Here is a 453,702-nt window from a genome sequence, read left to right on the forward strand (position 1 = left end):
GTTCAATGAACTTCACTGGCACCATCAGCTTAACCAAGCTTGTGTCTTGCTCTTGAATCTGGCTAACGACAATTTTCACTGATTCACGTGCAAGGCGTCTGAAATCTTGCTTGAAGGTAGTGAGTTGGTAGTTCAACCATTGAGTCTGTGGGATATCGTCAAAACCAATCACTTGAAGATCTTCTGGAATACGCAGGTTAAATTCTAAGCGCGCCACATCCATTACTGCCATCGCGAGGTTATCTGTCGCACAGAAAATCGCTTGAGGATGTGTGGGTTCTGAAAACAGAGTCCGAATGGTATCTAGAGCATCAAGGTAGTCATAGTCAGCTTCAATAACACGAGCTTGCTTGCCTGTTAGATCTTCGAATTCTGAGCAAAAGCCCGATTCACGCTCGCCGTTGGTGTAGGTTGGCACGTTACCTGTCAGGTAAACCGCTGACTTTGTTCCTACGCTATGTAAATGTTGAGCGGCGACTTGGCCTGCGGCGTAGTTGTCACTTATTACATGGCTACTCTTAGTCCCCTCAACTACACGAGCATACTGAACAATGGGGATGTTGAACTCTTCACACTCTTCATAAAGCGACTTATTAAAGGTCGCCGAAGCAGCAATTACGCCATCAACTCGGTATTGGAAGATATTAGGAATCGAGTGGTTGTCGTTTCCATCCACTTGCCAAGGAATCAATACCGCAGAGTAACCCTGCTTTTGTAGCTCAGTAGAGATAAGCTGCAGAGTTTTCATGTGGATAGGGTAGTCGGCATCTGGGAAAACTAAGCCAATCAATTTGGACTCATTTGTCGTCAGACTGCGGGCAAAGGCATTGGGACGATAGTTCAACGATTTTGCTGCATCGAACACTTTTTGCTTGGTCTTTTCAGACACTGAACTGCCCGGGACAAATACACGAGATACAGTTGATTGAGAAACGCCAGCAAGTTTAGCGACATCTTTAGAGGTGACGGTTGGCTTTGACGCCGTGGAGTGTTTTGGAGAGCTCATAGACCATACTTTTGAACCAAATTGACTGTGCATAGAGTAACATAATTAGGTACGTACTCAAAAATACAATATGCCATGATTGGATGAAAAATAAGGGTTAATAGAGAGTGTTGAATATTATTCTGGGTATGACCCAAAAAAGCTCTGCGTAAGAGCAGAGCTTTGTTTAAAGAATTTATGAATCGACTAACTGGGCGTTAGAAGTAGTAACGAATACCTGCAGCGAATTGGTCGTCTCTGTTTTCGAATTTATTGCCAACGAGCTGATCTTTACCTAGGTCGAATTGGTATTCAGTCCAAACTAGGAATTTGTTCTTCTGGAAGTGGTATTCAACACCAGGGATAAGCAGGTTACGCTCATAGCCATCTGTTTGGTCATCACGATCTTCCATGTAGTTGTAGTTCAACGTAGGGCGTAGGCCATTGTCGAAGTGGTAGTACGTGTAGATTTCACCACCTAGCGTATCCATCAGTACGTTGTTTGTTGTTGAAGTTTCAACAGACTCCCAGTTTTCGCCCACGTGGAAAGTTGCACCTGCGTAGAAGCCGCCGTTGCTGTAGTTCGCACCCAATAACATGATGCGCATGTTGTCACCATTTTTAGCTCCTTCAACGCTCGTTGAAAGATCTTCTAGCTCATTTTGGTGGTAAGCCGCACCAAGTGTTACGCCATTAAATGGTTTGTAAGTGATCGACGCACCCATACCGTTCTTCAAAGTTGCTGTTGAGCGGTTGTCTGTCCCTGAATTTGAACTACGATCTGAGCCAGACAGTGCAACATCTTCACGTGTCGTTTGGTAAGTGAAGCCGTAGCTTACTTGGTCGTTGATTGAGTTACGGTAAGTAATGGAGTTTTCTGCTCGACCTGTACCTGATGCAATACCCCAGTCAGAAAGGTTGTAAACACCTGAGCCGCGAGTACCGAAGACACGACCTAAGTCGGTGTACCATGCTACGTCATAAAAAGTAGACCACTGCTTAGTACCTGCTGCGATCTTGCCGTATTTGTCGTGCTCTACGCCTGCGTATAGAAGTCGGTCGTAAATATTGTCGCCGTTAGCACCTGAGTTGTAACCCCATTCAGCATGGCCAAAGCCAGTCCAGCCGTTATCGAGTCCCATTTGACCTTTAAGGCCGAAACGAGAGCTACCGCTGTTCCACTCACCGTTGTGGTCGCCGCCCTTATCTTGGTAACGAACGTCAAAACGACCGTCTAAAGTAAGGCTATCGCCCGCGTCATTGGTAAAAGTGTGTGCAGCAAAAGCAGAACCCGAGGTAAGTGCTGTCAGGATCACTGCTGAAAGAATCGACTTTTTCATTGTAATTCTCTTTATTCAGGCCGTAGAAAGCCACCGTGCTTTCAAGCCCGTTATATTGGTAATGGTTTGGCAGGGTGTACCCCATCCATGAGGTACTAGTAGATTCAGTTATTAGTGGAGCAATAATGAATTGGTTGGAGCACTTACTAGGAGCGAGAAGGGTCCCCCAGTAAGCGTGGCAACCTAAATCAGATGTCTATTTAGGTTGCCACTATTTCGTTTCAATCTTTTGGATTAAAGCGTATCGATTACAGCGTTGGGTTCATGATGCTTGAAGTGCGTTCGAACACATCTAGACCTTGCTGTTGTAGCCAGTAAGGAAGGTCGATAAGAACCCAGTTCTCAGACAGTTTGTCACCGTCACGGTAATAAACGTCAACTACTTGCATGTTTGCACGTACTTCACCGCCAGTCATACCTAGGAAGCCACCTGTTGGTGTGTTTGATAGGTTTGGCCAACCGAAGAAACAAGAGAAGTTACCTTCAGCGAAACGACAAACGTGGCCGTTGAACTTCTTGTCTTTCAGGTTGTTACGGAAAGGAAGTTGGTGCTGTTGTTGGTAGCGAGGAATTGTGTAAGACGCGCCGATACCACATGGGCCGTACCAAATCATGTCTTTTGACCAGCTCTTCGCTAGTACTTCTGGTGGGCAACCCATCGCGCCGCTGTCGTTAAGAGCAGACAGGTCATCAACCATTTTGTTTACTAGAGCAAGTGTCGCAACACCTTCTTCTGGAGCCGCGTCTTCGAATAGCAGACCGTCGTGGTTACGTGGGCCAGGGTATACGAAGTGCTTACCAGTTGATGGTGGAAGTGGGTAGCAACCCGCTTGATCCATCATGCCTAGTAGGTCTAGAAACAGGCCTGTCTTAGTGATTTTGCCATCAACAACACAGTTAAATTCTGCGTAGCGAACGTTCATGATCTTGCCAGTTGGGCGCATACCTAGGTATTCAGCGTCGAATAGACCCATGAAGTGACCCATGCTCATTACCCAAATCTCATCTGGGTTAACTTCGTTGTTACCACCGATGAAGATGTCTTGACGACGCTGCATGCGAGTCATTGACTTCATCATTGGTGCCCAGAATACGTCAGCTGCTGCTTGTGCGCCTTCTTGCTCACGGAATGGGTAAACACCGCGCCACAAGTAATCTTCAGAAGTGTGTGCTTTTAAAACTTCAGCAACGTTCTCGTGAGTTGCGTTTTCCATTGCATCGAAGTATTCACGAACAATGCGTTTCGCTTCTTGATATTTAGACATAATAATTTCTCTTTGTGTTGTCGAGTCAACATTCGGAACAGGACTCGATTTGGATTTTGTTACCGGCTGATTTATCAGCCGGCTTTAAACTTTTCGTATTTGAACTTCAGCGTATGAGTGTCGAATTAAGCTTTTGCTGCTTCAGCTTTTTTGCTCTTATCGAAGACGCCACCTTTTAGAGTTTCAGGCAGTGTTAGCCATAGTAGGCCGGCGATAATCCATACGATTGGTGAGCCCCACATTGCTGTTTGTAGGTCGGTACGCTCTTGGATGAAGATAAGAACCATTGGTGCCCACATGCCGATAATACGACCGCCATGGAATAAAGCTGCACCATAGCTACGCAAGCGTGCTGGGAACAATTCAGAGAAGTAACCGCCCCATACTGCAGAAGCAGACAGGCCGAAGTTGTAGATAAGACCCAGAAGAGCCAGCATGTTTAGGCCGCCAATCATCATGTCGCCAGGTGCGACAAAGAAGATAGAAACCATGATACCTGCGAGGATGAAGCCGAACGCGTTGATCTTACGACCGTACTTATCGGCTGCCCATCCCCAGAACCAAGCACCGAAGAGTGAACCAAATGCTGAGATAGAGAAGATCAAACCGATGGTTGCACCATCAAACATACGAACATCTTTCAGGTAGGTAGTTACAAAGCCACCGAAGAATTGGAATCCGTAGAAGTTAAGACCAGAAAGAAGTAAACAAGTAATCGTAATTTTGCGGTAAGGCTTGCTTAACATCTCACCCCAAGAACCTTTTTTAGCTTCGGTTACTTCACCAGCTGCATTGGTTGTGGTTTGTTGATCTTCTTCACCGTAGGCGATCACTGTTTTGTCGCTTGGTAATACAAAGATCATTAACGCTGCTGCTACAAGCGGTGGAATACCACCTACCCACATTAGGCTCTGCCAAGGTGCATCAACACTTGTAATGAAGGCTGCGTAAGCGCCCATTGCCACTAAAGCAACAGAGAACATTGAAGAAGCAAAAGCAGTCAACTTACCGCGAACCGTTGGTGTAAATAGGCCAATCATCAAAGATACAGCTACAGTGAAGTAACCGCCTAAAGACAGTCCAATGATGAAACGCATTGCGGCCCAAGTGGCGTAGTCGGTAAACATCATGTTGATGATGGTTGCACCACCGTTTAATGCCGTAATTGCTACTAGCGTGGACTTTTTGCCGAACTTGGTTGCGAACCATGCACAGCTCAGTGCACCAATCAGAGCACCAACAGACTGCCAAGTGTAGAACTGAGCGGTATCAGAAAGGCTAATACCAGCATATTCTTCCACAATGTATGGGCGTACGTAGTCAATAATTACAAAGTTATAACAATAAAAAAAGTAACCTACTAGAATTGCTAGATATGCGGCTACCCTTTGAATCATAGGAACTTCGCTCATGTGTTTTTTAATGGTCATGACCGATAAACCTTTATTTTATATAGGGTGGTTTTGGTTTTAATTATTGTGTGTTGATTATTTAGCTTCATCACACCGTCTTCATTTCGGGAGAGATAATAGAATTTTTGTGGTTATTAGATCCGTGATCAAAGTCAATTTTAAAATGAGTGCGTACCCATTTTGTGCATTTTAGTGATCTTGATCTCATTTAACTGGGTTTTTGTGCTTTGTGGGGTGGTTTGAGTGTTTAATCGTCTATCTTAGTGATAATAGTCACACTTATTGTGGGTTTTTGAGGGAAAACATCCATTTTTGAGTACTATTGGCAGCGAATTAATTGCGACATACAATAAACGGAATCTAAAAATGGTTACGTACTCAAGTTTTGTGGTTATTGCTCTTTATGTGCTAACTACTTTGTTTATCAGCTACTTAGTTAATAGGCGCTATAGCGTCGGTGGCGACTTTTCGACTGGTGGAAAACAGTTTGGTTGGTTTACGGCAGGTGTGTCGATTCTTGCAACCTACATCAGCGCAATGACGTTCGTTGGCATGCCGGGCTGGGTTTATAGTTCAGGCATGGAAGCGATGAGCGTACATTTGAACTATCCAATAGTGATCTTTTTCACTGTGCTTTTCTTTGTTCCGGTGTTTTACAAGCTCGGCCTAACCTCGATTTACGAATACCTAGAGCACCGCTTTGGCGTTGTTGCTCGCACGATCAATTCCATCGTGTTCATTGTGGTTCAGTGTATTTCGGCAGGGGTTATTCTGTATGCGGTAGCCCTGATCTTAGTGCAAGTGCTGCCAGTGAGTATCTCTGAGGCGATCATCTACATCAGCGTATTTACTGCGTTGTATACCTATGCGGGTGGTATCTCGACTGTAATCTGGACTGACATGCTTCAGTCAGCAGTGTTGATTATCGGCAGCATTGCGATCTTTGTTTTATTGCTGATGAAAATCGATGCGGGCGAGATGTTGTCTCCTGAACATTTGAATATCATCAATCTCGATTTTGACTTAGGCGTCGATACCACATTGTGGGCCGGCGTAGTGGCTGTGAGCTTCTTGCACCTGAGTGTGTATGGCACTAACCAACTGATTATTCAAAGAACATTGGCGACTAAGTGTGTTAAAACAGCGCAAAAATCGATGTTGCTTTGTGGCTACGGCGCATTTTTTGTTTATCTGTTCTTTGCTGTGATGGGGGTGCTGTTAAGTGTCTTTTATCAAGACAGCAGTTTTGAAAACAGCAACGAAGTGATTCTCGATTTTGTGTTTAACCATACCAACCCAATCATTGTTGGTTTGGTGATCTCAGCACTTTCGGCTGCGGCAATGTCGACATTGGATTCCACCTATAACTCAATGGCGACGGTCGCAACGTTCGATTTCTATAAGCGCTTCTTCCGTAAGCAAGCCTCTGACGCGCACTATGAATCAGTGGCTAGAAAAATGAGCCTGGTTGCTGCAGCGTCGGTTGTTGTGCCTGCGTTACTGGCTGTTTCTAATGAATCAGTGCTTAAAACGATTGCGAGCTTAACCTCTATTTTTGTTGGTATTCGCCTTGGCTCTTTCATCTTGGGTTTGTTCTTCAAACAAGCAAACGAGAAAGGCGTAATTGCGGGCAGTATTGGCAGTGTGGCCGTCGTATTCATCGCCAAATACAGCGGAATAGCTTGGCCTTGGTTTGCCTTGATTGGCACTGTGGTTTTCTTAGTGTTAGGTGTTGTTGTGAGCCGCTTCTGGGGAGAGGTAACCGAGCAACAAAATGAATTTATAGAAAAGCAAAAGCATTTGTTTGCAAAGCCTACCGCGAGTCATTATGGCTTGTTGGTGTTCGCTGTTGTGACGATTGCTGCTTGTACTGTTATCCCTGATTGGCTTTATGCCGCTCTTTCTTAATTGACCGATTTTTTACTGGTATATCTATGTTATCGATCTTTGATATCTACAAAATTGGTGTTGGGCCATCGAGCTCTCACACCAACGGCCCAATGATTGCGGGTTTCCATTTCACACAATTAATCGCTGATAAAATCGCAGAAGTGACGCGTATTCAGGTGGATTTATACGGTTCTTTGTCATTGACTGGCATAGGTCACCACACCGACAGAGCTACAATATTGGGGCTACTCGGCAATAAACCAGACACCATCAAAATCACCAGCGCAAACCAAGCAATGCGTCATGCCGTAGACAGTGGTGAGATGGATTTAGCGGGCACCAAGCACATTGCCTTCAACTACGAAACCGACATGTTGTTCCACAAAGACAATCTGCCTCTGCATGAAAATGGCATGATGATTACTGCGTTTGACCAGAGTGGCAACGTGATTGTCGATGAAACTTATTATTCGATTGGCGGCGGTTTTATCGCAACTGCTGATGAACTGCAAAATGGTACTCAAACCCAAGCGGTAGAAGTTCCTTTCCCGTTCAAAAACGCCGATGAAATGCTTCAACAAGCTGACAATAGTGGGATGAGCCTCGGTGGTATGATTCTAAAAAATGAAGCGGAGTTCGAAGGCGCTGACATTATTTCAGAGAAAGCGGATCAAATCTGGCGAGTGATGAGTCGTTGTATGGAGCGTGGCTTTGAAACCGAAGGCATTCTTGATGGTGGTTTGAACGTAACTCGTCGTGCGCCTAATTTGCTTAAGAAGCTCGAAGCGAATGCGGCGGTTGAAAACGACCCAATGGAAATCATGGATTGGATTAACTTGTTTGCGTTTGCGGTTAGCGAAGAAAATGCGGCTGGTGGCCAAGTAGTAACATCACCAACCAATGGTGCAGCGGGCGTTATTCCTGCCGTATTGATGTATTACCATCGCTTCATTAAAGAGTTGGATACTAAGCAGTTAAAAGATTTCTTAGCGGTATCGGGCGCGATTGGTATTCTGTACAAAACTAACGCTTCGATCTCTGGTGCGGAAGTAGGATGCCAAGGTGAGGTAGGCGTATCATCCTCTATGGCGGCTGCGGGATTAACGGCACTACGCGGTGGCAGCAATGAGCAGATCTGTATTGCGGCGGAAATCGCGATGGAACACTCATTGGGTATGACTTGTGACCCAATTGGCGGCTTGGTTCAAGTGCCGTGTATCGAGCGAAATGCGATGGGTGCGATGAAGGCAATTAATGCATCTCGCATGGCATTGAAGCGAAACAGCAAGTCTTTGATCTCACTCGATAAGGTCATCGCAACCATGTACCAAACCGGTAAAGACATGAACAAGAAATATCGTGAAACATCACTCGGTGGTTTAGCCTTGATCCATCTAGCTCATCCTTGTGAATAGCTAAGCCAGTTAACCCAGTAAATAATAACGTTAAGCCCAGAGCCTTAGACTTTAGAAATCTATCGCGGCTGGGCTTTTTGTTTTATGTGTTTTAGGGAGCTAATCTGAAAGCGGTAATCGATAGCTGTTTTTCAACTCTTTTACTGAGATGTTCGACTGAATCGCGCTCACGCCTTTGACTCTTCTGATCGAGCTAATACGCTCAAAGTACTCTTCTAAATCTTTCGCCAACACTTGCACCATGTAATCGGCGCCGCCTGCAATGCAGTGACACATTGGAATCCAATCGGTTACCGCGACAAACTCTTCGAACGGTTCTGTGTTTTCAACTTCATGATTGCCTAGTGTTACAAGGGTAAAACCAGCCACATGAAAGCCTAATTTCTTACGATTCAGCTTAGCGGCGTAACCATCGATATAGCCAGTTTCTTCCATGCGTTTCCAACGACGCCAGCATGGGGTTTCGCTGAGGTTGACCTTCTCTGCGAGCTTGCTGTTGCTCATGCGTCCGTCTTGTTGGATATGTTCTAAGATGGCGATATCTGTGTCATCTAACACTTCTTTGGTGGATTCTTTCTGTTTCATGGCTATTTTAGAAAAGTCTTGCTCAAATTTGGATTAATATTAGCCTATATAGCAATTTAATTCCTAGTCGAATCTGTAAACTCTCTCCCTATAAATACTTTACTTATTAGGAGTGAGAGGAAATGAGCTCTCAATTAATGCTGGCGTTCTTGCTATTTTCAACATCAATTGCAATTACCCCTGGGGCAGGCAATATCGCATTACTTGGGATTTCAAGTCGTTATGGATTTGCTGCGACTTTACCTTTTATCTCTGGGAACGCTGTTGGCATCATCATCGTACTGGCGGGTTCTAGTGTCGGTTTGGTGAGCCTATTTACCCTTTACCCAGAGCTATACAGCATTTTGAAATACGCGGGTGCGGCTTATTTGCTGTTCATGGCGTGGTCGATTGCGAATATGCAAATCGAAGAAAGCACCACCGACAATCGTTCAGGCTTTGTGTCGGGTGTGTTGGTGCAGGTGTTAAATCCTAAAGGTTGGATAGCGTCATTAACCGTGTTTTCGCAGTTCATCACTCCGAATGCCGATTACTTGATTCAAGTCGTGACCATTATCGCGGGTATGGTGATTACCGGTGTACCGTGCATGTTGGTGTGGGCGTATTGCGGCACTATGCTTAAAAAGCTACTGCAATCACCAAAACAGATGATGTTTGTGAACCGTTGCTTGGGCGGAAGCTTAGCGATGGTGGTTGCCTTTATGCTTTATCAACCGGCGTAAATCACAAAGAAAAAAACCACTCCTAAATCCATAGGAGTGGCGTCTAAATGTCGACTAAGTCGTTAACAGTAAAGAATTAAGTTAACAAATATTTAAGGAACTTGAGTTAAAAGCTTTAAGCTTTTCAGTGTAAAGATTAAGCGGTTTCTGCCTCTTTAACTGGAGCTGAGTTACGAATTAGGTGGTCAAATGCACCTAAGCTTGCTTTTGCACCTTCACCCATCGCAATGATGATCTGTTTGTAAGGTACTGTCGTTACATCACCCGCCGCGAATACACCTTTCATTGATGTTGCGCCATGAGCGTTAATTTCAATTTCACCGCGTGGTGAGAGCTCAACTTTCGAACCCTTCAACCATTCGCTGTTTGGCATCAGGCCGATTTGAACAAAGATACCTGCGAGTTCAATCTGTTTAAGTTCATCGGTGTTGCGGTCTTTGTATTCCAGACCGGTTACACGGTTGCCATCACCAATCACTTGCGTTGTTTGTGCCATCTTGATGATTTCGATGTTTGGTGTTGCGTTCGCTTTGTCGATAAGCACTTGGTCGGCACGCAATGTGTCTGCAAATTCAAGTACGGTTACGTGTTCAACGATACCCGCTAAATCAATTGCCGCTTCAATGCCTGAGTTACCACCACCGATAACCGCTGTTTTTTTGCCTTTGAACAATGGACCGTCACAGTGTGGGCAGTAAGCAACACCTTTGTTGCGGTACTCTTGCTCGCCCGGAACGTTCATTTCACGCCAGCGAGCACCTGTACTTGTGATAACCGTGCGAGCTCGTAGTGTTGCGCCGCTCTCTAGCTCAACGTGGATGTAACCGTCTTCAGTGTCTTCTGCCGCAATGATGTTTGCAGCGCGCTGCTCAGTCATTACTTCAACACCGTACTCTTTTACGTGCTCTTCAAGGCTTGCCACTAATTTAGGGCCGGTGGTTGCTTTCACTGAGATAAAGTTCTCAATCGCCATGGTGTCCATCACTTGGCCGCCGAATCGGTCAGCAACCACACCAGTACGAATGCCTTTACGTGCAGCATAAATTGCCGCTGAAGAACCTGCAGGGCCGCCGCCGACAACCAATACATCAAACGGTGCTTGTTGGTTTAGGTTTGCTGCTTTCTTTTCCGCTGCGCCTGAATCAACCTTGTTAAGGATTTCAGCCAGTGACATACGGCCTTGACCAAATAGCTCACCATTAACGAATACACTTGGTACTGCCATGATGTCGCGAGACTTCACTTCATCTTGGAATGCTGCGCCGTCGATCATCGTTGTCTTAACCAGAGGATTAATCGCCGACATCATATTGAAGGCTTGAACCACTTCTGGACAGTTTTGGCATGAGAGCGAGATAAAAATCTCTACATTAAGCTCTTGATCGAGTTCTTTAATTTGCTCGATTACGTCCGCTTCAAGCTTGATAGGGTGACCACCACTATGAAGCAGTGCTAGAACCAGTGACGTAAATTCGTGACCCATTGGCAAACCGGCAAAACCGATCGCGGTGCCTTTCTCTTGGTTCACGACCTGCATGATAGGGCTGCGAGTGCTTGCGCTGTCATCGCGAGTCACTTCAATTTTATCGGTTAAAGACGAGATGTCATTCGCCAGATCTTGAAGTTTGTTCGCGGTGTCGCTGCCATCCAGGCTAAGCACTAACTGAACATTGGTTTTTAGGTTTTCTAGGTATGCTTTTAGCTGCTGCTTCATTGCTTGATCTAACATAATCGTGCCTGCTCTTAAATTCTGTGTCTTGGTATTGACCAATACCTTCTTGCTGAAAAAGGAAAATAAAAAGGGGGCGCAAGTCGGCAAATATTGTGGTGTTGATGTTTTGAAAGGGTGGCGCGCGACTGCCCTTTAGGAGGGGGGCCGAAGCGCGCCTGTAGAACCGTTTAGCTATTCTTGTTAGCTAGGCTTAGATTAAATCTTGCCTACTAGGTCTAGAGATGGAGCTAGAGTCTCTTCGCCTTCTTTCCATTTAGCTGGGCAAACTTCACCTGGGTTAGCGGCTACGTATTGTGCTGCTTTAACCTTGCGTAGTAGGTCTTCTGCGTCACGGCCGATGCCTTCAGCTGTGATTTCCATTGCTTGGATAACGCCTTCAGGGTCGATTAGGAACGTTGCACGGTCTGCAAGGCCTTGACCTTCACGCATAACGTTGAAGTTATTTGTGATGTTGCCAGTTTGGTCGCCTACCATGAAGTATTCGATAGTGCCGATTTTGTCAGAAGTATCGTGCCATGCTTTGTGAGAGAAGTGAGTGTCAGTTGATACTGAGTAAACTTCTACGCCGCGAGATTGAAGCTCTGCGTATTTGTCTTGTAGGTCAACTAGCTCAGTTGGACATACAAACGTGAAGTCTGCTGGGTAGAAGAAGAATACAGCCCACTTGCCTTTAACGTCTTGCTCAGTGATTTCTACGAATTCGCCGTTTTTGAATGCTGTTGCGTTGAATGGTTTGATTTCTGTGTTGATCATGATTTGACTCTCTTTCTAATTTATAGTGTTTAACGCTATCCCGCGTCGATGTAGATATATTGCATTGCCACCGAAAATTAGTGAAATCGGACATTTCTATAGATTCAATAGGCGAATCCTATCTTCGAAAGGAAAGGACTATCGGTAAAAGCTATCAACAAAAACGATTAACAAAAGCCATCAAACATCAGCAACCCCAATTTGAGTAGCTATGCTTTTTAGGTTGTTCTCTATTTAGGTAAGCAGTATTTGGTTCAGTATCTATGTAGGTAAGGGGAAGTACGGTTTCTTTACGCGAGTTGAGTTGAGTTGTTATACCAATCTGTAAATAACAAAAAATTATCATTAATATAATTTATGATAATTTCAGTTAATCGTCACATCTCCATATACTCTCTTCATCGAAACGAAACATCGAAGCCAGTCTTCGAAACGCACAGAATTAAAAACGAATTTGGAGCAAGTTATGAAAATGAATCACGTAGGCATCATGGTTGGCGACATGGACAAAGCAGTCGAGTTTTACACTAAGGCTCTGGGTCTAAGAATCGTAATGAACAACACTAAGGTTTTGGAAGAGCGCGAATCAGCAATCGGCCGTATGTGTATCGCAGTATTTGGTGAAGGCTTTAAAGGCTTCAACATTGCACACCTAGTAACATCTGATGGTATCGGTGTTGAGCTGTTCGAAATGAAAGAGCGCCAAGAGCGTCACGAAGTTGATTTCTCACGTCTAGGTATCTTCCACTTCTGTCTACAGCTTCCAAAAGAGCAGTTTCATTCAGCGATTAAACGTGTTGAAGAGTTTGGCGGTAAGGTCCGTATGGACATCATGCGTTACCACCCAGAAGACGAACTAAAACAAGCACAAATGGTTTACCTAGAAGACCCGTTTGGCAACCTGTTCGAATTCTACTCGCACACATACGAAGACACTTACGCGACTGATTACGAGTAATAGCGTTACTGCCTTCCATAGGTAGAAAAACCGAAACACCCCCTAAAGAGGATTGGTAGCAATACCAATCCTTTTTTTGTGTCTGTAGGGCTTAATTTAGGAACATCGGATAAACTATCGGTTGCACTAAAACAAGCCGACATTGTTGCTCTATAGTGCAATGTTGGACTGATTGAAAACTTAACTGATTGATAAATATGATGTTAAACCATTGGCATATATGTTGCTCTATTGCCTTTGTGTAAATTGTATACAATAAAAAATACATAAAGGAAGTCACATGGAACAGAACAGTGAATTGATCTACGGATTAGACGATCGACCATCAGTTAAAGCAGCCAGTTACGCAGCGTTGCAGCATGTATTAGCCAGTTTCGTTGGTATTATCACGCCCACACTCATTATTGGCGGTGTGCTTGGGTTGGGTGAGCACATTCCTTATCTGATCAGCATGGCACTCATGGTGTCTGGGGTCGGTACCTTCATTCAAGCGAGAAAAATAGGGCCAGTTGGCGCAGGGATGATCTGTGTCCAAGGAACCAGCTTTGCGTTCTTAGGTTCTGTGTTAGGTGCGGGTTTTCTTGTTAAAGCAAATGGAGGTGGGCCGGATGAAATGCTCGCCACCATTTTTGGTGTCTGCTTCTTTGGTGCATTTGTCGAAATTGTCCTATCGCGTTTTATCGAAAAGCTGAAAGTGGTGATCACGCCCGTTGTGACCGGAATCGTTATCACCACGATTGGTATCTCTTTGATTAAAGTTGGCGTCACAGATATTGCTGGTGGTGTTGGCGCCGAAGATTTTGGCTCTGGAAGCAATCTGATGCTGGGTGCGATTGTGCTCGGAACCATAGTCGCGCTTAACCTGAGCAACAATAATATGGTTAGGTTGTCGTCGATTTTAGTTGGGTTGGTAGTTGGCTGGGGCGTGGCCATTTTGATGGGTAAAGCGTCTATGGTTTCTTTTGCTTCTCAACCGCTATTGAGTATTCCTGTCCCATTTAAATATGGCTTCGCTTTTGATTGGCAAGCCTTCCTGCCTATCGCTTTTATTTACTTGATTACCGTTATTGAAACCACGGGTGACCTTACCGCCAACAGTATGTTCTCAGGGCAGCCAGTTAAGGGGCCAAAATACATCAATCGACTCAAGGCTGGCGTGCTAGGTGACGGTGTGAACTCGCTCATCGCAGCGGTATTCAATACTTTTCCGAACACGACTTTCAGCCAGAACAACGGTGTGATCCATTTTACGGGGATCGCGAGTCGCTACATCGGCTACTTCATTGCCGCGATTCTTTTTCTGTTAGGGTTATTTCCCATCTTAGGCGCGGTATTAATTACGATTCCAAAGCCTGTATTAGGCGGAGCGACATTGGTAATGTTTGGTACGGTTGCTGCGGCGGGCATCAAGATTATCGCTAGTGAGAAGCTTGATCGTCGCAGAATCATGACGATTGCTATCTCATTAGGTTTAGGGCTGGGGGTAATGCTGGTACCGGATTTATTGAAAGAAGCCCCCAAGCTAGTGCAAAGCATATTTGGCTCACCAGTCACGATGTCGGGTGTTGCTGCTCTTTTGATTACAGGGCTGATGTCTTTGGTTCCAGAAAACAAAACCAAGCCTGTGGCAAGTTCGGTACAAACCAGTAAAGCGTAACTTATACAGCCGAGAAGAAACGTAGGTGACTGATTACGAGTAATCAGTCACCTACCTACCATAGGCAGAAAAACGAAACATCCCATAGAGAGGATTGGTAGAGATACCATTCCTTTTTTGTATTTGGATGTTTGGCTGAGTGACTTATCTACATGAAGTGATTAAGAAAGATACAAATTTAAGACGTTGTTAAAGTTGACGTTTTGACGATAAAACCTTTCATGAATATGACGGAAGAAAGTGTCGTTCATGAAAACATTCCGTCATCATACCGAATGGTAGCCTTGGCTGAGCAGTAACTATACTCAGCATTATATTGCTAACCAACAACAACGAAAATAGAGAAACATGCAGAGATTAGCGCGCACAAACCACATGAAAAAATTACATATTATCTTTACCGCTCTTATCCTTATGATATTAGCCGGATGCACCTCAACGTCGGCTGTCGGCAGTTCTAAAACAAAGGAATATGCCAAGTCACATGCTCTTGCTGGTAAAGCTTCTTGGTATGGCGATAAATTCCATGGAAGGCTCACAGCAAGTGGTGAGACGTATAATATGAATGCGAATACTGCGGCTCATAAAACCTTGCCATTCGGGACTATCGTGAGAGTGACCAATACAGACAATAACAAGTATGTTGATGTGAAAATTAATGATCGAGGCCCTTATGTAAAAGGCAGAGTGATCGACCTGTCGCACAAGGCATTTGCAAAAATCGGCAACGTTAAACAAGGCACCGTGCCTGTTAAAATCGAGATTGTTGATGATAGTAATACCTTTCGATATAAACACTAGAATCCCCTCCTAACCTCCCCTTGGTGTACATCTACGATCCCTTACCAGTAGTGGGAAAGGGGAGGAACAGAACCTCGATATCGGTGAATCAATAGCTCATTTATGCTTACTCAATAAGGCTGCTTTGTAGCCTTTTTTGTGCCTTTCGATAATCCATTTTTAATAAGATTATCTTATTTCTAATATGTGGTTTGATGATGTTATGTGGTCAATAAATCAGTGTCTTAGCTTTCTTGTTATTAGGGTTCATTGAAATTCATTGTGAAATAATGAAAAGCTGAACTAATCCAAAATTGGTTGTGGCGGGCGTGTAATAGAAAGGGGGAGGTACAATTGATAGGAGAAGAAGACTCTCGAAGTGAGGGAAATTACATTTCGTTACTCACTGAAGTAAATCTGAAATATTAGTGACACGGTTCTGAAATTTTTGGTGTTTAGCTTATGTGATTCTATATCGAATTCAAATAAGGAAATACCCGTGAAGCTAACCCCTGTCGTTGCAGCCGTAATTATGTCTTTCAGTTCAGCAAGTTTTGCTTTTAGCTTGCAACAATCTGCTAATGAAAACAGTGAAGATCTCGTATGGACAGGGCACCTAAGCCCAGACAGCGACACGGTAATGTCTGCGATGCTCGCGGCTCATATCTATGGCGGTACAGCGACAGTACCAGAGCCTATCAATCCAGAATCCACCTTCATCTTGAACTACTGTAATGCTGAATCTCCCCGCGTAGAGACAGATTACTCTTCATATCGAGTGGGGCTGGTGGATTTCAATCAAGTCACTCAACTAGCACCAACTATCGACCAAGCATCGATTGTTGCTGTGGTTGATCATCACGCTATTGGTGGCTCACCGATTAACACCCCACAGATTGTCGAGATGGATATTCGAGGTTGGGGATCGGCTGCAACTATTCTGGCTGACAACGCTGAAAAGCTGGATGTGACACTACCTAAGCACCTTGCTTGTGTAGGCTTAGGCGCAATTCTCTCTGATACCGTGGTATTCCAATCATCAACCACTACTGAGCATGATCGTGAGTATGCTGAAAAGCTGGCAAAAGTTGCAGGTATTTCAGATATCGAAGATTTCGGTCAACAGATGCTGATTGCTAAGTCGGATCTCAGTCACCTTTCTTCTGAAACCATTCTGACGCTGGATTACAAAAACTTTAAATACGGTGGCAAACAGGTGGGTATCGGTGTCGCTGAAACGCTAACGGCTCAACAACTGATTGACCGTAAAGATGAGCTTTTGGCGGCTATGAAAGCCTACAAAGAAGAGAACGGCTTGGACCATCTGTTCTTCTCTATCACAGACACTAAGAACAAAGAAGCTAACTTATTGTGGGTGGATGAAAGCGACTATCAAGTGATTAAATCGGCTTTCAACGCTGAACCAACAAGCGATATGCTGACCCTAGAAGGCGTCACTTCGCGTAAGCGTCAGATTGGCCCTGCGGTACAAAAGGCAATTGAGAGTTTGTAGAGAGTAAGAGCCGTTACTTTATAAATAAGTAGTGAAGGGATTGGTAGAGATACTAATCCCTTTTTGTTTTGGGTGTGTTGAATTGGGTTTGGATAAAGTTGAGTTACGTTTTTTCTAATTTGACAAAGTTTATGGATAACCCGGATCTAACATAGCTCTTTATGACACGAACCCCCAAGGACATTCACGACCAACCACGTGAAGAGTTAGGCTTAGAGCAGCCTTAAACAAGTAACCAATCCTAGTCGCGGCCTTCCATTCTCGGTAAGTTAGTATTCATAGCTTGAACTAATAATACAGTGTTTTATTGTTTATAGTAAATCCCAGACAGAATGACTAACAGGACAATGAAATGACCTCAATCAAAACTATTGGTTTAACAGCTATCGCACTTGCACTTATGACAATTACTGGCTGTACCAGCTTAAAGGTAAAGGCTGCGAACGCCTTCGTGTCTGACCCAATTATCACACACGCAGACCACGACCAACTTACCGAAGCCAGTTCGAAAATCGATGGTATCCGTTATACATCAATGACGACGACGATCATCACGACCAAAGCAGCAAAGCGCACAAATGGAGTTGCTCGCGTAGACATCGAGGCTGATGGAATCGAAGAGGTGCAATCAAAATGGCATGGTGAAGAACACGTTTGTCAGATGTACCACGATCGTATGAACAATCCAGAAACTGAGGGCCTGTCAGACATCGTTGGTAATGGATTGGCGCTGAACTACCAGATCGCAATTCGTGGTGTTGATGGTCAGTCCTATACTTGTTCTGGGCATGTAGATCCACAATAACAAAAAATAACACTGCGCTTTACTGGGTCTATTTCAAAAGTTGGAAACGAATTTTTTTTATCGCTGTTTGGTGAGTAATGTGCCTGTTTTTCACATTAGCTAGTTGTATTACTCGTGCCATACCTAATGAAACGTTTAAGGCACTTTCGAGATAGGAAGTGCCAAAGGTAAAAATTCATCCTACGAAGCTTCTGGACATAAATGAGTTTCGAAGAACCAAGTATTAGCAAATCACGAATTAGCATAAGTATGAAAAGTCACTAAGCTCACTGTCCAGTATTGTTTTTACACAAATCTGACATTGATGAATGCCATAAGCTATCGATATAAACATCAATATATTGTATTATTATATCCGTATTTATACTTATTAGGATTTTCTATGTTGATTCACGAATTTTCGAATAAGGACGTTACCGCTGAGCATGTAATTTTAGCTCAAGCAATACTAGCAGGGACTGCTCAAGGTGATAAAAGTAAAGCACAGCGCTTTATGATTTTTGTAAATGAGATTCCAGATGCGCCGACTGTGCAAAACCTGATTCCACGCTTTAGTCAATTTATGAAGCTCTTTAAAGCCAGCTGACATTCAAAATACGTTACACAGGGATGTGTAATTAAGATCACCAACTCCCCCCTAACCACTACCTACTTTTAAACTCTATCTGACCCTATGCTCGCTCTATATCTAGCCATTGTTGTCGGAGGACAATAGAGTTTGATCAATTTTAAAAACGTTTCTGGACAATTCCGTGTCAGTGACTTTTCTAAATTAGTATTTAATGAATAACTACAGGTATAACAAAGTAATTGTTGAGCGCTAATGGGAAGAATTGGTTTATGGTGCGAAAGCAACTGAATTCATATAAAATAGCATAACTAATTGATTCCTATATTTATCAGAGGCAAAGATGAAAAAAACTTTAATTGCAATCAGCTGTACAGCGATCATCGGTGGTGGTGCCTTGGTTGCCAATAACATGTTGATTAAGAATGCAGCAGAAACTGTGACCAGTGAAGTTGAAAGCTCACTAATTGGACTAAAAAACCAATTCATTGATGCCCAACTGATCGATACGGAAATCAACAATAACAATATCAAGCAGAATTTCGCTATCTACATAAACAATGGTTCAAAAAGACTTCCTGAACCAATCTACCTAAGCCACACAGCAACGGTTGCGCCATTCGGACTTAGCGTTGAAGGTAATTTTAGTCTCCCGAAGGATAAAGGACTTACCTCAACGTTAATCAGAGAGGTAGCAAGCTTAAATGAAAGCATAAAATACACATTCGATACCAGCAATCAGTCTTTAGATCTACAAAGCAACTTCTCACTTGGAGAAATCAATACAGGCCGCTCAAGCAACTTCAAACTTGGCGATGTTGAGATTCTGTTTAAAGGCAATAAAGAAGCCTTCACTACATCCACAAAAATTGACGGAATTAGAATCTCTGAAAGAAGAGAACAGGCCTATATAAACGGCATTGAGCTTAAGTCAAATATCACTAATGACACCCATAATACTGAAATAATTGCAAATGATGGAGGTTTCAACGATCGATCTGGTGGATTTAGCTTCAAAGACGCGAAGTTTCATTCAGCAATTACAATTGAAGACAATACGAGCCTGAAGCTTGATTGGAAAGTTGACTCACTAGATCTTCAATCTCCAAACATCACCCAACTATCGAACAAACTTGGCTTAAGTGGTGAGATTAAAGGAGTTAATACTCAAGAGCTTAATAGCTTCATCGGTTTGATTGAAAGAAATCCTACAGAGGAAACAATTGAGGCTGCTTTTAAATCCATAATAGGTAATGGGATCAAATTCGAGAATATCAACATCTTCGTTAATGACTCAAGTTCCGATGGAGAAATTGAAATAATGCCTAAAAATTATAAAGGCTTAACTAACCGAGAATCAGAAGAGGCATTTGAGAAGTCCCTTAAAGTTGACTTCAATGTCACTATCACACCAAAGCTAGTTAAATTACTTGAAATCAACCAAAACGCATTGGACAGACTGTGGAACGAAGAAGAGTCAGGTAACTACACCACAACGATCAAGCAATCACTTGGGAAGACATTCATCAATGGCGTCGAAGCGAACTAACATTTCGTTCAAAAGTCTATTGCCGCCTTGCTATTTGAACATGCTAGGCGGCATGAATTCTCAGCTAAAGTACCAAAAGTACTCCATATATAGTAACGCCTTTCTTCACCGCATAAAATTAACTCAAAAGTTTTAAATATCCCTATGGTCGATACTGCATATCTGAGAAATTCTGAAGGGTAGACTCGGTCGGATTACCTCTTATAGGGTTAATATATATAAACACGATATTTACTATCTCGAACTCTAACCAACAATGGGGCAAATCCGTGTTAGCCCAACCTCCCTCGGTAATCACACCAACCTCAAATTCCCTCCTAATCTCCCCTTAATCCGTATTTTCGACCCATTATGATTTCGTGGAAAGGGGAGGAACAGAATGCCGATGGCGGCATGTGCATTTACACATTCAGCGCCAAAGAAGGTTCTCCCCCTCGGTCGTCAATCTAAAGGGGGGCGATGAACTCAACTTGAGGGGGAGTTAGAGGGGGAGGGTGTTTCAAAATCGACGAATACACGGCAGCCTATCAGCTATTGAAAGCACTGCGATTGAGCCTGATATGAATGGAACGCACATACGTTCCAATTGAAAGGTTTAGCGTTCTAAAACTCACAACGTATAAGCGTTATTCGATTCCAGCCACTCTTTTACCGCTCGGTTAAAAGTGACCAACTTCTGCGGTGTTACTCTTCTTTGAGCATAGATAAGGCTTAGCTTTTGGGCTTTAATCGACCATTCTGGGAACACGTGAATAAGCTCACTTTTTTTGAGCTGCTCTTCAACTTGATAGAACGGCAAGCTGGCGACACCTATCCCTTGCATCGCTAACTCTAAAATTGAACTGTAGGTATTCGAGCTAACGCTTCCGGTTACTTCAACATGGTAGGTTTGTTCGCCATTGATCAACTCCAGCTGATTCCAACGTTCATTTTGACTGTTAAGAATGAAGCTGCATTTATGGATGTCTTTGGTGGTAATGAGTGGGTTAGTCGATGCGTAACCTGCACTGCAAACGAGAACATTGCGGATGTGCCCGAGATCGTTGGCAATCACATCATTAGGGAGTTCATCGTAGGCTCGGAAAGCAATGTCAAAGTCGCCAGACTCTATCTTCTTTTTCATCGGCCCAAAGTCGAGAATCAAATCCACTTTTGGATACTCTTGCTTGAAAGTAGGGATGATATGACGACAAAGCGCACGCCCAAACTCTATCGGTGCGGTAATTTTTAAATCGCCCGCCACTTCCTGCGTCATGTCTAAGACACGCATTTCCGCTTCGGTTGCTAATAGTTGAATTTGCTTCGCTTTCGAATACAACTCTTCACCCACTTCTGTGAGGCTGATAGAACGAGTCGTTCTGTGAAACAGCTTAGAGTTCAATGTTTCTTCGAGTCGTTGTACATGCCGAGACACCAAACCTTTTGACACATCCAATACTTCAGCGGCCTTGGTGAAGCTTAGCTCTTCGGCGACAGTCAAGAAGGTCTGCATATAAATCAAATTCATCATTAACACCATTTAGTAAACAGTTAAGTCATTTTGTACTGTTTTTCTCACTCCTTCAAGAAACTAAGATTCAAAACGTAAACAGAAAGGAGAAGAACAATGAACAAATTACTACTTATTACCGCTGCAATGGCTGCCTCTATGAATGTTTCAGCTGCCTCTGTTGTAGAAAGCAACCCAACATTGGTTGGAGACTCATTCGGCTTTGTTGAAGGCCCTACATGGGATGTGGAACATCAACGTTTCTTGTTTAGCGATATTCCAAATAACACAACCTATTCTTACGACCTTAACGGCAAGTTGAGCGTTTTTGATGACAATTCTGGCTATGCCAATGGTCTCGATATTGATGCCAAAGGCAACCTGTGGGCTGCCCGCCATGATAGAAAGCTGTCGTACCGTCAGGGCAACGGAGAGAAAGTGATTGTCGCTGCAACGTATAACGGCAAGCTGCTTAATAGCCCGAACGATTTAACCGTTAATAGCGATGGAAGCGTGTGGTTTACCGATCCTCCGTTTGGTATCCAAGGTTACGGCCCAGCAAAGGCAGAACCAGAGCAAGCGGTTAATGGCGTTTATCGTTACCTAAATGGTGATCTAAAGTTGATCACTGGAGAGTTCAAGTTACCAAACGGCATCGCTTTTTCTTCTGATGAATCTTCGTTATACGTTGCCGACACATCTGATGGCTGGGTATACCGATTTGATGTTGATGGACAGTCACTCAGCAATAAGACGCAATTTGCTCAAGTGAAAGCGGAGTCTGGCTCTGAACCTATGGTTGATGGCGTTGCTGTTGATGCCGATGACAACCTCTTTGTTGCAGCGCATGGTGGCGTGGGTGTGTTCGATAAAGACGGTAAGCAAATAGACTTCATTGCTATCGATGCGGGCCATATCAGCAATCTAGAAATTGGCGGGAAACAGCAAGATTTACTGATGGTAACGGCATACAACAAAGTGTTGGTGTTCAAGCTTAAGTAATACCTTACACAAACGAAAATAAAAAGGGACGGGTAGAAATACCGGTCCCTTTTCTCATTTGAATAGGTCGAAAGTGGGTTAGCTCGATGCGCAGTAATGATGCTGCCGACGATTAAGGCTTAGGCTGATTAGCTTCTATATCAAGGGCCGTCTGGTTTGGCCTACTGAAATACTTCTTCCATTTTATTGGCATCATAGGAATGACGATCAGGCTAATACCGACAAGGGTCAACATGTCTGGAATCTCGTCAAACCACATCACGCCAAATAGGGTCACAAACACCAACCCCGAATATTCTGCGAGAGCAATTTGGTTTGCTGGCGCTTTTTTATAAGCGACCACCACAAGGGCATGGTACCCCAGAACGAATAGGTTGATTGCCATAATCCACCCAACATGACGCCATTCAATCGCCGCCCATGCAGGCAGAGCAAGAGCCAACGCCAGCGGTAGAGTCATCACACTGGTCCAAAATAGTGTCGAGATAATGTGTTGTTCTGCGTGAAGACGTTTAATCAAAATATTGCCGACACCCATCGCGAGCGCACTGCCTAAGCCCGCAATAGCGGCCCAGTGAAATTGCTCTGGACGCAACACGATTAACACACCCACGAAGCCAATCAGTGTCGCGACCACTTTTGATGATGTCGGCTTCTCTTTCAGTAAAACAATAGAAAGCGGGAGCATAAGAATGGGCCCAACATAGAACATCGCATTTGCGGTCGCCAAGGTGAGGTGTGTGATGGCAATCATTGCGCAGCCACTACCTACTAGGATGAATTGAGCCCGTAAGAAGTTGATGCGACAGCCACCTTGCATGCGCGTCTCTCTGGGTAGCTTTAGCCAAAAAGGAAGCAGCAACATCACGCTCAATAGCTGGCGGATAAACACATATTGGAACGTGGGCACTTCGCCATTCAGTACTTTTAGTGAAACGTCTGAAAAGGAGGCGAGCAGGTTGGCGAATACTAAGAGCAAAATCGCGTGGTTGGTGGCTTTGGTCATACAGAAACGGCGCTACATATTTGTCATACAATTATGGGCGCACATAATACATGAGAATCGAAAATATGTAAGAACAAAAAACCAAGTAAGAACAATGTCGTTCGATGCTTAGTGATATGGGGTGCGAGATCTGCTATTACGACCTGAGTTCAGTAGGTGAGTGCCCAGTCCAATTCGGTATTTATCGAATAATCGAATGAATATGCAACAATATCAGCGCATTGGAGATCATCGCTGTTTGAGCCTACTTGGCAGAGAGACACTGTCGGGTAGGATCTCGCAGCTCAATAATGGTATTGCCTGTGTCTTTTCGTTTGAAAGCAGAGTCATTAACTTGAGCATTGCTGAAGTCAGTGCGAAACAAGTCGGCACGCAGTAAATCGACGTTGAGCATTTGGGCGTAACTCATGTTGGCGTTACGTAGGTCAGCATCGCGGAAGCTCGTATTGTTGAGGTTCGCGTGGCTGAAATTGGCATAGGTGATGTCAGCCTCATTCATGTTCGCACCCGATAAATCGGCGCCACTAAAATCAGTACGTATCAGGTTGGCGCAACGAAGGTCAACATCTTGAAGCGCTAGATTACTTAGATCGGTATTACCTAATTGTGCTCGTTCGCCGCCTTGGTTTTCCAACCACAATTTATGCTGATCTAAAATAGAATCGAGTTGTTGTCAGAGTTTGTTGGTCGAAAGCGAGATCAGTTTTAGGCGATTCAAAGAAAAGCAAACAACCAAGTTAGTCATCTCGGTTATTTGCTTTAGATTTGTTGCTTTTATGGTGAATGGACGAGCGCTTTTCGAGGTTAAAGCGTGTTTTTGTACACCTTGCCGTCTTTCATGATCAGTTTTTGTGTCTCTGTGTTCGCCACACATGCAACACTTTCCAGTGGGTTGCCATCGATGATCAATAGGTCGGCATACGCGCCTTCAACGATCTGACCTAACTTGCCTTCTTGGTATGGGTGTTGGTAGGTCGACATTTCGAACAAGCGACCACAGTTTGATGTCGCCATGCGAAGCGCGGTGATGGTATCGAATACTTGCTCAATCGCACCAAGTTCATTCAATTGTGTCGCGTGAACGTTGGTTTCACCTACACAGTCAGTGCCAAAAGCGATGTTCTGGATGTCGTATTTCTTAATCAGTTCTGCTGACTTGAACATCGCTTTGCCTACGCGTTCTGTCTTGCGGTATGTCTCTTCATTTGGCAGCGGGATCTTACGCTCTGCAATCAATGAAGAGGTAAAGTAAGAAGGAATCACCCAAATGCCTTTCTCTTTAATGATTTCGGCAATGTCGTCGTCCATGATGGTCGCGTGTTCGAAAGACATCACGCCCGCTTCAGCTGCTCGGCGCATCGCATCAGAGGTGTGGATGTGCGCAGCGACATAAGTGCCGTAATCTGAAGCGGCCTCAACTGCGGCTTTCATCTCGTCTGATGTAAATTGCAATGTGTCTAGCGGGTCGAAGGTTGAAGATGCGCCACCGCCAGCCATGATCTTGATTTGTGATGCGCCCATGAATAGCTGTTCACGCACCGCTTTCAATACTTCTGAACGCCCATCGGCCACTTTCATTGAGCCTTGCTTCATCATTGGTGAATCTTCATGGCCGTTTGCTAAACGCTCTTGTGCTTGGTTTTGACGGTAATCTGAGTGACCACAAGTTTGCGAGATAGCCGCCATTGACGGAAGAATACGTGGGCCAGTGGCATAGCCCTTGTCGATGCTGTTTTTAAGGCCAAGCGTATTACCCGCCACGTCGCGAATGGTAGTAAAACCGCGCATTAACATCTCTTCTGAAATCTTTGCTGAGCGAATCGCCACTTCTTCACGCGTCATGGTATCAATGACATTGAATGGTGCAGATAAAGTGATATGAACGTGTGCATCAATCAGGCCTGGCATGACTGTACCGCCTTGAGCATCAATCGTTTCATCGGCAATCGTTGGGTCAATCTCTCCAATCTGAGGGATCAAGTTATCTTCGATGAGGATTGATACGTTCTCGATTAAGTTGTTATCAACACCGTTAAATACGTTCGCGTTAGTGATTAGCTTTTTCATAGTCTGCACCTTTTGGAAATGAGTGTGTGTCGCTGATGGGGTCATCATATGGGGCGCAGCATTTGAAGAATGGCCATTTGGTGACAAGCAATGACGAGACTTATCTTTTGGTGCTTTTCTATATTTCTAAGTTTTTCCTACTCGAACGTTAAGGTGTATTTCAAATCGTCGTCACCTTGTGTTGAGAATCAATTTACCGAACTGTAACTGGCTATAAAACGGAAGGCCTAAGGAAAATACTGAATGAGTTCATTGGCTTATAGGTCGAACGTTAAATTGACAATATCTTATAAAATGTTAAATCGGTGTCAGTATTTGGGGCTCTGACATTGGTCTGAAATTTAAGTTCGTTCTATGAGGCAACATCCTTACATTAAGATAAATATATGCTTAAGGATTAACTCATGAAAAAACAAAATATCTCGGCAGTCGCCCTTCTAGCACTGATTATTACAGGTTGTGGAGGAGAAAGTTCATCAGGAGGTGACAGCACAACGTCTAATAACGCTAATGTTCCAAGTAATCCAAGTAATCCAAGTAATCCAAGTAATCCAAGTAATTCAAGTAATCCGAGTAATACCGGCTCATCATCTACCTCTCAGCAGCCTGACATTAAAGCTCTTAGCAACAATATGATTTTTGCTATCGAAGGTTTTATCGAAGAAACGGATCCAATCAGAAATTTCTCATCTATTACCGTCAAAAATGAGCTGCCTGCGTTCAAGAGTGGAGATACTCAGAAGGTTGATGTGACTATCGCTGTACCAACAATCGTTATCGATAATGGCAGCAACTTTGTTAACGATTGGCACTGTTACGAAACCACAGGATTAAGCGCGCAAAGGAAGAATCATCAATTACTTGTGGACGGTACAATTTCTGAATATCGATACGATATGCAAAGTAACTCTTGTTCTAGTGAGCACTTGGGATCGTATGTGTTTAATGATGCGGTGTTCGACAGTTCGTTGGAATTTAAAACCGTTGGCAGCGTAGTTTCCAAAGATGGGAGCGGGATAGAGTCTAATTTACCTACTTACGATTTTATCGCTCAAGCTTATGGAGAGCAGTCAAAAGAGCGGTTTGGTGATTCTTGGGAATTATTACAGCGCGACAAAATTAACGCAGCAGCTAAGGAGGTTGGGGCCTCGATCTTTGAGTTGAACACTTCATCTGGAAAGATCGATTTGGATCTAGGTCAGCTTAATAGCGACACTCTCATCGATTTCGCTTCACTAGATACAAATCAATTATTGAATGGTGCGATTTGGGGGATGCCCGGTCAAGGCGTTGCCGATGAAAAATGGTGCCGAATTGTGAATATTCCAGAAGATCTAAGTCAGAACAGTATCAAGTACCAATCTGTTATCTCGACAAATTGTGCGAGGTCGACACAACGTTATTGTGATGCCTTTGGTTCATCGTTTTCGAGTGGTAACTACCCACCAGCAGCTCCTATCGCTTGGGACAATAATACGGCGAGTAATGCCCAGTTGAACTCAGATGAGCAGTACCGAAGAGATGCTCAAGGTCACTTTGTTGTGAACAGTTCTGGTCAGAATGCGTTTGTCCTCTCATCCAATTCGGTTGTGATTCCTATTTTCGGTTACACCAGTCCACGAAGTGATGGGCAAATTAACAATGCCGGTCTTAATAGTTGGGCTGGTCACGAAGGTCACTGCCAAAACGTGATGAATAGCCGACACACAAAGATGGGGATTGGATACAAAGCCAGTAAGTCAGATGCATCGAAGATGTCTTATTGGACGCAAGATTTCAATTAACACACTCATTGCTTAAATAAAGGTCATCCATTTAGCGTCGCTATTCTTTCTTTAGTTGGTAGTGGCAGGTTACTTGGTAGTAGCAGATCACTCGAGAGTGCCATTTTACTTTACAGTGATACGTGGGCGATCAGGATTATTGAAGGTGGAGGGGCGAAGACACTATGACGATTCATTTGTGTTGTGAATGATTTTGAGTAGTGTCATGAAATGGTAAGTTTTGCTTCGATTCGAACGCTAAGATGTATTTCAAATCAAGGCTACTTATCAAATTAGAGAGAGACAGAATGATTAAATCAGACAAAGTTTACGGGTTCAACACACCACAACGTCTATTCGTAGGTTACACGTTAGCCGTGCTGGTGGACTTGGTCGTACTTAACTTCTTCGATGAGTACTGGGACTTCGTCAACATTGAGTCTTTCACTATCTCTTTGATTGCGGCGTTGTTGTTGAAGCTCTCTATTGGTTTAGAGCACAAGATTGCCGAGCACTTCAAAAGCAAGCCGGGCACCGCGCCTAAGGTTTACCGAGCAATCACCACTTATATCATCTTGGTGGGCTCAAAATTCGTGATGCTAGAAGCGATTAACCTTCTGTTCGGAGATAAGGTGAGTTTTACAGGCCCTTGGGGCGGTGTTGTCGCGTTCTTCGCGGTGGTATTTACGATTCTGGTTGCTGAAGTGATTGTATCGAAGATCTACTTTGCTCTGGATGACAAACAAGATTCAAATGTGAAAGCGCTTAAAGAGACCAACGCGTAACACAACATAAAATACCTATGTGAATAACAGACGAGCCAGCTGAATAAGCTGGCTCGTTTTCGTTTGAGTTGCGATAACCAATTCGATACGCTAATTGGCTTTATTTTTCGTAAACCACCCCCCCGCGCAACACCGTCATCAACACCTGAGTTTTGGCTATTTGTCTTGCCGATATGGTCGTGATGTCTCGGTCGAGAATGGCGAAGTCCGCTGATTTTCCTACCTCAATAGATCCAGTGATGTCGTCGATGCCCAAGCTAGAAGCGGCATTAATCGTGTAAGCGTCGATAGCCGTGTAGATATCAGTTAGGCCTGTTTTACCCATGATTAGGCTATTCGCGATGCCGACTAAAGGGTTGATGTCGTGTACGTTCCAATCACTGCTTAAGGTGATATTCGCGTCGGTCTTGAGTATTGCGTCTAAGTTCATCATAGCTTTAGCTCGGCGAGCACCAAGGAAAGCTTCGGCCCATTGGTGTTGATGCCTTGCAACGTAATCAGAGCCGACTTGGAAATCTGCGGTTACGTCTAATTGGCGAAAGCGTGGCACATCTTCATCATTGATTAATTCGACATGGGTTAGGGTGTAGGGTTTGGTTGAGCCTTGTTTGCGAATACTTTCTATTGCATCAAGAGATTCACGAACCGCGCCATCACCAATGGCATGAATGTGGGCGCTAAACCCTATTTTTTCGAGCGCAGTTAGCCACTCTTTCATTTGTTCTGGCGGAATATAGTTCAAGCCATTAGGAGACAGGGGTAGATAGGTATCTAAGTAGGGTGCGAGCGTTTTGGCGGTGCCATTGATAAAGATGCCGTCGCTGTACATTTTCACCTGATCGACAAGTAACAGACGGCTTTTATCGTCGGAATACATCTTCTCAAAGACTTCTAATTGAGAAGGTATCGCCATCGATGGATACACCCAAGGGCGCAGCGACACACGCGCCGTTAAGTCTTGATTTTGCTCGGCCTCTAGCCAAACGTCATACCAACCTCGTTTCCAATACATGCGACCGTCGCCAATGGTGGTGATGCCGTGGGCTGCCGCTTCCTCAAGTCCGAACATTAAGCCTTGGTAGCTTTGCTCAAACAGTTCGCTTTGGCTGTTCCACGCCATCTCCATCACTTGATCGCCAGCATTGTCTAGCAAGATGCCATTGAGCTTGCCGCTATCAGGATCTTTTAAATAAGCGCCACCTTGTGGATCCGGAGATTGTTGGCTGATTCGGGCGATTTTTAGTGCTTTGGAGTTGACCCACATTGAGTGTGATGTCTGCTCCATGATCACCACAGGGCGATCCGGGAAGATACTGTCGATGATCTCTAGTGGCGTGTAGTCAGAGTCGCAATCGAGCGTCGCTTCTAAAGAAAAACCATAACCCATTAGCCAACCTCTGCCATCGGTATCAGCATTGATCTTACACGCTTCTAAGTAGGGAATTTGCTCTTCTAACGTTGCTTCAGAGTCGAGTTCACAATTGCCACCCAGCTCTGAGGCGGCTTCAAACACATGGTTATGGTTGTCAATGAATCCCGGAAGAACAAAGGCATTGTCTAGGTCAATGACATCAGTGCTTTGCCCTTGAAAAGTTTGTGCCTGCGATTTGTTACCGATGAAGATGATCTTGCCTTTGTGGGTAACGATCGAGTCTGACTCACGATGCCCATATATATCAGCATTGATAAAGATCTGGTCAGCATTTTGGTTATGAACAGATGTTTGCGCTTGAACTGCTGTTTGTGTTTGAACTGCTGTTTGCGCTTGGACAACGGTGTTGGCTTGTGCAAGCACCGGCGCTACGGCCGATAAGCTTGCGAGTAATGCTATCCATGCAGTGCGTGACAGAGTGAGCTTGTTATTCATTATTATGTCTTCCATGTTCCACTGTTTAGTAAGTATAGAAAGCGAGTGGCCAGAATCATATCGTGAATTTTTAATAATAAAGTGTCCTTGATTGCTCTCTTGTTTGCATGTAATTCCAATATCTTTTGAGGTGGTTGTGGGAATACAGCTCATGAATAAAGGATTACGAATCCATTCGCAGACTAAACGATTCACATAAGGTTCTGAATAAATTACAGTTAAGTGAACTATAAAAATGGATTTAACGTATTACCAAAGATGTAAGTTTATGTTTTCACGAGACTTACTCGCATTACTAATAAAAACAAGTCGAGGTTAGGATGAAAAAAATATTATTGCTGCTTAGCGTGATCTTATTGGGTGGTTGTGTTGGCATGCCCGAAACGGTTAAGCCTGTTCAACAGTTTGAGTTGGAACGATACCTAGGGAAATGGTACGAAGTGGCTCGTTTGGATCACTCGTTTGAGCGCGGCTTAAGTAATGTGAGCGCTGAATACAGCCTGCGTGATGATGGTGGCGTGAAGGTGATTAACCGTGGATACTCTGCCGAAGAGGGTGAGTGGAACGAAGCGGAAGGAAAAGCGTACTTCGTTGAAGGCTCTGAACAAGGCTATTTGAAAGTGTCTTTCTTTGGCCCTTTCTACGGTGCTTATGTGGTGTTTGAATTGGACAAAGAGGGATACCAGTACGCGTTTGTTTCTGGCCCTGACACCGATTACTTATGGCTGCTTTCAAGAACACCAGAAGTTGCGCCAGAGGTGATGGAGAAGTTCAAAAGCATGTCTAAAGAGCGTGGCTTCAACACTGACAAGTTGATTTTTGTAGAGCACACAAAATAACGATTTCTGGCTTCTATTTGTCTTTACCTAACTTTACGTATTTACCCTATAAAACGTAATGATATTAGGCGAAAATAGCATCAAGTTTAGAGACATAAAGTGGTCATTATGAGTAATTCGTTATCGAAAAAGACTGTTGTTTTCCATTGGCTTACCGGTATTTTGTTCCTTGTCGTGTTTGTGATTGGACTTCAATTTGAAGGTATGCCGCGAGGCCCCGAAAAAGGTGAGTTGATGGGGCTACACAAATCGTTGGGTTTGATTGTTTTAGTTGTCGCACTTTCACGCTTGGTATTGCGTTTTAAAGAGGGCGCAATTGAGAGTGTTGCCGTATTGACGAGAGCACAAGAAATCGCAGCGAAAAGTGTTCACCACTTCTTATTGTTGGTGACGTTGGCGATGCCAATTTCTGGTGCTGTGATGAGTTTTGCTGGTGGGCGTGCATTAGACGTGTTCGGTTTCGAGCTTATCGCTGCTGGTGAAAAAACCGAATGGTTACAGTCTGCGGCTTCTTTTGTTCATGTCAATTCAGTGAACCTGATTATGGTGGCACTTGCTCTGCATGTATTAGGCGCATTGAAGCATCAGTTTGTCGATAAAGATGGCACGCTAAGTCGTATGCTTGGTCGCTCATAGCCTGACGTTAAAGTTAACGATTTAATACGAAAACACTCGGCATATACCGAGTGTTTTTTTGTTTGTGCTATCTGAACTCATTGGTTAAGCTTGCTTGCGAACCTGCAACACGCTCAGTATTGATAGAAACAGGAAGAACGCAGGATCACTCCAGCCAAAGCCAACAAAGATTCCTGTAAACGCTGCATACAGTGTGATGATGGCACCCAGCATATTGGTCACAACCAAACCTTGGATGAGCTTTTTGGCACTGACTCCGGGCTCAATATCTCGCAATAACCAGCTTATCGCGGCAATACCACCCAAAAAGATACTGGTGTGTTGAGAGAGAAAGTAAGCGTACTTATCATTAATTTCCACGCCGTACATGGGCCACATTACCGTTGGGATAAAAAACAGTGCGATGGCAAACCCTGCGTAAATAATGCCGTGTAGGCTAAGAAAAGTTTTGTTGTTCATTACGTATCTCTCTACTTATTACTTAGCGACTTAGCGATTCAGTATCTTTGTTGTCATTCAGCGAATGAACAAGTTTGATTAACCGTTGATTGGGCCTCTATTAATGGTAGTTAATGGCTGATTGACGTCAAAAATCACCCCACGCACTTCCGCTACGCCCATCTCTTTTAAGCGAGCAGCGTGCATCGCCAGATAGGTTTCAGCACTCAGCTGATCTTCAAATAAGTAGACGCCGCCGCCCAGCTTTTCTGCTTCGCTCTCTGTCCAGATTTTCCAGATCATGCCCGGTTCGTTGTTAATAGACTTTGCTAGGTCAACGAGTGCGTTTGACATCTCTTCACCAAATGGGCCGCTAAATTCAAAATCGACTTGTAATAATTTCATGGTTATTTCTCCAAACAGTTACTTGGTGTTGCGCTGAGACTCATGGTCATTTCGCAAAACATAGGAGGCTTGATTGCCTGTTGAAATAGATATTACCTGTAAAAAACAGACAGAAAAGTTCATAATATAGTTATTAACTGTCAGGATTTTAGACCGATGAGATTGAAAACCACCCTCGACCAATGGCAAACGCTTTACGAAATTGACCGTGCAGGCAGCATTCAGGCTGCGGCACTACAATTGAACAAGAGTCACACCACGCTGATCTATGCGCTGAGAAAATTGGAGGACCAATTAGGCGTGACTTTAGTGCAGGTTGAAGGTCGTAGGGCGGTATTGTCGGAGGATGGGAAATCACTGTTGCGCCGTGCGAGCAGTATGTTGGAACAAGCTCGCGAGCTAGAGTTGATCAGTGAACAGTTAGCGAAAGGTGTTGAGTCTGAAATTGTGGTTGCTGTTGATCACTTGTGCTGCCTTGAACGCCTTTATCAACCGATGGCTACATTTTTGGCGGAGAACAACACCACATCGATACAAGTGATTGAAACGTCTCTGTCTAAAACAACCGAAATGGTGACTCAAGAACTGGCTGATGTGGCTATCATCAACTTGCCTATTACTAATTACTCAGCCGAAGCCTTTGGTTTTACGATGATGGAGCCAGTAGTTGCTAGCTCACATCCGTTAGCAAGTGCCGTTTCAGTGTCGTTGAATCAACTGTCGTCTTTGCCACAAATTGTGGTGCGAGATTTAGGTACACGATCTAATCAAGGCACTAAAAGCCAAGGGAACAAACAGGATGTGGGCTGGTTGAAGTCGAGTCAGCGTATTACGGTGGATAATTTCGACCATGCGTTTGGCGCGGTAGAGCAGGGGGTTGGGTATTGTCGACTACCAAAGCACATTGTTGAAAGTCGAGGTAGCGACAAGCTCACTGTGTTGAATGTCGAAAATGGCAGTGGGTATCACGTTCCGCTGCACCTGACTTTACCAAAAGGAGCCAAGACAGGCCCTGCTGCTAAACGTTTCTATGAGTTACTTCTTGAGTCAGCTTCAAATGCGAGCTAACGGTTAAATATTCTAAGATTAACGAGGCTGGTTGCCGTTCAAGAATAGCGCGACACATTCGCGAGTGTAGTGAAGTCTTTCTTCTTCAGATTCTCCGCTATCGTGTCCGAAGAATCCCCAATACACCGATTTGCCGTGAAACATCAGCAACAGTTGGCGTGCTGCAATGACTGGTGAGCTTGATGTCGACAGTGTGAGATCACCAGAGTCTATTTTCGACTGCAAATAATCAGCGAGTAATTTTGTGGTTTTCTGAGGGCCAGTTTCTAAATAGATAGAGGCGATCTCTGGATGCGTATTCGCTTGGCTAATGGCATTTTGAAAGGTTTGTCTAGATTGTTCATCAAGTAATAAATCCTGAAACTTCACACCAAATTTCACCAACTCATCACCCACCGCAGCATCCATATCAAAGGCAGCAGGACTGAGTTCTCGCTCCGCACACTTGGTTTGCATGCAGGTTTCGAAAAGTTCGTCTTTGTTTTTAAAGTGAGAGTAGACCGTTTGCTTGGAAACGTTCGCTGCTTTGGCTATTTGATCCATATTGATCTTGAAGCCATGTTCAGAGAAAAGTTGGCTGGCTGCGGTTAAGATCTGCGATCTCTTCTGTTCACTCTTGATGATTTTTGTCACGTGCTTGCTTCTCGTTACTTGGTGTTGGGTCGTTACCTAGCTTGTCTCTTTGCTTAGTGCCTATTGATACTCCGCTATAGGTGTCTCATTTGGCGCTAAGCATTATGCTTTTTGTGATGGTTTTATCAAACATTAACCATGAAACTTATTTTTAACATAATCAAACTAGACAGTCTAGTTTGGTTTGGTTAGTCTAAAAAAAGAACATAATTGAGTACCGCATAGGAACAGGAAGTATGTATAAATTGATGAAGGGAAGCGCAGTAGCAGTGGCGTTGTCGACTCTTCTTGTCGGGTGTGGTGAAAATACACAAGCCGAGACAGCATCCGATGCAGATAATGCTGCAGTGGAATCGAGTAGTGCAGCGTCGACAGTCTTAACAGTAGAAACTGTCGCTTTGGAACGCTCTCCATCGTATGCGGTACAGCGTGAATATGTCGGTGTGGTAAAGGCCGGGCAGCAGGCGAATTTGGGTTTTGAATTGGCGGGTAAGGTCAATGAGATTCTGGTGGATGTCGGTGACACAGTCACAACAGGTCAGCCGTTGATCCGATTGGATCCCCAACTTTTGGAAACCGAGTCTAGCCAACTGAAAGCGCAGGCTGAAGAAGTCAAAGCTCAATTGAGTTTGGTGGCAGCGAACCTTAAACGTCAACGTTCATTGAAAGCGAAAGGCTTCAGTGCCGAAGCTGAGATTGATTCGTTAACCAGTGAACAGCGCGTGTTGCAGGCGAACTTATTGCGTATTGATGCCTCGGTAAAAGGCAATGAATTGAAGTTGGTTAAGTCGACGGTTCGTGCGCCTTATTCGGGCACTATCGCAACGCGTTTTGTGTCGTTGGGTGATGTGGTGAATGTGGGTAATCCAACTCTTACATTGCTTGCTTCAGAAGGCAAAGAAGCCTTTATCGGTATTCCTGCTCATCAGATGCAAAAAGTAACCTCGCTTTCTTCACCAAGTATTCGTGTCGGGCGAGATTATTTCGTTGTGACGCTGCTGAATCCGGGAGCAATGGTGGATACGCAATCTCGCAGTGTCGGCTTACGTTACCTTTTCCCTGAACAAGCGGCGGTTTTAGAAGGTCAACTTGCTTACCTTAAGTTTGACGAGCAAATCGATGACCAAGGTTATTGGGTGCCGTTAACGGGTTTAATTGATGGTTTACGCGGTGTGTGGAACATCTTTGTGATTGGTGAAGACAATAAGGTTGAACGTAGAAGTGTTCAGGTGTTGTTTGCCAACAATCAACAAGCGTACGTGAGTGGGGCGATTGAAGACGGTGAACAAGTGATTGCCAGTGGCTTACATCGTTTAGTGCCAGGACAAACCGTAAAGCCAGCTAGCGTTACTGCTGAATAGGAAATAGCATGAAAATCATAGAGACTATTTCCAACACTCGACTGCTTATCTTAATGACCGCACTGCTGATGGTGAGTGGTATTTCTGCGTTCATGACGTTGCCACGTGCAGAAGATCCAGTAATCATCAACCGTTACGCGAACATTACTACCAGTTTCCCCGGCGCCAGTGCCGAGCGTGTTGAAACCTTAGTTACTGAGGTTATCGAGAACAAGCTGCGTGAGCTGAGTGAAGTTAAACTCGTGAGCTCAACCTCAAGGCCGGGCGTGTCTATTGTCACCTTAGAATTGAATGACACCATCACCGAGCCTGAGCCGGTTTGGTCTCAAGCTCGCGACAAGTTATCTGACATCGAATCCATTTTGCCTGCGGGCTCTCATTCTCCCGATCTCGATAGCGACCATACCTATGCTTTCACAACCATCGCATCTCTAACCTGGTCTGGTGCAGGCGAGCCTGACCGATTAACACTCGGGCGTTATGCCAAAGAGCTCGCTAAGCGACTAAGAACTTTGTCGGGTACTGAATTCGTTGATGAATACGGGATGCCACAAGAAGAGATTCAAATCAGTTTACGTACCGCAGATGCAGCCGCGCTTGGTCGTTCAAGTGCCAATATCGCAGAATCTTTGGAAGGAGCAGATGCGAAAAACTCTGCCGGTGAATTGGTCAGTGCTTATTCTCGCTTTGGCTTAGAAATTAAATCTGAACTCGATTCCATTGAACGCATTAAGCAAGTGCCAATAGCCACTGATAGCAAAGGTCACATCATCCGTATGGAAGACATTGCTTCGGTGAAACGTGGTGAGAAAACCCCACAAGACCAGATTGCTATTGTTGATGGTGAGCCGGGTGTGATTGTCGCGGCAAGAATGCACCCTGATCTGCGAGTTGATAACTGGACGTCGCGAGCTAATGCTCTGATTGGTAAATTTGAGCAAGAGTTACCAAGTAACGTTAAGGTGACCGTGCTCTTTAATCAGCAAGGTTATACCGAAACTCGCTTAGACGATTTAGGCAAAAGCTTGATGATCGGTTTCGGTCTGATCTTGATTGTTCTGTTTGTCACTTTAGGCGTGCGTGCCGCGATCTTAGTCGCCATTTCTCTGCCGTTAACCTCATTATTGACCTTGTCGATCATGAAAATGACCGGTGTGCCGATTAACCAAATGTCGGTGACAGGCCTAATTGTGGCGCTCGGGATCATGGTTGATAACGCGGTGGTGATGGTCGATACCATTCAAGCTTATCGTTTGAAAGGGCAACAACGAGCAGAAGCGACCATGAATGCATTGAAGCATTTATGGGTGCCGTTATTAGGCTCAACTTTAACTACCGTGTTGGCGTTTGCCCCGATTATCTTGATGCCGGGTGCATCGGGTGAATTTGTCGGTGGTATTGCGATTACCGTTTCTTTCTCATTGATCGGCTCTTACATTATCTCGCACACCTTAATCGCAGGTTTAGCGACCAAGCTACTGCCGAAACAACTCAGTGATGTCGACAAGAAAGGGCAGCACCATTGGTACATGACGGGTTTGAGAATCCCGGCTTTGACGCGCTGGTTCTCATCTTCTGTTCGCTTTGGCGTCACGCATCCAATCATCACGATTGCTTTGGTGTTGTTGGTTCCGTTTACTGGTTACTGGAGTATGTCTCAGCTGACTGAGCAATTCTTCCCGCCATCAGACCGAGACATGTTTGAGATTCAGGTTTACATGCCGCCGCAAGCGAGCATTTACGCCACCAAAAACACCTCTGAAAAAATCGACGATATCATTCATCGTTACCCTGAAGTGGAACGCATTGATTGGCTAGTGGGCGCAAACTTCCCATCCTTCTATTACAACCTGCAAGCAAGGCAAAATAATGCGCCGTACTTCTCGCAAGCCATGGTGAAAACAGAGAACTTTGACCAAGCCAATGCGCTAATTCCACAGTTGCAAAAGGTGTTGGATGAAGAGGTGCCGGAAGCACAAATCTTGGTACGTAAGCTTAACCAAGGGCCTCCATTTACCGCGCCCGTTGAACTGCGAGTGTATGGTGAAAACCTCGATACGTTGAAAGCGATTGGTGAGGATGTGCGATTGATTTTGGCGGGTGTTCCTCATGTGACGCACACAAGGGAAACCCTGCAACCAGGTACTCCGAAGGTGTGGTTGAAGGTTGATGAAGACACCGCAAAGCTGAATGGTATTTCATTGAACCAGTTCGCAGGTATGCTGCAAACTACTCTGACAGGTCGTGAAAGTGGCTCTGTGATTGAAGGCAGTGAGTCGGTACCAATCCGTGTTCGTGTGGCAGATGAGGCGCGTGAAAACTTGGTTCACTTAAGCAATATTCGTCTGCCAATCAGTTCTGATGTCTACTCAACAGGGATCAATGTTTCGACTCTGGCAGAACTGGAATTGACGACCAGCCGCGGCGCGATTACTCGTCGTAACGGGCAACGAGTGAACACCATTGAAGGTTACATTGAAGCGGGTGTTTTACCTCAAACCGTCCTTAATGAATTCCAGAAACGCTTAGCAAGCTATCAGATGCCATCGGGTTATACGATTGGTTTTGGTGGTGAATCCGCTGAGCGTGACAATTCAGTTAACAGCCTTATCTCGAATGTCGCCGTTGTGGTGGTATTGATGGTGTTGGTGGTGGTGATGTCATTCAACTCGTTCCGAATGAGCAGCATCATCTTCATGGTAGCAGGGTTGGCTGGTGGACTAGGGCTGTTGTCGGTATGGATCTTCGGTTATCCGTTCGGCTTTACGGTGATTATCGCGATGCTTGGGATTGCGGGCTTAGCGATTAACGCGGCCATTGTGATTTTGACCGAATTGAAACTCGATAAAGAGGCTTCCTCCGGGAATGTAGATGCAGTCGTTGAAGCTGTGATGTCGTGTACTCGCCATATCAGCTCAACCACGATAACGACTGTTGGCGGCTTTATGCCATTGATCATCGCTGGCGGTGGTTTCTGGCCTCCGTTTGCGGTCGCGATTGTTGGCGGAACGGTATTAACCACGCTTATCTCGTTCTACTTTGTGCCGGTGGTTTATCACTTGATGACTCGAAATCAGCGAAAAACCATCGCGACTCAAGCGGCATAACTGTTTTTTAATTTAACTGCTTTTCAATTGCCCATAATCGAGCCGTATCTGGCTCGATTATGGTGTTGTTATTCTCGATAAATTCATCCCAATTCCTACCATTGTGTTGTTCTTTTCACCGCTATAACGTTCTCAATTAGTCAAATTATCCTTTCTGTTAGTCATAATATTCTTTCAATTCGTCACAGTAGTACATCGATGAATGCTTGGTTATCTTGCTGGTGAATGAGTGGGTATTTTGAATAATCTAACCAGTGAATACCTTGTAAATGGTATGTGAATTCACAATCTTGATGGGCGTCACACTTCTATTTATTCGCTCTTTCTAATGTACCTTGAACTTGCCCTGAGCAGTGGTGACGCGCGAGTGTTTATCTACTTTTTCTAAATCCCTTGTCAGTACTGGCTCCATCTGTGTAGCACGCTATTGATGTGTGTCTTAATCGCTTACTGCTTCTTAGTTTTCGTCTTCATAAATGGAAGGTTAGTTTCCAAGTTTGTTTGGTGAGCTTTCAATTTCAACTCTTCATAATGCGCCGAATGTAACAATGTATTTCAAAGTGTAACAATTAAGTCATGTTTTCTGTGTGGTTTTAACCCAGCAGTAACGAACCTTATTGCATTGCTTTTTGAGATGCGGCGTTTCACATGCTCAACACATAAATATTCTAATGATCATGACAACCAGTACTCAGACGTTCGTTCTGAGTCTGGATAACCATCGAGAAAGTTAATGGAAGCTTCAAGATATAAACGCATTTTATCGAGGACAAATTTGTCGAAGATTGGTTTGCTGGGAACCATTCTGATGCTCGAAGGATGTAACTCCGCATTGCTCGACCCAAAAGGTAGCGTTGGCGTTCAGGAAAAAGAGCTGATTATCACGGCTCTGTTGCTGATGTTGATTGTCGTCATCCCAGTGATTCTGATGACCATCTACTTTGCTTACCGATACCGCGAGAGCAATACCACGGAAGAGTATGCACCTGACTGGGCACACTCAACCAAGATTGAAGTGGTGGTATGGACGATTCCAATCATCATCATCGCGATTCTAGCCACCATCACTTGGCGAACAACACACGAATTAGAGCCATCAAAGCCTTTGGTGAGTGACGTTAAGCCTATGGTGATCGAAGTGGTCTCTCTGGACTGGAAATGGCTGTTCATCTATCCGGAGCAAAACATTGCGACGGTTAACTATGTTGCGTTCCCGAAAGATGTACCGGTGACGTTTAAGCTGACTTCAGACAACATCATGAACGCGTTCTTTATCCCGCGTCTTGGTTCGCAGATCTACGCGATGCCGGGAATGGTGACCAAGCTGAACTTGATTGCTAACCATGAAGGTGACTTCAAAGGTTTTGCATCGAACTACAGTGGCAAAGGTTTCTCACATATGAAATTCACTGCATCAGCCATGCCTGATCAAGTGGCATTTCTAAACTGGGTGGAAAAAGTGAAAGCAAGCCCTGATCGCATTGAAGATTGGGAGCAGTTCCGTTCATTGGCTGCGCCAAGTGTGGCTGAACCCGTCACTCTGTTCTCCAGTATCCCACCATTTTTATTCACCGATGTCGTGACCCAGCACCCTGGTTCAATGAACTGTTTGCCGGAAACCCAAGGATAATCGTCATGTTTGGAAGATTAACTCTAGACTCAATTCCCTACCACGAACCCATTATTTTGGTCACGTTAACCATGATCGCTTTAGTGGGCAGCTTAGTGGTGTACGCGGTAACCAAAGCCGGTAAGTGGCAATACCTTTGGAATGAATGGTTTACGTCTGTAGACCACAAAAAATTGGGCTTCATGTACATTGCTGTTGCGATGGTGATGTTAGTTCGTGGCTTTGCTGATGCGGTCATGATGCGTAGCCAGCAATTGCTTTCTGCAGCCGGTGAAACGGGCTATTTGCCGCCACATCACTACGACCAGATCTTCACGGCTCACGGCGTGATCATGATTTTCTTCGTAGCGATGCCTTTGGTTATCGGTTTGATGAACATCATCGTGCCGTTGCAAATCGGTGCTCGTGATGTTGCATTCCCTTATCTGAATAACTTGAGCTTCTGGCTATTTGTGGTGGGTATTATCCTAACCAACATGTCGCTTGGCTTAGGTGAGTTTGGCCGTACGGGTTGGTTGGCGTATCCGCCGCTGTCTGGTATTGAGGCGAGCCCGGGAGTCGGGGTCGATTATTGGATATGGGCGCTGCAAATATCCGGAGTGGGTACTACGCTAACGGGTGTGAACTTCTTTGCGACCATTTTGCGCATGCGTACTCCGTCTATGCCAATGATGAAGATGCCAGTATTCACGTGGGCGTCTCTGTGTGCCAACATCCTGATCATCATCTCTTTCCCAATCCTAACGGTAACCATCGCGTTACTGACTTTGGATAGATACATCGGCACGCACTTTTTCACCAATGACCTTGGTGGCAACGTGATGATGTATGTGAACCTGATTTGGGCATGGGGACACCCTGAGGTGTACATCCTAATTTTGCCTATCTTCGGTGTGTTCTCTGAAGTGACTGCAACCTTCTCTCGCAAAAAACTGTTTGGTTATACCTCACTGGTATGGGCAACAGTGGCGATCACTATTTTAGCGTTTGTGGTTTGGCTGCATCACTTCTTCACCATGGGTTCTGGCGCCAATGTGAATGCCTTCTTTGGCATCGCGACCATGATTATCTCTATCCCAACCGGGGTTAAGATCTTCAACTGGCTATTTACCATGTACAAAGGTCGTATCCGCTTCACCACACCAATGATGTGGACAGTGGGCTTCCTAATCACCTTTACCGTGGGTGGTATGACGGGCGTATTGATGGCAGTTCCGGGGGCAGATTTCATTCTGCATAACTCGGTATTCCTGATTGCTCACTTCCACAACGTAATCATCGGTGGTGTTGTCTTCGGTTGTTTTGCTGCGATTGGTTACTGGTTCCCGAAAGCGACCGGTTTCACTCTGAACGAGCTTTGGGGCAAACGCGCATTCTACTGCTGGATCATCGGTTTCTTGATGGCGTTCTTGCCGCTTTACGCTCTGGGCTTTATGGGCATGACACGTCGTTTGAGCCAAGACATCAACCCTGAGTTCTTCCCTTTACTGGCGGTTGCGGCTGCAGGTACAGGCGTAATTGCGATGGGTGTGGTGTGTCAGTTCGTTCAGATTTACGTAAGTGTTCGTGACCGCGACCAAAACCGAGATCTAACCGGTGACCCTTGGGGCGGACGTACATTCGAATGGGCGACATCGTCACCACCACCGTTCTATAACTTTGCAAAATTGCCTAAGGGCGATGAGATCGATTCGTTCTGGTATCAAAAGCAAAGTGGTGAGTTTGATCCAACTCAGGAAGAAGAATACGAACGTATTCACATGCCGAAGAACACACCGACAGGCATTTATGTGTCTGCATGGGCGTTGGCATTTGGCTTCGCAATGATCTGGTACATCTGGTGGCTAGCGGCTGCAAGCTTAGTAGGCATCGTGGTGACGTGTATTCAACACAGCTACAACGACGATGTGGACTACTACGTGGAAGTTGAAGAGATCAAAGCGATTGAAGCGGCTCGACGTGCACAGCTTGCAGAAGCGAAGAAACAGTCAGTGAAAGGCGACCATTCTGGTCGTGGTAACAGCGCTGACACTGATAACAACGACAAAAAAGATGACTTGGAGACGACGTATGCAAGCTAATACTCCGTCACACACTTATGATCTTGCACACTCGCATGATCATCACCACGAAGCCGCGGGCAACAAGTTGTTTGGTTTCTGGGTTTACTTGATGAGTGACTGTGTCCTGTTTGCCACGCTTTTCGCGACGTATGCCGTGCTTGAGAGTGGCTCAATCGCTGGGCCGACAGGTAAAGACATCTTTGAACTGCCGTTCGTGTTTGTCGAAACCATGATGCTGCTGTTCAGTAGTATCACCTTCGGCTTTGGCATGATTGCGATGAAGCGCAAAGACGTTCTAGGACTCAAGCGATGGATCAAAGTGACTTTCGTATTGGGCTTAGCCTTTATCTGTATGGAAGTGTATGAGTTCCACCACTTGATTGCAGAAGGCTATGGTCCTCAAGAGAGTGCGTTCCTTTCTGCGTTCTTTACCTTGGTTGGTACACACGGTTTGCACGTAACGTTCGGTCTTATCTGGATGGCGGTGGCGTATCACCAACTTTCAACCAAAGGCTTGAACGACAACATGTCGATGCGTTTCCAGTGCTTAAGTTTGTTCTGGCATTTCCTTGATATCGTTTGGATTTGTGTATTTACCATCGTGTACTTAATGGGGGTGATGTAATGGAACAGCATCTAGACAGCGGTGCAACGGATTACGTGAAAGGCTTTATTGCTTCACTAATTCTCACCATTATTCCGTTCTACATTGTGTGGGCACATGCGCTACCAAGTACGGAAACTTACGTGATCTTGTTCGGCTGTGCGCTGGTGCAAATCTTTGTCCACTTTAAGTACTTCTTGCACATGGAAGCGAAATCTCCCGATGGGCGTTGGAACTTGGTGTCATTGATGTTTACCGCCATTGTTGTATTGATTCTTATCGCTGGCTCGGTATGGATCATCTACAACATGAACGTCAACATGAAGTTGTAGGCTAGGTATGCTGAAAAGATATCTGTCTATCACCAAACCGGGCATCATTTTCGGCAACCTGATTTCTGTTGCGGCGGGGTTCTTCCTCGCCGCAAAAACAGAACCAGCCAATGCGATGTTGTTACTGACAACATTAGCGGGTGTGGGACTTGTGATTGCATCAGGTTGTGTGGTGAATAACATATTTGATCGAGACATCGACCAAAAGATGAAGCGCACACAAAATCGAGAATTGGTTCAGGGCAACATCAATACGGACGTCGCGTTCGTTTATGCCTTGGTTTTACTGCTCTCAGGCACAGCGCTTCTGTTTCAGTTCGCTAATCCGATCTCTGCGGTCATGGTGTTGCTTGGCTATGTGTTTTACGTCTTTTTCTACACCATGTGGTACAAGCGTACATCGGTGTACGGCACTTTAGTCGGCAGTATTTCGGGCGCAGTTCCGCCATTGGTGGGTTACTTGGCGGTGACTAATTACATCAGCCTTGAAGCGGTATTGTTGTTTGTGATGTTCTGTTTATGGCAAATGCCACACTCGTACGCGATCGCGATGTTCCGGATACAAGATTATCGAGATGCAGGCATTCCCGTGTTACCGGTGAAAGAGGGCGTCGACAAAGCACATCAGCACATGAAAGCCTATGTGCTGGCGTTTGGCGCAGTATCATTGGCGCTGTTCCTACTCGGGGAAGCAGGTTATGAATACCTCGCGGTGTCGGCAGCAGTCTGTTTTATGTGGACCAAAGTGACATTCCGCAAAGTCGATTGCCTTAACTACATCCAGTGGTCAAAGACGGTCTTCAAGGTCTCTCTGCTGGTGGTGATGAGCATCAGTGGTGTACTGGGGCTGGAGTTGATTCCGTTGCCTACGCTTTTTTGATTTAAGTTTGTCGTTGAACCCTCAATGTTCTGAAGTCCGAGGGTTTGACGACTTTTTATCTGTCCCGCTTTAAGCTATTACCCTTCAAAAATATCACTAAGCCAATCTTCAAGCTGCTCTCGTTTATCTTGTGGGCCATTGATGATCACTAAGCCGTTTAGTGTCGCGTGATCCCAAGATATAGTGCCAGTTGCTAGCGCATCGAACACATCTAATTCAGTAATTAACAGTAGATCTTCTTCAGTAGGCAAAGTGTCTCTACCTGACACATCGACACCCTTCTCAAGTTTCACTTGGCTGTAATGACCTTTGATTGCTTCGAACAAGTTGAACTCAATTTTGCTTGGGTGGGGTTTCGCAAGCGCAGCCTTGATGGCAAAGAGTCGAAAGTGATCTGGCTTATTGAGGTTGTTGAATTCATCGTCTTGTCTGGCTGTAATGACGTTACCAAATACCTCGAGTGAACCGGGCTCTGTCACCAAACTAAATCCGGTATCTTGGTGAAGACCACAGGCAAACGTGAGTGAAGAGGTAAGCGAAAGAATCAGAGCAAATCGTTTTAACATAATGGTTATCGAGACCTGTAAAAGGATTAAGAATCTGACGGCAGCAGCCGAACCTGACGATAAAAAAGGGACCACAAAGGGTCCCTGTATTTGTTTGTCGTCCATGTAACGGTCAGCGAATCGATTGATAGCTATTTAGCGAGATTGTTTGCTAAGTAGCTTTCGTCAAAGAGCCATCGTCGAAGATCTATCGCCAAAGAGCGACCGTTCGAGCTCGCTATTAGCGAACGATGAGCATGATCTCTTCTGGAGTCATTGCCTTATCGAAGTAGCTCATGAATTGACCGAAGCCTTTGATGTCGCCATTCGAGAACGTGAATGCACCAGACTGTAGGTTGGTACCAATCACTTGTTGAGCGTTTGGACCTGCAATCAAGATTTGGTTCAATACTGCACGAGTGGTGTCGATTTGAACGTGTGCGCCTTTCACTGCTTCTTCGTGTAACTGAGCAATACCGTTACGGATTTCGATAGTGAATGCTTCGTTCGTATCAGAGAAGTTGTACGTTAGCATCATGTTCACGTCTAACGAGTTTTCTGCGATAAGCGTTGAAGTCATCATGTCGAAGATCTGCTTGCTTGGTAGTGCAGTAAGAACGTCAACAGAAGCGAAGCTGATCATGTTAGAGAAGTCACGTTTGTTCTCTAGTTCAGCCGCCGCGTTGAGCGCCCAGTTACGCCAGTTGATGTTCACTTGGTCTGCAGCCCATGCTTTGTAAGCTTGTGCTTTCATCTCACGAGCTTCCATATCTTGCTTGTTTACCGTGATTGGGTAAGAAAGAATTTCTGCTGCAAATGTGTAGTTCTCAGCCTTAATTGCTGCTTGTGCAGTCGTAAGGATGTTGTCACGACCGCCCATGATCTCTACGAATGCTTTAGCGCGTTGCTCGTAAGCCATTGGCTCTAGCTGCCATGGATCCGCTTCGAAGAAACCGTTGTAACCTACGTAAATCTGACGCACGGCGTGTGCAACAGTACCATAGTGTTCACCTAACCAAGGGTGTTCTGCAAGGTGCTTAGGAAGTTTAACTACTTCAACTAGCTCGTCTGGCGTCATACCTTTGTTCATGTAACGGATAGTTTGATCATGAGTGTATTGAATCGCATCACGGTAAGCCGTTAGTACGTCAGCTACTGCTTCTTTACCTTCAACAGGACGACCATGCGAATTGATCATGATTTCTGTATCGAATTGACGCATAACGTCGATGCCCTTGAACCACATGCTTGGATCACGGAATTTCGTACCGCGAATTGTGTGTAGGTTCGGGAAGTTTTCGCCTTGTAGAACCTCTGCTGCGTGCAGGATTTTTTGTTCTGGAAGGTAAACCACGATTTCATCTTTAGTTTCAGATGGCACGTTTACGATCTGCATGTGAACACCAGAGATTGTGATGTCTAATGTGCCATTTTTTTCAACGAGCATATTAGGCTCAATGAACGAGATATCGCCTTGCATGAAGCGCGGACCAAGGCCGTCGTTTACTGTGCCGTGCTCGCCTTCTTCTACGTGCTTAGCACCTGTGTAAGAAGTACGGTGACCAAATAGAGTACCTAGGTTTGAAGACCAGTTAGCCACTGCAGCGGTTAGGCCTTCTTCAGCGATGATTTTTACTTCACCTGATGCCACTTCTTCGTCAGTCACCCACGCACACCAGAGATGTGGTCTATGTGGTTGTGAGAATAAATGATTGCTTTAACCGGCTTGTCGGTGATTTGACGGAACTGTTCTTTAACCGATTGAGCCATTTCTACCGACTCGCCTGGATCAACAATGATGATGCCGTCCGTACCTTCAATCATGACGGGTGTATCTAGACCGAAACCGTAACCAAGATATACGTTGTCATCTACTTTGATGATTGCTTGGTCCATTTTACGACCATGCTTGGTGAGGATTGGGTGAACATGGTCAGACTCAGCAGTGTAAGCTAGAGAATCGCCTGTTTTAGAAACAACTTGAATACGTTCGCCTTTTCCCCAGAACATGTTTGATTTGTGTTCGAATAGAACCTCGCTCTTGTAGCGAGCATCAAGATCAATGTTTTGGTATTGCGCAGCATTTGCCGTCTGAAGTTCTTGGCCGACTTTCGATGTCGCTTCTACAGTTGGCGTTGCAGATGCAAAACCAGAAGCAAGTAGAGTGCTCGCAATAGCAACAGGAAGCGCCATTTTTTTGAATGTATTAGTCATGGTAGTGACCTTATATTTGGATACAGGAATTGGATTTCTTGAGCCAAATGATAGAGGTGGGGGAGGTCGCTATCTACGCGCTAATAATATTTCAATCTATCGTTTTTTCGATGATTTGTTTGATAAACGATTGTATTGGCGATTAATTTTGATCTAAATCAATTAGTAAATGAGCTTGCAACAGATACAAAAATGCCCTGAAATTCAGGGCATTTGTTTTACAATTAGTCGCTAGTTCATGAGTGGCTGTGATACGAGTGAATAACAGCCAAATCATTGAATACTTAATTGCTTATCAAGAGCTAATCGTTTACCAAGAGCTTAATCGTTTACCAAGCACCTAGGTATGACTTGTAAGATTGTAGGCGAACTGTTGCTGCGCCGATTACATCAATGAAGCCCCAGAACGGATGTGGTTTCTCTGCCGAGATCCAAGCCGCGCCAGTTGAACCAATAGGGATGTTGTAACCTTCTGGTTCGATGATCTCAAGTACGATAGTACGACCTAAACCATTACCGTTTCTGACCACGTGTTGACCGACGCTTTGTGGCCCCTGAAGTGGAGAAATACTCGACTCTCCCGTACCTGCGTTGAAACTGTGTACTTTTGCTCTGAACACGTGCCCTGGGTATGCATCAACGAAGAACTCTGCAAAATCGCCTACTTGAACATATCCGTAAGTTTGGTCTGAAATACGCATCTCAAGGAACTTTTTGCTGGTGTTGTAAAGGTGCATGTTCCCCATTACAGACCCCTCAGCAATATTCACTATCGATACCTGACCGTCAAATTCAGCTCTAATCGTTTTCTTCTCTTGCGCCCAATTTACTTTTTGTAGATCGGCTTTTAACGACACAAGTTGAGCGTGCAGCACTCGAAGGTCTGAGTCGTACTTTTCTACGTCACGCAGATTGAAAATTTCAGGTGAAGTTTCAGCGCGCTCTAAGTCGCGAGTCATTTGCTTAATCTGTTCTTCTTTCTGAACAATTGAAGATTCGATCTTTGCTTTGTCTGCGGCTGAGTCAATGTCGACGAGTGTGTAAATTACGTCGCCTTCTTTAACCATTTGGTTGTGTTCAACAAGCACTTGGTCGATCTGCTGGCCAAAGATCGGTGACATTACCGCGTGTGGTGCTTTCACTGTGGTTGAGTTGGTTAGATCAACGGGTGCCCACAAGCGAGAGATAACCGCTAATACCGCAAGAATCGTTACGCCGCCAATGGCAGCCCATGTGTAGTTCTTGAAGTTCTTCTTAAGTGCGCCTGTCGCAAACAGTGACCATACAATTAGGATGTATGGAATCATCATCTCTTTCATTATGCGACCTCTTTTTCTGTAGGGGATGGTTTTGTTGGAGCCTTTTCTTCTGAAGCCTGTTCTTTTGAAGACTGAGCTTCTGAAGACGGTTCTACTGGAGACTGTTGTGTTTGAGACGGCTCTGTTACCGATTGTTCAGGTGATACGTGGACTGCGGCTGTCTCTGTATTGGTCGCGTCTTGTTTAGGCTGAACACCACGGCGAATCACATCACTCAGTGATTGACCAATATGTTTCCAGTTCGCCAATGCGATAACCAATGCGATAACCCAGAATGTTTTGCTGATGAAGAGTCCGCAAAGTGACAGTGCAAACACGATTTGAACGTGAGCGCTTTTGTGCTCTTTTGCTTTATGCACACCCAGTTCATGCAACTGCCACATGCCGTAAACACCGGCTAAAACCACAGCAATGGTCACTGAGAACAAGTAACCAGAGAAGGACTCCATCTGGAAGAAGTTCATCATCATTTCATTGGGATGATTGTTGAATTGAGACATGTCGATGTCTTTAGAATGGATTGTGCCTAATGGTGCAAGAGCCCATGCTCCCGCAAACATCACTGCCATAAACAGGCAGAATTTAATCAAGACCATAGCAACGGCCCAGATCTTCTGGAAAACGATTTTTATAAAGTTCATATCTCAACCTAAATAAGGAGAGAGAAAGTGCAGCCTTGGTACAAGACTTTTAGAAGACATCTGAAAGAGGTGTTGAACTCACGTAACCGTATAGACCTACTGAGTCAAAAGTACTAGATGACAATTAAAAATCGCTTTGACCACGTAGACAACGCATTCTCGCGAATAGAGTGTTAAAAACACCTGGCGAAATCATTCTTAAGTAACGTCTACCATTGATAGGTTCGTTTGCTGCATTGGGTTTTAAGGCCGTCTTCCGTGATGTGTGCAACACCATCATCTACACATTTTTAGGTTTTCTGTTTAGGTTAAGAATTGATTTGTTGGCGAAATAATAGGAAGTGTAACTGGTGCTATCTACGCATTATTGCGATATTGAATTATCGTAATTACGATGAATTGAGTGGTTGCTTAAACGTGAGGTGGGTTTATTTGAACAGGCTCAAACTCGGCTTATAAAATATGTCTATTTAATTAGCCTGGATCATAGAAGTGGCTATAAAAGTATCAATAAGGCAGGACGGAAATATTGAATACTCCGACCAGTCTAGGGTGAGTTTGGGTGGATTAAGCGTTACTGGCACAGCGAAGAGATTTAGATTCCAATCTGGCGAATGTGGCAGCTATTCGAAAGAGTGAGTTGTTCTGACATTTTTGCTCTTTACCATATGATGCTTCCTTCTCAGTTTTGTTTTCTCAATGAGCATCCGTTGTTTCATTCTATCGCTTTTACGATAAGATAATTAAATCTATCGCCAAATGAGCACTGAATCATGAGTAATGACATTCCGAATTTTAACTTATTGGCTGTGTTTTCAGCGGTGATGGAGCAGGGCAGTTTGAGTAAGGCTGCCGATCATTTGAATACCAATCAATCGACGATCAGCACTGCGCTCGGCCGACTGAAAAATGAAATTGGCCAAGAGTTGTTTGTGCGCAGTGGGCGAGGGGTTGTGCCTACTGCTTACTCGCAAAGCTTGTATGAGCAAATCAAAGCGCCAATACACGAGCTCAACGGCGTGTTTCAAGGTATGGCTGGGTTTGATGAAGCGAGTACAGAGCGCAGGTTTGTGGCTTCGGTTCCCGAACATTTAAAGTGGATGTTGCTCGATCGATTTTCTCAGTTATCTAACCAAGGCTTATCTCTTGAGGTGTATGACCAACCAGATAGTGATGATCAAGTCCATGAGGATCTATTAACTCAGAAGTTTGATTTGATGATCGACATTGTGTTGCCTGAGCATTCAAGCATGATGAGCGAAAAGCTCTACGACAGTGAGTTTGTGATTGTTTGCCGAAATGGGCACCCTAGGATCAAAGGTGAGATCACCGAGGCGCAATATCTCAGTGAGCAACATGCGGTTTTAGCCAGAACACGTCGCCAAGTAAGAAGTTTGACTCACTACACTTCGTTAGACTTATCCTCGCGTAAAATTGTAATTCACGGCAGCTCTATGGCCAGTAACCTAATGCTGTGTAGCCAGACTGATTACATCACTGTTGTGCCGCTTTCTATGGCGATCCAGTATCAGGAACGTCTTGGGTTACAGTTGTTCAAACCGCCTTTCGATTATCAGCCTATCTCTCATTACCTCATTTGGTTGAAAAAACAGAACACCGATCCGGCACATAAGTGGTTGAGAGAGCAGATCATCAATACGACTAATGACATGTCTAAATCACTAAACAGTTGGCGCTCCGCTTTCTGATCGTCGCCCTATCTTTTGTTTGCCAAATATCTTCTTAACAAATCACTTGTATTAAGTGAGTTATAATAAAAAATTATCACAATGAGAATTTATGATAATTTCATTTATTTTCTGTCAGCTCGTATATTAACCCTAACAAAGAAGTGGGTAACCTCCACTCACGATTATATCGGCTCAGGTTGCTGGGCTAAAAAGGGCGAAATATGAAATTCCTACACACAATGATCCGAGTTACTGATTTAGACAAGTCTATCGAGTTCTACACCAAGGTATTGGGAATGAAGGAACTTGAACGCCACGAAAACAAAGAGTACCGCTACACATTGGTTTTTGTTGGCTATGAGCAAGGCGGCACGACTATCGAGCTAACGTACAACTGGGATACGAATGAGTACGAGATGGGCAGCGCGTTTGGTCATCTGGCATTGGGTGTAGAAGATATTTACGCAGCATGTGACAAAATCAAATCGCTAGGTGGCAACGTCACTCGCGAAGCGGGTCCAGTGAAAGGCGGCTCAACTCATATCGCTTTTATTACTGACCCAGACGGCTACCAAATCGAACTGATTCAACTAGGTTAATCGAGGATATAACAATGACAAACGCACTATTTCAACCAATTCAACTTGGTAATATCGAGCTTAAAAACCGTATTGTTATGCCACCGATGACGCGTTCTCGCGCAACGCAACCTGGTAATTCAGCAAACGATATGATGGCGGCTTACTACGCTCAGCGTGCTTCTGCAGGTTTGATTATTGCTGAAGGCACACAAATTTCACCTATGGGTCAAGGCTATGCTTGGACTCCGGGTATCTATTCTGATGAGCAGATCGCTGGTTGGAAAAAAGTGACTGATGCCGTACATGAAAAAGAGGGCGTTATCTTCGCTCAACTTTGGCATGTAGGCCGTGTAACACACCCAGACAACATTGGTGGTGAACAGCCAATCTCGTCTTCTGCACTTAAAGCACAAAACGTAAAGGTATTCATCGATAACGGTACTGATGAACCGGGCTTTGTTGATGTGGTTGAACCTCGTGAAATGACGAAACAAGACATCAAAGAGGTGGTTGAACAGTATCGCCAAGCGGCTTTGAATGCGGTTGAAGCAGGCTTTGATGGTATCGAACTTCACGCAGCGAATGGTTACTTAATCAACCAATTCATCGATTCTGAAGCAAACAACCGCACTGACGAATACGGTGGTTCAATTGAAAACCGTTTACGTTTCCTAGGCGAAGTGGTTGAAGCTATGGTTGAAGCGATTGGTGCTGACCGTGTTGGTGTACGCCTTGCTCCGTTCACATCGTTGAATGGTACGGTTGACGCTACACCAGTAGAGACTTACACAGCGGCGGCAGCACTACTTAACCTATACAAAATTGTTTACCTACACATTGCAGAAGTTGATTGGGACGATGCACCTGAAACGCCAAAAGCATTTAAAGCAGCAGTTCGTGAAGCCTACGAGGGTGTCCTTATTTATGCGGGTAAATACGATAGCGAGCGTGGCGAAAAAGCCGTTGCTGAAGGCGTAACTGACATGGTTGGTTTTGGTCGTCCATTCGTTGCGAACCCAGATTTACCAGCTCGTATTCAAAATGGTTACCCACTTGCAGCGCACGATCCAAACACATTGTTCGGTGGTGCTGAAAAAGGTTTAACGGATTACCCAGAATACGCAGGCTAAAAACAGCTGCCTGAAGCAGAGTATTGAGATAGTATCTCGATCCTGTTGAATGTTTATAAAAAGCAACCTTGCAGAGTCGGGTTGCTTTTTTTGTTATTGGACTAAGTAAAATGATGAACGTGAAAGCGATGCGCGGAGAGCTTTACCTTCTATTTGCCACCCTGCTAGCTGGGGTGGGATGGATTGCATCTAAGCTGGTGGTATTAGAAATGCCTGGGCCAGTGTTCATTGGTGTGCGATTCCTCGTCGCGAGTCTTATTCTTCTGCCATTTTGTATTCACCATATTCGTAAGCTTTCGTTTAAGCAGATTCTGTCTCTTTGCGGCGTGGGTTTGTTGTTGTCTGCCTCATTGCAGGTATGGGTGTTTGCAGTTTCGGTGACTGAAAGCTTGTCGGAAGGGGCATTCATCATGAGCTTAGCCATGATCATTGCACCGTTTGTGTCTTGGATTTTGTTTCGAGTTAAGCCTAATCGCGCGTTTTGGATGTCTTTCCCGATCGCGATTATTGGCATGCTGTTGCTGACTTTGGGTAACGGCTGGCATGTTGAGCAGAGTCAGATTTATTTCTTACTAGCATCGATTTTGTTGTCTGTTCACTTTGTGATGAACAAGCGTGTGATTACCAATATCAAGCCTATCGCATCAATCTGTGTGCAACTGTTTGTGGTGGGTGTGAGTGGTTTAGCCTTTGCTTCTATGACAGCTCAGCCGGAGTTCGAAATCACCAAAACCTTAGTCTTCTGGTTTATTGTCTCTGCGGTGATCGCAACGTCTATTCGTTACTTGCTACAAACGGTCGGTCAGCACTCCGTGAACATGGAAGTGGCGGCATTGATCATGATTCTTGAGCCTGTGTGGACGCTGCTGTTAAGTGTGAGTGTGCTTGGCGAAAGTGTAGAGATGCAGAAGCTGCTCGGTGGGGCGGTGATCATTGCTTCACTATTTTGCTATATCAAATGGTCGAGACGAAAATAAAACACTCGGCGCAAGGCCGAGTGTGGGTTGTTTTTCAATACACGTTCAGAGTGTAATAATTTCTAAGCACTAAGCTTGCTAAGCAGTGAACGCGGTAAGATCAGATTGCCGCGACTACTTTCTGAAGTAGCTTGAGCATTTGTTGTTGCTCTTCAGCATCTAACTCGTTCATCAACTCTTTGTTTAAACGAACGGGGATAGGAACGAGTTGTTCTTCAAGTGCTTTTCTGAGCCTTATCAGGCGAGTGTTGAACAAGACTTGTCGAGTGCAGAGCAAGGGTTAAATTCTGCGAATAAGACGTGCAAAGGGTGTCACCGTACTTATCGTTCTCGTTGGTAACGATTTTAACAACGAGCTTTGAATACAGGTGGTAAAGTCTAACCCTTACCACCATAGTCCTATCGCACAGCCTTCTTTTCTTTGTGCTATCAATTCGAATGCACTAGGGGCGGGAAAGGACGTGAATGAATTACTCGTTGATGGTGACTTTAGTAATCACAATATCTTCGCAAGGCACATCTTCGTGTCCCCAACGAATGGTTGTTGGTGCGACAGCGATTTTGTTTACCACATCCATACCCGCTGAAACCTTGCCAAATACCGCGTAACCCCAGCCAGCATTGGTTGTTGAGGTGTGATCTAGGAAATCGTTGTCATCAAGGTTGATGAAGAACTGCGCCGTTGCAGAATGTGGTGCATCAGTCCGAGCCATTGCCACAGAACCAATCACATTCTTCAAGCCACGGTTTGCTTCGTTGACGATCGGTGCACGAGTTGGTTTTTCTGTCATGTCGATAGTGTGACCGCCACCTTGAATCATGAAACCTTCAATAACACGGTGAAATGTCGTGCCTTCGTAGAAACCGTCTTGGCAGTATTTAAGGAAGTTTTTCGACGTTACTGGCGCTTTTTCAAGGTTCAGTTCAATCTCGATATCGCCAAAGTTGGTGGTGAAAGTAATCATAGGGCTACCTAAAGTTGAAGTTTTACTGAGTCGTAATGACGAAAGTGGGTTGCAGTATAGGGAAAATAACAGCGGATACCAGTGATGGTTTTATTGTGGTTGAATTCTCGTCAACCACCAAAATCACGCCTGATATTGTTTAAGGAAGATCTCGACACTTGAAGTAATGATCACTTGTTTGTGCGAAGCATCCGGTGACGGCACATGACCAATGATTTGCGGCCAAAACGCAAAAGACTTAAGCAGGCCAATAAACTGCGTGGAGGCGAATTGTGGGTCAAGATCGATTAGACGACCGTCTGCCAATGCGGCTTTAATCCAGGTTGTAAGTCCACTTTCTGCTTGGGAATATTTTTCCATCGCTTGATGCGCCAGTTCGGCGTTATGGAAATACTCTGAGAACAACACGCGTGACAGGTCGATGAAACCTTCAGACTCAAGTAACTCAAGTTCTTGATTGGCTATCGATGAAAGCTGTTCTTCAAGTGGCAGTTCTGCTTGATAAGGGAAATGCGTAGCGGCCAGAGTTTTGCTCCAAATACTGTCTAGAATCTCATCTAAAAGGAGTTCTTTACTGGCAAAGTGATTGTATACGGTGCGCTTTGATACTTCTGCGCGACTCGATATTTTATCCATGCTGGTCGCCTTGTAGCCGCGCTCAGTAAACTCTGCGATAGCAGCGGCAACGATCGATTCACGTTTTCTTTGGCTCAGTGTTTTTTTTACAGTCATCGGGATACTACTCAATATGTCGCGGTTAGCATTGCATACGATAATTTTACACCAGTAAGTTTACTTTTAGAACACCAATCCGTGTATTGGTAATTCGGTCGATAGCAACTGAATCGCTTTGCAATGCACTGTGGGTATCATAGAATCGAAAGTGTATTCGAATTTTATTGATATCAACGGAAGAGAATAAACAATCAATGAGTAGTATTTTAGAGTGTATTCGTACAGTTGGACGAGGAGAAAGAGGGCGTAAGCCTTTATCGTTCGAACAAGCCTACCGCATCATGGATGAGTATTTAAGCGGAGAGGTCGGTGATGACCAAATGGCTATGCTACTGATGCTGATTCGTGTGCAGAATGAAACTAATGAAGAGATCGCTGGCTTTGTAAAAGCGTTTCAATCTCGAGTGCCAGATTTAGGCGCCGATATTGATTGGCCGTGTTACGCGGGTAAGCGTAACGATAACGCCAGTGGCAAGCCTTGGAACTTGTTGGCAGCAAAAATACTCGCTGACAATGGCTATAAAGTGTTAATGCATGGCTATATGGATAAGCCGAGCGGTAGGACGCACGTTGAAAGCCATTTGCAAGATGTCGGTGTACAAAGTGCTGAGAATCCTGAACATGCTAAGTCGATTCTTGAACAAGACGGCATTGCTTATTTACCGCTAGCTAACTTTGCGCCCGAAGCACAAACCATGATTGGTTGGAAACACCGTTACGGTTTGAGAACACCAATTAACACGGTAGTTCGAGCATTGAATCCTGGTGGTGGCCGTTTAGGTCTGCGTGGCAGTTTCCATCCTGGCTTCCCACAACTTCATGCGGAAGTTGAGCATGTCATCGGAAATAAATCCTACTCGGTGATTTCATTCAAAGGGATGAACGGTGAGTCGGAATATAATCCTAAAGTTAGCCAAACGGTATGGATGAGCTCCCCTGACAAAGTCGAATCGTTCTACTGGGAAGAGATGATGAACCTAGAGCTGCCACTTCCTAGTCAATGTGTACTTGGTACGTCGGCTGAAGAGATGGCGCTAATGGCGAATACCGTTGTCGACAGCATGACAGCCATTCTCTTTGCAGAAACGCACGATAAAACTGAGGCATACCAGAAAGCGGTGCGCCTGTGGCATGAGTATTGTGCGCGTTAGATGATGGTTTAACCAATGAGAGAAGGTCAGCGAGCGCTGGCCTTTTTATACTTGATTTCTAGCAAGGGCTTTTCGTGAACGCCCAAACAATAAAGCTACTTCACTCGCATCAAGCGATGCATTTTGTCTTCGAACTGAATCTCAATCACCTGTGAGATTTTCATCTTATCAACACGATCAAGCATTCTCGCTTGGTAATCACGTTTTTTCATCCACTCTAGCGGTTCTTTAAAGCCATCTTCATTAATCACAAACGACTGATCGGTAATAGAGTCTTCAAAGATATGAACCACCCAAATGCGTGATTGGAAATCCAATAACTCACTAAAGTAGCTTTTTAACTTAGATAAGGAATTCGTTAGATACGTTTTAGGTGGGGTTTGGGAAGACATAGTAAACCGTATTTGGACAATGAAAATCGGCAAGGGCGCCGTCTGATCATTATAGCCTTTACCCGTTAGGCTTGTCAGGTCGAATTCGGCAGCCATTCACGGCTATTGCGCTTGCTAATGCTACTATGGCTGCCAGTTAGAGATTAACCAAATCAGTGTCGGATTCACTATTTAACGAATAGGCCGAAGTCGATCTCTTGTTCTCTTTGATATTTCACCAGCTTCACTTTTAGGTCGTGTTTTGCTGCTAAATCAATGGCTAAGCATGACATGCGTTTTATCTCATCAACGCAGCTTGATATCAGCGGTTTTTCTTGATTATCGATAGTGGCGATGAGTGTGTTTTCCGTGCCGTCGTTACCTGCGTAAATATACGCGTACATGTTGTTGTCGTGTTGCATAAACTTCCTAAAACGGGATTTCTAATTATTAGTGAGGTGAAGATTACAGGGTTTATTTACGCAGGCTAGCTCGGCTAAGTAAGGTTAAGCAAGGGAAAGTAAGGCTTTGTAAGGGCTCTTTTTTTCTTTTTTCTGGCGTTCGAAAACGTGCTCAACCCTTTGTTTGTCTCACTTTTTTGTCTTGTTAGGTTTTGCCTATCAATAAAATTGTTGAAATCCATTTAGTAAAATCAAGATTTTAGACAACAATTAACTTAACAAGATAGAAAATATATGACGCAAAGTATTTAGGGAGAACGCAATGCATTCTATTAAAGTGAAAGATTACATGACGCAGCAGGTTGTGACATTTACTCCTGATATGCCGTTAAGTCTAGCGTTAGACAAAGTGATGCGTAGCCACCATATGGGTGGGCCCGTAATCGATGATAACGAACAAGTGATTGGCTTCCTTTCAGAGCAGGATTTACTCGAGAAACTTGTGAAGGTCAGTTACTTCTGCCAAGACACACACCTTGTGGGTGACTGTATGTACCAAGAAGTGCTGTCGGTGTCACCTGACTTATCCATTATTGAATTGGCGGACATGATGCAGGTTGGAAAACCTAAAGCATACCCTGTGATCGATAATCGAAAACTGGTGGGTATTATCACCAGAACTGATGTTTTGAGAGCAATTGGCAAGAACTTGGAAGAATGCTTCAAACATCAGGTATAGTAGCGTGTTAAGAACGATTATTTTTCTCAATACTCTCAATTGAAAAAAGGCGCACTAGCGCCTTTTTTCTGTATAGCGCTTTTCTTGGTCGATCCTTTCTTTTTGGATCCCTAGCCAGTTGAACAGCTGATTAGGCTTTAGCTCTTGGGTATTCCAACTTTTGGAGGTTTCATGTCAAATCAAACGGCAAAGTTTGTTGAAGGTTCAACGATGCGCCACATATTGGTGATGTCGGGGGCTGGCTCTGTCGGTTTGATGGCGTTATTTGTGGTCGATCTGCTCGACATGCTGTTTATCAGTATGCTCGGACAGGTTGAATTGGCTGCTGCGGTAGGATTTGCAGGTACGCTGACTTTCTTTTCTACCTCCGTTTCTATCGGTACTTCCATTGCCATGGGCGCATTAGTGTCCAAAGCCATCGGCTCCAAGAATCAAGAGCACGCTCGAAACCTAAGCACCAGTATCATGCTGACTGCGTTTGTTATCAGTTCAACCATAACTGCAATCATGTTCGCTTATATTCCAGAGCTGCTAGCCGCGATAGGCGCCAAAGGCATTGCAGCCGAACGCGCTCAAGCTTACCTACAGATTTTGCTACCTAGTGGTCCATTTTTGGCGTTAGCGATGGCAGCGGGTGCGGGCTTAAGAGCGGCAGGTGATGCTAAGCGTTCGATGTGGGCAACTTTGTCTGGCGGCATTGTTAACGCGATTCTCGATCCTCTGTTTATTTTTGGTTTTGGTTGGAACATCGAAGGGGCGGCTATCGCTTCGGTTGTCGCTCGTTTCTCGGTGCTATTCTTTTCGCTTTATCCTCTTATTCGCAGCCATCAGCTGGTAGCTCCGCCTTCTTTTGTGCAATGGCGCATTAATATTCGACCAATATTGGCGATTGCGCTGCCTGCGATTATCACCAATACCGCAACGCCTATCGGTAATGCGATTGTAACAACGGGTATCGCACAATATGGTGAGGATTTTGTCGCGGGCTTTGCCGTGATAGGTCGTCTGACGCCAGTTTGTTTTGCGGTTATCTTTGCCTTGTCTGGCGCTGTGGGGCCAATCATTGGTCAGAACTTTGGTGCTGAACGCATGGACCGAGTAAAAGAAACGCTCAATAACTCATTATTGGTTACTACGGCATACACCATCGCTGTTTGTATTCTGTTGTACTTCGTTCAAGGTTATGTCATTCAAGGCTTTAGCTTACAAGGTGATGCAGCAATCATTGTGGCGGCTTTCTGTACCTATGTGGCGTTAACCTTCACCTTTAACGGTGCACTATTTGTTGCCAACACGTCTTTCAACAACCTAGGTAAACCGCTTTACTCGACAGCATTGAATTTGGGCAAAGCCACGTTAGGTACTCTGCCGTTCGTCTATCTAGGTTCAGAGTGGTATGGCGCTTTGGGTGTTCTTTATGGTCAAGCTTTGGGTAATGTTCTGTTCGGAATTTTAGGTATCTTGGTGCTTCGACATCATATCGCTGAACTGATGCAAGGATCTCAAGTTGATCCAGTGGAAGACGATGTGTCGATTGTCAGCCTAAACACTCAGCCATTCTGTTCACACGATGCGGTGCTTATTGATGATGTATCGGCGAACCGTGAAGAGTGTGCGGAGCTTAAATCTCAGTAAGCCATCGGCGCTGGCATAATATTTTTGTTTTCTTGAAAACTTCTTCTTGACCTTGGAGTAGCCTCCAAGGTTTATACTTTTGATGAACTTAAGGTTCTGTTGCTCGTGAGTTAGCAACAACCTCAAGGCTTTTGAGTATTAAGGAGATACATTATGTGCGCAAAACATGCAGCGTGCCGCTCAGCAAAAGTGGACGTTCAACCTCAAGCGGCAGGAGCAAGTTGCTCTAGCCCTAAAATTTCAAGCATCACAGCAGCAGGCACTTCATCTGGTTGTTGTAGCTCTTCTGCTGCTCCGTCATCGTCTGGAGATGATTGTTGTAGCTCGTCGGACAGTGGAGAAGAAGACAGTCAGTCCTCAACTTTATCTCTCGATGCCAAATTTTCGAAAAGTTGGCTGGTTGCCGGAATGGACTGCCCAGCTTGTGCAAGAAAAATAGAAAACGCGATCAGCAATATTGACGGTGTTATTCAAGCGAAGGTTCTCTTTGCTACCGAAAAGCTGGTTGTGAAATTCGATAATGAAAGCATTGCTGACACCATTGAACAGGTCTCTATCAAAACGGGTTTCCCTCTTACGGAAGTCGGTTCAAAGAAAGAAAAACAACAACCTGAGACTTTTTGGCAAGCTCATATCCAACCTAATTTACAGATTATCGCGATTGCAGCGGCAATGCTGTTTGCAGTGCTTGTGAAAAGCACCTCACCTCAATTAAGTGAAGGCTTGTTTACGGTAACTTGTCTGCTTGGTTTATATCCGGTGGCGAAAAAAGCGGTTCAGTTGGCACGCTCAGGAACACCATTTGCTATTGAAACCTTAATGAGTGTTGCCGCGCTGGGTGCTTTGTACCTTGGCGAAACTGTGGAAGCTGCGATGGTTCTATTGTTGTTCTTGATTGGTGAGCGCTTAGAAGCGTTTGCTTCATCTCGAGCAAGAAGTGGCGTTCAAGCGCTAATGGCATTGGTACCAGAAAACGCGACTAAGATCATCAACGGCGAACGTGTAGAAGTTGCCGTCAGTGAACTGGTTCCAGGTGATGTGATTGAAGTGGCTGCGGGCTCTCGTTTACCTGCTGACGGACAATTGATTACAGACGCGGCAAGCTTTGATGAAAGTGCGTTAACCGGTGAATCTGTTCCTGTTGAACATATCGAAGGTAACAGCATCATGGCTGGCGCTGTGGTGGTCGATAAAGTGGTTCGTATCACCATCACTTCAAAACAGGGTGAGAACGCGATCGATCGTATTCTTCATCTGATTGAAGAAGCAGAATCACGTAAAGCACCACTAGAGCGATTCCTCGATAAGTTCAGCCGTTGGTACACACCGTTAATGATGGTAGTGGCTCTGTTGGTCATCATCACGCCACCATTGTTGTTTGCGCAGCCATGGGAAACATGGGTATACCGTGGCCTAGCGCTGTTATTGATTGCTTGTCCGTGTGCCTTGGTGATCTCGACTCCTGCAGCGATTACCTCTGGCTTAGCAGCAGCTGCGAAACGTGGCGCGCTCATTAAAGGCGGCGCAGCGCTAGAGCAGCTTGGCAAAATCCAAACCATCGCCTTCGATAAGACAGGCACACTGACCGAAGGTAAGCCTCAGGTTACGGATATTCAACCTCTATCGGGTTGGCAACAAGACGCGATGCTGCGTGTGGTTGGGGCGATTGAAGTTGGCTCTACTCACCCGTTGGCGCAGTCACTTGTCGCTAAAGTAAAAGACCTGAATATTGAGATTCCTGAATCACACAACAAGAAAGCGTTGATTGGTAGTGGTGTTGAAGGGGATGTTGATGGTGTTAAGTATCAGGTTCTGTCACCGTCTAAAGTCACGTTCGAACTTGGTGCCGATGTGGTTTCTCAGGTAGAAGCATTAGAAGGTGAGGGCAAGACGGTTGTGGTTGCTCTTGAGGTTAAAGATCAAGAAGAATCAACAGAGCAAGCTACGACGGTGATTGGTCTGATTGCTTGGCAAGATACGTTACGCAGTGACGCTAAGCTTGCGATTGAACGACTTAATGAATTAGGTATTCAATCTATCATGTTGACCGGCGATAATCCGCGCAGTGCAGCAGCGATCAGTAGCAAGATTGGTATGCAGTGCAAGGCAAGCCTATTGCCAAGCGACAAGGTATCTTACGTTGAGGAGTTATCTCAACAGTCGCACGTGGCGATGGTCGGTGATGGCATTAATGATGCACCAGCAATGAAAACGGCGAATGTCGGCATCGCAATGGGTGGTGGTACGGATGTCGCTTTGGAAACGGCGGATTCAGCACTGACTCATAACCGTTTAACTGAGCTACCAGCGATGATTGAACTGTCGCAAGCGACCATGAACAACATCCGTCAAAACGTAGCCCTTGCGCTTGGTTTGAAGGTCGTATTCTTGGTGACAAGCTTGTTAGGTATTACCGGTTTGTGGGTGGCAGTTTTAGCGGATAGTGGTGCAACTGCATTGGTGACATTGAACGCATTGCGTCTGCTTCGATTTAAATCTAAAGCGGACTAAATCGAGCTCACCGACATAGAGCATTCTTAATATAAAAGCGCCTTTAGCGGTAATACGTTAAAGGCGCTTTTTGTCTCATTAATATGCAACATAGGCGTGCGGATTGCTTATTTTTGTGATGCCAATCGGTTTTTTGTGAAACTTGAATTATTGTTGCGATCATTCATGTGACATGTGTCACTTCATTTTGTAATGAGCTTGGTTAGAGTGTGTTCGTACCCCACGAATTTACTATGAGCTTAAATAAGGGTAAAAAGCCCAATAAGCCAAAAGGAGCGAACTATGTCTCAAGCTGTTTTCCACTTAGGTGTTACTGAAGCAGATCTTAACGGTGCTACTCTTGCGATCATCCCTGGTGATCCTGCTCGTGTGCAAAAAATTGCAGAAGAGATGGAGAACCCAGTATTCCTTGCTAGTCACCGTGAATACACGCTTTACCGCGCAGAGCTAGACGGCAAACCAGTTGTTGTATGTTCAACAGGTATTGGTGGTCCATCGACTTCTATCGCAGTTGAAGAGCTTGCTCAACTTGGTGTTCGCACTTTCCTACGTGTTGGTACGACTGGTGCTATCCAACCTCACGTAAACGTGGGTGACATGATTGTTTCTACAGGTTCTGTTCGTCTAGACGGCGCTAGCCTACACTTTGCTCCTATGGAGTTCCCAGCAGTGGCTGACTTTGAAGTTGCAACAGCAATGAAAGCGGCAGTTGATGAATCAGGTGCAACAGTTCACATGGGCGTAACGGCATCAAGCGATACGTTCTACCCAGGTCAAGAGCGTTACGACACGTTCTCTGGTCGCGTTGTTAAGCGCTTCCAAGGCTCTATGCAAGAATGGCAAGACATGGGCGTTCTAAACTTCGAGATGGAATCTGCAACACTGCTAACTATGTGTGCAAGTTCTGGTCTGAAAGCAGGTTGTGTTGCTGGTGTAATCATCAACCGTACTCAAAAAGAGACGCCTGATCACGACACTCTAAAAGTAACAGAAGCACGTTCAATCAAAGTGGTTGTAGAAGCCGCTCGTAAAATGCTTTAAGTCTTAAAGTGCTCTGAGTTTTAGAGAGCATTAAGTCTTCAAGTGACATTAAATTTTGAAAATGGCCGCATCGAATGATACGGCCATTTTTTTGTGCCGTCTCAAAGTAATCAATAGAGAAAACAGACAACAAAAAAGGCGAGTGACTTAATCGTCATTCGCCTTTTTAACCATCTGCTTAAGAGCATTGAGCTCTCATGAGTTTATTGGTTTTTAGTACTCTAGATCTTCACTGCCCCCCGCAGCCGTAAACCATGCCGTTAGGTGTGTTTTAAGATCTTTCAATTCGTCAGGGCCAATCAATGCAAGGCCAAGATCTTCAGCTCGTGTGATGTCGTTATGGCGAAGAGGGCGGAAGCTCACTAACATTGCACGTGCTTGTAGGCCACCTAATAGGTCTCTAAGCGATTCCAGTTTATACAAGGTGTCATCACCATCATCACGCATGCCTTTGGTCTTACATTCGATGATGTGTAGCTTATTGTTCACTACTGATGCTACGTCAAGCTCGTTTCGAACCTCACGCTCACCCAGTTGACGGTATACCTGAACATTCAAAGAACGGTCTTGAATGGTCGGCATGTCATCTTGGATTTGTTTAACTGTGCTGTGAACCAAGGTTTCAAGCCATTCACCGTTTGAGAAGCGTCGTGCGTCTTCATTGGCAAAGGTCAAAATACCGTTGTCGTAAGTCGCAATCTTAGCTTCAACCAAATCGCTCAGCAGCATGTTGAGCTCTCGATAGCCTTGTTGCTTCTCAGATAGCCCTACATCAAGTTTTTGTTCTTTACGGCAGGTCGTTGCTAGGTAGTTCAATGTCGCAAGGCCAGGGCCTAGTTCGAGTGCGTTACTAGCCCAACGTTCACCCAGTTCATAAAGTTTCTGATCCAGTTGCGGAGACAGCTGAACATCGCTGAATTCACCGCGAGCACCGAACACAGTCAGGTAGTCGTCGATGGTGATGCGGTCTTGAACTTGTGCATCTTCTTTACCATTTGGGTACAACCAACACAGCTTGTCACTGTTTGGTTCAACCACGAAGATTGGCCAGTGGTAAGTACGGAATACTTCGTACACAGAAAGTAGGCGGTGACGAAGGCCACAACTTGCGTTGAGCTTCACTTCTTGACCGCGTGCTTTGAGGTCTTCGGCAAGGGTTTGGATAGATTCTTTAATGACGGACGTATTTACGATGGTCGGAATTTCGAAAAACTCACTCGTAATGTCGCGCTTATGCAAAACGCTGTCTAAACGTTTGTACATACTGACTTGATTCTTGTCGCCGATAAACACGATGTGGGTGCTGACCGTTCGGTTATCAAGTAATGGGGTGAGCAAGCGAATGGGGTCTTGATCGATAATGCCAACATGAACAGCCATATAAATTCCTTAATAGCGGCTCGCTCATAAAGGTGAAAGAAAAAACGGGAAGCAGCAAGCCTTAATAATCATATAATGACAAAGCTCATAAAAAACAAGGGCAACCCTTGATAAAAGTTGCCCTAGCTCAATTAGTTACCACTATTGGGTAAGAAGTCTCAACAATCTCACTAAATATCTATCGATTCTTCATTTATCTATAGTTTGAATTGATGTACTAAATCACCTTGCTGATTCGCCAAAATTGTTAGGTTTTGGCTGGCTTCTGCAATTGAAGACATCGCTTGGTAACTCTTATCTGCGATATGGTTGATGTCTTCGATGTTGCGTGCAATATCACCAGACGTTTCACTCTGCTCAGCGGCTGCTTGAGAGATGTGTGTACTCATGTGGCTGATCTCTAGAATCAAGGCTTGGATCTCTTCCATCGCACTGTTTGCACTTGAAGCTTGTTGAACCGACATGTCCATATCGCTCATACAGCTTTCAATAACGTTGCTTGCCGTTTTCGAGCTTGATTGCAGATTGCTGATCATAGTCTCGATTTCAGAGGTTGATTGAGTGGTCTTCTGTGCTAGCACTCGTACTTCATCGGCAACGACTGCAAAACCACGACCTTGTTCACCTGCACGCGCTGCTTCGATTGCCGCATTAAGTGCAAGTAGGTTGGTCTGTTCAGCAATACCACGAATAACGTCAAGGATTGAACCAATCTGGCTACTCATCTGTTGTAGCTCGCCTACAGCGCCCACTGATTCAGTAAGGCGAACTTCAAGCTGATTAATGGTGCTGATGTTGGTGTTCATGATCTGACGACCAGACTCAGAAGCCGATTCTACTTGTTGAACCATGGTGAGTGAGCTTTGCGCGCTGTTCGCCACTTCTTGTACAGAATGAGACATCTCTGTCATTGCGGTCGCAACAGTCGCGGTTTGCTCACGTTGGCTGTTCAATTGAGCCTGCGTTTCAGATGACGTCTTCTGGTTGACGCTTGCAGTCTTAGTTAAGTCATCTGAAGCGTCATTCAGCTTCACAAGGATGTTGTGTAGGTTGTCAGCCAAGGTGTTGATGTGACGGCTCACGCGGCTGAATTCGTTGTCGTAGCGAATATCGATACGCTGAGTCATATCGCCTTCGGTTAGACCTTCTAACGTACCGAGGATGCGAGTTAATGGCTCTCGTACGCTATGTGCAATGTGGTAACCAATTGCAGCTGCGAACACGGTTACAACAATGCCAATTGCAATCGCGTTGAATAGGCCTTTGTCGTAGATGCTGCTTGCGTCTGCTAGTGATGAGTTGAGTTGCTCTTCAGCAGTTACGTTGAACGAGTCCAAAACAGCCATTGCTTGGTCAACTTCTACAGCTAGGTTGGCGATGTTCACGTACAGCGCTTGCTTGGCTTGTAGGTAGTTGTTGTGTTTGTCTAGTACGCCACCTTTCTGACCAACGTCTTTGGTGAACTTCTGAACCGACTCATCGAAGACATTTTTAAGTGCTGGTAGTTGTGTTGATAGACCGCGATAAGCATAGTTAAGGTGAGTAACGGCCTTTTTATTTTGGTTAACGGCTTTCTGAACGAAGGCAACATCAGAGCTAGCTAGTGCATCAGAGGTGATGACCTCTGCGTCTTGCAGTTTAATGAAGTAGCTCTTTGCCATCACTTTAACAGAGATGCTTTTTTGGTCGGCAACGTACTCTTTCATGCCAACGGTTAATTCTGAATGTAAGCGTTGGAAGTCACGAGAGGCTTTTTGCACTTGTTCTTGTGCTTCGAACATCGCGACGTAGTTGTTCATCGCTTCGTCTGCTTCTGTAAAGTAGCGTTCTTCCATCGCTCGTAATTGTGCAATTCGTTCGATGAGTGTTGAGTCGTTCTGGCTTGCCGCTTCTAGATTGCTTAGAACTTCAGAAAAAGAGTTTTGTGATGCAGCAAATTCTGTACGCATTGCGGACATGCGTTCAGCGTTTTGTGTGGTTAAGAAATCTTTGAATGACTTATCAGCAGAAAGCAATTGAACACTTGTTTGATTTGAAAGCGCGACAAGTGGTAATGAGGTTTCTGAGACACTCTCAAAATTGCTGTGTATCTGATTCATGCTGTTCATCATGATGGTTATCGTGACTGCGAACATGATGATGATCAGTGCGAAACCAGCGTACATACGCTTGATCACAGATCCCTTCATGGCTTTCTCCCTAAATAAAAATTCAGACCTAATGTCAGGTCAAAGTAAAACTAACAAAATTATCAGCATTCTATTGAGCTCGGCTTACGCATTTTATGACGCACACGTCAAAAATAGCGCTCAGTTATAACCAACATGCCATTCTTGAGAGCTAAGGCTCGTTTTCTTTGATTTGAACGGTGTTTTTTATTATGCTTTAAAGCAGATTTATTGTGGTTTGATGCGGCATAGCGCATACTCAAAGCATTAAAAAATAAATGTTTTATCGGAGAGAAACATGGCTGAAGAAACCATTTTTACTAAGATCATCAACAAAGAAATCCCAGCAGATCTACTATACCAAGACGATTTAGTAACCGCATTTCGCGATATTAACCCTCGCGCGCCAAGCCATATCCTAATCATCCCAAACAAGCTGATTCCGACAACCAACGATGTTGAAGTCGAAGATGAAGCGATGATGGGGCGCATGTTTACTGTTGCTCGCAAGTTAGCAAAAGAAGAGGGCATTGCAGAAGATGGCTATCGTCTTATCGTGAACTGTAACTCTCACGGTGGCCAAGAGGTTTATCATATTCACATGCACTTGGTTGGCGGCCGTCCACTTGGCCCCCTATTAATGAGCTAATAAAAAGTTAATGAGCTAATGAAAAGCTAACGAGTTAATGAAAGCTAATGAGCTAGTTTAAACGCGCTCATTAGTGGGTTAACACAAGTAGTTAGTTGGAAAATTTGTAGTTTGTATGCCAACTTTAAGTTCTATCTGTTGTCTGAATATCGGCATCGCCTAGGCAGAGGCTAAATCAGTAGGGTTTCAACTGGCTTGAGATCCTTTTTACAACGCGTTTCGTTTTGATAATGAGACCATTAAAGGTCAACAGACCCTAACAAAGTTGGCATTTTAAACATGCACGGAGACGATAAGTGAAGCAACAGTTTAGATTCGCTTCCATTGCCCTGTTATCGGCGTTGACTGTGGGCTGTGCAAGTATGTCTGCAGGAAACCTGTTCAGTCATTACAGCGCGCAAAACAAAGAGATCTACCAAGCCGTTAAATCTGGAGATTATTCAGAGGCTCAACAAGAGCTACCAGATTACGCTGCGGGTGACATCCTTGATAACTTTGAAAGAGGTAGAATTAACCTTCTGGATCAGCAATACCCAGAGAGTAAGTCTTCGTTTGAAGTGGCGGATCAGGCGGTAACTGAGCAGCAAAGAAAAGCCGTTATCTCGATTTCAGACAGTGCGACCAGCGTGGGTGCGTTGGCGGTGAATGATAATATTACCGAGTATGTGCCAGCCGATTATGAACTGGGGTTTCTTCATCTGTATCTCGGTTTAAATTATCTCAAGAAAAACGATTTAGAAGGTGCGGTGATTGAAATGCGTCGCGCCAACCAAGTTCAAGAACAAGCAAAGAAGCAACGTGAAGCTGAGTTAGACCGTGCAGCCAGCGATGCGAAGAAGCAGGGGTTGTCTGCCAATGTGGGTAGCATCCTTGCTAATTACCCTGATGCGGGTAAAAAGCTGCAGTCAGTACAGAATGCGTATCTGATGTTCTTGTCTGGTCTGCTTTATGAAGCTTCAAATGATTTAAACAGTGCCTATGTTGACTATCGTCGTGCTTTGGCTGTGATGCCAGATAACCAAGAAATCATCGACAGAACGATGGCAACTGCCGCACGTTTAGGGATGCGACAAGATTTAGCGACATTAGAAAAACGCTATAAGCAGTCTTCTAAACTTAGTACAGGTGAAGGGCGAGTGATTGTTCTTCAAGAGCAGAGCGCTGTACAAGCTATGGACAGTTGGCGACTAGATTTACCTGTTTATGACAGTCGCGATCAGGGGGCAATATACTCTCTTGCGCTGCCCTATTACCCGAGTCAAAACGTAGAGCGTTTTTCTGCCTTGCGAATCAGCGGACAACCTTTACAAGAACACCTGATCACGGATGTAAACGCGATGGCGCAGAACGATCTATCTGAACGTATGACGAGCATTGTTATTCGCCAAGCGCTACGTGTAGTCGCGAAAGATCGCATTCGTAAAGAGGCAACCAAAGGCGATGATGTCGGTAATATTCTGTTCAACGTGTGGAACACACTGACAGAGCAACCAGACACTCGTAGTTGGCAATCATTACCTGCAGAGATTAAGAGCAGCACGTTTGTAGCAAACAGCGGTCAATATACGTTGGAAGCGGGCGCTAAAACGTACGACTTTGATATTCGAGAAGGGCAGACCACTTTGGTGTGGATTTCTCGACAAGGTAACAATGCAACAATGTGGCATAAACAGCTAGGGAGGCTGTAATGAAAAAGTGGTTAGTGAGTTTAGCAGCGGTTATGGCTCTGGCTGGTTGTGCTGATAATACAGCTGGCGTAAGGGTTGATAGTCTGACCCAGAACGTTTTCTTTGGTGACAAGGTATTGGGCAGCCGTTTGTTGGTTGAAGATATCCGTACCGACCAAGTTGACGGTCACACTCGAGGAATTGTTCGTTTAAACAGTAACTATAAAGGCGATCAACATATCCTTTATCGTTTTTACTGGTACGACGATGCAGGGCTTGAGGTCAACCTAAAACAAGGCCCTTGGAAGCAAGCCATTGTTCGTGGTTTTGAAAGTATTTCGTTGTCGGAAGTGTCGGTAAACCCGAAAGCAACTCAGTTCAGAGTCCAGTTCCGAGAGCAGTAAGTCTGATAAAACGGGTCTAATGATTCGTAAATACAAGAATTTAAGAGTGTGGGTAACCCCGCTCAGTGATAAGTTGAGGAAACAAAATGAAAAAGAGTGTCGTTGCGCTACTAGGTTTAGCGGTTATTTTAGGCGGTTGTTCAAACAAGGTAAGCTACGGTGATGCACAAGCAGTAGAAACCACGACAATCGATTTCGGTTCAACTGACCTTCAAACGATTGCGGGTGAAATGGTCGATAGCATGATGGCGTCTGGTTCAGTGTCTTACATTACTCGTGAGCAACGTCCAATCGTGTTCGTAGAGCGAATCAAGAACAAGACAAGTGAGCACATCGATACTGAGTCAATCACTGACACTATCAGTACTAAAATGCTGAACTCTGGTAAGTTCCGTTTCGTTGATATGGATCGTGTAGAGTCTGTTCGTGACCAATTGAACTTCCAAAACAATGATGAGCTTGTAAATCAAAGTTCAGCAATTCAATTCGGTAAAATGGTCGGTGCTCAATACATGCTGTACGGCAACCTATCAAGCATCGTTAAGAAAGACGGTAGCGATGAAGACGTTTACTACAAAATGACGATGCGTCTAATGGATCTTGAGTCTGGCTTGATTGAATGGGCTGACGAGACTGAAATCCGTAAGCAACAATCTAAGAGCCTACTAGGCCTTTAATTTCGCTTACTTGCCAACTATGCGCAGCCGGATTTGACAATGTCTAGTATTGGCGGCGCTTAATCTTGACAGCGTATAGCTTGGTCACACGCCAATGCAGTGCATGATGTGCTGTTTATGAAGAGACACTGGCTTTTGGTCAGTGTCTTTTTTGTAGGGAATGAAGACGTTTATAGGGCAGTTAAGACGTTTATAGGGAGTAAATATGGCAATTTTTTCTTGGTCTGAGGCTAAGCTTCTTGATACCAGTTTGAGTTCGCTTGACGGTTACTTTTCTGAGCCTCCAGTTAGAGCACAGACATTAACAGGCGGTTTGACCAATCGATGTTGGAAGTTGGTCGATGCCGATGGTACTGCGTATGTTTGGCGGCCAACCACACCTATCACCAAAGCGTTCTTCATTTCTCGCCATGAAGAGTACCAAGTGCTGTCTGCCATTGAGCGACTCGGTATCGGGCCAAGCCCAATGGTAGTGAATGAGCAGGGGTTACTGGTTGAGTGGATTGCGGGTGAGACACTTTACGAAGATCTAGAACTCGATGACCTGTTGAAAACGCTGACCTCTGTTCATCTGGTTAATACTGCGCGATTACCACTGCAACCATTCAGTTTCACGGCGCGAGTCGACCATTACTGGCTGCAGCTTGATGCGATTCATAAGACCGAAGCCTGCACTAAGATTTATCAAGAGTGGCGCGTGGCTCCGAGTATTACCAATGTTGACCTGTCTTTGTGCCATTTTGACTTAGGTGGTTATAACCTAGTGAGAAACAGTGACTGCATTAAGATTATTGATTGGGAATACGCTGCGCTCGCAGACCCTAGGCTCGATTTAACATTAACCATTGCGGTTGCTGGCGCGCCAGTCACAGAAGCGGTTGAGAAGTACTGTCAGCTGCGAGGAATCCATGATGTTCAGCCTTGGCTTGATGGTGTAGAAGCATGGTTACCAAGAAGCCAGATGATGGCGATGCTATGGTATTTACTTGCTCATCAGCTTTGGGGCGATGAAAGTTATCTGCGTGAAGCGGAGGCTCTGAGTCACACTTTATGTAGCTAGGATCACGTTTAGGAAGTGAAAAATATAATTTCTCAGCTGTTACCTTTAAAACCTTGTTTTTCGTGTTAGATTGATCAAAACGTACCAATATTCAACGGGGGAGGTACAATGATTATCTATCTACATGGCTTCGACTCAACAAGCCCGGGCAATCACGAAAAAATACTGCAGTTGCAATTCATTGATGATGACGTTCGTTTCATCAACTACAGTACTTTGCATCCAAAACACGATATGCAGCATCTGCTAAAAGAAGTGCATAAGGTGATAGAGCAATCCGATGATCCGCATCCCATTATTTGTGGTGTAGGTTTAGGTGGTTTTTGGTCTGAGCGTATTGGTTTCTTATGTGGGATTAAGCAGGTGGTGTTCAACCCTAATCTGCACCCTGAGAACAACATGGTAGGTCGAATTGACCGTCCAGAAGAGTACGAAGACATCGCAACTAAATGTGTTGCTCAGTACCGTATGAAAAACAAAGGACGCTGTTTAGTGGTGCTTTCTCGTGAAGATGAAATTCACGACAATACCAAAACAGCTGCCGCGCTAGAAGATTACTATGATGTAATCTGGGATGAGAAAGAGAGTCATAAATTCAAAAAGATCTCTCAACATCTTCAAGCAATGAAAGCGTTCAAAAACGCTTAATCAATCCAGATGTTTTATAAAAGCAGTGCTCAATGAGTGCTGCTTTTTCACATCTGAATCTTAGAGATTGGTATTGATAAAGTAGTTGTATATGTTTTATCGGTCGGTTTGTGCATTTATAGATCAGTTTGCGCAAACGTTAACTAATTAGTCGCGAATCCTCATTGAGGGTAAGGATTTTTTTGTTGCGGTCATCTTTTTGCTATATATAATGTTCCCAAGCAAAATATTTTGACAAATATCAAAAAAAATTGAGAGCGAGTGAAAAAACTTGCCCATAATTTGTGTTCTGCCTCTCAGGTAGTCACCTTTTATATCCACGTGAGCAAAGCAACAAACCATTATTTGTTGTTTGTAACCCCTCTAACTACTCGGTGAGCTGTCGTTATTCTTTTTCGCGGTAACCCAATTTGTAACAGCCTTCGCATTCAAGGCCGAGTAGATACATAGAATTTATCGGTTGGAGTAATCGAGCCGAACCCCATTTATTCATTTTGTAGAGGATTGTCATTGTGACAAAAATTATCGTAGTAGGCGGCGGTGCTGGTGGTTTAGAACTAGCCACTAAGCTAGGCCGCACTTTAGGTCGTAAGAAACGTGCCCAGATTACTCTGGTAGACCGTAAAGCAAGCCACCTATGGAAACCATTACTTCATGAAGTAGCAACGGGCTCACTGGATGAAGGTGTTGATGCATTAAGCTACCGTGCGCACGCAAAAAACCATTACTTCGATTTCCAAATGGGCAGCCTGAACGACATCGATCGTGAGCGTAAAGTGATTGCACTAAGCGAGCTTACAGACGAGCACGGTGAACTGCTGATGCCAAGCCGTGAACTTGAATACGATATTCTAGTGATGGCGCTAGGCTCAACGTCAAACGACTTCAACACTCCAGGCGTTCGTGACAACTGTATTTTCCTTGATAGCCCAGAGCAAGCACACCGTTTCCGTACAGAAATGAACAATCAGTTCTTAAAGCTTCACGCTAAGAACGGTCAAGGCACGGTAGACATCGCGATTGTTGGTGCTGGTGCAACTGGTGTAGAGCTTTCTGCCGAGCTACACAACGCCGTTAAAGAACTTCGTACTTACGGCTTCGGCGACCTAGATTCAAGCAAGCTGAACGTAAACCTAGTTGAAGCGGGTGAGCGTATTCTTCCAGCTCTACCTCCTCGTATTTCAAGTGCAGCACACTCTGAGCTAACCAAGCTTGGTGTGAACGTTCGTACGAATACGATGGTGACTCAGGCGGATTCTGACGGCCTAACAACCAAAGATGGTGACAAGATCCCAGCTCAAATCATGGTATGGGCAGCAGGTATCAAAGCACCAGATTTCATGAAAGATATCGGTGGTCTTGAAACCAACCGTATCAACCAGTTGGTTGTGAAGAACACGCTGCAAACAACACTGGATGACAACATCTTTGCAATCGGTGACTTGGCGCAATGTACACAAGCAGACGGTTCATTCGTTCCGCCACGTGCACAAGCGGCTCACCAAATGGCAAGCTGTGCATTCAGCAACATCATTGCTAAGTTGAACGGTCGTGACCTGAAAGACTACATCTACAAAGACAAAGGCTCGCTAGTTTCACTTAGCCGTTTCTCTACGGTAGGTAGCTTGATGGGTAACCTGACGAAAGGCTCGATGATGGTCGAAGGTCGTATTGCTCGTGTGGTTTACATCTCTTTGTACCGCATGCACCAGATGGCGCTTCACGGCTTAATCAAAACATCACTGATGATGCTGGTTGGTCGTATTAACCGTGTACTTCGTCCAAACCTAAAGCTTCACTAATCAGGTAAGCCTTCTCAGAGCATTACGCTGATAATAAAAAAGAGCTCTTCGGAGCTCTTTTTTGATCGTGTCGATTATGGATTATCGCAGGTGTTGAACTCATTTCTGCTGTTAAGACGTTGGAGGTAGCACAGAATAAACCACGCCATCTTTCGGCTTACCGTTAAACAGAAATCGATTCTGGGCAATGGTTTCTCGCTCAGCGCCACACTTCTCGATCAACTTTTGGCTGGGTAGGTTCTCGGTATCGCAGACAATCTCCAAACGCGTTAACTTGAGTTGCGCGAAACAAAATTCAAATAGGGCGAACATCGCTTCTTTGGCGATCCCTCTCCTTTGAAAGTCATCACCGACCCAATAACCTAAACTCGCCATATTAAAGGTGTGGTAAAGCTCATTAATGGCAACCATACCGACTAACTTATCGCTTTTTCGTTCAAAGATGCCAAAGCCAAACGCATCGGCTTTCACCCAGTTCAGGCGAGTTGCCAGAATAAATTTCTCGGCCTCGACGATAGAAAACTCTTTATGACACCAGTCGACCCATGGCAGCAAGCTAGGGGAGGACTTAACCAGCTGAGAAAATTCTTGAGCATCTGAGGCCTCAATGATTTTAAGGCTAAGATTTTGTGTGTTGATCTGAAATTCAGGGCTCATAGAGCGTACCAAGTAACGTGTAAGTACTGAGCAAAGAGAGTCAGTACAGAATAAAGATAGATAGCACTTAATAAAACGCCCTCACTAGGAGGGCGGATTGAATTATTTATATAATTATAGCCGAATCGGCAAGTAATTTACTGCGCTACACGTCTAACTTGAATCACCATTCCAAGAAGTGGGTGGTCAAGGTAATGAGTTTCTGTACTGCGCATACGACGTTTTTGGTCCATGCGGTAGCTCTTAAGGAACTCTTGGACTTCAACCGTCGGAGAAATTTCAGTTAGATTGCCCACCTGGATGTTGCTTTCTGCGCCACTTACTGGTGAATCTAGCTCAATTTGTTGCTCTTGTAGAGTCACTTCACGAACGCTTGGCGCTTTTAAATCTAATGTCGTTTCAGCGTATAGGTAGTGCTGAACGTAGATTTGCAGCTTGCCGTCTAATTCGTAGAGTGGCTTATCAATGGTCTCTTCTTGGAACCCATCAGCGCTGCCTGCAGTGATTGCGCCTTTTTCAGAGCCATCAGCATTAAACTGTTTAGAGAAATCTTTACCTGCTTGAATATGGAAAACAGGTGCCGAGCTCTTACCTTGGTCGCCTTGACGCCAAGCGGTATGCATCAGAACTTCAAAGCCAGCGTGTTTACGTAGCTTGTCTTTCTGAGGCGTTAACTTGTATTCCGAGTAAGGTAGCATTTGAACGCCTTTCTTTGCTCGGTATTGGGTATCTTGAAATGAACCAACGCGTTCAAGTGAAATCTTAGGCTGTGTATTTGGCCAAGATTCGTTCACCTTCTCTGCATCAACAGCGCGCTTAAAAATGATCACTTCTATATCAAATTGTCTCTGCGCCAAACTTGGCAGTGAGACGAACAATAGTAGCAGTGGGATCAGTCTTTTCATTTTTACTCCGTCTTCCAGCCGAACTACCGGCTGGATAATTTATATGTGCAAGTGGATTGGGTCTTATGCTGAAGGCAGCAAGTTTTGTCTGAATTCGCCCAATAAATCACTAACAAATTGAATTCGCTTCCGTCTGTCGACCAATGGTATCGTAAACTTGAACTTTGTTGGTCCTTCCATTGAAAACTTTTGCGGTTGAGATTGCAACAGTTTAACAAGGTAGGTCGGGTTTATGTCAGCATCCGGGTAGAATTCTAAGAATCCACCCTTATCGTGGGCTTCAATTTTCTTCGCTTTGATAGACGCTGCGGCTAATTTTAGCTCAGAAACTGATAACAAGTTCTTGGTTGCATCAGGCAGAAGGCCGAAGCGATCAATCAGCTCGACTTTCAACTCTGCCAATTCGTCGGTGTCACTCACACTCGCAATACGTTTGTATGTTGATAAACGCGTGTTGATGTCTGGAATATAGTCGTCTGGCAATAGTGCAGGCAGACGCATCTCAATTTCAGTTTGTTCACGCAATAGATCATCAAGCGAAGGCTCTCGACCTTCTTTCAACGCTTCAACCGCTTGTTCAAGCATCTCCATGTACAAGGTGAAACCAACCGACTGGATTTGACCACTCTGTTCATCACCCAACAGCTCACCCGCACCACGAATCTCTAAATCGTGAGTTGCTAGGGTAAAGCCTGCGCCCAAGTCTTCGAGCGAAGCTATCGCATCCAATCGCTTGATCGCATCTTTGGTCATTGCTTTAGGGTGTGGCGTTAACAAGTAAGCATAAGCTTGGTGGTGCGAACGACCTACACGACCACGTAATTGGTGCAGCTGTGCTAAACCAAGGTTATCGGCTCTGTCCATCAAGATGGTATTTGCCGTTGGTACGTCGATACCGGTTTCAATGATGGTTGTACACACCAGTAAGTTGAAGCGCTGGTGGTAGAAGTCATTCATGATGCGTTCCAGTTCGCGTTCACGCATCTGGCCATGAGCCACAGTAACACGCGCTTCTGGAATCAACTTCTGTAGTGACTCTGCTGTTTTCTCAATCGTGTCGACTTGGTTGTGTAGGAAGTAAACCTGACCACCACGCATTATTTCACGCAGCACCGCTTCTCTGACGATGGCATCATCACTCTCGCGAACGAAGGTTTTAATTGCCAAGCGTCGTGCGGGTGGTGTGGCGATGATCGAAAGGTCACGCATGCCGCTCATTGCCATGTTCAGCGTTCGTGGGATTGGTGTCGCTGTAAGCGTAAGGATGTCGACATCCGCACGCATCGCTTTCACTTTCTCTTTCTGACGCACACCAAATCGGTGTTCTTCATCGACAACCAGCAAGCCAAGGTCTTTAAACTTAATATCACTCGAAAGCAGCTTGTGAGTCCCCACCAAGATATCGACCTTACCGTCGGCGACATCTTGCATGATCAACTTCTGCTCTTTAGCTGATTTGAATCGGGATAGAACCTCAACACGAATCGGCAAGTTGGCGAAACGGTCACGGAAGTTCTCGAAGTGTTGCTGAGCAAGTAGGGTGGTTGGAACTAACACGGCTACTTGTTTGCTGTTGTCGGTACAAACGAATGCTGCGCGCATCGCGACTTCGGTTTTACCAAAGCCAACATCACCACACACCAAACGGTCCATGGCTTTGGCTTGGCACATATCAGACATAACGGCATTGATGGCCATCGCTTGGTCATCGGTCTCTTCAAACGGAAAGCCAGATTTGAAAGTCGCGTATTGGCCACGGTCGAGTACAAACTTGTAGCCAGGTTTTAGCTCACGCTTAGCGTAAACATCAAGTAGCTCTGCTGCAACGTCACGTACTTTCTCCGCGGCGCGTTTACGAGCTTTTTGCCATGCTTCGCCACCGAGTTTATGCAGAGGTGCTGAATCTTCAGCGCCACCCGAGTAACGCCCGATTAAGTTCAAAGATGCTACTGGCACGTAGAGCTTGGCATCGTTTTGATACTCAAGCGTTACATATTCGGTTTTCATGCCACCGGCTTCGAGTGTTTGCAAGCCAATGTAGCGACCAATACCGTGGTCAATGTGAACAACAGGTTGACCCGGTTTAAGTTCGGCTAAGTGACGAATGACAGTGTCGCTGTTAACACTTTTTTTGTCTTTCTTACGGCGCTGAACAACGCGATCACCCAACAGGTCGCTTTCACAGATAAGGGCGATGTTTTGCTCTTCATGGATAAAACCGTGTTCAGCAGAGCCAAGGATGAGGCTGAACTTGTCTTTGCCTTTAATTGAGGCATCGAGGTTTTCAACTTCGCTTGGTCGTACTTTAATACCACGAAGCAGTTCACTCAGCGCTTCACGACGACCTTCTGATTCAACCGAAAATACTACTTTGCCGTCGAAGGCTTCTGTGAACTTTCTTAGGTTAGCTAAAGGTTCTTTATTTTGATGCTGAACGCTGAGGTCAGGTAATGACACGACAGGCAAGTTGGTGCGGCCTGCTTTCTCTTCAATCGAATCTAGACTCAGGTTAACTTGTGGCTTCTGTTTGAAGTGAGCGAACAGCTCGTCTTTCTTCAACCACAGTTGTTCAGGCGTGAGAAGTGGCCGTAATGGGTCAACACCGCGCTGTTCGTATCGGTGAGCGACATCAGTAAGGAACGAATCAACCGCGGTTTCTACGTCACCCAGAACCAAGAGTTGCGCTTCATCGGCAACATAGTCAAACAGTGTTTCTGTGTGATCGAAGAATAGAGGCTGCCAGTACTCAATACCCGCAGGCCATGTGCCTTTAGATACCTGCATGTAAACTGACTCTGGTTCACGGCGGGCATCAAACTGTTGGCGCCAGCGAATACGGAAGTCTTCAATCGCCGTTTCCGAGGTTGGGAATTCGTGCGCTGGTAACAGGCGGATCTCAGAGATGTCTTCAATAGAACGCTGGTTTTCAGGATCGAAAGTACGAATAGTGTCGATTTCGTCATCGAAAAAATCGATTCGATACGGGTCTTTACTGCCCATTGGGAACAGATCGAGAATAGAGCCACGGCTTGCGTATTCACCGGGGCCAAACACTTGGTCAACGTAACGATAGCCTGACTTTTCAAGCTGTAGACGCAGTTTCTCTAAAGAGTAGAGATCGCCCGTTTTCACCATTAAGGTGTGCTGCAACAAGAAGTCACGTGGCGACTGACGTTGTAGTAGCGTGCTGATCGGTACGATCGTGATGCCATCTTTTAACGTTGGCAGTGCATAAAGGCGAGCGATACGGTCAGAAATGATCTCTTGGTGCGGTGAGAAGCTGTCGTATGGCAGAGTCTCCCAATCAGGGAATAGTGCCACTTCATGTGACGTAAACTGTTCAATTTCTGATTGAAGCTTGAGTGCGATTTGAGGATCGGGCACTGCAAGTAAAGTATGGCTGTTATGCTGCTCCGCAAGTCTAGCGATAGCAAGCGCGAGAGATGAACCAACTAGGTTACCGATGTGTTTTTTATCACCGGCACCTTTGAGCTTAGGTAGTGTAAAAATGGATTGTTTTGTCATGTTTATTTACTTGTTATCTCGTTCTAGAGAGCGTTGACGTAAGAGCTTTTGTTGTTGATGAAGCGCAGCTTTGATCAGCAAGTCTTGGTCAGTATCACGAAGATGAGCATATTTGAATTTGATTTCGAAACCTGAATCTTTAGGTTCACTAGCGAAGACTTCCGCGTAGCAATAAATAGCGGCGGCAGGGTGCTCGATAAATAGCATAGCTTTAACTAAGCGACCCGCTTCGATATCTGTTTTGGAAAAACAAGAGAACTGACTCGCGCCAAATGAATACGTGTGGGTACGAAATTGTTCATCATCTTGTTGCGATAACATAAAGCTCAACAAGAGGTTTAATTTAGAGTTCTGTGCATCCAATAAACTGATGACATTCTTCAAGTCGCTGTTTTTCAGTTCGTTGCGAGCACTGTCAGCTAATAGATCCAATTGGCTAAATTCACTTGCCACTACAAACGGGGCAGGGATCTCAGATTCGAATTGAATTTGAGAAGGTAAAGTGAAGCCGCTGTCCATTGGTTCAATATTCGCGGTGAGGCTGTGGTGAACGGTGAAAAACTCTTGTTCTGTCATGCGTTAGTTCCTTGAAGTGATCTATTGATTATCGCTATGTGGCCGCAGTAATCAAGGTCAGTTAATTGAAAGTCTCAAATAGTTGTTTGAAAGTTGGCTATTTGACAAGGTTCTGTTTTTCAAGCCTAACTAATTGAGTTAATTCACTCTATATTTTCAATTAACCCCTACACAGTAACAGCAATACCCGTTACATTAACCCGCATCCCCTTTAGATGGTTCAAAGTATGTTTCATCCTATTTCGTTGTTTGTTGGCCTGCGCTATTTGAAAGGTCGTTCAGGTGATCGCTTTAGCCGTTTTGTTTCTTATATGTCGACGGCCGGAATCACCATTGGTGTGCTGTCTTTGGTTACTGTTTTATCGGTAATGAATGGATTCGAAGCGCAGTTAAAAGACCGAATTCTCGGTGTCCTTCCTCAAGCCGTCGTTTACGAGCAAGGAGGCACAACGTCACTGTCTGCTCAAGCGCCTAATTTTGCAGAGCAAATGTCGCTCAATGGTCACGTTGAACCTATTGTTCGTAGCGAAGCGGTAATTCAAAGTCCTGCTCAGTTATCTGCAGGTCTGTTGATCGGCATTGAACCTAATTCAGATGACCCTCTTCAAAACCACTTGATTGCGGGCAGATTGTCTTCACTTCAAGCTGGGCAATATCAGCTATTTCTTGGTCACACCTTGGCGAGAAATTTGAAGGTATCTATGGGTGACAAAGTTCGCCTGATGGTGACCAGCGCGAGCCAGTACACCCCGTTAGGTCGTATTCCAAGCCAACGAAATTTCACCGTTGCCGGTATTTTCAATACAGGTTCTGATATCGACGCTCAACTGATGGTGACAGACATCCAAGACGCTGGGCGTTTGATGCGTTATAAATCAGACACTATTTCAGGCTGGCGACTATTTTTTGAAGACCCGTTTGAAGTCGCAGAGTTATCAACTCAGCCATTACCGGAAGGTTGGTTGTGGAGCGACTGGCGAGACCAACGAGGTGAGCTATTCCAAGCCGTTCGTATGGAAAAAAACATGATGGGTTTAATGCTTGGGCTTATCATCGGTGTTGCTGCTTTCAATATTATCTCAGCACTTATCATGGTGGTGATGGAGAAGCAGTCTGAAGTCGCGATTCTTAAGACCCAAGGCATGACTGATGGTCAAGTCATGGGGATCTTCATGGTTCAAGGCGCAAGTAGTGGCGTGATTGGTGCGCTCTCTGGTGGTGTGTTAGGCGTTGTTCTGGCAATGAACCTTAACCCGATTTTAGAAGCGATGGGTGTTGCTCTATTCTCGTTTGGTGGTCAGTTACCTATTTTGATTAACCCAATTCAAATCGCTGTTGTTGTGGTTCTGGCTATTGCACTTAGCCTGATTGCCACTGTATTCCCTTCTTATCGTGCATCGTCTGTGAAACCTGCTGAGGCCCTTCGTTATGAGTAATTTTCTTCAATGTAATGATATCCGTAAAACGTACCGTGAAGGCTCGTTAGATACTGAGGTGCTCAAGGGAGTCAGCTTTGACATCGAAAAGGGTGAGCTAGTAGCAATCATCGGTACCTCTGGCTCGGGCAAAAGTACCTTACTGCATATCTTAGGCGCATTAGACGATGCTTCTGCGGGCAGTGTGAGTTTTCTTGGTCAAGATTTAGCATCTTTGAGTTCGAATAAGCAGGCGAAGCTTCGCAACCAGCATCTTGGCTTTGTGTATCAGTTCCATCATCTTCTATCTGACTTTTCAGCTTTAGAAAACGTGGCGATGCCGTTATTGATTGGCGGCGAAAAGCCCGCTAAAGCAAAGCAAGAAGCACAACGTTTGTTGGACAAAGTTGGATTGAGTCACCGCGTGGACCACCGACCTTCAGAGCTTTCTGGTGGCGAGAGGCAACGTGTGGCGATTGCTCGTGCATTGGTGAATAAGCCTGCGCTAGTGTTGGCGGATGAACCAACCGGTAACCTTGACCATAACACCGCACTGTCTATTTACGACTTAATGCGTGAACTGAACCGTGAATACGATACTGCCTTTTTGGTCGTGACTCACGATGGTGAACTTGCCGGTAAGATGGATCGCCAACTTCACATGCAAGATGGTTTACTGGTCAACGTAGAAAAAGAGGAGAGCTAAGTGTTTTCCTCTTTATCTCTATTGATAGGCGGCCGATTTAGCCGTGCGAAACAACGAGACAAGATGGTGTCGTTCATCTCATTGTCTTCGACGATTGGTATTGCGGTTGGTGTCGCGGTGATCATTATCGGCTTATCTGCGATGAATGGCTTTGAGCGAGAGCTTCAATCACGAGTACTTTCTGTCATTCCTCATGGTGAATTTGAAGGCGTGAATGAGCCTGTGACTCGTTGGGAGCACGTGATTGAGGAGTCGGTTAAGCACGATAAAGTCGTTGCTGCTGCGCCTTATGTGAAAATTACTGCGCTTGCTGAAAAGGGCAAAGAACTCAAAGCAATTGAAGTTCGCGGCGTTGATCCGCAGCTAGAACAACAGGTATCAAGCCTATCGAGTTTTATCGATAAGCAAGCTTGGAGCGAGTTTAAGGCAGGGCAACAACAAATCATCTTAGGTTCTGGTGTAGCGAATGTGCTGGGTGCGAAAGTCGGTGATTATCTGACTTTGATGATTCCGACGGTAAACGGTTCTGTGAAGGTTCAGGCACCAAAACGTGTTCGAGTGAAAGTGGTTGGCTTGCTGACGCTTAATGGTCAGATAGATCACAGTTTGGCGCTAATCCCGATTGGTGATGCTCAGGTCTACGCAAACTTAGGTGAGGCGGTAACTGGGGTTTCTTTGAAAGTGACCGATGTGCTGAACGCGAACTCTATTGTGCGTGAAGTGGGCAATCAGCTTGATGTGTATGTGTATCTACGAAGCTGGCAGCAGAAGTTTGGTTTCTTGTATCGAGATATCCAACTCGTTCGTACCATCATGTATCTGGTGATGGTACTGGTTATTGGTGTGGCTTGTTTCAATATTGTCTCGACGCTAATGATGGCAGTAAAAGACAGAGCATCAGAGATCGCGATTTTAAGAACCATGGGTGCATCAGACGGCCTTGTGAAGCGCATCTTTGTTTGGCAGGGCGTATTCTCAGGCGTGTTAGGCAGTTTAGTGGGCAGTGCAATAGGTGTGCTAGTCGCTCTTAATCTCACGACACTAATCAAAGGACTTGAAAAGTTGGTCGATCACCAGTTCTTGTCCGGTGATATCTATTTTGTCGACTTCTTGCCATCACAACTTGATATGACGGATGTTGTTGTGGTTTCCGGCACTGCGATTGTGCTGAGTTTACTGGCGACATGGTACCCAGCATCACGCGCGGCGAAGTTGAATCCAGCCTCAGTGCTGAGTTCTAAATAGCATTCGCCTAAATAACAGGCCGTCAGTTTTCAGTCGATACAAAAAAGGATCCCAGTGGGATCCTTTTTTATTGAATTCAATTCGTGTTCTTTACGACTTTCGTTACATGCCAATCTTGCAGAGGTAAGTAGCTCATCCGATTTTAACTTGTGTACGTTTTAAGTGAAGCGCATACAAGGTTAGATTGAATAACAAGAAATGGCGTTCAGTGCCTTGCTTGTCGCTTCTTCCAACTTCTTACTACTGAGTAGCGCCATAAACCGCGAATACCAAAGTAGCCAATCATTGCTGAAACCACGCCACAAATCAGACAACCCAATAAGAACGGAGGCCCTATAGTGCTCATTTGTGCCAAGATGAAGTCCCAAGACAATTCGAAATGGAAGGCTTGCGGTGGCACATGCATAACAAACGCCCCGACTTTATAAGCAAAGTAGAAGAGAACAGGCATGGTAACCGGGTTACTGATCCAAACAAGTGCGACAGCTAAAGGCAGGTTAACGCCACATGCGACAGCAAGGCCTGCAGACATAATCATTTGACTTGGTAGAGGGACAAACGCCATGAATAACCCAACAGCAAACGCGCCAGCCGCAGAGCGACGATTAAGGCACCATAAGTTGGGGTTGTACAAAACATTGCCAAAAACTTTCAATGCTTTCTGACGCTTGATTAGATCATGGTCAGGCATAAATCGTTTGATAAACTTTCTTGGCATAGGAGGAAGCTACTCTCTTGTTTAACACTTGGTTCTTGATTTCATTTGCTGCGACAGTTGTGTCTGCCAGCTTCTGGCCTGTGATGCCACATTGGGTTTGGGCACCATTGATGCTGTTGTTACTGCTAGCATCAACAAAGTATAGCGTTTTCCGGAGTGCAAGAGGTCCAGTAACAGCATTGATACTAGTTATCTGCCTAGGGAATGCGATTGAAATACAAACGAGTCGCTTATTCCAATCAGGGCAGAATACTACCATAAATGCGTCGGTTGTTAGCCTTTTTAGTGAAAATAGCCACGGTTTTGAAAGCGTAATAGTAGTCAGATCAATTGGCGGCGAAAAATTAATCTTTCCTCAATTGATAAAATTGCGTTTGTTTACTCCTTTCAAGCTAACGCTTGGAGATGATGTCTATTTATCGGCCTCAATAAAGCCGATATGGGGCAAACTCAACGAAGCCGGCTTTGACCGAGAAAAGTACTTGTTTAGTGCTGGCGTGGTTGCCAATGCAACTTACAGAGCAGATACCAAGTACCGAATTCATTCTAGCACCAACTTACGCGCCCAATGGTTTGAAGCCAGCCTTGAAAGGTTAAGTCTGCTGGCAAATCAAGATCTCATTATCGCTTTGAGTTTTGGATATCGAGACTTTATTCCGCCTCAGCGGTGGGATATGCTTAAAAGCAGTGGCCTGATTCACTTGATGGCTATTTCGGGGCTGCATATTGGGATTGCCTTTGGTATCGGCTATCAGATTGGCAAGATATTAAGGTTACTTTCCCCTTCATTTCTTTGGTTACCTACAATATTCGGGCTCGGCTTGGCGTATTTCTATAGTTGGTTTGCTGGATTCACGCTGCCAACTTTGAGAGCTTTGGTGATGTGCGTTATCGCGAGTTATTTCTTGTGGCGTGGGCAAAATATCAGTTTGCTTCGGTATGTTACTTTAAGTGTGTGCGTGGTTCTGCTGATTTGGCCGTTTTCAGCTTTGTCGAGCAGTTTTTGGTTGTCCTTTGGTGCATTGGGCGCTGTTTTCTATATCGCCTGTAATACTCAGCGCTCAGCTTCAAGCTTTACATTTATCGACCACGCACTCCAACTTATTAAGCTTCAACTGATGCTGACATTCCTTATCGCGCCTTCCTCGATGTTGTTTTTCAAAGGAGTCAGTTTAGTCTCTGTTTTCTACAACTTGTTCCTTTTGCCTTGGGTATCGATGGTGACGATCCCGCTGTTGTTTCTGGCAATGTTTCTAAGCTTAATATCGGAGTCAGTGTCTGGCGTGGTTGGTATAACAGCGCTAGACAATGATTTGGTCAGTCAGCTGTGGAAGTTAGTCGACTTATCGCTTGAGCCTCTCGTATTTAGTCTTCCTTTCTCTGAGCGATTTTGGATCCAAGTCGATAATCAGAGGATTGCATTATCAGTATTCCTTATCTTGTTTTTGAGCTTTGTTAGTCGGTATTTCAAGCGAACATTATCGATATTGGTAACTGCAGTGTTTGTGCTGTGGTGGGAGTTCAGCAAACCCCAGCAAGACAAACTAACTATTGATATCTTGGATGTTGGGCATGGGTTGTCTTTGGTCTTGGAAAAGAACAATCAGATTGTTGTTTATGATCTTGGCAATGCGTGGCCAGGAGGCTCGGTTGTTGAGTCTTTGTTGATTCCTACTTTGAATCAGCGGGGGATTTATGAATTAGAAGGCGTGATTGTGAGTCATTTCGATTCTGACCATGCTGGTGGTTATCCGGCATTACTTGAGAACTATACGCCAAAGTGGATAAGAACCAGTCAGAACATTATTCAAGAACGCCAATCTATCACTCAAGCCCCGTCTAATATTCAAACATGTACTATTGGAGAGGTTTGGAACTGGCAAGATGTTGTTTTTGAGGTGTTGTGGCCGCCTAAGCAAGTAAAGAGGGCGTATAACCCACATTCGTGTGTGGTCAAGATCTCAGATCATAGTGCTGATTTCTCAATGTTGCTCACTGGTGATATTGAACTGGTAAGTGAGTGGTTACTTGCTCGTGAAGGAGAACAGCTAAGGAGTGATGTTATGTTGGTTCCGCATCATGGCAGCGATTCGTCATCGATTAAGTCGTTTATTGAGGCGGTGTCTCCTCAGCTGGCGATAGCTTCTCTTGCCAAAGGCAACCAGTGGGGAATGCCGAGTGAGTTTGTTATTGAACGTTATCAGGAAGCGGGGAGTACTTGGCTAGATACTGGAGAAAGCGGACAAATAACCATCACTCTTAGCAAAGAAGGTTGGCAATATCATGCGATTAGAGAACAACAAGGCGGGCAGTGGTATAGGCAGATGCTCCGTAAGGGAGTAGAATAGATAGATTATTGTGAGAAAATTAAGCGATTCTATGTCAACACAAACAGATGAAACTACCTGGGTCACATTTAAAAGACTTTGGACTTATATTCGATTATATAAGGCCGGCCTAGGTGTTGCGGTAATTGCGCTTATTATAAATGCCGTTTCTGATACCTATATGATTTCCTTACTAAAGCCGTTACTTGATGAAGGCTTTGGTAATGCTGAATCTGACTTTTTACGTACACTTCCACTTATTATCTTTGCCATGATGTTCGTTCGTGGCGTCAGTGGCTTTGTTTCAACCTATTGCTTGAGTTGGGTCTCTGGCAATGTGGTGATGGAAATTCGTCGTAAGATTTTCAGCCATTTCATGCACATGCCCGTTTCTTTCTTCGATAAAGAACAGACAGGCGCATTGCTATCTCGAATTACTTACGATTCAGAGCAAGTGTCTGCAGCAACCAGTAAAGCGTTAGTCAGTATTGTCCGTGAAGGTGCAAGTATTATAGGCTTGTTGACGCTGATGTTCTGGAATAGTTGGCAGTTATCTTTGGTGTTATTTGCTGTAGCGCCTTTGGTTGCGTGGGCGATCAGTATCGTATCGAAGCGATTCAGAAAGATCTCTAAGAACATGCAAACTAGCATGGGTCACGTTGCTTCTTCAGCTGAACAAATGCTGAAAGGGCATAAAGTGGTTCTAACTTACGGTGGTCAAGATCTAGAAAAACACCGCTTTGATAAAGTTAGTAACCAAATGCGCCAACAAAGCATGAAGTTAATCACTGCTCAAGCGGCCGCTAACCCGATTATTCAAATGATCGCATCAGTTGCGATTGTTGTTGTTCTATTCCTTGCTAGTGTCGATTCTATTAAAGCCGAGCTTACTGCTGGTACGTTTACCGTTGTGTTCTCTGCAATGTTTGGTCTATTACGTCCGCTAAAGGCGTTAACTAACGTAACGTCTGAATTCCAACGTGGTATGGCTGCGAGTACGACTCTATTTGGCTTGATGGATCTAGATACCGAGCAAAACAAAGGGACGTTGAAACCTGAAACTGTAATGGGTGAAGTGGCTGTTAAAGATGTCACGTTTACTTATGACGGTGCAGAGAAACCAGCACTTGATAAGATCAGCTTCAATATACCGAAAGGTAAAACGGTTGCGCTTGTTGGGCGATCTGGCTCGGGTAAGAGTACCATTGCTAACCTATTCACTCGTTTTTATGACGTAGACTCTGGTTCAATTGAGCTTGATGGCCACGACATTCGTGATTACGAATTGAGAAATCTGCGTGAGCACTTTGCGCTCGTTTCTCAAAATGTACATCTGTTTAACGATACGGTGGCTAACAACATCGCTTACGCAGCAGAAGAACAGTATTCACGTGAACAGATCGAATACGCGGCTAAGCTTGCTCATGCAAGTGAGTTTATCGAAGGCATGGAAAATGGCATCGATACCGTTGTTGGTGAAAATGGCGCAAGCCTTTCTGGTGGTCAAAGACAACGTATTGCGATTGCACGTGCTTTATTAAGAGATGCGCCTGTGCTGATTCTTGATGAGGCGACGTCTGCACTGGATACTGAGTCAGAGAGAGCGATTCAATCTGCACTAGAAGAACTGCAGAAAGACAAAACAGTATTAGTTATCGCACACAGACTCTCTACCATCGAGCAAGCTGATGAGATTCTAGTGGTTGATGATGGTCATATTGTAGAAAGGGGCGCACATGCTGAGCTAATCGCGCATGATGGTGCTTATGCACAATTACACCGAATTCAGTTCAGCGGATAAATTAGGTTTTGTTGTGATCGAAAAGATTTGGTTTAACAATCACCCGTTGAAATATCTTCTCTGGCCGCTATTGTGGCCACTGAGTCTGCTGTTCAAATTGATTAGTGGTCAACGTCGTGATGCTTACCTCTCTGGGAAGAAAGAGACCTACCGCCCGCCTTTACCTGTTATTGTTGTGGGCAATATTACCGCTGGTGGAAATGGTAAAACCCCGGTTGTGATTTGGTTAGTAGAAATGCTTCAGGCTCACGGCTTTAAACCTGGAGTTGTGTCTCGTGGTTACGGTGCAAAAGCACCAAGCTATCCGTTAGTGTTGAATGAAAATACGCCAGCAGAGCATTCGGGTGATGAACCTCGCTTGATTCGTAAGCGAACTGGTGCGCCAGTCGCAGTCGACCCTGTGCGAGCTAACGCAGTGAAAGCATTGCTGAGCAAAGGTGTTGATGTGATTATCACTGACGATGGCCTTCAGCATTACGCGCTTGAACGCGACATTGAATTTGCAGTTATCGACGGCGCAAGACGCTTTGGTAGCGAATGCCTAATTCCTTTAGGCCCGTTAAGAGAGCCTGTATCTCGTTTAGATGAAGTCGACTTTTTGGTTAACAATGGCGGTAAAGCGCATGGGCGAGAGTTCTCGATGTCTTTGCTTCCAAGCCAAGCGGTTAACCTAAAGACTGGTCAGAAAAGGTCTGTGGCTGAATTACAGAAACTGGTTGCTTTTGCCGGTATTGGCCACCCACCGCGCTTTTTTAAAACATTGGAAGATCTTGATGGTGATGTGGTATTCACACAGGGTTTCGCCGATCATCAAGATTTTGATAAAGATGAACTTCATGCCTTAGCTAAGAAAGGTATGAATCTGATTATGACAGAAAAAGACGCTGTAAAATGCGAAGAATATGCTCAAGATAACTGGTGGTATCTTCCAGTTTCTGCGCAGTTCGATGAAGATTCGCAACAGCAAATTTTAAAAAGAATAAAAGAGGTTATGGAATACTATGGATCACCGTCTACTTGAGATCGTTGCTTGCCCTGTATGTAAAGGTAAACTAACTTTTGACAAGGATAAGCAAGAGCTTGTTTGTAAAATTGATCGCCTTGCTTACCCAATTAAAGAGGGTATTCCTGTTCTTTTAGAACCTGAAGCTCGCACCGTTTCAATGGATGAGGGTAAGTAATGTCTTATACGGTTGTTATACCTGCGAGATACCAATCGAGCCGTTTACCTGGGAAGCCGCTTGCTGACATTGGTGGAAAGCCGATGATTCAATGGGTATACGAACAGTCAATGAAAGCGGGTGCTGATAACGTTATTATCGCTACCGACGACGCTCGAGTTGAAAAAGCGGCTAAAGCATTTGGCGCGACCGTTTGTATGACATCACCGAATCATGAGTCAGGTACTGAACGCCTAGCTGAAGTGATTGAAGTTATGAAGATTCCTGATGATCATATTATCGTGAATGTTCAAGGTGATGAGCCACTTATCCCACCAGCGATCATTAATCAGGTTGCTAACAATCTTGCGAACAGTACAGCTCCGATGGCAACACTCGGTGTGGAAATTACTCATGCTGATGAAGTGTTTAATCCTAACGCCGTAAAAGTTGTGACTGACAAAGATGGGTATGCCCTGTATTTTAGCCGAGCTACTATTCCTTGGGATCGCGATGCTTACGCGAACAACGGTACAGCAGCGGAATCTCCACTGCTTCGTCATATTGGCATCTACGCTTACCGTGCGGGTTTTATCAATACCTATATTAATTGGGAACCTAGTACTCTTGAGCGTATTGAGTGCCTAGAGCAATTACGAGTGCTTTGGTATGGTGAAAAAATCCATGTAGACGTTGCGGTTGAAGCGCCAGCTGCTGGTGTCGATACGCTTGAAGATCTAGAAGCGGTTCGAGCTATTATTGGCTAAGCTTCTTTGAGCTGTTTACAGAACACCGCTGAGCCTTGCTTATTGCGAGGCTTTTTTATGTCTATAGAAAATTGCGAACGTGTCTTATGGATCTAAGCTCGCGCATTGACCTAAGTAAACGGATATTGGGATAGTTGCATTGGTTTATGCATCATCAACACGGAATTATCTGAGATTTACCTCGCTCGAGTTCCAATTTTTCTCTATAATATGCCGCCTATAAAGTAGTGGCGAATCGCTAGTACAGAATAAAACTTACGACAAAACGTGGAGTAAAAGATGCCTTCTCAAAGCCCAGTGATTACGGTTGATGGACCAAGTGGTGCAGGTAAAGGTACCCTGTGTATGTTGCTAGCAGATAAGCTAGGCTTTCATCTTCTAGACTCAGGCGCGATCTATCGCGTATTGGCTTTAGCGGCAATTCACCATGGTGTGGATACTGAATCAGAGGATGCTTTAGTACCGCTTGCTACACACTTAGACGTGCAGTTTATTGCTGAAGGCGACTTAGTTAAGGTTATCCTAGAAGGTGAAGATGTGTCTGGTGAACTTCGTAAAGAAGAGACAGGCATGGCGGCTTCAAAAGTTGCTGCTTTACCTCGCGTTCGCGAAGCACTGCTTCGTCGTCAACGTGCATTCAGCGCTGCGCCTGGTTTGGTTGCAGATGGTCGTGACATGGGAACGGTTGTGTTTCCTGAAGCTGAAGCGAAAATATTTTTAGATGCAAGTGCTGAAGAGCGTGCGAGTCGCCGCCTTAAACAGTTGCAACAGAAGGGGTTAGATGTTAAATTTGACGACCTTTTGAGCGAGATCCAAGAGCGAGACGACCGAGATCGTAATCGCCCAGTGGCGCCACTTCGCCCTGCAGAGGATGCTCTAGTGCTTGATTCCACCTCAATGAATATTGAGCAGGTAGTAGAAAAAGCACTACACTATATTGAATCGAAACTGGCTGGGTAATTTCGCCGAGCTAGTACGAACGTTGGTCGCAAGGATGATGACCGGCGAATTTATCAACCCCATGCGGTAGGATACCCATGGACGTTTAATTATTGAAGATTAAATAATGACTGAATCTTTTGCTCAACTCTTTGAAGAGTTTCTATCTGAAACTGAATTCCAACAAGGCAGCATCGTTAAAGGTACTGTAGTAGCTATCGAGAACGGTTTCGTTCTTGTAGACGCTGGTCTTAAGTCTGAATCTGCTATCCCTGCTGAACAATTCAAGAACGCTGCTGGTGAACTTGAAGTTGAAGTTGGTGCTGAAGTAGACGTAGCTCTAGACGCTGTTGAAGATGGTTTCGGTGAAACTCAACTTTCTCGTGAGAAAGCTAAGCGTCACGAAGCTTGGATCGTACTTGAGAAAGCTTGCGAAGAAGCTGAAACTGTTGTTGGTATCATCAACGGTAAAGTTAAAGGCGGTTTCACTGTTGAACTTAACGGTATCCGTGCTTTCCTTCCTGGTTCTCTAGTAGACGTACGTCCTATCCGTGACACTGCTCACCTAGAAAACAAAGAGCTAGAGTTCAAAGTAATCAAGCTAGACCAGAAGCGTAACAACGTTGTTGTTTCTCGTCGTGCTGTTATCGAATCTGAAAACAGTGTTGAGCGTGACGAACTTCTTGAAACTCTACAAGAAGGTACTGAAGTTAAAGGTATCGTTAAGAACCTTACTGACTACGGTGCATTCGTTGACCTTGGCGGTGTTGACGGTCTTCTACATATCACAGATATGGCTTGGAAGCGCGTTAAGCACCCATCAGAGATCGTTAACGTTGGTGACGAAATCCTAGTTAAAGTTCTTAAGTTCGATCGTGAGCGCACTCGTGTTTCACTAGGTCTTAAGCAACTAGGCGAAGATCCATGGGTAGCAATCGCTAAGCGTTACCCAGAAGGTCACAAGCTTTCTGGTCGTGTTACAAACCTAACTGACTACGGCTGCTTCGTTGAAATCGAAGAAGGCGTTGAAGGTCTAGTACACGTTTCTGAAATGGATTGGACTAACAAGAACATCCACCCTTCTAAAGTTGTTAATGTTGGCGACGAAGTTGAGGTTATGGTTCTTGATATCGACGAAGAACGTCGTCGTATCTCTCTAGGTCTGAAACAGTGTAAAGCTAACCCATGGCAGTCATTTGCAGAAATGCAAGCTAAGGGCGACAAAGTTACTGGTAAGATCAAGTCTATCACTGACTTTGGTATCTTCATCGGTCTAGAAGGCGGTATCGACGGTCTTGTACACCTATCTGACATTTCTTGGAACGCTGCCGGCGAAGAAGCTGTACGTGAATACAAGAAAGGCGACGAAATCTCTGCTGTTGTTCTAGCAGTAGATGCAGAGCGTGAGCGTATTTCTCTTGGCGTTAAGCAAATGGAAAACGACCCGTTCAACGCATACGTTGCTGACAACAAGAAAGGTGTTCTTGTAAACGGTACTGTTACTGCAGTTGACGCGAAAGGCGCTACTATCGAGCTAATCGAAGGCGTTGAAGGTTACATCCGCGCTTCTGAAGTTTCTCGCGACCGTATCGAAGATGCATCTCTAATCCTAAGCGTTGGCGACAGCGTTGAAGCGAAGTTCACTGGTGTAGACCGTAAGAACCGCGTAATCAACCTATCTATCAAAGCTAAAGATGAAGCTGATGAGCAAGAAGCAATGGCTTCACTGAACAAGTCTGAAGAAGGCGCGTTCGGTAACGCAATGGCAGACGCATTCAAAGCTGCTAAAGGCGAATAATAGCTTCTCATTAAGAGAATTATAGCTATCTAGCCAAGAAAGGAGCCGTAAGGCTCCTTTTTTTTTGCTTATTTTTCCGATAGGTCTATAATTTCTAAAAAGAAAACCAACGAGGGTAACTATGACTAAGTCTGAATTGATTGAGAGACTGTGCGCTGAGCAAACGCATCTTTCTGCAAAAGAAATTGAAGACGCTGTAAAAGACATTTTAGAGCATATGGCTTCAACACTAGAAAGTGGTGATCGAATCGAAATTCGCGGTTTTGGCAGCTTTTCTCTGCATTATCGTGAGCCTCGTGTTGGACGTAACCCAAAGACTGGTGACAAGGTTGAGTTAGAAGGTAAATACGTTCCTCACTTCAAACCAGGTAAAGAGCTGCGTGAACGAGTAAACTCAGGAATGTAGCCTACTTATCGGAATTAAGAAAAGCGGCATACTATAATGTATGCCGCTTTTTTATGACCATAATATGGTGGTCTGATTAGTAATTTTCCTGCATAATCGTACAGCTAACCAACCAATGAGTGATGAACTATGAAAATTATAAAAATAGTCGCCGTTATCGCACTTTTCCTAATTGCACTGGCTTTAGGCTCTCAAAACCAAACAACTGTGAATTTCAACTATCTGCTAGCGCAAGGTGACTTCCACCTATCAAGTTTATTAGGTGTTGTATTCGTTTCAGGCTTCGCCCTTGCTTGGTTAGTCTTTGGTAATATGCACATGCGGTCTCAGCTAAAAATTCATCGCTTGAAGAAGCAACTCAATAAGCAATCAAAGCAGGTCCCTGCTGATACTAAAGCTTAAAGGCTATATTTGATGTTAGAGTTACTGTTCTTACTTTTGCCCATCGCAGCCGCTTATGGCTGGTATATGGGTAATCGTAACGCTCAGCAAGAAAAACAAAAGCAATCACACCAGATCTCCCGTCAATACGTGACGGGTTTGAACCTATTACTGTCAGATCAATCTGACAAAGCGGTTGATCACTTTATTGAACTGCTTCAAGTAGACAATGAAACCATCGATACTCACTTGGCTTTGGGCAACTTGTTCCGCTCAAGAGGCGAAGTCGACCGCGCTATTCGTATTCACCAAAATCTCATCTCTCGTTCGGGGCTTACCCTCGATCAGAAAAATCTCGCACTGCAACAATTAGCTAAAGACTACATGGTCTCTGGCTTCCTTGATCGCGCTGAAAAAATCTTTGAACAACTTGTAGAAGAACCTGACCATAAAGAGGGCGCTTTACAGCAGTTGGTGGCTATTTATCAGCAGACCCGTGAGTGGAACAAGGCTATCCATTACGGAAATATCTTAGTTAAGCTCGGCAAGAAAAAAATGAAGATGCGTGCCACAGTCGCGCATTTCTGGTGTGAGCTTGCAATGCAAGAACAAGCCGATGGTAATCGTTCTAAAGCGCTTCAGCATTTTAAGAAGGCGCTTTCTGAAGACCCTAAATGTGTTCGCGCAAGTATCGCACTAGGGAAGTTCCACTTAGCGAACGAAGATTACCAAAAGACAATTGATTGTCTTGAATCGGTACTTGAACAAGATATCGATTTTATCAGTGAGGTGTTGCCAACCCTTGCTGAGTGTTACCACAAGCTTGGACAAGAAGCTCAATTGGTCGAGTTCCTCAAAGCGTGTATTCAGAAGAAAGCCGGTGTATCTGCCGAACTGATGCTGGCGCAATTGGTTGCTCACCATGAAGATGTAGGCTCTGCTCAAGAGTTACTGACAAAGCAGCTTGTTAAAAATCCAACCATGAAAGGTTTTTATCGATTAATCGATTACCACCTAGCGGAAGCAGAAGAAGGCCGAGCAAAAGACAGCTTAACCACACTTCAATCTATGGTTGGTGAACAGCTTAAGGTTAAGCCTCATTACCGTTGTCGTCAGTGTGGTTTCTCGACACACTCTTTGTATTGGCACTGCCCTTCATGTAAAGGGTGGGGGACGATCAAGCCTATTCGTGGGCTTGATGGTGAATAGATTTGTGGTCACTTTAAGACCAAATTATTAATTGCAGCTTTCGGGCTGCATTTTTATGACTGTTATTTATCACCTGCTTAGGTGATTAGAAATTTTTAGAAAGTTAACTGCGTTAGGAGATGAAATGAACGACCAAAAAATCATTGTAGCCTTGGATTATGATAATCAAGCGGATGCGTTAGCCTTTGTCGATCGAATTGACCCAGCATCTTGCCGCCTAAAAGTGGGCAAAGAGATGTTTACCCTGTTTGGCCCTGAATTTGTTCGTGAATTACATAAGCGTGGTTTCTCAGTATTTTTAGACCTTAAATTCCACGACATCCCGAACACATGTTCAAAAGCAGTCCGTGCTGCCGCTGAACTGGGTGTTTGGATGGTGAACGTACACGCAAGTGGCGGTGAGCGTATGATGACGGCTTCTCGCGAAATCTTAGAACCTTATGGCAAAGATCGTCCACTGTTAATCGGTGTAACGGTACTCACCAGTATGGAGCAATCTGACTTAGCGGGTATCGGTCTGGATCTTGAACCACAACAACACGTGATGCGCTTGGCTTCTCTAACGAAAAACTCTGGCTTAGACGGTGTTGTATGTTCTGCACAAGAGGCTTCTTTGCTTAAAGGTGCACTTGGTCAAGAGTTCAAGCTAGTTACTCCAGGTATTCGTCCTGTCGGCGCAGATGTTGGTGACCAGAAGCGCATCATGACGCCTTCTAAAGCGATTGAATCAGGTTCAGACTACCTTGTTATTGGTCGTCCGATTACGCAAGCGATAGACCCTGCTGCTGTACTTGCAGAGATCAACGGTACGCTTGCTTAAGTCTATATTTGGATTGAGATATAAATAAAGAAGGCCAGCAAATTGCTGGCCTTAATTTTTTAGTCTGGATTAGTCTAAACTGGACTGAATGTTCTGTGTGGAGCCTAAACCGGAGCACCACTATGGAATTTGAAGTCGCTGTCTTCTGAAGTGATAAGATCAGCTTCTACTTGAGCAAAATGCGAAATACGCTCTGAAATATCTTTCCCTGCGATCTGTTCTGCTAGCTCAAGGTAATCTTGGTAGTGGCGAGCTTCTGAACGAAGTAGAGACACGTAAAACTTCTCCATGTCTTCTTCCAAGAAAGGAGCCAATTTAGCGAAGCGCTCACAAGAGCGAGCTTCAATAAACGCACCGATGATAAGCTTATCAACCAGAGCATCAGGCTCGTAAGTCTTAACTTGTTTGATCAAGCCCTTAGCGTAACGACCCGCCTCGATTGGCTGGTAAGTCACGCCTTTCTTCTCCATCAACTCCATGACTTGGTAGAAGTGATGCAGCTCTTCTTTGATCAGTAAAACCATCTTATCGATTAGGTCAGCACCGTAATTACAGCCTTCTTTCGCTGTTATTTGCTTGGATACGTTGCTTTTACCACGCAGAGACTCTAAGTCTCCGATACGACGGTAAGCAAATTGCTCGTATGGCAAAATCCATTCATTCAGTTGCTTCGCGCTTTCTTTATCGACGGCGTACTTGCGAATAAGGAATAAAGCACTCTGTGCCGCCTTAAGTTCACACAGCATGTGATCGCGTAGAATGATGTGAAGATTTTCTGGCTTTTTGGCTTCATCTATCCATGAATCTGGCGTTTCGGCTTTAAGAAAAGAGTGGATTGGAGCGAGTAATTCTTGATACATGGTCAGGGAAAGTTTGTTGATAATGCGGGGATTTTATCACAGCTCAAGAGATCTCCCTATACAGAGAAAGGAAATTCAACAGCTACAAAAAAGGCCGCCTATTTAATGTAAATAAGGCGGCCTTTAAGTGTTGAGTTAGACTGTTACCATTTCTTCTTCTGACCGAAGAGGGCATCCATATCGTCTTCTCGTTCTTTAGATTCCATCTGCTGCAAATCTTGAGCGTTTTTGTCTTGGCGTTTCTGGTCAAGCTCGTTAAGCATCTGTTGAAGCTTTTCTTTGGCTTGATTAGAGTACGAGTCGTTCTTAGTCGCCAAAGCATCAATACCTTTGCGTAATAGCTGAATCGCTGTTCCCGGTTGTCCGCGAGAAATCGAATCGTTTGCACGTTTGATAACATTTTCAATGTTAATACGGATTTGAATTGTTTCTAGGCGAGCATTTTCAACCACATAAGCTTGAGTCTCGAAACGGCCTTTATTGTGCTCGTTGCGCACCGTATCACGCAGGCGTTTAACTAACTTAAGCATCATGATCGCTTGCTTGTCACTACTTGGTACGCGGAAAGCGGTACTCTCGCCACCTTTGTAGTTCTCTTTTAGCTGAGTGATTTGTTGTTTTACGCTTTCAATGCGTTGGTCAAGCTGCTTATTTTTTGGATCGAGTTGATACATGTTTTCTAATGCATCAAGAATTCGATTGTTTAAGCATACAAGAAGATCTTGGCTAAACGGCATGTGATGAGCGTTGCCAATCAGTTCTTCTGTACCGTCAATAATGGTTAGATAACGAGAAGCTTCCTGTTTCTTCGCTGTTTCTACCTTAACTTTATATTGAAGCATGATGTTGTAGCCTAAAACTAACACCAAAAGAACGGCTACTAAGACGATTATTAAACCAATATTCATATATTTGAGTCTGCTTATTATTTTCTATAGCTAACTGGAGAGGATACACGATTCCATTGTGTATCGGCACTCGTAAATTGCAATTTCTGATTATCTCTTGTTGAGCGAAATCGGCAATCAAAACTTACCAACTAATGTATGAGAATGAGGGTTGGGTTGCAAAGCGTTAGTGATGTTTTTGTTTGTTAAGCTAGAAAAACTCAATTTTCCTGTCATTTTTGTGTTCGAAGCGTTATAACTATTAATTATATTACACGCGACTATAACGCTCTCTTTGCAAATAAGTTAGCACAGAAATGAGTAAAGGATTACGAGGTTAGATATGAAGTTACAGCAACTGAAGTACATTGTTGAGGTTGTAAACCATAACCTAAATGTTTCAGCTACAGCAGAGAGTTTGTACACATCTCAGCCTGGCATTAGTAAGCAAGTTAGATTACTTGAAGACGAACTAGGCATTCAGATTTTTGAGCGTAGCGGCAAGCATCTAACGCAGGTTACCCAAGCGGGTGAGGATATCATTCGTATCTCTCAAGAGATTTTGGCGCGCGTTGAAAGCATTAAAGCGGTAGCGGGTGAACACACACATCCAGAGATGGGTACATTGAATATTTCAACGACTCATACTCAAGCTCGTTATGCACTGCCTGATGTGATTAAAGGTTTCACGGCGCGCTATCCAAAAGTATCGCTTCACATGCACCAAGGTACGCCAAGCCAAATGTCAGAAGCCGTCGCTAAAGGTACAGCGAATTTTGCGATTGCAACGGAAGCGCTACACCTTTACCAAGATGCGATTATGCTGCCTTGTTACCACTGGAACCGTTCGATCGTCGTGACCAAAGATCATCCCCTGGCACAGAAGCGTAATATCACGATCGAAGATCTTGCGGCTTACTCTCTCGTGACTTATGTATTTGGTTTCACTGGCCGTTCTGAGCTTGATACCGCGTTTAACAAAGTAGGTTTAACACCGCGTGTTGTGTTTACTGCGACCGATGCAGACGTAATCAAAACCTACGTTCGTATGGGCATTGGTGTTGGTGTAATTGCAAGTATGGCTATTGACCACGAGCAAGATACTGATTTGGTTGCGATTGATGCGAGCCATCTATTTGGTGCGAGTACAACCAGCATTGGTTTTAGAAAAGGCACCTTCTTGCGTTCTTACATGTTTGATTTCATGGAGCGTTTTGCACCGCACTTAACTCGCCCTGTGGTTGAGCAAGCTATTTCTTTGAAATCGAATGAAGAGATCGAAGAGATGTTTAAAGATATCGAGCTGCCAGTTCGTTAATCTCGTCGTGTAAATCTAGATTCTTATTCGGCCTGTATTTGCAGGCCGTTTTTCTTTTGGGCTTTTAGTTTTCGTTTTCTTTATCGAGCCTTTCCATTTCGACCTCTTACCCCTACAATCCACGCATCATAGGGGGAAGCATGCATTCACGATTTAAAATACTCGATTCATTTTTGCTAGAGCACCAGATTTACTGGCGTTCAGAGCCTTTTCACCTATGCCAAACTCAACAGCAGCCGTGGAAAGAGGTCAATCGTCCACTCGTTGATTGGTTAGAAAGCTTAGATAATGAAAGCATTCAAACCTTAAAAGAGCAGCCTCAGCTTTTGATTGAGGAACTGACTCGTTTCCTACCTGAATTAGAAACTGCTACCCAAAACATCCAGTTCGATAACACTGCTTTGGTTGGTTTAGACCTCCCACGTGGTACTGCTGATGGTATTCCTGGCCGAAAGCTACATCAAATTGTCGCAATGGGCGAGGCTGCATTATGCCATCACCATGGCAAAGAGTGGCTCGAGTGGTGTTCTGGTAAAGGCTTTCTTGGTCGAATCCTATCTCAGCAATCGGATCAAAAAGTCACTAGCTTTGAATGGCAGCAATCGTTATGCGAAAGCGGACAAAAGATTGCGGATGACCAGAAGTTAGCGATGGATTTTGTTCAAGGAGATGCGTTTTCAGACAAGGCCGATGACGTGTTTAATTCGTACCAACATGCCGTGGCCCTTCATGCTTGTGGTGATCTTCATGTTGAGCTAGTTAAAAAGTCAGTGTCACATGGGCTACCAGCGGTCACTATTTCTCCTTGTTGTTATCATCTTATTCGAGACGAAAACTATCAAGCGATGTCTTCTATCGCGAAAAGCTCAGCATTAACGTTAAGTAAGAGCGACTTGAGAATCCCGCTTCAAGAAACCGTTACTGGTGGTGAAAGAGTAAAAAGACATCGTCAACTAGAGATGAGCTATCGTCTAGGCTTCAGCCAGTTGCTTAAGGCTGAACTTAACATTGACGAATACATTCCTGTACCGAGCATCAAAAAATCAGAGTTAGCTGAGGGTTTTGAATCTTTCTGCCGTTGGGCATCTGAAGTGAAAGAGCTATCGCTGGGCTCAGATATTGATTTTGACTCTTATTTGATTCAAGGCGAAGCGCTTTTCTGGGAAATGGAAAAGCTGAGTTTGGTTCAACAAGTCTTTAGACGACCATTAGAGATATGGCTGGCTTTAGATCGCGCTATCTATCTGAAAGAGCAAGGTTATGAAGCTACGATTGAAGAGTTCTGTGAACGCAGTATTACGCCAAGAAATCTATTGATTCATGGGGTTAAAATCGAGCGCTAGTGGTAAACCGTACTGTTACGTGTTTTTACGAACTAAATCCATTAATGCAAAAAAGCCAGCGCGACATAATGTCGTACTGGCTTTTTGTTTAATGTGTATGAGTTAACTGAACGCTTCAACGAGAAGATTATTGCGTTCAGTTAGTCATTACATCATTAGTTAAACATTGCGATTGCTTCTGCTGGGTCTACGTATTCAAGGTCAAAGCTTTCTGCAACTTCTTTACAAGTTACTTTACCGTGAATAACGTTTAGACCTTCTAGGAAGCCTTCATCAGATAGAAGTGCTTCGCGGTAGCCTTTGTTCGCTAGCTTAACAATGTAAGGAAGTGTTGCATTGTTTAGTGCGTAAGTTGAAGTACGAGCAACAGCGCCAGGCATGTTTGCAACACAGTAGTGAACTACGTCATCAACAATGTAAGTTGGGTCTGCGTGAGTGGTTGCGTGAGAAGTCTCGAAACAACCGCCTTGGTCGATTGCAACATCAACAACTGCTGAACCTGACTTCATCTTAGCGATGTGCTCTTTTGTAACCAATTTTGGAGCTGCTGCGCCAGGAATTAGTACTGCACCAATTACTAGGTCTGCTTCTAGAACATGCTTCTCAATGGCGTCTTCAGTAGAATAAACCACTTTTGCGCGACCTTGGAATTCTTCATCAAGTCGACGCAGTGTATCTACGTTACGGTCAAGAATTGTAACATCAGCGCGAAGGCCTACAGCCATACGTGCTGCGTTAGCACCTACAACACCGCCACCAACAACAACAACTTTTGCTGGTTCAACACCTGGAACGCCACCAAGAAGAAGACCACAACCACCGTTAGATTTCTCTAATGTTTGTGCACCTGCTTGAATAGACATACGACCAGCTACTTCAGACATTGGTGCTAATAGTGGCAAGCGACCCATATTATCTGTTACAGTCTCATAGGCTACGCAGACAGCTTTGCTCTTGATAAGCTCTTCAGTTTGTGGAAAATCTGGTGCAAGGTGTAAATAGGTAAATAATATTTGCCCTTCGCGAAGCATAGCTCGCTCGACAGCTTGAGGTTCTTTAACCTTTACAATCATCTCTGCTTTCGCGAAAACGTCAGCAGCAGTAGGAAGAATGGATGCGCCTACAGCGATGTAATCATCGTCTGAAAAACCGATACCAGTACCGGCATTGGTTTCTACAAAAACTTGGTGGCCGTGTGAGATTAGTTCTCTCACGCTAGCTGGGGTCATACCAACGCGGTATTCGTGGTTCTTGATTTCCTTAGGTACGCCAATGATCATCCTGACTCCTCATTTTATTTTGGTTGTTTTATCTATGTGTAGGGTAATTCTGTCGAATTAATATCTAGTATAGATAGGTTTAGATAAAATTTGATACTGAATATTAAAAAGTTGTAGTATATTTTTTTGCAAGGAAGTAATAAGGTGGAATAAAAAATGGCAGACAATTATAAGAAGCCGTCCAAGGAACTAGATCGTATTGACCGCAACATTCTTAATGAGTTGCAAAAAGACGGTCGTATCTCAAACGTTGAACTCTCAAAACGAGTAGGACTTTCTCCAACTCCATGTCTTGAACGTGTTCGTCGTTTAGAACGTCAAGGTTACATTACTGGGTACACAGCGTTGCTGAACCCACAGTACCTTGATGCTTCACTTTTAGTGTTTGTTGAAATTACATTGAACCGTGGTGCGCCAGATGTGTTCGAACAATTCAACACCGCTGTGCAGAAACTGGATGACATCCAAGAGTGTCATTTAGTGTCGGGTGATTTTGACTATCTTCTAAAAACACGTGTATCTGATATGGGTGCTTACCGTAAGCTACTGGGTGATACGTTACTTCGTCTACCGGGCGTAAACGACACTCGAACTTACGTAGTAATGGAAGAAGTGAAACAAACCAATCAACTTGTGATTAAAACTCGTTAGTCACAATTGGTGAAATGAAAGAAAGCGGACATTTGTTCCGCTTTCTTGCTTTCTGGAATTGGGTTTTTCTGTTTGATATGGTTAAATCAACAGTAGTTTCATTGAAACGAGCGGCTTTGGCCGCTCGAGATGTTTTTATCCCGTTTAATTATTAAGTTGGTTTATGTTCAAGCAGAGCAGTAATAAAGTAGAAACAATCATTAAAACGAGTGAAGAGCCTCAGTCTCCTCGTTTGAGTGGTTCTCAACGTCTCAAAGAGTGCAGTCTGATTCTCGGTGTTCTCTTCTCTATTCTACTTGCCGTTGCGTTATTAACTTTTAGTCCTGCAGACCCATCATGGTCGCAAACGGCGTGGGGTGGTGACATTCAAAATGCGGGTGGCTACCTAGGTGCTTGGTTGGCGGATACGCTTTTCTTCGTATTTGGCTCTTTGGCTTACCCTCTGCCTATCTTAGTGACGGTTGCTGCGTGGGTTTTATTCCGCAAACGTAATGAAGACGAGCAGATCGACTTCATGCTGTGGGGCACTCGCTTACTTGGCCTGACTATCCTAATTCTTACGAGTTGTGGTTTAGCGGATATCAACTTTGACGACATCTGGTACTTTTCATCCGGTGGCGTGGTAGGTGACGTTTTAACAAGCCTTGCACTTCCAACGTTGAATGTTCTTGGTAGTACGCTGGTTCTTCTTTTCTTATGGGGTGCTGGTTTCACTCTATTAACCGGTATCTCTTGGCTAAGCATTGTGGAATGGTTGGGTGAATGTGCCATCAAATTCTTCACGTCTACTGTTAATAAGGCTCGTGGCCAAGACCAAGAGCTGCTTGAGCCTCAATTAAGAGAATCAGCAGACCGCGATTTAATCGAAGAACGTCATCAGCAGCATCAAGCGCCAACTTACCGCGATGTTCCTGCTATAGAAGGCAACAAAGAATCAACAGAGCATGATCCGCTAGATCCTGCGATGAGTTTTTCTGCGACCAATGAGTCGGCAGACGTGGCGACAAATGCGCGAGACAATGCTGCATCGCCGAAGCGTCATTACAATATTCATATGCCTGTCGATGCTCCTGCGAAACAAGAAGCTCCTGTTCATGAAGAACCTCAGGTTCAGCCTCAAGCGGTAATTGAGTCAGAGCAAACGATCCCTGCAGCAGCTGTTTACCAAGCGCCAGAAGAACCGCTAGAAGAAGGTATTGAGCGCTCTAAACAGTTGAATGCAACGATAGAGCAGCTAGAAAATGCGGCCATGTATGAAGATGACCTAGCAGAACAAGATCAGGTTGACGCGCATGATTCTCAGGTTGCTTACCAACAATACATGCAGAACGAACAACCAGAAGTTGGCCCTGCTCATGCTGACCTTAGAAGTGCTGAACCAGAATTAGATAGCTCACCACAAGTAAATGGCGAATTTGGTTCTGAAGATGTTCAACCTGAATCTTTATACGCTTCACCTATGGGCGAGCCAGAAGCAACCGTGGAAGACGATTTCTCTGCACAACCTTCACCGTTTGATGTTACGGAAGAGCAAAGCTACCAACAGGGCTCAGAGCTTGAATCAGAACAGGCTGAAGCTGAATTAGCTGACGCAGCATTAATCGAAGAACAGTTTGAACCTTTCCCTTATCAAGAAGAACATTCAGAACCTGAACAGCCAACAGCACAAAACCTAGAGCCAACTGTTGATCTTCCTTGGGAAGAAGTAACGGAAGAAGAACCTGCGCATCAAGATCAAGATCAAGATCAAGATGTCGCCGCATTCCAAAGCATTGTTTCTGAAGCACAAGCGAATATGGCAGCGGCGCAGAACCCGTTCTTGGTTCAACAAGACGTTAATTTACCTAAGCCTGCTGAGCCATTACCCACGCTTGAATTGTTATTCCACCCTGAAAAGCGTGAAACCTTTATTGACCGTGATGCGCTAGAGGCAATTGCTCGTCTTGTTGAATCTAAGCTAGCGGACTACAAGATCAAAGCCGATGTGGTTGATATTTTCCCTGGCCCAGTAATCACTCGATTTGAACTCGATCTGGCTCCGGGCGTGAAAGTAAGCCGTATTTCTGGCCTTTCTATGGACTTAGCGCGTTCGCTCTCTGCATTGGCAGTACGTGTCGTAGAAGTGATTCCGGGTAAACCTTATGTTGGCTTAGAACTGCCGAATATGAGTCGCCAAACGGTATTCTTCTCAGACGTGGTTGCTAGCCCTCAGTTCCAAGAAGCGAAATCGCCAACGACAGTGGTTCTAGGACAAGACATCGCTGGTGAAGCCGTTATTGCTGATCTATCGAAAATGCCTCACGTTCTGGTTGCAGGTACAACCGGTTCTGGTAAGTCGGTAGGTGTGAACGTAATGATTCTGAGTATGCTTTACAAAGCATCACCGGAAGATGTTCGCTTCATCATGATCGACCCGAAAATGCTTGAGCTATCGGTTTATGAGGGTATTCCTCATCTATTGTCTGAAGTGGTAACCGACATGAAAGATGCGTCGAACGCCCTTCGTTGGTGTGTTGGCGAGATGGAACGACGTTATAAGCTGATGTCAGCATTAGGCGTTCGTAACATTAAAGGTTACAACGATAAGCTTAAGATGGCAGCGGAAGCGGGTCACCCAATTCACGATCCACTGTGGAAGCCGGGCGACAGCATGGACCCAGAAGCGCCATTGCTTGAGAAACTGCCTTACATTGTGGTTATCGTTGATGAATTTGCCGACCTAATCATGGTGGTTGGTAAGAAGGTTGAAGAACTGATTGCACGTTTGGCACAAAAAGCACGTGCGGCGGGTGTTCACTTGATTCTAGCGACGCAACGTCCATCAGTGGATGTTATTACTGGTCTTATTAAAGCGAACATTCCAACCCGTGTGGCCTTTACGGTATCAACTAAAACGGATTCACGAACTATCCTTGACCAAGGTGGTGCGGAATCACTATTGGGCATGGGTGATATGCTTTACTTGCCTCCTGGTTCTAGCCATACAACTCGTGTTCACGGTGCCTTTGCATCTGATGACGATGTACACGCAGTCGTGAATAACTGGAAAGCGCGTGGTAAGCCAAACTATATTGATGAAATCACCAACGGCGAACAAACCCCAGAAACCTTGCTTCCGGGTGAGAAGATGGAAGGTGATGAAGAGGTCGATCCTCTGTTTGATCAAGTGGTAGAACACGTTGTTCATTCACGTCGTGGCTCAGTTTCAGGCGTACAGCGTCGATTCAAGATTGGCTACAACCGTGCTGCACGTATTGTCGAGCAACTTGAAGCTCAAGGTATCGTAAGTGCTCCAGGTCATAACGGTAACCGAGAAGTCTTAGCACCAGCGCCACCAAAAGATTAGTTCCGGTAGGAACTCATAACTATTCAGTCGGTCAAATCGAAAATATGACCGACTTATGTTCTAACAGGATTATTGATGAAAAAAGTATTCGCACTTTTATTTATGAGCTTCTCAGTGTTTGCTTCTCCGAAAGAAGAGTTGAGTAGCCGCTTGGCATTAAACGCAGGCTTCAGCGCTGACTTTAAACAAGTCGTGACCAGCCCTGATGGTGATGTTGTTATGGAAGGTGAGGGCACGGTAGAGATTGCACGCCCAAGCCTGTTCCGCTGGGAGACCACGTTCCCTGATGAAAACTTGTTGGTATCTGATGGCCAAAGCTTGTGGTACTACAGCCCGTTCATTGAGCAAGTGAGCATTTATTGGCAAGAGCAAGCGACATCACAGACACCTTTTGTCCTGCTTACACGTAACCAAGAAAGTGATTGGGATAATTATAATGTGGCGCAAACGGGTAACCAATTCACGCTAACGCCAACTGCTGTCGATTCTAATCAGGGTGACTTCCAGATTAATATCACCGAAAAGGGCATTGTTCAGGGCTTTAATGTGATTGAACAAGACGGTCAAAAAGGTGAGTTTACCTTTAGCAATGTTGATTTGGGTAAACCTGCAGCAGACCGCTTTACTTTTGTGGCACCGGAAGGTGTCGAGGTCGACGACCAAAGAAACTGATCTAAACAAGCAGATCGTTTGGTAGTACGTCGATAGGCATTAATGCCATCAACGAATCAAGAGATTGCAATTGAGTAATTACAGCTTAGATTTTGCGGGGGACGAAGATTTTCGTCCCCTTGCTGCTCGTATGAGACCGGAAACTGTCGAACAGTACATCGGTCAGCAGCATATATTAGGCCCAGGTAAACCACTTCGCAGAGCGTTGGAAGCGGGCCATATCCACTCGATGATTTTGTGGGGGCCTCCGGGCACCGGTAAAACGACGTTAGCCGAAGTTGCAGCAAACTATGCGAATGCTGAAGTGGAACGCGTATCGGCGGTAACCTCGGGCGTAAAAGACATTCGTATTGCAATTGAAAAAGCGCGCGAGAACAAGCAAGCAGGGCGCAGAACCATCCTGTTTGTGGACGAAGTCCATCGCTTTAACAAAAGTCAGCAAGATGCTTTTCTGCCTCATATCGAAGATGGCACCGTGACCTTTATTGGTGCGACGACAGAAAACCCATCTTTTGAACTGAACAACGCTTTGTTGTCACGTGCGCGTGTCTACAAACTGACGTCCCTGAACACAGATGATATTTCTCTTGTCATTCGCCAAGCGATTGAAGATAAGCAACGTGGGTTAGGTGATGTGCCTGTTGATTTTGCTGATAATGTTTTAGATCGCCTTGCAGAACTGGTTAACGGCGACGCGCGTATGTCGCTTAACTACCTTGAACTGCTGTATGACATGGCAGAAGACAACGATAAAGGCGAGAAAGCGATAACCTTGCAGTTGTTGGCTGAAGTGGCTGGTGAGAAAGTCGCTCGTTTCGATAACAAGGGTGATATTTGGTACGACCTAATCTCCGCGGTTCATAAGTCAATTCGTGGCTCAAACCCTGATGCGGCCTTGTACTGGTCAGCACGAATGATTGCTGCGGGGTGTGATCCTTTGTATATCGTTAGACGCTTGCTGGCGATTGCTTCTGAAGATATCGGTAACGCTGATCCTCGCGCCATGCAGGTAGCGATGTCGGCTTGGGATTGCTTCACGCGCATTGGCCCTGCTGAAGGGGAGCGTGCGATTGCGCAGGCGGTTGTTTATCTCGCATGTGCACCAAAGAGTAACGCCGTTTACACCGCGTGGAAGCAAGCGTTAACAGATGCTCACAATCTTCCTGAATATGAAGTGCCGCATCATTTGCGAAATGCACCGACAACTTTGATGAAGGACATGGGCTACGGGCAAGAATACCGTTATGCTCATGACGAACCAGGAGCCTACGCCGCTGGTGAAAAGTATCTGCCTCCTGAAATGGGAGAGAAGCAATACTATTTCCCAACAAAACGAGGCTTAGAGACCAAAATTGGCGAGAAGCTAGATTATCTGGCGGATTTGGACGCAAAAAGCCCACAAAAACGCTATGAAAAGTAGTCTTTTTTGGATATCGTTACCTAGTCATAAAATTTCAATTAAATCGTTATAAATTGGTCGAAATAACACCAGTTTTAGGGGTTTAGCAGTGATTCAGTAGCAAGCTACTGAATATTCAAATAACTAAAGCATAGGATTAGCAATGCTGGATTCTAAATTACTTCGAGCTGAGCTGGATGAAACAGCGGCAAAATTAGCACGTCGAGGCTTCACCCTTGATGTAGAGACAATTCGTGAACTTGAAGAAAAACGTAAGTCCCTTCAGATGAAAACTGAAGAGCTACAAGCGTTACGTAACTCTCGATCGAAGTCCATTGGTCAAGCGAAAGCAAAAGGCGACCATGAAGAAGCTGAGCGTATCCTTGCAGAAGTAGGCAACTTAGGCGCAGAACTAGACCAAGCTAAAGTAGCATTGGCTGATCTTCAATCTGAGCTAGAAACGATCACAATGTCTATTCCTAACCTACCTGATGCAGAAGTGCCAGATGGTAAAGATGAAGACGATAACGTAGAAGTTTCTCGTTGGGGTCAACCTAAGACTTACGACTTTGAAGTGAAAGATCACGTCGATCTTGGCGAAATGTCTGGCGGTCTTGATTTTGCTAGCGCAGTTAAAATCTCGGGTTCTCGTTTCATCGTGATGAAAGGCAAATTTGCACGTCTACACCGTGCTATTGCTCAGTTCATGCTGGACCTTCACACTGATGAGCACGGCTACACAGAAATGTACGTACCGTATCTAGTGAACCACGATAGCCTTTACGGTACTGGTCAACTTCCTAAGTTCGGCGAAGACTTGTTCCACACAAGCCCGCTAACTGAGCAAGTAAGTGACGTACCTCTTAAGACTTTATCGCTTATCCCTACTGCGGAAGTACCGGTAACGAACATGGTTCGTGACACGATCACTGATGAAGCTGAACTGCCACTTAAGATGACAGCCCACACGCCGTGTTTCCGTTCTGAAGCGGGTTCTTACGGTCGTGACACTCGTGGTCTTATCCGTATGCACCAATTCGATAAAGTTGAATTAGTACAAATCACTAAGCCAGAAGACTCAATGGCAGCGCTTGAAGAGCTAACTGGCCACGCTGAGAAAGTACTTCAACTTCTAGAGCTTCCTTACCGTAAAGTGATTCTATGTACAGGTGACATGGGCTTCGGTTCTGCGAAAACTTACGACTTAGAAGTATGGGTTCCAGCACAAGAGACTTACCGTGAGATTTCTTCTTGTTCAAACATGTGGGATTTCCAAGCGCGTCGTATGCAAGCTCGTTTCCGTCGTAAAGGCGAGAAAAAACCTGAACTTGTACACACACTAAACGGTTCTGGTCTTGCTGTTGGTCGTACTATGGTTGCTATCCTTGAGAACAACCAAGAAGCAGATGGCCGTATTGCTATCCCAGAAGTACTTCAACCATACATGGGCGGCGTAACGCACATCGGTTAATTAGATTGATTAAGCATTAGGTTACTTATAAAACCCAGCCAACAGGCTGGGTTTTTTATTGCCTATAGAATAGTGCAGTGGCGAGAAATAAATAATTTTTGTTACCTATGTGTAATAGTGTTTTATTGATTTTGATAATTATTACAATCCTTAAATGTGGCTATAATATGCTCTTACCGCGGTAGGTATAGATTTTCTCGTTCAAATACTGAGGAGGGCTTATGGCCGTAGGATGGGCTGGTGACGATAGTGTCAGCCAGCAAATACAAAATACCATTGATGATGAGATCTCTCGTGTAAGAGGAAACCTTCGAGGTGGTGAGGGTTTGCGTTATTGTGATGAGTGTGGTGATGAGATTCCGGAACAAAGACGACGCGCGATCAAAGGCGTTCGTTTGTGTATAGAATGTCAGTCAATATTAGAGCATGACGCACATCGACATTCATTGTTTAACCGTCGAGCAAGTAAAGATAGCCAATTACGTTAAACTGACGGTTACCTTCAAGCAGTTAAGGCCTTACTTTTATGTAAGGCCTTTTAGTTTAATTAAATGATTTATTAATGAAGATATATAGAAATAATCGTCGCTCTTGTTTAGAGCAATAAACGCCTTATTTAAAGCAATGAGTATTTTGTAATGCAGTGTCGATAGCAGCGACCAATTGCTCAATATGTTGTGGTTTGATAATAAACGGAGGCATCATATAAATTAGCTTACCAAACGGACGGATCCAAACGCCTTGCTCTACAAAGTGAGCTTGGATGGTTTCCATATCGACAGGTGTGTGGGTTTCAACGACGCCAATCGCGCCCAACCAGCGAACGTCTTTGACAAGATCATGCTCTCGCAATGGTGGTAGCAACTCAGAGAAAAGCTGTTCGATCTGTTGAGTTTGATTTTTCCAATGACCTTGCTCGATGATGGATAAACTTGCCGCACCGACTGCGCAAGCCAATGGGTTGCCCATAAAGGTTGGCCCATGCATAAAGCAGCCTGCTTCACCGCCACATACCGTGTCAGCAACTTCCTTACTCGCAAGCGTCGCTGACAATGTCATATAGCCACCAGTTAAAGCCTTGCCTACGCATAAGATGTCCGGTTGAACATCGGCATGCTCACAAGCGAATAGTTTCCCTGTACGGCCAAACCCGGTCGCAATCTCATCCAAGATCAGCAATACGTTGAATTCATCACACAGTAAGCGAACTTGTTTTAGGAACTCAGGGTGGTAGATGCGCATGCCACCAGCCCCTTGAACGATTGGCTCTAAGATCACCGCTGCGACTTCTTGATGGTGTGCTGCCAGCTTTTCTTTAAAACTATCGATGTCACTTGAATTCCACTCATCCCAAAAGCCTGTTTTTGGTGAATCAGCGAAAATATGTTCCGGTAAAAAGCCTTTGTAGAGGCTGTGCATCGAGTTGTCAGGGTCGGTCACTGACATCGCCGCAAAGGTATCACCGTGGTAGCCATCTCTTAGTGTGAGGAACTTTGAACGAGGTTGTCCTTTAGCGTGCCAATATTGCAGTGCCATTTTTAGGCTAACTTCTACGGCAACTGAACCTGAATCGGCCAAAAATACATGCTCAAGATTACTTGGCGCGAGATTCAAAAGCTTCTTACATAGATCGATAGCGGGCTGGTGGGTGATGCCACCAAACATAACGTGTGAAACCTTATCGATTTGACTATGAGCTGCAGCGTTTAGCTCTGGATGATTGTAGCCGTGGATGGTTGACCACCAAGATGACATACCATCAATAATTCGTTTTCCGCCTTCTAATTCTAGGTGAACACCGTCTGCGTTGGTGACTGGATAGCAGGTCAGAGGTGTTAACGTTGATGTGTAGGGATGCCAGATATGCTGGCGATCAAAGGCGAGATCCATAGTAACTTCCATCCTTGGTGCGGTTAAAAAATAACCATATGTAAACTTTTGATATTATCAATGTGTTGACAGTCTAAAGCTTGTCGGTAGACTAGCCAAGCATAAATGCAATCTCTATTGATAGAGATGAAACATCAAATAATAAAAAAGGATCGACACGTGGAAGTTCGTCATGACTGGACAGTTGCTGAAGTAACAGCACTGCTTGAAAAACCGTTTATGGATTTAATGTTTGAAGCTCAAGTGGTTCATAGACAGTACCAAGAGCACAACCACGTGCAGGTGAGTACGCTTCTATCGATTAAGACTGGTGCTTGTCCTGAAGACTGTAAGTATTGTCCTCAAAGTGCTCACTACCGAACGGATGTCGACAAAGAACGCCTAATGGAAGTAGAGCGTGTTTTGGATGCGGCGCAAAAAGCCAAGAACGCGGGCTCGACTCGTTTCTGTATGGGCGCGGCGTGGAAAAACCCGAAAGAACGCGATATGCCTCACTTGACTGATATGATCAAAGGTGTGAAAGGTATGGGTCTAGAAACCTGTATGACACTAGGCATGTTAACCCCTGATCAAGCTGGCGAGTTAGCGGATGCAGGCTTGGATTACTACAACCATAACCTTGATACGTCTCCCGAGTTTTACGGCAGCATCATCACCACTCGTACTTACCAAGATCGTTTAGATACGCTATCTCACGTACGTGATGCCGGTATGAAGATCTGTTCTGGTGGCATTATTGGTATGGGCGAAAGTACCAATGACCGTGCAGGCCTGCTGGTAGAGCTAGCGAACCTTCCGGTACACCCTGAGAGTGTGCCAATCAACATGCTCGTGAAAGTGAAAGGCACACCGATGGAAAACGTCGATGATGTTGAATCTTTTGACTTCATTAAGTTGATTGCGATTGCTCGTATCATGATGCCAATGTCAGCGGTTCGTCTATCTGCAGGTCGCGAGAATATGAATGAACAGATGCAGGCGATGTGCTTCATGGCTGGCGCGAACTCTATCTTCTACGGTTGTAAGCTACTGACTACGCCAAACCCAGATGAAGACACGGACATGCAGCTGTTTAAGAAGTTAGGCATCAACAGCCAACAAGTGGCTCAGAAGCCTGATGAAATTCAAGAAAACGAACTGTTAGATCAAGTAGTGGAGCGCGTTGCTGCTCGTCCAACGAAAGATGACATGTTCTACGATGCCACTGTTTAAATCCCGTATCAAAGATGCCCTTGTTCAACGCCGTGAGCAGGGGCTAACTCGTCAACTTAAAGTGCTCGAAAACAGTAATGGTCCTTTGCTTAATTGCGAAGGTTCTCGCTTTATTAATTTTTCGAGTAATGATTACCTAGGCTTGGCGAACGACCCTGAATTGGTAGAGGCGTGGCAAGCGGGGCTTTCCCTTTATGGTGCTGGCAGTGCGGCATCGCCATTGGTCACGGGTTTTAGTCCTGCTCATAGAAATTTAGAAGCTCAGCTGTGTGAATGGTTGGGCTTTGAACGTGCGATTCTCTTTAGTTCTGGTTTCAGTGCGAACCAAGCCTTGTTGTTTTCTCTGCTCGAAAAAGACGACTCTCTGCTACAAGACAAGCTTAATCACGCCTCTTTGATGGAAGCGGGGATGCTTTCTCATGCAACCATGAAACGCTTTAAACACAACGACACGCAGCATCTAGAGTCTCTATTAAGCCGATCTCTACAATCCTTGGTCGTCACTGAGGGCGTATTCAGCATGGACGGCGATCAAGCGCCTCTCAGCCAGATATCTAACCTGACTCATCAATACGACAGTTGGTTGGCGGTTGATGATGCCCACGGTATCGGTGTATTAGGTGATAAAGGAGCTGGGAGTTGCAGTGCAGCACAAATCTCCCCCGATATTTTGGTGGTGACCTTTGGCAAAGCATTTGGCGTTTCTGGTGCTGCGATTCTTTGTTCGTCAGAAGTGGGTGATTACTTAACTCAGTTTGCTCGTCATCATGTGTACTCGACGGCGATGCCACCTTCACAAGCGGTGGCTTTATCTCATGCCTGTAAGATGACTCAAACTCAAGAGTGGCGCCGAGAAAAGCTGACTGAGTTAGGGTCTCTCTATGCAGAGCAGGTGAGCGGCTTGAAAGGCTTTGTGGATACTCAGACTCCGATTAAGCCATTTGTGATAGGTGAAGCACAAGCGGCATTATCAATAGCTGAAGAGTTAAAGCAAAACCAAGTTTGGGTGACCGCAATAAGGCCGCCAGCCATACCTGCTGGAACTGCTCGATTACGAATCACGTTAACAGCTAACCATAGCCCAAAACAGATTCTCCAGTTAACCAGGTCGTTGCATCAAGCCATTGAACGAAACATCGACTTAAGCACTGAACCGGGTATCCATCCAAGCTTTGAATCAAATAAAGAGGCTCAGTAAATGTCACAAGAAGCAGTAGTGCATAATTACGTTGGCCAAGATAAGAGTGCGATTGCCGAAGCCTTTGGTAAAGCGGCAACAACCTATGACAAACACGCTGAATTTCAACGCGATGTTGGCCACCGATTACTGGATAAATTACCCAGCGATCTGTCAGGCTTTAAGGTGCTGGATCTAGGTTGTGGTACTGGCTATTTCTCCGAGCAACTTGTAAAACGAGGCGCCGAAGTGGTTTGCGCTGATCTTTCTGTTGGAATGCTAGCAACAGCAGAGAAGCGGTGTGGTGCATCTGTATCTTTATATCAACAAGCCGATGCCGAACAATTGCCGTTTGAAGATGGGTGCTTTGACATCGTTTTCTCTAGCCTTGCGTTGCAATGGTGTGACGATTTGTCGTCGCCTTTGAGAGAGATGAAGCGTGTTACAGCGGCTGGTGGGCGTGTTATTTTCTCAACTTTGCTTGATGGGTCGCTGTTTGAACTGAAAAAGTCGTGGTCCAAAATTGACGCACATCAACACGTTAACCATTTTATTACAATCAATAAGGTAAAAATTGCGTTAGCGCAATCTAGCTGTACCGTTCATCAACTAGACTTGCCCACCATCACCGTTTGGTACGACACTGCGTTTGAACTGATGCGCGACCTTAAAGGTATCGGCGCTAATCACGTAAGTGGTCGCTCACAAGGTTTAACAAGTCGTCGCATGTTGCAGCTTGTTGATCGGGAATATCGAGAGTTTAAGAACCATCAAGGTTTCTTACCAGCAACATATCAAGTTTGTTTAGGGGTTATTCAATTATGATTGATGCATTATTCATTGCAGGTACGGATACCGAAGTGGGAAAAACTGTGGTTTCAAAAGCGATTCTTCAAGCTTTGGCCGCACAAGATTTATCAACAATTGGTTACAAGCCAGTTGCTGCAGGGAGTGAAAAATTCCCTGAAGGACTACGTAATAGTGATGCACTGCATCTTCAAGAAGCGGCGACGCAAGATATTGCTTACGAAGACGTCAATCCATACGCGTTGTTGCTACCATCATCGCCTCACATCGCTGCTAAGCATGATGGTGTTGTAATTGATGAGGCGGTATTATCAGCGAAGCTAGAAGAGCATAAGAAAAACTCTGACATCGTGTTAGTTGAAGGTGCTGGTGGTTGGCGAGTCCCGGTTTCAGACGATGAATATCTTTCTAGCTGGGTTAAAAAAGAGCAACTGCCAGTGGTACTGACTGTGGGTATTAAACTTGGTTGTTTGAGCCACGCTCTATTAACGGCAGAAGCGATTCGTGCTGATGGCCTAAACCTAGTAGGTTGGGTCGCAAACCGTATCAATCCAGGTACTGAGCACTACGCAGATATTATTGCGATGCTTGAAGATAAGTTAGGTGCACCTAAGTTAGGTGAAATCCCTTACGTCCCAAAAGCGAAGTCTAAAAACATTGGTAAGTACATTGATGTGCAGCCTTTGCTTGCGCTTTAATTACCACGTTATGTACTAAATAAGAAAAGGGCTGCGATTGCAGCCCTTTTGCTATTTTAAGCCTTTAGACCTTGAGTTGATAAACAACCGGTCTTTTAATAAACAAGCTTAGAACTAATGTTCTTTAGTCAGTCCCATTAAAGCTTGCTGAGTTTCTGTGATTTTTGTCTGTGCCGTTTGCGGTGTTAGGATTCCAACCTGCTTTTTCGCTTCTTCTTCAGTAATCCCTAGGTGACAGCACAGTAAATCGATAGCCATTTGAGTGTTAGTACCTTCAACCATGATCCTTTCCTTTTTGTACATGGACTAGACAATAAATCATCTGAAGTCACTGTAAACGGATTGTTATATCGACACCATACGACTTAGGTCTAATAGAGTGTATTTAATTCGGATGTGGTCTCGTAATCAAATGTTGCAATTTAATGCTTAACCTTGTTTTCTTAATCTAAGACTATATGTATAAGTAAGTATAAGTCTTCAAGGTTGGAATCTATTGCTGTCTGCCTTGTCTATAACAATAAGTTTTATAAAAACAGCTTTCATGCGGAGATAAGTAATGAAGCGAGTAATGTTGTTCCTTGCAACTAACCTAGCGGTTGTATTGGTACTAAGTGTTGTTCTTAATGTTGTATACGCAGTTACAGGTATGCAACCCGGTAGCCTCTCAGGTTTATTGGTGATGGCTGCGGTATTTGGTTTTGGCGGCTCATTCATTTCATTAATGATGTCGAAGAAAATGGCGCTACGCTCGGTAGGCGGCATGGTCATTGAAAGCCCACGTAACGAAACAGAACATTGGTTGATGGAGACGGTAAGCCGTCAATCTCAACAAGTTGGTATTGGTATGCCAACAGTGGCGATCTACGACTCGCCAGACATCAACGCATTCGCGACAGGTGCTAAGCGTGACGATTCATTGGTAGCAGTATCAACAGGCCTGCTGCACAACATGACGCGTGATGAAGCTGAAGCAGTATTAGCGCATGAAGTGAGCCACATCGCGAACGGTGATATGGTGACCATGACGTTAATGCAAGGTGTAGTGAACACGTTCGTTATCTTCCTATCTCGTTTCATCGCCAACATTGTTGCGTCGAATGACAACGAAGAAGAGGGTGGCAGCAACATGATGGTGTACTTCGGTGTGTCTATGGTGTTGGAATTGGTATTTGGTTTCTTAGCAAGCTTCATTACGATGTGGTACAGCCGTCATCGTGAATTCCATGCCGATGCAGGTGCAGCGAACCTAGTGGGTAAAGAGAAGATGATTGCAGCGCTAGAGCGCCTAAAGGTGAGCCATGAGCCACAACTAGAAGGTTCTATGATGGCATTTGGTATCAACGGTAAGAAGTCTCTAACAGAGCTTCTAATGAGCCACCCGCCGCTAGACAAGCGTATTGCTTCTCTACGTAACATGTAATCGCTACGTATTCTTCAGTCGCTAATCGACAAGATACATTTGAAAGGCTTCCTTCGGGAGGTCTTTTTTGATCTTGGCATCTAAGACAGTAAGTATTCGAGGAATAGGTGTCTGGCGATAGAGGGTTACTGGTGATGAAGCATTACGATATTGATTGGTTGATATCGCACGGATTGAGATGAGTAGGGTAATGATACTGGGTTGCTTTGTATTATTTTGCTGACGTCTCTTGTGCTCAATACACTTTGTTCCGCTCAACAAAAAGGCTTCCACATGGGAAGCCTTAGTCTATTCTGCGATTCGAAATTCGAATATTACAGCTTGTCAGTTAGCTCGATTGCTTGACCGATGTAGTTTGCTGGAGTCATCTCTTTCAGGCGAACTTTCTCGTCTTCAGGGATCTCAAGACCATCGATGAATGCACGCATGCCTTCGCCATCTACACGTTTACCACGAGTTAGCTCTTTTAGCTTCTCGTATGGTTTTTCGATGCCGTAACGACGCATTACTGTTTGTACTGGTTCAGCCAATACTTCCCAGTTCTTGTCTAGTTCAGCAAGTAGCGCAGCGCGGTTAACTTCAAGCTTGCTAATACCTTTCAGAGTCGAAGTGTATGCAATGATTGCGTAGCCAACACCCACACCTAGGTTACGAAGAACCGTAGAGTCAGTAAGGTCACGCTGCCAGCGAGAAACTGGAAGTTTTTGTGCAAGGTGGCTGAATACTGCGTTCGCTAGACCAAGGTTGCCTTCAGAGTTTTCGAAGTCAATTGGGTTAACTTTATGCGGCATTGTCGAAGAACCGATTTCGCCAGCAATAGTCTTCTGCTTGAAGTGACCAAGAGCGATGTAGCCCCAAACGTCACGGTCGAAGTCCAGAAGGATTGTGTTGAAACGAGCAACAGCATCAAACAGCTCAGCGATGTAATCGTGAGGTTCGATTTGAGTTGTGTACGGGTTCCAAGTTACGCCAAGAGATTCAGTGATGAACTCTTCGCTGAACTGGTGCCATTCAACTTCTGGGTATGCAGAAAGGTGTGCGTTGTAGTTACCTACAGCACCGTTGATTTTCGCTAGGATCTCAACGTTTTCGATTTGCTTGTATTGACGTTCCATACGGTACGCAACGTTAGCCATCTCTTTACCCATAGTAGAAGGAGAAGCTGGCTGACCGTGTGTACGAGACAGTAATGGAATATCACGGTACTCGTTCGCAAGTGCTTTGATAGCATCAATTACGTTACGGATTTCTGGAAGAATCACTGTGTCACGAGCTTCTTTAAGCATAAGCGCGTGAGAGGTGTTGTTGATGTCTTCAGAAGTACATGCAAAGTGAATAAATTCGTTTACAGCGTGAAGTTCAGGAACGCCAGCAACTTTCTCTTTCAAGAAGTACTCAACCGCTTTAACGTCGTGGTTAGTCGTGCGCTCGATCTCTTTGATACGTAGAGCATCTTCTTCGCTGAAGTTAGCGGCTAGTTCATCAAGAAACTGGTTAGCTTCTGCACTGAACGCTGGTACTTCTTTGATTGCATCAGTTGCTGCAAGCTTTTGTAACCAACGAATTTCAACGATAGAGCGGTACTTTAGTAGTCCAAACTCACTAAAGATGCTGCGTAATGCAATAGTCTTACTTCCGTAACGGCCGTCTACTGGTGAAACAGCAGTCAATGCTGACAGTTCCATGGTGTTCTCCTGAATTGAGTTTTCTAAATTTTGAGAGGTTTATACCAGTAACAATCTCAATTGTCACGCACATTGCGCAATCGTTTGCGTGATAGTTGTGTTGATACAAAAAACAAGCTCGCGACGAGGCGCGAGCTAATAAACTACATTCGAGCTAGTAGGATTTGAGCCTGCTCGATCATCTTCTTACGACCGAAGATAAGGTGGCGACGTTTACCGCCAACTTGACGCCATAACACAGCGCTTCGAATCCCTGATAGAAGCAGTGCGCGAACCTTATGTTGGCTCGATGTCTGCTGAAGTACAGACGGAGTACCAGAAACCTGAATGCGAGGGCCGATAGGGCTGACGACATCAAGGTAGATACTTGCAAGGTTGCTGATCATTTGCTCGTCAAACAGATCAAAGTGTTCAGTTTGGCGCTCTGCAGTTTGAATGCGGTCACCAAGCTGAGACATAGAGTCGTTGCGAGAAGACAGCTTACGCTCAAGCGCCATCAAGCTGATGATGTAACGCGTGATATCGCTACCTGCTGGAGTACTATCGATACCTTTTACTAAGCACTCAAGGCCAAGCTTTAGGTTCGCTTCACGTCCAAATACGCCCACGGTATTCGATGGGTTGGTATTTAAAATGGCACTGAGTGAAGCTTCAAAGGCATCTTTATCACAATGGCCGTCTTTCGCTACTTGTTGAACCAAAGCCACAGCTTGGCAAATTCCGGCGAAAGCAATAGTACGGTCATAAAGTGTATTAGCCACGTAGTAACTCCTAGTTGTCTTCTATCGTTTGTCGTTTGATTGATTAGATGCGCTTTTCGATGATACCACCACCAAGACATACTTCGCCTTGGTAGAACACTGCAGATTGACCTGGGGTCACTGCGATTTGTGGCTCATCAAAAATAACCTTAATGTTCTCATCATCAATTGGGATGATTGTACAAGGAATATCTGTTTGACGGTAACGTGTTTTTACCGTGCATGTCATAACTTCAGTAATTGGTGTGCGATTTACCCAATGAAGTTGAGATGCGATCAAGCCTTCTGATTTCAGAAGAGGGTGGTCTTTACCTTGTACTGCGATAAGTACATTACGCTTAAGGTCTTTTTCACCAACAAACCATGGTTCTTCGTTACCGCCACCACCTTTAGTGCCGCCAATATGAAGGCCTTTACGCTGACCTAGCGTGTGGTACATCAAACCTTGGTGTTGACCAATCACTTGGCCTTCAGGTGTTTCGATGTTACCCGGTTGTGCTGGTAGGTATTTGCCTAGGAACTCAGTGAACTTGCGCTCACCGATAAAGCAGATGCCTGTTGAATCTTTCTTCTTAGCTGTGATCAAGTCTTGCTCTTCAGCAATACGTCGCACTTCTGGCTTCTCTAATTCACCGACAGGGAATAGGCTGCGTGCCACTTGATCTGAGCTTAGCGTGTATAGGAAATAGCTTTGGTCTTTGTTGCTGTCTAGACCGCGTAGCATTTCTGGTTTTACGCCGCCATCAAGCTCTTCTTGAGTTGGGAAAGTACGACGAACGTAGTGACCCATCGCAATGTAGTCTGCGTCTAGCACTTCATCCGCAAACTCTAAGAATGCTTTAAATTTGATTTCTTTGTTACAAAGAATATCTGGGTTAGGTGTACGACCTGCTTTGTACTCTTCAAGGAAGTATTCGAATACGTTGTCCCAGTATTCTGCAGCAAAGTTGATAGTGTGAAGGTGGATACCTAGTTTGTCACATACCGCTTGAGCATCAGCAAGATCTTCAGCTGCCGTGCAGTATTCTTCGTTATCGTCTTCTTCCCAGTTTTTCATGAAAAGGCCTTCTACCTGATAGCCTTGTTGCTGAAGAAGATACGCCGAGACTGACGAATCTACACCGCCGGACATACCGACAATTACTTTCTTTTCGCTGTTTCCAGAGCTGATATCTGACATGTCTAAACACCGTTACTATTACTTGGTCGCAGATTCTAACAGAAAGAGAAACGCCGTGACAGATCCGAGACCGGAATCACAGTTTCATTTGCACAAATAGTGCGCTGACTTTGTTAGAGAATCGCATGAGAGCGAGGTGAGTCGCTATGATGTCAGAAGTATATGTGGCATAGTCGCTCGAAATCCAAGACCTGAGATAAAAAAATGTCTGAACAAAATGAATTTATGCAAGAAGAAGAGCTGATTGAGATCATCGAGAACCAGCTTGAAGATGGCGAACCAGTGAAAGTGAAAGAGACGTTGATGCGTTTAATGATGACAGGCACTCCACGTGAAGAAGCAATTGCGGCTATGGCATGTGCACTGGCAATTGAAGTATTTGACGTTATGAAAAACGGCGCGGAGTTTAATCAAAAACGTTACGCAGAGCATTTGGGTATGCTGCCTGATTTAAGCTTTATGGAAGCCGAATAAAAAAAACCTTCAGCAAACGTTTGCTATAGTTTGAAAGATTGCCGCGTTAAATATAGCGCGGTAGAATCCGCCACCTATTTCCCCTTGACTTAGACTAGCCCTATGAAATTCCCTGGACAACGTAAATCAAAGCACTACTTTCCGGTTCACGCTCGTGATCCTCTAGTGAGCCAAGCTCAAAGCAGTAAAAGAATGTCACGCACTCATATTATCGGTATTGACCAAACATTGGTGGATATTGAAGCAAAGGTGAGTTCTGAACTTATTGAGAAGTATGGTTTGAGCAAGGGACATTCACTGGTTATTGGCGACGCAGCCGCTGAATCTTTGTATCAAGAATTAAAAGAGCAGTGCCTGATTACCAATGAATACGCTGGTGGCACAATTGGTAACACATTACACAACTATTCAGTGCTAGCGGATGACCGTTCTACACTGTTAGGTGTAATGAGCCAAGATATTAAGATTGGTAGTTACGGTTATCGCTATTTATGTAATACATCAAGCAGAATGGATCTGAACCATTTACAAGGGGTAGATGGCGCAATTGGTCGCTGCTTTGCATTAATTACAGAAGACGGTGAACGTACTTTCGCAATTAGCGAAGGACAAATGAACCAATTAAAACCAGAAAGCATTCCTGAAAAAATCTTCAAAAGTGCTTCTGCTTTAGTTTTAACGGCTTATTTAGTTCGCTGTAAGCCAGGCGACCCGATGCCTGAAGCAACAATGAAAGCGATCGAATACGCGAAGAAATACGATGTGCCAGTCGTTCTTACACTAGGTACTAAGTTCGTTATTCAAGATGATCCAGAATTCTGGAAAGATTTCCTTGAGCAACACGTAACGGTTGTTGCAATGAATGAAGACGAAGCTGAAGCGTTAACGGGTGAAAGCGATCCACTGGCTGCATCAGATAAAGCGCTAGACTGGGTAGACCTTGTTCTATGTACTGCGGGACCTGTTGGCCTATTTATGGCTGGTTATACAGAAGATGCAGCTAAGCGTGAAACGTCACTGCCTTTACTTCCAGGTTCAATTGCTGAATTCAACCGTTTTGAATTTAGCCGTCCTGCGCATAAAGATTTATGTGAAAACCCAACCAAAGTGTATTCGCACATTGCGCCATACATGGGTGGACCAGAAAAGATCAAAAATACCAATGGTGCAGGTGATGCTGCGTTATCTGCTTTATTACATGATATGGCTGCGAATAAGTACCACAAAGAAAACGTGCCAAACTCAAGTAAGCACCAACATTCATTCTTGACGTACTCTTCGTTCTCACAAGTTTGTAAATATTCTAACCGTGCAAGCTATGAAGTGTTGGTTCAACACTCTCCACGTTTATCTCGTGGCCTTCCTGAAAGAGAAGATAGCCTAGAAGAAGCGTACTGGGAAAGATAAGTTACTTTCTTTAATCAGTAGTACTATCAGTATCAGTTGGTTTCTAATACTGATAGTACAAATATAAAAAAGGCTCCGAAAGGAGCCTTTTTTGTTTCTGAATATATTGAAGTCGTAAATAATACTTTGGTCGACTTAAATATTAATTCTATCGCTTAGCGTGTAATTGATTACTCACTAAGTAAACTAAATGTTTAGATAGCAAACTCTTCTAGAGATTTACCAGCATCTAGCTGTTCTTGGATAGCTGAAGGCGTACGGCCTTGACCTGTCCAAGTCTTCTCGTCGCCGTTTGCGTCTACGTATTTGTATTTCGCTGGGCGAGGAGCGCGTTTAGCTTTTGTTGTTTTAGATTTTGCTTCACCAGAAAGTGCAGCAATAAGATCGGCAACATCAATTCCGTCTTTTGCAATTTGTTCAGCAATAGCAGAAAGCTTAGCTTCTTGCTCTGCTTTAGCAGCACGCTCTTCAGCTTCAGACTCTTGACGCTCTTGTACAACAATAGTCAGCTTGTCTAGCGCTTCTTCAAGTTGCTCAAGAGTTAATTCACGTGAGAACGCACGAAGGCTGCGGATATTTAATAGAGTTTTTGTTAATTCAGACATGATATTTTCCATCAAGGTAAACTAAATAATCTTCCTAATAATAAACAGAGCCAAGGAATAAAACAAATAGTATTTCTTCTATTACATATTTAAATATAAAAGTGAGATGAATAGTTGAAAATTCAGAGCAGTATTTCTATTGAATTTATAATAATTATTAAGAATATCTTAAAAAATGATATGTGACAGATGGAGTAGTCAACTTATGTAGACTATTCTTCTATTGATTAGTTCATTAACAAAAAGCTATTTTTCTCGGAATGATATGTTGCATTGTTGCTCTTGGTGAGTACAATTGCGGCTACCTGATGCGAGGTGTTGGTTAATTTGTTGTTAAACTCTGGTTTACACGGTTAATAATGTTATCGCACGTAGAGGTGCAATTATAAAAAGTAACTTCCGTTGGGGTGATGCCAATGAACGGGAATGAAAGGTGTAATTGCCGAAGTAAATTGTATATCTAAGCAATTTGCTGGGGTTGTGCTCAATAGGTACAACACTGCCATAGTCTTAATTTTAAACTATGGAGCGCTACTGTAGGGTTGGGTGAAGTGTTCACTTCCCTTTCGCTTAGTTCAACATGAGCTTGGTCAGCCGTATCAAGTTTGTCTGCAGTAGATCTCTAGCCAAATAAAAAACTGGTTTTTGAAGATCATGAATTTAATAGATTTTGCAACATCACCTTTATCTTTGCTTCCGCCCCTTGTGGCTTTGAGCCTTGCTATTGTTACCCGCCGTGTATTGGTTTCTTTGGGTGTCGGTATCATCATGGGTGCGATTCTACTTGCTGATTACTCAGTAGGTAACGCAGCTAGCTACGTGTTTACTAAAGCATCTGGTGTTTTCATCGAAGATGGTGGCATCAACACTTGGAACATGAGCATCATTGCATTCCTAATTATTCTTGGAATGACAACGGCATTATTAACACTGTCTGGCGGCACTCGCGCATTCGCGGAGTGGGCACAGTCTCGCGTTAAGAGCAAACGTGGTTCAAAACTACTTGCTGCTTTCTTAGGTGTATTCATCTTTGTTGATGACTACTTTAACAGCCTAGCGGTTGGTGCTATCTCTCGTCCTGTAACAGACCGCTTCTATGTATCTCGCGCTAAGCTTGCTTATATCCTAGATTCAACTGCTGCTCCTATGTGTGTGATCATGCCTGCTTCTAGCTGGGGTGCTTACATCATCACGATCATTGGTGGCATCTTAGTGACACACGGTGTGACAGAGTATTCTGCACTGGGTGCTTACGTTCGTCTTATCCCAATGAACTTCTACGCTGTATTCGCACTACTAATGGTGTTCGCAGTAGCATGGTTCGGTCTAGACGTTGGTAAGATGCGTGAGCATGAGATCGAAGCATCTCAAGGCCGTGGCTTTGAAGGTGACAACGATCAAAAGCAAGCTCACGATCTAAACGAAGAGTTAGATATCGAAGAGAGCGAAAACGGTTCAGTTTCTGATCTTGTTATGCCAATCGTATCGCTAATTGTAGCGACTGTAGCTGCGATGCTTTACACAGGCGGTCAAGCGTTAGCTGCTGATGGTCAAGCGTTTAACCTACTTGGTGCATTCGAAAATACAGATGTTGGTAAATCTCTTGTTTACGGTGGTGTTATCGGCTTACTAGTAGCACTAGCGACAGTATTCAAGCAAAAGCTATCTATGGCCGATATCGCAAGAACAATGTGGATTGGTGCAAGCTCTATGTTTGGCGCAATCCTAATCCTTGTATTCGCATGGACTATCGGTTCTGTAATCGGCGACATGAAAACAGGTTCGTACCTATCATCTCTAGTAACGGGCAGCATCGATTACCACTGGCTACCAGTTATCTTGTTCCTTCTAGCGGGCGTTATGGCGTTCTCTACAGGTACTTCATGGGGTACGTTCGGTATCATGCTACCTATCGCAGGTGACATGGCTGCAGCATCGGATATCGCACTGATTCTTCCTATGTTAAGTGCGGTTCTAGCGGGTGCAGTATTTGGTGACCACTGTTCTCCAATCTCTGATACGACGATTCTGTCTTCTACTGGTGCTCGTTGTAACCACATCGACCACGTCTCGACTCAGCTTCCATACGCGTTGTCTGTAGCGTTCGTATCGTGCATTGGTTTCATCACTCTAGGTATGACATCTTCAATTGGCATCGCATTTGGCGCAGCGTCTCTAACGTTTGTTGCTGTATGTTTTGCATTGGCTTACTTCTCTCGCTGCAAAATGGCGACGTGCAAAAGCTAAAATTGAAAGTTAATCAGTAAACTATCAGGGAGGCGTTTGCCTCCCTTTTTTGTGCCTGTTAATTTAATTTTAAGTTTCGTGAAAAAAGTTCGAATAAATGGTTGAAAAAGGATGTCAGCTTAGTTAGTGTGGAGACAAGACAGCAAACAACCTAAGAGCTGATAAGTATGCGTAAATTAGTAATGAACATTCATCACCATCATCACCCTATCTAGTCTTTCGGGGAGATTTACGTATACCCGGGAGCAAGATTACTCCCGGAGGTTAAGTCAAAAGAATTTAGATTTAAACCCTCGGGATGACAAAGTCCCCGAGGGTTTTTTAGTTTTAGCGCTTTTAAATAATCAATAAATTCAAATATTTGCACAGGGATACAGCAATGCAGACACAACGCCTAAGAATCGCAATTCAAAAGAAAGGTCGCTTAAGTAAAGAGTGCCAAGACCTACTTAAAAAATGTGGTGTTAAATTTAATATCATGGGTGAGCGCCTAGTGGTTCACTCACTAAATATGCCAATCGACTTGTTACTCGTTCGTGATGACGACATCCCAGGTCTTATCATGGATGGTGTAGTTGACCTTGGTTTCATCGGTGAAAATGAACTAGAAGAAGTTCGTCTAGATCGTGTTGCTCTTAAAGAGCCTTCAGAGTTCCGCACACTACGTCGTTTAGACTTCGGTGGTTGCCGCCTTTCAATCGCTATTAATAAAGACGAAGAATACAACGGCCCACAAGACTTAGCGGGCAAACGTATTGCGACAACCTACCCACAACTACTTAAAGCCTACATGGACGAGCAGGGTGTTGAGTTCAGCACTTGTATGCTAACAGGTTCGGTTGAAGTCGCGCCTCGCGCTGGCCTTGCAGACGCTATCGCTGATTTAGTTTCTACAGGTGCAACGCTTGAAGCGAACGGCCTAAAAGAAGCAGAAGCTATCTTCCAATCGAAAGCAACACTGATTCAACGTGTTGGCGACTTCGACGCAGACAAGACCGCACTGATTGAAAAACTACTGACTCGTATGCAGGGTGTTCAACAAGCGAAAGAGTCGAAGTACATCATGCTTCACGCGCCAACCTCTCAACTAGAGCAGATCAAAGCACTACTGCCTGGTGCTGAAGATCCAACGGTTCTTCCTCTATCTACAGACAAAGACAAAGTTGCCGTGCACCTAGTAAGTACAGAGAACTTGTTCTGGGAAACAATGGAACAGCTGAAAGAGTTGGGTGCAAGCTCGATTCTAGTATTACCAATCGAAAAAATGATGGGGTAGTGACGATGAGAACCGTTGTTTGGCAATCTTTAAGTGAATCACAGCAAGACTCGGTATTAGAGCGTCCAGCTATTACTGAAGGTGCAAACATCACAGCGACTGTTTCTGATGTTATTGCAAAAGTACGAAATGAAGGCGATGCCGCGCTTAAAAAGCTGACTGCAAAGTTTGATGGTGTAACTCCAGAATCTATCCGAGTCAGTTCGGGTGAGATTGAAGAGGCGTGTGCTCGTCTAACACCAGAGATGAAGCAAGCGTTAGAGCAAGCTTATAGCAACATTGCTAAGTTTCACGAAGCTCAAAAGCCGCAGCCAATTAAGGTTGAGACACAGCCTGGTGTTGTGTGTGAGCAAGTGACGCGCGCGATTAATACTGTTGGCCTTTATATTCCCGGTGGCAGTGCGCCACTACCGTCAACGGTTCTTATGTTAGGTGTTCCTGCTCAAATCGCAGGTTGTCGTAAGGTTGTGCTTTGTTCACCTCCGCCAATCGCTGATGAAATCTTGTATGTCGCTAAGCTTTGTAAGATCGACGAAGTTTACAACGTTGGTGGTGGTCAAGCGGTTGCAGCAATGGCTTACGGTACCGAGAGTGTGGCTAAAGTCGATAAGATCTTCGGCCCAGGTAATGCCTACGTTACGGAAGCAAAGCGCCAAGTGAGTAATGACTTCCGCGGAGCAGCTATTGATATGCCAGCTGGCCCATCTGAAGTGTTAGTGATTGCTGATGAAACGGCTGATGCAGACTTCATTGCAGCGGATTTGTTGAGCCAAGCGGAACACGGGCCTGACTCTCAAGTAGTATTGGTAACTCCATCTCCAGTGGTTGCAGACCAAGTAACAGAAGCGGTTCAAAAGCAACTGAAAGAACTGTCTCGTGCGAACATCGCTCAGCAAGCATTGGCTTCAAGCTTAATCATCATTGCTGAATCGATCACTCAAGCGATTGCGATTTCGAATTTCTACGGTCCTGAGCACTTGATCGTTCAAACCAAGAACCCACGTGAATTGCTGCCATTGCTAGATAATGCAGGCTCAATTTTCCTTGGTGACTGGTCTCCAGAATCTGCAGGTGACTACGCATCCGGCACAAACCACGTTCTTCCGACTTACGGTTATACCAAGACGTATTCAAGCCTAGGTTTGGCTGATTTCTCTAAGCGAATGACGGTGCAGGAGCTAACAGCCGATGGGTTGAAAGGCCTAGCGCCAACAGTAGTAACAATGGCGGAAGCCGAAGGTTTGGATGCACACAAACGCGCTGTGACTATCCGAGTTGAAAAGTTAAATAAAGCGAAATAAGGGTAGGGCATGGAAAAGTTAGCAAGAAAACAAGTTCAGGCTCTAACACCTTACTTGTCTGCAAGACGCATAGGCGGTACTGGTGATGTATGGCTAAACGCCAACGAATCTCCGTTTGATAACGAGTACAACCTGAACTTGTCTCGTCTTAACCGTTACAGCGAATGTCAGCCAAAAGAGCTGATTGATGCTTACGCTCAATACGCAGGCGTGAAATCAGAGCAAACACTGACGACTCGTGGTGCTGACGAAGGCATTGAGTTATTGATTCGTGCTTTCTGTGAGCCGAACGAAGACGCTATTCTTTACTGCCCGCCTACTTACGGTATGTACGCAATCAGTGCAGAGACGATTGGTGTTGAGCGTAAAGTTGTGCCTCTTACTTCTGAATGGCAATTGGATCTTCCAGCTATCGAAGCTCAGCTCGACAACGTAAAAGTGGTGTTTGTTTGTAGCCCAAATAACCCAACCGGTAATTTAGTTGATCGTAAAGACATCATCAAGCTGCTTGAAATGACACAAGACAAAGCGATTGTGGTGATGGATGAAGCGTATATCGATTTTTGTCCAGAAGCGTCAACCGTTGATTTGCTTGAGCAATATCCAAACCTAGCGATTCTGCGCACCTTGTCGAAGGCCTTTGCTTTGGCGGGCTTACGTTGTGGCTTTACGCTAGCGAATAAAGAGCTTATCGATGTACTGTTGAAAGTGATCGCTCCTTATCCTGTGCCAATCCCTGTTGCTGACATTGCCGTTCAAGCTCTCTCAGAGCAAGGACTAGCGCGAGCTAAGTTCCAAGTTCTAGATTTAAGTGCTAACCGAGCGTATTTGCAGGCGGGTCTATTAGGTATGCCTCAAGTGACGGTTTTTGATGGCTGGGGTAACTACTTACTGGTGAAATTCCCGAACGGCGATGAGTTATTTAAAGCGGCTTGGGATACGGGCATTATTTTGCGTAATTCACCTATTGAAGACTGTGTTCGTATTAGTATTGGTAACCGCGAAGAGTGCGAAAAGACACTTGGATTCATTCGTAACTTTTATCAGTAATGAAAGGCTTACCAGTAATAACATTTGCCAGTTTGAGTTGATTAATTGGGCTGGCAAGTGAAACCAATATTTTGGGTTAGCGTTTGATTTTAGCTAGGCCACCAGATTTAAAATTAAAAGGAAGTTCAAGTGAGTAAACAACAGAAAATACTTTTTATAGACCGTGACGGCACCTTAATTGTTGAGCCGCCAGTTGACTTTCAAGTAGACCGTTTAGACAAGCTAAAATTCGAACCGCGAGTAATTCCTAGCCTGCTTGCTTTGCAAGATGCTGGTTACCGCTTAGTAATGGTCACTAACCAAGATGGTTTAGGTACCGATAGCTACCCACAAGAAGATTTCGATGCACCACACAATATGATGATGGAGTTCTTCGAATCTCAAGGCGTTAAGTTTGACGACGTGCTTATTTGCCCTCACTTTGACGAAGACAACTGCTCTTGCCGTAAGCCTAAACTGGGTATGGTTAAAGAGTACCTACAAGGCGGTAAAGTCGATTTCCAACACTCTGTTGTGATTGGCGACCGAATGACGGATCTTCAACTGGCAGAGAACATGGCAATCCGCGGTATTCAATATAGCCCGGATGCGGAAACTGAAGGCACGCTTAACTGGCCACAAATCGTTAAAGATCTGACGGTTAACGCGCGTATTGCTGAAGTAGTTCGTACCACTAAAGAAACAGATATCAAGGTTGCAGTAAACCTTGATGAAACCGGTGGCAACAAGATCGATACCGGCATGGGTTTCTTCGACCACATGCTTGATCAAATCGCGACACACGGTGGTTTCCAAATGAACCTGACTGTGAAAGGCGATCTGCACATCGATGATCACCACACAGTAGAAGATACCGCTCTTGCTTTAGGCCAAGCATTGAAAGATGCACTAGGCGACAAACGTGGTATTGGCCGTTTTGGTTTCAGCCTACCAATGGATGAGTGTTTGGCTCAGTGTGCGTTAGACCTTTCTGGTCGCCCATACCTGAAGTTCGATGCTAAATTCAGCCGTGAGCAAGTGGGTGATCTTTCAACCGAGATGGTGGTTCACTTCTTCCGTTCTCTAACTGATACATTGGCTTGTACGCTACACCTTTCTTCTGATGGCAATAATGATCACCACATCATTGAGAGCCTGTTCAAAGCGTTTGGCCGTACTCTTCGCCAAGCAATCAAAGTTGAAGGTAACGAGTTACCAAGCAGCAAAGGCGTTCTGTAAGGGTTCGGTATGAAAGAGCAAAAAGTCGTTATTATTGATACTGGTTGTGCCAACGTTTCATCGGTGAAGTTTGCGATTGAACGTTTGGGCTACGCAGTTGAAATTTCAAAAGAACCAGAAGTGGTTCTTGCTGCCGACAAGCTATTCCTACCCGGTGTAGGTACAGCAAGTGAGGCAATGAAGAACCTGCAAGAGCGTGACCTTGTTACCCTTGTCAAGCAAGTTGAGAAGCCTCTGCTGGGTATCTGTCTAGGTATGCAGCTGTTAGGCAAACTGTCTCAAGAGAAAGGTCAAAAGGCTGATGAGTTAGTTGAATGCCTAGGTTTGTGTGATGGTGAAGTTCGTTTACTTGAAACGGGCGACTTGCCATTACCACACATGGGTTGGAACACCGTAACGGCAACACCTAATCATCCTCTATTTAAAGACATTGAAGAAGGCGAATACTTCTACTTTGTTCATAGCTTCGCAATGCCAGTGGGCGACTACACAATCGCACAATGTGATTACGGTAATCCGTTCACTGCGGCGGTTCAAAGTGGCAATTATTATGGTGTTCAGTTCCACCCAGAGAGATCTTCGAAAGCTGGCTCTAAGCTGATTCAGAACTTCTTGGAATTGTAATAAGGATTAGGCAGCGGCTAACGTTGCCATATAAGGAATGTAAATGATTATTCCCGCGTTAGATTTAATTGAAGGCCAAGTAGTTCGCTTATTCCAAGGAGACTACGGGCAAGTAACAGAATACAAAGTAGACCCAGCAGAGCAGTTTAATCTGTACCACCAAGCTGGCGCTGGCTGGCTGCACCTTGTTGACTTAACGGGCGCAAAAGACACAACGGCTCGTCAGTTAGACTTGATTGCTAAGCTCCTTGCTAGCACGCCTGCGAACATCCAGATTGGTGGTGGCGTGCGTAACGAACAAGATGTCGTTGATCTGCTAGAAGCTGGCGCACAGCGCGTTGTGGTTGGTTCTACAGCCGTTAAGCAACCTGAGTTGGTGAAAGGTTGGATGGAGAAGTACGGCGCGGAAAAAATCGTGCTGGCTCTGGACATCAATATTGACGAAAGCGGCATACGCAAAGTGGCGATTTCAGGTTGGCAAGAAGATTCAGGTGTGACCATTGAAGCGCTGATTGAAGACTACCTCACAGTTGGTCTTAAACACGTGCTGTGTACCGATATTTCACGCGATGGCACGCTAGAAGGATCAAACGTAGAGCTCTATGTTGATCTTTGTAAGCAGTACCCACAAGTGCAATTCCAATCATCGGGCGGCATTGGCAGCCTAGCTGATATCGAAGCGCTAAAAGGCAGCGGTGTTGCGGGTGTGATTGTGGGTCGTGCACTACTTGATGGCAAGTTTACCGCAGAGGAGGCATTTGCATGTTGGCAAAGCGCATAATCCCTTGTTTGGATGTCCGTGACGGACAAGTGGTTAAGGGCGTTCAGTTCCGTAACCACGAAATTATTGGTGACATCGTTCCGCTAGCACAACGCTATGCAGAAGAGGGCGCCGATGAATTGGTATTTTATGACATCACCGCATCAAGTGATGGCCGTGTGGTCGATAAAAGCTGGGTGAAACGCGTAGCTGAAGTGATCGATATCCCTTTCTGTGTCGCTGGTGGTATTAAATCAGCAGAAGATGCAGCGCGCATCCTTGAGTTTGGTGCGGATAAAGTGTCAATCAACTCACCGGCATTGGCTAATCCACAGCTGATTACTGACCTTGCTGATAAGTTTGGCGTTCAGTGTATCGTTGTCGGTATCGATTCATACTTCGACAAAGAAACCGGTAAATATCAGGTTTACCAATTTACAGGCGATGAAGCGCGTACTAAAGCAACCAAATGGGAAACCAAAGATTGGGTGCAGGAAGTACAGAAGCGTGGCGCAGGTGAGATTGTGTTAAACATGATGAACCAAGATGGCGTTCGTAACGGCTATGATATCGATCAGTTAAACATGGTGCGTGAAGTGTGTAATGTGCCATTGATTGCCTCTGGTGGCGCTGGTGCAATGGAGCACTTTGCTGAAGCTTATAAAAAGACCAACGTGGATGGAGCACTTGCGGCTTCGGTATTCCACAAACAAGTCATCAATATTGGTGAACTTAAACAGTATTTAAAACAACAAGATGTAGAGGTGCGACTATGAGTTTTGAACCCGTAAGCTTATCAAAAACAGAAGTAGGCGCATTGTCAGAGCGTATTAACTGGGAAAAAGTAGATGGCTTAGTGCCAGCGATTGTTCAAGATTACCAGTCAAGCCAAGTGCTAATGATGGGATACATGAACCCAGCCGCACTTGAGAAAACGGGTGAAACTGGCAATGTGACGTTTTTCTCTCGCACAAAAGAGCGTCTTTGGACGAAAGGTGAAACGTCGGGCAATGTATTGCAACTGCAAAACATCGCCTTGGACTGTGACAGCGACACCTTACTGGTTAAAGTTAATCCCATTGGTCCAACGTGCCACACAGGTACAACAACGTGTTGGGATGGAGACAAGCAAGAAGAGTCTCAGATGGTGTGGCTTCATCAGCTTGAGCAGCTATTGGCTGCCCGCAAGGACGCCGATCCTGAATCTTCTTATACTGCCAGTCTATATGCCCGTGGCACCAAGCGTATTTCGCAAAAAGTGGGCGAAGAAGGCGTTGAAGTCGCGCTTGCGGCGACGTCGGGCGATAAGGCGGAGTTAGTGTGTGAATCAGCAGATTTGATTTACCACCTAATGGTTCTTCTTCAAGACCAAGGCTTATCGATGGATGATGTGGTAAACAAGCTGAAAGAGCGTCATAAGTAAGCTCTCTTTAGATTTATCGAACCGCGTAAAAGACAGACAAAAGCCCCGCAAACAAACATGTTTACGGGGCTTTTTAGTTTTTTAATTTTCAAGATTTCAAGATTTCAAGATTTCAAGATTTCAAGATTTCTAAGCCCTACGTCACTTTTCTAACCTCTGACTTTGCGTCATTCCGAGGAGCCTAAGCGACATCAGGAATCTCTTCTCTTAATCTGACTTCTTAGTCGAACGAGTTACCCGCAGCACTTCTTGTATTTCTTACCACTGCCACAAATACACGGATCATTACGGCCGATTTTAAAGCTCTCAACGGTTTGATTTAAGCGTGGGTCAATTTCTGGTTGTGTAGTTTGTTCCTGCTCTGGGAAGGTACCATCAATGTAGTACCAAAGACCGTCTTCACGTATAAAGCGAGAGCGTTCTTGCATGCAGTATTGTGCGCCTTCTTCATTGAAGTAAGCTTTAAACTCAACAAAGCCTTCGTCTTGGTGCGAGCCTACCGCAGTATCGATGACTTCTAGTCCTGCCCAATCACTGTTGATAGATTCGGCAATACCTTCTCTTTGCGCTTCTGCGTTGCAGCTAGGGTGGTAAGTCGCAACAACATAGTCAACTAAACCCAACACGTGCGCTGAATAACGAGAGCGCATCAACTGTTCAGGCGTTTCAACAGCACTGTGGTGAAGGTGCGCTGATTCACAGCACTGTTGGTAAGTATTTTTGCTACCGCATGGGCATAAAGACATAGTCAGATCCTGTAAAAATGGCCTCTATTAAGAGGCCATAAGTGAATGCGTGGGAGTTTACCAAGAAACGATCGCTCACCAAAGTTTGGTTTCTGTTGAAGTTATTGAAATTATCAAAGTGTTAGCGCGAAGTTTACTATTTCAAGGCTGGAGACAATAGCTCTTGTGCCCAAGTCATTGCTTCATCGTAAGCTTGGCCTAGTTGAGCCTCACTGAGCTTGAGAAGTTTACGAATGCGCGTTGCTTCGTCCCATCGGGCTTGTTCATAAGCAATAACCATGGCCAAAATCGCACCTAACACGCCTTTACGTTGGATAAGGGCCTGTTTAATCTCATCGTCGATTGGCACTGAGTCCAGTACTTGCTTCAACGGTTGGTCAAACAGTGAATCCAGTAGCGAGAACATACCGGTCAAAAAGGCTTGTCCTGGCTCAACCTTCACATTCATCTTCTCGACTAAGAGCTCACATTGACGCGCGCGTAATACCGCTAAACCGTAGAGTGAGTCCGGCTTGTCTTCTTTCGCTGATGCGATCGCCACAAGTGAAACGAACTTACGCAGCTTTTGTTCACCAAGGTAAATAAGCGCTTGGCGGAATGAACGAATCGTTGTTGGTGAACCGCCAGCGGAGTTTACGTAGGTAAGTAGCTTATACGACATGGTCACATCGAGCGTAATCAAACGCTCTACTTCACCAAAGTCGATAGGGTCGTGCGCAATCTCTTTTAACAGCTGAACGGTCGTCAGGAATGCCGGGTTGAGCGCACGCGTTTGGATCATCTCTGGCTTGCTAAAGAAATAACCTTGAAAGTAGGTGAAGCCTGCTTTTTTCGCTTCTTGGTATTCTTCGTACGTTTCTACTTTCTCAGCAAGGAACTTGATATCTAGCCCTTTGAGAGAGTTCATAAACATCGCTGCTTTGGCAATTGGCGTCAAACGGATATCGAACTTGATAATTGAAACGTAGGGTAAGAAGCGCTTCCAAGCTTTACTTGGCACAAAGTCGTCTAGCGCAATGGTATAACCCGCGTCAAAGATGGTTTTGATTGCTTCAAGTAATTCGTCTGTTGGTTCGCAGTCTTCAAGAACCTCAACAACGAGGCTTTCTTTGGGGAACAGAGTAGGGACTAAGTTGATTAGGCTTGCATATGGGAAGTTCACGAACCCAAGCTTATCACCCAACGTATTATAGTGGGTCGATAAGAAGTGATCGGAAAGCAAACGGCTAGTAGCGAGCTCCGGCTCTACTTCAGGGAAAGTGTTCTTAGGACCATCCCTGAATAGCAACTCGTAACCTATGGTTTTCTTGCCTGTGTCGAGTATTGGTTGACGCGCTACGTATGAATATTTCAACTTGGTACTGTGTTCGGTTTATTTCTGGTAGAGAGATAATAGCTAATTCACTAGAAATTACCATACACTTTCTAAGAAAGTCTGACCGACAATAATAATCAAAGTGAAAGTTTAAGCGTTATGTTAAAAGCTATTGCTAAACGCTCGATTCTGTAGTTCAAAACTTTGCGGCGTGAACACCAGCACTGAGCCTTGCGTATACCAATCGCCAAGTACGATACGGGTTTTAGCGCAATTGTTAGCATTAAATGTATGGATGTCTGGGCGGTGAGTATGGCCGTGGATCATCAGATCGACATTGTTTCGTTCCATCACATCTTCGACTTCTTGCTGTGTCACATCCATGATGTCGAGAGACTTGGTCTGCTTGTCATCTTTGATATCTGATTGAACCTTTGAAACAATTTTCTTCTTGATGAAAAATGGAATTCGGTTGAAGACCCATTGTAACCATGGCTGATGCACTTTTTCGCGAAAGGCGAGGTACTTTACATCTTCAGTACATAGGGTATCTCCATGCAATACTACCGCTTTTTGCCCGTAGATATCGATCGTAGAAACTTCGTCGAGAAGTTGTACGCCCGTTTGCTTAGCAAATTTTTTGCCGACTAAGAAGTCGCGGTTCCCTTGAGTAAAGTAACAAGGCACGCCTGTTTTCACTAAGTCGATAAACGCTTGGCGGATAGAAGTCGCGAATTCACTCTTATCATCGTCACCAATCCAGAATTCGAAAAGGTCACCTAATACGTAAAGTGCATCCGCTTCTACGGCTTCTTTCTTCATAAAGGCTAAGAAGCAGTCTGTGATGTCTTCTCGTGACGGAGAAAGGTGCAGATCTGATATAAAATATGTTTTCATAGGTCTAAAAAAAGGGAGCGATTCGCTCCCTATATCCTGATTTTATCGGCTCATCAATACTAACCGAAAGCGATGAATTAAGCTTCGATTGTAGTACCAGTGATGATCACTTCTTCTAGAGGTACATCTTGGTGCATACCCATAGAACCAGTGCTAACACCTTTAATCTTGTTTACGATGTCCATGCCTTCAACAACTTCTGCGAATACACAGTAGCCCCAACCGTCTAGGCTTTCGCTACGGAAGTTTAGGAAAGAGTTGTCGTTAACGTTGATGAAGAACTGAGAGCTCGCTGAATGCGGTTCCATAGTACGAGCCATTGCTAGCGTACCAACTTTGTTCGCTAGACCGTTGTTTGCTTCGTTCTTGATCGTTGCACGAGTTGCCTTTTCTTTAAGGCCAGAAGTCATGCCGCCGCCTTGAATCATGAAACCATCGATAACACGGTGGAATAGTGTGTTGTCGTAGAAACCGTCACGGCAATACTGTAGAAAGTTTGCGCTTGTTTCTGGTGCTTTTTCTTCGTTAAGTTGAACTTTGATATCACCAAAATTTGTGTGAAGGATGATCATGATTGTTACCTTACTGTCTTTTTAATATGAAGTTCGAATTCTAGCGCATGTTGGCAGACTTTCAAATCACCAAATCATTAACTTAACTCGGATGTTTGAGGTAATTCCTGCTTTTAGGGATTACCTATTAAGGTATGACTTGTTATACTGCGAGCTTATTTTGATTAATCCATAAAATAGATAGAGATCATGCTGAAGATATATAACACGCTCACAAGACAGAAAGAGGAATTCAAACCAATTACAGCTGGCAAAGTCGGCATGTATGTCTGTGGGGTAACCATATACGATCTCTGTCATATTGGTCATGGTCGTACGTTCGTTTCTTTCGACGTAGTAACTCGTTACCTTCGTTACCTTGGTTACGATTTGAATTTCGTTCGTAACATCACAGATATCGATGACAAAATCATCAAACGCGCTAACGAAAACGGTGAGTCTTGTGACTCTCTGACTGAGCGTTTAATCGGTGAGATGCACGCTGACTTTGATGCATTGAACATGAAGCGTCCAGATGTTGAGCCTCGTGCGACAGAATACATCACTGAAATCATCGAGCTTGTTGAAAAGCTGATTGAACGTGGTTTCGCATACGTTGCAAGCAACGGCGACGTGATGTTTGAAGTAAAGAAATTCGACGAATACGGTAAGCTTTCAAAGCAAGACCTTGATCAGCTTCAAGCGGGTGCTCGCGTTGATGTTGAATCTGCAAAACGCAGCCCACTAGACTTCGTTCTTTGGAAGATGTCTAAGCCAGGTGAACCTACATGGGAATCGCCATGGGGCCCGGGTCGTCCAGGTTGGCACATCGAATGTTCAGCAATGAACTCGTCTATTCTTGGTAACCACTTCGATATCCACGGTGGTGGTTCAGATCTGCAGTTCCCTCACCACGAAAACGAAATCGCACAGTCTTGCTGCGCGCACGGCACTCAGTATGTAAATACTTGGATGCACAGTGGTATGGTGATGGTAGACAAAGAGAAGATGTCTAAGTCACTAGGTAACTTCTTCACTATCCGTGACGTGCTAGCACATTACGATGCTGAAACGGTACGTTACTTCCTAATGTCTGGTCACTACCGTAGCCAGCTAAACTACAGCGAAGATAACCTAAACCAAGCTCGCGCATCACTAGAGCGTCTATACACGTCACTTCGTGGCCTAGACCTTACAGCCGCTCCTGCCGGTGGCGAAGAGTACGTGACTCGATTCTCTACAGCGATGAACGATGATTTCAACACACCTGAAGCTTATTCAGTACTGTTTGAAATGGCTCGTGAAATCAACCGTATCAAGCCTGAAAGCATTGAAAAAGCAAGCGGACTGGGTGCATTGATGCGTGAACTAGCAGACATCATCGGTATTCTTCACCAAGAGCCAGAAGCCTTCCTACAAGGTGATGCGGCAGGTAACGACGACGAAGTGGCTGAAATCGAAGCGTTGATCAAACTGCGTAACGACTCTCGTGCTTCAAAGGATTGGGCAAATGCCGACCTTGCACGTGATAAGCTAAACGAGTTGGGTATTGTTCTGGAAGATGGCCCAGAAGGTACGACTTGGCGTCGTAAGTAAATCTTATAAAAAGGGCTGATTTTCAGCCCTTTTTTCTAGCACGAATTCTCTATTTTCACCTTTTCTATCTTCAACTTTTAATTAACAGGAATATTTCTGTGGCTCAGATGTATTTTTATTACTCGGCAATGAATGCGGGTAAATCAACAACGCTTCTTCAATCTTCATTCAACTACCAAGAACGTGGCATGACGCCAGTGATCTTTACGGCAGCTTTGGACGATCGCTATGGTATCGGTAAAGTGAGCTCACGAATTGGTCTGCAATCTGAAGCTCAGCTGTTTAAAAATGACACCAACATGTTTGATGCGATCAAAAAGCTCAATGAGGAAGAAAAGCGTCATTGTGTTTTGATCGATGAGTGCCAATTTTTATCGAAGGAGCAGGTGTACCAATTAACAGAAGTGGTTGATAAGCTGCACATCCCTGTACTTTGTTACGGCCTACGTACCGATTTCCTGGGTGAACTGTTTGAAGGTAGCCGTTACTTACTGTCTTGGGCAGATAAACTTGTTGAGCTTAAAACAATTTGTCACTGTGGCCGTAAAGCGAACATGGTAATTCGTACCGACGAGCACGGTGTGGCGATTGCTGAGGGCGACCAAGTGGCTATTGGCGGTAACGACAAATACGTTTCTGTTTGCCGTCTGCACTACAAAGAAGCGTTAGGTAAATAAGCAGCTCTATTTGCTAACGCGAAAGAACGAAAAACGGTGACCAAGTGTCACCGTTTTTGTTTATTGGGCCTGTGTTTTGCTTTCTTCCAAGCCGAGCTTTTGTTTTATTTCCTGCCGAGCTTTTACTTTGTTCAAAGTCTAACTTTTGCTTATTCGAAACCGAGCTTCTTCAATGCTTGATAGGCGTGGTCAACGTCGTCGGGGATCGGCATCTCAATCTGAAAGCCTTTCTCTGGGTAGGATTTGATTCGCTCGTAATCAGCAATTAATGCGCCTAACACCATATCTAACGGCAACTCTTCGTTAAAGTAATCATCCCAAGTTTGCCATCGCGACGTCACGGTAATCTCGGAAGTTTCGTCAGGCCATTGTTTACTGAAGGTTGCGTAGGTACGTTTCTCCATGAAGGGCTTCTGAACTAAGGTTAGCCTCTTCGGCGATAACCCTTTTTCTGTCAGCAACTCATGAGTGAATCGTACATTTTCCCCAGTATTTGTTGCGTGTTTCTCTATGATAATGTCAGAGTCAGGCACGCCACAATCTCGTGCGATAGAAGCGAATGTTTCTGCTTCTGAGCGTTCAAAGCTTCTTTCGGTAAAGCGCCCCACACCGCCAGAAAAAACGATGTAAGGCGCGATCTGTTGGTGATAAAGCTCGGCTGCATATTCAGCTACGCGAGTATCGTTGCTACACAATACAAAGATACAGTCGGAAGGCGTAACCTTGTGACCCATCGACATAAAGTTCCAAAGGGTGTCGACTGAGCGATGCAGTTTTATGTTGGGATTTTTGTTAGCAATAGATTGTTCAGTCATGAAGTGCGTCCAGTGTGGATTCGAATTTAAATGAATAACCTAAGTCGAGAATCTTCTTCGAAGAGATTAACTTGTCTGGGGTATCAACAACAGCGGGCAGAGGCTCACTGCTGTTGGCGCTTTTCAGTGCCGCGGCATAAAACTCCGCCTTACTGACTGTATTTGGTGTGGTCACGTTAACTATTTCATTGTGCAGTTGACTGATAGCGAAATCGACAGCACCAATTGCATCATCAAGGTGCAGCATGTTGGCTGGAGCTTGAGTGCTGACTTGTTTTAACTTGCTTGCGAAGCGTGATGGGTGACGGCTTGGGCCGATTAAGCCACTAAAGCGAAGAATGGTGTAGTCGATACCGGAATCAATCACTGACTGTTCAGCTTGCAGCATGATTCGTGCGTTATCGGAAAATAAAGACGCGTGCTCGTTATCTGAGGTCGAAAGGGGGAGTGATGCATCCAGCTCGTTCAGCACACCCGGCTTAGTTGGGTATACCGTAGTTGAACTAACCATAATGAGCTTTTTAATGTTGGCCTTTTGGCATGCATTGGTGAGTTGCTGCCAGTAGTCGGCATACTCTTGTCCTGCTCCTTTTCTAAAGCCAGGAGGGAAGCTGCCAATCACAATTTCAGTGTTGTTTTCGAGTAACAATGAATAGAGTCGCCCGATAGTCTGTTGTGGATCGGATGAATCAAAGCTAAACACTTCACATGGAATTTGTTCGCTACCAATGGCATCTGCTCCCGCTTGGGTCGTTTTCGTGACCACTACTCGGTTACCATGTTTTTCTAAATGTTCAGATAAAGGTGTACCTACCCATCCTGCACCGACAATAAATATAGAAGCCATGTGTTCCTCACAACTGCAAATGACGAATTTACAATAAGCCTAACAAAGCTTTGCCCAAAAATGAAAAAACTCCACGGCCGAAGCAAGTGGAGTTTTTACTAGAACAATGGAGCTTTAGTTTAGTACGCGAAGAAGCTTGTCTGCGCGCTCTGCCATCTCGATACCTTCATCTGTTAGGTAACCGCCGTCTGGCTGAGTACAAAGGTTTTTTTCGAATAGGCGCTTAACAGCGTCTTGAGTTTCTTGAGCAGCCTCTTGATGGACTTTAATTCCAGTAGCTGCACTACTTACATCAAATTGAAGAAGGAGGTTTAAATCAGCAATGTTTTCAGCGTTGTACTTCATAATTAACCTATATATTCATAACGTTCTCTACCTTCACCTTAGTGCGCATTCACGGCTCAGGCAATAGCAAATAAAGAGAATTGATAAGTGATACCAAATTGATTGATTAATCATCGAGTGATGAGTTTATTTTGGTTATATTGGGTGATTTGCACCCACTTAAATCATCAGTGATGTTTATTGCTAAGTGGTTGTAATATATTGTGACTAGAAATAATTTGCATTGAGCGAATATTGTATAAAAAGGATATGCATAAGTGAGAGCGAACAAAGTAGCATTAACGATCAGTATGCTATTTGCTATCTCAGGTTGTCAAAGCACACCCTCAGAGCAGACAGACGCGAACCAAACCACAAACAACAATAATGAATCGACAATAGAGGTCCGTTCATTTCAGTCTGTCCAAAGCGTTTACTCCGAATGGGAAGTTAAGCTTGAAGACCATGCTCAATTGTCTCTCTATGCACCAGAGAATTACAATGAACTATTAGACGCATGGGATGATGCTGAAAGCATTTATGCGGACTTACTTAAAGACGAAACTCGGATAACCAAGAGTTACTCCATTTTTTCGAGCCTAACTTACGCTGAAGCCTTCGATGAAAAAATCGCTTTGATCAAATCAAACTATGACTCGATCTTAGTGTTAAAGAAGAAGGCTGATCGAGTACTCGCGGATTCGATTGTCCAAATGGATTACCTGAAGTTTCTTGGCGCAGATACCATGTTTACCTCGAGCTACAAACGTTTGTATTCAGAATACAGCGAGTTGTTCGAGTATGTGCTGGTCGATGAGCTTGAAGACGCTCAAGAAGCGCAGGTGGAATTTCTTAACAATGCTCGCTTACTAGAAGTTAAAGTGGCGCATAAGAAATACATCGAACCTTTGAAGAACGAATTAGAGTTCTTGGAAGATGAAGATTTCGATGACGTTGTTCCACTGACGTTTGCTAAAGCGGCATCTCAAATTGCTTTGGCAGAAAGCCAAGTGAAAGCCAGTCCCCGTGAAAAGTCTATCATTGAAGACGCAGTTCACGCTGCGGAGTTCGAATTAAACCACGTACGCAGTGTTGCTCATGAAGTCAAAGTGCTGGCGAGCGTAAAAGGCGACCAGTTCGAACAGTCGGTTTTGAATGCAGAGAACCAGTTATTGAGCATTTCACGAGTGGTTAATGATGAAGATCACCGTGATGTTGTATTGCGTCTTCAGTCTCAAAAAATTGTAGCGAGTGTTAAAGCGCTGAAAGGCTTAGACATGACGGCGTCATTAAAGTCAGAGATTAAAACTTTGACTGAGCAATTAGCTAAGCTGGAGTCTGAAAACCAGAAGCAAGCGCAGCAACTGTCTGAAGCAACCAAGCACAGTGAGTTGCTCGGTGAGCAGATTACCAAGAGTGATGCTCACATTAAAAGCTTAGAAGAGTTAGTGGATAGTTTGAAAAGCTTAGGTGGCAAAGTGGCCAACGAAAGTGACTCTGATGTGATGTCCCCAGCTGTTGAATCTACTCTAGAGGATTCAACCCTAGAACAATCATCAGAAGAAGTGATTGAACCTTCGGTTTAGCATCACTAATTTCTTTATTTGTGATTGAGTTAAAAGCGCCTTAGGGCGCTTTTTTACGTTCTGTTGATCTATGTCAAAATCTAGAAATAAAAGCGCTCTGTGAGCCATTTTAGTGTACGTTATTCTTTGATTTTTAACGTAACTTGTTGATATTTATAGATGTGTTATTTTCTATGCTGATAACTAATCATTCAGCAGAGTTTTATTTTTACTACTAAAGTCGTATGAATTTGGAATAACTCGGACTATTTGCTTTCAACAAGGCTGTGAGAGCTATTTTGTGCCTAAAATAGCTCTTGAATTCAGAAATGAAAGAGAGGATTATCACGCTCCCGACGACATGTTTCAAAATGTAAATCATCATGAATCTAAACCAATTTGACTCATTATTACCGCCACAAATGGCTGAGCGCGCTGCAGATATTGGCGTAGGTAAAGCAACCAAAGATCCAATCAAATCTTTTCTCCTAGCGATTTCCGCTGGCATACATATCGGTATTGCGTTTGTGTTTTACACCATCGTAACGACTGGTGCTGGTGATTTGCCGTGGGGTATTACTCGCTTATTAGGTGGCCTTGCATTTAGCTTGGGCCTAATCCTCGTTGTTGTTACTGGCGGTGAACTATTTACCAGTTCGGTGCTCACTCTTGTTGCTCGTGCAAGTGGCAAGATTAGCTGGGGAACCCTAGTAAAGAACTGGGCGACCGTTTATATCGGTAACCTTATTGGTGCTTTATTGCTAGTGGCATGCATGCTTCTGACTAAACAGTACATGTTCGACCATGGGCAAGTGGGTTTGAATGCCATGGCCATCTCTCAGCACAAAATGCACCATGGTTTTATCCAAGCTATCGCGCTTGGCATCATGTGTAACGTATTGGTTTGTATCGCGGTATGGATGACGTTTAGTGGACGAACACTGACTGACAAAATTGCAGTACTGATTTTACCTGTCGCGATGTTTGTATCATCGGGCTTTGAGCACTGTATTGCGAATATGTTCCAAGTTCCTTTAGCTATCGGTATCAAAACATTTGCTCCAACTGAATTCTGGACAATGACAGGGGCTAATCCAGCAGACTATGTTGACCTAAACATGATGGACTTTCTGATGAACAACTTGCTGCCCGTTACTATCGGTAACATCATCGGCGGCGGTATCTTTGTTGGCATGTGGTATTGGTTGATTTATTTACGCGATTAATAAAGATGGCGGATCAACAAAGCTTGTGTGACTAGCTCAGTGACAAGATTAGTTAAAGCTCAGAGTGGAAACATTGAACTGACTTATGACATTTACAAGACGGCCTGCATTGCAGGCCGTTTTTTATTTGTGGAAAACTTACTCGTTGAATTCTTAAATTATCATTTGAACGCTTAACAACGCAGTTCTGCACGTGTGTATATGTCTTTGAAATCACCCAAGGATCAATGGCAATGATCTTTGCGCGAGCCGAAATGGACAAAAAAGGATCTATATTGATTTGGTTATCCACAATTTCTGTGGATAACCTGTATCAAATTCAGTGAGTAACCAGATCTAAGTGGAGTAGGGAGGTTATTTCGAAGGCTGTATTTGAGCGAGAACTCGCCCTTCTTTGGTCAGAGATGTCTTCAATGAGAGGTGAAGTACAAGGGCTAGAGAGCAGCTCATCATCACGAAAATCGCCAGCATGATCATCAGTTGATACTTAATTGCGATCATTGGTGAAGCTCCCCCGAGAATTTGACCTGTCATCATCCCCGGTAGCGTTACTAAGCCTGTGGTTGCCATTGAGGCCATAATAGGAGACATCGCTTTCTGTATAGCATTACGCACAAAAGGCGCTGCAGCATAAGTAGGAGACGCGCCTAACGCGATTGCTGCTTCATATTCTGATTTCTGTGTTTCAAAAGCACCAAACAGGTTCTGCAATGCCACTATATTACTGCTTAAGCTATTACCCAATAACATCCCTGCGATCGGGATAAGGTACTGAGCGTTAAAAACCGGTGTTGGTTTAATGATAAATAAGCAGATGAACAAGACAATGGGTACACAGGTTACCGCTAGGCTCACAGCGACAGGCACTAACAAGAGGTTTCGGGGTAACTTGGACTTTTCAACAATCGAGCTTGCCCCAACGATAATCATCGTAAATAACCACAGTAAATTGACCCACAAGCTATTCAAAGTGAACAGGTATTCTAGGTAGAGGCCAACCAGAAATAGCTGAACAGTCATGCGAATGATGCTGATAGAAGCCTCTTTTCCAAGGCCAAGTTTTAGCTTGTGGTTGATTACAATTGGTAGCAAGAGAAGTGAACTGAAAAACAATAATTGCCACCAAGATATATCAATAACGTCTTGCATAATGCTTCCTTTTAATAAGGCTTCTATCATATCTGAAAGTGCCAAATGATGCATTTCAGAGTCATACCTGTCGAACTCAAAAAAGGCTCAATTATTTAACATTCAAAGTACAAAATAATGGTTATTTGAGGGTTTTTTGGCTACTACTTAGTAGGTAAAACGTTAAAATTGGTTACAATACGGTTGCGTAAATGTTGGAATTTAACATTTGTGAAATATACTTAATTCTTCACATTTGTTAATACTTTTTAATAACTTTGTTTAACTAAAAACAACTTTGGATGAGCTCAAAAAAGTATTGATTAGCAAGGGTTATAACGGGAGATTTGATTGAACCCTACTTTGAGTATGGTCTAAAATTTGTCGTTAGATACTTAAGAACTTTAGCCCCATAGAATGGGTTACTCGAAATTACTAAATACAAAATAGGCAAAATGTATGAGTGATGTTAATAAAATTGAAACTAGCGAAAAACATTCGCTGGAGTGGAAGTCTTTCCTCTTCATCGCGGTGGTTCTCTTCCCAATATTAAGTGTGGCTTTTGTAGGCGGTTACGGCTTCCTAGTTTGGGCACTGCAAGTGTTTGTATTCGGACCTCCTGGTGCTCACGGCGGCATGTAATGCCCTCTAAGTAACAACATTTTTTAAAATCAATATTTAAGAGAGCTAAACATGAAATCATTTTTAGTTAAATTATGGCGCACAATGACTCGCCCAGCAGTACACATCAGTCTTGGTGTACTAACTATGGGTGGCTTTATCGCCGGTGTTATTTTCTGGGGCGGTTTTAACACAGCTCTAGAGCACACAAATACAGAAGAATTCTGTGTAAGCTGTCACACCATGCGTGACAACGTATACGTAGAACTACAAGAAACGGTTCACTGGAAAAACACTTCTGGTGTACGTGCTACTTGTCCTGACTGTCACGTTCCACATGAATGGACAGCAAAAATCGCTCGTAAGATGCAAGCTTCTAAAGAAGTATTCGCTCAAGTATTTGGTGACCTAGATACGCCTGAGAAATTCGAAGCTCGTCGTATCGAACTGGCTAAACACGAATGGGATCGCTTCTCTTCGAACAAATCTCTAGAGTGTAAAAACTGCCACAACTACGATTCAATGGATTTCGAAAACATGCGCCCAACAGCGCGTATCCAGATGAAGAACGCGGCAGAGCGTGATCAAAGCTGTGTTGACTGTCACAAAGGTATTGCTCACAACCTTCCATTAGATATGGCATCAGCGAGCGGTATTGTTGGCGAGCTAGAAAACGTAGCAAGCAGCACATCTTACGCAAATGGTTCAGACGTGATCTCTATTCGTCACCTACCAATGTACACAGATGAAACAGCTGAAGTTGAAGCGGGTCTATTAAGCCCTGCAAGTAAAGTTGCGGTTATCGACGAAAAAGGCGACATGATCAAGATTCAAATCGACGGTTGGCGTAAAGCGAAAGGCTTCGGACGTGTAATCCAAGAAGACTTCGGTATGAACATCTCAACTGCAATCTTGACGAAAGAAGTATCTCAAAGTGACGTTATCACTGTTGGTGAGAAGAAAGAAGATGAGCTTACTGGCCTTCCATGGGAAGAAGTTAACCTAGCACTTTGGATGAAGAAAGAGTCTATGGTTGATAACTTCGATCCAATCTGGAACGCAGCGGGTCAAGCGTACCAATCTAACTGTTCAACGTGTCACTCACAGCCAGATGAAGCTCACTTCAGCGCTAACGGTTGGGTAGGCATGCTAGATGGTATGATTGCATTCGTTAACTTCGATACAGATACAGAAGCACTGGTTCTTAAGTATCTACAGAAGCACTCATCAGATTTTTCTGAAGGCCATCACTAATAAGACGTCAATTGGAGTAACACAATGGCAATTACAAGAAGAAGTTTTCTGAAAGGTGTCGCTACTACAAGTGCGGCATCGGTTATCGGTCCAAGCTTATTGGCGTCGGCATCAGCGTCTGCAGCAGAAACAGACGGTGCGTGGAAAGTCTCTGGTTCTCACTGGGGTGCATTCCGAGCTCGTGTTTATGCGGGTAAAGTACAAGAAATTAAACCTCTAGAAATCGATCAACACCCAACTGAGATGTTGAAAGGTATTAAAGGTATTATCTACAGCCCATCACGTGTGCGTTACCCAATGGTTCGCCTAGATTGGTTGAAGAAGCATAAGTACAGCGCAGACACGCGTGGTAACAACCGCTTTATTCGTGTGACTTGGGATGAGGCACTAGACCTTGTTTACCGCGAGCTAGAGCGCGTACAGAAAGATTACGGTCCATGGGCGCTTCACACAGGTCAAACTGGTTGGAGGCAAACAGGTCAGTTCCATAGCTGTACTAACCACATGCAACGTGCAATGGCACTTCACGGTTACTCTGTGAAGAAAATCGGTGACTACTCAACAGGTGCTGGTCAAACGATCATGCCTTACGTGCTAGGTTCTACTGAAGTTTACGCACAAGGTACATCTTGGGAACTTATCCTAGAAAACAGTGACAACATTGTTCTTTGGGGTAACGATCCAGTTAAAAACCTTCAAGTAGGTTGGACATGTGAGACTCACGAGTCGTTCGCATACCTAGAACAGCTGAAAGAAAAAGTTGCTAAGAAAGAGATCAACGTTGTTTCTGTTGACCCTGTTAAAAACAAAACAGGTCGTTACCTAGAAAACGAGCAAATGTACATCAACCCACAAACTGATGTGGCGTTCATGCTTGGTGTTGCTCACGTTCTTTACAACGAAGGCCTATACGACAAGAAGTTCATCGAAACTTACTGTCTAGGTTTTGAAGATTTCATCAAGTACGTTCAAGGTGAAACGAAAGACAGAGTTGAGAAGACGCCAGAATGGGCTTCTGCTATCTGTGGCGCAAGCGCGGACTCTATTCGTGACTTCGCTAAGATGCTGGTTAACGGTCGTACACAGATTCTTGTTGGTTGGAGTATCCAACGTCAAGAGCACGGTGAACAGCCTTACTGGATGTGTGCAGTTATCGCAGCAATGGTTGGCCAAATTGGTCTACCGGGCGGTGGTATCTCTTACGGTCACCACTACTCTGGTATCGGTGTATCTTCAACTGGCTTCGCTGCTCCGGGTTCTTTCCCGCTGAACATCGACCAAGGTCAATCGCCTAAGCACACTAACACTGATTACAACGGTTACAGCCGCGTAATCCCTGTTGCTCGTTGGGTAGATAGCCTGTTAGAGCCAGGTAAGAAGATCAAAGCAAACGGCGCAACAGTGACACTGCCTGACATCAAGATGATGGTATTCAGTGGTAACAACCCGTGGCACCACCACCAAGATCGCAACAAGATGCGTAAAGCATTCAAGAGCCTACAAACTGTAGTGGCTGTTGATTTCGCTTGGACTGCAACTTGTCGTCACTCTGATATTGTTCTTCCAGCTTGTACTCAGTGGGAACGTAACGATATCGATGGTTACGGCGCGTACTCTGGCCGTGGTTTGATCGCAATGCACAAGCTAGTGGATCCTCTGTTCCAGTCTAAGACTGACTTCGAGATCATGTCTAGCCTAACTAAGCGTTGGGGTCGTTACGACGATTACACGCGTGGTATGGACGAAATGCAGTGGGTTAAATCTCTGTACGACGAATGTCGCGCATCAAACGAAGGTAGCTTCGAAATGCCTGAGTTTGCTGAGTTCTGGGAGAAAGGTTTCCTAGACTTCGGCAAAGGTAAGCCATGGACTCGTCACGCTTCATTCCGTGAAGATCCAGAGATCAACGCACTAGGCACGCCTTCTGGTTTCATCGAAATCACAAGCCGTACTGTTGGCAACATGGGTTACGAGCACTGTCAAGAACACCCAATGTGGTTCGAGAAATCTGAACGTTCACACGGTGGTCCAGGCTCTGACAAGCACCCGTACTGGCTACAATCTTGTCACCCAGACAAGCGTCTTCACTCTCAGATGTGTGAATCTGAAGAGTGGCGTGCGACTTACGCGGTACAAGGCCGTGAGCCAATCTACATCAACCCAGTAGATGCTAAGAAGAAAGGCATCAAAGATGGCGATGTAGTACGTGTGTTTAACGACCGTGGTCAACTACTAGCAGGTGCTGTTCTAATGGATAGCTACGCTCCTGGTGTTGTTCGTATCGAAGAAGGTGCTTGGTACGGTCCGATCAACGAGAAAGTGGGCGCGCTAGATACATACGGCGATCCAAACACACTGACTCAAGATATCGGTACGTCTGAACTTGCTCAAGCAACGTCAGCAAACACATGTTTGGTTGATTTCGAGAAGTTCCAAGGCAAACTGCCTCCAGTAACTTCATTCGGTGGTCCAATCGAAGTTTCTTAAGTCTTGTCTTAAGAACCAAGATTAAAGCTTGAATTAAAGCCCCTGTAAGCACTCTTACAGGGGCTTTTTGTATTTCTGATATCTGTCAGAGATTTCTAATTAAGTCATGTAGTCGCGTTTATGAGGGCTTTCTACCGGGGAGCTATAACGTATGGATTGAGATAAATTGCACAAGTAACGTGGTAACAGCTATGGAGCAAAGGAAGAGGGTGTTTTGAAGGGGCTCTCTTAAGAACTAGGTCGTCGAAAGCAAAAAGGCCGATACAAAGTACCGGCCGATTAGAAACCTATGGAGTGAAGCCTAGATCTTGAAGAAAAACTTGAGCCTTGAATAGAAACTCAAGCCTACAGCTCGAACATAAACCAATAACCGTATGCACAGATCAAAGCGGGCACACTCGAATACAAGGTGGCGACGAGCGCTGCTTTAGGTGCCATGGCAATCGCAGGGAACAGCGCATCACCATCATTTGAAATCGCATTACCGACCTGAGCTGAAAGTGGAAGAGCACCCGACAGGTACAAGCTAGTGACCAATAATTGTGGACCACAGCCAGGTAGCAAACCCATCAATACGCCCGCCAGGGGGAGCATGATCCCCCAACTTGAGAATAGCGTCGCAAAATCCACATTTGCTAGCACAGAACCAAATTCGAAGAAAAGAAAGGCAACCACAACCCACGCTGTCACAAAGTTGGTGTCTTGAGCGGTTTTTTGCAGTGGATGTGAGCCTAAACATTTCTCATCTTCACTTACTGCTGATTTGTAATCTTCAATTTCCCGAGTGAGGCCCCATAGAAACATCGAGCTAATCAATAAAATTGTTCCCGCCCATTCCATCGACATTTCAGGCAACGCGAGTAACTCGTTTACATCGACTTGAAAAGAGCCAAGTAGAGCTACTGTAGCGCCGGGAATAATCAGCACTGACCATAGGTAACCTTGCAGGTTGATCGCCTTTTTAGAGACCGATTCTTTGTCTTGGGATTGAGATGAGCAACTGTGAACGGCTTCATTTTTCTGTGCTTTTTTTGGGCGTAAGAAGTCGTCTGCGTGAAACAAGTTAATGATTCGGCCTGACGCAGTACCCACGATCACGCCCATCGCCATCATGGCTAAACCTGTCTTAGGCTCGCTCGCTATGAGCAGGAACGCCGCGTCACCCATGGTTGAGACGAGCACCGCAACTACCGCACCAAATCCGAGTTTTCCCGAGATAAATTGTGTGGTTACCACTATCGCACCGCCACAGCCGGGCAACGCGCCCATGAGAGCCGCGAATACCACTTGGTTTGAACGAGATTGATGGACGAGCTTATTGAAGACGTTATCTTTGTTTATGTACAGACTTAACCAGTGGTAAATAGCCAAGGTTAAAGCAACATAACAAGACACTGCCCAAAACGCGTCTGACAAAGTAGTCACCGTCAGCTCTCGTGTAGCTGGGGCTGCAACCAAAGCTGCAAGTGAGACAGGCAAAAGCAGGCGCTTAAATGACAGTGAAAACTGAGTTGTTTTCGCAGCACTACTGCTTGGCAAAAAAGAGATTAGTCGATCCATAGGTGTTACTCAAAATTAGTGGCTTAAGATAAATATATACGAATGATAATAATTATCAATTGCATTTGTTGTTTTTTTATCTATTGTTACTATTGGCTAAACCCACGAAACATGACCAATCTAAAAAAATGAGGTAAAGTATGACTAATAAAGAGAGGCTCTAAAGGTAGAGTCATAATTGTTAGTGTAATAGGAAGAAACATGATTTTAGTTGTTGGTCACAAAAACCCTGATAGTGACAGTATTTGTAGTGCGTTAGTTGCAACTGAGCTTCTTAAGGCTCGTGGCGAGGAAGCGACACCAATTCGCCAAGGCGAGATCAACCGCGAAACTCAACACATTCTAGAAGTCGCTGGTGCTGAAAAGCCAGAGCTTCGTACTTCTGTTGCTGGTGAGAAAATCTGGCTAGTAGACTACTCAGATCTAGCACAAGCACCAGATGATGTTGCTGATGCAGAGATCGTAGGTATTGTTGATCACCACCGTCTAGGCGACGTGATGACAGTAAACCCAATGGAAGCTTGGATCTGGCCTGTTGGTTGTACAAACACTGTACTTTTCAACATGTTCAAGATTGAAGGTCACGCAATCTCTCAACAAATCGCTAAACTAATGATGTCTGCAATTCTTTCAGACACAGTTGGTTTCGCTTCTCCAACATGTACTCAAAAAGACAAAGACGCGGTTGCTGAGCTTGCTGAAATTGCTGGCGTAACTGACGTTGATGCATTCATCAAAGCGCTTCTAATCGCAAAAACAAACATCGAAGGCCTATCTGCTGCACAGCTAGTAGAAAAAGACCTTAAAGGCTACCCATTCAACGGTCGTGATGTTGTTGTTGGTCAAGTTGAACTTGCGACTCTTGAGCAAGTAGACGGCATGATCGAAGCGCTAGAAGCTGATCTTGAAGAGCGTTGTGAGAAAGACGGTCTAGCGTTCGCTGCGGTAATGCTAACAGATATCACTACTGCTCAAACTCGTCTTCTATACAAAGGTGAGTGGGCTGAGAAATTGGTTAAGCACGAGAAAGGCGGCGTATTAATGATGGAAAATACACTAAGCCGTAAGAAGCAAGGCTGGCCTTGGCTACAAGGTGAGCTTGTTTAATCAAGTCGCTTAATATTAAACGCCTGCTTATTTAGCAGGCGTTTTTCTTTGAAGTAGACTTTCTTCTTCATCGATAATGTTTGAAGTTGACAACACTCGGCATAAAATAGCTTTAAGAGCAAAGTTACTGACTAAAGTAGGAAATTAAGATGACTACACAGCTAGACGATAAAAAAATCGCTGAAATCAACAAGTATACGGGCGAGCAACGCCTGAAATACTGTGTGAAAGAAATCGTAGCAAACCGTGAAGTATGGATCTTAACCGATGAACACGGTTGTGTAATGCTGAACACAGAAGATGAAGATTGTGTTCCAGTATGGCCAAACCAAGAGTTCGCAGAATCATGGGCAACGGGTGATTGGTCTGAGTGTAAAGCTGAGTCTATTTCGTTGAACAAATGGCACAGTCGCTGGACGAACGGTCTAGAAGACGACGAACTTGCTGTTGTAGTATTCCCGAACGAGCAAGAAGAAGGCGTTATCTTGTTCCCGGATGAGTTCGACTTCGAATTGAAAAAGCAGGCAGCTAAGCGCTAGTTCTTTCGTAATACAGTAACATCGTAAGTCAGCGTTGCCTTTCTTAGGCAGCGCTATCATTCAATTATCCCATCTAAGTTACTTCCAACGTATATTCGTCAATACCCAATCAACTGATACAAAGGCGCTTGCTGTGCGGCTTTAGAAGCTTGCTGAAGCACACCTGTTTTGCTGTATCTCTTGAGTATCTTTCGAACGATAGGTTTTACTTCAGATTTTGTCATTCCAGCTTTCAATTCTGGTTCATACAGCAATTGCAGTAGCACTACGTCTAACGGCGATAATAAGTCTTCTGGCGTGTGGTCGTTGAAAATAGAAGGGTAGGCTTTATCTGAATCATTCGGCAGGCCTAGAACTTGTGTGATCTCTTCCACGATACAGGCGACCAGCTTACCTCGCGATCTTGCCTGATCAACCGGGATTACAATCCCAGCGTATACAATCTCGCCTTTAGAATTGGTTCTATAGCCCGCCGTGCAGATGGCGCTATTTAAATGTTGAGTTGATTTGAGCTTGAGCACCGATTTCGCCTCAGATACCCACTGGCTCTGCCTTGTGTATATCCATTTAACGTTCGCTTCGGACTCTTTACTGACGATTGTTATTGGATGTTGGGTGACTTCAGATAAGTGTTTGATATGAAGCTCTGTGATCTCTTGATGCAGTTCCTCATCGCCCACTCGATGATCGATCCAAATCTTGATCGGTTGTTTCCACTTGGCGAGCGGTTTGTTGCCTTGGGAGTATTCGTGTTGAAGCGCGACGTTATAAAAGGCAGTTTCGACGAAGCTTCTATCTAGCCATGTGAGCGGTGTGCTTGTCGCGTTAAAGGACAACAGCACCAACAAGAGGGGAAGCATTGAAGCTGTTCGATACATACTTTTCCCCTCTGCTAAATGTAGCGTGATTCCAGGTTAGTGGTTCGGCGCTTTGGAGAAATGGCTCTCAACCAATCTTTGGGTGATTTGGTGAGTTGGATTGGTTAGCACTTGATCTGTTTCCCCACTCTCAACCACATTGCCTTCATGCATGACAATAATCTTGTCGGTAATGTGCTTAACAATACCGAGGTGTTGAGATACATAAACGAACGATACGCCCATCTCTTCTTGTAACTCTAAGAACAGATTGATGATTTGCGAGCGCATTGCCATGTCCAAACCATTTAAAGCTTCATCAGCAACAATGATGGATGGCTGAAGTATTAAGGCACGAGCCAAACAAACCCTTTGTTTCTGGCCTGCAGCAAGCATCTGAGGGTAGAAATACGCATGTTCCGGTAGAAGGCCTACGCGCAGTAGTGTGTCTTTCACACGACGCATACGAGCTTCTGGAGGCATGTTGGTGTTTCGCTTTAATGGACCTTCAAGAATTCGACCGATCTGAATGCGCGGGTTAAGTGACGTATTCGGATCTTGGAAGATCATTCGAATCAGCTTACAACGAGTCGAGTAGTCTTTGTGCTCTAGCTTTTCGCCATTCACGCGGATCTCGCCTGCGGTTGGCTCCACCATGCCTGCGAGCATTCTGGCTAATGTTGATTTGCCAGAACCATTCTGGCCGATAAAACCAATTGTCTGGCCTGCTTCAAGAGAAAAGCTAACTGGCTTCACCGCCTGATGAATCTTTTTACGGAAAAGACCAGAGCGAGTCGTAAAGTCTTTAGACAAATCACTGACTTCTAATAATGCACTCATGATTTCTTTTTCTTCTCCATATTCAGAGGGAAGTGACAGTTGAACTTATGGTTCTTGATACGTTTCGTATGTGGGATCTCGACACACTGCCTTTGTGCGTATGGGCAGCGAGGCCCTAATCGACAACCAATAGGAAGATGTTGCAGCGGTGGAATTGACCCCGGCAAAGACTGGAGCTTCTCCTTGTGGGGAATCCAGTCGTTAAAGTCTGGCATCGCTTTTAACAAAGCAACGGTGTACGGGTGCTTTGGTGCATCCAACAGCTTCGGTGTATCAGCGGATTCTACCGATTGACCACAGTACATCACGGTAATGCGAGTCGCCCATTGGGTAATGGTGGTTAAGTCATGGCCGATCAACACGATGGTGGTGTTATTGATCTGGTTCATACGACTCAAAAGACGCAATATTTGAGACTGTGTAATTGGGTCTAAATCGTTGGTTGGCTCGTCAGCAATCAAGACTTTTGGCTTGGCAGCGATCGCCATTGCGATCATGACTTTTTGACACTCACCATCTGTCAGCTCATAAGAGTAACTGTCCATTAGGCGAGAGTGGTCTTTGATGCCGACTTTGTGTAGTAATGCGATCGCTTGCTTCTTACGCCACTTAAATCGTTGCCACCAACGACCTTCAAACGAATGGGAAGGGATCGCTTCAACGAGCTGGTTACCTACTTTTTCAGAAGGGTCAAGACACGTTGATGGCTCTTGGAAGATCATTGCGATATCGCGGGCGATCACTCGGCGTCTTTCTTTCGGCGTCAGTTGCAGTAGGTCGATATTACCTAAGCGCATTCGGTCTGCAGAAACCTTCCAGTTTTCTTTACATACTCCGACGATCGCTTTTGCAACCAAACTCTTACCTGAGCCTGATTCACCTACTAAGCCACGAATTTCCCCTTCATTGAGGGTAATACTCATTCGATCTACGGCTTTAACCATCCCTTGAGGGGTCTCAATCTCGATGGTTAGATGTCGAATATCAAGTAACGGCATTATTCGATTCCTGCATTTAGCGCTTGGCGAACACCTTCACCGACGAGGTTAATCACGATAACTGTAAACATAATAGCTAAGCCGGGTAGGGTAACTGTCCATGGCGCAAGGTAAATCAACTCGACCGAATCACCCAAGATGGAGCCCCATTCGGTACTCGGTGCTTGAGCGCCAAGCCCTAGGAAACCTAAAGCCGTGATATCAAGAATTGCGACTGACAGTGCCAGCGTAACTTCAAGAGCGATCACGGTAAGGATGTTCGGAAGGATTGAGTTCCATAGCAGGTAAAAATCGTTCGCACCATCAAGGCGAGAAGCCAGAATATAGTCTTTTTCTACTTCAGCATGCACGGCAATGTACACCGAGCGTATAAAGCGCGGGATCAGTGCCAAGCACAAGGCGAGCAAGATATTAAACTCCCCAAAGCCAAGGAATGCCACGAAGATAATCGCCAGCAGAAGAGATGGAATCGACATAACAGTATCAAGCAGGTGGTTTAGCGTGCTTGATAGTAAACCGCGCGTCATACCAGCAAGTACGCCAATCAGACAACCAATGACGGCTGCGATAAAGGTAATCACCACCGCGGCGCCGAAGGTTAACTGAGAGCCAATTATTAGGCGAGAGAGAATATCTCTGCCTAAGTCATCCGTACCCAAAAAGTATTCTACCGTTCCCGCAGGATCCCAAGAGGGCGGCGTTAATAGGTGACCGGTTTGTTCTTGTGCATCATGCGGGGCTAGCCACGGTGAAGTGACGGTGACCAGAATGATAAGCACCAAACACCACAAGCCAAACATAGCTAGATTATTGCTGCGGAAGCTGCGCCAGAAACGTTCGAACTGGGTTGGAATCTGTTCTTCTTGGTAGACGTTATTTGTTAGCATACCATTCCTTCCTTACCAGTGGATTGATCATCGCGCCCAGTAGATCGGACAGAATATTAGCGGTCAAAACTAAGGTAGCCACCACAATTACACCAGCTTGAATTGAAACGTAATCTTGATTCGATAAGGCATCCAATAACCAGCGGCCAATGCCCGGCCAGTTAAAGATAGACTCGGTAACAATAGCAAGCGTTAACATACTCGATAGCTGAACACCGACCTTAGGAATAATCGGAGGTATCGCGTTTCTTAGCACGTGCTGCGTGATGATCTCTCTAGTGGAAAGACCTTTAATTCGCGCAGCGCGGATGTAGTTTTGCGTCATTACTTCAGCCACTGACGCTCTCATCAATCGGATGACCTGAGTCGTTGGCGCCAGTGCTAAAACAAGACAAGGCAACGCCATGTGCTCGATAACACTTTGTAGTGCGTGCGCACGGTAGCGACCCTCGGCAAAAAAGGCGTCAATCATCGCGAATCCAGTCACGTGTTCAATCTCGTAAAGTAGGTCGTATCGGCCACCAACTGGGAACATTTCAAAGTGCAGTGAAAACACCATGATCATCAGCAACGCGACCCAAAATATAGGCGCAGAGTAACCGGCCATTGAGGTGAACGATATGGTGGTATCAACAAATTTACCTTGTCTCATACCAGCAATGGTGCCGAAAGGGATACCGATGATGAGTGCCAACACAAAGGCAAAGAAGCACAGCTCTAGCGTTGCAGGGAACACCAGGACCAACTCATCGATGATAGGCACACCTTGTTTGCTTAGGCCAAAGTTTAGCGTCGATAATTCAGTGATATAGCTAATCCAACCGGGCCAAAAATCTTGAATTGCCCAAGGTGAGGTTTGGTCTAATCGAAGCAGGGAAAAACCTACCAAGGTCAGAATTCCTAGCGTAATAACGAATAAGTTTACACGTCTTAATGTATACCAAAACATTACTGCACCTCTCTTCTGACTTGATCAAAAGGTTGGGCATTGAAAGGACTTGCTTTAAAGCCTGTTAGCGAACGATCGTGCACGCGAAATTGCACGCCATGAGCTAAAGGAATCACAGGAACTTCTTCATTGAGAATGTTTTGGGCTTGTCGGTACAAGTTCACACGGTGCCTTTGTTGATTGATCTCTAATGCTAAGTCGAGAAGGAAATCAAAGTCTGAATTACACCACATCGAGACGTTTAACCCTGCACGCTCAGAGCTGCATGAGAGCAGCGGACGTAAGAAGTTGTCCGGGTCACCGGTATTGCCTATCCAGCCTGTAAGCAACAAGTCTGTTGAGGAAATAGAGGACAACTGTGTGCGGTCAAATCGGTCGTCGGTATAGAGTTTCAATTCAATACCAATATCGGCTAAGTTTGCTTGGATAAGTTCTGCCGTTTTTCTTGGACTTGGATTGTATGCGCGTGGCTCTAGTGGTACCCACATTGAAAGCTCTAACCCAGGTTCAACGCCAGCTTCTTTGAGAAGCGCAACCGCATAGTTTCGGTCGTAGCGAACTTGAACGCTGTCTTTTTGGTGAGCCCAAGAAGTCGGAGGAAGCAAGGTGTAGGCTTTGGTTCCTGTACCGTAATACACAGAATCAAGAATGTTCTGACGATTGATGGCTAAGTTGAGCGCTTTACGAACTCGAGAGTCACGCAGTGCAGGGTGCTCAGTATTCAGCGCGATGAAAGAGACATTAACCGCCGGAGTAGCAGAAATCTTCAACTCTTCATGAGCCTGAATAATAGGGATTTGGCTAGAAATTGGTGAGTTGAGCACGTCACACTCACTACGCAGAAGCTTGGCAAGTGTGCCTGTTCCACGTTGCGAAGTATCGAACACAACTTGGTCCATTTGTACTTCACCCTTCCAGTAGTGCTTGTTCTTTTTCAAGCGCACTAGGTCGTTGATTTGGTATTCATCCAAGTAGAAAGGGCCAGTGCCGACTGGATTGGAATCGATTCGATTTTTCTCATCCGCTGCAATGAGCTGATTGGCATACTCTTTAGAGTGAATGACCGCATAGCTGGTGGCGATGTTATTGAGAAATGAATTGTCTGGGCGACTTAATTGGAATTTCACTGTTAGGTCGTCAACCGCGGTGATATCGACAATCAGGGTCTTGAAGTCGATTCCGGCAAACCACGGGTATAGGCCGCCACCCACATAATGAAATGGGTTTGAACTATCAATGACACGTTCAAAGCTAAACACCACATCTTGTGCATTCATGCTACGAGTAGGGGTGAACCAGTCTGTCGTTTGGAACGCAACATTTGGGCGCAGTTTGAACGTGTACTCTGTACCTGATTTATCAACAGACCAACTTGTCGCTAAGTTCTGTTTTGGTCGGTACGTCATCGGATCAAGAGTGAGCAGTGTATCGAAGATTTGAGGACTCAGCGATTCTGCGGTAATGCCACTATCAACTAGCTGTGGATTGAAGGTACTAGGATTACCTTGGCCGCAATAAATGAAGCCTTTTTCACGGATTTGCTCGTGATTCACACTCTCACCACATCCAGCGAGAAAGCTCAACGTGCAGATGCTCAGTGATAGTCTTATTAGTGCTTTCATAAAAAGAAATACTTTTCGAAACGAGGCGTTAGAGGAGCCTCAAGATCCGGACAATTTAACATTTTATTTATTCGGCTCCAAATAATAATCAAGCGTGGACAGCTATTTATCGTTAGCTTGTCCGACAATCGCGTACTTCCTCACCATTCCACGTAATTGGTTGTAGGTTAACCCAAGTAATTCTGCGGCTTGTTTCTGGTTATATTTGCTCTGTTTGAGGGCTTGGTTGAGTAGCTTGATGTCTTGTTGTTCTTGCCATGCTTTGTAATCAAGCGGCAAAGAAAACAAGCTCTCTGATGAAGTATGGCTGTTAGACGGCTCATTGCCAGTTTCCGGAGAGGAATCTTGCTCTGTTTTCCATGCGGGTTTAAATGGGTTAAACACCAAATATTCAATAGGATATGGATCTTTTCCGTGCTGATAGATAGCTCGCTCAATGACGTTTTTGAGTTCTCGTACATTCCCTGGCCAAGAATAATCCAAAAGCGATTCAACGGCAGAGGGGGCAAAGCCAACAAACAACTCCAATTCCAATTCACGACACATCTTAATGGCGTAATATTCTGCCAGTAGCATGATGTCTTCTTTTCGCTCACGCAAAGGAGGGATAGTAATGACGTCAAACGCCAGTCTATCTAATAGGTCTGCTCGGAATTCGCCCTTTAATGCCATGTCTGGTAAGTCGGCATTGGTTGCACACACCAGTCTGACATTGGCACTTAGCGCCTTTTGCCCACCGACACGTTCATATTGCCCGTATTCAATAACGCGCAGTAGTTTCTCTTGAACCGCAAGGGGAGTGGTCGCCAGCTCATCCAGAAACAGCGTTCCGCCTTCTGCTCTTTCAAAACGACCTTGATGACGCCCTTTCGAACCCGTAAAGGATCCCGATTCATGACCAAACAGTTCTGAATCAATCAAACCTTCACTTAAGGTTGAGCAGTTCAATGAGATCAAAGGTTGATCCCAACGTCTTGAAAGGTAATGCAGTCTTTGTGCGATCAACTCTTTACCTGTGCCACGTTCGCCAATGATCAGAATGGGTCTTTCTATTGGTGCGAGTTGGGAAACTTTATCTAACACAGAGAGAAAGCTAGGTGATTCACCAATGAGGTTCTGCTGCATAGCGGGTCCTTGTATGATTTGAGCGCCGATGGATGTGATTTAGAGGGCTTTATTTAAATCACATCATGTAAATAGCTTAAGTATAAGAGTCGTAGTGGTGAAAAATACCAATACTTGGCTAAATTCATCATAGCATGGTTCGGGTTAATCACCATTTTATTGTAAGTATCTGATAATAAATGGCTTAAAAGTTGGCACGTTACTTGGATTACTTATGGTAGGTTTAACAACAAACGTAAATTTTTGAGCAAGTGGATTGAGAAATCGAATAACGCTTTAAAGCACATTTGCCATCATTGTAATTAAGGAGTTCCTCATGGGTATTTTTTCTCGCTTTGCAGACATTGTAAATTCGAACATCAGTGCACTTTTAGACAAGGCTGAAGATCCTGAAAAGATGATTCGCCTGATTATCCAAGAAATGGAAGATACGCTGGTTGAGGTTCGCACTAACTCCGCTAAAGCTATCGCAGATAAAAAAGAGTTAGCGCGTAAAGTTGAAGCTATCGAAACTCAGATTCTAGATTGGCAAAATAAAGCGACACTAGCACTAACTAAACAACGTGAAGACTTAGCTAGAGCGGCGCTAATAGAAAAGCAAAAACTTGAAGATATAATCAAAAGCCTTCACACAGAGCAAACCTTGGTTCACGAAACCATCGAAAAGCTGACCAGTGAGATTGGCAAGCTTGAAACCAAAATCGCAGAAACACGTGCGAAGCAGCAAGCATTAATGATTCGTAATAATGCGGCAAGCAATCGTCGTGATGTTCAAAAGCATCTGCATTCAAGCAAAACCCACGAAGCAATGGCGAAGTTTGAGCAATTCTCGCGTAAAGTGGATGAATTAGAAGCTGAAGCAGATGTTTACGCCAAAACAGGTAACGCAAAATCGTTAGACCAAGAATTTGCAGATCTACAAGCTCAAGATGAAATTGAAAAAGAGCTGGCGAAACTGAAGCAACAAGTTGAAAACCGCGATAAATAATTTTAGGAGTTGTCTATGTCAACATTTCTAATTGCAGGCCCACTGATTGTCTTTTTAATCTTCGTGGCACCGCTATGGTTGTTCTTACATTACCGCAGCAAGAAGAAATCCAGTAATGGTCTTTCAGAAACGGATCTTCAGCGTTTGCACAAGCTTTCTGCTCAAGCTGAATCGATGCAAGATCGAGTGAAAACGCTAGAAAAAATACTGGATGCGGAGTCACCTAACTGGAGACGAAACTATGAGTAGAGAACTGTATCGCGATCCTATTAACGGTAAGTTGTCTGGAGTGTGTGCAGGGTTAGCGAACTACTTTGGCCTTGAAGTGTGGTTGGTTCGCATCTTGGTTATCTCGGCGGCACTGCTTGGTGGTAGCTTTTTGGTGTTATTAGCGTATGTAGCTTTGACATTTATGCTTGAAAAACAACCACCTCAGTATGTCGATCAGATGAAGGCCAAACAAGAGCACACGCTCAAGCAAAAACCTTGGGAAAAAGGGCAAACCGCAGAGTCGTTACTGGGCACTTTAGAGGGTGATTTCCAGAAATTAGAGACCAGTGTCCGCAATATGGAAGCTTATGTGACTTCGGATACTTTCAAAGTCGACCGCGCATTTAAGAACATGTAGTGGTAAACCTGAAAAACATTAGATAACGGTTTAGGAAATTTTATTCCAAGCCGTTATTTTTTTTAATAATTTTGTCTAAATAAATCTTACGATAACTGGTAAGTTACATGTAATTAATCTATGTTATAAAAATATTTATAGTTATGGATGATCACTAATGTATAGAGCCTCCGTTGTCCTATTGACAGCCTTAGCTGGGTTGTCTGGGTGTGGTAAGGAGCTTCCTCCCGTACCTGAACCTGATTCTAGACCCGCCAAACTCTTCACTGTCTCCGTCGGTAGTAATGCTTTTGAACGTAGCTTTCCAGCCACCACAGAAGCTGGTGACAAAGCAGTACTGGCATTTCGTGTTCCAGGGCTACTTCAGACTATCGATGTCACATCTGGTCAACAGGTTACCAAAGGTGATGGGCTTGCAACGCTTAATCCTGACGAATATCAGTTGTTAGAGAAGCAAGCGAGAGCCAACTTTAAGCTTGCCGATGTTCAATACCAACGTTCCATTAAGTTGCGCAAAGATCGCGTCGTATCTGAGCAAGACTTCGACCAAGCGAAAGCTAATCATAATTCTGCTAAAGCGGTGCTTAACCAAGCAAAAGCCAACCTACGTTATACCACTTTGGTTGCGCCTTACGATGGTACTATCTCCATCATTCCTGCTGAAAACCATGAATACATTGCGGCTAAACAAGGCGTGATGAATATTCAAACGAATCAAATCCTCAAAGTCGTATTCTTATTACCCGACCAACTTATCACGCGCTTTTCTTCAGGGTTTGAGACGGATGCAACCATGGTTTTTGATGCTTTCCCTGGTAGCTCCTACGCTTTAGCATTCCAAGAAGTTGATACTGAAGCGGATCCCAAAACCGGGTCGTACAAAGTCACCATGGTAATGGAAAGACCCACCGATGTTGGTATTTTGCCGGGTATGTCAGGCACAGTTCATTTAGTTTCAGCGTTAGCAGCCGCCACAAAAATTCCCACATCAGCAATGATGACTGATGGCGATGATGTCTCTGTGTGGCGCGTGAATAGCGACGGTATTGTTGAAAATGTCGCAATCATCATCGATGAAAAGCGCCATATTGTTTCAGGGTTGAACGATGGTGATCGCATCGTAACTTCTGGTGTTAATGGTCTTGAACCGGGCGTTAAAGTTCGAGAGTGGATCAAGGAAAGGGGGCTATAACATGAAAACACTTAAAGTGGCCGCTGGACTGTCGTGTTTGGCTTTACTTACGGCTTGTGAAGATAAACAAGTTGTAGAAGTGAATAACACGCCCTTGGTTAAAGCTATCGAGATTTCAGTCATCGACTTTAGCGACAAACTCTATTTCCCAGCGGTTGCAAACGCTGCCGAGAAGGCTCATCTCAGCTTTCGAGTCGCTGGTGAAATCAATAAGCTTGATGTGAAAGAAGGTGAGCGTGTTTCACAAGGAGACATCATTGCAGAGCTTGACCCTACCGATTATCAACTGGATGTCGACAATGCTCAGGCGCGTTACACGGTAATTAACAGCCAATACAGACGTTCAAGTCCGCTAGTGAAGAAAGGCTTATTGGCGAAGTCACAGTTTGATGAAATTGCTGCTCAACGCCAGATCGCTTATGCCGAGCTGGAACTCGCAAAACTGCGCTTGTCGTTCACTAAGCTTCGTGCTCCTGTTGATGGGATCATTTCTCGTGTCAGTGTCGATCAATATGAAAATATTCAGGTAGGCCAGCAGGTCGTGAACATTCACAGTGTCGAGGATGTTGAGGTTGTTATCCAACTGCCTGACCAGATTTACGTGAATCAGCCTAGCGAACAGCTGTTATCGAATGTTGAGGCTGTGGTAAGAGTACCCAGTGGCAATGAATACACGGCGGCTATTAAGGAGTTTACCACTGAACCTGACCCAAGCACGGGCACGTTCACGGTGACGCTTGCTCTACCTATGCCGGAAGATGATTTGATTCTGGATGGTATGGCCGTTGAGGTGACGTCAAATGGGCGAGATATCGGCTTGGAGTTAAAAGCTGGGGTACTTATCCCAATCGAAGCTGTGTTTAATGCGGATGGCGATGATTTAACGCGCCAGAACTCTTATGTATGGGTGCTTAATGACGACAGTACCGTCTCAAAACAGCAAGTCGTAATAGGAAAAGCCAATCAGAAAACATTGCAGATCATGAAAGGATTAGAAATGGGGCAGCATGTCGTTGTTGCAGGCGTATCGCGATTGCGAGATGGGATGACAGTGGAAGTATTGTCTCAGGAGACGAACAATGAGTGAAGTAAATAACAAGCCCCAAAATGACGATCAACAGGGTGATGATCAGATCACAGGTGTTGCTTCTTACTTTATACGTAACAAAGTCATTAGCTGGATGCTATCTCTGATCTTTCTTATTGGTGGTGTCTCTGCCTTTTTCGGCTTGGGTCGTTTAGAAGATCCTGCCTTTACCATCAAAGATGCGATGGTTGTGACCTCTTACCCAGGGGCCACACCTCAACAAGTTGAAGAAGAAGTTACTTACCCACTAGAAAAAGCGATTCAACAACTTACCTATGTGGACGAAGTGAACTCTATCTCTAGCCGCGGCCTATCACAGGTAACGGTGACGATGAAGAACAACTACGGCCCAGATGATCTTCCGCAAATATGGGATGAACTTCGCCGAAAAGTGAATGATCTCAAGGTTGAACTGCCACCCGGCGTCAATGATCCTCAAGTCATCGATGATTTCGGTGACGTTTACGGTATTTTGCTGGCGGTGACGGGGGATGGCTATAGCTACAAAGAGCTGCTGGATTACATTGATTACCTAAGGCGAGAGCTAGAGTTGGTTGATGGGGTCAGTAAAGTCTCCGTTTCCGGCCAACAACAAGAGCAAGTGTTCATTGAGATATCGATGAAACGGATAAGCTCTCTGGGTCTGTCTCCAAGCACGGTATTTAACCTTTTATCGACTCAAAATATTGTATCAAGTGCAGGAGCGGTAAGGATTGGTGATGAATATATTCGAATCCATCCAACGGGTGAGTTCCAAAACGTTGAACAGCTTGGAGATTTGATTCTTACGGAAGGTGGCGCTCAAGGGCTTATCTATCTAAAAGATGTGGCGAATGTAACCCGTGGTTACGTTGAGGTACCGAGTAACATCATTGGTTATAACGGCGAACTCGCGCTTAACCTGGGTGTCTCTTTTGCGCAAGGCGTGAACGTGGTCGCAGTGGGTGAAGACTTTGATCGAAGACTCGCCGAGCTTAAATATCAACAACCCGTCGGTATCGACATCTCCGAGGTTTATAACCAACCTAAAGAGGTGAACAAGTCGGTAAGCGGATTTGTGGTGAGTTTAGGGCAGGCGGTTGCGATCGTAATCGTGGTGTTACTGTTCTTCATGGGACTAAGATCGGGCCTATTGATTGGTTTGATACTGCTATTGACCGTATTCGGTACATTCATTTTCATGCAGTACTTCAAGATCGACCTACAACGTATTTCACTGGGCGCGTTGGTTATCGCCTTGGGGATGCTGGTGGATAATGCCATTGTGGTGGTGGAAGGGATATTGATCGGCACGCAGAAGGGGCGAACCCGGATGCAGGCCGCCACCGATATCGTAACCCAAACCAAATGGCCGCTGCTTGGTGCGACGGTTATTGCGGTGACTGCGTTTGCTCCAATTGGTTTATCTGAAGACTCAACAGGCGAATACTGTGGCACCTTGTTCACGGTGCTACTGATCTCCTTGATGCTGAGTTGGTTTACTGCCATCTCGCTCACGCCGTTCTTTGCCGACATGTTCTTTAAAGGTCAGAAGGTCGATCCAGATAACGAAGGTAAGGACCCATACAACGGGATGGTTTTTGTTATCTACAAAAACTTCCTTGAGTTCTGTATGAAGCGTGCTTGGTTAACCATGTTTGTTCTGATTATTGGTTTAGGCGCGAGTGTGTACGGTTTTGGTTTCGTTAAGCAAGCCTTCTTCCCGTCTTCAACCACACCTATGTTCCAAGTGGATGTGTGGATGCCAGAAGGTACCGATATTCGAGCGACCAATACCAAGCTTAAAGTGCTTGAGAGTTGGCTAGCTGAGCAGGACGAAGTTGAACATATCACGACAACCGCGGGTAAAGGCCTGCAACGTTTCATGCTGACTTATGCGCCAGAGAAAAGTTATAGCGCTTACGGCGAGATAACGGTTCGTGTGAAAAGTTATGAAGTACTTGAAGGGCTAATGAAACGCTTCCGTGAACATGTAAATGGTCAGTTCCCAGAGATTGACTACAAGCTTAAACAGATCGAATTAGGTCCTGGTGGCGGTGCGAAAATTGAAGCGCGAATTGTGGGTTCTGATCCAACGGTTTTACGTTCAATCGCTGCACAAGTGATGGACATCATGCGTGCTGATGAAGGCGCATTTAACGTTCGTCACGATTGGCGTGAAAGAACTAAGGTATTAGAGCCTCAGTTCAATGAAAGCCAAGCGCGTCGTTATGGTATTACTAAATCTGACGTTGATGATTTCCTAGCAATGTCTTTCTCTGGTAAGTCGATTGGTGTGTATCGTGATGGTACAACGTTAATGCCGATTGTGGCTCGTTTGCCTGAAGACGAGCGTGTCGATATTCGTAACATCGAAGGCATGAAGATCTGGAGCCCAGCATTAAGTGAGTACATCCCACTTCAACAAGTAACGTTAGGTTACGAGCTAGAATGGGAAGATCCACTGATCATCCGTAAGAACCGTAAGCGTATGCTAACGGTAATGGCGGATCCTGATCTATTGGGTGAAGAGACGGCCTCAACTCTACAGAAACGCTTACAACCACAGATTGAAGCGATTGAGATGCCTCCGGGTTACTCATTGGAATGGGGGGGGGAATATGAGTCGTCAGCAGATGCACAGGCGTCACTGTTCACAACCATGCCTCTGGGTTACTTGTTCATGTTCTTAATCACTGTGTTCTTGTTTAACTCGGTGAAAGAGCCTCTGATCGTTTGGTTAACGGTTCCATTGGCGTTGATAGGGGTGACGACAGGCTTGCTAGCCTTGAATACACCATTCGGCTTTATGGCGCTGTTGGGCTTCTTGAGTCTATCTGGGATGCTTCTGAAGAACGGTATCGTACTACTTGATCAAATTGAGATTGAGATGAAATCTGGTAAAGATCCGTATGTAGCGGTTGTTGATGCGGCTCTGAGTCGTGTTCGCCCGGTATGTATGGCGGCGATTACCACCATTCTAGGTATGATTCCTCTACTACCGGATATCTTCTTCAAACCAATGGCAGTAACCATCATGTTTGGTTTAGGCTTTGCGACTGTACTCACGCTAATCGTAGTGCCTGTGCTGTATCGTTTGTTCCATAAAATTGAAGTGGCTTAACGTCAACTGACCTTTGAAATAATGCCCCTAATTGGGGCATTATTTTTATGTACGATTACTAAAAGAGACTATCGAAATGGAAGCGAATACAGTGGATAGAACGTGTGCATGGGCGCTTAAACATGAGCTTGAAAGGGAGTACCACGATGCAGAGTGGGGCGTGCCTGTTTATGATGACCAAGTTCTGTTTGAGTTCATTACTTTAGAAGGCGCTCAAGCAGGTCTGAGTTGGATTACGATCCTTAAAAAGCGTGAAGGCTATCGTGCCGCGTTCGATAATTACGATCTAAACAAGCTAGCTGAGCTGAATGAAGACAACGTGCCGCACATCATTGAAAACTTCGATGTGGTTAAACACAGGGGTAAGATTGCTTCGGTATACAACAATGCACGAGCAACGCTTGAATTACAGAAAGAGTTCGGCTCTCTTTCTAATGCCTTATGGCAATTTGTTGATAATGAAGTGATCGTGAATCAATGGACTGAGATGTCTCAAGTTCCCGCTTCTACCGAGCAATCTAAAGCGATGAGTAAGTTTTTGAAGAAGAGAGGCTTTAAGTTTGTAGGAGAAACAATCTGTTACGCATTTATGCAAGTAACAGGTATGGTCAATGATCATTTAGTCGGTTGCCCACACAAATAAAGTGTTATTTATTTCAGCGGAACAATCACTTAGAAATTGAAAAATTCATAGCCATTTTTTCATCGCTCTGAGATCTTTAAGTAGATGTGCTTTAAGGTTCAATATTGGCTTTGAAAGCTTCTGGACTATGAGCGGTTTGTATTATGAGCTGAAGTATCTGAATATGAGTATTTTGAGTTATGCTTTAAACAGAAAAAGGCAGGAATATCCTGCCTTTTTTGCATATTAGACCTATCGTCTCAGATTAAATCAGAGCGCTATAACGTTCTAATCCCGCCTCTAGATCAGCAATCAGGTCATCAACATCTTCTAACCCAATATGAACACGTATCAAGGTACCTTCGAAATTAGGATTGGCAACAGTTCTCAAGCTGTCAAAACTGCTTGGTTCGTTAGCTAGAATCAAACTTTCAAATCCACCCCAAGAGTAACCCATACTAAAATGTGTCATTCCATCAAGTAACGCTGTCGTTGCTTTGATATTAGAGTTGTTTAGTACAAAAGAGAACAAGCCATTACCGCCAGTAAAATCTCGTTTGAAGAATTCATGGCCTGGGCAAGACTCAAGAGCAGGGTGACGAACGTGGTTAACTTCAGGACGAGTCTCTAACCATTTTGCGACCTTCAAGCTGCTTTCTGCGTGTTGGCGTAGACGCACATCAAGAGTACGAATGCCGCGAAGCCCTAAATAAGCATCATCAGGTGAGACACATTGCCCCATCAAGTAACTTTGCTCTCTTAGTTGATCCCAGCATTTCTCATTGGTGACTGCCGTACCTAGCATCACATCAGAGTGACCCACGATGTATTTGGTCGCTGCTTGAATCGAGATATCAACACCAAAATCAAACGGTGAGAAGTTCACGCCAGCCGCCCAAGTATTGTCTAGCATAACGATGATGTCATGTTCATGAGCGATACGCGCTAGTGTTGGAATATCCTGCACTTCCATGGTGACAGAGCCTGGAGACTCAGTAAACAGCACCTTAGTGTTTGGCTTGATAAGGTCTTGGATACCTTCACCAATCGTTGGCTCGTAGTAAGTTGTCTCTACCCCCATCTTTTTCATGATGGTGTCACAGAAATCACGAGTAGGTTCGTAGCAGGTGTCAACCATTAAAATATGTGCACCTGTTTCTACAAAAGAGAGAATGGCATTCGAAATTGCTGCTGTACCACACGGGTACAGTGCACAACCCGCGCCGCCTTCTACTTCAACCATCGCATCTTGGAAGGCAAAATGAGTGTTGGTTCCACGACGTCCGTAAAAAAGGGTCTTGTTAGCGCGGTTAATCGTAGCTTTACGCTTCTCTTCTACTGAGTTAAATACGACAGTTGAAGCGCGTTGTACTGGTGGGTTAACAACACCATTGGTCCACTTCTTATCACGACCGGCAGTGATAAGTTTAGTGGTTTTGTTCTCGGACATGCTGTGAATTCCTTATCAATCGGTTATGTCCTATTTAAAACATGCCAAGAGTGTTCAAAGCAAGAGCGGAGCGGGGATTTTTGCGCTTTTCTTACGATTTTTAACCTTTCACTCAGTTAACAGTGAAAGGTTAAAAATGATCGATGGGGAAACAACGAGCCATAATCGACTCATTGCTGGAATTATAGGAGTGGGTTGAACAAGTAGAACAGCCTCTCAAAGAAGCGATTACTAAGGTTTCTTTGCTCCCACTGTTCTAACTCTACAGAGTGGGATGAAGCGATATAAGATTTCTGCAGCTCAGACAGTTTTTGCGTGAAATGCACATCATCCACAGCCAGAGTCACTTCAAAGTTGAGCCACAAACTGCGCATGTCGATATTGACGGTTCCGATCAAGCAAAACTCTTCATCGATCACTACCGATTTGGTATGAAGAAGGCCACCGTAAAATTCATAGATCTTCACGCCAGCTTCAAGCAACTCGGTATAAAACGCACGAGAAGCCCATTTAACCATTAGTGAATCGTTATTGTGTGGAATGATCAGTTCTACAGTTACGCCGCGTTGAGCTGTCATCTTAAGTGTTTCGAGTAAGTCAGCACTTGGCACAAAATAAGGTGTAGTAATACGTACAGAATGATTCGCTTGATTGATGGCGATGGTCAGTACTTGTAAGATCAAATATTCCGGCATGCCAGGGCCAGACGGCACTACTTGAACCGGATGATGTGTCATGATTTCTTCAACTGGGCATTCAGGTATATCAGGGAGAATGCGTTCACCAGTCTCAACTTCCCAATCCCAGCCATGAATAGCGGATAACACATTAACGGTTGGCCCAGTCACTCTGACCATTACATCAATCCACTGACCAACGCCGGAACTTTGTTTGAAGTGAGCAGGATCGACCATGTTCATTGAACCCGTATAGGCGATAGTCTCGTCAATCACAATGATTTTGCGGTGTTGTCTTAAATCTAGGCGACGTAAGAAAATACGCCATGGGCTCACTTCTAGTGCTTGTACGACTTGAACGCCTGCGTCCTTCATCATTGACTGCCAGTGGCTTTTGAAAAAGCGAGGGCTACCGGCTGAATCGAGCAAAACTTTAACATCTACGCCACGTTTTGCAGCGCGAATCAGCGCAGAGGCAACCGAATCGGTCAGGCCACCTGGATGCCAAATATAGAAAACCATCTTGATACTGGTTTGTGCATTTTCTATATCTTCGATAATTGCGTGTAGGATCTCGTTTGGTGAAGATTGCAGCGATAGAGTGTTTCCACTGAGTGCAGGGATGCCCATTCGATTGTTACAAAGCTCGTCAATCTTATGGATAGGGGAGCCGACTTTCCCTGGTTGGTGAAGTTGGCAATCATTCAATTGACGGAACCAGTCGCCGAAAGGGGTAAACATACGATGAGCGCGTTCAGCCCTTTTTCTGCCTAGGTTTAGCTCACCAAAAAGGAAGTAACAAGCTACACCAACAATCGGGATAATGTAGATAACCATTAGCCAAGCAAGAGAAACGCTGACAGAGCGTCGTTTTAGTACAACACGAAACGTCACACCGGCTACGAGAACCCAGTACAAAACAACAGAGGCCAAAGTTAAAAAATGATAAAGCTTATCCACATTGAATACTCGAAAAAAGAGACACTTAGATAGTAATGCTATTTAACGTATATGGGAATTTAAGGATTCAACTATTTACAAAATAGAGCAAAAGATGTAAATAGGTTAAAGTTGTTAAGTTTTGGTCAACTTAAGAAGAAAACGATTGTTTTGTATGAAAAGTCGGCATTTAACCATAAAAATTTACATCTTTAACGAAATTTGTACGGTATGCTCTTCCAATTTTATTCTTAAACTGGTTTACTTGCTAGACAACGAGCGTCAATCAAATCTTTTAGGTGTGTAAATTTATTTATACACCTTCCTTTTAAAGACGCCACCCAAAGCAAAACACAACATCACATAACACAAAAGTTTGGAGTACACGTGGCTACTAGTAATACAACCACAACACCCCGCGATACCTGGGGTTCGAAGTTAGGATTCGTAATGGCTGCAGCAGGTTCTGCTGTTGGCTTAGGTAACATTTGGAAATTCCCATACACAGCAGGCGAAAGTGGCGGTGGTGCATTCGTTGCCATTTACCTGTTTTTTGTAATTTTTATTGGTTTCAGTGTCATGCTGACTGAATTTGCGATTGGCCGTCATACGCAAAAATCAGCAGTAGGTGCATTTAAAACAACTGACCGTCGTTGGACGTTCGCTGGCGTTATCGGCGTATTCAGTGGTCTACTTATCATGGGTTTCTACCCAGTAGTAGGCGGTTGGTCAATCGCATACATCGGTAAAATTGCAGGTGGTCTTCTAGACGCACCAGAAGCAATTGGTGATAGCTTTGGTGGCTTTATCTCAAACCCAGTTCAACCACTAATGTGGATGGGCTTATACCTATTACTTAACGTTGTTATCGTTATGAAAGGTATCTCTGGTGGTATTGAGAAAGCAGGTAAGATCCTGATGCCGCTTCTTTTCATTATCCTTATTGTAGTATCAATCAAAGGCATTATGCTTCCGGGCGCGATGGCTGGTCTTGAGTTCCTATTCAGTCCTGACTTCTCTAAAGTAGACAGCAATGTAATCCTAGCCGCTCTAGGTCAAGCATTCTTCTCTCTAAGTCTTGGTATGGGTTGTATGATGACATACGGTTCTTACCTTAAGAAGAAAGAGAACCTAGTTCAGACAACAGCAATGGTAACCGCAATGGATACTGGTGTTGCTATTCTAGCTGGTGTTGCAATGTTCCCTGCAATGTTCGCGTTCGGTATGGAACCTGCAGCGGGCCCTGGTTTAGTATTCGTTGTTGTTCCTCAGCTATTCGCTGAAATGGGCGGCGTAGTTGGTCTTCTATTTGCTCTTATGTTCTTCGTTGGTTTGAGTGTTGCGGCACTAACATCTTCAGTATCTCTACTTGAAGTTGTGGTTTCTTACCTAATCGATGAGAAAGGCATGAAGCGTGTAACAGCGGTACTGTCTGCAAGTGTTGTAATGGCGATTCTATGTATCTTCGCTTCTCTATCACTTGGCGGCTTCGGTCCAACACTGTTTGATACTGGCGCGTTCGACATTTTCGACCTACTAACGGATAAGATTTTCCTAGCGGTTGGCGGTATGTTGGTATGTATCTTCGCTGGTTGGAGACTAAACCGTGCTGACCTAGAGAAAGAAATCACTAACGATGGTGAAGTATCTTTCCCACTATTCGGTCTATGGTACACGCTAGTTAAGTACATCATCCCAGTAGCTATCGCAATCGTTGCATTCATGGGTATCTCTTCTGGCTTCGACAGCGGTAAAGGTGCAATCATGCTACTAGGTATTGGTATTATTGCTGGCTCTGCGCTTATCTCTAAGAAGCTATAGTTTTAAGAAGCTACAATCGCGAGATAAAGTAATTTAATAAACGGGAGCTCATTAGCTCCCGTTTTTTTATGTCTGGAACTTAATTATCTAAGAAAAATAATTATTAAAGGTATCCGTCTGATAGCCGATATAAATGGAACGAATAGCTGTTAGAGCTATATTTTGATTTAGGTAGGTGTTGTGTGAAATTGTCAGTGAGAAAGAAACTGTATGCCGGTTTTGGCTCTATATTGGCGGTGCTTGTTACGTTAGTCAGTATTGTATGGATAGAAGTTATCGGCGCGCACCAGAGCTCAGATGAAATTAGAATGGACGATGTTCCGGGTACTGTTACCTACCTGGTACTGATTGATGAAGCGGGTGATGTATACCGAGATGCGCTTGGTGCAATTACACTGGTTGATAACGCACTCAATGATTATCGAACCAGCAAGAACGAATTTGCTCAAGCTATCGAGCAGGCTAAGCGTTTGGAGAGTAGAGGTTCGGAAGACCACCGCCGTATTCAGCGAATTGAAGACCTGATGGGGCGTTTCACTCAAGAGTTTGAATCAAAGCTTGTGCCGAAGATCAATGATGAAGCTGCGCTACTAGCCAATATTCAACAGCTACGATCTTTGTATGAGAGCAATCTTATCCCTATTGAGAACTTACTGGATCAAGCGTCAGCAAGTGAGCGCGCAGATACAGAACAGTCACTACTGACACTAACCGACACGTTTACTACCATCGAGCGCACTATCATGGTGTTGTCTGCTATTGCGATTGTCTTTGGTTGTGTGATTGCGTATCTATTGTCTAGCTCTATTACCAATCGTCTTACTCGTGTAGAACAAGTAGCACGACGTGTAGCAAATGGTGACCTAACGGCAGGCGACATTATTGATGATTCTGGTGATGAATTGGCTGAACTGGCTAAGTCGATTAACCAGATGCAGAAATCACTAGTAGACCTATTAGGTTCAATCTCGTCTGTGACTCACCAAGTCCAATCGGTGACAGGGGAGCTCTCTTCTATTAGCCAAGACATCGTTACTGGTGCATCAGCTCAAGCAGACAAAGCTAACTTGATTGCAACGGCTGCTGAAGAGCTAAGCTTGACCATTTCTGAAGTGGCGCAGCAAGGTACTTCAACTTATGAAGAAGCACGTCGCTCAGAAACCTCTGCAGAAGATGGCCGCAACGTGATTGTTGAGATGGTGGCGAGTATTCAACAAGTGTCGACTCAAATGAGCGATATGTCGTTGCAAATGAATACTCTAGGTTCTCACGGTGAGCAGATTGGTAGCGTTATCAAGGTAATCGAAGACATTGCTGAGCAAACTAACCTGTTAGCTCTTAACGCTGCAATTGAAGCGGCACGTGCAGGCGAATTTGGTCGTGGTTTTGCTGTGGTAGCCGATGAAGTGCGAGCGCTAGCAGAAAGAACAACTAAAGCGACACAAGAAGTCTCGGGCATCATTCAATCGATTCAATCGGGCACTCAAGAAGCGGTGACTTACACTCAAGATAACTGTCGTTTAGTTGAGATTGGTGTCGAGCAAAGCTCAGGTGCTGTTTCTGCGCTAGAGGCGATTGTGAGCGGTGCGGGCAATGTACAAAGCATGGTTAACTCTATTGCGACTGCGGCAGAAGAACAGACAGCGGTGACCAAAGAAATTGCAGCGGACATTACCGCGATTAGCGATATCTCAGAGCAATCTCTGCAATTGGCAACTCGTAGCTCTGAAAACACATCAGGCTTGAACGCTAAGGTTGCTGAGCTAGAAGCATTAGTTGGTAAGTTTAAACTGGGGTAAAGCGGTAGCTTGGTTCTATTTATCGAGTGGTAATCGAGTAAAGACCAAGCACTGGTCGCTACTTGTTGAAAAGAAGCCCAACGATTCAATGTTTATTGAGTGAGTTGGGCTTTTTCGTAGCTGGAATCTGGGTTCAGACGCGGTATACTCCACGTTCTACAATGGAGCTAGCCTTTACATGTTCGATATTCTTCTGAACCACTCTGATTTTTTACTTATCAATAAGCACCCTGGAGTCAGCGTCCACAAAGACGATGGCGATACCATGTTGCTTCAAGAAGTTGCTAAGGCAATTAATGAGCCTAAGCTGTATCTCGTTCATCGACTAGATAAAATGACTTCGGGCATTCTGCTGCTGGCAAAAAATGCGTCGGCGGCGAGCGAGCTTTCACAGCTATTTGCAAAGCGTGAAGTAGAGAAATACTACCTTGCGATCGGTTCTAAGAAGCCAAAGAAAAAGCAAGGTTTGATCTCAGGAGACATGGAGCGCTCACGACGCTCTAGTTGGAAACTTCTGACATCCAAAGAGAACCCTGCGATTACTCAATTTTTATCAGCAACGGCTGAACCCGGTGAGCGTTTGCTTTTATGTAAACCCTATACGGGGCGAACTCACCAGATCCGTGTCGCGATGAAGTCGATCGGCTCAGCCATTGTTGGTGACCCTATTTATAATCCATCGAGTGAGGCTGACAGAGGTTATCTGCATGCCTTCGCGATTCGATTTACCTATCAATCACAAGCCTACGAATATGTCTGCGATCCAAGAAGCTTAAACTCCTTGGGTGAGAAGTGGCATCAGGAAACCGTGTCGAACGGTTTGGACAGTTGGCTTGAACCTTGGTCATTAACTTGGCCAAAGCTAAACACTAAGTGAGTGAAATAATGGAAGCATCAGCTTTACCTCTGTTTTTTAGTCATATTGAACAGCAACTTAATGAAGAACCAAACGAGCTACGCCGTATTTTCCACGGGCGCGGTAAGTTTTGGCCTGGTCTAGAGCAACTGACATGTGATTGGGTTGATGGACAGCTACTGGTTAACGTGTTCAAAGAAGTAGACGACGAATTCTTGTCATCTCTCAAAGCTGGATTGGTTGAACTCACTAACAGAGATATCTGGCAATCAAAGCAGGGCACAAGCATTGTTCTGCAACACCGTTATGCCGATGGTGCGCCTTCAGAGGTTCTATGGGGTGAGTTGAATGACTCTCCGGTTGTGGTTGAGCATGGTCTGAAGTACCAATTAGACATTGGCCGTAATCAGAACTTTGGTTTGTTCCTAGACATGCGTAATGGTCGCCAGTGGGTACAAGATAATGCTAAGGATAAGAATGTTCTTAACCTGTTCGCATACACTTGTGGTTTCTCTGTCGCGGCTATCGCTGGTGGCGCTCGTCAATGCATGAACGTAGATATGTCGCGCGGCTCTCTAAATAAAGGCCGTGATAACCACCGCTTGAATGATCACGACATGCGCTCAGTTAACTTCCTTGGCTACGATATCTTTAAGTCGTGGGGAAAAATCAAAAAGGGTGGCCCTTACGAGTTGGTTATCATCGACCCGCCTTCGTTCCAAAAAGGCAGCTTTGCTTTAACTAAAGATTACAAAAAGATCTTGCGTCGCTTGCCTGATCTTCTAACAGAAGGTGGAGAAGTGATTGCTTGTGTTAACTCACCAGCAGTATCGCCAAACTTCCTGATTGAGACGATGGCAGAAGAAGCGCCTAGTGTTGAGTTTATCGAACGTTTAGACAATCCACCTGAGTTTGTCGATGTCGATCTTGATTCAAGCCTAAAGGTATTGAGGTTTAAAATCACGGCTTCAGCTGAAGCTTGATGTCATGATTTAGCGGGCATTATCCATACTAATATAGAAAACGCCGCTCACAATGAGCGGCGTTTTTATAGGTGCAAGAAACTAACTCATTTATTAACTAGCTTGGTTTTTTAGTGTCTGAAAACCAAAATAAATACGCATGAACGTGGTTAGCCAACAAGCTGCACCAAAGGTGTAAGCGATAACCGCAAAGTGTTGAGGCCAAATACAAAACGCGATGAAACAAGCGATGGTTTCAGTGCCTTCGGTTAGCCCTGACATGTAGTACAGAGACTTATGCTTATAGACTGGGTTTTCAATGCCTCGCTTGCCTGCCATAACCGCAAACGCTAAAAAGCTGCTGCCTGTGCCGATAAAAGAGAAGATCAAAAATGCACCGGCAATGGCGTTGTGTTCTGGGTTGGCAATGACAAATCCAAAAGGGATCAGCGAGTAGAATAGGAAATCTAGGCTGATATCGAGGAAACCGCCCGCATCACTAATGCCTTGGATTCGAGCCAAGGCTCCATCAAGCCCATCACATACTCTATTAAACACAATGAAGCCTAACGCCCACTCATATTGTTGAAATGCCAACGCTGGAAACGCTAAACACCCAATCAGAAATCCGAATAACGTGGTTTGATTGGCCGTGATACCCAATTGGTTTAGTAACTTAGCAGACTGATTTAATGGCCACTTAATGACCTTAATGGAGTACTTATCCAGCATGGTTGCTTCTCCATGGCCAAGACAGTACTTCTGCCCCTTGAGGTACATCGGCTTCGTCGTGCGTGACCATTAATGTAGGGATATTCGCTTTGGTCAGCTGTTCGAAGACCCAATCGCGAAATTGTGCTCTGAGCTCTTGGTCTAACTTACTGAACGGTTCGTCAAGCAGGGCGAGTTTAGGCTTGGCTAACAACATACGAGTCAAGCTTATTCTTGCGCGTTGACCGCCGGATATTTGATCCGGGAAAGATTCAGCTAAGTGAGTTAGCTCTATGTCTTTTAGTGCAGCCATTGCTTGTTTTTGGCGAGCGGAACCTTTAACAGAGTTCGGTAACGAAAAGGCCAAGTTTTCCCATACTTTGAGGTGCGGAAACAACAAGTCATCTTGAAACAAAATACCGACTTCACGCTGATGTGATGGAAGCTCGTCGAGCTGAATATTGTTCAACACAACGGTGCCAGAGTACGAAAAATCTTCACTTAAGTGACCAGCAATCGCATCCAGTAAGGTCGACTTTCCGCAGCCACTCGGCCCCATCAAAGCCAGTATTTGGCCAGATTCTAATGTGACGTTTAGCGCTGAGAACAGCGAATCTCCATCGGTTTTACGGATGGCGAGGTCGTTGAGGTACAGACTCATTACTTAGGAAACCTTTAAAAGTAAGACGGCGATATCTGAGTTGAAGTCGGCTGACTAATATCGCTAAAGAGAAAAAGAACAGAGGCAATAGGGCCTGCCAAATGGCATAGATTGCTGTCACCCTGCGGTCGAAACCACTGGTAAGTGCAACGGCTTCTGTGGTGATCGTGCTAATACGGCCCGCGCCGAGCATTAATGTTGGAAGGTATTGGGCCAAACTCACGCTGATCCCGACCGCCCAAGCAAAGGCAATCGCAGGAAGCAAGATTGGTAGTTTGATCGAATACCAACTCTGAAATGGCGATTTACCTAGGCTCAGCGAGGCTTTAATCAACCCATCATTGAAGCTTTTCCACGGGCCATCCAAAGACAGGTACACAAACGGGAAAGCAAAGAAAACATGCGCCCAAATCACCCAGAACTCATAGGCACTACTGCCGATGTAGAGGGTCGTGACTTGCATACCAAACAACACTGAAAGCTGTGGTATTAGCATTGGAATAGCGATAATGAAGCCCGGAACTTGCCACTTGTATTTGATTCTGTATTCGTGAGCAACCAGCGCAAGCAACAAAGCGATTGAAGCAGCAATCAGACCAATCCATAAGCTTTGACCAACGGTGCTCATGATGCCTTCCCACTCGAACTCCCAGAAGCGCGTGCTGTAGCGGCTCGGCAGTAAATCAGGGAAGCGCCAACGCTGAGCAACGCTCCAAATTACCATTAAAGGAATGATCAGCAGTGAAAGGCTAGCAAGGACAGTGAATACCGTTTTCCCCGGAAGGTTTGCCCCTGTTCTTCCGGAATACTGCCAAGTTCGAAAGTACTTAAGAACCGCCCATTCAACTAAACGCGCCAAGGCGATGATCAACGAAGCTAAACCAAACAAAACGATGGCACCAGCAGCAGCTCGCGGAAGTAGGTTAAGATCCGGATCGTTGAACCATTGCCATACCAAAACGGCAAAGGTCGGCGGGTTGGTTGGGCCTATGATCAAAGCAATATCGACAACCGAGACACTGTAAGCGAGTACCGCCAGCATTGGGAAACGAAGCTTAGTAAACCATTGTGGGAAAATACATTTCCACCAGATCTGAGCGCGGCTGTAACCGAGCGATGCACTGACCTTGGTGATACGCTCTACATCAATTTGCTGAAGTATCGAAATGCTCATCAGCAATAAGAAGGGGACTTCTTTGAGTGCGAGCATAATAATTAAGCCGAACGCGTATGGGTCTTTCACCAATAACGCCAATTCAGAGCTGGTAGCCGATTCGCCGAGCAAGTGATGTACCGCTCTTGCGCCAAGCCCCGTTGGACTAAACATAAAAGCAAAGCCGATAGCGAAAGCTACATGTGGAATGGCAAGCATTGGCGATAGCGTAAACTCAATCTTTCTCCAAAACTTGTTTCCCCAAGAGGCTTGAAGAATACAAAAGGTCAGGAAGCAGGCTATATAGCTGCTTGCAATTGCTGAACCTAGGCTTAAGCCAATAGAGTGCCAAGCCCCTTCCCATTGAAAGACTTGGCTAAAACCGTTGAGTGTCGGCTCCTCTAAACCAAGGGGCGGGATGAAACTCAGTGACGAAGCCACGACTCCCGCTACCCCAGGAATGGTCGGGATAATGCATACAGCTATAACAACAAAATATAGAGCGCGTAGCATGAAGACTAGTTACCGTATCGCTTAAGCCACTCTTTCTCGAGCGCGTTTTGCCAGCTAGGGTGTGGTTCATCAACCGATTTAAATTGCTGGGTGTTTTTAGCGCTGCCAGTGAGGTACTTGCTGCTCAGAACCGAAGGATCGCCCCAAACATTGAGGTCCCCCTTGCGAGACTGTGCTTCAGGGCTCAGTAAGAAGTTAATGGTCACTTGAGCACCCGCGGTTGCATTGGCGTTCCAAGGAATCGCAAGGAAGTGAATGTTAGATAGAGCGCCACTTTCTAGAGCATAAGCCTTAGTGGTTTCGGCTAAGCGACCACTGGCTTGTGCTGAATAAACAGAGTTTGGATTAAACGTAATCGCGAGATCGATCTGTCCGTCATCCAGAAGTTGGATGCTTTCCGATGTGCCTGCTGGGAATTGTTTGCCACCGCGCCAAGCCACTTTATGGAATTTATCTAAGTAAGCCCACAGTGGTGCCGTCACTTCTTGGAAGTTGTCTTCTGAAACCGGCTGAGCCAGTGCAGGGTTATTGTTTGTTAGTTCAATCAATAGAGACTTAATGAAGCTCGTGCCATGAAATTCTGGTGGGCGAGGGTAGCTTAAGCGATTTGGGAAAGCTTGAGCGTAGCTCAACATCTCTGAAAACGATTGTGGCGGGTTGTGTAGTGTCTCTTGATCGTGAATGAACACAAGTTGTCCCACGCCCCACGGTGCTTCCAAGCCTTCTGTCGGCTCTGAGAAATCAACATCAATCGGCAGAGACTTATCGACATACTGCCAATTTGGAAGTGACTCTGTAAATGGCCCAAACAATAGCGCGTTGTCTTTCATCGAGCGGAAGTTCTCGCCATTAATCCAGACGATATCGACGCTGCCTTCACTGTTCTTTCCTGCTGCTTTTTCAGCAAGCAGTCGAGTGGTGGTTTCCGCAATATCGGTCACTTTCACATGCTTTAACGTGACACCGTAGTCACTTTGTAATTTCTTGCCTACCCACTGTAGGTAACGATTGATCTCTTGGCTTCCGCCCCAAGCGTGAAAGTAGACAGTTTCTCCCTCTGCCTGCTGTTCTATTTGGTTCCAGCTGTCGGTGGATGTTGCTTCATCAGCATAAATGGTTGCGCTGTATGCAACGGTTGCCATGATTCCTAACGTACTTACTATCTTGTTCATAAACTTTTCCATTTGGTAGTGAACGGGCAAGAGCATTGTATTTTCGAACTCCCTAGTGCGTATTGACCCTTCGTGGTTAACGAAAGATCAACATGCCCTAATAGTTATTCTATCTGTTTCTGAAATAAATTCTAATTCAACAGTAAATTCAATCAATTACTTGAGAACAAGCAGGGAGTTCGCGGTCGAGTTTTGTTCGATACGTAATCATCTCGAAAACTCGACAGACTCTAGGCTTTTGCCATCCTAGCAACAGACCGCTGAACCGTTGAATTTATTGCATCTAAATGAGAGATTTTTGAGGTTTATTGGAGGTTGGTACGAAAAGTCGGCGATGAGCGTCAATTTTGAAGAAGTAGTGAGGGCAAGCTGACAATAAAAAAGGAGCCATCAGGCTCCTTTAATCAGTATTTGGTTTCGATGACGGATTAGTTTACCCAGTCACGAATTGTGTACGTTAGCGTGTGTACATCGTTTTTCAGTACTAGCGTATCGTTTGTTAGCGTTACGTCGCTCCACTCGCTTAGAGTAGCAGAAACCGATTGTTCGATTTCCATCGCAGAGCCGTGACACATTTTCATTGTCATGCCCATTTGCTTGATACGGAATTGACCGTCTTTCAGCTCGCCTTGACCGAAGAAGTTGTTACAACCAGCCATGCCGTTTGCAGTCATCTTTTCGCCGATCTCTAGACGAGGAGCTGCTTGGTCTTCGCTTTTCACAATGTCCTTGCCATCAATTTGCGCAAGTTCCCAATTATGGTGCTGTAGATCGGTTGGTGTTACTTGCATCGCGTTGTCACCTGTTGTTGTGCATGCTGCTAGCATCATAGGTAAAGCGGCTACTGCTAGTAATTTTTTTGAACTAAACTTCATATTATAAGGCTCCAAAGGAAAGAACGAAGTTACCGGATAAGTGTAACTTGATGGGTTCAAAGTATAGTTTACAAAACACTATATGTGTCAGTATAAGGTCATAGTTTAGTATGGATTTCATGAGCCAGGCGACAAATTAATCGCTTATTTTTGAGAGAGTAAGCGTAATTTTGAATGTGTAAGGAGGCATGGTGGAGCAGTTAGAGTTTTTCCAAGTTCCAAGCCCTTGCGTTGGGGTTTGTTCAAGCGATGACAAAGGCTATTGCAACGGTTGTATGCGCAAGAGAGAAGAGCGCTTTAATTGGATGTCGATGACACCGTCAGAACAATTGCACGTGATAAAGCTGTGTCGTCAGCGCTATAGAAGAAAAATAATGAATCAAAAAAACTTGATTGGTAAGCAGGTCGATGAAGAGGGAAATACCAGTCCCCAAAGAGATCTTTTTGGCTAAAGAGGAAGTATTTAGATTTTATTTAACTCCGAAGTAACTATTACTTTACATAATGGTTGGGGTGTAATATTAAAGTAGGTACCTTTGTACCTGAAGGAGTGGTGTCGGTATGAATAAAAAGAACGTAAAAATCAAAAAAGAGCCAGTCAAAGCACTTGACCGAAAACCGATCGGGGCAAAAGATGACCCTGAAGAGACTCCGCGTGATTGGCATTCGATGTCAGAAGAAGAACGAATGGAAATCCTTTCTCACCTCTCAGACATGCCTTTCCAATAACACCACTGGTTCTTCAGAGCCTTTCTTAAAGCTCAGTTTTCAGAAACAAAAATGTGATTAAACAAACATGTGATTCGCTTTCGTTACACCACGATGGTACGTGCAAAATGTATCATCGGCCTCGGTGGTTTTACTGTGAATCTTAATGTTTGTGATCACTTCTACCGCCCCTGCATCGTAGCAAGCTTGTTCTGCTTTTTTAACGATATCGAGTAATTGATTGAGTTCACCTTTCATTGTGGTTTCCATCGCACCAACTTGGAAAGGGACATCGGCTGCTTTCACAACTTCAATGGCTTTATCAACTACTTCGAAGTTGTTGCCTTCTTTAACGCGAGGGATCACTTGGAAGGCAACCATCACTTCTTTTTCTCTTTTTAACTCAGACACTTTCTGCTTACTCAATGATAGGGATTTGTTGCAGATGATAGGTTAATGCGGAGATAAATTCTACAGCGGTTACGCTGCTTTATTTATGACACGAGTGACTGGAGATATCGGACTACTTGCTATCCCAGTGGTCGCTAACCCAACCACCAATATGCTCATCAAAATGACTACCACTGAACCTCTGGTTGCGTTCCACCGAGGTATCACAGTCGTCTTTGTTGTCGATTAGGTTTTGTATGTAGTTTGCCATTGGGTCATTGGAACTCTGACGATCTCGGCGAGTAGCCACTTCCTTAATCAGTTGTAATCGATATGTAGAGCTTGCACGTTTCATTTCAATGACCTCCCGGTTTTTAGACACTAATAGAAAAATCTAGTTGCCAGATATAGGGGCGTCAACGTGATCAGAAAGTATTTTTTTTGAGCAACCAAGAATCAATACCTTGGCATCATAATTCACAAAAGTGTCATTTAAATTGGCATTTTGTCTGAGTCGATAGGTTGTGATTTTACATTTGATTGCATATAAAAAGCCCAGTGCAAACTGGGCTAATCGATTTTCTATGGTTATTTTGAAGAGCTGGTTATTTTGAAGAACTTAGCTTGCTCTTAAATTGCTTAGCACTTTTCTTCTTTGCGGTTCTTCGGTTAGCCATTTTGTCTTTAGGTGGACGTTTGCGAGCTGTCACTTCAGATGCAGGTTTGTCTGTAACAGGGAAACCTTCTAATGCTTGTAGCACAAGAGGCTTATTGGTCAGAGTACGAATCGCATTTAGGTAGTCAGTTTCGCTGTGACTAACCAGAGAGATAGCGCAACCAGTGCTTCCTGCTCTTGCTGTGCGACCAACGCGGTGTACGTAAGTTGCTGAGTGAGAAGGTAATTCGAAGTTAATTACGACAGGTAACTGATCAATATGAATGCCTCTAGCCATCACGTCTGTCGCGATAAGCACACGAGTCTCGCCATTTTTGAAACTTTCTAATGCTTGCTCTCGTTCTTCTTGGCTCTTATTTCCATGTAACGCACTCACACTGATTTTGGCTTTATTCAATCGTTTGGTTAATGCATCGGCATTGTCTTTTGCGCCAATAAATACCAATACTTGCGGCCATGTGTGTTGATTGAGTAGTGCGATGAGCGCTTGAGCTTTACTGCCTTTGTTCACTAAATACAGGGTTTCTTCAATAGCCGCGACCACGCTGTTTTCTTGATGTGTCGTGACCTTAACTGGATTTGAAAGAAGCTCTTCAGCCTGACCTACTAATTCGGGCGGAAGTGTCGCAGAGAACAACAGTGACTGACGTTTGCTCGGTAGTGCTGAAGTAATCGCTTGAACATCTGGCCAAAAGCCCATGTCTATCAGGCGGTCGGCTTCATCAAGAACCAATGATGAACACTGAGCGACATCCAGTTCATCACTTTTGATTAAAGCAAGTAAGCGGCCCGGTGTGGCGATGGCTAATTGTGGTTTAGTCGATAATTGTTGCTGTTGATCATCAGTATTTACGCCGCCCGTTAGCGTTACCAATTTGATATTGAGCGTTGTCGCGATCGGTTCTAAAGATTTGGTCACTTGAGATGCAAGTTCACGGGTTGGAACAATGATCAGTGCTTGCAGTTCATTCACATCTTGGTTGATGTTATTCAGTAAAGGTAAGCCGAACGCCAATGTTTTACCGCTGCCCGTTTGAGCCAATGCGAGTACGTCTTTCCCCGCAATAATGGTAGGAATTACCGCTTGCTGTATCTCTGTCGGCTTATTGAATTGAGATGAGAGCGCGGAGACGGTTTTTGCGTTAAGGGTTAGGCTATCAAATGACATAAATGAACCAAGTATCAAAAAGGAGGTGGAGTCTATCAGGGCTACAAATGTTAGAGAATCAGTTTTGTATGTTAGACGATAAACACATTCATTATACGCGCGAATTATGTCTGTTAGCTATACGCGATAATTAAGCGTTTATCATATTGTAATGGCACTGAATGGACGTACAATGTCCGCCCTAAAAATGTTCATGAAATGAGATCGAAATGAGTTGGGACAGTATCTGGCTGTTTATCGTTATCGTGTTTTTTATTGCCATTATCCCGGGCCCAAATGCGCTGTTGGTATTAAGCACAGCCTTAACTCAAAGGAAGCTGTTCGCATTTGTGAACGTGTTGGGCGTGTCATGTGGTTTCTTTTTTCATGCCTTTATCTCGGCTAACGGCATAAGCTTATTACTGTCGAACACTCCCATGGCCTTTGAAGGGCTAAAGTGGGCTGGGGTTTTGTATCTTGTCTGGCTTGGGTATAACCATTTTCGTGCGGCGCTGCGCGCTCAAGAGGGCGTGCTCTCTGTGGTCAGTGCATCGGGAAGTAAGCTTTATAAGCAATTTTTCAAAGGGCTTCTCACTAATCTACTGAATCCTAAAATTGTCCTGTTTTATCTTTCTATATTCCCTCAATTTGTTTCAACAGATGCGATTGTGACAGACAGTTTGATACTTGGTGCAATTCAAGCGTCAGTGGTGTCGATGTGGTTCTTAGTTGTGATCTTAATGGCGGATACCTTTAAGCGCTTGTTAGTTCAAAAGCGCACCTCGCAAATGATGAACATTGTGTGTGGGATTCTATTCGTGGGCTTCAGCATTCAGTTGGCATTGTTTCAGCTTTAGGGTGCGATGCGAAGAATTGGGTTTTTAGCTATTGGTTCAGTTCATTTCCGGCTTAGTTCTCGTTTCCATCTTAGTTTTCATTTCCGATTCAGTTCTCATTTTTTACTGAATGCTAAGCAATCAGTGTTTCTCTGTATAAATCTCTAAAGCATTAGCTCGGGAAGTCGATATAATTATTAGCTATCAATTTGGTGAATGTGTTTATTTGAGACCAATTGAAGCTACAGCCTATTGCTTGACCGAAATAACAGAGACAGGGAGTCACCAATGCGTGAAGATTCATTCACCCAGAAACGCAAATATTACCGCTTAAAGTACCCTCAAAAGGCTCGTCCGGTGATGCGAATTAAGGATGAGCTTTTTCATGTCAGCGAAGTTTCTGAAAAGGGTGTACGCCTGATGATGCGTAACATCATTCCGGTTTATCGTGGCTTTTCAATGGCCGGCATCTTGAGGTTGCATGACAACAACAGTATCGATATTAGCGGTGCTGTATTGCGACAAGAAGGTGACGAAGTGATCGTTCAGTTATCACAAGGTCCGAGCTTCAAAGATATGGTGTCTGAACAACGCCACATTAGGCAAAGATACCCAGTGTTTTTTGCTAGCCTCAGAGTGGCATAGAAAGCTTTTAAAGTTAGATTCACTCATCCAAGCCGATATTAAAAAGCCCAGCACTTTCACAAGTGCTGGGCTTTGTTCTATCTATAGCCCAGATTCTTATAAACCAAAGGCGATACAGGTAAAGCTAATGAGCTTAGTTCGCCTTATAGCTCGTCTACTGTAGCCCAAACTGCGGCTAGCATATCGTGACCAAACGCGACACTTCGTTCTGGAGACCAGCCGTAAAGTTCGTCAGCGTGACTGATGTGATCTTTAAATGGCATCTCGACGGTGTAAGCCAAACACTTGAATTGCTCACCAATCCAGTTTGTGCCAACTGTCATGTTTGCTTTGCCTGGTTCGTCTTTATCGTAACCAAATTCATCTTGGAACTCTGGCGTGATAGTGAGCAGTGCTTGCTTGAAGTGGCTCTCTAGCTTCGCGATGCGCTCGTTGTAAGAAGGTGTGCCTTCGCTACCTGCTACAAAGTTATATGGAATCGCTTCGTCGCCGTGAATATCTAGACACAGGTCAACGCCCGTTTCCAGCATACGCTCGCGAACAAGGAATACCTCTGGGCTGCGTTCCATAGAAGGTGATTGCCATTCGCGGTTCAGGTTTACGCCAATCGCGTTAGTACGCAGGTGACCGCGGATGCTGCCATCTGGGTTCATGTTTGGTACAACTCTGAACACAACGCTGTCTAGAAGAGAGCGACCAACCGTATCTGTTTCATCAAGTAGGCGTTGTAGCAGGCCTTCGATCAGCCATTCAGCCATCGTCTCGCCAGGGTGTTGGCGACCAATAACCCAGATGTTTTTCTTCTCTTCACTTGGCTCACCAATGGTTAGCAAGGTGATGTCGTTGTTGTCTAGCGTGCGACCTAGAGTTTCAAGCTTACAAGCCGGGTGCGTTTGAGCACTGTGCAGAAGATCTTGGTGACGATCGTATGAGTACGGCGCAAAGTAGGCGAAGTACATTGAATCGTGTTCAGGGATGATATCAAAGCTTAATGTATCGCCATCGAACTGAGATGGAATACGAAACCACTCTTCACGGTCATAAGATGCTACAACATCATAATCTTTCCACCCATCAGGGTAAGCAGATGTTGCCAATTGGCCGATTTCAAAGTGGTGAGCTTGTTGAGCTTCACTTTCTAAACGGAAATGAAACCACTGAGAGATTTCAGTCTGGTTGTCTGCTGGGATCGTCAGTTGAATGTTTTGTGGTGAATCTGCAGAAACGACGTGAATGTTGCCGCTTTCGAAATTGCTGAAAATTTTCATTGTAGTTTTTATCTCGTAGTTGAGTTGCCGTAAGACTAGCACACTTTTTTTCGAGCAAACCACTAACTAAATCGTAATGAGATGTTATTTCAACTATCTACTTTTTAGTTCTCTACTTTGAGCAGTACTTCCTATCTATCGACGCTGACAAGTTGTACACCCACGACAGGCTGATCGTGTGTAGCGATCCAGTTTACTGCGTTGAACCTTACAGTACGCGCTTTTCAGTGCTCTTCTTCCCGAAAACCAATCATCGGGTTTCGATAGGATCAGATAACCATTAAAGCGCTTCACAAGCTCTATTCTATTTTGGTCGATAAACTTGCTATCAAAGCCAATTTCGAAGTAATCAAGCGCTTGTTCGATGGCGGTGAAACTCGCTATTTTTTGCTGGAATTCTGTTTGGCTCATGGGAAGTAGGTTTCTGTTCTGGTGACAACTATTGTATCGAGTTTACGATTTGTTTTATTGATTTTAGTTATGACTTACCTGGGTTTGAATCGTGGGCTTTTTAAACTTGAAGTGATCTTTTTAACTCTTTGAGGATTATAGATAAAGTATAAAAAACTAAGACAGGACAGAACCAATGAATCGAATCAATCCAAAGAAACTACTTCGCAGTAAATGGACGGCCGTTAGCCCTTTGAAGAAAGAAAAGCACTTTATGGTCACAGAAGTTGAATTTGATGAAGGGGAAGTAGTGCGCTGCATGATAGAGGCAGTAATGACTAAACGAGAAGAAAACATCAATTGGCGAGAGCTTACTGATAATCAAAATTGGCTCCCAGGCTGGAAGTAGGGCTAGAAGCCTGTTTGATTCTAATCTGTTGTTAATGGCGAACTGGCGTTTATCGGATACTCGACGCACGTCCTTGCCAGTATTTAAGGCCTTCTAAGACACCCTCAGCATGTGTTGCTCTACTCGTGTATACGTTGTCTCTATCCGATAGGTGAGCAACCTCTGGGTAATGGTTAGCAACCAGTATCGAGTTTACGCCTTCAATGGTGAGCATTGAGGTGTCGTTAGCTGAGTCACCTGCGACGCACACTTCTGCAACGCTCAAATCGTGTTGTTCGAGTAGGTGGTGAATCGCAGTCGCCTTGTTAACGCCTTTTGGTGTGATATCTAAGTACCAATCATGAGAGTAAGTCAGGTGAACATCTAATCCGTGCATCTCCAAGCTAGATTCAATCAGTTCGTGTTGAGGCTCTGAAAGCTTTCCTTCAAAGGTGATCTTGTAATCGCCTTGATGGTTTTCTATGCGATCACCCATAAAATCAAGGGGGGCGAGAGCCGTCTCTACCCTTGATTTGTTCCAAGAAGCTTCCAGTTGGTTATGCCAAACATGGTCTGGTTTTTGGGAATGAACATGATGAATTTTGGTGCCCACATCGCTAATAATACTGTGTGGCTTCGGGTAGTTATCCGATTCTAAACCCATTCGAATCGAAGGTAATGTTCTTCCTGTCGCGATGATAAAGCGAATATCAGGTTGTTCTGTGAGGTAATCAAATAGCTGGTTAACACCGTGAGATGAGCCTCCATCAAGCGTACCGTCAAAGTCACACACCAACATTTTTATCATTCGAATTCCTTGTCTTTTTCTCTATTTCGTCACGGGAAAATGCTTATTTCTTTTATAAAGAATGGCTCAGCAATGAGCACTCTACAAGTTGAAGTTCAGCTTAGATAATCACCAATTGGCAGTTTGCAGCAAGTATCACAGTTGGTGTGACGTATTAAAATTCTTGGTTGAAAAGGTTGATTTCAACTCGCTGACTTTAGCCGGTTGACCTTTGGTTTTTAGGTAGAGATTGAGAGTTGATCTTATCTTTCCTACCGAGCTAACTTTCGACTCGGAAACATCATGAAAGCTTAATAAATAGTTCGTATTCGAATTATTTGTGCACGAACTAATTGTGGCTTTTGTTGGTTCATTCAGCCTATTAATTACTCTAATGTAAAATTAATATTCAATAATCTACGACTAAGTAATACATCATATTGGTAGTGCATCCGCCTAATTTATCCCTTTAATTATCAGTGGTTTGTTATATTTTTGCTTGTTTTTTGGTCTTGCTTTCACTGGTCTGGTTTCGGTCTGTTACCTTGTTTTACCGAACGAAGCTCCTTGATTTACATGTGCTAATTACTTAGAGTGCTAATTGTTTTTCGGGTTTAAATAACCATTTTTAAGTTTAAATAACTGAGAAAGGATTAGATTACATGGATCCCATACTGGAAGTTAAGGGACTGTACAAGGTGTTTGGTGAAGACACCGACCGTGCTTTTACAATGATTAATGAAGGCGCAAATAAAGATAAAGTTTTCGAAGAAACAGGGCTAACGATCGGCGTTAACGATGTTTCTCTTAGTATTCAAGAAGGCGAGATTTTCGTCATAATGGGACTGTCAGGATCTGGCAAATCAACCCTAGTACGCCTTCTTAACCGCTTGATCGAACCTACCAAAGGCAATGTGCTTCTTCGAGGCAAAGACATTGCCCACATCTCAGAAGATGAACTCCGCGAAGTTCGCCGCAACAACATCTCGATGGTTTTTCAAAATTTCGCTTTGATGCCGCATATGACGGTCATCGAGAATGCCGCATTTGGTCTAGAGCTTGCGGGTGTTGAAGTTGAACAACGAAAGCAGTCAGCACTTGAAGCGCTTGAACGCGTTGGCCTTGGCGCATATTCAGAGTCTTACCCAGATGAACTATCTGGTGGTATGAAGCAGCGTGTGGGTTTGGCTCGTGCACTAGCATGTGACCCAGATATCTTGTTAATGGATGAAGCGTTCTCGGCACTCGATCCTTTGATTCGTACAGAAATGCAAGATGAGCTTATTCGCCTTCAAAATGACGATAAACGAACCATTGTTTTTATCTCACATGATTTGGATGAAGCGATGCGTATCGGTGACCGAATTGCGATTATGCAAAATGGCGAAGTGGTTCAAGTAGGTACTCCAGACGATATTCTTAATAACCCAGCCAACGATTATGTCGAAGCTTTCTTCCGCGGTGTGAACGTGGCAAGCGTGCTTACTGTGAAAGACATTGCGCGTAAGAAGCCAGCCGCGGTATTTAAAAAATCAGAACACGATGGCCCGGCGTCCGCTCTGCAAATTTTAATGGATAACGACCGCGAATACGGCATCGTAGTTGAGAAGAGCAGCCGTTACTCCGGCATTGTCTCTATTGACTCGCTTCGTAAAGCTCACAAAGAGAACAAATCACTCGTCAGCGCGCAGCTCGATGATGGATTAACGCTGAACCCTGATTTACCAATCAATGATGTGCTTGGCCTAGTTGGTGGTGTGCCTTACTCAGTGCCTGTTGTGGATGAGCAAGGTAATTACTTTGGCGTGGTGACTAAGTCACGACTGTTACAAACATTGGATAAGGGGTAGATCATGTCGTCTGAACAAACAAATAATGACCCATGGTCTCAATCGGCTCCTGCAGCTCAACCTGCAAGTGATCCTTGGGGTCAATCCGCTGATACCTCACCGTCAGCGGATTGGTTAAGCAGCGAAACCGTTGAAACGACACCTTTTGATCCACTTAACCCTTTTGCAGAGGCTGTGCTGCCTGTTGACACTTGGGTTGAGTCTGGACTGAATTGGTTAGTTGAGCACGGACGCCCATTATTCCAGGCAATCCGTGTGCCTATCGATTTTATCCTAAGTTCATTTGAAACGGCGTTGGTGTCTACGCCAGCACCATTCATGTTGATCATCTTGTTTCTAGTGGCATGGCAGTTTTCAAACTTGAAGCTTGGCGTTGCAACGGCCGTATCTTTGACTTTCATTGGCTTGATTGGCGCTTGGTCTGAAGCAATGACCACATTGTCACTGGTCATGACATCCGTATTCTTCTGCCTATTGATTGGCTTACCCATGGGGATATGGCTCGCTCGAAGTAACACGGCGGCTAAATTCGTGCGCCCAATTTTGGATGCTATGCAAACCACACCAGCCTTCGTTTATTTAGTACCGATCGTCATGTTGTTTGGTATCGGTAACGTTCCGGGTGTCGTGGTGACCATCATATTCGCACTTCCTCCTGTTGTTCGTTTGACCATCTTGGGTATTCAGCAAGTTCCGGAAGAATTGATCGAAGCGGGTCACTCATTCGGTGCAAGCAAAAAGCAGATGCTTTACCGAATTCAACTGCCACTTGCATTACCAACTATCATGGCGGGCGTGAACCAAACACTGATGTTGTCGTTATCGATGGTGGTTATCGCATCAATGATTGCGGTAGGTGGTTTAGGTCAAATGGTACTGAGAGGTATTGGCCGTTTAGATATGGGACTGGCCGCTGTTGGTGGTTTAGGCATCGTTATCTTAGCCATCTTATTAGACAGAATCACCCAAGTACTGGGTGTCAATGCTGGTAATACAAAATTACGCTGGTATCGCATGGGACCTGTTTCCCTTGTACTGAATGTACTTAATCGCGGTAACAAATCAGAACTTCAATTAAGGAAAAACAACAATGAATAATTCATGGAAGAGTAAACTCGCAGTAAGCATCGTTTCTACATTAGCGGTATCGACTAACGTGTGGGCAGCAAGCCTACCGGGTGATGGCGTATCAGTTCAGCCTGTTCAATCGTCTGTAGCGGAAGAGACATTCCAAACATTGATCGTTAACCGTGCTCTAGAAGAACTGGGTTATGACGTGAAATCAACTCAAGAAGTGGACTACAACGTAGGCTACACCTCGATTGCAAAGGGTGACGCAACGTTCCTAACGGTAGGTTGGTTCCCGCTTCATGCTGATAAATACACAATGGCAGGTGGTGATGAGAAATTCTACCGTGAAGGCCAATATGTAAGCGGCGCTGCTCAAGGTTACCTAATTGATAAGAAAACGGCTGAAAAGTACAACATCACCAACATTGGTCAATTAACTGATCCAAAAATCGCGAAGCTGTTTGATGCGGACGGTGATGGCAAAGCAGACCTAACAGGCTGTAACCCAGGTTGGGGTTGTGAGATGGTGATTGAACACCAACTTTCAGCGTTCAAACTGGACGATACGGTAACTCACAACCAAGGTAACTACGCTGCAATCATTGCAGATACAATTTCTCGTTACCAAAAGGGTGAATCAATCCTTTACTACACGTGGACACCTTACTGGGTAAGTGGCGTATTGGTGCCTAACGAAGATGTAGTTTGGTTAGAAGTTCCTTTCTCAGCACTTCCTGGCGAGCGTTCGAACGTGGATACGACGCTATCTAACGGCAAAAACTACGGCTTCGAAATGAACTCAATGCGCATTATTGCGAATAAAGAGTTTGCTAAGAACAACCCATCAGCAGCGAAGCTTTTTGAAATCATCAAACTTAACATCAATGATGTAAGCGCTCAGAACATGATGATGAGTAAAGGTAAGAACAGCTCTGCGGATATCGAAGCGCACGTAAACGGTTGGATCAAAGCGAACCAAAGCACGTTCGATGGTTGGATTACAGAAGCGAAGAAAGCAGCACTGTAACTTTGACTTGTATTTGTTCTGTCTTACCAGACACTTTGATTTGAAATGATGAGCGTGTTGAGTGATTGTGTAGAGTCACTCAATCACCTTCAAACCAAGTGAAAGGGCGACAAGAGTGAACATTATAAAGCCAGCAGTCCATTTGGATTGCTGGCTTTTTGTTTTCTGTTTCTATTTTTGAGCTTCTAGCTGTTAATTACAGCTCTAGCGTTCGCCTTGAACTTCGAAGTTGTCGCTGACTAAGCGAGCGCAGCCATCGGCTTCAAGTGCCCAGTGTTCATGATGTACAACGCCAAACGCTTTGTTCATTGTCCAACTCGCGGTAAGAATGTAACCGCCGTCTGGGTGCTCTTCCCATTTTACATCGGTGTAATCAACGTCTTTGAAACCTTGGTCGATGATGTTTTGCCAAAATGCTTGAATCGCTTCATGACCTTCAAAAGTACCAAATGGACGCGCTTCCATTACACAGCTTTTAGTATATTGATCGGCACAACCTTTCGCATCTTGGTTGTTGAAAGCCTTTTGCCACGCGTTAATGCCTTGCTTACATGCTTCTAAAATTTGGTTGTCTAACATTGTCTTTCTCCATAACAGTCTTGTTTCGAGCACTGTCTTTTTTATTTGGTATTTCGATAAGTTGAATTGAGTTTAGTCTTGGAAATTGATTTTAAAAACAGAGATAATGGAAAATACTGTTTGTAAAAAGAGAACAATAAGATGAGTAAGCTAAAGCAGATGTCGATTTTCGCTCATATCGTAGATCAGGGTTCAGTCTCGGCTGCGGCTGAAAAGTTAGAGTTGTCTAAATCTGTCGTCAGTCAACATCTCAAAATTCTAGAACAAGAGTTAGGCGCCTCTCTCCTTAAACGCACAACACGAAGACAAACTTTGACAAGCATGGGTGAGCGCTTTTATTTGAGTTGCAAAGACATCAATGTGATCGCTGAATCGGCTTGGGATATGGCAAAAGCCGAGCTAGAAGAGCCACAAGGCCGGATTCGTATCACAGCTCCGAATGCCTTGATGGATTTATTGGTAGCGCCTGTTATTGCGGATTTAATGAAGCAATACCCGAAACTAAAGCCTGAGCTGATCAGTGATGATCAACACTTGGATTTCATGGATCACGATATTGATCTCGCGGTACGAGTGGGTAGCTCGCGCGACAGTAATCTTAAGCAGAAACGGTTAGGCGAGTTTAAAGACGTGTTGTGCGGCGTAGAAAGCATGCGAGAGCGTGAACTTGAATCAATTCCTTATATTGCTAACTCATGGCAGGGAAAACAGGTGACTCATCATTTTAGCTCTCAAGGTGAGCAAGACTTCGTCTACCAACAACAAGCCAGTTGTACCACTAATTCATTCCATAGTTGCCTTGCACTGATTAAATCAGGTGTTGGTATCGGTGTGATTCCAGATTTCTGCATTCCTCAGTTATTTGGTGATGTTGTCGACGTGCTGCCAAGCTTTGAATTACCCACCAACACGGTTTATGCGCTAAACCCATTTGCTTCAAATACGCCTATCGCCATCAAGCTGTGTATCCAAGCGTTGGAAGAAAAGCTTAAGCAGAATTTAGTATAAGCTTTCTATCGTTGGTAAAATCCGGTGCTTAACCATATTTACTAATAAAAGAAATAACATGTTTATTACTCAGTAATTCGATCTTGTCGATAGTCAGTACGCAATAGCGGTAGTTTTTGTTTTTGAAGGTGATGTTCGACTTTTGTTCTGTTGGTTCTGAAAACTTCCATATTTCAAATCCGATGTTCTTCATAAGTTCCAATGCACTTGGGTTCTTTATGATCATGGAATACTTTTTAATCTTAGTATTTCTTGCAAGAAGCTTCATATCGGAAATCAGGTTCGCAATAGATTGTTCACGCTTCTCAGAGTGACCGCTAACCACAATGTAATTTAAGTTATGATTAGAATCTAAAGAGCAGGCTTGCTTAATATGTAGATGTTTATTTTGGTATTGCTCGAATACCTCTTCGTTGAAGAAAAAACCTAGGCTATGACTAACAATATCGCCATTAACATCGACCATTTTTCTGCCATGCGCCTTTTTTTCACTGCAATAGAGAAACAGGTCGATAGTATCAAGAGCTGAAGGATCCACCTTTGTATATTGTGAAATCAGCTTTATTCTATCTATTACTGATTTGTCATTCTGATCTGTCATTAGTGGCATGATCTGACAGTCGCAGCCTTCTTCTATTTCCCCTTTAGTGATAGACGATATTCGGCTTTGAAACGAAAAGAACCTCTCACGAAGGAAGTCTTCAAGTAATGCACTGTCTTCGTTATCTTCTGAATCAAAGGATTTCAACGTTGTATACAAGTCCAGACCAAGGCAGTCCAGTAGCTTTAGGGCTTTGTAATTACTTGGCTTTACTTTGCTATTTTCCCATCGATTTATCGTTACGACATCTACAGAGCTGAATTCATCATCTAAGTGATTAATGTATACCGCAAAATCCTTTTGCGTTAACTTCAATTTCTTGCGCGCTTCGCGCAGTAATTGCGGAAATTTCATCATGGTAGAATATTCATCTTTGATTAGTGACATTACGTTCCGATTCGTCAGATAGTCTATTTTATCAATCGTTAATATACAGTAGCTATAATATTTATTTTTGAATGTAATATTACATTTTTTAGCAGAAGGTTCTGAAAATTTAAATACTTCAAACCCCACGCCCTTCAAGAGTTTCATCATGTTGGGGTCTTTTACTAAAACAGAATATTTTTTAATGTTTTTGTTCTGAGAAAGTAACTGTATATCTGAAACTATATGCTCAATAACATGATCTTTTGTCTCTGAGTGTGAGCTTATATTAAAATAATTTATGCTTTTGCTTGAATTTAAAGAGCAGGCCATTCTTAGATCTAGCTCTTGAGTTTTTAATGTTTCAAATTGATGGTCTTCAAAGAAAAAGCCTACGTTGTGACTCACAATGTCACCATCTACATTGATCAGTTTGTGACCATGTACTTTTTTCTCACAGTAGTAGAGATATAAATCAATTTGGTCCAATGGCGAAATATCGACTTTTGTGAATTTAGAAAGTAGTTTGATTCTGTCGATAACGCCAGTGTCACACGGCTCTGACATTAAAGGCCGTGACTTAAAGTTGCGTTTGCCTTGTTGTTGATTCAGGCCTGATAGAGCTGAAATTCTACTTTGAAATGAGCCATAGGATTCGTTTAAAAACAGTTCGATTAGTGTGTCTTTTTGTTCGGATTTAAAGCTCTTTATTGTCTCAAACAAATCTCCGCCAAGGTACTGTAAGATCTTGAGTGCTTTGTATGTACTAGGCTTTACCTTACTGTTTTCCCAACGATTTATCGTTACGACGTCAACCGCATTAAACTCGTCGTCCAGCTGATTTAAGTAGGTTGCAAACTCTGTTTGTGTAAATTGAAGTTCCTTTCTGAAGTTACGTAACAACTGTGAAAACTCACTCATTAAAACATTAACCTTCTGATAATTAACTCAATGTCTTGATTCTAATTTAGACATCAGATTCTCTATTTAACATCTTCAGTAATTTGTTTTTTACAGATGTTAATTGTTCGGATTATTTGAACTGTATGTTGCGCATGTCCCTAATAGACTAAGTGCCAAATTAGTGACGTCAAATCTATGGCTTTTTGCCTAGACACTTGTCAATCTACTGTGAAGTGCGCGTTAATGTTCAGATACAACCTTGCCTTTTTCTTATCTATTTTATTGATTCCATTTGCCTCCTATGCGGACACAACGGGTCTTGTTATGGATCTGTCTGTTGACAGCGCGTCTTACGACAACGACCAAGAGGTGGCTTATACGCTTGTTTTAACGAATGAGTCGGATAAAGCTATTGCTGAGTTGGACGTTAAGGATGAGCTGTTAAATATCTTAACGACAGATGACCAAGGGAATAATGTCAGCGCGTTCTCGCAAGTCTCGACTCAAGCGCAATCCTCCTTCTTGTCATCTCCAGGTGATTACAGTCGCTTCGGAAACTTAGATGCATCAGGTGTGCGTATTGCGGCTGGTGGGTCAGTGACCTACACCATGGTCGCCACCGTTTCTGCTAACGCAGCCGGTACGATTGATAACTTCGCAAGTGCGAGCACAGGACTATTGGATGCTGTTGAATCAAATACAGAATCCATTCAGCGTGGTGTGTATCAACATGATGTTGTTGTTTCGGTCGATAAAGCGAACTATCAACTCAATAACAAACTCACCTATAAGATTAAGGTTTCGAATACTGGCGATACGTTTATTCAGGCGCTCGACGTTCAAGATATCATTTCAGATATAAAGGCACTCAATATTGAAGGGGCTTTGCAACAAGCTTTTACTGACAACGTTAACTCTGCCACCAAGGTTGAAGGCAGCAAAAGCGATCCAGGCACCTTCGCCGAATCAGGGGACTTATCAGTAAGTGATGCGTCGATTGATATAGGCGGTTCTGTGACTTACGAAATTCAAGCGACCGTTGCCGACAGTTTAGTCGGCGACATCGTTAATGACGGTATAACCGCTGAAACACGCGATGATTTGGTCACAGTTGATGAGGTTATCACTCCACCCACTGAGCCTAGTATCACCCTGACACATACCTTGAACCAATCGGATAACTACCTAGTCGACGATGAGTTTTCCTATACGGTCACGGTTGCTAACCAAGCAAACACTGGTATCGCGTACCATTATTCTGTTCAGCAGTTTCTTGCGGATCTTGAAACCGATCTAGGCAACGATGTCAGCAACGAAAAGAACGCAACTGACACGGTGGGTAACCCTTACGATTTTTGGACCAATGAAGTGACCTCGATCGGTTCTAATAGCCTTTCTGAACTCAATGCATCTGGAAAGGAGTCCAACAAGTCACTAGAAGACAAAGTGTCTATCTATCCCGGTGAGCAGATTGTTTATTCCGTTGTGGTGGACGTTAGCCCTGTGTCTGTTGGTCAAATTCCCCAAGTTGCAGCCCGAGTGGTTGATGCTGATGGCCTCGCAGATTCTGGCGATGCTTTGGCTAATATTCTCGATTCGAAAGACGTTCTGACGACGTCATCAAGTCAAATTACACGTAATAAGAACACCACAGATACGACTTATGTTCCGGGGATAGTCGGTGATAACGAAGTGGTCTATGACATTGTTATTTCTAACAAGGACACAGAGTTCTTCGCCAACGATATCGAAGTTGTCGATAAATTTGCTTGTATCGTGACAGAGCAAACGGATGGCTCTAATGCTTCAGCATTTTCCGAGTGGAAGCTTGAAGTCGCTGATAGAAGTGGTGAAGGATCGAATTATGGTTCATTTAATTACAATACTTGGACAACAAACGACATCAATTTGAAAGTCGACCTCGCACCTGAGGGTTTCGTTCATTATAAGCTGACCGCAAAAGTGGCAGACACCAGTGTGGGGCAGATTGTTGATGATGGTACCGATGCGGGCTTGTGCTTAGGGGATAACTTAGGCGAGTCAGGCTCTGGTGTACAAATGCCAAACTCGAAATTAAAAGTCCAAAAGGAAGTGGATTCTCGTTACTACTCAGCTGGCGGTACCCTGAACTACGACATCACGGTAGAGAATAACGGTGACGGCTACGCGATTGATGTACCGGTTTATGATGATTTAGTCTCTGTCATGACTCAGTCTATTAATGATACACCGACTAAAGCGTATTTGAGCTGGATTATTACTGCGAAATCTTATGCCTCTGACGGCTCAATTTCGACAAACAGTGATCCCGGCTTTACTGATGACATAGAAGGTAATCAGAAGAATCAAAAGATCTTAGATGTGAAGGCAAAGCTAGCTCCACACGATAAGATCGTTTATAGCATTGCCGCGACCGTAAACCCCATTGCCGATGATGAAATCCGTAATGAAGTGACGGTTGACAGCGTACTTTATTCCGATAGAGGCTCATACCCACGAGATTACTACTTAGTATTGGATAAGCGTGTTGATGGTCATGATGAACAAAACGCGTATACCGACACCACCAATACTGTCACTTATACGATCAGCATTACCAACCCAGCAGGGAACGGTTTCGCCTCTAACATCAATGTTAAAGATGAAATCAGTACCATAGAAGCAGAGTTACTTCACGAGCCGGGTGAAACCAAGCCCGTGTTCTCTTCGTGGACGATCAGTGCAGAAAGAGAGGCAGACTCCCCGTGGGTGAAAGCCGTGACTGACCCTGGATCGTTCTCGGATAACAATGATCTGGATGCCACCGCTCAGCTCCCGCCAGGTGCGACGATTACTTATACCATTGTTGGGACACTCGATCGCAGTGTCGACAGTGAGATTCTTTGGGGAGCATTCACCAATACCGCAACAGTGACGGGACCAGATACTAATCTATCGGATACGGTACGTACCTATCCTAGCGAGCCGAATCTTGTAGTCGCTAAGACCGCTCAAAATACCGACTTTGTTGTAGGTGAGCGCGCTACGTTCGATATTTATATCTATAACCGCGGTGTTGGCTATGCAAATGACGCAACGGTACAAGATAGTATTTCAGCGCTTAACTTCTTTAATAGTTGGACAATTGTAGGTTCGACCAACACAGATAAACCGGGTTCTCGTTACGGTGACATTGCTAACGACACTGACATCGATACCGACGTTGATATCACTCCCGGAGGGTGGGTTCACTATGAGGTGAGCGGCATTGTTAAGTCTGACTATGAAGAAGAACAAGTATCGAACCGTGTTGATGTTTACGATCCTATTACAGACCGTGACCACAGCTCTTCCGCTCAAATAGATAACTCACACAGTACCTATGACATCAATGTTTCATTAGCCAAAACGACCGATGTTGTCCGCTACACGCCGGGTGAAGATCTCACCTACACCATCGTTATTGGCAATAACAGCGACACTGATGAGACCGATCTTATCTTCATGGATCGCCTGAGTGAGATCACTACTACGCTAGCGAATGATAAAGATGGTGAAGTAGAAGATGTTCTTAATCAAAACCCGTTTGACTATTGGTCTGTTGATACTGGCTCTGGTTTCGGCCCTCAAACGACTGAAGATGTGGAGTTCCCAGTTTCAATTCCGGCCAAAGACTTTGTCACGGTGCGTATTAAGGCGCATGTCAAAGACAATGCGGTATCTAACGGTGTAGCGGACAGAGACGGCGGCATAATCCGCAACGAAGCCGTGCTGATTCATGATGATAATGCCGGTTGTACTGACGATTGTGAGTATGCCAAACGTGCCGTGGCTGAAAACCATCAGGTACATAATAACGGCGGCGTTGTTCGCACTACTAACATTAACCGCTACTCTCCGGGAGATGAGTTGACTTATACCATTAGGTACAACTCTCAAGATGGACATGGTTATCGAAACAACGTAGACGTTAACGAACTGATTAATGACATATCAGTGGAGCTACAAGATGGCAATTCAGGTAATCCATTTTTCGATGATTCGGTAGGTTCAAACAAGTTTACGGTGGCGGTTGCTAAGAGCGATCCTGCGAACGCGGGTACAACAGATGGTACCAAAGACGGTGATGTTGCGAACGACACTGACATCGTAACCTCGATTGATATCGATGCTGGCGAAGACGTGACTTACACAGTAACAGGTACCGTAAGACCGGATGCGGTCGGTGATATTCATTATCGAGATACCGTCGTGATTCCCGATGGCTACCATTTAGATTTTGATAAAACGACTGATGAAGCGGTGTACGAGCCCGCTCAAACCGTGACCTATCACTTAGTGATTGAGAATGACGGCAAAGGTAACGCTCACGATATTCCAATCGTCGATAACCTCGAAGATATTACGGTCAGCTTAGTGGATGGTAATACAGGACCAGCGTATTCAGATTGGACCATCACATCGATCGCAACTGGAACTGATTCTGAGTATGTGGATGCGGGCGCAGGTGCTGGCAATGTTTACACATCAACCAACAGTAACCTAAATGTTGAAGCCGATATTCCGATGGGCGCTAAGCTTGAGTACCAAGTTGTCGCGACCATCAATGACAAAGCCAATGGCGATGTTGTTAACGTTCTAACCGTCGATGGCGACACGATATCTCATAATATTTCGCAAACTGGTCGCAAAATTGATTACGAAAAAAACATTCTGGCTTACTACGACACGGATGGTAATGAGTTGGTTGGTGCTACCAATTACATGCCTGGCGGCTACATCGAGTATGAAATCCTAATCGAGAACATCGCATCGGCGCACGTTGATGACATTAGCCTGCGTGATGATATCGACCAGATAACGACTCAATACTACGATGGAACTCGCGGTTCGGCGTTTGATAGTTGGATGATTGAAACTTTCGCTGATGGATCGGGGATTTCAGATCCTGATGTAGATAACTCGATTAAAGACAATCAACCGATTGATACGCACTTTGATATATCGGCAGACAACTTTGGCGGTGTAGTATTGTCATCGTTTGTGCGTTACGTCATCAAGGCCAAAATCAGTCCGAAAGCAGTAGGTTCTTTCACTAACCGAGCGTACATCGATGAAGATGACGGAAATGAACTAATTGCCGTATCTCCACCTGCAAAGATGGCTGAGCCTGAAATTTCGTTCTCTAAGAAAGCATTTTATGACGCAGGCCTCTCCTCGGCAAAGACTGAGTATTCTCAAGTCGCTGGTGAAAGTGAGGTTTACTACCGAGTTCAAATTAAGAACACGGGTAATGGTATTGAGTATGGTTCTCGCCTTGAAGATACTATTTCTGCAATTCAGACTCGCATTGCAGAAGATGCCTCGACGTCTGGCACTGACCCTGTCGGCCAGCCATTTTTATCTGGTTGGGAAGTGCAGCTAGAAAAAACGGCAGCGGTAGGTTCGATTACAGACGCGGTTGACTTCGTTTCTGGTAATAACGTCAATATTGATAACGACATTGTTATCGCGCCTCAAGAAAGCCTAACGTTCACCATCCATGCTGAGATTCGTGAGGATGCGTTGGGCGATATTCAAAACAAAGCGAATTATGACGGTAAGGTTCGTACTGCGACTCTAATGCCACTAGGAAATAATATCAGTGTTGAAAAACGCGTGGTGTCGATTAACGGCAACCCGTTCAATGATGGGGATACCTATCTGCCGGGTGACGAAGTTGAGTATGAATTTGTGGTCACTAACACTGAAAACGGTTGGGCGAATGATATTCAAATCAAAGACACGGTAAAGGATATCCAAGTTGAGGTTATTGGCGGAACAATGGAGTCTGCCTTTGTTTCGGGCGATATCATTCACGAAATCAGTAATGGTATTGATGCCAACGTCGATACCTATGTTCCTAGCTATAACCCAAACAATAACCTGAATATTGAAACCGATATTGCCGCAGGTGAAATACTGACGTTTAACTTAACGGGTGTTATCCGTGATGACGCTTTGGGAACTATCGAAGCCAACCGAGTGACGGCAGAAAATGAGTCTGCGACGTCAGAAACTATCCCACCTCAAGAAGCTGAGCTCGACTATTTCAAAACCTTGGTTTACACCGATGGTGAATCGGCTGGTTGTTCAGTTCCTTCAAACGATGGCAGTAGCTGTACCTACGCACCTCGCGGGGATGTTGAGTATCAAGTTACGCTAGAGAATACGGGTGATAGCATCGCGAATGACGTGAGTGTTATCGATGCTATTCATACCATCAAAACCGAAGATGGTGATGATGCGTTCTCTGAATGGACCACCGCGATTGCTGTGGAACCTGTTGGTTCTTATGACGTACGAGGTAACTACAACGGCAGTGTACCATTGAATGCAACTGTCGACCTTCGCCCAGGTGAGCACATTGTATTTGACGTGAAAGGCAGAGTTTCTACGTCAGCGACAGGTACCATCACCAATACAGCACAAGTGAATGGCGATAACACCAACGATATTGCCCTCAACCCTGGCCGCTCGAATATCCTGATTGATAAATGGACGGATACGCCTGAGTACGTGCCGGGTGGAACAGTGAATTACTATATCGACATCACCAATGACGATGTGGATTCTGGCCTGTTTTCGATTCGTGACATCATCAGAAGCTTTGAAGTCGAAACCGTTGATGGCTCAATGAAAACGGCATTGACAGAATGGACGGTTGATTACGATGTGCTTTATAACTCGGCGCCGTCAGACCCTGACGCTAATGATTTTTCAGAGCTAGATAAGCTAGTTGCTCAAAACAGTCCAGACATCGATTTACCTGTCGAATCGATCAAGATGGCAGGGCGTGACGATGCCGGTACGGGTGGCGGCGATAAGTACACAGTTGTCCGTATTCACGTCCAAGGCAAGGTACGAGATGACGCGATTGGGCGCTTCACCAATACGGCTTATCTGCGACATGGTTTGGACGATTCGAAGATCGCTCGCTTACGAGAAGGCTTTATCACGCCGAAGTCGGGTCAATTGGTTCTAACCAAAGAAACGACGCCAATTGCAGAACCTGATGCCAAATACCAACCGGGTCAACCAATCTCATACAAGATCACTGTGGCTAACACGGGTGAAGGTTACCTTGTCGATCAAGTTCTAACCGATCGTATCGACACCATCATGACAGAGGTGGCTAACAGCCCAGATCAAGAGCAAGCGTTGACAGGTAATTGGATCATTAGCGACGAACAGCTTGATGGCAGTGGCGATCCAGCCCTGAACGCTCGCAAAGATGTGGTTAATAACGCACAGGGTTATAGTGCGACTTACAGCATTCACCCGGGTGACAGTTATTCATTTGTCGTGACCAACACTGTTAATGATAAGGCCAAAGGCGAGATCACTAACGTCGTTAAAGTTGATAGCGACGACGGTGAGCACTCTGCAGACGCGACCTACATTCCAGAAGATGCGCAAGTTGAGATCACTAAAGATGTCGATAAAGCAGAGTACCTTCCGGGAGAAACACTTCAGTACACCGTGACCGTTAAGAATAACGGCTTAGGTTGGGCTGAAGATGTTGCTATTGAAGATGCGCTGAAGTCGGTTGAAACCACGATTGCAGGTGGTACGACTGAACAAGCTTTTGACCCTGCTTCAATCCAAATATCGGCGGTATCGACAACCGGTGAAACCCCATTACCGGATGCAACCCGTGGTGAAGACCTTCATGAGACGCTCGATATTGCGCCTCAAGACAGTATTGTTTTCACTATTCAAGTTGCGACTAATCTGTTGGCGACAGGCGATATTACTAACATCGCATCAGCGACCTTTGACGGCACAACATTTGATGACAGTGCTACCAGTACACCAGTGTTGGCGACGGTTTCGGTCAAGAAGACGGTTGATACGCCATCGTATGAAGTAACCAAGCTGATTAACTACGACATCACCGTAACCAACAGCTCTGATGCGTTTGCATCTGGTGTTCAACTTCAAGACATCATCAGTGACATTCAAGTCGACACGACCGCGGATAAACAAGAGTCGGCATTCCTACTATGGGAAGTGAGCTTTGACGCCTCGGATGATCGCTCTGTTGTCACTCCCAAGACGTTCGACTTGAGTGAAGATATCGATGTGAGTATGGATGTGGCGCCACAAAGTACCGTGACATTCCATGTTAAGGCGTTGATTCGTACGACGGCGATTGGCGATATCAGTAACACGGCAACCATCACTTATAACGGAACACCACAAGACTCAACGGTAGTCATGACACCGAAAGACTCTGAGTTTGTTGCGACGAAAACTAACGTACAAACCGAGTATGAGCCGGGTGGTGAGCTGGAATTCTTGATTACCATTGAAAACACCTCTAACAACTACATCAGCGATTTAAGTGTTGTCGATGACATGAGCACGATAGAGGTGGGCTATTACGATGGTACCACTGGGCCTGCTTTTGTTGCTGGAACCACTTCTTTGGTTGTTGAGTCAACCACGGTAGGAACGACGACGGAGCAAATTAGCCCGATTGAGTACAGTGTGGATATTGCACCGCACGGCACAGTTGTGTTCCGCTCAAAAGGCACCGTAGTCGATACCGCGACCGGACACATCATTAATACTGCGCAAGTAGATGGCGGCGATGTTATCAGTCCTCCAGTTCAAACAGTTGCGGCTGTGGTTCAAGCTGAGCTGTTTACCGATGCCTCGTATTACGTGCCGGGAGAGCAGGTTGAGTATCACTTAGTGGTGCAAAACATAGGCCGAGGTATAGCCAAAGATGTCGCGCTTTATACCCAGTTCTCTGAATCCATGGGTGATCATATTGATGGTAATTTTAGTAATGCGTTTGATGAATGGACACTAACGGCAACATCAGAAGGGGCTGAAACTCAACCTGGCACCTTTGATGACGACAAAGACCTGTTCACCTTGGTCGACATATCGCCGGGCGGCAAGATTGATTACACGTTCACATTGACGGTCAACGAAGACATGCTGACTAATATCGATGTGCTTGGATACTACCTCGACTTAACTGGTAGCCCAGCGATGCGCGCTCGTTCTAAAGGCATGTTGGCCTCTGAAACCTCGATGCAGGCAGTGGCAGATCAAGTATCTGCTTTGGATTTGCCGCCAGTGGGTGCTGATCTGGTTGTTGAAAAACGTTCTGATAAGCCTGAATACACCGAAGATGACGACAGTGTCACTTATTACTTAGCCGTGACCAACAACGGTCAAGGTAACGCGGCTAATGTTCGTCTAACCGATGAGATCAGTGGACTACAAAACAGCACAGGTAATAAAGTCTTTATCGATTGGACAATTGAAGGTGTGGAAGTCGACGACTCGGGCGCGGTTATTCAGCGTCATTCTTTCCCGTCGAATAAAGACTTAGACACTACCGTTAACCTGAAATCCAACAAACGAAATGCTTACGCGTTTGAGGTCGTGGGTACGCTAGGTAAGGGCTTGGATGACGACATTACCAATACCTTTACGGCGACCGAATCTGACGGTACCGAAACCAGCGACAGTGTAACTACTCATATCAAGAAGATTCCTGATAATTCTGGAGAGTTGGAGCTGACCAAGTCTGCGTTGCAAGATACCGCGCAAGTGGGTGATGCGGTTGAGTACGAGATCATCGTTGAGAACAACAATGAATCTTACTTTAAGAACGTGACTGTGGAAGACCGTTACCCAGGTGGTCTGAAATACATCGTGGATACATCAGAAGTTGTGCTAAGCGGCATTGATGGTGAGTTCGGTACGGAAGACGATCAGGTTATCTCTCAAGATCCATCAGATACGGGCAAGTTAATGTTCACATCGTTGAACTTTGATCCGGGCGAGAAGCTGCGTATTCGTTACTTATTGCGTGTCTCGGTAGGTGCCACTTTTGGTGATTACATCAACACCGCAGTAGCGAAGGTTGATGGCTCGGCTGTTTCTAATGAAGACACCGCCAAAGTGACCATTGAGCCGGACAAGGTGTTCGATACCTCATCGATCATCGGTAAAGTTTTTGAAGATCATAACAAAGATGGATTCCAAGCTGATGCAACCGCGTTTGATGTTGAGCTAACTGCGAACTTAGCAACACAAGGCTACATCGCTGATTCGACGCACATCATTCGTGATGGTCAAGACGTTGCTATTCAAGATGGTGCGATAACCACTGCACTTGAACAAGGTTTGGAGCTTGGTGACCTTTGGGGACATTCAGTGAACCGAACACTGCCAGAAACCAGCAAAGTGGTGATTCAATTTAAAACTCGCACACAGCAAAGCTTTGATTTCTACGTCACAACCGATGCGGGCTCTCGTATCGAGTTCGACGCACAAGGTCAGATTCAGTTTAAGCATGAATCGGACAAGAAAAAGGGACTGAGCGCGGAAAACCTCAACGTAACCAGAAACCTGTATCGCGATGGCGAGGATTACCTGTGGGAAATCGTTATCGAGAACAAAGGTATTTACGAAGATGGTATTCCGGGCGTTAAGTTGATGACGGTTGAGGGAATCGTTATTTACACAGACCAGTACGGTCGTTACCACGTGCCCGACCAATGGGTACTCAATAAGAAAGGTAAGAACTTCCTCGTGAAGTTGGACACTGATTCGCTCTCCACCTCCATGGAAGTGGTGAGCGAAAACCCAAAAGTGTTGCGAATTACCCCGAACAAGCTCACCAAGTTCAACTTTAGCGTTCATCGCAAAGACCAACAAAGTGAACAGAAGTAAGCCATTGGAACCGTAACTGGAAATTGTATGAAAGTATTTAGTAAGTCTCGTTTAGCGACGTGTGTGTTAACGGCCATTCCTGTGATGGCGGTAGCGAAAGACACAGGTAAGCTTGAAAAACTCGGTTCTGAGACGACTGGCATTGAAATCACCAAGCCGAACCAAGACCAAGACAGCTCGCGTATTTACTTAGAGCAAGGCGCTATTTGGGCAAGCCGTGACATCACTCGCTTTGACCCAGTATTAGATGTCAGTGTCAGCGATGAATTAGAAGTCGAACAAGGCACACTGCGTGACAGCGTCGGTTTCACCATTACCACCAACTACGGTTACTACATCAAAAAGTACCAGTTGGAAGTGTACCGAGTGGGTGACTTTGGTCTGTCTGAGCCAATCGCTGTGCTTGAAGGCGATAAACTGGCGAACGACTCTGACATCAATTGGGATGGTCAAACTGATGTTGATTATCAGTTTGAGGTCGGTGAGCAGCTGATGTTCCGCCTAAAAGCGTGGGACAAAGATGGCAACATGGATGTGACCACCGTTGGTGTGACTGACTTAGTTAAGCCGGACTCTGAAGTCGATATCGACCGAAACGATAACGACGATGAAGAGAGCAAAGGTAAAAGTTACGGACAGGCAAAGCTGATGCGTCACAACATCCCGACCAATGCGGGTTTAGCGAAGTTCATCGGCACTGGCTTGAAAGGCGTAGATAAAGTCATCATCGGTGAAGATGAATTTGATGTCGAAGATGGCAACTTATATGCAGAGCAGTACTTACCAACAGACTCCTACATTTTCCCTACCAAGGTTGTGTTTGATAACGGTGATGAACGTCGTTACAAGCTGTACGTTCGTATTCCAGATACGTACTACGCACAAACCGGTTTGGCTGATCTTTATGTTGGTAAGAATAATGTGTCTGGTAATAGCGATGCATTAAGTGTCGATGACCAGTATCAAAATGACATCTATAACCAAGGTCGTTTAGCGTACTTTGGTCAGGGTAAATTTGGCGACAAACTTCGTGTAACAACTCACTTTGATACGCGAGAAAGTGAAATCAAAGACATGTTCAAACATCCGTTCGCCTCAGACGATTCGGATGTGTTCGATATCCTCGAAGACGACGATGAGCTTTATTACGGTAACTATGGTGACAGCTCAAACATCGAAAAAGTGGTCAACACCAAGGGCAAGGTTTACCTCAATGTGGAATACGATAAGTCTCAATACTTGTGGGGTAACTACAACACGGGTTTAACAGGCACTGAGAACAACGATTACAACCGTAGCCTCTATGGTTTCAAAGCTGATTATCGCACTCGCGATACTACACAATACGGTGAAGATCGTCTGAACATGGTCGGTTTTACCGCAGAAGCAGATTCGTTGTATGCACACGATGAGTTCTTGGGTACAGGCGGCTCTCTGTACTTCCTTCGTCATGGTGAAGCGGTACCGGGAAGTGACAAAGTTTACGTCAAAGTAAAAGATGAATCTGGCCTAGTGCAGAATGAAATCCCACTTGAGCCGGGCGTCGACTATGACTTTGACCCGTACCAAGGTCGCATTATTTTGACCAAGCCACTCGATAACATTCTATCCGACAGCTTTGGCAGCGTGATTGAAAACGGCGATGATTACGAAAACTTTCTGGTTGTCGACTATGAGTACGTCCCACAAGGTTCAGATTCATTAGATGCGATGTCTTACGGTGGTCGTGCTAAAGGTTGGATCAACGATTACGTTGGTGTTGGCGTGACGTATGCGACTCAAGAAAAGGACAATCAAGATTACGAGTCTTATGGAACGGACTTAACGCTACGTGCAACAGAAGGTACCTACATTAAGGCTGAGTTTGCACACAGTGAAGGTACTCAAACTGAGTCGAATTTTGTCTCTGTTGATGGCGGCTTAACCTTTACGCCAATTGGCGACACATTGGAAGACCGCGAGGGCGACAGTGTCCAAATCACAGCTGTCACCAGCCTTTATGATCTTGCTCCAACCATTTTTGGTGCTGTTGGTAATGACCTGAAACTTTGGTATCGAGACAAAGACGCGGGATACAGCTACGCAAGCAGCAGCGATGATTTAGAGCAAGAGGCATACGGTGCTGAACTTCGTTTGCAAGCTACCGATCGCTTGGCGGTTCTCTCTCGCTTCTCGACCAATGAAGAGCGCGATGTCGATGGTAATCTAGAAACAGATACTGAAACGATTGAGATTGAGACTCAAGTTAAAATCACCGAGCACATTAAGGTTTCGGCGGCAGGGCAACAAACTGAAGAGCTTAACCAAAACGACGAGCACAGTGATGCCACCTTAGCGGGTGTGCGTTTGGAATACATGTGGGACAGTGAGAACAGCGTTTACGTCAAAGGGCAAAAGACCGTCGACCAGTCGGATGACTATGATGAAAACGACAGCGCGTCGATTGGTGCTGAATTCCAAGTGTTGGAAGACTTGTCTCTTGGTGGCGAATACACCGATGGCGACCGAGGCCAAGTAGCAGAAGCGACTGTGACTTACGATGTATCCGATGACCACTCAACCTACGTAACTTATGTAGATGATAACTACGAAGGCCAAAACAACGTGATTGTTGGTCAGCGTGCAGATCTCACCAGCAGTGTCGATTTTTACCAAGAGAACCAGTTTGTTGATGAAAATGATGGTCATGGCCGTATCGACTCATACGGCTTTGGCTACGATGTGACGGAAGATGTCGAGATGGGGATTGGTTATCAGCTTGGTGAAATTGAAGATGACCAGAACATTACCACAGAGCGTGAATCTATCAGCTTCAATGCCTCAATTGACCTAGATGACATAACCCTTAGCCACAAATTTGAATACCGAGTGGATAAGAGTGAAGACGACCCTGACATCGCTCAGCGAGAACTTCAACAAATCGTGACGACCAACCGTTATACGCATCACTTAACGGAAGAGTACACGCTATTTGGTAAGTTTAACTACTCAATCACGGAGAGCGAAACCACGGGCGAAACCATGGCGCAATTTACTGAAGCCACTGGCGGCCTTGCGTATCGTCCGATCTACAACGATCGACTTAATTTACTGAGCCGCTACACCTATATTGCAGATTTCGATCAACTGGATCGCGATGTGGATTATCAAGACGAAACCAGTCAGATCATTGAAGTTGAAGCGATCTATTCGATTGACCAACATTGGGACGTCGGTACTAAGTACGCCCATAAAGACAAACAGCAAGCTTTTGAACGAGCATCTGGTGCGAATGAGATGGTTAAAAGTGACATCGACCTATATGGACTTAGCGCTTCTTATCGCGTGATGAAAGAGTGGGATGTGACGGGTGAATACCACTGGAAAACAGACACACTCAACGATGAGCTAGAACACGGTGCGCTAGTTTCGGTGAACAAGCACATTGGCGAGAACTTTAAAATGGGGATTGGTTATAACTTCTCTGCGTTTGATAGTGACTTAACCAATGATGACGACTACGACGCATCCGGTGTGTTCATTAACTTAGTCGGTAAGATCTAAGCCAGCCCACAGTGGCTTGAAAGTTAAGAGTTGAGAATTCGAAGTGACAGTTAAGAGTATGATGAAAACAATTATTTTCCTAATAAGCGCAGTGATGAGTACTTTGCTGCTTTCCGGCTGTGCAACCGACACCTATGTGAGTCAGGAGAACCGAGACAAGTTTGCTGGCATCGATGTGTCTAAGTTTTTAATCAGCGAGTGTTTGGCGCCAGAGCGTGAGGTGCATATCGCCATCGCAGAGCATTTTGCGTTTGATAGATATCAATTACGCGACCTCGACAAGATTAACTTAGATACCTTTGTTAAAGAGATCAGAGGCTTAAAAGGGCGCATCACGATTGTCGGCCATACTGATTTCAAGGGTTCTCTCGAATATAATGAGCGCCTTTCACAGCGACGCGCTAAATCGGTCGCAGATTATTTGAAAGGGCAACTAGACCCAACGCAATATGACTGGGAAGTAAAACACCTTGGTGAGACTCAACCCCTTCTGCTTGGTAAGACAGATAAAGACCTAGCGGAGAACCGCCGTGCATTTATCGTGTTTGAAGAAGCTCAGAAGTACGAAGAGATGCCTTTCTGTGAGCCACCAAAACCAGAACGTAAAGTTTATATGGCAATGACGCCACACTTCGATTTCGACAAATCAGTGCTTAAGCAAGAAGATCTAACTCAGTTAGATGACTTCACAACTAAGTTGAGTGGCCTGCAAGGTAGCATAATGGTGGCAGGGCACACCGACCAAGCGGGTTCACTTTCTTACAATGAAAAGCTAGCAGAGCGCCGCGCAGAAACGGTGGTTGAATACCTCAAAACCAAACTCGACCCTAAGCAGTTCATCTGGGAAGTGAAGTCATTTGGTAAGTTGCAGCCTGCGATTAATGAACGCTCTGAAAAAGCCGATGCATTAAACCGCCGCGCGTTCATTGTGTTCAAAGAATCTGATATTACCGCCGAACAGCAAGCTCTTGCTGGCAGCGAACAAGAAGCGGTGAGCAGCGAGAGCGATTAGAGTTCACCGAAGAATAACGAATAGTTGCCTTTACAATAAAACGCAAAAAGCCCCATACGTTGGGGCTTTTTGTTGCTCGCTCTACGGATTAAGTCGGGTCGAAGATCTATTCAGATGGCAAATTTTGCTTTAACTCTAAAAGCATTCGATAAGCACTTTCGCCAGACATTTCGTACGGGTTAAATTGATCAGATGTTGAAAACTGTAAATTAACCAGTTCAGTTAGGCTAGATTGTGGAATATCACCCATAGACCAATCACCAAACTGCCTACAATCGATCTCTTTGAAATATAAAATCATGACGTTTTTGTGTCGCGTGTCATTCAAGATATGATTGTAAGTATGGTTCACTGCGGTTCTCGAACCTTCAATACATTGCAGGAAATACTTATCATTGTGGCTTAGAAGGCCTGTTAAATGGCTTTGCTTATTGCGGTCGTGTGAAATCTGAAGAATGTCGTTCAAAGCCTGAGAATCGCAACTTTCACAGAGCGTACTGACATAAATTAACCGAGTTAGGAACATAGGCATCATTTCGAATTTTTTTTCAAAGGGTATTAATAAATATAAGCCAAGATCATGGAATTGCGAGTTATTGATTTAATTGTCACTCGGTGGCTTTTGGAAGAGAAGAGGGTGGGGATGAAGTAGAAAAGGGCAGGTTGCAAGATACGCCAAAATGACTCGAATGTTGGCCATTCAATTATTTTAGCGACCTGCTTGTGAGCTCGTTAGTTGTTTAGAGTTGAAATCGATTCAAAGTTAGAAGAGGAATCAAATCGAACGTTGACCAACACATTTTCACGTTCGAAAGTCACATCATCAAAGTCAGTCGTTGCGATCTTAAATCCATTTCTTGCGAATAAACTCGTCACCGTTGTTCGTTGTTTCTGTTCCATACCGCATGTCAGTAGTTCGTTCATCGTGATCTTCATTAGGTAACCGTGTGCATAGTGTAAGCGTACAGACTCTACATTATAAGATCAATTGCTTAATCGATAAGCTATATTGATATGTTCAATTGAGTGATTCAGGTATTTAAAAGCCGGATGGATAGTGGGCAAGGGAGTTATGCTACCTATGACAAGTGGAGCGTTATGTGACCACTGTTCAGCATTCCTTGAACACGAAGTTTGTCGCAAAAATCGCGTTGAAATAAGTGGTTACAAAGCAGGAGGAATTATGCCCGCCGTTTGGTATGTTTGGTCGGTTATTGGAAATATTATCGGCCTATATCTCACTTAACTAAAGTACATCGATTTACGATGAGTAGACTCCTCAATAAGCCTTCTTTTTATTTGAATTTTATATGCTAAGTGGTGTTGTTATAATTGTTATTAATTGCATAGGCTTGATTTTAATATTGGTTTGATTTATAAAACAAGCATTCGTTCATTAACTTCATGATTATATTAGTTTTTACTAACCTTTAAATAACATGGAGAAAGGCGATGAATAAGAACCAAACACGCAACAGGTTAGCGAATTTAGTGCGACTTCGTAGGTCATACAAAGCATCAGACTTTCTGGTGGGTTCTGATGAACTCCGAGTTAAAAAAGATGTGTATAGCTTACGTAAAATCAAACAGTTAGAAATTCGTCAATTGGGTCTTAAAGAAAACGCAATCAATATCGTTTCGTTGGCTTTAGTTCTCTCGGCTGCGACTTGGGCATTTGTTCCTCAGTTCGGTTTACCGATGCTTGCACTGACCTTTATCTTGGCGTTTGTTACATGGCGAAGATATGAGTTGCGTGTAGAGTTTAAAGGAGCCGATGAAACTGGCGACCATTGGGTTTCCGTGGCGCGCGGTTGTACTCGAGAAGAGTTCAAAGTATTGAAAAACGTTGAATTGGCTTTACGCGATCAGCTGTCTTAGTGGCTAGATCTGTTAAGGTTAAGGTCTGATAAGCGTTAAGCTCCCATAATCAACAAGGCTCGTCATTGTATGGCGAGCTTTTTATTTTCTGAAAAACACAGGTAGTGCAGGTTACTTTGAGAGGCCAATGCTTATATGTGTAATGGGGGTTGATATGAATCTTAAGTCACGGCGTTTTTGATGCTCTTTGTGGTTTTGAATATAGGGAGAGGGTGGAAATGAATACACGAGTCAGTGAGAGTTCTTTTAAAAGGCTCATCCAGTTAGTTGGTTGTGTTTTGATTATAGTGTTGAGCAATAGTCGACTCTCCAATGCTCAAAGCATCGAGTTTCCTACTTGTGTACAGAGCGAGGTTTTGAATACAGAAATCCACCTTTATGTTGATGAATCGGTGTTAGATGAATATTCCAAAGCATTTATAGCCTCTAAAATAGCGACATGGGAAAGCTATTCGAATCTGGTGTTAAAAAACTCCTGCGTCCCAATGACGAGAAAAGTCACTAAGGTGACTTATACGTCTGAAATCGACAGCCTTTGGTTTCAAGATTTGGGCGCAGCAGAGAGGTTATTAAAACTCTCGATGGAAGAACCGATTCCAGAAACAACAGAAGACGGCGTCCCCATTTTTACTGGGATAGTATTTTCTAATTATAATTTTAGCTTTGAGTCTGATTATTGTGGTATGTCTTCTTCGGTATCCTACTTTTTTTCTTTAGCGATAAACTGCCCTGATTACTTAATGGAGCATGAAATTGGCCATTTAAGTGGTGCTAATCATGACTATAAAACGTTATTGAAAGATTTTGATAATATAGAAAGTTACATTTCTGGAACGTATCCAAGAGCTCCTCAATATTCCTTCGGTACAATTTGTGCTGACAGAGGCACAGTGATGTCTTATGAGCGAGATGTTATACCTGCATATTCCAGCCCGGACATCAGAGTAGATGGCACAAAGTGCGGGGATGGCAAATACCACAATAATGCGAGAGTGCTTAGAGAGTTCGCACAAGCTTATTTAACCCCATGATTGCCTAGCTGCTAGATTGGTAGTCATCCGATTTAGTTACTTTATTATTAATGGTTATTATGAGATTAATGACTGCTGTGGTCGCGACTAATCCCTCTAGAACTTAGACCAAGAACCATACCTAAGCACCAAACCAAGGAGAGAAAATGCAGGTAAGTATTAGGCCCGCCATGCCAAGCGAATTGGCAGCCATTTATTCCTTGGTTATCTCAAACGATGAGTGGACGAAGTTTAACGGCCCTTATTTTCCATACTCACCGCCATCACTAGAAGAGTTTGAAAGCCGTTCGTTTCAACGGTTACTCAATGGATCCGACTTACAGTTGGTGGTTGTAGACGATGTGCCTGTAGGAACCGTCAGTTGTTATTGGGAGTGTGAAGAGACACGTTGGCTTGAAGTCGGAGTAGTCATTTACAACTCCGACTATTGGGGGAAGGGTATTGCTGCGTTAGCTCTTCCTCTTTGGGTATCTTACCTATTCGAAAACAAGCAGATAGAGCGTGTCGGTTTAACCACTTGGTCGGGTAATCCGCGGATGATGTCACTAGCTCTTAAATTAGGCTTCCAGCAAGAAGCTAGGCTAAGAAAAGTGCGTTATTACCAAGGCGAGTATTATGACTCGATTAAGTATGGTCTATTGCGTTCTGAGTGGCTGGAAAGCAAATAGCCATAATTTGAGTTAGCTTGTTGTTTTACTGAACTTTATAAGTCGTGGAGTTCAAAGTAGTCACTTGTGATCTTTAAATCTAAGACGGGCGTATTTCTTCCAGTTTATTAAGGAAGAGTATGCATGATGCTATCTAAAGAGAATGAATCAAGAATTATCGAAATGGCGTGGGAAGACAGAACGCCGTTTGAAGCAATAGAACTGCAATTTGGTTTAAATGAATCGGAAGTGATTCGTTTTATGCGTAGCCATCTCAAGCTTGGCAGTTTTAAGCTGTGGCGTTCACGTGTTTCTGGGCGCTCGACCAAGCATGTAAAACTACGCAGTTCGGACGTTTCGAGAGGTTATTGTCCGACTCAATACAAGCACCGCTAGATAGGGACTTATTTAGTCAGCCCAAATGACATTTGATTGTGGAACAAGAAAGGTGGCGCAATGCACTGGACGCACAAAGACCCTCGTAATCATCACACTCATGGTTGGTTGAAGCATAACGGGAAAGTATACGAGTAAACACCTCCGAGACTTTTCCCTTCAAGGCTATAAGATAAAAAGGAATTTTGATGTTTAAGCTGGAAACTGACAGGTTGATTCTTCGAGATATGAGTATCGAAGACGAGTGTGCCTTTGTTGCGATCTCTCAAGACGCAAAGTATCAGCGTTTCTATGATGAAAGTGATTGTGAACCTAACAAATATCGAGAGCTAACTCAGTTGTTTGTTGCACAGGCTTTGGAAGTACCACGCCAGTCCTATCAGCTAGCGGTTGAAAGCAAAGACTCGGGGAAGTTTATTGGAACCGTTTGTTTACGTCTTGAAGGCGATAAACAAGCTTCAATGGGCTGCGCTTTATCGAGGGAAACTCAGGGAAAAGGGCTCTCTATCGAAGCGGCTGAAGCACTCGCTGATTTCGGTTTCTCAGAGTTAGGCATACACCGTATCTACGCTGAAACCATCAGCAAGAACTTGGCTGCGATTAAATTATGTAAGTCACTGGGAATGAAACAAGAAGCGTGTTTTAAAGATCATCGATTCTTCAAAGGTCAATGGTGGGATACAGTTGTGTTGGCGGTTCTACGTTCTGATTGGAAAAAGGCTTAGTGATGGAAAGTGAAATGCTCAAATTAACCCCTCCATCATTAAAATACAGCGAAGAGATGTTTGAGGTGATAAATGAGTGCAAGGCCGAGTTTTCCCCATTCTTACCTTGGGTTTCTGATTCTCTAACTAAAGAGCAGCTAGAACTTAACATTCAAGATGCTACCAATAATTTCGCCAACTTTACTGGCGAGTTCTGGTTCAATATTATTGAAAATCAAACAGGGGCATTTATCGGGGCTATTGGCTTTATGATCAGAGACGATACTGTCCCTTACTTTGAAATCGGCTATTGGTTGCGAACATCAAAAACGGGCTTGGGTTACGTGAGTGAAGCTGTCCGAATTATCGAAGAATATGCATTCACTCAAAAAGGTGCGAAAAGAGTCGAAATTAGGATGGCAGGCTCGAATCTTAAAAGTCAGGCCGTGGCCAAACGATGTGGCTATCAACTTGAAGATCGCTTAGCCAATGATCGACGTTTGCCATCAGGAGATATGGACAGCACGCTCGTTTACGCCAAAATAAGCCAGTCTTAAATGTGTGCTGTTGATTCTTAATGTGTGGCACTTTTATTGAGAGAAACCGTAAATTCCCAAGTACTCTGAAAGACCAACATTTAGCGCTTAGTTATCTGGCTCATCGTCTACAGTGACGTCACCATTCATTGAGTTGTAGTCAATGGAAATTCCCGGTACGACTCGATAATGATAGATACACTGATCCGTCTGTATATATTCAGCAATGTAGTCGGTTTCTTCTGGTGAATTGAAACTTGAAATACTAGGTGGATCGAGGAGCAGTGCGCCCCATACCGAAATGCAATCTTCAGCGTTATCTAATCTTGGAGATTCTTCAGGTAAGTGCCATTGCTGGGCTGGATATCCCCATTCATTGAAGTCAAGCTGGCCGGTCGCGGAGTCATCATAGATATGGACATTCGTGGAAGCACCACCACCGTTTGAGGTTAAATTTTTTGAATAGGCAAGATCGACACCTGTTTTAAAAGAGGCTCCAGTGCCTTTTACAACTGCAATATGAGAATCAGTACTTACGTTGAGGAACCTTGGAGCAGCAGTTACGGCGAGTATTCCAAGGATCACAATAACGACAACAAGCTCAATAAGTGTAAAACCGTTCTTTTTCATTTAGCACCTCTTTTAAAGGCCGCTAGTATGCATTATAAGTTACTCTTACCAAAGGGAATATCCTTATTTTAGTGGTAATTTAAATGCTCAATAATGAATGTTGTGATTAAGGTAACTTATATTTTATAAATCCAATGCGTATGGTTTAAGTGCTGTGTATCTCACTTTGATATTAATTTTAGTTCTATGAAGGTTTGGCAATTAATGAATATCGTTGAAACGGTAAAGCTTCATCTTTCAGACGTTGGTTATCCAGAGGCTAGTGTTAAAACAGGGCAGGTTCGATCTATATCGGCGCTCGTTTTTAAAACCATCAAAAATAAAGATATCTCTAATGTTTTGTCCCTGTGTACTCAATTGCTTGAAGAAAGGGATTGGGCGTTAGGTGTTATTGCTTACGACTGGGCTTTTAGAGTAAGAAAACAATATTCGAAAGAAACGTTTCCAATCTTTGAGCATTGGTTAATGGAGTATGTCACTGACTGGAATGATTGTGATGACTTCTGCACTCATGCGTTTGGTGAGTTACTGTCTCAATACAATGAGTTGTTCGAACTCACAACCAAATGGGTCGAACATTCGAATTTTGCTGTACGTAGAGCTGCTGCTGTCATCTTAATCTATCCGATCAATAATGATAAGTACTCAGGTTTGAACCCCTTTAAAGTGGCTGATTTGTTGATTAAAGATGAACATGATCTTGTGCAAAAAGGCTATGGTTGGATGCTAAAAGTGCTCAGTCAAAAAGAGCCTGAATTGGTTATTCGTTATTTAAAGGCTAACCATGCCGTAATGCCACGAGTCGCTTTTCGCTACGCGATTGAAAAGTTGAACGATAAAACTAAGCGAGAGCTAATGTCACTTTAACCACTGGTACTCCTCAAATCATAAGTAGAATCCGGTGTGACTAATTATAACGATTAAAATAGGAATCCAAGGTGCAAGACCAAACTAGAGGGCTCGATGAAGACGGATTTATTCAAAATCTTTATTCGCCAAAGAACATTGCGCCTGAATTTCAAGACGTGGTGTCAGCAGTCGTTGATTCGCTGCTAAGAGAGCTTCCAGGTCAAGTTGATGGTATCTACTTGTATGGAAGCGTGCCTGGAGGAACGGCCATTGTTGGTCGCTCTGATTTGGATGTTTCTATCGTACTCGCTACGCCTGTTGGTCAGAGAGAAAAGGAAGTATTTAACCTACTTTCCGGCACCATACCCCAAACCTATCCGCAAGTGACTAAGCTTGATATTGATCCAGGGTATCTCTCAGAGGTTCTGCAGCCCAACGAAGAATTCCATTGGCAGTTTTGGCTCAAGCATTGCTGCTGTTGTGTTTGGGGGAATGATTTATCTAATGAGTTCCCACTATACAAACCAAGCATTGAAATCGCTCAAGCTCTCAATGGTGACTTGTCTACTTTTCTTGAGCAAATGCCCTCGAGTTTCAAAACAATGACTGATGCGGATGTCGCTAAGGTGATTGGAAAGAAGTTGGTTCGAGTTGCGTATTACTTTGTGGCTGAGCAAGACGGCAGCTGGTACACCAACCTGAGCCAGTGTGCTGCAGTCGCCAAGCGCTATTACTCCAATCAAAGCGACGATATTGAGCTAGCTCATCAATACGCTCTCGGAAATTTGATATCTAAAACAGAAGCTTTTGAATTGTATGAAAGGCTGAGTAAAAAGCTTGTTGTAAATTAAGCATTAACACAAGCTAGAACAACAAACTTAACTACCTTTGTAACGGCTTTAGGAAAATTAGATGGATGTCCACGAGTGTGTTTCTTTTATCATGCTGAAGGAATCGCAGGTATTACTAGAAAAGCGTAGTGAGTCTAGGGAGACCGATCCCGGTTTAATCACTATACCTGGCGGCCATATTGAACACGGTGAAAACCAGGTTCAGGCGCTGTTTCGTGAACTTGATGAAGAGCTTAATGTTGTTCCGATTGATTACCAATACTTGTGTTCGCTTTACCATCCTACGAAGGAACTTCAGTTGATTCATTATTTTATCGTGAGTGACTGGAAAGGAGATATCACCGCTCAAGAGACTGATGATGTTAAGTGGTATTCACTAGGTTCAGCTCCTGTTGGTATAGCAGCCGATGGTATTGCTTTGAAAGAAGTAGAGCGCGTGGGTAGGTATCTTTAGTTTGGATTCGATAAGATGTTTTGGACGTTTTTTGAGGGCTCAAAAACGGTGAAACCCCGATGTTGGTAGCATCGGGGTTTCGAATTTCTAGATTTCTCGACTGGTAAGATCGATTATCTTTTCTATGCAGAAGGCTGGATTAATCCAATCTTATTCCTTGGTAGGGAATTAGATACGGATGAAGTCCATGTGCTCAACTTTTGGCTTGAACGCGTGACGTTGAACGTCTTGTGGCTTAACCTTAACTTCTGCGCCGTCAATCAGTAGAGTGATTGCTTCGTAGAATTCAGGCTTATCCATTTGGTTGATCACTTCAGCGTGAACAAGTTCGATAGCTACAGCTTCAGCTTCGCCACCGTAGATTACAGCTGGGAATTTACCAGCGTGACGTAGGCGGCGGCTCGCACCTTTACCTAGTTCAGTACGTACTACTGCTTCAAATTTCATAGTTTTACTCTCAAATTAGTAAAAATTAACTTCACACCTCAATGCGACCTTGAGTGTGTGGTAATGCTTAAACATAAAAGTTCATGCTTAAGCGAGCGCGGATACTAACATCACATTCCAATATGAGCAAGTCAGAAGCCCATCTCAAAGTGAATTTCCTTCGATAATGGGTTCGTTTGGAGATAAAACGTTCGCTAACGCTTGTTTAGCGCATTTTACTCCCTTTTACATCGCAATCCTTATCTATTTATATCACTGCTAAATCATCAAGTTAATGAACGGAAAATGAATGTTTGCCTAAGACTTGGTTAAGTCTTAGTTCGTTAATCTTAGTGTCAATTAAACAGCAGAATGAATAGGTGAAAATATGGAACCGGTAAGCATTGTCGTAATTACGCTAAACGAAGAGAAACGCATTAGCCGCTTAATGGAAGAGTTGAGCGTGCAAACCCACCAAGAGTTTGAAGTGATTGTTGTCGACTCGAACAGTGAAGATAACACCAGAGAAGTCGCACAAGCCTATGAAAGTGCATTGCCAAAACTGACAGTCCACCATATGCAAGAACGCGGTGTTAGCCTTGGTCGAAACACCGGGGCTGCTTTGGCGCAATACAACAGAATCCTTTTCTTGGATGCCGACGTAAGCCTGCCTCGTAACTTCCTTGCGAAGGCGCTTTATGAGTTAGAAGAGAACAAGCTTGAAGTTGCTGGCGTATACATGAGTTCAAAAGGGCTGCAACTGGTTCATAAACTCGGTTATGGGCTGTTTAATGCGGGCTTATTTGCGACGCAGTTCTTTTTCCCAACCGCGATTGGCGCGTGTATTTTCTCAACCAAAAGAGCACATGAAGAGATCGGTGGTTTCGATGAAGAGATTGTCCTTTGTGAGGACTGTGATTATGTAAAACGTGCGAGCAAAACATGGCGATTTAGATTCCTAAATATGACCTTTGGCTTTGACCCACGTCGATTAGATCAAGATGGCGTTGTGAAGACAGGCTCTACTTATCTTAAAGCCAATGTAAGACGCTTCTTTAAAGGCGAAATGCGTAACAACGAGATGAACTACAAGTTCGGTCATTACAAAGAACAGTAAGCATTGAGGTTGTTATGTTTGATGGACTAGGGTTGTTTCTGGGAGCATTGGGTGATGCTCTCATTGGCCCAAACCTATTTGTACCGGGAGAGCCGTTCTTTATCGCAGCGGGCTTTCAACTGTATTCAGGTGCATGGATGGCGTTGGTTTTGGTGATGCTAGGTGGTTTGCTTGGTGATCAACTCAGTTATTTCATTGGTTATAAATACGGTGTTAAGGTGCAACGAAGGCTCATTAAGTTTCGCCCTAAAACCAAAAGATTAATTGCGCGCTGCCGCTATCTGGTTGCTCGCAAAGGCACATACATCATTCTTTTTGCTCGTTTATTAGGGCCTATCGCTTGGGTTGTGCCATTTATAGCTGGCTCGCATCGTGTACCGTGGCGTAATTTTAGTGTGTTGGCGTTTATCGGTTTGGCCCTTGGTGGAGGGCAGTTCATTGCTTGGGGCATGTTACTGGCGCACGGCGTTGAAAACTTCCCGTGGCTTAATAGCCTTAAGATATTTATCTCGGAGCATAATAGCTTGATCGTTGGTGTGTTCGCGGTATTAGTCTTCACCATTATCGGTTACCGAATGAAGTGGCGATGCTTAGTACTTAAGTCTAGTGCGCTGTTGTTGGCGTGGGTATTGTTTGCGAACTACGCTCACTTTTTCTGGAAAGCGGATGACTTTCAGAATCAACCAGAGACGGCTCAAATAAACAAAGTCGACTGGAACTCGGTTACCTATAAAGCGTTCCCCGGTAAATCTTCGTTCTACTCGGCGCAAGCGATCAACGTAATTTATGTTGGAGCAACCCCAAGAGACTTAATGAAGCAATTAGGCTGGATAGAGAATCAAACCTTCTCTCGAAATGAGATTGAATGGGTTGGTTATCTCGCATTGCTTAGAGAAAAAACGCCGCCAGTGTCTGATTTATATTGGCGAGACAAGCCGCAAGATATGGCTTTTCAATTGCCGGGTAACCTGATGAAGCGCAGCCATATTCGTTGGTGGCGTGCAGGTGTTGATATTAAAACTAACCAGCCTCAGTGGTTAGGCGCAATTAGCTATGATGATGGCCTTAAAGTCACGCCTTACTCAGGCATTGTGACCGTGCTTCATAACATTGACCCTAATGTTGATGAAGAGCGAGATCGGCTTGCTAATCAGATACGAACGTTACTACCAGACATCGAGTTAGACAAGTACCCATTAGCAACGGTGGAAGTGATCAATGACGATCATGACTATTACACTGATGGCCGGGTATTAACGATTGGAGCAACGACCCTTAGTGATAATTCACAAACTTTGGATGTTGCTGTGAACGATATATAGAGTTGTATATAAGGTCGATAGAATTAAGCCCTAGCATTACGTTAGGGCTTATTGTGTTTAACTTTTACTTAGCTTGTTCAGCCTTTACTTACTTTAAGCACCAGAGAAGCTTTTAAGCCGCCCATTGAGCTCTTGCTGAGCGTTAGGCTGCCTCGGTAACTGTGTGCCATTTCATTTACGATATTAAGCCCTAAGCCTGTTCCTGGTGTGGTTTCATCAAGTCGGACGCCACGTTTGGTCACTTGCTCAAGCTTCTCTTCAGGAATGCCTTGGCCATCATCTTCAATCACCAACTCTATGTTGCCATCGTCGAGTTCATTTGCATGGACGCGAATAATGCTGCCCGCCCACTTGTAACTGTTCTCGAGTAGGTTGCCGACCATTTCATCAAGGTCGGTTTTTTCTACTGCCACTTCAATCTCAGAGTCTAGCTCGTTAATCATGGTGACTTCATTGGCAGCGTAGACTTTATCAAACGCCATTGAGATAGCTTCGACACGCTCACAAGGTGAAGACTTCACCGAAAGAATGTTCATTGCACCTGCCATACGAGCGCGGCCAAGGTGATAATCAATTTGGCTTTGAATCTGATGAATGGGCTGTTGCAGCAGTGCCTTGTCATCCTCTGGAAGTCGCTCTATCTCATTTTTTAGAACTGAAAGCGGTGTTTTCAACGCATGAGATAAGTTACCCGCGTGGTTACGAGCTCGTTCTAATAACTCTTGATAGTGAAAGAGCAGGGCATTGAGGTCAGAGACTAATGGAGAAACCTCTTTCGGGTAGTTATCGCTTAACCCTTCTTGCTCGCCGTTTCTTAGCATTACCAGTTCGCGTTGCATCTTGCTGAGCGGTAATAACGACCAACTGACTTGAATACCGATCAACATCAGCACGCCAACAAACAGCAACATTAGGATCAACCAGACTTGACCAGTAAGCTCTGTCAGTGTGGATTCTAATGGATCTTCATCAATACCAATGGTGATCGTGACAGGGTCGCTCAGTTCAGGCAGGTAGATATCTTGCTCGATGTAAATCAACTTTTCTTTCTCTGGCCCTTTGACTGATGTGTGAATCGGTGAACGCTTGATGGTGAGGTCTTTATCCCATAGCGAGCGAGATCGAATGATCTGCTCTTGGGTAGCGGCGCGCCAATAAATACCACTGTAGGGCTGGTTGAACCTAGGATCAGACAGACGCTCTGCCATGATCAGGTTACCACTGTCATTGGTTTCGATATTGGCGGTTAACTCATCCATGGTTAAGCCAAGCTGCTGCTTCATGTCATCGACGAGGTAGTCGTTAACCAGTTTCGGAATCCCGACACCAGCCGCTAATATCATCGCACCTAGCCAAAAAGCCGCAGCAAGGAGCAAGCGGCTTTTTAAACTGATGTTTTTAAGTGTTCGTTTCTTTAGATTCATGCATTTCCAACCTGCCTTTGCTCATCGTAACTTATCGTATTGCGATGATCAGAACAGGCTGTCCACTTAATTAATGGTTGCTCTTGGCGTGATTGACGACTGAGCTATTCAGCATTCAGTTGGTAGCCAAGGCCACGAACGGTTTTGATGATCTTTGGTGCGATTTTCTTACGAATACGACCGATGAACACTTCAACCGTGTTTGAGTCTCGGTCGAAGTCTTGCTTGTAGATATGCTCAACCAACTCAGTGCGCGAGATAACCTTGTTTTGGTTATGCATGAAGTACGCGACAACTTTATATTCCAGCGCCGTGAGGCTAACTGCTTGACCTTGCCACAACACTTTAGAACTGCGTGTGTCTAGGCTTAGATCACCGATTTGAAGTATCGGAGCAGCACTGCCTGATGCTCGGCGCAGTTGAGCTCGGATACGGGCAATCAGCTCGACCATCTCAAATGGCTTAGTTAGGTAGTCATCAGCACCGGCGTTCAAGCCCTCAACACGTTGAGTTAGCGTGTCACGAGCACTTAAGATAATCACTGGCGTGTTGATGTTTTCGTCTCGAATGCCTTTTAATACCGTTAGGCCGTCAAGCTTAGGTAAACCTAAATCGAGGACAATCGCGTCCCATTCTTCTGACGTTGCACGGTAGAGTGCGTCGATACCATCTTGAGAGAGCTCTGGAACCCAGTCGGCCCCCTCAAGTGTTTCAATAATTTGTTGGCCCAAACGAGGCTCATCTTCAACGACTAAAATTTTCATAATTGTTCTTCTAATTTCTTCTAATGACTGTTCGTCGTGCTTAGCTCTTCGTCGTACGTAACTAGTCGCCGTGTTTAATTGCGTCTTTAAAGTTGCGGCCTTTGATCATAAGCATTTCTAACGTCTCAGCGTTGTATTCGACTTTGATGATGTTGTTTTGGTAATTGATTTTTAGTTCATACACCCAAATGTCGTCATCTTCTTCTAGTTCTACTTTAATGATTCTGCCATGAAGATCGTTTTCAACCGCCGCATACATTTCTGAGAAAGGGCGAATGTAGCCTTCTCGTACAGCTTCGTAGACTTCGTCTTGATCTTCTTCAAATTCGATGCTGGTTCCTGCTTTATGAACGTCCTGCACTAATTCATGACCATTATGATGTGAGTCAGCCCATGCGCCAGCAGAAACAAATAAGCCTAAGCTTATAGAAAACAAAGAAATCATAGCTTTACTAAACATAGCGAATCCTAGAGAAGGTTGATAGCGTTCAGTATAAAAAAGTAATTCTGAACAGAAAGTGAACCTGATTAATAATGAGAATTTGATACCGAAAAACTTAACGCTTAAATGGCGCAGGCTTTAATACATAAGATTAATTGCCGAGTGTTAAGAACGTAAGACTTACTTTTATTCTTAACCTTAACGCTGCTGTAGTTCGTCTTCGAATATCTTGTCTCTCATTTTCCAAAAGCGTCCGACTTTACGGGCAATCACGAATTGAGGTGGGCGGAATCTATGTTGGTGAGCAACCACACTCGTCGGTGAGGCTTCTTCGAAAGGGCGATGTCTGTCTGCAAGGTGAGGGCGAACAAACTGGTCTTTGAAGTTCTGCTTCTGCTTTTTGCTGGTTAATGACCAAAACTCATGCACTTGCGCTTGGTTTTCTCCGCGATAGGTGACCTTAAGTTGTGATTTACCTTTCTCGTCTTTAAGCACGTTGAGGTCCATTTCCAAGCATTCAAATACCAAGGCATCTTTTAGGTTCAGTGCTTCTTTTAGCTTTTTGTCTGGGTCGACTAAGGTTGCATCGCACTCATGACAAATGCGCGCAGCAATGTCATTATCAGCACCACATTCACCGCAATATTTCGCTCGGAAGCGATAATTACAGTGCTCGCGCTCGCCCGTGTCTTCATCGGTAAAGTAGCCTTGGCATTTGCGCCCAAAGTGCTCAAGCAAGAAGCCATTGCTGTCTAGCTTGCCCCAAAAGTTATTATTGAAGCCGCACGCAGGGCAAGGGATGGTGATGATTTCACTGTCTGAATCGGGTTTAGGGTCGCCAACCTCAGGTTGGTAGAGGTCGTAACTGTTGCCCGCATAGTCGAGCACCAAACACTCTTTTTTACCCGGAGATAGGCGTAAGCCACGGCCAACGATTTGTTGATACAAACTGATGGATTCTGTCGGGCGCAAAATCGCGATTAAATCGACGTGTGGCGCATCAAAACCTGTGGTTAATACCGATACGTTAACCAAGAACTTGATTTTACGTTCTTTGAAGTCGCTGATAATTTGGTCACGTTCGAGAGTTGGTGTATCACCAATCACAATTGAAGCTTCACCTTCTGGCAATAAGCCGAGGATCTCTTGCGCGTGTCGAACGGTCGCAGCGAATACCATGATGCCTAGTTTATCTTGGGCTAGGTGAATAATCTGATCGACAATCTGTGGGGTCGCTCGTTTCGATTGCTCGATCACCATGTCGAGTTCTGCTTCTTTGTAGCGACCAGTGCTCGCGGGCTTTAACTGCGAAAAGTCATAGCTCAACACGGGTGCATCAATCATGCGTGCAGGAGTTAAGAAACCTTCATCGAGCAGGTAACGAATCGGCAGCTCAAAGATACAGTCGCGGAAGAAACGTGGCTCATCTGAACGCACTTGACCGCGAGTGTGGTATTGATAAATCCAACCCATCCCAAGACGATATGGGGTCGCTGTTAATCCAAGCACCTTGATGCCCGAATTATTCTCGCGTAAGTGAGTGATGACTTTCTGATAACTACTGGTCTTTTCATCGGGAACACGGTGGCATTCGTCGATAACCAACAGCGAAAATTGGTTAGAGAATGAATCGAGATTTCGCACCACAGATTGCACCGAAGCAAACACGACTTGTTGGTCGGTCTCTTTGCGTCCTAAACCCGCAGAGAAAATCGAGCCTTTCAGCCCGTAACCTTCATACTTTTCATGGTTCTGTTCAACCAACTCTTTTACGTGAGCAAGCACCAACACTCGACCTTTCGCAAGCCTTGCTAACTCTGCAATCACAAGGCTTTTTCCTGCACCTGTCGGAAGCACGAGCACTGCCGGAGTTTGGTGTTTTCTGAAGTAATGAATCACTGATTTTACAGAATCAGCTTGGTACGGGCGGAGTGTATACATATCGCGTCTTGTAAGAAGGAAAACAAATAGTGTGAAATAGCTCAACTAATTGAGCAAAGGTGACTATAATACCCGACTTAGATTAGTTGAGGTATTCATGCGTTTAGATAAATTTCTGTGCGATGCATTAGGCGTCACTCGAAGAGAAGCAACACACTTATTAAAATCCAAGGCAGTGACAGTAAATGATGTCATTCAAAAAAGCGGTTCACTCAAGGTAACTGAAGAGTGCGTTGTGGAATGGCAAGGCAATGAACTGAATGTTCACGGCCCACGTTACATCATGCTTTATAAGCCAGAAGGCTTTGTTTGTTCGCATGAAGATGGCGCAAATCGTATCGCGTTTGAATTACTTGATGAAATCAAAATGGACAAGCTGCACTTTGCTGGTCGTCTAGATATTGATACAACAGGTCTTGTGTTGATTACAGACGATGGTAAGTGGTCTCACCGTATCACTTCGCCAAAGCACAAGTGCGAGAAGACGTACCGTGTGTGGTTGGTTGAACCTGTTGAAGACGATTACGTTGAAAAATTCAAAGAGGGCATCCAGCTTAAGAGCGAAGATGGCCTAACACTTCCTGCACACCTAGAAGTTCGTGCAGAGCGTGAAGTGCTGCTAACGATTCACGAAGGCAAATACCACCAAGTTAAACGTATGTTTGCTGCTCTTGGTAACAAGGTAGAAGCACTACACCGTGAACGTATTGGCGAAATTGAGATGGACGAATCTTTAGAGTTAGGTGAATACCGTTACCTAACGCAAGAAGAAGTCGATTCAATCTGGAAGTAGTCCTTAGCTAGAAGTTGCTCTTAACAAGAAATTGTTCTTAACAAGAGACCACTTTTGCTGGAAATAGCCCTTTCGTTGTAAAGCCGACCATGGATAGCGTCGGCTGATGATGTTGACTGGTACTAGGAAAGTCTCAGCCAATCTTTGACTCGCGTACTCACGCTAGTCCCTAGCTCTATCAGTTGAACATTCGGAGAACCATGCAAACATCGACCTCACAGAGCCAAAGCTCCCAACTAGAAACACCTCAATTAGGCTTAGTGCTGTTTTTGATTCTAGGTGCGATTGGTGCACTTACTCCGCTAGCCATTGATATGTATCTGCCAGCGATGCCGACCATTGCTAAAGATCTTGGTGTGACGGCGGGTGAGGTACAAATCACGCTAACAGCCTATACCGCAGGTTTCGCGCTGGGGCAGTTGCTGCATGGCCCGTTGGCGGATAGCTATGGTCGCAAGCCTGTACTGCTTATTGGTGTGTTCTTGTTTGCTATCGCTTCTATGGTGAGTGCGACAACTCATGGCATTGAAGCGCTGACTTACATCCGTACCGCTCAAGGTTTTGCTGGTGCTGCGGCGGCCGTTATCATCCAAGCGGTGGTAAGAGATATGTTCGATCGTGAAGATTTCGCAAGAACCATGTCTTTCGTTACTTTGGTGATGACAGTTGCGCCATTGGTTGCTCCGATGATTGGCGGTTACTTAGCGTTGTGGTTCGGTTGGCGTTCAATTTTCTGGGTTCTGGCTATTTTTGCGGTGATCGTGATTCTGGCGGTATCGATGAAGATCCCAGAAACGCTTCCTGCAGAAAACCGACAACCATTGCGCTTTAAAACCACGATTCGTAATTACGCCCGTTTATGTAAAAACCCGACCGCTATGGGCTTGATTTTCTCGGGTGCATTCTCGTTCTCTGGGATGTTTGCATTCTTAACTGCAGGCTCTTTTGTCTACATTGATGTCTATGGCGTACGTCCTGACCTGTTTGGTTACCTATTTGGTCTGAACATTGTTGCGATGATTCTGATGACGACAATCAATGGTCGAATCGTTAAGAAGGTCGGTTCTCATACAATGTTGAGGGCAGCGTTGGTCATCCAATTACTGGCTGGCGTAGGTTTACTTGTCGGTTGGGCGCTGGATCTCGGGCTTTGGGGAATCGTGCCGTTTGTGATGCTATTTATTGGCACCATCTCTACTATCGGCAGTAACTCTATGGGTCTATTGCTCAGTGGTTATCCAAACATGGCAGGCACGGCTTCATCGCTTGCGGGAACATTAAGATTTGGTACTGGTTCTGTCGTTGGGGCTATCGTTGCGATGCTGCCAAGTGACAGTGCTGGGTCTATGGCTATGGTAATGGCTGCATGTGCAGTAATGTCAGCATTACTATATTGGACATTAGGAAAGAAGGCATAATGTCAAAATACTATATTGAAATTCAGAAGTTAGTGAATGATGCGCTAGGCGAGCTATATGCTCTACATAAGTCTGGCAAGGCCATTGACGCACCTATCGCGAACAACCTTTATTTGGTTCGTTGGGTAACAAAGGCAATTAAATCCCAAGCTTATGATCGCGTGATTGTGCCTGACTTGGTTCGCTGGCAGAAACAGGGTCGCTCAAAAGGCAATAACTCTGATTTAACTTTTACCTTTAAACGTATTTCTGCGTTTTACGGGCGTTTTTTCCCTGAAGGCGAAGATCCTAAAGTGCTTAAAGACAGTGATGTTGAAGCATTCATGGACAAAATGTACGAGATGGGTTGGAGCGTATCGAGTGAAGATGAGCTAACGACTGGCGGCAAGATTCAATTCTTCACCGATGGTGAGCACTCTTTTGCTTTGTGTGGCAAACAGTGTGACGACTCTTTCGACGGTGAGTTGATGGTTAAGCCAATGAACTGGTTTGTTCGTGGTAACCACGCTGAGTTCATTCAAGCAGCGATGGAAGCGGGTTTCATGCTTCACAAAGTAACGGACTATAAGTCTGCGGTGAAGTATCACGGTGAATACATCGTTTACCCTGTTAACCAAGGCAACCAACTTGCAGAGATCCCAATTAGCGTTATTGGCTAGTAACGGATTCGGGATACGAGATGAGAGATATGAAGAGCGGAATTATCCGCTCTTTTTTTGCCTCTCATAGCGCGTGTCGCTAATTTGCTTTTAGTCTTTTCGCATCTCGACACTCGAATCCCGCATCTGCTTTTAATCTTTTCGCATCCCGTTACCCGAATCTCGCATCTGCTTTTAATCTTTTCTCATCTCGACACTCGAATCTCGCATCTGCTTTTAATCTTTTCGCATCTCGTCACTCGAATCCCGCATCTGCTTTTAATCCTGTTCTTTAGCTTGCTTCTCAATTGCCTTCACCATGCCTTTAAAAATAAACAGGTGGGCTGGCATCATAGCAAACCAATACAGTAACCCTAGAAACCCCTTTGGATGCCACCAAGCCGAGATATTCAGCTCGCGAGAGTCACCGTGGTCAGAGACAGTAATCTCGAGTCGCCCTAAACCGGGGCCTTTCATACCGAAAAGCAGAGATAAAAACTGATTCTCTTCACAGCGAATGACCTTCCATGAATCGATTTTGTCACCGACTTTTAGGTTGGGCCCTTCTGGCATTTGTCGAACCGGTACACCGCCACCGAAAAGAACATCCAACCATTCGCGTGTGCGCCATAAAGTGTTAGCAAAGAAGTAACCTTGCTTCGGGCTTCCGATTTGCTGAGCAACATGCCAAAGCGATTCCAATGAAGCGCTTGAGGTGATACTTGCGCCTGTTTTCTTCGGGTAATAGCCATACCCAGCTTGCCAGCGTTTGAATGCGGTTTTATCAAAGCCCCATACATTGCTTTTGACAAAGTTTCCTTCAGCGTGAATGGCTTGTTCAACCATATTTTCGAACGAGATAAGCTTCTGAGGGTACTTTTCTCTAATGATGGTCGAACTGGCGATGAAGTCGTGCTTTAAGCCTGCAAGTAGTGCTCTACCTATGTTAGACGGTACAGAAGTCACCACACCTAACCAATATGAAGCAATCTTTGGTGTCAGTAGCGATGTCGCCCATAGTTTGAGTGGACGATCGGCGGTTTTAGCAATATGAGCAAATTGGTTTCGGTAAGAGACAATATCCGGCCCGCCAACCTCAAAGGTTTGGCTTTCGCTAGGCGTGTCTTGTGCGAGTTTTAGTAAATAGTGGTTCAGGTTCTGCAAAGCAATCGGGTTGGCTTTAGAGTCAACCCATTTTGGCGCAATCATAATCGGCAAGTTGTACACGAAATCTCGCATGATCTCGAATGCCGCAGATCCTGGGCCAATGATCACGCCAGCTTGAAGTTCGGTAACGGGTACAGGCCCTTTACGAAGCAATTCGCCGGTTTTCTTTCTCGCTTGAAGGTGCTCTGAATCACCAGTCTGAGGCTGTAAAGAACTCAGGTAGATGACGTGTTGATTCTTTGGCCCAAGAGCAGAAACAAAGTTACGGGCTAAGTTCAGCTCATAATCGATAAAGTCGTGGCCTTCCGCCATGCCATGGACGAGAAAGAAGATAAGATCAAAGTCGGGGACTAAGGCTTGTGTCGCAGCTTGCTCGGCCAGATCAAGATACTCAAGCGATAAGCTTTCGTGAGGCTCGGTCCGTGCCTTTAAATAGTCGATATGCCTTGCTGCTGCCGTGACTTGATAGCCTTGCTCAAGCAGGAGAGGGAGGAGTTGCGAACCAACATATCCAGAAGCGCCTAAAACCAGTACTTTCTTCATTGTTACTCCATTTATATCTGTGGTTAAAAACCGAACATTGATATAATAGCGCGATATTTATCTTTATTCATCAATACGTTCCGTTTAGGTATCTCTCAATGTTGCTCTCTTCAATTATTCATCACACACGAGGTGATTTTGTTCGCAGGCTTATTGCGATTGCACTGCCCATCACCTTGCAGAGCATTATGTTTTCAAGCCGAGGCTTGGTGGATGTATTGATGTTGGGCCAACTTGGCGAAGCAGACATCGCAGCTGTGGGGGTGGCGAGCCGAGCGATGTTCGTGACGACCATTATGCTGGTGGGTGTTACCACGGGCGGTGCTCTTCTTACTGCTCAATATTGGGGCGCGGGTAACAGACAAGGTGTGAGAGAAAGCACTGCGCTGACGTGGCTGGTGTCGACACTGTTTGCTTTACTGACTATCGCGTTTTTCGTTTCATTTCCTGCACAAATCATGGGCGTGACGACCGACTCTCAAGAGGTCATCAACTTAGGCGTTGAATACATCGTAATTACGTCATTTAGCATGCTAGCGGTATCGTGTGTCAGCAGTATGGCTGTGGGTTTGAGAGCGATGCACAAACCCGGGCTAAGTACATTTTTCAGCGGTATCGGCATCCTGTCTAACGTGTTCTTAAACTGGGTGCTGATCTTCGGTAACTTAGGCTTTCCTGCGCTTGGAATCAAAGGTGCGGCGATTGCGACGGTACTGAGTGGCGCGATTGAAGTCGCGACTTTGTTTGGTTATCTCTATTTCTCTAAGCATTTATTAGCATTTAAGTTTTGCGATATTAAAGCGGCAGCTTCGATTGATAAGGTGGTTCGCTTCTTGAAGCTGTCTCTGCCGACCACGTTTAACTTCTTAGCATGGGCGGGTGGTTTGTTTGCTTACCACGCGATCATGGGGCAATCGGGCGTTCAAGGTCTGGCTGCGCTATCGGTCATGACGCCGGTTGAATCTATCTCATTGAGTTTATTGATTGGCCTTTCGAATGCGGCAGCTGTTTTGGTGGGTAATCAACTTGGTGCGAAAAACAATGAAGCGGTTTACTATCAAGCGCTTGGCTTAACAATTTTGTGTTTCTTAACTAGTATTGTTGTAGCCGTTTTTCTCTATTTCGTTCAAACGCCAATACTTAATGCCTTTAGCGCACTGACGGAAGAAACCAGAGCCCTCTCAGAGAAGTTCATTCTGATCCTCTGTGTGGGTATTGTCATTCGCTCGGTGCCATTGACTGTGATCGTTGGGGTGTTGAGAGCGGGTGGTGATGTGAAGTTCTGCCTCTATCAAGATTTGATTGCTCAGTGGGTGATCGGTATCCCATTGGCAGCCATCGCGGCTATCTATTTTAAGTTTCCACCTGAGTGGGTATATCTGCTTTTCCTAACGGAAGAAGTCCTCAAGTGGGGCGGGTCGCTCTATCGCATGAAAACAAGAAAATGGATTAAAAACTTGATAGGAAGTTGAAGTAGGGCGCACCAATCGCATCACTTTATCGTTGGCGTGTGATCTATCTTTCAAAATACTTCCTCCTAACAGGGAATTAGTGTAGATTCTCCTTCCAAATTCTAACTAATGCGAGCTGTTTAATGTTAAAGCTGTCAGACCTATGTAAAGGCTATGTCGATGGGGGGGAGTTTCACCCTGTTTTGCAAGGTGCTGAATTAACATTAAACCAAGGTGACCAGCTGGCATTAATGGGAGAAAGCGGTTCAGGTAAAAGTACTTTACTGAATCTTATCGCGGGCTTAGACCTAGCGGACTCAGGTGAAATCGCTTTTCCTCACTTCAATATGCACGACTCAACCGAGCGTGACCGCACCGCTTATCGCAGAAACAACATTGGCCATATTTTTCAGCAATTCAACTTACTGCCAACGTTAAATATTGCCGATAACATCCGTTTTTGCCGCCAGTTAAAAGGCTTACCTGAAGACAAAGGTCTCTGGAGACAGATTCTCTCTGCTTTAGATCTTATGCCTTTACTTGGCCGTTACCCTGAAGAAGCGTCTGGTGGCCAACAACAACGTGCGGCCATTGCGCGTGCGCTGTATATGGAACCAAAAATATTGCTGGCCGATGAGCCGACCGGTAGTTTAGATGAGCGTAATGCAGAAGCGGTAATGCGTTTGCTGACCTCTTTGGCTCGTCAATTAGAATGTACGTTGCTGTTGGTAACACACAGTGAAAAAGTAGCTCTGCATATGGATGGTAGGATCCGTCTGCAAGGAGGGCAACTGCATGTTATGGCCCGTAGTTAAGGCACTACTCGGTCACTATCGACGTTACCCACTGCAGATTATTTTGGTATGGCTTGGTTTAACCCTCGGCGTATCACTTTTGGTTGGTGTTACTGCTATCAACCAACACGCCAAGCAAAGCTATGCGCATGGCGAAAAACTCTTTTCGAATCCTCTTCCTTACCGTATTCGACCAAAACACAACGCCAATAAAATCCCGCAAGGCTTTTATATCCAACTTCGCCGTGAAGGTTTTCAACAGTGTTCTCCTCTTGATCACCATCGTATCACTGATGAAAATGGCGCAAACTTCATGGTTGTCGGTATAGATCCTGTTTCTATGCTTCAGCTACAACCTGGTATAGCGTTAAAAGATCTTACCGCTTTGAACCTCATGAAGCCACCATATCCAATCCTTGTCAGTGATGATCTTGCTGAACACATGGAATGGCACAACGGTGATTACATCCCTTTGATGGATGGTTCTGAACTTGGTCCTGTGGTTGTTGATCAAAATAATATGATTAATGGTACAAGGTTGATTGCGGATATCTCCTTGCTCCGAATGCTTAAACGCAGTGCTGGGCTTTCAGTGATTGCTTGTTCAGACATGCCCACTGAGAAGTTTGAACGTCTTAAAAATATGTTACCTAATGGTTTGACGATCTCTCGTAGCTCTAAGGCAGAGCTTGAGTCGCTGACCAGTGCGTTCCACTTAAACCTAAAAGCGATGGGTATGCTGTCGTTTGTGGTTGGTTTATTTATTTTCTATCAAGCGATGTCGTTGTCATTTATTCAGCGCCAACCGTTAGTCGGAATCTTAAGACAAACAGGTGTATCGGGCTGGCAATTGGCTAAAGCGCTTTGCTTAGAATTGTTGATATTGGTCGTACTGAGCTGGATCTGCGGTAATGTATTCGGTGTCATGTTAGCCAACCAATTGTTACCAGCGGTATCTTCAAGCTTAGGCGACTTATACGACGCCAACGTTGGCTTAACGATCGACTGGAATTGGCGATGGAGCGGCTACAGCTTATTGATGGCGTTACTTGGTGCGTTTTTAGCGTGCGCTTGGCCATTGGTGCGTTTGCTTAGATCACAACCGATTCGTTTGACCTCTCGCTTATCTTTGATGCGCTTTGCGGGTACAGAGTTTACTTGGCAAGCATTGATTGGCTGTGGCTTCTTGGTTGCCGCTGTCGCCGTGTATCAAGCCCCTCAGACTCAAGAGACGGGTTTTGCGATTATCGCGCTAATGCTGATCAGTGTGGCGCTATTTACCCCGTTTTTGATGTGGAAGTTATTTAACAGCCTCTCTTATTCGTTGCGCTGGGTTCGTGCTCGCTGGTTCTTTGCTGATGCAGCCTCCAGTATGAGTTACCGTGGCGTGGCGACGATGGCCTTTATGTTGGCCTTAACAGCCAATATTGGTGTAGAAACCATGGTCGGTAGCTTTAGAGATACCACTGATAAATGGCTAACACAGCGTTTGGCAGCCGATCTTTATATCTACCCAACCAACAATGCCGCTGCTCGTATGAGTAATTGGTTATCTGACCAACCTGAAGTGGATTCGGTTTGGTGGCGTTGGGAGAAAGATGTTGCGTCTCCAGTCGGTAGTATTCAGGTGGTCAGTACAGGCCCTTCTGAAGGCGAACTAGAAGCGCTGACGATCAAATTAGGTATTCCGAATTACTGGTATCACTTACATCACTCTAAAGGTGTGTTGATCAGTGAATCGATGTCTCTCAAGCTGGGGATTCGCCCTGGCGACTACATCGACCTCTATGACAGTCTCGGCTCTGGTTGGCAGGTTGTCGGTGTCTATTACGATTACGGTAACCCTTACCATCAAGTCATGATGTCGCATCGAAATTGGCTGTATGGGTTTGCAGGGCGGGGAAATGTCGGCCTTGGCGTAATACTCAAAGACGATGTGAATTCACTAGGGCTTCGCAACCGATTAGAAAGTGTATTCAGGCTTGGTTCTGAGCGTGTTTTCGATAATAACAATATTCACAGTCAAGCGATGCGGGTGTTTGATAGAACGTTCGCGATTGCAGATACACTAGGCAATATCACCTTGGTTATCGCCGTCTTCGGTATCTTCTTCGCGACGGTTGCGGGTGAAGTATCTCGCCAAAGGCATATTTCCTTGCAGCGCTGTTTGGGTGTCTCGGCGAAAGAACTGATCCTGACAGGTAGTTTGCAGCTGTTTGTGTTCGGGCTTATTTCCTCCTTAATTGCGATTCCGCTCGGATTAGCGCTAGCGAGCCTAATTGTAGATATCGTGATCAAGCAGTCTTTTGGGTGGTCACTCGAGTTACAAGTGATTCCTTGGGACTATTTGCAGACATTTGCATGGGCCATGGCAGCATTGATGCTAGCTGGTGCTTTACCAGTGATGAGAATGATTCGGAACACTCCGATGAAGTCACTGAGGGATGCGCTTTAGTATGTTTTTACGGAATACCTCAACTAAGTTAAGACAACGAATCCTGTCTTCTCTGCTATTAATCAGTTTCTTCGGCATCTTTTTAAGTGTTTGGGGTTATTACTCCTATTTCATCGATCCTGGTGAAAAGGGCGTGAATGAAGTTAACTCAATATTGGTTAATGAACACTTCAATGTGTTCGAACCTGTTTTGCCAGACCGCAATGTGTCGCTACCACAAGATTTTAAGTTCCACCCAGAGTTTCAGCACGAGTGGTGGCATTACTTTGCGTCTTTGAAAGGTGATGATGGTAAAGACTATTCGGTCCAGTGGAGCTTTTTCCGTATCGCAACGGACGAACGTGAAACACCAGGGTGGCAAAGCCCTCAAGTCTATATCTCAAATGTAGTGGTCTCTTCTAAGTCCAAAGTATGGAAAGAACAGCGCATGGCTCGTGGCGGCATTGGCCAAGCGGGAATGACTAATCGTCCATTCAGGCTTTGGATTGATAACTGGAACTGGCGTGCACTCGGCAACACCCCATTCCCAGGACGCCTTCAAGTGCAAACAGACACGTTTGGACTTGAACTCGACACCATTGCAAAAGGGCCCTATGTGCTCAACGGCGATAACGGTTATCAGAAAAAGCACGACTTATTACCTGTCGCGTCTTATAACTTCAGCGCTCCATTTTTATCGTTGAGCGGTGTGTTGAACCTAGACGGCGTTACCAAGGAAGTGGAAGGAACTGCGTGGGTACATAAAGAGTGGGGCAGTGGCTTACTTGGAGTGGGCCAACAAGGTTGGGATTGGTTTGTATTTAACCTCGATGACGGCACAGCGCTGAGCATTAACCGCTATCGTCATAACCAACAGTTGCCTTACATATTCGGGACATTAGCAACGCGCTCAGGCAAAGTTTACCAATTAACGGAATCCGACATTTCCATTCAACCATTGCAAAATACAACGTTGATGAATGGAAGACGGATGCCTTTGCAGTGGATCATTAACGTCCCTAAGCATGATATCAACCTCACAACGCGTATTATACGCAGGGATATGTGGCTTCCATTTGTCATACCATATTGGGAAGGGCCGATTAAGGCGAGCGGGAGCCATGAAGCGACAGGCTTTATGCAGTTAACTGGCTACTAAAAAACACCTAAGGCTATAATTTGATAGCCTTTTTTTATGCCTGCGCCTTTTAGCGTCCCCCAATGAATTGTGCATACAGGTTCGATGATCTCATCTATACTTAATTCATGGTGCATAACAACATTATGGAATATACGACGTATTGTTTAGTATTTGTAGGAAAAACCGAAGTTAAACATCCGAAGAAGTGATTATCTATCGATTACGCTTGGATATAAACTCATGGTTATTCTTTGTTATTCGTTTATTTAAATAATAAATATAAGGGCGAAATCATGACCGACGTCATCCGTGACTTCTTTAAAATGGAATCTGCTGGCGGCATCATACTAGTCATCGCTGCGGCGATCGCAATGTTTGTAGCAAACTCACCACTGAACGAAATGTACCAAGGCGTATTGCATAGTTACGTTCTTGGTATGTCTGTGTCTCACTGGATTAACGATGGCTTAATGGCTGTCTTCTTCCTTCTAATCGGCTTAGAAGTTAAGCGCGAACTTTTAGAAGGCGCATTAAAGTCTAAAGAGACAGCAATCTTCCCAGCTATCGCAGCCGTTGGCGGTATGCTAGCTCCGGCACTTATTTACGTGCTATTTAACTCAAGTAACCCAGAAGCGCTTCAAGGTTGGGCTATCCCAGCGGCAACTGATATTGCATTCGCATTAGGTATCATGGCGCTTCTTGGTAACCGTGTACCGGTTAGCTTGAAGGTGTTCCTATTGGCTTTAGCAATTATCGATGACCTTGGCGTTGTTGTTATCATTGCACTGTTCTACTCAGGCGACCTATCAACGCTTGCGTTAACGGTTGGTTTCATCGCAACTGGTGTGCTGTTCATGCTAAACAACAAGCATGTAACTAAGCTGAGTGTGTATCTCATTGTTGGTGCAATTCTGTGGTTTGCAGTATTGAAGTCTGGTGTTCATGCAACGCTGGCTGGTGTAGTGATTGGTTTTGCTATCCCACTGAAAGGCAATAAAGGTGAACATTCTCCGCTGAAGCATCTAGAACATGCTCTGCACCCATACGTCGCTTTTGCAATCTTGCCAGTCTTTGCTTTTGCAAACGCAGGTATTTCATTGGAAGGTATCTCAATCTCAAGCCTAACAGGTATGCTACCGCTTGGTATCGCTATGGGTCTATTGATTGGTAAGCCTCTTGGTATCTTTGCATTCAGCTGGGGTGCGGTGAAATTGGGTGTTGCTAAGCTCCCTGAAGGTGTGAACTTTATGAACATCTTCGCAGTATCTGTCCTGTGTGGTATTGGTTTTACAATGTCTATCTTTATTTCATCACTAGCATTTGGCCCAACGAATGTAGAGTTTGACACACTAGCTCGACTAGGCATCCTGATGGGATCTACAACAGCTGCAATTCTAGGTTACTTCCTGCTAAGCGTTTCTTTACCGAAAACAGCAAAGCAACAAGAAGTAAAACTATAATCAGCGGTAGGCTCGTTTAACGGCGAGCCTATTCACTGATTAACAAGCTAACTTCTGAGTAGCAAGACGAGTCACAGAATCATCCTCCCCGATTCATGTGACAGCAAAGAACAAAAAAGCCGTGATAGGGTTTCCTATCTCGGCTTTATTGATCCTAACTGCTAGTATTTTTAGTTTGGTTAGTTATTGATGATCTAAAACTCCTAGATTCAACTCATTATTTTGATCGGCATGAATTGCGGATCGTTTTGGATGACCAGAGTGACAGTGTCATGTTATTTTTCTAGCGTGGTAAATATGGTCCACTCCTCGACGATCTGCTCATTCAGCCCGACAACCGTTGCTGTTACTCGACGGTTCAGTGCATGAGAAGTAGCATCGTTGCCATCGCTCTCTAAGCGGTTTTCACCGTAACCGACAACTCTTACTCGGCTCGGGTCTATACCATTCGACAATAATTCATCTTCAACGTGGTGAGCGCGCTTCTTTGATAACTCTAAGTTGTATTCACTCGCGCCGACTTTACTGGCGTAACCTTGAATTTCTATCGATGCACTTTGGTAGGTTTCTAAGAACTCAGCCATGGTAGTGATTTGATCTGAGAAGATAGGGTTAACTTCATAAGAGTCATTGGCGAAAAGGATGTTCAGCTGTCTGATTTCTTCTGAGCGTATAGTCTCGCCACAACCTTCATTATCAACTAATGACGCTCTAGGTGTACTTGGGCAGGTATCTCGTGCATTGACCACCCCATCATTATCATCGTCTTGCAGGTCTGAAATTTGCTCCGCTTCTGGCGTTTCTATATAGGGCTCTTCATTTTGGCTAGAGCATGCACATAGCGTTATCGTTAATGCGGAAAGCAATAAGTAAGGTATTTTCATCATTAATACTCCACGGCCGTTGTCCACTCGTCTGGAATGTCGACCAGTAGAGCGTTCAATAGAGAGCCTGTCGCGTTCATTACACGGTATTTAGCGTACTGTTCAGAGTAATGCGCATCTAAGTAATCTTTACGGGCTTCAAACAATTCGTTTTCAGTGTTAAGCAGGTCAAGGAGTGTACGTTTGCCGATTCGATATTGTTTCTCATAAGCGATAACGGTTTCTGACGCCGAATCCACGTGATCAGACAAGAAGTTCTTTTGTTGCAACGTCAGATCCAATGCACTCCAAGATAGGCGAAGGCCTTCTTCCACTTGTCGATAAGCACGATCTCTTAGATCCTTCGCTTTATTAAGTTGGTAAGCTGCAGCTTCTGAATTAGCACTATCGGTACCACCGTTGTAGAGGTTGTATCGCATTCTTAACATTGCCAACGTCTCTTGGCTCGAACCTTCATCGCCTCCCGCATCATCGCGCCATGATTGAGATGCCTCGATAGAGAACGTCGGGTAGTTAACCCCTTTTGATTGTTTGTACTGGAAGTGCGCTGAATCGACATCTGCAGTCGCGACTTTGATGACTGGGTGTTGGTCCAGAGCATCAACAAGCGCGTCTGATAATGACAGAGGAATCATAGAAATATCGGCTCTTGGGTAGACTAAGCCAAGCGGTTCTTGACCCACTATTCTTCTAAATTGGGTGTGGGTATCAATTAGGTTGTTCTGTGCGGCTAATAAGTTGCCGTGAGCTTTTGCAATCCTTGCTTCTACCTGAGATACATCTGCGGTTGAGCCTATGCCTGAGACTGCACGCTTTTTGATGTCTTTATAGATTTTCTTGTGGATAGCGAGGTTACTTTCCGAAAGGGCTAAAACTTCAGTTGCTTTGACTGCGTCTAAGTAGATCTGTGTGACCTCTAGCGCTTTGTCTTCGGCATCCGCGAGCAATTGCAAACGAACCGATTCTGCTTCTGCGGCAGTACGATCAATATCATTGAGAGTCGACGAACCATCCCACAACAACTGAGTGAGGGATATGGTGGCTTCCTTTCGTGTGAGATCGGTATCAGGACCGTTGTTTGGCACAGGGTTTATGCCTTCATAGCCAATACCAGCATCAAGATCGATACTCGGCCTATAAGCACCACCTGCGGCATCGTTTCGTTTTTGTACACTCACAAACTCATTAAAAATACTTTTTATCTCAGGATTGGTAGCCAAGGTAATGGCAACAGCCTGTTCTAAAGTCTGAGCAGAGAGTGGGGTTGCAATAGCTAAGCAACAGATGATGGGTAATTTAAACAGTCTCAAAGTAGGTCTCCTTCTACTTTTAAAAGCTCCCGCCTCCTCCCAACTAGCGTTTAACTACTTAATTGAGAAGGGTATTAAACGAAGCTTAGGACATCTGCTAGAAATTGCTAAGTTTGTTGGCTTTATTTCGAATGTAAGTCTCTATCGCTATTGATTAATTTACCAGTTGTGACAGGTGGCAAGCTTCGAGTAGATGTGTTGAAAATAAATGCAAGGCTAGAATTCGGCTTGGGCAGAGATTGGTAAACGTTGGTTAGGAGGTTGTTTGAAATACGTATCTCAGTGATAGCAATGTGCCAAGCGTGGTAGTTCGATTTTTAGTAAAAAATGACAATATAAAAAGAATCGATCGCGCTGTTTAGTTTGTAGTTGTAGCTGTGAAGAAGGGTAAGTAAGGTTTCACCCTAAACAACAAACAAAAAAAAGCCCAAACCAACGTGGTTTGGGCGGATACAAGTATAGGAGTTAATAAGGAAAATGCAGTAATTAAGAAAGCAGTGAGAAGAACAAGTTTGACGGCCTGTTAAACTTCTAAATACGCTGTTTTCTACCTAATTTAGGACTCTCCATTTCCATTTCAGTTCCAAGAAAATTCATTATTTTTTCTTTTTTTATAAACACACAGCGATTCAATCGTTTAGTGCTGAGCTTTATTAACTGGTACGACCAATTTGTGAAAATGTGATGTTGCTTGCTTGTTAAATAAATGTACTAAGCGTATATTTCAAACAGTTGTTTAATACGAGTGATTGAAATGGCACCAAGAAGTACAACCAAAGACAAAATCTTAGATGTGGCTGAAGGCTTATTTGCTGAGCACGGTTTTAATGACACCTCTTTACGTACGATTACGAGTAAAGCGAATGTCAACTTAGCTTCAGTGAACTATCACTTTGGCGATAAGAAGACTCTGGTTCGTGCGGTACTCAATCGTTACTTAGAAGCATTTATGCCAGCACTGCAAGATGCATTAGTGAACTTAAACTTGAACGAAACGTATTCTATGAGTGACGTGTTTGAGTCGTTGAGACAGCCACTAAGAGCACTTAATGATGTTAGGCCAAATGGTACAAGCCGATTCATGTTACTTATCGGCAGAGGCTATACGGATGTGCAAGGACACTTGCGTTGGTTCATTACTACTCGCTACAGCGAAGTACTTTCTTTGTTTACGACATCTGTAATGAAGGCGAATCCGAACCTCACTCAAGAACAGTTATTTTGGCGATTACACTTCACCCTAGGGACTTGTGTATTCACCATGGCATCAAGTCAGGCTCTGGTAGAAATTGCAGAGAATGACTATGACAGAAAGATAGATGCTAAGGCAGTGGTCGATATTCTTATTCCATATTTAGCCGCAGGCATGTCAGCAGAAGAATAAAACAATAAAAAGCGAAACATTCACAACCAATATAGTGAACAAAAGGATCTGAACTATGAGCTCTCTAAGACAAAAATGGGTAAGTGACCCAGCTTTTAAACTCTTTAAAAAAGTACTACCACCACTATCTAGCACCGAGAAAGAAGCGATGGAAGCGGGTAGCGTGTGGTGGGACGGAGAGCTGTTTTCTGGTAAACCAGATTTCACTAAGCTGCACCAATACCCAAAACCTCAGCTGACAGCAGAAGAGCAATCGTTCATGGATAATGAGCTTGAAACCTTGCTCGCTATGCTTGATGACCACCAAATTGTAAAAGAAGATCGAGACCTTCCTGAAGAGGTGTGGAACTTCTTACGCAAAGAGCGTTTCTTTTCGCTAATTATTGCGAAAGAGTATGGCGGTCGTGAATTCTCAGCACACGCTAACTCAACTATCGTAACTAAGATTGCGACTCGCAGTATCAGTACTGCGGTTTCAGTAATGGTTCCAAACTCTCTTGGTCCTGGTGAGCTGCTGTCTCACTACGGCACTCAAGACCAAAAAGACTACTGGCTACCTCGTCTTGCTGACGGTACAGATATCCCATGTTTCGCACTAACAGGCCCAGAAGCGGGTTCTGATGCGGGTGGTATCCCTGATGTCGGTACTGTGTGCATGGGCATGCACGAAGGTAAAGAGACGCTAGGTATCAAGCTTAACTGGAACAAACGCTACATTACACTAGCACCAGTGGCGACGGTACTTGGTCTGGCTTTCAAACTGCACGATCCAGAAAAGCTACTGGGTGACAAAGAAGACATTGGCATCACTTGTGCGCTAATCCCGGCTGACCACGAAGGTGTTGTGATTGGTGAGCGTCATGACCCACTTGGTCTTGCGTTTATGAATGGTCCAACACGCGGTCACGATGTATTTATTCCTATGGAATGGTTAATCGGTGGTGCCGATTACGCAGGTAAAGGCTGGCGTATGCTGGTGGAATGTCTGTCTGCAGGTCGTGGTATCTCATTACCCGCACTTGGCACGGCGATGGGCCACCTAACGGCGAAAACGACCGGCGCATACGCTTATGTTCGTAAGCAGTTCGGTATGTCGATTGGTAAGTTTGAAGGAGTTGCAGAGAGTTTAGGTCGTATTGGTGGCTTAACGTATCTACTAGAAGCGACTCGTACACTAACAACTACTTCACTCGATATGAAAGAGAAGCCGGGTATCGTTACGGCTATCGCGAAATATCACATGACAGAAATGGCGCGTACTATCCTGAATGATTCAATGGATATCCACTCTGGTCGTGCAATTCAAGATGGTCCAATGAACTACTTAGCTGCGCCTTACCTAGGTATTCCAGTTGCTATCACAGTAGAAGGTGCGAACATCTTAACTCGCAACCTGATGATCTTCGGTCAAGGTGCGACACGTTGTCACCCATACGTGCTAAGCGAAATGGAAGCGGCAGCAAACCCAGATGAGAAGCAAGGTGCGAAGGATTTCGATAACTTGTTGTTCAAGCATATCTCTCACGCAACTAAGAACACGTTTGGTGCGTTCGGTGCGGCATTGACAGGCTCTAAGTTCATTAAAGCGGATATGAGCGGTCCAACGAAGCCTTACTACCAAGACTTAACTCGCTTGAGCCGTGCGCTTGCAGTGAGTGCGGATTTCGCAATGCTTACACTAGGTGGCGAACTGAAACGTAAAGAGCTTATCTCTGCACGCCTAGGTGATGGTCTAAGTTACCTATACATGGCGTCTGCAGCGCTTAAGAAGTATGAAGATGAAGGTCGTCAACAAGCTGACCTAGACTACGTACACTACGCGGTTCAACACTGTTTCCATAACGCGGCTAAATCGCTACAAGAAGCGTACAGAAACTTCCCGAACAAGATGGTAGGTAAAGTACTTAAAGGTCTAGTTTTCCCTGTCGGTAACCACTTTGAAAAACCAAGTGATAATCTAACGGTACAACTGGCAGAAAGCTTGATGACTCCGGGTGCACACCGTGAACGTCTAACTCACCTTTGCTACATAGGCAAAGAAGAAGAGGATAGTGTTGGCCTAATGGAGAATGCGTTCAATGCGATGTACAGCATCAAGCCTCTGGAGCGTAAGATCTTCAAAGCAGTGAAAGAGGGCAAAGTGGCTCGTAAAGGCTTACTTGCGGATAAACTGGCTCAAGCACTTGCTGCTGATGTTCTGACACAAGAAGAAGTCGACCAAATTGTTGCTGCAGACAAACTTCGCTACGCAGCGATTCAAGTTGACCACTTCAGTCATGATTACAGTGAAACTTTGACGCGAAAAGAGTTAAAACCTAAGCTAAATAGCGTTGCTTAGATAAAGAAATGACAAAAGGCACCTTATTAGGTGCCTTTTTTTGTTTTTGTCGTAGAAGTTGCAATAGAGGCGTTAACAAATGGTGACTTAGTCAGCAAATATTCACTGAGTGCTCCAACCACTTGCATTTTCGCCACATTTTTACAGAAATTAGATGCCATTTGCGTACGAAACTTTTATCCTTAACCTGATTTTTTAAGGAAGTTGAATATGATCATCAAACCTCGAATTCGCGGATTCATCTGTACTACAACACATCCAGTCGGTTGTGAAGCTAATGTAAAAGAACAAATTGCTTACACAAAAGCTCAAGGCCCAATCGCAAACGCACCTAAACGTGTACTAGTTGTTGGCTCTTCAAGTGGCTACGGCTTGTCTTCACGTATTGCGGCTGCATTTGGTGGCGGCGCTTCAACTATCGGTGTTTTCTTTGAGAAAGCCGGTACTGAGAAAAAGCCTGGCACAGCTGGTTTCTACAACTCAGCAGCGTTCGACAAGTTTGCTAAAGAAGAAGGCCTATATTCAAAAAGCCTGAACGGCGATGCTTTCTCTAACGAGGCGAAACAGAAAACAATTGACCTGATCAAAGAAGATCTAGGCCAAATCGATATGGTTGTATACTCACTGGCGTCTCCAGTGCGTAAAATGCCAGAGACTGGCGAAGTAATTCGTTCATCTCTAAAGCCTATCGGCGAAACGTACACGTCAACTGCGGTTGATACCAACAAAGACACAATCATCGAAGCAAGCGTAGAGCCTGCAACTGAAGAAGAGATCAAAGACACTGTTACTGTAATGGGCGGTGAAGATTGGGAACTTTGGATCAATGCTCTTTCTGAAGCTGGTGTTCTAGCGGACGGTTGTAAGACGGTTGCTTACAGCTACATCGGTACTGAACTAACGTGGCCAATCTACTGGGATGGCGCACTAGGTAAAGCTAAGATGGATCTAGACCGTGCAGCGACAGCGCTGAACGAGAAGCTAGGCCAAACTGGCGGTACTGCAAACGTTGCTGTTCTTAAGTCTGTAGTGACTCAAGCAAGTTCTGCAATCCCTGTAATGCCTCTTTACATCGCTATGGTGTTCAAGAAGATGCGTGAAGAAGGTATTCACGAAGGTTGTATGGAACAGATCTTCCGTATGTTCAGCCAACGTCTATACAAAGAAGACGGCAGTGCGCCAGAAGTGGATGAAGTGAACCGTCTACGTCTAGATGACCTTGAGCTTCGCGAAGACATTCAAGATCACTGTCGTAACCTATGGCCTCAAATCACAACTGAGAACCTAAAAGAACTGACTGACTACGTAGAGTACAAAGAAGAGTTCTTGAAGCTATTTGGTTTCGGTGTTGAAGGTGTTGATTACGAAGCTGACGTTAACCCAGCTGTTGAATTTGATGTAGCTGACATCTAATTCAAGTTATCGAATCTAAACGAAATAGGCGCTCATTGAGCGCCTATTTTTTTGTCCGTCGTTTGAGGAAAGAGATTAAAAGCAGATATGGAAAAATAAATGAAGATGCGGGATTTGAGTGGCGAGATGCGAAGAGAAGTTAAGAGCAGATGCGGGATATGAGTTGCGGGATGCGAAGAGATTTAAAGAGCTGATACGAATAGCAGGATGCAAAAGCTCTAAGAGCAGACTTGGGATGCGTTAAAAGCTGAGAAGAAGTAATAAAAAATGCACTAATCCAAAGGTGAATTAGTGCATTTGAAATATCTAAGCTTGGCTGCTTTTAAAGCAGTAGACGCTAGCTAATAATGATGATGAAAGTGCCCGCTAAGGTCATCAATATATTGGCTATCGCGTACGTACCCGCGTAACCCAGAGCTGGGATAGTTGAGCGAGCGTGGTCATTTACGATGTCCATCGCCGGAGCACAGGTTCGCGCACCAATGATGGCACCAAATAATAGAGCTCGGTTCATCTTCAATACGTAAGCACCCACCAAGTAAGCGAAGAATACCGGCAGAACACTCACTACTAGAGCAATACCGATGACCTGAGGGCCTACTTGCGTTAAGTGTTCAAACATCTTACCGCCGGCGCTCAAGCCGATACCGACCATGAAGAACATCAAACCTAGGTCTTTGACCATGTTCAATGCCCCCTGAGGCACATAACCGAAAGTAGGGTGGTTCGCTCGTAGGAAACCAAGCATGATGCCCGATAGAAGCAGGCCAACCGCGTTACCTAGCCCAAACGATACCTGACCGAATGTCATGGTGATCAAACCAAACAAAATACCCAAAATGAAGAAGCTACAGAAGGCCATCAAATCCGCCATTTGGCTGTGGATTGAGATGAAACCAATTTTCTCAGCTAGGCCGTGCACTCGACTCTTTTCACCACTCACTTGTAGGACGTCACCTTTAGAAAGCACGATGTTTAAGTCCATCGGCATTTCAATCTGAGCACGTACTACGCGGTTAAGGAAACAGCCGTATTCAGACAGGTTTAAGTCTGATAGGCGCTTACCTGCGATACTGTCACTCTTAACGACGATCTCTTCTTCCACGATACGCAGATCGAGAAGGTTACGGTCGAAAACTTCTTTACCGTTACGGAAGCTTGGGTCTAGACGAGCGTGGCTATCTGGGAAACCAACCAATGCGATCTCATCGCCTTCTTGCAGAATTGCATCACCATCTGGATGGGCAAGAATACCATTACGTCGAATACGCTCGATGTAACAGCCTGTTTGGCGATAGATGCCCAGTTCACGCAGATTCTTACCGTCAGTCCAAGAGATGAGCTCTGGTCCCACTCGATAAGCACGAATAATGGGCAAGTAAACCTTACGCTGACCTGAAGCGCCTAACCCACGTTCTTGGGCGATTTGCTCTGCCGAGTCGTGTAGGTTCACTTTTTGAAGTTTTGGAATCAAGCGAGCAAACATAATCATACTGATTAAGCCAACCAAGTAAGCCATCGCGTAACCGACTGAAAGGTTTTCGATAATCAGGCTCAAGTCCATGTTTCTTGGTAATTCTGCAAGCCCAGAATTCAGAGCATCTTGAGCACCTACCAATATCGGCGTTGCTGTTAAGGCACCTGCCATCATGCCTGCAGATAAACCAAAGCCTAGGCCAAGGTAATGACTACTGAAATAGGTTAGGGCAATTGCGGTAGAAAGTACCACAAGGCTCAGAATGAGGTAGTGCTTACCGTCTCTGAAGAAGATACCGAAGAAGTTTGGTCCAGCTTCAATGCCAACACAGTAGATGAACAGCATGAAACCAATGGTGAGCGCATCTGCGTTAAAAGAAAAGCCAAGATGTCCCATGATAAGGGAAGTAATCAAAACACCGATTGAATTACCAAGTTGGAGGCTACCGAAACGAATTTTACCAATGGCTAATCCAATCGATAAAACAACAAAGATGAGGAGAATGGGGTTTTGTTCTAACAGAAAAACAACGTCGATATTCACGGTGGTCGCTCAATAATTGGCGTGGAACACAGGGTAAGTTTGAGAGGTGAATTGTATCTAAATATAAATAAATTATAAGCAATATTTTGTTAATTTACTTGATTTTGACCTTATTCTTATTCCGTATGAAAACTGGTCATAAAAAAGCCCGCTACAGTGAGCGGGCTTTCTATAAATCGTACAGTCTAACGCCTAAATGGGTCAGCTGTTTAAGGCTTTAGCCCTGATTCTCGTTTGAGAAATCCTAGCTTAGTCGAAAAGACCTAGGTTTTCTTTTGCGTATGCTTCAAATTCTGTGCAGCCGCCGATGTGGTCTTGGTCGATGAAGATTTGTGGAACTGTATCGACAGGTTTACCAACAGTCTTCTCTAGATCAGCTTTGCTGATACCTTCAGCGTGGATGTCAACGTAACGGTAGTTGAAGTCATCGCGTTTAGCTTTAAGAGTTTCAGCATGCTCTTTTGCACGAACACAGAATGGGCAAGCAGGGCGACCAAAAATAACTACAAACATTTAATTTCTCCTAAATACGGGATGAGGCTCGTTAACTCGATTATGTTAACTATTCTTTAGTGAATGCCACTCAAAATTTCATAAAACCAACTATGCCTCAATGCCATGGGGAAATAAAGATGGAATTACCTCTTAATACAATAGGTTTTGTCTATCAGAGCAAATAATGGTCACAAAAAGGATCCATGCTGATTTCTGATGGGTATTCAGATTGATTACCCTTAATTTAAGAGTGTGAATTACCCCTAAGAATACGACATTAATCCATCTTTAATGCGACAAGTTGCACCTCGTCAAAAAAAGCGCATACAGAACGAGGCATCTTAATACTGATGCACTATATAAAGGCTAAATTCCAATAACCAAGAGTTCGCAGTTTTGTTCGGTCATAGGCGCAGGAGGCACCATGTTTCAATTTATGACATCTACAAAGATCATCTTTGGTGATGGAGCACTTTCCGCTTCATTGTCTCTCTTTAATCAATATGGCTACAGCGTGCTATTGGTTACAGGCAATACATTAGAGCGCACTTCAATTGTTACTGACTATCTTGATGCGCAGAGTATGCGTTATCAGCACATTGCCGTTTCCGGTGAACCTAATATCAAAATGGTTGAAGAGGCGGCTATTTCTGCTCGTCGATTTAAGCCAGATATGGTTGTCGCCATGGGGGGCGGTAGCGCCATCGATATGGGCAAAGCGTTGGCTGCGGTTTTACCTAATCAAGGCAATTTATATGACTATGTTGAAGTGGTCGGGCGTAATGTTCCTCTTAAAACCAAACCACTTCCGTTTATCGCAATTCCAACCACAGCGAGTACCGGCGCCGAGGTCACTAAAAACGCGGTGCTGAAATCAGGCCAAGACCAAGTAAAAATCAGCCTGAGAAGCCCAGACATGCTGGCCGACGTTGCGATTGTCGACCCAACCCTAACTCATGGAACCAATCTATATCTATCTGGGCGAGGTGCGATGGATGCCTTTACTCATCTAATGGAAGCCTACGTGTGTGGTGAACCGAATCCGTTAACCGATATGATTTGTGAAGAAGGGCTGCGTAAGTTGAGTGGTTCTGTGGTTAAAGCGTGTGTTTATGATGAGCCTCAAGCGCGTTCTGATCTTGCTTTCGCTTCTATGCTCGGTGGTATGGCGATAACTAATGCCAAGCTTGGCGCAGCCCATGGTTTAGCCTCCGCACTAGGAGGTAAGATTTCTGCGCCTCATAGTGTGATTACCGCGCGTTTAGCGCCGTTTGTGATGTTGGAGAACATAGCCGTTGCAAAAGAGCAGCAAAGAAGCGACATCCTAGCGCGTTATCAGCGAATCGCTCAGATAGTAACAGGTAACGTAGAAGCAATAGAAGAGGAGGCAATTTCTTGGTTATCGGAAGTGCTTGATACGCTTAAGTTACCCAACTTGTTGGAATTTGGTGTCTGTGAAGCCCAGTTTGATGAGGTGTCTGCCGACGCGCTCAAATCAGTGGCGATTAAAGGAAACCCTTTGCCGCTTAACCAAGAGAGGCTCGTGCATATTTTGAAGCAAGTATGCGAGAAGTGCAGTTGTAGAGAAGGGCATCATGAGGGAGCTTCAATGAATCAAATTGGGCAAGAGCCAGCTGTCGAGTCGAGCTTTACCATTATCAATTCTTATGCGTCCGAAAACAGCGTGGTTGAGAAGGGCAATAGTTGGACTATCTAACGGTCTTAAACTTGTTCGTTGTATAAGTCATTTTATACAGACAAATAAAAACGGAGCTCTAGGCTCCGTTTTTTTAATTCAACTTGTTCTCTGGTCATCTGTTTTCAGTTCATGACTAAGCAGATTAGAACTGAGAGTACTTCTCGTAACGTGAATCACGAAGTGACTCTTTGACGCGCTTTAGGTTCTCTCTGAAACCAGAACCACGACGTAGCGTAAAGCCTGTCGCTAGCACATCGATAACCGTCATCTGAACAACGCGACTTGCCATTGGCATGTAAACGTCAGTGTCTTCTGGAACATCCAGAGAAATAGACAACGAGCTCGCTTTATCCAGTGGAGAATCTTTTGCTGTGATAGCAATAACTGTCGCACCGTTTTCACGCGCTAAGTTTGCAATCTCAACTTGGCTTTTAGTGCGGCCAGTATGAGAGATCAGAACAATAACGTCGTTATCACTGCAGTTAATGCAGCTCATTCGTTGCATCACGATGTCTTCGAAACATGTGATTGGGATATTAAAACGAATAAACTTGTTTTGAGCATCTTTGGCGACAGCAGAAGAGGCACCCAGTCCGAAGAACGAAATGCGTTTTGCTTGAGTCAGCAAGTCAACAGCACGGTTTACTTGCATCGCGTCTAGACTGTTTTTAGCAACGTCTAGACAAGCCATAGTTGATTCGAAAATCTTATGCGTATAAGCATCTGGACCATCATCTTCTTCAACATTACGGTTCACGTAAGGTGTACCGTTTGCCAAGCTTTGAGCTAGGTGAAGTTTGAAGTCAGGGAAGCCCTTTGTGTCTAATCGACGACAGAAGCGGTTAACTGTAGGCTCACTCACGTCAGCCATTTTAGCTAAGGTAGCAATGCTAGAATGAATTGCAGTTTGAGGGGAAGCCATAATTACTTCGGCTACCTTGCGCTCAGACTTGCTGAAATTTTCCAGGTTTTTTTGTATTTTTTCTAATGTATTCATAGTGTTCACAAGGGTATAGAGAACAACTTGCTAGTTAATATCTTTTACCAGGGGGTATGGCTGAAGCAAATATCAGTAAACACAAAGCCGATGTATATTCGGTTTCGTAAATACTGCTGCGTCAAATAGATATCAAGCTAACTAGCACCATAGAGTCAGTATAAACCCAACATACTATTTACTAATACAAAAACAGGGCATGAATGCTTAAGAATATGACAAACCTCAACAAAATTTTAGAAAACTACAGAATTGGAAGAGAGTTTGAGCAAAAAGAATGCAAAATGGGTATGAACTGACAGCTTAGTTACATCAAAAAGAAAGAAATTTTCAATTTGATGCAACTAAAATTGAATGACTATGCGTTGATTTGCGTAACCAGTTTGTTGATTTTGCCCATCAAGTTTGGTGCTAGTTTAGAGATCTCACGCTGTTCTTCAAGCACTGACGAAAGAATGTCATTGCCTGTTAGTGGGTTTGCTAATACCACGCGGAAAACGATGATTGGCTGATGTACCCATGCTTCAGGGTTTAAGCGTGTACGTGACACGAAAGACTTACCTGTTTCACGCTGCTTCTTCTGAATAAACTTAGTCAGCTCATTGAGCAACTCATTCAGTTCGACACGATGTTCAGGCTCAGCTTTAAGCAGTGCCGCTTTGACTGACTCAGGGACATAGCGATAAGTCAGTAGGCAAAGCTCAGGTTCTGAAACCAGCTCGAAGTCGCTCTGATCTTTAATTAGGTCGGCAAAGTAGCGCGCTTTGTTGATGCTTTGGTCGATCAGCAGTTCATAACCTGGGCGGCTAATGATGTGCATTGCGGCGTAAACCAGCATTGCCATACCTGAACGAGAACCTTCTAACGTATGGCTGCCTAAATCTTTTGAGCCTTTACGAAGAATGTATTGAGCATGATGTTCAATCGCAGTCATCGCATCTGGCTTCTTAAACAGAACCATACCCGCGCCCATAGGGATATAAAGCTGTTTATGCGCATCAATCGTGACTGAATCCGCCAGTTCAATACCATCAAGTAGGTGACGATGATTGTTAGACATCAGAGTCGCACCGCCCCAAGCTGCATCAACGTGGAAATGACAATCGGATTCGGCACACACCTCAGCAATGTCTCTTAGCGGGTCGATATTACCGGTTTCGGTTGTACCAGCCACACCAATGACGGCGAAAGGTTTGATCTTGTTCTGCTTGAGCTGCTCGATCTTGAGTCTTAAATCATCAGTACAAATACGGTTGTCGTTATCTGTTTTAACAGACACTAGACCTTCTTGACCAATACCAAGGACATCCGCGGCTTTTTTCAGAGAGTAGTGGCCACGTTCAGAGACTAAGATGGCAAGGCCTTCGTAGTCGTAGTGCTTCATGGCTTTAAACAGGCCTTCTTTTTCTACACCTTTGAACGAACCTTGCGCTTTTAGTGCGTTGTTACGTGCAACCCAGAGCGCTGTAATGTTCGCGATGGTACCGCCAGAACAAAACGCACCTAAAGAGTGGTTTGCGCTGTGCATCCAACGAGAATAAAACTGGTCACTATCTTGATAAATCAGGCGATGTAACATGCCCAGAACTTGACGTTCTAGGGGAGTGAAAGCTTTTGAGGTCTCGATTTTTACTAGATTCTGATTCAACGCAATCATGATTTTTGAAAGCGGCATCAGGAAGTACGGCAACGCAGAGGTCATATGGCCAATAAAACTTGGCGAAGACGTGTGAACCGAATGAGACACAAGAGAATCGAGGAGATGCTCAGTATGTTCAGAAACAAACTCAGGCTGCTCTGGGATATGAGCATTTGAAAAATCTTTCTCAATTTCACGTAGCGGCTTTTCTTCAGCCACAATATGTTCACGTAAGAATTGATTCAGGTTTCGTGAAAGTTTGTCTTCAATTTGAGTGAGTGTTGAATCTGGGCCTTCAGGTACCGTGAAGATACGTAGAAGACTGTCGAAGCTAACATCTGCTGTTTTTTGTTCCGTAACCATAGCAAGCGAGTTATTTTTCTAATATTGACGCGAGCGGGACAATCTAAACGAAAACGGGAACAATGTCCCGTCTTAATTATGAAATCCAACTTCTCAAAAAAGCATATTAAATGCGGGGTTATTTACACTTAATCGCTTCAAGTTTACTGATCGACTGGTTGTAACGCTGCAGCGCTGAGTCGATTTGCTTAGGGTGACTAAGCAATTCTGCAAAGGCAGAACGTAGTTCGTAGTTTTGAGCGTGAGGCGTTGATTGGCGGTCATCGAATGTTGTTTTCGCGATTTTACCAAGCTCATCATCACGTGTTGATAGCGTTTTAATGTCGTGTTGCTCAAGTTGCAACCAACCTTCTACAGGTTGCTCTGTTGCCACTTTGCTTGAGTCGTTTACTAAGTAGTAGTGAACCGCAGCACGGTTAAGCTCAAAGTGGTGCTTACGACCTTCTAGGAACCACTCACTCACTTCTGTTAGCTCTGGATATTGCTCAGAGGTTAATGCAGCAAGGTCGGCATACCAATTCAAAGAAGCGTCGATGTACGCATCATATTTTTTTGCTTGGCACTGGTTTGTCTCAGACATTGAATCTGCTGCAAAAGAGAAAGTAGAAGTTGAAGCTAGCAGTAATGCGACGCAAAGGCGTTTCATAGTGGTTCCTTTTGTAAGTTTATTCTTTTTATAACTTTGTCGTTACAGGTTACCGTGATCGTTATTTGTTGAGCAATGACACTTAGTGTCTTTTTATTTCGGTAACTGTATCGGTGTCTTGGGCATTGGTATTCGAGTTGCATTCTAATCTAAAACAAACGCTATTCCTGCGATCTAGTTAGCAAGAGATACAAAGAACAACATCAATATCGGAACAAGCAAGCTGAGGATAAAGCCACTGACGATAGCGATAGGCACACATCTAACGCCGCCTGTTGTTTGAATGACCGGTAAGGTGAAGTCCATCGCAGTCGCACCAGCATAACCAATGGAAGTGCATGGGTAGCTGCGAATTAGCACTGGAATCAGTACCAAGGCAACTAACTCTCTTAACAGCTCAAGCATGAAAGAAGCGCCACCATAGACAGGACCAAAGGCGTCACCCATTAAGATACCAGCCAGAGAGTACCAACCAAATCCAGAAGACATTGCCAAGGCTTTGAACAGAGGGATATCTAGGATGTAAGCCGCGATTACACCACCTAACATTGAGGTGATGATAATGGTGATTGCGATAACCATACCGTGCTTGTTGAGTAAGATCTGACGAAGTGTGAGTCCGCTATTACGCAGCTGAATGCCGATAAAGAATAGAAGAACAAACAGAATCCATTCGCTTGCGGTATCAACCCAATCAAGGCCAATAGGCAGCACTAAGCCAGCGATTAGCCCTGAACCTACCACTAAGATGAGTTTTGCAGATTCCATCGCCATAGAAGAGAGGGGAAGCTTCTTCTTGCTACTGTCGGTTTTGAGTGGCAATAACTTATCAATAGCGGGCAGTGCCATTAGGTTACATACGCTTAAGCAGACAAAGAAAGTGACGGTATATAGAAGGATTGTCTGCAGGTTACTGCCTAGGTTATCGAGGGCGGCTAAGCTTAGTCCCATTAACGCCAGAATCACGTAGATCAACCGCGATGTTGAGCGGTTGATAAATTCTAATGTCTGAGCGTTCGAAATTGCAAAAAGATACCCCACGACGAGTGGCGCAAATATAAAGATCATCCCTGTAAACATGCTTTCCCCATTGCATTTACTTCATATTACACTTACTTGTAATTTAACAGTGACTTAGAAGCCGCTAGTATTGATCACGTCGCTTAGCTTTGCATTAAAATCATGCTTGCTCAAGTTGCTTAATTTATAAAGCACCTCTGCACCTGTCACGTTAAGTTCAACTTCGTGATCATCGATGTTCTCATCCTTGTTTCTGAACATCAGCAGGTGGTTAGCGATTCGAGCGATATCTAAGTAAGAGACTTCACGCTGTTCGTGGTTATTGATGGTATTGCTGCACACATCAATAAAGTCGCTGTCGAAGCCCCAACGGTTAAGCACCAATTTACTGGTAGCAGAACATTGGCCTTGGAAGATTTGTAGAGCGATGTCGTGATCTAGGTAATTGCCATTTTCGAGGTAGAGGTGGTATTCGCTAACCAAACAGAACAAACCAATATCAGCCAGTAATCCAACAAGCAGCGATTTTTCATGCTCAAGGTAACGGTATTCAGTAGGGGAGAGCTCTTTGAAGCTGTTGGTAACAAGCACCATAGTAGCGCCCAGCTCTTTTGATACAGAAGCGCTCTGAACCAATACCTTATTACATTCTTTACTGAGGTTGACTGAGTGTTTGAGTTGCTCAATAGCCTGAGCCGTCACGATGTCACGTACTCTTAATATGCCAAGGCGCGACACCGCCGTCATAATATCAACACAAGTAATATTACGTCGGTTAAAGACGACAGAGTTAGCCACACGAATGACAATAGCAGCGAGGCCTGGGTCTTCGAGTAAGCACTCGGCAACGTCAGCAATCCCAGTTGATTCAAGGGTACAAAGCGATTGAATCTTTAGTACAACGTTAGGGATAGGAGGAAGTGTTATTTTTCCCGCTGAGATAGAATGTCCAACAAGTTGGGCAAACTCTGATTCTAGACCCTTTAAGAGAAGAGTCTTATTTTGAGGTAGCCAGAAAAACGATAAATGATTCATATAAAAAGTAAAAACAGGTCTGTCCTGCCATTTTACAAGCCACGATGCTGCGAGGCAATACTCACCCGTCTACATAACCTTTAATAATTTGAACCGGTGTATCACTAGGTGTCCAAATTCAAGCATGGTTTGATAGTTTACTGTGAAGTCAATCATGAAAAACCGGAATACTCAATTGATTGATGTGAACTAAGTCCAGACTTATTTTTCTTTTCGAAGTATGATTTATTTAAAGGTGAAAAACGAAACCATAATATTCACCTATAGAATAACAAAATAGATTTAAAATTTTCGCATAACAAGCTGCTTGTCTGGTGATCAACCTAATCGGGGTAATTTGATTAAGGATCAACGGATATGACCGAGACAGCATTTATTAATTACGTGAATCAATTTGGTGAGCATCAAAAACGTTCTATGTTCGGAGGTATTGGCCTCTTTCAAAATGACGCTATGTTCGCTTTATTGAGTGAAGGTTGTTTATTCATTAGAGGTGGAAAATCATTAGATAAAAAACTGACCGATCTTGATTGTGAAAAGTATCGTCATGTAAAGAAGCAGACAACAGCAACCGTAAACTATTACGACATTACGGATCTGTTTACCTGTGAACATCCTGAATTGGATAGTATTATTCGTACTTCAATCGATAATTCAATTCAGCAGCGTAGCTTCAAGAAGTCATCAGCTAGCCGTAGATTAAGAGATCTACCAAACATGCAGCTTACGTTAGAGCGCATGGTTAAAAAGGCGGGTGTGGATGATGTTTCAATGTTTATGCAGTTGGGCGCACCTGAAGTGTTTAATAAGGTTCGCGAAGCGTACGGAAACGATGTTGACCTAAAACTACTTTGGAAATTTGCGGGTGCAATTGATGGTATTCACTGGAAACTATTACAAGAGCCACGCAAGCAGCAATTACTAAAGAGCTGCCACTAAAGAAGTTTACCTTATATGCTTAAGATTACTGTTAATAAATAAAAACCGAGGAATGTCCTCGGTTTTTTTGTTTCTGTCTTAGCCGGATTTCTTAAAAGACTAAGTATCAAAAGGCTAAGTGCTCATAGAGAGCTTATTTGCTAGGGCTTGAGCTTTAAGTATTAGTACTTGAAGCGAGCAGTGAACATAAGTTGGTCACCGTAGAAGTCGTTAATACGAGCTTCAGCACCTAAAGAGAAAAGCTCTGTAGAGTGGAAACGCGCGTAAACAGAACCTGTCCAATCATCGTTGTCATCGATAGAAACGTAACCACCTTTACCACCAACTTCTAGTTGTGGACCAAGCCATTGGCGAACACCAATGTTGATTTCCATACCGATATCAGTAGAGCTTGAGTTCTCAGGTTGAACGATACGAGCTAGCATTTCACCTGTTAGGTCTGCCCAGTTGTTTAATGGAGCGTGGAAACCAAGACCTACAGCTGAGTCGTAATCGCTTTCAAATTCTGAATCGATACGTGCTATAGCGTGAGCGTTCGGGTGAATGGACTTACTGAACGCACCACCAAATGTTACTGGGCTAGCACCGATACGTGCTTCAAAGTAATCATAGTTAAAGTTGCTCATTACCTGTGGTTGTTCATCAACAGCTAGTGCTTGACCAGAAGCCAATAGCATAGCGGTAGTAAGTAGAATTTTGCGCATAACGACCGTAAACCTATATTAGTGTTAATTCCTTTGGTTTGAGACAAATCGGCAAACCATAAACATTGAGACAGTTTAATCTAACTCACGGAAAAGTAATCCTTTAAAATGTAAAACCTTACTCATTTAGTTAAAAAACAAGCAAATTAAGGATCAGTATGTAACGGAGATCTCATGTTTAGGGCGAATGAGAAAAATAGACGAGCGAATTATCCAAAATTTGTATACATTCGGAAGGTTTTTATATCGGATGACGCTATTCTCAGTATCCATTAACCAATCAGTGCTATTCACCAAAACTGGTGCGTTTATCCGCCATTGAAGTCAGTATGCGCTCGGTATCTAAGATGGAAGTCCAGTTTAGCAATTGCTTGTCGTTGGCAATGACATAGTCAGTCAATTGTTGAGTAATCGTGTCTCTCAGTTGGTCGCCTTGCCAAGGTTTTGAAATATAGAAATCAAGTGCTGCGTTGTTAATGGCTGTGACGGTATCTTCTAGCCCAGCTTGCCCGGTGAGCAACAGCTTACGCGTTGGTTTAGTAGCGTCGTGTTGGTTGAGTTCGATCAGAAAATCAATGCCGGTTTCTTCTGGCATGATGTGGTCGCATAAGATTAACGCGAGCTTAATACCATCTTGTCCCATTTCTTTGATTACTTGCTTGGCTTCATCGACCGACTCTGCACCTTCAACCAGAAAGTTCTCTTCAAATATCGCCAAGTCCTGAAGGACACTATTGAGAACTTCAGGTTCATCATCGACACATAAAATTAGGTACTTATTCATGAGGTGCTCCTTCTTGTTTGAATGGAAGCCACACTTGCATGTTTGTATGGCTGCCTACCTCTGACTCCACCAAAATAAACCCTTGATGAGCCGAAACGATTTGTTGAGAAATGGATAACCCAATCCCTAAACCAAAGTTGCCTTCTTTTTTAGTCGTGAAATTTGGGTTGAAAATGGTGTTGATGTCTTCTTTGGCAATGCCGTGGCCAGTATCGGAGATTTGCACCACAAGAAACGCGTCGTCGCCTTTTGTCTGTTGAGAAGTGGTGATGGTCACTTTTCCTCGTTCAGATAGGGCATCGAGCGCATTGGAGATAAGGTTGGTCCACACTTGTTGCAGCGAGAGCGACTGGCACAATAAAGGCGGTAAGTCGGTATCGTAATGCTTTTCGAGTTGGTGGTGTTTAAGCCTGTTTTCGAAGATCACTAAGGTATCTTCAAGCCCTTCGTGGATATCTGTGTAGTGGCGAACTTCTTCATCTTCTCTAGCATAGCTTTTTAAGCTTTTGACCATATCGGCAATACGCTTGCTGCACACTTGAATTGAGCGGATAGAGTTTCCAACATAATGGTAATGCTCTAAGTCATTGAGCAGCTCTTTGCCTGCGACAGGGGACGCCTTTAATGTGTTTAGAACCGTAGAGTCTTGGCTTAGGTTTAGTCTCACGGCTTTTTTTGCTAAAGCACGGTCATTAATCGTCGACGTAAGATGCTTTACGAGCTGTCTTTCTTGGGCTGTTGATAGTGGCTTAGCTAACTTTGAATGTGCCAGTACGTCAGTCCCTTTATTGGACTCTGGAACGGATAGGTTTGCCAATATTTGGTCGAGATGGTCTGACAGAGTTTCGATGCTTCTTAATATGGCAGCAATCGGGTTATTCAGCTCATGTGCGACTCCCGCGACTAGCTGCCCGAGCATCGCCATTTTCTCTTTCTCGATCAGTTGTTGATGTGCAGACTCTAATGATTCTAGTGTCTGCTGCAGTTTGATCTTATTGGTGATGCTGCGTTGCAAACGTCGATTAAAATGACGGAGCAATAGATTGGTAAATAAAGGCAGCAGGGTATTGTTTGAATGCATCACCTGAGCAAAGCTATCTTTATCCAGTTTGATAACGCGAGTCTGCGTTAGGGTGATCGCCGTAGAAAACGAAGGCTCGCCTGTTACAAATGACATCCCGCCAACAATGTTCCCTTTGGAGTGACGTACCACTTCCCGCTGTTGCCCAAGTTCATCTTTCTTATAAAGAGCTGCTTCACCCTCAATGATCAGCCATAAAAAGCGATTGTCTTCGCCTTCCACAGTGAGTAGATGCTCGGGGGAATAGTCACGAATGGCCTTAGTTTTGTCATCTTTTGAAAACACATCTTGTAAGGCACTGACGACACGTTCTGCAAGGGCATTATCAGAAAGCTGGTGGTAGTCGTGAATGAAACCCGATTGGAAAGAGTGAATCTTTTGCTCAATGTGCGCTCTGAGTAAGCGTTGTTGATCCAATGCATCGCTGTAAGAGAGCAGGTTTTCTGAGTCGTATTGGATAACAAAAGAGGTCAGCTCTTTTTGCGCTGATTTGAACAGAACCTGATCTTGAACCGGTTTGGTTAAACAGTGGTTGAGCCTACCTTCATTCACAGCGGTTAAAATGGATTGAATGTCTGACGAAGCGCTGACTAATATCGTTCTTGCGGTATTACTATGGGGCAGCTGTTGAAGTTCAATCAGGAATTGCACGCCATTAAATTCAGAATGATGATGAGTGATCACCAAGGCAACGGTTTGGTTGTGATCATGAATATCTTCTAATGCGTGATGTGCGTCTTCTATGTTCTCGGCAGTATAAATATCGAATACAGAAGCCAACGGAGCCAGCTCCGAACGTATTCTTTCAATGCTAACCGGATTATTGTCCAAACAGATAACAGCGTATTGATTCACAGCTCAACCTTAATAGTAGCGACGTCTTTAGCCTAGCAAGAACCGCCGAATAAGGATGAGAGCTAGCCGTTAATTTATTGAGGCAATCGAAGTATCGAGCAATAGACTGATTTAACTCAATGTTTCTTGTTTGCTACTGATGGGTTAGACTAAAAAAAATAGACACGTGTAGAAAGAGAACTCATGGAACAGTTAAGAAAAATTGGTGCTATTGGCGGAGCAATCTCACTGGCACTTTGTTGGCCGCTAGCGGTTGGGCAAATTGGACAAAATGCGATTACCGATGGCGTTGCAAAGCTTAACAATTCAAGCATTCAAGCTGAGATCGTGGAATACGATAGAGGTTACTTGTCTTCCAACGTAACCACTCGTTTAACTGTGATGGATGAAAACCTGAAAGAGCAACTTGCGATTGATGGGTTGCCGAGTGAGTTTGTCATAAATAGTGCGGTTAGCCATGGTTTGGTGAGTCTAAATGCACTGTCGACGTTTGAGAATACCGATATTCTGCCTTTAACTCTGACCACTAGTACTGAGCTAAACGGCAACACTGACTTTAACTTTGAGTTAAGCCAGTTCAATCACCAAGGTTCTGAAGAGAATGGGACTTCGGTCTCGATCACTAAATCGAATCTTTCTGGCCATGCGACTGTTTTAGGCCAAGTTGATTACGAGCTTTCAATCCCTTCAGTTCAAATTGATTTTGAAACCGGTGAAGAGGTAACGCTGTCTAATCTGAAAGGTGTGGGTTCAGGCCAACAAGCGAAAGGCTACTGGTTAGGTACTCAGAATTTTACTATCGATAGCTTCTTGGTTTCAGATTCTGCAATGCAGCCTTTCATGACCATTGAAAATTCTAAGTACGATTTTGAATCACATCTAGATGAAGCAACTAAGCGTCTGCGCAGCAACCTCAAGCTAGATATCGCAAACATCGAGACCAGTGAAGGCCAGTTGAACAACCTAAACGTCGATTTTGAAATGTCGAAGTTGGATAGCGAGTCGTTTGAGAAAATCTTTGAGATTTACCAATCTAATCCTGTGATGACGCAAGAAGACGTTGCAGAGATCATTCCATTTATCGATATCCTGTTTGCTAAAGGTTTCGACCTTTCAATGAACAACATGTCGTTAGAGTTAGGTAAGGGACAGTTCGAATCTAAGTGGTTGGTGAGCGTGCCGGAAGGGACCGAAAACATCAGCAGCAACCCTTCGATGATCATGCTTGCATTAACGGGCAACGTTCACTCTAGCTTCTCAAATGAACTTGTTGAAGAGTATCCATTCATCCGTGAAGGTATCGATGAATTGCTTGTGATGGAAATGATCAAGGAAACAGACAGTGGTTATGAAATCAGCGCTGACTTAGAAAATGGAAACCTAGTGTTCGAAAATGGACAAGAAATTCCATTAATCGCTCTACTTATGCCGGTTTTTGTTCAATAAACAGAGCAGGCGTGAATACTGATAGGGTGATTTAGCAGGTTAAGCTTAAACATTTTATACGGTACAAAACAAAAGAGGTCTTAAGACCTCTTTTGTTGTTTTTATGTTGGGTAAAACATGGTATTACTTGCATAGTTATTATTTAGCAGGAGCAATCATCCCCATGGAACTTACATTAGATAACGTATTCAACTTCAGTGCTGGCCCAGCTGCACTGCCTAAACCGGTAATGAAACAAGCGCAAGCGGACTTTATTGATTGGAATGGTTTAGGGACTTCCGTGATGGAAATCAGCCATCGCAGCAAGGAATTTATTCAAGTTGCTGACGAGTCCGAACAGGACCTACGTGATCTTCTGAACATCCCAGACAACTACAAAGTTCTTTTCTGTCAGGGGGGCGCTCGTGCTCAATTCGCTGCTGTTCCTCTAAACCTTTTAGGTGATGCGACGAAAGCGACTTACATTGATGCGGGTTACTGGGCAGAAAGTGCAGTGACTGAAGCGAGCAAATATTGCGAAATCGATGTATTCAACGCGAAGACGTCAATTGATGGTAAAGCAGCGGTTGTTCCGGCTAAAGATTGGAAAATTGACCCGGAAGCTGCGTATGTACATTTCTGTCCGAATGAAACCATCGATGGTATTGAAATCAGCGAGCTTCCTCAAACGGATAAGCCAATCGTAGCGGATATGTCATCTAACATTCTGTCTCGTAAGATTGATGTGTCTCAGTACGGTGTTATCTACGCGGGCGCGCAAAAGAATATCGGCCCTGCGGGTATCTGCATTGCAATCGTACGTGATGATCTACTCGAACTCGCAAACGACGTGTTGCCGAGTATTCTGAACTACAAAGTACTTGCTGAAAAAGACTCAATGTTCAACACACCACCAACGTACGCTTGGTACCTATCAGGCCTTGTGTTCAAGTGGCTGAAAGCTCAAGGTGGCGTTGAAGCGATGGAGTTGGTGAACAAAGAGAAAGCAGCGCTGCTTTACGATGCAATCGATAGCTCAGCTTTCTACAAAAACGATGTTCACACTGCAAACCGTTCTAGAATGAACGTGCCGTTCCAACTGGCGAAACCTGAGTTAGATGGCAAGTTCCTAGAATTGGCTGATGCTGCAGGTCTGAAATCACTGAAAGGGCATAGAGCAGTAGGTGGAATGAGAGCTTCACTTTACAACGCAATGTCTCTGGAAGGCGTTCAAGCGCTGGTTAGCTTCATGAAAGATTTCGAAGAGAAATACGCTTAATCGATGATAGGGCTTTGACTGATAAATTGCTTATTTGATTTTTATTGTGTCGAATGCACCGAACGAGATAGATGCCGCTTTTGCGGCATTTTTTTTGTCGTTAATAATAAAGGGTATGGTATGTTGATTTATTGTAAGAACAGTCATCCAGAGATATGACGGATGTATCAGAATGAGCAGACCTTTCTCTTAAAGCGAGAGTATCAACTGTTATTTAGGCACTTTTTACTATATAACGTGTCGCCCAAAGCTAGGTCTCTAATCATGAGCAGTGAGCGATAAGCCGCATCGCCCGGTTTATTGATGGGCGATTAAAATCCAACGTCTAATTTTTACCACAAGGAACCAAGTGTGAGGTTATTGAGTCTATTTGCGATGCTATTTCCGGCCGTTGCTTGTTCGTCCACACTTGAAATATGGGCTGGTATTAATTATGAAACGGCCGATTATGTAAAAGAACATATCGAAGCGATGACTGATCATCGTGTAGAAATTCGTTCGTTTGACGTCAACAGTATTCGTTCTGAACTGCTTGTTGCTGATCCTAGAGACAATACCTTTCCCGACGCCATCTGGGTTCCTTCTGACTTCTTAGGTCTAACTGAATATATCGATTTAGCGACGCTTCCTGATGCTTGGGTCGATACCCAACGCTATGAGAAAAAAGCGCTTGATGCAGTGGTCATCAACGGTGAGCTTAAGGCGTTACCAGTTGGTATTGGAAACCAAGTCGTTCTGTATTCGAGCAAGCCTCAAGCGCAAGTCGTGACATGGGAGAGCCTAATTGAACGCTCTGCTCAGTCCGAACAAGTGAGCGTGCTTTTTCCCAATCCAAACATGTACTTCTATCTAGCTTTCTATCAGCTTTTTTCTGAAGACTTATTATCGTCGAAGAATGTTAATGGTGAAGGGTTAGTTGCTATCTTTGATTTCATCGACATGTTGCAGCAGAAAAAAGTCATCGAATCATCGTGCAGCGATATTTGCGCGAGGCAGAGGTTCATCAATGGGGAAGTCGAGTTTTTGATTGACGGTGATTGGGCGTTCAGCGAACTCGATGCCGCCTTTGGTCGAGATTTGTACATCAATTCGTTGCCGACCTATCGTGGTGAAAGTATGTCTTCATTTAGTGGCGCAAAGGTTTTTGCTGTCACGGAAAAAGGCATGCAAAACCCAGATAAGAAATTGGCTTTGAAAGAAGTCGTTCAATACCTGCAATCAAACAGTTTCACCTATTTAGCTCACTCGAGTGCCATGGTTTCGCCGTTTTATGAGGTTAATCAACGCCGTGTTGAGGAAGGTAACCAGACACTTTCAAATATGTACGATGAGTTTCAAGCATCGCAAATGATGTCGAGTGACTACAAGATGGCGATCGTTTGGGAGGCATCGGCTCGGGCGTATCAGCGTTACAAGTCAGGGATGCCAAAGAGTGAACTGCATAAGTTTTACAATGATTTTGTTCAATATTACTCGGCGAATATGAGGGTAAGAGATTGAAGCTATCATTAAAATACACCATGGGCTTGGTGTTGCTGGCTTGCTCAATGCTTCCTGTTTACCTAGCGGGACAGTTGATTCTCAATAAACAAAACCAAAGTTCTTTAGAGCAAAAAGAAACCAAGCTGGACAACTCTACGACCGGTATTCGTCAAACCGTACAAGAGCAAATTAAGCTGACGGCGAGCCTAACTCAATGGTATTCGCATGACCGATCATTGATTAAAGCGGGTGGTAATATCTTTTTCTCGAGTGTTGTTTGGGACAAGATGGATAGCTTCAATGCGCTAGCGGAGAGTGTGTCCGCGACTTATATTCTGGACCAAAACTGGAAGCCCATTTATGACAGCAAAGGCAGCTTGTACCATTTTGAGCAGAGCCAGTTATTAGAAAGCTTGAAGCGTCCTCAATCGGTTTATGGGCAAGGGAAATTGTTCCACACCGAGTTTACCGAAACTGAAGTGGCGGATAATGCCGCTGCAGGTATCGCTTTTGTCGCGCCGATTTTACCTTATCGTTTGATAGAAGGTTCTACATACACGCCGCAGGGTTATCTTGTGGTTCTTATGGGGTATGACAGACTTAAGACTAAAGTGACGCCTTTCCTTTATCAAAATGAGTCGGTTGAGTTTAACTATATTGATTCAACGGATGCTCAATCTTCTGAACAAAGTGCGAACATTATCTCTATCGACAGCACATTCTTTACCGACAAATTGGTACTGAACGTCAAACATCATATTTCCGACAGTGAGCGTTTATTAGAGATGCAACAAGCTCAGGTGGTCTTTGTCAGAATATTGGTGGCGACGCTTGCCATCGCGATTGTGTTTGCTCTGTTCCTAAGCCGCTGGTTCTCAGGGCAGTTAAACCTGTTGGCTGAATCTGTTACGTCGTATTCGCATAACCAGTCACCGACTCATAGTGTGGATGAACATCGTTTTACAGAGTTCGTCACGCTGAGTCGTTTATTGGAAACCTTGTGGGGTCGCATACAATACCAAGTCCGTGAGCTTACCGAAAGTAACGATAAACTCGAAAGATTTAATGTTCAGCTAGAGGACTTAGTCGAAGAGAAAACCAGCAAGTTAACTAATTCGCTCGCGCGTGAAGAATCCCAGAAGCATCGTCTTTTGAAGATCGTTCAGTTTGCATCATCAAGACACGCGGCTGAATATCGGTTGATTCCTCAAATGGTCGAACAAGAGTTAAAGACATTACTTGTTCAACATTCGATTCAGTTTCATTTTAACCGGACTGGCGAGGCTGACCTGATACTCTGTGACTCACAGGGGACGGCGATCGGGTATTTTTGTTCAAGTTCATTTGATGTCCTCAGTGAAGAAGATCTTCTGATTTTTGACATGTACCAAAAACAGTTAGCTGGTTGGCTAGAGCTCGAAAATATTACACGGATTAACATGCCGACTGGCTGTTTGAATCGTAAAGCTTTTAATGAAGATCTCGAATTCAGTAAACGCAGCATTAACGACAATCAAAATCAGATTTCTTTGATCATTATTGATATCAATGGCTTGAAAACGACCAATGATGTTCATGGGCATGAGACCGGGGATGAGCTGATACAGCGCTGCGTAGACGTAATCAGCCACGAATTGACACCTGCCAGTAATCTATACCGTTTGGGTGGAGATGAATTTGCGGTGCTTACCTTAACGTCTGGTGAGTCGAGTTCGCTCAATGTCGCAAAGATGACTGAGCAGTTGTACATTGCTCAGGAGCAACAGGCAATCGAGACTAAAGCGGGTATCTCTATTCCTGTCAGATTCTCGATTGGTGCAGCCTCTAGTGATTCAACAGACGTTGAGCAATTGTTCTCTGTCGCTGATGAGAATATGTATCAGCAAAAGCGTCTTTATTATCAAACGTTGTCTGTGGTTGGGAAGTAATAATGCCAATCGCGCTGACAAATAGCGATCACGATTTTCGACGTCCATTAGAGCGGAACTGCTGCGGTGTGACGTTATAATATGTTTAAACGCTTATGGGAAATGCGCTTAGTCGGGCCAACCGTTGCTTAAACACAGACGATAAAAATGAAAAAGCCCACCAATGGAAGTTGATGGGCTTTGTGTTTGTATTTAGCTTACGTAACTCAGCTAGAGCCAGAAACTCTTCAGAGGCATCTCAGAGTCAAAGTGATGAGCAATTTGCGCTTGGAGTAGCTCAGCGGTCGCAATAGCGTCAGTTAATGCATGATGCGGCGTGTAGTCGGGCAGATGGTATCGACGACGACTCTGACCCAGTCTCACTGAAGCTGGCTTCTTACCTTTCAGCTTGTTCCACAAGCCGCCAGCCAGTTTATTTTGGATCTGAGATTCAATCTCCAGCGTGTCGAGGACTGGGAACTCAATGCCTTCACCGAGTCGCACTTTCAATGCATTGTCCAAAAAGTCACGTTCGATACGACGATAGTGAACCACAGGGATATGTCCCGCCATTGATTCTAAGATCTCGCCCAACACTTCGCTAAGGTCTGGCGCATCAATGATGTCATTGTGAGTGATGCCATGAATCACGACAGACTCTTCTTCAAGTTTCTGTTTTGGTCTTAGAGTCCAGTGTTTGGCTTGTCGCAAGTAGATGCGATTGAGCGTAAATGGCACTAAACCAATGGTAATGATGCCGTCTTTGTTTGGGTTTAACCCCGTTGTCTCAAAGTCGACAGCCAAAAACATCACTTCTGAAAGTGGCGTATCAGGCGCAGGAAGAGGCTGGCTATAAAAGTGCTTTAAGCGCTCGTCTCTCGCTCGTTCAAGCTTCTGAGCAAACTTAAATGGCCAATCGACCGCAGGTGATCTGAATAGTTTGTTCATAGGCCCTACTTAAACTTGTTGCTGGCTTGATAACGGAACTTAAGGAAGTTTTGCGCATTACTTAATATTTGGAATGCATCCTTTAGGTTACGTCGTTCGAAGTCAGACAGGTTCTCTGGCTCGATGTTGTTATCAGGCTCGATGTTGTTGTCGACATCGTGTGCTTGGTGGCGAATACGAACCAGAGAGATAAACTCCATCGCATCTTTCAAATCTTGAGCTCGGCCTTTTGGCAGAATACCGGCGTCAATAATGTCATCTAAGCGTTCGAACGAGTTCTTAGAGCGAGACGCTACCGCGAGCGAGTGAACACGAATCAAATCGGCGAGTGGCGCAGTACCACGACGCTTAAGGTTGATAGAGTTGTTGTGACGGCCATCTTTCTCCATCACGAAATCTTTGAAGAAGCCGAGCGGAGGTGTACGGTTGAGTGCGTTACGTGCAAGGCACGCCAAGAAGCGATTGTTCTTACGTGCGCGTCGAACAATAAAGCTGTTCAATTGCTCGGCCCATTTCAGACGACCATAAACGCCATCTAAGTCGAAGAAGATTGAAGCATTTAACAGTGCTTTCGGGTTTGGATCATCAATCCAATCGGCAAAGCACTCTTCCCATTGTCGACGAGTCATACGCCACGTTGGGTTAGTCGCCATGATATCGCCAGTACAATACACATAGCCACACTGATCTAAGCCATCACAAATAAAGGTCGACAGCTCCTCAAAGTATTTACCGTGCTTTTTCTCGTCGTAGGTATCATCAAGAATGATTGCGTTATCTTGGTCGGTAACCAGCAGCTGCTCATCACGCCCCATAGAGCCCAGTGCGAGGAAACAGTAAGGAATAGGCGACTTGCCCAATTTCTCTTCGCCCAGTTCGATAATTCGCTGCTTAAAGCTACGACCAATTACCGACATTGCAGTACCCACCATGTGGGCGTTGGCATCTTCGTTAACTAAGCGCACAAAGCTGTCTTTTACTTGCTCGGAAAGCACCTTCAGATCTTCGATACTTTGTTGCTGGAAGATACTACTTACCAATAACAGCGAGTTTTGAGACTCATAACGAACAATATCGGTCGCTTCGATAATACCAATCGGCTTCTTATCTTTAAGCACTGGTAAATGATGCACGTTATAGCGAAGCATGGTCATCATAGCTTCGTATACGTAAGCATTGTGATCGAGAGAGATAACCTCAGGTGTCATTACGCTAGAGACTTCATCCGATGGGTCAAGCCCTTCAGCTAAAACGCGAGTACACAAATCTCGGTCGGTGATGATGCCAATCACGGGTGTTGAGTCATCTTCATCATCTTCAACGATATCTGGGTCGATGATCAGCAAAGAGGAAACATTATCTTGTGCCATCATGGTCGCAGCTTGCTGAATCGTGCGCGTTTTTTCGATCATTGGCGCTTCGCTGGTCAGTAGCGTTTTAACCTTGGATGTTGTTAGGTCGTTAGCGTCGTTGCTGTCTGAGTTGGCTTGGCGCAGTCGTGCGTTATCTTCTACTTCTACGAAATCGGCAAAAGAGTCGTAGTTGTCGTAGAGCTCTTGGAAGATAGGCTCAGGAATACAGTAGAGTAGGGTGTCTTCAGTCGCTTTAACTGGGAAACGCACCTTGTTGTTGGTCAGTAGGCCCATTTGACCGAACAAGTGGCCTTCATCCAGGCGGTTATAGAGTTCGCCTTTACGGCGGTAGACTTCGACTTCGCCACTTCGAACGATGTATAAGTCATGAATTTGATCACCAAAGTGAATGATAGGGGTATCTTGGCGGTAATAAGAAATTTCCACGCTACTGGTCACTTTCGCCAACATCTCCTCAGGGAGTTCTGTGAAAGGGGGGTATTGTGCCAGAAAGTTTTGAATCTCTAATAACTCAGCATCCATAATGATCATCCATTGGTTTGTATGATTTCATGGTACAACATTTGATAATATTTTGCCGTCACAAATCAATCTGTGAGCTAAAACCTTTTTAAAGTCTTATGGATAGACTAACCTTTCAATTAATGGAGTGACAGTTTAAGGATGATAGGAATGTCGAAGTGGAAGCTTAGTTTTGTATCTGCGGTTTTTATGTTTTCTCCAAGTTTGTGGGCGGACACTAACGCGGTGGATATTTTGGATTACGACCATATTTATGCCACGGCGCATTCGGGCAGTTTAAATGAAGATGCAGGCAGTAATAACAATGCCTCGTCTTATGGATTAGGCGTCAGTTACGCGATGACGGATGATTGGTTGCTGCTGGGAGACTACAGCGCACGCTTCATTCACCCTGATGACACCACAACTCGAATTGATACGCTGATGCCAGGTGTTGGTTACCGTTACAGCATTAAGAAAGATTTAGATATAGTGGCTTACTACCTGCTTGGTATCACGAAAGGTAAGGTTGAAGATAATGACACCAACCGAACTGAATCTTCAGACACCGAGTTCATCCAAGGGGTAAAAGCTGAGCTTAACTATGGATTTGCGAAACGTTGGATAGCTAACGGGAGTGTGCAAGTGAATCGAAGTGACCTGTTTGATGAACAGATCTATCACTTAGGTTTACGTTATCTAGTGACCAATAAGTTTGCGATTGGTGGGTCATACCAACATCGAGATGGTGAAGGTAAAATTCGTAGCGAACGTACTAACGAGCTAGGTGTGGAATTTTTCCTAGAGTATTAGCCAGTAACGAAAAGGCTACATGCCCTAATAGCTCTTATATACAAAGAGGCAGACACAAAAAAGCCAGCTTGATTGCTGGCTTTTGCATATCTATTGGTCTGCAAATAAAGGTTTCGCTTTTCGATTAAAGAACCGCAGCGATACCTTTACATAGAGGACCCATGTTTGACTTAGTCATACCAGCAACACTGATACGGCCAGAACCAACAATGTAGATTGCGAATTCGTCTTTTAGGCGAGTTACTTGCTCTTTGCTTAGGCCAGAGAAAGAGAACATGCCGTTTTGACGTTCGATGAATGTGAAGTCTGCATCAACACCTTCTGATTTCAGTGTTGTTACAAATAGCTCGCGCATCTCTTGGATACGGTCACGCATTTCTGCTACTTCTGCTTCCCATTCAGCACGTAGATCAGCATCACCAAGGATGTGAGTAACGACAGCACTGCCGTGCGCTGGTGGGTTAGAGTAGATAGAGCGGATAATGCTCTTAACTTGAGAGAACGCAGTTGTTGCTACGTCTGCAGATTCAGCAACCAGAGTGAATGCGCCAACACGCTCGTTGTACAAGCCGAAGTTCTTAGAGAACGAGCTAGCAACAAGGATCTCTTTGTTGTATTGAGCAAAAATACGTAGGCCAGCAGCATCTTCTTCAACGCCTTTTGCAAAACCTTGGTAAGCAAAATCGAATAGAGGAAGTAGTTTCTTCTCAGCAACCAATTTAGCCAGTACTTCCCACTCTTCAGTTGTTGGGTCGATACCTGTTGGGTTGTGACAGCAGCCGTGAAGAAGAATGATATCGCCTTCAGAAGCTTTCTCTAGGTCAGCAACCATGCCAGCGAAGTCTTTGTCTTTAGTTTCAGCGTTGTAGTAGCTGTATTGAGCAGTTTCGATACCCGCAGCTGCGAAAACGCCGTTGTGGTTAGCCCAAGTTGGGTTACTGATCCAGATTTTCACTTCGCCCAGTTGGCGCTTGATGAATTCACCCGCTACGCGAAGTGCACCTGTACCACCTGGAGCTTGTGCTGTTTTAGCGCGTTGAGATGCAACGATCTCTGCGTCTGAACCGAAAAGAAGTTTCTGAACCGCTAGACCGTATTCAGCTGTACCTTCAATCGTTAGGTAAGATTTGGTTTTTTCGTTTTCAAGAAGTGCAGCTTCTGCTTTCTTTACTGTTTTAAGTACTGGTGTTTGACCATCTTCATTTTTGTAGATGCCAACGCCAAGGTTGATTTTCTCTGCACGAGAGTCTTTTTTAAACTCTTCAGTAAGGCCGAGGATAGGATCGGCGGGAGCAGCTAACACTTTTTCAAACATAATCTTCATCCATGTCAATTGAGAGGGGATAGTATCTATGGGTAGTTATACCTGTATGGAATTTTTAAGACAATACGAAGTGAACAGAAAGACCAAAAAAAATCCATTTCAATCAGATTTATTGACTAAAGAGGATATTTGATAACAAAACACCCTACGGATTAACCTATAGGGTGCAAGAAGTTAGTGGATTTTGAATAGATTACGCTGGTTGAGCAATAAAGCTTTCGCGCTCGAGTTCACTCGCTACATTTTTGCCATCTTTGTAGGTCGCAGCAATTGAAACAAACGCTTGTTCGACGACCAGAAAAGCTTGGACAACTTGCGGATCAAAATGCGTCCCATTGCCCTCTAAGATGATCTGTTTAGCTTGTTCATGAGTAAAGGGTGGCTTGTAGACTCGCTTCGAGATGAGCGCATCATAAACATCAGCTAATGCCATTAAACGGCCAGATAACGGGATATCTTCACCAGACAACTGATTAGGATAACCACTGCCATTCCATTTCTCGTGGTGAGTCAGAGATATCTCCTTTGCGACTCTTAAGAAAGAGCTACTTCCCAACTGCTTTTCTGCAATAGATAACGCTTCAGCCCCAATCGCGGGGTGACCTTTCATTATCTCAAACTCTTCGTCCGTCAATTTGCCCGGCTTCAATAACACACTATCAGGAACACCTACTTTGCCCACGTCGTGCAAAGGCGCAGATTTGTAGAGCAACTCGATGTAGTTTGGTGTTAACAAGCTTGAGTGGGTTTCTGATTTGCTGAGCTCTTGTGCGAGCACCTTGACGTACTCTTGAGTTCTTAGGATATGTGCGCCCGTTTCATTGTCTCGAGATTCAGCCAATGCCGATAAGCTCACAATGGCCACGTCACGTGTGGTTTTCACTTCGTTTTGCGCGGTTTCAAGGCTATCAAGCATGGTATTGGTCATAGATGCCATTGATCCAAGCTCGTTGTAGCCGAAAATAGGTAAGCGAACGCCTTGCTCGCCATTGGTGACTTTGTTTAATGCGTGCTCTTGGCTTAGGAGAATACGCTTAATTAGCTTACTCCAAAGCGTCATGATGGTTATCGCGTAGCCACCCAGTACCACAGCCAAATAAATAAACTCTTTGATCACGCTGATCTTGCCGGTGCCATCCAATAAGCGGTCAGGGTTATGTTCTAACCAGAAGATGTCTTTGACAGCAATCATCGTCAACATAGTCGTCAGTGTTACCAGAAGCACGATAACCAAGCCTATCATCTGCTTGACCAGTGAACTTCTTTCACCAACCAGTTGGAAGTCGAATTGTCCAGTCGTCTCCATTTTATCCATTTGGCTGAGCTTGGCATTCAATTGAAGAATGGTTCCGGTAAAGAAGCCGAATAGACTCATGCCAAACAGCACCTTCAAATTACTATCTATGGTGAATTCATAGCTTAAGTTGTAGTAGAGCGCGAAAGGCACACTTGCAGCAAAAAATAGCAGGGTATCGAGTTGCGTGAATCGGCCTTGCTTGACCAAGGTATGTTGCGCCAATGGGTAACGACGTGCGAGCCATAATAAGATAAACACAATACTGACTTGTGTGAAAATCTCTAACGTCGTTAAGCTATCGAGCATAGGGCACACCCGACTGCCATAGGTGCCAAACAGCACGCCAGCAATGACGTATAACTTAGTCGTTAGCGATTGATTGTAATTTGAAGTATCCATCGGTAAGCCTTTGTTCTCATTCTTATTAGATTTACGCATTCATTGATTCACGACTTTAGAATTGCGAATAATTAGCATAACTGACGTGAATAAGACCGGAAATTCTATCGATAGCTTTCGTGGATTGATACAAGAAACTGGTTTGTGTTAGAGATTTGTTAGCTAGGTGGGGGTTATTGCAGCATTTTTATGAAGATACTTGAATAGCCTCGGTCGAGGTTCGAGGCTATTCAGTCTGTGTACTGGTTAGAATCGCGCGTGATTGAGTTTGCTATCTACTTTACCCCGTTACTTTTTGAGATTGATTTCAGCTTCGATTGAGCCGGTTTCAATCTCAGGGTGAGACGCTAGTTTGTCTGCAGCCCATTGGTTGATGTGTTTCAGAATAGCAGACACCGCGTGTTTTTCCGTTGGTGCTTGGTCTTGTTCGACATCGATCTTTTGCTTTGGATGTGAGCCTGTCGCATCTTCAGCAATATGGAGCCAATCTGGGTGCCAGTAATATGGCTGACCGCTCGGTGTTGTCCAACTGTGAACACCGTTTGACTCTCCTTTATAACTTAATTGGTCTGCTTCTATTTTTTTCATTGTTATCTCGCATGTTTTTGGGTTACATCAAATTATTGAGGTAGAAAGCCAACTTAGCTCCTACCTTGGGTACAAACTTAGCAAAGCTTACAAAGTTATCTGTGAACCAATTCACACTATTGTGGAAATTAGGTGCGATCATATGGATAGCAGCAATAGTTGTTGGCGTAAGTGATAAAATCACCGGCTCACAGAATTTCTCTAGGTAGTACAATTAGATGGCGCGTTATGAAGAGCTTGCAAAGGATATTCGAACTCAGATAGCCAACAATACGTGGCGATCCGGAGAGAAGATCCCTTCGGTACGCATGAGTTGTCGAAATTACAACGTCAGCAATAGTACTGTCTTACAAGCCTACCAGTTGCTAGAAAGCGAAGGGTGGATCATCGCTAAACCTCAGTCGGGCTACTTTGTAGCGCCAAGGCTGGACGGCGTTGACTACGCACAGCCACTCGTTAGTGAAAAGAAAGCCATTAATGACCGCTTATTTGATTTCTTGAAGTCGAGTTCAGCCGAAGGTGTGATTCCTTTCGGCTCTGCATTCCCAGATCCCGACCTTTTCCCGTTACCTACCTTGACTCGAAACCTTGCCAGCGCGGGTAGGAAGATGACTGGCGCGAGTGTGATAAATAATTTACCACCGGGCAGTGAGTCCTTGAGAAGGCAAATCGCACAGCGTTATCTGCAGCAAGGGATCACGGTTAATCATCAAGACATCGTGATTACGTCGGGTGCTATGGAGGCGCTCAACTTGAGCCTGCAAACGGTCACCAAGTCGGGTGATAACGTCGTGATTGAGTCTCCCGCATTCTATGGTGCTCTGCAGGCTGTCGAGAGGCTCGGGCTTAACCCGATCGAAGTGGACGTTTGCCCAATCAATGGGTTGAATATAGAGCAGTTTGAAAACGCGCTACAAAACCAAGATGTTAAAGCGTGTTGGCTGATGACGACTTTTCAAAACCCAACGGGAACCAGTTTGTCGGAACAGGCAAAGCGCCGTGTGGTAGAGATTGCAGAACAGCATGGAACCTACATTATTGAAGATGACGTGTATGGCGATCTTTATTACGAAGGGCATAAGCCGAAGCCACTAAAGGCCTTCGATAAGACCGATTCCGTCTTGCTTTGTGGGTCGTATTCAAAAAGTTTGTGTCCTGGTTATCGAGTAGGGTGGGTTGTGAACACGCGTTTTAACGACGCGATTCAAAAGTTACAGCTTCTTTCTACGTTATCGAGTAGCGCTCCTGTTCAACTTGGTGTCGCTCATTTCTTAACGCATGAAAGCTACGACAATCACCTTCGTAAACTGCGTAAAAACCTTGTCGTCAGGAAAGAGCGATTTATCGATGTCATTAAGCAGTACTTTCCGCATTCAATAGAGATTGAAGAGCCGGCTGGTGGTTACTTGATATGGATTCGCTTTTCTGAAAAATTCGACAGCCAACAGTTTCATCAACTGGCTATCGAACAAGGTATTAGCGTTGCATCTGGCGATCTGTTTAGTGAGCATGGCAGAGTGGATAACGCGATACGATTGAACTTCTCTTATGAACTGACAGAAGAGAAAGAACAGGCGCTCATCTGGCTTGGCAAACTGGCACATCAACTTACGCACTCGTAAAACCTTAAGTCCCTCATAAAAAAGACAATCATTCCAACTGTACGGGTTGTTTGTGGGGTAACTGTACGCCTAATTGACCAAAGAGTTGTGATTCAATAACGGTAGACCAAATATTGGAGATACCGTTATGTTGAAAATGACTATGGGAAATGAAGTTAAGCTGATTATTGTCGCTATTGTGTGTGCGCTTCTGCTTATTCTCGGCCACGTACTGCTGGCAAAAGCATTCGCTGATATGGCGTGGGCGGAATACACCACTGCCGCGATCCCATTCGTTATGATGGCAATTTGCGGTCTTGCAATAAAATACGCTATCGACCAAGATGTGGATTAGCTTTTGAAATAATGAGTCTCAGATAGTGGCACGCAGAAGCATCTGGACTCGTTTTATTCCGAACATAAAAAAACCTCCGCAAGTGCGGAGGTTTTTGTTTGTTCTTAACTTTTAATATCGAATAGGTTTCGAATTAGAAGTTTGCAGAGCGTGGTGTACGTGGGAATGGAATCACGTCACGAACGTTACCCATACCTGTTACGTAAGATACTAGACGCTCGAAACCAAGACCGAAACCAGCGTGTGGCACTGTACCGTATTTACGTAGGTCGCGGTACCAGCTCATGTGCTCAGGGTCGATACCCATAGCAATCATACGCTCGTCTAGAATGTCTAGACGCTCTTCACGTTGTGCACCACCGATGATTTCACCGATGCCTGGTGCAAGTACGTCCATTGCTGCAACTGTTTTGCCGTCGTCGTTTAAGCGCATGTAGAAAGCTTTGATGTCTTTCGGGTAGTTCTTAACGATAACAGGTGCTTTGAAGTGCTCTTCAGCTAGGTAACGCTCATGCTCAGAAGACATGTCGATGCCCCACTCAACGTCAAACTCAAATTTCTTACCAGAGTCTAGTAGGATTTGGATTGCGTCAGTGTAGTCAACTTGTGCGAAGTCAGCGTCAACGAATTGCTCTAGACGAGTAATTGCTTGCTTGTCGATGCGAGAAGCGAAGAATTCAAGGTCGTCGCGGCGCTCTTCAAGAACAGCAGCGAAAACGTACTTAAGCATGTCTTCAGCCAGTTTCGCTACATCGTTAAGGTCTGCAAACGCAACTTCAGGCTCAACCATCCAGAACTCAGCTAGGTGGCGGCTTGTGTTTGAGTTTTCAGCACGGAACGTAGGACCGAACGTGTAAACCTTGCTTAGTGCACAAGCATAAGCTTCAGCATTAAGTTGGCCAGATACTGTTAGGAACGTCTCTTTACCGAAAAAATCTTCGTTGAAGTCTACGTCGCCTTTTTCAGTGCGTGGTAGGTTTTCCATGTCTAGCGTAGAAACACGGAACATTTCACCAGCGCCTTCTGCATCAGATGCAGTAATAAGCGGAGCAGAAGTCCAGAAGAAACCTTGCTCGTGGTAGAAACGGTGAATCGCTTGAGATAGACAGTTACGTACACGTGCTACTGCGCCAATCACGTTTGTACGTGGACGTAGGTGAGCAACTTCACGAAGGTACTCGATAGAGTGACGCGTCTTAGCCATTGGGTAAGTGTCAGCGTCTTCAACCCAGCCTACAACTTTAACGTCAGTTGCTGCTAGTTCGAAGTCTTGACCTTTCGCAGGAGACTCAACAATCTTACCCGTTACTTCAACAGAGCAGCCAGTTGTTAGCTTTAATACTTCGTTTTCGTAATTATTAAGATTATTAGGAACCACGGCCTGAATCGGGTCGAAACAAGAGCCGTCATAAATGGCAAGGAAAGAGATTCCAGCTTTGGAATCACGACGTGAACGGATCCAGCCGCGAACAGTTACTTCACTGTCTACCGCTAGCTTGCCGCCAAGTACGTCTGTTACAGGCGCGTAAGTCATGTTGATTTCATTCTCCATTGAGGGACAAATTCAACTCAAAGTCTCTGGCATTGCTGCAAATAAATATACATTTGCACAATAATTAGCCGAAACATTAAGTTGTATAAACTTTTTAAATCGATTGAACATATTACCTGTCATACCGACAGCTTCAACCTTTATTCTTGCTTGGTGAAAGAAATATTGTGTCTACTGACGATAAATAGGTTTGAGGGTGTGTTTTTTGTTCGATCTTAGCGTCAGCCTTACCTTTCACCCTATGTGAGCTGCTGAACGAGCATGGCGTAATCGAAACCTTTGTTTTCAATAATGGGAGTGTGATTGTGTTGAGACTCACTCTATATTGGCGCGGATTCAGTCATTTTGGACTTGATCACCTTCTTAATTTCCCACTAAAGTACAAGAGGAGTTTAATATCTACGTGTTAATTACGCCGCCTTAACCCCTGCATTCTCTCTACACCCGCACTTTTCGAGCGCTCGCTCATTCAAGAAAAACAGTCGATCAAATTATGTCTCAACAAGGCAGGACTGGCTGTACAAGTAAAAGAGAATTACATGCTTAATTATTTAAAAAAACATTGGTTATCAAACGTTAAAGGAGATTCATTATCTGGGATTGTGGTTGCACTCGCATTGATCCCTGAAGCCATCGCATTTTCAATTATTGCAGGCGTTGACCCTAAAGTAGGGCTCTATGCCTCGTTCTGTATTTGTGTCGTCACTGCTTTGGTTGGCAGTCGTCCGGGAATGATTTCCGGTGCAACAGGCGCTATGGCGCTACTAATGGTCACTTTAGTGAGAGAGCACGGACTAGAATATCTACTCGCCGCTTCATTTCTAGCTGGCGTCATTCAGATCGCAGCTGGGTATCTCAAGCTTGGTAACCTGATGAATTTCGTTTCCAAATCGGTGATTACTGGATTTGTTAACGCGCTCGCCATTCTAATTTTCATGGCTCAACTTCCTGAATTAATCAACGTCCCTTCAAGCGTTTACGTGTTAGTCGCTTTGGGTTTGGCGATCATTTATCTGCTTCCTTATTTTCCCAAGTTTGGTCGTGCAATACCTTCCCCACTGGTCGCGATTGTTGCTCTGACAATCATTAGTTTGCTCTTCGGCTTAGATGTGAGAACGATTGGCGATATGGGCAAGCTTCCCGATTCACTGCCTGTGTTCTTGATTCCTAATATTCCATTCACGTTTGAGACGCTTGCAACCATCCTGCCATATTCGATTGCTCTGTCTCTGGTTGGCTTGTTGGAATCCTTGATGACAGCGACCATAGTCGATGACCTGACTGATACTGAAAGCAATAAAAACAATGAGTGTAAAGGGCAGGGCGTTGCGAACATCGTGGCTTCCCTTTTTGGTGGAATGGCGGGCTGCGCAATGATCGGTCAGTCGATCATTAACATCAAATCAGGTGGCTTAACCCGATTGTCCAGCATGATCGCTGGGGTGGTTTTGTTGCTAATGGTGGTGTTTGTTTCTGATTGGTTGAAGCTGATACCGATGGCCGCTTTAGTGTCTGTGATGATCATGGTTTCTATCGGCACATTCTCATGGCGTTCCATTGTTGAGCTTAAAGATCACACACTGCCAACCAATGTAACCATGCTAGCAACCGTGGCGGTGGTGGTGTTTACTCATAATTTAGCAATAGGTGTTGCGGTTGGCGTGGTGCTGTCGGCTCTGTTTTATGCACATGCCAGCAAATCCATGGTGTTTATATCCGATGAAGTCGTGACAAACGAAATGCACACCATTCACCGAGTAAAAGGCCATGTCTTCTTTGCTTCGTCAGATGCGTTTGTCGACTTATTTGATTATGACAACGCGACCTCTTTAGTGACCATCGATATATCGGATGCGTCATTCTTAGATAATACCTCGGTCGAGGCGCTTGATAAGGTTGTGTTCAAGTTCCGTAAAAAAGGGGCTTACGTTGAAGTGTCAGGAATGGATAGCGTGAGTGCGAACCTGATAGTCAAACACGCGATGTATCACAAGCATAAAGACTTAACCGCGGTTTCCATTACGCACTAATCTTGGTTTACGGTTCTTTTAAAGCCTGAAAGCCTGAAAGCCTGAATTAGACGTTGCTATGAAGATAAAGCGCTCATTGTTGAGCGCTTTTTTGTTGGCGATCTATGACTTCTTCTTTGTACTCGACAAAGTAAACTGATTAATCAGCGATTCAAGATGATCAGATAGCTCTTCTAAGTCATTGCTGATGTTGCGAGTTTCAGCCGCGGATTGCGATGTGTTGTTGGCGTGAGAGGTGATGGTTTCAACCTTTTGTTGAACATCTTGAGTCGCTTGTGTGGTGGATTGCGTTTGCTGCTGAATATTCTGTGCGTGAGCCAGCACCTGTTTCATCTCTTCGACCACACCATTCATTTCAATTGAAAGTGCGTCGATATCGGTTGAGCTTTGATGGGCTTGTTCGCAAACGCGATCGGCAGAAGTCAGCGACTCTTCGCTGCCTTGCTGGAACTGATGAATGATTGACTCAATACTGCCTGTTGCTTCAGCGGTTCGTGATGCAAGATGGCGAACTTCATCAGCCACCACCGCAAACCCACGACCTTGTTCTCCCGCACGTGCCGCTTCAATTGCTGCATTCAAGGCCAGAAGATTGGTTTGGTCAGCAATGCCACGAATCACACTCAATATTGAAGAGACCTCTCCGGTTTGCTCATTGAGTGTCAGTATTTTGTGTTTCACTTCTTCTATGCTGCTAACGAGGTTTTTTATCTCACTGCTTGCTTCGTGTGCTTGGTTGGCACTCTTACACGCCACATCAGCGGTGTGATTGATAAGCTCTGAAGCCGTTAAAGTCGCTTGTTCTACATTGACTTGCTGTGCCTGTATTCCTTCGACATTATGTTGCACTTCGGCGGTTTCGCTTTGCTGGTCACTGGCGGCTTGCTCGGTAATTTGCGCGACACTAGTCAGTTGGTTGGCAGACGCATTCAGTTTGTGCGAGGTGTTTTGTACCTTTTCTAAGCTGTCGGATACGGTTCCCATGAACGAGTTGATGGAGTTAGCCAGCGTGCCAATCTCATCCTTGCTTTGTTCCGGCAGGCGAGTGGATAGGTTTTTATCGTTGCTGACTTGGGTCATAAAGCGAGAAGTCTGTTGCAGCGGGCGCACGATAATCTTACGAATTAATCCCATCGTAAGGACAAATCCGGCAAACGAGATCACTGCCATAATGCCAATAGCAGCCATGGTTTGAGTGTTAATCAGCGAGTTAACATGGTTAAGGTTATATTCGAGACGAATCGCACCCAAGACTTCACCTTCTGGTGCCATATGACAGGCGACACAATTGGTTCCTCGGTAATCTTCACTCGACTTCATTGGCAGAGCAATAACCAAGCCTTTGCCCCAATCAGCAGAAAAAGGTTCGATAACGGTTTCGCCCGCTAGCGCTCGTTTATCAATATCGTCAACCGGTGTTTGGTTGTCATTACCTGGGCCATATAACTTGCTGACAGCGTCGGCGCGTAAAACACGAACGTCTTCAATGCCTTCTTGAGCCAGTGCTTTCTGACGAAGGGTCTCTTTTTGTGCCATGGTGCCGGTGAGCATCATCATATTGAGGCTATCGAAGTAGTTACTTGCTTTGTCGTGAAGCTGCTCACTTAACACTGAGTTTACAAGTTGCTTTTGTTGCGAATATTGGAAATAGGTCGATATTGCCAGCAAAAAGGTGAACACGATGGCGAGGGCCACTAGGATTTTAAAGGTGATTGTTGAGCGCATAAGGTGTTTGTTTTTATTAATTATAATGACGCAAATACTGTACTAGTAAGAATTCCTACCACCTATGGGGTATAACGAATTGTGTGACCACACTCCGGTTGTGGTTATGTTTCTGTGATGTAGCGAGTTTGTGTCGTGTCTGATGTTGAAATGGAACGCGCTTCAAGCTCCTCGCTGTTCTTAAAACAGACTGTTGTTTTGGGAAAATTGAAGTGCACCATCGAGTTTTGATTGTGCTGATAATTAGAAAAGCCTAGGTTGTTAATTAGTTCGATGTATTTGTCCGCTTGTCTTTTATCAATAAAGACTATTGTTTTAGACGACTTAGTGGTCAATTTATATCCAAATGGTTGTTTTGTTCAATTTAATAGCAAAAATTGTGGTTATAGCGTTGTGTTTCGAGGCTCATTCGATAAGATGAAAAGACCTCTATGATAGAGGTAGGGCAGCAACGGATACGCTGCTTCAAATACTATGGAATGTGACTTATTGGACACATACATGAAATTCAAGATTACATCACCGATTATTGAACCTACGGAAGGTTCACCACATCAGTTAATGCTTACTCACGCTTCTCGTTTTACCTCTTTTAAGACAAGCTCCCCTTTGAACGCCCTGTTCGACAACGTCTCTGCACGCTTCTTTACCGCTTATCGCTCCTATTGTTATTCGTTTTATAACTTTATTTCTATCTGAACTCCTTTGTCATCCGCTCGATGAACGAAGACTCACATCTATAAAAACTAAACAAATAAGTTAAAAACAATGAATATTAAAATGATGGGTAGCTCCCTAATTATCGCTGGTACCGCTCTCGGTGCTGGTATGCTTGCGATCCCAATGGTATTAGCTCAATTCGGATTGCTTTACGGCACACTGCTTATGGTACTGATCTGTTTCGGTACGACTTACGCAGCATTACTACTTCTAGAAGCGACCATCAAAGCGGGTGGCGGTCTAGGATTAAACTCTATTGCCCGAAAAACCTTGGGTAAACAAGGTCAGTTGCTTACCAACGGCTTGCTATACGCGTTGTTGATTTGCCTATTAATGGCTTACATTCTGGGCGCAGGTGACTTGCTGAGTAAGTTACTGTCTAACTTTGGCGTCGAAATTACCGCGACTACCAGCCAAACCGTGTTTACCTTGCTTGCTGGCGCAGTAGTCGCAAGTGGTACTGGTGTGATTGATAAGCTCAATCGAGCATTGTTCTTCGTGATGCTTGCTAGTTTGTTTGCAACCATGGCCTTCTTAGCGCCGAGCATGACTCAAGAAAACTTGATGCAGGTAACCAGCCATGACCACGTTGACCTAATCAAAACCAGTGCCATCCTGTTTACGAGCTTTGGCTTTATGGTGGTGATTCCAACCTTGGTTTCTTACAACCACGAAGCGACAGACAAACAGCTGCGTAACATGGTGATCATCGGTTCTCTGATCCCATTAGTGTGTTACTTGTGTTGGTTGTTTGCGGTAGTGGGCAACTTGAGTGAAGAGCAATTCAGAAGCTTTGAGAACGTATCAGATTTGATGGCGGCGTTTGAGGCTCAGTCTCCTTGGGTGGGTAACGTCTTGTCTACCTTCACTGGCTTGGCGTTGTTGACTTCTTTCTTTGGCGTAGCAATGGCGTTGTTCAACCAGAACAAAGACATGTTCAACCAAAATACAGCGGTAACGTACTGCATTAGCTTTATCTTGCCGTTGGCGGGTTCATTGCTTGCTGCAGACAAGTTCCTACAAGTGCTGAATTACGCAGGTATCATCTTGGTGTTCCTAGCGGTGTTTGTTCCTCTGGTTATGGTCCACAAACAGCGTTTCATGAAAGTTGCTGATGACCGATACCGAGCAGAAGGTGGCAGCGCAATGATGTTGTTCTCACTGCTGTTTGGTTGCTTCCTGCTTATCTCACAAGTGATCTAGTTCTTTGGTCCATTATCTAAGATGCGAATCGAGCATCTTAGATATAAGTGGCCGGAATTCAGATACAAAAAAGGAACGCATCGGCGTTCCTTTTTATTATCTGCTGATTAAAAACAGATTGATTCAAAGGCTATCAACAAACAACCTTAACAGCCAAACCACCTTGAGAAGTCTCACGGTATTTAGCGTTCATGTCTTTACCTGTTTCTAGCATTGTTTCGATAACTTTATCTAGAGAAACAGTAGGAGCAGAAGAACGACGAAGTGCCATACGAGTCGAGTTGATTGCTTTAACTGCAGCAATACCGTTACGCTCGATACATGGTACTTGTACTTGGCCAGCAACTGGGTCACATGTTAGACCTAGGTTGTGCTCCATGCCGATTTCTGCAGCCATACATACTTGCTCAGGGCTACCACCCATAAGCTCAGCAAGACCAGCAGCAGCCATAGAGCATGCCACACCAACTTCACCCTGACAGCCAACTTCAGCACCAGAGATTGAAGCGTTACGCTTGTAAAGACCACCGATCGCGCCAGAAGCTGCGAAGTAACGGATGTAATCTTTCTCTGTCACTGTTTGGATGAACTTATCGTAGTAAGCCAATACAGCAGGGATGATGCCACATGCGCCGTTTGTTGGTGCCGTTACTACACGGCCGCCAGCTGCATTTTCTTCGTTTACTGCGAAAGCAAACATGTTTACCCAGTCAACAACCGACATTGGATCATTGGTTGTTTTTTCTGAAGTCATTAGCTGTTGGCGAAGTGCTGCTGCACGGCGAGGAACACGTAGTGGACCAGGCAGGATACCTTCAGTATTCATACCGCGATCCATACACTCACGCATAGTTTTCCAGATGTTAGCGAAGTAAGTGCGAGACTCTTCGTCTGAGTGGAACGCTGCTTGGTTTTTCATAACCAGTGTACTGATAGAAAGACCGCTTTCTTTGCACTGATTAACCAGCTCTTCAGCTGTTGTGAATTCGTAAGGTGCTTTGATTGGGTTTTCTTCTTCTTTGCCGAAGTTCTCTTCGTCAACGATGAAACCGCCGCCAATTGAGTAGTACGTTTTTGAGTATGCAACTTCGTCACCAACCCATGCATGAATGCTCATGCCGTTCTCGTGTAGAGAAAGGTTGCTAGTGTGGAAGTTCATACCGCCATCGCGTGGGAACGATACTGTATGACAGTGCATGCCAACAGGAAGGCGCTCAGTTTCTTCTACGCGAGCAATGAAGCCAGCAATAGAATCGATATCAACACGCTCAGGAGTATTGCCAGCAAGACCCATGATGATTGCGATATCTGTGTGGTGACCTTTCCCTGTCAGTGATAGTGATCCATATACGTCCACGGTGATTTTAGTGATGTCGCGCAATTTTCCCATTGAACGTAGGTCATCAATAAATTCTTTACCCGCTTTCATTGGTCCAACTGTGTGTGAGCTCGATGGACCAACACCGATTTTATAGATATCAAATACACTAATCATAGCGATTACCTCAAAAAGAGAGCCTCCCAAGGGGAGTAGGGAGGCTCATTTATTATCATTATATTTTTTGTCTAATCTCGCGATATAAGATGGATGCCATCTTATAAAAAGGGCTTGAGATTAAAGAGCGCCGTAGATTACAGAACTAATAGCCGCTAGACCACATAAAGCTGTAAAGATTTGCACAGGTGCTGAAGTTTTGTACTTAGCCATAGCTGGTACTTTCTGCATCGCGAACACAGGCATTAGGAACAGGATAGCTGCAATCATTGGAGCACCCATTGTTTCAATCATACCTAGGATACTTGGGTTAACTACTGCAACAATCCAAGTTGTAACAACGATGAACGCTAGAGATGCTTTTTCAATCTTAGAGATTGAAGAACCAGAGCGAGACTTGATTAGACCAACAAGACCTTCGTGAGCACCTAGGAAGTGACCGAAGTAGCTAGAAGTAATCGCTGCGAACGCTACTAGAGGACCCATGTAAGAGATAAGTGGAGACTCGTGAACATTAGCTAGGTAAGAAAGAACAGAGATGTTTTGTGCTTGTGCTGTTGCTAGTTGCTCTGGAGATAGAGAAAGCACTACAGAGAATACGAAGAACATTACAAAACCCATCAGCATCATTGCTGCGCCGCCAGTGATCGCGTCAGTTTTCTTAACTGCGTCTTCACCGTATACACGACGTTGCTCTTTAGAGAACTGTGAAATGATTGGGCTGTGGTTGAAAGAGAACACGATGATTGGAATCGCAAGCCAGATAATAGAAGGCATTGCTGACCATTCTGGGCTTGTTTCCATCATTGAAGTGTTCCAATCAGGAACTAGGTAAAAAGATAGCGCTAGTAGGATGAATACTAGTGGGTAAACCATTGCTGAAGTTGCTTTAAGCATCAGCTCTTTACCGAATACAACACCTGCTGTCATAGCAAGGATAAGTGCACCAGAAAGAAGAGGACGAGGAATAGATTCCATACCCATTTGGTTTACTAGGAAAGAATCAACTGTGTTTGTGATACCAACACCGTAGATAAGAACGATCGGGTAGATAGCGAAGAAGTAAGCAAAAGTAATAATGTTTGCGCCAGTCTTACCGAAGTGCTCTTCAACTGTGTCTGTAATATCAGCTTCAGGGTTTTTAGCAGACAGTACGAAACGAGCTAGAGATTTGTGTGCGAACCAAGTCATTGGTGCCGCAATTAGAGCTAGGATAACTAATGGCCAAAAACCACCCGCACCAGCTTTGATTGGAAGGAATAGTACGCCAGCACCAACTGCTGTACCGAATAGTGATAAACACCAGGTAAAATCTTTATAGTTAAACTTGCTTGAATCTTTAACGGCATTTGCCGAAGAAGTTGTTGTGTTCATGTTAAATTACTCATTTTTTGGGAACAGGAAATAAGTCGGGGCTAATTCTGCAGAATTTTCTTCTGCAAAAAATAGATCTAAATCATGTAATGAAACGGCGTGTCACATGATATGCGAAAAACGAATTTTTGATCACGAAAATGGCGTGCTACATGTGATTTATGTTTATGCCTGGTATTAGTTTTATTTATTCGAAAGGCGGGGTTGTATAGATTTATACCAGGGAAACGTTTGCGTAAAATTGCATTAATAAATCTGTTCCATAGAAAGTCTGGATTTTGTTAACAGAGATTAAACAAAACGTAGTTGCTATGTGATTCGTTGCAGTACGTGTTGCTGCAGCGATTGGATAATTTGCGCCGTAACGCCCCAAATTAGGTGCTCTTGGAAAGGCATCGCAAAAACCCGATGCTTGATTTGTTTAAAGTTAACAGTGTGGCTGTGTAACTTGGCTTGGTCTAAAACATAGGTAGCGGGTACCTCAAAAATTGAGGCAACTTCGTTCTCATCAATGATGGCTTCATAGTCAGGATCGACCATGGCAACAATCGGCGTCACAGAAAATTTACTAATAGTACTCAATGCAGGTAATTGCCCAACAATTTTAACTTGATCCGATCGAATTCCCACCTCCTCATGGAGCTCTCTGAGTGCAGTGAATTGCATAGAAGGGTCAGAAAGTTCGTGTTTACCACCAGGAAAGCTGACTTGGCCGGGGTGATGCTTTAAATGAGCCGCTCTTTTAGTAAAAATGACATGTAAACCATCTTCTCTTTCAACTAAACCTACCACCACTGCCGCTTTACGTAATTGCTCGCCACTGATGTGCGAAACACGCTCTACTGACTCTGGGTGATAGCCAACGGTAGGGTTAAGTTGGAATTGCTGAAGGAAGTTTTCTTTATTCATATCAAGCCAATATATTGATTATTATGATTTTAATTATAGACATAACCGTGGGTTGATTACCAATATTGAGTTTTTCTTCATTCACTTTCCCTCTTTTAGTTATTAATTGGGCGTCATGAGGGGCTGTTTACCGATGAATCTCCTCAAAATGACGATTTTTGCTATATTCAATATGTGCATACAGGCGAGTAAGCGTTATCGATGTCATAAAATTGGGTGACGAAACGTAGATTTTTTGTTTAAGAATTTGATAACAATAACTTAGTGGACCATTCTAAAAAGAAATAGAAGAAAAGGTATGAGATGAAAGGAATCATATTCACCGAATTTTTAGAGCTTGTTGAAGACAAGTTTGGGCTAGAGCTTTTGGAAGAAGTTCTAGAAATGTCAGAAGATGAAGGGATCTATACGTCGGTCGGCAGTTACGACCACAAAGACCTTGTCAGGTTGATTATCAACTTGAGTAAGAAAACCGATATTGATGCGGCAAGCTTGCAACGCGTGTTTGGGCAGTCTGTATTTAAGAACTTACTGGCCTCATTACCGAATAAAGCGAGCCTTGCTCACAGCAATACCACCTTTCAATTTATTCAGCACGTAGAGCGTTACATTCATGTTGAAGTGAAGAAGCTCTATCCGGATGCTGAGCCACCTGAATTCAGTTTTATCACCACGACCGAAGCACAACTTGTTTTTGACTACAAAAGCGCAAGGTGTATGTCTCATGTTTGCTTAGGGCTTATTGAAGGATGTGCTGAATACCACGGTGAATCTATCGCGGTGGAGATGACGCCACAAAATGATGACCAAAGCGTGGTTAGGTTTAATCTCAAAGTAGAAAAGTAATATGGATCTGGCATCTGCCCTAGAGAAGAAGCTTAAGCGTCAAATCGCGGCAAGGAAAGCGGCTGAAGGATTGTTGGAAAAGAAGAGCCTCGAACTGTTCGAGGCTAACCAACAGCTTGAGCTTGCTTTGCGTCAGTTAGAAAAGCGCTCCAACGCGAATATACGCCGCATTGAATTCCAAGAACAAATCGACAACCTGTTGATTGATTTTGGGCGCGCGTTTCTAAGAAATGATCTCGATGATGTCATGCTATCTGAACTAACGACCAACGTGACTAACAGTTACTTAATCGAAGCCAGTCGTTTGATTCTACCTCCCAAGCTCATCCCTCAGTTACAGACCTATGATTATGGCGATGAGACTGTCGAGGTGTTAGAGCAAGACATTCAAGAACCTCATTGGCAAGACAACCTACTGACCGTGCCCTTAGAGGTTGAAAAAGTCATAGTTGGTGCGTTAATCGTCAGAGTCAGGTTGTTAGACCAAGACTACGAGTTTATCCAAAGCCAACTGTTGTTGGTCACGGACCTTATCTGCAGTGCCTTAACCCATCAACTAGCAATCAACCGAAATATTGAATCACGTAAACGAGCGGAAGAGTCCGAAAGGGCAACGCGTGACTTTGTGGCGATGATTAACCATGAGTTAAGAACTCCACTTAATGGCTTACTAGGCAGTGCCGAGTTGATCAGTGATACCGAACTGAATAGCTCTCAGCGTGAGATAGTGAACAACCTGAGCCAATCTGGAGAGTTTCTCCGAACCATCATTAATGATCTATTGGATTACAGCAAAATCAATGCAGGGATGTTGGAGCTTATTCCAAAGAAATTTGCCCTACGTGATTTGAGAAACACGATTGAAAGCATCTTCGTCAATCGAGCAATTGAGAAGCAGCTCGAATTCAATATCAGTGTTACGTCAAACGTTCCCTCCCATTTCCAAGGCGATTTAGAGCGCATCACACAACTGTTTGTGAACTTAATAGGTAATGCGATTAAATTTACAGAAGAAGGGCATGTGAATGTTGATATTGAGTGGGACAAAAACCAATTTGTTTTCTCTGTAGAAGATACCGGAGTCGGAATCGCTGAATCGGCACATAAGACGCTGTTTGAACCTTTTACACAGGCAGATAGCTCAAGTAGCCGAAACTATGAGGGCACCGGGCTTGGCTTAGCGATTTGTCGCAAACTGGTGGCTCTGATGAATGGCGATATTGGGGTGACCAGTGTTGTTGGCTCAGGCACGACCTTTACCATCTCGATTCCTCTTCAAGTTGTCGATGTTCCGGCAGAGAGTGATAGTGTCGCCAAGGGCTTTGAGTCTGAAGCGGAATTGTCACTACTTAAAGTGCTGGTGGTTGATGATATCAAGATGAACCAGATCATCATCCAGCAAATGCTTCGTAAACATGAGATTGAACCTGCTATCGCAAGCAATGGTGTCGAAGGGTTTGAACTCGCGTCAGACAATGAATACGATATTGTATTCATGGATTGCAGAATGCCTGTTATGGACGGGTTTGAAGCAACAGAGAAGCTAAGAGAGAAGGGTTACGTTAAATCTATTGTGGCTCTGACCGCCGGAACGACACTTGAAGAACGCGAACGTTGTATTCAGTGTGGGATGGATGACATTTTGAGTAAACCTTACACCGCCAACGATCTGAAAGAGATGCTTAAGAAGTGGGGTGTCTCTGCGGTGAAGGTCGCTTAAACACGCGAATAAAGCGTTGTGAGTTATGTACTCTAACTTACAGACTAAAAAACCGAAGTGATCTTACGATCCTTCGGTTTCTTTTTATATCGAACTTTTGCTAGCCGTTAAGCTACGGAACTCGCAGTTAATGACACTAGGTTTAGCAATCTTCAAGTACCGGTAGAATTCGACTCAGCTTATCCAGTGTTTCTTGGTATTCAGAAGCACAATCACTATCAAATACCACACCACCGCCAGCCCAAGCATAAAGCGTGTTGTTCTCGGCGACTAATGTACGAATGGTAATACTGGTATCCATTCTGCCATTTCGGCTGATGTAGCCAATACTGCCGCAGTACGCTGAACGTCGATGCGGTTCTAACTCTTCAATGATCTGCATCGCGCGAACTTTTGGTGCGCCAGTAATCGATCCTCCAGGGAAACAGGCTCTCAGAAGGTCAGTTGCAGAGTATTGGTCATCAAGGTCCGCTCGTATCGTGCTCACTAAGTGGTGCACGGCAGGGAAGCTTTCAATATCGAAGAGCTTTGGTACATGCACTGTGCCCGGTTTTGCTACTCGGCCAATGTCATTACGAAGTAGGTCGACGATCATCAAGTTTTCCGCCTCATCTTTATCGGCGCTTGCTAGGTCTTGCGCGTTGGCATTATCAATCATCGGGTCCTCAGAACGAGGTCGTGTGCCTTTGATTGGCTTGGTTTCAATGACGTTGTCTTTGAGTTCTAAGAAACGCTCTGGCGAAACACTGATGATTGCGCAGTCGGCCAAACGGATAAAACCCGAAAAGGGCGCTGAGTTGTACTGTTCTAACTTGTCATAAGCCAGCCATTCACTACCTTGGTATTGGGCATTGAAGCGCTGAGCTAAGTTAATCTGATAGCAGTCCCCGGATAACAGGTACTCTTGAACACTATCGAACTTAGTGGCGTAGCTCTCTTCGCTCATATTGGATTGCCACGGTGTGGTTAACCCAAAGGGCGCATGTGATAGGTGTGATTGAGCCATCTGCTGCATTAGCCAATCATGATGTTCATCGATATTGCTACCGACAATACACGCCGTTTTCAATTGGTGGTCAACGATAACAGCCCATTCATACAAGCCAACTGCCATGTCAGGTGCTTCAATATCACGCTTTGCGAGTGATGGAAGTGTCTCGACTCTGCGCCCTAAATCATAGCTAAAATAGCCTAAAGCGCCGCCAACGAATGGCAACTGAGTGTGCTCTTTAGTCGCAGGCAATAATTGTTGCTGATATTGGTCGAGTAGTTCGAAAGGATCAGAGTCTGAAACCTCGCACGTCTCATTAACATTAACGGTCGTTTCTGCACCGATTGTCTCGAAGGTGGCGATGGGTTGAGCAACTAAAATATCGTATCGACTATCAACGTGGCTTTCTGAAGCGGAGCGTAATAGCATTGCCCACGGCAGGTTTTCAATATGGGAAAACAGCTGTTTAGCTAAAGTTGATTGATATTCAAGCGGCTTGATTTGGATAGAGCGAAATTCGTTGTTATTCATTTGTTTAATTTGTGACAAAGAGTTCGATCACTGCATGGCGTGTGAGAGGAAGCAAGAGTATCATAAATTGAAAATAAAATGGGTTCTTGATTAGAACGGTGTAATCCAAGTGGTTTAGTTTAAAGCTATGCAAGCGATTGCTAAAGCAACTAAATACAGCTCAACACAATAAAAAGCTAAACCACCTAATTCGATTTGGCACATATAGTCAAACTGTGAACCCACATGGAACCAGAACAATAAAGAGGCATGCAATGACGGTTATTCGTAAGCAAGATGTGATCAGCAGTGTCGCTGACGCACTTCAGTACATTTCTTATTATCACCCTTTAGACTTTGTCCAAGCCCTAGAAAAAGCGTACGAGAAAGAAGAGAGCCAAGCAGCTAAAGATGCGATCGCTCAGATTCTTATCAACTCGCGCATGTCTGCGGAAGGCCATCGTCCAATTTGTCAGGATACGGGTATTGTTACTTGTTTCGTGAACATCGGTATGGATGTTAGGTGGGAAACGGATCAAACAGTACAACAGATGGTTGATGAAGGCGTTCGTCAAGCTTACAACAACCCAGATAACCCATTGCGTGCATCTGTCCTAATGGACCCTGCAGGTAAGCGTATTAATACCAAAGACAACACACCAGCGGTTGTCCACATTAATATGATTCCAGGCAACAAAGTTGAAATTCAAATCGCGGCTAAGGGCGGCGGTTCTGAGAACAAAACCAAGATGGTTATGCTGAACCCTTCTGATGATATTGCAGAATGGGTAGAGAAGACGCTGCCAACAATGGGTGCAGGCTGGTGTCCACCGGGTATGCTAGGTATAGGCATCGGCGGTACGGCTGAGAAAGCAGCTGTGCTAGCGAAAGAATCTTTGATGGAACACATCGATATCCAAGAGCTTATCGAGAAAGGTCCTGAGAACGCAGAAGAAGAGCTTCGCCTAGACATCTTCAACCGTGTAAACAAGCTTGGCATTGGTGCACAAGGTCTTGGCGGTCTCACTACTGTGGTTGATGTAAAAATCAAAACAGCACCAACTCATGCTGCTTCTAAGCCTGTATGTTTGATCCCGAACTGTGCAGCAACGCGTCACGTTCACTTCACACTAGATGGCAGCGGCCCAGCAGAGCTAACGCCACCTAAGTTAGAAGAGTGGCCAGACATCACTTGGGAAGCGGACGCAAATACACGTCGTGTTAACCTTGATGAAGTGACTAAAGAAGACGTACAAGAGTGGAAGACCGGCGAAACGGTTCTTCTGTCAGGTAAGATCTTAACCGGTCGTGATGCTGCTCATAAACGTATTCAAGGCATGCTAGAAAGCGGCGAAGGCTTACCAGCTGGCGTTGATTTCAAAGGTAAGTTCATTTACTACGTGGGTCCTGTTGATGCTGTAGGTGATGAAGCGGTAGGTCCTGCGGGCCCAACAACTTCAACACGTATGGATAAGTTCACTGACATGATGCTGAACGAAACTGGCATTATGGGCATGATCGGTAAAGCGGAACGTGGCCCTGCAACGGTTGAATCAATCAAAGAGCACAAAGCGGTTTACCTAATGGCGGTTGGTGGTGCAGCTTATTTAGTCGCAAAAGCAATTAAAAAAGCACGCGTTGTTGCGTTTGAAGATCTCGGTATGGAAGCGATTTACGAGTTTGAAGTTGAAGATATGCCTGTAACGGTAGCGGTTGACTCTAACGGCGTGAACGCACACCAGATCGGCCCTGACACGTGGAAAGTGAAGATTGCTGAAGCTGAGAAAGCGTAATTAATCGACGCCAAAAAATCGTAATTGTCGCTAACTTCAGCGTTTGAATTGCAATTTTTGACAGAAAGTTAAAGACAAAAGTGCAGCATTATCTGCACTTTTGTCTTATTATCAATGATATAGTGATAAACACATAGTTTGATATAAGAACATAGGAGAGAGGAATGCCTCGTTTTATTCAGATCCTACAGATTATCTTGGCAGTGGTGATTGGTGCTTTTGTTGGCTACGACCTGATCTTGAAAGGGATCAGTATCTTTGATAATAAATACGTGACGATTACATGTGCGCTTTGGCTAATTGCAGAGATTGCACTGTTTGTTATCTACAAGTTGATTGAAGACGATTAGACGTCGGATATCGTGCAAAAATTCTAAAGCCCCTGATTATGAATGTAGTCAGGGGCTTTTATTCATCTAGCATTAAGAATGTGTATTGCATACTCATCAACATAAGCAAAAGCATACAAACTATCCCAACGGGGAAAGAACATAGGCTTGCCTTTCTATTATCATAACCAGCTAGCCTAACTATCACGGAGTCGTTCTAATGAAACACTTAACTCAAGAAATGAGTGACTTTATAAGCAGAGGAACGGATTCTCATATTCGAGTAGCGGTCACGGGGCTCTCTCGTGCGGGTAAGACAGCATTCATTACTTCGCTGGTTAATCAGCTTCTTCATACGTCTACCCACAAAAACTTGCCACTGCTTGCATCTGCGAGAGATGGAAGAATTATTGGCGCAAAGCGTATCCCGCAACACAACATGATGATTCCACGCTTCTCTTATGATGAAGCGATGGAGTCGTTGAATGCACAGCCACCAGAATGGCCAGTGCCAACGCGTGATGTCAGTGAGATTCGTCTAGCAATCAAATATAAGCCTGCGAAGGGCGCGAAAAAGCTACTGAGTAAAAACAGCACCCTTTATCTCGATATTGTCGATTATCCAGGTGAATGGCTGCTTGATTTGCCGTTACTGGATATGGACTTCGATACCTGGAGCCAATCTCAGTTTGCAGCATTGAAAGGCGACAGAGAAACTTACTCGCAACAGTGGAACGTAATGCGTGGTGATATCGATTTGCTAGCAGAAGCGGACGAAAAGAAACTGGTCGCGATTGCCGATAGCTACACTCAGTACCTTCATACTTGTAAAAGTAACGGGCTGCATTGGGTACAACCGGGTCGATTCGTATTACCCGGTGAGCTTGAAGGCGCGCCTGTGTTGCAATTCTTCCCGTGCATCGCACCTGAGGGTAAGTTCTCAAAAACAAGTAACTATGCGGTACTTAAAGCGCGTTATGAAGAGTATCAACAGAAGGTCGTCAAAGCGTTCTACAAGAATCACTTCGCGACGTTCGACAGACAAATCGTGCTAGTGGATTGCTTACAGCCACTTAATGCGGGCTATGACTCTTTCATGGACATGCGTGGCGCGTTAGAACAGTTACTTAAGAGCTTTAAGTACGGTCGAAGCAATATCTTAAGACGTTTATTCGCGCCGAAGATCGACAAGATCTTGTTTGCAGCCACAAAAGCTGACCACGTGACACCGGATCAACATCCGAACTTGGTGTCACTGTTACAACAGATGGTGCATCCAGCTTGGCAGCAGGCGGCGTTTGAACACATCGACATGAGTTGTATGAGTATCGCGTCTATTCAAGCGACCAGCGCGGGTTATATCTCGTCGGGTTCAGACAATGTTCCGGCGTTGCAAGGTGTGACTTTGGATAATGTCCCTCAAACCATGTATCCGGGAGAGGTGCCGCGTAAGTTGCCTAATAAACAGTATTGGGAAACCAACCAGTTTGATTTCACGAGCTTTAGACCGATGGAGCAACATTCCGATGAGCCTTGCCAACATCTAAGAGTCGACAAGGTTTTAGAGTATCTCATTGGCGACAAGTTGAAGTAATTGAGGCAATCAAAATGAGTGAATTAAAAACAAAGCAGGTCTTTAATGAACCGTTGAAGACCTCTTTTGATGAGCAAGACAAGAGTGACGTTGGCCCGGATTTAGGCGCTCAACAACTGTTCACAGAGCAAGAGAAATTTGTCCCTGTCGCACCGCAAGTGAAAGCTGATCTTGATGGTGAAGCTGAGCAGCAATTGGAACAAGTGATTCGACCGAGCAAAAAGAAGAAGTGGTTTGGAACGGGTTTATTGGTCGCTTTCTCTGGCCTAGTTGGATGGCAGGCAATTGATTCGGTCATTACCGCGATTCAATCGGCTGACTGGCTGGCGTTAGGTTGGGCAGGCTTCATTGCTGCCATTGCTTCATTGGGTTTAGGCGCAATAGGCAAAGAGCTGTGGAAACTGCGTTCACTTAAAGATCACTTTAGTGTGCAAGAGCAGAGTGAAGAGCTACTCCAAAGTCAAAGTGTCGGCAAGGGCAAAGCGTTCTGTGAAAACATCGCCAAGCAAGGTGGCATTATCGCTGAGTCTCCTTCGTACGATAAGTGGCGAAACAGCATTAACCCAGCACACAGTGATGCAGAAGTGTTGGATATGTACGATGCGTTAGTCGTGAGTCAACAAGACAAAGTAGCGACTCAAATCGTCACTAAGTTTTCGACCGAATCGGCGGCTTTGGTCGCGGTGAGTCCATTGGCGGCGGCTGATATGTTGTTGGTGGCTTGGCGAAATTTCACCATGATAGACAAGCTTGCTGATGTGTATGGCATTGAGCTTGGCTACTGGTCTCGCATTAAGCTATTTAAACTGGTGTTAATCAACATGGCCGCTGCAGGAGCAAGTGAGCTCGCGATTGATGCAAGTATGGATCTCGTCTCGATGGATCTTGCAGGCAAAGTCTCAGCTCGAGCAGGGCAGGGGCTAGGTGTCGGTATCCTTACTGCAAGACTGGGCTTAAAAGCCATGACATTGCTGCGTCCTATGCCTTGGCATAACGAGAGAAAAGTAAAACTGGCAGACCTCCGCAAAGCCGTCCTTTCTGAAATAAAGCGTATCACTCTTAAATAAAGCATTTGAAGCTCAATAGTTTGAGAAGAAGAGTAAACATATGTTTACTCTTCTTCTTGACTGAACTCAGAGCTTAATCCACACTACTGTCAACTTATCCTGACACCTATAATAGGACTATTTGTGCGTCTTGAAGTATTGTGTGAAGACAGACTCGGCTTAACACGTGAGTTGCTCGATATCTTGGCCTCAAAAAGCATTGATTTAAGAGGAATCGAAATTGATGTTAAAGGTATTATTTACCTAAACTGCCCTGATATCGATTTTGATGCTTTTAGTGAACTTATGGCTGAAATTCGCCGAATTTCAGGTGTGAAGGATGTACGTAAAATCCAATTTATGCCAAGCGAAAGGCATAACACAGAGCTGATTGCTCTGCTGGCAAACCTACCTGATCCTGTTATTGCGATTGACCTTAAAGGCTCAGTCGATATGGCTAACCACGCTGCATTGAACCTTTTTAATAAGCAAGAAGACGCAGTCATCGGTGAACCGCTAGCGACGTTTGTTCCTAGTTTTAACTTTGCTCGTTGGATCGAAGGCGATGTAACGCGCCATCGTGAAGTTGTCGTGTTGGATGGTTTAGATTTCTCGATTGAGATCCTGCCGATTTACCTTGGTGGTGATGTCAACGAAGCGGTACTGGCAAGCGCAGTAATGACGATTCGTTCTTGTAATCAAGAGATGAACTCGCCAGATTCAATCCCAGAACAGAACAACCTAGGTTTCGAACATTTTGTTGGTGTCTCTAATCGCCATAAAGCCTTGATCAGCCAAGCTAAGAAATTGGCTATGCTGGATCAGCCTCTATTAATTGAAGGCGACACAGGTACAGGCAAAGAGATGTTGGCGAAAGCGTGTCATAACCGTTCAAATCGATCGTCTTTCCCATTCTTGATTCTAAGCTGTGCATCGATGCCTGATGACGTAGCGGAAACGGAATTGTTTGGTCATGCGCCGGGTTCATTCAACCATGAGCAAGGTCATAAAGGTATTTTCGAACAAGCGAATGGCGGTACGGTATTTTTAGATGAAATTGGCGAGATGAGCCCGCATCTTCAAATCAAGCTGCTGCGTTTCCTACAAGATGGTTCATTCCGTCGTGTTGGTGAAGAAGAAGAGATGCACGCGGATGTTCGTATTATTGCATCAACGCGCCACCGTCTTTCTGAATTAGCCGACTCGGGTTCGTTCCGTGAAGATTTGTTCTACCGCTTGAATGTACTGACTCTGTCTATTCCAGCATTGCGTGAACGCTCAAACGACGTAGCGCCACTGTTGGAACTGTTCGTTGCAAAGTACGCGCAGCAGTTAGGTATGTTAAAACCAAAACTGACTCAAGAGTTAGTCGACCAGCTTGGTAATTACCAATGGCCGGGCAACATTCGTCAGTTAGACAACATGGTTCTACGCGCACTAACAGAGTTGGATTCAGACACGCTAACGGTTGAGCAATTCCACTTGCCACAGCTTGAAACAATGACGGCTGGAATGGCGAACCTGAGCTTAGACGGCTCGCTCGATGAGATCATGAAAGACTATGAATCTCAGATTCTAGAGAAGCTTTATCAGTCTTTCCCATCAAGCCGTAAGCTAGCAAAACGTTTGAATGTTTCTCATACCTCAATTGCGAATAAGCTTCGTGATTACGGTATCAGAAAGAACTGATCGAATAAGAACAAGATTATGGAAGATTTGAGTACACCAGAGCGCATTTATAAGCATGATGGTAATCTGATTCTACGCACGGCTGAAATCGATGATGCTGGCATGATCAGCGAGTACTTTCAGGTTAACAGAGAGTATCTGAAACCTTGGGAACCGATTCGCGAAGACGCGTTCTTTGATAGAGCGAGTTGGGCGCAGCGACTGATCAAGTTAAACGAGCTTCATAAAATGGGGCTAGGCTATTACTGTTTACTGATTAATGCTGACTCTAATGAAATGTTAGGCACCATATCGTTCAGTAATTTGTCTCGTTTCCCGTTCTACGCTTGTAATGTCGGTTACTCATTGGCGCAAAGTGCACAGGGCCACGGTTACATGCGCAGAGGTTTGAACATGGCCAAAGACTACATGTTTGATGTGCAGAACATGCACCGCTTAATGGCGGGCTACATGCCTCACAACGAACGCAGTGCTGGCGTATTAGAACATCTTGGTTTTGTCCGAGAAGGTTTTGCTAAAGACTACCTACAGATTAACGGTAAATGGGAAGACCATATACTGACAGCATTAGTTAACCCAAATTGGGAAGATAGACGCGTTATTTAGCGGCAATATTGCTAAGACGTAGTACTAGTTAAAGGCAAATAGCTTTTAAACGTAAACAAAATTTAGACGCAGCGTATATCAAGCTTTGCTAATCGCCGCTGCATCAAAAAGAACAGATAGGCATGGTAAATCCATCAGCCTGAGCAGATATTTGAGGAATTTTGATGTCATACACAACTTTGGACGAATACCAAAGAAAATGGATTTTCACACACCAGTCAATGCCGCTTCCGGCAGAGGACTTGGAAAAGATTAAGCCAATGACACAGGCGAGAGCATCTCAGTTCTGGAAAGAGAACGTGAGCCCTCAAAGCCCAGACGCAGAACGACTGAGCTCGCAAGACTGGCCAAGCAAAGCATCGAACTGGAATGAAGAGATCAGTTGGATGGCGCATTGGGAAGCGGATGAGCCTGAAATGCCAGAAGAGATTCTTAACTTTATTGATTGGCAAGATGACGTAACTGTTTATTTTTGTTACGAAAAGTACAATGTTCTTGAAACCAAATGGGCGATTTTCAAGAAGCATTGGAAGAACTTCTTGTTCTACGATGATGGCCCGATTCTAATCGGTCGTCGTCGTTCAGAAGCCCTTTGGTTTGCTACCAATGGCAAGGTGAAAATTGGTAACCGTGCTTAACCTCGGTGTGATTTAATCGAGCTAGTGCTGGTAATCCGAGCAACAGATAGATAAACAAAAAGCGAGCATCGAGCTCGCTTTTTTTGTGCCTAATGATCTTCGAAGATCATGGGGAAAGACCCACTATTTGAGCCCTAAAGGTGACCATATCCACTCATTTAAAGCGAGTGAATTACGAAATTGAGATCGCTATCTCATTGGGTTAGTTGAAGTTTCATGGGGTTGAGCTATCTTTATATTACTGCCTTAGTGGAGGTGAAGTATTATGATTTGGGATACTCTCGAACGTGTAAATAAACTTCGCAAGGAAGCAATGGAGGATCCAGAGTTTTTGGATTCAGCAAAAATGCATGAGGAATGGCTTTTAAGCGAAACTCATAATCAATCGAACAAAGGAGCAAAAGAGAATAAACCGAAAAAACTATCTGACATTTATGAAAATACGGATTTTCCTATCAACCCAACTGGAACCAAACATTAACAATGATGAACTGCAACACGGCTAAGGCTCTTAACCAAAAAGCTATAAGTCGATTACACATACCAGCCTTAAGCCACCAATAAAAAAGCCACTTTCAACGAATCGAAAGTGGCTTTTTCTTTTCTTGCTAGCTTCTTTACCATTAGCAACGAAAGCTAATCGTTTTCAAACCTAGTTATTGATTAGGCTTAATCCGCTTGGTAACGCATCACCAAACACACGCTTAGATTCACTCTCAGAAAGCTCAGTCACTTCACTCACTAGTGTTAACCATGAGTCAGGTACCTTGCTTTGCTTAAGCTTCTCAATCACTTGATTGCGATAGTCGTCAGAGATATCAAACTGACGGTCACCGGTTTTTCGACAAATCATCACCGCTGCGAAGGCGATCATCTGCTCTTTCTGCCAGTTCTGTTCAAGCAGTTTTGGTAACCACTGTTCAGCTTGCTCTCTAGGAATTACGCTGTGTTGGCTGCCATACAAAGGCGTTCTTGATGCTAATCGTCCTAGCGCCCACCAGTGAGCCTGTTCAAATTGGTTATGGTTGATCGCTTTGCTTAAGAACCAACTTGCCAGCAGCACTTTGTCTTCAACCTCAAGTTGCTCAAGTGACGCCGCTAAACGGACCATGGCTTCATAACCATTATCTTGCGCATCTTTGGCTGTCTTAGGGTTCTTCATTGCACCTGGGTGAAGGTATTTAGCGATGTCAGCCAAGATACTCTCTTGCTGCTCTTGGTTTAGCCCACCAGCGACACGACGCCAGAATACCCACCAGTCTGTCCAGCCTTGGTGGTTCTTGAACTGAATGTTCTGTTGGTAAAGGCCCCAAATCTGTTCGATACGCCATGAGTCAGTCGGATCGCCAAAGCCAGGACGTAGCGAGTATCCCGCCAAACGTAGCCAGTTCTTCTCGTGTGCTTCTGAGCGGCGACGACGTTTACGACCTAATGAGAAGGTATCAAATAGATGACGAAGGGTCGTGAAGTCCCATTCATCGCGTTTACCTAGTCGCTTCTCAAGATCTTTCGATAGTGTTTTGATCTCTTTCGATTCAGCACTCTTCTTGTTGCCGCTGTACAGGCGAGAAATCAACTCCTTACACTCTTCCAATCTTGGGTGAAGCGCGGAGGTATCAGATTCATCGCCTTGCTTGTTTCTTACTTCAAACTCAAGCAACCAACGCTTAGAGTCATCTTCTATACTCACACACTCCATTTTCAATGTGCCGACTTCGGTTAACTGACAAGCGAGCAGTACTTCAACACGCTCTTTTTGGTTGGCTTGAAGTTCTGCAGTACCTGAGCCTTCCAGCGTAGAAATATACGGTGGGAGAGGGGAGAACAAGTCGGCATCCACATTGACCATCACACCGTTTTGAATGGCGGTGTCATGAGCAATTTGATCGTGTGTTGAAGTCAGAAGATTAAATCGTACTGGCTCACCTAAAGTCAGCGAGAAACGACGGCTGTTCAAGCGTATCTCTTGGCCTTCTTCGGTTCCTTTGGCAAGCAGACAAAGCGCTTTACCCATCTTGTTTTTCTCTTGCAGATGCAAGAAGTAAGAACGGGCAGCACCGCCACCGATTTTCAGCTGTGCACCGCGGCGTGCTTTACCAAAGGCAACCGCGCCAAGGGCAACAGACCAATCTGGATGAGGGTTATCAAGCACTGTGATAGGAGAACCGTTCCAGTTGCCCAGTAGCTGAGTAATTCGCTCTGTTACCAGTTCACTGTTAAACACACCACCATTGAGCAGCACGCCAACTGGAATTGCAGGTTTGGTGTCATCGAACTCAATAGAGTCTGAGTTTTCCAATGCGGCTTTAGACACTTGTTGGTGCGTTGCTAGGAATTCTGCAACGTGCTTACTCACCGCAGGGTCAGCCACGTAAGGCAGACCAAACTCAACCACAGCACTGCGGCGTTTGTCGGGTGTTTCAGTAAACTCAGAAAGCGGGAAGAAACCTTCCAATGCGATTTGATGGACTTCTTGTTTAGTTAAACCAATACTCTTAGTACCGCCAAGCAGTTTTGAACCGCTGCCCAGCATGGTGATCTTTACATCATCGGGCGCATTGGCAGAAAGCAGGCTCTCTTTTGCGGCGCGAGTCTGTTGAATCAGTTTGGTTAGGCTAGAGGCATTCAGCTTTTTGTTTTGATTGAAGCGTTGCTCTGCAAGGTGGGCAAGGGCTAAATCGAGGTTATCACCACCAAGCATCAAGTGTTCACCAACACCAATACGGTCGAGTGCGAGCTCGTTATTACCGTCGCTGTTCGCATCGAATTTGGCTTCAATTAAGCTTAAATCGGTGGTACCACCTCCAACATCACACACTAGAATCAGTGGGATTTGTTGAAGTTCATCTGCTGCGGTTTGTTGGTGACGGGCATACCAGTCATAACAAACGGCTTGCGGCTCTTCGAGTAATAGAATCTTACCTAAGCCCGCCAGTTCTGCGGCTTCGAGTGTTAGCTTGCGTGCTGTCTCATCGAAGGAAGCAGGAACGGTAACCACAACATCTTGGTCTTCAAGCTTGTTGCTCGGGTTACGGTAGTTCCATGCTTGGCGAATGTGGTTGAGGTAGCTTGCACTCGCCACAACTGGCGAGACTTTATCGACATCTGCTGCGCCTGCCCAAGGCAGAATGTCGGAGTTACGATCCACCGCTTGGTGTGACAGCCAACTCTTAGCACTCGATACTTGGCGGCCTTCAACCTTAGCGCCTAATTCACGTGCCCATTCACCGACGATAACGTTCTTAATATCGCCTTCAACGGGGCTTGGTTCCCACGGCATTGTCAGGTCAGAAGGGGATATTTGACCTTGTGCTGGGTGGTAACGAAAGGATGGGAGTAAGGGCTTGCGAACCACTTCACCGGGGCCGATGAGTTGGTCAATATCGAAAAGAGAAACGGGAGCATGTTGTAGGTCGTCGTTGATTTCACAGTAAGCGACAACCGTATTGGTTGTACCTAAGTCAATGCCGACTAAAAAACGAGGAGTTGCCATACAAAACCTTATTCTTCCAGAGTGATGACCAGTTTTTTGATAGCTTTGGTCTTATTGTTGTTATTCGTAAACGTCATTCCTGAGAAACAGGCAGGACTAGATTGAGAAATGCATTGATAAAGTAACGGCACCCGCTAAGGTGCCGTTGATTCATTATGCTTGTTCGTTTGAGTCGTTATTCGAGTCTTCACGAACATCGAACTCAACGTGCCACTTCTGACCGTTGTCAGTAGCAATCGCTTCTAGGTGTAAGGTGCCTAGCTCAGTAACGCGAGAAGCCAAAGTCACTGGAACCACTTCACCTTCGCGACGGCCTTCAGAAACCGGCAATGTCACTTGGATTTCAGGAAGCTCATCAAGCTCTTCAGGCGCCCAGTGATCAAGGTGCGTACCCGCTTCATCTTCACGACGAATGGTTGAACCGAAGAACTGGAAGTGTACTGGCTGACCAATCACTAGACCGAATTCTTGGCTAGGTACTTGTACGCTTGAACCTTCTTCCATACCAAATGGTGCAACACACAAAGCTTCCATCGGAGGAGCCATACCTGGGATAGCTGGCATCGCGCTTTCAATTCCTACGTAGTAAGAAGAAGCGATACCACCGCGGATACGAACGCCTTGGCCACGACGAACTGCGCCGTAGTATGAAGCGCCACTTGCAACCGCTAGGTCTAAATCTAAACCTGAAAGCTGTTTTGCGAACTCTTCGTCAGCATTGATCAACCATTCGTTGATCGTATCTGAAAGACGATCAGCAAGTAGGTTCGATTTTAGAACACCACCATTGAACAGGATTGCTGTTGGCTTGATGAAGTCTGCCGCTGGCGCTTCTGACCCTTGCGTACCGGGCATACCGGGCATGTTTGCAAACGGGTTGAAATCTTGCTGAGCCGTTTCGCTATTTCCAGAAAGCGCGTTCGCTTGCTTAGAAAGGAATGCGGCAATGTGACGAGTAATACCTGCGTCTTGAGCGTAAGGCAGACCCATTTGAGTCAGTGCGCCACGCGTCTTTTGTACAGGGTGCTCAGTTACAGCAACTTTAGGGAAGAAGCCGTCCACTAATGTTTGTTGAACTTCTTGCTGAGTCAGTTCTGTTTTCAGTGTTGCGCCAAGCAGTTTAGAACCACGGCTTGGAACAACGATAGGCACAGATTGCAGTTCAGCATCGTTAAGCAGTGCTTCTTTCGCATCACGACATGCGTGAGTCATTGCTTGAACCTGCCAAGGAGCCAGTTCTTTGCCTTCTTGCGCCAGTTTCATCTTCAAGCGGTAAGCCAGTGCTAAGTCCATGTTGTCGCCGCCAAGTAGGATATGTTCACCTACTGCGATACGGTTCAGGCTTAGGTTGCCGTCATCTTGTGTTACTTCAACTAACGAAAGGTCGGTTGTACCACCACCGATATCGACAACAAGAACGATGTCACCAACGTTAACTTCATCACGCCATGTGTCGTTGCTGTTATCAATCCAGCTGTACAGAGCCGCTTGTGGCTCTTCAAGAAGCGTTAGGTGAGCGAAACCAACATTACGTGCAGCTTCTGCTGTTAGGTCACGAGCCGCAGGATCAAACGAAGCTGGAACCGTGATCGTTACATCTTGGTCTGCCAGTTTGTGTTCTGGGTTTGCGTGGTTCCATGCGTCTTTAAGATGCTCAAGGTACAATTCAGTTGTCTTAAGCGGAGATACTTTTTCAACTTCTTCAGGGCTGCCTGCAGGAAGGAAAGCATCGCGACGGTTAACACCACCGTGGCATAACCAAGATTTTGCACTTGCTACCAAACGGATAGGGGTTTTAGAACCAAGGTTACGAGCAATTGCACCCACTAGCGCTTTTGGCTCTGAAGACCAAGGAAGAACGCGAGAGCCCGCATTCATTTCATGTTCGTGCGGTTGGTATAGGAACGAGCCAAGTTGGCTGCGAGTTTCTACTGTACCTGGCGCCGTCAGTTGAGGGATTTGCATCACCTCAACGCGAGCGTCTTCATTGCTTGTGTCTATGTAAGACAAAACGCAATGTGTAGTACCTAAATCGATACCAACACTGAACTTGGGTACCTGGTTTTGCTCTTGAGAAGATGGCTCTTGAGCTGAATGACTTTGGTGTTCCATTATAGCTCCACCTCTGCCGGTGCAATTACAGATGCATCGTAGTTTTCAGCAAGCTTAGGCAGGTTCATGTCAGTTGCTTTCCAACCTTTGTGAACCAGTGTGCCGTTGAATGGTGCATTGCCCGTTACGTTGCCAGTTAGGCGAATTTCTTGAGGGTTGAAACCTTCAGCGATAGTGATACGTGTTTCTTCATCTTCAGTGCGGATGTGAGACAGCGTTACGTAATCAGCCAATACTTTTTGACCGCCAGTGTGAATAACACGAGCTGCTGCGCCAACTTCTTCATCAGAGAATGACGTTAGGTCTTCTTTTAAGAAGTCGATAAGGCGCGCTTCTTGCTGCATGATAGACAGTAGCTGCATTGCAGAGTCTGTTGGTGCTGTAGCAAGCTTAGATTCAACTTCTACTACTTTTTCGATCACACGTTCAACTTCTACTACTTTCTCTACTTCGACAATTTTCTCAACTGGCTTTTCAACTTCAACGACCTTTTCTACTGGTTTTTCTACGACTTTCTCAACCACTTTGGTTTTACGAGAAACGGCAATTAACAGTAGTAAAACGCTTGATGCAGTTAGGCCTGCGTGAAGCATATCAAACGTTTGTGGGATTAGGTTCAAATCAACGATCATAGTGATTTCTCTTTAAAATTGATTTAACGGTATATTCGTCGGTTTAAAGGAATATACAGGTTGGAAAGAAACTCAGTGGCATAAGGCCGAAATGGTCACTTTCAAGCTATAAATATGGGTGGATACTAGCATATTCAAGGCTTAAGGGCTTTATTTAATGTTTTCAATAAACTGGCTTTTTGGTGAGTTAGCTTGAAAGTTAATCGAGATTTGTTGGTTTATTAGCCGTAAATGTCCATGGGTTGTAAATAGTGTTAGTTTTATCCCATTGTGAGAGTCAAAGATAAATAGAGCCTAGCATTCCGGCAGTGTATACTTTCGACTCAAAATAACATCATATGGGAAGCTGTATGCCCCACACTACCGACCCTATAACAGGGTTGAAGAAACGAACTTTGCCGTTAGTTGTCTTTTTTGCCACATTTTTGATGACGGTGTTGTGTTTTGTTTTGGTTGCGGCGAATCAAAATAGGTCTTTGAATGAGAATCTGGATAGCTTTGCTCAGCATCAAACGCTCAGTTTAAAAGCGTTTATTGATAACGATGTCGCTTATATCGGTTCCGGTGCAAATTTTTTCTATTCTAATGATGTCGATAGTCGGGATCGATTTGATCGTTTTGCTCAGCAAACGATTAACGGTTCGAAAAGCCTGATCGGATTGCAGTGGATGCAAAAAGTAGCGGTAGAAGATATCGCCGAGCATACCGCCAAAATGAAAGCTCAATACCCATCCTATAGAATGTTTACTATCCCTAAACATGGGCCAAAAACTTATGGTTATGTCTTGGATGGCGAGCCCGTATTTATCGCGACAGATATTTATCCGAATGATCCAGTGAACAACGGTGTTTTGGGTTTTTACTCTTCTCGTGAGCGGTTTAACCTGGTCATTGATAACATTAAAAAAACACGTGAAGCGAATATTTCAGACAAAGTTCGTCTGTTGCAAGACGGTTTAGACAGCAACACACCTAAGAGCGGAATGTTGGTGTATCACCCTGTCTTTGAGGGAGAGAGTGACAACTTACTCGGCGTTGTAATTGGTGTTGTTCGTACCACATATTATTTTGAGAAACTTCTGGCATCTACTGTCGGCGATATGGACGTTTATGTGCGTGTTACCGATAGCGGTTTTGAAGCTGAAGATGCCCCGATAATGTTCGAAACCAATGGTTATGAAGCGGTAACTGGGCAGCACATTACAAAGACGATTACATTAACTAACCGTGAATGGATTATCGACTTCAAGATAGATGCATGTATTTCATTTAATGGTTACTTAGTGTTGGCGGGAATCGGCATAGTTGGTACCACTATCTCATTGCTGCTTGCTTATATTGTGAACCTGCAAATTAGAGAGAAAGAGCGCTTATATCGAATGATTGATGAAAGAACAGAAGAACTTCGCTTTCTTGCCAATCATGACAGTTTAACGGAAATTTATAATCGCCGAGCTTTTAATAAGATGCTTGGTCAATCGATACAAAGCGATAAGCCGTTTAGCTTAATAGTGTTTGATGTTGATAAGTTTAAAGAGATCAATGATAAGTTTGGGCACCCAGCCGGTGATGCGTTACTTATCCATGTGATTAAGGTTATCTCAGTGAGCTTGAAGTCTGGAGATAACCTATTCCGGATGGGAGGGGATGAGTTCGGTATCATTTCGAGCATCACTGAACATGACTCATTGTCTCGCTATTTAGAATGTATTTTAGATACGGTGAGTGAGTCTCATTGCGAGCATTCTGGCCAGCTATTGAGTTGCACTCTAAGCATCGGGGCTACCATCCGCACTAATGAAGACATTGAAGCGCTCCTTCAAAAAACTGACAGCATGTTATACCTAAGTAAGTCAAATGGCCGAAATCGAGTCACAATTGCAGGCTAAATGAGCACTTGATGCAACTGGGGTCGAGTTCTTTATTAGGCTCATGTACAATTTCACGAAATTTTTGACGAGAGAATTAGGCGACGTATGAATCACAATCGAGTGGTGTGTTTCGATTTGGAAATGTGCTGTTGGAGCGAAGACGGTGTAGGAACAACAGGGGAGATCATTGAAATTGGTCTTGCTGAGATCGATCTTGTATCTGGAACCATCGTGAAGCGCGCGCAATATTACGTTAAGCCCGAAAAAGACGAAGTCTCTCTATTTTGCGCCGAGTTAACGGGCATTACCCCTCGTAAAATCGAAAAGCAGGGTCGCCCATTAGAGTCTGTTATCAAGTCGATGATTAAGAACTTCGGTGGCCCAAAGAAAATCTATGCAGCGTGGGGACGCGACGATCTTATCTTACACAAAGAGTGTATTGAGAAAGGCATTGAACCTCCGTTTAGCGAGTTCTTAAACATCGCAACGCTTTACCGTGTTCAGAATCGCTTGAAAGACAAACGCATTGGTCACCGCGCTGCTCAAGAAGCCAAAAATATTGAGTGGGAAGGTCGTCAGCACTCGGGTTATGTCGATGCTTATAATCTTGCGAAACTCACATTAACTATGTTGTAGCTAAATTTTTAGCTCCTCTCAGCCCTGTTTAGTCAGCTTTCAGTTTACCGATTCAAAAAAGCGACCGGTTTCTTAACCCGTCGCTTTTATTTATTTCAGTTTCCAATTCATTATTTCAGGCACTAATTTTCGCCTAAAACACTTAACTTACTCTTGATGAAGTCACAGTGGTCGACGTAGAGCAGTTCTGCTGTTTTACGGATCACAGAATCTTCGATAGGGTCAATTTCCCCGTCGGCATGCGCTACTTCCCACATCGCTTTGATTAAGTCGATTCGCACTGGCTGAGATAGGTCTCTGAGTTGCGATGTAAAGTCATACAGCGATACTGATTGCTCTACTTTCGGCTCTGCTTGCGCGAGCAGTACCTTTGCTTGTTCTTCATCTAAATCCAGCAAACGCTGCAGAAGCTGTAGCTTAGCGACTCTTTCTGATTCATTGATCTGATGGTCGGCACCCGCGACTTCACACAACAAACTCGCGATGGCGATATTAGGTGATGTGCCTTGGTTTTTGCTTAGGTCCTGGCCTTCAATCAATTGTTTAAACATTGATGTGAGAGAATTGAACATAACGAGCTCCAGTTAAAATTTGTATCGAGTTCCGTAACGCTGATAGCTATCAACTATAACCATAACCATAACCATAACCATAAGCATAAGCATAACTATTGGGTCTACAGAGTGTGATCGCAAGCGTCTTTACTAAAAACTGACATTACGGATACGCGAGCGATAAGGAGCATTTTATCAATCGGGCTCTGGGAAACGGGTAATTTTACCGTCGCCACTGAGTGTCGTGATCGATTGCGGTTTCCCATCAGTGTCTAGCCTCAATTCTCCAATCGCACTGCGGTTTGAAAGGCGATAGAAGGTCTGATTGTCAGGGCTTCGCTTTTCGATCTTCAAGCGTTTACGCTTAGTGAAGTAGTTCAAAACTGAGCGAGGGCTGTATAACAGGCGGTCCCATACATCGCAGAATTTAAGCAGCGGAGCAGGGAACTGATTTTTAATACCACTGCAGGTGATTTGATAGATGTTCGGGCTGTTGCGACGATACCTAAGCTTGATGTCATAAGCGAAGGAGTAGTGAACATCGCCAGAAAGTACCACGAAGTTGGTCGGTGTTTTGGTATGGGTAAAGATGCTAATCAGCGTATTAGCACTGCCCGGATGTGCCATCCAGTTTTCAGCGTCAATCACTAATGGCTTGCCGATTGTGGTCGCCATCTTTTGCAGTGTTTCAATAAACTTCACGCCAAACATCGGTGCAGCAGAAACGATCACCACTTTATCTTGATTCATTAACTGATGTTGAAACTCAATCAAGGCTTCCCAGTCCATTAAACCTGAAGGCTTGTTCATGCGTGACTCTGAACGCCAACGACGCGTACGAGTATCCAACACAATGACTTTGGGTGAGGTATCTATTGTGTAATGCCACTCTTCAAAGCGACTCAGCATCTCAATAAAGGCTTGATGCTTGTCTGGCTCGATGTTGCCAATAGAGTGAGTAGTCGCTGCATTGCCGGCTTCATTATGAGTTTGTTTACTAATGCGCGGTTGTTTAGTAATGAGCGGTTGAGCGACAAAAAGCTGTTTTGCTTGCTCGATAAACGTTTCATCGAAGCTCTCCGGTTTGTTACCCCAACCTTGACACATCCAGTAAGCCGCAAGGCCGTTACCAATGACTTGGGTCGCGAACTGGTTTTGGTCGACGGCATGCTCCCAACCCACGGTAAGGTTCCAATCATCCGTCACATCGTGATCATCGAAGATCATGTACGTTGGAATATGCGCGAACAGACGTTGCACTTGCGGTAAGCCAGCAATGAAATCATCCATGATGACGCTTTCATCACGCCATTGTTGCTGCTCAGTCGGTGTTAATTGGCGTCCACCTTGAGTGAAGTTATTCTCAATTAAACGCTCTCGATTGACGCATTGCCACAGTGTCGGAGACCAAACCAATAAGTACATCGCGATAAACTCAGACAGCGTGACCAAGTGGTTTTCACAAGCGGTAGAGCTAAAAATCGGCACGCCACGGTTCGGGAATAACTTATCGATCATCGATTCTGAAGCTGTGTGGTGCGGCAAATAGTGATGACGCTGGTATAAGTGGTATTCACTGTTATACAGAGCGTCACTGTTGTTGATTTGTTTAATTTGCGAGTCAGTCGGTAAGCTTTCGCCTACAAGGCCAAGCAGGTGAATCACTTGTTGAATAGCATCAAGTGTTGGGCCTGCCACATGGTCGGCGTAGATCTGATCGCCGCTCATCATCAGCATGTCGGGTCTTTCAGCGACGGTTTGATCGGCCATCTTGTTATCGACTGCAACTAGGCTGTCTTTGCTTGGATGATGCGGGTTGCGGCACGAGCCATGAAGAATGTAATCAGCTGAGGTCGATATCTTAAACTCAACGCGAGATTTACCGTTGTAAACAAGGTGAGGGGCGAGCTCTTTTAGTGAACCTGACTCTGTGTGAATGTCATATTCAAGCAGCGTATTAGTCGGAAACTCACCTTGTAAGCGAATTAGCGTTATCCACGCATGTGTACCGATTTGAATCGAATCATGTTCTTCAAGCGATGAGGTATAAAACGGCTGGTCTTGTGCTGCTTCAGAATCGTCTATTTCTTGAGTATGAAGCTCGGCTCTGCCTGTAAGAGGCGAGCTGGTGGCTAACCAAAGTACCACTTCAGTCGCGGTGGTTTTTCTTAAAATGGGTCCGGCGAGTAACAGGGGAAGAGATGATGTCGTAGAGGGTTTCAATACGGTACCTAAAATCGTTGGTGGCTAGTCGTCGTGGTGTTCTTTTGTTTCGATCTTATTTGTGTCTGGCTTTGTGGTTTCAAGCGTTGATGCTTCAAGTTCTACTGAGTCAGATTCTGTTGTTTTAAACTCTGCAATCTCAGGCTCTGCCATTTCAGATTCTGTTGATTCAAGAACTTCGATAACTTCTGAGCTAGAAAGTTCATGGCCCATTAGAAATATTGCCAATAGGGCATCGGCTTTGGTCTTGGTATCGGAAGGCTCGTCTAATAACAGTTCGAGCTTTTCTCGAATCATAGCAATCTCGTGCTCAACAAAGCCACGGCCTTCTTCATCCCCTTGATTGTCTTCAGGGGCATTATCGAATTCAAGAAATAGCATGTCACCGTCTAGGTTGGTATCCACCAAACGCTCAGGCAACCACGCCTCACCCATAACAATATCTGGATCGGAATCTTTGGGTAAGTGATCTATAATGTTTTGTAATTCGGAGACTTTCACAATACTTTCATTTAACCGAGAATATTCTACATTGTAACGGTCAATGCCGAGCAAACCTAAAAATAGTTAGCCGTCATGGTTAATAAATGTCTAATCAGTAAAACAATATTTTTTTCAAAGAGTAATTACACAAGAATGAAGCTCAAATATTTACCGACTCTTCCTTCATCTGGATTGGTTTTACTAGGTAGCGCTTTCCTAAGTGGCATTTTCGTAAGTGCTAATGCGTGGGCCGCTGAAGAGCAAGAGTGGGGCATCGCTGCAATGTTCCGTACAGCAAGCATCCCTTATGACACGTCTGGTGGCGACCAATCGGTTAGCTCATTCGTACCGATGCTGTTTTTCAAGAACGATTATGTGTTTATTGACGGTACTGAGATGGGGGCATACCTCTATCAAACTGACGATGAGAAGTGGTCTTTCAATGCTATCTCTCGCATGCGCTTTATTGATATTCCTGCATCTGAGCAGAACGCGATTGAAGGCGATACGGCGGACTTTGGTGCTCAACTGACCTACCAACTTGATGATTCTTGGTCTGTCGAGACGGAGTTAATGAGCGACAGTGAATACAACTTCCACGGTAACTTACGAGCTAAAGCCAAGTATGAAACTGGAGATTGGGAGTTTTACCCGAGCGCGACGCTGCGTTATAAAAGTGCTGATTTCAACAGTGAGTATTACTCCGCATCTAATGAAACCATTGGTGCTGGTGTTGACTTAAATGTTGGTGTTGAAACGCGTTACCATGTGGTTTCTAACTTGTACTTATTGGGTTCAACCAGTGTGACTCGATTGGACGATAACGCTTACGATTCTTCGATTGTTGAAGACCGTTATCAGGGGGAATTGTACCTTGGCTTTGGTTTCTTTAACGACAAAGAGAAAGCGCCAAAACCTAAACTGAGCAATGCGCCGTACTTACGTGTCGCACACGGCTGGGGAACGCCATCCAATATTGGCGACATCATGAAGTTCAATCGAGAGAAAGACGAATACAACAACCAGTTGACCTCGTTCTTCTATGGACACCCGTTAACCGATGAGATCTTCGGTTTGCCACTGGATATCTATTTAACCCCAGGTATTGCGCACCACTGGAGCTCAGACGTTCAATCAAGCAGCACCGAATACATTATCGCAATCAAGGCGTACTACACTTTTGATTGGCCAACTCAGTGGCGTGTTGGTGTGGCAGAAGGTATGTCTTACATCGATTCGATTACCTATATCGAAGGCTCTGAGATGGACCGTAAAGGTTACACCGCAAGCCATCTATTGAACTACTTAGACTTCTCATTCGATGTCAACGTTGGCGACTTGATTGGTAAGAATGACTTGAACAACTTATGGTTCGGTTATTCATTGCATCACCGTTCTGCAATCTTTGAAAAATCCTCTCAGTATGGTCGTATCAAAGGCGGTAGTAACTACAACACGGTTTACTTCCAATATGAGTTTTAAGCGCAGTTTTTAACGTTAGCTTTAAACCAGAGTTGACTAAGTACGAATTACATTTGACCGCGCTTTCATAGCTCCTGCGAGTGTTAGCGAGATTAATCAGCCTGATAGCTAAAGGTTTTCCCTTTGCTGTCAGGCTTTTTTGTTTGAGACTTGTGATATAATCGCGCGAGTTTAATAAGTACAAGAATAGGACACGCTTTGACTTCGTCTCCGGAAAAAGCAGATAACAACAAGAATGCAGCACAGCCAAGTTCTTCACAGAGCAAAGCGAAACCAAACCAAGCTGCATCGAAAAAATCTGCTGAACAATCAGCGAAAAACAACAAATCATCTCAGAATAGCCCAGCCTCTCTTCGTAAAGCGCTCAACGAATGTATGATACGCGATCGCTTCCGTTTGAGTAAGCGAATTGCTGGTGCGAGCAAAATTAAGAACGAACAAGCTAAGCACGCTGTCTTTGATGAGATTGCGTTAGACATTGCTAAGTCGATGATGACGGCAACTCAGCGTGCGGCACAGAAACCAACGATTGAATACCCAGAAATTCTCCCGGTTAGCCAAAAGCGCGAAGACATCGCGAAAGCCATCGCTGAAAACCAAGTGGTTATCGTGGCGGGTGAAACGGGTTCGGGTAAAACCACTCAGCTACCAAAAATCTGTTCTGAGCTTGGCCGCGGCCGCTTTGGCTTAATTGGTCACACTCAGCCCCGTCGTCTTGCGGCGCGTTCGGTTGCGAACCGTATTACTGAAGAGATGGAAACACAGCTGGGTGAGTTCGTTGGTTATAAGGTTCGATTCAACGACCAGATTTCTGACAATACCCAAATCAAACTGATGACCGACGGTATTCTACTGGCGGAGATTCAACACGACCGTTTCTTAAATCAGTACGACACCATCATTATCGATGAAGCGCACGAACGTAGCCTGAACATCGATTTCATCATGGGTTACCTGAAAGAGTTACTGCCAAAGCGTCCTGATCTGAAAGTGATCATCACGTCGGCAACCATCGATCCAGAGCGTTTCTCTAAGCACTTTAACAATGCACCGATCATTGAAGTGTCTGGTCGTACTTACCCAGTTGATACGCGTTACCGCCCATTAGGTGGTGATGAAAGTGATTCAGACCGCGACCAAATCGAAGGCATCTTTGAAGCCGTTGATGAGCTGTGTGATGAAGGCCTTGGCGATATCTTGATCTTCATGAACGGTGAGCGAGAAATTCGTGATACCGCAGATGCATTAAGTAAACGCAACCTTCGTGATACCGAAATTGTCCCGCTTTACGCGCGTCTATCGGCGGGTGAGCAGAACCGTATCTTCCAGTCTCATACTGGTCGACGCATCGTTCTGGCAACCAACGTGGCAGAAACCTCGTTAACCGTTCCGGGCATCAAGTATGTTATCGACCCGGGTACGGCGCGTATTAGCCGCTACAGCTATCGTACTAAAGTACAACGTCTACCGATTGAGCCAGTGTCTCAAGCGAGTGCAAACCAGCGTAAAGGTCGTTGTGGTCGTGTTGCAGAAGGTATCTGTATTCGTTTGTACTCTGAGGAAGATTTCGAGTCACGCCCAGAGTTTACTGACCCAGAGATTCTTCGTACTAACCTAGCATCGGTTATCCTTCAGATGACAGCGCTAGGCCTAGGCGATATTCAAGCGTTCCCATTTGTTGAAGCGCCCGATAAGCGCAACATTCAAGACGGTGTAAGGCTGCTTGAAGAGCTTGGTGCGATCGCCACCGTTGAACCGTCAGCGAACAAAAACAAGAACCACGGCGACGACAAGAAGAAGCTAACCGCGATTGGTCGTAAGCTGGCAAAACTGCCTATCGATCCACGTTTAGCGCGTATGGTAATTGAAGCGCCACGTAACCGATGCCTACACGAAGTGATGGTGATCGCGTCTGCGTTGTCGATTCAAGATCCGCGTGAGCGTCCATCAGATAAGCAACAATCGTCTGATGACAAGCACAAGCGTTTCTTCGATAAAGAGTCTGACTTCATCACGTTTGTGAACTTATGGGATTACATCAAGCAGCAGCAAAAAGCATTGTCGAGTAACCAGTTCCGCAAACAGTGTAAGCAAGATTACCTCAACTATTTACGTATCCGTGAATGGCAAGATGTGTACTTCCAAATTCACCAAGCAATGCGTGAGCTAGATACTAAGTTGAATACAGAACCGGGCAGCTACGATGGCATTCACATGTCACTGCTATCAGGTCTGCTTTCGCACATCGGTATGAAAGACCAAGAGAAGAATGAGTATCAAGGTGCACGTAATGCACGCTTCCACATCTTCCCTGCGTCTGGCCTATTTAAGAAACAGCCTAAGTGGATCATGTCTGCGGAGCTGGTAGAAACCTCAAAACTTTGGGGCCGTGTTATCGCGAAGATTCAACCTGAATGGATTGAACCGCTAGCGAAACACCTGATTAAACGCAGTTACAGCGAACCACATTGGTCGAAGAAACAAGCAGCGGTAATGGCACACGAAAAAGTGATGCTTTACGGAATCCCAATCGTACCTAAGCGCCTTGTGAACTACGGCGCGATTGATGCCACCGTCAGCCGTGAGTTGTTTGTACGTAGTGCATTAGTAGAAGGTGAGTGGGAAACCAAACATACGTTCTTCAAACAGAACCGCAAGCTCCTGCAAGAAGTGGAAGAGCTTGAGCATAAATCGCGTCGTCGCGACATCTTGATCGATGATGATGAACTGTTCGACTTCTATGATCAACGTGTTGGCGAAGAGGCAGTGTCAGGCCGTCATTTTGATACGTGGTGGAAGAAGACCAGTCAGAAAACTCCTGAGCTGCTTAACTTTGAAAAGTCGATGCTGTTCCGAGGCGATGCTAGCCACGTTACTGATTTGGATTATCCGAACTTCTGGCACCAAAACGGTATTAAGTTGAAACTGAGCTACCAATTTGAACCAGGTGACGATAACGATGGTGTAACGGTACACATTCCGCTGCCTATCTTGAACCAGATCGACCAAAACGGTTTTGATTGGCAGATCCCAGGCCTGCGTCAGGAACTGGTGATTAGCCTAATTAAGTCACTACCTAAAACGCTACGCCGTAACTTTGTACCTGCGCCAAACTACGCAGATGCATTCTTGGCACGTGTGACACCGCTTGAAGCACCGTTACTGGATTCTCTTGAGAAAGAGCTACGCCGCATGACGGGTGTGGAAGTGGTACGTGATGACTGGAAGTTAGACCAGATTCCAGAGCACTTAAAGGTAACATTCCGCGCTGTAGATCATCGCAAGCGTAAGCTGAAAGAACAGAAAGATCTGCATGAGTTGAAAGAGAGCCTGAAAGACAAGGTTCAAGAAACGCTTTCTAAAGTGGCAGACGACGATATCGAGCAGCAGAACCTGCACACGTGGAGCTTTGGTGAATTACCAAAAGTCTACCAACAGAAACGTGGTGGCTACGATGTTAAAGCCTTCCCTGCGCTGGTGGATACCAAAGACAGCGTAGAGATCAAACTGTTCGAAACCGAGCAAGAGCAAATCTCGGCAATGAAATCGGGTCAGCGTCGTTTAATCTTGTTGAACGTGCCATCACCGATCAAATACTTGCACTCGAACCTGCCGAACAAATCGAAACTTGGCTTGTACTTCAACCCATACGGACAGGTACTCGATCTTATCGATGACTGTATCGCTTGTGGTATTGATAAGCTGATTGAAGAGAAGGGCGGTTTGGTTTGGGAACCAGAGCAGTTTGAAGCTCTGAAAGAACACGTACGTGCAGAGCTGGGTGATACCGTAGTAGAGATTGCTCAACAGGTTGAAACCATCCTAACCACGGCATTCAGCATCAGTAAAAAGCTGAAAGGACGCGTGGATCTTTCTATGGCATTCGCACTTTCTGACATAAAAGCTCAAGTAGAAGGTTTGATTTTTAAGGGTTTTGCCACAGAATGTGGGTGGAAACGCTTGCCGGATATTCTACGCTATATGAGAGCGATTGAACGCCGCATGGAAAAACTGCCAATTGACCCGAACAAAGATCGTCTTCACATGATCAAAGTTGAGTCAGTAATGAATGATTACAAAGAACTGCTGAATAAAATTCCAAAAGGGATCGCGGTTCCAGAAAATGTAAAAGAGGTGCGTTGGATGATAGAAGAGCTTCGTGTAAGCTTCTTCGCACAGCAGCTCGGTACGCCTTACCCAGTATCAGATAAGCGTGTTAAAAACGCGATTGATGCTTGCTAAAGGAATAAAGCTAGACGCAATGGCAAGGTTTGGGTATAAATCTTGCTTATTGCATTACTAATTGAATAGTTATTACATACAGGGCGACTTGGTGGCAATTTATTACCACTCAAGGCCTGCCACTAGGACGAAAAAGGTCGAATATGAAAAAAACGTTATTGGCACTAGCACTACTAGGTGCATCTTCAACAGCAATGGCTGATTCTTGGTTGTACGGCGGTGTAATGGGTGGTCAAAACTCATTCGCTGGTGAAGATGAAAACGCGGTGGGCATCCACGTAGGTACAGGTATCCTTCCACTAATCGGTGTTGAAGCGGGTTACTGGGATCTAGGTTCTTTCGGCAGCGTTAATTACGGCAACCGCGATCTTAAGAATTTAGACGCAAGCACTGCTTACCTAGCGATTAAACCAAGCATCGATTTTGGTCCTCTTCACGTATACGCGAAGGGTGGTCTTCACTCTTACGAGCTTAAAGCTGATGGCTTCAAGCAAGACGATGTTGATATCATGTACGGTGTAGGCGCTGAATACTTCATCTTTGGTCCACTATCTGTAGGCGCTAGCTACCAAAACTTCAAAATGAAAGATGACGACTCTGGCGTATTCACGCTAAACGCAACTATCCACCTACTGTAATTACTTGCAGTCAGTGACAGACGTACCGTTGGTCACGGATATTTGTAGAGTTCGTAAGAATTCGTAAAAAATGCCAGCTTGATAGCTGGCATTTTTGTATCTGTTAACCGTGTAATCGCTACTCTGTTTTCTTATAACAGATAGCAAGCGGATGGTTATTTTTTACTGTTCAGAATACGCTGAATTCTTGGGTTAATCGCTTTACCGTGTTTACTTTCGTACTCTTCACGTTTTAAATCGTTCAGGTTCTTTACAGAGTTAGCGGCAAGAAGGAATTCTGGTAACTCAGTTTCAAGCATGCCTTTCTCATCTAAACGTTTTGCTTCCAAGTAGTACTTCTTAAACAGACCATCCAGCTTGTTTTCAGCCGTACGCTTCAAGTCATACAGTTTGTTCTGAATCAGCCATTTTTCAATTTTGTTGGCAGCGGTGCGAGACAACACACGGATACGGCTATCCAGCAACTCTTCTTCAGTTAAAGAATCTTTCAGGATCCACAGCTCACCCATTTGCGGCGGCCAGCTGTTGCCAAGCTGAATACGTTCGTGGCAGTGCATTAAAACGCGGTTAAGGCCGTCTGAATCAACAGAGTTGGCAAACTCAATGAACTTACCGCTTGGCTCACTACCGTACTGATATTCCCACTGCGTTTCGTACACGCTCAAGAAAGAGCCGAACACGTGAATACACCAATCGGTTAGTTCCAGCTCTGCAGGATCTTGATCAACAACAGGTACTTGTTGAGACGCACCAGAATCCGCAGCTTGTTCAGCCGCTACTTTCACTTCGGTACTTTGCGCTTCAATCACTTCAGGTACTAATGGACCTGTAGCGTCAGGTACAACAGGTTGAGCTGGCTCAGAAGGTTGGCTTTTTGCCTTTTTGAATGAGCTGCTGCCTGAAGCGTTCAGATGGGCTAAGCTTTTGTCTATACCCATTTCCTTGAGCTTGTCCTGCATTTCCTGAATATTGAGAGGTCTTCTGCTGTTGTTGTCTTTCATTTTGCTTCTCGTTAACTAGCCAGTACTGCAGCTTGGATTCAATCCGAGATAATGGCATTAATTCATTGGCTTTGGCTTTATACCAGAGGACAAATTTCTTCCATACTAAACTATGGTCACCGGTCAAACCGGAGAATTTAAACGCACGTTCTGCCCATGATGGTATCTCTTCTTCGTTGAGATCATGAGTAGAGACGGTGTTGCTGTTCATTGAGCCTCGACCTTGTGGGCGAGGGGCCTGCTGCATGTGTTGCATTGGTGCCGGAGCAGGCTGAAACTTAGGTGCAGGTGCAGGTGCAGGTGCAGGTGCCGTAGAGTAGACCGGAATACTATTGGTCGGTTGAACCTCAACGTGCGCCGCAGTTTGCTCTTGCTCAATGAGCATTTTGAAAACGTGAATCTCTTTTTTATCCCGATAATCTACTTTTACCTTATCGAGAAAACCTTGGTCGACTAAACACTTAAGACAGTCGGCTAAACCAAACGTAGAGAGAGCACAAAGTTGACCTGCTGTTTGTAGGCACACATTGGTGTAGCCGAATTCGTCAGCACCGTCTGCAAGCATCAATAAAACCAGCTTTTCTGCAGGGCTAGAAGTATTCACTTGCCAAGCTAAATAAGAATATTTGGCGCTCAATATCGTGTTCTCAAAAAAGGTAAGTCGTTGTCACTATTGTAAGTCACCCCTTACCGAATTTATAGCAACTTAACAGAAAACGGCATTAGTAAGCCAAATATTGACCATAAGGAGACGTCTGCCCCATAAAGTAAGCCTACAGTCATTCATTCTTGTGGTTTAAGCTAGGAATCATTGGGCATGAATACGCATAGCAGCTTAAAGTGCCTACATTCTTTGTTAGGTTAAGAATGCCCAATTCGCGTCCACATTCTGTTGGTCACAATACAGGTCTTCTTTTAAAGTCTTCTCTTTAGGTCAACTATTGATGATTTTCTTAGCTATATCCCATTTATTCTCTTTCCATTCACAAAATGTATTTAATTTATAAAACCCCTTGATATGATCAATACTTGCGCTATTATGACGATAAGTCAGAAATGACGAAGCGTCACAAAATGGTTAACTACATGAATTTACTATTCGTGTTAATATATTGGATAGGAGTGTTTTAAATACTGGCGAAGCTTAGATAACGGCTAAGCTCATATACGGACTAAAAAATTATGTTTGGCTTTGGTTGTAAAGGCGATAAACAAGGTATCTTTGGTTGCAAAGGCGTGTTGTCTAAAAAGCAGCAGTCTATTGCAGACCGAGAAGTAGAGTTGATGTTGTTAGCAAAAGATCTGGTTCGAGAACAAGGGTTCGGAAACCTCACGATGGACAAGCTAACGGCAGCGAGCTCTTATTCTAAAGGTACGATATACAATCACTTTTGCAGCAAAGAAGACGTCGTTTTAGCGTTATGTATTCACTCTCTCAAGACAGAAGCAATGATGTTTGCTCGCTCTGGAGAGTTTGAAGGCAACACACGTGAAAAGATCGTCGCATTGCACGTTGCTTACCGAATCTATGCTCGCATGGAACCGGTACTATCAACCTGTGCGATCATGGCTAAAAGCCCGTGGGTACTAGAGAAAGCGTCTAGTGCACGCGTCGCCGAGATGAATGAACTGGAAGAGTTGGTGATTGAACAATGCGACTCTATGGTTAACCAAGCGGTAGAAGCGGGTGACCTAAAGTTCTCTTCTGGCGTTGGCTCAGATGCCATCGTTTTTGCTAACTGGTCAATCGCATTTGGTTCAAATGCCTTGTCACAGAACGCATCAAACAGTCATTGTATTAAGCGGTTACAAGACCCGTATTCAGTATTACACAACGCGAACATGATTCTAGACGGCCTAAATTGGCAGCCCCTTTCTAGTGACTGGGATTACCGTAAAACTTGGCGTCGTGTAGAACAAGAACTGTTCAGTGAAGAGATCGCTTACTTAGAGTCTTTAGGTCGATAGCTTCCGTTAAGCCCACACATGTGGGTTTATTAATAACCATTTTTGACGATTCGTCACAAACTTGAGACTGACCGACTGTGGTTGCTGTTTTCTTGAGTGTTTGACTAAGTATTGTGTCTTTTGTCAGCTTCGGCTGGCTTTTTATGACACAAATATGAAGAATCGTCACAAATGGAGACTGTGATGAAACATGACAGCCAGAAGCCCACGTTCGATCAGCAAAACCGAGATAACCCTAATGCCGATAGCGCAAACACAGATCTAAACAGTTGGCACTCAATACCTACCAAGCGTTCGTTTATCGTTCTGCTGGTGGTGTTTTCAATCATCATTCTCTCTGCATTAGGGGCTAAGAACCTCTACTTTAGAGGGGACTACAACATCTTCTTCGAAGGCACCAACAAGCAGTTGATGGCGTTCGATGAAATCCAAACCACCTTTGCAAAAACCGACAACCTTGCGATTGTTGTCGCACCTGAAGATGGCAATGTCTTCACCCCTGAAACTCTCACCCTGATTCAAAATCTCACGGTTGATGCGTGGCAGATCCCGTATTCAAGCCGTGTCGATTCCCTTGCTAATTATCAGCACACCGAAGCCATTGAAGATGATCTTTTGGTAGAAGACTTGCTGTATGAAGAGTACGAACACACACCAGAACGCATCGCCAAAGTAAAACAGATCGCCCTTAACGAGCCGTTGCTTAAGAATGCCTTGGTGTCGGCCTCTGGCGATGTGACGATTGTGAACGTCACCGTGCAACTGCCAGAAGTGGACAAAACCGCAGAAGTGCAAGAGGTGATTGCGGCAATCAATACCATGATCGGCAAGTACCAAGCTCAGTATCCTAATGTCGAATTCCATAAAGCGGGCATCATAGCCATGAACAACGCATTTATGACTTCGGCTCAACAAGACAGCTCAACGCTCGTTCCCTTGATGCTGTTGGTGGTACTGGTGTTCCTGACCTTTATGCTGCGCTCGTTCTTTAGTGTGGTGGCGACGCTCATTGTGATCATCTCTTCGATTGTTGCCACCATGGGATTGTCTGGTTGGGCAGGGATGTTCTTGAGTACCGCAACCGTGAATGTGCCAACCTTGGTTTTAACTTTGGCGGTGGCCGATTGTGTTCACGTGATTGTGACCATGAGACAAGCTATGCAGCGCGGTATGGAGAAAGCACAAGCCATTCAATACAGCATCAAGCTCAATGCGATGCCGATTCTGATCACCTCGGTGACCACTGCGATTGGTTTCCTGATGATGAACATGTCGGACTCACCAGTGCTGCGTGATTTCGGTAACTTATCGGCACTGGGTGTACTTATTGCGTGCTTCTTGTCTGTGACTATGTTGCCAGCGTTGCTAAAACTGCTGCCAGTCAAACGCCTACCTGCCAACCCTAAGGCGGCAGACAAAGTCACCTTCATGGATAAGCTGGGCGATTTTGTCGTAACTAACCGTAAAGCACTGCTGCCGATTTCTACGCTAGTGATTGTTGGCGCTGCCGCGTTAATTCCGCTCAACAAAGTCAACGATGAATCGGTGAAGTATTTCGATACCTCAAGTGAATTCAGACAAGCGGCTGACTTCATGGAAGAGACCGTAAGCGGCATGACAACCCTCAGTATCGCAGTGAAAACTAACGAGTCTCAAGCGATTGCTGATCCTGTGTTCTTGCAAGCAATTGGTGACTTTACTAAGTGGCTACGCGTTCAACCAGAAACTGACCATGTGGCAACGCTTTCTGATGTTTATATGCGTTTGAACAAGAATATGCATGCCGACGACGACAGCTACTACAAGCTACCGCTGAACCGTGAACTTGCCGCGCAATATCTGCTGCTTTACGAAATGTCTCTGCCGTACGGCTTGGACTTGAACAACCAGATCAACGTCGATAAATCATCGATCAAAATGGTACTCACCGTCGATAACCTTGGCAGCGTTGAGCTAGTCGAACTCGAAGAGCGCATTTACTCATGGTTTGCAGCCAATGCACCGCAATATGAAGTGGTGGCTTCGAGCCCGTCACTGATGTTTGCTCATATTGGCGAAACCAACATGGCGAGCATGCTATCAACTTTGCCTATCACCCTAGTGCTTATCTCTGGCTTGATGATCTTTGCATTGCGCTCGGTTCGCTTAGGCATGATCAGCCTAGTGCCCAACATTGCGCCTGCGATCATTGGCTTTGGTTTATGGGCGCTTATCTCAGGTGAAATCAACCTCGGTTTGTCAGTCGTGGTCACGCTCACGTTGGGTATCGTGGTTGATGATGCGGTGCACTTCTTGAGTAAATACCAGCGCGCAAGAATCGAAGGGAAATCAGCAGAAGAAGCGGTTCGATACGCTTTCCACACCGTAGGTCGCGCTTTGTGGATCACCACTGTTGTGCTAGTGGCCGGTTTCTCTGTACTGGCGATGTCGAGCTTCAGACTCAACTCCGACATGGGCTTACTCAGCGCGATTGTGATTTTCATTGCGCTGGTGGTCGATTTCATCTTGCTACCAAGCTTACTGATGATCTTCGACAAACAGACCCACTATTCAGCTAAAACTCAGCACGAATCAAAGCCAGATACCAAGTCGCAGCCTAGATCGACAGCCGAACTGACTACTTCGACCAAATAAGGAAACGTCGGCCTGCTGCGGTGGGCTGACTCAAGGAGATATTTATGAAAAGCGTTAAACAAACATTCGCTACTACATTACTTACTGTTAGCTCGTTGGCACTGAGCACATTCGCCGCTTTCCCAGCATTAGCAGACCCAGCGAAAGGCTTAGAAATTGCCGAGCAACGTAAAGCGGTCGATGTCGGGTGGGGCGATTCTGTCGCAACCATGGAAATGCTACTTCGCAACAAACAGGGCGAAAGCAGTACACGTCTGATGCGATTGAAATCTTTGGAAGTCGATGACGATGGCGACAAAGGCTTAACCATTTTTGATGAACCACGCGACGTAAAAGGCACGGCTTTCCTAAACCATTCGCACATCACCAAATCCGATGACCAGTGGTTGTATCTTCCTGCACTCAAGCGTGTAAAACGCATCTCTTCACGCAACAAATCTGGCCCGTTTATGGGCAGTGAATTTGCGTATGAGGACTTAAGCTCGTTTGAACTTGAAAAGTACACCTTCAACTACATTGAAGACGCGAAACTGGAAGGCGTAGACACCTTTGTTTTAGAGCAAGTACCGACCGATAAAAACTCAGGCTACACCATGCAAAAGGTATGGCTAGACCAACAGCACTACCGCCCAATGAAAGTCGAGTTTTACGACCGCAAAGGCGCACTGCTTAAAACTCTATCGTTCCAAGATTACAAACAGTACCTAAACCAATACTGGCGCGCACACACCATGGCGATGCAAAACCATCAAACAGGCAAAAGCACCGTATTAACCACGACAGATTTAGTGTTCCAGACCGGTCTTAAAGACAAGGATTTCCAAAAGAACACACTAAAACGTGCGAAATAAGGCAGGAATATGAAAAGGATTGTGGCAACAGGAACCCAATTATCCTTAACCTTGGCGGCGACCGTCGGGCTTATGCAGGTGTCGTTGCCTTGTGTGGCGGCAGGCTTTAGCTCTGAGTTCGTAGAACAGGTCACCCCAGAGCTAGCAGGGCAGGTTAACCTTGAACATAGGCAGTTCTTTAGCGACGGCTTACAAGGGCAAGACAAAGGACAAAGCTCACTGGTGTTGCAGCCAGAGTTTTACTGGGAGCAACAAGAGGGCAACGGCAGCATTACCTTCACCCCGTTTTATCGCCTAGACAGTGAAGACGATGAACGAACTCATGGTGATATTCGCGAAGCCTTGTATTTAACCTATTGGGATGATTACGAACTGCGAGCGGGTGTTGGAAAGGTATTTTGGGGCGTAACCGAATCGGCGCATTTAGTGGATGTGGTAAACCAGACCGATGCCATTGAATCGGTCGATGGCGAATCCAAGTTAGGTCAGCCTATGGTGCACTTCACCTCGATAAAAGAGTGGGGCACCATAGACGCCATGTTACTGCCGTATTTTCGTGAGCGTACCTTCGCAGGCGAAGACGGTCGATTAAGGCCAACCGTGCCAGTATCGGACGATGCGCTTTACGAATCTTCACGAGAAGAAAAACACGTTGATGTGGCATTGCGTTACAGCCAAATGTACGGTGATTGGGATGTCGGTTTAAGCTACTTAGGCGGCACAAACCGCGACCCTTATTACCGTGTGGAAGGCAATCAACTCAAGCCATACTACGCCCAAATGCAACACTTCGGATTGGATGTTCAAGGCATTATCGGTGACTGGTTATGGAAGCTGGAAAGCATTTATCGCGACAGCTACGACAACCATACCGGCGTGGCGACAGGCTTTGAATACACTTGGGTAGGGGCGCTTGAATCGTACTGGGACATCGGCTTCATCGCTGAATACCTGTATGACAGCCGAGGCAACAATGCCCAAACCATCGGCCAAAATGATGTGTTCCTTGGGGCACGTTTCGCTTTGAACGATGAAGACGGCACCGAAGTGCTTACTGGTATCACTCAAGACTTAGATAACAGTAATGTCTACAGTGCCAAGCTAGAGGCATCGAGCCGTATTAACAACAATCTCAAGTGGCGACTGAATGCTTGGTTGTTTGAGGACGAAACCCCAGAGGACTTGTTGTTCTTCGCACGCAAGGATGACTTTGTTGAGATGGCGTTGGAATATTATTTCTAATGTTAGCTTCGTGGGGCGTTCCTGTTGGGGGGGACGTCTCAAATTTAAGATGAGCCATATTTAGAATGTTCAAAGTCGTCTTTTTATAAAGTGGATCAAACAATCGAATAAACCTACAGGTAAAATGGTTATATTTTTTCAGTATCTATAACCTCCGAATATGCATATAAATCGTGCTGGTGGTATCGGCCTTAAGGGATTTATGAATTCATTTAATTGGGATAAAAACTTTGAAACAGGCATTGGTGTTGTAGATGAACAGCATCAATATCTTGTTGGTATTATCAACCACTACGGAAATCTGTTGTCAGAGAACACTATCTCTATCGACGACATAAACGTCGCTTTACTCGATCTCACATGCTATGCCGAATTTCACTTTAAAGAAGAAGAATCTTTGATGAGAGATTGCGGTGTGTATGAGCGACACATTGAAGAGCATATCAAAGTGCATCGTGTATTTATGCAAGATATCTACAGTATGCAAGCTTTCATCATGGAAGAAGATCAGTCGTCAGCACGGCAGTTACTTGATTTATTGATCCACTGGCTTGCTTACCACATCCTCGGCATCGACCAAAACATGGCGCGACAAATGACCGCGATAGAAGAGGGCGCGACACCTCTGCAAGCCTTTGAAGCGGAAGAAAAGCAGCAAGATTCTGCGACTGTCCCGCTGTTGGCTGCGCTTAACGGCCTGTTTGAACAAGTCTCTGAACGAAACAAACAGTTGTTACGCTTCAACCAGTTACTCGAAGATAAAGTTGAGGAACGTACGGCAGAATTAAAACGAGCGAATAAGAGACTTGAAGAACTGTCATTAACCGACTCTCTTACTAATTTGCATAACCGTCGTAGTGCTTTTAAACAGTTAGCGCTGCATTGGCAAGACTCCAAAGAACTGGGCATGCCTTTAGTGTGTATTATGATTGATGCCGACCACTTCAAGCGCATTAATGACACCAGCGGCCATGATGCAGGCGACTTGGTGCTACAAACCCTCTCGCGTGAACTGAAAAACACGTTCCGTAATGATGATATTGTTTGCCGGTTAGGTGGCGATGAGTTCTTGGTTATTTGCCCAAACACCGACCTTAAAGGTGGGATGTACATCGCGGAAACCGCTCGACAGAAAGTGTCTGAATTAGAGGTTGAAACCAGTCATCAAGTTTGGATTGGCAGTATTAGTGTCGGTGTCGCTGAAATGACCCAAGAATTCGAAACCATGAACGAATTGATTAAAGCGGCGGATGAGTCCGTCTATTTAGCAAAAAACGCAGGGAAGAACAGCGTTTGTTCTATTCAGATCTAGCCTTCAGGTCATTTCCAAATTAAGAAGTGGAACCTGTAATTGTTCCACTTCTTCCTACTCCTCATTAATATCCTGTTAAATTTGCCGTGTTTTTAGGCAATAACTTGTTCTTTTAGCGATTCAATTTGGCATTGGTTGCGTGTTTGATTACTATGTGTAGCTATCTAAAAAAACTAATCATCCGATACGGACACTACCAACTGGTAGATGAGGAAATGATGCAACATCTAGAAGAGATCATTGCTAATGCAACGACTGCTATTGATACAGCAGATTCGTTAGTCGCACTTGATGAAGTGCGAGTTCAGTATTTAGGTAAGAAGGGTGAACTCACTCTTCAACTACAAAGCCTAGGTAAACTTCCACCTGAAGAGCGTCGCACTGCTGGTCAAGAGATCAACAAAGCGAAAGGTGCTGTTCAACAAGCGATCGCAGCTCGCAAAGACGCACTACAACGTGCAGAGCTTGAAGCGAAACTAGCTGAAGAAACTATCGATGTGAGCCTACCAGGTCGTCGCATTGAGAACGGTGGTCTTCACCCAGTTACTCGCACTGTTGAGCGTATCGAACAGTTCTTTGGTGAGCTTGGCTTTAGCACTGAGTCTGGCCCTGAGATCGAAGATGCATTCCACAACTTTGATGCACTAAACATCGCAGACGATCACCCAGCTCGTACTGATCACGATACTTTCTTCTTCAACCCTGATCTAATGCTACGTACGCACACTTCTGGTGTTCAAATCCGTACGATGGAAAACGGCAAACCGCCTTTCCGCTTCATTGCTCCGGGTCGTGTTTACCGTAACGACTACGATCAAACTCACACGCCAATGTTCCACCAAGTGGAAGGTATGTTAGTTGATGAGAACGTAAACTTCGCACAACTTAAAGGCATTCTTAACGATTTCCTTTGTAACTTCTTTGAAGAAGAAGTTGAAGTGCGTTTCCGTCCTTCATTCTTCCCGTTCACAGAGCCTTCAGCTGAAGTTGACGTGAAACGTAAAGATGGCAAATGGCTAGAAGTTCTAGGCTGTGGCATGGTTCACCCTAACGTACTTCGCTCTGTTGGCATCGACCCTGAGAAATACTCTGGTTTTGCATTCGGTATGGGTGTAGAGCGTCTAACGATGCTTCGTTACGGCGTAAATGACCTTCGTGCGTTCTTCGAGAACGACCTTCGTTTCCTTAAACAATTCAAGTAATCCGGGGCAGTCGAAACTATGAAATTCAGTGAATCTTGGCTACGCGAGTGGGTTAAACCTGCAATTAACAGCGAAGAGCTAGCTCACCAAATCACTATGGCTGGTTTGGAAGTTGACGATGTAGAACCTGTTGCTGGTGAATTCACCGGCGTTAAAGTAGGTAAAGTGGTTGAGTGCGGTCAGCACCCAGACGCAGACAAACTACAAGTAACTAAAATTGATATCGGCGAAGAAGAGCTGTTAGACATCGTATGTGGTGCATCTAACTGTCGTCTTGGCCTAACTGTAGCAGTAGCAACAGTTGGCGCAGTACTGCCTGGTAACTTCAAAATCAAGAAAGCAAAACTACGTGGCGTTCCATCGCACGGCATGCTTTGTTCTTTCTCTGAGCTAGGTATCGACGTAGAGTCAGACGGTATCCTTGAGCTGCCAGAAGGCACAACGCTAGGTATGGACGTACGTGAGCTTCTTGAGCTTAACGACGTAACTATCGATGTAGACTTAACAGCAAACCGCGCAGACTGCTTCAGCATCCGTGGCCTTGCTCGTGAAGTTGGCGTACTAAACCGCGCAGACGTTACAGAGCCAACAGTTGAAGCTGTTGCAACAAGCATTGAAGACACAGTATCTGTTGAAATCAAAGCAACTGATGCTTGTCCACGTTACCTTGGCCGTGTGGTTAAGAACGTAAACGTGAAAGCGGAATCTCCAATCTGGATGCAAGAAAAACTGCGTCGTTGTGGTATCCGTTCAATCGACCCAGTTGTAGACATCACAAACTACGTGATGCTAGAGCAAGGCCAACCAATGCACGCATTTGATCTCGCTAAGATCGAAGGCGGTATCGTGGTTCGTCTAGCAGAGCAGGGCGAAAAGCTAACACTTCTAGATGGCAACGAAGCTGAACTAAACAGCAACACGCTTGTTATCGCTGACCAAAACAAAGCACTAGCAATCGCTGGTATCTTTGGCGGTCAAGATTCAGGTGTTACTACTGAAACGACAGACGTACTTCTTGAAGCAGCATTCTTCGCACCGGATCACATCCGTGGTCGCGCACGTGCTTACGGCCTTCACACTGATTCTTCTCTACGTTTCGAACGTGGTGTTGATTCAACGCTACAAGCAGCAGCTATGGAGCGTGCAACACAGCTTCTAGTTGAAATCTGTGGTGGTGAAGTTGCGCCAGTAAACGGCAGCGAATCTGAAGCCTCACTTCCTAAAGCAAACGTAGTTGCTCTACGTCGCGCTAAGCTAGATAGCCTACTAGGTCACGAAATCCCATCTACAGACGTAGTGGAAATTCTTACTCGCCTAGGTTGTAACGTTGAAACGACAGACGCTGGCTGGACGGCAACGTCTCCATCTTGGCGTTTTGATATCGCAATCGAGCAAGACCTAATTGAAGAAGTAGGTCGTATCTACGGTTACGATAACATTCCAAACCAAGCGCCTAAAGCGGCACTTAAAATGAATGACCACAAAGAAGCTGACCAACCGCTTAAGCGCGTTCGTGACCTTCTTGTAGACCGTGGCTACCACGAAGCAATCACATACAGCTTCGTAGAACCAGAACAGCAAAAACTGGTTGTACCTGGTGTTGAGCCGCTAATCCTGCCATTCCCAATCTCTGCGGATATGTCAGCAATGCGTCTTGGCCTAATCCAAGGTCTACTAAACACAGTTGTTCACAACCAGAAGCGTCAACAGTCTCGCGTTCGTCTATTCGAATCAGGCCTACGTTTCATCCCTGAAGCAACGGCTGAAAACGGCATGCGCCAAGAAATGATGCTTGCGGGCGTTATCTCTGGTACTCGTGGCGAAGAGCACTGGGACATTGCAACTAACACTGTAGATTTCTTCGATCTTAAAGGTGACCTAGAAGCAGTTCTTGAGCTTTCTGCAAACGAAATCGCATACAGCTTCAAAGCAGCTAAGCACCCAGCACTTCACCCAGGTCAAACTGCGGCTATCGTCGTAGACGGCAAAGAAGTGGGTATCATTGGTACTGTTCACCCAGAACTAGAGCGTAAGTTTGGTCTTAACGGCCGCACTATCGTATTCGAAATCGAATGGGCAGCTATCAACACTCGCGTGCTTCCAGAAGCAGTAGCCGTATCTAAGTTCCCTGCAAACCGTCGTGATATCGCAGTAGTTGTTGACGAAGCAGTAGCTTCTGGCGACATCGTAGAAGCGTGTATCGCTGCTGGTGGCGAATTCCTAACAGGCGCTAAACTGTTCGACGTATACGTTGGTCAAGGCGTTGAAGAAGGTAAGAAGAGCCTAGCAATCGCACTTAGCCTACAGTCTGTAGAGCGCACACTTGAAGATGCAGACATCGCTGGTTCAGTAGATGCTATCGTAGCTTCAATCTCAGAGAAATTCGGCGCAGCACTTCGCGACTAATCTCTTCTGATAGATAGAAAAACAAAGGCCTCGCATTGCGAGGCCTTTTTTGTTTGTGTGTAGCGTCCTAAATATGGTTGACACATTTCCAATATGAAATTGGAGAGTGTCATGAAAACAACAAGTAGACGTACTCAACGAGATTATTCTCTTGCCTTTAAATTGGCAGTCGTAAGCCAAGTTGAAAAAGGCGAAATGACTTATAAGCAAGCTCAAGAGCGTTATGGGATCCAAGGTCGCTCTACCGTTTTAGTTTGGCTTCGCAAACATGGTCAACTAGATTGGTCTAAAGGAATAGAACAATCGAGAGCGTTAACTCAAACCCCAGAGCAACGAATCAAAGAACTCGAGCAGCAATTAGAAGAGACTCAGCTCAAAGCTGAGTTCTTTGAAGCGGTTGTAAAAGTCATGGATCGAGATTTCGGTGTCCGAATCTCAAAGAAGCGCAAGGCCGAGTTATTAAGGAAAAACGGTCAGAAAGTTGACCGTCACTAAAGCTTGTCACTTCATAGGTATTACACATCAATCTTCTATGAGTATAGATGTATTAGAATTACTTGTTAAATCTGGCTAAATAAGATTAAGACTTTAGTCAGTATTGAATTAAAAAAATTAATATCTAATTAAAGAACGACTTCTATAGGAAGGGAGCAATAGCTCCCTATATGCACGGCTAAAGCGTTAAGTGACTTAAATCATATGGTTCATTTGAAAGGTCATCAATAAAACCTTGGCTTGTTATATCAAGGATTTCGCTCGATTCTATGACCTGATGATTTGCGAACATGATTAAATTTTCGAGGTTCATAGGATAGTCAAACTTCTTTTCATACAAGAGTGCTATTAAAGCCGAGCGATCTATCCTAAAAAATTTTTTAGCTAAATCTATATCATTATCAAATATGTCGATTATCGGTTGAGGTAGAGGTTTATCATCTAGTCTCAACCTGAGTTTTTGTCTAAGCATCGACTCCCAATTGCGCTGCTTGTAATGTCCATATGCTATTTCTTCAAAGATTTTTATCATAGTCCATTCATTGGTTTCAAGAGATGCATAAATACCATTGAGCATTCGAGTCTCTTCGGGAAAGTTGACCCAATCTTTTTTGCATTTATATCTTAAGTCATGCTCAACCTCGTGCCACCCCTCAGATAGTACAGTACGTAATTGGATTTCAAACGTTGTGTCAACTTTACCGACTAATGTTGGTGGGAGTTCATAGTTCATTCGGGAGGGGACGTCATAAACTAAGTTATACCTAACAGGTTTAAACGTCGTAGCTTTAGCTCTATCAATACTTTGGTCTTTTTCGCGTTCATTGAAGAGTGCGCTTATTGCATTGTGAGCGACCAACACGTCATCAGGGAAATATAGAACGATGCGGATCCCTATCATATCTTGTAACTTCTTGGACACGCCATATTGGTCATCACTACTTAGTTTTTTATTAATAGACGTAAAACTTTTTACACGACCAAAAATACGAAACATTATTCCCATTTGATCCAAAGCTTGAGATATTTCGGCTTGGATATCTTTTGAAGTCACATCTGCAGGATACTTCATTATGCTTTCCCTAACATTTGTTTTATCTCACCCATTCTTTGTGGGTTTACCCCGACATAAGATCCATCATTTGCATCAGTCAAAAGGCCATCTCTTTTTAGCTTCTTGATCTCTTGAGTGATCTCGCGTTTGGAGTAACCTTGAGACTGAAGCTTATAAACGGTAACTAATGGTATATGAACTCGTTCACAACTATTTGACCCAACAGGGAAGAAACGTCTAAATATGTTCAATGTTAGATCACCAATGCTTTCCGCTTCTTCTTCTACATGGCACTCTTCAAGTTGGGCAATAAAGTTGTTAGTTGAAGTACAGTTAAGGAATTCCAAGGTGTTGGATTCGATAGCATCTGATACCAACTCACAATTATAAAATTTGCAATTGATAAAGGTAGCGTTCTTAATATTGTCGATGTGAAATATTACAGACGAAAAACTACAATTACTGAATGAAATATCTTGTACACAAGTCTTTTCAAAAAAATCAACATTATTAATATCGATTGAATTTACGGAAGTCTCGTTATATGTGTCATACAATATTTCACCAAGCATTTTTATTTCATATGACATTCTATCCGACTCAGATAAAAACTCAGACATCGGTTCTAACTTATTCCATAGAGTCGCACGTTCATTATGAGTTCGTGCTCTATATGATGCAATCGCTGGTTCAACAAATCTTTCGTCACTAGCTAACCATTCGCCTTGATATTCTAAAACTGACTCAGCGATATAGTTACCGAAAACAAATTCGTTTATAAACTCAATTCTCCCATCGCCCTGATTGCTGCGGTCAAAAAAAGCATGAGTAGCTAAAGTTGTCGCTAAGCCATCCAATGTTGGCCTATCTTTAGCTGCGTATAACCGGCGAGTATCTTCAAGAAGTTTTGTACATTTAGATTTTAAAAGGTCAACTATTTTTTCTTTACTATCCGATGTGTAGTTATGTTCACACATATGAGAAGCAACAGTTGTAAGTAATTTGGTTTGTTCATCTGGATTCATTGGTAGCTTTTGGCGTTCCATTTCTCTTTCAAGCATTGCTATAAAATAGTGAGAAACCACTTTCTCAGGCGTTTTTAGTAATTCATTAAAGGAATCAATAGCAAGTGCACGTAGGTAAGCAAGCAATACTGGATTTGAAAGCTGGTCTAGATCCAGCCCTGCATCCTTAAGTGCCATGCGCCGAGGTTCGGATAGCCAGTCTTCTATCCGTGGTGACTGGATACGGTAGCGTTTAAACTTAAATTTGTCTTGATATTTGTCTATCCATTCGTTGAACACACTGCCGTCAAAAATCGCCGCTCTACGTGAAGTTATAATTACTTTTGCATTGCGGTCTAGCAATTCGCTGATAGTTTCTAGCATTGGCTCTGCGTTGTCGTAATCTTCTTCAGATGAATCTCCAGAGTCGTCGCTTAATAGTTCGTCAAAACCATCTAAGACCATGACAATCCGCCCATTTTGAAGCTCATCAATGACAACGTCAGACTTAACTTGACTAAACGCTCTATCTACTTCGCGAACGAAAACGTGGCCAAAGACTCTTGCCTGCCTATCTCTAGAAAACTCTGTAAAAAAGGGTATTGGAGCGTCTGTTTTTTTTGCTAATTGATCAATTATTTCGTAGGAAGTACAAGTCTTTCCGAACCCCGCGGGAGCTTCTACTAATATTAATTGTGAACCTGGATCATTAAGGTCATTAATAATGTCATCAACAATCGATTCGTTGTCATGTCTAACCAAGGCTGAATCAACACTAAGAGAAAACGGGGCATTTATGTAATTATAAGAAAGCTCTTCAGCTTCAGGGAAGCTGCCTAATATTGAATTTACGTAATTCGCATATTCATCTTTAATTCGACTCTTCCAGTGCACTACATCAAAAAAACCTTCAAATAGACCTCGTTCTATTTGTTCAATTGTATCGTATTTGTTTCGCTTTATAGATACCCCGTGTGATTCAAGATCTTTAACTTTCTTTTCTATATCTGTTGAGTCGTGGTTGCTTTCTGCAACTTGAACAACTTCGGCATTATGAAAAAAACCAGATTTGAATGTAAACGTAAGGTATGAAGAATTTGAATAAGCTTTTTTGTATTCAAAACCATAGCGCTTAAACTTATCTACTACTTGAGTGCAATTTATTGTCATCGGTAAGTCTCTTAAAGAGTATTTTGCCGATATTACATAAATTGCACCTGCACATAAAGGCATAAGTGTGTAGGTTTGTCGCGTTTGAGATCTAACATTTAAAATTATTATTTTTTATAAATTATCTATTAATAACAGTTGGATGGATTGTTGAGAACACTTTAACAGTGTGTGAGAAATTAGTGTCTAGAAAACTAGTCGATTCATTTAGAAGTAACGATTTAGCTAGACCAAAATGGTGGAGCTCTGTTGACTCTTAACTAACCTTTAATGTTCGAAAATCACCCTTGACCCGTCTACAACTTCACACTTTATAGTGCTTATATTGATTGAGAGGGGCGCTTTCTATGTTCCCTCCAAAGTAAGTAGAGAGACACTATGAAACGTTTAATTCTAAACATCACACTCTTGGTATTCATGGTGCTTGGTAGCTTTAATGCCATGGCTCATGATTCAACGGTTAAGTACGGTATTGCGATATCTCACGATGGTGAGCAAATTGCGTATGGCAAAAGTGGGAGTGGGGAGACAGCGCTGATCTTCATTCACGGCTGGAGTTTAGACAGTAGGCTGTGGCAAAACCAAGTGAGCGAGTTTTCAAAGCAGTATCAAGTGATCACCATGGATTTAGCAGGGCACGGTAACTCATCGTTCAATCGCGGAGAATACACCATGGTCGCGTTTGCTGAAGACATCAAAGCGGTAATCGAGAAAGAACAACTCGAATCCGTCATTTTAGTCGGGCATTCCATGGCGGGTGGCGTAATTGCAGAAGCCGCTAAACTGATGCCGAAAAGAGTGAAGGGCATTATTGGTGTCGATACATCGCAAAACGTTGTACTAGCGGTATCACAAAGCGACCTAGATGCAATGACCAAACCTTTTGAAGCAGACTTCCAAGCGGGCATTACTATGTTTGTGAGAGACTCGCTACCAAAAGATGTAGACGCGGATTTACTTTACTGGGTAACGCAAGACATGGCATCAGCACCGCCAGCTATCGCGATAAATCAGTTCCGCCATTATCTAGGCCAATACGTCACAGGTGAAGCACACCGCGTGTATGAGAACGTGAATGTGCCAGTCATATTGGTCAACGCTCGCCTATGGCCAACAGATTCAGAAGCGAACAAGAAACACATCAAGGATTACAGCATTTACTACATTGAAGACTCAGGCCACTTCCCAATGCTTGAGCAACCACAGCAATTCAACACAACGTTGATGAAAGCGATTAAGTCAGTGAAGTAGGGTGGTTACACGTGAGAATAGGCTGATAATCCCCTCCTAACCTCCCCTTGGTTTACATCTCCAATCTCTTGTTGGTAATAAGAAAGGGGAGGAACTGAATACCGATCGCTACATGTGCTGCTATATGTTCAGCGGCAAAGAATGTTCTCTCCCTAATTCTTATATCTCAAGAGATCGGGTCACTCCATTCGAGGGGGAGCTAGAGGGGGAGGCTTTGGTCTACTAGAGCCGTTCAACACAACGTTGATGAAAGCGGTTAAGTCAGTGAAGTAGCGTGCTGTAGTTGTTAATAGATGGATGTAACCGTTGGTAGATAAAACTAAGGCCTCGCGATTGCGAGGCCTTTTTGTTTCGGGGGAAGATAAAAAATCAAACTCTTAGCAACTTTTTAGTTGTTTAATCTTTAGAACCCCAAAAAAATTGTCCTACTCCAAAGTTCTTAACTATCGGCCTATTCGGTGATTTCAATGAAATTGTGATGTAGGTTCAAGTGGAACTCATAATCATAAGCTACATATATAAGTGGACTTATAATCGGATAAATAGGCTTGCCAGTTGGTCAACTAATTCAAACTGATAAATCTTACGAAGACCACTGGTTGAGTAAATTAATTAAAATAGTTATTTAATTTTACAGTGTTATAAAAAATCGAGAGAGTACTATGGCTAGGTTATTCATATTTAATTTTGATGGTACATGCAATGCCCCCGAAGATGCAGAGCAAGCAATCAATGATAAAGGAGTAAGTGAAGACAATAGTATAACGAACATACTAAAATTTCATATCTTGTGTGGTGGTTCGTTGGTTAATCAAGGCCAAGGATGGGATTCTTCAGTACAGCATTGCTATTACTTTGCTGGAGTGGGTACATACGGAAGTGCACTACAAAAAGCATGGAATACTATATTTTCACCTGAGGGCTGTGACGTCAAACATATTCTTAATCAAGCACTTTCGGAGTTTGAAAAAATAACATTTGACGATCGAGCTGATACACTATTAGTTACTGGATTTAGTAGAGGAGCCGCATTAGCTCGACGATTTGCCAAACTCATTAGCGATAAAGTTGCCGTGCCTTGTATATACGAAGCTGTTTTTGATACTGTCGCTTCTATCAGTACTCCTAATATGAGTAAGTATCAGCGTCCTAAGTCTGAGGTGGTTTTTGAAGATCATTCGTTACCAAATAATGTAATTGAAGCATTACATATAGTGTCATTAGATGAGAAACGAAGAGCTTTTCAACCGACTTTAATGAATTACGAGAAGAAAATGTGTGAAATATGGTTCCCTGGAGCACATGCGGATGTAGGCGGTGGGTATCAAAAGGATGGTTTATCGGACTCTGCAATGCGTTTTTATCTAAATTGGATTGAAAGATGGCAGCTTAAGATAGATATTAAAACAGCTAGGGAAGTAAAATACTCGGAACTTTTACCTAAAGAAATAGATTATAAAATATGCTTAGACGACATGTTGATCAATCCAAATCCTTGTGGTTTAAATCATGAACAAAGTCGTTGGTTTCCAGTTAGCTTTGTTACCTTATGTGACCGATTATGCTGCGTCATAGAAAAAGATAAAGTTTCAAAACAACATAATCCGATAATTCATTGGTCTATATCTGAACGAATCTATCGTAATGAAGATTACAGACCTATGTCCCTCAAAAATGTTAAGCATAAGGTTATGTATCAAGATTTTGAAAAGATAGAATGTTCAGGAATAACACCCCATATCGAATTACCACAACAACGACTAACCGTACTTAGTTTAGGTGAAAGTAAAATTTTAACTGTTTTTGCTGCTGAAAAAATTAACCGTACAGGCGTTTTTCTTGAGGTGGGTAAGCGTTATAGATTTGAAACTAATACTGCAGAATTATGGTATGACGCTTCAATTGCATGTAGCGCGGCGGGGTGGGATAGACTTGGAGTTACTCTTGGGTTGAAAGAGGTAGCTATCGCTACAATGGAACCTTTTAGGCGAGTTTCTAATGCTAAATGGTTTGAGTTATGCGCTTCTATAGGGAGTGAAGACCGAGAAACGTTCAGAATCGGATTAAACGAGAATTACTCTCCTTTAACGTCAGGTGAACTATGTCCATTTGCAAATGACTTGGAGTGTTTTTATGGTAATAACAAAGGGGCTATTCATTGTACTATAACGCGCATCGAGTAAATAACGGCTCCCAATTGATGCGAATTATCAATGATAATGATAGAGATTTGTATTTAGGTACTAAGTCAAGGTGGTTTTTTTTGTGGATTGTGTTTTAAGGTAGTGTGATAGTAATTTAAATTACCAATATGTAGCAAGGAAATTAAATCGGTGGTGATTTATATTAACTAGTATATTTCGCAATTTGGATTTATATAAAATAAAAATGGCGACTTCCCTTAATAATATAGAAGATATAACTTATATTTTAGAATGGAAATTTATTTTTTAACTACACTCGTATCCGCAAGAGTAGTCCAATTTTCCTCAGTGAACTTATTCGTTATTAGTAATTCATAACGACCATTTTGAGTTGTTAGACCCAACTGCCCTAACAACTCCTCGTTAATCTGAAGTAACACATCAGAGTTTACTTTATCATTCAAATACCCAACAACAAAAGCTTCCACTTCTAAATTAGGCGGGACTGGGTTTTCAATAAAAATTCGATCACCTATTTGGTATCCGCTTCCTTTTTCATGAGCTTTATTTATTCTGACAGAGTTATTCTGACCAGTTCTAACCGTTGAGTATACAACTTTTGCTCTAAATGAGTTGGCAATCCTATTAATCTCCATTTGATCAATTTGTTCAGCCCATGCCTTTGCTGAGGATACCCAGTCTTCTATCGCTTCTATGGATTTCAAGTTAGTTTTATACTTGTCATCAAAATCACTTATTGAAGCTTCAAACTGTCGATTTAGATCCTCAACCTTGGATAGCTCATTAACACGATCTGACCAATCACTTCCGTGGTGTATAGATATTGCCTTTTCAACGACTGTGATCCGTTTGTCAATATCAGCATAGTTTTGATTTAATTCATTGATAGTAAAATAAAACCCACCAGCAGAGAAAATAAGTGCCACAACACCTAAATCAGAAAACCATGATGGTAATTTTAGAGCCATAGGTTCTTCCTTAATGGGAAAGCAACTGTAGTACTCTCCACCATAGAATTTGAAAATATTATATACCTTTGCTAAAGGTAGTTGAGTTGCGGAAGTATAGATCAGCTAATAACTCAGTTGGTGATAGTTGTCACAAAATATTCAAAGCGACTTGGTATCATCTATGTTTATTCTAGATTAGTAGCATGCTCGTTTGTGGCGCTCTTTAATCCTAATTGTTTTAAATATTTAGGTAACATAAGATATTGGGGACTTATACCTTATTGGTAGTACCCTATAGATTTTGATACACACTACACTTGTTAAATTACTTTCGGGTATTGTAATGCCTTTTTGTGTTCTGTAGAGCGAGCGAAACAAAGTGGCAGATACACGTGAGAATCAGATAAAAATCCCCTCCTAACCTCCCCTTGGTTTACATCTCCAACCTCTTGCTGGCAACGAGAAAGGGGAGGAACTGAATACCGATCGCTACATGTGCAGTTATATGTTCAGCGCCAAAGAATGTTCTCCCCCTCAGTCGTGTATCTGAAGATATCGTTTAACTGCATTTGAGGGGGAGCTAGAGGGGGAGGCTTTGGCTTACGAGAACCATTCAACACACGTTGATGAAAGCGGTGAAGTCAGTGAAGTAGGGCTGTCGCCACTGGTTTGATAGATAAAACTAAGGCCTCGCGATTGCGAGGCCTTTTTGTATTCCGACAAAACTAAATATTAATCGAGCCTAGCGAAAGCTTGGGATAATCGCTGGAATTCCCGGTAGAAGGCCAACCAGCGCCATTACGCCACTTAGTACAATAAACATGATGCCAGGCAATACCCAGCGGCTCATTTTACTCAGTTCACTACTACGTTCTTTACAACCGACTAAGCCTAAGTTATCTAACAGCATGGTGAGAGCCCAGCCAAATGCAGGGTTAACGAGCGCTGAAGAGAACACAACAATCGCTGCCGACTGTGTGGTTTTTCCTTCACGCGTCATTTCCATTCCAGCTTCTAGCAATGGAACAAATACCCCAACAATCAGCGCCACACACAGTACAGGTTGCCAGATAGCTAAATCCATCGGGTAGCCCCAAACAGCAGCGATAATACAGAACAGAGCTGTGAGCAGCGCGCCAGCAGGAATAGGGCGTTTAGCTATCGCCGCTGGTACGATGTAAGTACCCCATGAAGATGTAAAGTTAGTACCGCCAAGCAGAGAACCGAACGTTTGACGAATTGATGCCGTGGTCATGGTGTCGTCGATGTTCATGTGTACTTTTTCGGTACGTTCTGGGTAGCTGATCTTTTGGAATACTTGATGCCCTAAGAAATCCGGTGACCACATCGCTACGGCTAGAATCGCAAACGGCAATACCACCATGAAGTGTTCAATCGTCGGTAGGCCTAGCATCCAACCTGTATCTTCTCCCCACCAATACATAGGGTTCATGTTGGGCAAGCCTGGCTCAGTGTGGAAAGCAAATGGGGCGCCCATGGCAAATGCAATCGTACCACCCAACAAGCAGCTAAGAGGTACTGCTAACCAACGTTTGCGGAAGTGTTCCAGTAGCGCGTACAAGATAATGGTGCAAAAGATCACCACAAACGCGATGTGGCTCATACCGATTCCTTCAGCCCAAGCGAAAAGCTTTTTCACTTGAGAGGCGGTTCCAACAAAGCCGAGGTAGAGCAATAAGCCGCCACACACGCCTTTACTGGTGAGGTTGGCCAACATGCTGCCACCTTTACTGATGGCTAAGATGAGGCCAAAAGCGCCAATCAACAGGCCAAACGCCATCGGGTGTCCACCTGCTGCAACCACAATCGGAATCAAAGGGATAAGTGGGCCGTGGGTCCCTGCGAGGTTTGCAGTCGGCAATAAAAAGCCAGAGAAAATAATAATGAAAACAGAGGCGATGAGCAGTTCATAACGAACGTTTTCTAGAATGAAGTCTTCATTTAATCCGAGAGCCCCAGCAAAGGTGGCTGCAATCGCGCCCACCATAACCACTTTACCAATGGTCGCCGCCATCGCTGGGATGGTGTCTTCTATCTCAAATCGATAATCTTTAAACGGCAAATTTGGACGCCAGCGCTTAGGCGACATGATTTGCAATTCGTGTTCTAGATACTGTTCTCGGGATTCAAACTCTGAGCTTGGTTTATGTTGTTGTTCATAGGTGAGTTCATCCTCATTGGCTTGAGGCTTCTCTGTTTGTATATGTGCGGACTCTAAAGTAGTGCTCATTTTGATTCCTTTCGTTCACACTCTTAGGTGTGTTATTCCAACAAACGTTGTTGACTCACGGTATGAAGCGCAAACAATGCGTCAACTTATAATTAAAAACTCATTAACATTTAGTTGTTAGTACCTTATACCAAACCAAAAAAAACAAATAGACTCAGTCGGTTAGACATTAGTCGTAGAGTCGGACGACTAGTATTAGACCCTGTAGATAGTATGCGTCTGGTTATTTGTAGTCCCTTAATTTATCCCACGTTCTGCACTTGATAGTGATAGAATCTCCGCATTAGAGTTATCGAGAAACTAGGTATTTATAAACAATGTTTATCCATCACGTAAACGGCATCGACTGGCTGGTGATTACAGCTTTTGAAGAACTGAAACCGATGTTTATCGAAGATGCTGGTCCTATCCCAGCTTACTTCTCTACCACCAGTGAGTTGAGCCTGATTGATCAAGCCAAGCGCAGCTATGGGTTTTTGCCTAAACTCCGCGGTGTGATTACCGACACCGGCACGTATCAAAGTGAAAATCTTGAAGAAGACTTGAACCCACAGCTTGCGTGTATCGTTGAAGGGCGTGGTCGGGTTTTTATCTATCACGGCGACTACGTGGCTTTTGTCGATGACGAGCAAACCTTCATTACCCGTATGGACTGAGAGTGATTCAGTGAGTTGAGATCGGCGAATTGGTAAATCGGCGAGTTAGCCCACCTAGAATTTAAAACTAAAGGATTAATATGATGGCAAAAACGATCTCATTGGTACTTGGCAGTGGTGGCGCAAGAGGCTTGGTTCACGTTGGAGTCATCCGCTGGTTAATTGAGCATGGCTATCAGATAAAATCCATTTCTGGCTGTTCAATTGGCGCACTTATCGGTGGTGTCTACGCTGCGGGCAAGTTGGATGAATTTGAAGAGTGGGTCACCAGTATCGATCAAGGTGATATGGCGATGTTGTTGGACTTTTCATGGCAGTCGAGTGGTATGTTCAAAGGGGACAAGATCATCGACACTCTGCGTGGACTGATCGGCGAGATTTCAATTGAAGATCTGCCCATCCCTTATACCGCAGTTGCCGCTAACGTCGCCGATGAAAAAGAGGTTTGGCTGCAATCAGGTTCTCTGTTTGATGCCATTCGCGCCTCTATCTCTTTGCCACTGTTCTTGACCCCTCACGTTATCAATGGAGAAGTGCTGATTGATGGCGGCGTTCTTAATCCCGTACCGATTGCGCCTACCTTTGGTGATAATACAGACTTTACTCTGGCTGTGAACTTAGGTGGTGAACCCGAAATGCTTCAACAGGAAGTGATACCGGTTTCCCTACCAACAAAAGAGAGTAACCTGCATGAGAAGGTTGTTCACTTTATCGATAATCTCGGTAACAGTGTAAAAAGTAAAATGAGCTTCAATTTTGCTGCTTACGACATTGCCAACCAAGCGTTTGATGCGATGCAATCGACCATTGCTCGCCAGAAGCTGGCCGCTTATCCCGCCGATATTACGCTTGAGATCCCACGTAATGCTTGTGGCACCTTAGAGTTCGATCGCTCACAAGAGATGATAGACAGAGGTTACCATTTGGCACAGGCTAAACTGGGCAATCGACTTTAATGTATTTGCTGCTGAATGAGGGTAACTATGGAAACTGAACTCAAACTATCTGAACTCAAAGAATTGGTCACAACAAAAGATGTCATCGTGCTCACCAGCATAGAAGAGCCTGCTGTATCTTGGTTGATAGATTGCTATCAAGAGAATGCTGATATCCAAATTATCGAGAACGCACACCAACTAGATACTGAAGCGATTTTGTCGCAATGCAGAAGCAGCCTTAACGAAAGTAAAAAGGTCATCCTTACAGCGCAGTTTCGTAGCCAACTGCCTATCATCAATATCGCTTCACTGTGTAATGAGAAGCGCAAATCATTGATCAATATTGAGCTATCAGGCTGGGATGAAGACAAACGCGTTCCTCATTCTTACAGTAGTTTCTAGCTTATATTTGTTGCTAGCTTATATTTGTTGCTAGGTAACTGCAGTTTTTAGGTAACCGACAGCGTCTCTATAACCAGAGCAGTTCAACACAAGGTTGATCAAAGCGGTTAAGTCAGTGTCCGGAATTTGTTGACCACTACAGGGTGGTTGTATCGAATCAGGAGTAGAAAAGTCTCTTGAGATTTTACTTGTCTAAATTGTGCTTAATTATTTGTTCCACCACACCATTCATCGTCCTTGAGCTAATCTCCGGTTTCAAATACAAGGAATGATACTCAACTCCTGTTCGGTCTATATAGGCTGCTTGTAAGCCAGCGGATAGCGCACCATGAGTGTCCCAATCATGAGTAGCGACAAGACGAAGGTTTTCGACAGGCTCTTTTAAAGTTTCGGCTGCAAAGTTATACACATCTGAATTGGGTTTGAAACTGCCTGTTTCTTCAACGGAAATGACGGTGTCGAAATAATCTTCTAAGCCTGAGTTCTTGATTTGAGAAGTGATGAGATCGAGGGATGAGTTGGAAAAAGCGACGGTTTTAAACCCGTTCGCGCGCAATTTGAGCAAAGACGCTTTGATATCTGTGTGCGGTGGTAGATTGGCAAAAGAAGTTAACAAGGCACCTTTGCTTTCCGGCGTTAAATCACACTTGTACCGTTGTGCAATAGCGTTGAGCGCTGCATTCGCTAATTCAGAAAAAGTAGATTTTACGTTTGTTGCGATGCAAACCGTTGAAGAGTGTAAAAGCTTTGAAAACCAAAGTGATAATGCATCCTCCTTTCCAAACACCGCTTTAAATTTAGGCTGTAATGACTCCAAATTTAAAACCGTTTCGTTTATATCAAAAAGTATCACTTCTTTTTTCATGCAAAGCCCCCAGATTTAATTGAATTTTATGCTTACATAATCTGCTCTGACGATATGGTTTTCAACCTCCATTCAAGTAACTAAAGCTTTGCTCTCTAATTTGAAAAGAAGCTGGAATGCGTCAACGACAACCCGCCAACTCAAATCTGGCGTTGCTTTATGAGTATCATGCAACGCCAAATCTGAAACGATTTAGCTTAATTTGCGGCTTCGATGGTGCCTTTGAAAGTGCTGTCTAAAAAGTCATTGATCTCTTGTGAGTGGTAAATTGAGATAATCTTTTTATACGTTTCATTATTTTTGTCTTCTTCTCGCGCCGCAACAACCATCACTGCTAAAGGTGCGTCTTTTTTCTCTAAGTAAATGCCTTGTTTCTTAGGGTCGAGTCCAGCCGACATTACATAGTTCATGGTGATTGCAGCAGCATCTACATCGTCAAGAGAGCGGGGGAGCTGCGCGGCATCCACTTCAACAAATCGAATGTTCTTCGGGTTGCTAACAATATCGTTTAAAGACGCGTTGAAACCAGCGTTGTCTTTTAATGAGATCAGCCCTGCATCTTCAAGCAGTAATAGTCCACGCCCGCCATTCGTTGGATCGTTTGGAATCGCGATTCGAGCGTTTTCGGGAATAGAATCAAGCGAAGTGTACTTGTTCGAGTAAACGCCCATACGCATCAAAATTGAACGTCCGATAGAAACTAACTGGCTATCGTGATTGGCATTAAAGTTATCGAGGAATGGCTGATGCTGGTAACTGTTCAGTTGGATACTTCCATCATCTAATGCTGCGTTAGGGGTGATATAGTCTGAGAACTCGACGAGTTCAATGTTTATCCCTTGCTTTGCTGCTTCTTTGGCAACAGCTTGTACAACTTGTGCATGTGGGCCAACTGTCGCCCCAATCTTGATGACAGCCTCGTCTTTTTTTCCACATCCTGTTACACCGAATACGAAAGCTAATGCCAACAGGGATGCTGTGATTTTTTTGTAGCTGTTCATGATAACTCCATTTAATAAATAAAAGACATGTAGACGTCTAGCTATCTATATTATCTATTTGCGCGATCGGGTCAATAGGTTTGTTTGAAGCGAAGTTACATTGATGAGCGGTTAAGTCAGTGAATCAACGAGGCTTCTGTACGTGAGACTCGACCGACAATCCCCTTCTAACCCCCTTGGTTTACATCTCAAACCTATTGTTGGTAATGGGAAAAGGGAGGAACTGATTACCGACCAACAAAGGCCTCGCGAGTGCGAGGCCTTTTGGGTTTTGTAGGGAATAGGGCAGTCACTCGGAATCTAAAGAAAACGGGTTCAGTAAAGCTAACTATTAAGAAAGCTTTTGGTTAAAGAACTCAAGTGTACGTTTCCAAGCTAACTCTGCTTCTTCTTCAGCATAGCGGCCAGTTGAATCGTTATGGAAGCCATGGTTCACGCCGTCATAGATGTAAGCTGTGTAGTCTGCTTCGTTCTCTTTGAGTTCGGCTTCATAATCTGGCCAAGTCGCATTCACGCGTTTATCGATTCCCGCAAATTGGATGAGCAAGGGGCCTTTTACATTTTTTCTTAAATCTGGTGCGGCAGGAGTACCATAAAATGGAACGCCTGCATCGAGTTGCTCTGGCATGACAGCGGCCAACATATTCACGATATAGCCACCGAAGCAGAAACCGACTGCGCCTAGCTTACCGTTACTTTTTTCATGGGACTTCAAGAAGTTTGCCGCTGCGATAAAGTCTTCTTCGATTTTCTCTTTTGATAGCGACTTCTGCATCGTTCGACCTTCATCATCATTACCTGGATACCCGCCAAGCGAATAGAGTGCATCAGGTGCAAACGCAATAAACCCCGCCGCTGCGAGTCGTCTTGCCACATCCTTTATGTATGGATTGAGGCCTCTATTTTCATGAATGACCAATACAACAGGCGCATTGCCCTCTAACTCTTTGGGTACAACCAAGTAACCATAGCCTTCGCCGTGTCCTTTAGGTGAAGGAAACTTCTCGTAGGTTGCTTTGATGGAAGGGTCATTGAAAGAGACTTGCTCTGCCTGCGCATAATTAGGAATCAGTGCAGAAGTTAGCGTCGTCATGGTTAAGCCAAGTACAGCTAGCCCAGATAGACGAGCCATAAACTCTCTGCGATCAATCAGGCCGTGTGCATATTCGTCGTACCAATCAAATGCTTCTTGAGGGATAGATCGAGTCGGCGTTGATTGAGATTCGGTATTTGGATTCATAACTTTTCCTTGTTGTGAGTTGTTTGACCAATCAACTATAGTGGAAAATTTGATATAATTGAACGATCACTCAATAACTTTTGAGCTATTTGTTATATCAAAGTACAAAAATTAGATGACAGTCCGATAAAACGATCACTTCGAATCGATTTCCATCGCTTTGGTTTGTTTTACGGAGCAATTCAATACAAGGTTGATTTGAGGGTTAAGTCAGTGAAGTCGGGTGTGATGATTGTTTGTTTTTAGGGAGGCTCTAAATCGAAGTTGGGCACATTAGAGCTAGGCTTATTTTCCGCAGACATGGACAAGTAAGTTTCAATGCAAAACGCTTGATTTTACTCTGGTATAATCTTTCCTTATAAGGGAAGCCATAGCGTTATTAGAACCGTTTTGATGAGAGATAAAAAATAGATGTTAAGACTTTTGCGTCAGATAGAAAAATGGAAACTTGCATCGTTTAGTTTACTCATGCTCATTGCCGCATTTTTTATCTACAACCAGATCGGTAATCGTATTTCCCGTGTCGATGAGGCAACATTTTTGATCGGGCAACTGAATACTGTCTTGGATGCAGCGGAGCAATATTCTCATGACAATGGCTCTCTGCCTCCTATTACTTCCGATACCGACACGAACTTCGGCTACTTAAACATCAATCACTTAATTGAAAATCCGGGCTTATCAACATGGCGAGGACCATATCTACCTTATGGCGATACATGGATAGGTGGTGATCAGTACATCGATCACCCAGATTACATAGCAACGCAATTACTGCTTAAGGAAAAGGGCAGCCAATGGGCACGAGGAAGCTCCGAGACAGGTTGCGAATCGTCATCATCCACTTGCTCTGTTGCAGCTTGTATCTGGTTGGTACCAACAAAAGTCGCACAAGAAATTAATAAGATTGTGGACGGCAGTTCGAGTATAGAAAGCTCAGATGCGACAGGAAAAATACGTTACGAAAAAGCTTTTGGTGGCGCTCTTATCTGTATGATTGGAGATGACTATCCAATGCCTTCAGCACAGACAAATTAAGTCGTTTCTAATTACCTCACTGGCAACTTGGTCTTAGTTTTTACCTGACCGAAGGCGAAGCTGGATTCAATAGAAGCTATATTGGGTAGGCGGGTTAGTTGCTTGCGGATAAATTGCTCGTAGCTTTTGAGCGATTCACTGACCACATGCAAAAGGTAGTCGTGATTGCCTGTCATCAGAAAGCACTCTAACACCTCATCAATCACTTCAATGTGTTGTTCAAAGTCTCGCATATTCTCTTCAGTTGGCTTTTCAAGCTTCACCAACACAAACACATTAACGGGCAGGCCACACGCTTCTTGGTCAACGCTGGCGTGATAGCCACGTATAATCCCTTGTTTCTCTAATGACCGAACTCGACGCAAACAAGGAGATGGCGACAGTGCCACGCGATCGGCCAACTCTTGATTGGTGAGCCGAGCGTTGCTTTGCAGTTCAGCCAGTATTTTCTTGTCGATCTCGTCCATTGGCATATTCCATCAATATTGGGTTTAGCTTGGCAATATTATTGCTCAAAGTGTATGTCTTACTTTGCAAATAGCAATTTTTAACATCTGCCCAAAACTAAAATTAAAGGAGGAACAACAAGCATGGAATGACTTAGCAATTATGAATACTTCAACTCAACTTAGCCCGCTGCGTAAAACCACAAAACACGAACAAGCAGAAGCCCTTGCCATTGAGCAAGCAAAGCACTTCGGTATCGATCCAAACAGTGATTACGGCGTCACGCTTATCGAACTGGCGACGACGCTGTACAAAGCCAATACCAAGACTCACGACCTTTGGGCATTGACCGTTGATGGACTTTCAGAACTCGACAAGAGTGACCGAATCGCCTGGTTTAACGCCAAACGTTTCCTGTCATTCCAGATCGCTAAGATCCTCGATAACCTGCAAAACCCGATGCGTGCCACTTACCAATCCATTGCCACCAATAATGGCAACTTTGCGTCTAAAGGCGCGTATCCTATCTTCGATAATGTGGCGGCTATCTTCTCGGCAAGCCCGGTTATTACGCGCACTGCGACCTATTTATTTGCCTGTACAGAATGGATTGAAGATGCGTTCAACGGTAAAGAACCGCTGCACGATATTTATTCTCGACTGCTTAACCCAACCTCGATTTCACTGGCTAACCATATGGTTGATATTGAGGCAGGCTCTAGAGCCAACGAATACCTCGCATGGAACTTTAATTCGGGTATGGCGGCCATTGATGGATTGTTGAGCCATTTACTTGGACATGAAGACATAGTCTTGGCTTCACGTAATATCTATGGCGGTTCTTACCAGTTGTTGGAAGATTGGTTTGGGAAACCGTCTAACCTAAATGTCGCGGTGGAGTGGGTGGATGGTTACTCCGGTGATGAGTTTGCGACGCGCCTTGATGAGGTTGCTCATAAATACGCAGATCGCATCGCTGCGGGTAAGAAAATCTACGTTTACCTAGAGTCACCGTGTAACCCGCATGGATACGTGTTGGATGTTGCTAGCATTAGTAAAGCTGGTCACTCTCGTGGTTGGGACGTAATTGTTGACTCGACAGTGGGGACTCCATTGCTGCATCCAGTACTAAAACGCGACGATGTGGCTGAAAGACCCGATTATGTGATTCACTCCTACACCAAAGAACTGGCGGGTTCTGGCACCACAACCGCTGGAGTTGTGATTGGCCGCAACGAGACCATGTTTATTCCAAAAGGAGAGGAGGTCACTTTCACCAAGTCCAACGGCGATGAGGTCACCATTCCATGGAACGAAACGCTGTTTTGGAATGTGTACTACATTAAGGGCGCATTCCTAGACGCAGACAAAGCGTTTGAAGTGCTCAATGGTATGAAAACGTATGAGATGCGAGTGGTGCAAAAAACGATTAATACACTGACTCTCGCGAAGATCTTTGATGCTCACCCTGACATCAATGTATCGTGTCCTGCTTTGCCAGACAGTGACAACTATGAACACTGCCAGAACAACATGTACTTGGGTTTGCCAGCGGCGCTTTTCACAATCGATATGGAAGGTAACGGCGATCGTGCGCCAATCAATCGAGATGGATTCAAACAGTTCTTCGACATGCTTGAGCCAGCAATCGGCATGCAAGTGAGCTTAGGGCAAACCAACACCGTGGCGCTGTGCCCAGCCCTGACTACGCATTCAGAACTCAGTGATGAAGCGCTTAATGAAACAGGCATCAAACCGACCACAATGCGTATCTCTATCGGCTTGGAAGATCCTCGAATGTTCATTGCTCATATTGTCGAGGCGGCTAAATTGTCGATTGACCGCAACCACGTAGATTTCTCATCCAGCTTCCCGAGTGGTGACAATATCGATGAAATCTATATGCAAACTTATATGGATGTACACCAGAAGTTTGTGAAAAGCTTGCCGAAGTTCAGTCAGCTGAGTCAGTAACTTAGGTCAGTTAACAAGATTAGTCAGTTAAAGGCCGTCAATAAAAAAGCACCCAGCTGACTCAATAGTCGGTAGGGTGCTTTCTCGATGATCATATTGGTTTACCAAGTCACTTACTATTTAGGCTGGTGGCCTGTCTTCTTCGCAAGTTCTTGCATAGCCTCGGCAAACGTAGTTGTTCCGCCTTTCGCTTTAACCTGAACCACCTTATATCCTTGGCTTTCCAGCGCTTGGCGCTCTTCTAAAACGGCTTTGTCATCTGGTTGACTGCCTTGCACAGGCTGATGAATGTAATACCCTTCTAATTGACCATCTTCGACCAGTTGGTGGTGTTTCAGTGCATTGATATCAAAATTCATAGTAAGTCTTTTCGCTTTAAATGGAGAGTCTCTGTGGCAAAGGCCGCGAGTCTTTATAATTTTATGGTTTGTACAATAGGCATTTTAACCATAAGAAGCTAGCGAAAATTAAGCAATCCAATGGAATGAAGTCGGGTGGTCTTACTTCTTCAATCTCTTATTGAACGCTGGGAAGGAAAGGGGAGGAACTGAATGCGAACGTTTCAATACACCCTTATCTGACCTTTTCGTTCAACCATTGAGCGAAATCGGTACAAATCATCAACCTTTCCAAATGTGGAATCCTCACTTCTTTTATTGGCTCTGTTTTCCATTTGTGAATGGTTATAACCTAGTTTTCGTAGAAAAGAGAATCGAATAAGCCGTGAGCGCGGCGCTTTATAACGAATGAAAACTAGGTACAAGCATGAACGAAAACTTTTATAGATACGCGATTTACACTGTTTTTTCAGCGGCAGCATTGTTCTCCGCTTTTTTAGTCACCTCAGATAATGTTTCCCCTTTTACCACTCAAGCGACTTTGTATCGTAACGTCGCGACCATTGCGCCAGAAGTGTCCGGCGTAATTACCGACGTCATGGTTAGTAATGGCGAGTTGGTTGAAAAAGGTCAACCATTATTTGCTATCGATGCCAGTAGCTACCAATTGAAAGTGGCACAAGCGCAAGCCGAACTGCATCAAGCGCGTGATTCTGACTCAGCGAAATGGCAGCAATTAGCAGCAGCGAAACAAACACAAAGCCAACGAGAATTCGAATATCACAACGCGAAACAGAAACTCGCACGTAACCAAAAACTGCGTAACAAAGGGCTTGCGACTGAACAAGATCTTGATGATGCAATCACCAATACACAAGTTGCGAGTAGTGCGGTTGAAGCTGCGAACGCGGAAGTGAAACGCATTGAGGTTGAGTTATCGACCCAAGACCGCACAGCGGCCATTGAATTAGCAGAAGCAAAACTTGCCAGTGCGGAACTGGATTTAGGCCACACTCAAGTCGTCGCGCAAACGGAAGGTGTCGTGACCAACTTACAATTGCAATCGGGCAGTTATATCACTCAAGGCACTTCATCATTGCTGCTGGTGGACGAAGCTCATGCGTGGATCAGTGCAGACTTCAATGAGAAAGGCATTGATAAGCTTACTAATGGCCGCGAAGTTTTGGTCTCTTTTGATGCGTTACCGGGCAAAGTCTTTACGGGTGAAGTGAGTAGCCAAGAGCGTGCGATTTACGACACCAATAATGCCAATGGCAAGCTGTCTAGCGTGACTAATGATACGCGTTGGATCCGTGAGCAACAGAAAGTACGTACCCGCATTACCGTTAACGAACTGGGTCCTTCGATGATCTCAGGTTCACGAGCGAGTGTGATTGTTGAAAGCGGTAACCCAATAATGCACGTTATTGGCTCTGCTTGGATTCACTTGGTTTCAACATTTCGCTACATCTACTAGTAGGAGATGACGATGTGGACATTTGAAAACACCGCACAGGGTCATTCTCAACGTAATGAAGCGCTGCGTGTCGCACTTACTGTGACGATTTGTATGGTGTTGGGAAAGCTACTAAACCTAGACTCTCCCGTTTATCTGGCGTTGTATCCAACCATCATCATGACCAAGAATAAAGATTACTCTTGGCTTGGCCTGATCCGTACTTTGTCACCCACTTTATTGGCTGCAAGTACAGCGCTGGTGGTGACTGAGGTATTTTCACAGCATCCGTTTGTGGTGTGGACCATTAGCCTGTTCTTCTTCGATTTTATGCGTCGTCGAGCTACTACACCGGCAAAGAAAGGTCAAATGTTGATGCCAACTTTCAACTGGATTTTGATTGTCGTGTTTGCTCAGCACACCACCATGGATATGCCGATGCGTATTCATGAAATTTTGTTATCCATGTTGATTACCATGGTAGTAGCAAAAACCATGGTGGCTCTGTTCCCTGTTGAGCAAGGAAGCAAGCCTCCTGTATTTAAAGAACAGCCTGTCACATTTGAGAACAGAGCAATTTCACTCGCGTTGATTGGTCTTGGTTTGGCATTCTTGATGATTGTCGACATCATCTCTGCAACGTTCTGCATGGTGCCAGTGATTGCTGCTGCAACCCAAACCACACACAAAAGCTTTATCGACGTGGTTGACCGCCGTTTTCAAACTCAAGTGGGCGGCTGTGCATTCGCCGTGGTGTTCACCTTGTTGATGGCAGGGCATCAATCTACATTCGGTTACTACACCATAGTGTTGGGTTTATTTGCCTTTATGATCACCGCATCAATGGCCAAAGCGAAAGGTTCAGCCAGAGACATTCATGCCGATGCGTTATTGGCGACTATGCTGCCGATTCAGTTGTACATGACCAGTAGCAATTTAGGGTTGGAAAGTACCTTCCTACGCGCTTGGGAGCTGACTGTGACTTTGTTTGTGCTGTGGGCTTTGTGTCATTTTGTTCGTAAGCCTAATGGTGAAGAGCCGGCACTCGCTCGCTAATAATCAAATCCGGCCAACCGATTATGGTCTGATTTGATTGCGCCTTTCATAAAATTAAAAAATGCTTTTACTTTGGCTGAATCTTCTAAATCTTTATGAGTCATCATCCATAGGTCTGTATTTTGGTGCATCACTTCCATATCTACTCTTTGCAGAGTTCCCTTACTGTTACCTAAAAAGCAGGGTAAGTAGGCTAACCCCATCTGATTTTCAGCCGCGATGATCAGGGGCTCAAAAGAGTCGGCTTTCATGACAATTTTGTCTTCCGAAATCAGTTCAGAAACCTGTAGCGAAGCACTGCCTCTATGCATCATTAACCAAGATGCAGACTTTAAGGGGTGCTTACTCTTAAGGCCATTTATATATTCTGGCGATCCGTAAACACCAAAGGCAATTTTACTTAACTTGGTCCCAACTAAATGGGCTGGCAACTCATTTGCCGGGCGAATCGCGATATCTGCATCTAGGTGTGAAATATCCAATTGACGAGATGTGAGGCTGAGTTCTAACTGAATTTTTGGATAAAGCCGATGAAAAGCAGCCAAATGAGTACCCAGAATGAGGCGAGATAACGCATCGGTCGTCGTTATTCTTAGCGTACCTTCTAGCTTCAATTCCTGTCCAAAAACCTTGTGCTCCAATTCTCTTACTGTGGATTCGATAGCGAGAGCTGACTCCAGAAGCTTTTGCCCTTCAACCGTTAGTTTGTATCCGGTAGGAAGTTTATGGAAAATTCGTAATTTGTGACGATACTCAAAGGTGTCAATACGACGTAAAACGGTGCTGTGGTTTACACCAAGTGCTCTTGCCGCGGCCGACAGGGATCCTTCATTCGCCACTGTTAGAACATATTGCAGGTCATCCCATCTTATGTTGTGCATTTGCGCATATCCAACGTGTTCAATTAGTGAGTTTACCAAAAATTTAGCACAGCTATAGTTATCTCAACAAGGCAACAAACAGAACTGAAGTTCAAAGCATGCACTGATGGCACTTTTAATCTCCCACGCATTGAGCTTCAAAATTGACAATCAGGAGAAAGAAAATGTTAAAGAAAAATCTACTTATCGGTCTAGCGAGTCTTCTGGCTTTCTTTCAATTCACTCCAGCCCTTGCAGATGAAACAAAAGCAGTCGATTCAGCAAAGACACTAGAAACGGCTCAAGCATTCTTATGGGCGGCAGGCTCAGGTGATATGGCAAAACTCGAGTCATTAATGGCCGATGATTTTGTCTGGCACAACGAAGGTGACGCCGACATCCCTTGGATCGGTAACTGGGAGTCAAAAGAAAAAGTGCTCAACACTTTCTTTCCTCTATTTGGCGCAGGTTTGAAAGTCACAAGCTGGTCAACAGACTATAGTTTTGTAAACGGCGACCAAGCAGTATTCATGGGCAGCATGAGTGCCATTGCGAATGAATCTGGTGTAGACACGGGTAAATTCAGCTGGGCGGTTCGAGTTCAGGTTGAAGATGGCAAAGTGAAGAGTTGGAACTGGTTTGAGGATAGCTACGCAGTATCTAAAGCTTATCACGCCAAACAGTAACCACAGTGACCAATTAGGTTGTAAAGGCTCGATATGCTGTAGACGTATATCGAGCTTAACTTGGTTTTGAATAGCGACGCGAAGAGCCTATTCAACAATCCGACAGTTAAAAGGACACCTGAGACAATCTAGTTCTGAGTTTCAGTGTACGAGCCAAATAACGTACTTTGGCACTATTAAGTTTGGAGAAACTATCTATGAGCAATAAGCTAGCGAATGCGACTAATCTGTATATGGAAGGTATCCGAGATGGTCATGCATTAGAGGCGGTAACGAAGTACACCGGTCAACGTTATACTCAACATAGCACTGGGGTTCGCAACGGTATTGATGGTTTTGTTGAGTTCTTCGAACCGTTCTTAAAACGCTGCCCTGTTAGAGACATAAAGATCATACGTTCAATCGTCGATGGCCAATTCGTGTTTGTTCAAGCATTCCAAGATATTAATAATGGCGAATATAAGTGGGTGACTACGGATCTATTCGATACCGATAATGACGATAAAATTATTGAACATTGGGATGTGATTTCTGCCTTCGAAGCTCAACCGACGGAAGGGGAAGGTCGACTGCAAGGGCCAATCAATCATACTGACTTAGATAAAACAGAGGAGAATAAGAACCTTATCCGTGATTTTTTATGTGATGTTATGGTACTAGGGCAGAAAGACAAGCTATCAAAGTATCTCCAGCACGAAGAGCTAGCCGTTTATCAAGCCTCAGATGTGAGCCCTTTAGATAGCTATATTGGTGGCTATGACCAAGTGTTCAAGATTGTCGGTCAAGGTAACTTCGTAGCAGCTTACAGCCGAGTTATTGATAATGGTCTCGAGGTTGCGCGTTTTGATCTATTCCGAGTTGAGGGAGGTCAAATTAAAGAGATATGGGTAAACCAAGAGCCCGTGCCACCAAAAGCAGAATGGGTAAATGGCGGGAAGTTCTAGAGTCGCTTTAAGGGAGTTACGCCAATAATGCTATCGCTAAAACAAACCGAAAAATGCGTATCCTTGCTAACCTTACTTGTTGTGTGTGTTTAACTTCTTGAATCTTAGCCAACATGTTTTGTGATGGAAGAATATTTACACTGTTTTACAACTCGCCTTAACGCTCAACAATGCAATCGCGCCCTTGAGATTTTGCGTCGTAGAGGGCGTTATCCGCTCTTTTAATTAATGAATTCCAGTCATCGTTTATGAGGGCTTGAGTCACTCCAATGCTGACAGTATACGTGCCAGAAGAGAGCTCTTGATTGGAGTTGTGTTTTGCGTGGTTTCTTATTCTTTCAGCTATCTGCATTGCTTGAACTTTATTCGCTCTAGGTAACATGACAACAAACTCTTCTCCACCATAGCGAAAACAGAAATCGCTTGTGCGGCATGTATCTTCAAGAATTTGACCAAAGTGCTTAATCACATCATCTCCCTTGTCATGACCATAGGTATCATTAATTTTTTTGAAGTGATCTAGGTCGGCAATCAGTACAGAAATGTCACTCTCTCGGCCTGGTTGAACAAGCTTGGGTATCAGTTCTGCTAGGCCTCTACGGTTATAAAGGCCGGTTTGTTCATCAGTGATCGATGAACGATAGGTCTGCTTCAACAAACGATCAGTTAAGATCCAAAACACTGAAAATGCGAGGCTAACAATTGTGATTGTCATGATAACGAAAGACAATTTATGAATATCTGATATCAGGTAATAGTTCGAATTCGTTCCTTTGGTATGAGCAAGTACGCCCCTAATTGCCATATAGAGAATGTTGATAAACAGGGTCAGATTCAACAGACACTTTGCTTCTCTGTTATCGTGCTTTTCCCCTGAATAGTTTGCACAGAGGGCTAAGATACATATCGTCACAACGAGAATACTTCGAGCCTCGATCCTAGAAGTTACAGAAGGCGCAATTAGGGCGCTATAAAGGAAGAAGCTAATGCCAAGGGAGCTAATGATGATTGATATTACGAGAAAAGATCGACTTGCTCCGCGTAACACGGTTATACCGACGAGTAACAAACCAAAAGCCGTTGCGTATGCACCATTGGAAAGAAAAACAATGGATTCTGAAGATTGAGTAACGCCGAACGAAAGCGGGGTAACACTGGCTCCTAACAGCAAAGCAGCATAAGCAATATAATTTACCCCTAACGTGGTGCCTGCGAGTATATATTTATGCGTTAACAACATAGCACTCGCAACCGTAGCTGCTAACAAAGAGGTATATATAGCTAAGGTGTGTACATCCATGAAATCACCAACAACGTAAAAATGAACTCTCTCAATTCAGTATTGCGCAATTTGTATTATGAATGTTTAGTAGTTAATCATTATTAAACTATATGCTGATGCAGATCAATTTTTGCTCAGGTGCATTTGTAAGCGTAGGGCAAGGTGCGAGTTATTCAGGAGCCTAACCTTAGCTTTGTTATACCTTTATTTTAAATTCTCTAAGCCCGATGTATCGACGCCTTTTAAGGTGTCTTTTGCTACTTCATCTAAATCCGTCGTTGTCGATTTTTGAGGATAACTAGCAGCGGCACCTTTACCGATCGCTGTTGCTTCTGCTTGTAGCTTTTTCCCCTCAGACTCACCCGCGATCCAGCCTTGCTTGTAGTCACTGTCTGATTCAAAACGCTTTCCATCTTTTATGTAGTTTTCGAAGCTATTGCCGCTTTCTTGCATGCCGCTATGCCTACCGTCATGAAAACCTTGTATCTAAGAGGTGTTGTGACCACTCTCAATCAAAGCACTATCACTTGTTCCGCATCCGGACAAAAGAAAAACCAATAAGATTAAAAACAGTTTATTCATACTCAAAGCCTCGGAACTCAGTCGTCTAAATGATAAGAATAGACCAAGATCATCTCGCAAAGGCATAACAGCGCTCTAGGCGGGAAAGCTTGTTTGAGAATCATGATATTCAAAACTTGAGAGAGTAGAGTTACTACTGCCTTATTAGATCTAGAACGATAGCAAATCACTGGGTGGTAATTTGCTATCAATTACAGAGTGAATATCCGTTGTGCATATTGGTAAGTTCAAGAATTAAGACGAGGTGACTTATTGCTTATTTGAACGGTTAACGATAAAACTCAATATCACGACTGCAATACTAAAGCCCACAACACCAATCCAACCCGCACGTTCAAATACCTGAATTCCCACAAATGAACCAAACGCACCACCGAGATAGTAGCCAAGCATATAGATTCCGTTGATACGACTTTGAGCTTGTGGGTCAATTGAGAATACGCGTACTTGGTTCGATACTTGAGCGCTAAATACCCCAAGGTCGATGAGAATGATACCGACGATCAATCCAGCCAATGTGTCAGCGAAAAGCCCCGATATAATAAAACCAGCAGTAATAATAACTAACGCCATACTGATCATGTTTCGAGAGCCAAACTTGCTCACCAGTGACCCTGAAACTTTTGCTCCAATGACTCCAGCAAGAGCAATAACACCAAACATTCCTGCCTGTTGTGCATTGTAGTTAAACGGAGATTCACTGACATGCAGAGCTAACGTCGCCCACAGCGCATTGAACGAAGCAAACCAAAGCGCGCCAGTTAAAGCGGAAGTACGCAGTGTCGCATGCTGCTTGATTAACGTGGCCATGCTCGCAACCAGTTTAAGGTAAGGTATTTTCGTTGTCGGCGTGTTCGTCGGTAAAAAGGCATACAGCAACACACCAAAGACCATCGCAATAATTGCTGACATCATAAATACCGCGCGCCACCCAAACTGCTCACCGATGAACCCACTGAGTGTACGCGAAAGCAAGATGCCCACAGTTAGGCCTGTCATTAATGTGCCAATGACTTTTCCTTTCGTTTCTGGAGTACTTAGTGACGCTGCAAATGGAATCAGCTGCTGAGTGATGTTGGCACTCAAACCAATCGCAAAACACGCAACAACCAGAGCCACTAAGCTAGATGCAGTAAACGCGACAAAAGATGACAACACCAACATGACAGACAAGATCGCTATTAGGCGTCTGCGGGGTAACGTGTCTCCTAAGGGCGATAAGAATAGCAATGCCACGGCATAACCAATCTGACCGGCAGCTGGCACTGCGCCTAGCTGTTCGCTTGTTAACCCTAGCTCTGCGCCGATCTTAGGTAAGATGGGTTGGTTATAATAAAGGTTTGCAGCAGTTGCCGAGACTGCGCTCGACATCAGTAATAAACGTCCTGTGCTCAACACTTCTGTAGTCAATTTTGACATGGTGACACCTTAACTTTGGTTCATCGTTTTAATGAATGATTTCGATGAGCTAAGTCTAAGGTTAGCGATTGAATAACAAAAATAACCATTTTATTTAAATTCTATACGAATCTGGTATAGATAACTTTCTAAGCCATGTTTTGTTGAATCGCCTCAATTTCACTCTGTACGACAGCAACAAAGACACTGGCTGTAGGGGATAGAGTATGCGAATGGTGTGTCATCACTAATGGCATTTGTACGTCCACAGATTCAAGATTAACAAATACACATCCCTCACTGCGTAAATCACGAATTGCATGCGGTGCGATAGATACACCTAAGCCAGAAGAGACTTGGGTTAACACGGTTTGCATGTTGTTGGGTTGTTTTTTTATATTTGGAGAGAATCCAGATAGGTCACATTGAGTAATGATGGAGTCAAATAATCCTACCGCTTGTTCACGTTCAAATAAGATGAAAGGGTCTTGCTGCAGTTGTTTCATTTGAATGGTGGAGTATTTAGCCAACTCGTGGGTGACGGGCAAAACAGCAACAAGCTTATCTGTATAAATCGTCACCGAGGTGTAATCATCAACAAGCAGGTTCGGCAGTGGGCGAGAGAAGCTAATATCGATCTCTCGTTTGTCCAGAGCTTCGATCTGTTCAGAAGCCGTCATCTCAACAAGATCAACATCAATATTGGGGTTTTCAGCAATATACTGTCGAACTAAACGAGGCAAAAAGCTCAGAGTTGCGCCTCCAAGATAACCAATAGTTAAAGTACCAATACAACCAGAAGAAGCTCGAATCGCGGACTGTTTTGCTTGTTCCGTTTGTTCGATGAGTCTAATCGCATCTTTAAGTAAGTGCTGCCCTGCGGCGCTAATGACGACTTCGCGAGATGTACGGAAAAATAGGCTCACTCCAAGTTCGTGTTCAAGGCTTGTGATATGGCGGCTAATGGCAGGTTGAACGGTATTTAACTCTTTTGCAGCTTTTGAAAAACTGCAATGTGTCGCGACAGCCACAAAGCTTTTTAGTACTTTGATTTCCATATAGCCTCAATATAAACCTAGGTGATAAAAAAGCGCTAACTTGCGCCTATATTGCTTTTATTATCAATCACAAAGACCTTGCTAGCAAACCTTAGGGTAATAACGTTTGCAAGGCTCTGGTCACTTGTGAGAGTGGGGCGATAATCCTACGTATTCAGCTTTCAAGCTTTCTGTTTTCTAGATAATTCTTTTTCAAACTTTTAGTTTTCGAGCTCTTCGTTTTCGAGATTGCGCCGAACTAAATCGTGCATTTGTTTTACAGTCATCAGTGCTAACCAGGTAATTTCTTCTACTGAACGTTGACCCGTTGTGGAAGTTGGGTTGTGGGCTTCAATCACAGATTGATAAATTGAATCGCCGCAAGCCTCTTCTATTGGCATAGCTCTATATAGTTTGGTTTATTTGAAAGCTAATCTATGAGGTTTAAGACAGTAAGATAGGGTTCAAAAATAGACAGCTTGGTAGTTGATGGAATCAGTACAGAACGAGATTCGACTTAATCCTATCTTCTCGCTGCGATTGTATTCATTGATCGAGTGGTCAAAGCCATAGGCTGTCGACGGGGCCATATATTGAGTTATGCCTTGCTGTGTCGCTGTTATTTCATCATGGCCATGACCGCAGAACACGTCACGAACGCGATATTTTCGAAGCACTTTCATCACATCAGTATCGTTCTCTAGGCGGATCGCTTTCATCCAATCTGCACCGACTGGAATGACAGGGTGGTGAACAACCACGATAGGATCATTGGCCTTTCTCAATTGTTGTTTTAGCTGAGCCATGCCGCGGTTATCAATACGCCCTGAACCAAGTGGGTGGCGGCTGTCTAGCGGCTTGAAGCTTGAGTCTAGGAACACAAACTCTCGTTCACCGATGGTGGCTTTGTCGGTGACATAAATCGTCGAGCCTTTTAGCTCTGTGCGCATTAAGCGAGAGTCATCATGATTACCCGCAATCACGTAAATGGATTGGTCGCTAATGTGTTGCCTAATGAATGCCTCTAATCGAACGTAGTCGCCAGACTTTGGGTTACAACAAATATCACCAGTCAGAAAGATGGTCTTGCATGCCGTGTCTTTGTTGACGTATTCCAGTGCTCTGCGCAGGTTCTCATAGCTGGATTCATCGGAAAGGTGGCAATCACTGATTTGGTACACGGTATTCATTGTTATTGTCCGGTAATTCGATACGTAGAATTAAAAGTGATAGAAAAATGCCTGCTAAATCAGCAGGCATTTTTTGGTGTTATTTCGCTTTTGATGCGGCGTGGTGTTCAATCATGAAGGCAATAGCTTCATCGTTTAAACAAGATTTACTCACATATTGGCGCTGTTTACCGATATGCAGGATAAAACCAAGATCGGTCTGCTCAAGTTGGTCGATGTCACTCCACGCGATGGTGTTGGTCGCTTTGTGGTTTTTGTAACTTACTCCGTTAGCGTCACCTTGAAAGACAATTTTGCTGCCTGCGCCTGAGCTGATTTTTTGTCGCCATAACCACCAGGTTCTTTTGCAGTACACACTGAATGCTTCAATCACACTCAAAACAATAAAGAACCAGCCAACATAGCCGTTAGGTAATAGTTCAAACTCCAGCAGAACCACACCAAAAATAAGAAACAGTATTCCTTTTAAGTAGGCTTTTGGAAATTGAGTCGGAAGGCTAGTTTGATCATAACACTCCGCGAAAAACGTCTTGTCGAGTTTGTATTCTGTAGTGAAACCGGGTTCTTTAGACATGTGAGGCTACTTTATGGTTCTCTGTGAATGGGCTGTCAGTGGGCAGGTGTCCCACGCTGCAATTTTGCAACTTGATTATTGTATCGCTTCTCACTGTTTTTATTTAGATATTTTGGCTCTGTTTTGTAAATCGATGATACTTAACGGGTCTATTCTAACTTTAGCTATCAGACTAGTGTAGGGGCATCTTTAAAGTCACCTAAAAAATTGGTGATGGGATGGATAGACCTGTGGAGTCACCCGGTTGTTGGGACTACTGGCATTTTTGGATAAAACTTTGATCTCATTTTGTTGGTTGATGGAGTCTATAGTGATTAGTGTGCTTTATCACTGCTGTTGAGGGTGCTCTAACAGAATAAATATATGAAGCTTGCAAAGTTCATCACCGTTCACTCTGAGAGGCCATGCCCAAAGCGATACCTTGGGCATGGCCTTATTCTATTTCAGTTTTAGGATCAGTACTCGATGAATAATGACACCTGCTTAACGTTAATGAAGAAACTTCTTTCATAGGGATAAGAGGTAAGAGCAATATCTAGTTTGTTCAACCCAGACACTCTCTTCTCATTTAATGCTTCTAATAGTTTAGAGTTGGTAAACCTAAGCGTTTGACCTGCTTCTACGTTGTTGAATGTAGTAAGTGGATTACTCCATGCTGCACATATTGTAAAAGACTCACAGAACGTGTCGTAATCCAGTGTGTTTGGAGACCAAGTTTGATTAACGATATGCGCAGTTACATTGTTGAATGGAAATTGAAGAGTTGAATCTCCGAAATCAACAATAAGCGTTGCCTGTTTAATTTTCCCTCGAACCTCACTTAAGTCAAAACTCGCTAGTGTTTCGTAGTCGTATGGGATTGAAGCCCCCGCTCTTAAGTAACCACCGACACGATGTTGCGTGACATGTGTTGCCGGGGTTGCTTGCCAGTTTTCTCTTTCCAAACCGAATAGGTTAGAGGGGAGGGTCACATTCACTGGCGGACTGAAATCAGAGGCTTGGTATGGTGGAGTTTGACCGAGAACTCCTTGTCGATAGGAGTCAACGCCACTGTAGATTAGCAGTGCGTTCAGTTCATAAGGACCATCGGCTTGCTTAAACGTGTCACCAGGAACGGTAAACTTGATGGTGTTTTCGCCAGCCTCAAGCGGTTCTTGGAAACTCACTAGCTCTAAATACTCTCCGGCTGCACCAACGATATTTACCGAACCTGTGTAAGTTCCACTGCGCGTAACATGGATAGGAAACTCAAAACTCAGCGAATCAATGTAGGTTCCATCTTGCGACATAGTCGGTGTGGTGACTAAACTCCCCGTGACTTCAATCGGTTCGCGGCAACGCTCAAAAGATGCTAAATCAATAAATTCTTCAAACTGAATTCGAGGGGCTGAAATTCGTATGTCATCTTGAGTGATTGCGTAGATGATCGTCGGGTTGGAGGTCAAAGTAGACGCTGAATCAAACGCGCCAAAAATATCTTCAGTTGAGTACTGTAGAGTGACGATTTGCTTCGCAGGTTTGAGTTGCAGACGTTTGCTTGTGTTGAGCTCGTCAATTCCATCGGTGAGGTAACCATGAATGGCAAAATCCCCCGCGGATTTAACATCAAGTTCCAAGCGCTGCTCTAAGGCAATAACACAGCCTTCAGAGGAAAACAGTGGAGCGAGTGAGAGGCTGACAAATTCAATGTCAGAGGGTAGTACGTGGATTTTTTTACTTGTCTGGCGAGTGATAGTTGTTCCATATTCTTCAAAAGACGTTATGCCTTCAATTAGATAATCCCCTTCAGCGGGTGGAACGAAAATATTGCTGTAGACACCATCTTTAGCAATAGCATCGAAATTGACACCCTCATCTTTAAGCGTCAGGCGTGTTTTTATTCCAGCTTCATCAATGATCACTGCGCTGGTTTGGGCACCTGTGATTGGATTCCCTTTGTTTGTCAGTAATGCAGAAACGGGAACTGGTTCACCGACCACAAATTGGTTTGCAGCTATCGCCATGCCAAACGCAATAGGGGATTGGATCGCAACCTGAGCAATAATTACTGTGTTGTAACTTGGGTTTGGAAAATCAACGACGATCTTCCATTCGCCAGGTTCAGGGTTAGTTACTTCAGGCAAAAATAAATAGCTGCCCGGTAGCGGCGGACTTTGTGTGTCACCTGAAAGTATGTTCGCTTGCACATCATTGGATGATGTTGCGACTTGCCCGTTAGGCTTGACTAAATATACGGTTGCATCATCCAACGGCACGATGATTTCTGCTTTTAGGGCTTCCGCTTTGTCGATGGTAAATAGCATTGTGACTTCGTTATCGTTACTAGTCACTGGTTGAGATAGTGTCGTGCTTGTACTCATCCCAACGGGTATTGCATTACTGGCGATAGCCGGTGTGATGAAGGTACAGAAAAGACTGAACACCATCACTAATTGCTTGATGAATTTCATTGTGGCCACTCCTTAGCGCATTGAAATAATTTGTTGTAGAAAACGTTCAACGTTTTGTCCCGTTTTCATTGTTGAGTGGTTAGCCAATACGTTACCCAATGCATTGGTATAACTTGGGTTAGCGCTTGCCAAGGTCACAACAACATCATTTTCTTGCGGTACTGTTTGAATGGCTTGGTAACTGACTATGGTGATTGGATGAGCTTGTGGTCCATGCACACTTGGCATTGTGACCGATTGAGTTTGAGTATCGAGGTAGGCCGCAGAACTAAAGCTTCTTAGCGCCTGCCAAGCGGTAACGCCTGCCCAACGCGATCCCCACGGGAATAGGCCAACGATATCAGGATCTTTCTCAATAACACCGTCTTGGTTGAGATCGGCATTTGCCCCAATAGAAAATGTATTTGCAATATTGCCGCGAGTACGCATTTGGATCGCGTTTGATGCTGTATCCGTTGTTAGATCACGGATACCAGGCATTTTAGGACCCGCAAACGGAATATTTGGGAGTTGCATGTACTTGCCAGCGTAATTATTTGGATCGGTACTGACGTTACTGTAGATATCGGCGTAGTGGTCCATTTTTATCACCGACAAATCTGCTGCGACGCTACCAAGGTGAGGTGTGGAGAAAGTAGAAAGGGAGGTTATCTCAAAGGAAGGGCTAAGTGCTTTGAGGTTTTGGGTATCTAGCCCGCCTTTACTGTGTGCAATGACGTGAACTTTGTCGGATTTCAACTCATCGAGAAAACCCTGAATTTTGTTGTTCAAGATATTAGCGTTAGTCGCTGTGGTTCCATTTTTGTCAGCAGAGAAACGAGTATAACGAATGCCATAGTCATCAAGTGTAGAAAGCACGCCTGGAGCCGTATCATCATCCCAAGTGTCTGATTGTGCAGCAATGCCATGAGCAAGAATCACAGGAATGGCAACATCAAACTCGATTGAGACCCAATCGACAGACATACACCAGTTGTCTCCCGTATTGCCAGTATCAATATCGACGCGAATCTCATTGTTTTGGCCGAACTTGATATCACTGATATCGACTTGAAGGTTAGTATCCGTCCAACGGTTATCAGCGCCTTGCAGCGTACCTAAAGACTTTCCGTTAAAAGATACGATATCTATTTCTGGAGCAATATTACTGACGTTGGCATTGGAGTCTATGTCGAAGACCGGCATGCTGATCCTTGCGTTAGAACCGATAACGCCTTTTTGCTGCATATCGCCCAGTTTACTCGGAGCAATTCTCCCGTCACTTTGTAAAACGTTGGGGCTGACAACCATAGGAACAGGTAAAGAGATAAGTAGAGGTCCGCCAGAAGCATAGGTACAACCGGTATCCAGACCAGGACCAGAATTGACAACATAAACGCCGAGTACTTCTTGCGGTGGGGCTATCCCAGAGCTTTGTGAACGCATCGAGAAATTACGCAATTCGTGTGAATCAGGTATATCTTCGGCACTCGCGAAACTCGGAGAAAGTAATAAAACACTGAGCGTGGCGCTCGGAATGTATAGTTTCATTTGTTTACCTTTGAGTATAGGTTATCCAAGAATTTGGTTGAAGAAAGCTCTATCTGTAGTTGTAAGGTAAAGGCTTGGAGTTTGATGTGAAATTTATTGGGTATAATTTCGGCTTGTTACTCAATTGATAAAACTGCTGCTCTATTTTTTTTCAAAATAGGAAGAGTGCGATCGCAGTTTCTGGATTGCGGAAGTTATGTCCTTATTTTCAAAAGGAGGGGGATAGTGCTCTAATATTGTTAGAACAATCTAAGTTAGTTTATGAAAGAGTAGCTAAGAATAGGAAAATCAAAGTTGGATGTAGGTTTGTTACAGAACTACATAGAGCGCGCTGTTCTGAATGGCTGACTACTAACCTAACTGGCTGTGCAAAGTTAGGTTAGTAGAAATTATGTGGCTGTTAATTCAGATTTGAGAGATAAGGGCTAGTGTCTTTTAGTAAAAATGGTAAAGGTCGCAATAAACTGAGGTTTGTTATTACATCGTTCGCTACATAGTGAAAACAGGCGACATACCGCTGTCTTGTCCACTCATTAGCAACAAGCCAATTAAGACAAGTAAAACACCACCGAATAGCTGTAAATAATGACCTGCGGCTTTTAGTGAAGCACTGTTATTCTTGTTACCTGCTGCCAAATAGCGTTTTACCAAGTTCTTGCCTGTTAGTGTCATTATAGCAATCGTCGAGGTTGTGAAAGCAGTACCAATCGCCATGGAAAAAGCACTGACAACACCCATCCAATATAGGCCAACCATGTTTGCGAAAAGCAGTACCATGATGGCTCCGGTGCACGGTCTTACGCCAATCGTCACTATAATTCCAGCATATTCTCGGAGCGTTGAGGCTTTGTTGATTGCGTCTGCATCGGCTACATGCTGGTGGCCGCACCCACAGTCGGCATGAGAATGATCTGCATGAGTGTTAGCTGCGGCTTGCATTGTGCTAGTAGCGTCGATTATCGGAGAAGGGGCTGATATTGATGAACGAAGTGCCATTGGCGAACGCGCTGAAATTGTCGCAGCTGTGTCTGTTGCGAGTGTAGTGATGGCTTTCACTTTCAGCTTAGGCTTACGCATAGCGGTGTAGATGTTTTTCAAAGCCTTCCAACATATAAGTGCGCCGACGACCGCGACTAAGGCAAAGCTTAATGAAACAAACATATTCGCTTTGTCATTCACTACTCGCATGGAAGCACTAAAGCCCCACAGCAACACGCTTACTAGTAAGATTGCGACCAATGCTTGTAAAAAAGCGGAGACGACCGTAAGCACTAAACTCGCCTTGGCTTTGGTTGGGTGAGTCGCTAAGTAAGTCGACACGATAACTTTGCCGTGCCCAGGCCCCAAAGAATGAAGCATGCCATAGATAAAGCTGAACCCGATAAGGTAACTGCCTGCGCCCCAAGGGTTGGATTTAGCTTCATAGAGCAGGTCTGCAAGTTCTGAATTGACTTCTCTTTGCCATTGAATGCTAGAGATAACTAACGATGGCCACATGGACCACAGTTGATACGCACCAATAGCAATAAGCACGAACGCGCCAGCACCAATGAGGTAGTGATTGATTTTGGATTGATTTTTCTTCATTTAACAAGAACCTATATCTGAAATCTTTCTGTTAATTAGTTGCCATGCTTAATCAGCTAGACGCTGACTTAAAGGCTGAAACGAACCACTGCGACTAAGAAGCGGGAACCGCCGCACAATGAAGCTCAACCGATTGTGTAAACAGTTGGCCTAGCGTGTTATCTGGATCTGCATCGACAGGTAAAGACATTGCATAACTCATTTGCTCTGGCGTCGGGTTAGGCTCGATTAATTCTAAATGGCATTGTCTTGCTAGTTCAGGTGACAATGTCACGTCGCTGTTGGATAGCCACGACATGTCGACAAAGTAACTAGGGTCAAAAATCAATACGCGAAGCGAGTTTCGTGTCACAGGCTTAGGTTTAGAAAGTGGTAGGTCAAATGTTAGAACCATCTTGGCTTTATCACGCTCAAACTTTGCGTTCTCAACCACCTGATATTTGATGGGCTCTTCACCATCATAAAAGTACGTGAAGTAGTGCTCGTACATCATGTTTTCGATTACAGACGCAGCGAGCTTTTTGAATGTTTCAGTTTCTGTATCGGCAGAGACGTCTTCTCCATCCAACATGTACATCGAGGTCATTGCATCAAAAGACCACTCCATAGAGAGACCGGTGATCATGCCATTCTCTCCCTCAATATGAGTTTTCATCTCTATCCAAGAGTGAGGGTGGGCATATAGATTTGGCGCAAAACACAATAATGCTAGGCCAACAGTCAAGCCCTTGAGAGAGCGAAAGCATGTCGAGAAACGGCTTACATAGCGTGTGGAGAGGCGATTGATGACATCGATTAGAATAAATGGCTGTTTCATGAGAAATGATGGTAATTTAGTGTGATGTTATATTATAACAACTCGATGCGTTGTTCACTTCAAATTATAAGCTTGTTTACATTGAAGCCGACTGCAATTCTTGATTTTCAATCCAACCTATTTTTCCTATAAACATCTTTGATTGGTCCCTAATTCGACATTATTCAGACTAGTGTGTGACGTTGAATAGTCGATTAAGCTCTCGGTTGTGCGAGGCCTTTTTGTAATGGGTTTGAGCTTGGCTCTTGATAATAGGCATTAACAACGCAAAAAATACCCCCAGTAAAAATACTACCCCCTAGTATATATGGTTATTTGAAAGGTAACTGAGATAGGCTGAAGATGACGGTAAGTTTGGGTGCTTGTGATCTTCGTTATCGATCCAGTAAATCTTATTTTTCACATGATAGTTATTGGCATATGCCAATAATGGGGCGTATGCTGAACTCCTGATCATCAATAACAGGAAGTTACTATGTTATACGCAGTACCTTGTCGCGACCTTCATGTTGGCAACCACTTTGCTCGTTCCCCACAGATCGCGATTGTCGATGAACAACGACAGATAAAACAGATTGTTCCTTTGATTGACTCCGACACCTCTTGCAATAAAAAGAAGCAATGGATTTCGGTTCTCCGTTCTTACGATGTGAAATCTGTGGTGGTTCGTTATATTGGTAAGAAGATGCTGGCGCACTTGTTCAATAACGATATTCGAGTCTTGGCATCGACAGGTAAGGCAGAAATCGGGGCTTTGGATTTCGACAATCTACGGGAAGTGACCGATCTCGATTATGGTCGCGAGCCGAGAAATAGTGGGTGTGGCAATAAAACGTGCGGCGAAAACGGGCACAAAAAACAAGCTTCGATTCTAATGGTACAGCCTAATCAGCTAGGTGCTATTCGAGGGTTCCGACAATGACCTTTTTGTTGACGCTATTGGGGTTTGTCGGAGTCGTTACATTGATGGCGATAGGCGTGATTTTTTCGCGCAAGCCAATCAAAGGCAGCTGTGGAGGATTGGCGCAGTTAGATATTGAGCGTGAATGCAATTGCAAGGATGTGTGTGAAGGGCAAAGCAAAAAGCTGTATCAGATTACTGAGCCATCAAGCTAAGTATCGAAGTAAGCATCAGAGTTCTCGCTCACTGAGTTAAATAACTTCTGGCTAACACGTTAATTAACTACTTTGAATCACCAACGCGTGACCATTGACGATGCACTTGGCGACTTTAGCTCGTGCACGCTTGATAATGTTGCCGAACGTTTGGCGAGACACCTGCATTTGTTCAGCGGCTTCAAGCTGGCTCAGGCCTTCTTGATCAGCCAAGCGCAAGGCTTCGAGCTCTTCCAATAGCAATTCTTCTTTATGAAGCTCGTCCATAGGAACACCATTGGGCTTAAAACAAGAGTAAGCCGTACGGGTACACAACTGGCGATGTTTTTTTGGTCGAGCCATATCAATCTCTAGCAATCTATGGGTAAAGGTAAGTATGAAGGTTTTCATTCCACACAATCATCGGCGTTGCCAAGTGTGCAGCCAAGGTTTTTTCAACGACAGCGCCATTTGTTTTGAAGCTATTGGCGAGCATGACACTTTAACTAAGCATGAGGCAGTAGCTAAATATAAAACCAGAGCCAAGATTGTACCAACAGATAAAGCTGAGGGCTACGATGGCATCATGCAAGGTGGCATTGTCACTACATTGCATGACAGCGCGATGTTGCATTGTCTATTTCAGAATGATATCAAGGCGATGACGGTGAGTTTAACCTCTCGTTTTCATCATCCGATTTTGATTGGTCAAGAACTGGAAGTTCGTGCCCAGTGGGTGAAAAGTAGACGTAATATCTACTTCCTAGAAAGCCAAATTACTCAGTGCGGAAAGTTATGTTCGTCGGCACAAAGTCAGTTTATGTCAGTTTCTAGCTATCAAACTTAAGCTTGGTATAGCGGTGTTGTTTTATCAGTTATAAAAGTCCAACTACGGTTTCATAATCACTGAAAATAACGTGTACGAAGAAGAGATTAACCGCGCCCTGTTGAAGATTCGTGAGTCACGAAAGTGGCGTAAAATCTTGGTCGATTATTTCGCAGATTAGTAATCGAAATTAGAGGCTTATTCAAAAGCTTTTGGACTTTCGCCGTTACAGTTGATCTGAATCTGAGGCCTTGATCTTTTTGAAGTATTTAAATGCACTCCAAACCGCGTAAGCCGCAACCCCTACAATCAATGCCGAGCGAAGGAGAATAGGCGCGTCATGCTCAAGTTGACCAACATGAGGAACAATACTGGCAAACAATCGACTGGTAAAAAGCAGCCCCATTACTAACATAATTACTTTATTCATGTGACCTGCCATACAATTGAGTACGTTGCACAGAACGAGTTTTGGGGCGATTACACGGTTAACACGCCAGACAACGATTCTGCTCGAAATAAAATCATGCGCTTCTCAAACGTAACCGTCAATGCGATATCGGCGTTTAGCCAGTAAATTAAAATTCCGTTTTTGGAAGGGGGCTGTTCTGGTGCTGGAGTTTCGAGTTCGAGACTGTGGGAGGGCTATGACATCTTCCCGTGAAATTGATTTTCCGGATTTAATATTCTGATTTATGATCGCATGCATTCTAGGGGGGACAAATGTCCTCCTTTTTATTTGGAGAGGCGCAATAAAATAGGTGCCACTAAAACAAATAATAAAGGACACATCTATGGACCTATTCGCTCTACTTGATATCAACAATACTTTAGTCAATATCCCAATAGGGGATGGCTACGCAATGAGCTGGATTGAAGCATTCGGCACCGTGTTTGGTTTGTTGTGTATTTGGTTTGCAAGCCAAGAAAAAACCATTAACTACCTGTTCGGATTGCTGAATGTCACCTTATTCGCGGTTATCTTTTTCCAAATTCAGTTATACGGACTGTTACTTCTACAACTCTTTTTCTTTTGCGCCAACATTTACGGTTGGTACGCATGGACACGTCCTAATGAGCAAGGTGAAACGCTAGAAGTTCGTTGGTTGAGCCAAAATAAACTAGTAGCAACGGCCGTAGCGTGTGCGATTTCTATTGCTTTGTTAACTATGTACATCGACCCATTCTTTTTTGCGCTAGCAAACATCGCGGTAGATAGCCTGAATCTATTTGGTGCGGATTTAGCGGAGCCAGTGCTTGAACCGGATGCGTTCCCATTCTGGGATGCCACGATGACCATTCTATCTATTGTTGCTCAAGTTCTTATGACACGTAAGTATGTTGAAAACTGGATACTGTGGATTGTGATTAACATTATCAGTGTTGGTATTTATGCGACGCAGGGTGTGTACGCAATGTCTGTTCAATACGCAATCTTAATGTTTATTGCGGCAAACGGTACTCGTGAGTGGGCACGCACAGCTAAACGAAACAGTGATAAATCGTTAACTCAAGCAACGGCTTCTTAGGAGTGAAGATGGCAAAGCAACCTCATATCGGCGTTGATGAAACGCAAATTGCTCCGTTAGTCATTGTTTGTGGCGAGCCTGATAGAGCGAATCGAATCGCGAGCTTGCTTGAAGATGCCGAGATGGTTTCTGAGAACCGAGAGTATCGAATCTTCACTGGTCAATATCAAGGTAAAGCGATATCGGTTTGCAGCACGGGCATTGGTGCACCTTCAATGATCATTGCGGTAGAAGAGCTTAAGTTTTGTGGTGTGACTCATATCGTCAGAGTAGGGTCTGCAGGTGCGATGCAGTCACATATCGGGCTTGGTGAGCTAATTATTGCAGAGGGCGCGGTTCGCGATGAGGGTGGTTCTACCGCTTACGTTAAGCCGTCGTATCCCGCCTATGCAAGCTTCTCTCTGCTTAAAGAGCTAGACAAGTTCTTGCAGCAGCAAACAACACCTTACTATTTGGGCACGGTACGCTCACACGACAGTTTTTATACCGATGACGAGCAGGCGCTTTGTCAGTACTGGAATGGCAAAGGCATTTTAGGTGCAGACATGGAAACATCCGCGCTGTTTACCGTGGGACGCTTGAGAGGGCTTAATGTCGCTTCTATCTTGAACAATGTTGTCTTGTATGAACAAGATGTAAAAGAGGGCGTTGGGCAATATGTCGATGAGGCTGAGGCAATGATGCAAGGAGAGCGGCTAGCATCTTTAGCGGCACTGGAAGCATTAATTGCACAATAAGGTTCTGGCGAAAAACAACAATAAAAGCGACGGGAGACCGTCGCTTTTTTATTGGGTTCTCTCCTGTGGTTTAAGTGGTTACAATCGTTTGAATATAAACAGCAGTAATGCAATGAGAGAGTAAGTATGAAGATTGCACCATACTCAAGCGGACGCTTTAAAAACTACTTAGAAAAAAAAAGCTCTGAATTTAGAGATCTCATCTACCAACACCAAGTTAACTCTCGTTACTTCAATCAAAATGATGAAATCCTACGTCAAGGTGAGCAGCTTCAGTATCTTTATGTAGTGCCCGCTGGAAGAGTCTCTATGAGTATTTCGGCGGCTAATGGGCGACGCTTTCAATTGGGCGAAGTGAATTGTGATTACCATATCTTCGGTGAGATGGAGTTTTTCGCGCAGACCCCTTGTCAGTGGAACGTAGTGGCTGATGAACACATGCAAGTTGATGTTATTTGCATTCAGAGATTAGCAGAAGCACTACTTGAAAATCCGGGGATGATGTTCTTCTTTGCCTCTGCATTGGCGGAAGATTATCAAGACTCTATGGGTATTTACACTAACCGTCTTTTACACTCAATTACCTACAATATTGCGTATGATTTATTGGTTCAAAGCGAGACAAATACTGTGTTAGGCGGTTTCGATAAAGTGAATCAAGAAGCGGAACGTTTTGGCACATTGAGCAGAGTGTATCGAAGAGCGGTTAAAGACCTATTAGACAAAGGTTTCATCAGAAAGGAGATCAAGGGTTAGAAATTGTCGATCAGCGAGCACTGCAAGCTTTTATTGACTCCTACGAATAATAAAAGAGCTTGGCACTTACTTAAATGCCAAGCTCGGTTTTTCAATGTTTACTATTAACTACTCGCATCTATTTATGAGCGACTTTCTCTCAGCAACTAGCCCGTAAGTGTCCGCGCACCATTACCGGCGACTAAGTATTAATCCTTAAGCTTTTGCATACATGAGTGTTCTATAACCACCGATTAAGTTGCGTGCTTTAAAGCCGTTGTTGACGAGTTGGCGATAAGCCACGTTACCACGTAACCCGACTTGGCAGTAGATTACAATCTCTTTGTCTTTTGATAGTTCGTCCATGCGGTGACGCAGTTGGTCGACAGGAATGTTGATTGCGCCTTCAATAAAGCCACCATTTTCTAGTTCGCCAGGGTTACGAACATCGAGTAGGAGTTGGTTGTCGCTTAATGTTGCAATCTCATCGAAATGAATAGGTGTCGCGTCACCTTTAATAATATTGTTGGCAACAAATGCGGCTTGGTTAATCACGTCCTTGGCACTCCCGTAAGGTGGTGCATAGGTTAATTCAAGGTGTTGAAGCTGATCAACGGTCATACCTGCACGTTGAGCTACTGCCATAACATCAATGCGTTTATCTACGCCATCTTTACCGACGGCTTGCGCACCTAGTATTTTCCCTGTCTTAGGGGCGAATAACATCTTGAACGAGACAATCTCAGCGCCAGGATAGTAGCTAGCGTGGCTTGCGGTATGCACATAGACTTTTTCATAGTCGACGCCTTCACGCTTCAACTGTTTTTCGTTTTTCCCTGTTGAGGCAACGGCTAGGTCAAAAATCTTACAGATAGCTGTGCCCTGTGTACCTTGATAGATTTCATTGCGTCCGAGCATGTTGTCGGCAGCCGTACGACCTTGACGGTTAGCAGGGCCAGCAAGCGGAACTAGAGTTTGTGCACCTGTGACAAAGTCTTTTTCTTCGACCACATCACCCACAGCGTAGATGCTAGGATCGCTAGTCTGCATCATTTCATTGGTGTAGATACCACCTAGTTCGCCAATTTGAAGTCCTGCTTCTTTTGCTAACTTAGTCTCAGGACGCACACCGATAGCCATGATTAAGATATCAGTAGTTAATGACTCGCCATTATTAAGTGTTAATTCTAATTCACCCTCTATGTGTTGGTGCTTCTCGCTCTCGCCTGAATCAAAACTTGCGATGTGTTCGTTAGGTATATATTTCACAGACTCAAGCGCGACGCCGAGTTTTAGGTCGATGCCTTTGTCACGAATCTCCGCATGGGCAAAGCCGGCCATTTCCCGGTCTACTGGCGTCATTACTTGGTCAGCCATCTCAATCAACGAAGTCTTGATCCCAAGCTGATGAAACGCTTCCATCATTTCCAAGCCGATAAAGCCACCGCCAACAACTGTCGCGTGCTCAGGTTTATTCATTTGGATTGTTTCGATGATGCGATCCATATCTGGAATATTGCGTAGTGAATGGGTGAGGGGGTTATCGATTCCTGAGATGGGAGGAACGACGGCACCGGCTCCAGGGCTGAGTAATAAGAAGTCGTAACTCTCGCTGTAGTGATTACCATCAACAAGATTTTTGACTGTAACGGTTTTATTGGTGCGATCAATAGAGGTAACTTCGTTCATCACTCGTGCGTCAACGTTGAAGCGAGCTAAGAAGCTTTCAGGTGTTTGTAACAGAAGCTTGCTTCTATCCTCGATATCGCCACCTATGTGGTATGGCAATCCACAGTTGGCAAATGACAACTGTATAATAAACAACTCAGCTGTTATCATTTGGACGAGAAACGTGTGGAGGTAATGTGGGACGCTATTTTTTATATCACCGTGTATCTAAAAAGATTCAATCAATTGAAGGGCAGGGAGTTGAGCGCCAAGTAGAAGCAACGCAACAGTGGATTGATATCCATAATGAACTGAGAGTTAAAGAGGGTAAAGAACCTTACACTTTTGGTCGTCGATATGAAGATAAAGGTAGGTCGGGATATACGCAAGAAAACATACGAAAGGGTCAATTAGGGAAGCTATTCGCTGATATAGAAAAAGGGATTATTGTACCTGGTGACATTATTGTCTTTGAACTGATAGATCGTTTTAGTCGCGCTGAACCAAATGTGGTGCGCAGTCATTTTGAGAACATTATGAAGGCGGGAGTCAAGGTTGCAGTCACCAAATGGAACACCGTCTTTGAAACAAATATGAGTGGCCCAAGTGGCCTAAGCGCAAGAATTATGCTCGAAGTGGGTTTGCACTTGGCAAATGAAGAGAGCCGAGTCAAAAGTGAGCGTATTCTTGCAACAAATAAAATCTTAGCTGACCAAGGTATAAAAACAACAGCCAAGACCCCGATATGGCTGCATAGAACAAAAGATCGTAAAGATTTAAAAGTTGTACGGAAAAATGCAGATGTAATCAGGAGAATCTTTGAGTTAAGAAAAAAAGGCTTTGGAGCCAAAAGAATAATTAATGAGTTAGGCCCCATCAAATTAGCAAGATACACATACAATGAAGAAGGTGTACTTATACCTTCAAGCTATAACAGGCCTTTGTCAGAATCTTCGGTTAACCGTTATCTTCGTGATCAAACGGTAACTGGATATAGAGATGGTGTTTATTACTGTGAGCCCATAGTTGAAGAAAAGCTCTTTCATGCTTGCCAGCAAAAAATACGCAAATCAAAAGGAGGTAAGGTTACTAAAATTAAGAACGTCTTGAGTGGATTGGCATATTGTGAGAAATGTGGCAAGAAGATGGCGTTTGGAGGGGAGAGCATATCACCAAAAGGTAAGATCCGCTCATATATTAAGTGCAACAACAAAGCCAAAACAGGTGGATGTGATGCAAAAAGTATAAGGTATGAACCACTAGAACAGTGTGTTTACAACCTACTGCATACATTGAATGATAGAGAAGAAATAACAGTAGACATAGGCCAGCTTGAAATGGAGCTTGCTTCAGCTCAGGAGCAAGCAGCAAATGCTCAAAGTTATATGATACGTTACCCAAATGATTCCAGTTGGGTCGGTATCTATGAGGCGCAGAAGACAAAAGTCTACGAACTGAATAATTTGATAGCAGATGCTAAAGCAGAGCGTTCGGGAAGGCTTACCGAAATGAACTTGGACTTGTCGAGACATGAAAACAAGGCCTTATTCAATCAAATCCTAAAGGACTATGATGTTAAAGCTGTACTTGGTTATGAATCGACAAGCGATAAGCCCAGAGTGAAGTTGGTCATTGGGGCTTGGGGAGATTTTGTAGTATCTGCTACCGTTGATAAGAGTGTAAGTTCTCGAAGAGTCAGGGCCGCAATGAAGTTAGGTGCAGAGGGGATAGATTTTGACCAACGAGACAGAGGTCACATCCAATTTAAAGAACCAGAAAAATTTGCAAGTGATGATGCTAAACGAATGGCCTTTATCGATAGCCTCGCTATAACCTTTTCTCAAACAATGAGTGACGAAGAGAAGCAGTTAATCTTAGACAAGGTTCAACAGCAAAACACGCACCAAGGCAGTGAAGATTAGGTTGAGTCGCTTTGGTCTATCTTCTAAAGAATAAGTTGATAGACCTTACCTACTTAAAGTTGAACTAGTCATCTTTATCTTTTAAAAGCATGAAAAACAGACAGTTAGATGATTAACTGGGAAGACTCTAGGGCACTATGTGTGATGGGAAACCCATAGGGGTAAGTTTTGAAGAGCGTGTATATTATCCATCGACAAAATATAGAATAGAGTTAGTTATTAACCCTATGAGATTGATACTAAAGGATAAACCGCATCCCCCCAAAGCTCTTCAGCTCCATCCATCATAATCTCAATAATTGTCGGAACAACATTTTCGAGTAACGCAGTGCAGTCGCGGATTTGCTCTCTGTTTGCCGAACTGTTGTAGGTTGCCCCACCGTGCATCAATTGATTGCGAAGGGTATAGAGTCTTGAAAAAACGATACTCAGAACGGTGGCAGTGTCACCCCCTGACAGAGCTTTGTTTGCGATAGATTTAGCCTGAGACCGTTCTTTCTTCCACTGCTCCTCAGTGATAAGACCAGAGTGAAACTTCCAAAAGGACTGGAGAATAAATTCATTATCTAGAATCAATCTAATGGAAGATGAATATTGAGACCAAACTAGTTCGGACAACTTATTTCCGCTATCTAAAGATACGATCTTGGCAAGAAACTCTTGGTATAGGCCACGTTCACCGAAATCAGCCTTGTATTCGAAATCCTGAGCATATGCGGCGTTAAACGCAATCCAAAGAAAGATGTATTTTGAGTCGTGGTCATCGCACATTTCCGCCTTTTTGAGCCAACTAAGTGCGCGATGGACGCGTAGAGATAGCGCTTGAGGGTAAGTGTCTCGTTCTTGGCGGTGGCGCTCTTTAAGTACCTGATACATATGCTTTCCCTGAAGTTATTTGACTGTCTTAATGTTACCCTTGTTGGTATCTTATGCAAGTTGGTTGTTATGGTGTTATGAGTTAGAGTAACCTTGTAATGGATTCAAACTGTTAGCCTAGATATACAACAGGTATAGCTTTCAGAAGTGTAAGAGAGACGGTTGTCAAAAATGGAAAAAATATTAATGAGGACAGTGAATGGGTTTCTTCTCTTTACAAACTGAGCAAGCTATAGAGTACAGTGCTATGCAAGACCTACAGCTTCGTTGTCTGGTAACACGTAAATGGTTCGATCTCACTGAAACCGCAAAGCAACTCATAAAGTCAAAAGATGCCAAATCTATCGCGAAAGCAGAGAGGTTATTGTCCAAAGCATTGAAGATCGCTCTTAAGGAGCCATTGGCAAGAGCATCAACTTGCCATGATTTAGGGGTCTTGCACTTTTCATATCACACTGAACTACCAGGTGGTACTTACCATAACCTAAATAAGGCTATTCAGTATTTTAATCGAGCAATAGACACTCCTCAAAGGCAGCTTATCCCTGAGAAGCACGCTTCCAGTCTCTCGCAGTTAGCCGTAGTCTATCGGAGGGCTGCACATGATTATCTTTGGCCTGATAAAGATTTAGATTGTATAGAAAAGGCCAAGGCACTTCACATTCAAGCTATTGATTTATTAATTAATAGTGAGATTCCTAAGGTGATTAGAGATGGCCAGCTTTCAAATATCCACTTTAATCTAGCGAGCGTTCTTTTCGATCAAGGACTTAACCAGAAAGCATGTGAGTCACAAGCGAAATCAGTTGAATTGTACTTAGGCTATCTGAACTACAATTTGCCACCTTTTATGAATGTTATGGCTCCAGAACAAGGTCTAGGACTAAGTTTTGCGAGGTTGATGCATTTCTCAGACTCCCCAAAACACAAAGAACTATGTGAAACCATTTTAGATATAGCACCTCGGTTCGGAGTTGACCCTATTAAAATTATGACAATTAACCCTGAGGTCGATATAGCTAGACCTGAGCAACAAATTGATTACTTGGTGCGAACTGCAAAAGCCAAACCTTCACCAGAAAACTTAAAGCAGCTATTCAAAAAGCAATATGAATTGATGGAAATTAGGCGAACTTGCAAGAGTGATGCAGAAGCCGATGTATTAGCATCTCTAGTTCAAAGAACATGTTCAGGACTTGCTCGTATACTAGTGGAACAGAAAGGTTTAACCGCTGCATTCCAGTTACTTGAAAATTGTAGTGCTCTACGTTTTTGTGAAAGCGCAAACAAACATTGGCAAGTCCCAGAAAAAAAAGTTTGTTTGCCTTTACGTAGTGATTTACTTCAGATGGGGTCTACTTATTTTAATCTGAACGAACTTGCGCTGATGTTAGAGCATTTAAGTGAAGAGGATGTTGAGGTAGCACTAACTGAGGTTTTTGAAAGATCACAGAAAGATTCAATCATAGAAGAAGTGGGGGAATCTACCTACTTCTACGAGCCTGCATTGTATCCTGCGGTGCTTAAGGGGGCGCTAGACGACAAAGATTCGATTGCATTTCTACGACAAAAATCAAATGACTGTTTAACTGACTTTCTTAAGATTGAAAGTTTAATTGACGAGCTAGACCCTGCATTTTTGAAGCGGAGAAACAGTGACTATTCAGTTCAAATTGAGCACTTTGAAGAAGCCTTAAGCAAGAACCCTAATTTGACTTTGGTCAGAATTGACATTGAGTCGAATTATGACGACGTACTCATTTTGGTCGCTATGATGAATGCTGGAAAACTAGTGGTAACAGGTCATAGTGTTAGCTTACCAAGAAACTTAGTTAATGATATTGGTGCATATGTAAAAGGAAACGCTGATGGCCTTAGAACTTGGGTTCTAGATTTCATAAACTGGCGTGAAATATTACCTGATGACTGTAAACGCCTGGGATTGTTAACCTCTTTTTTTGCATCACAGATACCGTGGGCAGCTACTGGAATTGAGGGTGAAGAACTTTATACATTGGTTGATGAGATTAATTGGCTTCCAACAGTTTTATATCTTTGTAACCATGTAACGCACTTTAGCGAGCGCAGTGGTACTAGATGCATCAATGGAGGTGAAACACGTTTTCACAATGTAGCGAACAAACACGCTTCAGGTCTTATGACTGATGTTCAAAAAGATGACTTTGTTGAAGTGGTTAGTACCAGTGAAGTCATATCCTATTATGGCCACTGTGCTCATGAACTTCCTAATAGGCCTTATCTGAAAACGAAACACTTCGACATGAATGACGTAGAACTGGTTAACCAAGTTGCTGGAATGGAGCGCGTTGAGTTTTGGGCTTGCCAAAGCGGTAGTAATATACCGTTGAGTGTCTTCTCTATCCCTGTTAATGAAGCATTTGGTTTCGATATGCGGATGATAGAGTGGGGCGCTGTTAGCTCAATCGGTTCATTGTGGGCTTTACCTGATATTGTTACAGCACATATCAAATCTCACTATGACCAACTTGTGAATAATGGTACTTCACCATCAAAAGCTCTACTCGCAGCCCAACGCTGGTGGGTTTCACAAGGAGTTAAGGCTGAACTAAACAAAATGCGAGAGCTTGGACTATCGCCATATCTAAACACCCTGGGTTGTAATGAAACTTTGGCTGGACTGTTGGGGCCAATGAAGACAAAAGAATCGCGGAATGAGGATGAGTTAAAACGAGCCGAGAGGTTATTCCTTCACCCTTCTTCTTGGGCAGGTTTAAGGTTTTGTGGCATTGCAGAACAGATAAATCAAGCTGTTTATTTAGATAAAGTAGATCTCACGGTTGATGAAGTAAATCAGCTAAAGAGCAGCTTAGCCAAACAAAAATTAAAATCTGGATTTATAAATTATGTTTGACGTGTTTGATGATTTATTGCCAATAATTGACTGGAGCGTTGAAGGTCGCAAACAGTATCTTGAACAGCATAGACCATGTATTGAGTTGGTCTTGTATGAGGCATTGGAGGTATTTGATGAGCGAAAGGTATCCTTGACGTTTGGTAGCCAGGCTAATGCAGTAGCTCGGATAATTGATATGTTTTTATCTGATGGTTTTGAAAACGAAAAGCTACCTAGCGGTATACCGCTTGATATCAAGTTGTTCAGTCAAATAGATTACTGGTGCAAACTCAAATCAGGAAAAACATTTTCTGGGCTTCAGCAATTGATAGATGAAGAGGTTGATATAGCTGATAGTCAGGCTGAAGTAGGTACCTTTGAAATCGATTTGCATAAAATCTCATATTGCCTTGCAATTTATAGTGGGATGGTAGCAGCAAATATGGTCTATTTTTGGTTTCAGGCCAATAAGAAGTTGTTGGATGAACTAGGCCAAGTAGAGCCTCCCATTGAATCCGAATTTGAGGGATGTATTGACAAAAGCGCTACCAGATACAAAGTGGACTCCTCATTTAGGTATCTATGTGTGTACCTTGATATCGAGTCGAAAATCCCAGGTTTTCACTTGTACAAGAGTAAATACTTAACAAAAGGGGAAAACAAGCCGCAGTACACTGCGAAGAAAAACGAGAGGGAGTCTCATCTTACAACTAGTGAAGTTAGATCGGTTGTGACAAAAATCATTGACTACTTTTGTAGGGTACACAGTGATGAACCAAGCTCTTTATGCATAGCACTGTTCAAATCTGTAGGAAATACAACTCTATTGGATCAGTATAAAATTAAGAGCAAAGATTATCCAAATATTGATGAGCTAAAAGATAAGCTCACCGCGCTCAAATCTCCAACGAAGAAGGAGGCAGAAAATGCCGTTGGATAAACTTTCATTGGATGAGATGGTTCAAGGTCGAAACAGAAATACTGATGACTGGAAGGAACTGGTTAAAGATCCAGAGCGTGAACGAGTCTGGAGTGAAGCTGTTAGGCGTAGAGAGCATCTTGATCAGTTTTGCTATTTTGCTGCCAAATGGCCACATTTTGTGCGCTATTATCAGCAAGCAAAGTGCTTTGTTAAACAGTCTATAAATTCTCCAATAGTTTCCCTGGTGCGTGATGATGATCTATTGGGTGCTTTAGCTTTATCATTAAATGATACGGACAAGGTACAGGAACAACTTTTGCTCACCGTTGAGTGGGGAAATCAGCAGCTAATTGAGGTTCAAGGTGAGCAAACAGTGTCGTTCAACACTGAATCACAGGTGCAAATACACTATAGATACGAGGACTTAGAAGGCTGGATAACTTCTGATGATAAGTGGGAGTTTTCACCTGATGAAGGAGCTGTAATGCTCACATTTATACATGGTGATGTGATAAATGATGATCTAACAGATAGTTTAAATAAAGCAAAATCAGTAGGTTACATTGTTATGTTGCCTTTGTTGAAATAAAAAGCGAAAAAAATCATTTTTCTATGCGTATAGACGTACCAACACAAAAAAGGTACGTCTAAATGCAAAATATCGTATTCAAATACCAACCACGCAATCCTGAGCTGACCAGCTCTAACTCTGACTGTATTTGTCTTGTTGACAAAAAAATCTGGCGCGATCTGCCAAACTCTACTCGTCAAAAAACACTGAGTGTAGTGAACTCAATTGCTGACGGTACGCCATTTACTGTGCTTGGAGGCAAAAACATTAAATCTAATCCATCCCTGATTCGATTCAGAATAGGGCGCGGCTTTCGCTTAATCCTATCTAAAGGGAACAAACGACTTACTTTCAAGCTATGTCGACGACAAGGCTATGAGCAACAGTTTAAGCATTTTTAATAGTGTTATTAATTGGTTATGAGAGTACGAAGCTTGAAAAAGTGAGTTTTATAGCTTTGTGGTTGTCGCATAGTTAGGACTATGGATTTAGTTATGAGTAAGAATAAAAAATGCCTGCTAGTTACGTTTGATTACACCCAAAAAGGTAAAAGTGCGACTAGTTTTGCAGCAGGGGTGCTTCTATCCGAGTGCAGGCAGCACAAGGACTACGGTAAGAAGTTTACTGCTGAGCACCTGTCAATTGATATGAATAAAAATAAGGCACTTAACCTATCAGCAGGGGAGATAGCAAACAGAATTAATGAGCAACATAAGCTGGAAGAGATTGATGGGTTAGCTTTAGGTTGTTACGTATGGAACACCGAGCTAATTGAGCCCTTGATAGCGCAACTTAAGGATAAAGGCTTTAAGGGAAACATTATTCTTGGGGGATACCAGGTTCATGAGTCGAGCTGTGAAGTACTTTATCCTGGTGGCGATATCTACTTGCCCAGCTATGCAGAAGCCACTTTGCCAGAAGCGTTTATGCAGGACAAATTGATCCGCAAACTTATTTTAAACAACAAGTTTGAGTTTGCTTCACGTCATTCACCATATTTAAGTGGTTTGATTGAGCTTGATGAATACCAGCCAATGGCGCACTGGGAAACGCAACGTGGTTGTTATTATGCGTGTTCATTTTGTGCTCACCGTGATGTGACTGGCAATAAAGTACATGATTTCTCGATGGAGACCATAAAGAAGGAGCTGGACTTATTCAAAGAGAAAAAAGTTCGGCGAATTAATGTGTTAGACCCGATCTTTCGAAAAGGACGCAGATCATACGAGATATTGGAATACGCGATTGATATTGGATTAGAAGCAGAGCTCGTCTTTCAAGTACGTTTTGAGGACATTAATGAGCGCTTGTTAGCGTTGTTTTCAAAGCTAAATACTCATCTGGAGTTTGGTTTACAGACTGCCATCAAGTCGGAATCTATAGTAATCAATCGACGCAACAATATTGAGAAAGTATCTTCGGCCATCTCCATGCTTCATGATAAGAACATGTCTTTTGAGGTCAGTCTAATTTATGGGTTACCGACGCAAACGCTCGAAAGTTTTTTCGAGAGCGTTGATTTTCTTAGGCGTAGAGGTGTTTCAGATGTAAAGGCATTTCCGTTGATGTTATTAGAAGGCACGCAATTGGCCGCTGATAAAGAGGTATTTGGTATCAAAGAAGGTCATATCGACGACTCGGGGATTCCACATGTTATCGAAAGCGACACTTTCACAAAAGATGAGTGGAAGGCAATGAGAGATTTAGCCATGAAGCTAACACGCCTAGAGGAGTCAGCATGTTTATCGTAATCGAAGGCCTTGATGGAAGTGGCAAATCTACAGTGTCAAAGTACTTAGCAGAAAAGTTAAATGCGAAGTTATTAACGACACCAGGAGCGGGTTTTAAAGAAGTACGAAAACAACTGGATACGGTGCTCGAACATAATACCAAAGCGAGGCAGTTGTTCTATATGGCTACCGTGCTCAACGTAGCAAGTGAAGCTCAACGTTTGATAGATTCAGGCCAGAACGTTGTGGTAGACCGCTATTGGTTGTCGACGCAAGTGTATCATCATTGGATGAGCAATGGACAATGCTACACACTTGATGAGGTCGAAAGTGAACTCCTCGCACCAGATCTCACTGTCTACCTTGATTTGCCTGTGGATGAACGCATTGTAAGAATTAATGATAGAAACCACTGTACGCTCGAAGACAGGCAAACACTGACTGAGCAGGCAAATGATGAATTGCGAGGTCTTTATGTTGGTATGTGTGGTGGTAAACCCGTAGGGGACTGGCTCATTATCGATGCTTCCAAGAGTGTCGATCTTATCGCCGATGAAATATTGAGTAGTCTCTGCCACACCGAGTAGCTTGGTGGAAATCGGGCGCATATGTTGTCCGATTACCACCCGCTGGTTCCTGTTACAGAAGGCTGTTTTTGTAGGTTAGAGCCCTCGCGTCCAATGAAAGTTTCACTTTTTTAGGCTCGCTTTGATAGCCCCCCTTTGGCCAGATATACCCTAATGAGGTCATCAAGGCCTTGAAGAGTTTGGTTGCAGCAGTCTGCGTGCAATCTTTTTGTTGCTCGCTATCTGGTAGCAAGTGTTTAAATGTATCCCAATTGTCGAAAATTTCTGTGGCGATGCCATGAACTTGCGGGCGAGAAAGTACAAGTGTGTCATTATCACCTTGGTAGTCTGGATTTTGTAGAATCTGTGACTTAATGAACTTAGCTGGCTCAACAAGGTACTTGTTTTGGTTAACCCCGTTGGGATTCCAAATTTGTTTGTACAGTGCTTTGTTACAGAAAGCCTCATCAAATAAAATGTCCTGCTTGGTGATCTCCTCTAGCTGATAGTCGCGCATAATCTCGAACTTCTTGAGCATTGCCAGTTCATCAAAACCGACTTGGTTGCTCATGAGTAGACTTTCAGCCTCGGCTCGCGTGATCAGGCGTGCCGCCAAAATAGCCTTAATTCGCGCTTCGAGATCCTTAGCCTTTAGGAGGTTGAATCGGAAAACACCTTCTTCAAGCTGCTCTTTGCTTGATTGTTGCACTTGGACATTGAAACCAAGCCGCTTTAGGTTCCACATCATGCTAAGAGGTTGATTCGCATTGAATAGTTTTTTCTTGTCTTCAAACTCATTACGAAGGATGTCGCGGTCGGAGTCAGTGTCACAAAGCAGAGTAGGGACATAATTAAAATGGTCATTTAGAGTCAAGTAGAACGTAATATTTTTACTTGCACGGAAACGCCTTGAGAAATTGACCAATTCATCGATCCCCAGCACGAGGTCACTGACAACGTTAACATTGTCTGTAAATTCTGCTTCGCATGAGTAGCCAGAAGCTAGGCACGGTGATGCAATGATCATGTCGTACTTGGTGCACTCTTCTGAAGGTGATGTCAGAAAACTCGCTTGAGCTTCCATGTTCTTGTTGCTGCCAGTTAGTACCAAAACCTGTTTCTTAAGTGCAACTTTTTCACAAGCTTGCCCACTCTTATCAGTCAATCCCATGTCGATCATTGTCATGCGCATTGACCTTAGAGAGTCGAAGAGAATGACATTTTCCCCTTTGAGCTTGCTCGATGTGTTGCCAAAAGCGGCAAATTTATTTGCGATAGTGACGTTGATGTTTCTGTATGGGTTTTGCGTCGCGCGGATGATTTGGATGCTTTTACGATGCTTACGCAACCAGCGTAGGGTGGTATCTGTAATATCGGCATCGGCAACAACGACCTTGGGAACCTTCTGGATCGCTAGAGTCAGTACGTCAAATACCTCGTCACGCATCGTGTCGTTGTGCCCACAGACATTAGTCATAACCTTTTCAAATTCATCAATAATGAGTATGTCGCAGTTCAGGATGACTGAAGCTAGATGATCTTTATAGGCACTGTTAACGACAACACCCAGTGACGTTGCGTTTTCGATCTCAAATAATGAGTCATTCTTGTAATTTACTGCTCCAACAGATTCACAAAGCTGCTTTACGAGGGGAATTAGGTACGAGAGATAAACTACCTTTTTGTTTTCAGTGGCTGACCTTATCAGTGGCTGCAATGCAAATTTTGTTTTCCCTGTGCCTGTTTTTCCTAGCAATACTGTTGTATCAAATTGAGTGTCTTCGATGAGGTAGCTGACATTGTCGAATGACTCAACTTCAACTAATCGGTCGAATTCAGTCACTTTCGTAGCATCACTAAGCATCGACTCATAATTGGCCTTTGTTTTGTTTAAGGCGTTGAGGAGCTTCTGGTAACCATTCGAACCAGCATCAAGGTAGTGCGATAGGCAAGATTCGGAAGTTTCGAAATGGAGTGGAATTTTCTGAATCAGATTCCTCGAGATTGAGTCAGCAAGCGTTGTACTTCTGAAAAGTTTGTAGCCTTCGAGCAGTGTTTGAACTGTACTGAGCCTGTCAAAATGGATTCCAGTTGCTAAATCAAAAATTGGCAAACGAGCATTTTCCACGTTCTCTGCTAGTGCCTTTTCAGAAAGTTCAGGGTGCATCTTAGAATCGATTACTATTTCAATGTCACGAATATTGGCTTGCTTGTAAGATCTCCCGATCTCAAAAAAATTATTTTTTCCATACATCGGAGCGACGATTCTTCGGTCAGTACATTCGTAATTAATACCATTGGATATGAGAATAGAGATTTTGTTCTCCTGAAGATTTTTGATTCCGACATGTTCGCTAGTTGTTGATTCGTTTAAAATTTTCATAGTGTAATTTCTTATTGTTATGATTTTTGGGTAAGCCTCGCCTGACGTCAGATACGCGTTATCACAGTAACTGAACGTTAGAACAAGGGATTGGATATTGATTGAACTAGGTCTGCTAGGTAAGCATCGCTGTGCCCATCAAACTGTTGAACCTGTTTGAGAGCATTGCATTGAGTAGCAGCAAGTCACCTTGATACCAGCTAACCCAAAACTTCGTTTTGAATTGTTCGATGTGGCTCTGTAGGCGGCGTATGCACTTAAAGTTAAACCATTTGTTTAGCGTGAACGAACTACGCCTAAAAATGGGGGAGCTTGATTTGGTTGAACGATTGCTCTCTCTTGATAAGACTGTTAATAGTGTGTTTTTTGTTGTGTTCCTGAAAAAATTTTTCATGATTACGTTTCGTTGATTTGAGCGAATCATACATGCCAGATAATATAGTTTCCATTCGCTACTACTAATAAAATCAATGAATTAGTGGTGCATCTTCAGGATTTGACGTGTAATCAATGGTTTATACCAAGGATTTTTTTCAACAAAAAAGCCACTTTCTCTGTTTTATTAAAAAAATGACAAAGTGGCCTCCCAAGGCGTCGCTTTGAAGCACATCGATTGGTTCATGAGCTTCGCTCATGGATCGCGTCCTTAGTCGCTTTAATTACTCTCAATTCGGGTGAGTCGTGTCTGAGGAGTGGTTTGTAAAGTGCGGTTCGGGTTTTACGAACTGAAACGGTTTTGCCTCTTACCTTGCTAGCCGAGCTCAACCTCACAAATAATAGTGAGGTGATTTGACCTACTTTTTCTTATCTATGTAATGTCTAGGTTAGTAGACGTTTACCAGATAACAACGATAGGAAAGCTATGGCTAATGAAAGAACTAAATACATTTCAGAGTATTAATGAGCGTGATGTTGATCTATTAGTGCTAGAGGAGCTCAATGTTTCCGACTCATTTGCTCAATGGTTTGTTTGTCGTGTTCGAGAAGAAATAACCTCAGTTAAAACGCTCGGTGCTTGGCACTCTGTCATAGATACTAATCTAGGTGAGTCAGACTTAGTTTATATCTATCAATCAGATGACTTATCTTCCCAAGCAATACTTATTGAAAACAAGATTGATGCTTCAGCTCAGGCCCAACAAGGAGATAGATACAGGCTTAGGGGTAACAGAGGTCTAGAAGATGGTTTTTGGCAAGATTTTAGAACATGTATTATTGCCCCAAAAGCATATATCGCTCGAAATTCTGAGCCGTACGACGCTGCCATTTCATATGAAGAAATAATGGTTTACCTTGCTGCCCAAGGTGATAAGCGAGGACTCTATAAGGCACAGACATTAAGAGATGCTATTAAAAAAAATAGAAGAGGTTACGTTGCTACTGTTTGCCCCAAAACAACAGAATTTGCACAGCAATACTTAGCTTATGTCTCAGAACATTTTCCTCAATTGAATCCTGAGCAATCAAAACCTCGAGCTAATGGGCACGACTGGATTCATTTCTATCCCGATCCAGTAAATAAAAAAGTACGAATCATTCACCAGATCTACGGCAAAGTCATTAAGTTGCAGTTTCTAGGCCAAGCAGACAACTTTGACGATATCAAAAGTCACTTTGAAGGTTTGGAATCCAGTGGATATCGAATCATAAAGTCGGGAAAATCAGTAAATATAGAAACACCATTGCCTGAAATATTAATCGCAGAACAGAGTTTTGACTCTGTATTAGAAGAAATCAGTATTGCTCTAAACAAAGCCAAGCAGTTGCATTCGTGGATGGAAAACTACCATTCTGTGTGACCCTTAAAGAAAGGGTGTGTAGAAAACTTATGTCCAAAGACGTGCTGGCGTCGATCTCGGCAAACACGTCTTTGCCCCAAAATCATTTAGAGTAAATACTCATTTGTCACCTACTAGTGTGACTTTGCCTTATACGAGGTTATCTGAAGGTGTGTATTGGGTTTCTATTGCACTAAATAGCTTTACTGCATTCTAATACATGAATTTTTGATTCAAGTGATGAACCGATTGTAAATTGCAAGCATATGAAAGATAGCGCATTATGTGTGTAAGGTGGCTCAGCGCTACATAGGTAGGCTTACACGACTGGAGAGTATAAATGCTTGTAAAATATTACGGTTTGGATTTCGATGATAGAACTAATAGTTGGTCACCCAGAGTAGAATTTATATCAAACGGTTTATTTCGCATGACTCAGCCCAAGTACCTTAATGATAAAGGAAGTGAGGCGAGATTATGGCCATATTTTAATGAGTTTTCACCAGCGGATTATGCATGGGCAAAAAAAGAACATGATAAAATGCAAACCGATCCTTCCTATGTCCCATCAAATGAAGAACTAGAAAACCTCTTCCTAAAACCGTGTGGCTCTCGATATGGAGACCATTTCCCGCATATGCTAGCTCAAGAAGGCTTCAGCTCAATGGAAGATTATGATCGGGAGCAACTGACTCAAACGGCTGAAAGAGTTAACTCATTTTTAGTTGAGGCATTAAGCTGCCAGTTAGGGGTTTTATCCCTGTCGAAGTCTGACACAATTGAACTTATGTGGACACATTATGCTAGTGAGGGTAAGGGACTAGCTGTTACTTTCAATGAGAATCATGCGTTTTTCAACCAATTTCCCCCGAAAGATGTTAGTTATACTCCAGATAAAAGAGCCTCTCTTACATATTATAAAGGTATGATGAGAATGAATGGTGCTCCGTTAAAAAATTTCCATGTTGCGGATTTAGGTAATCCATTAGGAGTTATGCAATCTCTTAATGGCAATGGTATTGATGTAATTGAATTCTCGGAACGGCTGCTATATTCGAAAGCCAAACAATGGTCTTCTGAAAATGAAACTCGAATTGTATGCCCTCTTATGTTTTGTGAAAAGAAAAAAGGGCCATTAGTACAACCAGACTTTGGAGTTGAATTACCTGATGAACTCTCCCCTGTGCTTGAGAGCGGCCATAAAATCAACCTCAAACGAATACCATTTGAGGCATTTGAATCTATCATTTTTGGTTACAGTATGAGCGAATTTGACAAATCTACTATCACGGAACTGGTAAGGAAAAATGAAAACTTGTCTCATCTAAAGTTACGCGTAGCCAAACACAATATTTATGGAAACATTGAGATCAGTGATCTCGTTGTGTAATACGATACTTTATTAGCAAAAATTCATAATATTTGAGGTGCTATGTTTTATATTTTCCTTGATACCTGTGTTCTTCTAGACATTTCAACAAAAAAGCATGACCTTCCTTTGGTTTCTGCACTGGAAGAGTTGGTTACATCGGGTGTGATTACACTTGTGCTCACCGACCTAGTTGTCGAAGAGTACGAGAGGAACAAGGAAGATGTAGCAAACAAAACTGCCAAAAGGCTGTCCCAAGAATTTAAACAAGTCAAAGCAGTAGTAAGTGAATTTGCAGACGATAAACAAGCGGAAACAATAGACGTATTAAATGACATCAATGCGCGTTTGCCACTGTTAACTGATGCCAACTACGTGACCATTCACAGGGTTGAGAAGCTCATCGAATCAGCAAAAAAAATCAGTATTAGTGAACGATCTAAAGTAGCCGCAGTTCAGCGTGGCTTAGATAAAAGGGCACCATTTCACATTAGTAAAAACTCTGTAGCAGATGCGGTCATCATCGAACAATTTTATGAGTTCTCACAGAGTGTAGATAATGAGTCAGCTTGCTGTTTTTTCATAACCCACAATCACAATGACTTTTCTGCAAAAGATCACCGTCAACCACATTCTGATTTTGGTAATATTTTTAATGATACGAATGTTCTATATTTTAATAATCTAGCATCAGCAATTAATCAAATTGACGAGGATTTTTTAGATGGTATTGAATTTGAGTATGACTACACAGAGGAAACCAGAGGTCTAAGAGAAATCCTCGATGCGATGGACGAGCTAGTAGATAAAGTTTGGTATAACAGGCACCAGAATCGCATTTGGGGCATTGAAAATGGCGAAATCGAAGTTGTTCCTGAGGGTACTGAACGATATGGCAATAATGTCATTCACGAGGATATCCTTAAAGGTGCTATGAAGTCTGCAAAACGTGTTGAAGACTCCTATGACAATGTAGGGCCTTGGAGCGACTTTGAGTGGGGCATGATTAATGGAAAATTGTCAGCATTACGTTGGGTGTTAGGTGATGAATGGGATATGTTAGACAGCTAAGATGTATTAGCTCAATACCTAAGGTTTCAACATATATTTTCTCACCAAGGGGATCGTGTTAGATCTTTATATCTAACGCATTCCTGTCCAGAGGTTTCATCGACCCGAAATTTTACTCGTGGCACTTTTCTTAAAAAGTGCCAGCTAGCTCAGATCTACCCCAAAACAAGCCAGACTAACAATCGTTTACATTCTGTGAATGTGCGTCTGTCCTACTTAAATTTATCTAAATAACCAAGTAAAACGTTATTTAATCGAATGCATCACTTTATCTCTTTTTAAGATATTTTGAGTTCGCTAGTTTATTTGGGATGCCATATGTGTGTTTCACATTAGTTCCCTTAAAAGTAAACCAAACTTTTTTCTCACCGTTGTCATAGACAGCAATAGACAGATTTGGATGACTGTTATTCTTGGAAGAATATGCTGAACACGTATGGCTTAGCATTAGATGTGCTGCTAGAGAAGGGTAATTCTCGAAAGCGTTTTCTAAATCACAGTGAAGCAACTCGAATTCGCATGTTCTTCTAAATTGGAAGAATCGATTGAGAAGCTCTGAAGTCGGTTTAATAGATAAAGGCTCTGCTATCAGCATAGAAAGCATTGAACATATGTATCTTTCTTCTGTACATAGGTAATTGCCATAAGTAGCAATTCCATGGTCTTGATAGAACGGAGATTTGGGCACTACATACTTCAGCCAACTTGATACTAGCAAGTATGAACATGCAAGCCAATTGGTAGACCAGTAACTCAGATTATATTGCTCTTTAAGTTCTTTAGGGACAGTTAAAAAATCCTCGACCTGTAAGTGATGATATGCCAGTTGCAGGTGGGTTCTGAAGGTCTCGTACTTAGCTTGCGCAAACAGTTTATGTTCTTGTTCAGTAATAGCGTTTTGACATAGCAATAAGTTTTTATGGCAGTTATCGATAAGAAAAAACCTAGTATCTGTGTCTACTTCTGAATCTGAAAGTTTAATTTTTAGATCATCGATTGAAGTGACATATGACTCTAGGGCGATGGAAGAGTTATGTTTTATTGTCTCTCTATGTCTGTCCCAGATGCTAAAACCAAGTGTTGCAATGGCTACCAACCCAACGAGAATGTTTGCAAAATCTCCAGTAGATATTTGGTTGTCATGCATGTTGGGATAACGATGGAGAGTAATCATGACCAGAACATAAATGATTACTCCTGACCAAGCTATGTTCTTAAAACTTATGTTCATTTATAGGTTCGCTAATGGTTGTAGTGGATGAGCGAATTTGGCAAAGTCACTGGAATGCTGACCTTTGCATAAGCTCGTAAAAGATCTCTGGATATGTGTGGCTAGTCTGTTTCGTATTGACCGTAGTTTGGCAACTTGAACATATCTCTTGTTTCAGCTCTTTCTTGCCATTTAAAGACACCTTTCCAATCGAAATGCTCTATTAGGTTTTTCGCCAATTTATCATGCTTCAAGAAATACAATGATTGAAGAATATTGCTGAAACAGTTTGTCTTTCTCAGCAAATTCATAAAATCTTCTTCAAAGTCCTTAGGCTGTTTATCTACTGACAATGAGGCTAAATGGTGAGCATACTTAGCTGTATATTGTTCAGAAAAACCAAAACTCTTTGCAAAGTAGAATAGAGCCTGAAACCCAGCTAACTTATCTTTTGTTATCCACTTAGAGGCATCTTCCAAAATATCTACTTTGATTTTGCTTGTTCTCTCAATGTAAGCAAACAAATCAATCGAAGCAGAGGAAGATATCGTTGCACCTGCCAAGGTCTTCCCCTTAGCATCCTCATGATATTGGTGCCAATAAGTCAAGAATGTAAACAACTCCTCTCGATTTATACCATGCAACTCAACATTTAGCCCTAACATGGGTGCTAGTTCGTAGTGACCTTTAATGATGTCGAGCGCATCACTAAGTGCTCTATTCGAGGACAGGCCGTAACTCCTTTTTAAGGCATCTTTTATATCCTTAAAATGTTCTTCTCGCCATTCACTATAATCTGGTAACTCACGTGCCAACTGAAATAACTGGACTCTTGATAACCTTGAGGTGAAAGAGCCTTGTTCATATTCCAATACTAAGAAATCATTCAAATCAAGCAAGGTATCAAGATGCGCTTCTAGGGCGTTAAAGCGCTCTTTTAACACTACGAAGTTGATGCACCCAACTTCAACGAGGTGCTTTTGACTTTCTGTACTTACTGGATAACGAAACGTTTGACCAGTCGCATCTATATCTGCGATATCAAGAATAGTTGGTTCTATGTTTTGGTTGATTGCCCGATAGCGCGAATCAAACTCCTCAGATTTAGTCTTGAAAAAGTCCCATATCCTACCAATATCGTGAGAGCCCGAAAGATCAAAATCGAGGTTTTTTCCCGCAATCTTCTCAAGTCTCTGCAACTCAGTTATTGCCCCTTTCAAACGAAGTTCTACCGAATGCCTCATGTTAAAGCAAACTGGGTAAATAAAATCGTCTACAGGGTACTTGATGTCGTCTTCGATAACTTGATCTATAAGGAGATTCGCTGCTTGCGAAAATCCCATAGCGTATTGAACATACGACGGATTACCGTTCTCCCCCACACATGCATTCGCCCACGATGGTTCTGCACATATAAAGGTTTGATTTTCTCTTTTCACTACTCTGCCCAATGAATAACAACATGATTGCATAATACTTATATAGGCTCTCTATAGTCAAAAAGGGCCAATAGAACAGTGCTGTAGAGTCACAATATTAAGTAGACTCAGTAAAAAACAACCACTAAAAGTCCTAACCTAATAGCAATTCAAAATACGTTATCAACGGTGTGATTTTACATCATCAATAGTCATTCCCGTGAAGCATGGCTTCCTTGAACGCCTAGCATAAAGCTTCTCGCTGAACTCTCGGTATAGCTTGCTGCATTCCTGTTCGTGAAACAAATAAGGTCGCGTCTTGCTTTTTACCTGATGAGGTTTCCTATACTTTAAATAATCCATTTTCTGCTAAATTAGCTAAGTCACTGACACGTTTCTGTCCAAAAGCTTCTCAGGTTGATTTTTTGCCCGTGGCACTTTCTTGCTCGAAAGTGTCCCATTCATCGCTATAAGTTGATCAAACTTTATTATCCTCCGACAGACGAAAGCCGTCATTCAATCTTGCTTACTAGCCCTTAAAGTAACCGATAAGTAAAATATCTGATTGCATTTTGATTATATTGAGCGCAAGTGTAAAATAGGTATTTAAATCATAGACTTTCGTGGCGTTCATGGGCTTTAGAGTTAAAAAGGTAAGGAATCACGTTCTCTGGGACAAAGAAGATGACGATCGCAATGCGTTTACGGTTATCATCGGAAATAATGGCTGTGGCAAAACAGAGCTTTTGATTGATACGTGCAACAAGTACCACAGTTATTACACTAGTGCCTTGCTTGATAAGGATACCCATGTCGCATCTGCTGTTCACTATCTCAGAGAAGACTTTTCACCACACAATTGGAAAACAGTGGAGCGTGAGTATGGACACCGTTTACCTAGAAAACTGATTGCAGCCTCCACTAGCCAGTTTGAAAAATTTAAAGCTAATTGGAGCGTTCGAAATGATGTAGTGCCGTCAGGTTTCTACGCATATATTGGCTCTAAACCTTATATGCCATCGTTGTCTCCATCGACGCGTATTGCATCAAAAGCCATTCAACAGTTGTTAGGGGCAGAGTATTTCGAAGAACGTAAGCACAAGGCTCTGGTCGGGTTTTTATCGAAGTTCGATTTTGGTCAAAAGTTGCTCCTGAAATTCGAACTCACATTCCCTAACAAAGATCTGGAGAATATCCAAAATCAGTCATCAACTGAGCCTGAAACTCAGTTAATTTTGAAAAATGCCTATATCGAACACGATGAAATGGAGTTGGTTGAACTACTGGGTTACTGCGAAAGAATTGTAGAGGCTCCTGCATTTGCATTAACCGTGGGTAATCAGAACCTTAATCTTATCCATCTGAAGCACTCTGAACAAAATCCTTTCTCTAAGCTCATCATTTCAAGAATGCTCAGAGCAGGATTGATTACTCTTTCAAGCATACAAACGATGAACGATAAATCGCTGATAAACGACCAATCTACTGTAGATATCGAAAGTTCCGCTATCTCGTCTTTATCAAAGCGTAGTTCTGGTGAACAATGCTTGTTTCTGCTGTTTATGGGCATTATATCGTCGATCGAAGACAATGCGCTGATCTGTATCGACGAACCTGAAATTAGTCTCCATCCCCAATGGCAGGAACGCTTCGTTGATATATTAAGTGAATCGTTTTCAAGCTATCGTGGCTGTCACTTCCTTATCGCAACACACTCACCGCTTATTGTATCTGACATAAGCGCAAAGAATTGCTGTGTGTACGATATGGCAACAAATACATTGGTCGATGCGACGCCATATGGTGAACGTTCCTCGGACTATCAACTGGCAACGCTATTTCACAACCCTGGAAACAACAACGAGTATCTCTTAAGCCAAGTTATAGAGGTGCTGGATGACATTTGTCAGTCAAACGAAATTGCATCTGAGACAAAGACTAAGGCGCATTGGTTATTAAGTTATGAACCTCGCTTGCCAGATGGAGATAAGGTAAAACGCTTGCTATCCATTTTAGAGCAGACGTTAGAGGCATTTTCCAAATGATGAAGCCCTACGAATTAAGCGAAGAAGAGTCCCAAATCGTTAAGAGCGTCCAATGTGATGCTCTCTCCCCTCAGCAAAAATGGGACGACCGCCGTGTGACGACAATGAAGTCGAACATCAAGAAGCATTACATAGCTGAACAAGATAAAACCTGTGCCTATTGTCAGGTAAATATGCACACAACTCATGGTATGGTGTGGGACACAGAACACATCATCGATAAAGACAGCTCACCGCAATGGATGTTCGAACCATTGAATCTTTGCGTTTCATGTAAGGATTGCAATGGAGCTAAAGGCACCAGAACATCCACAAAAGGAAAGACGTATAAGAATTTTCCTCGCAAAAGTGAAAATTATCGCATTATTCATCCACATTTTGATGATTATGATGAGCACATTAAAGTTGCTGTTCCTGGCGCAGTATATCTATTCCAAACAGATAAAGGGCGAAACACGATAGAGGTCTGTGGGCTTCTACGTTACCACAAGACAGGAGGGAGAAACAAAGTCGACCCTGGTCTAAAAGCGGCACTTCTTGCAGCTGCGAATGATCAGAGTCCAGAGATGTTAGACTATGCTTTCGAGCTAATTCAAAAACGTAAGGCTAGCACAGTTGAAGATAGCAAGTGACCCTGAATCAGAGTCGCTTTCCAATCTTGAAGCACTAATCGGGCAATACTCGATGGAGCTTGATAGTGAGGGCTATCTGAAAAGAAAAGTGTCGGAGCAAACTTTGAAGTGAATACCATTACAAACATATCTAACTCGAAAATGTCCAAGGACGTGTTGACGCCGATTTCGACAAGCATCAAGGGGTTCTGATTAATCTGATTCAACTAAGATTGCTAACCCTCCACCGTACTCTCAGTGAGAGCCTGATTGAATTAATGTGATTATGAGTTTTGACTACAATTAAAGTTATTTGTCAGGAAGCGTAAGTATGGATGGCTTCAGTCTAGTGATACTGTTTATTGGTGGGGTATTGATTTCACTTAGCCTTTCAAGCTTTCGTCGTACAGCGGAAAAAAATCGGCAGGAAGAGATAAACCGCAGCTCCAGGCGAATTAATCAAAAGGTGAATGAGTATCTAGAACTCGGAATTAGGCCTATCGATTCAGAGATTCACAGTAAGCGCAATGAGTATATGCTTGAAGAAGCAAGTTTTGATTTATATCGATACAAGTCGACTGGTCGAGTCGCAGGGCATGGGTTCCGATACCGAATGAGAATTGCTAAAGGGTTGACGTACAATGCTGGAGTGGGACAACTGCACGCAAATAAAGACTGGCAGAAGGATGATAAGACCCTAGTCACTATATCTAATCAAGCAATAATCTGTACATCAATCACGAGTTCTAAACGATTTACCTGGACATCATTGGCAAAGTTGGAAGTCTTTGCTAATGGGTTTGTTTTGACACCCTCAAGAGGGGCGGTGTTAATGTTTGAATGTGAAGAGCCTACATCTATACACCATTCTGTTTTAGCCCTACTTTGTATGGAGCAAGAAGAATCTGGCACTTTAGCTACAGCGCATATTCTACAGGGAGAGGATGATAACGGTAATGAAGAGTCTCAAAGTTCAGACTCCTCGCACGACAAGACCTTCCATACAAACGATTTTGCAAATGAAGATGGAGTTAACTCTTTCCATAAGCGAAGTGCTACTTGCGACGTTCATGGTACTCGCTCTGAAGATCATGAAACGACAAGTAGATCTATGTCTTATGAGGTTGTTAGAGAAAAAGAAAAAGTTACGAGAAAGCTGAAAAAATGGGCAGTAAATCAGCATCAAATTAATGCGCAGATTCTTAATGTGTTCCTTAAGTTGAGGCGATATGGGAGTGAACGAGTCACAGTATCAATGATGCGGAATCAACTACCGAACATAAAGAGTTTTCAATCAAACTTTGATCAAATGACGTCCATCTCTCCAAAAAATCATGGCAAAGTATTTGATGTATCAGGAGACGAAGTGACGATTTGGTCTATCGTTGAAGCAGAAGTACTCGAATACGAAAGAATAGTATTTCCTGATATTGATTTTTGATTGATCAATTTATTTGGCTTGCAATCATATGGATATTGGCACAGCTTTGTCCAAATGTTTAAACAGCCCTCAGTCTTCGATATTTCTTAGGTGTTTCATTAAAAACTCTGTGAAATACAGCGGCATTTCAATGTTTTGAGTCTCGGTCGTTGGAGAACCTTGAGTTCCTGTTAGCTTGATAGTTTTGTGCGGGCTGCACTTGGTTATGTAAGACGGCAGTGATTTTGCGCGAGTGCGATTACTACTTTTGATCTCCACGGGAATAATGCGACCAAGCTCGTCGCTGATGATGAGCTCCATCTCGGCTCTAGCATCGCTCCATGAAAAAGTAGGTTCAATGCCCAACGACGCTAGTTCCTGGTGAACAAAGTTTTCTGCAATATACCCCTTGTATTCATGGCCTTGTCGTTTGATCTCAAGGTAGCTCGTGTCTAGCACATGGTTTAGTAGCCCAACATCTAGCAGAAACAGTTTGAATGTATTATCTTTTTTATAGGCGGAGAGCGGGGGCTTAGGCTGTCCCTCAATGGTGTAGTTCTTTAACACCAATTGAGACTTTTGAAGCCAAGCAATGGCGCTTTCGTATTCTGTATAACGGGATTTACGTTCATGGACACCTTTAAACTTGAAGCGCTTTACTGACTTGTCATGAACTGATGAGAGTTGGGCTGGGATGCTTCGAAATACAGACTCAAGTAACCTGGCATCAACGCTGCCAGAGTGTTGTCTGAAATCATGCATGTAACCTTCAATTAGTCTTCTGTGGACTTCAGAGATGGCTTCTATTCGTTGAAGAATGCTGGTTTCTGAGTTTTCGAACCATGTATTAACGGCTTCAGGCATGCCGCCGACGTAGTAGTAGTCATTCAGAAGGTCAGTTAGTTTGGCGTGTGCTACTGGCGAGTTATGCTGTTGTTCAAAAGCGTTTTGAAGTGCTTTTTGCCCTGATGCCCAAATAAATTCTCGGAAGCTCAAAGGCCTCAAGCTGTGCTGTTCGACTTTGCCTACAGGAAACGATGCAAGCTGACCAATGGTCGAGCCACAAGCAGCGATATATGCCTCAGGGGTTTGCTCTGCGAAGTATTTGAGGGAGGTAACGGCTTTTGGGCATTCGCCAATCTCATCCAGAATGAGGAGATCTGTGTCTAAATTGAAGGATTCTCCAGTTAAGAGCTCAACGTTGGTAATGATCACATCTGGATTTAGAGAGCCAGTGAATGCTTCCATCAACTCTGGGTTCTGCAAAAAATCGACCCTTAGGGTCTTTTTAAACTCTCTACCCAGTAGTTTTTGCAGTAAGAATGTCTTGCCTGTTTGCCTAGCCCCTTCAATGAGTAAAGGCTTCCTAGCTGTCTTGTTTTTCCATATGAGTAGTTTTTGAAGAAGTTTCCGATTCATCGAGGCATCCTATTTAACAGCTTTGAACATAGCAATTACACTTTAAAGCGCATAAAAGTGCAATTAAAAGCGATTATTTGCGCATAAAACTGTGTTGATGGTTCTTTTAAGTGCGCTTAAATCTAGGGTAAGATTTCATATTAGGTATCTAAGCTTGCCCTCAGGTCGACGGGCTATCTACAAATCAAGCCTTGTCTGGTATTTTACAATTCTAGATTCTGTGTTTAAGGTAACAGAGATGCCATACTGCAAAACCGCCTTAATTGTAACCGAGCAAATGAATACGCGATCGGTGCTAGACCAACTGGCCCAAACAAAGTTCAATGCTCCTTGTGCTGTTCAGTGTGAGTGGAATCCTGATCAATTTGCTATAGACAATGGGATGAACAACATTCGTGCTGTGGTTGACAATGATAGGGGGGTCATTCGGCTGCATTGCCGTTACTCACCATATATCGAGATCGGCCAAGTATTAATCAAACAGTTCGCATACGAACAAGGTTATTCAACTGAAAGTTTGGAATGCTAGCTTGCATGAAAGTGCAATTGTCTAGCGTCGCTACGATGATGCTTATAAGCAATGCTGATAGCTAAACTTCCTGCTCCTTCAAAAAGGCCACTTTGCCTGTTTATATATAAAAATGGAAAAGTGGCCTAACTCAAAGATCGCCAAAGCAGCGCTTTGAAACCAGTCGACCCACTTCATGAGCTATGCTCATGGTTCGGTTCTGAGATGGCGTAAACCTATTCGTGAATGAAATATTTAGGTTAGGGAGATAACTAGATAACGTTGTTAACCTGCCAATCGTCAGTGAGTTAAAAGGCTACGTGTGCTAGGCTGAGCGCCAAGTCGATTGATAACCTCAATATGTCCACCGAAATCTCGGACACTTATGGAGTCGATGATCATACAACTGGCAATCTGTAAGAGATCCAGGTGTTTGTTTTGGCCTTTGAATGCGTTAATGATCTTGCCTTTGAGAGAAGTATCGAACTCAAATCGGTATTGTGGATAGTTGTCTGAATCTTCGTAGAGAATTACGAGGTACTGAGAGTGGCAATCAAAGACTGATTTGTATAGATCGAACAACTCTTCAACACAATCTGAGTCTTTTGGTCGAAATGTGAATTTGTGATTTTCGAATTCAAAATCCTCTAGTTGGAGCTTATTAATAAGCTTAAAAATTATCATATAGCAAATCAGCTTAGGGGCTTGTATATAGTTTACGCCATGAGGTTGTTTTTCAGTAATCCGTAGTGATGAATAGCTATGGCGTGAATAAAGTAGGTATGCAGATTGATTAAGTTCAGTGGTGTCGAATTTTATCATGTAGAAAAACCAGTAATGAATAGTTGGAATGGCAGGTATTGTTAGACAAATAGAACCTGCCCTTGAAAGAATGGTCAGTAGAGTAGTTAGCGAAGTGAGTCTAGTAAGTAGACGTTTGAGTAACCTGGTAAGAGTACTGGTTGTGCCTTAACGTCTAAGGAAAAATCATCCCCGATAACGAGTGACTTGAAGAAGTTAAAACCGAGTAAGTTGTTATCAATCTTTTTGATGGATGAGCCTGTTTCTAAAATGAATTCTTCTAGGGTGATCTTCGGGTTTTTAGTAATGATAGATACTGCTTTGATTATCACTTTTAGCTTTTCTGTGGTTGTGTCAAAACTGCGGGCATCAAGTTGCATCTCAAAGCTTTCTATCATGTCTAACTCTTCCTTAATGTAATCAACCGTTTTTTTAAGAGAGTGTGGGTTTGGTTTAGTCATACATTTCCCCTGTTGTTAGAGACAAGTGTCGAAATTCGGAGCAAGAGGAAGCCCACCGCTAGGTGGCCGTGTGTTGAGGAGGTTTAAGGCGGGGCTGTATAAGTAAAGGTTAAGTTTGTTCATCGCGGTCTCCAAATTGTTAACAAAAATACCATTCAGCTCACTCGCTAATGCGAGCAAAGCTTATTTCTATTTTTATTAGACTTTTTGGATACACGAACCTTTACAGATTTGTATATCTGAGCTGCACAGTTACTAGTTGTATTTTTTGTTTTAGACAATTTAGAAACGTGACTATATTGATGATATGTGATCTAGAACACGCTTATTGGTCATTTTGACAAAGTGGCAATAAATCTGGCTTACAAGATGCGAGGGTGTAGTAATTGTTCATTGCTTATGTGAACTGTGGCATTATGCACTGCTGTATAGAGGTACAGGAATGTTGAATGCTTCAGAAGATCATAAAATCAAGAGTCAATTTACTTGGAAAACAAAAAGGAATCGTGTTTGGTAAGCTTTCTTTAAAGGTGGTAGAGAAGTCATCCATAAGAACAATCAAGTATTCCGATATCCTTGGTTTTTGCACAATAAAACGTTCGCTTCTTGGTTATGAGCTTCAAGTGACAACTGATAGTGGTGTGGTCGCTGTTTGTGGCTTGAGCCATAAAAAGACACCCCCGCAATTCCACGCTATTAACAGAGAAATTCAAGTAGCAATCGAATCTAAAATAGCGGATACCTACACTCGATTCTCAAAAGCCGCAGTTGGCCAATATCTGCGTGAGTCGGCTATCTATGATGTTCAAGCTATCATTGAGCCAATGGTTCGGTTATTCAACAAGGCTCCGAATCTTTGGGAATCACATTTATCAGGCGAACCGCTACAAAAGATTAAAAAGTTATCTGAGTTAAGCCCAATTTCAAGCTCTGCAAACTATCTGAGAGAGTTGCACGTTGGTAGAGTGCTAAATGCCCGCAAAACGTTCTACGATAGCATTGAGAGCAATCCACTTACTGAAGAGCAACGATTATCAGTAGTTCAGCACGATGACTTCAATATGGTTCTTGCCGCAGCAGGAACAGGCAAGACATCTGTTATGGTCGCAAAGACAACAGATATTCTTGAAAGAAAATTGGCTAAACCTGAAGAAGTAATGGTGTTGGCTTATGGTAATGCCGCTGCAAAAGAACTTCGTATTCGTTCAAAAGAACGACTGAAAGCAGCGAATATTCACCACTATGATCTCGATAAGCAAATTTCTACGTTTCATAGCCGTGGCTTCCAGATTATCGCGGCAGCACAGAAACAATCGGTGGAAGAGTTCCGTAAGTTGAACATGAGCTGGTTAGTAGAAAAGCCTGCATTGCTTGAATTCATTAATAATTGGCTCGTTACCTTCATCGAAGAGAGTGAGGAAAACCTTAACATTTTCATTGAGACTGTATATTACGCATACAACCCATTCCTGTCTGAGTCTGAAGAAGCCCACCAAGAAGCATTGAAAGGCAAGAAGTACATCACGCTGAATGGCGTTGAGGTAAAAGGTTATCAAGAGGTACTGGTTGGCAACTGGCTATTCAAGAATGGCATTGAATACGTGTATGAGCCTGATTACAGCAATCGCCTTGGTATCAATATTGGTTTTCCATACCGCCCTGATTTCTATGTGAAACCTGTTGAGGGAGCAATCAGTGCTCAGATATACATTGAGCACTTTGGGATTGATAGAGATGGCAATACGAGGGCTGACATCAATAAAGCTAAATACAACCAAGGAATCAAAGACAAGAAAGATCTCCACGAACGGATGGACACTGAGCTGGTTGATACCTATCACTATGACTGGTGTGAGGGCAATCTTGAAACCGTACTAGAAGCGAAGTTGAGGGCATTAAATGTAGTCCCTAAGCCAATATCGAAAGAAGAAATTCTAGAAGCCGTAAGAAAGCAAGACTTCATCAAAAATGCTGTTAATGAGCTTCACGATACATTATCTGCCGTTCGTTCAGAGGCGATAGAGGGTTATGAAATCCAGCGTCGTTTGGAAGTAGCAGAAATCCAAAATGCCCGTAGTCACATGGAATTAATTGAGGGGTTGAGACAAGCCTATGTAGGTGAGTTGCGTAGCCGAAACCATCTTGATTTCGACGATATGATCCTTTTGGCAACACAGTATTTGAAAAAGGGCATGTTTAAGCCTGAGTGGAAATACATTCTCGTTGATGAGTTTCAGGATATCTCTGTTTCTAGGTGGAATTTCTTGATGGAGTTATTGAAAGCGTCAGGCTCAAGTCTCACTGTAGTAGGGGATGATTGGCAGGCTATATATGCTTTTGTTGGAGGCAAGCTCGAATACACGACAAGGTTTCAAAATAACGTTGGTAATCATGCCCTGACCAAACTGCAAAAGACATTTCGATATAACAATAGTATTGCTGATACCGCTGGTGGATTTGTAATGAAGAACCCAGAGCAATACCAGAAGCAGATCGTCACGCATACTCTAGTTGAATCATCAGAAGTCTTTCTGATTGATAACTATGATGCCAATGAAAAAGATCCTATTGAAGCTACATTGAATGCTGTTGAGAAAGCGATTAAGGAAATCTATGTAGATGATCCTGGTGCTTCGATAGGTATATTGACTCGCTACCGTAAGAGCAAAACAGCAGCAGCCCAACGTTTCACCAAGAAGCGTGGGTTCAAGAATATGAAGTTTTGGACGTTGCATGGTTCGAAAGGCTTGGAGGCTGATTACTGCTTCGTTCTGGATTTAAACCAAGGATACTTCGGGTTCCCGACCGAAAGGAAAGAGAACGAGATTGTAAGTGCGTTGATGCCAACCGTTGATATGTATCCGCATGCCGAAGAACGACGCTTGTTTTATGTAGCAATCACTCGTTCTAAGAAGCGTTGCTATTTGGTTGCTGACCCGAAAGAACCATCAGAATTTGTCCTTGAGTTACTTAGTCCCGAATATGATATCAATATAGTGTCGGAACACTTTACTCCTGAGAAATTAGCTGCAAGGAAATGCCCTAACTGTAAGACAGGGTACCTCAAACCAAAGAAAGGTGAGCGTGGCACTTACGTATGCTCAACAGGGCTAGGTTGCCTTACTAAAGCGGTTGACTGCGAATGCTGTTCTGATGGTCTAGCAGTTAAGAAACCGAAGCATGGAGAGTGTCTAAGCTGTAAGGCTAAGTTCCTGCTCTGCCCTCGTTGTAAATCACCCAAAATTACGAGACTCGGTAGATATGGTGTGTATGTAGCTTGTTCTGGTTATAAAGGTGAGGAAAATGAGGATTCGTGTAAGTTCAGGGGTAAATTGTCTCCTAAATTAAAAGGCAAAATTGAGGCGAATGCACGCATCCCTTACTCTGGAATTTTGTAGACTAATCATACGATAATTATTTGTTACCATATGCGACATGTAACTTTAGGGTATTTTCTGTAGGAAGTATTGCTGTGACAATTTTAGTCGTATGCTTAAAAACTTAAGTAGATTGCGTTCGTTTGAAGCTCGACTTTAGAAACAGACTGCTATTGTCGGATAAGACTATACTGGTAAACACACTTCGTCACCGAACTTTGGTTTCCACTTAGATAGACTTCAAGCAAAAGCGTTTAAACATCTCAAATGTCAAAATACCAAGAAAATCATCCATGATTTTTAGTTGTTTTCCATTCATAATTTTTCGTGGAACAAGGAGACTCTAGGCCATTGCTCAAGCCAATACTTAGCTTTATCTGCCCTCATGTTTAAAGTCCTTTCACTAATTTCACTAATTTCGTTAACTTGTAGGGTATCGACAAACTTACTCACGGAGGTTTTTTTGTCAAAGGTGTTCTGCCAAAGGAAACAAATGCCAAGCAGCAAGTTTTCCAATTTGCTTACCTTCATCGTGAGTCTTTCTTCTAGAGTTTCCTTAGCATACTGACCTTTACAAAGTAATCCCGCCAAATATAAGCTCAGTTCTTTTGATGTGCCCTCTGGTGCATAAAAAATGCAAGTTTGTAAATTTTCTGAAGGAAGTTGAGCCATAATCGCAGGCTTCATCCACTGCGAACTATCAAAGTGGCTTAGATACATAGGAATTAACAGTGCAGAATCCGCCAGTTTTAGGTCTTTAAAGTACATGTTCCTTTTAGTTATATACTCGATATTATCGCTATTTTCATGGCTAAAATAATGCTTCATTAACTCCATTGGGTCTGGTAGTGCGTCCCCAAACATCCAAGGGAACAGACCAACTGGGTTGGAATGAAATAGTTCTTTCAGGTTATTGAGTAGCACATCGTCTGTATGTTCACTATTCACAGGAAGAGTCAACAGTTTAGACAGATAGTTTTCAGGGTGGCTTTTTTTCAGTTTATTTATGCACTCTCTAACTTGACTGTACCAACTAGCATTTTTCATAACTGAAAAGTAAAACATGATCATGTGACATATGACCATTTTCTGAACTAGTGCAGGGGCCATTTGCTCAAGTTGTTTTTGTTGAGTTTGGGCGAAATCGTTGGGGTGGGGATTTAGATATCGATGTAGAGAATTTTCTCGCGTACTTAATCGATTAAGCTGAGGAATAATACTTTTACTATCCAACTCATGTTCGTATATCTTTGGCAGTTTATCACTATATTTTTTGTAGTATTTTGTCGGTGTACTATTTTCATAGTAGCGACACAATGCATGTAGCATTGGTGCCCACTGCGTGTACTTTTTGCCATCTAGTAACGGGTGCGGTACATCTTTCAAAGGGTCTTGGCCTAAATCAAGCTTGCGAGCTATCTCTATAAGGTGCCAGTGAATTTGTCCAAGACTAAACTCTTTATTGTCTAATGTAATATTTCTCTGCTTAGTGAATAAATCGTAAGAATGAATCCTAAATGGAGTTATGTTGTCTTGAGTTTGTCCGTACTCAACTCTTATCAAATTTGACGTAAGTTGTCGTTCATTCACTAACTCATATAGCTTAATTATCGTCGGGTCTGTAACTGTAATAAATAGTTTTCGAGAATCAATGTTACCTAATTCGGTACGAACTTGATAATAAGCACGAACAATTTCTTTTGGCTGTATAACTGAGTTAGTGGTGGCAGCAGCAGTCAAGAATAACTTGAATGGCACTTTGGGATAATTTTGGAGAAGAACATGAACACATGAAGCCAACTGACCGCTGAACGGTGACGTGGGGTCGAGATGGCTCATCACAATGCATAACGCATCATAACGTGGGTCAAATGCTCGCTCTAATATGCCATAGTAGTGGGGTCTATCGACGAGAGGAATCTCAGCTAGAAGTCGTCTTAAGTGAACTAGACCAGATTGTCTCCTAAAGTCTAAACGTCCAAAAATTAGGTTATACGCGATACCTGCTTCGAAGCACTCCCGCAACACATTTTCAGCCTCACTTAACTCTATTGAAATCTCTTTCATACACACTTTACCCATAATGGCAATACATTGAGTGAAAAATAATTCGGGTGGTTACATAAATTAGCAATAATTACTATATCCACAACCCTAGAGTTTTAACTCTTAGGGGAAAATATACAGACTTCCTTCGAAACATAAAATGGTTCGTAGGGCGCTCTAAGGTTGTTTATATAAATAAGAGAGAGAAATCATGAAAGAAGTCCTTTGTTCATTATGCCATGGTCGTGGTGGTGACGTAATTATTAGATGCAGTAACTGCAATGGTTCAGGTTATGACCCAGAAGAAGATAAACCGTTTGCACAGTGCCACACCTGCTATGGGGAAGGTGTTGAGGAAGTTGAAGTTTGTCCTAATTGTGGTGGCGAAGGCCATTATTACGATGAAGATGAAGATGATGAAAGACTGTAAGTGATTCTGTTTGACTGGCTTTGTTTCAGAGGTAAAGGCTACTAATGTCTTTACCTCTAATCTGAAATGGGCAGTGCCATTGGGCTCTGATTGACGCAATCCTAGAATTTTTAAAAGCTTCCAGTATCTAATCCGCCAAGCACAGTCTTACAAGACCATTCTGAATTTCACTTTAACTGTATATTGGGAAGCAGCGACTACATGATTAAAGTTGATCTATATCAATTAAATGCAATTTAATTTTTTTGCTTCCTTTCGAACTTACCTTCACAAATATTGACCTATTTAGACCGTAAATCTCTGAATGCTAGTGATTTCTTGGACGTGTGATAATTATTATAAACAATATGTCAAGGAAAAATATTATTTATAATAATTTCATTAAAATCAATGATTTGAGTTATTTGTTTCTTTGGGGTTACTATTTATGTCGAAGGCAAAAACAATAATAAGAATACAACTATCACAACAATATAAAGGATTTTTGCAATGACAAAAAAATCAAACACAGAGATCCGTAACGTAAGGGAAGAGCTCGAGAAAGCACAATCAAGATCACGAGCCAGAACGTTATCACTGGATAATTTTTACGAGAAGGTCAGCACGCTTCAACAGACTTTGGATGACGTACTGTACAAGCATGATCAGCGAGGCATTGAGGCTAGTATTACAGTCTATACCAAGGTCGCTAGTGCCTATAGTGGTGTGCCACAGGCCACATTCGTCGATTTAGTTCGGAACACTAAAGGCTGGAAATTGGTGGGCGTTCGTCGTGATACGGGGATTCCAGCAGATATCCAGATCCACAATCTAGATAAGTACAAGGAGAAAATTGCTTACAAAATCACTCGTGATACGCAAAGGATCGTTTGTCCTGACATACAGGATTAATTAACAAAGCTCTATTCGTAGGGCATCAATTCAAAAGCTAAGGGGAATGCAACACTATGATTAATAAATAAAAAGGAACAATAATGATTCTCAATATAATAAAAAGAAACCGCAAATATTTCGCCGCAGAAACAGCAAGTAAACACAAATGTAAACTGCTTATTGATTCGAATTCTGAAAACTTAGAGCTTGGTGAACACTGCCTCGCAGTAGAAGATATCTCTGTACGATTTAAGTACGGAACCGACTTAATTTATAAACTTAGCGCTAGTGCGGAGGCTCAAGCAGAGCAGGGCATAGTGTCGCTCAAGTCAGATTACAACTCTCTTCTTGTCGAGGAATGCCGTTGGTTAGGTGGCTCATGGGACAAAGAGCAAAACGCATGGATATTTCCTGGTTTTGTCTCTGACGAGGTAGAAGAGTTGGACGAAATCTACAATAGCGCACCCATAACGGTAGAGATCACTGCAATCGAAGAAATTCGCGAATACGGTAAAGGCATTGAGTTTCTAGGTCGCCCTCTTTGTAGAGCTTTTGGGCGTGATTCAGGTGCTCGGATTGATAGCGATATTGCGCTCATATCTGGATATGCAACTTCGGGTGGTTCCCATAAGAATTGGGCGACTATCCTCAATGAAGACTCAGTCCTTCGTCTACAAATACCTTCAACGATCCTTGAGATACATCAAGACGATCGGTTTGACGTCAAGATAATCAAATAGTCATAAAAATTACTGGAAGCTGGCTGCATGTAAGCAGTGCGGCTGGCTTCTTCACACCACTAATAATTAAAAATAAAGGTAATCTATTATGAATGAAGTAGATATGATGTCGGTAGGTCAATGCTATCCAATTCAGCTTCCCGTACACGGACAAGGTGCCATTGCAGAATTGATGCGACCATCTGGTAACAGGCTGATAGTTACTATGCCTGATATCTCTCAATATGAAGAGAGCATCTTACGTCGTGGTGAGTTGCATTGCGGTCTACTTGAAAAGGATGGCGCTATTTTGTTGCTTTGGCAGTTCCGAGATGGCAAGACGAAGGTAGCGACACTTGATAGCCCTTTTGACGCGAGGTTGATCCCAGACATGACGATGGAAGAACTGACTACACCAGAATCAAGATATTGTATTGAAATCCATATTGTTGACTCTTCTACCAACGTTTTGAGGGGGTTACGCTCAATAACAATGCCAGCAGGGTTGTCTCGAGATCTAATGAATGCTGTGAAAAAACAACTAAGAAGCTATTCAAATGGTGAAGCCAAAATGAGTCGATGGATGCAGAAAGTTCCGCATAAATTAGCGAAGAAGACGCTGATGTGGAAAATGGGAGAGTAGTGAGTCGAAAGCCGAGAGGCATATACTTGTCTTTCGGTTGTCATAGTTCAATATGAGAACAGCGAAAACAACCTAGCTGATGAACTTAAGAGCGCTAGTAACATTTCTCTATCTATAGGCCACTTTCTCTATTTATATACAAAAGAGTTAAAGTGGCCTTTTCTTTACCCAAAGCTGCCGCTTTGAATAACTCGATAGATTCATGGGCGTTAGCCCATGGGATTCCTGTTCTTTCAATTTTCATTTAACCTCATACGCATGCAGTGGCATTTGAGTGATGACTTGGATACTATTCCTATGAATAGAAGAAGGAAACGGTACATGGGAAGTCGTAAAATTGCTGTTCTTATTGATTCAGAGAACACGCCACATTCTAAATTGAGCTCTATCATCGAAGAGCTATCACGCTACGGCCAAATAATCGTCAAACGTGCATACGGAGATTTCTCAACTGAGCAACTCAAAAACTGGAAACAGCCCCTCAATGAGCTTGCTATTCAAGCGAAGCAGCAGTTTGCATACACAACGGGTAAGAACTCGACTGACGCTCTCATGATCATTGATGCGATGGATCTTCTTTATAGCCAACGATTTGATGCATTTGCTCTAATCTCAAGTGATAGTGATTTCACTAGCCTTGCAACAAGGCTGAGAGAGTCTGAAATGTTTGTGATAGGGGTCGGTAAGGCAATGACACCCGCTTCGTTTAAAAATGCTTGTGATGACTTTGTCGCCATTGAAAACCTCAACGGGGATAAGCCACAGGAAGAGTCCCCGCAACCACCTCAACAATCCACGCAAATCAATGGCGTAGAGAAAGAAATTTGGCAACTGATGCACCGCGCATGGCAAAACTACCGTGATGAATCTGGCTGGGCCAAACTAGGTGAAGTAGGACAGTACCTCAAACGTTTGAAACCTGACTTTGATCCGCGTAATTATGGCCTGAAGAAGCTGTCTGACTTTTTCGACAAGTTCCCTAACCGTTACTCGACACGTCAATCGAAGCAATCTGGTTTGGAGTTTAGACTCGTGACTAAAGGTAGTAAGCAGTGAGAGCTACGTGGCCGTGCTTACTGGAGCTGTAGCTCGGAAGTGGATAATTCTGAGTTGCGTCTTTTCTAATTTAGAAAAGCATGAATTAACTAATAGTATGATAACTCGCTTAGTCGAGTGTTCATTATCACTGGAGCGGTTAAAAAATGGATCGAAAACAAGCACATGCCATTTATCATCAACTCTACACAAAGAAATACCCTGTTATTGAAGCTGATATCTGCCAATACTGTGGCACTGATGTCGACCTATCTGTCGACCATGTACCTGCGCTTACAACCGCTCAACTTTATTCCACAAGAAAAGATATCGATTTCATCCTTGTTGTGTCATGCATGGAATGTAATTCAATCCTCAGCAACGATCTGCTTCCGCTATTCAATGACCGATTTTTCACTGTTAAAGAACGCTTATTAAGAAGATACAAGAAAGATTTAATTCACGAATTTCGAAATGGCTTCAATTGGGATCCAGTATATCTTGCTGAGGCAGATCAAAAGTTCAATAACATGTTAGATCGAATTGGCTTTGGTCTAGTTCGGTTTGATGAATTAGATGAAGAGTCGCAGTCAATACTTGCTCTTGAGGTTGATTGCTATGAAGAAACTTTGGGGCAGCTGATCGCAAATAGAACAGGTGGCGGCCTCTTAGCTCATGACAACATCAAACATGAAGATACAGAAGACGACCACATAGAAGAAAAGTGCAGTTACTCTAAGTTTCTACAGGTCGTAAACTTTCAAAATATTCAGTCATTATTGCAATACGAATCTTGGTTGGAAGAACACTATGAAAATCTGAAGAATTATCTCTTACCTGATAAACCGACAGTTTTTTACAAAAAAGACTGGAGCGATATCTGGAGGGAGTCACAAGAACTCTCTGTGAATCAAATGCCAGATTCTATGGATGAGCGAGACTACTGTTCATTTAGTGAGTTCATTGAAGTTTGCGTTGAGCGAGAAATTGAATCTCAAAAAGATTATGTAGAATGGTTTGATGAAAACCTTTGGGGAGCTGTAATCTCACTTGATATGCCTGAAGCACCTGAACATATCTACGGCGTTACTTGGAAAGAGATATTAGAGCGAGCGAAATATAGTGAGACTAAAGATGAAGAAGAGTTTGATGAGGAATATCCTGAAGATATCGTTTCAAAGCTCGATATTTTTGAGTCCTTACTTTCTACTAACGAACTTGAGAAAGACTTGATCATGCTCAAGGGAAGGTTTGTGAAGTTTTTAAACGAAGCTGAACTTGGCACTTACGAAGCATACCTTGAATTTCTAGATGCAGTGAAAGACGATGGATTAGCTATTCACTTTCCGAAAGATCCAATCAAAGACTATGATGATTGGCAACTAAACGGCTTTTACGACAACTTGCCAAAGCCGAATACAAGCGATTTCAGTTCGGATTATATTGAAACGTGCCTAGAAAACTTGTCATCGCTTGTCACGCGAAAAGATTCTTTAAGCAATTCACTCTTACCAGAACTCAGCTTTGTTAGCTTCTTGCTGATGAGCAAACTCAAAAACGAGCAAGAATACGCGGATTTCTACGCATTAATTAATGGGCATGAACTACAAATTCATATTCCTCAAGCCCCTTCTAAAGCCTACCCTAACTGGGAAAGTTGGCCTGGAAATTTGTAGTTCGCCATGCGTAAAGATATTAGAAAATGTATCGCTAATCAGCATTTACAGTCGGCTAATGTTCTAGAACATAATGAGCCAGTCCCGAGCTAGACACGATAGCTAGGTAGTATAGGCAAAGCATTTAAATCCCCAGAGCATTAACTATGACTCTACCCGCACTTGATGACTGGCAAGTCTTGCCACTTAGTTGTGTAGTGGGGCGTTAGCATCTCACGCCGCATGCCCCATTTCTGTGCTATTCCTTGTGCTCCCAGAAACAAGGTGTCAGAGCCATACCGTTGGTTCAACGAATCATACACAGACATGAGTTTTGGGTCGTTGGGCATAGGGTTAAACAGATCTGACTGTTCATGTTTGCCATCGGTTAAGTCCAGCAGTCCTACGCCAATTTTATAGAAGCGAACACCTTCACAAAATAGCTCTTCTGCCAGTAAAGTGGCAGCTTTGGTGATCTGTGTGACATCTGAAGTAGGGTAGGCAAACCTATGTACCGCTCTTCGCGTTACGGCCTTCTCATCGAACGGCGAGCTATTAGCAAAACACAACATGACTTTACAGAGGCTGTTTTGCTGACGAGCTTTTGATGAAGCGATATTGGCATGCTTTGCTAAAGCCTGGCGCAATGATTCCAATTCGGTAATACGCTTACCAGCACTCCTTGTAGAGTAAATTTGTTTTTTGTCGGCCCGTGATTGATCCCAAGCTTTACATGGTTGGCCGTTAAGTTCACGGATAGTGCGTTCGACTTCGACGTTAAATTCTTTACGAGCGAGCGCTGGTGGATAGTCAGCGAGTTCTAGAGCTGTATTGATGCCCATAAACTTCAATCGAGCTTGAATTTTTTTACCAATGCCCCAGACATCATCAGAGTTTAGCTTTGACAGTATGGCTCTGCGCTCTTGTACGTTATCGACTACACAGACGCCGTCATACCCGTATATCTTCTTGGCGGCATGATTAGCGATTTTTGCTAGTGTAAGAGTTGGGCCAAAGCCGACGCAAACGGGTAAGCGACATTCTCGCCATACAGCTCGTCTCAGCTTCATTCCATGCGTTTTCAGGCATGGAATGGCAGGGTAACAACGTTCGAACGATAGGAAAGATTCATCGATACTGTAGATGTGTTGTTCTGGAGCGAATCGACCAATTACTTGCATCATTTTGGACGAGAGGTCGGCGTACAGCTCATAATTGGATGATAAGGCGATTACGCCTTTCTGTTCACAAAGTGCTTTAACTTGGAAGAATGGTTTGAATTTTTCAATGCCCGCTTCTTTGGCCTGTCGATTTGTAGCCACCACGCACCCGTCGTTGTTGGAGAGAACAACGATGGGTTTACCGCGCCAATCAGGGCGAAAGACTTGTTCAGCGCTACAATAAAATGAGTTCGCATCGACTAAGGCATACATTACTTTGTTCTCAGCAGGTGGCTTGGTCTATGACAACGTATGGATCTGATGACCACACCTTCTAACGAGAAGGAGTCACACTCGGTGATAAGTGAAGGTTGATATTTATCATTTGCTGAGAGCAATAGCTTGCGGTGGATATCAATCTGCTTACATATAAACTCACCATTGAGATTCGCGACGATAACGTCGTTATGTTTCACATCCACATGTCGATCAACGATCAGCAAATCTTGATCAAATATGCCAAGCCCTTGCATAGAGTCACCACATGCTCTCCCGATGAAAGTTGCACTTGGGTGTTCTACGAGAAGCTCGTCGAGATCAAGGGAGAGTTGAGTGTACTCTGTTGCAGGGGATTCAAACCCTGTGATGCCAGCGTGTGCGTTAATTGGAATAACTTTCATAAATAATGCTGTATAAATAAACAGTGTTATTTTGGTGTAAAAAAGTCATTTTGGCAAGTGTGTGTGAATTGTTTGCCCAATATCTCAGCAAAATCTAATCTAGCGCTTTGATGGCGGGCTCAGTGATTTCGTAAACTTACTATTGGCGTTAGCGAGATACTTAACCGATTCTGTAGGATCAAAACTCGAACATGGAAACGTCCTACAATGTGACTTTTGACTCAATTCAACAATGAACAATGCCTCAATGATACTTTACGGCATACAATCTAGATAATGTATAGCAAAACGTATCATCATTTATGAATCCATCAGACCTAGATAAGCTTAAAGAACTATCAATATTTACCACATCAGACGCCGCAAAATTTGGCATATCGCGTGCAGCTCTTGGTCGCGCTGTGGACAAGGAACTTCTGGAAAGGCTACAAAGAGGGCTTTACGGCTATGTTGGACGAGAAGAATCGGAGATGCAGTCGTTTGCTGAGGTTGGAGCCAGAGCGAAAAATGGCATTATCTGTCTTCTATCCGCTCTCAAATACCATAATCTTACTACCCAAGCCCCTTTCCAAGTCTGGCTATGCATCAAGAAAGGTGATAGGGCACCTCGAATTGAATATCCAAAAATTCAGATAATTAGGAGTAGGGACACTGAGGAATTTGGTGTTATCTCCACAAAGATTGATGGTGTCCCTGTGCTGGTTACGGACATTGAGCGAACAATTGTTGAGTGCTTCAAGTTTCGCAATAAAATTGGTGTTGATGTTGCAATTGAAGCACTTACAGAGGCAAAGCGAGCCAACAAGTTGAACCAAGAGAGGCTCTGGGAGTATGCTAAACGCTACCGAATGACGAATGTGATGATGCCCTACATGCAGGCGCTAAGCTTGACGCTCTGACAGAATTGGAGATTAACGAGAGGGCCGCTGGCTCTCTCGTTTGTTTTTAATTGATGCCGCCGTTGGCGAAGGGGCGAGTTTATTTCTTTCTGCCTTCTTTGACTGTTCTCCCACATGCAATCTCATATGCAATGCGGGAGTTTGAAACAGTGTTTGTAGTTGCCGATGATGGCAGTCCGTCCAGATTGGCTTCATCGCAGTTTGTGAATCGTGCCGCTCTGTCCTGATCAAGTTCTGCCTGCTTCTCTTCTTTTGTCTTACTTGCGTCTTTCCTGATCCTGCGATTGTTGATGTTGTACTTGCTATCAACAGACTCGGCGATTTCATCATCCTGATATTTTTCAACATTGAAGCTCTTCGATGCGTAGCCCATATTCGCAAGAATAGATTCAAGCCTAGCAACTGCCTGCTGAATGTCTTGTGCTTCATCTGCTCGTAGTTCCACGACGCCTAGTTCTTCAATTTCTCCGATCCAGTCACACAACTCATGTATTGGTTTAGCGCTGTTGTAAACCATGCAACCGTCCGTGTGCTCAAATTTGTCTCTGCGTTTATCCAGAGTCTTTGCTGAGATTTGCTTTTGTAAGATTGCGTACTGAAGAAACGGTTTCATTTCTTCAAAGTACCTTGGTTTGAGGTGCATGTTCATCCCATGCGCCTCAGGATTGTAATAATCTGTTGCGTATAGCTGCACAACCTCCATTCTGCTCACTGGCATTTTTGTTAGCTGATGCAGTGGAATGGTGATGATAGGCTTGCTGAGAATAACCTCATCGCCCCTTTTAATTAGTGCGCGGATGTGAAGACTAACCGCCTTGTCTTTTATTGTTGCCAGCTCTTCAATATCTTCGATATCTGGAAATACCTTGCTGTACGAAATGGAGTATTCGCTATTTTCAGATTCAATCTCAGATGGGGTTTTTAGTTTATTTCGCAGTGCGATTGCTTGTTCTTCGATAGTCATTTTAAATGCCTTTATTATTATTATTATTATTATTGGCTTGAATATATGATTGCATTAACTCATGTTAAGGTCAAGGATATTTATGAGTAATTGATAAATTAATCTTATGTATTATGTGATTATTTTAAATGTTTTTGTTAGGTTTGTGGTTTTTAATAAATATTGAATAAAAAACCGATTGGTTTACTAAATTAATTAATTTGTTATGTTGTGTGATCTTTATATTTTAAGATGCTTTAATGTGGTGTTTATAATATTAAATGTCAGCAAGTTGTGGGAGAGATATATCTACCAATTAATATAATTGACGCAAGTTACAAGTGTCATGTTGGCCAATATTACTTCACTTTAAATCAATGGCTTAAGATGGATTGATAGCAAAAGCAAAGCCACCCGTAGGTGGCTGGAGTTAGAAGGAAATACTTGAACTCAAGTCATGGTTTTTGGTAGGGGCTACGATGTCGCCGCCACCAATGCGGCTCAGGGTATTTTCCAAATCGTCCTCATGGAGTATCTGAGGCTGTGCACTGTGCTTAAGTTTGAAGTCACCTTGCGTTTGGTAGTCGCCCGCATGCGTTTCAATTTCCATCACAATAATGCCAAACATTTGAAGAATCCTTTCTATGAATTCGATGAGCATTTCTGCCATACGTTGATTAACCAAAGCATTGAATTCGCCCTTAGTCATCTTTGTGTTGTTCGACCATTGCTGGTTGTACTCGAACTTATGCCAGCGGCGCTTGGTTGCTTTTACGCGAATGACAAATGCGCGAAGCTTGGGGTTGAACGTCAGGAAGTCTTTCTCACCAGATTGGTTAAACAGTCTCTCGTAGACAGGCAGGTTGACCGAATTGATAGCTGCTTTGACCTTGGCTTCATCCTTGAGCTTGTAGCGGCACACCACGTTGCAGTAGGCGTTATCCTCAATGAGCTGATTGAAGCCGAGCTTAACGTCAGGGTCTGCTTTCATACCATATTTTCGAGCGCCTTCTTCCATGTTCATTCTGCGAACCAAGTTGGCTTCCTTGTCGCTCAACTTAAAGCACTCAGACTCCATTAGCTTTTTAAAGTTATACATGCCGCCATGGCCCATCTTAGAGCTTGGAATGTATTTTGCCGTGTTAGTGCCATTGTTGGCAGCTTGGCTCTTATTGGCGTTCCGAGACAGTCTGTAGCTAATTCCAGAGGGGTGTTTGTCGCCAAGTTTTTTGTAGCTAAGACTTGCAGCCACTCCAGCAAGTTCAAGTTGCTCTAGGAACTCAAGCAGGGTGGGATGATAGTCAAGAACTTCATTTTGCTTAATGACGCTGCTAATTGCCCTTGTAATCCTTGCTTTTTGACTTGTTTGCCTTGCGGCTTTCGATTTGTCAATCTTGCTTTTATCGGTGTAGTTTTCTGTAACATCTTGGTCAAGGCGCTCGCCTGGATTTGGTACTGCTTCGAGTCCGAACCATCTTTCGTACTTCCTCATTAATTTGGTGGCTTTCTTTCGATCTTGCCAATGATTCAGTACTTTTTTAGTTACAGCATCTGTACCGCTAAACACAAGGTGTATGTGCTCTTTTTTAGTGTCACGGTGTATAAAAAAAATGTACTTAGCGCCTTGCAGCCCTAGCTCTTTAACGTAATCTCTGGCAAGTTGAAGCCATTGCTTGCGCGTTAGATGTTCGCCTTCTCGGAGGCTAATCATCTCGTGAATCGGATCTTTTATTAAGCCTTTCTGGCTTTTCACTGAGCCGATTTCCCTACCAATATGCGACCAATCCATTTGATGGTGCGGCAGGAAGGGGGTTAGTAGAGTCGGCAGTGGAGAGGCGATATTACCGCTAGTCAGGAACTCGGTTTTTGAGCTCAGAGGGTCGTGGTCATTGTGGTCTTTTGTTTTGCCCGCTACATAGTTTGCTCTGTTTAGGCCATTGAGCTGGTCAAAGTCCTTTGTAGTTCCTGCGATGTAGTTGGCGCGGTCTTCGCCTTTCTGTGTTGCGCCGTTTTCTCTTGGCACGTTCTTGAATCTTACTCTGATCATCTTAGTTACTTTTATTATTATTTTTGGTGGTAAATGGAGTAGGAAAGGAAAACTCGACTTGCTTTTGATTTGCTTGCAAATCAAGTTTGCTTTAGTTGTAGTAGCTTACGGTTTTTATTGAATTGATAGCTCGTCATTTAGTGCTTTGTTATCAGCGAGCTCCTGGAGCTGCTCTGCGCTAAGGAACTGATTTGCGATAACGATAGCTGTCTGTTCATCGAACTCTCCAATTCGATGCTGACGATGCTCTGTGACGACATTTTGAATGTCTTGCAGAAAGTTGAAAATGTTCATCACTTCTTCGTTATTTAGCTTCTCTTGCATTAACGAGTACTGAAGAAGACTGACGACCTCACTCATGGTGTCTGAAAAGAACTGTTCAGAAGCGGTATTGGGCAGACTTGTCTCTTCTACTCTAAGTTGCGGAGTTAAATTGAAGCAGATGTGCCTTAAGTAGTCGCTTATATGCTTGTAGCCGAGGCGCTTTGCTTTTTCTCTCAATAGCTTCTGCTCAGCTTGGGTCACATTCGCAGTAATCTTTTTTGTCTGCTTCTGTTCTTTGCTTTTTGTAGGTCGACCACGCTTGGAGCGTTTTTTAATTGCGATTTCTATTAGTTGTATGCGTTCGAGCTTTTCTGTATTACTCATTTCTTCACTTTGAAAAGTGTCAGTTCGCATTTGTTCAAGTTCTTTTTTGCTGAGTCGAGCTATAAGCTCTTCGAAAGTTAGTTTAATCATTTTTGTAACCTTTATTATTATTATTTTTGGTAGTGCTTTTAGCGCAGAACCGTAAGGTTCGAGCACCACAGGCGTAGCCGAGGACGCCTCGCAGAGCAAGCAACTGGGATTTTCGAGGAACGAGAAAATATCAGTACTGGCTTGTTGCATGATATTTATTGAGTGCGATGACCTTATTGTTAAGTATCGGCCCGTACTAAATGAGTGTGATGTTTATTTAAATTTCTAAAGAGCGGTTGGGGTGTTTATTTATGACCATGTATATATGTTAAGGTTATTATTGACACTAATCAACTGACATATATATTATTTTCTGGTAGATTAATTGATTTTTTGTTTTATGTTGGTTACACACAAAAATTCATCAGTAAATATGAGCAATTAACAAAGTGGAATATACTTATGTTAGAAAAGCCATTTCATGAAAATGGTTGTTTGTGGGGTTTAACTTAATGCAAAGTAAATTAATTTAGTCAAGTTACATAGATGCGCTAACAAATGTTAGCTCAAGGGTTGAGGAGCAATATATAGAGTTAGAGTGGGGTATTTTAATGGTAGAAAGAAACGTAAGAGTTCATATTTCCGCCGTTGGCGAATGTTTCGAGTTTGTGTTGTTGTGTTGCTTAGCTTGCAGAACAGCGATGTCAGATATGGCTAGCCTTTAGCCTATAACTAGTATGCCTAGCCTAGTGACTATGCAGATAGCTTTGATTCTCACAACATTTCGCCCATTGTGGCGTTTAAAATCTAGGCTCAAATATCCATTTGCTACACCATTTTCTTGGAGATGTGCGCATCAAGAGACTGACTGATTGTTACAATCAAAAAAAGAGCACATAGAGTGCTCTAAAGGAAAAGGGCAGTGTTTAGCTTAACTTAAGCGCTGGCGAACTTGTAAGTGCGATAACCGCCAATCAGGTTACGGGCCTTGAAGCCGTTATTAACTAACTGACGGTATGCAACGTTACCGCGTAACCCAACTTGACAATAGATAACGATCTCTTTGTCTTTTGGTAGCTCGTCCATACGGTGACGCAATTGGTCTACAGGAATGTTGATCGCATCTTTGATAAAGCCAACATTTTCAAGCTCGCCAGGATTACGTACATCAAGAAGAACTTGCTCGTCTGTCAGTGAATCCATTTCATCGAAGTGAATCGGAGTGGCGTCACCCTTAATGATGTTGTTTGCTACAAATGCCGCTTGGTTGATTACATCTTTGGCACTGCCATACGGCGGCGCGTAAGTGAGTTCTAAGTGTTGGAGTTGTTCAACAGTCATACCCGCACGTTGGGCAACCGCCATCACATCAATGCGTTTGTCGACACCATCTTTACCTACCGCTTGCGCACCAAAGATCTTGCCTGTTTTAGGATCGAACAACATCTTGAATGATACAATCTCGGCACCAGGGTAGTAACTAGCATGGCTAGCGGTATGAACGTAGACCTTTTCGTACTCAACACCATCACGTTTAAGTTGTTTCTCGTTTTTGCCCGTTGAAGCAACCGCGAGGTCAAATATCTTACAGATAGCGGTGCCTTGTGTACCTTGATAGGTTTCACTGCGTCCAAGCATGTTGTCGGCAGCCATGCGACCTTGACGGTTAGCAGGGCCAGCAAGCGGCACCAAAGTTTGTGCACCTGTGACAAAGTCTTTTTCTTCGACCGCATCACCCACAGCGTAAATGCTAGGATCGCTGGTCTGCATCATTTCATTGGTGTAGATACCACCTAGTTCACCAATTTGAAGCCCTGCTTGTTTTGCCAACTTAGTCTCAGGGCGCACACCGATAGCCATGATTAAGATGTCAGTAGTTAGTGACTCACCATTGCTTAGAGTAAGATTTAGTTCACCTTCAATATGCAGGTGTTCGGTATCTTCACCAGAGCCGATGCTGGCTATATGCTCGTTCGGCACGTACTCGATAGCTTGAAGAGCAACGCCTAGTTTAAGGTCAATACCTTTTTGACGAATTTCAGCGTGAGCAAAGCCCGCCATTTCACGGTCGACAGGTGTCATCACCTGATCCGCCATCTCAATTAGCGTGGTTTTAATTCCCAATTGGTGGAAGGCTTCCATCATTTCTAGACCGATGAATCCACCACCGACAACCGTTGCGTGCTCTGGCTTGTTCATCTGGATCGTTTGAATGATACGATCCATGTCTGGGATGTTACGCAGCGAATGGGTTAGTGGGTTATCAATACCAGGGATTGGCGGTACGATAGGGCCTGCGCCTGGACTAAGGAGCAAGAAGTCGTAGCTTTCAGTATACTCGCTATTATCTAATAGGTTCTTAACAGTAACCTGCTTGTTGTGTCGATCAATGGATATGACTTCGTTCATAACACGAACATCAACGTTAAATCGAGCTAAGAAGCTTTCTGGAGTTTGCAAGAGGAGCTTACTTCTATCCTTAATGTCGCCACCTATGTGGTATGGCAAGCCGCAATTGGCGAACGAGACGAAACTTCCTCTTTCGAACATGATGATTTCTGCATCTTCACTCAAGCGACGAGCACGTGCTGCGGCTGATGCTCCACCAGCAACGCCACCAACAATAAGAATCTTTGTCATTACCTAACTCCAAATTTAATCGAAAGTACTTAATAAACCACTCTCTGTAAAAAAGTGGTTTATTATTTACTTTTCTAAAGAGACGAATGGTCCTCGTTCAAACATTATGATTTCGGCTTCTTCACTAAGACGACGAGCGCGTGCAGCAGCTGAAGCACCTCCAGCTACGCCACCGATGATTACAATTTTAGTCATACGTTTACCTATTACTGTCTCTAAGTTTAACTATACAAATTGCCGAGCATAGAGCTTGTATCTTCTTAATGATCAGTACTGGCTGGTCGCCGGCGATTGAGTAGTTTTCGAAATACCTAGATACTATAAAGATGTAAATTAGCATTGTCTAATATTTATTTTAAAGCTATCACCTCGGGATTGAGCGTTTGGTCCAAGGGCTGTGATTAGACTAAAGCACGCTAGTAAAGGTAATACGCGTTAGCGAGTCGAGTACAGGTTAGCCAAATTAACTGTCATGAGCATAATGAACAGGATCATGGATGTGCTGACTGATTACGTTCTTCAGATCTTGTTCATACAGATCTAGCCAGGCATAACGCTCGCGATACAACTTACGCTTTTGACGTTTTAGAGCTTCAAGATCTTTCCTGCTCGGGTTTGTCGGGAGACGATAGAAATAGTTATCATGCACCTGTCCATCGTGCTCTTCCCACAGACTGTCGTATTTAAGGCTGATGTCTTTGTTTTTCTTACCGTAGCGTAATGAGTTCGAGACATGACCAGACTCTTTTACCGCATAGATATTGTCGATACCCAAGTTAATAGCGAGCAGTCGTAGTGTTTCTACCATGAAGGATTTAGGTCTTAAACCGTAAAAAGCTTTGGTGAATGTGCGGCTAAATCCATTGTCATTGGCGCCACCCTGTATACCGCCGATGTAGATGTTGTTGTCGAAAACAGTAAACGAAATGGTATACATTTTTTCGAGTTGAGAGTTGGTCAATGAAATTGTCAGTTCACCTTCTTTTCTCGCGTTTCTTTCGAAGCTGAGATTAACCAGATAAACGTTGTCATCTATCTCAAGTTTTAAAAGATTGAGCCTTTCGTTATAGATTTGGTGTCTAGCTTCTGTTGCGAAGGTGTTTTCAAACCAGTCGTAGTGTTTGGATAAGATATCGATCTTTTCTTTATTGCTAAAGCCAGTACATAAGTAGGGAGTCACAAATTTAGAAAGGAAGTTGGGTTGCTTGATAAATAATAACTTTCTCTCTTCAGAGTTGAAATTATTACTCATTTTTCGAGTAGCTGAATAATAAAACAGGGCTCGAATAGTAAACTTAACTATCGCTTTGTACTTACCCTTATTTTTATGGGTATTTGCTTCAATCCCCATGCGAACGACATTCATAATCACCTCAAAGAAGAAGGATTGCTCGAACATAGTCGTGTCATGAACCCTTCCAATAATCTCACCAATAACAAGAAAATGATGATAGTGAAAAAGGTGATTTGGGTAAGTATGGATATGTATAGCTATGTAACTCAATCAGTTACTTAGCGTTCAGATTTTGGACAGATGTGTTTGTCGCTTTAGTGGGGAGGGGTATCAATGTTATTTATTAGAGGCGCTTGCTCCTAAATCAAAAATGCCACTACAAATCTGCAGTGGCATTAGAACGATAACAAACTATCACCTTGCTTAAACCTAAACTTTAGTTCTTATATAAACTAAAGTTCTAACAGTTTAGCCAGTTCACGCTCTTCGAGAAGCTCTTCAATGCGTTGACGAGTCTTAGGCGTTTCGGCTTGCGCTTTAGTCGACTTGCCTGCTTTTTTGCTTCGGCTCGTTTTCGCTTTTTCCTTAGTCGTCATCGTAATCTTCCTTGTGTTTTTTGTGTTTTTTGTGTTACAGGTTGCACGTCTCTTTTAGTGCCTTGCCCGCTTTAAATGCTGGCGTCTTTGATGCGGCAATCTGAATCTCTTCTCCGGTTCGCGGGTTACGACCAGTGCGAGCAGCTCGAGAGTTAACTTTAAAGCTACCAAATCCAAGGATCGATACGTCATCACCGTTCGCAAGCGAAGTAGAGATACCTTCAACTAGCGCATTTAGTGCTGTGCCTGCTTGGTCTTTTGAGATGTCTGCAGAAGTCGCGATGTGTTCAACTAATTGAGATTTGTTCATAATCTATATTCCTTATTGAGTACGGCTGGCGTCTACCTTTAGCACCTAGCTTATGCGATCTTATCAACAGCAATTGAAATAATGTCAGTGAGCGGGTAGAGCTTTGTAAAGTAACCAACAGAATTGACTATAAAAGCATCTGTCGGTTCAATCAATGCAATTCATTGATTATTATTGGTTTATAGACATGTTGCCCAAATTTACTTGAGAAAAGAGCATTAGGGTTGCCCGTTCGATTCATAATCCAAATCGAAGCTGTCATCTATCACGTTGATAACGAAAGAGTAAAAACAAAGAAGCCCAGCTTAATTGCTGGGCTTCATGTTGTGCTGTCAGAGCGATTTGTTAATTCAGAACTATTTAGTAATAAAAATTTGTTCTGTTTCTAGTGATGTCATCGTGCGAACTTGACGCCAAATGTAGTAGAAAATACCTAACATCATCAGCATGCTTGGGATGGCGATTGCTGGGTAGCTGTAAAGTGTCAGCTTGCCAAGTTCTTCATTAAAGGCAGCGGTGCCAGCAGGGCTAGTCACAATCCAAGTCGCTAGGAAGTAGTTCATAGCTGAAGAAAATGCGAAAGTACTCGCGAATAGGTAGTTGGATGTCATTAGACAACGATCAAACTTTGCTTGGTTACCGAACTGCTTTAGGCGCTCTTCAATAAGAGAGATATTTAACAGGGCCGGTGTGAAGATAACTTTCTGGATAAACGGGTAGCGGGTGAAGGTTGAGCCAAGAACCGCCAAACCAATTAGACCAGGGATTAATGCTTCTTTTAGTGCTAACCAACGAGTGTCTAGCTCGAAGAAACCAATACCGCCCGTCAATAGCACGCTTACAAAGCCGAGCGCAGCGATGAAGTTGAACTTCTTATTGCGGATTAACTCCATGCCACCGTAAGCAATAGGGAAGGCTAGTGCGACAAGTAATGCTAAGCCTGTTCCGAGATGCTCATCTCCACTGAACTTCATTAAAATGAATGAAGGAAGAAAGACGTTAAACACGACTTCGAAAAGAGGACTCGATTTTTTGTTTTCTGTGTTACTCATAATTTCTAAATACATTATGTTATGGATTTATTCTCACTGATTGTTGTTTACCTCGCCCAAGATGTAAAGCCTTAAGGCGTCATGCTGTGTAACGACATGTGACATCAACGACATCTCTGAGCCTATCTCTCGTTGAATTCAAGACTTTACGCATTCTAGTTCTGGATGCTTTTAGGTCTCCCGACCGAACGAATCAAGCAACGTTTCATAATCAGACTTGTTTGCCAAACTCTCAATGCTTATAAGTGTCAGTACGTCTGCGAATGGAGAAAGGTGTAAAAAATCGATGATGTTGCGGCTGTCCACTTCATCAAACAATTCAGTATGTCGAAACTGGACGTAATCTAAAGCTACATGGAGATACAAGGTGGCCAAGTTGTCGCTCAAAAGGGATTCTAGTCCTTGTTCTTTTATCTCTTGGTCAAGTTGCTCTAGGGCGGCAACCATACCTTCTTGCCCTCTATGGATAAGCGCATTGTCACTGTCTGCATAGCGAATCAATGCCGCGGTTCTAAACGCGATCTCCATTAACGTCTTTGCTGTTCCTAACGTTTGCATTTCATTGGCACGACTTAACGTTACCTGACGTAGCGTTTGAGGCTGGTACGTTTCAATTAGGTATTGGCAAATGCACAAGCTTTCCGTTAGTGCTGTTCCGTCTTCAAGTTTGAGTGCTGGAATTAAACAAAACGGATTGACGCTTTTTAGGTTGGCCGGGGAGCTCCATGGATCAACCCAAACAAAAGACAGAGGAGAGCAGCGTGATAGAAGCGCAGTTGCTGCGACTACGCGCGAAAACGGGGAGGTTTCATTTAAGTAGAGTTGCATGATAATCCTTTATTGTATTCGTCAGATGAACTCTGGAAGCTAGCTTAGAACTAGGTCATGTGTTCAGGCTTAGAGTGAGTTACAGTCATTAAGGTACACACCGCAGACAGCACCAAAACAGCAGTACTAATGGTGAATAACACGTCGTATGAAGCCATATGATTTAAGTAGTACGCCATCAAAAGCCCAACCACACCTTGTGATACAGCAAAAGAGAGTGTCATTCCTGCCCACGCTTTGGTATGCAGTTCATAGCCTACAATCTCCAACGTGTAAGTCGACACTAGAGTTACCGTTCCCGGCGTGAAAATACCAACCAGTAATGAAGAAATTAACAGCGCGATAGGGTGTGTACTAATAAGCGGTAATGCGACGCCTAAAGCCTTGAGGCTAAATGCAATACAGAGGGATTTTTTAAGCCCTAACTTGTCTCCCAATACACCGGTAATCAATGGTCCAATGGCGGCGCCAATACCAAAGGTAGCCCAGAATAAACCACCGCTGCTAAACGACATACCCAGTTCGCGCACGATGTAATCTACCCAAAACAAGGTATGGGGTAAGTAGCCAATAGCGTCGAAGGTATACGCTAACAGAATAAGCGCAACGCTGATTAGTTTTGGCTTTGAGAGCTGAGAGAAGGAGGATTTTATATAAGGCGCTTTAGACGTGTTAGGTTGGGTTTGCCATGCATTCCAAGTCAGTATCGTTGTGACTAATGCGATGACTCCCATGCCAATCCAAGCCGACACCACACTAAAATAGATCAGTACTGGGATTAATGTGCCTGATAACATCGCACCAAGTCCAATGCCTGAAAATATGACACCGCTGACACGCGCCTTCACATCGGGATTAAACTTTCGGACAATCACTGGTGGGGCGACAACCATTAATAAGGCACCCGCAATTCCAGCCAACGTTCGCCAAACATAGAACCATGTTAAGGGCGCCTCTTGTAGCGCACAGCCTAAGTAACTAAAACTGCTCATCAACATAGCGAATCGAATTAACTGCCCAGCACTAAAGTAACGCAGCAGTATGTTGGCAGCAGGTGCACCCAATATGTACCCAAGAAGGGTCGCGACACCAAGGTAAGATGCATCACTTTCGCTAAACCAACCACTTTGAATGAGAGCCGGCATTAATGCTATATAGGCAAACCTACCGATCCCGTTGCCTATTAGAGTGGCCCCCATTCCAGCCAAGCTGTCTCGATTAACGATGTGTTTATTCAGCATGAAAAGGGCTCTTTTTAGGTTTAGCTAGATGTTCTAGCACTAGGACAAGATCTTTGTTTAGTTTTGCATATTGACATCATTCACCATCAATATCACTAGGCGGTTAGTCATATAATTTGCTCATTTAAAACCGGTTTGAGATAGGTAAATAGCGAGTGTGTTTAAACACTTAGGTGGATGTGTTGTTCTGCCGAGGATAAGGCAATAAGCGATTGTTTTAATCACCGCAGATTTGAGTGATTAATTGTTAGACTAAAGTTGGACGACCGACCGCTTTAATTGAACATGAGTGACTTGTTTATCTAGGACTGTTTGCTGACTTGCCGGTTTTAACTGACATTCACCCACCTTAAACGATAGATGAATGTGAATTAAGAAAGATCTAACTGGGTAGGTGTGAACCCATTATTTATCGAAGAGCAGATTGAAGCTTAAAGGGATTTTGTCGGAAATCGCTAACCCACCAACGGTAGCTGATAGCTTGTTCAAGTTGTCTGTCGATATTCCAAAATCAGCGCCATTGACGATGATTGTCGAGGCTGAACTAACCATCACTAACTCTTCTGATGGAACGATTAAAACGGGAAAATCAATCGTTTTTGTTACGCCGTGCAAGGTAACCTCCGCTGCAATGGTTGTTCTTTTTGGGTCACCAGACAACATTGACGGTTCAACTTTTCCAGAGATTTTCACTTCAGGGAAAGTCATCGATTCAAAGTAGAGCTCATTGAGCCTCTGATCGCGAATATCCACGCCAGTACTCACACTTTTTACGTCCAACAATATGGCAAATTGACCCTCTTCGGTAAGACCACCAGATAAAGGCTTGATGGATGCGGGCTCAACAACAAACTGCTTCTTGATGGTTGCGAACGTGATATTCGATAAATTGGGGTCTAACGTGTAGCCCGTTTCCGCGAAAGATTGAGCGGAGATAACGGTGCATAGGAGGCCGAGTGTAGAGATTAGTTTTTTCATAAGTTGTCACCACATTGATGAATTCACAAGTTTAACGTTCTCGAGTCGTGCATTTTTGGAGTCTTTATTTGAACTAAAGATAAATTAGAAAAAGATAGATAGAAGCTTAGTTCAGCATTCATCAAATTACCTGACGAAGGTAGAGCATCGCCATATTATTGGAACCATGATCGGCAAAGTTACTTGTGTAAGTTTAGTTATGTTATAACATAACTAACAGTCACTATTACTGTGAACGACGTTTGCAGTATTAAAAGAGAAACGATAAACATGCATCAAGGAGATGACGTAATGAATGCCGTGTTGACCAAGCCTTTGATAACGAATAGCAATCAGCCACTTAACATTAATTCCGTTGTGAGTATCAAGGATCAGGCGAATCATAAGCCAGGACTTAGCGCTTCTGAGCAGCCAACGGTATTAGCGGATATCTACCAAAGCGATATTAATATAGCGGTATGGCAGCGACAGTTTGATGAAGATTTAACTATGGCAATTAGTGAATTCATCGCCTCGAATCCTAGCTTCAGTAAGTCTGTTAGCGTGTCACCTGAATATGCTCTCGATAAATTGGAATTTGCCACCGATGGAACCGCTTCCAAAGCGTTATTAGAAAACATGGCAGAGCTGGTGGATATGTTCTGTTGTTTGTTCGATCTTGAAGAAGTAGGGCTCCGTTTGGCGGTTCTGAATAAAGCGATGTGTCCTCGTTTTCATTTTGACCAAGTTCCTTGCCGTTTAGTGACAACCTATCACGGCGTTGCGACTCAATGGCTGCCAAACGAATCGGTCGACCGTTCTAAGCTTGGCCGTGGAAGTAATGGACAGCCAGATTCGGGTTCAGGCCTATACGCTCATGAATCTGATATTCAACAAATGGCTAATGGTGATGTGGCGCTATTGAAAGGGGAGCGTTGGAGTGGCAATGAGAATAGAGGCCTTGTTCACCGTTCACCAGTTACGTCATCAAATGAGACGCGACTATTGCTGACTCTAGATTTCGGTTAGTAAGCTTTTATGAGATGAGCAAGCGGCTCAAATACGGCTTGCTCTTATTCTTTTAAGCGAATACGCGGATACGGTGTCCGTCTGGATCAACAGCAAGGAAGTTGATGCCGTAAACGGACTCTTCTGGCGTTTGCTCAAACTGGATGCCTTTTTCTTTCCATGTGTTGTAAATGTTTTCCAGTGTCTCTTTATCCGCAAGAGGCATAGAGAGCTCAGTACCGCCACCCTTGATGTTACTTGCTGGTGTTAGAACATCTGCTTGCTTGAGTGTGATTTTAACATTGTCTGCAAAGTCTAGAACAGCAAAGGTCGGTGATAGAAGCTTTGGCTCGCAATCAAAGGCTTTAGAATAGAAATCCATGCTGCGGTGAATGTCAGTGACATAAAGAACAAATGAATCGATGGTAAACATAGTAGCTCCTGAACTGTTCAATTGGGTTTGCCGTGTTGGTTTCAGTTAACTCGGTTTTTGTGTTGAGCCCGGTTTGGGACCACAGCAATGTATCGAACCCCTGTGACAGTTTTTGTCAGTAGCGAATCACTTTATCTGCAATGCCTTCCATGTTCTGCCAATCTTTGATCAAGTCGTGGCGCGCATGCTGGTACTTTTGCTCAAGTATTTTCCATTCGGTAATTCTGTCGAGCCTGAAATTACGATACGCACTTCGCGTTTCACACCAAGCGACCAAGACATATTGTTGTTCGAATAAGCCAATCAACATTGGCCAAACGATTCTAGAGCTAATCTTAGCTTTGGCGTCTGTGTAATGAATCTCAGCTTTGTTCTGTTGCTTAATTGCGAACTTGATGTCCGACAGGTCAATGGTTAACTCTGCGACTTCAATGATTGAAGCAACACGCACGATATCTTCACTGCGTTTGGCCTGGTGGTCAGCAGGTAACACAGCAGAAATCTTGGCAATGGCATTTCTAGCTGACTCACTGAATTCCCCATTGGCTTGCTTCGCTACCCATTCAGCGCCAAGCCGTAACGCTTCCAATTCTTCCGTTGAAAACATCATCGGAGGGAGAGTGAAGGTCGGTTTCAACTGATAGCCAACTCCTGCTTCACCATCAATTTCAGCACCTTGTGCTTGCAGTGTCACGATATCGCGATAAATAGTGCGAGTACTTACATTGAGTTCTATCGCCAAGTAGTCGGCGGTAACTGGGTATTTATGGCAGCGTAATAGTTGGAGTAGGTCAAAGAGACGTTGGCTTCGGGACATAGAAAAACTCAGACGACAGAATGAACGATTAGATTAATGGATCAAAACCCGTAACGCTATTTAGGTTGTGAGAAATGGCGTGATCTGTGCCTTTACCAGTCCTAAAGTTTGACGCCTACCGTTGAACTTATTCTCGTTTCCAATTTGAAATTTAGAGTTCACCATTCTCTAAATCAATGGGTTACGATGCGTGCACTTACTCACATATATCAATATTTCAGTTCCTCATCGGTTTCTTAATTTATTTTAAAGCGTAAAATATATCCCGCTTGCAAACCTCTTTGGCAACCAATTTGTTCGCCACGGTTTTTTACTTCCACATTATAGGTTTCCTATGTTCAAGAAACTCTCGCTTAAAAATAAACTGGCGATTTCAGCCAGTATGGCCATTATCCTGGGGGGGATCTTGGTCGAGGCATTGTCTTTTCGTGCTTCACTGCAAAGGTTGGATATTGAAGTTGAACAGCGCTTAGAGGGCGCATCGGCTTCGTACAATCAATATGTATCGGATTGGATCTTATCCAAAGAGCGTGCGCTTACTTCTCTTTCGAAAGAGTCCAAACAAGAAAGCTTGGTGACTCATCTAAAACAGGTTCGTGACTCAGCCTCTTTTGATAATGTCTTCTTGGCATTTCCTGATGGTTCGCAAAAGAACGCGAACGGTGTTGTGTTGCCACCGGGCAATGATGATCCACGCGTATGGGGTTGGTACACCAATGCGGTTGCGAACCCAAGCAAGGTGTTCATGGATAACCCAACGGTTGCTGCAGCAACTGGGGCGAACGTTGTTTCATTAGGAGCAGCAATGCAACTGCATGGGCAACAGGTTGTGTTGGGTGGTGATGTAGAAATTACAGACATCTTAAACAGTCTAGAGCAGGTGATTCTTCCAGGTGAAGGTTACATGTTCATCGCGACCAACAAAGGAACGGTTTATACGCACCCTGACACTAAGTTACTGAACAAGAATATCAGTTCACTTGGGTTAAATTTCTCCGATGTACAAAATGCTCTGACTAGCGGTAAAGACACTTCTATCGAGTTGAACGGCAGCGACTATGTTCTGTACGCACGTGCGATTGATGGAACGAGCCTGATTACAGTGAGTGTTGTTAATCATGACTCTCTGGTTGCACCGTTATTTGATGCAGTGATTGGTCAAGTTTTAGTGACACTGCTGGTCGTCATTGTATGTACCATACTGTTTAACCTTTTGTGTACTATTCTATTCCGTCCGTTGAACCACGTTTCTCAAGCACTGGCGCAAATCGCGAATGGTAGTGGTGATTTAACTCAACGCATTCATGTTGAAAACCAAGATGAAGTGGGCGAGTTGGCTCATAACTTCAATACCTTTGTTGGAAGCTTACAGCAGTTGATTGGCCATATCCGTGGGCAGTCAGAACAGCTAAACAGCCAGTCAGAGCAAAGTGCTCAGCGTGCGAACCGTTCGGTGGATGAGCTTAATCATCAGCAGCAAGAAATCACTATGGTCGCGACGGCCGTAACTGAAATGGCGAGCGCCACGCAAGAGATAGCATCGCATGCCGAGCAAACAGCAAAAGCGGCGCAAGATTCAGCGACAAGCACTAACAGTGGTCACGCTCTGGTTGTGGATACCAAAGGTTCAATCAATAACCTAGCCAATGAAGTTAATGAAGCGGGTAGTGTGATTAGCGAACTTAACAAGCATGCTCAAGAGATCTCGACTGTACTCGCAACGATTCAAGGCATTGCAGAACAAACCAACTTACTTGCTTTGAATGCAGCGATTGAAGCGGCTCGTGCTGGTGAACAAGGTCGTGGCTTTGCTGTGGTTGCTGATGAAGTACGTGTGCTTTCGCAGCGCACTCACTCTTCAACAGAAGAGATCAAATCAACAATTGATATCCTGCAGCGCACAACGGCGCAAGCGGTTGAGCTGATGGAGAGCAGTTCTAAGTTGGCAATACATTCAGTAGAAGATGCCGATCGAGCTTCGCATGCGCTTGAAGAGATCAATACTGCAGTTGCTTTGATCAGCGATATGGCGACTCAAATCGCGACGGCTGCTGAAGAGCAAACACATGTGACGGGTGAAATTACCCAGAACGTGGCGACCATTAAAGATGTTACCGACCACTTAGTTGTGGGCGCACAGGACAGCTTAACTGAGTCGAACGAACTTAAGAGCCAAGCCGCTGGCTTAAGTGACAAAGTGGCGACTTTTAAGCTTGCTTAACTGGTTCGCTCACTGATGCCTGATCAGTGAGTGCACGTTAAGCAATAAGCCAAAGCGACGTAGATTACGTCGCTTTTTTTGTATTTGTGAGTAATCGAATTCTTTACTAATCTACTTCTGAAAACTCTTTCAGCGCACTCATTGCAGCTTCTGCTTTGTCTTTTTGAACGAAGATGTGGTCGTGATAGTAGCCCGCAACCACGTTAGCGCTAATGCCGTAAGAGCCAAGCTTTGTCGCAAACGCCGCCGTTAATCCAACCGCTTCAAGGCTCGAATGTACCGATAAAGTGATAAGGCTAAATACACCGTCGAAGTTTAGCTGAGCTTTGGTCGCAACGTCTTCTTCCAGAACCAGCGTTAAACCTTCTTTCTCACGAAAAGTTGAGATTGGATTGAGCTGAACATAGTCTGTTAACGCTCCGTCGACAGTACAGAAAACATAGTTGCCTTCAATGAGTTCTGGTGACATGGACTTTAACAAAATGTCTAAATCGGTAATGGCAGTCATAGTCAGTTTCCCTGCGTTAATAAGCTAATTGATGATGTATGCAGTCACGATAGAAGCAACTGACAGTTAAGTAAAATTAATGATTTTAATTCTGCATCAGTTTTACTAATGGCAAGTTTTCCTCCTTAGTGATGGCATCGTACTTCTACCAACTTGTCGATTGTTCCATCTCGTCAGATAAATGGTCGATAAAGGCTCTTAACAGCGGTGTGACTTGTTTACGCGTTCCATAAATAGCATGAACACCGAGCGTTTTAGGTTGCCATTCAGAAAGCAGTGGCACTAATAGACCATCACGCATCAAGGTTTCCACTGAAGGGAAGGGCAGTAAACAGATACCGTTGCCTTTGAGTGTGGCAGAAAGCAGAACCTCTGAGGTGTTTGCACTGATATTCCCTTTAATCGGAACCGATTCGAGCCCATTGGGGCCATTGAACGTCCAAGCGGTTTTGCCAAAGTAACTGAACGATAAACAGTTGTGGTGCGCTAGATCTTGGGCTTCTGTGGGTGTGCCTTTCTCTTTTAGATATTGAGGCGATGCGCAAATCACGGAGCGGCATTCACCGATCTGCTTCGCGACAATATTGGGCGTCAGTTCGTTGGTTATGCGAATGGCCAAATCGATGCGTGACTCAACCAGGTTGACGGTCTGATCAGTCGAGATAATGTCGATAGAAACCTCTGGCCATTTGGCGATGAAGCGACTAATTGATTCCATCAAGAAGCTATCGACAATCGAGTAGCTCGCAGTAATACGCAGCTGACCTTTTAAATGCTCTCGGTTTTGGTTTCTGATCCCAGCTAGGGATGTTTCCAGTGCCAAAAGTTCTCTGGCGACCTCAAGTGTTTCTTTACCTGCGCTGGTTAAACTCAAGCTTCGTGTTGTTCTGTGAAGCAAGCGTGTGTCCATCCATGTTTCTAACTCACCCAAATAACGAGTGACCTTGGTTCGTGAGAGATCAAGGTGCTCTGCCGCTGCGCTCAAACTGCCACGTTCCACTATGGTGACAAAGACATTCATTGCCTCGAGTTTATCCATTGTTTTATTGCCTAGAGAATTAAACCGACCTCAGTATATGTCCGAAAACTGCAATAGTTAAAGTCAATTTGATATCTATTTCATCTAAAAACAATCAAATAAGATATTTGGACATTCAACGAGTTGGCAGGTGTTCAACTCCAAGTATCGGAATAAAGCCATGAATACGTTATCGAAAAACCTGTTATCAAAAAGCATGCTTTTAGGAACCATAAGCCTAGGAACCGTGCTGGCATCAAGTGTTGCTTTAGCTGTGGATCTGAACATCACTAACTATAACCCCGGTGAGAACGCGATATTCCCTGCAAGCTCGGTATTGGTTTCGGGTGAGAAAGAAGTGATTCTATTTGACGCACAATTCAGTGTCGCAGACGGACAAAATTTGGTGGAGCAAATCAAAGCCACAGGCAAAAAATTATCGATGGTTTACATCAGCAGCGGCGACCCAGATTACTACTTTGGTTTGGAACCGATAGTTTCGGCATTTCCTAACGTTAAAGTCGTTGCCAGTGAAGCCGTTGTCGCGCATATCAAACGCACCAAAGATGCAAAGCTTGAATACTGGGGGCCTATATTAGAAGGCAACGCGCCCTCTAAGGTGATTGTTCCAATGGTGATGAACGACACAACATTAAGCATCGAAGGTGAAACCATCGAAGTGAAAGAGATAAATACACACCAAGCTTACCTATGGGTTCCGTCTGAAAAAACGGTGTTTGGTGGCGTGTCGGTGTATAGCGGTGTGCATGTATGGATGGCAGATACTGCATCGAAAGAGATTCGTAGCCAGTGGTCACAATCGTTGGAGCGTATGAAAGCACTAGAGCCAGAGGTTGTAATTCCGGGTCACTATTTAGGTGAAATGCCAACAGGAATAAATGCAGTTCACTTCACGAAGGATTATGTGGTTGATATTGAAAAAGCGTTGGCGAGCAAAAGTAATCCAACATCGGTCGAGATCAGTGATTACATGAAGAAAGCCTACCCGAAATTTGAGGCTACGGAAGGCGATTTAGAACTTGGCGCGAAAGTGCTAAGCGGTGAGATGGCTTGGCACTAGAGTTGATTATCTCGGTTGTCTCCCAGAACAGTCTGAAGATTGTATGCTAGATTTATTGGTGATACACAACTGGAGATATCGATGATCTGGCTTTCAGTGAAAGTACTACAGATTGGACTTGTCTATGGATACAGGAAGTATCAAAAAACGAAAAGAGCTCCAGCTTAGGTGCTCTTTTTTTGTTTCGGAGAGACGACTTTCTATTTCAAGTGAGAAAGAAAATCAGCATTTACCCGGTTTACAGTTAGTAGTCAGATTAGCCTAGTAGCCAGATCCGCCCTGCAACTCAATATCACCAATAAGCGAAAGTATGTTGAAAATAGAACCCATTACTCCTCACATCGGCGCTCGTATTCACGAACTAGAGCTTTCTACATGCAGTGCTGATGAACTCGATAAGGTGTATCAGGCACTTATTGCCCATCAAGTGATCTTTCTCGACGGGCAGACTTTGTCTCCAGAACAACACTTGATGATTGCACAGCGCTTTGGAACGTTAGAACCTGCACATCCTTTCTTCCCTCGCGTGGAAAGTGCGCCACAGGTGAGTGTGATTGAAACAACCCGTGGCAATGCGCCAAAGGAAAGTTATTGGCATACCGACTTAACGTGGCGCAGCTTGCCGTCGAAAGCTTCACTGTTGCATGCTCAACACATTCCAAGCATTGGTGGTGACACTATCTGGTGTTCTATGACTGCGGTTTTTGAATCTCTACATGAAGATATGAAAGCTAAGTTGAGAGGGTTGTCGGCGACTCATTCGCTTGTGGCCTTTGAAGGTATAGAATCAGAAGACATTGATCTCGATTGGCACAAATCCTTGATTAAAACAGCACAGGAGAATCCGCCAGTGGTTCACTCTGTTGTTCAAGTTCATCCTGAAACGGATAAAGAAACGCTCTGTATCAATGAACAGTTTACTCGTTATATCAACGAACTCGACCGCAAAGAGAGTGATGTTTTACTCAGCCAACTGTTTGAAATTGCGAGACGCCCTGAGTTTCAAGTTCGTTTCAAATGGGACAACGGCTCAATGGCGATCTGGGATAACAGGGTAACGCAACATTACGCAGTGATAGATTACGGGGATACTCCAAGAAAAATGCATCGAGTAACAGTGACATAGCAGTAAGCTGAACACAGTTATCAAAAGAACACCGCGCATGCCCATCCCTGAACCAAGCACTCGTACTTAAATTTAAGCGTCAGCAGGGTGCATCATTCATCTACGCTTAATAATAAAAACAAATGCTTTGGTACATATTTGATTGAAACCTCACTGCTCGGACGTGATGTGTAATATAATCGGCGCCAAAATATAAGTATAAAAACCAAATCATAGAATTAATAAACGTCAGGGCTTAGAGAGCAAAGTATTTCGTATGAACGCGATTCGTAAAGTTTACCAGTACGCAGAACCGAATTTAACCCTCGTGGGTTGGATGGGCTTTGTCGGCTTCCCAATTTACTACATTGTGTGGGAGTTTTTGTTCCCGCAACCCTACGAAAACTTAGCGCTTCGCCTGTTTTGCTCGGTATTGTTCTTTGGCATTATATTTCGCAATCGCGTCCCATTTGAATGGCGAAAATACCTTCCGGCTTATTATCAAGTTGCCGTAACTATCTGTTTGCCAGGTTTCTTCTTCTACATGCTGCTAATGAATAATTGGTCCAACGTTTGGGTTATGTCATTCATGTCGGCTATTTTCCTCCATATTTTATTGGTGCACGTGACGAGAGTGATGTTTGCACAAACCTTTGCCGGTATTGGGATTGCTACCTTGTGCGCTTGGATTGCACAAGGCTTCTACCTCGAACTCACAATGGATTGGACGCATGTGCCAATCTTTTTGTTTATCTACTTATTCGGCAACTTGTTCTACTTCCGCAATCAGGTGGAACATGAAAACAAGGTGTCATTGGCGAAGTCTTTTGGTGCGGGTATTGCCCATGAGATGCGAAACCCTCTAAGCGGATTACTTACCTCTATTGATGTCATGCAGTCCATATTGCCGAACCCTAAAAGTGGCGATCAAAAAGGGCAATATGCGTTAAGCAATGAAGAAGTGATTCAGTTGCGTGAAGTGGGCGATGAAGCGATGGAGATCATTCATTCCGGTAACGAAACGATAGATCTGTTACTGACTTCAATTGATGAAAACCGAGTCTCTCGATCTACGTTTAAGAAGCATTCAGCGCAAGCGGTGGTTGAGGATGCGATAGACAGTTTCAATTACAAGCGCTCTGCTGATAAATCAGCAATCTCTTTAGACGTACAGAGTAACTTTGATTTCTTGGGTAGCGACACTTTGTTGAAGTACGTGATGTATAACTTGTTCAAGAACGCATTCCACCATCGCAGCCCTGAAGATTTTCATATTCATGTCACCATGTGTAGTGATGAAGTGGCCAATCAAATAATGGTTACCGATAACGGATCAGGCATCTCAAATGATGTGATTCGACGCATTTTTCAGGACTTTTATACTACTGGCCAATCGGGTAATTACGGCTTAGGTTTGCCATTTTGTCAGAAGGTAATGCGCTCGTTTGGTGGTGAAATTAAATGTCAGTCTGAAGTGGATCAATGGACACAGTTCACGATGACTTTTCCGTCTTTGTCTTCCCATTCGGTGAAAGAAATCAAGAATGAACTGACTAAACTTAAGACTGTGCTAATGGTGAGTGACCAGAAAGTTCTCACCAATAAAATGACTGAGGTAGCCCGTTTTATGGGGTTTGAGCTCACGGTGTTGGATGTAGCATCAGCGCTTAAAAATAAGGAATACCAGTTCGAATTCGACTTGATATTCGTTGATATGGAGAGCTTGGATTTAAGAGCCAATTGCCTCGATAGGATTGAATCGTTACTTTCGTTTACTGAGGCGCGAATCATTTACTTGTATGAGCGTCATCCTATCAAGCGTGTACGTAACATTTCTTTCGAGCCTATTTGGGTGGAAACACAAGTCTGGCTACTGAATACTAAAGCGACCATTGACCGTTTACTGTTTGACTCCAACTGCGTGATGCCATCGGTTGCTGTAAAACCGCTAGAGGCCACCACTAAACGTACGATTATGGTGGTCGATGACAATGAATCTCTACGCCGATTTACGGCAATGTTATTGGAAAAACAGGGCTTTGATGTTGTGCAAAAAGAAGACGGACAACAAGCCTTAGATGCGTTGGATAGCGATGATATTGATTTAATTCTGATGGATATCGAGATGCCAATCATGGACGGTGTTGAAGCTTCTCGTCGAATTCGAAGCGCTAACAAAGCATACTCTTCAGTGCCAATTATTGCTCACACGGGTGACAGCTCGCCAGTCACTTTAGAGAAAATGGAATCGTCAGGCATGTCAGACTTTATCGTCAAACCGGCAGACAAAAACCGACTGTTCGACAAAATTGCTCACTGGATTTGATTTGTTGCACCGTCCGGTTATCCAGCTGAACTAGATAAACAGATAAACAGATGAACACAAGAAAAGAGCTCAGCAATTCGCTGGGCTCTTTTTGTATCGCGACATGATAGCGTCCATTCAGTCCTGCCGTTTATATTGATTATCGGAAGGGATCTTATCTTTCAAAGAATCCTGTTGTGTGAATTGCCCTTACAATCACACGAACTCTAATTCCGGATGATTGTACGCTTCATGACAAACGGTGAGCACATGGTCAATATCTCTTGGTGTCATGTCGGCATTGACCGAAAAGCGGATGATGTTTTTGTTCTTGCCCGTCGCGGGGCGGCAGAAAACCGCACCGAATACATCTCGTTCTTCGAGGAAATCACGAACACGTTCGGTGTTTCTTTCACTACCACACTCTAGTGCCACAATTTGAGACTCGCTGCGGATGTTAAAGCCAATCCGTTTGAGACCGGTAGTAAGCGATTTAGCGCTTTTGAATAAGGCTTCTCGTTTGTCTTCTGCGCCTTTTATTACCTCTAATGTTTTCTCTAAACGAACCACCTCTTGTGGTAACACGGTCGAGCTGAAAATAGCTGGATACGCGACAAAAGGTAAGGTTTCTGAAAGCTGCTTCGGCCCAAGAATAGCGCCTGCACGATAAGCAAAGGTTTTAGCCAAGCTAACGGTAATGAAGTCGACTTGGTTAGTGATACCCAATGCGTGAACTAAGCCAGCACCATTTTCCCCATGCGTACCCAGTGAATGCGATTCATCAACGACAACGGCACAATCAAACTCCTGCGCCATTTCGTAGATGTCGCGTAGTGGGGCGATGGTGCCGATTGTGCTGTAAATCGAATCGACCACAATAACGCCGGAGCCGTGGCGCTCTAGCTGTTTGCGCAGGTGATTCATATTGTTATGCATAAACGGGTGGGCGAGGGCGCCTGCAGCGCGAATGCCTTCCCATAGCGACATGTGTGCAAAGAAGTCAATGTACACAGGTGTGCCCGGTGGGCAGATGGTTTGCAATAGCCCAATATTAGCAGCCCAGCCAGACTGAGAAAGCAAACAGCTCTCCATTCCGACATAGTTCGCGAGCTCAGTTTCAAACGCAGGTTTAGACTGCTCATCTTGTAAGAAAATTGCAGACATCACTACGTTGTCATCTTGTTCGACAATCGCCGCTTGATGGGCCTCTTGGATCGGTTTGTTATGTGACAGCGCTAAGTAATCATTGCTCTGCATCACAACGGAATTACGCTGGGGGCGTTTACCCAATACTAAATGCTTCTGGCTTTGGTTCTGGGTAATCAGGTCTTGAATATAGAAGTTCAAGCGTTCTTCGATAAAGGAAGGTAGTGGTTTGTTTTTTGTTTTATCACTCATAATAGTTCTCTTCAAATACAGGAAAACGCCAGCGCTGACGGCTGTATATTGACGATAAAAAGTGATGTGTCATTAGCCAAGTTGCATAATTTTGTGGGTGCTTGCAAACTCAGCATTTAAGGGTTTTGAGGCGAGTGGGTTTCCTTACGGTTCGGGGCTTTACCCGAATTAAGATAGGAATAATAGCCTTCTTTTTTATGACAAAAGGCTATTAGAATTCGGCATTCGAAGGCATTTAAAAAAGCGGATTTTGAAAGGCTACGTGCTACGTGCTACGTGCTATTAGCTGTGAATATGGATAAGCTCGATTAAGGCATCCAATTGCTGCTTGGCTCCACCCTCTAACGAATACCCAATATTGATGCGTAAGCAATTGCTGTAAAGGTCGAGAGTGCTGAACAGGTGTCCAAGCCTAATATCAATGTTCTTCTCGGTAATGCCCTGAGCAAAGGCTGACTGGTTCAAGCTTGGGATTTGCAGCCAAAGCACCATGCCACCTAGTGGATTACTTATCTTCACATCTTGAGGAAGGTGCTGAGCCAAATAACTTAGGTATTGTTGGCGCAAAGACAAGATCTGAGTGCATCTTCTCCTCACGTGCTTAGCGTATTGGCCAGATCCAATAAAGTCAGCAACCGCAAGCTGAGTGGGCAGGGCAACGCCGTAGCTCGCAGCTGAGAACTGAGCCTTGTATTCGTTGATAAACCTGCCCGGCAAGCACCATCCCAAACGGTAACTCGGTGACAAACTTTTCGATACTGATCCACACCATAAGACAAAACCGCCTTTGTCGTAGTATTTCGCGGGGAGCGGCGTGTGTGAGGAGTAGGACAGTTCCAGATACACATCATCTTCAATGATCGGCACTCGATAGTGATTCGCTAATTCAGCCAGTTTCTGCTTTTGAGTGGCTGACATGTTGATCCCTTGAGGGTTCATATGAGAGGTAGAAAAGATCGCGGCATCGACTTGTTTATTTTTCAAATGCGCTTCCAGTTGTTGCAAGTCGACACCATCATCTAGAGACGGGATCTCGATGATTTTTCGCGACATTTGTCCGAGCAATTCCAGAATACCGTTGAAACATGGCGAGCTAATCGCAATGGTGTCGCCTTCTTTAGTGCAAGATTCAAGTGCGGCCTTAATCGCAGACATACAGCCAGCCGTAATCACCATCTCTTCAGGTGAAAAGTGCACATCGAGCTTGGCAAAATGAGTGGATAATGCCTGTCGTAAAATCGGCTCACCTTGTGTATCTGGGTAATGGTTAAGCCTGTTGCTCATACGCCTAATAGCGCGACGAAAACTTCGTTCCAGTTCAACGATCGACTGCTCATCATTAGTGGTGCTCGAAACCCCTGAAGGCCCATTGATTGAGTTGTGGGTCGAAGAGGTTTGCTTAACACTCGATATCTTACTCTCAAACTGTGCCCACTCTGGGGTTGAGTGAGCAGGTTTATGAGGAGAAACAAAATATCCCGCTTGCGGTCGAGAATGAATCCAACCTTGTGATTCCAGTTCTTGGTAGCAGCTCACCACGGTCGACATGCTGATCGCCTGTTGCTTGGCGCTACTTAGTCAGTTATGGCTTTGTGTTCGGTGTGGGTATCTGGGGTATGGCTTCATGGTCGATCACTGCTGGTTTATCGTCTGGGCTTTCATCGGTCTTGCTTTCAACCAACGTATTAATCGGCATGGCGGTTGGCGTGTGGTTGTTCAAGGAGAGTGCTTCTATTCGTAAATTATTGGGTGCGATGCTAGCTATGTGTGCATTGGCGGTATTGGTATCTGCAGCTACGGGTAATGTCACCGTTAATGGCGTGATCTTGATTATGATTGCGGCGTGCAGTTGGACCTTGATGGGCGTGATTGTTAAGGCATCGAAAACCACTCAAGCTTTTGCGTTCAATGTCTGGGGGATGCTGTTTGCTCCAGTGCCATTAGTGTTATTTGCCGTGATGTTACACGGTGACCAAATAATCTGGCAGGGCATCGAACAATGGGATTGGAACACGACGATTGCGGTGCTGTTTCAAGCTTACCCAACCACGCTATTTGGTTATTGGGTATGGAATAAGCTGCTAATCCAATACCCGTTAAGTACGACCGCGCCGTTAACCTTGTTAGTGCCTATCTTCGCATTGATTAGCGGTTACTTTATGTATGATGAGGTGCTGTCTGTGGCTCAGGTTGTTGCATCAATACTGTTTCTTGTCGGGATTGGTTTGATTGTGAAACCTGCGAATGTAACGAATACCAAAGCGACACAAACACTTGCTGAACAAAAATGATTGAAGAAAGCTGATATTGCATGAGCAGCTTTGAATGACAAATAAGACCTCGCACTTGTGAGGTCTTATTCTATGTCGAAGAAGTGAAGTTATTTAAATAACCAACTTACTAAGCAATCAACTAACCATACACGCAAGTAACTGGCTCTCAAGATCATATTCTATTTCTAGACCGATCATTTCTATTCTGATTTCGATACACTCATCGAGTTCTGATTCCGTCAAGCCATCCTCTGTTAAGTTGTAACCGAAAACCTCAAAAGAACATAGGCTTTTATAAGTGAATTCGAATTAAATTCAGAAATGATACAAATCTTATATTTAATAACGCTTATTTAGTAACCTTTGTTGAGTCCCATATCAAATCAAGTGGCTGATTTTATTGGGTATCGGAAAAAGTCTCAAAAATTATTATTTAGTTCGCTAAAGTTTTAAATTCTATTAATGGTTGTTTGTATGGAATATAACTCCATTTCGTTACTGTTGAGTAGATGGTTTTTAGCTATATATGTGAAATTTGAAGCGAGTTATCTTTCTGATTTGAAAGAATAATTAAATAGTTAAGATAAAAAAGTTGGCGAAAATCAGAAGCTTGGCATACACTTTCCTTGTAAATGACCTTATCTCATTGATTGAATAGGGTAAATGCTTTGGCGCTACTGGCGATGGTAGCAATGTTTAACATAGCTTTGAGGAAAGTTTTATGGCACTCACGAAGGCCGATTTGGCTGAGAACCTGTTTGAGACACTCGGATACAGCAAGCGGGATGCCAAGGAAACGGTGGAAGTGTTTTTCGAAGAAGTTCGTAAAGCGCTCGAAAATGGCGAACAGGTAAAACTGTCTGGTTTTGGTAATTTTGATCTTCGCGAGAAAAACGAGCGACCTGGTCGTAACCCGAAAACTGGTGAAGACATTCCAATTTCTGCTCGACGTGTTGTTACTTTTAGACCGGGACAAAAACTAAAGGCCCGTGTCGAAAATATTAAAATCGAGAAGTAGCCAAGCAATAGACCACGCCTAGCGTGGTCTTTTTGTATCTGCATAGAGTTTAAGCTAAACGCATTTCTTTAATTTTTAGTAACCTTTCTCAAACTCCATCTATTTACTGTCCGGTAAGAACTTGCTTTAGATGCGAAAACAGAGGCTAGGCCTCTGACTTTGAATCTTCACTCTAAAGGGCTTGTTGAACCTTACTTGCGATGTCTTCAGACACCCAAGGCTTCCATACCTGTGGTGAGCTTTCTAGAAAGTAATACATGGCTTCTTCGGCGTCGGCTTGGTTGTCTTCCATCCAGGCCAGCAACTCACTCATTTGTTTATTGGTAAAACCACGCTTTTCAAAGTATTGGTAGGCAAGAGGTTCGTTATTAGCAAAGGCTTCTGTGGTGATTGTGTGAACCGGTGCTGGTGGATACATGGTCACTTTAGGAGATTCACAATCAGGTTGTGTCGTACAGTTACGGAATTCCTCAATGTCAGTACCACTTCCGAAATCAACCTTCACCATTTCATACTTACCTAGCACAGGCGTAGGCGACCAGTAATATCCAAACCATGCTTTTTTGCGTTCGTAAGCTTTCGCTATCGTACCTGCTAAAGCGGCGCCTGAGCCGGGATCAACCATTTCAAAATTGTGATCTTCTAACTTAAGCGCATCGAACAGGTGACCGGAGGTAATCTGACAAGTCCAACCCGCAGGGCAGCTATAAAACGCAAACTTCTCATCATCTTCTGGGTGTTCAAACAGCTTTGCGTTTTTAATCACACCTTCAATGGTTGTAAGCTCTGGGTACTGTTCAACAAGGTAGTTTGGTACCCAGAAACCTTCTTCACCGCCGTTGACCAAAGACTTGCCCGCGTAACGTAGACGCTTATCCGCAACACCCTTATCCAACGCTTCTTTGATGCCATTAGTCCAAAGCTCTGGCGCAACATCAGGTTGACCTTTTTCAATCATTGACGTGCCCGTAGGGACGCTATCACCGGGGATTAAGTCCGCTTCACAGCCGTAGCCGTTATTCAAAATGAATTGGTCGACATGAGCAATAAGGCTCGCCGAGTTCCAGTTCATGTCTGCAATGGTGATCTTTCCGCATTCGTCAGCACTAGCGTGTACAGAAAACGCAGCAAGTAGCGCGATGGAAAGCATGGATTTGTTATTCTGCATTGACGTAATTCCTTTTCTTGTCAGAAGCTTATTCGCTATAGAAACAGAAATGTTCGACGGAGAAAAGAGACTGAGATCTAAATTTAAACGATCTGATTATTTGGGATAGGAAGTGGAGAGGCTACTCAACAAGTACTAAAAAGGGCTGCGAGTGCAGCCCTTGTGATGTTTATTGGAATAGCCTATCTATGTGTTAAGCCGCTTTAATGTGCGTTGTAATGTACGGTTGCCATGCTTGTTGGTAAAGCTCTAAAGATTGGCGTCGTAGGCTATTGATTTGTGCCGCTTCGATATCGTTGATTGGGCGATGTTCCGCAATTGCGTGACGCTCAATGCCTTGGATAATTTCGTACAGCTCGTGCTCAGGGCCACTTTTCACATCAGCAATCGCTTTTAAGTGAAGTTGAACCTCTGCAATGATGTTGGTTTTAGGCAAACGAACCAACAAGTTAAGGTCACGGTAACCAGAGTCAGCTGGTGATTTAAACTTGTTTTTCAGCTTTACAACGTCTGCTTCACGGCTTAGCGCTTCGTAAACTTCAACCAAGCTCTCTACATCGTTCGCGATGATAGTTGCACGGGCTAAGTCGGTAATTTTTGTCACATCACCATCAAGCTCAAGGGCGATTTTTTCTTCTGCACGAGCTTGAGATTTAACGCCAGCAAATAGCGCTTCAGAATTGGTTAGTAGGGCAGTACTTTTACAGATAGTCTCTAGTTCAGCTTGGCCTTGATGCGCTTTGCTGTACAGAATATCGAAGTCGGTGTAAGGCTGAGTCGGGCGTGAGTCGAAGGCTTTGATGCCGTAAAGGCCGCTCAAACTATGACGGAATACGTTTGAAGATACTTGGTTTTGCGCAGGAGTGCGCGTTTGATCTGTTGAACTTGTTGAAACAGGTGCTGCTGCGAATGCAGGCGCTCGGCTCAATACCAAAAGCATTAGGGCCGTCGTACGGAGAAATACACTCATTCAAACTCCAAAATACAAGGTTACAAAAAACGGGTAGTCAAAAGGGGTAACCAGTAACGCACAAGAGTAAAAACAGCTTAACTAAACTCACTACATATTAAATGGGGCTAGCTAAGACAGAAACCAACTCTAACGTTTAATATTGCTTTAAAATGTGAAGATATAGACAAATAATCCAACCGTTAGTTCCGCAATTATCAGAACTTTGAACTTAGCCAGTTTCTGACTTTATCGAAACCAATTTGGTACTTTAAACCAAGCTAAGGTTGCTCTTACCTCTCTATACTGTACCCTTGCATTATGACTGTTTAACATGAACGAAAGATGAATAATCCTGAATTTTGGCACAATAAATGGGCAGCCAACCAAATTGGTTTCCACCTCGAAGATGTAAACCCACTTCTGATTAAATTTTGGGAAAAGACTGAGCCTAGCTACGAGAAGAGTGTGTTTGTACCACTTTGTGGCAAAAGCGAAGATCTGATTTGGTTAGCGTCTAAGCATGAAGAGGTTCAAGGGGTTGAGCTTAGCCAAATCGCGGTACGCGCATTTTTCTCAGAGCATTTTTACACGCCGACGGTGACTCAAATCAGTGGTCAGCATGAGCTTTACCAATTCGATGAATTGAGTGTTTACACGGGAGACTACTTCACAGCGCCTATTCAGCCTGTTGACATTATTTATGACCGAGCTTCTTTAGTGGCATTGCCTGAAGAGATGCGAGTGCAGTATGTCGAGCGTTTGAAACAACTACTGAAACCGGGTGGTAAGATTCTTTTGGTAACACTGGATTACGACCAAAACGAAATGGCTGGGCCTCCGTTTAGCGTGCCTAAGCTAGAAATCGATCAGTTGTTCGCAGGTTATAAGATCACATTGTTGAATCAGGACATCGCAGACGATGAACATCCGAAGATTGCTAAGAAAGGTTTGTCTCGCTTCTGTGAAGAAGTGTATTTGATTGAGTCAGACGCTTAAGTTCAGTCTGCTTAGTTAAGCCAACAGATAACACCAACAAAAAGACGGGCTCGATAGCCCGTCTTTTTTATTGTTCAGATTTGAACTCGTGATTGTTCAGAATTGAATAGCAGGTTAGTAAATCACTTTTACTTTTGACGCGCTCTCAATTGCATCTTCAATCGCTGTCTCAGTGCTGTTGCGACGAGTAAGCGCCACACCAAGACGACGGCGACCATCGATATCAGGCTTACCAAACAAGCGAACTTGTGTTTGTGGTGCGTCTAGCGCCTCTGTAAGACCTTCAAAACGAATGTTAGTTGAAGTGCCTTGGCCTAGAATAACCGCTGATGCACAAGGGCCGTATTGCGTGATGGATTTGATCGGCATACCCGTAAAGGCTCGTACGTGCAGTGCGAATTCCGATGAGTCTTGAGACATCAGAGTAACCAAGCCAGTATCATGTGGGCGAGGGGAGACTTCATTGAAGATCACGTGGTCGCCTTTAACGAACAGTTCAACACCAAAGATGCCGTGACCGCCTAATGCGTTAACCACTTGCTCTGCCGTGTATTGCGCCGCTTTAAGTGCGTTGTCAGACATGACCTGTGGCTGCCATGATTCACGGTAATCACCGTCTTCTTGACGGTGACCGATAGGTGCACAGAAGTGAACACCGTCGACAGCACGAACGGTTAGAAGCGTGATTTCGTAATCAAAGTCGATGAAGCCTTCAACGATTACACGACCCGCGCCAGTACGGCCACCTTCTTGTGCGTAGTCCCAAGATTTCTGGATATCTTCTTCGGTTTTGATAACGCTTTGGCCTTTGCCTGAAGAACTCATTACCGGCTTAACAACGCAAGGCATACCTACGAACTCAACAGCAGCGGCGAAATCTTCAAAAGTGTCTGCAAAGCGGTAAGGCGAAGTGCTTAGTTTTAACTCTTCAGCGGCTAAACGACGAATGCCTTCACGGTTCATCGTTAGCTTGGTTGCATTAGCCGTTGGAACGACATTCAAGCCTTGTGCTTCAAGCTCAACTAACTTGCTAGTGGCAATAGCTTCAATTTCAGGAACCACATAATCTGGTTTTTCTAGCTCAATGATAGCTTGTAGCGCATCACCATCTAACATGTCTAATACATGGCTACGGTGCGCAACTTGCATTGCTGGTGCGTCTGCATAACGGTCACAAGCAATAACTTCTAAACCTAAACGTTGGCACTCGATGGCAACTTCTTTTCCGAGTTCACCCGAACCTAATAGAAGTACACGAGTAGCATTTTCACGAGTAGCAGTACCAAACATAGAAATTCCTTCCGATCTTTTGAACGATTGATTGAAAACGGGGTGATCATACTTATTTCAATGACAAAAGCAAACGTTTGCGCAAGTTGTTGCTTTAATTACAGGCATAAAAAAAGCAGCCCTGTTAAATAGGGCTGCTTATTTAAATTTTTGTTAATCAGATGTACTTAGATTGCTAAGTAAGTCACTGGAATGTCGGGATTAATCGCTTCTAATGTAGATTGCGTATCCGCTAGGTGACTGATGCTACCTTCTGCGATTTCAACCAAAGCAGCACTTTCAATTTGTTCGAAATCGAAGCCAGCCAGTTTAAGTTGAATTAACGCGACTTGCAGAGGTGGTAGGCTCGGGTTGAACGCTGCATTTTCAGCGTAAGCTCCCGTAAAAATTTCACCTGACGTCAGTTGTAGTGAAACACCACTTAGGTTTTTGGTGTAAGGAGCATGGCTGCGGTTTAGTGCTGCTAGCGCTTCTACAACAATAGGCGTTGTTTCTTCGGTCGTGTACTTATGATCAAGCTTTGTCATTAGGCCAGTTGTCACACCTAAATCAGCAGGGCCGAACGAGTCTGGTAAGTACTCTTGCAGAGACATTTCATCACGTTGTGGAAGCTGAACTTTAAGTTCTTTTGCTGTTGTCAGTTCGTTCATGAATTGACGACAGTGACCACAAGGACTGAAGTTGATGGTGATATCTGAGATACCGAGTTCGCCTTTCATCCAAGCGTGGCTGATTGCAGATTGCTCAGCGTGAACGGTTTGACCAAGTTGAGCACCAGCGATTTCAAGGTTTGCACCAAAATACAGAGTACCAGACAAACCACGTACGATTGCACCAACATAAAAGTCAGATAACGGAGCGTAAGAATACGCTGCGGCAAAAGGAAGTAGCGCAATACGTAGTTCGTCATCCGCTAGACCACTTGCTTGCAGTAGGCTAGCAAATTGTTCTGGAGACAATGTCGCGTCAAAGTTGTCTGCTAATACGATGTCACTCAAAAGCGCTTTCATTGATGATGGAGCACTTTCCAGCGCCAGGGTAATACGACTGTTCATGTTGAATCCTTAATTGACCTTAGGCTTTAAGTTTATGCAATGCTCAGGAATTTTCTGTGATAAATATCACTATTGAATTGTTGTTGTTACATTGGTTTGCATAATTAGAGTGAGGTCACACTTGAAATCGATTACAAGCGCCATTTATACAGCTGATATCGCACTTATTGCTCGTAAAAGACCGTGACTTGACTGCTATTGCTAAATAATTGCGAATAAAAAGCCCAAACAGACACTGTAATAAACAGCATTCTGGTTGGGCTGAATCGCGTAGTGATCGTTTAGGTTAAGAATAGAACCAAACCACGAGCGAAAATATACTCGGTGCGATGATTGAGGTAATGACGCCACAAAGCACAAGAGCCAAAGAACTGAATGCTGCGTCTTCCTGATTCTTTTCAGCACAAGTTGCCGTACCTAAAGCGTGAGACACGGTACCCATGGTTAAACCTCGGGCAATAGGGCTCTTAATACCAATGAGATTGTAGATTGGATAAGCAAAAATTGCCCCAAATAGACCAACAATCAATACCAGTATTGCCGCAATCGCTGCTTCACCACCTAAATGGCTCGATACTTCCATCGCAATTGGTGTGGTGACTGACTTACCTAATAAACTCGCAATCAAAGTTAAGTCAGCTTTAAAAGCCACTGCGATTAATGCTGTCGTTGTCATCGACATCACACTGCCTAGCGTGCAAGCAAAGGTGATGATGCGCCAGTTGGCTCTAATTTGAGGTAACTGTTCGTAAAGCGGGTAAGCAAGGGCAACAACCGCAGGCTGCAGCATGTAGGTAATCCATGTGTTGTCTGCATAGTAAGTCTCAAACGGTACTTTGAAGAACGTGAGTATCGGAATGATGATACCAATGCTGATCAGCAGGGGATTACACAGCGGCGAGTTTACTTTTTGACTTACCCAGCGAGCAAACAGGAATACCACGATGGTGAGTAGAATCCACATGATCAGTTACCTCTCGATAGCATGCGGTCTAAGAACCATGATAAGGACACCAACACCAGTAACGTGCCACCAACGGCGCTCGCCATAATTGGCAATGCGTTCGCGATGAGCATGTCGAAGTGATCCATCAACCCAACACTGATCGGAACAAACAGTAAGATCATTAGCCGGATAATCAAGCTTGCACCGGGTTGTACCCAGTGCGAAGGAACAATACCAATCACCATGGCGGCAAACAGAATCAACATGCCAAAAATACTGCCTGGGATTGAGGTATCCAAAAAGTGCTGTAACGCGTTACCTGCTGTAAGAGCACCTATGATTAAGGTGAAGGAGATTAAGCAGTAAACCAGTTGGATCAATCTTTCTTTCAAAGTGTTACGTCTCTTGATAGTGGAATTAGCTAGCTAACTTTTCTACGTATTGATAAACCGCCTTCAAGATAGCCATTTTCTTCTCGTCGCTTTCATGTTCGTGCGCGAGGTTTTCAAGGTTGAGCATGTACTCTTCTAAACGGCACTCATAAAACTCACGACAATGGTTCGCCCATTTCAATTGCTCAGCTTCGTCGAGCGTCCATGGGAAGTTACGCGCACGGTAACGGAACAGTAACGGTTTAATTCGTTCGTCACTGAAGGTGATATCCAAAGCCGCCAAGTTGTTCGGGTCAGTTTCGCGAATGATGTTCATCGCTGTTTTATCAGCAGGTGAAAAGAAACCGTCGTAAAGGTGTGTATCAACATCATCACTCTTTTCGTACTCGCGCTCTTGTGAATACAGGCCGATCAGTTTTTCGCGGATCTCTGGGTGTTCGCGCAGCAGTGCCAAGTTTTTCAGGCATTGTTGGCGATCGATACCGATGGTTTCAGCATTTTCAGCCGTTAGCGTTTTGGCTGGAGCAAGAATAGGGCACTTGTTCAGTTGAACCAATTTGATTGGTACTGGTAGCTCGTCTTCACCCAGTTCACTGCGTTTGGTGTAGAGTCTGTCTCTGAGTTCATCAGCGTCCAGTTCTAACAGTGGGCTTGGATCTTTGGCTAAATCAACCACGATAACCGCATTTTGATTGGTTGGGTGCCAAGCCATAGGCACAATCCAGCTTGTGTAGTTGCAGTCACGGCCAAACATGCCCGAAACGTGCATCAATGGTGTCATGTTTACGATATCAACCAGATCATTCAGCTTACGCTTATGACGCATGTTGTAAAGGTAATCGAACATCTTAGGTTGCGCAGCTTTCAGCTTCTTCGCTAACTCGATGGTCGCAATAACATCGGCCATCGCATCGTGCGCGTTCTCGTGTTCAATGCCGTTTGCCACAGATAGGTGTTCCAGTTTGAAGCTTGGGTAACCTTCTTCGTTCTCTGGCCAAACAATGCCTTCAGGACGCAGTGCGTGAACAGCGCGCATTACATCTAATAAATCCCAACGAGAGTTGCCATTCTGCCAGCTCCACGCATATGGGTCGATGAAGTTTCGGTAACAGGTGTAACGCGTTACTTCATCATCAAATCGAATACTGTTGTAGCCAAGGCTTGTGGTGTTAGGTTTCGCTAACTCAGCATGGATCTTAGCGATAAACTCTGGCTCAGGGAGACCTTGTGAAGCCGCTTTTTGTGGTGTGATACGGGTGATCAGTGCAGCTTCAGGCGCAGGGAGGTAATCAGCGGGAGGTTGGCAATAGATAACCAGAGGCTCTCCAATAACATTGAAATCTTGGTCGGTACGAACACCCGCAAATTGACTCGGACGGTCTTTTGCTGGGCTAACGCCCCATGTTTCGTAATCGAAAAAGAAGTAGGTTGGCTGATTATCTGAACTCATTGAATTTCCTGAACAGCAAGCGCGGAACGTTTACTGTGGCTGAAGGTTAGTTTTGTTCAGTATCTGATAGTATGCGGTACGCGTGCAACCCAGATCACAAATAAATTGCCGGAAAACGGTGCTTTACTATTCAATCGAGTCAGTGGGGAAGGTTTTGAAACCAATTGAGGCGGTTTCTTAGTTAATACAATCTGTCTATCGTCCGTTTAATCCGATGGAGGCGAGAGTATCAACTGGACTTTCTGCTTCATGGTTAACTCTCGGTTCTTCAAATCTTTGAATATGGCCTTCCATTCTTGAAAGGTGACCACTATCGGATTAAAACTGTTCACGGGTTTGGTGACGCCATAACGTACAGTTTCAACTTCAGGTTCGAATGTACCAAATAACTTATCCCAGATAATAAGAACGCCGGCGTAGTTCTTATCAATGTATTGCGGGTTTTTGCCGTGATGTACTCGATGATGCGAAGGGGTATTAAAGATGTATTCAAGTGGCCCCAAGCTTCGTATCCATTGTGTATGGACGAAGAACTGCAAACCTAGATTGAGAAGCACCACAAAGATGACCCACTTAGGGGCAAAACCTATGATGACCAACGGTATCCAGAAAAGCCACATCCCAGCAAGTGGATACATTAAGCTTTGACGGAAAGCCGTACTGAAGTTCATGCTTTCTGAACTGTGGTGTGCCACGTGTGCTGCCCACATCCAGCGAACACGATGGCTTGCTCTGTGGAACCAGTAATAGCAAAAGTCTTGCAACACCATCAATACAACAAAACTCAGCACGCCCATTTCAATGTCCATTAAGCGCCAACCAAACATCCAGAGATACAGCTGCACGACCAATAACCCGGTGAGCAAATCGGAGAGTTGATGCATTCCCGCCAGCGTGAAATTACACATCACTTCTGAAAGCTTATAGCTGGAGTTATCAGGCAGTCGACCTTGCTTCTGACCGATAAAATACTCAGCCAACATGCACACCACGAACAAGGGCGCTAATACCAGCAGTAGCCATTCTGGGTAATTGATTAATGCGTCGATATTCATGTTTTATCCTTGTTGAGACGCCATACGCGTTCTTAGTATCAAGTTTACTTAGACTTGCTCGCCTGAAATTCAGTTAGCAAAATTTCGCTACCAGCGAGCAAAGTGATCTTCTGTTAGGCCAAGAACACCATCGAGTTGATGTGTCACTCCATTGTTGTCTTCAATCGAGCCAGAAAAGTGACCAATGAACTGACGAAAGTTACTTTTTAACAGCCATAAATTGAGCTTTTCGCTGCGATTATTTAAGGGCGTAAAGGTCAGGTTTATACGTCCATCTTGTGATGTTATCTGCCAAGGTAAATTGGTGTCTTGGCGACTAAACGCAAACTGTACCGGGTTAAGTAAGTGCCGAGTTCCATTGATCCATAAAACGTTCTCGCAGCCTCCGGTTTCATTGACGCCTGCTGCGAGGTTCAAGCCAATATCTGTCCCATTGGATTGCGTGTTGATGCTTGCCCAGCGCCAACTGGTTTCACGTCTCATGTAACCCGCTGAAAAGTCATAACCGGAACGAGCTTGTTCGAGAACGAGTGATTCTCCCTTGATTTGGATTTCACCGCTGATGCGCAAAGCATTGTGCTTTTGGGTGTAAGTCCAACCTGAATAACCCGTTGGGCTGCACATCGCCATGGGCAAGCTGTCGGTTTCAGGCTCTAAAGAAATATCGGCCTTGATGAATTTCGTATTCAAGCGAACTCGCCATTGTCCGCCCTCGATATAGAAAGCAATGCTTTGATCTGCAATGCTTGTCTTTCCTTCAAATGGTGAAGGCGTTACATGCTTATCAAACCCTAATAGCCTCAACCAAGATGACTCTTGCAGATGGTTGTTTTCTATGTCGTACAGATAACAAAATGCCGAGCTTAAGTAGCGAATATCCGCGATAGCGACGCCGATAATGTGTGTGTCGGTGACGATGCTGACAAACTGGAATTGCTTATAGTGGAAGTGCTTCTGCCAAGGGTTTGCTTTTGAATCCATCGAGTTTCGGTAGTCAAAGTTCTCGATGTTTAGGTGTTTAAGGATGCCATCGAAATGCCCAATGATCGGCTGACCATTAGAATTAATCAAACTGTGTGGGGCTGGGTTGGTTTTTATCATTGCGATGGTTCACATTATTTTAACAACTAAAGCCATTGTGCGATGAGTAGCGTAGAATTGGGAGGTCATATTCGGACAAGAGCGCGTTACCAATCACGATTTTGTCAGTAGTGTTGTTGAAGCTGAGTCGTCATGTTGATGGGAATGGGCTCGATATAAGGAGAGACGATTGGAGATTATCGCGGAGTATAAGCCGACCGGACATCGGCATCAGTTGGGTACATTAGATATCGCGCTGCTGTTGAATACGTTAGAGCAACGAGGTCTCGATATTGAAAGGCTACTCAATGATGTGGGTTTGCCGAACATGGATTGGCGAGACCCGAATGGAAAGCTGACTTACGCTGATAAACTTGCGTTATTTAGCGTGGCGAATCAGAGCTTTCCTCACGATGGCTTAGGGCTTTGGCTGGGGGAACACGCTAGCTTGAGCCACTTTGGTGTGTTGGGTTATGCGCTATCGACCAGTCAAAATGTCGGGGAGGCCATCAAGTCGGGCTTTAAATATCTGCGCCTGAACGGTCCTATTTTCTCGGTTAAATTGTTTCTAGATTCCGAGCATGCAGTGATTCAGATTGAGAACACCTTGGAAGTGGGCGATCTGCTCCCTTTCTGCAGTGAGTATTTCTTAAGTTCCATCGTCTCTTTGTTCAAAGAACTGACTGGTCATGAGCTGGATATTCACACTTTGGCTTTGCCTTATGCTCGTCCCAATTACGCTAAGCTCTATGACGACCGTTTCCAGTGCCCTGTAGTTTTTGAGCAGAGCCATTGTGAATTGCGTTTTGATGCCTCGGTTTTATCACAGACCTTATTGACTCATGATGCCGCGACACTGAAGCGCTATCTTGCGTCTTGCCAGTCGATAGTCGAAACGTTGGACTCTGAGCATCTGCTGACTAATCAGATCAAAACGATCTTTTATCAAACCGCAGGTAGTTTCCCGAATATTGAACAACTCGCGGATGAGTTTGGTTGTAGCTCTCGTACACTCAGGCGAGAGCTAGTGACCCATGAATCCAGTTACCAAATATTGCTTACCGAAGTTCGAGTGGAGCTGGCCAAAGAGCTATTACTCGGCACAACCATGAGCATTGATGACATCGGTGAAAGGCTCGGTTATAGCGACCCTGCAAATTTCAGAAGGGCGTTTAAAGGTTGGCTCAATAAAACGCCCGCTCAGTTTCGTGATGGTTTAAGTTAAGGCGTTACTTGCTAAAGAACTGTTCTCTGAAATCGGTGACTTGCTGCTGATAGTAACTGTCCCAATCTTGTTGAGTCCAAGTGGCATAACTTGATGAACGTTGAGAGCCTAAGGTCGCTTTGAGCTGATCCAGTTGCACGTGATAACTCATCACGGTTTGTTGCTGTTGTGCGACTTGTTGTTCTCGCGCGGCAATGTTGCTGGCCTGCGCTTCATCTAAGTAGGCATCTTGAAGGTCGGCTTTGACTGATGCTACTTCAGCAGGGCTATAGCTGCTGGGTATCAAAGATACTGCCAGTTCATATTTTTGAAGCTGTGTTTCGGCGTTTAACGTGCCCGTATTGTTTTGCCATTCACTAAGCAAATCTTGATAGTTGGCCAAAAACTGGCTCGCTTCGTTCTCTTCAAGGGTGTTGGCGTCAAGCGTAAAATCCAGATGAGCAAACTGGTCAGCGAATAGCTGGTGGGCCAACTCTCCCCATACTTGCTGTGCAGATTGCTTGAATAAGGCTACACGATCTTCAAGAGTCTCTATGGATTCAAGTGGGATAGTGCTTTGTGTTAATTGCCAGTCAGCCGATAGCTGCGGATAGTCGCTCAGTAACTCAAACCATATGCCCGGCAATTCTGATTTCAATCGTGCGAGTTGCTCTGCGCAGTCATCGCGTTGTTGGCAAAGCTTCCAGAACCCATCGAGTTCATCGAACAAAGCCTTGCCTTCAAGCTCACTCAAGTTTTCAGCAAGAATTTTACCGTCCAGTGCTCCGGCTTGGGCTTGATTGCTGTGCGATGCGGAGTTTTCCGAACTAGCGGTTGCAGTAGGCGTGGAATTATCGTCATTAGTTGTCGTAGAAACACGCGGCTTAGGTTCTGTGTGTTGAGCAGAAGATAGCGCTGTTTCGTTCGTTTTTGATGACCACGAATAGCAAATAATGCTCGCCGTTAAGACGAGCATTAGGATTAATATAACTCGATGCATTATTGGTTCACCGAGTTACTTGATCACGGCGCTAACAGGGAAGTGGTCTGAAAGGTTGTAGTGTTTCCATAACTCACTGCTTGTTGAACGAGGAACATCAACGCGGTTATTGTTGTGAGTTTTTTGTGCGTACTCCGAACTCACCACTACGTAATCCAAGTATTCGACGTTTTCCCCTCCAGACATAGGTTCGCCTGCAAAGTTGTTGATGCGTGGGTCAAAGGTAGACGCGGTGTAACCAGAGTAGGTTGGTTCATCAGCCTGCAGGTTAGCGAACATTTGTTGGTAGTCGTCTGGGAACTTCAGCTTGTTCACGTTGAAGTCACCGCTGTAAATAACCGTTTCTGAGTTTGGTATTTCCAGTGATTGAGCAAGCTGACGCATCTGCTTGAATTGACGTTGTCGGTAATCACGAGCGGTGTCCGTATCGAATGATGCCGTGTGGGTACCGAAAACATGGTAAGCCTGACCATTCTTGATAACTTCCGCGTAGTTAACACCTTTATCAGCAAAGCAATCTGTGCCCGTGCAATCAGGGAAAACATACTGCGCTTCATTAACGATAGGATAGCGGCTGACAATGATCACACCACCGTCGTATATGTTAATCCCATCTTTATCGAGCATTTTAGTTTGATAAGGATACTCTTTCGCAAGTTCACGCAAGAACTCATCTCTGCCGTTGGCAAACACCTCTTGAAGCGCCAACACGTCGTAGCCTTTTACGTATTGAGGGAGAAGATCGTAGCGATCACCAATATGTGAAGCGATGGCAGGCAGCGCCCAGATGTTGTAAGTCATGACCTTGAGTGTATTGGCATCCGGCTCTGGTTGCTCATCCACTTTTGGTGGGGTGATGGTGTAATAAATATCATCATAGCGCGCTGTAGAATCGGCTTTGAGGGCTAGCTCTGCATTGACCCCGAACGCATCGGTTGTGCTGCGATGAATATTACGATCGTCATGCAATGTTAGGTTGACGTCTGCGGCACTCAAACCATGTTGCAGTGTCGAGTTATACCAATGTCCCTTCATGGTTTGGTTGAGCGTGACACTTTCGCCCACAGCGTTTGATACCACAGTGTCAAACTCATAGGTCTTCCCAGATTTCACACCAGTCCAGCGGTTGAAACTTATCAGCTTCTTCGTCTCCCAAGGACCAATCTGTTCAACATGCTGTTGCCACTCATCACCGAGTTGAAGCAGGTCGGTACCAGTGTGGTTGGCTTGAATGGTCATCACTTGATTGGTGTTATTGGTGAGATACACGTCGGTGTCTGCGATCGCAGAGGTCGAAGCGATTGATGTGGATGCCACAAGTGCAGCTAACCAAGTCCATTGAGTTTTCATCGTTTACGTTATCCTTATTGATTGATGTCTAGAATAACGTAGTCAAGAGTTATGACATTGGAGTTATAACTCTATGGCATTTATTCAAATATGAGATATATGCCAAGGTTTTATAAAATTGATTAACCATTGAAAATTAACATATTGTCTTATCGGAATGATAAGTGGTACGCGCGCGAATAATAGGGTCAGTTAATGCTTTCGAGTCGGTGGAACAGCCAATATTGGCGTGCTTAAGTGAAAACTGTGTGTCGCGGTAAAGTGGAGGTTGTGAGCAACAAGAAGGGAATATGGACACAGCTTAGAGCTATCAGCATAAATTTTGCGATTGTTCTGTAATTTACTCTTGTTCAGTAAACAGAAACCTCAAAAACAGGTATGATAGTGCCGTTTTTAATCCTGAACTGGGAAAGTCATGGCAAAGTTAACACTCCAAGAGCAGATGCTTAAAGCTGGCTTGGTAAATGAGAAAAAATTAAAGAAGGCGAAGAAAGGCTCTAAAAAGTCTCGCGTTCAGTCTCGTGAAGCAAAAGCGGCAGCTGAAGAAACTAAACTGGCGCAGCAAGCGAAAGACAAAGAGCTAAACCAACAGTTGAAAGAACAACAGTTGAGCAAAGAAATTAAAGCTCAAGTGAAGCAACTGATTGAGATGAACAAGATCGAACAGAAGAACGGTGAGATCAAATACAACTTCACCGACGGTACGCTAGTTAAATACCTTTACGTAGAAGATCTGACTCAAAAGCAACTAAGTAAAGGCATTCTAAGTATCGCGCGTCAAGGCGAAAGCTATGTTGTTATTCCTACTGCGGTAGCGAACAAGATCGCGATGCGTGACGAAGAATCTATCGTTGATACGCAGGCAGGTAGCACAGACGAAGTAGACGAAGATGACCCGTACAAAGACTTCGTGATCCCAGATGATCTAATGTGGTAATCCGTTTTACCTAGCTCCATTTTAATGGTTAGCTAAGTTTACAGGATCTAAGAATGCAGCGAACAATCACTCGATTGGCGCTGCATTTTTTTTGGCGCGAAATGACTTCAACAAATCTTGAATAAAGCTTAGTGTTCTGACATGCCGTAAACAAGGCTATCATTGGCACTTGCATGATCGATAAAATCGGTATTAGCGCGCTGTTCGTGTTGGTCATAGCCATCGAAGTAACAGTCGCCAATTTCATTGCGCGGGCAAACGTGAATGTGGTCTTTGATGACCAGTTCGGTAGAGCAGCATGGGCAGTGTTTTACATGTCCAGTGAGTACCGTAGATCGATTTGGTTTCATACATCCTCCTGATAGGCACTGTAATATGATTGCCTATTTGCACCCTAAGTTACGCAAATTAGTGTGTCGTTATGATTTCATTTTTAAGTCAATAAAAAACGATTCGTAGAGTGAATGTTTAGGTATTAATGTAAATGTAAGAGCAAGAAAAAATAAAAGAACTAGGACGAGTAGGCTTGAAAGTAGATCGGCCATATAGTCGACTTTCACTGGTATCACATTCAGCCGAAGAGGTTGAAGTAGAGCTCGCTACGACGAATATGTTGGCCAGATGAAACCAACAAGCCCTAGTGAGCTGTGCATCATTTTATCGACTTAAGCTTTCAAAGTAATTCTGAACAAATTTAACGAACACTTGGTGTTTCTTTGCCGGATAAATAACTTGCGGATAGAACAGATAAATACTGTTGCCTTGTTGCAGACATTCATCAGGCAGCACTCGCTCTAATTCTCCCAGTTCGACCTCTTTCGCAACGTAGTAACTTGCAATACGGATGATGCCACTGCCTGCCATAGCTTGTTGCTTAAGCAGGTGGTTGTCATTACTTGAAAGCCAGCCGGACACATCAATATTTACCGATTTTAAAGGCCACTCGGTTTGGTGCAGAGTTGCTAAGCATTGATGATCACTTAAGTCACTCACATTGGTAGGGCGACCAAATTGGTTAAGATAACCGGGAGTCGCGACTAAATCATGTTGATAGCTAATCAAGTGTTTCGCCACCATGTTGTCAGGTGGCGTATTGGTGGCACGAAACGCGATATCGATATCATCTTGATTGAGATTAAAGTTGGTGTAGCTACTGTTTATCTCGAAACGAATCTCAGGGTATTGCTGCCTAAACTGTTGGCAGATATCGAATAGATATACCTCAGTAAACATCTTTGGCGCAGTGAGGCGTAATAGGCCTTTGACGATGTCGTGTTGCTCAGAAACACTGCGTTCAAGCTGTAAGACTTGCGAGCGAATCGTTAAGCCTTGTTGTAACGCGCGTTCGCCTTCTTGGGTTAAACGAACACTGCGAGTGGTTCTGACCAAAAGCGGGCACTGTAAATCGTTCTCTAAACGTTTGATCTGTTCAGAAAGGTAGCTCTTAGAGATACCGAGCTTTTCGGCTGCCTTGGTAAAGTTGAGTTGCTGAGCAAGTTCTACAAACAGGATCAGTCGTTCTATTCTTTTGTGTTCGTTCATTCGCGCGTTCCTACCAATCTATTGTTCGTCATATCAAACAATCATTTCGTAACTAGCATATTCTGTTTTTTAAAAAGAACAATATGATAGAGGCATATTTCTGGTCAGCAAATCTTCTAAGCGAGAATCGATATGACGAACAGCACTGAATCTACAAACAAAACGAATGACAAAAAACGTATCCCATTATCAAATTATCTACCGAATGTTGGGCAAATTGCCTATGGCTGCATGGGGTTAGGTGGTGGCTGGAATGATAATCCAGTGACGAGTGCGGATGTTGCTCAAACACGAAGCGTAATCGGCACCGCACTAGAATCGGGCATTAACTTATTCGACCATGCGGATATCTATACCTTCAGCAAAGCTGAGCAAGCCTTTGGTCAAGCATTACAACAAGCGCCTGATCTGCGTGAACAGATGTTCATTCAATCTAAGTGTGGGATTCGTTTTGAAGGCG

Annotated in this window: 383 protein-coding genes, 12 pseudogenes, 1 riboswitch and 1 other annotated feature; of the genes and pseudogenes, 218 read left to right on the top strand and 177 right to left on the bottom strand. The window is 44.1% G+C overall.

Translation table 11 applies throughout. From position 1 onward, the window contains the following. The 4 genes from AB6E54_RS00835 to AB6E54_RS00850 form a co-directional block, all read right to left on the bottom strand. A partial coding sequence (locus AB6E54_RS00835) for a LacI family DNA-binding transcriptional regulator (RefSeq protein ID WP_372168706.1) occupies nt 1–1,006 on the bottom strand: 1,006 nt, incomplete at its 3' end. Nucleotides 1,007–1,203: 197 nt separating this feature from the next. Continuing rightward, nucleotides 1,204–2,325, bottom strand: a complete 1,122-nt coding sequence (locus AB6E54_RS00840; RefSeq protein ID WP_102332992.1) for a porin — start codon at nt 2,323–2,325, stop codon at nt 1,204–1,206. 248 nt (nt 2,326–2,573) lie between these two features. Continuing rightward, nucleotides 2,574–3,590, bottom strand: a complete 1,017-nt coding sequence (locus AB6E54_RS00845; protein ID WP_017065254.1) for a nuclear transport factor 2 family protein — start codon at nt 3,588–3,590, stop codon at nt 2,574–2,576. Nucleotides 3,591–3,715: 125 nt separating this feature from the next. Then, nucleotides 3,716–5,020, bottom strand: coding sequence for an MFS transporter (locus tag AB6E54_RS00850; RefSeq protein WP_017104144.1), 1,305 nt, complete (start codon nt 5,018–5,020; stop codon nt 3,716–3,718). Between the two features lie 348 nt (nt 5,021–5,368). Here AB6E54_RS00850 and AB6E54_RS00855 point away from each other — a divergent pair, with 348 nt between their 5' ends. Together AB6E54_RS00855 and AB6E54_RS00860 are read left to right on the top strand one after the other, a co-directional pair. Further along, on the top strand, nt 5,369–6,910 hold the full coding sequence (locus tag AB6E54_RS00855) for a sodium:solute symporter family transporter (protein ID WP_017065256.1): 1,542 nt from the start codon (nt 5,369–5,371) through the stop codon (nt 6,908–6,910). 26 nt (nt 6,911–6,936) lie between these two features. Continuing rightward, entirely contained in the window at nt 6,937–8,307 is a 1,371-nt protein-coding gene (locus AB6E54_RS00860; protein ID WP_017065257.1) for an L-serine ammonia-lyase, read from the top strand. A 99-nt stretch (nt 8,308–8,406) separates the two neighbouring features. Here the strand turns inward: AB6E54_RS00860 and AB6E54_RS00865 are convergent, their stop codons facing one another. Beyond that, a complete protein-coding gene (locus AB6E54_RS00865; RefSeq protein WP_017065258.1) occupies nt 8,407–8,892 on the bottom strand; it encodes an Lrp/AsnC family transcriptional regulator in 486 nt (161 codons plus the stop codon). 122 nt (nt 8,893–9,014) lie between these two features. On the opposite strand from AB6E54_RS00865, the gene AB6E54_RS00870 reads away from it, so the two are divergent. Beyond that, nucleotides 9,015–9,614 (top strand): LysE family translocator, encoded by a 600-nt coding sequence (locus AB6E54_RS00870; protein ID WP_017071831.1) that lies wholly within the window; start codon nt 9,015–9,017, stop codon nt 9,612–9,614. 136 nt (nt 9,615–9,750) lie between these two features. Here AB6E54_RS00870 and ahpF read toward each other — a convergent pair whose 3' ends face one another. Continuing rightward, complete coding sequence (gene ahpF, locus AB6E54_RS00875; RefSeq protein ID WP_017065983.1) at nt 9,751–11,343, bottom strand: alkyl hydroperoxide reductase subunit F; 1,593 nt, start codon at nt 11,341–11,343, stop codon at nt 9,751–9,753. A gap of 198 nt (nt 11,344–11,541) precedes the next feature. Continuing rightward, a complete protein-coding gene (ahpC, locus tag AB6E54_RS00880; protein ID WP_016798107.1) occupies nt 11,542–12,099 on the bottom strand; it encodes an alkyl hydroperoxide reductase subunit C in 558 nt (185 codons plus the stop codon). 466 nt (nt 12,100–12,565) lie between these two features. Between ahpC and AB6E54_RS00885 the strand changes: the two genes are divergently transcribed. From AB6E54_RS00885 to AB6E54_RS00915, 7 genes are all read left to right on the top strand, one after another. Then, nucleotides 12,566–13,057, top strand: a complete 492-nt coding sequence (locus AB6E54_RS00885; RefSeq protein WP_372107292.1) for a VOC family protein — start codon at nt 12,566–12,568, stop codon at nt 13,055–13,057. 280 nt (nt 13,058–13,337) lie between these two features. Beyond that, entirely contained in the window at nt 13,338–14,714 is a 1,377-nt protein-coding gene (locus tag AB6E54_RS00890; protein WP_372107290.1) for a nucleobase:cation symporter-2 family protein, read from the top strand. A 348-nt stretch (nt 14,715–15,062) separates the two neighbouring features. After that, a complete protein-coding gene (locus AB6E54_RS00895; protein WP_372107288.1) occupies nt 15,063–15,515 on the top strand; it encodes a septal ring lytic transglycosylase RlpA family protein in 453 nt (150 codons plus the stop codon). A 478-nt stretch (nt 15,516–15,993) separates the two neighbouring features. Continuing rightward, on the top strand, nt 15,994–17,007 hold the full coding sequence (locus AB6E54_RS00900) for a manganese-dependent inorganic pyrophosphatase (protein ID WP_102498429.1): 1,014 nt from the start codon (nt 15,994–15,996) through the stop codon (nt 17,005–17,007). Nucleotides 17,008–17,359: 352 nt separating this feature from the next. Beyond that, on the top strand, nt 17,360–17,812 hold the full coding sequence (locus tag AB6E54_RS00905; RefSeq protein WP_017089087.1) for a hypothetical protein: 453 nt from the start codon (nt 17,360–17,362) through the stop codon (nt 17,810–17,812). Between the two features lie 382 nt (nt 17,813–18,194). Beyond that, on the top strand, nt 18,195–18,398 hold the full coding sequence (locus tag AB6E54_RS00910; protein ID WP_102420170.1) for a pyrophosphatase: 204 nt from the start codon (nt 18,195–18,197) through the stop codon (nt 18,396–18,398). Nucleotides 18,399–18,723: 325 nt separating this feature from the next. After that, complete coding sequence (locus AB6E54_RS00915) at nt 18,724–19,929, top strand: hypothetical protein (protein ID WP_017068538.1); 1,206 nt, start codon at nt 18,724–18,726, stop codon at nt 19,927–19,929. A gap of 610 nt (nt 19,930–20,539) precedes the next feature. Here AB6E54_RS00915 and AB6E54_RS00920 read toward each other — a convergent pair. Next, nucleotides 20,540–21,436, bottom strand: coding sequence for a LysR family transcriptional regulator (locus AB6E54_RS00920; protein ID WP_102332975.1), 897 nt, complete (start codon nt 21,434–21,436; stop codon nt 20,540–20,542). A gap of 99 nt (nt 21,437–21,535) precedes the next feature. On the opposite strand from AB6E54_RS00920, the gene AB6E54_RS00925 reads away from it, so the two are divergent. Beyond that, entirely contained in the window at nt 21,536–22,420 is an 885-nt protein-coding gene (locus AB6E54_RS00925; protein ID WP_065584373.1) for an SMP-30/gluconolactonase/LRE family protein, read from the top strand. Between the two features lie 112 nt (nt 22,421–22,532). Here AB6E54_RS00925 and AB6E54_RS00930 read toward each other — a convergent pair whose 3' ends face one another. From AB6E54_RS00930 to AB6E54_RS00940, 3 genes are all read right to left on the bottom strand, one after another. Continuing rightward, nucleotides 22,533–23,426 carry a DMT family transporter gene (locus tag AB6E54_RS00930; RefSeq protein ID WP_102332974.1) on the bottom strand — a complete coding sequence of 298 codons (894 nt, stop codon included), beginning with the start codon at nt 23,424–23,426 and terminating at the stop codon, nt 22,533–22,535. Nucleotides 23,427–23,670: 244 nt separating this feature from the next. Continuing rightward, nucleotides 23,671–24,066 (bottom strand): pentapeptide repeat-containing protein, encoded by a 396-nt coding sequence (locus tag AB6E54_RS00935; RefSeq protein WP_017060189.1) that lies wholly within the window; start codon nt 24,064–24,066, stop codon nt 23,671–23,673. 164 nt (nt 24,067–24,230) lie between these two features. After that, nucleotides 24,231–25,493: an amidohydrolase family protein gene (locus AB6E54_RS00940; protein ID WP_372106172.1), complete on the bottom strand. Its 1,263-nt coding sequence runs from the start codon at nt 25,491–25,493 to the stop codon at nt 24,231–24,233. 404 nt (nt 25,494–25,897) lie between these two features. Between AB6E54_RS00940 and AB6E54_RS00945 the strand changes: the two genes are divergently transcribed. Together AB6E54_RS00945 and AB6E54_RS00950 are read left to right on the top strand one after the other, a co-directional pair. Then, a complete protein-coding gene (locus AB6E54_RS00945; protein ID WP_372168709.1) occupies nt 25,898–27,277 on the top strand; it encodes a CAP domain-containing protein in 1,380 nt (459 codons plus the stop codon). A 287-nt stretch (nt 27,278–27,564) separates the two neighbouring features. Further along, a complete protein-coding gene (locus AB6E54_RS00950; protein WP_065584369.1) occupies nt 27,565–28,041 on the top strand; it encodes a hypothetical protein in 477 nt (158 codons plus the stop codon). A gap of 100 nt (nt 28,042–28,141) precedes the next feature. Here the strand turns inward: AB6E54_RS00950 and AB6E54_RS00955 are convergent, their stop codons facing one another. Beyond that, the gene (locus AB6E54_RS00955; RefSeq protein WP_372106174.1) at nt 28,142–29,908 is read right to left on the bottom strand and encodes an amidohydrolase; all 1,767 of its coding nucleotides are present in this window, start codon (nt 29,906–29,908) and stop codon (nt 28,142–28,144) included. A gap of 320 nt (nt 29,909–30,228) precedes the next feature. Here AB6E54_RS00955 and AB6E54_RS00960 point away from each other — a divergent pair, with 320 nt between their 5' ends. Together AB6E54_RS00960 and AB6E54_RS00965 are read left to right on the top strand one after the other, a co-directional pair. Then, nucleotides 30,229–30,747: a lipocalin family protein gene (locus AB6E54_RS00960; protein ID WP_102429133.1), complete on the top strand. Its 519-nt coding sequence runs from the start codon at nt 30,229–30,231 to the stop codon at nt 30,745–30,747. Between the two features lie 108 nt (nt 30,748–30,855). After that, complete coding sequence (locus AB6E54_RS00965; RefSeq protein WP_372106175.1) at nt 30,856–31,383, top strand: cytochrome b; 528 nt, start codon at nt 30,856–30,858, stop codon at nt 31,381–31,383. An 84-nt stretch (nt 31,384–31,467) separates the two neighbouring features. Here AB6E54_RS00965 and AB6E54_RS00970 read toward each other — a convergent pair whose 3' ends face one another. Together AB6E54_RS00970 and AB6E54_RS00975 are read right to left on the bottom strand one after the other, a co-directional pair. Next, nucleotides 31,468–31,842 (bottom strand): hypothetical protein, encoded by a 375-nt coding sequence (locus AB6E54_RS00970; protein WP_372058585.1) that lies wholly within the window; start codon nt 31,840–31,842, stop codon nt 31,468–31,470. A 78-nt stretch (nt 31,843–31,920) separates the two neighbouring features. Beyond that, entirely contained in the window at nt 31,921–32,226 is a 306-nt protein-coding gene (locus AB6E54_RS00975) for a monooxygenase (protein ID WP_065584365.1), read from the bottom strand. 156 nt (nt 32,227–32,382) lie between these two features. On the opposite strand from AB6E54_RS00975, the gene AB6E54_RS00980 reads away from it, so the two are divergent. Then, nucleotides 32,383–33,294, top strand: coding sequence for a LysR family transcriptional regulator (locus tag AB6E54_RS00980; RefSeq protein WP_372106176.1), 912 nt, complete (start codon nt 32,383–32,385; stop codon nt 33,292–33,294). 18 nt (nt 33,295–33,312) lie between these two features. Here the strand turns inward: AB6E54_RS00980 and AB6E54_RS00985 are convergent, their stop codons facing one another. Next, a complete protein-coding gene (locus tag AB6E54_RS00985) occupies nt 33,313–33,927 on the bottom strand; it encodes a TetR/AcrR family transcriptional regulator (RefSeq protein ID WP_102548253.1) in 615 nt (204 codons plus the stop codon). Between the two features lie 236 nt (nt 33,928–34,163). Between AB6E54_RS00985 and AB6E54_RS00990 the strand changes: the two genes are divergently transcribed. The 7 genes from AB6E54_RS00990 (at nt 34,164) to cyoE (ending at nt 43,904) form a co-directional block, all read left to right on the top strand. Continuing rightward, entirely contained in the window at nt 34,164–35,288 is a 1,125-nt protein-coding gene (locus AB6E54_RS00990) for an efflux RND transporter periplasmic adaptor subunit (protein ID WP_372106177.1), read from the top strand. Between the two features lie 8 nt (nt 35,289–35,296). Then, nucleotides 35,297–38,395: an efflux RND transporter permease subunit gene (locus AB6E54_RS00995; protein WP_372106178.1), complete on the top strand. Its 3,099-nt coding sequence runs from the start codon at nt 35,297–35,299 to the stop codon at nt 38,393–38,395. Between the two features lie 733 nt (nt 38,396–39,128). Next, nucleotides 39,129–40,025 carry a ubiquinol oxidase subunit II gene (cyoA, locus tag AB6E54_RS01000; protein WP_372106179.1) on the top strand — a complete coding sequence of 299 codons (897 nt, stop codon included), beginning with the start codon at nt 39,129–39,131 and terminating at the stop codon, nt 40,023–40,025. A 5-nt stretch (nt 40,026–40,030) separates the two neighbouring features. Next, the gene (gene cyoB, locus AB6E54_RS01005) at nt 40,031–42,106 is read left to right on the top strand and encodes a cytochrome o ubiquinol oxidase subunit I (RefSeq protein WP_229648065.1); all 2,076 of its coding nucleotides are present in this window, start codon (nt 40,031–40,033) and stop codon (nt 42,104–42,106) included. Further along, nucleotides 42,078–42,713 carry a cytochrome o ubiquinol oxidase subunit III gene (cyoC, locus tag AB6E54_RS01010; protein WP_136982245.1) on the top strand — a complete coding sequence of 212 codons (636 nt, stop codon included), beginning with the start codon at nt 42,078–42,080 and terminating at the stop codon, nt 42,711–42,713. Before cyoB ends, cyoC begins: the two co-directional genes overlap by 29 nt. Then, nucleotides 42,713–43,024, top strand: a complete 312-nt coding sequence (gene cyoD / locus AB6E54_RS01015; RefSeq protein WP_017066633.1) for a cytochrome o ubiquinol oxidase subunit IV — start codon at nt 42,713–42,715, stop codon at nt 43,022–43,024. The genes cyoC and cyoD overlap by 1 nt, the downstream gene beginning before the upstream one ends. Before the next feature lie 7 nt (nt 43,025–43,031). Beyond that, nucleotides 43,032–43,904 carry a heme o synthase gene (gene cyoE / locus AB6E54_RS01020; protein WP_372106180.1) on the top strand — a complete coding sequence of 291 codons (873 nt, stop codon included), beginning with the start codon at nt 43,032–43,034 and terminating at the stop codon, nt 43,902–43,904. 77 nt (nt 43,905–43,981) lie between these two features. Here cyoE and AB6E54_RS01025 read toward each other — a convergent pair whose 3' ends face one another. The 4 genes and pseudogenes from AB6E54_RS01025 to AB6E54_RS01040 all read right to left on the bottom strand — a co-directional run bounded on the left by AB6E54_RS01025 (nt 43,982) and on the right by AB6E54_RS01040 (nt 48,623). Beyond that, nucleotides 43,982–44,470, bottom strand: a complete 489-nt coding sequence (locus tag AB6E54_RS01025; protein WP_012604429.1) for a hypothetical protein — start codon at nt 44,468–44,470, stop codon at nt 43,982–43,984. 220 nt (nt 44,471–44,690) lie between these two features. Next, nucleotides 44,691–46,663: pseudogene (locus AB6E54_RS01030) on the bottom strand (alkyl sulfatase dimerization domain-containing protein). Nucleotides 46,664–46,992: 329 nt separating this feature from the next. Next, nucleotides 46,993–47,982, bottom strand: a complete 990-nt coding sequence (locus AB6E54_RS01035; RefSeq protein ID WP_372106181.1) for an efflux RND transporter periplasmic adaptor subunit — start codon at nt 47,980–47,982, stop codon at nt 46,993–46,995. Continuing rightward, on the bottom strand, nt 47,982–48,623 hold the full coding sequence (locus tag AB6E54_RS01040; protein ID WP_372106182.1) for a magnesium transporter: 642 nt from the start codon (nt 48,621–48,623) through the stop codon (nt 47,982–47,984). Before AB6E54_RS01040 ends, AB6E54_RS01035 begins: the two co-directional genes overlap by 1 nt. Nucleotides 48,624–49,396: 773 nt before the next feature. On the opposite strand from AB6E54_RS01040, the gene AB6E54_RS01045 reads away from it, so the two are divergent. The 4 genes from AB6E54_RS01045 to AB6E54_RS01060 all read left to right on the top strand — a co-directional run bounded on the left by AB6E54_RS01045 (nt 49,397) and on the right by AB6E54_RS01060 (nt 53,002). Beyond that, nucleotides 49,397–50,332 (top strand): LysR family transcriptional regulator, encoded by a 936-nt coding sequence (locus AB6E54_RS01045; RefSeq protein ID WP_102394217.1) that lies wholly within the window; start codon nt 49,397–49,399, stop codon nt 50,330–50,332. Between the two features lie 203 nt (nt 50,333–50,535). After that, a complete protein-coding gene (gloA, locus tag AB6E54_RS01050; RefSeq protein WP_017066787.1) occupies nt 50,536–50,913 on the top strand; it encodes a lactoylglutathione lyase in 378 nt (125 codons plus the stop codon). A 14-nt stretch (nt 50,914–50,927) separates the two neighbouring features. Continuing rightward, nucleotides 50,928–52,025 (top strand): alkene reductase, encoded by a 1,098-nt coding sequence (locus AB6E54_RS01055; RefSeq protein ID WP_017065285.1) that lies wholly within the window; start codon nt 50,928–50,930, stop codon nt 52,023–52,025. A 110-nt stretch (nt 52,026–52,135) separates the two neighbouring features. After that, nucleotides 52,136–53,002 carry a DMT family transporter gene (locus AB6E54_RS01060; protein ID WP_372058572.1) on the top strand — a complete coding sequence of 289 codons (867 nt, stop codon included), beginning with the start codon at nt 52,136–52,138 and terminating at the stop codon, nt 53,000–53,002. Between the two features lie 100 nt (nt 53,003–53,102). On the opposite strand, the pseudogene AB6E54_RS01065 reads toward AB6E54_RS01060, so the two are convergent. After that, nucleotides 53,103–53,228, bottom strand: a pseudogene (locus AB6E54_RS01065) (MarR family transcriptional regulator); the annotation flags it as partial. Between AB6E54_RS01065 and AB6E54_RS01070 the strand changes: the two are divergent. Next, nucleotides 53,226–53,342: pseudogene (locus AB6E54_RS01070) on the top strand (cytochrome c); the annotation flags it as partial. The pseudogenes AB6E54_RS01065 and AB6E54_RS01070 overlap by 3 nt on opposite strands. A 130-nt stretch (nt 53,343–53,472) precedes the next feature. Here the strand turns inward: AB6E54_RS01070 and AB6E54_RS01075 are convergent. After that, nucleotides 53,473–53,967 (bottom strand): peptidylprolyl isomerase, encoded by a 495-nt coding sequence (locus AB6E54_RS01075; protein ID WP_048609354.1) that lies wholly within the window; start codon nt 53,965–53,967, stop codon nt 53,473–53,475. A gap of 123 nt (nt 53,968–54,090) precedes the next feature. Further along, nucleotides 54,091–54,699, bottom strand: coding sequence for a TetR/AcrR family transcriptional regulator (locus AB6E54_RS01080; protein ID WP_372106183.1), 609 nt, complete (start codon nt 54,697–54,699; stop codon nt 54,091–54,093). Nucleotides 54,700–54,866: 167 nt separating this feature from the next. Between AB6E54_RS01080 and AB6E54_RS01085 the strand changes: the two genes are divergently transcribed. Beyond that, nucleotides 54,867–55,853, top strand: coding sequence for a glycosyl transferase family protein (locus AB6E54_RS01085; RefSeq protein ID WP_372106184.1), 987 nt, complete (start codon nt 54,867–54,869; stop codon nt 55,851–55,853). A 95-nt stretch (nt 55,854–55,948) separates the two neighbouring features. On the opposite strand, the gene AB6E54_RS01090 is transcribed toward AB6E54_RS01085, so the two are convergent. Together AB6E54_RS01090 and AB6E54_RS01095 are read right to left on the bottom strand one after the other, a co-directional pair. After that, nucleotides 55,949–56,245, bottom strand: a complete 297-nt coding sequence (locus tag AB6E54_RS01090) for a hypothetical protein (RefSeq protein WP_029235295.1) — start codon at nt 56,243–56,245, stop codon at nt 55,949–55,951. A gap of 167 nt (nt 56,246–56,412) precedes the next feature. Beyond that, complete coding sequence (locus tag AB6E54_RS01095; RefSeq protein ID WP_017060212.1) at nt 56,413–56,646, bottom strand: hypothetical protein; 234 nt, start codon at nt 56,644–56,646, stop codon at nt 56,413–56,415. A gap of 301 nt (nt 56,647–56,947) precedes the next feature. Between AB6E54_RS01095 and AB6E54_RS01100 the strand changes: the two genes are divergently transcribed. The 4 genes from AB6E54_RS01100 to udp all read left to right on the top strand — a co-directional run bounded on the left by AB6E54_RS01100 (nt 56,948) and on the right by udp (nt 62,551). Continuing rightward, entirely contained in the window at nt 56,948–57,364 is a 417-nt protein-coding gene (locus tag AB6E54_RS01100; RefSeq protein ID WP_017060213.1) for a CBS domain-containing protein, read from the top strand. A 171-nt stretch (nt 57,365–57,535) separates the two neighbouring features. Continuing rightward, nucleotides 57,536–58,999 carry an MATE family efflux transporter gene (locus AB6E54_RS01105; RefSeq protein ID WP_371724662.1) on the top strand — a complete coding sequence of 488 codons (1,464 nt, stop codon included), beginning with the start codon at nt 57,536–57,538 and terminating at the stop codon, nt 58,997–58,999. A gap of 153 nt (nt 59,000–59,152) precedes the next feature. Next, nucleotides 59,153–61,510: a zinc/cadmium/mercury/lead-transporting ATPase gene (locus tag AB6E54_RS01110; protein ID WP_372106185.1), complete on the top strand. Its 2,358-nt coding sequence runs from the start codon at nt 59,153–59,155 to the stop codon at nt 61,508–61,510. A 282-nt stretch (nt 61,511–61,792) separates the two neighbouring features. Then, entirely contained in the window at nt 61,793–62,551 is a 759-nt protein-coding gene (gene udp / locus AB6E54_RS01115) for a uridine phosphorylase (protein WP_017065292.1), read from the top strand. Between the two features lie 213 nt (nt 62,552–62,764). Here the strand turns inward: udp and AB6E54_RS01120 are convergent, their stop codons facing one another. Together AB6E54_RS01120 and AB6E54_RS01125 are read right to left on the bottom strand one after the other, a co-directional pair. Further along, nucleotides 62,765–63,931 carry a DUF1887 family protein gene (locus AB6E54_RS01120; protein WP_017065293.1) on the bottom strand — a complete coding sequence of 389 codons (1,167 nt, stop codon included), beginning with the start codon at nt 63,929–63,931 and terminating at the stop codon, nt 62,765–62,767. A 197-nt stretch (nt 63,932–64,128) separates the two neighbouring features. After that, nucleotides 64,129–66,120: a methyl-accepting chemotaxis protein gene (locus tag AB6E54_RS01125; RefSeq protein ID WP_372099806.1), complete on the bottom strand. Its 1,992-nt coding sequence runs from the start codon at nt 66,118–66,120 to the stop codon at nt 64,129–64,131. 277 nt (nt 66,121–66,397) lie between these two features. Here AB6E54_RS01125 and hinT point away from each other — a divergent pair, with 277 nt between their 5' ends. The 7 genes from hinT to AB6E54_RS01160 all read left to right on the top strand — a co-directional run bounded on the left by hinT (nt 66,398) and on the right by AB6E54_RS01160 (nt 73,006). After that, the gene (gene hinT, locus AB6E54_RS01130; protein WP_017065295.1) at nt 66,398–66,748 is read left to right on the top strand and encodes a purine nucleoside phosphoramidase; all 351 of its coding nucleotides are present in this window, start codon (nt 66,398–66,400) and stop codon (nt 66,746–66,748) included. Between the two features lie 296 nt (nt 66,749–67,044). Continuing rightward, nucleotides 67,045–68,436, top strand: coding sequence for a COG3014 family protein (locus AB6E54_RS01135; RefSeq protein ID WP_372106186.1), 1,392 nt, complete (start codon nt 67,045–67,047; stop codon nt 68,434–68,436). Beyond that, the gene (locus AB6E54_RS01140; protein ID WP_004736265.1) at nt 68,436–68,819 is read left to right on the top strand and encodes a YcfL family protein; all 384 of its coding nucleotides are present in this window, start codon (nt 68,436–68,438) and stop codon (nt 68,817–68,819) included. Before AB6E54_RS01135 ends, AB6E54_RS01140 begins: the two co-directional genes overlap by 1 nt. Before the next feature lie 86 nt (nt 68,820–68,905). Continuing rightward, nucleotides 68,906–69,496, top strand: coding sequence for a penicillin-binding protein activator LpoB (gene lpoB / locus AB6E54_RS01145; protein ID WP_004736264.1), 591 nt, complete (start codon nt 68,906–68,908; stop codon nt 69,494–69,496). A 205-nt stretch (nt 69,497–69,701) separates the two neighbouring features. Further along, the gene (locus tag AB6E54_RS01150) at nt 69,702–70,556 is read left to right on the top strand and encodes a phosphotransferase (protein ID WP_372083358.1); all 855 of its coding nucleotides are present in this window, start codon (nt 69,702–69,704) and stop codon (nt 70,554–70,556) included. Nucleotides 70,557–70,664: 108 nt separating this feature from the next. Next, nucleotides 70,665–71,204 (top strand): alpha/beta hydrolase YcfP, encoded by a 540-nt coding sequence (gene ycfP, locus AB6E54_RS01155; protein WP_009847155.1) that lies wholly within the window; start codon nt 70,665–70,667, stop codon nt 71,202–71,204. 512 nt (nt 71,205–71,716) lie between these two features. Beyond that, nucleotides 71,717–73,006 (top strand): NAD(P)/FAD-dependent oxidoreductase, encoded by a 1,290-nt coding sequence (locus AB6E54_RS01160; protein WP_009847154.1) that lies wholly within the window; start codon nt 71,717–71,719, stop codon nt 73,004–73,006. A gap of 111 nt (nt 73,007–73,117) precedes the next feature. Here AB6E54_RS01160 and AB6E54_RS01165 read toward each other — a convergent pair whose 3' ends face one another. From AB6E54_RS01165 to AB6E54_RS01180, 4 genes are all read right to left on the bottom strand, one after another. Beyond that, complete coding sequence (locus AB6E54_RS01165; protein ID WP_017060225.1) at nt 73,118–73,663, bottom strand: GNAT family N-acetyltransferase; 546 nt, start codon at nt 73,661–73,663, stop codon at nt 73,118–73,120. A 137-nt stretch (nt 73,664–73,800) separates the two neighbouring features. Beyond that, nucleotides 73,801–74,568, bottom strand: a complete 768-nt coding sequence (locus tag AB6E54_RS01170) for a peptidoglycan binding protein CsiV (RefSeq protein WP_372106187.1) — start codon at nt 74,566–74,568, stop codon at nt 73,801–73,803. Nucleotides 74,569–74,631: 63 nt separating this feature from the next. Next, nucleotides 74,632–78,093 carry a transcription-repair coupling factor gene (gene mfd / locus AB6E54_RS01175; protein ID WP_372106188.1) on the bottom strand — a complete coding sequence of 1,154 codons (3,462 nt, stop codon included), beginning with the start codon at nt 78,091–78,093 and terminating at the stop codon, nt 74,632–74,634. A gap of 6 nt (nt 78,094–78,099) precedes the next feature. Beyond that, nucleotides 78,100–78,669, bottom strand: a complete 570-nt coding sequence (locus tag AB6E54_RS01180; protein ID WP_372106189.1) for a PilZ domain-containing protein — start codon at nt 78,667–78,669, stop codon at nt 78,100–78,102. Between the two features lie 227 nt (nt 78,670–78,896). Between AB6E54_RS01180 and lolC the strand changes: the two genes are divergently transcribed. The 3 genes from lolC to lolE are packed head-to-tail and all read left to right on the top strand — an operon-like array spanning nt 78,897 to nt 82,035. Beyond that, entirely contained in the window at nt 78,897–80,105 is a 1,209-nt protein-coding gene (lolC, locus tag AB6E54_RS01185; protein WP_372106190.1) for a lipoprotein-releasing ABC transporter permease subunit LolC, read from the top strand. Next, nucleotides 80,098–80,790: a lipoprotein-releasing ABC transporter ATP-binding protein LolD gene (gene lolD / locus AB6E54_RS01190; protein ID WP_017060230.1), complete on the top strand. Its 693-nt coding sequence runs from the start codon at nt 80,098–80,100 to the stop codon at nt 80,788–80,790. Before lolC ends, lolD begins: the two co-directional genes overlap by 8 nt. Continuing rightward, on the top strand, nt 80,791–82,035 hold the full coding sequence (gene lolE, locus AB6E54_RS01195; protein WP_017072111.1) for a lipoprotein-releasing ABC transporter permease subunit LolE: 1,245 nt from the start codon (nt 80,791–80,793) through the stop codon (nt 82,033–82,035). A 205-nt stretch (nt 82,036–82,240) separates the two neighbouring features. Here lolE and AB6E54_RS01200 read toward each other — a convergent pair whose 3' ends face one another. Then, a complete protein-coding gene (locus tag AB6E54_RS01200; protein WP_017060232.1) occupies nt 82,241–82,753 on the bottom strand; it encodes a DUF2062 domain-containing protein in 513 nt (170 codons plus the stop codon). A gap of 17 nt (nt 82,754–82,770) precedes the next feature. On the opposite strand from AB6E54_RS01200, the gene AB6E54_RS01205 reads away from it, so the two are divergent. From AB6E54_RS01205 to pyrF, 11 genes are all read left to right on the top strand, one after another. Then, the gene (locus AB6E54_RS01205; RefSeq protein ID WP_372106191.1) at nt 82,771–85,101 is read left to right on the top strand and encodes a DNA internalization-related competence protein ComEC/Rec2; all 2,331 of its coding nucleotides are present in this window, start codon (nt 82,771–82,773) and stop codon (nt 85,099–85,101) included. Between the two features lie 31 nt (nt 85,102–85,132). Beyond that, entirely contained in the window at nt 85,133–86,881 is a 1,749-nt protein-coding gene (msbA, locus tag AB6E54_RS01210; protein ID WP_017060234.1) for a lipid A ABC transporter ATP-binding protein/permease MsbA, read from the top strand. Between the two features lie 13 nt (nt 86,882–86,894). Continuing rightward, on the top strand, nt 86,895–87,902 hold the full coding sequence (lpxK, locus tag AB6E54_RS01215; protein WP_029235494.1) for a tetraacyldisaccharide 4'-kinase: 1,008 nt from the start codon (nt 86,895–86,897) through the stop codon (nt 87,900–87,902). Then, entirely contained in the window at nt 87,883–88,062 is a 180-nt protein-coding gene (locus AB6E54_RS01220) for a Trm112 family protein (RefSeq protein ID WP_004736429.1), read from the top strand. The genes lpxK and AB6E54_RS01220 overlap by 20 nt, the downstream gene beginning before the upstream one ends. Then, nucleotides 88,062–88,808 (top strand): 3-deoxy-manno-octulosonate cytidylyltransferase, encoded by a 747-nt coding sequence (gene kdsB / locus AB6E54_RS01225; protein ID WP_102494312.1) that lies wholly within the window; start codon nt 88,062–88,064, stop codon nt 88,806–88,808. The genes AB6E54_RS01220 and kdsB overlap by 1 nt, the downstream gene beginning before the upstream one ends. A 279-nt stretch (nt 88,809–89,087) precedes the next feature. Continuing rightward, a complete protein-coding gene (gene cmk, locus AB6E54_RS01230) occupies nt 89,088–89,768 on the top strand; it encodes a (d)CMP kinase (RefSeq protein ID WP_017060237.1) in 681 nt (226 codons plus the stop codon). Nucleotides 89,769–89,874: 106 nt separating this feature from the next. Continuing rightward, on the top strand, nt 89,875–91,545 hold the full coding sequence (rpsA, locus tag AB6E54_RS01235) for a 30S ribosomal protein S1 (protein WP_010439921.1): 1,671 nt from the start codon (nt 89,875–89,877) through the stop codon (nt 91,543–91,545). 121 nt (nt 91,546–91,666) lie between these two features. Continuing rightward, entirely contained in the window at nt 91,667–91,951 is a 285-nt protein-coding gene (gene ihfB, locus AB6E54_RS01240) for an integration host factor subunit beta (protein ID WP_017060238.1), read from the top strand. Nucleotides 91,952–92,080: 129 nt separating this feature from the next. Further along, the gene (locus AB6E54_RS01245) at nt 92,081–92,353 is read left to right on the top strand and encodes a LapA family protein (RefSeq protein ID WP_017060239.1); all 273 of its coding nucleotides are present in this window, start codon (nt 92,081–92,083) and stop codon (nt 92,351–92,353) included. Nucleotides 92,354–92,365: 12 nt separating this feature from the next. Further along, entirely contained in the window at nt 92,366–93,541 is a 1,176-nt protein-coding gene (lapB, locus tag AB6E54_RS01250) for a lipopolysaccharide assembly protein LapB (RefSeq protein ID WP_017060240.1), read from the top strand. A 124-nt stretch (nt 93,542–93,665) separates the two neighbouring features. After that, nucleotides 93,666–94,361 (top strand): orotidine-5'-phosphate decarboxylase, encoded by a 696-nt coding sequence (pyrF, locus tag AB6E54_RS01255; RefSeq protein ID WP_017060241.1) that lies wholly within the window; start codon nt 93,666–93,668, stop codon nt 94,359–94,361. A gap of 104 nt (nt 94,362–94,465) precedes the next feature. On the opposite strand, the gene miaE is transcribed toward pyrF, so the two are convergent. Together miaE and AB6E54_RS01265 are read right to left on the bottom strand one after the other, a co-directional pair. After that, a complete protein-coding gene (miaE, locus tag AB6E54_RS01260) occupies nt 94,466–95,221 on the bottom strand; it encodes a tRNA isopentenyl-2-thiomethyl-A-37 hydroxylase MiaE (RefSeq protein ID WP_017060242.1) in 756 nt (251 codons plus the stop codon). A gap of 143 nt (nt 95,222–95,364) precedes the next feature. Continuing rightward, entirely contained in the window at nt 95,365–96,129 is a 765-nt protein-coding gene (locus AB6E54_RS01265; protein WP_102332954.1) for a DNA repair protein, read from the bottom strand. Nucleotides 96,130–96,451: 322 nt separating this feature from the next. On the opposite strand from AB6E54_RS01265, the gene cysB reads away from it, so the two are divergent. Both cysB and AB6E54_RS01275 read left to right on the top strand, forming a co-directional pair. Then, nucleotides 96,452–97,426 carry an HTH-type transcriptional regulator CysB gene (cysB, locus tag AB6E54_RS01270; RefSeq protein WP_017060244.1) on the top strand — a complete coding sequence of 325 codons (975 nt, stop codon included), beginning with the start codon at nt 96,452–96,454 and terminating at the stop codon, nt 97,424–97,426. Between the two features lie 140 nt (nt 97,427–97,566). Further along, the gene (locus AB6E54_RS01275; RefSeq protein WP_102332953.1) at nt 97,567–98,769 is read left to right on the top strand and encodes a methyltransferase; all 1,203 of its coding nucleotides are present in this window, start codon (nt 97,567–97,569) and stop codon (nt 98,767–98,769) included. Between the two features lie 155 nt (nt 98,770–98,924). Here AB6E54_RS01275 and ald read toward each other — a convergent pair whose 3' ends face one another. Next, a complete protein-coding gene (gene ald / locus AB6E54_RS01280) occupies nt 98,925–100,049 on the bottom strand; it encodes an alanine dehydrogenase (protein WP_102332952.1) in 1,125 nt (374 codons plus the stop codon). A 156-nt stretch (nt 100,050–100,205) separates the two neighbouring features. Here ald and lrp point away from each other — a divergent pair, with 156 nt between their 5' ends. The 6 genes from lrp (at nt 100,206) to AB6E54_RS01310 (ending at nt 108,076) form a co-directional block, all read left to right on the top strand. Further along, the gene (gene lrp, locus AB6E54_RS01285) at nt 100,206–100,700 is read left to right on the top strand and encodes a leucine-responsive transcriptional regulator Lrp (RefSeq protein ID WP_004734558.1); all 495 of its coding nucleotides are present in this window, start codon (nt 100,206–100,208) and stop codon (nt 100,698–100,700) included. Between the two features lie 163 nt (nt 100,701–100,863). Next, on the top strand, nt 100,864–104,046 hold the full coding sequence (locus AB6E54_RS01290; protein WP_372106192.1) for a DNA translocase FtsK 4TM domain-containing protein: 3,183 nt from the start codon (nt 100,864–100,866) through the stop codon (nt 104,044–104,046). Nucleotides 104,047–104,121: 75 nt separating this feature from the next. Beyond that, a complete protein-coding gene (lolA, locus tag AB6E54_RS01295) occupies nt 104,122–104,718 on the top strand; it encodes an outer membrane lipoprotein chaperone LolA (protein WP_017060248.1) in 597 nt (198 codons plus the stop codon). A 64-nt stretch (nt 104,719–104,782) separates the two neighbouring features. Beyond that, entirely contained in the window at nt 104,783–106,138 is a 1,356-nt protein-coding gene (locus AB6E54_RS01300; RefSeq protein WP_017060249.1) for a replication-associated recombination protein A, read from the top strand. Between the two features lie 142 nt (nt 106,139–106,280). After that, a complete protein-coding gene (serS, locus tag AB6E54_RS01305; protein WP_017060250.1) occupies nt 106,281–107,588 on the top strand; it encodes a serine--tRNA ligase in 1,308 nt (435 codons plus the stop codon). Between the two features lie 221 nt (nt 107,589–107,809). Then, the gene (locus AB6E54_RS01310) at nt 107,810–108,076 is read left to right on the top strand and encodes a DksA/TraR family C4-type zinc finger protein (RefSeq protein WP_017060251.1); all 267 of its coding nucleotides are present in this window, start codon (nt 107,810–107,812) and stop codon (nt 108,074–108,076) included. A 124-nt stretch (nt 108,077–108,200) separates the two neighbouring features. Here the strand turns inward: AB6E54_RS01310 and bioA are convergent, their stop codons facing one another. Continuing rightward, nucleotides 108,201–109,478, bottom strand: coding sequence for an adenosylmethionine--8-amino-7-oxononanoate transaminase (gene bioA / locus AB6E54_RS01315; protein WP_372058558.1), 1,278 nt, complete (start codon nt 109,476–109,478; stop codon nt 108,201–108,203). A gap of 159 nt (nt 109,479–109,637) precedes the next feature. On the opposite strand from bioA, the gene bioB reads away from it, so the two are divergent. The 4 genes from bioB to bioD are packed head-to-tail and all read left to right on the top strand — an operon-like array spanning nt 109,638 to nt 113,372. Next, nucleotides 109,638–110,690 (top strand): biotin synthase BioB, encoded by a 1,053-nt coding sequence (bioB, locus tag AB6E54_RS01320; protein WP_016792500.1) that lies wholly within the window; start codon nt 109,638–109,640, stop codon nt 110,688–110,690. Then, nucleotides 110,677–111,888 carry an 8-amino-7-oxononanoate synthase gene (gene bioF, locus AB6E54_RS01325; protein ID WP_017060253.1) on the top strand — a complete coding sequence of 404 codons (1,212 nt, stop codon included), beginning with the start codon at nt 110,677–110,679 and terminating at the stop codon, nt 111,886–111,888. Before bioB ends, bioF begins: the two co-directional genes overlap by 14 nt. Next, nucleotides 111,889–112,692 (top strand): malonyl-ACP O-methyltransferase BioC, encoded by an 804-nt coding sequence (bioC, locus tag AB6E54_RS01330; protein ID WP_017060254.1) that lies wholly within the window; start codon nt 111,889–111,891, stop codon nt 112,690–112,692. It begins immediately after the preceding gene. Further along, a complete protein-coding gene (gene bioD, locus AB6E54_RS01335; protein ID WP_372106193.1) occupies nt 112,689–113,372 on the top strand; it encodes a dethiobiotin synthase in 684 nt (227 codons plus the stop codon). Before bioC ends, bioD begins: the two co-directional genes overlap by 4 nt. A gap of 114 nt (nt 113,373–113,486) precedes the next feature. Here the strand turns inward: bioD and AB6E54_RS01340 are convergent, their stop codons facing one another. After that, a complete protein-coding gene (locus AB6E54_RS01340) occupies nt 113,487–113,654 on the bottom strand; it encodes a hypothetical protein (RefSeq protein ID WP_017060256.1) in 168 nt (55 codons plus the stop codon). A gap of 277 nt (nt 113,655–113,931) precedes the next feature. Here AB6E54_RS01340 and htpX point away from each other — a divergent pair, with 277 nt between their 5' ends. After that, a complete protein-coding gene (gene htpX / locus AB6E54_RS01345) occupies nt 113,932–114,795 on the top strand; it encodes a protease HtpX (protein ID WP_029235495.1) in 864 nt (287 codons plus the stop codon). A 314-nt stretch (nt 114,796–115,109) separates the two neighbouring features. On the opposite strand, the gene purB is transcribed toward htpX, so the two are convergent. The 3 genes from purB to mnmA form a co-directional block, all read right to left on the bottom strand. Then, a complete protein-coding gene (purB, locus tag AB6E54_RS01350) occupies nt 115,110–116,480 on the bottom strand; it encodes an adenylosuccinate lyase (protein ID WP_372106194.1) in 1,371 nt (456 codons plus the stop codon). Between the two features lie 143 nt (nt 116,481–116,623). After that, a complete protein-coding gene (gene hflD / locus AB6E54_RS01355; RefSeq protein WP_017060259.1) occupies nt 116,624–117,241 on the bottom strand; it encodes a high frequency lysogenization protein HflD in 618 nt (205 codons plus the stop codon). Between the two features lie 43 nt (nt 117,242–117,284). Further along, entirely contained in the window at nt 117,285–118,421 is a 1,137-nt protein-coding gene (mnmA, locus tag AB6E54_RS01360) for a tRNA 2-thiouridine(34) synthase MnmA (protein ID WP_372058556.1), read from the bottom strand. A 204-nt stretch (nt 118,422–118,625) separates the two neighbouring features. Here mnmA and AB6E54_RS01365 point away from each other — a divergent pair, with 204 nt between their 5' ends. After that, entirely contained in the window at nt 118,626–118,895 is a 270-nt protein-coding gene (locus tag AB6E54_RS01365) for a hypothetical protein (protein ID WP_371720809.1), read from the top strand. Nucleotides 118,896–118,997: 102 nt separating this feature from the next. Beyond that, nucleotides 118,998–120,302, top strand: coding sequence for an inosine/guanosine kinase (locus AB6E54_RS01370; RefSeq protein ID WP_017060261.1), 1,305 nt, complete (start codon nt 118,998–119,000; stop codon nt 120,300–120,302). A gap of 194 nt (nt 120,303–120,496) precedes the next feature. On the opposite strand, the gene AB6E54_RS01375 is transcribed toward AB6E54_RS01370, so the two are convergent. Beyond that, nucleotides 120,497–120,907, bottom strand: a complete 411-nt coding sequence (locus AB6E54_RS01375; protein ID WP_017060262.1) for an H-NS family nucleoid-associated regulatory protein — start codon at nt 120,905–120,907, stop codon at nt 120,497–120,499. 364 nt (nt 120,908–121,271) lie between these two features. After that, nucleotides 121,272–121,449: riboswitch (Lysine riboswitch) on the top strand. Nucleotides 121,450–121,561: 112 nt separating this feature from the next. Here AB6E54_RS01375 and AB6E54_RS01380 point away from each other — a divergent pair. The 9 genes from AB6E54_RS01380 (at nt 121,562) to hisIE (ending at nt 130,806) form a co-directional block, all read left to right on the top strand. Continuing rightward, nucleotides 121,562–123,154, top strand: coding sequence for a Na+/H+ antiporter NhaC family protein (locus tag AB6E54_RS01380; RefSeq protein ID WP_372102280.1), 1,593 nt, complete (start codon nt 121,562–121,564; stop codon nt 123,152–123,154). Nucleotides 123,155–123,344: 190 nt separating this feature from the next. Further along, nucleotides 123,345–123,480 (top strand) — a sequence feature (His leader region). A gap of 53 nt (nt 123,481–123,533) precedes the next feature. Further along, on the top strand, nt 123,534–124,430 hold the full coding sequence (hisG, locus tag AB6E54_RS01385; RefSeq protein ID WP_017060264.1) for an ATP phosphoribosyltransferase: 897 nt from the start codon (nt 123,534–123,536) through the stop codon (nt 124,428–124,430). After that, on the top strand, nt 124,430–125,731 hold the full coding sequence (gene hisD / locus AB6E54_RS01390) for a histidinol dehydrogenase (RefSeq protein ID WP_017065318.1): 1,302 nt from the start codon (nt 124,430–124,432) through the stop codon (nt 125,729–125,731). The genes hisG and hisD overlap by 1 nt, the downstream gene beginning before the upstream one ends. 9 nt (nt 125,732–125,740) lie before the next feature. Next, a complete protein-coding gene (gene hisC, locus AB6E54_RS01395) occupies nt 125,741–126,781 on the top strand; it encodes a histidinol-phosphate transaminase (RefSeq protein ID WP_017060266.1) in 1,041 nt (346 codons plus the stop codon). A 129-nt stretch (nt 126,782–126,910) separates the two neighbouring features. After that, on the top strand, nt 126,911–127,999 hold the full coding sequence (hisB, locus tag AB6E54_RS01400; RefSeq protein ID WP_017067390.1) for a bifunctional histidinol-phosphatase/imidazoleglycerol-phosphate dehydratase HisB: 1,089 nt from the start codon (nt 126,911–126,913) through the stop codon (nt 127,997–127,999). A gap of 9 nt (nt 128,000–128,008) precedes the next feature. Continuing rightward, nucleotides 128,009–128,623, top strand: coding sequence for an imidazole glycerol phosphate synthase subunit HisH (gene hisH / locus AB6E54_RS01405; protein WP_017060268.1), 615 nt, complete (start codon nt 128,009–128,011; stop codon nt 128,621–128,623). 43 nt (nt 128,624–128,666) lie between these two features. Then, nucleotides 128,667–129,404 carry a 1-(5-phosphoribosyl)-5-[(5-phosphoribosylamino)methylideneamino]imidazole-4-carboxamide isomerase gene (hisA, locus tag AB6E54_RS01410; RefSeq protein ID WP_017067391.1) on the top strand — a complete coding sequence of 246 codons (738 nt, stop codon included), beginning with the start codon at nt 128,667–128,669 and terminating at the stop codon, nt 129,402–129,404. After that, nucleotides 129,386–130,159: an imidazole glycerol phosphate synthase subunit HisF gene (gene hisF, locus AB6E54_RS01415; RefSeq protein ID WP_017060270.1), complete on the top strand. Its 774-nt coding sequence runs from the start codon at nt 129,386–129,388 to the stop codon at nt 130,157–130,159. Before hisA ends, hisF begins: the two co-directional genes overlap by 19 nt. Then, nucleotides 130,156–130,806, top strand: a complete 651-nt coding sequence (gene hisIE, locus AB6E54_RS01420; protein WP_017060271.1) for a bifunctional phosphoribosyl-AMP cyclohydrolase/phosphoribosyl-ATP diphosphatase HisIE — start codon at nt 130,156–130,158, stop codon at nt 130,804–130,806. Before hisF ends, hisIE begins: the two co-directional genes overlap by 4 nt. A 233-nt stretch (nt 130,807–131,039) precedes the next feature. Here the strand turns inward: hisIE and AB6E54_RS01425 are convergent, their stop codons facing one another. The 4 genes from AB6E54_RS01425 to AB6E54_RS01440 all read right to left on the bottom strand — a co-directional run bounded on the left by AB6E54_RS01425 (nt 131,040) and on the right by AB6E54_RS01440 (nt 134,336). Next, the gene (locus tag AB6E54_RS01425) at nt 131,040–131,552 is read right to left on the bottom strand and encodes a YchJ family protein (RefSeq protein ID WP_017060272.1); all 513 of its coding nucleotides are present in this window, start codon (nt 131,550–131,552) and stop codon (nt 131,040–131,042) included. Nucleotides 131,553–131,688: 136 nt separating this feature from the next. Further along, nucleotides 131,689–132,906: an EAL and HDOD domain-containing protein gene (locus tag AB6E54_RS01430; RefSeq protein WP_372106195.1), complete on the bottom strand. Its 1,218-nt coding sequence runs from the start codon at nt 132,904–132,906 to the stop codon at nt 131,689–131,691. 123 nt (nt 132,907–133,029) lie between these two features. After that, the gene (lpxH, locus tag AB6E54_RS01435; RefSeq protein WP_372106196.1) at nt 133,030–133,764 is read right to left on the bottom strand and encodes a UDP-2,3-diacylglucosamine diphosphatase; all 735 of its coding nucleotides are present in this window, start codon (nt 133,762–133,764) and stop codon (nt 133,030–133,032) included. A 77-nt stretch (nt 133,765–133,841) separates the two neighbouring features. Beyond that, nucleotides 133,842–134,336 (bottom strand): peptidylprolyl isomerase, encoded by a 495-nt coding sequence (locus tag AB6E54_RS01440; RefSeq protein WP_017060275.1) that lies wholly within the window; start codon nt 134,334–134,336, stop codon nt 133,842–133,844. Nucleotides 134,337–134,525: 189 nt separating this feature from the next. Here AB6E54_RS01440 and cysS point away from each other — a divergent pair, with 189 nt between their 5' ends. Together cysS and AB6E54_RS01450 are read left to right on the top strand one after the other, a co-directional pair. Beyond that, nucleotides 134,526–135,911, top strand: coding sequence for a cysteine--tRNA ligase (gene cysS, locus AB6E54_RS01445; RefSeq protein WP_017060276.1), 1,386 nt, complete (start codon nt 134,526–134,528; stop codon nt 135,909–135,911). 98 nt (nt 135,912–136,009) lie between these two features. Next, nucleotides 136,010–136,588: a thymidine kinase gene (locus AB6E54_RS01450; protein ID WP_017060277.1), complete on the top strand. Its 579-nt coding sequence runs from the start codon at nt 136,010–136,012 to the stop codon at nt 136,586–136,588. 149 nt (nt 136,589–136,737) lie between these two features. Here AB6E54_RS01450 and AB6E54_RS01455 read toward each other — a convergent pair whose 3' ends face one another. The 3 genes from AB6E54_RS01455 to AB6E54_RS01465 form a co-directional block, all read right to left on the bottom strand. After that, nucleotides 136,738–137,403 (bottom strand): YdcF family protein, encoded by a 666-nt coding sequence (locus AB6E54_RS01455; protein ID WP_032545711.1) that lies wholly within the window; start codon nt 137,401–137,403, stop codon nt 136,738–136,740. Then, entirely contained in the window at nt 137,396–138,250 is an 855-nt protein-coding gene (locus AB6E54_RS01460) for an NAD(P)H-binding protein (protein WP_372106197.1), read from the bottom strand. The genes AB6E54_RS01455 and AB6E54_RS01460 overlap by 8 nt, the downstream gene beginning before the upstream one ends. Before the next feature lie 114 nt (nt 138,251–138,364). Then, on the bottom strand, nt 138,365–138,595 hold the full coding sequence (locus AB6E54_RS01465) for a TIGR02647 family protein (protein WP_372106198.1): 231 nt from the start codon (nt 138,593–138,595) through the stop codon (nt 138,365–138,367). Nucleotides 138,596–138,852: 257 nt separating this feature from the next. Here AB6E54_RS01465 and AB6E54_RS01470 point away from each other — a divergent pair, with 257 nt between their 5' ends. Further along, a complete protein-coding gene (locus AB6E54_RS01470; RefSeq protein ID WP_372106199.1) occupies nt 138,853–140,160 on the top strand; it encodes an ATPase in 1,308 nt (435 codons plus the stop codon). Between the two features lie 362 nt (nt 140,161–140,522). After that, nucleotides 140,523–141,365 carry a formate transporter FocA gene (gene focA / locus AB6E54_RS01475; RefSeq protein ID WP_372106200.1) on the top strand — a complete coding sequence of 281 codons (843 nt, stop codon included), beginning with the start codon at nt 140,523–140,525 and terminating at the stop codon, nt 141,363–141,365. A gap of 354 nt (nt 141,366–141,719) precedes the next feature. Here the strand turns inward: focA and AB6E54_RS01480 are convergent, their stop codons facing one another. Further along, nucleotides 141,720–142,514, bottom strand: a complete 795-nt coding sequence (locus AB6E54_RS01480) for an ABC transporter permease (protein WP_171732184.1) — start codon at nt 142,512–142,514, stop codon at nt 141,720–141,722. Nucleotides 142,515–142,952: 438 nt separating this feature from the next. Here AB6E54_RS01480 and torE point away from each other — a divergent pair, with 438 nt between their 5' ends. The 3 genes from torE to torA are packed head-to-tail and all read left to right on the top strand — an operon-like array spanning nt 142,953 to nt 146,855. Next, nucleotides 142,953–143,135, top strand: a complete 183-nt coding sequence (gene torE, locus AB6E54_RS01485; RefSeq protein ID WP_017060298.1) for a trimethylamine N-oxide reductase system protein TorE — start codon at nt 142,953–142,955, stop codon at nt 143,133–143,135. Nucleotides 143,136–143,186: 51 nt separating this feature from the next. Next, entirely contained in the window at nt 143,187–144,368 is a 1,182-nt protein-coding gene (torC, locus tag AB6E54_RS01490; RefSeq protein ID WP_017060299.1) for a pentaheme c-type cytochrome TorC, read from the top strand. Nucleotides 144,369–144,392: 24 nt separating this feature from the next. Beyond that, nucleotides 144,393–146,855: a trimethylamine-N-oxide reductase TorA gene (gene torA / locus AB6E54_RS01495; protein ID WP_065675739.1), complete on the top strand. Its 2,463-nt coding sequence runs from the start codon at nt 144,393–144,395 to the stop codon at nt 146,853–146,855. Between the two features lie 345 nt (nt 146,856–147,200). On the opposite strand, the gene AB6E54_RS01500 is transcribed toward torA, so the two are convergent. After that, nucleotides 147,201–148,415, bottom strand: a complete 1,215-nt coding sequence (locus AB6E54_RS01500) for a putative manganese transporter (protein ID WP_372106201.1) — start codon at nt 148,413–148,415, stop codon at nt 147,201–147,203. 201 nt (nt 148,416–148,616) lie between these two features. On the opposite strand from AB6E54_RS01500, the gene AB6E54_RS01505 reads away from it, so the two are divergent. Both AB6E54_RS01505 and AB6E54_RS01510 read left to right on the top strand, forming a co-directional pair. Further along, nucleotides 148,617–149,522 (top strand): manganese-dependent inorganic pyrophosphatase, encoded by a 906-nt coding sequence (locus tag AB6E54_RS01505; RefSeq protein ID WP_017065328.1) that lies wholly within the window; start codon nt 148,617–148,619, stop codon nt 149,520–149,522. A gap of 149 nt (nt 149,523–149,671) precedes the next feature. Continuing rightward, nucleotides 149,672–150,061 carry a DUF2750 domain-containing protein gene (locus AB6E54_RS01510; protein ID WP_004734596.1) on the top strand — a complete coding sequence of 130 codons (390 nt, stop codon included), beginning with the start codon at nt 149,672–149,674 and terminating at the stop codon, nt 150,059–150,061. Nucleotides 150,062–150,159: 98 nt separating this feature from the next. On the opposite strand, the gene AB6E54_RS01515 is transcribed toward AB6E54_RS01510, so the two are convergent. The 7 genes from AB6E54_RS01515 to pspF all read right to left on the bottom strand — a co-directional run bounded on the left by AB6E54_RS01515 (nt 150,160) and on the right by pspF (nt 157,339). After that, entirely contained in the window at nt 150,160–150,939 is a 780-nt protein-coding gene (locus AB6E54_RS01515) for a DUF2927 domain-containing protein (RefSeq protein WP_029235328.1), read from the bottom strand. 36 nt (nt 150,940–150,975) lie between these two features. Further along, nucleotides 150,976–151,758: an ATP-binding cassette domain-containing protein gene (locus AB6E54_RS01520; RefSeq protein ID WP_017060304.1), complete on the bottom strand. Its 783-nt coding sequence runs from the start codon at nt 151,756–151,758 to the stop codon at nt 150,976–150,978. Continuing rightward, nucleotides 151,755–152,756, bottom strand: coding sequence for an oligopeptide/dipeptide ABC transporter ATP-binding protein (locus tag AB6E54_RS01525; RefSeq protein ID WP_017060305.1), 1,002 nt, complete (start codon nt 152,754–152,756; stop codon nt 151,755–151,757). The genes AB6E54_RS01520 and AB6E54_RS01525 overlap by 4 nt, the downstream gene beginning before the upstream one ends. Then, nucleotides 152,756–153,643 (bottom strand): putrescine export ABC transporter permease SapC, encoded by an 888-nt coding sequence (sapC, locus tag AB6E54_RS01530; protein ID WP_017065331.1) that lies wholly within the window; start codon nt 153,641–153,643, stop codon nt 152,756–152,758. Before sapC ends, AB6E54_RS01525 begins: the two co-directional genes overlap by 1 nt. After that, complete coding sequence (locus AB6E54_RS01535; RefSeq protein ID WP_102332938.1) at nt 153,630–154,592, bottom strand: ABC transporter permease subunit; 963 nt, start codon at nt 154,590–154,592, stop codon at nt 153,630–153,632. Before AB6E54_RS01535 ends, sapC begins: the two co-directional genes overlap by 14 nt. Then, the gene (gene sapA / locus AB6E54_RS01540; protein WP_017060308.1) at nt 154,592–156,214 is read right to left on the bottom strand and encodes an ABC transporter substrate-binding protein SapA; all 1,623 of its coding nucleotides are present in this window, start codon (nt 156,212–156,214) and stop codon (nt 154,592–154,594) included. The genes AB6E54_RS01535 and sapA overlap by 1 nt, the downstream gene beginning before the upstream one ends. Nucleotides 156,215–156,316: 102 nt before the next feature. Then, nucleotides 156,317–157,339, bottom strand: coding sequence for a phage shock protein operon transcriptional activator (gene pspF / locus AB6E54_RS01545; RefSeq protein WP_017060309.1), 1,023 nt, complete (start codon nt 157,337–157,339; stop codon nt 156,317–156,319). Between the two features lie 316 nt (nt 157,340–157,655). Here pspF and pspA point away from each other — a divergent pair, with 316 nt between their 5' ends. The 7 genes from pspA to AB6E54_RS01580 all read left to right on the top strand — a co-directional run bounded on the left by pspA (nt 157,656) and on the right by AB6E54_RS01580 (nt 164,980). After that, entirely contained in the window at nt 157,656–158,327 is a 672-nt protein-coding gene (pspA, locus tag AB6E54_RS01550) for a phage shock protein PspA (RefSeq protein ID WP_004734604.1), read from the top strand. Between the two features lie 15 nt (nt 158,328–158,342). After that, the gene (pspB, locus tag AB6E54_RS01555; RefSeq protein WP_004734605.1) at nt 158,343–158,576 is read left to right on the top strand and encodes an envelope stress response membrane protein PspB; all 234 of its coding nucleotides are present in this window, start codon (nt 158,343–158,345) and stop codon (nt 158,574–158,576) included. Beyond that, entirely contained in the window at nt 158,569–158,955 is a 387-nt protein-coding gene (gene pspC, locus AB6E54_RS01560) for an envelope stress response membrane protein PspC (RefSeq protein WP_029222097.1), read from the top strand. The genes pspB and pspC overlap by 8 nt, the downstream gene beginning before the upstream one ends. 157 nt (nt 158,956–159,112) lie before the next feature. Continuing rightward, nucleotides 159,113–160,147, top strand: a complete 1,035-nt coding sequence (locus tag AB6E54_RS01565) for an efflux RND transporter periplasmic adaptor subunit (RefSeq protein WP_017086192.1) — start codon at nt 159,113–159,115, stop codon at nt 160,145–160,147. A gap of 1 nt (nt 160,148) precedes the next feature. Continuing rightward, a complete protein-coding gene (locus AB6E54_RS01570) occupies nt 160,149–161,234 on the top strand; it encodes an efflux RND transporter periplasmic adaptor subunit (protein ID WP_029222096.1) in 1,086 nt (361 codons plus the stop codon). Then, nucleotides 161,227–164,337, top strand: a complete 3,111-nt coding sequence (locus AB6E54_RS01575; RefSeq protein WP_017060313.1) for an efflux RND transporter permease subunit — start codon at nt 161,227–161,229, stop codon at nt 164,335–164,337. Before AB6E54_RS01570 ends, AB6E54_RS01575 begins: the two co-directional genes overlap by 8 nt. 76 nt (nt 164,338–164,413) lie before the next feature. Then, a complete protein-coding gene (locus tag AB6E54_RS01580; RefSeq protein ID WP_372106202.1) occupies nt 164,414–164,980 on the top strand; it encodes a DNA-3-methyladenine glycosylase I in 567 nt (188 codons plus the stop codon). 244 nt (nt 164,981–165,224) lie between these two features. Here AB6E54_RS01580 and AB6E54_RS01585 read toward each other — a convergent pair whose 3' ends face one another. Both AB6E54_RS01585 and cls read right to left on the bottom strand, forming a co-directional pair. Continuing rightward, nucleotides 165,225–166,409, bottom strand: coding sequence for a cystathionine beta-lyase (locus AB6E54_RS01585; RefSeq protein WP_372106203.1), 1,185 nt, complete (start codon nt 166,407–166,409; stop codon nt 165,225–165,227). A 182-nt stretch (nt 166,410–166,591) separates the two neighbouring features. Beyond that, the gene (gene cls, locus AB6E54_RS01590; RefSeq protein ID WP_017065339.1) at nt 166,592–168,046 is read right to left on the bottom strand and encodes a cardiolipin synthase; all 1,455 of its coding nucleotides are present in this window, start codon (nt 168,044–168,046) and stop codon (nt 166,592–166,594) included. A 366-nt stretch (nt 168,047–168,412) separates the two neighbouring features. On the opposite strand from cls, the gene AB6E54_RS01595 reads away from it, so the two are divergent. From AB6E54_RS01595 to AB6E54_RS01610, 4 genes are all read left to right on the top strand, one after another. After that, nucleotides 168,413–169,846, top strand: coding sequence for a sodium-dependent transporter (locus AB6E54_RS01595; RefSeq protein ID WP_050546918.1), 1,434 nt, complete (start codon nt 168,413–168,415; stop codon nt 169,844–169,846). A gap of 182 nt (nt 169,847–170,028) precedes the next feature. Then, nucleotides 170,029–171,645, top strand: a complete 1,617-nt coding sequence (locus tag AB6E54_RS01600) for a methyl-accepting chemotaxis protein (RefSeq protein WP_372106204.1) — start codon at nt 170,029–170,031, stop codon at nt 171,643–171,645. A gap of 178 nt (nt 171,646–171,823) precedes the next feature. After that, entirely contained in the window at nt 171,824–172,522 is a 699-nt protein-coding gene (locus tag AB6E54_RS01605) for a TIGR01621 family pseudouridine synthase (RefSeq protein WP_050634665.1), read from the top strand. Between the two features lie 8 nt (nt 172,523–172,530). Further along, nucleotides 172,531–173,484 carry a class I SAM-dependent methyltransferase gene (locus AB6E54_RS01610; protein ID WP_372106205.1) on the top strand — a complete coding sequence of 318 codons (954 nt, stop codon included), beginning with the start codon at nt 172,531–172,533 and terminating at the stop codon, nt 173,482–173,484. A 93-nt stretch (nt 173,485–173,577) separates the two neighbouring features. Here the strand turns inward: AB6E54_RS01610 and AB6E54_RS01615 are convergent, their stop codons facing one another. From AB6E54_RS01615 to AB6E54_RS01635, 5 genes are all read right to left on the bottom strand, one after another. Next, nucleotides 173,578–174,195 (bottom strand): CDP-alcohol phosphatidyltransferase family protein, encoded by a 618-nt coding sequence (locus tag AB6E54_RS01615; protein WP_017060320.1) that lies wholly within the window; start codon nt 174,193–174,195, stop codon nt 173,578–173,580. Next, nucleotides 174,185–174,835 (bottom strand): ATP-binding cassette domain-containing protein, encoded by a 651-nt coding sequence (locus AB6E54_RS01620; protein ID WP_017068056.1) that lies wholly within the window; start codon nt 174,833–174,835, stop codon nt 174,185–174,187. The genes AB6E54_RS01615 and AB6E54_RS01620 overlap by 11 nt, the downstream gene beginning before the upstream one ends. After that, nucleotides 174,801–176,501 carry an ABC transporter permease gene (locus AB6E54_RS01625; protein WP_372106206.1) on the bottom strand — a complete coding sequence of 567 codons (1,701 nt, stop codon included), beginning with the start codon at nt 176,499–176,501 and terminating at the stop codon, nt 174,801–174,803. Before AB6E54_RS01625 ends, AB6E54_RS01620 begins: the two co-directional genes overlap by 35 nt. Nucleotides 176,502–176,506: 5 nt before the next feature. Next, nucleotides 176,507–177,673 (bottom strand): ABC transporter substrate-binding protein, encoded by a 1,167-nt coding sequence (locus tag AB6E54_RS01630; protein ID WP_372106207.1) that lies wholly within the window; start codon nt 177,671–177,673, stop codon nt 176,507–176,509. Between the two features lie 428 nt (nt 177,674–178,101). Beyond that, nucleotides 178,102–178,548 carry an META domain-containing protein gene (locus AB6E54_RS01635; RefSeq protein WP_004734625.1) on the bottom strand — a complete coding sequence of 149 codons (447 nt, stop codon included), beginning with the start codon at nt 178,546–178,548 and terminating at the stop codon, nt 178,102–178,104. A 188-nt stretch (nt 178,549–178,736) separates the two neighbouring features. Here AB6E54_RS01635 and AB6E54_RS01640 point away from each other — a divergent pair, with 188 nt between their 5' ends. Next, complete coding sequence (locus AB6E54_RS01640; RefSeq protein WP_017060324.1) at nt 178,737–179,000, top strand: DUF1289 domain-containing protein; 264 nt, start codon at nt 178,737–178,739, stop codon at nt 178,998–179,000. A 109-nt stretch (nt 179,001–179,109) separates the two neighbouring features. Beyond that, a complete protein-coding gene (locus AB6E54_RS01645; protein WP_017060325.1) occupies nt 179,110–179,277 on the top strand; it encodes a hypothetical protein in 168 nt (55 codons plus the stop codon). Between the two features lie 57 nt (nt 179,278–179,334). Here AB6E54_RS01645 and AB6E54_RS01650 read toward each other — a convergent pair whose 3' ends face one another. The 3 genes from AB6E54_RS01650 to AB6E54_RS01660 form a co-directional block, all read right to left on the bottom strand. Further along, nucleotides 179,335–179,637: a thiamine-binding protein gene (locus AB6E54_RS01650; RefSeq protein ID WP_017065764.1), complete on the bottom strand. Its 303-nt coding sequence runs from the start codon at nt 179,635–179,637 to the stop codon at nt 179,335–179,337. A 142-nt stretch (nt 179,638–179,779) separates the two neighbouring features. Further along, the gene (locus AB6E54_RS01655; RefSeq protein ID WP_372106208.1) at nt 179,780–180,001 is read right to left on the bottom strand and encodes a hypothetical protein; all 222 of its coding nucleotides are present in this window, start codon (nt 179,999–180,001) and stop codon (nt 179,780–179,782) included. Between the two features lie 250 nt (nt 180,002–180,251). Beyond that, nucleotides 180,252–181,490: a DEAD/DEAH box helicase gene (locus tag AB6E54_RS01660; protein WP_372106209.1), complete on the bottom strand. Its 1,239-nt coding sequence runs from the start codon at nt 181,488–181,490 to the stop codon at nt 180,252–180,254. Between the two features lie 209 nt (nt 181,491–181,699). Between AB6E54_RS01660 and AB6E54_RS01665 the strand changes: the two genes are divergently transcribed. Then, entirely contained in the window at nt 181,700–182,326 is a 627-nt protein-coding gene (locus tag AB6E54_RS01665; protein ID WP_017060328.1) for a LysE family translocator, read from the top strand. 267 nt (nt 182,327–182,593) lie between these two features. Beyond that, entirely contained in the window at nt 182,594–182,950 is a 357-nt protein-coding gene (locus AB6E54_RS01670; protein ID WP_229647193.1) for a PilZ domain-containing protein, read from the top strand. Nucleotides 182,951–183,093: 143 nt separating this feature from the next. Here the strand turns inward: AB6E54_RS01670 and AB6E54_RS01675 are convergent, their stop codons facing one another. Both AB6E54_RS01675 and AB6E54_RS01680 read right to left on the bottom strand, forming a co-directional pair. Beyond that, a complete protein-coding gene (locus AB6E54_RS01675; protein ID WP_229647194.1) occupies nt 183,094–184,218 on the bottom strand; it encodes a M14-type cytosolic carboxypeptidase in 1,125 nt (374 codons plus the stop codon). Nucleotides 184,219–184,353: 135 nt separating this feature from the next. Continuing rightward, complete coding sequence (locus AB6E54_RS01680; RefSeq protein ID WP_229647195.1) at nt 184,354–184,629, bottom strand: nitrogenase-stabilizing/protective protein NifW; 276 nt, start codon at nt 184,627–184,629, stop codon at nt 184,354–184,356. A 175-nt stretch (nt 184,630–184,804) separates the two neighbouring features. On the opposite strand from AB6E54_RS01680, the gene AB6E54_RS01685 reads away from it, so the two are divergent. Beyond that, nucleotides 184,805–185,017, top strand: a complete 213-nt coding sequence (locus AB6E54_RS01685) for a TIGR02450 family Trp-rich protein (protein WP_017065368.1) — start codon at nt 184,805–184,807, stop codon at nt 185,015–185,017. 49 nt (nt 185,018–185,066) lie between these two features. Here AB6E54_RS01685 and AB6E54_RS01690 read toward each other — a convergent pair whose 3' ends face one another. Continuing rightward, entirely contained in the window at nt 185,067–185,804 is a 738-nt protein-coding gene (locus tag AB6E54_RS01690) for an HAD-IIB family hydrolase (protein WP_372056736.1), read from the bottom strand. A gap of 641 nt (nt 185,805–186,445) precedes the next feature. Here AB6E54_RS01690 and proV point away from each other — a divergent pair. From proV to proX, 3 genes are read left to right on the top strand one after another with little or no spacing between them, the layout of a single operon-like run. Next, nucleotides 186,446–187,633 (top strand): glycine betaine/L-proline ABC transporter ATP-binding protein ProV, encoded by a 1,188-nt coding sequence (gene proV / locus AB6E54_RS01695; protein WP_048614446.1) that lies wholly within the window; start codon nt 186,446–186,448, stop codon nt 187,631–187,633. 3 nt (nt 187,634–187,636) lie between these two features. Beyond that, nucleotides 187,637–188,731: a glycine betaine/L-proline ABC transporter permease ProW gene (gene proW, locus AB6E54_RS01700; protein ID WP_229647197.1), complete on the top strand. Its 1,095-nt coding sequence runs from the start codon at nt 187,637–187,639 to the stop codon at nt 188,729–188,731. Then, nucleotides 188,724–189,731 carry a glycine betaine/L-proline ABC transporter substrate-binding protein ProX gene (proX, locus tag AB6E54_RS01705; protein WP_017065955.1) on the top strand — a complete coding sequence of 336 codons (1,008 nt, stop codon included), beginning with the start codon at nt 188,724–188,726 and terminating at the stop codon, nt 189,729–189,731. Before proW ends, proX begins: the two co-directional genes overlap by 8 nt. Nucleotides 189,732–189,935: 204 nt before the next feature. On the opposite strand, the gene AB6E54_RS01710 is transcribed toward proX, so the two are convergent. Continuing rightward, nucleotides 189,936–190,310 carry a nuclear transport factor 2 family protein gene (locus AB6E54_RS01710; protein ID WP_017060338.1) on the bottom strand — a complete coding sequence of 125 codons (375 nt, stop codon included), beginning with the start codon at nt 190,308–190,310 and terminating at the stop codon, nt 189,936–189,938. A 141-nt stretch (nt 190,311–190,451) separates the two neighbouring features. Here AB6E54_RS01710 and AB6E54_RS01715 point away from each other — a divergent pair, with 141 nt between their 5' ends. After that, the gene (locus AB6E54_RS01715; RefSeq protein WP_229647198.1) at nt 190,452–191,318 is read left to right on the top strand and encodes a LysR family transcriptional regulator; all 867 of its coding nucleotides are present in this window, start codon (nt 190,452–190,454) and stop codon (nt 191,316–191,318) included. A gap of 28 nt (nt 191,319–191,346) precedes the next feature. Here the strand turns inward: AB6E54_RS01715 and AB6E54_RS01720 are convergent, their stop codons facing one another. Beyond that, nucleotides 191,347–193,206, bottom strand: a complete 1,860-nt coding sequence (locus AB6E54_RS01720; protein ID WP_372106210.1) for a helix-turn-helix domain-containing protein — start codon at nt 193,204–193,206, stop codon at nt 191,347–191,349. A gap of 306 nt (nt 193,207–193,512) precedes the next feature. Here AB6E54_RS01720 and AB6E54_RS01725 point away from each other — a divergent pair, with 306 nt between their 5' ends. The 3 genes from AB6E54_RS01725 (at nt 193,513) to AB6E54_RS01735 (ending at nt 208,462) form a co-directional block, all read left to right on the top strand. Next, on the top strand, nt 193,513–203,907 hold the full coding sequence (locus tag AB6E54_RS01725; protein WP_372106298.1) for a hypothetical protein: 10,395 nt from the start codon (nt 193,513–193,515) through the stop codon (nt 203,905–203,907). A 27-nt stretch (nt 203,908–203,934) separates the two neighbouring features. Beyond that, on the top strand, nt 203,935–207,450 hold the full coding sequence (locus AB6E54_RS01730; RefSeq protein WP_372106211.1) for a hypothetical protein: 3,516 nt from the start codon (nt 203,935–203,937) through the stop codon (nt 207,448–207,450). Between the two features lie 61 nt (nt 207,451–207,511). Beyond that, nucleotides 207,512–208,462: an OmpA family protein gene (locus AB6E54_RS01735; RefSeq protein WP_372103046.1), complete on the top strand. Its 951-nt coding sequence runs from the start codon at nt 207,512–207,514 to the stop codon at nt 208,460–208,462. Between the two features lie 106 nt (nt 208,463–208,568). On the opposite strand, the gene AB6E54_RS01740 is transcribed toward AB6E54_RS01735, so the two are convergent. Together AB6E54_RS01740 and AB6E54_RS01745 are read right to left on the bottom strand one after the other, a co-directional pair. Then, complete coding sequence (locus tag AB6E54_RS01740; RefSeq protein WP_017067227.1) at nt 208,569–208,988, bottom strand: BLUF domain-containing protein; 420 nt, start codon at nt 208,986–208,988, stop codon at nt 208,569–208,571. Nucleotides 208,989–209,194: 206 nt separating this feature from the next. After that, nucleotides 209,195–209,386: a hypothetical protein gene (locus tag AB6E54_RS01745; RefSeq protein WP_102333182.1), complete on the bottom strand. Its 192-nt coding sequence runs from the start codon at nt 209,384–209,386 to the stop codon at nt 209,195–209,197. A gap of 528 nt (nt 209,387–209,914) precedes the next feature. Between AB6E54_RS01745 and AB6E54_RS01750 the strand changes: the two genes are divergently transcribed. The 7 genes and pseudogenes from AB6E54_RS01750 (at nt 209,915) to AB6E54_RS01780 (ending at nt 213,675) form a co-directional block, all read left to right on the top strand. Next, on the top strand, nt 209,915–210,340 hold the full coding sequence (locus tag AB6E54_RS01750) for a hypothetical protein (protein ID WP_372106212.1): 426 nt from the start codon (nt 209,915–209,917) through the stop codon (nt 210,338–210,340). Between the two features lie 218 nt (nt 210,341–210,558). After that, nucleotides 210,559–211,371: a hypothetical protein gene (locus AB6E54_RS01755; RefSeq protein WP_372106213.1), complete on the top strand. Its 813-nt coding sequence runs from the start codon at nt 210,559–210,561 to the stop codon at nt 211,369–211,371. A gap of 146 nt (nt 211,372–211,517) precedes the next feature. After that, nucleotides 211,518–212,039 carry a GNAT family N-acetyltransferase gene (locus tag AB6E54_RS01760; RefSeq protein ID WP_017065383.1) on the top strand — a complete coding sequence of 174 codons (522 nt, stop codon included), beginning with the start codon at nt 211,518–211,520 and terminating at the stop codon, nt 212,037–212,039. Between the two features lie 123 nt (nt 212,040–212,162). Beyond that, nucleotides 212,163–212,414, top strand: a complete 252-nt coding sequence (locus tag AB6E54_RS01765) for a TIGR03643 family protein (protein ID WP_017065384.1) — start codon at nt 212,163–212,165, stop codon at nt 212,412–212,414. A gap of 39 nt (nt 212,415–212,453) precedes the next feature. Further along, nucleotides 212,454–212,552: pseudogene (locus AB6E54_RS01770) on the top strand (DUF3465 domain-containing protein); the annotation flags it as partial. A 50-nt stretch (nt 212,553–212,602) separates the two neighbouring features. Next, nucleotides 212,603–213,139 (top strand): GNAT family N-acetyltransferase, encoded by a 537-nt coding sequence (locus AB6E54_RS01775; protein WP_372106214.1) that lies wholly within the window; start codon nt 212,603–212,605, stop codon nt 213,137–213,139. A gap of 2 nt (nt 213,140–213,141) precedes the next feature. Then, nucleotides 213,142–213,675 (top strand): GNAT family N-acetyltransferase, encoded by a 534-nt coding sequence (locus AB6E54_RS01780; protein WP_372102259.1) that lies wholly within the window; start codon nt 213,142–213,144, stop codon nt 213,673–213,675. An 87-nt stretch (nt 213,676–213,762) separates the two neighbouring features. Here the strand turns inward: AB6E54_RS01780 and AB6E54_RS01785 are convergent, their stop codons facing one another. Beyond that, on the bottom strand, nt 213,763–214,284 hold the full coding sequence (locus tag AB6E54_RS01785) for a type II secretion system protein (protein ID WP_372106215.1): 522 nt from the start codon (nt 214,282–214,284) through the stop codon (nt 213,763–213,765). Between the two features lie 204 nt (nt 214,285–214,488). On the opposite strand from AB6E54_RS01785, the gene AB6E54_RS01790 reads away from it, so the two are divergent. The 3 genes from AB6E54_RS01790 to AB6E54_RS01800 all read left to right on the top strand — a co-directional run bounded on the left by AB6E54_RS01790 (nt 214,489) and on the right by AB6E54_RS01800 (nt 216,438). Beyond that, the gene (locus AB6E54_RS01790; RefSeq protein WP_229649101.1) at nt 214,489–215,151 is read left to right on the top strand and encodes a DNA alkylation repair protein; all 663 of its coding nucleotides are present in this window, start codon (nt 214,489–214,491) and stop codon (nt 215,149–215,151) included. 71 nt (nt 215,152–215,222) lie between these two features. Next, nucleotides 215,223–215,984, top strand: coding sequence for a nucleotidyltransferase domain-containing protein (locus tag AB6E54_RS01795; RefSeq protein WP_372106216.1), 762 nt, complete (start codon nt 215,223–215,225; stop codon nt 215,982–215,984). Between the two features lie 61 nt (nt 215,985–216,045). Further along, on the top strand, nt 216,046–216,438 hold the full coding sequence (locus AB6E54_RS01800) for an NUDIX hydrolase (protein WP_017060354.1): 393 nt from the start codon (nt 216,046–216,048) through the stop codon (nt 216,436–216,438). 168 nt (nt 216,439–216,606) lie between these two features. On the opposite strand, the gene rplY is transcribed toward AB6E54_RS01800, so the two are convergent. Continuing rightward, complete coding sequence (gene rplY / locus AB6E54_RS01805; protein ID WP_048658383.1) at nt 216,607–216,885, bottom strand: 50S ribosomal protein L25; 279 nt, start codon at nt 216,883–216,885, stop codon at nt 216,607–216,609. Nucleotides 216,886–217,252: 367 nt separating this feature from the next. On the opposite strand from rplY, the gene AB6E54_RS01810 reads away from it, so the two are divergent. Then, nucleotides 217,253–217,981 (top strand): glycosyltransferase, encoded by a 729-nt coding sequence (locus AB6E54_RS01810; protein WP_065583898.1) that lies wholly within the window; start codon nt 217,253–217,255, stop codon nt 217,979–217,981. A gap of 14 nt (nt 217,982–217,995) precedes the next feature. Further along, the gene (locus AB6E54_RS01815; RefSeq protein WP_017070602.1) at nt 217,996–219,303 is read left to right on the top strand and encodes an LssY C-terminal domain-containing protein; all 1,308 of its coding nucleotides are present in this window, start codon (nt 217,996–217,998) and stop codon (nt 219,301–219,303) included. Nucleotides 219,304–219,380: 77 nt separating this feature from the next. Here AB6E54_RS01815 and AB6E54_RS01820 read toward each other — a convergent pair whose 3' ends face one another. The 4 genes from AB6E54_RS01820 to AB6E54_RS01835 form a co-directional block, all read right to left on the bottom strand. Then, nucleotides 219,381–220,727: an ATP-binding protein gene (locus AB6E54_RS01820; RefSeq protein ID WP_017066077.1), complete on the bottom strand. Its 1,347-nt coding sequence runs from the start codon at nt 220,725–220,727 to the stop codon at nt 219,381–219,383. A 104-nt stretch (nt 220,728–220,831) separates the two neighbouring features. Beyond that, the gene (locus AB6E54_RS01825) at nt 220,832–221,491 is read right to left on the bottom strand and encodes a response regulator transcription factor (protein ID WP_017060377.1); all 660 of its coding nucleotides are present in this window, start codon (nt 221,489–221,491) and stop codon (nt 220,832–220,834) included. Between the two features lie 61 nt (nt 221,492–221,552). After that, nucleotides 221,553–221,951, bottom strand: a complete 399-nt coding sequence (locus AB6E54_RS01830) for a PepSY domain-containing protein (protein ID WP_017066076.1) — start codon at nt 221,949–221,951, stop codon at nt 221,553–221,555. Nucleotides 221,952–222,131: 180 nt separating this feature from the next. Next, nucleotides 222,132–223,874 (bottom strand): DEAD/DEAH box helicase, encoded by a 1,743-nt coding sequence (locus AB6E54_RS01835; protein WP_372106217.1) that lies wholly within the window; start codon nt 223,872–223,874, stop codon nt 222,132–222,134. A 97-nt stretch (nt 223,875–223,971) separates the two neighbouring features. Here AB6E54_RS01835 and rsuA point away from each other — a divergent pair, with 97 nt between their 5' ends. From rsuA to AB6E54_RS01850, 3 genes are all read left to right on the top strand, one after another. After that, a complete protein-coding gene (gene rsuA, locus AB6E54_RS01840; protein ID WP_017060380.1) occupies nt 223,972–224,667 on the top strand; it encodes a 16S rRNA pseudouridine(516) synthase RsuA in 696 nt (231 codons plus the stop codon). A 200-nt stretch (nt 224,668–224,867) separates the two neighbouring features. Continuing rightward, nucleotides 224,868–226,085 (top strand): Bcr/CflA family multidrug efflux MFS transporter, encoded by a 1,218-nt coding sequence (locus AB6E54_RS01845; RefSeq protein WP_102333192.1) that lies wholly within the window; start codon nt 224,868–224,870, stop codon nt 226,083–226,085. Then, complete coding sequence (locus AB6E54_RS01850; RefSeq protein WP_102333193.1) at nt 226,085–226,744, top strand: DUF2913 family protein; 660 nt, start codon at nt 226,085–226,087, stop codon at nt 226,742–226,744. The genes AB6E54_RS01845 and AB6E54_RS01850 overlap by 1 nt, the downstream gene beginning before the upstream one ends. A gap of 258 nt (nt 226,745–227,002) precedes the next feature. On the opposite strand, the gene AB6E54_RS01855 is transcribed toward AB6E54_RS01850, so the two are convergent. Further along, nucleotides 227,003–228,433 carry a DUF2867 domain-containing protein gene (locus tag AB6E54_RS01855; RefSeq protein ID WP_102333194.1) on the bottom strand — a complete coding sequence of 477 codons (1,431 nt, stop codon included), beginning with the start codon at nt 228,431–228,433 and terminating at the stop codon, nt 227,003–227,005. 98 nt (nt 228,434–228,531) lie between these two features. On the opposite strand from AB6E54_RS01855, the gene AB6E54_RS01860 reads away from it, so the two are divergent. The 5 genes from AB6E54_RS01860 to nhaA all read left to right on the top strand — a co-directional run bounded on the left by AB6E54_RS01860 (nt 228,532) and on the right by nhaA (nt 235,713). Continuing rightward, the gene (locus AB6E54_RS01860) at nt 228,532–229,905 is read left to right on the top strand and encodes an MATE family efflux transporter (protein ID WP_017060384.1); all 1,374 of its coding nucleotides are present in this window, start codon (nt 228,532–228,534) and stop codon (nt 229,903–229,905) included. A 122-nt stretch (nt 229,906–230,027) separates the two neighbouring features. After that, on the top strand, nt 230,028–230,699 hold the full coding sequence (locus tag AB6E54_RS01865) for an ABC transporter ATP-binding protein (RefSeq protein ID WP_017060385.1): 672 nt from the start codon (nt 230,028–230,030) through the stop codon (nt 230,697–230,699). After that, on the top strand, nt 230,680–233,133 hold the full coding sequence (locus AB6E54_RS01870) for an ABC transporter permease (RefSeq protein ID WP_102333195.1): 2,454 nt from the start codon (nt 230,680–230,682) through the stop codon (nt 233,131–233,133). Before AB6E54_RS01865 ends, AB6E54_RS01870 begins: the two co-directional genes overlap by 20 nt. Beyond that, nucleotides 233,123–234,271 (top strand): lipocalin-like domain-containing protein, encoded by a 1,149-nt coding sequence (locus AB6E54_RS01875; protein ID WP_017068753.1) that lies wholly within the window; start codon nt 233,123–233,125, stop codon nt 234,269–234,271. Before AB6E54_RS01870 ends, AB6E54_RS01875 begins: the two co-directional genes overlap by 11 nt. Before the next feature lie 275 nt (nt 234,272–234,546). Further along, nucleotides 234,547–235,713, top strand: a complete 1,167-nt coding sequence (gene nhaA / locus AB6E54_RS01880) for a Na+/H+ antiporter NhaA (RefSeq protein ID WP_010441484.1) — start codon at nt 234,547–234,549, stop codon at nt 235,711–235,713. Between the two features lie 275 nt (nt 235,714–235,988). Here the strand turns inward: nhaA and AB6E54_RS01885 are convergent, their stop codons facing one another. Further along, the gene (locus AB6E54_RS01885; RefSeq protein WP_010441482.1) at nt 235,989–236,600 is read right to left on the bottom strand and encodes an OmpA family protein; all 612 of its coding nucleotides are present in this window, start codon (nt 236,598–236,600) and stop codon (nt 235,989–235,991) included. After that, nucleotides 236,600–237,907 carry a TolC family outer membrane protein gene (locus AB6E54_RS01890; protein ID WP_065583903.1) on the bottom strand — a complete coding sequence of 436 codons (1,308 nt, stop codon included), beginning with the start codon at nt 237,905–237,907 and terminating at the stop codon, nt 236,600–236,602. Before AB6E54_RS01890 ends, AB6E54_RS01885 begins: the two co-directional genes overlap by 1 nt. A gap of 754 nt (nt 237,908–238,661) precedes the next feature. On the opposite strand from AB6E54_RS01890, the gene AB6E54_RS01895 reads away from it, so the two are divergent. The 3 genes from AB6E54_RS01895 to fabV all read left to right on the top strand — a co-directional run bounded on the left by AB6E54_RS01895 (nt 238,662) and on the right by fabV (nt 243,042). Further along, on the top strand, nt 238,662–239,291 hold the full coding sequence (locus AB6E54_RS01895) for a TetR/AcrR family transcriptional regulator (RefSeq protein WP_017065403.1): 630 nt from the start codon (nt 238,662–238,664) through the stop codon (nt 239,289–239,291). A gap of 55 nt (nt 239,292–239,346) precedes the next feature. Then, nucleotides 239,347–241,629 (top strand): acyl-CoA dehydrogenase, encoded by a 2,283-nt coding sequence (locus AB6E54_RS01900; RefSeq protein ID WP_372106218.1) that lies wholly within the window; start codon nt 239,347–239,349, stop codon nt 241,627–241,629. Nucleotides 241,630–241,839: 210 nt separating this feature from the next. After that, the gene (gene fabV / locus AB6E54_RS01905; protein ID WP_017065406.1) at nt 241,840–243,042 is read left to right on the top strand and encodes an enoyl-ACP reductase FabV; all 1,203 of its coding nucleotides are present in this window, start codon (nt 241,840–241,842) and stop codon (nt 243,040–243,042) included. A 337-nt stretch (nt 243,043–243,379) separates the two neighbouring features. Here fabV and AB6E54_RS01910 read toward each other — a convergent pair whose 3' ends face one another. Together AB6E54_RS01910 and AB6E54_RS01915 are read right to left on the bottom strand one after the other, a co-directional pair. Beyond that, a complete protein-coding gene (locus AB6E54_RS01910; RefSeq protein WP_372058521.1) occupies nt 243,380–245,062 on the bottom strand; it encodes an aspartate:alanine antiporter in 1,683 nt (560 codons plus the stop codon). Between the two features lie 249 nt (nt 245,063–245,311). After that, entirely contained in the window at nt 245,312–245,575 is a 264-nt protein-coding gene (locus AB6E54_RS01915) for a GrxA family glutaredoxin (RefSeq protein WP_009847069.1), read from the bottom strand. 406 nt (nt 245,576–245,981) lie between these two features. Between AB6E54_RS01915 and AB6E54_RS01920 the strand changes: the two genes are divergently transcribed. Continuing rightward, a complete protein-coding gene (locus AB6E54_RS01920) occupies nt 245,982–247,274 on the top strand; it encodes an iron-containing alcohol dehydrogenase (protein ID WP_017060396.1) in 1,293 nt (430 codons plus the stop codon). A 124-nt stretch (nt 247,275–247,398) separates the two neighbouring features. Here the strand turns inward: AB6E54_RS01920 and AB6E54_RS01925 are convergent, their stop codons facing one another. From AB6E54_RS01925 to AB6E54_RS01945, 5 genes are all read right to left on the bottom strand, one after another. Further along, nucleotides 247,399–248,253 (bottom strand): MurR/RpiR family transcriptional regulator, encoded by an 855-nt coding sequence (locus tag AB6E54_RS01925; RefSeq protein WP_004734686.1) that lies wholly within the window; start codon nt 248,251–248,253, stop codon nt 247,399–247,401. A 358-nt stretch (nt 248,254–248,611) separates the two neighbouring features. Beyond that, the gene (gene panP, locus AB6E54_RS01930; protein ID WP_017060397.1) at nt 248,612–250,255 is read right to left on the bottom strand and encodes a pyridoxal-dependent aspartate 1-decarboxylase PanP; all 1,644 of its coding nucleotides are present in this window, start codon (nt 250,253–250,255) and stop codon (nt 248,612–248,614) included. Nucleotides 250,256–250,373: 118 nt separating this feature from the next. After that, nucleotides 250,374–250,901, bottom strand: a complete 528-nt coding sequence (locus AB6E54_RS01935) for a hypothetical protein (RefSeq protein WP_017066066.1) — start codon at nt 250,899–250,901, stop codon at nt 250,374–250,376. Between the two features lie 174 nt (nt 250,902–251,075). Then, nucleotides 251,076–251,981: a lysine exporter LysO family protein gene (locus tag AB6E54_RS01940; RefSeq protein WP_017071961.1), complete on the bottom strand. Its 906-nt coding sequence runs from the start codon at nt 251,979–251,981 to the stop codon at nt 251,076–251,078. 54 nt (nt 251,982–252,035) lie between these two features. Then, nucleotides 252,036–252,956 (bottom strand): HDOD domain-containing protein, encoded by a 921-nt coding sequence (locus AB6E54_RS01945; RefSeq protein WP_017066065.1) that lies wholly within the window; start codon nt 252,954–252,956, stop codon nt 252,036–252,038. A gap of 357 nt (nt 252,957–253,313) precedes the next feature. Here AB6E54_RS01945 and AB6E54_RS01950 point away from each other — a divergent pair, with 357 nt between their 5' ends. After that, nucleotides 253,314–253,895, top strand: a complete 582-nt coding sequence (locus AB6E54_RS01950) for a TfoX/Sxy family DNA transformation protein (RefSeq protein ID WP_017060401.1) — start codon at nt 253,314–253,316, stop codon at nt 253,893–253,895. A gap of 161 nt (nt 253,896–254,056) precedes the next feature. Here the strand turns inward: AB6E54_RS01950 and AB6E54_RS01955 are convergent, their stop codons facing one another. The 3 genes from AB6E54_RS01955 to AB6E54_RS01965 all read right to left on the bottom strand — a co-directional run bounded on the left by AB6E54_RS01955 (nt 254,057) and on the right by AB6E54_RS01965 (nt 257,319). Then, nucleotides 254,057–254,599, bottom strand: coding sequence for a hypothetical protein (locus AB6E54_RS01955; RefSeq protein ID WP_017065409.1), 543 nt, complete (start codon nt 254,597–254,599; stop codon nt 254,057–254,059). Between the two features lie 286 nt (nt 254,600–254,885). Further along, nucleotides 254,886–255,383, bottom strand: coding sequence for a response regulator (locus tag AB6E54_RS01960; RefSeq protein ID WP_017065410.1), 498 nt, complete (start codon nt 255,381–255,383; stop codon nt 254,886–254,888). Next, nucleotides 255,376–257,319 carry an ATP-binding protein gene (locus AB6E54_RS01965; RefSeq protein WP_017060404.1) on the bottom strand — a complete coding sequence of 648 codons (1,944 nt, stop codon included), beginning with the start codon at nt 257,317–257,319 and terminating at the stop codon, nt 255,376–255,378. The genes AB6E54_RS01960 and AB6E54_RS01965 overlap by 8 nt, the downstream gene beginning before the upstream one ends. A 183-nt stretch (nt 257,320–257,502) precedes the next feature. Between AB6E54_RS01965 and AB6E54_RS01970 the strand changes: the two genes are divergently transcribed. The 4 genes from AB6E54_RS01970 to AB6E54_RS01985 all read left to right on the top strand — a co-directional run bounded on the left by AB6E54_RS01970 (nt 257,503) and on the right by AB6E54_RS01985 (nt 263,433). Beyond that, nucleotides 257,503–258,765 (top strand): DUF945 family protein, encoded by a 1,263-nt coding sequence (locus tag AB6E54_RS01970; RefSeq protein ID WP_102333198.1) that lies wholly within the window; start codon nt 257,503–257,505, stop codon nt 258,763–258,765. Nucleotides 258,766–258,928: 163 nt separating this feature from the next. Beyond that, the gene (gene serC, locus AB6E54_RS01975; protein WP_017065411.1) at nt 258,929–260,023 is read left to right on the top strand and encodes a 3-phosphoserine/phosphohydroxythreonine transaminase; all 1,095 of its coding nucleotides are present in this window, start codon (nt 258,929–258,931) and stop codon (nt 260,021–260,023) included. Between the two features lie 351 nt (nt 260,024–260,374). Beyond that, nucleotides 260,375–261,523, top strand: a complete 1,149-nt coding sequence (locus tag AB6E54_RS01980; protein WP_372049990.1) for an extracellular solute-binding protein — start codon at nt 260,375–260,377, stop codon at nt 261,521–261,523. Between the two features lie 20 nt (nt 261,524–261,543). After that, nucleotides 261,544–263,433, top strand: coding sequence for a GGDEF domain-containing protein (locus AB6E54_RS01985; RefSeq protein ID WP_372106300.1), 1,890 nt, complete (start codon nt 261,544–261,546; stop codon nt 263,431–263,433). A gap of 210 nt (nt 263,434–263,643) precedes the next feature. Here AB6E54_RS01985 and AB6E54_RS01990 read toward each other — a convergent pair whose 3' ends face one another. Beyond that, nucleotides 263,644–264,360, bottom strand: coding sequence for a 3'-5' exonuclease (locus AB6E54_RS01990; RefSeq protein WP_017060409.1), 717 nt, complete (start codon nt 264,358–264,360; stop codon nt 263,644–263,646). 5 nt (nt 264,361–264,365) lie between these two features. After that, nucleotides 264,366–266,255 (bottom strand): DUF294 nucleotidyltransferase-like domain-containing protein, encoded by a 1,890-nt coding sequence (locus tag AB6E54_RS01995; RefSeq protein WP_102333201.1) that lies wholly within the window; start codon nt 266,253–266,255, stop codon nt 264,366–264,368. A 150-nt stretch (nt 266,256–266,405) separates the two neighbouring features. On the opposite strand from AB6E54_RS01995, the gene AB6E54_RS02000 reads away from it, so the two are divergent. Continuing rightward, the gene (locus AB6E54_RS02000; RefSeq protein WP_102333202.1) at nt 266,406–267,047 is read left to right on the top strand and encodes an outer membrane beta-barrel protein; all 642 of its coding nucleotides are present in this window, start codon (nt 266,406–266,408) and stop codon (nt 267,045–267,047) included. A 124-nt stretch (nt 267,048–267,171) separates the two neighbouring features. Here the strand turns inward: AB6E54_RS02000 and AB6E54_RS02005 are convergent, their stop codons facing one another. From AB6E54_RS02005 to AB6E54_RS02015, 3 genes are all read right to left on the bottom strand, one after another. Continuing rightward, nucleotides 267,172–268,362, bottom strand: coding sequence for an amino acid aminotransferase (locus tag AB6E54_RS02005; protein WP_372106219.1), 1,191 nt, complete (start codon nt 268,360–268,362; stop codon nt 267,172–267,174). A 202-nt stretch (nt 268,363–268,564) separates the two neighbouring features. Next, nucleotides 268,565–270,106 (bottom strand): HD-GYP domain-containing protein, encoded by a 1,542-nt coding sequence (locus AB6E54_RS02010; protein ID WP_017071957.1) that lies wholly within the window; start codon nt 270,104–270,106, stop codon nt 268,565–268,567. 249 nt (nt 270,107–270,355) lie between these two features. Further along, the gene (locus AB6E54_RS02015; RefSeq protein ID WP_017060414.1) at nt 270,356–270,655 is read right to left on the bottom strand and encodes a hypothetical protein; all 300 of its coding nucleotides are present in this window, start codon (nt 270,653–270,655) and stop codon (nt 270,356–270,358) included. Nucleotides 270,656–270,873: 218 nt separating this feature from the next. On the opposite strand from AB6E54_RS02015, the gene AB6E54_RS02020 reads away from it, so the two are divergent. Together AB6E54_RS02020 and AB6E54_RS02025 are read left to right on the top strand one after the other, a co-directional pair. Next, complete coding sequence (locus AB6E54_RS02020) at nt 270,874–272,277, top strand: PLP-dependent aminotransferase family protein (RefSeq protein WP_017065418.1); 1,404 nt, start codon at nt 270,874–270,876, stop codon at nt 272,275–272,277. A 127-nt stretch (nt 272,278–272,404) separates the two neighbouring features. Next, the gene (locus AB6E54_RS02025) at nt 272,405–272,611 is read left to right on the top strand and encodes a hypothetical protein (RefSeq protein ID WP_004734707.1); all 207 of its coding nucleotides are present in this window, start codon (nt 272,405–272,407) and stop codon (nt 272,609–272,611) included. Nucleotides 272,612–272,744: 133 nt separating this feature from the next. Here AB6E54_RS02025 and asnS read toward each other — a convergent pair whose 3' ends face one another. Further along, entirely contained in the window at nt 272,745–274,145 is a 1,401-nt protein-coding gene (gene asnS / locus AB6E54_RS02030; protein ID WP_017060416.1) for an asparagine--tRNA ligase, read from the bottom strand. 557 nt (nt 274,146–274,702) lie between these two features. Between asnS and AB6E54_RS02035 the strand changes: the two genes are divergently transcribed. Next, nucleotides 274,703–276,193 carry a SulP family inorganic anion transporter gene (locus AB6E54_RS02035; RefSeq protein WP_372106220.1) on the top strand — a complete coding sequence of 497 codons (1,491 nt, stop codon included), beginning with the start codon at nt 274,703–274,705 and terminating at the stop codon, nt 276,191–276,193. A 102-nt stretch (nt 276,194–276,295) separates the two neighbouring features. Here AB6E54_RS02035 and AB6E54_RS02040 read toward each other — a convergent pair whose 3' ends face one another. After that, nucleotides 276,296–277,918 (bottom strand): methyl-accepting chemotaxis protein, encoded by a 1,623-nt coding sequence (locus AB6E54_RS02040; protein ID WP_136982513.1) that lies wholly within the window; start codon nt 277,916–277,918, stop codon nt 276,296–276,298. 501 nt (nt 277,919–278,419) lie between these two features. On the opposite strand from AB6E54_RS02040, the gene AB6E54_RS02045 reads away from it, so the two are divergent. Both AB6E54_RS02045 and AB6E54_RS02050 read left to right on the top strand, forming a co-directional pair. Next, a complete protein-coding gene (locus AB6E54_RS02045) occupies nt 278,420–278,617 on the top strand; it encodes a hypothetical protein (protein ID WP_048611631.1) in 198 nt (65 codons plus the stop codon). Between the two features lie 81 nt (nt 278,618–278,698). Next, on the top strand, nt 278,699–279,841 hold the full coding sequence (locus tag AB6E54_RS02050) for an amino acid permease (RefSeq protein ID WP_017060419.1): 1,143 nt from the start codon (nt 278,699–278,701) through the stop codon (nt 279,839–279,841). A gap of 133 nt (nt 279,842–279,974) precedes the next feature. Here the strand turns inward: AB6E54_RS02050 and AB6E54_RS02055 are convergent, their stop codons facing one another. From AB6E54_RS02055 to AB6E54_RS02065, 3 genes are all read right to left on the bottom strand, one after another. Next, nucleotides 279,975–281,336: an L-serine ammonia-lyase gene (locus AB6E54_RS02055; protein ID WP_017060420.1), complete on the bottom strand. Its 1,362-nt coding sequence runs from the start codon at nt 281,334–281,336 to the stop codon at nt 279,975–279,977. Between the two features lie 120 nt (nt 281,337–281,456). After that, nucleotides 281,457–282,710: an aromatic amino acid transport family protein gene (locus AB6E54_RS02060; protein ID WP_372106222.1), complete on the bottom strand. Its 1,254-nt coding sequence runs from the start codon at nt 282,708–282,710 to the stop codon at nt 281,457–281,459. Between the two features lie 309 nt (nt 282,711–283,019). Next, nucleotides 283,020–283,619: a CoA pyrophosphatase gene (locus AB6E54_RS02065; protein ID WP_065584175.1), complete on the bottom strand. Its 600-nt coding sequence runs from the start codon at nt 283,617–283,619 to the stop codon at nt 283,020–283,022. A 303-nt stretch (nt 283,620–283,922) separates the two neighbouring features. Between AB6E54_RS02065 and AB6E54_RS02070 the strand changes: the two genes are divergently transcribed. Together AB6E54_RS02070 and AB6E54_RS02075 are read left to right on the top strand one after the other, a co-directional pair. Beyond that, the gene (locus tag AB6E54_RS02070) at nt 283,923–284,465 is read left to right on the top strand and encodes a heme NO-binding domain-containing protein (RefSeq protein ID WP_017060423.1); all 543 of its coding nucleotides are present in this window, start codon (nt 283,923–283,925) and stop codon (nt 284,463–284,465) included. 1 nt (nt 284,466) lies between these two features. Next, the gene (locus tag AB6E54_RS02075) at nt 284,467–286,185 is read left to right on the top strand and encodes an ATP-binding protein (RefSeq protein WP_372106223.1); all 1,719 of its coding nucleotides are present in this window, start codon (nt 284,467–284,469) and stop codon (nt 286,183–286,185) included. Between the two features lie 142 nt (nt 286,186–286,327). Here AB6E54_RS02075 and pabB read toward each other — a convergent pair whose 3' ends face one another. Beyond that, entirely contained in the window at nt 286,328–287,707 is a 1,380-nt protein-coding gene (gene pabB, locus AB6E54_RS02080) for an aminodeoxychorismate synthase component I (protein ID WP_102428580.1), read from the bottom strand. 254 nt (nt 287,708–287,961) lie between these two features. On the opposite strand from pabB, the gene AB6E54_RS02085 reads away from it, so the two are divergent. From AB6E54_RS02085 to AB6E54_RS02120, 8 genes are all read left to right on the top strand, one after another. Beyond that, the gene (locus AB6E54_RS02085) at nt 287,962–289,479 is read left to right on the top strand and encodes a fumarate hydratase (RefSeq protein ID WP_372106224.1); all 1,518 of its coding nucleotides are present in this window, start codon (nt 287,962–287,964) and stop codon (nt 289,477–289,479) included. 164 nt (nt 289,480–289,643) lie between these two features. Further along, complete coding sequence (locus AB6E54_RS02090) at nt 289,644–289,829, top strand: hypothetical protein (protein WP_004734731.1); 186 nt, start codon at nt 289,644–289,646, stop codon at nt 289,827–289,829. Between the two features lie 199 nt (nt 289,830–290,028). Then, nucleotides 290,029–291,402, top strand: coding sequence for a YcjX family protein (locus AB6E54_RS02095; protein WP_017065428.1), 1,374 nt, complete (start codon nt 290,029–290,031; stop codon nt 291,400–291,402). 14 nt (nt 291,403–291,416) lie between these two features. Continuing rightward, entirely contained in the window at nt 291,417–292,469 is a 1,053-nt protein-coding gene (locus AB6E54_RS02100; RefSeq protein WP_102333205.1) for a YcjF family protein, read from the top strand. Between the two features lie 123 nt (nt 292,470–292,592). Then, nucleotides 292,593–294,137 carry a transcriptional regulator TyrR gene (gene tyrR / locus AB6E54_RS02105; RefSeq protein ID WP_017067720.1) on the top strand — a complete coding sequence of 515 codons (1,545 nt, stop codon included), beginning with the start codon at nt 292,593–292,595 and terminating at the stop codon, nt 294,135–294,137. Between the two features lie 18 nt (nt 294,138–294,155). Further along, nucleotides 294,156–294,743 carry a ribosomal protein S5-alanine N-acetyltransferase gene (gene rimJ, locus AB6E54_RS02110; protein ID WP_017065430.1) on the top strand — a complete coding sequence of 196 codons (588 nt, stop codon included), beginning with the start codon at nt 294,156–294,158 and terminating at the stop codon, nt 294,741–294,743. A gap of 164 nt (nt 294,744–294,907) precedes the next feature. After that, nucleotides 294,908–295,381, top strand: coding sequence for a DUF2947 domain-containing protein (locus AB6E54_RS02115; RefSeq protein ID WP_017060433.1), 474 nt, complete (start codon nt 294,908–294,910; stop codon nt 295,379–295,381). A 265-nt stretch (nt 295,382–295,646) separates the two neighbouring features. Then, nucleotides 295,647–295,862 carry a hypothetical protein gene (locus tag AB6E54_RS02120; RefSeq protein ID WP_017065431.1) on the top strand — a complete coding sequence of 72 codons (216 nt, stop codon included), beginning with the start codon at nt 295,647–295,649 and terminating at the stop codon, nt 295,860–295,862. A gap of 171 nt (nt 295,863–296,033) precedes the next feature. Here the strand turns inward: AB6E54_RS02120 and AB6E54_RS02125 are convergent, their stop codons facing one another. The 3 genes from AB6E54_RS02125 to AB6E54_RS02135 all read right to left on the bottom strand — a co-directional run bounded on the left by AB6E54_RS02125 (nt 296,034) and on the right by AB6E54_RS02135 (nt 301,618). After that, complete coding sequence (locus AB6E54_RS02125; RefSeq protein ID WP_017067721.1) at nt 296,034–298,874, bottom strand: Hsp70 family protein; 2,841 nt, start codon at nt 298,872–298,874, stop codon at nt 296,034–296,036. Between the two features lie 153 nt (nt 298,875–299,027). Next, nucleotides 299,028–300,986, bottom strand: a complete 1,959-nt coding sequence (locus AB6E54_RS02130) for an Hsp70 family protein (RefSeq protein WP_372106225.1) — start codon at nt 300,984–300,986, stop codon at nt 299,028–299,030. After that, the gene (locus AB6E54_RS02135) at nt 300,986–301,618 is read right to left on the bottom strand and encodes a DUF2760 domain-containing protein (RefSeq protein WP_017060436.1); all 633 of its coding nucleotides are present in this window, start codon (nt 301,616–301,618) and stop codon (nt 300,986–300,988) included. Before AB6E54_RS02135 ends, AB6E54_RS02130 begins: the two co-directional genes overlap by 1 nt. Nucleotides 301,619–301,968: 350 nt before the next feature. On the opposite strand from AB6E54_RS02135, the gene AB6E54_RS02140 reads away from it, so the two are divergent. Then, on the top strand, nt 301,969–303,507 hold the full coding sequence (locus AB6E54_RS02140; RefSeq protein ID WP_102333207.1) for a sensor domain-containing diguanylate cyclase: 1,539 nt from the start codon (nt 301,969–301,971) through the stop codon (nt 303,505–303,507). Between the two features lie 87 nt (nt 303,508–303,594). After that, nucleotides 303,595–304,125: a 3'-5' exonuclease gene (locus tag AB6E54_RS02145; protein ID WP_017060438.1), complete on the top strand. Its 531-nt coding sequence runs from the start codon at nt 303,595–303,597 to the stop codon at nt 304,123–304,125. Between the two features lie 122 nt (nt 304,126–304,247). Here the strand turns inward: AB6E54_RS02145 and AB6E54_RS02150 are convergent, their stop codons facing one another. The 3 genes from AB6E54_RS02150 to AB6E54_RS02160 all read right to left on the bottom strand — a co-directional run bounded on the left by AB6E54_RS02150 (nt 304,248) and on the right by AB6E54_RS02160 (nt 307,457). Further along, on the bottom strand, nt 304,248–304,697 hold the full coding sequence (locus AB6E54_RS02150) for a TerB family tellurite resistance protein (protein ID WP_017060439.1): 450 nt from the start codon (nt 304,695–304,697) through the stop codon (nt 304,248–304,250). Nucleotides 304,698–304,874: 177 nt separating this feature from the next. Next, nucleotides 304,875–306,902: a hypothetical protein gene (locus AB6E54_RS02155; RefSeq protein WP_102333208.1), complete on the bottom strand. Its 2,028-nt coding sequence runs from the start codon at nt 306,900–306,902 to the stop codon at nt 304,875–304,877. 24 nt (nt 306,903–306,926) lie between these two features. Continuing rightward, a complete protein-coding gene (locus AB6E54_RS02160) occupies nt 306,927–307,457 on the bottom strand; it encodes a hypothetical protein (RefSeq protein WP_029235374.1) in 531 nt (176 codons plus the stop codon). A gap of 81 nt (nt 307,458–307,538) precedes the next feature. Here AB6E54_RS02160 and AB6E54_RS02165 point away from each other — a divergent pair, with 81 nt between their 5' ends. The 3 genes from AB6E54_RS02165 (at nt 307,539) to AB6E54_RS02175 (ending at nt 313,747) form a co-directional block, all read left to right on the top strand. Beyond that, nucleotides 307,539–308,867: a MipA/OmpV family protein gene (locus AB6E54_RS02165; RefSeq protein WP_017070881.1), complete on the top strand. Its 1,329-nt coding sequence runs from the start codon at nt 307,539–307,541 to the stop codon at nt 308,865–308,867. Between the two features lie 198 nt (nt 308,868–309,065). After that, complete coding sequence (hrpA, locus tag AB6E54_RS02170; RefSeq protein ID WP_372106226.1) at nt 309,066–313,109, top strand: ATP-dependent RNA helicase HrpA; 4,044 nt, start codon at nt 309,066–309,068, stop codon at nt 313,107–313,109. Between the two features lie 143 nt (nt 313,110–313,252). Continuing rightward, complete coding sequence (locus AB6E54_RS02175; RefSeq protein WP_017065440.1) at nt 313,253–313,747, top strand: outer membrane beta-barrel protein; 495 nt, start codon at nt 313,253–313,255, stop codon at nt 313,745–313,747. 155 nt (nt 313,748–313,902) lie between these two features. On the opposite strand, the gene AB6E54_RS02180 is transcribed toward AB6E54_RS02175, so the two are convergent. Both AB6E54_RS02180 and AB6E54_RS02185 read right to left on the bottom strand, forming a co-directional pair. Beyond that, entirely contained in the window at nt 313,903–314,685 is a 783-nt protein-coding gene (locus AB6E54_RS02180; RefSeq protein WP_372106227.1) for a hypothetical protein, read from the bottom strand. Then, nucleotides 314,606–315,385, bottom strand: a complete 780-nt coding sequence (locus AB6E54_RS02185) for a hypothetical protein (RefSeq protein WP_017068790.1) — start codon at nt 315,383–315,385, stop codon at nt 314,606–314,608. Before AB6E54_RS02185 ends, AB6E54_RS02180 begins: the two co-directional genes overlap by 80 nt. 545 nt (nt 315,386–315,930) lie before the next feature. Between AB6E54_RS02185 and AB6E54_RS02190 the strand changes: the two genes are divergently transcribed. The 8 genes and pseudogenes from AB6E54_RS02190 to AB6E54_RS02225 all read left to right on the top strand — a co-directional run. Beyond that, on the top strand, nt 315,931–316,716 hold the full coding sequence (locus AB6E54_RS02190; protein WP_102333210.1) for a TetR/AcrR family transcriptional regulator: 786 nt from the start codon (nt 315,931–315,933) through the stop codon (nt 316,714–316,716). Nucleotides 316,717–316,887: 171 nt separating this feature from the next. Next, nucleotides 316,888–319,350, top strand: coding sequence for an RND family transporter (locus AB6E54_RS02195; RefSeq protein ID WP_372106228.1), 2,463 nt, complete (start codon nt 316,888–316,890; stop codon nt 319,348–319,350). 44 nt (nt 319,351–319,394) lie between these two features. After that, entirely contained in the window at nt 319,395–320,201 is an 807-nt protein-coding gene (locus tag AB6E54_RS02200) for an outer membrane lipoprotein-sorting protein (protein WP_017060448.1), read from the top strand. Between the two features lie 9 nt (nt 320,202–320,210). Next, complete coding sequence (locus AB6E54_RS02205; protein ID WP_372106229.1) at nt 320,211–321,443, top strand: hypothetical protein; 1,233 nt, start codon at nt 320,211–320,213, stop codon at nt 321,441–321,443. 202 nt (nt 321,444–321,645) lie between these two features. Further along, the gene (locus tag AB6E54_RS02210; RefSeq protein WP_029235308.1) at nt 321,646–322,755 is read left to right on the top strand and encodes a GGDEF domain-containing protein; all 1,110 of its coding nucleotides are present in this window, start codon (nt 321,646–321,648) and stop codon (nt 322,753–322,755) included. A gap of 218 nt (nt 322,756–322,973) precedes the next feature. Beyond that, nucleotides 322,974–323,957: a phenylalanine--tRNA ligase subunit alpha gene (pheS, locus tag AB6E54_RS02215; protein WP_004734764.1), complete on the top strand. Its 984-nt coding sequence runs from the start codon at nt 322,974–322,976 to the stop codon at nt 323,955–323,957. A gap of 18 nt (nt 323,958–323,975) precedes the next feature. Further along, nucleotides 323,976–326,363, top strand: coding sequence for a phenylalanine--tRNA ligase subunit beta (gene pheT, locus AB6E54_RS02220; RefSeq protein ID WP_372106230.1), 2,388 nt, complete (start codon nt 323,976–323,978; stop codon nt 326,361–326,363). A 111-nt stretch (nt 326,364–326,474) separates the two neighbouring features. Then, nucleotides 326,475–326,919, top strand: a pseudogene (locus tag AB6E54_RS02225) (IS3 family transposase); the annotation flags it as partial. A 117-nt stretch (nt 326,920–327,036) separates the two neighbouring features. Here AB6E54_RS02225 and AB6E54_RS02230 read toward each other — a convergent pair. Then, nucleotides 327,037–327,930 carry a RelA/SpoT protein gene (locus tag AB6E54_RS02230; protein ID WP_123326002.1) on the bottom strand — a complete coding sequence of 298 codons (894 nt, stop codon included), beginning with the start codon at nt 327,928–327,930 and terminating at the stop codon, nt 327,037–327,039. Continuing rightward, nucleotides 327,930–330,086 carry an NACHT domain-containing NTPase gene (locus tag AB6E54_RS02235; RefSeq protein ID WP_372106231.1) on the bottom strand — a complete coding sequence of 719 codons (2,157 nt, stop codon included), beginning with the start codon at nt 330,084–330,086 and terminating at the stop codon, nt 327,930–327,932. Before AB6E54_RS02235 ends, AB6E54_RS02230 begins: the two co-directional genes overlap by 1 nt. A gap of 378 nt (nt 330,087–330,464) precedes the next feature. Between AB6E54_RS02235 and AB6E54_RS02240 the strand changes: the two genes are divergently transcribed. Further along, on the top strand, nt 330,465–331,337 hold the full coding sequence (locus tag AB6E54_RS02240; RefSeq protein ID WP_372106232.1) for an alpha/beta fold hydrolase: 873 nt from the start codon (nt 330,465–330,467) through the stop codon (nt 331,335–331,337). Nucleotides 331,338–331,999: 662 nt separating this feature from the next. Next, on the top strand, nt 332,000–333,520 hold the full coding sequence (locus tag AB6E54_RS02245) for a DUF2235 domain-containing protein (protein WP_017061457.1): 1,521 nt from the start codon (nt 332,000–332,002) through the stop codon (nt 333,518–333,520). Between the two features lie 260 nt (nt 333,521–333,780). Here the strand turns inward: AB6E54_RS02245 and AB6E54_RS02250 are convergent, their stop codons facing one another. Then, nucleotides 333,781–334,470 carry a hypothetical protein gene (locus AB6E54_RS02250; RefSeq protein ID WP_017061458.1) on the bottom strand — a complete coding sequence of 230 codons (690 nt, stop codon included), beginning with the start codon at nt 334,468–334,470 and terminating at the stop codon, nt 333,781–333,783. Between the two features lie 724 nt (nt 334,471–335,194). After that, the gene (locus tag AB6E54_RS02255) at nt 335,195–336,703 is read right to left on the bottom strand and encodes a DUF3360 domain-containing protein (RefSeq protein WP_017065456.1); all 1,509 of its coding nucleotides are present in this window, start codon (nt 336,701–336,703) and stop codon (nt 335,195–335,197) included. A gap of 317 nt (nt 336,704–337,020) precedes the next feature. Between AB6E54_RS02255 and AB6E54_RS02260 the strand changes: the two genes are divergently transcribed. The 3 genes from AB6E54_RS02260 to AB6E54_RS02270 all read left to right on the top strand — a co-directional run bounded on the left by AB6E54_RS02260 (nt 337,021) and on the right by AB6E54_RS02270 (nt 338,699). Next, complete coding sequence (locus AB6E54_RS02260) at nt 337,021–337,359, top strand: hypothetical protein (RefSeq protein WP_004734781.1); 339 nt, start codon at nt 337,021–337,023, stop codon at nt 337,357–337,359. A gap of 83 nt (nt 337,360–337,442) precedes the next feature. Further along, on the top strand, nt 337,443–338,315 hold the full coding sequence (locus AB6E54_RS02265; protein WP_372106302.1) for a patatin-like phospholipase family protein: 873 nt from the start codon (nt 337,443–337,445) through the stop codon (nt 338,313–338,315). Between the two features lie 15 nt (nt 338,316–338,330). Then, nucleotides 338,331–338,699 (top strand): hypothetical protein, encoded by a 369-nt coding sequence (locus tag AB6E54_RS02270; RefSeq protein ID WP_372100830.1) that lies wholly within the window; start codon nt 338,331–338,333, stop codon nt 338,697–338,699. 184 nt (nt 338,700–338,883) lie between these two features. Here AB6E54_RS02270 and AB6E54_RS02275 read toward each other — a convergent pair whose 3' ends face one another. The 3 genes from AB6E54_RS02275 to AB6E54_RS02285 all read right to left on the bottom strand — a co-directional run bounded on the left by AB6E54_RS02275 (nt 338,884) and on the right by AB6E54_RS02285 (nt 341,805). Then, nucleotides 338,884–339,564 (bottom strand): haloacid dehalogenase type II, encoded by a 681-nt coding sequence (locus tag AB6E54_RS02275; protein WP_372106233.1) that lies wholly within the window; start codon nt 339,562–339,564, stop codon nt 338,884–338,886. 197 nt (nt 339,565–339,761) lie between these two features. Then, nucleotides 339,762–340,565, bottom strand: coding sequence for a MetQ/NlpA family ABC transporter substrate-binding protein (locus AB6E54_RS02280; protein WP_017059075.1), 804 nt, complete (start codon nt 340,563–340,565; stop codon nt 339,762–339,764). A 331-nt stretch (nt 340,566–340,896) separates the two neighbouring features. Beyond that, the gene (locus AB6E54_RS02285) at nt 340,897–341,805 is read right to left on the bottom strand and encodes a dienelactone hydrolase family protein (protein ID WP_017059076.1); all 909 of its coding nucleotides are present in this window, start codon (nt 341,803–341,805) and stop codon (nt 340,897–340,899) included. 411 nt (nt 341,806–342,216) lie between these two features. Between AB6E54_RS02285 and AB6E54_RS02290 the strand changes: the two genes are divergently transcribed. Continuing rightward, a complete protein-coding gene (locus AB6E54_RS02290) occupies nt 342,217–342,843 on the top strand; it encodes a type II secretion system protein (protein WP_372106234.1) in 627 nt (208 codons plus the stop codon). A gap of 11 nt (nt 342,844–342,854) precedes the next feature. Here the strand turns inward: AB6E54_RS02290 and AB6E54_RS02295 are convergent, their stop codons facing one another. Next, complete coding sequence (locus AB6E54_RS02295; RefSeq protein ID WP_017094327.1) at nt 342,855–343,310, bottom strand: Lrp/AsnC family transcriptional regulator; 456 nt, start codon at nt 343,308–343,310, stop codon at nt 342,855–342,857. A 142-nt stretch (nt 343,311–343,452) separates the two neighbouring features. On the opposite strand from AB6E54_RS02295, the gene AB6E54_RS02300 reads away from it, so the two are divergent. Continuing rightward, complete coding sequence (locus tag AB6E54_RS02300) at nt 343,453–345,264, top strand: PLP-dependent transferase (protein WP_372106235.1); 1,812 nt, start codon at nt 343,453–343,455, stop codon at nt 345,262–345,264. Nucleotides 345,265–345,380: 116 nt separating this feature from the next. On the opposite strand, the gene AB6E54_RS02305 is transcribed toward AB6E54_RS02300, so the two are convergent. Continuing rightward, nucleotides 345,381–345,623: a hypothetical protein gene (locus tag AB6E54_RS02305; RefSeq protein WP_017059085.1), complete on the bottom strand. Its 243-nt coding sequence runs from the start codon at nt 345,621–345,623 to the stop codon at nt 345,381–345,383. 406 nt (nt 345,624–346,029) lie between these two features. Here AB6E54_RS02305 and AB6E54_RS02310 point away from each other — a divergent pair, with 406 nt between their 5' ends. Both AB6E54_RS02310 and AB6E54_RS02315 read left to right on the top strand, forming a co-directional pair. Next, the gene (locus AB6E54_RS02310) at nt 346,030–347,079 is read left to right on the top strand and encodes an HlyD family secretion protein (RefSeq protein WP_102333221.1); all 1,050 of its coding nucleotides are present in this window, start codon (nt 346,030–346,032) and stop codon (nt 347,077–347,079) included. Nucleotides 347,080–347,091: 12 nt separating this feature from the next. After that, nucleotides 347,092–348,114, top strand: a complete 1,023-nt coding sequence (locus AB6E54_RS02315) for a DUF2955 domain-containing protein (protein WP_102333222.1) — start codon at nt 347,092–347,094, stop codon at nt 348,112–348,114. On the opposite strand, the gene AB6E54_RS02320 is transcribed toward AB6E54_RS02315, so the two are convergent. Then, entirely contained in the window at nt 348,111–348,995 is an 885-nt protein-coding gene (locus AB6E54_RS02320; protein ID WP_017059087.1) for a LysR family transcriptional regulator, read from the bottom strand. The two genes, AB6E54_RS02315 and AB6E54_RS02320, sit on opposite strands and share 4 nt — an antisense overlap. A gap of 164 nt (nt 348,996–349,159) precedes the next feature. Here AB6E54_RS02320 and AB6E54_RS02325 point away from each other — a divergent pair, with 164 nt between their 5' ends. Both AB6E54_RS02325 and AB6E54_RS02330 read left to right on the top strand, forming a co-directional pair. Beyond that, entirely contained in the window at nt 349,160–349,660 is a 501-nt protein-coding gene (locus AB6E54_RS02325; protein ID WP_017059088.1) for a nuclear transport factor 2 family protein, read from the top strand. A gap of 197 nt (nt 349,661–349,857) precedes the next feature. Beyond that, nucleotides 349,858–350,604 (top strand): nuclear transport factor 2 family protein, encoded by a 747-nt coding sequence (locus tag AB6E54_RS02330; RefSeq protein ID WP_017059089.1) that lies wholly within the window; start codon nt 349,858–349,860, stop codon nt 350,602–350,604. A gap of 157 nt (nt 350,605–350,761) precedes the next feature. Here the strand turns inward: AB6E54_RS02330 and AB6E54_RS02335 are convergent, their stop codons facing one another. The 11 genes from AB6E54_RS02335 to AB6E54_RS02385 form a co-directional block, all read right to left on the bottom strand. Next, complete coding sequence (locus AB6E54_RS02335; RefSeq protein ID WP_102333223.1) at nt 350,762–351,904, bottom strand: diguanylate cyclase; 1,143 nt, start codon at nt 351,902–351,904, stop codon at nt 350,762–350,764. Between the two features lie 186 nt (nt 351,905–352,090). Next, complete coding sequence (locus AB6E54_RS02340) at nt 352,091–352,339, bottom strand: hypothetical protein (protein WP_102333224.1); 249 nt, start codon at nt 352,337–352,339, stop codon at nt 352,091–352,093. Between the two features lie 378 nt (nt 352,340–352,717). After that, nucleotides 352,718–353,887, bottom strand: a complete 1,170-nt coding sequence (locus AB6E54_RS02345; RefSeq protein WP_102333225.1) for an MFS transporter — start codon at nt 353,885–353,887, stop codon at nt 352,718–352,720. A 128-nt stretch (nt 353,888–354,015) separates the two neighbouring features. Further along, nucleotides 354,016–354,924 carry a LysR family transcriptional regulator gene (locus tag AB6E54_RS02350; RefSeq protein WP_102333226.1) on the bottom strand — a complete coding sequence of 303 codons (909 nt, stop codon included), beginning with the start codon at nt 354,922–354,924 and terminating at the stop codon, nt 354,016–354,018. 200 nt (nt 354,925–355,124) lie between these two features. Then, complete coding sequence (locus AB6E54_RS02355; protein WP_017059095.1) at nt 355,125–355,304, bottom strand: hypothetical protein; 180 nt, start codon at nt 355,302–355,304, stop codon at nt 355,125–355,127. A 63-nt stretch (nt 355,305–355,367) separates the two neighbouring features. Further along, nucleotides 355,368–356,093, bottom strand: coding sequence for a metallophosphoesterase (locus AB6E54_RS02360; RefSeq protein WP_029235480.1), 726 nt, complete (start codon nt 356,091–356,093; stop codon nt 355,368–355,370). Between the two features lie 79 nt (nt 356,094–356,172). Beyond that, nucleotides 356,173–356,667: a YcxB family protein gene (locus tag AB6E54_RS02365; RefSeq protein ID WP_017059097.1), complete on the bottom strand. Its 495-nt coding sequence runs from the start codon at nt 356,665–356,667 to the stop codon at nt 356,173–356,175. 455 nt (nt 356,668–357,122) lie between these two features. Continuing rightward, complete coding sequence (locus AB6E54_RS02370) at nt 357,123–359,117, bottom strand: choice-of-anchor X domain-containing protein (protein WP_102333227.1); 1,995 nt, start codon at nt 359,115–359,117, stop codon at nt 357,123–357,125. Between the two features lie 12 nt (nt 359,118–359,129). Continuing rightward, nucleotides 359,130–360,647 (bottom strand): esterase/lipase family protein, encoded by a 1,518-nt coding sequence (locus AB6E54_RS02375; protein WP_372106236.1) that lies wholly within the window; start codon nt 360,645–360,647, stop codon nt 359,130–359,132. 489 nt (nt 360,648–361,136) lie between these two features. Then, the gene (locus tag AB6E54_RS02380) at nt 361,137–362,234 is read right to left on the bottom strand and encodes a nickel/cobalt transporter (protein WP_017059100.1); all 1,098 of its coding nucleotides are present in this window, start codon (nt 362,232–362,234) and stop codon (nt 361,137–361,139) included. Between the two features lie 94 nt (nt 362,235–362,328). Further along, nucleotides 362,329–363,051, bottom strand: a complete 723-nt coding sequence (locus AB6E54_RS02385) for a DUF1007 family protein (RefSeq protein WP_029235926.1) — start codon at nt 363,049–363,051, stop codon at nt 362,329–362,331. Nucleotides 363,052–363,526: 475 nt separating this feature from the next. Here AB6E54_RS02385 and AB6E54_RS02390 point away from each other — a divergent pair, with 475 nt between their 5' ends. Continuing rightward, nucleotides 363,527–363,973, top strand: a complete 447-nt coding sequence (locus AB6E54_RS02390; protein ID WP_017059102.1) for a NifB/NifX family molybdenum-iron cluster-binding protein — start codon at nt 363,527–363,529, stop codon at nt 363,971–363,973. Then, nucleotides 363,970–364,167, top strand: coding sequence for a (Na+)-NQR maturation NqrM (nqrM, locus tag AB6E54_RS02395; RefSeq protein ID WP_017059103.1), 198 nt, complete (start codon nt 363,970–363,972; stop codon nt 364,165–364,167). The genes AB6E54_RS02390 and nqrM overlap by 4 nt, the downstream gene beginning before the upstream one ends. A gap of 63 nt (nt 364,168–364,230) precedes the next feature. Here nqrM and AB6E54_RS02400 read toward each other — a convergent pair whose 3' ends face one another. Further along, nucleotides 364,231–364,509: a DUF134 domain-containing protein gene (locus tag AB6E54_RS02400; protein ID WP_029235478.1), complete on the bottom strand. Its 279-nt coding sequence runs from the start codon at nt 364,507–364,509 to the stop codon at nt 364,231–364,233. A 34-nt stretch (nt 364,510–364,543) separates the two neighbouring features. Here AB6E54_RS02400 and AB6E54_RS02405 point away from each other — a divergent pair, with 34 nt between their 5' ends. Next, nucleotides 364,544–364,993: a PaaI family thioesterase gene (locus tag AB6E54_RS02405; protein WP_017065470.1), complete on the top strand. Its 450-nt coding sequence runs from the start codon at nt 364,544–364,546 to the stop codon at nt 364,991–364,993. A 34-nt stretch (nt 364,994–365,027) separates the two neighbouring features. Then, nucleotides 365,028–365,153, top strand: a pseudogene (locus tag AB6E54_RS02410) (ABC transporter substrate-binding protein); the annotation flags it as partial. 45 nt (nt 365,154–365,198) lie between these two features. On the opposite strand, the gene AB6E54_RS02415 reads toward AB6E54_RS02410, so the two are convergent. After that, complete coding sequence (locus tag AB6E54_RS02415; protein WP_017059106.1) at nt 365,199–365,402, bottom strand: hypothetical protein; 204 nt, start codon at nt 365,400–365,402, stop codon at nt 365,199–365,201. Nucleotides 365,403–365,766: 364 nt separating this feature from the next. Between AB6E54_RS02415 and pnuC the strand changes: the two genes are divergently transcribed. From pnuC to AB6E54_RS02430, 3 genes and pseudogenes are all read left to right on the top strand, one after another. Further along, nucleotides 365,767–366,501: a nicotinamide riboside transporter PnuC gene (pnuC, locus tag AB6E54_RS02420; RefSeq protein ID WP_017069647.1), complete on the top strand. Its 735-nt coding sequence runs from the start codon at nt 365,767–365,769 to the stop codon at nt 366,499–366,501. An 8-nt stretch (nt 366,502–366,509) separates the two neighbouring features. Then, a complete protein-coding gene (locus AB6E54_RS02425) occupies nt 366,510–367,238 on the top strand; it encodes a nucleoside phosphorylase (protein WP_372106237.1) in 729 nt (242 codons plus the stop codon). 126 nt (nt 367,239–367,364) lie between these two features. Beyond that, nucleotides 367,365–368,044 (top strand): annotated as a pseudogene (locus tag AB6E54_RS02430) (Crp/Fnr family transcriptional regulator). A 145-nt stretch (nt 368,045–368,189) separates the two neighbouring features. On the opposite strand, the pseudogene AB6E54_RS02435 reads toward AB6E54_RS02430, so the two are convergent. Continuing rightward, nucleotides 368,190–369,782, bottom strand: a pseudogene (locus tag AB6E54_RS02435) (FAD-dependent oxidoreductase); the annotation flags it as partial. 56 nt (nt 369,783–369,838) lie between these two features. On the opposite strand from AB6E54_RS02435, the gene AB6E54_RS02440 reads away from it, so the two are divergent. Further along, nucleotides 369,839–371,563: a recombinase family protein gene (locus AB6E54_RS02440; RefSeq protein WP_372127551.1), complete on the top strand. Its 1,725-nt coding sequence runs from the start codon at nt 369,839–369,841 to the stop codon at nt 371,561–371,563. Nucleotides 371,564–371,788: 225 nt separating this feature from the next. Here the strand turns inward: AB6E54_RS02440 and AB6E54_RS02445 are convergent, their stop codons facing one another. Then, nucleotides 371,789–372,439 carry a hypothetical protein gene (locus AB6E54_RS02445; protein WP_372127549.1) on the bottom strand — a complete coding sequence of 217 codons (651 nt, stop codon included), beginning with the start codon at nt 372,437–372,439 and terminating at the stop codon, nt 371,789–371,791. A 199-nt stretch (nt 372,440–372,638) separates the two neighbouring features. On the opposite strand from AB6E54_RS02445, the gene AB6E54_RS02450 reads away from it, so the two are divergent. The 6 genes from AB6E54_RS02450 (at nt 372,639) to AB6E54_RS02475 (ending at nt 379,124) form a co-directional block, all read left to right on the top strand. Next, nucleotides 372,639–375,332, top strand: coding sequence for a CHAT domain-containing protein (locus tag AB6E54_RS02450; protein ID WP_372127547.1), 2,694 nt, complete (start codon nt 372,639–372,641; stop codon nt 375,330–375,332). Beyond that, on the top strand, nt 375,325–376,254 hold the full coding sequence (locus tag AB6E54_RS02455) for a hypothetical protein (protein WP_371708523.1): 930 nt from the start codon (nt 375,325–375,327) through the stop codon (nt 376,252–376,254). The genes AB6E54_RS02450 and AB6E54_RS02455 overlap by 8 nt, the downstream gene beginning before the upstream one ends. Continuing rightward, nucleotides 376,241–376,825 carry a hypothetical protein gene (locus tag AB6E54_RS02460; protein WP_371708522.1) on the top strand — a complete coding sequence of 195 codons (585 nt, stop codon included), beginning with the start codon at nt 376,241–376,243 and terminating at the stop codon, nt 376,823–376,825. The genes AB6E54_RS02455 and AB6E54_RS02460 overlap by 14 nt, the downstream gene beginning before the upstream one ends. 62 nt (nt 376,826–376,887) lie before the next feature. Next, complete coding sequence (locus AB6E54_RS02465) at nt 376,888–377,208, top strand: hypothetical protein (protein ID WP_371708521.1); 321 nt, start codon at nt 376,888–376,890, stop codon at nt 377,206–377,208. A gap of 93 nt (nt 377,209–377,301) precedes the next feature. After that, nucleotides 377,302–378,558 (top strand): radical SAM protein, encoded by a 1,257-nt coding sequence (locus AB6E54_RS02470; RefSeq protein ID WP_372127545.1) that lies wholly within the window; start codon nt 377,302–377,304, stop codon nt 378,556–378,558. Then, nucleotides 378,546–379,124, top strand: coding sequence for a dTMP kinase (locus AB6E54_RS02475; RefSeq protein ID WP_372127543.1), 579 nt, complete (start codon nt 378,546–378,548; stop codon nt 379,122–379,124). Before AB6E54_RS02470 ends, AB6E54_RS02475 begins: the two co-directional genes overlap by 13 nt. Nucleotides 379,125–379,176: 52 nt before the next feature. On the opposite strand, the gene AB6E54_RS02480 is transcribed toward AB6E54_RS02475, so the two are convergent. Further along, nucleotides 379,177–381,486, bottom strand: coding sequence for a hypothetical protein (locus AB6E54_RS02480; RefSeq protein ID WP_372127541.1), 2,310 nt, complete (start codon nt 381,484–381,486; stop codon nt 379,177–379,179). An 869-nt stretch (nt 381,487–382,355) separates the two neighbouring features. Here AB6E54_RS02480 and AB6E54_RS02485 point away from each other — a divergent pair. The 3 genes from AB6E54_RS02485 (at nt 382,356) to AB6E54_RS02495 (ending at nt 385,704) form a co-directional block, all read left to right on the top strand. Further along, nucleotides 382,356–383,285: a PD-(D/E)XK nuclease superfamily protein gene (locus tag AB6E54_RS02485; RefSeq protein WP_372127539.1), complete on the top strand. Its 930-nt coding sequence runs from the start codon at nt 382,356–382,358 to the stop codon at nt 383,283–383,285. A gap of 319 nt (nt 383,286–383,604) precedes the next feature. Beyond that, nucleotides 383,605–384,654: a DUF2971 domain-containing protein gene (locus AB6E54_RS02490; RefSeq protein ID WP_280573621.1), complete on the top strand. Its 1,050-nt coding sequence runs from the start codon at nt 383,605–383,607 to the stop codon at nt 384,652–384,654. A 42-nt stretch (nt 384,655–384,696) separates the two neighbouring features. Beyond that, nucleotides 384,697–385,704 (top strand): PIN domain-containing protein, encoded by a 1,008-nt coding sequence (locus AB6E54_RS02495; RefSeq protein WP_102308718.1) that lies wholly within the window; start codon nt 384,697–384,699, stop codon nt 385,702–385,704. A gap of 268 nt (nt 385,705–385,972) precedes the next feature. Here AB6E54_RS02495 and AB6E54_RS02500 read toward each other — a convergent pair whose 3' ends face one another. Both AB6E54_RS02500 and AB6E54_RS02505 read right to left on the bottom strand, forming a co-directional pair. Further along, nucleotides 385,973–386,935: a hypothetical protein gene (locus AB6E54_RS02500; protein ID WP_016789011.1), complete on the bottom strand. Its 963-nt coding sequence runs from the start codon at nt 386,933–386,935 to the stop codon at nt 385,973–385,975. 101 nt (nt 386,936–387,036) lie between these two features. Beyond that, a complete protein-coding gene (locus tag AB6E54_RS02505) occupies nt 387,037–388,353 on the bottom strand; it encodes a hypothetical protein (protein ID WP_029189489.1) in 1,317 nt (438 codons plus the stop codon). A 611-nt stretch (nt 388,354–388,964) separates the two neighbouring features. Here AB6E54_RS02505 and AB6E54_RS02510 point away from each other — a divergent pair. From AB6E54_RS02510 to AB6E54_RS02520, 3 genes are all read left to right on the top strand, one after another. Next, a complete protein-coding gene (locus AB6E54_RS02510) occupies nt 388,965–390,377 on the top strand; it encodes an AAA family ATPase (RefSeq protein ID WP_372127983.1) in 1,413 nt (470 codons plus the stop codon). Next, entirely contained in the window at nt 390,374–391,009 is a 636-nt protein-coding gene (locus AB6E54_RS02515) for a hypothetical protein (protein WP_372127982.1), read from the top strand. Before AB6E54_RS02510 ends, AB6E54_RS02515 begins: the two co-directional genes overlap by 4 nt. A gap of 310 nt (nt 391,010–391,319) precedes the next feature. Further along, the gene (locus AB6E54_RS02520) at nt 391,320–392,429 is read left to right on the top strand and encodes a hypothetical protein (protein ID WP_372127980.1); all 1,110 of its coding nucleotides are present in this window, start codon (nt 391,320–391,322) and stop codon (nt 392,427–392,429) included. 69 nt (nt 392,430–392,498) lie between these two features. Here AB6E54_RS02520 and AB6E54_RS02525 read toward each other — a convergent pair whose 3' ends face one another. After that, nucleotides 392,499–393,827: an ATP-binding protein gene (locus tag AB6E54_RS02525; protein ID WP_372127978.1), complete on the bottom strand. Its 1,329-nt coding sequence runs from the start codon at nt 393,825–393,827 to the stop codon at nt 392,499–392,501. 1,416 nt (nt 393,828–395,243) lie between these two features. After that, nucleotides 395,244–395,597: a hypothetical protein gene (locus tag AB6E54_RS02530; RefSeq protein ID WP_372127976.1), complete on the bottom strand. Its 354-nt coding sequence runs from the start codon at nt 395,595–395,597 to the stop codon at nt 395,244–395,246. Nucleotides 395,598–396,220: 623 nt separating this feature from the next. On the opposite strand from AB6E54_RS02530, the gene AB6E54_RS02535 reads away from it, so the two are divergent. Beyond that, the gene (locus AB6E54_RS02535; protein WP_372127974.1) at nt 396,221–398,995 is read left to right on the top strand and encodes a UvrD-helicase domain-containing protein; all 2,775 of its coding nucleotides are present in this window, start codon (nt 396,221–396,223) and stop codon (nt 398,993–398,995) included. A gap of 294 nt (nt 398,996–399,289) precedes the next feature. Here the strand turns inward: AB6E54_RS02535 and AB6E54_RS02540 are convergent, their stop codons facing one another. Next, complete coding sequence (locus AB6E54_RS02540; protein WP_372127972.1) at nt 399,290–401,041, bottom strand: hypothetical protein; 1,752 nt, start codon at nt 401,039–401,041, stop codon at nt 399,290–399,292. A gap of 190 nt (nt 401,042–401,231) precedes the next feature. Here AB6E54_RS02540 and AB6E54_RS02545 point away from each other — a divergent pair, with 190 nt between their 5' ends. The 4 genes from AB6E54_RS02545 (at nt 401,232) to AB6E54_RS02560 (ending at nt 403,685) form a co-directional block, all read left to right on the top strand. Beyond that, nucleotides 401,232–401,450 carry a molecular chaperone DnaJ gene (locus AB6E54_RS02545; protein ID WP_048662314.1) on the top strand — a complete coding sequence of 73 codons (219 nt, stop codon included), beginning with the start codon at nt 401,232–401,234 and terminating at the stop codon, nt 401,448–401,450. Nucleotides 401,451–401,939: 489 nt separating this feature from the next. Beyond that, entirely contained in the window at nt 401,940–402,341 is a 402-nt protein-coding gene (locus AB6E54_RS02550) for a hypothetical protein (protein ID WP_372127998.1), read from the top strand. A gap of 83 nt (nt 402,342–402,424) precedes the next feature. Further along, on the top strand, nt 402,425–403,063 hold the full coding sequence (locus tag AB6E54_RS02555; protein WP_372128000.1) for a hypothetical protein: 639 nt from the start codon (nt 402,425–402,427) through the stop codon (nt 403,061–403,063). 88 nt (nt 403,064–403,151) lie between these two features. Beyond that, complete coding sequence (locus tag AB6E54_RS02560; protein WP_372128001.1) at nt 403,152–403,685, top strand: hypothetical protein; 534 nt, start codon at nt 403,152–403,154, stop codon at nt 403,683–403,685. 112 nt (nt 403,686–403,797) lie between these two features. Here the strand turns inward: AB6E54_RS02560 and AB6E54_RS02565 are convergent, their stop codons facing one another. Beyond that, nucleotides 403,798–403,929, bottom strand: coding sequence for a hypothetical protein (locus tag AB6E54_RS02565; protein WP_372128003.1), 132 nt, complete (start codon nt 403,927–403,929; stop codon nt 403,798–403,800). 77 nt (nt 403,930–404,006) lie between these two features. Here AB6E54_RS02565 and AB6E54_RS02570 point away from each other — a divergent pair, with 77 nt between their 5' ends. Both AB6E54_RS02570 and AB6E54_RS02575 read left to right on the top strand, forming a co-directional pair. Next, nucleotides 404,007–404,741, top strand: coding sequence for an NYN domain-containing protein (locus tag AB6E54_RS02570; protein ID WP_230768476.1), 735 nt, complete (start codon nt 404,007–404,009; stop codon nt 404,739–404,741). Nucleotides 404,742–404,887: 146 nt separating this feature from the next. Next, a complete protein-coding gene (locus AB6E54_RS02575) occupies nt 404,888–406,396 on the top strand; it encodes a hypothetical protein (protein WP_372128006.1) in 1,509 nt (502 codons plus the stop codon). A 152-nt stretch (nt 406,397–406,548) separates the two neighbouring features. Here the strand turns inward: AB6E54_RS02575 and AB6E54_RS02580 are convergent, their stop codons facing one another. Continuing rightward, nucleotides 406,549–407,808 carry a Y-family DNA polymerase gene (locus AB6E54_RS02580; RefSeq protein WP_372128008.1) on the bottom strand — a complete coding sequence of 420 codons (1,260 nt, stop codon included), beginning with the start codon at nt 407,806–407,808 and terminating at the stop codon, nt 406,549–406,551. Then, nucleotides 407,808–408,215: a LexA family protein gene (locus AB6E54_RS02585; RefSeq protein WP_372128010.1), complete on the bottom strand. Its 408-nt coding sequence runs from the start codon at nt 408,213–408,215 to the stop codon at nt 407,808–407,810. Before AB6E54_RS02585 ends, AB6E54_RS02580 begins: the two co-directional genes overlap by 1 nt. Before the next feature lie 302 nt (nt 408,216–408,517). Between AB6E54_RS02585 and AB6E54_RS02590 the strand changes: the two genes are divergently transcribed. Then, nucleotides 408,518–409,114: a type IV toxin-antitoxin system AbiEi family antitoxin domain-containing protein gene (locus AB6E54_RS02590; RefSeq protein WP_372128012.1), complete on the top strand. Its 597-nt coding sequence runs from the start codon at nt 408,518–408,520 to the stop codon at nt 409,112–409,114. A 79-nt stretch (nt 409,115–409,193) separates the two neighbouring features. On the opposite strand, the gene AB6E54_RS02595 is transcribed toward AB6E54_RS02590, so the two are convergent. From AB6E54_RS02595 to AB6E54_RS02650, 12 genes and pseudogenes are all read right to left on the bottom strand, one after another. Continuing rightward, nucleotides 409,194–410,078 (bottom strand): hypothetical protein, encoded by an 885-nt coding sequence (locus tag AB6E54_RS02595; RefSeq protein ID WP_274680997.1) that lies wholly within the window; start codon nt 410,076–410,078, stop codon nt 409,194–409,196. 409 nt (nt 410,079–410,487) lie between these two features. Further along, a complete protein-coding gene (locus AB6E54_RS02600) occupies nt 410,488–412,104 on the bottom strand; it encodes a relaxase/mobilization nuclease domain-containing protein (RefSeq protein ID WP_372127462.1) in 1,617 nt (538 codons plus the stop codon). Between the two features lie 114 nt (nt 412,105–412,218). Next, nucleotides 412,219–412,992, bottom strand: a complete 774-nt coding sequence (locus tag AB6E54_RS02605; RefSeq protein ID WP_372127463.1) for a plasmid mobilization protein — start codon at nt 412,990–412,992, stop codon at nt 412,219–412,221. Nucleotides 412,993–413,718: 726 nt separating this feature from the next. Further along, complete coding sequence (locus tag AB6E54_RS02610) at nt 413,719–415,422, bottom strand: FAD-dependent oxidoreductase (RefSeq protein ID WP_372127464.1); 1,704 nt, start codon at nt 415,420–415,422, stop codon at nt 413,719–413,721. A gap of 78 nt (nt 415,423–415,500) precedes the next feature. Next, nucleotides 415,501–415,617: pseudogene (locus tag AB6E54_RS02615) on the bottom strand (pyridine nucleotide-disulfide oxidoreductase); the annotation flags it as partial. A gap of 268 nt (nt 415,618–415,885) precedes the next feature. Continuing rightward, nucleotides 415,886–416,788, bottom strand: a complete 903-nt coding sequence (locus tag AB6E54_RS02620) for a VirK/YbjX family protein (RefSeq protein WP_133154293.1) — start codon at nt 416,786–416,788, stop codon at nt 415,886–415,888. A 320-nt stretch (nt 416,789–417,108) separates the two neighbouring features. Beyond that, a complete protein-coding gene (locus AB6E54_RS02625) occupies nt 417,109–417,252 on the bottom strand; it encodes a hypothetical protein (RefSeq protein ID WP_017059112.1) in 144 nt (47 codons plus the stop codon). A gap of 34 nt (nt 417,253–417,286) precedes the next feature. Beyond that, the gene (locus AB6E54_RS02630; RefSeq protein WP_017059113.1) at nt 417,287–417,562 is read right to left on the bottom strand and encodes an HU family DNA-binding protein; all 276 of its coding nucleotides are present in this window, start codon (nt 417,560–417,562) and stop codon (nt 417,287–417,289) included. A 356-nt stretch (nt 417,563–417,918) separates the two neighbouring features. Further along, on the bottom strand, nt 417,919–418,614 hold the full coding sequence (locus AB6E54_RS02635) for a VC0807 family protein (RefSeq protein WP_017059114.1): 696 nt from the start codon (nt 418,612–418,614) through the stop codon (nt 417,919–417,921). 171 nt (nt 418,615–418,785) lie between these two features. After that, nucleotides 418,786–419,442: a glutathione S-transferase family protein gene (locus tag AB6E54_RS02640; protein ID WP_102333236.1), complete on the bottom strand. Its 657-nt coding sequence runs from the start codon at nt 419,440–419,442 to the stop codon at nt 418,786–418,788. A 50-nt stretch (nt 419,443–419,492) separates the two neighbouring features. Then, entirely contained in the window at nt 419,493–420,683 is a 1,191-nt protein-coding gene (locus tag AB6E54_RS02645) for a YbfB/YjiJ family MFS transporter (protein ID WP_102333237.1), read from the bottom strand. A 405-nt stretch (nt 420,684–421,088) separates the two neighbouring features. Beyond that, nucleotides 421,089–421,661 carry a YceI family protein gene (locus AB6E54_RS02650; protein ID WP_017059117.1) on the bottom strand — a complete coding sequence of 191 codons (573 nt, stop codon included), beginning with the start codon at nt 421,659–421,661 and terminating at the stop codon, nt 421,089–421,091. Nucleotides 421,662–421,952: 291 nt separating this feature from the next. Here AB6E54_RS02650 and AB6E54_RS02655 point away from each other — a divergent pair, with 291 nt between their 5' ends. After that, nucleotides 421,953–422,669 carry a DUF1826 domain-containing protein gene (locus tag AB6E54_RS02655; RefSeq protein ID WP_102333238.1) on the top strand — a complete coding sequence of 239 codons (717 nt, stop codon included), beginning with the start codon at nt 421,953–421,955 and terminating at the stop codon, nt 422,667–422,669. A 52-nt stretch (nt 422,670–422,721) separates the two neighbouring features. Here AB6E54_RS02655 and AB6E54_RS02660 read toward each other — a convergent pair whose 3' ends face one another. Next, a complete protein-coding gene (locus AB6E54_RS02660; RefSeq protein ID WP_102333239.1) occupies nt 422,722–423,081 on the bottom strand; it encodes a VOC family protein in 360 nt (119 codons plus the stop codon). 115 nt (nt 423,082–423,196) lie between these two features. Then, nucleotides 423,197–423,898 (bottom strand): YafY family protein, encoded by a 702-nt coding sequence (locus tag AB6E54_RS02665; protein WP_102333240.1) that lies wholly within the window; start codon nt 423,896–423,898, stop codon nt 423,197–423,199. A gap of 334 nt (nt 423,899–424,232) precedes the next feature. Between AB6E54_RS02665 and AB6E54_RS02670 the strand changes: the two genes are divergently transcribed. Then, nucleotides 424,233–426,119 (top strand): methyl-accepting chemotaxis protein, encoded by a 1,887-nt coding sequence (locus AB6E54_RS02670; protein WP_372106238.1) that lies wholly within the window; start codon nt 424,233–424,235, stop codon nt 426,117–426,119. 106 nt (nt 426,120–426,225) lie between these two features. Here AB6E54_RS02670 and AB6E54_RS02675 read toward each other — a convergent pair whose 3' ends face one another. Together AB6E54_RS02675 and AB6E54_RS02680 are read right to left on the bottom strand one after the other, a co-directional pair. Continuing rightward, on the bottom strand, nt 426,226–426,627 hold the full coding sequence (locus AB6E54_RS02675) for an ACT domain-containing protein (protein ID WP_017069835.1): 402 nt from the start codon (nt 426,625–426,627) through the stop codon (nt 426,226–426,228). A 145-nt stretch (nt 426,628–426,772) separates the two neighbouring features. Next, on the bottom strand, nt 426,773–427,666 hold the full coding sequence (locus AB6E54_RS02680) for a LysR family transcriptional regulator (protein WP_017059121.1): 894 nt from the start codon (nt 427,664–427,666) through the stop codon (nt 426,773–426,775). A gap of 160 nt (nt 427,667–427,826) precedes the next feature. Here AB6E54_RS02680 and AB6E54_RS02685 point away from each other — a divergent pair, with 160 nt between their 5' ends. The 3 genes from AB6E54_RS02685 to AB6E54_RS02695 all read left to right on the top strand — a co-directional run bounded on the left by AB6E54_RS02685 (nt 427,827) and on the right by AB6E54_RS02695 (nt 432,157). Next, entirely contained in the window at nt 427,827–428,726 is a 900-nt protein-coding gene (locus AB6E54_RS02685; protein WP_372168732.1) for a Vmh family MBL fold metallo-hydrolase, read from the top strand. Nucleotides 428,727–429,036: 310 nt separating this feature from the next. Further along, the gene (locus tag AB6E54_RS02690; RefSeq protein ID WP_017059123.1) at nt 429,037–429,852 is read left to right on the top strand and encodes a TauD/TfdA family dioxygenase; all 816 of its coding nucleotides are present in this window, start codon (nt 429,037–429,039) and stop codon (nt 429,850–429,852) included. Nucleotides 429,853–430,108: 256 nt separating this feature from the next. Continuing rightward, nucleotides 430,109–432,157: a response regulator gene (locus AB6E54_RS02695; protein ID WP_372106240.1), complete on the top strand. Its 2,049-nt coding sequence runs from the start codon at nt 430,109–430,111 to the stop codon at nt 432,155–432,157. Nucleotides 432,158–432,352: 195 nt separating this feature from the next. Here AB6E54_RS02695 and cqsA read toward each other — a convergent pair whose 3' ends face one another. Together cqsA and AB6E54_RS02705 are read right to left on the bottom strand one after the other, a co-directional pair. Beyond that, entirely contained in the window at nt 432,353–433,534 is a 1,182-nt protein-coding gene (gene cqsA, locus AB6E54_RS02700; protein ID WP_372074013.1) for an alpha-hydroxyketone-type quorum-sensing autoinducer synthase, read from the bottom strand. Nucleotides 433,535–433,816: 282 nt separating this feature from the next. Then, a pseudogene (locus tag AB6E54_RS02705) lies at nt 433,817–435,103 on the bottom strand (PLP-dependent aminotransferase family protein); the annotation flags it as partial. Between AB6E54_RS02705 and AB6E54_RS02710 the strand changes: the two are divergent. Next, nucleotides 435,094–435,825, top strand: a pseudogene (locus AB6E54_RS02710) (DMT family transporter); the annotation flags it as partial. The pseudogenes AB6E54_RS02705 and AB6E54_RS02710 sit on opposite strands and share 10 nt — an antisense overlap. Before the next feature lie 117 nt (nt 435,826–435,942). On the opposite strand, the pseudogene AB6E54_RS02715 reads toward AB6E54_RS02710, so the two are convergent. Next, a pseudogene (locus AB6E54_RS02715) lies at nt 435,943–436,080 on the bottom strand (GTP-binding protein); the annotation flags it as partial. 448 nt (nt 436,081–436,528) lie between these two features. On the opposite strand from AB6E54_RS02715, the gene ihfA reads away from it, so the two are divergent. After that, entirely contained in the window at nt 436,529–436,825 is a 297-nt protein-coding gene (gene ihfA, locus AB6E54_RS02720; protein ID WP_004734853.1) for an integration host factor subunit alpha, read from the top strand. A gap of 172 nt (nt 436,826–436,997) precedes the next feature. Here ihfA and AB6E54_RS02725 read toward each other — a convergent pair whose 3' ends face one another. Both AB6E54_RS02725 and AB6E54_RS02730 read right to left on the bottom strand, forming a co-directional pair. Then, nucleotides 436,998–437,993, bottom strand: a complete 996-nt coding sequence (locus AB6E54_RS02725) for an ABC transporter substrate-binding protein (protein ID WP_102427801.1) — start codon at nt 437,991–437,993, stop codon at nt 436,998–437,000. A gap of 193 nt (nt 437,994–438,186) precedes the next feature. Further along, complete coding sequence (locus tag AB6E54_RS02730) at nt 438,187–438,963, bottom strand: RelA/SpoT domain-containing protein (RefSeq protein ID WP_017059130.1); 777 nt, start codon at nt 438,961–438,963, stop codon at nt 438,187–438,189. A gap of 324 nt (nt 438,964–439,287) precedes the next feature. On the opposite strand from AB6E54_RS02730, the gene AB6E54_RS02735 reads away from it, so the two are divergent. Further along, nucleotides 439,288–439,941 carry a thiopurine S-methyltransferase gene (locus tag AB6E54_RS02735; RefSeq protein ID WP_102427802.1) on the top strand — a complete coding sequence of 218 codons (654 nt, stop codon included), beginning with the start codon at nt 439,288–439,290 and terminating at the stop codon, nt 439,939–439,941. Between the two features lie 114 nt (nt 439,942–440,055). Here AB6E54_RS02735 and purT read toward each other — a convergent pair whose 3' ends face one another. From purT to AB6E54_RS02770, 7 genes are all read right to left on the bottom strand, one after another. Next, nucleotides 440,056–441,231 carry a formate-dependent phosphoribosylglycinamide formyltransferase gene (gene purT / locus AB6E54_RS02740; RefSeq protein WP_017070928.1) on the bottom strand — a complete coding sequence of 392 codons (1,176 nt, stop codon included), beginning with the start codon at nt 441,229–441,231 and terminating at the stop codon, nt 440,056–440,058. A 167-nt stretch (nt 441,232–441,398) separates the two neighbouring features. Continuing rightward, nucleotides 441,399–442,286, bottom strand: a complete 888-nt coding sequence (gene cdd, locus AB6E54_RS02745) for a cytidine deaminase (RefSeq protein ID WP_017059133.1) — start codon at nt 442,284–442,286, stop codon at nt 441,399–441,401. 286 nt (nt 442,287–442,572) lie between these two features. Beyond that, nucleotides 442,573–443,250: an LrgB family protein gene (locus AB6E54_RS02750; RefSeq protein ID WP_004734865.1), complete on the bottom strand. Its 678-nt coding sequence runs from the start codon at nt 443,248–443,250 to the stop codon at nt 442,573–442,575. A 2-nt stretch (nt 443,251–443,252) separates the two neighbouring features. Further along, entirely contained in the window at nt 443,253–443,624 is a 372-nt protein-coding gene (locus AB6E54_RS02755) for a CidA/LrgA family protein (protein WP_372106241.1), read from the bottom strand. 25 nt (nt 443,625–443,649) lie between these two features. Beyond that, nucleotides 443,650–445,074, bottom strand: coding sequence for an exodeoxyribonuclease I (sbcB, locus tag AB6E54_RS02760; RefSeq protein ID WP_017059136.1), 1,425 nt, complete (start codon nt 445,072–445,074; stop codon nt 443,650–443,652). 206 nt (nt 445,075–445,280) lie between these two features. Further along, a complete protein-coding gene (locus AB6E54_RS02765; RefSeq protein WP_017059137.1) occupies nt 445,281–446,129 on the bottom strand; it encodes a sterol desaturase family protein in 849 nt (282 codons plus the stop codon). Between the two features lie 87 nt (nt 446,130–446,216). Beyond that, the gene (locus AB6E54_RS02770; protein ID WP_372168734.1) at nt 446,217–447,230 is read right to left on the bottom strand and encodes a DUF2804 domain-containing protein; all 1,014 of its coding nucleotides are present in this window, start codon (nt 447,228–447,230) and stop codon (nt 446,217–446,219) included. A 169-nt stretch (nt 447,231–447,399) separates the two neighbouring features. Here AB6E54_RS02770 and AB6E54_RS02775 point away from each other — a divergent pair, with 169 nt between their 5' ends. Next, nucleotides 447,400–448,434 (top strand): AraC family transcriptional regulator, encoded by a 1,035-nt coding sequence (locus AB6E54_RS02775; protein WP_372102218.1) that lies wholly within the window; start codon nt 447,400–447,402, stop codon nt 448,432–448,434. A 4-nt stretch (nt 448,435–448,438) separates the two neighbouring features. Here AB6E54_RS02775 and AB6E54_RS02780 read toward each other — a convergent pair whose 3' ends face one another. Both AB6E54_RS02780 and AB6E54_RS02785 read right to left on the bottom strand, forming a co-directional pair. Then, complete coding sequence (locus AB6E54_RS02780; protein ID WP_372106303.1) at nt 448,439–449,389, bottom strand: chromosome partitioning protein ParA; 951 nt, start codon at nt 449,387–449,389, stop codon at nt 448,439–448,441. A gap of 39 nt (nt 449,390–449,428) precedes the next feature. After that, the gene (locus AB6E54_RS02785; protein ID WP_372106243.1) at nt 449,429–450,763 is read right to left on the bottom strand and encodes a sphingomyelin phosphodiesterase; all 1,335 of its coding nucleotides are present in this window, start codon (nt 450,761–450,763) and stop codon (nt 449,429–449,431) included. Nucleotides 450,764–451,178: 415 nt separating this feature from the next. On the opposite strand from AB6E54_RS02785, the gene AB6E54_RS02790 reads away from it, so the two are divergent. Next, nucleotides 451,179–451,700, top strand: a complete 522-nt coding sequence (locus tag AB6E54_RS02790) for a DUF2058 domain-containing protein (RefSeq protein ID WP_016786196.1) — start codon at nt 451,179–451,181, stop codon at nt 451,698–451,700. A gap of 128 nt (nt 451,701–451,828) precedes the next feature. Here AB6E54_RS02790 and AB6E54_RS02795 read toward each other — a convergent pair whose 3' ends face one another. Then, nucleotides 451,829–452,050: a hypothetical protein gene (locus AB6E54_RS02795; RefSeq protein ID WP_017059142.1), complete on the bottom strand. Its 222-nt coding sequence runs from the start codon at nt 452,048–452,050 to the stop codon at nt 451,829–451,831. 307 nt (nt 452,051–452,357) lie between these two features. Continuing rightward, on the bottom strand, nt 452,358–453,242 hold the full coding sequence (locus AB6E54_RS02800; protein WP_102393873.1) for a LysR family transcriptional regulator: 885 nt from the start codon (nt 453,240–453,242) through the stop codon (nt 452,358–452,360). A gap of 132 nt (nt 453,243–453,374) precedes the next feature. On the opposite strand from AB6E54_RS02800, the gene AB6E54_RS02805 reads away from it, so the two are divergent. After that, nucleotides 453,375–453,702, top strand: a 328-nt coding sequence (locus AB6E54_RS02805) for an aldo/keto reductase (protein WP_372168736.1), incomplete at its 3' end; no start/stop codon positions are given.

The sequence above is a fragment of the Vibrio sp. 10N.247.311.49 genome (assembly GCF_041467655.1).
Classification (GTDB): domain Bacteria; phylum Pseudomonadota; class Gammaproteobacteria; order Enterobacterales; family Vibrionaceae; genus Vibrio; species Vibrio crassostreae_C.

Coding starts and splice junctions, on each gene's coding strand:
- AB6E54_RS01055 (WP_017065285.1), top strand. CDS start 50,928: ATGACAAACGCACTATTTCAACCAATTCAACTTGGTAATATCGAGCTT.
- AB6E54_RS01815 (WP_017070602.1), top strand. CDS start 217,996: ATGTTTGATGGACTAGGGTTGTTTCTGGGAGCATTGGGTGATGCTCTC.
- cmk (WP_017060237.1), top strand. CDS start 89,088: ATGCCTTCTCAAAGCCCAGTGATTACGGTTGATGGACCAAGTGGTGCA.
- AB6E54_RS02250 (WP_017061458.1), bottom strand. CDS start 334,470: ATGGCTCTAAAATTACCATCATGGTTTTCTGATTTAGGTGTTGTGGCA.
- AB6E54_RS02210 (WP_029235308.1), top strand. CDS start 321,646: ATGAATTCATTTAATTGGGATAAAAACTTTGAAACAGGCATTGGTGTT.
- AB6E54_RS02175 (WP_017065440.1), top strand. CDS start 313,253: ATGAAAAAAACGTTATTGGCACTAGCACTACTAGGTGCATCTTCAACA.
- AB6E54_RS00950 (WP_065584369.1), top strand. CDS start 27,565: ATGATTAAATCAGACAAAGTTTACGGGTTCAACACACCACAACGTCTA.
- hisH (WP_017060268.1), top strand. CDS start 128,009: ATGAAAGAGCAAAAAGTCGTTATTATTGATACTGGTTGTGCCAACGTT.
- AB6E54_RS02115 (WP_017060433.1), top strand. CDS start 294,908: ATGTCATACACAACTTTGGACGAATACCAAAGAAAATGGATTTTCACA.
- AB6E54_RS02690 (WP_017059123.1), top strand. CDS start 429,037: ATGTTGAAAATAGAACCCATTACTCCTCACATCGGCGCTCGTATTCAC.
- lolC (WP_372106190.1), top strand. CDS start 78,897: ATGTTTCATCCTATTTCGTTGTTTGTTGGCCTGCGCTATTTGAAAGGT.
- AB6E54_RS02230 (WP_123326002.1), bottom strand. CDS start 327,930: ATGAAGTATCCTGCAGATGTGACTTCAAAAGATATCCAAGCCGAAATA.
- AB6E54_RS01785 (WP_372106215.1), bottom strand. CDS start 214,284: ATGAAAAAGAACGGTTTTACACTTATTGAGCTTGTTGTCGTTATTGTG.
- AB6E54_RS01510 (WP_004734596.1), top strand. CDS start 149,672: ATGACTACACAGCTAGACGATAAAAAAATCGCTGAAATCAACAAGTAT.
- AB6E54_RS02800 (WP_102393873.1), bottom strand. CDS start 453,242: ATGAACGAACACAAAAGAATAGAACGACTGATCCTGTTTGTAGAACTT.
- AB6E54_RS02795 (WP_017059142.1), bottom strand. CDS start 452,050: ATGAAACCAAATCGATCTACGGTACTCACTGGACATGTAAAACACTGC.
- fabV (WP_017065406.1), top strand. CDS start 241,840: ATGATCATCAAACCTCGAATTCGCGGATTCATCTGTACTACAACACAT.
- AB6E54_RS00990 (WP_372106177.1), top strand. CDS start 34,164: ATGTATAAATTGATGAAGGGAAGCGCAGTAGCAGTGGCGTTGTCGACT.
- AB6E54_RS01365 (WP_371720809.1), top strand. CDS start 118,626: ATGTCTGAACAAAATGAATTTATGCAAGAAGAAGAGCTGATTGAGATC.
- AB6E54_RS01925 (WP_004734686.1), bottom strand. CDS start 248,253: ATGAATACATTAGAAAAAATACAAAAAAACCTGGAAAATTTCAGCAAG.
- AB6E54_RS02195 (WP_372106228.1), top strand. CDS start 316,888: ATGGAGACTGTGATGAAACATGACAGCCAGAAGCCCACGTTCGATCAG.
- cdd (WP_017059133.1), bottom strand. CDS start 442,286: ATGAACAGTCGTATTACCCTGGCGCTGGAAAGTGCTCCATCATCAATG.
- AB6E54_RS01565 (WP_017086192.1), top strand. CDS start 159,113: ATGTATAGAGCCTCCGTTGTCCTATTGACAGCCTTAGCTGGGTTGTCT.
- AB6E54_RS02295 (WP_017094327.1), bottom strand. CDS start 343,310: ATGGACGAGATCGACAAGAAAATACTGGCTGAACTGCAAAGCAACGCT.
- AB6E54_RS02265 (WP_372106302.1), top strand. CDS start 337,443: ATGGCAAAAACGATCTCATTGGTACTTGGCAGTGGTGGCGCAAGAGGC.
- AB6E54_RS01025 (WP_012604429.1), bottom strand. CDS start 44,470: ATGTTAAAACGATTTGCTCTGATTCTTTCGCTTACCTCTTCACTCACG.
- mnmA (WP_372058556.1), bottom strand. CDS start 118,421: ATGTCAGATATCAGCTCTGGAAACAGCGAAAAGAAAGTAATTGTCGGT.
- AB6E54_RS01245 (WP_017060239.1), top strand. CDS start 92,081: ATGAAAATTATAAAAATAGTCGCCGTTATCGCACTTTTCCTAATTGCA.
- pnuC (WP_017069647.1), top strand. CDS start 365,767: ATGGACCTATTCGCTCTACTTGATATCAACAATACTTTAGTCAATATC.
- AB6E54_RS02650 (WP_017059117.1), bottom strand. CDS start 421,661: ATGAAAAAACTAATCTCTACACTCGGCCTCCTATGCACCGTTATCTCC.
- AB6E54_RS01935 (WP_017066066.1), bottom strand. CDS start 250,901: ATGAAACGCCTTTGCGTCGCATTACTGCTAGCTTCAACTTCTACTTTC.
- AB6E54_RS02475 (WP_372127543.1), top strand. CDS start 378,546: ATGTTTATCGTAATCGAAGGCCTTGATGGAAGTGGCAAATCTACAGTG.
- AB6E54_RS01105 (WP_371724662.1), top strand. CDS start 57,536: ATGTCAAATCAAACGGCAAAGTTTGTTGAAGGTTCAACGATGCGCCAC.
- AB6E54_RS02625 (WP_017059112.1), bottom strand. CDS start 417,252: ATGACGACTAAGGAAAAAGCGAAAACGAGCCGAAGCAAAAAAGCAGGC.
- AB6E54_RS02660 (WP_102333239.1), bottom strand. CDS start 423,081: ATGTTTACCATCGATTCATTTGTTCTTTATGTCACTGACATTCACCGC.
- AB6E54_RS02400 (WP_029235478.1), bottom strand. CDS start 364,509: ATGGCTCGACCAAAAAAACATCGCCAGTTGTGTACCCGTACGGCTTAC.
- AB6E54_RS02480 (WP_372127541.1), bottom strand. CDS start 381,486: ATGAAAATTTTAAACGAATCAACAACTAGCGAACATGTCGGAATCAAA.
- AB6E54_RS02605 (WP_372127463.1), bottom strand. CDS start 412,992: ATGCAACAAGCCAGTACTGATATTTTCTCGTTCCTCGAAAATCCCAGT.
- AB6E54_RS01835 (WP_372106217.1), bottom strand. CDS start 223,874: ATGTATACACTCCGCCCGTACCAAGCTGATTCTGTAAAATCAGTGATT.
- hisC (WP_017060266.1), top strand. CDS start 125,741: ATGGAAAAGTTAGCAAGAAAACAAGTTCAGGCTCTAACACCTTACTTG.
- AB6E54_RS01855 (WP_102333194.1), bottom strand. CDS start 228,433: ATGAAGAAAGTACTGGTTTTAGGCGCTTCTGGATATGTTGGTTCGCAA.
- sbcB (WP_017059136.1), bottom strand. CDS start 445,074: ATGAGTTCAGATAATCAGCCAACCTACTTCTTTTTCGATTACGAAACA.
- AB6E54_RS02730 (WP_017059130.1), bottom strand. CDS start 438,963: ATGAGTGTATTTCTCCGTACGACGGCCCTAATGCTTTTGGTATTGAGC.
- AB6E54_RS01375 (WP_017060262.1), bottom strand. CDS start 120,907: ATGTCTGAATTAACAAAAACTCTATTAAATATCCGCAGCCTTCGTGCG.
- AB6E54_RS02125 (WP_017067721.1), bottom strand. CDS start 298,874: ATGGCAACTCCTCGTTTTTTAGTCGGCATTGACTTAGGTACAACCAAT.
- hisA (WP_017067391.1), top strand. CDS start 128,667: ATGATTATTCCCGCGTTAGATTTAATTGAAGGCCAAGTAGTTCGCTTA.
- AB6E54_RS02020 (WP_017065418.1), top strand. CDS start 270,874: ATGGCGCGTTATGAAGAGCTTGCAAAGGATATTCGAACTCAGATAGCC.
- serS (WP_017060250.1), top strand. CDS start 106,281: ATGCTGGATTCTAAATTACTTCGAGCTGAGCTGGATGAAACAGCGGCA.
- AB6E54_RS01140 (WP_004736265.1), top strand. CDS start 68,436: ATGAAAAAGTGGTTAGTGAGTTTAGCAGCGGTTATGGCTCTGGCTGGT.
- AB6E54_RS02255 (WP_017065456.1), bottom strand. CDS start 336,703: ATGAGCACTACTTTAGAGTCCGCACATATACAAACAGAGAAGCCTCAA.
- AB6E54_RS02455 (WP_371708523.1), top strand. CDS start 375,325: ATGTTTGACGTGTTTGATGATTTATTGCCAATAATTGACTGGAGCGTT.
- pspF (WP_017060309.1), bottom strand. CDS start 157,339: ATGCAGCAGAACCTCATTGGTGAATCACCTAGCTTTCTCTCTGTGTTA.
- AB6E54_RS02675 (WP_017069835.1), bottom strand. CDS start 426,627: ATGACTGCCATTACCGATTTAGACATTTTGTTAAAGTCCATGTCACCA.
- AB6E54_RS00870 (WP_017071831.1), top strand. CDS start 9,015: ATGAGCTCTCAATTAATGCTGGCGTTCTTGCTATTTTCAACATCAATT.
- purT (WP_017070928.1), bottom strand. CDS start 441,231: ATGTTTGGTACTGCTACTCGTGAAAATGCTACTCGTGTACTTCTATTA.
- AB6E54_RS02735 (WP_102427802.1), top strand. CDS start 439,288: ATGAATAATCCTGAATTTTGGCACAATAAATGGGCAGCCAACCAAATT.
- AB6E54_RS01645 (WP_017060325.1), top strand. CDS start 179,110: ATGAATAAAAAGAACGTAAAAATCAAAAAAGAGCCAGTCAAAGCACTT.
- AB6E54_RS01220 (WP_004736429.1), top strand. CDS start 87,883: ATGGATCACCGTCTACTTGAGATCGTTGCTTGCCCTGTATGTAAAGGT.
- pspA (WP_004734604.1), top strand. CDS start 157,656: ATGGGTATTTTTTCTCGCTTTGCAGACATTGTAAATTCGAACATCAGT.
- miaE (WP_017060242.1), bottom strand. CDS start 95,221: ATGTATCAAGAATTACTCGCTCCAATCCACTCTTTTCTTAAAGCCGAA.
- nhaA (WP_010441484.1), top strand. CDS start 234,547: ATGACCGACGTCATCCGTGACTTCTTTAAAATGGAATCTGCTGGCGGC.
- AB6E54_RS02550 (WP_372127998.1), top strand. CDS start 401,940: ATGACAAAAAAATCAAACACAGAGATCCGTAACGTAAGGGAAGAGCTC.
- bioC (WP_017060254.1), top strand. CDS start 111,889: ATGTCACAAGAAGCAGTAGTGCATAATTACGTTGGCCAAGATAAGAGT.
- AB6E54_RS02370 (WP_102333227.1), bottom strand. CDS start 359,117: ATGAAATTCATCAAGCAATTAGTGATGGTGTTCAGTCTTTTCTGTACC.
- AB6E54_RS01625 (WP_372106206.1), bottom strand. CDS start 176,501: ATGCTACGCGCTCTATATTTTGTTGTTATAGCTGTATGCATTATCCCG.
- hisF (WP_017060270.1), top strand. CDS start 129,386: ATGTTGGCAAAGCGCATAATCCCTTGTTTGGATGTCCGTGACGGACAA.
- AB6E54_RS02325 (WP_017059088.1), top strand. CDS start 349,160: ATGTTAAAGAAAAATCTACTTATCGGTCTAGCGAGTCTTCTGGCTTTC.
- AB6E54_RS02465 (WP_371708521.1), top strand. CDS start 376,888: ATGCAAAATATCGTATTCAAATACCAACCACGCAATCCTGAGCTGACC.
- pspC (WP_029222097.1), top strand. CDS start 158,569: ATGAGTAGAGAACTGTATCGCGATCCTATTAACGGTAAGTTGTCTGGA.
- AB6E54_RS01440 (WP_017060275.1), bottom strand. CDS start 134,336: ATGATCATCCTTCACACAAATTTTGGTGATATCAAAGTTCAACTTAAC.
- AB6E54_RS01790 (WP_229649101.1), top strand. CDS start 214,489: ATGAATATCGTTGAAACGGTAAAGCTTCATCTTTCAGACGTTGGTTAT.
- proX (WP_017065955.1), top strand. CDS start 188,724: ATGAATAATTCATGGAAGAGTAAACTCGCAGTAAGCATCGTTTCTACA.
- AB6E54_RS01505 (WP_017065328.1), top strand. CDS start 148,617: ATGATTTTAGTTGTTGGTCACAAAAACCCTGATAGTGACAGTATTTGT.
- AB6E54_RS01180 (WP_372106189.1), bottom strand. CDS start 78,669: ATGACAGAACAAGAGTTTTTCACCGTTCACCACAGCCTCACCGCGAAT.
- AB6E54_RS01340 (WP_017060256.1), bottom strand. CDS start 113,654: ATGGTTGAAGGTACTAACACTCAAATGGCTATCGATTTACTGTGCTGT.
- AB6E54_RS02360 (WP_029235480.1), bottom strand. CDS start 356,093: ATGAATACCGTGTACCAAATCAGTGATTGCCACCTTTCCGATGAATCC.
- serC (WP_017065411.1), top strand. CDS start 258,929: ATGGAACTTACATTAGATAACGTATTCAACTTCAGTGCTGGCCCAGCT.
- AB6E54_RS01865 (WP_017060385.1), top strand. CDS start 230,028: ATGTTAAAGCTGTCAGACCTATGTAAAGGCTATGTCGATGGGGGGGAG.
- AB6E54_RS01735 (WP_372103046.1), top strand. CDS start 207,512: ATGAAAACAATTATTTTCCTAATAAGCGCAGTGATGAGTACTTTGCTG.
- cyoC (WP_136982245.1), top strand. CDS start 42,078: ATGACTTGGAGACGACGTATGCAAGCTAATACTCCGTCACACACTTAT.
- AB6E54_RS01685 (WP_017065368.1), top strand. CDS start 184,805: ATGAATCGAATCAATCCAAAGAAACTACTTCGCAGTAAATGGACGGCC.
- AB6E54_RS02100 (WP_102333205.1), top strand. CDS start 291,417: ATGAGTGAATTAAAAACAAAGCAGGTCTTTAATGAACCGTTGAAGACC.
- mfd (WP_372106188.1), bottom strand. CDS start 78,093: ATGACAAAACAATCCATTTTTACACTACCTAAGCTCAAAGGTGCCGGT.
- AB6E54_RS00940 (WP_372106172.1), bottom strand. CDS start 25,493: ATGAAAAAGCTAATCACTAACGCGAACGTATTTAACGGTGTTGATAAC.
- AB6E54_RS02630 (WP_017059113.1), bottom strand. CDS start 417,562: ATGAACAAATCTCAATTAGTTGAACACATCGCGACTTCTGCAGACATC.
- AB6E54_RS01720 (WP_372106210.1), bottom strand. CDS start 193,206: ATGAGTGAGTTTTCACAGTTGTTACGTAACTTCAGAAAGGAACTTCAA.
- torE (WP_017060298.1), top strand. CDS start 142,953: ATGAGTGATGTTAATAAAATTGAAACTAGCGAAAAACATTCGCTGGAG.
- AB6E54_RS02055 (WP_017060420.1), bottom strand. CDS start 281,336: ATGATTAGTGTATTTGATATCTATAAAATCGGTGTTGGTCCATCGAGC.
- AB6E54_RS02500 (WP_016789011.1), bottom strand. CDS start 386,935: ATGAACATAAGTTTTAAGAACATAGCTTGGTCAGGAGTAATCATTTAT.
- AB6E54_RS02245 (WP_017061457.1), top strand. CDS start 332,000: ATGGCTAGGTTATTCATATTTAATTTTGATGGTACATGCAATGCCCCC.
- AB6E54_RS01895 (WP_017065403.1), top strand. CDS start 238,662: ATGGCACCAAGAAGTACAACCAAAGACAAAATCTTAGATGTGGCTGAA.
- AB6E54_RS01830 (WP_017066076.1), bottom strand. CDS start 221,951: ATGTTTAGTAAAGCTATGATTTCTTTGTTTTCTATAAGCTTAGGCTTA.
- AB6E54_RS02695 (WP_372106240.1), top strand. CDS start 430,109: ATGAACGCGATTCGTAAAGTTTACCAGTACGCAGAACCGAATTTAACC.
- AB6E54_RS02025 (WP_004734707.1), top strand. CDS start 272,405: ATGTTGAAAATGACTATGGGAAATGAAGTTAAGCTGATTATTGTCGCT.
- AB6E54_RS01740 (WP_017067227.1), bottom strand. CDS start 208,988: ATGTTCCTAACTCGGTTAATTTATGTCAGTACGCTCTGTGAAAGTTGC.
- AB6E54_RS01615 (WP_017060320.1), bottom strand. CDS start 174,195: ATGCTGGATAAGTACTCCATTAAGGTCATTAAGTGGCCATTAAATCAG.
- AB6E54_RS01780 (WP_372102259.1), top strand. CDS start 213,142: ATGGAAAGTGAAATGCTCAAATTAACCCCTCCATCATTAAAATACAGC.
- AB6E54_RS02365 (WP_017059097.1), bottom strand. CDS start 356,667: ATGTCTAAAGAACCCGGTTTCACTACAGAATACAAACTCGACAAGACG.
- AB6E54_RS01370 (WP_017060261.1), top strand. CDS start 118,998: ATGAAATTCCCTGGACAACGTAAATCAAAGCACTACTTTCCGGTTCAC.
- AB6E54_RS02575 (WP_372128006.1), top strand. CDS start 404,888: ATGGATCGAAAACAAGCACATGCCATTTATCATCAACTCTACACAAAG.
- AB6E54_RS02590 (WP_372128012.1), top strand. CDS start 408,518: ATGAATCCATCAGACCTAGATAAGCTTAAAGAACTATCAATATTTACC.
- AB6E54_RS02310 (WP_102333221.1), top strand. CDS start 346,030: ATGAACGAAAACTTTTATAGATACGCGATTTACACTGTTTTTTCAGCG.
- rsuA (WP_017060380.1), top strand. CDS start 223,972: ATGCGTTTAGATAAATTTCTGTGCGATGCATTAGGCGTCACTCGAAGA.
- AB6E54_RS02670 (WP_372106238.1), top strand. CDS start 424,233: ATGTTCAAGAAACTCTCGCTTAAAAATAAACTGGCGATTTCAGCCAGT.
- AB6E54_RS02565 (WP_372128003.1), bottom strand. CDS start 403,929: ATGAAAATTGAAAGAACAGGAATCCCATGGGCTAACGCCCATGAATCT.
- AB6E54_RS02785 (WP_372106243.1), bottom strand. CDS start 450,763: ATGAAAACTCAATGGACTTGGTTAGCTGCACTTGTGGCATCCACATCA.
- gloA (WP_017066787.1), top strand. CDS start 50,536: ATGAAATTCCTACACACAATGATCCGAGTTACTGATTTAGACAAGTCT.
- lapB (WP_017060240.1), top strand. CDS start 92,366: ATGTTAGAGTTACTGTTCTTACTTTTGCCCATCGCAGCCGCTTATGGC.
- AB6E54_RS01640 (WP_017060324.1), top strand. CDS start 178,737: ATGGTGGAGCAGTTAGAGTTTTTCCAAGTTCCAAGCCCTTGCGTTGGG.
- AB6E54_RS01820 (WP_017066077.1), bottom strand. CDS start 220,727: ATGAATCTAAAGAAACGAACACTTAAAAACATCAGTTTAAAAAGCCGC.
- rimJ (WP_017065430.1), top strand. CDS start 294,156: ATGGAAGATTTGAGTACACCAGAGCGCATTTATAAGCATGATGGTAAT.
- AB6E54_RS01675 (WP_229647194.1), bottom strand. CDS start 184,218: ATGAAAATTTTCAGCAATTTCGAAAGCGGCAACATTCACGTCGTTTCT.
- AB6E54_RS02610 (WP_372127464.1), bottom strand. CDS start 415,422: ATGACAAAGATTCTTATTGTTGGTGGCGTTGCTGGTGGAGCATCAGCC.
- AB6E54_RS02275 (WP_372106233.1), bottom strand. CDS start 339,564: ATGAAAAAAGAAGTGATACTTTTTGATATAAACGAAACGGTTTTAAAT.
- AB6E54_RS01620 (WP_017068056.1), bottom strand. CDS start 174,835: ATGAGTCTGTACCTCAACGACCTCGCCATCCGTAAAACCGATGGAGAT.
- AB6E54_RS01745 (WP_102333182.1), bottom strand. CDS start 209,386: ATGAACGAACTACTGACATGCGGTATGGAACAGAAACAACGAACAACG.
- AB6E54_RS02135 (WP_017060436.1), bottom strand. CDS start 301,618: ATGATCGTTGATTTGAACCTAATCCCACAAACGTTTGATATGCTTCAC.
- AB6E54_RS01660 (WP_372106209.1), bottom strand. CDS start 181,490: ATGTCATTTGATAGCCTAACCCTTAACGCAAAAACCGTCTCCGCGCTC.
- AB6E54_RS02490 (WP_280573621.1), top strand. CDS start 383,605: ATGCTTGTAAAATATTACGGTTTGGATTTCGATGATAGAACTAATAGT.
- AB6E54_RS02270 (WP_372100830.1), top strand. CDS start 338,331: ATGAGGGTAACTATGGAAACTGAACTCAAACTATCTGAACTCAAAGAA.
- cysB (WP_017060244.1), top strand. CDS start 96,452: ATGAAGTTACAGCAACTGAAGTACATTGTTGAGGTTGTAAACCATAAC.
- AB6E54_RS02780 (WP_372106303.1), bottom strand. CDS start 449,389: ATGCTCGTCTTAACGGCGAGCATTATTTGCTATTCGTGGTCATCAAAA.
- AB6E54_RS01900 (WP_372106218.1), top strand. CDS start 239,347: ATGAGCTCTCTAAGACAAAAATGGGTAAGTGACCCAGCTTTTAAACTC.
- AB6E54_RS01940 (WP_017071961.1), bottom strand. CDS start 251,981: ATGTTTACAGGGATGATCTTTATATTTGCGCCACTCGTCGTGGGGTAT.
- AB6E54_RS02050 (WP_017060419.1), top strand. CDS start 278,699: ATGATGGGTAGCTCCCTAATTATCGCTGGTACCGCTCTCGGTGCTGGT.
- AB6E54_RS01860 (WP_017060384.1), top strand. CDS start 228,532: ATGTTGCTCTCTTCAATTATTCATCACACACGAGGTGATTTTGTTCGC.
- AB6E54_RS02085 (WP_372106224.1), top strand. CDS start 287,962: ATGACGGTTATTCGTAAGCAAGATGTGATCAGCAGTGTCGCTGACGCA.
- AB6E54_RS01580 (WP_372106202.1), top strand. CDS start 164,414: ATGGAAGCGAATACAGTGGATAGAACGTGTGCATGGGCGCTTAAACAT.
- AB6E54_RS01460 (WP_372106197.1), bottom strand. CDS start 138,250: ATGGCTTCTATATTTATTGTCGGTGCAGGATGGGTAGGTACACCTTTA.
- pheS (WP_004734764.1), top strand. CDS start 322,974: ATGCAACATCTAGAAGAGATCATTGCTAATGCAACGACTGCTATTGAT.
- AB6E54_RS00970 (WP_372058585.1), bottom strand. CDS start 31,842: ATGAACAACAAAACTTTTCTTAGCCTACACGGCATTATTTACGCAGGG.
- AB6E54_RS02640 (WP_102333236.1), bottom strand. CDS start 419,442: ATGCAACTCTACTTAAATGAAACCTCCCCGTTTTCGCGCGTAGTCGCA.
- AB6E54_RS02415 (WP_017059106.1), bottom strand. CDS start 365,402: ATGAATAAAGTAATTATGTTAGTAATGGGGCTGCTTTTTACCAGTCGA.
- AB6E54_RS00840 (WP_102332992.1), bottom strand. CDS start 2,325: ATGAAAAAGTCGATTCTTTCAGCAGTGATCCTGACAGCACTTACCTCG.
- AB6E54_RS02150 (WP_017060439.1), bottom strand. CDS start 304,697: ATGTTCAATTCTCTCACATCAATGTTTAAACAATTGATTGAAGGCCAG.
- AB6E54_RS01060 (WP_372058572.1), top strand. CDS start 52,136: ATGATGAACGTGAAAGCGATGCGCGGAGAGCTTTACCTTCTATTTGCC.
- AB6E54_RS02145 (WP_017060438.1), top strand. CDS start 303,595: ATGAATCACAATCGAGTGGTGTGTTTCGATTTGGAAATGTGCTGTTGG.
- AB6E54_RS02330 (WP_017059089.1), top strand. CDS start 349,858: ATGAGCAATAAGCTAGCGAATGCGACTAATCTGTATATGGAAGGTATC.
- AB6E54_RS01605 (WP_050634665.1), top strand. CDS start 171,824: ATGTTCGATATTCTTCTGAACCACTCTGATTTTTTACTTATCAATAAG.
- AB6E54_RS01035 (WP_372106181.1), bottom strand. CDS start 47,982: ATGAAAGAGATGATGATTCCATACATCCTAATTGTATGGTCACTGTTT.
- AB6E54_RS00925 (WP_065584373.1), top strand. CDS start 21,536: ATGAACAAATTACTACTTATTACCGCTGCAATGGCTGCCTCTATGAAT.
- AB6E54_RS01810 (WP_065583898.1), top strand. CDS start 217,253: ATGGAACCGGTAAGCATTGTCGTAATTACGCTAAACGAAGAGAAACGC.
- AB6E54_RS00905 (WP_017089087.1), top strand. CDS start 17,360: ATGACCTCAATCAAAACTATTGGTTTAACAGCTATCGCACTTGCACTT.
- AB6E54_RS01110 (WP_372106185.1), top strand. CDS start 59,153: ATGTGCGCAAAACATGCAGCGTGCCGCTCAGCAAAAGTGGACGTTCAA.
- AB6E54_RS01090 (WP_029235295.1), bottom strand. CDS start 56,245: ATGTCTTCCCAAACCCCACCTAAAACGTATCTAACGAATTCCTTATCT.
- AB6E54_RS01920 (WP_017060396.1), top strand. CDS start 245,982: ATGTTTCAATTTATGACATCTACAAAGATCATCTTTGGTGATGGAGCA.
- AB6E54_RS00965 (WP_372106175.1), top strand. CDS start 30,856: ATGAGTAATTCGTTATCGAAAAAGACTGTTGTTTTCCATTGGCTTACC.
- AB6E54_RS00930 (WP_102332974.1), bottom strand. CDS start 23,426: ATGACCAAAGCCACCAACCACGCGATTTTGCTCTTAGTATTCGCCAAC.
- AB6E54_RS01655 (WP_372106208.1), bottom strand. CDS start 180,001: ATGAAACGTGCAAGCTCTACATATCGATTACAACTGATTAAGGAAGTG.
- AB6E54_RS00885 (WP_372107292.1), top strand. CDS start 12,566: ATGAAAATGAATCACGTAGGCATCATGGTTGGCGACATGGACAAAGCA.
- AB6E54_RS02655 (WP_102333238.1), top strand. CDS start 421,953: ATGAATGCCGTGTTGACCAAGCCTTTGATAACGAATAGCAATCAGCCA.
- lolA (WP_017060248.1), top strand. CDS start 104,122: ATGAAAAAAGTATTCGCACTTTTATTTATGAGCTTCTCAGTGTTTGCT.
- AB6E54_RS00915 (WP_017068538.1), top strand. CDS start 18,724: ATGAAAAAAACTTTAATTGCAATCAGCTGTACAGCGATCATCGGTGGT.
- AB6E54_RS02725 (WP_102427801.1), bottom strand. CDS start 437,993: ATGCAGAATAACAAATCCATGCTTTCCATCGCGCTACTTGCTGCGTTT.
- AB6E54_RS00890 (WP_372107290.1), top strand. CDS start 13,338: ATGGAACAGAACAGTGAATTGATCTACGGATTAGACGATCGACCATCA.
- torC (WP_017060299.1), top strand. CDS start 143,187: ATGAAATCATTTTTAGTTAAATTATGGCGCACAATGACTCGCCCAGCA.
- AB6E54_RS02635 (WP_017059114.1), bottom strand. CDS start 418,614: ATGAGTAACACAGAAAACAAAAAATCGAGTCCTCTTTTCGAAGTCGTG.
- AB6E54_RS02320 (WP_017059087.1), bottom strand. CDS start 348,995: ATGCACAACATAAGATGGGATGACCTGCAATATGTTCTAACAGTGGCG.
- cyoB (WP_229648065.1), top strand. CDS start 40,031: ATGTTTGGAAGATTAACTCTAGACTCAATTCCCTACCACGAACCCATT.
- AB6E54_RS01100 (WP_017060213.1), top strand. CDS start 56,948: ATGCATTCTATTAAAGTGAAAGATTACATGACGCAGCAGGTTGTGACA.
- AB6E54_RS01610 (WP_372106205.1), top strand. CDS start 172,531: ATGGAAGCATCAGCTTTACCTCTGTTTTTTAGTCATATTGAACAGCAA.
- AB6E54_RS01885 (WP_010441482.1), bottom strand. CDS start 236,600: ATGATGAAAATACCTTACTTATTGCTTTCCGCATTAACGATAACGCTA.
- ahpF (WP_017065983.1), bottom strand. CDS start 11,343: ATGTTAGATCAAGCAATGAAGCAGCAGCTAAAAGCATACCTAGAAAAC.
- AB6E54_RS02555 (WP_372128000.1), top strand. CDS start 402,425: ATGATTCTCAATATAATAAAAAGAAACCGCAAATATTTCGCCGCAGAA.
- AB6E54_RS01455 (WP_032545711.1), bottom strand. CDS start 137,403: ATGACTGAACAATCTATTGCTAACAAAAATCCCAACATAAAACTGCAT.
- AB6E54_RS02090 (WP_004734731.1), top strand. CDS start 289,644: ATGCCTCGTTTTATTCAGATCCTACAGATTATCTTGGCAGTGGTGATT.
- AB6E54_RS02095 (WP_017065428.1), top strand. CDS start 290,029: ATGAAACACTTAACTCAAGAAATGAGTGACTTTATAAGCAGAGGAACG.
- AB6E54_RS00865 (WP_017065258.1), bottom strand. CDS start 8,892: ATGAAACAGAAAGAATCCACCAAAGAAGTGTTAGATGACACAGATATC.
- panP (WP_017060397.1), bottom strand. CDS start 250,255: ATGGTTACGGAACAAAAAACAGCAGATGTTAGCTTCGACAGTCTTCTA.
- AB6E54_RS02385 (WP_029235926.1), bottom strand. CDS start 363,051: ATGAAACAGCCATTTATTCTAATCGATGTCATCAATCGCCTCTCCACA.
- AB6E54_RS02345 (WP_102333225.1), bottom strand. CDS start 353,887: ATGTCAAAATTGACTACAGAAGTGTTGAGCACAGGACGTTTATTACTG.
- AB6E54_RS01985 (WP_372106300.1), top strand. CDS start 261,544: ATGGGCTTGGTGTTGCTGGCTTGCTCAATGCTTCCTGTTTACCTAGCG.
- AB6E54_RS01670 (WP_229647193.1), top strand. CDS start 182,594: ATGCGTGAAGATTCATTCACCCAGAAACGCAAATATTACCGCTTAAAG.
- AB6E54_RS02235 (WP_372106231.1), bottom strand. CDS start 330,086: ATGACAATAAATTGCACTCAAGTAGTAGATAAGTTTAAGCGCTATGGT.
- AB6E54_RS02065 (WP_065584175.1), bottom strand. CDS start 283,619: ATGAATAAAGAAAACTTCCTTCAGCAATTCCAACTTAACCCTACCGTT.
- AB6E54_RS01425 (WP_017060272.1), bottom strand. CDS start 131,552: ATGTCTTTATGCCCATGCGGTAGCAAAAATACTTACCAACAGTGCTGT.
- AB6E54_RS02665 (WP_102333240.1), bottom strand. CDS start 423,898: ATGTCCCGAAGCCAACGTCTCTTTGACCTACTCCAACTATTACGCTGC.
- AB6E54_RS01150 (WP_372083358.1), top strand. CDS start 69,702: ATGGCAATTTTTTCTTGGTCTGAGGCTAAGCTTCTTGATACCAGTTTG.
- AB6E54_RS01755 (WP_372106213.1), top strand. CDS start 210,559: ATGAATACACGAGTCAGTGAGAGTTCTTTTAAAAGGCTCATCCAGTTA.
- hinT (WP_017065295.1), top strand. CDS start 66,398: ATGGCTGAAGAAACCATTTTTACTAAGATCATCAACAAAGAAATCCCA.
- AB6E54_RS01945 (WP_017066065.1), bottom strand. CDS start 252,956: ATGAATCATTTATCGTTTTTCTGGCTACCTCAAAATAAGACTCTTCTC.
- AB6E54_RS00850 (WP_017104144.1), bottom strand. CDS start 5,020: ATGACCATTAAAAAACACATGAGCGAAGTTCCTATGATTCAAAGGGTA.
- AB6E54_RS01680 (WP_229647195.1), bottom strand. CDS start 184,629: ATGAGCCAAACAGAATTCCAGCAAAAAATAGCGAGTTTCACCGCCATC.
- AB6E54_RS02060 (WP_372106222.1), bottom strand. CDS start 282,710: ATGAACACAACAACTTCTTCGGCAAATGCCGTTAAAGATTCAAGCAAG.
- AB6E54_RS02580 (WP_372128008.1), bottom strand. CDS start 407,808: ATGTATGCCTTAGTCGATGCGAACTCATTTTATTGTAGCGCTGAACAA.
- AB6E54_RS02205 (WP_372106229.1), top strand. CDS start 320,211: ATGAAAAGGATTGTGGCAACAGGAACCCAATTATCCTTAACCTTGGCG.
- AB6E54_RS02075 (WP_372106223.1), top strand. CDS start 284,467: ATGGATCTGGCATCTGCCCTAGAGAAGAAGCTTAAGCGTCAAATCGCG.
- cyoD (WP_017066633.1), top strand. CDS start 42,713: ATGGAACAGCATCTAGACAGCGGTGCAACGGATTACGTGAAAGGCTTT.
- pspB (WP_004734605.1), top strand. CDS start 158,343: ATGTCAACATTTCTAATTGCAGGCCCACTGATTGTCTTTTTAATCTTC.
- AB6E54_RS01690 (WP_372056736.1), bottom strand. CDS start 185,804: ATGATAAAAATGTTGGTGTGTGACTTTGACGGTACGCTTGATGGAGGC.
- AB6E54_RS01800 (WP_017060354.1), top strand. CDS start 216,046: ATGGATGTCCACGAGTGTGTTTCTTTTATCATGCTGAAGGAATCGCAG.
- AB6E54_RS01775 (WP_372106214.1), top strand. CDS start 212,603: ATGTTTAAGCTGGAAACTGACAGGTTGATTCTTCGAGATATGAGTATC.
- bioA (WP_372058558.1), bottom strand. CDS start 109,478: ATGGATCTCGCCTTTGATCGCCAGCATATCTGGCATCCCTACACATCA.
- AB6E54_RS01955 (WP_017065409.1), bottom strand. CDS start 254,599: ATGCGCAAAATTCTACTTACTACCGCTATGCTATTGGCTTCTGGTCAA.
- AB6E54_RS02515 (WP_372127982.1), top strand. CDS start 390,374: ATGATGAAGCCCTACGAATTAAGCGAAGAAGAGTCCCAAATCGTTAAG.
- cyoE (WP_372106180.1), top strand. CDS start 43,032: ATGCTGAAAAGATATCTGTCTATCACCAAACCGGGCATCATTTTCGGC.
- AB6E54_RS01265 (WP_102332954.1), bottom strand. CDS start 96,129: ATGAATATTGGTTTAATAATCGTCTTAGTAGCCGTTCTTTTGGTGTTA.
- ihfB (WP_017060238.1), top strand. CDS start 91,667: ATGACTAAGTCTGAATTGATTGAGAGACTGTGCGCTGAGCAAACGCAT.
- AB6E54_RS00945 (WP_372168709.1), top strand. CDS start 25,898: ATGAAAAAACAAAATATCTCGGCAGTCGCCCTTCTAGCACTGATTATT.
- AB6E54_RS00995 (WP_372106178.1), top strand. CDS start 35,297: ATGAAAATCATAGAGACTATTTCCAACACTCGACTGCTTATCTTAATG.
- AB6E54_RS02180 (WP_372106227.1), bottom strand. CDS start 314,685: ATGGGTATAGACAAAAGCTTAGCCCATCTGAACGCTTCAGGCAGCAGC.
- AB6E54_RS02120 (WP_017065431.1), top strand. CDS start 295,647: ATGATTTGGGATACTCTCGAACGTGTAAATAAACTTCGCAAGGAAGCA.
- AB6E54_RS02405 (WP_017065470.1), top strand. CDS start 364,544: ATGAAGGTTTTCATTCCACACAATCATCGGCGTTGCCAAGTGTGCAGC.
- AB6E54_RS01715 (WP_229647198.1), top strand. CDS start 190,452: ATGAGTAAGCTAAAGCAGATGTCGATTTTCGCTCATATCGTAGATCAG.
- ald (WP_102332952.1), bottom strand. CDS start 100,049: ATGATCATTGGCGTACCTAAGGAAATCAAGAACCACGAATACCGCGTT.
- AB6E54_RS02520 (WP_372127980.1), top strand. CDS start 391,320: ATGGATGGCTTCAGTCTAGTGATACTGTTTATTGGTGGGGTATTGATT.
- AB6E54_RS00845 (WP_017065254.1), bottom strand. CDS start 3,590: ATGTCTAAATATCAAGAAGCGAAACGCATTGTTCGTGAATACTTCGAT.
- AB6E54_RS00855 (WP_017065256.1), top strand. CDS start 5,369: ATGGTTACGTACTCAAGTTTTGTGGTTATTGCTCTTTATGTGCTAACT.
- AB6E54_RS01710 (WP_017060338.1), bottom strand. CDS start 190,310: ATGTTAGACAACCAAATTTTAGAAGCATGTAAGCAAGGCATTAACGCG.
- AB6E54_RS00960 (WP_102429133.1), top strand. CDS start 30,229: ATGAAAAAAATATTATTGCTGCTTAGCGTGATCTTATTGGGTGGTTGT.
- AB6E54_RS02315 (WP_102333222.1), top strand. CDS start 347,092: ATGTGGACATTTGAAAACACCGCACAGGGTCATTCTCAACGTAATGAA.
- AB6E54_RS02570 (WP_230768476.1), top strand. CDS start 404,007: ATGGGAAGTCGTAAAATTGCTGTTCTTATTGATTCAGAGAACACGCCA.
- AB6E54_RS02015 (WP_017060414.1), bottom strand. CDS start 270,655: ATGAAAAAAATAGAAGCAGACCAATTAAGTTATAAAGGAGAGTCAAAC.
- AB6E54_RS01520 (WP_017060304.1), bottom strand. CDS start 151,758: ATGAGTGCATTATTAGAAGTCAGTGATTTGTCTAAAGACTTTACGACT.
- AB6E54_RS01170 (WP_372106187.1), bottom strand. CDS start 74,568: ATGAAAAGACTGATCCCACTGCTACTATTGTTCGTCTCACTGCCAAGT.
- cyoA (WP_372106179.1), top strand. CDS start 39,129: ATGGAAGCTTCAAGATATAAACGCATTTTATCGAGGACAAATTTGTCG.
- AB6E54_RS01525 (WP_017060305.1), bottom strand. CDS start 152,756: ATGCCGTTACTTGATATTCGACATCTAACCATCGAGATTGAGACCCCT.
- htpX (WP_029235495.1), top strand. CDS start 113,932: ATGAAGCGAGTAATGTTGTTCCTTGCAACTAACCTAGCGGTTGTATTG.
- AB6E54_RS02010 (WP_017071957.1), bottom strand. CDS start 270,106: ATGCGTAAATCTAATAAGAATGAGAACAAAGGCTTACCGATGGATACT.
- AB6E54_RS02790 (WP_016786196.1), top strand. CDS start 451,179: ATGGCAAAGTTAACACTCCAAGAGCAGATGCTTAAAGCTGGCTTGGTA.
- AB6E54_RS02005 (WP_372106219.1), bottom strand. CDS start 268,362: ATGTTTGAAAAAGTGTTAGCTGCTCCCGCCGATCCTATCCTCGGCCTT.
- AB6E54_RS02460 (WP_371708522.1), top strand. CDS start 376,241: ATGCCGTTGGATAAACTTTCATTGGATGAGATGGTTCAAGGTCGAAAC.
- AB6E54_RS01850 (WP_102333193.1), top strand. CDS start 226,085: ATGTCAAAATACTATATTGAAATTCAGAAGTTAGTGAATGATGCGCTA.
- AB6E54_RS01990 (WP_017060409.1), bottom strand. CDS start 264,360: ATGAACAAACTATTCAGATCACCTGCGGTCGATTGGCCATTTAAGTTT.
- AB6E54_RS02595 (WP_274680997.1), bottom strand. CDS start 410,078: ATGACTATCGAAGAACAAGCAATCGCACTGCGAAATAAACTAAAAACC.
- AB6E54_RS01465 (WP_372106198.1), bottom strand. CDS start 138,595: ATGAAGTACAACGCTGAAAACATTGCTGATTTAAACCTCCTTCTTCAA.
- AB6E54_RS00895 (WP_372107288.1), top strand. CDS start 15,063: ATGCAGAGATTAGCGCGCACAAACCACATGAAAAAATTACATATTATC.
- AB6E54_RS01075 (WP_048609354.1), bottom strand. CDS start 53,967: ATGATTACTTTCACCACCAACTTTGGCGATATCGAGATTGAACTGAAC.
- AB6E54_RS02445 (WP_372127549.1), bottom strand. CDS start 372,439: ATGTATCAGGTACTTAAAGAGCGCCACCGCCAAGAACGAGACACTTAC.
- AB6E54_RS00975 (WP_065584365.1), bottom strand. CDS start 32,226: ATGAAATTATTACAAGTCGATTTTGAATTTAGCGGCCCATTTGGTGAA.
- AB6E54_RS01515 (WP_029235328.1), bottom strand. CDS start 150,939: ATGTATCGAACAGCTTCAATGCTTCCCCTCTTGTTGGTGCTGTTGTCC.
- AB6E54_RS01950 (WP_017060401.1), top strand. CDS start 253,314: ATGACCGAGACAGCATTTATTAATTACGTGAATCAATTTGGTGAGCAT.
- AB6E54_RS02425 (WP_372106237.1), top strand. CDS start 366,510: ATGGCAAAGCAACCTCATATCGGCGTTGATGAAACGCAAATTGCTCCG.
- AB6E54_RS02280 (WP_017059075.1), bottom strand. CDS start 340,565: ATGAACAGCTACAAAAAAATCACAGCATCCCTGTTGGCATTAGCTTTC.
- AB6E54_RS02750 (WP_004734865.1), bottom strand. CDS start 443,250: ATGTGGATTCTACTCACCATCGTGGTATTCCTGTTTGCTCGCTGGGTA.
- AB6E54_RS01080 (WP_372106183.1), bottom strand. CDS start 54,699: ATGACTGTAAAAAAAACACTGAGCCAAAGAAAACGTGAATCGATCGTT.
- pheT (WP_372106230.1), top strand. CDS start 323,976: ATGAAATTCAGTGAATCTTGGCTACGCGAGTGGGTTAAACCTGCAATT.
- AB6E54_RS01120 (WP_017065293.1), bottom strand. CDS start 63,931: ATGGCTGTTCATGTTGGCATTATCGATCAAGACCCCATTCGCTTGCTC.
- AB6E54_RS01275 (WP_102332953.1), top strand. CDS start 97,567: ATGCATTCACGATTTAAAATACTCGATTCATTTTTGCTAGAGCACCAG.
- AB6E54_RS01750 (WP_372106212.1), top strand. CDS start 209,915: ATGAATAAGAACCAAACACGCAACAGGTTAGCGAATTTAGTGCGACTT.
- AB6E54_RS01125 (WP_372099806.1), bottom strand. CDS start 66,120: ATGAAGGGATCTGTGATCAAGCGTATGTACGCTGGTTTCGCACTGATC.
- AB6E54_RS01960 (WP_017065410.1), bottom strand. CDS start 255,383: ATGAATAAGTACCTAATTTTATGTGTCGATGATGAACCTGAAGTTCTC.
- asnS (WP_017060416.1), bottom strand. CDS start 274,145: ATGACTTACGCGCCTGTAACAGACGTACTTGGCGGCAAGCTAGCGGTA.
- AB6E54_RS02540 (WP_372127972.1), bottom strand. CDS start 401,041: ATGAAAGAGATTTCAATAGAGTTAAGTGAGGCTGAAAATGTGTTGCGG.
- udp (WP_017065292.1), top strand. CDS start 61,793: ATGTCTCAAGCTGTTTTCCACTTAGGTGTTACTGAAGCAGATCTTAAC.
- purB (WP_372106194.1), bottom strand. CDS start 116,480: ATGGAACTGTCAGCATTGACTGCTGTTTCACCAGTAGACGGCCGTTAC.
- AB6E54_RS02680 (WP_017059121.1), bottom strand. CDS start 427,666: ATGGATAAACTCGAGGCAATGAATGTCTTTGTCACCATAGTGGAACGT.
- AB6E54_RS01760 (WP_017065383.1), top strand. CDS start 211,518: ATGCAGGTAAGTATTAGGCCCGCCATGCCAAGCGAATTGGCAGCCATT.
- rplY (WP_048658383.1), bottom strand. CDS start 216,885: ATGAAATTTGAAGCAGTAGTACGTACTGAACTAGGTAAAGGTGCGAGC.
- AB6E54_RS02300 (WP_372106235.1), top strand. CDS start 343,453: ATGAATACTTCAACTCAACTTAGCCCGCTGCGTAAAACCACAAAACAC.
- ycfP (WP_009847155.1), top strand. CDS start 70,665: ATGATTATCTATCTACATGGCTTCGACTCAACAAGCCCGGGCAATCAC.
- AB6E54_RS01500 (WP_372106201.1), bottom strand. CDS start 148,415: ATGGATCGACTAATCTCTTTTTTGCCAAGCAGTAGTGCTGCGAAAACA.
- AB6E54_RS02375 (WP_372106236.1), bottom strand. CDS start 360,647: ATGAAACTATACATTCCGAGCGCCACGCTCAGTGTTTTATTACTTTCT.
- AB6E54_RS02070 (WP_017060423.1), top strand. CDS start 283,923: ATGAAAGGAATCATATTCACCGAATTTTTAGAGCTTGTTGAAGACAAG.
- AB6E54_RS02355 (WP_017059095.1), bottom strand. CDS start 355,304: ATGCCAATAGAAGAGGCTTGCGGCGATTCAATTTATCAATCTGTGATT.
- AB6E54_RS00920 (WP_102332975.1), bottom strand. CDS start 21,436: ATGAATTTGATTTATATGCAGACCTTCTTGACTGTCGCCGAAGAGCTA.
- pyrF (WP_017060241.1), top strand. CDS start 93,666: ATGAACGACCAAAAAATCATTGTAGCCTTGGATTATGATAATCAAGCG.
- proV (WP_048614446.1), top strand. CDS start 186,446: ATGGATCCCATACTGGAAGTTAAGGGACTGTACAAGGTGTTTGGTGAA.
- AB6E54_RS02510 (WP_372127983.1), top strand. CDS start 388,965: ATGGGCTTTAGAGTTAAAAAGGTAAGGAATCACGTTCTCTGGGACAAA.
- AB6E54_RS02035 (WP_372106220.1), top strand. CDS start 274,703: ATGCTTAATTATTTAAAAAAACATTGGTTATCAAACGTTAAAGGAGAT.
- AB6E54_RS01995 (WP_102333201.1), bottom strand. CDS start 266,255: ATGGATGCTGAGTTATTAGAGATTCAAAACTTTCTGGCACAATACCCC.
- AB6E54_RS02285 (WP_017059076.1), bottom strand. CDS start 341,805: ATGAATCCAAATACCGAATCTCAATCAACGCCGACTCGATCTATCCCT.
- lpoB (WP_004736264.1), top strand. CDS start 68,906: ATGAAAAAGAGTGTCGTTGCGCTACTAGGTTTAGCGGTTATTTTAGGC.
- AB6E54_RS02340 (WP_102333224.1), bottom strand. CDS start 352,339: ATGCAAGAAAGCGGCAATAGCTTCGAAAACTACATAAAAGATGGAAAG.
- msbA (WP_017060234.1), top strand. CDS start 85,133: ATGTCAACACAAACAGATGAAACTACCTGGGTCACATTTAAAAGACTT.
- lrp (WP_004734558.1), top strand. CDS start 100,206: ATGGCAGACAATTATAAGAAGCCGTCCAAGGAACTAGATCGTATTGAC.
- AB6E54_RS01665 (WP_017060328.1), top strand. CDS start 181,700: ATGAGTTGGGACAGTATCTGGCTGTTTATCGTTATCGTGTTTTTTATT.
- bioF (WP_017060253.1), top strand. CDS start 110,677: ATGCCACTGTTTAAATCCCGTATCAAAGATGCCCTTGTTCAACGCCGT.
- AB6E54_RS02485 (WP_372127539.1), top strand. CDS start 382,356: ATGAAAGAACTAAATACATTTCAGAGTATTAATGAGCGTGATGTTGAT.
- AB6E54_RS01570 (WP_029222096.1), top strand. CDS start 160,149: ATGAAAACACTTAAAGTGGCCGCTGGACTGTCGTGTTTGGCTTTACTT.
- AB6E54_RS01310 (WP_017060251.1), top strand. CDS start 107,810: ATGGCCGTAGGATGGGCTGGTGACGATAGTGTCAGCCAGCAAATACAA.
- AB6E54_RS01630 (WP_372106207.1), bottom strand. CDS start 177,673: ATGAACAAGATAGTAAGTACGTTAGGAATCATGGCAACCGTTGCATAC.
- AB6E54_RS01765 (WP_017065384.1), top strand. CDS start 212,163: ATGATGCTATCTAAAGAGAATGAATCAAGAATTATCGAAATGGCGTGG.
- AB6E54_RS02495 (WP_102308718.1), top strand. CDS start 384,697: ATGTTTTATATTTTCCTTGATACCTGTGTTCTTCTAGACATTTCAACA.
- AB6E54_RS02620 (WP_133154293.1), bottom strand. CDS start 416,788: ATGAATGTCGTTCGCATGGGGATTGAAGCAAATACCCATAAAAATAAG.
- cqsA (WP_372074013.1), bottom strand. CDS start 433,534: ATGAGTGATAAAACAAAAAACAAACCACTACCTTCCTTTATCGAAGAA.
- AB6E54_RS01290 (WP_372106192.1), top strand. CDS start 100,864: ATGTTCAAGCAGAGCAGTAATAAAGTAGAAACAATCATTAAAACGAGT.
- sapC (WP_017065331.1), bottom strand. CDS start 153,643: ATGCTAACAAATAACGTCTACCAAGAAGAACAGATTCCAACCCAGTTC.
- AB6E54_RS02260 (WP_004734781.1), top strand. CDS start 337,021: ATGTTTATCCATCACGTAAACGGCATCGACTGGCTGGTGATTACAGCT.
- AB6E54_RS01040 (WP_372106182.1), bottom strand. CDS start 48,623: ATGAACTTTATAAAAATCGTTTTCCAGAAGATCTGGGCCGTTGCTATG.
- AB6E54_RS01730 (WP_372106211.1), top strand. CDS start 203,935: ATGAAAGTATTTAGTAAGTCTCGTTTAGCGACGTGTGTGTTAACGGCC.
- AB6E54_RS02585 (WP_372128010.1), bottom strand. CDS start 408,215: ATGAAAGTTATTCCAATTAACGCACACGCTGGCATCACAGGGTTTGAA.
- proW (WP_229647197.1), top strand. CDS start 187,637: ATGTCGTCTGAACAAACAAATAATGACCCATGGTCTCAATCGGCTCCT.
- AB6E54_RS00860 (WP_017065257.1), top strand. CDS start 6,937: ATGTTATCGATCTTTGATATCTACAAAATTGGTGTTGGGCCATCGAGC.
- sapA (WP_017060308.1), bottom strand. CDS start 156,214: ATGAAAGCACTAATAAGACTATCACTGAGCATCTGCACGTTGAGCTTT.
- AB6E54_RS02380 (WP_017059100.1), bottom strand. CDS start 362,234: ATGAAGAAAAATCAATCCAAAATCAATCACTACCTCATTGGTGCTGGC.
- AB6E54_RS01650 (WP_017065764.1), bottom strand. CDS start 179,637: ATGGTTGCCTTCCAAGTGATCCCTCGCGTTAAAGAAGGCAACAACTTC.
- lpxH (WP_372106196.1), bottom strand. CDS start 133,764: ATGAAAACATATTTTATATCAGATCTGCACCTTTCTCCGTCACGAGAA.
- AB6E54_RS02560 (WP_372128001.1), top strand. CDS start 403,152: ATGAATGAAGTAGATATGATGTCGGTAGGTCAATGCTATCCAATTCAG.
- AB6E54_RS01870 (WP_102333195.1), top strand. CDS start 230,680: ATGTTATGGCCCGTAGTTAAGGCACTACTCGGTCACTATCGACGTTAC.
- AB6E54_RS02530 (WP_372127976.1), bottom strand. CDS start 395,597: ATGACTAAACCAAACCCACACTCTCTTAAAAAAACGGTTGATTACATT.
- AB6E54_RS00955 (WP_372106174.1), bottom strand. CDS start 29,908: ATGAATAACAAGCTCACTCTGTCACGCACTGCATGGATAGCATTACTC.
- AB6E54_RS00910 (WP_102420170.1), top strand. CDS start 18,195: ATGTTGATTCACGAATTTTCGAATAAGGACGTTACCGCTGAGCATGTA.
- AB6E54_RS00980 (WP_372106176.1), top strand. CDS start 32,383: ATGAGATTGAAAACCACCCTCGACCAATGGCAAACGCTTTACGAAATT.
- lolD (WP_017060230.1), top strand. CDS start 80,098: ATGAGTAATTTTCTTCAATGTAATGATATCCGTAAAACGTACCGTGAA.
- rpsA (WP_010439921.1), top strand. CDS start 89,875: ATGACTGAATCTTTTGCTCAACTCTTTGAAGAGTTTCTATCTGAAACT.
- AB6E54_RS02165 (WP_017070881.1), top strand. CDS start 307,539: ATGAAGCTCAAATATTTACCGACTCTTCCTTCATCTGGATTGGTTTTA.
- AB6E54_RS02130 (WP_372106225.1), bottom strand. CDS start 300,986: ATGGAACACCAAAGTCATTCAGCTCAAGAGCCATCTTCTCAAGAGCAA.
- AB6E54_RS02140 (WP_102333207.1), top strand. CDS start 301,969: ATGCCCCACACTACCGACCCTATAACAGGGTTGAAGAAACGAACTTTG.
- AB6E54_RS01915 (WP_009847069.1), bottom strand. CDS start 245,575: ATGTTTGTAGTTATTTTTGGTCGCCCTGCTTGCCCATTCTGTGTTCGT.
- AB6E54_RS02600 (WP_372127462.1), bottom strand. CDS start 412,104: ATGATCAGAGTAAGATTCAAGAACGTGCCAAGAGAAAACGGCGCAACA.
- hisG (WP_017060264.1), top strand. CDS start 123,534: ATGCAGACACAACGCCTAAGAATCGCAATTCAAAAGAAAGGTCGCTTA.
- AB6E54_RS01045 (WP_102394217.1), top strand. CDS start 49,397: ATGAGTAATGACATTCCGAATTTTAACTTATTGGCTGTGTTTTCAGCG.
- hisIE (WP_017060271.1), top strand. CDS start 130,156: ATGAGTTTTGAACCCGTAAGCTTATCAAAAACAGAAGTAGGCGCATTG.
- AB6E54_RS01535 (WP_102332938.1), bottom strand. CDS start 154,592: ATGTTTTGGTATACATTAAGACGTGTAAACTTATTCGTTATTACGCTA.
- AB6E54_RS01635 (WP_004734625.1), bottom strand. CDS start 178,548: ATGAAGTTTAGTTCAAAAAAATTACTAGCAGTAGCCGCTTTACCTATG.
- AB6E54_RS02470 (WP_372127545.1), top strand. CDS start 377,302: ATGAGTAAGAATAAAAAATGCCTGCTAGTTACGTTTGATTACACCCAA.
- AB6E54_RS02350 (WP_102333226.1), bottom strand. CDS start 354,924: ATGGAAATCAAAGTACTAAAAAGCTTTGTGGCTGTCGCGACACATTGC.
- ahpC (WP_016798107.1), bottom strand. CDS start 12,099: ATGATCAACACAGAAATCAAACCATTCAACGCAACAGCATTCAAAAAC.
- AB6E54_RS02545 (WP_048662314.1), top strand. CDS start 401,232: ATGAAAGAAGTCCTTTGTTCATTATGCCATGGTCGTGGTGGTGACGTA.
- AB6E54_RS01825 (WP_017060377.1), bottom strand. CDS start 221,491: ATGAAAATTTTAGTCGTTGAAGATGAGCCTCGTTTGGGCCAACAAATT.
- AB6E54_RS02305 (WP_017059085.1), bottom strand. CDS start 345,623: ATGAATTTTGATATCAATGCACTGAAACACCACCAACTGGTCGAAGAT.
- AB6E54_RS02290 (WP_372106234.1), top strand. CDS start 342,217: ATGTTAAGACTTTTGCGTCAGATAGAAAAATGGAAACTTGCATCGTTT.
- AB6E54_RS02335 (WP_102333223.1), bottom strand. CDS start 351,904: ATGGATGTACACACCTTAGCTATATATACCTCTTTGTTAGCAGCTACG.
- kdsB (WP_102494312.1), top strand. CDS start 88,062: ATGTCTTATACGGTTGTTATACCTGCGAGATACCAATCGAGCCGTTTA.
- AB6E54_RS02190 (WP_102333210.1), top strand. CDS start 315,931: ATGTTTGGCTTTGGTTGTAAAGGCGATAAACAAGGTATCTTTGGTTGC.
- AB6E54_RS01845 (WP_102333192.1), top strand. CDS start 224,868: ATGCAAACATCGACCTCACAGAGCCAAAGCTCCCAACTAGAAACACCT.
- AB6E54_RS01165 (WP_017060225.1), bottom strand. CDS start 73,663: ATGAGCCCTGAATTTCAGATCAACACACAAAATCTTAGCCTTAAAATC.
- AB6E54_RS02200 (WP_017060448.1), top strand. CDS start 319,395: ATGAAAAGCGTTAAACAAACATTCGCTACTACATTACTTACTGTTAGC.
- ihfA (WP_004734853.1), top strand. CDS start 436,529: ATGGCACTCACGAAGGCCGATTTGGCTGAGAACCTGTTTGAGACACTC.
- focA (WP_372106200.1), top strand. CDS start 140,523: ATGAATCTAAACCAATTTGACTCATTATTACCGCCACAAATGGCTGAG.
- AB6E54_RS02645 (WP_102333237.1), bottom strand. CDS start 420,683: ATGCTGAATAAACACATCGTTAATCGAGACAGCTTGGCTGGAATGGGG.
- AB6E54_RS02000 (WP_102333202.1), top strand. CDS start 266,406: ATGTCGAAGTGGAAGCTTAGTTTTGTATCTGCGGTTTTTATGTTTTCT.
- AB6E54_RS01380 (WP_372102280.1), top strand. CDS start 121,562: ATGAATTTAATAGATTTTGCAACATCACCTTTATCTTTGCTTCCGCCC.
- AB6E54_RS02240 (WP_372106232.1), top strand. CDS start 330,465: ATGAAACGTTTAATTCTAAACATCACACTCTTGGTATTCATGGTGCTT.
- AB6E54_RS01095 (WP_017060212.1), bottom strand. CDS start 56,646: ATGCAACACGACAACAACATGTACGCGTATATTTACGCAGGTAACGAC.
- AB6E54_RS02450 (WP_372127547.1), top strand. CDS start 372,639: ATGGGTTTCTTCTCTTTACAAACTGAGCAAGCTATAGAGTACAGTGCT.
- cysS (WP_017060276.1), top strand. CDS start 134,526: ATGCTGAAGATATATAACACGCTCACAAGACAGAAAGAGGAATTCAAA.
- bioD (WP_372106193.1), top strand. CDS start 112,689: ATGATTGATGCATTATTCATTGCAGGTACGGATACCGAAGTGGGAAAA.
- AB6E54_RS01725 (WP_372106298.1), top strand. CDS start 193,513: ATGGATCTGTCTGTTGACAGCGCGTCTTACGACAACGACCAAGAGGTG.
- AB6E54_RS02770 (WP_372168734.1), bottom strand. CDS start 447,230: ATGATAAAAACCAACCCAGCCCCACACAGTTTGATTAATTCTAATGGT.
- AB6E54_RS02765 (WP_017059137.1), bottom strand. CDS start 446,129: ATGAATATCGACGCATTAATCAATTACCCAGAATGGCTACTGCTGGTA.
- AB6E54_RS01480 (WP_171732184.1), bottom strand. CDS start 142,514: ATGCAAGACGTTATTGATATATCTTGGTGGCAATTATTGTTTTTCAGT.
- AB6E54_RS01575 (WP_017060313.1), top strand. CDS start 161,227: ATGAGTGAAGTAAATAACAAGCCCCAAAATGACGATCAACAGGGTGAT.
- AB6E54_RS01875 (WP_017068753.1), top strand. CDS start 233,123: ATGCGCTTTAGTATGTTTTTACGGAATACCTCAACTAAGTTAAGACAA.
- AB6E54_RS01200 (WP_017060232.1), bottom strand. CDS start 82,753: ATGCCAAGAAAGTTTATCAAACGATTTATGCCTGACCATGATCTAATC.
- AB6E54_RS02525 (WP_372127978.1), bottom strand. CDS start 393,827: ATGAATCGGAAACTTCTTCAAAAACTACTCATATGGAAAAACAAGACA.
- AB6E54_RS01585 (WP_372106203.1), bottom strand. CDS start 166,409: ATGTCCGAGAACAAAACCACTAAACTTATCACTGCCGGTCGTGATAAG.
- AB6E54_RS02390 (WP_017059102.1), top strand. CDS start 363,527: ATGTTATACGCAGTACCTTGTCGCGACCTTCATGTTGGCAACCACTTT.
- AB6E54_RS02685 (WP_372168732.1), top strand. CDS start 427,827: ATGAATACGTTATCGAAAAACCTGTTATCAAAAAGCATGCTTTTAGGA.
- pabB (WP_102428580.1), bottom strand. CDS start 287,707: ATGAATAACAACGAATTTCGCTCTATCCAAATCAAGCCGCTTGAATAT.
- torA (WP_065675739.1), top strand. CDS start 144,393: ATGGCAATTACAAGAAGAAGTTTTCTGAAAGGTGTCGCTACTACAAGT.
- AB6E54_RS02045 (WP_048611631.1), top strand. CDS start 278,420: ATGAAATTCAAGATTACATCACCGATTATTGAACCTACGGAAGGTTCA.
- AB6E54_RS02040 (WP_136982513.1), bottom strand. CDS start 277,918: ATGCGCTCAACAATCACCTTTAAAATCCTAGTGGCCCTCGCCATCGTG.
- AB6E54_RS01970 (WP_102333198.1), top strand. CDS start 257,503: ATGGAACAGTTAAGAAAAATTGGTGCTATTGGCGGAGCAATCTCACTG.
- nqrM (WP_017059103.1), top strand. CDS start 363,970: ATGACCTTTTTGTTGACGCTATTGGGGTTTGTCGGAGTCGTTACATTG.